Here is a 461373-nt window from a genome sequence, read left to right on the forward strand (position 1 = left end):
CGGCCTATGTTCCGCATTGTGCGAAAGTGTCGATTATCGGAGGCGGCATGAACGGCGTTCCGGGCATTATGGCGCATATTGTTGAGGCATTGACGGAAAATGATATAAATATTTTGCAGTCCGCGGACTCCAATACGACCATTTGGGTTCTTGTAAAGGGAGACGATATGGCCGATGCGGTCCGTGCCCTGCACAAAAAATTTCAATTGCACCGATAAAGATAGTAGGAGGAGTTTGCAGTGGATTTCGGAAGACTGATTACAGCTATGGTGACGCCATTTGACAGCGAGCTTAACATCGATTGGAATCAAGTAGGCAAGCTAATGGATTATCTGATCGAAGAGCAAGGAAACGACGGCTTGGTTATCTGCGGAACAACGGGAGAATCGCCGACGCTCACGGAAGAAGAAAAGCTTCAATTGTTCGATTTTGCCGTAAAGCATGCTAAAGGCCGTGTTAAAATTATTGCCGGAACCGGCAGCAATGATACCGCACATACGATTCATCTTTCCGAGGAAGCCGAAAAGCTTGGCGTAGACGGGCTGCTGCTCGTTGCGCCATATTATAACCGTCCTTCCCAAGAGGGTCTGTATCAGCACTATAAAGCGGTTGCAGAAGCGGTAAATATCCCGTGCATCCTGTATAACGTACCAGGCCGTACAGGGGTTAATATTAGCGCAGAAACAACCATCAGACTTTCCCAGCTGCCTAACATTGCGGCCACCAAAGACTGTGCCGACCTGGATCAATTGACCCAGATCGCGGCAGGCGCGGCGCCGGGCTTTCTGGTATACAGCGGAGAAGACAGCATGACGCTTCCGGCTTTATCCATTGGAGCGCATGGCATTATCAGCGTAGCCAGTCATGTGATTGGAAAAGATATGAAATCTATGATAAACTATTATTTACAGGGACAGGTTCGTGAAGCAGTTCAACTGCATGCGAAGCTTCACCCGGTATTTAAGGGATTGTTTGAATGCCCGCACCGTGTTCCTAATCCAGCCCCTGTGAAGTTCGCTTTGAACCACAAAGGGGTACAGGTAGGCGGCGTTCGGCTCCCACTAATAGATGCAACCGAAGAAGAAGGACGATTCATTGCTTCCCTATTTGAATGATGTCTCTTTATAAAATCGGTGTGTTTTTCAGCATCGGTTTTATTTTTTTAGGGAACAATAGGCAGTAAATTAGACAGCTTGTAATTGTAGTTTTTCATCATGTATAATGGTGGCAAGTGACTGGTGCGGTATTTTGGTTTGATGCTTCATACAAAAATTCGTCGTCAATTTTAAATAGGAGGTATTTTTCATTGTCTAAAAAAAATATAGATAAGCTTTCGATTTTCGCTCTGGGCGGCGCGGGCGAAATCGGTAAAAATATGTACGTTGTGCAGTACGCGAACGATATTGTGGTGATTGACTGCGGGTTGAAGTTTCCCGAAGAGGACATGCTTGGCATCGATATCGTTATTCCGGACATCACGTACTTGTCAGAGAATCGGGAGAAAGTAAGAGGTATTATCATTACTCATGGACACGAGGATCACATTGGCGGTTTGCCTTATGTACTTAAGCATCTGAACGTTCCTGTATACGGTACCAAGCTTACTCTTGGTCTCATCGAGACGAAATTGAAGGAAGCCAACCTGCTGGGAGAGACCAAACGCATTCTTATCAATGCGGAATCGGAATTGAAGCTGGGTGTCATTACGGCTACTTTCTTTAAAACCAATCATAGTATTCCTGATTCGGTAGGCGTATGCTTGGAAACTCCGGAAGGAAACGTCGTTCATACGGGAGACTTTAAGTTTGATCAAACTCCAGTAAACGATCAGTATGCGGACTTGCACCGGATGGCTGAGATCGGCAGTAAGGGTGTTCTTGCCCTCTTGTCGGATAGCACCAATGCCGAGCGTCCTGGCTATACGGGTTCGGAGAAAAGTGTCGGCGTACAAATCGAAGAAATATTTAGAAGAGCGAAGCAGCGTGTAATTATCGCTACCTTCGCCTCGAATATTCATAGAATTCAGCAGGTAATTGACGCTGCGGAAGTGACTCGCCGTAAGGTAACGGTGATCGGCCGCAGTATGGTGAATGTAGTAGGAATAGCTCATGAGCTCGGATACCTTCGTATCCCGGACGGTATGCTGATTGAACCTGAAGAGGTAAACAAATTAGCTGCAGACCGTGTAGTTATCTTGTCTACAGGAAGTCAGGGAGAGCCTATGTCGGCTCTGACGCGCATGGCCAGATCGACTCACCGGAAAGTGGATATTATGCCGGGAGACACCGTTATTATCGCGGCAACTCCGATTCCGGGCAACGAGCGTTATGTAGGCCGTACGGTTGACGAGCTGATGAGAATCGGTGCTCATGTTATCTACGGGCCGGGCTCCATTACGGGAGTCCATGTATCAGGTCATGCCAGCCAAGAAGAGCTGAAGCTGATGCTGAACATCATGAAGCCGAAATATTTCCTGCCTATTCACGGTGAGTACCGTATGCAGCGTCAGCACGGATTGCTTGCGGAGTCGGTTGGCATTCCCAAAGAAGATATTTTCATTATCGACAACGGAGATACGGTGGAAATTCAGGATGGAGTTGCGCGCAAAGGCTCCAAGGTCACTTCGGGTAACATCCTGATCGATGGTCTGGGTGTCGGCGATGTAGGTAATATCGTTCTGCGTGACCGTAAATTGTTGTCTCAGGACGGTATTCTGGTTGTCGTAGTTACGCTAAGCAAACAGGATGGTACGATTTTATCCGGGCCTGATATTATCTCTCGCGGCTTTGTGTATGTAAGAGAATCCGAGGGCTTGCTTGACGAAGCGAACCGGATTGTGACGAGTACGCTCAACCGGTTGATGAGTGAAAATGTAAATGAATGGGCATCGCTGAAGACCCATGTTAAAGATGCATTAGGACGATTTTTATATGAACAAACCAGAAGAAGACCAATGATTCTTCCAATTATTATGGAAGTGTAGTTGCAGCATTAGTCACTTGATCCCTTAGAATATACGCACCAAGGAAGCTTATACGGTTTAGGCCGTATAAGCTTTTTTGACATGATAGAAGTCCCCGCAAAGTACCTGAGTCCGCTTCGAAGCATAAGCCCCACTTTGTGGGGTTATTTTGTATAGTTTCCCCGATTTCATCCATACTAGGGAGGATGATGACATGGAAAATTAGGGGGATAACAATGACTACATTTAATCAGGAACAGCCTCAGCCGCAACAGCCGAATCCGGAGGAAGCGAAAAGAAATACGGTTGTCGATACGATTCAGCAGTTGGGACAAACGGCTGCGCCGGCAGGGGAATCCAATATTTTTTGCATGACGATCATTGGTCAGGTGGAGGGTCATTTGGTGCTCCCGCCGCAAAATAAGACAACGAAGTATGAGCACCTTATCCCTCAGCTAGTAGCCGCGGAGCAAAATCCGAAAATCGAAGGCGTGCTTATCATTTTGAACACGGTGGGCGGTGATGTGGAAGCGGGACTGGCTATTGCCGAGATGATTGCCACCCTATCCAAGCCGACCGTTACGCTGGTATTAGGCGGAGGACATTCTATCGGTGTGCCGATTGCCGTGTCTTCGAATTATTCGATTATTGCCGAAACCGCCACCATGACGATCCATCCGATTCGATTGAACGGTTTGGTTATTGGCGTGCCGCAAACTTTCGAATACCTGGATAAAATGCAGGAACGGGTGATCCGGTTCATCATCAGCCATTCTCGGGTGACAGAAGAGAAGATTAAAGAACTGATGTTTAAAACAGGGGAGCTGACCCGCGATATCGGAACGACGGTTATCGGGGCGGATGCGGTCAAATACGGACTAATAAATGCAATGGGCGGCATTGGCGATGCGATTCGCGAGCTTAACCGCCGGATCGAAGAGAAAAGACAGACTTCTCCCGGAGGGATGGTACAGTGATTCAATATACGGTAATGCCTCTCGATGTAGTGATGAGCGGGATGGAAGACATGAAGGACCACCCTATGGAAGTTTCGGTCAACGGGATCACGATGCAGGTGCAGCCTATTAATGCAACGCAGGCTTCTATTGTTCGGATCATTAGTCCGAACCCGCAGGATTATTTGAATCCGCAGTACAGTCCGGGACGAGTGATCGCTTTTCAACCGGTTATTTCCAATAGCCCGGAATAGTTTCAGGGTCTGATTTTGAAGTCGGCATTAAGCTTCGCTCCAAAGTATGGTATAATTTGTACTTGGGGGTGAACGCTTTGGCAAGGCCGAAGAAGAAAAGTAAGGCATTGAAAACCAATTTAAAGTATGAACTTTACGGGATTATTATTCTGACCTTGTCTGTTATTGCCCTCTCCCAAGGAGGTCCGGTCGCGAGAGCGCTGACTTATTTATTTCGATTCGTCATCGGCAGCTTCGATTTTATCATTCCGCTTATCTTCATCTACATTGGATTGTATGTGATGGTCAAGCGTGCCTGGCCCGTATGGAGAACCTCTCGCAAGTCGGGCATTTTGCTGATGATTTTAGCCGTGCTGATCATGAGTCATATCAGCCTGTTCGACAAGCTGTATCCTAACGGGAAGTTTACGGCGGGGATGATCATGACCCAGTCCTGGGACAGCATGGTAGATGGCCTACAGGCGACGGATAAAGGAAAAGATATATTAAAGCTGGAAGTAGGAGGCGGGATGCTGGGGGCTGCGATGTACAGCTTGCTGTATTTTTTGTTCGCCAATATCGGTGCAAAGCTGATCCAGTATACGCTTTTTATTATCGGTTTTATCCTGCTCACAGGATGGTCCATCGGCGATTTAATGTCCAAGCTCAAAGGGCGCCGTTCCTTTGCGGATACGCTGCTGGGCCAATACATAAAACGCAAACTGATGGAACGAAGCCAGAAGCCTAAGGCGGAGGCAGTCAAAAAGAAACCGGCACCCGTCGTTTACCTGCCGGAAGAGAATGAGTTTGATGAAGAGACGCTGCGGCCGGATCGGAAGGAACGAAAAGCCGGAAGCACACGCAAGCTTTTCTTCGATTTGCTTCAGCCTAAGCCGGAGGCCGCTTCCAAGTCTGCCGGACGTAAAGGAGCCTCGAAGGAGCCTGACGAGGAGATGCTAGTGTACTCGGCACTGCCGCATGTGCAATCGGCCAAGGCTGCTGAGGTGCATTATGCGGATGCAGGAGATGATCTCGAGCCGGAACCGGATCCGTTGATCCCGGTGATTCGGGATTTCCAGGAACAGGTCCTCAAGGAAGGGTCGCACAAACCTCAGCAGGAACACGTACCGTCTACCTCCGCTGCTGACAACAGCAAGGCCGCGCAGTCAACGGAGGGGCAGGATGACGGCGAAGGCTCGGCTGATGATTTCGACATTAAAAACAAGCCGCTCGCGATTCCTTACGAGCTGCCATCTTTTTCGTTACTATCGAAACCGAATGCCGGTAAAGGGTCGGATTCGCTCGATTACAAGGCTGTCGCCCGCAAGCTGGAAGCAACCCTAGAAAGCTTTGGGGTACGAGCCAAAGTTTTGGAGGTTGTAAGAGGCCCGTCGGTAACCCGTTACGAGATCCAGCCGGATGTCGGAGTGAAGGTAAGCCGGATCGTAAGCTTAACCGACGATATTGCGCTGGCGCTGGCAGCCAAGGATATCCGGATGGAAGCCCCGATTCCGGGTAAAGCGGCCATCGGGATCGAGGTTCCGAATTCGGAGGTTTCGATTGTTACCATGCGCGAAGTCATGGAAAGCGGGGCTTTCCAGGAATCCAGCGCTAAGCTGTCTATAACATTGGGCAGAGACATTGCGGGTCAGCCGATCGTCGGTAACCTGGCTAGAATGCCGCATATGCTTGTGGCCGGGGCTACCGGTTCCGGTAAATCCGTTTGTATTAACGGGATTATCACGAGTATTTTGTATAAGGCGAAGCCGGATGAAGTCAAGTTTCTTATGATTGACCCCAAAATGGTCGAATTGAATGTGTATAACGGGATTCCGCATTTGCTTGCACCGGTAGTTACGGACCCGCGCAGAGCCTCGCTGGCTCTGAAGAAAGTCGTCGTCGAGATGGAGAAGCGCTATGAGCTGTTCTCGAAGAGCGGCACGCGGAATATGGAAGGCTATAACGCCATGCTGCTGGAGACGCAATCCGGCGCCCCGCTGCCTTACATCGTCGTTATTGTGGATGAGTTGGCCGACTTGATGATGGTCGCAGCCAATGACGTGGAGGATTCGATCTGCCGTCTTGCGCAAATGGCGAGGGCCGCAGGGATCCATCTGATTATTGCCACCCAGCGGCCTTCGGTTGACGTTATTACAGGCGTTATCAAAGCGAACATTCCTTCGCGTATTGCATTCGGCGTATCTTCACAGGTCGATTCCCGGACGATTCTGGATATGGTCGGTGCGGAGAAGCTTCTGGGGCGCGGAGACATGCTTTACCTGCCGATGGGCGCATCGAAGCCGGTTCGGGTTCAAGGGGCGTTTCTGTCCGATAATGAAGTCGAGACGGTGGTCAATTTCGTAAGGACACAAGGGCAGGCGAACTATGTTGAAGACATGGTTCCTGAGGTGGAGGAGCAATCCGATGCGCCGGACCAAGTGGAGGATGAATTGTACGATCAGGCGGTACAAATTATTTTGGAGGCCAAGCAGGCATCCGTTTCGCTGCTTCAGCGCCGTATGCGCGTCGGGTATACCCGGGCCGCCCGGCTGATTGATTCAATGGAAGCCAAAGGCATCGTGGGTCCCTATGAGGGAAGCAAGCCGCGGGAGGTTCTCGTTTCTCTCGAGCAGTACCAAGGAAGGATGTCTTCTTAGTCGTTTAGTTATGGCAGCACACCCGCTTCAGCTTTCCGGGTGTGCTTTTTCTTTGGGCGCCGTTTCCTTCACTTTCCTTTTTTGTCTGAATAGAAGCTTTCTTCCTTTCTCATAATAACCTTAAAAAGGTTGCCAATATGAATGTGGGAAAGGTGAGTATAAGTAGATGAACAAACGTCTGGTTGTTATTACATTTTGCTTGATCATCGTTCTATTTGCAGGCTATCAGCTGAAGGACCATTACACCGTGCAGCAAACGTTCAGCAAAAATGATATCAAATACGGTGCCGCCGGCAAGGATGTCTACGAGCTGCAGGGGAGACTGAAGCTGCTCGGCTTCTACACGGGGAAGGTAGACGGTGATTTCGGTTACAATACTCTGCGCTCCCTTAAGTGGTTTCAATCCGAATTCGGCCTGGATGTGGACGGAATCGGTGGCGATAAGACAAAGCTGAAGCTGTGGGAAGCCACCAAAAATTACAAACCAACCGCAGATGAGCTGCCGCCGGCAAGTCAAGGTGCAGGAACCGGCGGGGGTGGAGGAACGGCAGGAGCGGGAACCGGCGGAGGAGCAGCATCGACGCCTTCGAATTTGGCCCCTTCGAATCATTTGGGCTTATCCGAGCAGGACTTGAAGTTGATGGCGAATGCAGTATATGGCGAATCGCGCGGTGAACCTTACATAGGACAAATTGCCGTTGCGGCGGTCATTCTCAACCGCGTGCAGTCTCCAAGCTTTCCGAATACGGTATCCGGGGTTATTTTTCAGCCGGGAGCCTTTACTGCTGTAGCGGACGGTCAAATTTGGCTGACGCCCAATGAAAGTGCGAGCAATGCAGTCAGAGATGCGCTGAACGGAATGGATCCGACAGGCGGCTGCATTTATTACTTTAATCCGGAGACGGCAACCTCGAAATGGATTTGGTCCCGGCCGCAGGTGAAGCAAATCGGTAAGCATATCTTTTGCAAATAGATTGCCGAGAAGTAACCCTCGAGGTTGCTTCTTCTGTTTCTGAAGGAATATAATGGTATAACGAAATGCATTATGAAAGGAGCCATGTCCCTTTGAAGCATATTCAATTTGAACGGGGCGCTGCCCGCAATATCAGGGTACACGTGCTGCCCACGGAACAATTTAAAACCTACGCCATCTCGGTTTATATCGGTACTCCGCTGCAGGAAGACAAAGTGACGCCGACGGCGTTTATTCCTTTTGTGCTTCGCCGCGGCACGCAAGCCTATCCCGAAACGAAGCAGTTCCGGGAACGTCTGGACGATCTTTACGGCGCCGGCTTTGGTTTTGATATTTACAAACGCGGGGACTACCAGATGGTTCAGTTCCGTATGGACCTGATCCAGGATCACTTTGTGGACAGTCCGGAATCTCTGCTTCAGAAGGGCATTCAATTTATTGGCGAAGCCATTACCAAACCTGCCTTGGAAGAGGGCCGTTTCGTCAGCAAATACGTGGAATCCGAGAAGATTTCTTTGCAAAAGCGCATTGAGTCTATCGTCAACGATAAAATCAAATATGCCGCGGAACGCTGCGTGGAGGAAATGTGCAAGGAGGAGCCATACCGTCTTCATCCGCTTGGCACGATAGAAGCGTTGAAGCAGCTGACTCCGGAGGGCTTGTACAGCTACTATAAGCAATGGCTGAAAACTTCCCCGATTGACATCTACATCGTGGGGCAGGCCAACCTCGAGCAGGTGCTTCCGTGGATTGAACAAAGCTTCGACATAGACCGCTCCGAGGCCAGCATAGCGACTTATACGGCCAAGCCAGAGCATCGTCAGGTTCATGAGGTTCACGAGGTCGTGGAACGTCTGGACGTCAATCAAGGGAAGTTGAATCTTGGGCTGCGAGCCCATTTGACCTATGCCGATCCATCCTATCCGACTATGCTGATGTACAACGGCATCCTCGGCGGTTATCCGCATTCCAAGCTGTTTGTTAATGTAAGGGAGAAAGCGAGCTTGGCCTATTACGCTTCTTCTCGTCTGGATGGGCATAAGGGAATCTTGACGATTCAGTCAGGCATTGAGATCCAGAATTATGAGAAAGCCGTAACCATCATTCGCGAGCAGCTGGAAGCCATGGTCAAAGGAGACATAAGCGATGTCGAGCTGCAGCAGACGAAGGCCATGATTTCGGGCCATTTGAAGGAGCTTCAGGACTCTGCCTTTGAGCTGGTTGCATTTGATTTTAACAATATTTTATCGGGAATCGAGCGCACGGTGCCTTCCCTAGTAGAAGAAGTTCTCGGTGTAAGGAAGCAGGATATTCAGAACATTGCTTCACAGGTTCAACTGGACACGATTTATTTCCTGCGCGACCGGAAGGGAGGAGAATAAGCGATGAAAGCCATTCCGTATCCTCACGTCAAAGAAACGTTATATGTAGAGCAGCTGCCGAACGGGCTATCCGTCTTTATCCTGCCGAAGGAAGGCTTTCAAAAGACGTATGCGACGTTTTCAACCAAGTACGGCTCGATCGACAACCACTTCCAGGTTGAGGGCAATCCCAAATCCAAGGTGCCGGACGGTATCGCGCATTTTCTTGAGCATAAAATGTTTGAGGAGCCGACAGGCGACATTTTTGCGGTTTTCGCTTCGCAGGGCGCTTCGGCCAATGCTTTTACTAGCTTTGACCGCACGGCTTATTTGTTCTCCGCGACGGAGCATATTCATGAGAACCTGACCACGTTGATCAATTTTGTCCAAAATCCGTATTTTACGGATGAAAATGTGGAGAAAGAAAAAGGCATCATCGGTCAAGAAATAAAAATGTATCAGGATAATGCGGACTGGCGTTCGTATTACGGTTTAATTGAAGCCATGTATCATATCCATCCGGTACATATCGATATTGCCGGAACGGTGGAGTCGATTTCTCATATTACGAAGGAATTGCTGTACGACTGCTACTACACCTTTTACCATCCAAGCAACATGAGCCTGTTTGTGGTAGGCGGGGTCAATCCCGAGGAAATCATCGAGCTGGTTCGCGCGAACCAGGCAGCCAAAGATTATGAGCCTCAGGGAAAAATTCACCGCTATTTCGACCCGGAGCCGGCAGGCGTCAGGCAAAAGGAGAAAGTGACCGTGCTGCCGGTTTCGCTGCCCAAATGCTTATTCGGCTGCAAGGAGCCGGAACAGACTTTGACCGGAACCGATTTGCTGAAGCGGGAATTGACGATGCGGGTGCTCCTGGACATTCTGGTAAGCCCGAGCTCGGCCATTTACCAGAAGCTGTACGACGAGGAGCTGATTTCAGATAACTTCGGCAGCGAATATAATATTGCTCCGAACTATGCCTTCTCCGTCATCGGCGGCGATACGAAAGATCCTGATAAGCTCGTAGCCCGCGTGCGGGAAGAAATTGATCTTATAAAACAGCAGGGCGTACAGTCGGCGGATTTCGAGCGGAGCCGCAAGAAGAAAATCGGCGGCTTCATGCGCCAATTGAATTCACCTGAAGCGATTGCGAATGAATTTACCAAATACCGGTTTAAAAATATTGATTTATTCGATATTTTACCGGTTTACGAGCAGATGACGCTGGAGGACGTTAACGCTCTTCTTCGTCAGCATTTTGACTGGAATCAATTGGCGGTTTCCATCGTGAGAAGTGAACAAAAATGACCGTTTCTGGCGCGCATAAGCCTTTTACGGAGCAGACAGTGCTCATTACCGGGGCAAGCCGCGGGATTGGCGCGGCGATCGCCGAGCGATTCGCTTCTGTGGGGATGAATGTAGTCATCCACTACCTTCAATCCCATGAAGCCGCCAATGAGGTCGCGAGAAGCTGTATGAAGCACGGAGCCAAGGTGCTGACGGCTGCCGCCGATTTACGCAGCAGGGAACAGATAGTTCGGCTGCAGGAGAAGCTCGACCATCACGGGTTGGTCCCCGATATCCTTGTTAACAATGCGGGCATCGCGCATTACGGCCTGCTTACCGATGTCAGCGAGCAGCTGTGGGATGAAGTGATGAACGTGAACCTGAAGGGTACGTTTTTAACGACACAGCAATTTATGCAGCCCATGATTTCGCAAAAATATGGAAGAATCATTAATGTCTCCTCCATCTGGGGGATTTCCGGCGCCTCCTGCGAAGTCGTTTATTCTACGGCAAAAGGCGGTATGAATGCATTTACGAAGGCGCTGGCTAAAGAGCTGGCGCCTTCGGGCGTGACGGTCAATGCCGTTGCGCCCGGTGCCGTAGATACGCTGATGATGGCCAATTTCAATGCTGACGAGAAAGCGGCGATGGAGAATGAAATTCCTGCCGGTAGATTGGGCCATCCCAATGAAGTGGCTTCCTTGGTTTATTTTTTGGCGCTGCCAGAATCCGGCTACATTACCGGACAAATCATAAGCCCGAACGGGGGCTGGCTGACCTAGTGCACTGCATATTCAACCTCCTTTTTGCGAACATTAGTATTCGTAGTGATACTTCATCTAAGGAGGATGACATCATGGCAACTGTACTAAAAGCATTCGACAAATGGAAAGAGTTTTTGAATGACCGCGTGGAGCAAGCGCACAAAGCAGGCATGAACGATGAAACCATCAAAAATCTTGCCGTCCAAATCGGCGATTTCCTGGCAAACAAAGTGGATCCGGAGAACAACGAAGAACGGATTCTCAAAAGCTTGTGGGATGTAGCCGACGAGCAGGAGCGTAAAACGATTGCCGGTTTGATGGTCAAATTCGTAACACCAGGCAAATAAAGCCGGTTTCCTCATTAGCCTCCTGCATTGGAGGCTTTTCCCTGCTTTTCGTGTTATACTTAAACCGGATGTTAATTTTGCAGACATAGAAAGGCGGATCGTTTGGTTTGAGCACACGAAGATGGACAAGATGGCTGATGTTGACTGTAACTCTAACGCTGCTGTTAAGCGGCTGCGGCAAAAATATCCCCGCAATTGATCCGGCATTATTGCAGAATAAATTATCCGTTCTGCTCATTTCGAAACCTAATCTTCCCGATACGGTAAAGACGGTATTCTCCCAAACGCTGCTCTCCTGGAGAGACAATGAGAAAATTTCGTATGAATGGCTGCCGGATGTAGCGGCGCTGCAGGAGCAGCATGTGAATAAGATCCAATCCACGGCGTATGATTACATAATAGTAGTAGGCAACGAGCTCACGGCTCAAATTCAGCCTTATGCGTCGCAAATTCCGGACAAAAAGTGGATTTTGCTCGATGACGCTGTATCGGTCAATGCCTCGCAAACCATGAACGATAAGCAAATCGCCTGGAAACAGACAGGCTCTGATTTTATGCAGCAGCAGTGGGACCAATGGGTTAAGCAGGAACAGGGGATGGGGAAGACGCTGGAGTGGGTAACCACCAATGACCGTCCGATTCCATCGGCATGGGCGCCTTCGGAAGAAGCGGAGTATATCTCCTATGCGGATGCGCAGGGATGGTACACGCCTTTTCAGAATCAGGTCAAGCAGCACGGCCCGAATTGGATTGTCGTCTACAGTCCGTTGGAGGCTTCGGTATTGCAGCGGATGAAGAACCTGCCGGCTCCTATTATGAACATGGCTTCCACATCCGTTAATGTGAATTGGAGCGTTGTGCTTGCCGGAGTGTTGGATCAGATGAAAAAACATCAGCTGACGCCGGGGCTGCAAAATTATACGCTTCAGGAGATTCAAGTAAATAAACCGCAATAAGTTTTTCTTCGGTACTAGGAGGATTTTAGCGAATTTTGTAGAATATTTTCGTAATTAATCACAAAAATATGAATGGGATGGGCTATTGACATCGATACGAGGTGTAGAAATGGAAGTTAAGCAATGGTATATGGAATATCGAATTCATAAAAACCGGCCGGGGCTCCTGGGGGATGTAGCTTCCCTGATGGGGATGCTCGATATTAATATCGTAACCATTAACGGTGTGGATGACCGCACGCGCGGCATGCTTTTGCAAACAAATGATGATGAAAAAATTGATTTAATGGGTAAAATGTTAAGAAAAGTGGATAATATAACTATAACGGCTTTAAGGGAGCCGAAGCTCGTAGATATTTTGGCTGTCCGCCACGGGCGCTATATCGAAAGAGATTCGGACGACCGGAAAACGTTCCGTTTTACACGGGATGAATTGGGCTTGCTGGTCGATTTCTTGGGCGAAATCTTCAAGCAGGAAGGAAATCAGGTTATCGGACTCCGCGGGATGCCGCGTGTAGGCAAGACCGAATCCATTATTGCGGGCAGCGTCTGCTCGAACAAGAGATGGACGTTCGTTTCGTCCACGCTGCTCAGGCAAACCGTGCGCAGCCAGCTCTCCGAAGATGAAATGAACCCGAACAATGTGTTCATCATCGACGGCATCGTATCGACTATTCGCTCCAACGAGAAGCATCATACGCTTCTGCAGGAGATTATGAGCATGCCTTCCACTAAAGTGATTGAGCATCCGGATATTTTTATCCGGGAATCCGAGTTTACCTATGATGATTTTAGCTGCATTGTAGAGCTGCGCAATTCGCCGGACGAAGAAATTTCCTATGAATCGTTCCTCGGCGGTTTGGACGAATATTAAATAGGTCCCAGTAGGATTGCAGAAAGGGGTGAGAACATGTCTGAGCTCGGCCAGATGCTTCGTAAAGCACGGTTGGATCATAATATTTCATTAGAAGATCTCCAGGAAATGACGAAAATTCGAAAGCGTTATTTGGAAGCGATTGAAGACGGCAATTTCAAGGTGCTGCCAGGCAACTTTTACGTAAGGGCCTTCATCAAGAGCTATGCGGAAGCGGTAGGGCTTGATCCGAACGAAGTGCTTCAGCTGTATCAAAATGTGCTTCCGGCTCCGGAGCAGGAGCAGATTGAACCGATACGTACCAAGCGCACTTCCCGCAATAGTGAAAAAATCGGCAAGTGGGCCTCGAATGTTATGATGATTTCGTTTGTGGTTCTCATCCTGGGAGCCATCTACTATTATCTCAACACGAATTACAACGGCGGTCAGCGCGACGCCAATGTCAATGAGGAGCCGAAGCGGGTAACCGATAAGGTGGAGACGACAAATCCGAGCGTTAACAATAACACGTATCAGGTGCCGGTGGCTGACAATGCCGCGGTACCGGCGACGCCTCCTCCAACGCCTCCTCCGCCACAAGCCGAAGTGAAGCTGGTGAAAAGCCAAGGGGGCACCGATTACTATGCCGTATCCAATGCCAGCAAGCTGACCATAGAAATGAATGTGACGGGCGATGCCTGCTGGTTCCAGATTGATTCCTTGGGAGAAAAGAAGGAAACGCTTGAGCAGGGAACGTATACGAACGGGAAATCGCAAAAGTGGGAGTTGGACAACTCCGCTTTTATGATTTTCGGACGTTCCAATGCGGTTGAACTTCTTGTAAACGGCACAGCGATTACGGTTGGGGATACACCTAACGCGAAGCGGATTCAATTTGACCTGCAAAAAGGCTGATGAGGCGGAATCCCGGCAGTTTTTACTTTCGTGCGCAGGTTAGGTATAATGAAAAGAGGCAGGTTCTTCCATGACAGCCAACTGGATCGTTATCATTGTTGGAATTGCGGTTAGCTTCTTGGGTTGGTATCTAACTCCGCATGCCTGGGGCTATGGTTTATTCGGTTTTGGACTCGCGCATATCATTCTCGGCATCATCGATATGTTCAGGTTCGCGTCGGATGAAGAGCCTCAGAGCTAATAGGCAGCATGGACAGACACCTGAAGCGTCAGCGGAGGGTGTCTTTTTAGTCAATGTGCGGTCATAGATCATAAGCGGAATCTATGCTGATGTACATAAATAAACAAGTATGGGGGTAAGGAGTCATGAGTTCGGAAAGCTCGTTTGACATTGTGTCCAAAATGGATATGCAGGAATTGAATAACGCGTTGAATCAGGCGGAGAAGGAAATTGCAACCCGGTTTGATTTTAAAAACAGCAAAAGCAAAATTACTTTAGAAAAAGAAGAGTTGGTTATCGTATCGGATGACGAATTCAAGCTGCAGAACGTACTCGATATTTTGTACTCAAAAATGACGAAGCGCGGCATTTCGGTGAAAAACCTGGATCACGGCAAGGTGGAGCCGGCCTCTTCCCAAACGGTAAGACAAAGAATCAAGCTGAAGCAAGGGATCGATCAAGAGCAGGCGAAGAAAATCAATATCTTGATCCGCGACTCCAAATTAAAAGTGAAAAGCCAAATCCAAGGAGATCAGATCCGCGTGACCGGCAAAAGCAAGGATGATTTGCAGCAAGTTATTCAATTGCTTCGCAAGGCGGATCTGCCGCTGGAGCTGCAATTTCAAAATTTAAAATAACCATTTGCATACATACAGAGCTCTTGTGCTGCTTGTGAAGCATAAGGGTTCATTTTTGACACCCTTCCTCTGCATGGTTTATACTTGTAAATGATTAAAGACAGGCTTGAATATTGGAGGATTTAACATGACAGAGAGAGTCAAGGTAGTTACGCTCGGCTGCGAGAAGAACCTCGTCGATTCCGAGATCATGTCAGGTTTGATTCACGGGCGTGGCTACGAGCTGGTGAGTGAGAAAGAAGACGCTACGGTAATTATCATCAATACGTGCGGATTTATCGACGCTGCCAAAGAAGAGTCGGTAAATACGATTTTAGATATGGCTGAGCTGAAGCAGACAGCTAACCTGAAAGCTTTGATCGTGTCCGGCTGTTTGACCCAGCGGTACAAGGAAGAATTGATGAAGGAAATGCCGGAAATCGACGGGATTGTCGGAACGGGCGATTTTCACAAAATCAATGAAATTGTCGATGAAGCTTTGGCCGGCAAAAAGCCGATTCTGGTAGGCAATCCGATCTTTAACTACGATCAGGCGCTGCCGCGCCGCGTGACTACACCGAGATACACCGCCTATGTCAAAATAGCCGAGGGCTGTGATAATGCCTGTACCTTCTGCAGTATTCCGATTATGCGGGGCAAATTCCGCAGCCGGAGTATGGAGTCCATCATTGCAGAAGTGGAACAGCTGGCTGCACAAGGTGTTAGGGAAATTAGTCTGATTGCACAGGATTCTACCAATTACGGTACGGACTTGTACGATGGCTTTATGCTGCCCGCTCTATTGAATAAGGTCAGCGAAGTGGAAGGAATCGAATGGGTTCGTCTGCATTATGCGTACCCTGGATTTTTTACGGACGAATTGATCGACACGATTGCCAGCAATCCAAAGGTTTGCAAATATGTCGATATGCCGCTGCAGCATAGCGAGGACAGCATTTTGAAACGGATGAGAAGACCGGGCAGACAGCAGGATGCGAGAGCGCTCATTGAGAAAATCCGTGCGAGAATTCCGAACGTATCGTTAAGAACTTCCCTGATTGTCGGGTTCCCGGGTGAAACGGAAGAAGACTTTGAAAACTTGAAGCAGTTTATCCGCGATGTGGAATTCGACCGTTTAGGCGTATTCTCCTATTCTCAAGAACAGGACACGCCTGCTTCCCGCCTGCCGAATCAAGTACCGGACGACGTCAAAGAATACCGCGCCAACACATTGATGGAGATTCAACGCGAAATTTCCAACCTTCGCAACGGACACCGCATCGGGGAAACCGTTGATGTGTTAATCGAGAAGTATGACGGAAGAAACGATATTTATGTCGGACGTTCCCAGTACGATGCTCCTGAAATTGACGGAGAAGTGTTCGTGAAGGGCAGCGAGCTCAAGATTGGCGAGGTGACGAAAGTCCGGATCACCCATTCGTTTGAGTTTGATTTATCCGGGGAGGTCGTGGCATGAACCTGGCCAATAAAATCACTATAGCGAGGATTTTTTTGGTCCCGATTATTATGTTTTTCCTGCTGGTCAATTTAAAAACGCCTCATATTCGAATTGAGCAGTTTACCATCACGTACAATCAGATCGTAGCTGCGCTGATCTTTATTGTTGCAGCAAGTACGGACAGCCTGGACGGTTATATTGCCCGCAAACATAAGCTGGTTACAAATCTGGGCAAGCTTCTGGATCCGTTGGCCGACAAGCTGCTTGTATCCGCTGTGCTCGTCTCCCTGGTCGAGATGGGCAAAGTGGATGCCTGGATCGTTATTGTCATCATCAGCCGTGAATTTGCGATTACCGGCTTGAGACAGATTGCGCTGCTGGAAGGGCATGTCGTTGCGGCAAGCAAGTGGGGGAAATGGAAAACGGCTACCCAGATTATTGCCATTATCGCCTTGCTGATCAACAACTTTCCGTTTGCGTTTCTCAATTTCCGCTTTGACTTGTACGCCAGCTGGGCCGCAGCCGTGATTACCTTGTACTCGGGTATCGATTATTTCGTCAAGAATAAACATATCGTGACGTTCAATGAATAAAAACAGTAGGGGATGCCTATTGTTTTTTGTTCTATATAAGGAGGAGAGCTGAAGGTGAGAGCAGAGATTATCGCTGTAGGAACGGAGCTTCTGTTAGGACAAATCGTGAACACGAATGCGCAATTTATTGCCCGGGCTTGCGCGGATCTGGGGGTCAGCGTATATTTTCAAACGGTAGTAGGGGATAACATGGCCCGTCTGACTGAATCGCTGGCGCTGGCCAAGAGCAGAGCGGATCTGGTGATTTGCACAGGCGGATTGGGACCGACGCAGGACGACCTGACCAAGGATGCGCTTAGCGCTTTTCTGGGACAAAAGCTGGTCGTTCATCAGCCTTCGCTGGAATACATAGAACAATTTTTCCGTAACCGCGGCGTCACGATGGTTGAAAGCAACATACGTCAAGCCTTGATGCTTGAACAGAGCGATCCTTTGAAGAACGATAACGGAATGGCGGTAGGGGTTGCGCTTACGCAGGATGGTACTCATTATATTCTGCTTCCCGGTCCTTCCGAAGGAAATGAAGCCGATGTTCGAAAGCTACGCAGCGCCGTGGATTGCCTCCAAAATCGGCGGATTGCAGCCGCTTTACTCCCGCATGCTCAAATTCGCCGGCATTGGCGAATCGGCATTGGAGCATGAGCTGCTTGATTTAATCCGCGCTCAAACCGATCCTACGATCGCTCCTTATGCTAAAGAAGGCGAGGTGGCTATCCGCATTACGACGCGTTCTTCTTCACAAGCGGGAGCGGATAACAAGCTTGAGCCTCTGGAGCAGGAAATACGCCGCAGGCTGGGCGCGCATATTTATGCGAACGTGGATGTCACCCTGGAGCAGGAGATCCTGCGCATTCTTAATGAGAGAGGGCAGCGCCTTGCGGCGGCGGAAAGCTGCACGGGCGGACTGCTCAGCGATATGATTACTGCCATTCCCGGCAGCTCGTCCGTGTATCAGGGCGGCATCGTCTGCTACACGAACGGCTGGAAGCATAAGCTGCTCGGCGTCCCAGAAGAGGTATTGGAAGGCCCGGAGGCCCCCGGCGCCGTGAGCGATGAGACGGCCCGGCTGCTGGCCGGCAATTTATTAAGGCAGGCTGAGGTGGACTATGCGGTAGCAGTCACCGGCGTTGCAGGTCCCGGCGAGTCCGAGGGGAAGCCGGTAGGACTCGTCTATGTGGCGGTGGCCCGGAAAGACGGAGAAACCGTTTCGAAGAAGCTGCAGCTGTCGGGAAACCGTGAGTCCATTAAGCTTCGCGCGGCTAAAAGCGCCTTATACCTTCTCTGGCAGCAGCTTCAAAAGTGATGCTTGTAAACGTTAATAGGTTAGTATATAATAGACTAACGGAAGCACCGTAGCAAAGCCAGTTTCTTTGTTGCGGTTTTTCTTTTGACTCTCAATCGAATGTATGTTCGCAAAAAATACTTGGCAACATAAACAAAACCAGTTATCATGTAGTTATCTAATATGAAGAAGGAAGTGAGTGTTTTGACAGATCGGCGCGCAGCTTTGGAGAATGCTCTTCGTCAAATCGAGAAGCAATTTGGCAAAGGCTCCATTATGAAATTGGGTGAATCCACCCATATGCAGGTTGAAACTATTCCCAGCGGTTCCTTGGCTCTTGATATCGCACTAGGTATCGGAGGTTACCCGCGTGGTAGAATTATAGAAGTGTACGGACCCGAATCTTCAGGTAAAACAACGGTAGCTTTGCATGCCATTGCAGAGGTGCAACGAGCCGGCGGACAAGCTGCTTTCATCGACGCGGAGCATGCGCTGGACCCTCTCTACGCAAGTAAGCTAGGCATCAATATTGATGATCTGCTCTTGTCTCAGCCGGATACGGGGGAGCAAGCGTTGGAAATCGCCGAAGCTCTGGTACGCAGCGGCGCGGTAGATATTATCGTAATCGACTCGGTTGCGGCTCTCGTGCCTAAGGCGGAGATTGAAGGCGAAATGGGAGATTCCCACGTCGGTCTGCAAGCCCGTCTGATGTCTCAGGCATTACGTAAATTGTCCGGTGCGATTAACAAATCGAAGACGATTGCGATCTTTATTAACCAGCTGCGTGAAAAGGTTGGCGTTATGTTCGGGAACCCGGAGACGACACCAGGCGGACGCGCTTTGAAGTTCTACTCTTCCGTACGCTTGGACGTACGTCGTGTAGAGACGATCAAGCAGGGCAATGATATGGTCGGTAACCGTACACGAATTAAAGTTGTGAAGAATAAAGTGGCGCCTCCGTTCAAGCAGGCCGAAATCGATATCATGTATGGCGAAGGCATCTCGAAAGAAGGAAGCATCATCGATATCGGTACGGAGATGGATATCGTTCAAAAGAGCGGTGCCTGGTATTCGTACAACAATGACCGTCTAGGTCAGGGCCGTGAGAATGCGAAGCAGTTTTTGAAGGAAAACCCACATATTGCTGACATCATCGAGAAGAAAATTCGTGAGAACAGCAATTTAACGGTTAATCCGTCGGACCTTCAGCATGATGATGAAGACGAGGAAGAAGCAGATTTGCTGGCATTTGAATAATAAGACCATGAGGGCACCTGTACAATTTTGTATCGGTGCCTTTATTATTAGGTTTGAGGTGCTGCATAATGGATGATAATGAAGAAGTAACGATTCGTTCCGGTACAATCACGAAGGTAGAGCGGCAAAAGAAAGTAAATGACCGCTACAACCTGTTTATTGATGAGCAGTACGCTTTTTCGGTGCATGAGGATATTTTGATCCGATACAAGCTGGTAAAGGGCATTCAGATAGACCAGGATGACCTGAGAGCGATTGTACACGCGCAGGAGAAGCAGCAGGCTTACTTGTATGCCATCAGGCTCCTGTCGTCACGTCTGCGCTCAGAACAGGAATTGAAAAGCCGGCTTTTGCAAAAAGGCTACGATCCTTCCGTAAGCGGCCAAACCGTCGAGCGCTTGAAGCGGGAGCAGTACCTCGATGATGGGATGTTTGCCGAGCAGCTGACGCAGCAGCGGATCCGATCCCAGAAGAAAGGACGTAATTGGGTCAGACAGGAGCTGCAGCATAAAGGGATAGCGCCGGAACAAATCTCACAAGCCATGGAGCAAATTGACGAAGGATTGGAATACCGGACGGCCTACAGTCTCATTTACAAAAAATACCTTGGGACGTTCGAGACGGATAAGCTGCAGGCCAGAAGAAAAGCAATGGGCTTTTTAATGCGGAGAGGATACAGCGCCCGTCTGGTTAATCAGGTCATTCGAGAAGTATTTCAAGCTTATGGAGAAGAGGAGCTTCTGGAGGATGAGTTTGAATAAATCCTAATTAATTGACCATGATAATCATTAATGGGGTTAATTATCCGTTGTATAGTGCTGAATGCTCATCGAGACTCGGGAAGGGAATCATTTCTGAGCCTGACACCTTGACAAGCTTCTTCGACAAAAGCTAAAATAATCATGTATATTTTTATACACAGAATCTTCCTTTCCTAGATGAAGGGAGGTTCGTAAAGTAAAATCGCCAATTTTTACTTTTTCTTATGCTTGTCAAACGGATTAAAAACCAAAACCATACTGTCCCAAGCTACCCCTTGGAGAAACAACGAGGAGGTGAACTGGATGAATAATCCGGCCATCTGGATCTTAATTATTCTCGTTGTTGGTTTACTTTGCTTAGGGATTGGTTATTTTATCCGCAAGAATCTTGCAGAAGCGAAGATTTCAAGTGCTGAGCAAGCCGCCGAGCAAATTAAGGAAAATGCTATGAAAGAGGCGGAAGCACTCAAGAAGGAAGCGGTTCTGGAGGCTAAGGACGAGATTCACAAGCTTAGGTCCGAGGCTGAAAAAGACATTCGTGATCGTCGTAATGAAACACAACGACAAGAGAGACGATTGTTGCAAAAAGAGGAATCGCTGGATAAAAAATTAGAATCTCTGGAGAAAAAAGAAGAGCAGGTCGCCAACAAAGAGAAAAGAATTGAAGAAACCCAATCGCAAATTGATGAGATCTACAAAAATCAAGTTGCGGAGCTTGAACGAATTTCTGCTCTTAGCATGGAGGATGCCAAGCAAATTATCCTTACGAATGTTGAACAGGAAGTTCGTCATGAAACAGCTCAATTAATTAAAGAAATCGAACAGCAGGCGAAAGAAGAAGGCGATAAGAAAGCACGCGAAATTATCACCTTGGCCATTCAACGGTGCGCAGCGGATCATGTGGCGGAAACTACGGTATCCGTAGTATCGCTGCCGAATGAAGAGATGAAAGGCCGCATCATTGGACGCGAAGGCAGAAATATCCGTGCACTGGAAACGCTGACGGGTATCGATCTTATTATTGACGATACGCCGGAAGCCGTTATTCTTTCGGGCTTCGACCCTATCCGAAGAGAAATTGCCCGTACCTCTCTTGAGAAGCTGGTGGCTGATGGACGTATCCATCCCGCTCGTATTGAAGAGATGGTGGAGAAATCCCGTAAAGAAGTGGATGAACGAATCCGCGAATACGGGGAGCAGGCTACCTTCGAGACAGGCGTTCATGGTTTACATCCAGATTTAATCAAAATCTTGGGTCGTCTTAAATTCAGAACGAGCTATGGACAAAATGTATTGAAGCATTCGATGGAAGTGGCCTACCTGACCGGATTAATGGCTGGAGAACTTGGGGAAGACGTGACATTGGCGAAGCGTGCCGGTCTCCTGCATGATATCGGGAAAGCATTGGATCACGAAGTTGAAGGCTCTCATGTTGAAATTGGTGTAGAGATTGCCAAAAAATACAAAGAGCATCCGGTTGTTATTAATAGTATTGCATCCCACCATGGCGATTGCGAAGCTACATCCGTTATTGCCATGCTGGTTGGAGCTGCAGATGCCTTATCTGCTGCACGTCCTGGAGCGCGCCGTGAAACACTCGAAACGTACATTAGACGTCTTGAGAAACTCGAAGAAATTTCGGATTCGTTCGATGGAGTCGAGAAGTCCTTTGCCATCCAGGCAGGCCGTGAGGTGCGCGTGATGGTTCAGCCGGAGAAGGTTGACGATACGGAAGCATTCCGGTTAGCTCGTGATATTACGAAGAAAATTGAAGGTGAACTGGATTATCCAGGTCATATCAAAGTAACCGTTATCCGCGAGACACGTGCGGTCGAATACGCTAAGTAATCAATTGCATACACTACAAGGAAAAGTGGCTGAATAGGCCACTTTTCTTTTAGCTTATTATCAAACATCAGGCTGCTGTACATATAGGAAGGGGTTTCGTATGAGAATTTTATTTATCGGAGATATTGTCGGCTCAGTAGGCCGTAAGGCGGTAAAGACTTGCCTGCCCGGCTTGAAGCAAAAGCTGAACCCGACGTTTATTATAGCTAACGGAGAAAATGCGGCTGCAGGCCGCGGGATTACATCTGCGATTACCAAAGAGCTGTTTGAGCTTGGCATTCATGGAATCACAATGGGCAATCATACGTGGGATCAGAAAGAAATATTTGATTTTATTGACAACGAGGAACGAATGGTGCGTCCGGCCAATTTTCCAAAAGGCACACCGGGCCGCGGATATACCTTTATAAAGGTGAAGGGGCATGAGCTGGCTATCATCAATATGCAAGGACGGACGTTTCTTCCTCCGTTGGACTGTCCTTTTGAGAAAGCGGACGAAATTCTTGCCCTGATAAAAAAGCGGACTCCATATATCTTATTTGATTTTCATGCGGAGGCGACTTCCGAGAAGCTCGCTATGGGCTGGCATTTGGACGGTAAGGTGTCTGCGGTCGTCGGAACACATACCCATGTGCAAACGCATGACGAGCGGGTATTGCCCCAAGGAACCGCTTACGTGACGGATGTGGGGATGGTCGGTCCCGAGACGGCATTCTCGGCATGGAACGCGTGGCGGTGATGCAGAAATTCAAAACGCAGCTGCCGGTTCGTTTCGTAGTGGATGAAGGCAAATGGCATTTTCATGCTGTAAGTATTGACCTAGATCCGTCTACAGGACTAGCGAAGAAGATTCAACTGATCCGCATGGAAGAAGATAAGTTTATTTTCGAATGATTCTGAATAGTTAGAAAATACGATCTTCGGGAAGAAGGAATTATCGGCAATTTCCTAGAATATGAATAGTACTGGAAGCAATCCATCATTCCCGAGGAGGTACTTTTCATGGAAGTATTAAAAGTTTCAGCAAAGTCCAATCCTAACTCCGTAGCTGGAGCGCTGGCAGGGGTTCTGCGCGAACGCGGGGCAGCTGAGCTGCAGGCGATCGGGGCCGGCGCACTTAACCAAGCTATTAAAGCTGTAGCGATTGCACGTGGATTCGTGGCTCCCAGCGGGGTTGATCTGATTTGCATACCAGCGTTTACGGATATTGTCATTGATGGAGAAGACCGGACGGCCATCAAGCTTATCGTAGAGCCGAGATAATATGAAAGCTTGCTAGAACCCACTCATTATATGTGCTTAACATCACCTGTTTACTCTGTAGACAGGTTTTTTAAACATGATAGAACTTATATGTTTTCGGGGCCCCGCAAAGTACCTGAGTCCGCTTCGAAGCATAAGCCCCACTTTGTGGGGTGAGCTTGTCGAGAAACCCTGAACTTGTGTGATACTCCGGTGGGGTATCTTCCTCCAGCTGCTGTTGAAACCCGTGAATTGGATTAAATTTAAAGGTATTTTCACGGATTTCAAAGGCGGACGTAAACTAAGCGTTTTTCGTAGAAAAACGGGCTTCGTAAGCTTGGATACCCCACCTGCGTCTGTGCTCCTTTTTCACTTAAAGGGGGGTTTCACGACAGCCTGACCCCACTTTGTGGGGTTATTTTAGTTGTTTTGCCATTGTCCTAAGGAGGGATACGATATGTATATTATCGATGGTCATTGCGATGCCTTATGGAAAATGTATGAGAAGCCGGTGCTGGATTTTTACAATCCGCAGGAGACCGGAATGGATGTAACCGCTTCAAGAATGGCGGCAGGGGGAGTCAAGATTCAGTTTTTTGCAATCTATTTGTCCGAGGCGATCCGTCAGCCGCAATTCGAGCATTACCTGGAGTACATAAATATTTTTTATCAGAAAATTGTGTCAACAAACCAGATCTATCCGATTAAAAACGTAACGGATCTCGAAACTGTCATCCAAAGCAATGCCAGAGGGGCGATTCTGACTTTGGAGGGAGCGGATGCGATTCGAGACAACCCTTTGTATACAAGGATTTTGTACCAGCTGGGCGTTCGAATGATTGGGGTGACATGGAATTATGCGAATTGGGCGGCCGATGGGGTTTTGGAGCCGCGGCAGGGCGGATTCTCGAAAAAAGGCAAAGGGTTTATTAAAGATTGCAATGAATTGGGTATAATATTAGATGTGTCCCATTTGTCGGTCAGGTCCTTTTGGGATGCAGCCGATTTATCGCAAAAGCCTTTTGTCGCTTCGCACTCTAACGCGAAGGCCGTTTGCAGCCATCCCCGCAATTTGGATGACGATCAGATCCGGACGATTATCATGAAGCAGGGACGTATCGGCGTTACGTTCGTGCCTTGGTTTGTAGGCAATAAAGGAACGGCTTCGATCGATCAGCTAGTAAAGCATATTGAGCATATATGCGGGCTGGGCGGCGTTCATAACGTAGTGTTAGGTTCTGATTTCGATGGGATCGATCAGTGGATTCCGGGCCTGGAGCATGCAGGACAATTCGGTAATTTGGCCCAGGTTTTAAGCAAATATTACAAGGATGAATGGATTGAAGGCTTTCTCCATGGCAACTGGTTGAGCTTTTTAAGGAGCAATCTGCCCAGCAGTTAGCAATTGTATCTATATCGGAGATGTATGACACAATAATTAATCTCTTTTTGATATGGATATCATCTAAAATAACTATCTTTCAAAATGGTCGAAACCACTTGCTTTTTAACATGTAAAGTCATAAAATTTGGTTGACAACTGAAAGAAATTTTTTATCCAATTATGAAATTTCTTTTAAAGTATAGTTGATCTGTCGAACAACGACAGTGATAATTCAAAGGAGTGGACAACGGTGATTAGCCAATTATCTTGGAAGATCGGAGGACAACAAGGGGAAGGTGTTGAAAGTACCGACAAAATCTTCTCGACGGCATTGAATCGTCTTGGATATTATTTGTACGGATACCGTCATTTCTCCTCTCGTATTAAAGGGGGGCACACCAATAACAAGATCAGAATCAGTACGAAACCAATTCGTGCGATTTCCGATGACTTGGATATCCTTGTTGCATTTGACCAAGAAACAATCGACTTGAACGCGCATGAGCTTCGTGAGAACGGCGTAATTGTTGCAGACGCCAAATTTAATCCTGTTGTACCCGAAGGTGTTAAAGCACGTTTGTTCCCTGTGCCGATTACGGCGATTGCTGAAGAGCTGGGAACTTCCCTATTTAAGAATATGGCTGCTTCCGGCGCATCCTGGGCTCTGTTGGGCTTGCCTCTGGAAGTATTTAATAAAGCGGTTGAAGAAGAGTTCGGACGTAAAGGTCCGGCTGTCGTTGAAAAGAATATTGAAGCGGTTCGTAAAGCGGCTGAGTTTATTTTGGAAATGAACGGCGGTCTCGCTGCCTGAGTTCCAATTGGAGCCTGCAGACGGCAAACAAAAGCTGTTCATTATCGGTAACGATGCGATCGGTCTTGGAGCTGTAGCTGCTGGCTGTCGTTTCATGCCGGCCTATCCGATCACACCGGCATCCGAGATTATGGAATACTTAATCAAGGTCCTGCCTAAGTTCGGCGGTACGGTAATTCAAACAGAAGACGAGATTGCAGCTGTAACAATGGCTATCGGCGGTAACTACGGCGGCGTTCGTACCATGACCGCTTCCGCTGGTCCTGGTCTGTCCTTGATGATGGAAGCAATCGGCCTTGCAGGCATGACGGAAACACCGGTTGTTATCGTTGATACACAACGCGGCGGCCCAAGTACAGGTCTTCCTACGAAGCAAGAACAATCCGACGTATTGGCAATGATCTACGGTACGCACGGTGAAATTCCAAAAATCGTATTGTCCCCTTCGACAATCGAAGAGTGCTTCTACGATACGATCCAAGCATTTAACCTGGCTGAGAAATATCAGCTGCCGGTTATCCTGTTGACTGACCTTCAGCTTTCCCTGGGTAAACAATCCAGTGAACTGCTGGATTACAATAAAATCGTTATCGACCGTGGACGTCTGGTTCAAGGCGAACTGCCTCCGACGGAAGACAACAAGCTGTTCAAGCGTTATGAATTTGCTGAAGACGGCGTATCGCCGCGTTCCATTCCTGGCCAAAAATACGGCTTGCACCACGTTACCGGCGTAGAGCATGACCAAGAAGGCCGTCCATCCGAAAGCACGGAGAACCGTAAGAAAATGATGGATAAGCGGATGGAAAAGCTGAAGCATGTTAAAGTAGAGAACCCGATTCTTGCAGATGCTCCTCATGCAGAACCTGAGCTGCTGATCATCGGTATGGGCTCCACAGGCGGTACCATTGACGAAGCTAGAGCGCGTCTCGAGAAACAAGGAATTACGACTAACCATGTGACAGTTCGCTTATTGCACCCGTTCCCAGCAGAAGAGCTGAGACCATATATGGAAAAAGCAAAAACCGTTGTCGTTATCGAAAACAACGCTACGGCTCAACTGGCATCTTTGATCAAGTTGAACGTTGGTTTTGAAAGCAAAATCAAAAGCTTGTTGAAATATAACGGTAACCCATTCTTGCCGGCAGAAATCACTACATTTTGTCAGGAGTTGAAACTAGTATGGCAACGTTAAAAGATTTTCGTAACAATATCAAACCTAACTGGTGTCCAGGATGCGGTGACTTCTCGATTCAAGCGGCTATCCAAAGAGCGGCTGCCAACGTAGGCTTGGAGCCTGAAAATTTGGGCGTCGTTTCCGGTATCGGCTGTTCCGGGCGTATTTCCGGTTACATCAATGCATATGGCCTGCACGGCGTACACGGACGTTCCCTTCCAATCGCGCAAGGCTTGAAAATGGCTAACCGCGAATTGACGGTTGTAGCGGCTGGCGGCGACGGTGACGGCTTTGCGATCGGTATGGGTCATACGGTACATGCAATTCGTCGTAACATCGACATTACTTATATCGTCATGGATAACCAAATCTACGGTTTGACGAAAGGTCAAACTTCCCCGCGTAGTGCGGAAGGCTTCAAAACGAAAAGTACTCCTGCCGGTTCGATTGAATCCGCTTTGTCTCCGCTTGAAGTGGCATTGGCTGCAGGCGCGACTTTCGTTGCTCAATCGTTCTCGAGTAATCTGAAGCAGCTGACATCCTTGATCGAGCAAGGGATGCAGCACAAAGGCTTCTCCTTCATCAACGTATTCAGCCCATGTGTTACTTTTAACAAAGTCAACACGTATGACTGGTTCAAAGAAAACATCGTGGACCTGGAAGAAACGCCTGACTACGATCCGTCGAACCGCGTTATGGCCATGACGAAAATCATGGAAACCAAAAGCATGCTGACTGGTTTGATCTATCAAGATAAAACCAAAACAAGCTATGAATCCCACGTTCCAGGCTTTAAAGAAGAGGCTCTTGCAAAACAAGACCTTAAACTTTCGGAGCAGGATTTCGAAAAATTGGTTGCTGAATTTAAATAATTTCATAAATCGTTCAAAGCATACGGCGCTGCCGTATGCTTTTTTTGTAAAGGATGCGTTATAATCAGGTCAAATCTAGAAACACTAGATGATGCGATTACACTACATATACAGAATGGAGAGTCGAACATGAAACAAGTTCCTGTAGGAGTTTCCGCAAGGCACATCCATCTATCGGTTGATCATATTGAGCAGTTATTCGGTAAAGGCTACGAGCTCCAAGTATTGAAGGATCTATCTCAGCCAGGACAGTATGCGGCTGTAGAAACCGTCGCGGTTGTAGGACCGAAAGGAAAGTTCGACAAGGTTCGTATTCTTGGCCCTGCCCGGGGAAAGACACAGCTTGAGGTGTCCCGAACCGATGCTTTTTCGTTAGGCTTGAATCCGCCGGTTCGTGAGTCCGGACATACGGAAGGAACGCCGGGCTGCAAATTGATTGGGCCTGCCGGTGAAATAGATATTGAGGAAGGCGTTATCGTTGCCGCGCGGCATATTCATTTTCACACAGACGATGCTAAACGCTGGGGGATTCAGGACAAGCAGCTGCTGAGCGTGAAGCTGGAAGGGGAGCGTTCTTTGATCTTTGAGCAAGTCATCGCGCGGGTTTCCGATCAATATGCGCTGGATATGCATATGGATACGGACGAGGCGAACGCGGCTGGTGCGAAGACGGGGGATACGGCCATTATCCTGGCGTAGGGAAGCGACATTCTCTTTGAAATTAACGCTGCAATAATGATATAATAGCAGGTATGATCTTTTTATACGATGCTTGCAGCTTATTTCAGGAGGAACCTATGCATGAAGACGAAATCTGAGAAAGATTTTTCTATATACTTTCAACCTCCTTCCTTAACCGATGCGAAGAAGCGGGGAAAGGAAGACATTAAAGTTCATTATGACTTTGCCATTCCCGAGGAAATGAAGCAATTTGGCAAAGATAAGTATTATTTAATCCAAACGTACGGATGTCAAATGAACGAGCATGATACGGAAACGATTAAAGGCTTGCTGGAGCAAATGGGCTATCAATCGACGGACGACCGGCGTCAGGCTGACGTGATTCTGCTGAATACCTGTGCGGTCGCGAGAATGCGGAAGATAAGGTGTTCGGAGAGCTGGGTCATCTCAAGCATCTGAAGACGGCGAAGCCGTCCCTTGTGCTGGGCGTCTGCGGCTGTATGTCGCAAGAGGAAGCGGTCGTTAACCGGATTTTGCAGAAGCATCCCTTTGTGGATTTGATCTTCGGCACACATAATATACACCGCCTGCCTTCCTTGCTGAAGGAAGCGTTTTTTAGCAAAGAGATGGTCATTGAGGTTTGGTCCAAAGAAGGCGACATCGTTGAAAATATGCCTAAGAAACGTGAAGGTATTAAAGCATGGGTCAATATTATGTACGGCTGTGACAAATTCTGTACCTACTGTATTGTACCTTACACACGCGGCAAGGAGCGGAGCCGCCGTCCTGAGGACGTATTGGCTGAGGTTCGCGACCTGGCAAGACAGGGCTTCCAGGAAATTATGCTTCTTGGGCAGAATGTCAACGCCTACGGCAAAGATTTTGAAGATATAAACTATCTGTTCGGCGACCTGATGAACGATATCTCCAAGATTGACATTCCGAGAGTTCGGTTCACGACGTCGCATCCGCGCGATTTTGACGATCACTTGATCCAAGTGCTGGCTCAGAAAGGCAACCTTGTCGAGCAGATTCATCTTCCCGTTCAATCGGGGAATAACGAGATTTTGAAACGAATGAGCCGCAAATATACGCGGGAGCATTATCTTGAGCTTGTCAGCAAGATCAAGAAGGCTATTCCGGACGTCGGTCTGACCACGGATATTATTGTTGGTTTTCCAGGCGAAACGGACGAGCAGTTTGAAGATACCTTAGCTCTTGTGAAAGAAGTAAGGTATGACAGTGCGTATACATTTATTTATTCTCCGCGTGAAGGGACGCCTGCGGCCGATATGAAGGACGATGTGCCAATGGAGGTCAAAAAAGCCCGTTTGTACCGTTTGAATGCGGTTTTGGCGGAATTCAGCAAAGAAAGCAATGAAAGCTTCAAAGGCAAAGTTGTGGATGTGTTGATTGAGGGCGAGAGCAAAAATAATCCGGAAGTCCTCGCAGGGCGGACACGGACGAATAAGCTGGTGCATCTTGCGGCTCCTAAAGAGCTGATCGGCAGAATTGTACCGGTTCAAATTACAGATGTTCAAACCTGGTATTTGAAGGGCGAGTGGGTGCCTGCAGCCGTTGTATAACGCTGGAGGATTAGTATAGATTATATAATTTTTGTTAAGGGGCGTGGCCGGCAATGTCGGAACATCATAATCATGATCATGGTCATAAACATATGCAATGCAGCGATATGGAGCATTATACCAATACTGAGATGATCGTAAGAGAAGATATTTTATCGAAAGCGAAGGAATTGGCGGGTTTGATCTCTACTTCAAATGAGGTTCAGTTTTTTCAAAAAGCCGAATCGCAGATATCATCTAACGATCAAATTCAAACATTAATCAGCGCTATCAAAAAGAAGCAAAAAGAAATCGTTGCCTTCGAATCGTTTGAGAATAAAAAAATGGTTGAAAAAATAGAGAAAGAAATTGAAGAATTGCAGGATCAGCTGGATTCCATTCCTATTGTTAATGAATTCAGACAATCCCAAGAGGATATCAATTACTTGCTTCAGCTGGTGATGTCCGTCATCCGTGATACGGTTTCGGAGAAAATTACAGTTGAGGCGGGAGCCGAATAGTTCATGGAAGAGTGCCACCTTGCAAATGAATGCAGGGTGGTTTTTTTTTACATATCAGAATTTATAAATTTTCGGGGTTCCCGCAAAGTACCTGAGTCCACTTCGAAGCATAAGCCCCACTTTGTGGGATTGTTTCAATTTCTTATGGTGACGCGGGTTCCGATTGGAACGATCTTGGAGAGGGCCAGCACATCCTCGTTATACATTCTTACGCAGCCATGGGAAGCTTGGGTCCCGATGGAATCCGGGTTATTCGTTCCGTGAATGCCATAATGGGGACGGGATAAGCCCATCCAGAAGGCGCCGAAAGGCCCTCCAGGGTTCGGTACTTTATTAATAATGGTATAGTTGCCCACAGGCGTTTGGGTCAGCTCCTTTCCAATGCCGATGGGAAAACCTCGGATAACGATATTATCCTGAAGCAGATAGAGCATGCGTTTAGATAATTCGATGATAATCCGATACATCTTTCACCCCTCCGCTATAAATATCTTATTGGAATTTCATGATAGGTTTTATCCAGCTTTTTTTTGCGCATTTTAATCTGCAAAATGCCATCCTTGTATGAGGAACGGCTGTACTTTGGAACGACGTGGCACGGCAGCTGGATAATTTTTTTGTCACCGTTATCCAAGCCGTCGACCCGAACCTGATCCGTTCTTACTTTAACGGTTGGATTCAACTGATCGGGGAGCTTCATTTTTACAATCACGTAGTTATGCGTATCGAAAACTTCCGCCTGAGGTTGGCTGCGTTTTGCTTTCGAGCTTACATTCAGCTTGGGAAGGCTTTTCGATAAAACCTGTTGAACGTAATTCTCGACCCATGAAGTATCATTGAGCATCTCTAATTGCTGAGCTGAGGGCAATGCCGGCAATTTACTGCCTAGCAGCGATTCAAGCTGTTCCCATTTGGAGGCATTCACATTATTGCTGGTGCGGCTCATACCCATGTCCTCCCCTAAAAATATTTATTTCCATTATATGAGCGGAGAGAAGGCGGTGATACAGCAACTTTGAACCGACGGAGCGGATTCCTGCCGCGGGGTTACCACTGGGCGAATATCTACATACAATACAGGAAGAGTGATTTCTACGTCAGACCCTAAGGAGTTTGCTTATGCCATCCATTGTAGGCAACATCAAGATATTAAATGTGGGGCCGAGCTCCATTGTACAGATCGGGGATGCCGTACAGCTGGCTCCGGAGAGCACTTCCAAAACGTTTGCCGGATCGGGATCATTCAACGTTGGGGATTTTGCTCATACCAATAACGCAATTAGCAATACGAACACGAATGATCAAGACGTGAATGATGCTAATCAAACGGCCATCGGCAATAAAGGGGTGGTTTAAATGAATTTGGTTGTGAACCAACAAATTGTCATTCATCAGCTGCGGGTCGACACCGTATCCAATTCATCTATTTTACAAATTGGCAGTGCCGGTATTATGAAGCCTTTATCTAATTTATATAACACTGGAGGATTTACCGAATCGGCTCCGGCCATGGAAAGCGCATCGACGCTGCCTCTTGTCCCGCTGCCAAGTCCCACATAAGCCTTCTGCTGTTCTGGGCTAACACCTAGTTCGAAGCTGCTGCATACCTTGGAAGCATAAGGGGGGATGATACGTGTACACATGGCAGCAATGGTATCAATATGCACAGCGGATGCACAGCTATATTCAAGCCCAAAGCGTTAAAATGGCGGATATGGAAAAAGACTTGGAAGTACTTAAAGCGGAGCTGAGCCAATTAAAAGAAAAAAAGAGCATTCATATTGATAAAATCGAATATAAATTCGATCAGCTTAAGGTGGAGACTTTGGAGGGGACTTTGAACATCGGAATGAATCCGAGTGCTATAGAGGATTTGGCTGTAAGCAAGCAAGAGGAAGGCGCATCCGCACCTGCAGTATCTGCGCAGGCAAACGGGTTTAATGGAGTTTTTGAAGGGACGCCGCCAAGCTTGCACGGAACGATTCCCGGAGCGGAAGCTTCGCAAGGCTTACGGGAGGAAATTTCCAAGGAGCTTATGGATTTTATGGGCAGACAGGTACCGAATCATCTGGTTTTGCTCCAGGCAGAGTATGGGCATCGGTTGGATAATTGGCATCAGCAGCTGATCATTGAGGATATTGGAAGACAGATTGATCAAAGAATCCGCTTTTATCTAAAGCAGATGGAGCCGGGAGCGACGGTGGATCAGATTTCCTCCTTGAAGGACTCGGTCATTTTCAGAACCAAGAACGATATCCAAACCGCGTTGAAAAATTATTTTAGCAAATTGCCTAAGAAGGATGGGGAATCAGAGTGAATTTTCATGTTACCAATAAGGTGCTTTGTGTGGGAGATATTCGTCTATTGGGTATTTCCAGTTCCTCCGTCTTTCTCATCGGCGACACGGAACAAATTATTTGCTCATCGATCTTCGATACGCCGCCAGAATCGATTATCGTAGCGACCTCTTGTTCCGCTGCCGCCGGAGGAAAAAGAAGGGACGGAAAGTAAATGAGTGTTCGCTGGTCTATTGTACGGGATATTCATGTTCACAGCATTGGGCAGGCATCTATTGTCCAGATTGGCGATAACGAGGTAATTGAGCCGAAAATGAAAGTGCTGGCTGTTCAGCGTGCCATTCCCTATTTTTTGGGGGAAGAAGGGAATTTCGATTATCCCCTTTTCGAACGCGAGATCCCCCTTATGCATAAATATGAAGATTTGCATATGTCGCTGGATAATCAGGAAAGTGCAATCCAGGTCGGATGCGTTAAAGTATTAGCGCTTGCCGGCTCCTCCGTATTCCAGGTCGGAAGAAATGAGAAAATTATTTCCGAAGCCAGGATCAAGCATTTCCGTCAATATGTGACGAGTCTGAGCGCTCCGAGTAAGCGATAAGAACAATATTTTCGTTGGCTTGTGAGCGCAGTTTTTCTTCCAGCAGTTTAATTTCCGTTATAGTCTCCGGTGTCAGATGGGCTACCGCAAATTCTGAAGTCATGATTGATTTCCTCCAGTTGAATAAGAATTAGTCTTGTTACTAGCTTGTCCAGCGGTCTGCAATCTTATAGCTGCAGGTCAGGAAGCTGTGAAATCGACTAAGCTGCAGTAAATAATTGGATTTGATTTATGTGCAAGCGAAGTGGTATATTATAAATCTGTCTTCGAACATGTGTTATAAAGTCATATAAATGACGGCATAATATTTATGAGATTGAAAATATATACTTGCATTCCGATAGGAAAGTATGGTATATTGATGTTCCGGTCGTTGAGACCGAGACAATTGCCCTTTGAAAACTGAACAACGAGTGAGTGAAATAAAGAGAATGCAAATTCTCGCTAGCATTGAATTTTGAGCTTAAGACAAGCTTGATACTTGATATACCCATGAATTCATGGGGTCCCCGAAAGTAGTAGGAATCGGCTTCGGCAGGTTCACTTCACTTTTTGGGGTATCGTGGAGAGTTTGATCCTGGCTCAGGACGAACGCTGGCGGCGTGCCTAATACATGCAAGTCGAGCGGATTGTTCCTTCGGGAACAGTTAGCGGCGGACGGGTGAGTAACACGTAGGCAACCTGCCTGTAAGACCGGGATAACTATCGGAAACGATAGCTAAGACCGGATAGCTGGTTCTCTCGCATGAGGGATCATGAAACACGGAGCAATCTGTGGCTTACAGATGGGCCTGCGGCGCATTAGCTAGTTGGTGAGGTAACGGCTCACCAAGGCGACGATGCGTAGCCGACCTGAGAGGGTGATCGGCCACACTGGGACTGAGACACGGCCCAGACTCCTACGGGAGGCAGCAGTAGGGAATCTTCCGCAATGGACGCAAGTCTGACGGAGCAACGCCGCGTGAGTGATGAAGGTTTTCGGATCGTAAAGCTCTGTTGCCAGGGAAGAACGCTTAGGAGAGTAACTGCTCCTGAGGTGACGGTACCTGAGAAGAAAGCCCCGGCTAACTACGTGCCAGCAGCCGCGGTAATACGTAGGGGGCAAGCGTTGTCCGGAATTATTGGGCGTAAAGCGCGCGCAGGCGGTTATTTAAGTTTGGTGTTTAAGCCCGGGGCTCAACCCCGGATCGCACTGAAAACTGGATGACTTGAGTGCGGGAGAGGAAAGTGGAATTCCACGTGTAGCGGTGAAATGCGTAGAGATGTGGAGGAACACCAGTGGCGAAGGCGACTTTCTGGACCGTAACTGACGCTGAGGCGCGAAAGCGTGGGGAGCAAACAGGATTAGATACCCTGGTAGTCCACGCCGTAAACGATGAGTGCTAGGTGTTAGGGGTTTCGATACCCTTGGTGCCGAAGTAAACACAGTAAGCACTCCGCCTGGGGAGTACGCTCGCAAGAGTGAAACTCAAAGGAATTGACGGGGCCCGCACAAGCAGTGGAGTATGTGGTTTAATTCGAAGCAACGCGAAGAACCTTACCAGGTCTTGACATCTGGGTGAAAGCACTAGAGATAGTGCCCCTCTTCGGAGCACCCAAGACAGGTGGTGCATGGTTGTCGTCAGCTCGTGTCGTGAGATGTTGGGTTAAGTCCCGCAACGAGCGCAACCCTTGACTTTAGTTGCCAGCATTGAGTTGGGCACTCTAGAGTGACTGCCGGTGACAAACCGGAGGAAGGTGGGGATGACGTCAAATCATCATGCCCCTTATGACCTGGGCTACACACGTACTACAATGGCCGGTACAACGGGAAGCGAAGGAGCGATCTGGAGCGAATCTTTAGAAGCCGGTCTCAGTTCGGATTGCAGGCTGCAACTCGCCTGCATGAAGTCGGAATTGCTAGTAATCGCGGATCAGCATGCCGCGGTGAATACGTTCCCGGGTCTTGTACACACCGCCCGTCACACCACGAGAGTTTACAACACCCGAAGTCGGTGGGGTAACCCGCAAGGGAGCCAGCCGCCGAAGGTGGGGTAGATGATTGGGGTGAAGTCGTAACAAGGTAGCCGTATCGGAAGGTGCGGCTGGATCACCTCCTTTCTATGGAGTCCATGGTGACTGTAGGTCATCGGACATAAAGCAGCGCAAGCTGCAAACTTTGTTGACAACTGACATCGTCTAGCACGATGTAACAGTTGCAATATCACTCACTCGTTGTTCAGTTTTGAGAGGTGCAATAGACTCTCAAACCTACTGACAACTGAAACGATGGAAACTTCGTTTACCCGTTGCAGGATAGCTTGTTCCTTGAAAACTAGATAACGAAACAAAGCATAGAATCATCCTTGAAAGAGATAGATCTGATGATCTTACTCTTATAATCTTTAGCTGCCGTTCGATTCATCGAACACGGGTTAAGCTAATAAGAGCACACGGAGGATGCCTAGGCGCTAGGAGCCGACGAAGGACGTGGCGAACGACGAAATCGCCTCGGGGAGCCGTAAGCAGGCGTTGATCCGGGGATGTCCGAATGGGGGAACCCAGCTGAGGTAATACTCAGTTACCGCTATCTGAATACATAGGGTAGTAGGAGGCATACGAGGGGAACTGAAACATCTAAGTACCCTCAGGAGAAGAAAACAAGAGTGATTCCGTCAGTAGCGGCGAGCGAAAGCGGAACAGCCCAAACCAGGGGGCTTGCCCTCTGGGGTTGTGGGACGTCAATGTGGGTTTAGCAGAGTAGATGAAGCGGTCTGGAAAGGCCGGCCACAGAAGGTAACAGCCCTGTAATCGAAATTTTGCGAAAATCCTAGACGGATCCCGAGTACCGCGAGACACGTGAAACCTCGTGGGAAGCAGGCAGGACCATCTGCCAAGGCTAAATACTCCCTAGCGACCGATAGTGAAGCAGTACCGTGAGGGAAAGGTGAAAAGAACCGCGGGAGCGGAGTGAAATAGAACCTGAAACCGTGTGCTTACAAGAAGTCAGAGTCCGTTAATGGATGATGGCGTGCCTTTTGTAGAATGAACCGGCGAGTTACGTTCCCGTGCAAGGTTAAGGTGAAGAGCCGGAGCCGCAGCGAAAGCGAGTCTGAATAGGGCGTATCGATATTTTCTTACGAAAAATCGCAGTACGTGGACGTAGACCCGAAACCGTGTGATCTACCCCTGCCCAGGGTGAAGGTGCGGTAACACGCACTGGAGGCCCGAACCCACGAATGTTGAAAAATTCGGGGATGAGGTGGGGGTAGCGGAGAAATTCCAATCGAACTCGGAGATAGCTGGTTCTCCCCGAAATAGCTTTAGGGCTAGCCTCGGGAGATGAGTAGTGGAGGTAAAGCACTGATTGGGTGCGGGGCCCGCCAAGGGTTACCAAGTCCAGTCAAACTCTGAATGCCACATACTTTATCCCGGGAGTCAGACAGTGAGTGCTAAGATCCATTGTCAAGAGGGAAACAGCCCAGATCATCAGCTAAGGCCCCCAAGTGTGTGTTAAGTGGGAAAGGATGTGGAGTTGCAAAGACAACCAGGATGTTGGCTTAGAAGCAGCCACCATTGAAAGAGTGCGTAATAGCTCACTGGTCGAGTGACTCTGCGCCGAAAATGTAACGGGGCTAAACACACCACCGAAGCTATGGCTCGCGTCACCTTCATTGCATCTTTGAGGAAGCCGTTAGACACGGGACATTCGCCAGATTCCACCTCTAGGGGTTGGATCAAAGAATCTGGCTAAATGCCCTCAGGCTAAACGCGCCGCTTCGAAGCTGGAATGAAGGTGACGCTTGGGTAGGGGAGCGTTGTATGTAGGTAGAAGGTGTACCGTAAGGAGCGCTGGACAGCATACAAGTGAGAATGCCGGTATGAGTAACGAAAAGATCAGTGAGAATCTGATCCGCCGAAAGCCTAAGGGTTCCTGAGGAAGGCTCGTCCGCTCAGGGTAAGTCGGGACCTAAGGCGAGGCCGAAAGGCGTAGTCGAAGGACAACAGGTTGAAATTCCTGTACCACCGTGAACCGTTATGAGCAATGGGGTGACGCAGAAGGATAGTGACGCGGACTGATGGATGTCCGTCCAAGCAGAGAGGCTGGTGTGTAGGCAAATCCGCACATCGTAAGGCTGGTCTGTGATGGGGAGCGAAAATTGCAGTAGCGAAGGTCATGAGTTCAGGCTGCCAAGAAAAGCCTCTAGCCAGGGAGAAGGTGCCCGTACCGCAAACCGACACAGGTAGGCGAGCAGAGCATGCTAAGGCGCGCGGAAGAACTCTCGTTAAGGAACTCGGCAAAATGACCCCGTAACTTCGGGAGAAGGGGTGCCTCGGTAGGGTGAATAGCCCGAGGGGGCCGCAGTGAAAAGGCCCAAGCGACTGTTTAGCAAAAACACAGGTCTGTGCGAAGCCGCAAGGCGAAGTATACGGGCTGACGCCTGCCCGGTGCTGGAAGGTTAAGGGGAGTGGTTAGGGGTAACCCGAAGCTATGAACCGAAGCCCCAGTAAACGGCGGCCGTAACTATAACGGTCCTAAGGTAGCGAAATTCCTTGTCAGGTAAATTCTGACCCGCACGAATGGCGTAACGACTTGGGCGCTGTCTCAACGAGAGATCCGGTGAAATTTTAATACCTGTGAAGATGCAGGTTACCCGCGACAAGACGGAAAGACCCCATGGAGCTTTACTGCAGCTTGATATTGGACTTTGGTACGATCTGTACAGGATAGGTGGGAGCCTGAGAAGCCTGAGCGCCAGCTTGGGTGGAGGCGACGTTGGGATACCACCCTGATCGTATCGGAGTTCTAACCTGGTACCGTAAGCCGGTATGGGGACAGTGTCAGGTGGGCAGTTTGACTGGGGCGGTCGCCTCCTAAAAAGTAACGGAGGCGCCCCAAGGTTCCCTCAGAATGGTTGGAAATCATTCGAAGAGTGCAAAGGCATAAGGGAGCTTGACTGCGAGACAAACAGGTCGAGCAGGGACGAAAGTCGGGCTTAGTGATCCGGTGGTACCGCATGGAAGGGCCATCGCTCAACGGATAAAAGCTACCCTGGGGATAACAGGCTTATCTCCCCCAAGAGTCCACATCGACGGGGAGGTTTGGCACCTCGATGTCGGCTCATCGCATCCTGGGGCTGAAGTAGGTCCCAAGGGTTGGGCTGTTCGCCCATTAAAGCGGTACGCGAGCTGGGTTCAGAACGTCGTGAGACAGTTCGGTCCCTATCTGTCGTGGGCGCAGGAAATTTGAGAGGAGCTGTCCTTAGTACGAGAGGACCGGGATGGACGTACCGCTGGTGTACCAGTTGTTCCGCCAGGAGCACGGCTGGATAGCTACGTACGGACGGGATAAGCGCTGAAAGCATCTAAGCGTGAAGCCCCCCTCAAGATGAGATTTCCCAGTATGTAAGACCCCTTGAAGACGACGAGGTAGATAGGTTCGGGGTGGAAGTGCCGTAAGGTATGGAGCTGACGAATACTAATCGGTCGAGGGCTTATCCAAGAGAAAGCAAAGAAGAAGGATGTATGCTTGTTTCGTATCTAGTTTTCAGGGTGCAATACTTCATCCGAATCGATGAGGTGGCTCTGATATGGTGCAGTATGTATTGTACACATTTGTAACACAATAAGTTAATACGCGGTTGTGGTGGAACGGCAGACACGCCATCTTGAGGGGGTGGTGTCCTATGGACGTGCAGGTTCAAATCCTGTCAACCGCATTAAATGAAAGAATACAAAAGATCCTCTTTAAGCTGACAATGTCCAAGACATATTGTCCGTTTAAAGAGGATCTTTTCATTGGAATGAAATGAACTGTGACGGCTCAATCTAGCTGACACATGAATTAGATGGAAAGTGGAGGACAGTGGAAGCTATTAGAAGCTTGCAAATGATTCTTGAAGAAGAATCCGTTTGCGCATCGGGACTGTCCGATGAATAGGCCCTGTTGACAAGGCGGTTTACGATTATCGAGGGATTTCGCCAAGAAGAGTCGGCCGCTTTTCATAGTCGCGCTGCTATCATCTCTGAGGGCAAGACGGAATCCGAGCTGTTGAGCGCGGTGATGAGTCCCACAGTGCAGGTGATGGCGGATCACATGAAGAATCAGAGCAATTTTACCCTACCGGATCGCCGAGGCTATTACTTATGCCATCAATGAACCTGTGGCTTCCTCGATTAGCGAGATTGTGAATAGGCCGACAATGCAGAGTATATAAGAAGAATCGGCCTGAGCTTTCCGGCGGGATCCTTTCCTTCTTAAAATTAGCGGATTGATGCCCCATGCCAGGCCAAGAGTCCGGCCTCTCTTTTATTAACGGCAGTCCAAGAGTTATACTGAGTAAGCAGGAAGCCGATGGAAGTCGATTATTTTTTCATTTGGATTCGATGAAATGATTATGAATAGCAGGGGGGAACCCATGGTACACAGCAGAAGTACAACGAAACGCGTTGTGGGAGTAGGCTCCGGGCAAAACAGCACGGGATATGGAACATATATTTGTTCGGAGCCGTTTCCAATCGATAGGCTTATCTAATTCGTGCGGTTTTGCTCGCTATTTACATGTTCTATAAAAATGTAGATAGGAGCATTCTGAATGAAATACGAGAAAGCAGAGCAGACGCTGCCAGACTTTATAGTTAAAATGATTCAGGAATATATAGACGGCTGCTACGTTTATATCCCGAGAAAAGAAGAAAATCGTAAGGCGTGGGGACAGCAGACCGGCTATAAGAACGATTTGAAGCGGAGAAATTCCGCGATTTGCGGCAAGTTCAAAAAAGGCGAGACCATTCGCAGCCTTGCCGGCGAGTATTATTTGACGGAACAGACGATTCGCAGAATTATTCGTGAAGAGAAAGATCATGTTCCTGCCAGAAACAAGCATCAACTTGAAAAATGAAGCCAGCACCTGTACCATTTCATTTGTACGGTGACATTGTTCAAGGAGAGGCTGCTATGAAGCAAAATAAATACGACGATCCGGGCTTTTTTACTAATTATAGTCAGATGCCCCGTTCCAGGCTGGGATTGGATGGAGCGGGGGAGTGGATGGTTTTTCGGGCGATGTTTCCGGAGCTGAGGGATAAGAGAGTGCTTGACCTCGGCTGCGGATTTGGCTGGCATTGCCGATACGTGAGAGAGCAGCTGGCAAGTTCAGCGGTTGGAGTAGATCTGTCGGCGAACATGCTGGAACGTGCCAGACAGATGACCGACGATCCGCAGATACAGTATTTGCAGGCTGCGATTGAAGATATTGATTTTGCGGAAAAAGAGTTTGATCTGGTCATCAGCTCGCTTGCCCTGCACTATGTAGAGGATTTCGAGGAGATCTGCGGAAAAGTGTACCGCGATTTGGCAGACGGAGGCTCCTTCGTCCTTTCGGTTGAACATCCGGTTTTTACCTCGGTGGCAGCCCAAGACTGGCATTATAGCCCGGAAGGGCAGAAGCTGCATTGGCCCCTCGATGATTATCATGAAGAAGTTACCGCGGGTGGCCAAATTTCTAGATCATGATGTCGTCAAATACCATCGGACGATGGCCACGCTGGTGAATGCGCTTATCCAAACCGGATTCCGCATCCGCGAGCTGTCCGAGCTGAAGCCGCCGCAGGACAAAAGAAACGATCCGGAGTGGGAGGAGGCCAACCGGCGTCCGATCTTCCTCTTAATCGCGGCGGATAAGGAATAATACAACATTGCCAGCCCTGGTGCAGTCCATGCACTGGGGCTGGTTCTTTTTGCGGCAGGTGGAGTGGAATCAGTGAGGTTGCAGATCAGTGCGTATGGAGTGTAGTCGTCGAGGCTAACCCCTGCAGCACAGATTGCCGCGTATGGAATGGGGTCTGCAAAGCTAACCCTGCAGCACAAATTAGCGCGTATGGAGTGGAGTCTGCATAGCTAACTCCTGAAGCAGATTTTCACTGCTTGGCTCAAGCTTCATGGGGAACAGCTCCGTTTTCTCGGGGAGCAGCTTCTTCAGCTCCGGGAATGCAGCTCCGGAAGCATAAATTTTGTCCGAATACCGTGCTGCTTCACGCAGTCGTTCCGGCTCGTTTAGGCCCAGGATATCGAATTGGATCTGTTGGATTCCCGCCTCGCGAATACGGTTTGCCATCCATTCTCCCCCGGTTTTTCCCAAACAGGCGAAGGTCACATGGCTTCCCTGCTTCAAGCCTGCAATTTCCAGCAGTACGGAAGGCTCAATTGTAGCCCCGATGACGATAATTTTGCTGTCGAACCGGGCGAACTTTGTTCTGACCTCTTCGGTATGATTCAGCGTAGTGACGATGGCATGGGAGCGCTGCACGGCCTCCGTCAAGGCTTGTTGATCTTCATTGGTGAAGTCCTCCAGGAACAGAGTTTCCACGTCTGCGCCTGTGGCGAGTTCTATGGCTTGACGGTAGAAAGGATGATCGTGCCCCCTGCATTCTACAAAAAGAATATGTAGCTTACTCGCTTGAGGCGGGTTTTGAAGCAGCGTGTAGGCAAGGCCCGCAATAAAAAACGAAGGAAGATCGAGACCGGACTGCGATGCTTCATGAAGGATAGGGTCCAAAAGCTGCCGCATCCGCTGCCGCTCATCGCGAAGCTGCCTGGTTTGGGCTCCGCCGGTAACGTGCGTACCGCGGCCTTTTTGCATCGTAACTAGCCCCTCATCCCGCAATTGCGTATACACCCAGTTGACAGTGTTCCGATTCAGTTCAAGCTCGTCCGCCAAATGGCTTGCGGAAGGGAGCATGTCACCGGGTTCGATTTGTCCCATACCAATGAGCCATTTGAGCTGTTCGTTAATCTGTGTATTCACATTAAAGGTCAAGTGATTGTTGACTTGAAGCAGGTATTGCTTTTTGTCCATCGTAAGACCTCATTTCCTAGTTGTCTAGATATATTATAGCTCTTTGATTATGAATTCATCAACTGAAATCAGATTCATTCATGTTTTTATTGACATATAACTCTAAAAATAATATAACTAAATAACTAGTTAAATATATATTTAGAGGTGTGTGCAATGGAAAAAACGAAGTTAATTGGTTTTTGGGGCAAGATGAAAAGCTCGAAGAGAAGCCCGATCCAGGTTGTTCCCCGCAATGCGCTTATGGGCGCGATAGGCGGCTTTGCTGCAATTGCTCTACTGGCGGCTCTTTCCGAACTGACCACAGCGGTCTGGATTATGGCTCCGTTCGGCGCCACGTGCGTGCTGGCCTTCGGGCTATGGGACGCGCCGCTGTCGCAGCCGAGAAATATTATCGGCGGGCACTTGATATCCACCTTTGTAGGCCTGCTGTTCTCCCACTTGTTCGGAACGAGCCTATGGGTGATGGCGGCTGCCGTGGGCGTGGCGATTGGGCTGATGATGTTAACGAAAACGACCCATCCGCCAGCGGGAGCGGACCCTTGGTTGTCATTTTAAGCGGCAGCAGCTGGACATTTTTGTTTGAGCCGGTGCTGGTCGGAGCGGTGGCGATCGTTCTGATTGCCTTGCTTATCAACAATTTGGACTCAAAACGCAGTTATCCTACATTCTGGTTGTAAAACCTTGTTCCGCACGCCCGACGTTGAATTTTTCAGTGGCCTACCTCTTCGGGAAAATCAGCTTGCTTCTTTCATTTGCTAGTTGACTTTTGCTGCCGGGAATTGCTAACAGAGACAAATAAGTATATAATGACCACAGTCATAAATGACTGTGGTCATTATTTTGGGGGTGGAAGGCTTGCGAAGAGAAGCCCGAAAAAAACAAATAGAAGCAGCGATCGTTGAACAAGCAATCGCCCTGTTCAAGAAGAAAGGCTACGACCGGGTTACGGTCGAGGAAATCACAAACCAAAGCGGTATCGCGAAGGGCACCTTTTTTAACTATTTCCGCAAAAAAGAGGATGTTCTCCTTCACTTGGCCAATTCGCATATGGAACTGTTAAGCCAAATCGCGGAAACCCATCAGGGAAAGCCTGTGAAAGAACGGCTGGCATACATTTACCGTGACTTGCTTAAAATTTACTTTCAGCACGCCGATTTAATGCGGCTGACCTTGGTCGAAACGCTCAGAGCGTCTATCGGGTCCAAGGAAACCGCATCGAATCTCTCGCTCTTTCAAGGAACGCTGCAGACGGTTATCCGGGAAGCGCAGCAAAACGGAGAGCTGCCAAGCCGATGGGATGCCGGCATGATTGCTTCCATGGTGGGCGGATTGTTTATTAATGCTCTGATTACGGGCTCTTCGACGATGGATGAGGAGCAGATATTCGCTTTGCTCTGTTCTCAGCTTGAAGCGGTGTGGGAGGGCGTTGCGAATGCGTAAATCGAAGCGGATCAAATGGCGCGGATTCCTGCTTGTTCTTGTGGTCAGTCATCCTATTCATGTATTGGAATAACAGCTCTTATTGGGCCGAACCAAGAAGCGGAGAGCCTCAGCTTCTGGCACACCGCGGTCTTGCGCAAACCTACTCCATGGAGGGAATCGCCAATGACACCTGTACGGCCGAGCGGATTTATCCGCCCGAGCATGATTTTCTCGAGAATACGATTCCTTCCATCGAAGCGGCGTTTCAGGCAGGAGCCGACGTCGTGGAGTTTGATGTGCACTGGACGAAGGATAACCAGTTTGCCGTTTTTCACGATTGGACACTGGATTGCCGAACGAACGGGAAGGGCGTCACAAGAGACTACACGATGGATGAGCTGAAAGCATTGGATATCGGGGACGGCTATACGGCCGATCACGGACAAACCTTTCCTTTTCGCGGCAAAGGGATTTATCAGATGCCGTCCTTAACCGAGGTGCTGCGCCGCTTCACCGACAAGGCTTTTTTAATTGATGTGAAAAGCAATGACCCCAATGAAGGAAAGCTGCTTGCGCAATATTTATCCGCACTGCCTAAGCAGCAGCAGGAGCTGTTAGCGGTATATGGAGGAGACCAGCCTATTGCCGCTTTAAAAACAATGATGCCCGATATGCGGATAATGTCTAAAGCAACGATGAAAAGCTGTCTTATTCCCTATCTAGCTGCGGGATGGACGGGGCTGACGCCTTCCGCATGCCGGCATACGGAGCTGCATATTCCGGAGAAAATCGCGCCATGGCTGTGGGGCTGGCCGGATCGATTCCTGAACCGGATGGACCGGGCGGATACCCGCACGATTGTAGTGGGGGGAGACGGCAGCGATTTCTCGAGCGGGTTCGATACGTCAGAGGATATCAAGCGTCTGCCTGCCCATTATACAAGCTGGATATGGACGAACCGGATCGATCGTATTGCCCCTTTGTATAGAGCGGTGAAAAATTGAAAAGCTTGGCTTGTTATGGATTACGGCCGCGCATGCCCGAAAGGGTATGGGCGGTTTTTTCGAGCGGAGGTTGACATAGAAAGACCCTGTGTATAAACTGTATATAAACATATATACAGTAATAACAGTGATCCTTGTGAGGTGATATCCGTGTCGACTTCGAAAGGAGCATGGCTGCTGCTGCGGTATGAATGGAGGCAGAATTGGCTGGGGAGTCTGGTGACACTCCTGCTGGCAACGTATATCGTTGCGTTCACTTTTCCGCTTTATAAGGTCAATGATTTCTCGCAAGAAGCTTTTTTAGCGGGAACGATCGATTTTATCATGCTATGTATCGTGCCTTGCCTGGGATTTTTTATGAACCAAACGACCTTTCGCAATGTGAAGGAGGACTATACCGCGCGTAAGCTCGCCGCGATGCGGGCCATGCCGATTACCGTTAAGCAGATCGCCGCGGGCAGGGTCATGTCCATGCTGTCACTGCTTCTGCCGATGTGGATATATTTTTTCACCATGATATTTCTGCTCAGCGTTTGGTTCTTCCAACAAAGCTGGGTTCAGCTGCTGAATTATGCCTTGTTTTGGCTGGGATATGCCGTCTTTATGAGCGTGGTATATCTTATCATGGAACTGGGATTCGCGAGCCGCAAGTATCTGTTATCCTGCATCGGAACTCTCCCGTTATTTGCAGCTGTCGTTCTGCTTTGCCGTTTGTCGGGTCACTCTCTTGTAGGCGATCTATTGGGAGCGGCTGCAGTTCACAACTGGCGGCCGGCTTTAGGCGCGCTGCTTGCCGGAGCTGTCTCTATCCTCGCCGGAGTACCGCTGCTTGCGTCCATTATTTCACGCCGCAGCCTGCTTGGATAATAAAAGTAAGGTGAGGAGCCATCGATAACACACGGTATACGTTTCCGTTTCTGTGAAACCGTGCTGCGGCTGAGATCGAGCGACGAATTTTAAAAGAAGGTGCTTATTATGCGGCTGCCCATCCATATCAATGAGAATAGCGCCGAGCCGCTCTATCATCAGATTGAATCCCAATTAAGGACGCTGATCCTAAGCGGCAGGCTTCAGGAGAATGAACTGCTTCCATCCAACCGGGAGCTGGCCCACAGCTTGAAGTGCAGCTTAATAACGATCCGCCGCGTGTACCAGGATCTGGAGGCGGAAGGGCTGCTCCGTACGAGACAAGGCACGGGCACCTACGTTGCTCCCGTCGACCGGACGCTCTATCGGCAAAAGCAGCTCGCAGGCGTACGGGAAGCTGTAGCTTCGGCGATAACTGCAGCAATCATGGCAGGCTGCGACCGGGAGGATATCGAGCGCTTCGTCCGCGAAGAGCTGAACCGCCAGATGGGCGGGGAAGACGCTCTACAGCCTGAAAGATCTCCGGATTACGATCCGGCCGCCCAATGACAGAGCGTGCGGATTACAGCAGAAGGAGGAATCGTATGACTTATGCTGATTATAACGATGAAAATAAAGAAGGATATCCCGTCCTGAAGATGCACGGCGTTACTCAGAACAAAGAAAACAGCTTTCGGCTCGGCCCGCTGGATTTAGAAATACCCGCTGGCTATGTTACCGCCATTATGGGGCCCAACGGGTCGGGCAAAAGCTCGCTGTTCCGGCTGGCTCTCGGTCAGTCCAAGCCGAACAGCGGCGAGATCAGCCTGCTGGGGAAAGCTGTGGGAGGAACGGACGACGCGGATGTGAAGCGTAGAATCGGTTACGTCGCGGACGAAGATACCTATCCGGAACGATCCATCCGCGGAACGGAGAAGGCCGGCTTCGTGAGCCAGTGGTACCCGAAATGGGATCGGGCATGGTTTGAGCATTTGCTTGAACGGTTCAAGGTCGATGCGACCCTGCGTCTGGACAAGATGTCCAAGGGCAGCCGGCGCAAATACGAGCTTGCGCTGGCACTGGCTCACCGCCCCGAGCTGCTCCTGCTCGATGAACCGAGCTCAGGGCTTGATCCCATCTCCTGCAAGAAGATGGTGGAGGAGCTGCACAAGTATATGGAGCAGGGAGACCGCACCATTATTATTGCGACGCACATGCTTGAAGAAGTGCGACGCCTGGCGGATTATATCGTCTGCCTGGCGGACGGCCGCCTGATTGGGATGTACGAGAAGGATGAGCTGCTCGGGTCGTGGCATACCTTTTATGCCGGCTATGAGAGCGGCGGCTCATCGGCCGCGATCGCGGAAGAAGCGGCGAAGCTGCCGGGTCTGTACAGCATCGAGGAAGCGGGCGGCGGCACATGCCGCATCGTGACTTCACGTGCACGGGAGGCCCAGGCATGGTGCAGAGAGCGGGGCTGGTCTGTGACAGGCGAGCGGCCGCTGGAGCTTGACGATATTATGGAAGCGCTGATTGAGATGTCCAGGCAGAAAGGCGGTAGCTGAATGAAACCTTTAACCGTAGAAAACATAGTCAAGCAGTACGGAGAGAAAATGGCTGTCAACGGAATCAGCTTTGAGGTGGATCGCGGTGAGATCTACGGTCTGCTTGGTGCTAACGGGGCAGGCAAAACAACGACGATGCGTATGGTGCTGGGCCTGATTTTTCCGGATGCGGGACAGATTCTGTATGATGGCAAAGCTTACACGAAGGAGCAGCTCAAAACGCTCGGATACCTTCCGGAAGAGCGCGGATTATACGCCAAGGTGAAGGTGAGCGACCAGCTCGTTTATTTGGCTCAGCTGCGCGGCATGTCGCGCAAGGACGCCCAGGAAAGCTTGCGCAAGTGGCTGGAACGCTTCGAGGTGCCGGAATATTACGACAAGCGCGTGGAAGAGCTGTCCAAGGGCAATCAGCAAAAGATCCAGTTCATTGCCTCGGTCATTCATAAGCCGCGGATCATCATTATGGATGAAGCGTTCAGCGGACTCGATCCGGTGAATGTCGAGCTGCTGAAATCGACCGTCAAAGAGCTGAGGGATCAAGGGGCGACGATTTTGTTCTCGACCCATCGCATGGAGCATGTGGAGGAGCTGTGCCGCAGCATTACGATTCTTCACCGGTCGAATGCGGTGCTGGCAGGCAGCTTGAAATCGATCAAGGGCCAGTTTCCGAGGGAACGTGTTCTATTGGCTGCCAATGGAGAAATCCGCGGACTTGAAGACCTGCCCGGTGTAATCAGTGTCATGCGTCATGAGCAGGCATATGAGATCCGAATTGCAGACGAGCAGGCGGGGAGCCGGATTTTACGGTACGCCATGGAACAGGCGGAAGTCACCCGGTTCGAGATTATGGAGCCGACGTTAAATGAAATCTTCATCAGAACGGTAGGTGAGCGGCATGCATGATTTAAGAACGGTAATCGGCTTCACGTTCCGCAACAAAACGAGAGGCAAATCCTTTATTATTACGACGCTGATTCTTGTCTGCATTCTTTCGCTTGGGGTGAATCTGCCCCACCTTATTTCCTTGTTCAGTAAAGGGGATACCGGACCGAAGCAGGTCGGGTATGTCACTGTGCAGAGCGAGCAGCTGCAAAGCCGTGTGACCCCTACGCTGCTGGGAGAGAAGCTCAAGCAGTATTTTCAGCAAAAGTCGGAAGCAGAACGGGATATGCAGCTGATTCCCTTTGAGGGGAGCGGGATCCCGGATAAGGATGAAGCGTTGCTTCGGCAGGGTATGAAGGAAGGGAAGATCAAGGGATATCTGTTGTTTAAGGAGAACGCGGACGGAACCTTCTACGATGCGGTGTATAAGTCGGAAAAGGTGCTGGACAGCGGCTCCGCGGATGCATTGAAGACCGCTCTGCAGAATGTGAAAATGCAGTTCTCCGGGCTTACGCAGGAGCAGCTGCAGAGGCTGTATGCTCCGGTTAATGTACAGTCGCTGCAGATTTCCGCCGGCGAGTCCGCCGGACTGACGGCAGCTCAGCAAGGCGTTAATATGGGGGTTGTATACGTTGTGCTGTTCCTGTTGTTCTTCTCGATCATGGGAACCGGTCAAATGATTGCAAGCGAAGTGACGACGGAGAAAAGCTCGCGGATTATGGAGGTGCTGATCACCAGCGTTTCGCCGCTGAACAGTATGTTCGGTAAAATTATCGGCATGTTTCTGGTGGGGCTTCTGCAAATTGCCGTCTATGTCATCGTTGTTGTCGCTAACGCGCAAATTCCGGCCAATCGCGAGGCGCTCGGCAACCTCAACATTCATCTGAGCGATGTGAACGGCGGGCTGCTGCTGCTGGCGCTCCTGTTCTACTTGACCGGCTACTTCCTGTATGCGACGCTGTATGCGGCCGTCGGTTCCATCGTCAGCCGCACCGAGGACTTGAGCCAGGCGGTGATGCCGCTGACCTTCCTCTCGATGATCGGGTTCTATATCGGCATATTTAATTTGACGCACCCGGATAGCACCTTTGTGACGGTCTGTTCGTTCATTCCTTTCTTTGCTCCCTATGCGATGGTGCTGCGGGCAGGGGTCAGCGATCCGCCGCAGTGGCAGATCGCAATCTCGCTATTGATTATGCTGGTTTCCATCTATGGATTCGGCTGGCTGTCCGCCAAAATTTACCGCACGGGGGTGCTGCTGTATGGCAAGCGTCCGAGCATCAAGGAGCTTCGCAAAGCGATGAAGGCATATAAATTATAGAAGGTCTCAGGAGAATGGCATTGGGTAGCAGACGGAAAAAAAAAGCTGTCGGCCAACCGGCTCGGCAGCTTCCATACCGTATAGAGGTATAATTTTAGGCGTGAAGCTGCTTTTTGACTTTTTCGCTCTCCATTGGTATAATAAAATATGCTTTAAAAGTAAGTATTAGACAAGCACTTGCTTTAAGTTTTTGCCATGTTCCCTTAGCTCAGCTGGATAGAGCGTTTGACTACGAATCAAAAGGCCGGGAGTTCGAATCTCTCAGGGAACGTTATTTTTTTAGATTTAATGAAAAAGCCTGCGATCGTATGATCGCAGGCTTTTTTTGTCATGCAGCTTAGATTTTCAGAAGAAGACTATTCGTTTGCTTCTTCGTTTTGAGCTTGATTGTTTTGCGTGCTGTTTTGCAGCAGGGAAGACAGCTGTTCTACCTGTTGTTGTTCTTCCGTGCTCTCTGCATTGGCTTGTGCTGCGTTCAGTGCATGCTCCACTGCATTTTGCTCGTTGTTAGCCATGGATTCTTCACCTCCTCAAATCCCTCTAGATGTAAGTATTCCACCCCTTGCTTGGGGACATGCAAGCTTTTGTTGGGAAAAATCAGCCTCACTCTGTAAAGCGGAGGCGATTATTCCTCTTCCGCTGCGCTGCTGTTCCGCTTAGAGGTTTCCTCGTAGCCCGTTGACGGGATTTGTACTGCACCCTGCTCCAGCTGCACGTACCCGTCACTTGTTCCCGCTGCGTATACATCGCTCAGCTGTTCTTTCGTCAGGCTTTGGCCATCCAGGGGATGATCGGCCTGACTTGTGTTGGCTGCATTTGTCACTTGCTGCTGCTTAGAGGACGACTTCATCAAGGCTGTCTCCTTTTATGGATCGATTGAACTCTTCTATCAAGAAGCGGAACTCCTTTAGATGAAGAGAACCATTTGCTAATGTGTCACGTTTGTTATCTTTTCATACCCTTTTGAACAAAAAAACTGCTGTCTCCGCATCAAAAATAGGCCATTCAGAAATGTCTGAATGACCTATTAATTACGAAGAAACACTTCTCATCCCGCTTGCATGGCGATTTTGAAGCCGTCTTACACGTCGTTAGAGACTGGCTCTATCGGCGGGCGGTATCCTTTTACTACAGACTGTTCTAAGGCTATTTCAATGAGGAATAAGATGAAAGACCCTGCAGCCCGAAAATGACGAAGATGAAAATAAGCATAATAATATATAAAACAATAACGATGGCCGCCAGCAGAAGGGAAGCCCGCGCATAGTTCTTCTTATTCGGATTGGTTTGATCCCCGAAGGCCCAGACGAACAGCATGATCAGATTCACCAGCGGAATGGCCAATACGATCAAGGTCACAAGCCATTGCTTCACGGTTAACACAGGCGCCTGCAAAGAGCGGGCTTGACTATCAGCGGTACCGGCATTCAAAGACGGGTTGGATTCAAAACTCATACAATCACCTCTTTAGTCGAAATATGAATTTATGACACTCCCCGAATTGTAATATTTATAGGACATTAGGCGGATTCATTGGTTAGGGAAGGAGGAAAAGCCCTCGTAATGAAGAAAGTATGTATTTATACAGAAAAATAGGGATGCGAGGGACAAGCATGGTTGAATCGATATCTGGTATGGATCATGGGTCTTCTAAAAGTGTGCCGTCGTCAAACGCATTAACGGATGGGAAGGATAAGCTGTTCCAGCATGCTTTTGACTATGCTGCAATCGGGATGGCACTTATTGCCCTGGATGGAACCTGGTTAAAAGTAAATCCGGCTCTTTCCAACATATCGGGCTATTCGTCGGCTGAATTAATGAAGACCGACATTGCGGCTATTATTCATGCCGACGATCTGAAGAGCCTGCAAAGACTCCATAGCAGACTGTTGAGCAGCCGTAAGGACACCTATAACAAAGAAATCCGCTGTTATCATAAGCAGGGTCATATCATATGGGGACTGCTGTACGTATCATTGGTACGGGATGAAGCAGGGGCTCCTTTATACACCATTGCACAGATTCAGGATATTAGTGCGCGCAAGCAGTTAGAACAAAAATTCAGTTCTTTAATCGAGTACAACCCTGCCGGCATCATTTCTTTGGACATGCATGGAAGAATGAACGGGTTGAACGAAGCGATGGAGCAGATTATCGGGTACAAGTCCTACGAATTGATGGATAAGCCGCTTAAAACGATCATTGCCGGCGAGCGCGAGCATCTCCATATATTTCAGCATGCGGTGGAAGACAAAGAGCAGTACAACCATGACATTACGGTAACGCATAAGGACGGAAGCCTGATCCACCTGGGAGCTAAGGACGTGCCGATTATTGTCGACGGGACGATTGTCGGATTTTATATCATTGCGCGTGACATTACAGAGCATAGAATGACGCAGGAAAAGCTGGGAGCGATTCAGCAGGAGCTGATCGATGTCGTTTCCAAGCAGCATGGAATGACCTATAAATTCAAAAAAATAGGCGATCGCTTTATTCACACATTGTGTGACGGGGAGCTAGTTTATCGTTTGGGCTACCGGCCGGAGTTTGTCGTCGGAAAGGAACTGAGCGATTTTCCTGTAGAGTCCGGCAGTATCGCACAAATAGAGGAATGCTACAACAGAGCCTGGTCCGGAGAAGAGACGGTGACTTATGAGGGCCAGAAAAATAATCTGACCTACCTGATCCATATGAAGCCTGTTAAGCGAAGCGGGAAGGTCGTAGAGGTGATAGCCTCATGTATTGATATCTCGGAAAGAAAGCGGGCCGAGGAAGATTTAAGAGCGACCAAGGAGATGCTGGAATCGTTTATTAACAATACGCCGGATGCGATCGATGTCGTCGATTTGAACGGGAATGTCGTCCAGGTAAACCGAGCTTTTGAGAAAATATACGGTTACACCGAGGAGGAAGCCCTCGGCAAGCAGCTGCTTATCATTCCCGAGGATAAGACGGAAGAAAAGGACATGCTGTACAGCAAACTGACTTCGGGGACGGATATTGAAAACTATGAAACGACGAGACTCCGCAAGGACGGCAGCTTGCTCTATATTAATCTGACCTTGTCGACGATCAAAGATGCCAACGGCAAGACGATAGCTTACGCCGCGATTACAAGAGACATTACCGAACGCAAAAAAACGGAAGAATTGCTGCGCAAATCGGACCGTCTGTCGGTTGTCGGACAGCTGGCCGCCGGGCTGGCCCATGAGATCAGAAATCCGCTGACGTCGCTGAAAGGCTTTCTTCAGCTGATGCAGGCCGGGGTACCCTCCCAGGAAAAATATTATGAGATTATGATCTCGGAGCTGGACCGGATTAATTTTATCGTCAGCGAATTTTTAATTATAGCCAAGCCTCAAGTTACCCAGTACGATAATAAATCGCTGAACCGGATTCTCGATACGGTCATTCAGCTGATTGAACCGGAAGCCAATATGAAAAACGTCGAGATGCAGGTCGACATGGGCCTGAAGCCGGTATTGGTTCGCTGCTCGGAAATTCAATTGAAGCAGGTTTTCATTAATTTGATGAAAAATGCGATTGAGGCTATGCCTCAGGGCGGGCAGCTGAAGATCGATGTGGATAATGGAGAGCAGGACGTTCTGGTGCGCATTGCGGATACCGGCAGCGGCATTCCGAAGGAACGCTTGTCCCATCTGGGAGAGCCTTTTTATACGACGAAGGAAAAGGGAACGGGGCTTGGGCTGATGATGTGCTTTAAAATTATCGAGTCCCATCAAGGCAGTATCGATTTCCGAAGCCAGCTTCATGAAGGGACGACCGTTGAAGTGGTTCTGCCTGTCGTTCAGCCCTACTTGAAATAAACCGTATACGATCTGAAATTAACGTTAGCACGGAGAGGACAAGTCGTGTTATGCTGGAATAGTGTGCACAAAGCGAATAGATAACGAAGGAGTGGATACGAAGGATGAAGCACAAGCGTCTGGGAAAGACGGAGTTGAATGTCTCCAGCATTACTTTCGGTTGTTGGGAGCTGGGGGGACGGACCTGGGAATTTACAAGCGACGACAACAACATCAAGGCTATTCAAGCGGCTTATGAGATGGGCATTACAACTTTCGATACGGCGGAAGGCTATGGCTCCGGCCACTCGGAAGAAATTGTCGGGGCGGCATTGGAAGGCATTCGCAGCCAATGCGTGATTTCGACCAAAGTAAGCCGCGCTCACCTGGCGCCTGATGACGTTAGACGTTCGGCAGAGAACAGCCTCAATCGGCTCAAAACGGATTATATCGATATTTATTATATTCATTGGCCAAGCTTTGAAATCCCACTGGATAAAACGCTTTCAGAATTCAACAAGCTTAAAGAAGAAGGATTGATTCGTGCGATCGGCGTTTCCAATTTCTCTTTGGCACAGCTCCAGGAAGCGGGACAATACGCTCAAATCGACGTTATTCAGCCGGAGTACAGCCTTCTCCACCGTGAGATTGAGCAGGAGATCGTCCCTTACTGCCTGCAAAACCAAATCGGGATTATGAGCTACAGCTCCATCGCGAAAGGCATTCTGACCGGAGCATTCCATCTGGGCGGAAAAACATTGGACGAGAACGATTTCCGCAGTACGAGACGCCTGTTCCTGCCGGAGCATTTAAAATTAGAGGAAGAGCTCATCCTGCTGCTGAAGCAAATTGCCGATGCTAAAGGCAAAGCGGTTTCTCAGATAGCGATTCAATGGCTGCTGCAGCAGCCTGCGCTGACTACGGCGATCGTCGGTTCCCAAAGCATTAAGCATATGCAGGAAAATGTCGACGCAGTGGATATCGAATTAACCTCCGATGAAATCCAGGCTTTGAGTGCGGTGAGTCAAAAAGTGATTGCCGGAATCGACGCTGCACAATAAATAAGATGAGCTCTTCAAAAAGTATCATGTCTTGCTTGCAACCTTGCTGCCTTGCATCAAAACTAGCATTTGTGTCCTAAAACAATGAAAGCCCTACCTCTCTTTCATCCTTGCGGCTCCGATGACCGCGCCAGTGTGAATCAGTTAACACGAAAAACAAATTCTTGGGTTCATGGAATTTGAATAGTTTAAATGGGTGGAGGAATAGCGGGGCAACACTTAATTGAGGCTGCTTTGCAAATATATAATTGATACATCCATACATCATATCATAGATTGATTTTGTTGGCAAGTCATTTGTTGCTTTCTTAATAACCGGGAACAGGACTCTTCTTGATTGGATAAGCAGAGCGCTTTCCCGGCTCTTTTTTTTGTATATTTGGGCTAAATCGGGCGGCTGGTTATTCTCGTTTTGAGAAATGCATAAAATGGGTAAAATACGTTGGAAATAAACTGGGAGGTGCAGTGATGAGTTATAGAATTGAACGGGATACGATGGGGGAAATTCAGGTACCTGCGGATAAGCTGTGGGGAGCACAGACTCAACGGAGCAGCGAAAACTTCAAAATCGGTACGGAACGGATGCCTTTGGAGGTCGTCCGGGCTTTTGCCGTGCTTAAGAAGTCGGCAGCGCTCGTGAACAGCAAGCTCGGCAAGCTGGAAAGGGAAAAAGCGGAGGCCATCGTTCAGGCGGCGGACGAAATCCTTGAAGGGAAATGGGACGAGCATTTTCCTCTGGTGGTGTGGCAGACGGGCAGCGGTACGCAATCCAATATGAATGTGAACGAAGTGATCGCCCACAGAGGCAATCAGCTGCTGGAGCAGCGGGGGAGCACGGCGCGAATTCATCCGAACGACGATGTGAACAAATCGCAAAGTTCCAATGATACGTTTCCTACGGCGCTGCATATTGCCGGCGTGCTTGCGGTTGAGGATCAGCTGCTGCCGGCGATTGCCAAGCTGAAGGAGACGCTGCAGCTCAAGATGGAGGCATTCGCGGATATTGTCAAAATCGGGCGTACCCATTTGCAGGATGCGACACCCCTGACGCTGGGACAAGAGATCAGCGGCTGGTGGGCCATGCTGGAGCACACCGGCAAAATGATCGAGAGCAGCGTGCAGTCGATGAAGGAGCTGGCGATCGGCGGTACGGCCGTTGGGACGGGTCTGAACGCCGATCCGCGGTTCGGAGATATGACCGCGGAAGAAATCAGCAGAGAAACCGGCAAATCGTTCGTATCGGCAGCGAACAAATTCCATGCGCTGACGAGTCACGATCAATTGGTATTCGTCCATGGAGCGATCAAGGCGCTGGCCGCCGACTTGATGAAAATCGCCAACGATGTCCGCTGGCTGGCCAGCGGGCCGCGGTGCGGCATCGGCGAGCTGACCATTCCGGAGAATGAACCGGGGAGCTCGATCATGCCCGGCAAGGTGAACCCGACGCAGAGCGAAGCGATGACGATGGTCGTATGCCAGGTGATGGGCAATGACGCGGTGATCGGTTTCGCGGCGAGCCAGGGGAATTTTGAGCTGAACGTGTTCAAGCCGGTGCTGATTCATAATTTCCTGCAATCTTGCCGCCTGCTCTCGGACGCGCTCCATTCCTTCAACGACCATTGCGCGGTCGGCATTGAGCCGAATCGCGAGGTGATCGAACGCTACCTGCAGCAGTCGTTGATGCTGGTCACCGCTTTGAACCCGCATATCGGCTACGAGAAAGCGGCGAAGATCGCCAAGCAGGCGCACAAGGAAGGGCTTTCGCTGAAGGAATCGGCGGTTCGCAGCGGGTTCCTGACCGAGGAGCAATTTGACGAGTATGTCCGTCCGGAAGAGATGATCGGGCCCAAATAAGCTTCCCGTCCGCGGCGTTTATTTGGTAAACTAGGCTTATAGAACGGATGGACAAGGAGACCGAAGCATAGATGAGCAAGGAACTGGAACAATTCGATATTTTTGATGCTCGGATGAATCCGATCGGGACAGCCCCGCGGCCGGAGGTACATAAGCAGGGGTATTGGCATCAAACCTTCCAATGCTGGATTGTCATGATGCCGGTGCCAGGCGATAGTGCAAATATTCGACAGACGGTGACCGAGCCGGAGCTGCTCTTTCAAATGCGGCACCCGGGAAAGGATACGTTCCCGAGCCTGCTCGACATCTCCTGCGCCGGTCATCTGCTGGCGGGTGAGCGGGTGGAGGAAGGAGTACGCGAGTTGGCGGAGGAGCTGGGCGTCGAGATCGCTTTCGAGCGGCTGCGCCCTTGCGGCGTGTTCCAGGAAGAGCAGCGGATCTCGCCTGTGCTGATCGACCGCGAGTTTTGTCATGTGTTCGTCCTGCCGTACGATCAGCCGCTGGAGCAGTATAAGCTTCAGGAAGACGAAGTCACCGGCTTATACCGGATTCCCCTGTCGGATGTGCGAGAGCTGGCTCAAGGCCGCTTGGGCACGATTACAGCGGATGGTGTAGAGCCGGATGAACGGCAGCGGTTGGCTCCGGTTCAGCGGCAGTTCACTCAAGGTGATTTCGTACCGCACAGCGCCGCTTATTATGACCTGGTGCTAAATACGATCGAGCAGATAATGAGCTGAGCCGGTTGGGGCTGGTCGTGTCCCAGCGTCGCTAACACTGTAGAGCCTTGCCGTCCTCCTGGCCTGCTGCACGGCTCGTGCCGCCCTGGCCTTAGAATCGCTAATGCAGCGCGGCTCTGCGGGTTGCCTTGGCTCATTATCGCTAACGCTGCGGCCCTGTCGGCCTGGCTTCCGAGACGCCAATAACGCTGCGGCCAAGGCCAGATTCAAATGAGCGTATTTCGCCGGAAGCCGGTTGATTTACGGCCGGATTTCGGCTATAATCAATCCACAATCGAATTCACATTCATTATGCCGATGATGAGCATCCAACTCGGAGGCGTTCTCGTCAAGAGTGATCCAGCAGCAGGCTTGCTGCTTTCATACTCCTAAGTTAACCGGGCCCGCCCGTTACCGCGGAACCAAAGAGGATCCGAACGCCTGAGGCGTTCGGGTCAAGTTGGGTGGCACCGCGAGAAAAACGCTCCTCGTCCCATATGGACAAGGGCGTTTTTTGCATTTTTATCAAAAGGAGTGTGGAAGTATGTTGGATATGCAGTGGATACGGGATCATGCGGAGAAGGTACAGGAGCTGGCTCGCCTCAAGAAGATTGACGTTTCGGTGGAAGAGCTGCTTGCGGCGGATCGTAGGAAGCGCAGCCTGTTTCGGAAAACGGAGGCGTTGAGAGCGGCACGAAATCAGGCCTCCCGCGACATCGGTGCGATGCTGCAGCAGACTGGCGACACGAAGGCAGCGGAGGCATTAAAGCTGCAGGTGAAGCAGCTTAACCAGCAGCTGAACGTGTTGGAATCAGAGCTTGAGCAGGTGGAAAAAGACATCGAGCGGCTGATGCTGCTGATGCCGAACGAGGTATCGGCGGATACGCCGTCAGGGCAATCGGACGCAGATAATGTAGAGGTGAAGCGAGTTGGTCAACCGCCGTTATTCGACTTTGAGGCGAAGGACCATGTATCGCTTGGGGAAATGCACGGCATGCTGGACCTTCAGCGGGGCGTCAAGGTAGGCGGGACGCGGAACTATGTGCTGAAAGGGACCGGCTTCATGCTGCACCGCGCTGTGCAGCAGCTGGCGCTCGATCTGCTGATTGCCCGCGGCTTTACGCCGATGGAGGTGCCGCTGCTCGTCAGGCGGGAGGCGCTGCAGCATACGGGATTTTTTCCGCTGGGGCAAGACCAGGTGTACCAGCTGGAGGCTGCGGACAGATGGCTGGTCGGGACCTCGGAGGTGCCTCTCGTTTCCTGCTTCAGCGGCGAGATTATCGATGTGCAGGAGCCGATGCGGCTAGCCGCGGCGACCACCTGCTTCCGCAGCGAGGTGGGATCGGCGGGCAAGGATGTCCGCGGGCTTTACCGGGTCCACCAGTTCGCGAAGGTGGAACAGGTCATTCTATGCGAGAACGACGTCGAGCTGTCGGAGCGGCTGCTTCAGGAGCTCACGGACAATGCGGAACGGCTGCTGGAGCTGTTGGAGCTGCCTTACCGGGTAGTGGCGGTATGCACCGGCGACATGTCGCAGAAAACATATAAGCAGTACGATATCGAGACATGGATGCCAAGCCGGAACGCTTACGGGGAGACTCATTCGTCGTCGATGCTGCTGGATTTTCAGGCGCGGCGCGCGAATATTCGCTACAGGGATGCCAAGAGCAAGCTGCGCTACTGCCATACGCTGAACAATACGGCGGTGGCTACGCCGCGCATCCTGATTCCTTTGCTGGAAAACCATCAGCAGGCGGATGGAACCGTCCTGCTTCCGAAAGCGCTCCGGCCGTATATGGGCGGCTTGGAAAAATTGGTGCCGGCAGATAGACAGACGATGGGAGAAGAAGGGACGACAAGCAATGGAGAGGGAGAGTCAAACAGTGGATATTGAAATCAGAGAAATGTCGATTCAGGACTATGAGCAGGCGGTCGAGCTGTGGAAACGGATTGATGGTCTCGCCTTGAGCGAGGCCGATTCCAAGGAACGGATCGAGGCCTATTTATTGAGAAACGAGGGGCTCAGCTTCGTCGCGGCTGCCAATGAACGGATTGTCGGCACGATATTGTGCGGACATGACGGCCGGAGAGGATTTATTTATCATGTGGCGGTAAGCCCGGACTACCGGGGCAGAAAGCTCGGGAACCGTCTTGTCGAAAAAAGCCTGGAGCAGTTAAAGGCGCAGGGGATCGACAAATGTCATCTTTTTGTGCTTGAGGATAATGCGCTTGGAGGTAAATTCTGGAGCGCCGTCGGCTGGCAGAAGCGGAGCGGATTCTACGTCTATTCCAAAAATGTATAACTCCGGCGCAGGTACGACCGGCCGCGTGTGAGCGCCGCAGCGCTCGCCCGGGATTCACGTTCGCCGATGCTATGAAAAAAAGCTTTGAACCGAACGGCGTATTCTGCGCCGCGGTTCAAAGCTTTTTTTGACATCCCCTTATAGAGAAGCGCGCTTTACGTAATCAAGCAGCATTTGCTCGGTGACGAAAGGGCGTACCGGAGAGATGCCATGATTCGCATGCTCGTTAATACGCGCCGTGGCCCGGTTGATTTCCTCCACCGAGAACGTCTGTCCGGCTTTGCAGGCTTGAACGGCCTTCTCAATAGCTTGCTCCCGTTCGGCATCCAATGCCTGAAACACTTCAAGATGGGAATGCATTTTGCGGGTATGCGCAGTAATCGCTTCGTGTACGCTCATGATCTGGACTCCTTTACGTGCAGAGCTATAAATAGCCGAAGTTACTAGTATGATACTACGTAAATAGCTGTAGCTGCTAGTATGATACTACGTCCCCGTGACCAGGGCAAGTCCTTCCTCAACGGGACAGGCTGATTTTGCAGGAACTAGGCATGCGCCCAACCCAACTGCATATGGTAATCATAAGATGGATATGTGATGACTGCCTAATTATTATTATCTGAAAATTCAATCATTTCAAAACCGATCGGATACGCCCGGGCTCACATCCTTCCTTATCCTTCTCATTTCATAAAAAACGTTCTTGCCTGTACGTGTCCGCGGAACTGCGAGCGGGGTGAGACCTGATGAAAAGAAGTCAAGAAATGATTCGAAAAATGGAGAAATACGGGGCAAACAACTATTATCCTCTTCCTATTGTCGTGGCGCAGGCGGAAGGTGTATGGGTCCGCGATGTTTCCGGAAAGCGGTATATGGATATGCTCAGCGGATATTCGTCCTTGAACCAGGGGCACCGCCATCCCAAAATTATTCAAGCCTTAAAAGATCAGGCAGATAAGGTCACGCTGACCTCACGAGCTTTTCATAACGAACGGCTGGGAGATTTGCTGGAGCTGCTCGCCGGCTTAACGGGGAAGGAAGCGTTCCTCCCGATGAATACCGGCGCCGAAGCCGTCGAAACGGCTATCAAAATGGCGCGCCGGTGGGCTTACAAGGTCAAGGGGGTGCCCGAGGACAAAGCGGAAATTATTGTGTGTGACGGCAATTTTCACGGCCTGGACCGTCACGATTACCTCTTTCTCCAGCACGCCGGAATACCGTCATCAATTCGGTCCGTTCACGCCGGGCTTCGTTTCTATTCCCTACGGCGACTCGGACGCGTTAGAGCAGGCGATCGGTCATCATACCGCCGCCTTTCTTGTGGAGCCGATCCAGGGCGAGGCCGGTATCGTCATCCCGCGCGACGGTTATTTACGCGATGTGGAGGCTTTATGCCGCAAGCATAATGTCCTGCTCATAATGGATGAAATTCAGACAGGACTCGGCCGGACCGGCCAATGGTTCGCCTCCGATTGGGAGCATGTCCACCCGGATGCGTATATATTGGGCAAAGCGCTCGGCGGAGGGGTCATGCCGATATCCATGGTTGCGGCAAACCGGGATATTATGGACGTATTCGATCCGGGCACCCACGGTTCTACGTTCGGAGGCAACCCGCTCGCCTGTGCGGTAGCTATCGCATCGCTGAAGGTTTTGCAGGAAGAAGGGCTTGTGCAGCGTTCCTTGGAGCAGGGGGAATATTTCCTCAACCAGCTGAAGCAGGAGATCCATTCGCCGATTGTGAAGGAAATCCGGGGAAGAGGGCTTTTTATCGGGATCGAGCTTCATGAAGATGCACGGACCTATTGCGAGCGCTTGATGAATCTGGGACTGCTGACCAAAGAAACTCACCATACGCTGATTCGCCTTGCGCCGCCGCTTATTATTACGCAGGATCAGATCGACTGCGCCGTCAGCAAGATCAAAGCCGTTCTGCCAGTATAAAACAAGGAGGCATGATAGCCATGATGCCGTATCGTCCAGAACCGTTTACGGATTTCAGCAACCCGCTCCATAGCGAAGCCCTGTCGGATGCGCTGGCAAAGGTGAAGGAAGAGCTAGGGCGATCCTACCCGTTAATTATCGGCGGAGAAGAGATTTACACGGAAAAAACGTTCACTTCCTTGAATCCGTCGCGGAGCCAGGAGACGATCGGGCTGGTCAGCAAGGCTGACAAAGCATGGGCCGTCAAGGCGATTGAAGCGTCGGCGGAAGCCTTCAAGACTTGGTCCAGGGTACCGGCCGCCCAGCGGTCGGAGCTGCTGTGGAAGACGGCGGCCGCCCTCCGCCGGAGGAAGCAGGAATTTAACGCCTGGCTGATGCTCGAAGCGGGCAAAACCCGCGTAGAAGCCGATGTGGAAACGGCGGAGGCGATCGATTTTCTGGAATATTACGCGAGACAGATGATCGACCTCGGAGAGCGGGGACGCAAGGAGCTGATCCCGCTTGCAGGTGAGCGCAACGAGCTTGAATATTTGCCGCTCGGCGTCGGCGTAGTCATTCCGCCATGGAATTTCCCGCTGGCGATTCTGGCCGGGATGACGGTCGCAGCCGTGGTGACAGGAAACACGGTTGTGCTGAAGCCGTCGAGTCAGACGCCGGTTATCGGGGCGCAATTCGTCGCCCTGCTCCAATCGTGCGGGCTGCCTGCAGGTGTCGTAAATTTCGTGCCGGGAAGCGGAGGCGAGATCGGCGATACGCTTGTGGAGCACCCGGCAACGAGGTTTATTTCCTTCACAGGCTCCCGCGATGTCGGCATACGGATCCAACAGCTGGCCGCCAACGTAGGCCCGGGCCAAATATGGATCAAACGGTTCGTCGGCGAGCTGGGCGGAAAGGACGCCATCCTGGTGGATAAAGAGGCGGATTTGGAGGCGGCTGCCAAAGGAATTGTCGCAGCTGCCTTCGGCTTCTCGGGGCAAAAATGCTCCGCGTGCTCGCGGGCCATCGTCCATGAGGATGTTTACGACCAAGTGCTGAGCCGTTGTATTGAACTGACAAATGCGTTGAAGGTAGGAGAGGCGGACGATTTTGCCAATGATATGGGACCCGTCGTCGACCAGGCCTCCTATGACAAAATTTTGCAGTATGTCGAAATCGGCCGGCAGGAAGGGCGGATCGTGACAGGAGGCAGGGCGCTGGAGCTGCCGGGCTATTTCATTGAACCGACCATTGTGGCGGATCTTGCTCCCGAAGCGCGTCTGATGCAGGAGGAAATCTTCGGCCCGGTGCTGTCTTTTTCCCGCTGTTCGACCTTCGATCAGGGACTTGAAATCGCGAATAACACCGAATACGGATTGACGGGCTCCGTTTATTCGCTGAACCGGGAGCATATTGCCAAAGCCAAGGCGGAATTTCATGTAGGCAATTTATATATTAACCGGAAATGCACTGGAGCTATGGTGGGCGTGCATCCATTCGGCGGCTTTAATATGTCGGGAACGGATTCCAAAGCGGGAGGCCCGGATTACTTGTTCTTATTTACGCAGCCGAAGGTGTGCTCAGAGCTTCTTTAAGCAAGGGGGCTGGTGCTGAAAATGAATTCGTTATACCGTCGGATCGTCCTGAAACTGGCAGGGATGGGAGCTGTCCAATCCCGATTTCAAAAATACGGTTCGCGCCTGGGCGTCCGGCGTTTCGTCGCCGGGGATTCGCTGGAGGAGGCTTTGGAGCAGGTCAAAAGCATGAACAGCCAAGGGCTTGAGGTCACCCTGGACTATTTGGGTGAAAGTATTGTTGATCCGAGGCTGGCCGGCGAGGCGGCCGATCAAATGATCCGGGCGCTGGAGGCGATCGGCAATCAGGGGCTGAATGCGCATCTTTCGGTTAAGCTGACGCAGCTCGGATTCCAGGCGGATCCGCTTCTGTGCCTGAAGCATATGGAGCGGATTACGGGGGCGGCCAAATATTATAACACTTTTGTCAGAATCGATATGGAGGACTCTACGCTGACCGATTCTACGCTCGAGCTGTTCCATTCGCTTGCCGAACGTTTCGGCACGGGGCATATCGGTGTTGTCATCCAGGCCTATTTGTATCGCTCGCCGCAGGATTTGAAGCAGCTGGGGGATCTGGGGACTAACGTCAGGATCGTTAAGGGCGCATACCATGAGCCTGCCGAAGTGGCTTTTACGAAAAAAGAGGACGTGGACCGTCAATATTTGGAGCTGGCAAAGGCGCATTTGGCCGGAGGACACTACACAGCTGTAGCCACCCACGATGAGAACCTGATAGCGGAAATCAAGGCGTATACTTCACTGTTTGGGATCCCACGTTCTCAATTCGAATTTCAGATGCTGTACGGGATTGCTTCCAGCCTGCAGCTTCGGCTTGTCGAGGAAGGATATCGCGTGCGAGTCTACACACCGTTCGGCCGGCAGTGGTATCCCTACTATTCCCGCAGGATTGCTGAGAGACCGGCCAATCTCTGGTTCGTGCTCAAAGGCCTGCTGCGCCGTTGAACGGCTTTGTTTATTCATAACTTCAACTTCAAATGCAATTGTACCTTGGGAGGAGGACGAAGTCTGTGAGCCTAAGGGAACAGGCGGTCGATGTGATAGGCGTTCCTTTTGACCTCGGGGCTTCCTGCCGGGGCAGCCGGATGGGTCCGGATGCGTTTCGCTGCGCCGACCTGCTGAGCAAGCTGCGTAAAGCGGGCTGCGATGCAGCGGATTGCGGAGACGTATCGGCGTCAAAAGGAAAGCCTGCTCGGGGCTCGGAGCCGGAGGAGGGGAGCCCCGATGCGAAATATTTGCAGGATATTGTCCGGTTAAATAAACGGTTATACCGTACGGTATTCCAATCCCGCCAAAACCATCGTCTCCCGGTCGTGATCGGAGGCGATCACAGTCTGGCGATCGGGTCCGTTGCAGGGACGGCCGCTGCGGCAGATGGCCCCTTGGGCGTGATCTGGTTTGACGCGCATGGCGATTTGAATACTTATAAGACGACACCGACAGGGAATATTCACGGCATGTCTCTGGCGGCATTGCTAGGTTACGGTCATCCTCTGCTTGCGCGGATCGGAGGGCTGCGTCCCAAGGTGATGCCTCAGCATGTCGTTTTAATAGGCACCCGCTCACTGGATCCCGGCGAACAGGCGCTCATTCAGGAAACGGGCATCCGGGTGTTTCCGATCCGGGAAATCGACCGGGTAGGCATACAGGACGTGATGAATCAGGTGCTGTCGATTGTCGGGGATGGCACGGCCGGATTTCATCTGAGCTTTGATCTGGACGGTCTGGACCCGACCGATGCTCCTGGCGTCGGCACACCGGTACCGCACGGTGTCCGGCTGGAGGAGGCGCATCTGGCGCTGAGGGCTATCCGGGAAGCGGGAGGGCTTCTCAGCGCGGATTTCGTAGAGCTCAATCCTGCGCTGGATTTGCGGAACCGGACGGCTAGAACGGGTGTGGACCTGATCTGCACCTTATTCGGCGGCTAGCGAAAGCAGTGTTGACTTAAAGGTAAAGCGGCAAACGGCAAACGGGCTTATTGACCTTGAACAAACGGCAGAAAAAAAGGGAGAAAAAACAAAGGTAAGGACAGAGCTAAAGCCTTGGGCGCATCATTCGCGTTCAAAGCGACTTGACTGGAATCGGACATTCTCATTGGGGCAGAAATCAATGCTTGCTGCTTATGCCGCTGCAAACTGTAACTGGATCCGTCGTTCGGAACAGGGGGACTCACGAACAAAAAGAAGGGGGAAATTGAGGACGGCCCTGCGGAAAGCGGGGCTTGACGAGCATAGCTGAAACTCATAAAACAAGCGGTTATGACGAAGACGAAAATGGCTGCGAACGAAATCCAGCGGTTCCAATGCTTCATATTTGTCACCCTATTCTTGGTTTATATGGTACATAATGTATCATATAAACCGGACGATTTCCACTTGAAAATGAGCAGGCTGAGGATCGAGCAAAGCCTATGAGGAAAGAAGACAAATTCCGCGTAACTAGCGGAATTTCGACAAAATTAGCAGAGTTAAAAGTTAATAATATTAATTAAAATAGTAAGGATTTTTTGCCTGCGCAAAGCAACTTTTGGACGCAGATTTCGTCTAAATAAATGCCATATTATGGGATAGAACAGTCCGGCATGTTTTTATTTTATTTTAATCCAAAGGAGAATGGAATGCTGTATCATTTTAGTGAAGACCCTGCTATACGCAGGTTTCATCCGAGGCCTGCCGCGGCCATCCAAGGGAATCCTTCCGTGGTATGGGCCATTGATGAGGAGCACGCTCCTCATTACTTTTTTCCGAGAGCTTGTCCGCGTGTGGTCTGCTGGTGTGAAGAGACGACCTCGCAGGAGGATCGGGAGGAGCTGTTTGCTCTAACGTCCGCAACGAAGCTGGCAGCAGTGGAAAGCGCATGGCTCGAAAGAATACGGCAGACCGTTTTATACCGGTATACGATGCCGGACCAGGCTTTTACATTACATAACGCCCATGCGGGCTACTATGTTTCCTATGAAACCGTAACGCCGATGCTCGTCGAGCCGATGGGGGATTTGCTTCAGCGGCTGACGGCTTCAGGATTGGAGCTTAGACTCACGCCGTCGCTGGTACCTCTTAAAAATCGGATCATGGGGTCTACATTGGGATTTTCGATCATCCGCTTTGCAAATGCCGTCCAGTAGCAGGCGGGAGGATCGGAACATATATTTGTTGTCAAGACAGAGGGGGAGGCGGGCTGTATGGCAGAGAGAACGATAGTAATAAGTGATATTCATGGCTGCTTGGACACCTTTAACCGGCTGCTCCGGCATACGGCCTATTGTCCGGGCAAAGATAGGCTGATGCTGCTGGGCGATTATGTGGACCGCGGACCCGACAGTAAAGAAGTGGTAGAGCAGCTTATTCGCATGAGCTCCGACGGTCTGGTTACGGCGCTGCGGGGAAATCATGACCAGCGGTTTGTCGAATGGCTGTCCAGTCCAGACCCGGTCGTGCAGGCGAAGTTTCTCGAATATGGCGGTTTGCCGACCTTGCAAAGCTACTGCGGCTCCGAGTGGACCGGGTGCGAATGGGATGAATCCAGGCTGTGCGAGCTTAAAGCCTGGATTCTGGAGCGCTATGCGGAGCATGTGCAATTTCTGGCCAGCCGGCCGCTCTATGCGGAGGATGAGCACCATATTTACGTTCATGCAGGATTGAATCCGGCTTTCCCGGAATGGAAGGAGCAGCCTGAAAGGGATTTTATGTGGATTCGCGATCCTTTCTATAACCGTCCGACGGTTGTAGATAAAACAGTTGTTTTCGGGCATACGTTGACGATGGAGCTTCATGACCGGGCGGATATTTGGTTCGGCGGCGACAAAATCGGAATCGATGGCGGCTGCGCTTACGGCTTGCAGCTGAATGCGCTGGAGATACGAGGAGCCAAGGAATACCGCTCGTTTCACTTACCGTCCGATGCGAATGCGGACACGGAGGCGGTTCAGCCGGGGAATGCCGTTTAGTTTGAAAAGCCAATGAAAACATCCCTCTTCTTGAAGCCTGGACGGCTTGGAAGAGGGATGTTTGTTATGCGCGCAATATTCCGGGCTGTTCTATTATAAGGAAACCTTCGGTTTGCGCTTCAACAGCTCGATCAGCTGCTCCGGCTGGTTCGTAATGATGCTGTCGACCTTCAGCTCGAGCATTTTTTCCATCAGCTTGGGATCATTCACCGTCCAGACATAGAGCTGCTTATGATTGGCGGCGGCCGCCTGAGCAAACTCGGCATCCATGAACGTATAGGCTGCGCTGATTACCTCGTAGTCCGGGCTTGTCAGAAGCTGCTGCCTGGATTCCGGGCTGGAAGGCTTCCGGTCTACAATCAGGCCTGTTTTGATGCCGGGATTTCTATGTTTGACCTTCTGAAGCAGTCCTTTATCAAAGGAAGTGACCGTACACTGCTTCTCGAAGTGATGTTTTTCCAATAAATCGACAGTAGCCTCCGCCAGCCGCTTCTGATGTCCGTTGTTTTTCAGCTCGATATTCAGCTTGATCCGGTCGGAAGCCGCTTCAATAACTTGCTCCAGCGTCGGAACGCGCTCGGACTCATACTTTTTGTGAAACCAGCTTCCCGCGCTTGCTTGCTGCAGCTCTTTATAGGAAAGATCCCATAGCGGCTTGTCGATGCCCGTGGTTCGCTTGGCGTTCTCATCATGCATTAATACAAGCACACCATCTGAGGTTTCCTGCACGTCCAGCTCGGCATATCCGGCGCCGTCGTCTATCGCTCTGCGAATGGAGCTTAGCGTATTCTCGGGTGCCGTAACGGAACTGCCGCGGTGGGCGGTGACAAGGCTGCTGTCGTACGATGGTGAAGCTTCGGTTGAAGTGGCGGTCGATATTGCTGTTTCGTTGACTGTGGCAGCGTTTGCGGCCAAGAGGAGGGTGAGGGCGAGAAGGAATTTGTGCATTCTGGGTGTCTCCTAGCATGATGGGATATCCATATTATTATACGTGAAAAACCTTTTTCCTTCTTTTCAAAAAAATAAATTTTCAAAGGGCTAAGTGGAGATTCAGTGCCTAAACGGATGGAGATGACAGGAATGAGGAGCTATTGGTAGAATAAAGCGCTTCACTCGCAAATTTCCCGGGAATAATCACTAAAAACGGCAGGATTGGTGGCGGCTTTCGGGTGAAATATTTAGGTTGCCGAAGTATAATTAAGGACTGAGACGTTACGACAAACAAAATAACAGGATGTGGATGCGATTGAAAGTTCAGTTACTTACCGATTATCTGAAGTCGCGTTGGTATTTCTATGCTTTGGCCATTATGCTCACTGCAAGCGCTAACATCATTCAGTCTTATTATCCCAAGGTTTTGGGGAAGGTTGCGGATGAGCTGCAGGGAAACGGAGCGACAGAGGCCATCATCGTGCACTACAGCTTGGTCAGTGCTTGGCATAGGAGTAGCCTACGGACTGCTGGGAGGGTCCGGGCAGTATACGGTGATGCGTCTTGGACGGTTATTTGAATTTCACACCAGAAGAAGATTGTTCGGCCATTTTACTTCTTTAAGCGAAAGCTATCACTCCAAGCAGGGGATCGGCAGGCTGCTCAGCTATGTCATGAATGATGTCACAAGCGTGCGGGAATCGATCTCTGTCGGGTTGAACCAGACTGTCAACGCAGTGATCCTGCTTTTATCGGTTATCGTCATGATGGGAATCAGCGATATCCCGGTCTCCCTTATCGTGGTGAGCGTACTTCCGCTGGCCTGTATTCCATGGATCGTCGTTTATTTCGGTCCAGGCCATCCGCAAACGTTCTTTGCAGGTGCAGGAATCGCTGGCGCGGATGACGGAATCGGCCGAGGAGCAGTTCGGCGGCATTCGGGTGACGAAAACGTTCGCTGTAGAACCGACTATGCGCAGCCGCTTCGGCGCAACGGTGGATAATATCATTGAGAAGCAGCTGCGGCTCGTGCGATTATCGTCGGTTTTTCAGGCGCTGCTTCCCTTTCTGGGCTCGCTCTCGCTGATCTTGTCTATCGCGGTCGGCGGTTATATGACGATCCATCATCAGCTCTCCCTCGGAAATTTTGTTTCGCTTACGCTGTATTTGCGGATGATGGTCAACCCGCTGCAGCAGATCGGCAACGTAATCAATACGATGCAGCGTTCGAGAGCGTCCTTGGAGCGGATCAACCAGCTGCTGGCCGTCCAGCCGGCTGTGTTGGAGATTGAAGGGGCCAAGCCGATCCATATGAAGAAGAACGGGGAAATTCGCATCGACAACCTGTCGTTTACGTACCCGGATTCCTCTCAACCGGCGCTGCATGACGTCAGTTTGAAGCTGGAACCGGGTAAAACGCTCGGAATCATCGGCAAAACAGGCAGCGGCAAAACGACGCTGGTCAAGCTGCTGCTCCGGATTTATGAGCCGCCCGAAGGGACGATTAAGATCGGTGGGATGGACATCCGCAGCGCTACGCTGGAAAGCCTACGCCACCAAATCGCTTACGTGCCCCAGGATGGGTTTCTGTTCAGCACGACCGTTCGCGACAATATAGCGTTCCATGACCGCGAAATTGCTTTTGAAGCGGTAGAGACGGCCGCCAAGCAGGCCCAGATCTACAATAATATTATGGAATTCCCCGACCAATTCGAAACGAAGCTGGGGGAGAGAGGCGTTACCTTGTCAGGCGGCCAGCGGCAGCGTACCAGTCTCGCCCGAGGTTTTATCAAGGACGCTCCGCTTCTCATTCTGGACGATAGCGTCAGCGCGGTGGATGCCGTAACGGAAACGAAGATCATTGAGAACCTGCGCCTGCGCAGAAAGAACAAAACGACGATCATCATTGCCCATCGCATCAGCGCTTTAAAGCATGCGGATGAAATCATAGTTATGGATGAGGGAACGATTGTGCAGCGGGGAACGCATCATCAATTAATGGCGGAGGAAGGAATTTACGCCTCCCTCTATTCGATCCAGGAGGAGGGGACGCGCTATGTCGAAGGAAGCGGCAACCGGAAATAAGAAGCCGGAAGAAGAAATCAACAGCTCTTATTATGTCAGCAAGGAAGACCGGCGTGCGGCCTTTCGTGCGACATTGGCTTACGCCAAGCCGCACCGGATGAAATTTCTGCTGATCTTCTGCTGTACGCTGCTCGTTATTGCAGCCGATCTGCTGCAGCCGTATCTCGTCAAAATAGCCATCGACGGCGATTTGTTGAACGGAAACAACGATTTCAAGCTGCTGCTGATCATCTGCGGCGTTTATCTGGCGTTATCCGTTGTCAGCTTCGTATTTACTTATATTCAGAACAATCTGCTCCAGTATACGGGCCAAAGCATTGTTGGCCGTATCCGCAAAGAACTGTTCGAGCACATTACGAAGCTTTCCATGCCGTTCTTTGACCGGTTTCAGAGCGGAAGTCTCGTGACGCACGTATCCAGCGATACCGAGGCGCTGAACCAATTTTTTACGCAAGTGTTTCTGAGTTTGATCCGGGATGGCATGACGCTGATATTCATCATTTTGCTTATGTTTCATCTCGATCCGGTGCTGGCCGGATACAGTATGATCCTGCTGCCGATCATAGCGGCTATTGCGATCGGGTTCCGCTCGTATATGCGCAAAACGTACCAGAACGCAAGAACTCAGCTATCCCGTCTGATCGCGTTCGTGGCGGAGAACCTGGCCGGTATGAATATGATTCAGGCGTTCCATCAAGAGAAGGAGCAGGAGAAACGGTTTACGGAGCGCAATCGGATTTATTACCGCGCTAACCTGCGCGAGATCAGAACGAACGTGCTGTTCAACCGGTCGTTCGATATGCTGGGCAACCTGTCGGTTGCCTTCCTGACCTGGCTGGGCGGGATGGCTGTTCTGCACCATTCCATCGAGTTTGGCGTGCTGTATGCGTTTATTACGTATATCCGCCAGTTTTTTCAGCCGATCAACTCGATCACCCAGCAGTGGAACACTCTGCAGTCGACCACGGTATCCATGGACCGTCTGTGGAGATTGTTCACTACCGAGCTTCAGGTTAAAGACGTGCCTAAGCCGATTCAAGTGGAAATGTCGGGTATTCAGGGACGGATTGATTATAACCACGTCCAATTTGAATACCAGGAAGGCGTTCCGATTATTCAGGATCTCGATCTCCATATCCGGCCGGGCGAGATGATCGGAATTGTCGGCACGACGGGCGCGGGAAAAAGCTCGCTGATGAGCCTGCTGTGCCGCTTCTACGATGTCAAGAAGGGCAGCGTCGAGATCGACGGGATGGATGTAAGGCTGCTGCCGCAGGCCTCGCTGCACCGCATGGTCGGCCTTGTTCAGCAGGAGCCGTTCATGTACTCGGGCAGCATCATTGACAATGTCCGGCTGTTCGATGAGACGATTTCCCGCGAGAGGGTTATCGAGGCCTGCACCTTCGTGGGGGCGGATACGCTGATTTCGCGCTTGAAGAACGGGTACGACACCCAGCTGTCGGAGCGGGGAAGCGGACTATCGGCAGGGGAGCGGCAGCTGATTTCTTTTGCGCGGATCGTGGTGTTCCAGCCTAAAATTCTAATATTGGATGAGGCTACCGCCAATCTGGATTCCCACACGGAGCAGCTCGTACAGTCCGCCCTGCATATCGTTTCCAAGGGAAGGACGACGCTCGTCATCGCTCATCGGCTCTCCACCATCATGCAGGCAGACCGCATCCTGGTGATGAAGCAGGGACGGATTGTGGAAGAGGGCAGCCACCGGCAGTTGATGGAGCAGCACGGGTACTACGAGCAGCTGTACCGCCATTCCCAAGGCAAGCCGGTGCAAGGAGCGGTATAAGGCTGGCATCCTACGCTTAATAGAAAAGAACAATGTCATTTCAGGAGACGAATCTTCTGTATTTGGCCCAAAGTACAGCGGCTCCGCGCCATAGCGGGGCCGTTGTTACTTTATCAGTGACTGGAACCCTATATCCATTCCTCTACGCACGTGTGTATGCTTATGCGCATGCCAGCCGGTGAATAACAGAATCTTTTGATTATAACAATCTTGCATCCTGTATAATGGGACTAAATGGATCTTGAAGGGGGCCGTACAATTCATGAAGAGAATTGCCATTGATATGGACGAGGTTGTAGCTGACTTTAATCCGAAAATGCTGCGGGTCATTAATCGCGACCATAACGACAATCTGACGATGAACGATCTGATGGGGACACGCCTCAGGCACCTGCGTCCTCATTTGCACAATGAAATTAACGCTTACCTGCGTGACCCGTTGTTCTTCCGCGATTTGGAGGTCATGAAGGACAGTCAGGAAGTGATCAAGCAATTGAGCGAACGCTATGAAATTTTCATAACGACCGCGGCCATGGAGCATCCGGCTTCCTTCACCGCAAAGTATGAATGGTTAAAGGAGCATTTTAGTTTTTTAAATGAACTCAATTTTGTGTTTTGCGGGGATAAAAGCATTATCCATGCCGATTATTTGATTGACGATAATGCCCGGCATTTTCAACGTTTTACGGGGCAGGGAATCCTCTTTACATCGCCTCATAATATTCATGAGTCCGGTTACGTACGGGTTCACAACTGGCTGGAAGTGAGGGAATACTTTTTGAACTGACGGGGAGGGAAAGGCCGGCGATCGCTCGAAATCCATTGGCTGATGGGCGAGGGGCATCCGGCGCTTTTTCGGACCGCTTCGTTCAAATGAGGGAACGAAGATAAAGCCGAAGGGCCCATAGCCCCGGCTTTATTTTCGTTTGTTGTGGGGGAAATCAATAAACGTCGCGTGCATATCGTTTGGATTTCGCCATTTCCTTCACATAGCTCTCCGCGTCAGGCCGGGTCATGCTTCCATGCTGTTGGATGATTTGCTTCAATGCTTCTTCAACCTCTGCGGCCATTCGGCTCGCATCGCCGCAAATGTAAAAGTGAGCACCGTCTTGCAGCCATGCCCAGAGCTCTTCTCCATGCTCCCGCATCCGGTGCTGCACATACAATTTCTCCTGCTGATCGCGAGAGAAGGCTGTACTCAGCCGGTGAAGAATCCCGCTGTCCCGCATCGCCTCCAGCTCATCCTTGAAGTAGAAATCATACTCGGAGCGCTGTTCGCCGAAGAAGAGCCAATTTTTCCCCTTCGCGCCGGCAGTCTGCCGCTCTTGAAGGAAGCCCCGGAACGGCCCTACGCCGGTGCCTGCTCCGACCATGATCATCGGTACATCCGGATGGGCAGGCGGGCGGAAATGAGCGGATTTCTGTACAAAGATGGAAACCTCCTCCTCGGGTTTGATTCGCTCAGCGAGGAAGGTGGAGCAGACGCCTTTGCGGATACGTCCGTTGAACTGGTAACGAACGGTAGAGACGGTTATGTGAACCTCGTCTGAGTTCACTTTGGAGCTGGAAGAGATCGAATACAGTCTTGGCTGTAAAGGCTTCAGCAGCCCGATCAATTGTTCGGCATTCAGCACAGCGGGAAATTGCTGAAGTAGATCGATCAGTTGGCGACCCTGAAGCCACTTTTTCAGCTCGGCTTTATTTTCCTTCTTCAACAGCTGTCCGAGCGTCTCGCTGCCGGAGCGTTCCTGGAGGAATTGGAGGACGCCGGGAGGGATACGCGCAATCTCAACATGCCGGAGGAGCGCTTCCTCGAGCGGCATTTGCCGGTCATTTACCGTTACGAGCGCAGAGGGAGGCAAGCCGGTCGTATCAAGCAGCTCTTTAACAAGCTCCGGGCAGTTGGAAGGCCAGACACCCAGCGCATCGCCGACCTCATAATGCAGACCGGTATTTTTTAAATCGAACACGTAATGGCGCGTGTCTTTCTCGGAGCCTTCCCTGCTCAGGCGACGGCTGGAGAGCATGCACGTACGCAGCGGACGATTGCGGTCATACGTCCTAGCCATGGAGATGGAGGCTTCCGTCGCTGCGGCCGTTTCCGTTTCATGGCTGATCAGCACAGCGGCTGCAGAATGAGCTGTCTCGACTGAAGCGCTGTTTCCCGGTTCCGCTGTCCAAGAGATCGAATTCAGCCATACATCGACTTGCTCTCGAGTATCGGTATCGCAGTCGAGACGATCCCTAAGACGTCGTGCTCCAAGCTGTTCCAGACGGGCATCGAGATTTCGTCCGAACCCGCAGAACAGGTCGTAGCTGGAATCGCCGAACGCAAGAACGGCATAACACAGCTCCGGTAGTCGAGGAGCGTTCTCCGCTTGTAACGCCTGCCAGAAGCTTGTGCCGTTATCCGGCGGATCGCCGGCGCCAAACGTGCTGGCGACTATCAGGACACAGCGCTCCGAAGACAATTCATCGAGTGCAAAGGCGTCCATGCTCTTTATTCGAATGCTGCGGCCTGCCGCCTGCAGCTTCTTGGCGCATTCATGAGCCGCTTCTTCGGCGTTGCCTGTTTGCGAAGCCCACAGAATCGTCACCTGCGCCCGGTTAGTTTCGGCCTGCGCAGCCGGGGCAGGGGATGGCGTCCATGCGCGCTCTGCATCCGGAAGATAGGTGCGGGAGAACATCCCGGCCAGCATCCCGTCGAGCCAATACTTTTTGGCAGGCTCGAGCGGCGCCGTAGGAGGAAGGACGGGAACGCCCGAAGCGCTTCGTGCATCGTCTGTACGCAAGCTGGTCATAAAACCGGCAAGATACAGCTTCTCATGACTTTCTAAAGATAAGCTGGCCGGTGATTCGATGCCTAACATGGTTGCGAGTGTATCCACTTTGGTCATGTAAACTTCCTCCTTTTGCGCCGATTTCACTGCCGCTGCCCCAGAGAGAACGGGTGTTCTTTCGCCCGGCGATGGCGTTTGCTCAGCCGGAGCCTTCTCTGCAGCCCGAGCCAGCGAAACGGCGCAAAATTTAAATTCCGGCTGAAAAGAAATCGGGTCGGTCGCGTCATTCGTCACCTCGTTAATTGCAAGCTTCTCGCCGAACACATCGTTCCAGTGAAAGGGAGCGAAGCAGTTGCCCGGACGCACTCTGTCGGTAACGATGGCCGGTAAAATGGCTGAACCCCGGCGCGACCGGATCTCTACCCGATCTTTGTCGCTGATGCCAAGCGCCTGTGCATCCTCGGGATGAATCTCAAGGAAGGGACCTGGATTCAATTTATTGAGCATCGTAATTTTGCCGGTTTTGGTCAAGGTATGCCATTGATGCTGCAAGCGGCCTGTATTGAGAACGAATGCGAACTCGTCGTCCGGCATTTCAGAGGGGGGCAAAAAAGGACGGGCGAGAAAAACGCCTTTCCCGCTTTCGGTTGCAAAAACGACGCGCGGACGGCTTCCATCCTCATTTTCCCTCAGCTGCTGGCTGACGCCTGTGTTCAAATAGCGGATCGGATTGCGGTCATTCACGCTACTGGGAGCGCAGGGCCACTGCCATGGCGTTTCCCGTAATCGCTCATAGGAAGCGCCGCGAATATCGTAGCCCGTCTTCGGATTCCAGGCTTGTTGGATTTCAAGGTATACATCGGCTGAAGAGTCATAAGTAAAAGCCGGGGCAAAGCCCATTTCACATGCGACCCGCGCGATAATCTGCCAGTCCGGCATTGCTTCGCCGGGAGGATGAACCGCCTTTTGCATCAAGGTCAGATTCCGTTCGGAGTTGATCATCACGCCCTCAGCTTCCGACCATAGAGCTCCGGGCAGCATCAGGTCCGCATAGCGATTCGTTTCGGTGTCGAAGAAGGCGTCCTGCGTAATGACGAGATCGGCAGCCTGCAGGCCTGCGATCACGTTCTTGCGGTTAGCTACCGTTGCGACCGGGTTGGTGCAGATGATCCAGCAGGCGTTAATCTCTCCCTCCTGCATCTTTTGGAACATGGACACGGTGCCCGTACCTGTCTCGGTCCAGGAGGGAGCCGCGCGGAATTTGCCACATATCTTCGATAAAATGACGCTCCGCTTCAACGAGCACGCTGCGCTGCCCGGGCAGACCGGGCCCCATATAACCCATCTCCCGGCCTCCCATGGCATTCGGCTGTCCGGTAAGCGAGAAGGGGCCGCTCCCGGGGCGGCATATGGCACCGGTGGCCAGATGCAGATTGCAGATGGCATTCGTATGCCATGTGCCGTGCGTGCTCTGATTCAGCCCCATGGTCCAGCAGCTCATCCACTCGGGGGATTCGCCGATCCATTGTGCCGCCCGGCGAATATCGGCTTCGGGAATGCCTGTTATCTCAGACACCCTGTCGGGAGGATAGTCCTCCAAAAATCCCGGCATAGCATCCCAGCCTGAAGTAAATTCGGCAATGAAGGCGGGGTCGGTATGGCCGTTTTTGACGATCAGGTGCAAAAGTCCGTTGAGCAGAGCCAGGTCGGTGCCCGGCTTGATCTGCATATATAGCGCTGCCTTGTCTGCCGTGGCGTTGCGCCGGGGATCGACTACAATGAGCTTGGCGCCTGCTTTCACGCGGTCCATGATTCGCAGAAACAAAATCGGATGACAGTCCGCCATGTTGGCCCCGATAACGAAAAACAGATCCGCCCGGTTCGATATCCTGGTAAGAGCCGGGCGAGCCGTCCGCTCCGAGCGAAAGCTTATACCCGCTGCCGGCGCTAGCCATACATAGCCGGGAGTTGGATTCGATGTTGTTGGTCCGGATGAAGCCCTTGGCCAGCTTGTTAATAAGGTATTGTGCTTCCAGCGACATTTGCCCCGATACATAAAACGAGATGGCGTCCGGCCCCTGCGCATCGAGAATAGCCCGCAGCCGCCTTGCTGTCTCGGTGATCGCTTCGTCGATTGCGAGCCGAACCGGCTCAGCCCCTCGCGCTGGGCGGCGATAAGCGTATTCCATTCGTCCCGATTCCGTTATGGCTTGCGCGCAAGTGCTGCCTTTCGTGCATAATCTGCCGAAATTAGCGGGGTGCTCTTTATCGCCGGTCACTTTCGTTACACGATTACCGGCCACTTCCAGCACGATGCCGCAGCCGACACCGCAATAGGGGCAGACGCTTTTCACTTTTTTTGTCGTCATAGTCGTCATTATCGATCACCAGTGTTCACGTATTTAGCACGTTTGGAATAGGAAACGGTTGAAGCGGGAGAACTGCCAAACTAACTATTTACAACTAAATATATATCGCACTACGAATGAAGTCAATAAATCGTGTTATAATAACTAACATAAAATAATAATTTTTATGAAAATCTTTCTGGATTCGTAAATTTGCGTCATAAAACATTACATTAAATGAGCAATGAGTTTGTCTTGGAGCTTCCTATCCCATACACTGAGATATAAATGGAACGGAGGAGACGGCAATGGAGCAGGAGCATTTACCTAAACATATCTATGAGCAGCTGGCATTCTTCCGGTACCGTATTCGCAAATTTATCCGGTTTAGCGAAGAGGCCGCCAGAAGCAAAGGGTTAACCCCTCAATCTCATCAGCTGATGCTGTCGATCATGGGATTCCCCGAAAGAAATTATGCTACGCCGAAGGAGTTGGCGGAGCGTCTGCAAATTACGCCTCATGCGTGCGTAGAGCTTATCCAGCGCTGCGAAGAGCAAGGGATGGTGCAGCGTTGTCCAAACCGGCAGGACAGGCGGAGCATTCTCATAAGTTTGACCGAAAAGGGAATGGGGATCTTGGAGGAGCTTTCCGAAATTCATGTCGATGAATTGAAACGGGCGGGGCTGCTTGTATTTGATAAGGAATGAACCTCTTCCGGGCGGAAGAGGTTTTTTTGGAATACAGCCGATGTCTTCTTAGGTCTCCACTAAGATGTCTCCCGTACGGGACAGATCGTATCCGGAGATAGCCTGGAGTTCTTGCTTGAATGCTGCAGACTGCAATATTCGCAGCAGCGAATCGATCCAGGCCCGGTTTTCCGGTTTCTTGAGCATCACGAGGTCATACCGTTCCTGAATCAGCGGAATGAACTGGACATGTCCGACAATCGATGCAGCTTTCTCAATGCCAACCCCGACATCGGCTTTGCCGGACGCCACTTTTGAGGCCACCCCGAGGTGGTTGGCTTGTTCGTTCTCGTAGCCGTCCAGCTGCTCCGGCTTGATGCCGTGAAGACGGAGCTGCTCGTCCAGAAGCACCCGCGCGCCGGAGCCTTTTTCCCGATTCACGAATTTGAGCCCCGGCCGGCTTAGGTCAGACCATTGCTGAAGTCCGAACGGATTTCCTTGCCTTACGTAAAGTCCGGCGCTGCGGGAAAGCAGGTTGACGACCAAGTAAGAGGAGCCGACGAGCAAGCTTCGGATGTACGGAAGGTTATACTCCCCTGTATCTCCGTCCAAGAGATGGGTGCTGACAAGATCCGACTCTCCGCGGTACATCGAGATCAGGCTGTCGAGGCTGCCGACAAAGGAGCGCAGAGGGCGGATGCCCGGAATGGTTTTCTCCATATGCTTAGCTAAAATATCGAGACCGATATCATGCCCGGTAATTACGAGCGGGCGAATGGCACTGGTGCTGACGGAGACGGAAGAGGGCGTCGATTGGCTCGCCGGAAGAGGACGATCCGCCGCGGTAAGCGTCCTTGCCCGCTGTTTATAAGCTTCCAGATCGGAAGCGTCCACCCGCATTTGCTTGCCGACGCGATAAGAAGGCAAATCGCCTTTTTTTATGAGATCATACACGGTGAGCTTGGATATTTTGAGCAGCTTGGCGATTTCTTCGGTTGTATAAGACATATCGCTTGACAAATCGCGAACCTCCTAGTCAGAAGCATAACTGGCTTATGTGATATGCCTAATTATAACACAATCCTATGAACGAGATTATCATTGCAGCGGAATGGGAATGAATTTAGACAGGGCAACATTTTTTTGCTGTTCGACGTAATACGTCGGGATAAAACGTCTGCGTAAGTTTACAAGGAGGTGTACGGCAGGTATAATAATCATGTTTATTTATAATTAAATCCTACTTAGGATAGGGGAAATGATTTGGAATGATTAAAAATAGTTATATCTTGTGTTTGATTGTATCCGTAATGCTGGTATTTGCTGGATGCGGTACTGCATCCAATTCGGCTGCCGGCGGCAGTAATGCAGGTTCGCAGGCTCCAGCCGCAAATACGCCAAGTCCAGCGCCGGCGGAAAAGGTGGAACTGACCGTGTCGGCTGCAGCGAGCATGACCGACGCACTGAAAGAAATTCAGAAGGCTTACGAAGCGGAAAATCCGAACATCAAATTAAATTTTAACTTCGGTGCTTCCGGCGCGCTTCAGCAGCAGATTGAACAGGGAGCTCCGGCAGACTTGTTCCTTTCGGCAGCGGCCAAAAATATGAAAGAGCTTGTAGATAAGCAGTACATCCAGGCGGATCAGCAAAAAAAGCTGCTGACTAACGAGCTGGTGGCTGTTGTAGGAACGGATGCGAAGGCGCAAATCGCACAGGTCGCAGACTTGGCCCAAACGGATGTGAAGCATGTGGCTGTCGGCATCCCCGAGAGCGTGCCTGCCGGAAGCTATGCCAAGGAAGCACTGACGAACGCAAAGCTCTGGGATTCGCTGCAGCCCAAGCTGGTGCAGGCCAAAGACGTGAGACAGGTGCTGCAATATGTGGAAACTGGAAATGCAGAGGTTGGATTCGTTTATAAGACAGACGCGTTAACCTCGCAGAAGGTCAAGGTTTCCTTTGCCGTCGACCCTAAGACATACACGCCTGTCGAATATCCGATCGGACTTGTTAAGGCGACGAAGCATGCGAAGGAAGCGGGAAGCTTTTACACTTATTTGCAGTCTAAGGCAGCGCTGGACGTATTCGTTAAATACGGATTTTCCGTAATTCAATAAATGTGAACATGATGAGCTGGCATGAATTCTGGACGCCGATCAGGCTATCGCTGCAGGTTTCGCTCTTATCCAGTTTAGTCGTTATTGTTCTTGGTGTAGGCGCAGCCTGGTGGATGTCCCGGCATACCTTTAAAGGAAAAATGATTCTTGAAACCTTTGCGATGCTGCCGCTGGTTCTTCCGCCGACGGTCGTCGGCTTTGTGCTCCTCGTCATGCTGGGACGGAAAAGCCTGCTCGGCCGGTTCATCGAATGGCTGTTTGCCGCCCCGGTCATTTTTTCCTGGTGGGCCGCCGTGATCGCTTCGGTTGTCGTGGCCTTCCCGCTTGTGTATCAAACGATGAAGGTTGGATTTGCCGCGGTAGACCGCGATTTGGAAGGGGCTGCGCGCTCCTATGGAGCTAACGAGCGGCAGGTGTTCAGATATATCACGCTTCCGTTGACGGTTCGTTCGCTCGTCACCGCCTATATTCTCGGGTTCGCGCGCAGTCTGGGCGAATTCGGGGCCACGCTGATGATCGCGGGCAATATCCCCGGGAAAACGCAGACGATTCCTACGGCTATTTATGTCGCTGTGGATTCCGGACATGTGGGGATGGCTTGGGCCTGGACGGTAGCGATTATCTTTATTTCGTTCCTTATGCTGCTGCTTACCCGATCTAAACCATAGTTGTTTATGAAAAGTCGCCCGATGGGGGCGGCTTTTTTGCGTCCAAAAACGTCTTGTTTTGTAACATGAGGTGTGGGTTTGACATATTTATATGAAAGGTTTGTGTTAGGGAATTACGGAGGTTAACGGCGGAAAAGTTTCTTGTTGACGCTGGATGCTGAGAGTGATAGGATATTGAAAAAGAATCATGTTATATAATATAACATAAAAACTCTTGTATAAGCTCATTAATCGGAATGGGCGTTTCTACAGGCAACCGTAAATTGCCCCAGGCTACAAGAGGCTGCAGATGCAAGTAAAGAATTTCTTCCGTGGATGATCTATGCGTTTCCGCCCGGAAAGAAGCTCTGGTCTGCGCCTCTTGTTCCTCGGGCTGTTTGTGTTACCCAGACAAGACTTAACTTCAGAGGAGTGAAGGACATGTACAGCAGCCTATCTGAATTGAACAGCTCTATCAACGGAGCGCGAACCGTCAAGATCGTAAAGGACAGTAAGACTACGTACGATTTTAAACTCTACCCGTTCGGCGAGAGGGGAACCTTTATTGAACCGAAGCTGACGGAGGAGATAACGGAGCATTTGACTGGAAGTATTACGGAACATTTTCCGGCATTCGATTACATCGTCTCGCCTGAGCCGGGCGGTCATACATGGGGGATGCTTGCCGCCTACCGGCTTCGGAAGCCGATCAATATTTTGAGGCTGAGTACGGACTTGTACGAGGATTTCCCAATATGCGTGCGGCGGGAGACGGCGTACAATGAAAATTATATTTGCTTTGACGGATTCAACGAAGGGGACCGGGTTCTCCTGCTCGATGATGTTATCAGCTCCGGCGCAACCATCCGTTCGATTGCCGCTCAGTTGAGGCAAATGGGCATCCAGCTTGTCGGCATCCAGGCGATTCTTGCCAAAGGAGAGCATTATTTGCAGCTTGAGCAGGACTTGAAGGTCCCTGTCTATTGCTTAGGCAAGGTGTAAGGAAAGGAAAATCATATAAATTACTTGGCAAGGAGAAGATGCCCATGGCTTTTTATTATGACCAGCCTTCGAGAACGTTCAGCGATTATTTGCTTATCCCTAACTTAACGACCAAGAACTGCATTCCGGATAACGTCGTGCTGCGCACGCCCATTGCGAAATTCAAGAAAGGCGAACAGCCGCCGTTGGAAATCAATCTGCCTGTCAGTTCATCCATTATGCAGGCGGTGTCCGATCATAACATGGCAATCGCCTTGGCCCAATGCGGGGGCATCTCATTTATATACGGATCGCAGCCGGTTGAGCAGCAGGCGGAAATGATCCGCAAGGTGAAGAAATTCAAAGCAGGCTTTGTATTCAGCGATTCCAACCTCAAGCCTGACCACACGCTCGCGGATTTGCTTCGATTAAAGGCGCAAACGGGCCATTCCACTATTGCCGTTACGGACGATGGAGGGCCGTCGGGGCAATTGCTGGGAATCGTCACGAGCCGCGACTACCGGGAGAGCCGGATGCCGGCCGATACGAAAATTGCCGAGTTCATGACTCCGCTGGCTTCCTTGGTGGTGGCTCACGAAGGGATTACGCTGTCAGAGGCGAATGAGTTGATCTGGGAGCATAAGCTGAACTGCCTTCCGGTCATTCATGCGAACGGAAATCTGCTGTACCTTGTTTTTCGAAAAGATTACGACAGCTACAAGGAGTATCCTCTGGAGCTGCATGACGCAAACAAACAGCTCATCGTCGGGGCCGGGATCAATACGAGGGATTATCGGGAGCGGGTTCCGGCTCTGGTCGAGGCAGGGGCGGACATTCTCTGTATCGATTCGTCCGACGGCTATTCGGAATGGCAGGCGGAAACGATCCGCTATGTGAAAGAAACGTTCGGCGAGCAGGTGAAAATCGGCGCAGGCAATGTAGTGGACCGCGAAGGCTTCCTCTATTTGGCCGAAGCCGGAGCGGATTTCGTCAAGGTCGGCATCGGCGGCGGCTCTATCTGCATCACCCGCGAGCAGAAGGGGATTGGCCGCGGTCAGGCAAGCGCCGTCATTGAAGTGGCGGAGGCGAGGCAGAAGTATTACGAGGACAAAGGAGTCTACGTCCCCCTTTGCTCGGACGGAGGCATTGTCCACGATTATCATATCGTGCTGGCTCTCGCCATGGGCGCGGACTTCGTGATGCTGGGCCGCTATTTTGCCCGCTTTGACGAAAGCCCGGGACGTAAGCTGCTGCTCGGCAGCAACTTTGTCAAGGAATATTGGGGCGAAGGCTCCAGCCGAGCGCGCAACTGGCAGCGCTACGACTTCGGCGGCGAGAGCAAGGAAGCGAAGCTGGAGTTTGAAGAGGGAGTCGACTCTTTTATTCCGTATGCAGGACGGCTGAAGGACAATCTGGATTTGACTGTAAGCAAGATCAAATCGACCATGTGCAACTGCGGCGCGATTACAATCCCTGAGCTCCAGCAAAAGGCCAGGTTGACGATGGTCTCCTCGACCAGCCTTGTGGAGGGCGGCGCGCACGATGTGATTCTGAAGGAGCGCAACGGACAAACGACGATGCAGGGGGGATAGGCGCTCCCCCCTTGTAATTCAAGCTCCGATCAGGAGAAAGAGATGAAGGGACATGGCGGCTGATTTATATGCCCGATGTCTCTTTTCATTTTGGAGGGTGTTTCAGAAAAGCGGATTAAAGGTGCACATACCTGGAGGAACGAACTTATGATATGATGAATTCAAAGTGAATATCAATAGGCAGGTGCACCGTGAAAAAGCAAATTTGGCTCCCCTTACTTTCGCCGCTTCCTTTCGTTTTGATGTATTATCTGAATTCCCGGAACGGTTTCGAAGCGCTGGTTTATTATGTTATTTTTTCGGTTTTGATAAGGGTATCGATGTTTTTTCATAAGAGAAAATCCAGCAGCGGCAGTAAATACAGCGATAGAACGTATGACGACTATATGATCTGATACAGCTCTGGGGCTGATTCATATATTGCTAATACGCCCCCGAAATTAAGGCTTGAGGGAGACGCTCAATGCGCAAGTGCAATAATGTTTACAGCAGTAAAGGAGCAAGGCGGCTTGAATCTGCCTTGCTCCTTTATTTTTTTCGTCTGCCGCCGCTTTCTTCAGCAGCTGCTTGCGGGCCGCCTATTTGCTGATATCTTTATACTGAGTAAAGCCGCAAGCAAGCGCAATTTCATCTTGCGTGCGTTTTTGCTCATTTCGTATTAACCTTATTCTTCGGCCTAAGTCCGACATGTCATTAATCCCCACCAGTATTAGACTGAGAATGCGCAATTACGTTCACAGGCAGGATAACGACAGTGAGGAAGCGAATTCGATTGAGGCACAATTTTCCATATTTTAGTTCTTGGAAGGAGAAGAGAAATGGCAGAGATTCTTTTGTTGCACCACTCATTGGGACTGACAAAGGGTATTCATGCTTTCGCCGACGAGCTCAGAGGGGCGGGTCACACGGTTCATGTTCCTGACCTTTTCGACGGTCATCTGTTTACCACGATCGAGGATGGCATGGCCTATGTCGATGAGATCGGCTTCGAAGAGATAACAGAGCGAGGTATACGTGTCGCCAGTGAGTTTCCGCGGGAGATCATCTACGCGGGGTTTTCACTCGGTGTGGTTGCGGCTCAGAAGCTCGCTCAGACTCGTGAAGCCGCACGTGGTGCATTGTTGTTTTACTCTTGCGTTCCGACCTCGATGTTCGGTTGTCCCTGGCCAACCGAACTGCCGGTGCAGATTCACGGCATGGATGCGGATCCCTATTTCGTTGATGGGGGCGACATTGAGGCAGCATGCGAGCTCGTGACTACTGCCGGTCACGCCGAACTCTTTTTGTACCCAGGAGATCAGCACTTGTTCGCAGATAACAGTTTGCCGTCATATGACGCCAACGCAACGAGGCTGTTGTTGCAGCGTGTACTCGAATTCCTCCAGCATTTGGATAACTGAGCGTTTGCTTAGGAACAGTCACATTCATGCGGTTAGCCAGTTACGCTAACTCGATAGATCAATTTGAGGCAGTCTACGACTTTATTTTCCAAGTCTTAAGACTGCCTTTCGTTATTGTGAAGTTTAGTCTAATACTTATTTCTTAAAGGCAGCCGATTCTCTATCCCTAAAATCATGTCAAATTCAAGGATTCCTGTCTACGACTTTATTCTCATCGGAAACTCATTTTTGTTTAAAATAATTCAATATAGTTGAACAAAGAAATATGAATCTCTGCCGTATCAGCCTTATCTTCATCACTGGAAAATTATTTTAATAAAGGTATTGAAAAGTAGCCATGGTTGATGTATCCTAATATCAATTCAACTTAGTGGAATAATGGTGTTCAAAGTTTAATAAAATAAACTAAAGTTGAATATTATTAAAATTTGTGGAAGGAGGGGTCGTATGGAGAAGGTAATCGGCTTGATTGGGTCGATGGATACAAAAGGTATAGAGTTTGACTTTGTTCGCCAAGAGCTGGAACGGCTCGGGCACCAAACTTTGATCATCGACACCGGCGTCATCGGAAAACCGCTGCTAAAGCCTGATATTACACGCGATCAAGTAGCGAGTGCTGCCGGACGCGATGTGAATGAGCTTGCTGCAAAGCAAGATCGGGGCGAGGCGATGGCTGTCATGTCACAGGGAGCGGCTTTGATAGCCAAGCGGCTGTTTGACGAACGGAAAATAAACGGTCTGCTGGGGATGGGCGGAACGGCCGGAACGATTGTAAGCAGCACTGCAATGAGAACGCTTCCAATCGGATTTCCAAAGGTGATTGTCTCTACGGTTGCATCAGGAGACACCCGCGGGTACATAGGGACTAAAGATATCGTATTGTTTCCGGCGGTGGTAGACGTTGCTGGAATAAACCGCATCAGCCGCGAAATTTTCACCAGGGCTGCAGGTGCGATAAGCGGGATGGTGAAAGCAATCCCGGTCTCTGCCAATGACAAGCCGATGATCGGGGCCAGCATGTTCGGCAATACGACACAATGTGTTGAACGTGCACGGTTCCGCCCTCGAAAAGGAGCAGTATGAAGTGCTTGTATTTCACTGCACAGGGACGGGGGGGCAGACGCTGGAGAGTCTGGTGGCTGACGGATACATTTCCGCCGTGCTGGATATCACCACAACGGAATGGGCTGACGAAATTGCCGGTGGAGTCTTTGCTGCCGGTCCGGATCGGGGGGATGCCGCCTCCGCCAGGGGGATCCCGCAGGTTATCGTTCCCGGCTGTGTAGACATGGTCAACTTCTGGGCTGAGGAAACCGTTCCGCAGCAGTACTTGGATCGAAACTTGTACGTATGGAATCCGAATATTACATTGATGCGAACCACGCCTGAAGAGAATGCGCAAATCGGAAGGATCCTTGCCGACAAAGCCAATGCGAGTACGGGCCGGTCGCCTTCCTTCTTCCACTACAAGGAGTTTCCATTCTCGATAGTCCCGGGCAGCCTTTCTGGGATCCGCAGGCAGACCAAAGCTGCTTCGACGCCATCAAGCAGAATGTCAAGCCTGGCATTCCGGTATATGAAATGGATTGCAACATCAATGATCCGGCGTTCGCGGATCGGGCTGTAGAGCTTTTACTGAACTTAACCCAATCTAACTCTTAGGGAGGAAACGGAACTATGAAACAGTTTAAAGTAGGCTTGATCGGAGCAGGCGGAGTTACGGAGCTGCACTTGGGCGGGTACAAGGATCATCAAGAGCGGGTGAACATTCATGCTATATGTGACCTCAATGTGGAAGCGCTTAACGCGAGGGCGGATCAGTACGGTATACCTAACCGGTTTACGAATCTTACCGACTTTATTGAAAATAGCGGTGTCGATGTCGCGATTGTATGTACGCCTACCTCGATTCGCAAGCAGGTTGTATTCCCGCTGCTGGACGCCGGAATCCCCTTGTTCGTAGAAAAACCATTCTCCGATACGCTGCAGGATGCGGTAGAGATTACAGAGAAAGCGGCACAGTTAGGCATCCCGGTATCCGTGAACCAGAACTTTCGGCGGCATTACCCTTTTGAAGTAGTGAAGCAAATTGTTCGCGAACAGACGATCGGCAAGGTAACGGCGATCAATTTCAATAATCAGTTTTTTCGCCAGGATACCGGCTGGAGACTTCAATGCGAGCGGCACGCGCTTTCCGTTATGGGCATTCACTGGTTCGACGGCTTCAGGCAAATTCTCGGATCGGAAGCGGTGTCTGTCGCGAGCTTGATGACCTCATCTTCAGCGGTCCAGTGTGCAGGCGAAACCGATGCTACTGTTCAGCTGCAATTTGAGAACGGCACGATCGTGACCTATGTTCAAAGCTTCTCCTCTCCGGTTCGGCGCACGGATATGATCGTCATCGGAGAGACCGGGACGTTGCTGTGCAACCATACCTCGGTCCAATTATTCCGCCGGGGTGACGAGCAGCCTTCGCAGACGTGGGAAAACCGCGTATCCCGTGAAGTGGCAACATTCGAAGGGTTGAATCATCTTCTGGTCTCGATCGAAACCGGGGCGGAGGCGCCGAACAGCTCTCGCGACAATCTGAAGACGGTAGCGATACTGGATGCAGCCTACACGTCAGCCAAGGAACAGCGGATCGTGAAGCTGAACCAGGGAGTCCTGGTGTAGTAATAGAAGTTTCGCCCATTATTGTTATTTGATATTAGGCATTAGGCATGTCCCTAGGCGGGGAGGCGCATCTTTCGCACTTCAGGATGGCTTCCCCTCAAAAAAATGATTGAATGGGAAGGTAGCGGACGATGCGCACTGAATCCACTGTTATCCAGACGTTGGCATCCACAAATAAGAAAAGTAAATGGCGTATCCTGCTGTCCGATCTGCGACGGGATAAATATCTTTACCTGCTCGTTTTACCCGGAGTGCTCTTTTTTATCATATTTAAGTACATTCCCATGTGGGGAATCGTCATCGCATTCCAGGAGTATTCTCCTTATTTGGGAGTATTACAAAGCGATTGGGTAGGCTTGGACCATTTTACACGATTCTTCTCCAACCCTGATTTCATCCTGCTGTTTCGCAATACGATGATGATCAGCTTATTAAATCTGGTATTTTTCTTTCCGCTGCCCATTATATTATCACTGCTATTGAATGAAGTGAACAACCAGGTGTACAAGCGAATCATCCAGTCTATCGTTTATTTGCCGCATTTCTTTTCCTGGGTCATCATTGTCGGCATCTCGTTTCTGCTTCTATCGGACTCGGGAATCATCAACATTCTGATGCAGAATGTAGGGTTGCACAAATATGATTTTTTGACGAACGAAAATACATTCTGGGGCTTACTGGTTTTGCAAAATATTTGGAAAGAGACCGGCTGGGGAACCATCATCATTCTTGCAGCCATTACAGCTGTCGATACGCAGTTATATGAAGCTGCCAAAATCGATGGGGCGAACCGCTGGCGGCAAACATGGCATGTTACTTTACCCTCTATCCGGAGCGTCATTCTCGTGCTTCTTATTCTAAGGCTGGGCCATATCATGGATGTCGGCTTTGAACAAGTATTCTTAATGTCGAATGGAGCTGTCTCCAAAGTTGCGGATGTATTTGAGACCTACGTATACCGCAACGGTATTCAAAATGGTCAATTCAGCTATACGACGGCTGTTGGTTTATTTAAATCCGTAGTAGGACTTATTCTTGTCATACTGGCCAACCGGTTAGCCAAGAAGTTCGGTGAAGATGGAGTGTACTAGGAACTGAATCGATTTGAGGTGAAGCGAATTATGAAATTAAGCTCAGGGGCAAAGCTTTTTAATCTAGCGAACATCGTCCTCATGGCACTCATCGGGCTGATTACTATATTTCCGTTATACTACGTTTTTATCGTTTCCTTCACCGATTCGCATGAATTTTTACAAAAAAACGGGTTCGTATTTTTTCCTCAGAAATGGACGCTGACTTCTTATCAATACTTATTGACGACCTCCTCCTTTCAAAACGCAACCTTAGTGAGTACCTTTCTGGCGACCGTGGGGACGGGGTTAAGCTTGATTTTCACCTCGGCAATGGCTTTTGGCATGTCACGCAAAAGATTAAGAGGCAGAAAAATCATGATGCTGATGATTCTGCTCACCATTTTGTTTAATCCGGGCATCATTCCGAATTATTTATTGGTTCGCGAGCTTGGGCTGATCAACAGCGTATGGTCATTAATCATACCGGTTCTAGTAAGCGGATGGAATGCGATCCTAATGAAAAGCTTCTTTGACAACATCCCGGCAGAGCTGGAAGATGCGGCCATGATTGACGGCTGCAATGATATCGGAACGTTCTTCCGGATCGTTCTTCCGCTTTCCGCAGCGGCCTTGGCGGCCTTCGGACTATTTTACGCAGTCGGGTACTGGAACACGTTTTTTAATGCGGTCTTGTATATTAATGACTATACCAAAGTGCCATTGCAGATTGTTTTACGGAACATGCTAATCGATTCTCAGACATCAACGGGCGGCGCAACGGCTGTGGAGATGATTTCGGACAATCAAATTCCTACGCAGACGATTAAAATGGCGGCAATCGTTATCGCTACGCTTCCGATCCTGCTCGTGTATCCGTTTCTCCAAAAGCATTTTGCCAAAGGTGTTATGTTAGGCTCGGTTAAAGGCTGATCGGTGCTTTTAAAAAGGGAGGTATTTTTGTGAAAAAGAGATCAAATCGAACGACAGTTTGCACTATTTTATCGCTCACGGTATTGGCAGCCGGCTGCTCGAGCGTTCAAGAGGCAAGTGGGGGCAATTCCGGCGGGAGCAAAGCAGAAGCACCGGTTGATATTAACATTGTGGTCGATTTCACTATTGCCCAGCCGCCCGCCCCGGATAATCCGGTTCTAAAGGAATTTGAAAAACGAACGAATACGAAGCTCAACATCACGTGGGTATCCGGCAGTGCCTATAACGATCGGTTAAACGTTTTGTTAAGCTCAGGCGACCTGCCGGATCTGATCAAAATTAACGATATTTCGAATCCGCTTCTTCAACAAATGGCAAGACAAGGCGCTTTTTGGGATTTAACTCCTTATTTGAAGGATTATCCAAACCTGATGACGACTCCGAAGCCCATCTGGGACCGAACCACAATCAATGGGAAGAATTATGTCATTCCCGTCGCGAGACCGTTGGAAGGCAATACTTTTATGAATATCCGGAAAGATTGGCTCGATAAATTGGGACTGAAGGTTCCGGAGACGATGGACGATTTTTACAAGGCACTCAAGGCTTTTAAAGAAAATGCGCCCGATGGAAAAAAAGATACGTACGGTATCGCCAATTCATTAAAAGTCATTGAAGATGTGTTTACCGGCACGAACGGATTGTTTAACGGCACGTCCGCAAGATGGGGAATCAAGGACGGCAAGCTATATGATGCCAACCTGGTACCCGAAATGAGAGAAGCCTTGCTGTATGAGAAGAAGTTGTTCGACGAGGGCATTCTTGCGCCGGACTTTGCCGCTATGAAATCGGATCAAGTGATCGAGCTGTTCCAAAACGGGAGATTGGGAACCAATTCGGAAACGATAGAAGCCTTATGGCGTTGGCAGTATGATCAATGGAAGCGTGATCCCAAAGTAGACTGGCTGCCGTTAACGAGTCTTAGCGCGTCTCATGGGCCCTACGTTCCTCAATACACCGGATTTATCGGCGTGCTGGCGATCCCTAAGAAAGTACCAGAAGCCAAGATGAAGAAAATTTTATCCGTGATCGACTATGGCGCCTCCGAGGAAGGAGGATCGTTATCGCTTTACGGCATCAAGGATATCCATTACAAGGAACAAGACGGCTTTAAGGTTGCAACAGAGCAGGCGGTCAAAGACAGTGTCGGCGTAGGGGCCTTCGGTAAATTGTTTATGCGGTATGATCCATACATGTATGCATTTGCCCCAGGCATGACGAAAGAAGTATTTGAACGCAATAAAAAGATCATTGATGCAAGATCGAAGCTGAGTGTACCCGATCCGTCCGTAGGTTTGGTTTCAGATACCAGACTTAAAGTGGGGGCAGATTACGATAAAAAAATCAATGATATGAAAACGCAAGTCGTCATGGGGAAGGTTAGCATCGAGGCATGGGATAAGTTCGTCAACGATCTGAAACAGGATGCCACCTACCAAAAGATTATAGAAGAAACGAATGCGGCCTATGCGGCACGTGTGGCAGCAAAATAAATCAACTCAAGGGAGTGGAATGACACATGGCAACAATCAGTAACGTATATGAAAACAATGTGAAGAGAGTTTTAGACAACGACTGGGGGAAAATTCACTGGCTGTGCGGCAAAGAAATCGATCCCGACAGCGAAATGACTTTCGGCATGGTCTATATTCTTGCAGGAGAAGCCAATCCGAGACATGTGCATCCGAACTGCGAGGAACTCATCTTTGTGTTATCCGGTGAGTGCGATCATACACTGGGAGATGAAACGTATCACTTAAAGCCCGGCATGATGCTGCGTATTCCGCGCAACGTTCCGCATAACGCCACCACGACAAGCTGGGAACCGTGCCGGATGATCATCGCCTACTCGGCCCCGGACCGCCAGACGATCGGGGAGTAATAAGCTTAATTCATGTCCCGGGGGGATGCAGCCGATCCCCTCGGATACAAATTAGGGGAGTGTTTCACATGAGATGCAGAGCCTGCTTGTTGAGACCGTTATATGCTTGATCTCCATTTGTGGCAAATCGCTATTATTGCGGCGGTCGGGATTTTTATCGGCTTTGCCAAAACGGGGGTATCCACCCTTGGCATCTTTAATGCTACGCTGATGACGCTTGTTTTTCCTTCAAAGCTGTCCGTCGGTTTCCTGCTCCCCATGCTGATTATCGGGGATGTCATAGCGGTTGCTTATTACCGGAAAAATGTGATCTGGAAGCATTTAATCAGCCTCATTCCCTGGGTTATCCTCGGTATTCTCGGCGGTTATTTTGTTTTGACGAAGGTAGATAACCATCAATTAGAGATTCTGCTGGGGGCGCTCATATTCAGTATTATTGCGCTGCAGGTGATCAGGGATTTAAAGGGCAAGCAGCTCGATTCCCAATTGCCATCATCCTTATGGTTTATTGCCCTCATGGGTTTTCTGGCCGGTTTCGCCACGACGATCGGTAACGTTTCGGGCGCGATCATGGCGATCTATTTGTTTGTCAAAAAGGTGCCTAAACAAGAGTTTATCGGTACAGGCGCATGGTTTTTTCTGCTTGTGAACCTTATCAAGGTTCCCTTTTATTTGCAGCTCGGGATGATGACCTCAGCATCTATGTTATTTGCTGTGTGGACCCTTCCGCTTATTGCTGCCGGCGCCTACGCGGGTATTAAGCTGCTGCCTTTAATTCCTCAAGTTATGTTCCAGCGAATCATTCTTTCGATCGGGGCTATCGGTGCTTTGAAGCTGCTTGTCGAAGGGCTCATCCATTAATAAAAGCAGGAGGAGTACACAATGAGCTTTAAAATCGCATTTTCAAGACCCACTGCAAACGAAGAGGATCAAAGAACTCTCTTTCAGCAGTACAGTGCGGCAGGCTATGAAGGACTGCAATTGAAAGCTGCGCAATATATGCCCTACATTCACGAGCCGGAAAAATTCAAGGAAGCATGGGGGCATTTATCCGGCGTTGGTTCCGCACTCATTACAGGGGGGAGGCTGGATGAAGCCAATCTCGAACAGCTTCGCGATGTGTTTCGTTTCGCTTCCAAAATCGGAACAGACCTGATCGTGTACTGCCACGGTATTCCCCGCAAGGAGGTCACGGCTGACGACATTCGTCAATACGCGGTTTTATTGTCGGAGCTCGGCCTTGAAGCGCAGCAGCAGGGCGTTAAGCTGTCGCTGCACCATCATTACAACAATCCGGTGATGTATCGCGAGGATTTTGACGTGTTTTTTGATCAAATTTCGAATAAGCCGGTTGGTTTGACTATCGATACCGCCCATTTGGTTAAATCCGGGATTCACGATGCTGCCGAGGTGATCCGCAGTTTCGGTCATGTGATCGATAATTTCCACCTTAAGGATTTCGAAAACGGCGAATGGAAAGTGCTGGGTCAAGGAGCCATTGATTTCAAGCCGATTTTCGGAGCAATAAAAGATATCGATTATAGCGGATGGATTTCGGCAGACGAGGAAAGTGGAGGCGGGATTGTCGAAGGCTTGAAGGCGTGCTACAGCTATATCCAACACGGATTGAAATCGTAAATTATTTCTACAAATTTCAGAAAGAAGGTTATCGTAAACATGGCAATTCCCAGACAAGAAATACTTCATAGACTGCGTTCCCAAATGGAGCAAGGCCGTCTGCTGGTAGGGGCTGGGGCAGGAACCGGCCTATCGGCGAAATGTGCGGAAATGGGCGGTGTCGATTTAATCATTATTTATAATTCAGGGCGGTACAGGATGGCGGGCAGAGGCTCCTTGGCCGGTTTGATGCCGTACGGAGATGCGAATCAAATCGTGGTAGATATGGGAGGAGAGGTCCTGCCCATCGTGCAGGATACGCCGGTGCTCGCTGGAGTCTGCGGTACCGATCCTTTTCGGATCATGGAGGTTTACCTGAAGCAGTTGAAGGAGATGGGCTTCTCGGGGGTTCAAAACTTCCCTACGGTTGGTTTAATTGATGGCGTATTTAGACAGAATCTGGAAGAAACTGGAATGGGGTATCATTTGGAAGTGGAGATGATTCGTAAAGCCCATGAACTGGATTTGCTGACCACTCCTTACGTCTTCAACGAAGAGGATGCGATTCAAATGACTAAAGCCGGTGCGGATGTGCTGGTAGCCCACGTTGGTTTGACTACCAAGGGCAGTATAGGAGCGAAGACCGCTTTATCGCTTGAGGAATCGGCCGACCTTGTACAGCGCATTTATGATGCCGGAAAAAGCGTGAATCCGGAAATCATGGTCATTTGTCACGGCGGTCCGATTTCCGAACCGGAGGATGTAGAATATGTGCTCCGCAGAACGAACGGCATTGCCGGATTTTTCGGAGCGTCCAGCGTAGAGCGCCTGCCAACCGAAAAAGCAATTACCGAACAGGTGAAAAGCTTCAAAGGCTTGAACTTGAGCCGGTAGAGAAGCGGTTAAATTTGAAAAAAAGGAAGGTGCCCCCAGCCATTTTCATGGCTTTTGGGGCACCTTCCTTTTTGCGACTGTATCTCCCATGAAAAACTCATTAGCGTTACGGCACTAAATAAATGTACCTGAGAAAATAATGACAAGAAGAATAAACAAGACAAGAATAACACCCGTTGTTGTATAGCCAACTCCACCGGCCCCTGACATGGAACGACACCTCTTTCCGTTGAGTTAGTCTATTGTATGACGCACAACGGCCCAGCGTATGGACTCATGCCCTTGATAACAATTTTTAAATAGGCTGCTCTGACGAACCGGCGAATCGGCGGGGCCTATCTTCCGGTAGGGCTCCATTTCCCGTGCAAAATTGTCTTATTTTCCTGACCCGTATTGTCACCTATAATGGTACCGTACAGGAAAATTTTATAAGCGAAGGGAACACAGCGGATGAGTACAGGGAGAGAGAAATCGAAAAATTTGAATATTGCTTATATCGGCGGCGGTTCCAAGGGCTGGGCCTGGGGATTAATGAGTGATCTTGCACTCGAAGGCTCCTTGTCCGGTACCGTAAAATTGTACGATCTAAAATATGAAGCCGCCCAAAGAAACGCGATGATCGGCAATCGCTTGAATCACCGTGACGATGTGGCAGGTAAATGGAATTATGAAGCGGTTCCAACGATAGAAGAGGCTCTGCAGGGAGCGGATTTCATTATTATATCCATCCTGCCCGGCACGTTCGAGGAAATGCATTCGGATGTACACCTGCCGGAAGAGTACAGCATCTATCAATCCGTAGGCGATACGGTCGGACCGGGAGGACTTGTACGGGCATTGAGAACCATCCCGATGTATGTGGAATTTGCGAATGCGATTAAACAGCACGCTCCGAATGCATGGGTGATCAATTATACCAATCCGATGTCGCTGTGCACACGCACACTGTATGAAGTATTCCCCGAAATCAAGGCGATCGGCTGCTGTCACGAAGTGTTCGGCACCCAGCAGCTGCTGGCTTCCATGGTCGAAGAGAAGCTCGGTTTGCCGAAGGTGAACCGCAGAGAGATTAAAGTCAACGTACTGGGCATCAACCATTTTACATGGCTGAACAAAGCTTCGTACCGGGAGCTGGATTTGTTCCCGTTGTACCGGGAATTTGTGGAGCGCTATTATGAAGAGGGCTTCGAGGGGACGAAGAAGGGACATTGGCTGAACGACCATTTCTCATCGGCGCAGCGGGTCAAGTTTGATTTGTTCCGCAAGTATGATGTCATTGCTGCAGCAGGGACCGCCATTTGGCGGAATTCATGCCCCATGCCTGGTACTTGAAGTGACCCGGAAACGGTCCGCGAGTGGAAGTTCAGCCTAACCAAAGTCGATTGGCGCAAGGAGTACGCCAAGGAACTGTCGCAAAAAAGCGACCGTCTTGCTTCGGGGGAGGAGCAATTTGAGCTTAAAGCGACCGGGGAAGAAGGGATCGATATGATCAAAGCCCTGCTCGGCTTGGGAGAGCTGGTGACGAACGTGAATATGCCGAACCGCGGACAGCATGCCGGACTTCCGGAAGGCGCGGTAGTGGAAACGAATGCGATCTTCGGCTATGACAGTGTACAGCCCGTCGTATCGGGACAGCTTCCGGCTCCGGTGAACAACCTCGTCCTGCACCATGTATATAATCAGGAAACGACGCTGCAGGCCGCCTTGGAAAACAATGCGGAAATGGCTTTCCGGGCTTTCGTGAACGACCCGCTGGTTTATCACCTTGCGCCGCAGGAAGCCAGAAGCTTATTCGACCGCATGCTGGACAATACGAAGGCTTATCTTCCGGGCTGGGCCGGCAAATAATTTTTTGGGATAGACGAGGCCAGGGAGCAGGGTAAGGCGAAGCGTACCTGGCTTCTTTTTTTCACAAATCGCTGGCGATGGATGGGAATTTCAGCGAACAAATCAATGCAGGAGGCGATAGTATGGCGAAGGGAACGATTTGGCCGACGGAACGGAAAACGGCGACGGACCGGTTCACGGGGCTTGAAGTCACGCAGCTGACGGATTATAAAGCGCACAGCCACCATTTGTATTTTACCGAAAGCGGCTGGTATGATAAGGAGCAGAGGCTGCTCTTCGTGTCTGGACCGCGGCAACAGCACGAATCTGTACAGCATGCACGTGGAGAGCGGTGTCATGACACAGCTGACGGATTATATCGGCAACGACCAGCTCGACGCCTGCTTACTGCCCGATGAAAGCGCTGCATTCGTCAAGCTTGGACGGAAGCTGATCCGTCTTGATCTCGCGAATTACGATGAGCGGGTGATGTATGAAGCGCCGCAGGGCTACCATCTGGGAAATGTCAGCGCTTGCGCGGACGGACTGCATGTGTGCACCTGCGTGCAGGAGGATTTATCTCACCGGATCCGGCTGGACCTTGGCAACGGGTATGTCGGTCATCAGGAGCTGATGGAAGCGGCTCCGCACAGCATGATCGTCCGCATCGACGCCGAAAGCGGGAAGGCGGAAACCATCTATGAAGCCAGCCGGTTTATCACGCACATCAATGCGTCTCCCAAGGAACCCTGGCTGCTCACTTTTTGCCATGAAGTGACCTTGGCATTTGGTGGATCACCGTATTTGGGGGCTGGACCTGCGTACCGGCGAAGCCTGGAAAATCCGGGAACGGTTCGAGCCGGGCGAGAAGGTGGGACATGAGTTTTTTTATCCTGACGGCGTTACGATCGGCTACCACGGGTTTCGGACGAACGGGACGAATTTCTTCGGAAGCATCAAGTATGACAACACGGAGCTTGAGGAAACGGAATTCGGCTTCGATACGTGGCATGGCTATGCGGACGGTTTGGGGCAAGCCATTGTCGACGGCAGAGGCGAGGTGAAGACGCTGAGCATCTGGCGCAAGCAGAACGGCACCTACGAAGGGCCGCGAATGCTGTGCGAGCTGCGCTGCAGCTTTCATTCCCAGAAGGTGCATGCCCATCCGCGGTTCGATGCAGAAGGCAAGCGGGTACTGTTTACAAGCGATAAGAACGGGTACGGCAATCTGTACCTCGTGAACGTGCCGGAGGATTTCAGCGTACTGCCGTTGTTCACACCCTAGAAGAAATGATCCGGGCGCATCAAACCATTCCGAAAGGGGAAAAATTGCAATGGCGTTAAAGCAAAGCGATGTGCAGCAGGCGCAAAAGCGCACGGCAAATATGCTTGCCGCGGCGGGGATGGTACTGACACCGGCCGAACAGGCTTCCATTGAGGTTGCGGAGTTCGGTCTCGGCAATCTGGAGGTTCAAGGGCTCCAGCTGATTACCTATGTCAATACGGACCGGTATTGCGCGAAGGATCTGGTGCTGTTTCCCGGTCAAACCTGCCCGGAGCATAAGCATCCTCCGGTAGGGAACGATCCGGGGAAAATGGAAACGTTCCGCTGCCGCTCGGGTCAAGTGTTCCTGTATGTGGAATGATCCTCCCGCAACCAACCCTCAGGCGCAGGTGCCTGCAGGAAGAGAGCCGTTCTACACCGTATTTCACGAAGTGGAACTGCACCCCGGCGAGCAGTACACGATCCAGCCCGGAGTAAAGCATTGGTTTCAGGGCGGGCCGGAAGGGGCGGTTATTTCCGAATTTTCAAGCACAAGCCGCGATGAATTCGATATTTTTACCGACCCTGCTATCGTTAGAATACCAATCATTGCAGAAGAATAACCGCGGGTTTCGAATTGCATCTAATGCGGCATACCTCACGGTTCAATAGGCTTCTCAAAAACGAACACCGAGACGGCCACATCATCCTCGATGTTGATGTCCGAGAATAAATGAATTAACTTGGAGCCGGCTGCCTCCTCTAGCCCTTCGGGAATCTCTGTGGAGTAAATCTTCTGGATCATCCGCGTTCTTGCGGTATGAACCATTTCTCTGCCTTCCGGCGTGCGGGCGATAAATTTCTCCGTCGGTGTCAGGTTCCCGTAAAGCATTGTGATCGCTTTATTGCCGACGAATTCGGTTTGGATTCGTTCGGGCCCTTTGCCGAACAGCTCTTTGCGCACTTTTCGAATGATATCGTTAAACCTGGTTTCTTTTTTCACAATCGGACCTCACCCTGTTCAGTTATTCGTTTAGATTATACAGCAAATGAATCGGCTTCATCCACGCCCGTTTTTTTGTTGTGTATCGTAAGAAATTGAATTATAATGTGAAATAGTTATCAAGAGAGCAATGGAGCTTTGATATCGTTTGTCAATGCTCTATCTCACGGTCAGATAAGAACAAGGGATTGGTAGTTAGTATCGATTGCTAATTATACTACTCCTCTGCAAGGATAAGCCTGTTTAGGCGAACCTCTGCAGAGGAGTTTTTTGGTTTTTACCAAATAACGGAGGTTTTGCATACCATGTCTTGGGTCGTCTTGCACTTTATCGGGATTATCGCGTACGCGGCTACCGGCGCGCTTGTAGCGATTGAGGCCGGGTATTCCTTCATCGGAGTGTTTGTGCTGGGGTTAACCACCTCCTTCGGAGGGGGGATCATCCGTAATCTGATTATTGATGCCCCCGTATCCGGCCTGTGGGAGGCTAATATTGTGGCCGTTGTATTCGCTACGCTGACAATTATTATCCTGCTGCCGGTCAAATGGATTCATCATTGGAGAAGATGGGGGTTGTTCTTTGACTCCATCGGTCTGGCCTCCTTCGCATTACAGGGGGCGCTGTCAGCCAGCCAGCTTCACAATTCTTTGGGGCTTGTGCTGCTGTCGGCCATCTTTACAGGTCTCGGAGGCGGGATGATTCGGGATCTGCTGGCCGGCCGCAAACCCCTTGCTCTGAAGGAAGAAATTCATGCCGTGCTCACTTTGATCTGCGGCTTTTGCGTTTGGCTGGATTGGACGCATCCGTTTCAGCTGACGCTGGTCATTTTTGGCGTCGTCACAATTCGTATGCTTGCCATTCAGTTGAAGTGGAAGCTTCCTTTTCTCTCAGCTGCGCTAGGGAAAAAGCCGCTGCCGCTTCCGGTTTCTGCGATCCGGCGCGAGATGGATTAACCGGAAGAAACGGAACGGCGCTTTGAAAGCCGATATGACATTTGTCATTCTGCACATATGACATCTGAGCCTTTTGACAAAATGGGGAATGGGGTATGCTGTTCATGTAAACAATAATTTTACGTGAAAGGATGTTTCCATACTTTATGAATACACCGACTTTCATCGGATATGGTGTCGCTGTTGTCGTTATCCTGCTGGTCATCTGGCTGAGAATCCGCCGGGGCAGCCGCCCCATCCGAAATAACGGAGTGGGCATGCTGACGCCTGTCGTACTCTTGATCGTCATCTTTGGTTTCAGTATTTATTCGCTGACGCACGTACCGGACCATCCGTTCCATATGCCGGCCTTCTGGGAAATACTATGCGCAGGACTGCTGGGCATCGGACTTGGCAGCATCATGCTGTATCATACCGGTTATGAAAAGCGCGAGGACGGGCTCGTTTACACCAAGCCCAACAAAAATTTCAAGTATGTAATTATTGCAGTCATTGTTATAAGGGTTGCGCTGTCGCAATATTTCAAAGGAATGGATTACACGGAGTTTACTCTGTTAACCATGGTGCTGGCTTATTTATATATTTGTGTTTGGCGTATCGGCAGCTTTATCAAGTTTCGCCGGGTCGTCTCGCAGACGAATTAAAATCGTAATCGCGCTTAGCGCGATTTTTTTTTGTTTATCGTACTTTGCGAACTAATGTAAGGGGATTTGAGGCATCCATGTGAACATGGTAACATTTGAATCGTACTAAAGTAAGGAGGTGCGGTATGCCGAAAACGATCTTGATCGTGGAGGATCAGCAGGTGCTTCGGGAAATCATGAAGGAATACTTGGCGGATGAAGGATATGAAGTGCTCGAGGCGGGCGATGGAAGCCGGGGATTGGCATTGTTCCGGGAGCATGAAGTCCATCTGATTATTCTGGATATCATGCTGCCGGAGCTGGACGGATGGTCCGGTATGCCGGCGGATTCGCAAGACATCGAACGTTCCGATCCTGATGCTGACCGCACGGTCGGACGAGGACGATACGCTGCTCGGGTTCGAATTGGGCGCGGACGATTATGTCGTCAAGCCTTGCAGCCCGCCCATTTTGCTGGCACGGACGAAGCGGCTGCTGGAAAGCCGGCAAATCCGCAATCCAGGAGATGCGATGTCAGGGGGCGGAATTGAGCTCCAGCTCTCGGCACGTACCGTTACGCTTGACGGAAAGCTGTGCAGCTTAACGCATACGGAGTTTGAAATTCTGGCCTGTCTGATGAACAATAAAGGGATCATTGTCACAAGGGAGCAGCTCATCACGAAAATATGGGGCTACGATTTCGCCGGCGACGATCGTACGCTAAGCAGCCATATCCGCAATCTGCGTTCCAAGCTGGGCGGTCACGGAAGCCGGATCGTCACGGTTGTTCGTTCGGGCTATAAGTTCGTGGAGCAGCCATGAGGAAGAGCATCGTCTTCAAGCTGTTTGTATTGACCGCCGGTTTATGTACAGCTGTCATCGCGGCCATAATGATCGGACAAGCCGTTTTCTTCAAGCAATTTTACGTTCATCAGAAGGAGGAGGATGTCCGGGCCGCACTTCAATCGGCTGCCCAGGACGGCTGGTACGAGACCGGAGATGCCCGGTCTGCATTCCGGAATGAGCAGCAGGTTTATCAGCGGTACAACACATGGATCGCCGCGTTGGATGCCTCGGGCAGCTTGAAATTTACGGATGATTACGAGATGGAGGTGCAGTTGGAAACCGTGGACGCTGTCCCGGCTATCTCCGGCAAGTCGATCACTGCACCGTTATACACAGTCATGAATGTGGAGCAATGGAGCGCGGACAATCCGCTCCTGCCCAATTCATTCATCAAGCCGGGCCAGCGCATCGCGATCGAAGGCGTCTGGATCGACAATCGGCTGTTCGCTCAGCGGATCGGCAGGAGCGCTTCCAATTTGCGGGAGGAAAACCGTCTGGAGAACGATCAGCTCGTGAACAAGGAATACGAAGTCGTACCAAGGTTCAAGAGCCCGACCGAATACCATAAGCGTTATCCGAGCGTTCTGGTGTACGGAACCGTCACGCAGGTCCGACTGCCGGAAGGCACGGCTGCATCGAGGTATGCAAACCAGCTGTTTCTGGACCGGGCGAAGGCTTTCCAGGCGAACCTTCTCTACGGAGATTACAATGAGAACAGCGATACGGTCATCGATTACGAGCAGAACCATATTCCGTACAAAATAGTTGTGCAGCGCTTGACGGATCGGACAGGAAGCACCGGATACCTGTTCGCCATGACGTCGCTGCAGCCGGTGAACGAAGCCGCGGGGGTAATGCGCCATTATTATATCTATATCGCTGCCGGTACGCTGCTGCTTGTTCTGCTGGCTGCGTTCTATTATTCCCGCCGCATTGCCAAACCTTTGCTGCAGATGAATGATGCGACGAAAAAGATGGCCAGCCTGGATTTTTCCGTCCGGCTTCCCATCCGAAGCGAAGACGAGATCGGCCACTTATCCGGCAACATCAATGCGCTGTCCGGCTTGCTGCATATCCATATCGTCCGTTTGGAGCGGGATATCGAGCAGGAAAAACGGCTGGAGCAAACGCGCAAAGAGTTCATCGCCGGTGTGTCTCATGAATTGAAAACTCCGCTCAGCGTGATTGAAAGCTGTCTTTACGTTCTGAGAGACAAGCCCGACAGCTCGAAGCGGGAGTATTATTTTGCGGCGATGAAAGATGAAGTGAAGAGGATGAACTTGCTGATTACGGATATGCTGGAGCTGGCGAAATATGAATCCGGCATGTATAAGATGGAGATGGCTCCGTTCCGCCTTGATGATTTGCTTGAACGGGTATGCAGGAAGCTTGCTCCGGAGATGGCGGGCCGGCAGCTTAGTCTGCACACCAGCTTGGTCCCGTCGAGGTGGTCGCCAACCGGCTTCGCATCGAACAGGTCGTCGTGAACTTCCTGACGAATGCGATCCGCTATACGCCGGAAGGCCGGGACATTTTCGTAACGTTAGTGGAGGAGCGTGCGGCCGTCAAAGTGTGCGTAGAAAACAAGGGCGCCCGCATTCCGGAGGAGCAGCTGGAGAAAATATGGGACCGCTTCTATCGCATCGAGCGTTCCCGTCAGCGTGCGACCGGCGGCACCGGTCTCGGCCTGGCGATCTCCAAGCAAATTTTGGAGCTGCATGAAGCGCCATACGGTGCAGCCAATACCCGGGACGGTGTCTTGTTCTGGTTCGAGCTGAACCCAAAGAGCGGAGGGACTGGTTCAATAGGCTAACGCCGGTTGAGCCAGTGCCGCACAGCGGGCATGGGACTGGCGCTGACGCATCACGAATATTGAATTATTTTCCATATTTATATGAAATCCTTCCCGCCCAAGAAGGATTATTTGTTATGCGCAGAAACCGGCAACCGCAGATCAAAAAGTGAAATGTATCCAATCTGCAATTCGTCTGCACATGATCTTTATCTTCATGGAGTAAGCTTTCCCTTGACTAATGGAAAGGGGAAATGAAGATGCTCAAGAAAATAACGGGAATGCTGCTGATTGGAACCGTTGCTTTGACAGTCGGGGCATGCGGCGATCAGGGAGAAAAGGCACAGACACCGGCTTCCGCGATATCCGGACAGGAGGACGGAGCCGAAACAAGCGCTGCAGCGCAGCAATCGTCTTCATACGAGCCGCTGTATCGGACAAGTGTCTTTCTGGGAGATTCGATTACGGAAGGATTGTCTTACCACGATGTGCTGGAGAAAGACAATGTGCTCGCCGGCGCGGGGAAGACCGCCGAATTCGCGCTGCGGGATATCGACGAACTGGCCCGCCGCAAGCCCGATCACGTGTTCATCCAGCTGGGATCGGACGATATCTTGTGGCCGGCGGATGATCCGCAGACCTATTCCCTCGCGCATTACGCCCGATTGATCGACAGCGTCCGGGCCAAGCTCACGACAGCGAAGATCACGCTGCTGTCGGTTACTCCCGTCACGTCCGAAGCGGAGAGAACGGAGCCCCGTTACCGCAAGATCGGCGATTACAACGAAGGGCTCAAGGCGCTGGCTGCCAAGGAGCAAGTCGGCTTCGTCGATCTGACGCCGCTCGTTTCCGCGCATTCCGATTTGTACGACACGGACGGAATTCATTTTCAAGCGGCGTTTTATCCGATTCTGCTGGATTTCCTGAACGATCAATCGGATGTGACACGATGAATGTCCGCGATTTGACGGGAGGGAACGCGCGGTGGTTTTTAGCGGCCTGATCTTTTTGTTTCAATTTTTGCCCGCTGCGGTGCTCGTTTATTATGTATCGCCCAAGAAGCTGCGGAACGCGATTCTGCTCGCCGAAAGCCTTATTTTCTATGCCTGGGGCGAGCCGTTGTATATTTTCCTGATGATCTTCTCGACGGTCTTCGATTATGCCAACGGGCTTCTGATTGACCGGTTCAGACATCGGAAACGGGTGGCAAGGACGGTCTTTATCGGCTCCATCTCCGCTAATTTGGCCATGCTGTGCTTGTTCAAGTACGCCGGGTTTGCCGTCGAGAACGTGAATCGATGGTTCGGTATGCACTTGCAGGCTGCCGACCTCCCCTTGCCGGTAGGTCTCTCCTTTTATACGTTCCAAACGATGTCCTATGTGGCCGACGTCTATCTTGGCAAAGCTGCGGCGCAGCGCAATATCGTTGCCTTCGGCACCTATGTGACGATGTTTCCGCAGCTGGTTGCCGGCCCGATCGTCAAATACGGAGAGATCGCGAGCCAGCTGGCGTCCCGCAAGGTGACGATGGAACGGTTCGGCGAGGGTGCGGAATGGTTCATCCGGGGACTGGCCAAAAAGGTGCTGCTGGCCAATCAGATCGGGATGCTGTGGACGAGCGTCAAAGCAGCGCCCTCGGAAGAGCTGAGCGTGCTCTCCGCCTGGCTTGGCATCACGGCGTTCACGTTCCAGATTTACTTCGATTTCAGCGGCTATTCAGATATGGCGCGCGGGCTCGGCAAGATGCTCGGCTTCGAATTGCCCGAGAACTTCCGCTATCCGTACATTTCCCGAAGCGTGACGGAGTTTTGGCGCAGATGGCACATTTCGCTCGGTTCCTGGTTCCGGGAATATGTCTATATTCCGCTCGGCGGCAATCGGCAGGGCATGGGCAAGCAGCTTCGGAACCTGCTCATCGTTTGGTTTTTAACCGGCCTATGGCATGGGGCAAGCTGGAACTTTGTCATCTGGGGCCTGTATTTCGGGCTGTTCATTACAATCGAGAAGCTGTTTCTTCTGAAGTGGATGCAGCGTTGGCCGAAACCGGCGGAGCATCTTTACACGCTTCTCGTTGTCATGATTGGCTGGGTGTTGTTTGAATTCGATCAGCCGGCTTCGGCGCGGACGTTTATCGCAACGATGTTCGGCTTCGGTGCCCACAGCTGGGCGAGACCGCCAGGCGCTCTACGAGCTGTCGGCGAACGGGAGTCTGCTCGTTCTGTCGATGCTGTGCGCGACGCCGCTTCCGAGGAAGCTGATCTTGCATCTAAAGGACCGATGGCGTTTGGGAGGCGCGGTTGCCGTTCTGGCAGTTTATTTTGCTGCTCTGGCGCTATCATCGGCTTATCTGGTAAACGAGACTTATAATCCGTTCTTATATTTTCGGTTTTGAGGGGAGAGGGCGATTCTGATCGAGTATGACAAAAAACGCAAATCCGCTTCGGGCATCCTGCTGCTGCTGTTTATCGGGGCGGTGGCCGTGGCTAACCTTCTGGCGCACGACAGCCCCTTCTCGGAATCGGAAAACCGCGTGCTGGAGCAGCGTCCGGACCTCTCGCTCCATGCGATTCTGTCGGGGAAGTTCGCTTCAAATTACGAAAGCTATACGTCCGACCAATTCGTGCTCCGGGATGCTTGGGTCGGCGCTAAGACCGATGCGGACCGGGCTTTGGGCAAGAAGGAAAGCAACGGCGTCTTCCTGGGCAAGGATGAGTATCTCATCGAGAGGTACCGTTCGCCAGCGGAGACGGAAATGGAGAGCAGAGTGAGCGCGATGGAAGCCTTCGGCAGCGCCATGCCCGGTCTTCGCAAGTATGTCATGCTGGCGCCGACCGCCGCTGGGCTGCTTCGTGACAAGCTGCCCGCATACGCTTCGGTCGGCGACGAGCTGGCCGATCTGGAGCGAGTGCGGCTGGCGCTGCCGCCGGATATTCGTTTCGTCGATGTCTATCCCGTGCTGGACGCCGTTCGGGAGGCACCCATCTACTATAAAACCGACCATCATTGGACGACGAACGGCGCTTATTACGCGTACCGGGAGCTTTGCCGGCAGATGGGGCTGGCCCCGCAAGCGAAGGAATCGTTCGACATTCGCGAAGGGACAGACCGGTTCTACGGTTCGCTGTATTCCAAGAGCGGTTTCCGTCATCTGCAGCCCGATCGGATCGACCTTTATTTGCCGAAAATGACAAGCAAGCTTGAGGTGGCGTACATGGACGAAGGGCGGATTACGGATTCCATGTACGAGCCGGAGAATCTCGGCAAGAAAGACAAGTATGCGGTTTTTCTGAACGGCAACCATGGGCTGGTAAGAATCACGACGGACGGTCGCTGCGGATAAGAAGCTGCTCGTGGTCAAGGATTCGTACGCCAATTGCTTGATTCCGTTCTTGACGAAACACTTCGGAGAGATCGATGTCGTCGATCTGCGGTATGACGATGAACCGCTCTCGAAGCTTGTGCAGGAACGCCAAATTCAAGACATGCTGATTCTTTACAATATCAACACCTTTTTCGAGGATCCGTCCATTTTGAATTTAACGGAGGGATAATAATGACACGCCAACGAATCATACTGCTTGTGCTGGCTGCAGCCATCGCAATGGTAACCGGATGTTCCGTTCACGGCGGGGCATACGAAGCGCTGACGGCCGCCGAAGTCGGCGAACGCATTCAGCAAGCCGCAGACCTCAGCGGGATGAAGAGAGGGCAGGCGGAGCAGCTGCGCAAGTTATACCATATCGAGACGGCAGATGTGGCCGATTATGTTCTATACACGGCGTTATCGAATGTAAAAGCGGATGAACTCGCCATTATTAAAGTCAAGGACACGAGCGGTACTGGACGCGTTATGGATCAAATACGGCAAAGGATCGAGGAGCAAACCGTCAAATTTAAGGACTATAGGCCTGAGGAATATTATTTGATCGAGAAGCATGTTTTAAAATCGCGGGGGCCATTCGTCATCTTCGCGGTTTCGAAGGATGCGGACCTGATGGAAGCAGCGTTTGATAAGATGGTGAAGTGAGCAGGGCAGCAGCAAGCTTTAGCAGGGCGAAGGGAAAGGAGGCTTGCTCCAATTCCAACGCGTGCGAAACCCAAGCATGCGTGCGGCGAGATGCGCCGGTCAGTCGAACTTCACGCGGATTTTCGGTTTACATGGAAAGGTCCGCTTGGTACGATGGAATTATATTGAATGAGCTTGGCATAATGGGAAGGAGCGCTGCAGCAATGAATTTTACCATGAATGAAGCTATGGAGGTTTTGGAGCGGACGCCGCAGGCATTGGAGCTGTTTCTATCCGGGCTATCCGAGGGCTGGCTTCAATGCGATGAAGGCGAAGGCACCTGGAATGTGGCCGAAGTGATCGGACACCTGATTGAGGGGGAGAGAACGAACTGGATTCCGCGCCTGGAATTTATTCTCCGGGAAGGAGGGAACCAACCTTTTCCTCCGTTTGACAGGTACGCTCATTTACAGGAAACGGCTGAAACGACGATTCAACAAAAGCTGCTCGCATTCAAAACGATTCGATCCAGCAATCTAATAAGACTCAAGGAGCTTATTCAGCATGAATCACAGCTGGAATTAACCGGCTCACACCCCGAGTTCGGTGCGGTGAAGGCAAAAGAATTGCTGTCGACGTGGGTCGTTCACGATTTGACGCACACCGCTCAAATCGTTCGCATTATGGCAGGGAGATACAGCGAGGATGTAGGTCCCTGGAAAGCTTATCTAGGCATTTTAAAAAAGCAGCTAAATTAAGGGAAGAAGATATTGAAATTCCATGATATAATAAATTGGTAAATTAAAGCATGGGAGGCGTTAAGTATGCGGTATCGGAAATTGGGGACAAGCGGATTGGACGTTTCGGTGTTAGGGTTGGGTACGAATGCATTCGGCGGACGTGCGGACAAGGATACATCGATTCGGGTGCTGCATCATGCTGTCGACAACGGGATCACGTTCATTGACACGGCTAATATTTACACGGGCACGAAATCGGAGGAAATTATCGGCGAGGCGTTCGAAGGACGCCGTCATGAGGTGATTCTTGCGACCAAAGCCGGTATGAAGCGCGGCGATGGTCCGAACTCCAGCGGTTCCTCGCGCCAGCATATTTTCCAGGAAATCGAAGGAAGCTTGAAGCGTCTGCGGACAGATTACATAGACTTATACCAGATTCATGCATTCGATCCGAAGACGCCGCTCGACGAAACGCTCCGTGCTTTAGATGATCTGGTCTCCTCCGGAAAAGTGAGATACGTGGGAGCGTCAAATTACTCTGCATGGCAGTTAATGAAATCGTTGGCTATTAGCGACAAGCGGCAGCTGACCCAATATGTGTCGGTTCAACCCGGCTATTCGCTTGCGGATCGCGGCGTGGAAAGAGAACTGCTGCCGTTTTGTTCGGATCAGGGGATTGGCGTCATTCCGTATTTCCCTCTGGCAGGAGGCATCCTGACAGGAAAATATTCGGGAGGCTCCGTACCGAGCGGCTCCCAGCTGGACAAGAACCCGAACTTCGCACAGCGGATGGATGCTGCACGTATGGAATTGGGCGAACGCGTGGCCAAGATTGCCGCAGAGATCGGTACGTCGGCAACGGCGCTCTCGCTGGCATGGCTGATGCATCAGCCTGCAGTAAGCACGGTCATTGCCGGAGCGACCCGCGAAGCGCAAATCGACGAGAATCTGAAAGCGGTTGAGCTGGAGCTGAGCCAAGATGTTCTGCAGGCTCTGAATGAAGCCAGCGAAGAGTTTATTTATTCGCCTCCGTTTGGAAGCGCGCCGCGGCGGAAATAATTCGGAATAAGCTGCAGATGGACTTGTCCCGATGAATGATCGGATGATCATGGTATTATTAATATATTAGTTCCTGAAGGGCACCCCGGGGTGCCCTTCGCATTTGATTAGAATGTTCTGTTACTGTAGAAAACTTCATAGTGAAATCAAGGTGAAACGATGAATACGAAAACAATAGGCATGTTTGCCCATGTGGATGCGGGGAAAACGACCTTTGCCGAGCAGCTGCTCTACCATACTCGAAGCATCCGGGAACGGGGCAGAGTCGATCATAAGGATGCATATCTCGACAGCCATGACATCGAGCGGGAGCGAGGCATTACGATTTTTGCAGACCAAGCTGTCATGTCGTATAAGGGAGACACTTATTATTTGATCGATACGCCCGGTCACGTCGATTTCTCTCCGGAGATGGAGCGCGCTGTACAGATCATGGACTATGCCATTCTGATTATTTCGGCTGTGGAAGGCATTCAGGGGCATACGGAAACGGTATGGCAGCTTCTGCGGAAGCATCGGATTCCGACCTTCTTGTTCATTAATAAAACAGACCGGGCCGGAGCGGACGCAGACCGGATCATGGAAGAGATTCGTATGCATCTGACGGAAGATGCCTGTATGCTTACCGGGAATTTGACGGACGAAGTGGTAGGAGAAGCATTGCTCGAAAGCATGGCGGAGCGGGACGAGCTGTTGCTGGAACAGTTTCTGGCCGGAGCGGGCGACCGGCAGTTCTGGCTGCAGGCGCTGCAGAGCAAGGTTCGCGGCTGCGAGCTTTTTCCCTGCGCGAGCGGATCGGCTCTGCAGGACGCCGGTGTCACGGAGTTTTTGGACCAGCTGCATGTCCTGACAAAAGTCGATTACGACGATCAGGCTCCGTTCGGCGGGCGTATCTACAAAATCCGCCACGACGCTAGCGGTGTGCGGCTGACCTATATCAAAGCGTTGAGCGGAAAGCTGAAGGTACGGGACGAGCTCTCCTATAGCAGCGGCGAAGGCGATGAGCTTCACGAGAAGGTAACGCGGCTTTTTATGGTGAACGGGAGTAAATTGCAGCCGGTCGAGCAAGCATCCGCGGGGGATCTGTTTGCCGTGACCGGATTGTCCGCAGCCGAGGCGGGACAGGGGCTGGGCATCATCTCGGACAGGCTGACCTATGGTATGGTGCCGACGCTTACATCGAAGCTTCTGTTCGACGATTCCCTGAACGTGAAGGATGTGCTGAAAGCGTTCCGGCTGTTGAATGCGGAGGACCCGTCCCTGAATGTCATCTGGGAGGAGAGCCTGCAGGAAATCCACATTCATGTGATGGGCCTCATTCAGCTGGAGGTGCTGCAGCAGCTTGTGAAGGAACGTTTCCAGCTGGACGTCGCCTTCGGCCGTCCTGAAATTTTGTATAAAGAAACGATTCAATCCACGGTGAACGGCTACGGTCACTTCGAGCCGCTCAAGCATTACGCGGAGGTGCATCTGCGTCTGGAGCCGGGAGAGCGGGGCAGCGGGATTACGTTCATGAATGCCTGTCATCCGAACGATTTAAGCATCGGCAACCAGAATCTTGTCAGGACACATATGTATGAGCGGGAACACCATGGATTACTGACGGGGATGCCGGTGACCGATATCCGGATTACGCTGCTGACGGGCCGCGCGCATAACGAGCATACGCATGGCGGCGATTTTCGCGAAGCTGCGTTCCGCGCACTGAGACAGGGATTGGAGAAAGCGGAGAACGCGCTGCTCGAGCCTTATTATGATTTTAAGATCAAAGTGGAGCTGGATGAGATGGGCAGAGTGTTATCCGATATCCAACGCGCCCACGGACAGTTCGATCCTCCGCAGACGACAAGCGCTCACGCTGTCATTACGGGCAAAGTGCCTGTAGCTACCTTTATGGATTACAGCACGGAGCTCGCTTCATTCACGCACGGCAGAGGCAGCATACAGCTGGTCTTTGGCGGCTATGATTTGTGCCATAACGCGCAGGAAGTGATCGAGCGCAAGGGCTACAACAAGGATGCCGATCCGCTGTACAGCTCCTCTTCGATTTTCTGCGCGAAGGGACATGGCTACACGGTGCCGTGGGATGAGGCGGAGGCGAAGATGCACCTGCTCTAAGGGATGCCGCGATGCGGAGGCGCATGGCTGGACTGCGGTTACAGCGCGGCCGTAAAGGCCTGCGTAGGAGCTTGGCTGAAGCAGCGGTGCGGCCGCAGATGCTTAAGCGAGAGCCTATCTGAAGCAGCAAAGCGGTCGCAAAGGCTTGCGCAAGAGCCGGCTGTAGTCGCAGCAAACCGGACGTGTACGCGGTAAGAACCCGGCTGCGGTCGGCAACAGGAGCAAGAGCCCGTCTGGGGCCGCAACAAACCGCACGTGCACGCGGTAAGTGCCTGGCTGCGGCTGCAACAAGCTGCGTAAGCAAGCTGCAAAGGCCCGGCAAATGCCGCACCGCGGCCGCCTCCGCTCTCACCTGAGCCTGGCTGCAAACCGCACATCAAACTGTACTGGTACAGTTTGATGGTATATGCATTGCAGAAGGGCAGCTTCTGTCTTTACAATAGAAACTACGCAGCAGCAGGAGCATCCCGGCAGCAAGCGATTTTGGAGAATCAGAGGTGACACGCCATGTATCTTATGACCAGGGATACCCTACAAGCCTACCTGGACAGCATCGGTATGGCGGAGCAGCAGCCGCCTACCAAGGAGCATTTGTTTGCGCTGCATCAAGCCCATGTAAAGACGTTTTCGTGGCAAACGATAGATATTTTTGCAGGGAACCCGGCAGACATCGGGTTTGAAGCATCCGTCCAGCTGCTGCTCAGCCGCAGAAGCGGCTACTGCTTTCATCTGAACGGGGCATTCAGCGCTCTGCTCCATGCCCTCGGCTATCGGGTCAATTTGCACCGGGCCGGTGTGCAGCCTCTGGGAGCGGAGCCGCGCGTGAATTCCTTCCACCTGGGTCTGACGGTCGATCTGCTCCATGACCGGCATACGATGGAACGGTGGATTGTCGATGTGGGGCTGGGAGATATGCCCTATGAGCCGCTACCGTACCGATACGGCGAATACGAGCAGGGGCCTTTGAGCTACAGGCTGACGGAATCTACCGTTGTGACACCCGGCTGGCGATTGGAGCACGATCCGCTTGCGTCTTTTGCAGGGGTGGACATTGATGCCGCTGTACTCACGGACCTGCAGGAGTTTATTCCGAAGCATGCATTTTACAGCCGATCGCCTGAATCGCCATGGATCAATATGTTCCTGGTTCGGCAAAGAGACGCCGACGCAAGCAATGAGCTTCGCGGCTGCGTATGGAGCCGGCGCGATAAGAACGGCCTGACGAAAACCGAGCTGGAGAGCAAGCGGCAATGGCTGGACGTCCTGGGCGATGTATTCGGGGAGCATCTTGTGAATTACAGCAGGCTGGAACGCGATGAGCTCTGGAACAGAGTCGCGGCCGCGCATGCCGAGTGGAAAGCTTCGAGGTTTGCAATGGGCAATTAACTGGTAAGCAGCTGGAAAATAGCTGGATAAAACGGTGCATACCGATTACACTTGAGATTTAAGCGGAGGTCAATCATGCAAGGATATAACGTGCTTATGATTTACAGCAAAGATCGGGACCGTCTGCTCATGTGCAGGCGGCTCAAAGATCCGTACAAAGGCTTGAACAATCTGGTCGGCGGGAAAATAGAGGACGGGGAAACCGGACTGGACGCCGCTTACCGAGAATTAAAGGAAGAAACTGGTATTCCATTCGAGGATGTGACCCTGCATCACATTATGGATTTTACATACTATTTGCAGCAATGTTATGTTGAAGTGTATGCCGGCAGACTGAAGCGCGAGGTGGAGGTCTTCGGCGACGAGAATGAATTGTTCTGGTCCGATTTGAATCAAGATTTTTTTGACTTGTCCCTTTATGCCGGCGAAGGCAATATCGGGCATATGATTGAACAAGTGAATATGAGCCAGGTTCTGCTATTGGGGGATGATGAGGCCGATATCTGTTCCAAGTAAGTAAATGTCCGCAAGGCAGGGCCCTCCCGCAAGTCGATAAGACCCAGGGAGGGTCTTTTTTTGCCGCATATAGAGGGCTGCCTAAGACTGCTAAAAGCGGCGGTTGGATGCAGTCGAGCATCCATGAAAGGACACCGATCGACATTTTTGCGTTTTTTGGGGGAAGCGGGTTGAATGAAGGGGACTAAACCTTCCGGCGTTTTTTTACTTGAAAATAAAGGAGGAGACTTTTATATTGAAGGCAGTACAAATATACCGGGAAAGGAGTGCCGAGGGGGAAGGAAATCATTCCGCAGCCGTTCTTCATTTCACAAAAAGGAGGCTAAACATGCACCGGTTAGACAACACGATTCAACGGTTTTATCGCGTATTCGGCTGGTTTCGACTAAAAAATCATAAAATTGAACGGAAGCTGCTGCTGACCTATCCTTTGCTGATTATTATTTCGATTACCGTCGTCAGTGTCTTCGCTATCTATTTCAGCATGTTTCTGTTTCGGGAGAAATCCAAAGACAATTTCCAGAACATTTTGAAGCAAATCAGCTTTAATATGGACACCCAGCTTAAGCAGCAGGATCTGGATACGTACTTGTTCATTCAAGACCTGGAGGTGAAGCGGTTCTTCAATTCAGGAGGTTTGCCGGATTCACCGGAGTCGTACCAGCTCAAGATCAACCTGCGCAATCTGCTGACGAACTACCTGCTGTCCCATTCCAATATCGAAAGAGTCGTTCTGATTAATAACCGGAACGAGATCGTCAGCAATACCGATGAACCGCTCCCGCTGGCTTTGGACGAGTACCGTAAAGGCGCCGTGCAGGGCGACGGCAAGATGGTGTGGATGAACAGCCAAATTCTGCCTGAGGGGAAGGTGGTCATTCCCGTTCTGAGACAGATCAACGATCTATCGACGCTCAAGAACAATGGCGTGCTGCTGCTGTTCGTGAAGGAAAAAATTTTCCGCAATAGCGATTTCAACGGGGAACTGGTCGTGCTTGGGAAGGACGGCTATGTCATTTCCAGCAACGATGTCCAGAAAACCGGGAAGAAATATACGGATTGGCAGGAAACGGACTTCTCGGGGCCGACAGGCTCGTTTGTCGATAAGACGAACGGTATTTTTCTCAATTATTACAAATCGGAATATACGAACTGGATCTATCTCTTCAGCATTCCGACCAAGGAGCTGTACTCCGGCATTGAAATTGTGTGCAATTGGGTCATTGTCGTCGCTATTTTGTTCACGGTGATCGGTATCTTACTTGCCAAAATCATTGCAAGCAATATTTCCAGGCCCTTGATCCATATTATCCGCGAAATGCGGAATATCGAGACGAACGATCTGTCGGTCAATCTGGATTACGACGGCAAGGATGAATTAACCTCGCTCGCCGCCACGTTCAACAATATGATGAACCGGATCCGGCAGCTGATCGCAAGAGATTCCGAGCTGCAAAGGCTGAAGCACGAGCTGGAAATGAGGGCCCTGCAGGCCGAGATCAATCCCCACTTTCTGTACAACACTTTGGAAGCGATTAACTGGATCGGCCGCATGCACAAGGTGGACGAGATATGCGATATTACCACCATGCTCGCCGACATTATGCGGTACAGCATCAACCGCAGCAAGGATATCGTGACGGTCCAGGAGGAATACGGGCACACGCAAAAGTATGCAGGCATCCAGCGCATCCGCTACGGCGGCAACCTGTGGATTTATATGGACATTCCCAAAGAAATGCTCGCGTGCACCGATCCCCAAGCTAACCCTCCAGCCTTTGGTTGAAAACGCTATCCTGCACGGCTTTGAGAATAAGCTGGACGTCGGGAAAATCAAGATCCTAGGCTATGCCGGAGAGGACCGGATGAAAATTACGATCCAGGATAACGGCTGCGGCATGACGCCGGAGAAGGTAAGCACGCTGTTAACTCCCCAGGAGGAGCGGATGCATACGGGTATCGGCATCTTTAATGTTCACCAAAGAATCCGCTTATTGTTCGGTGAGCCTTATGGTCTCGACATTCGCAGCGAGCTTGGCAAAGGAACGGAAATTACGATAACTCTCCCAGTGAAAGAGGTGAACGCACATGTATAAAGCGGTCATTATTGACGATGAAGCGATGATTCGCAAAGGTCTGCATGAATCGATTCCGTGGGCAGATATCGAGTGTGCGGTGGTCGGTATTGCCAGCAACGGACATGAGGCGATGCAGGTGATCGATCAATGGAAGCCGGACATTATTGTAACCGATATCAAAATGCCGGGGTATGACGGCATCCAGGTTGCAGGCAGCGCGATTAAGGCGAATCCCAGGGCCAAGGTGATTCTGCTCAGCGGATACAGCGAATTCGAGTATGCGAGACAAGCCATTCAGCTCGGCGTGTTCCAATTTATGCTCAAGCCGACGGTCTACGACGACATGAAAGCGGTCATTGCCGATGCCGTCCGGCATATTCAAGCGGAGGAACGGCGCAGCCAGGAGCTGGCCAAGTTCAAGAGCGAATTTCAGCAGCAGCTCCATACATACCGCAGCTTGTTTCTGCGAAAGCTGATCTTGAACGGTCAGCTGGAGACGGATACGGCGATTTCGGAGGAATCGCTCCGGCTGTATGAAATTCCATTGGACATGCCGCTGCATCTTATTTTATTCAAGCCGGACGAGCCGGAAGCGTTCTTCAATCACGAGGAAGAGAAGCAGTATTGGATTGCGGCTATCACCGAGCATATCGAAAAGTACGTGAAACAGGTTCCCGCTTGTTATTTCGTTCCTTTGAAGGACGAATGGTTCAGCATCGTCTATATGACCGAGGAAGAGGACGCCAGAGAGACGATCACGCACATGTGCGAGGAAATGCAGAGCCTGCTCTCGTCCCGGGATGTGCCGTTCACGCTGTCGTTCAGCATCAGCCGCAAAAAACCGAAGCTGGTCCATGTGAACCAGGCTTACTTTGAAGCTGCGGACGCGCTCCAGCATATATTTTATACCGGCGCCGGTGCCGTTATCTTTCATGCCGATGTGTCGCAGGAACCGGATAAGGATGACGACAGCGCTCCTTTCTCGTATTACAGCGAGTGCAGCAAACAGATTATTAAGGCGCTGCAGGTAGGGGATGAGGAGAAATGCAGGCAGACGCTGGTGGAGCTGTACGGCGCCTTCTCCCGCAACCAGGAGCGTCCCAGCATGGTCAGAGCGGTCAGCGTGGAGCTGGCGGCACAGGTGCTCAGCCTCGTTGTTCGGGGCAATATTGAGGTGGACTTTCCGATGCGGGAGAAGGTCATCAACGAAATCTTGCTGTGTGAAACGTCGGAGGGCTGCTTTAAGATCATTGAGACAGCGGTCGTGCAGATGTCGCGCGAAGTGTACAAGCAGACGAAAACGCAGCATAAGAAGGTGATCGAGCAGATTATCGCCCTGCTGCAGGAGCATTACGCCGGCAATATCAGCCTGGAATGGCTGTCCGCCCAGATTCATCTGAACAGCAATTATATCAGCCGGCTGATTAAGAAGGAAACGGGCGAAACGTTTACCGATCTGCTGACCGGCATCCGAATCCAGGAAGCCAAGCGGCTGCTGCAAAACCCGTTGTCCAAAATTTACGAGGTCTCCAGCCAGACCGGCTTTGAGGATCCTCATTACTTCTCGGTGAAATTCAAAAAAAGTACCGGGATCAGCCCGAGCGAATACCGCGACCATTTCAAGGAGTTATTTTAATGACTTTGTTGGTCATGATTTTAAACCAAATGTACATTTTGTGATCTACTGTTTCCTTCGGCATTGCTTTAAACTAAGTTCTGTAACCGGTTGCAATTCGTTAAAAAGGGGAGCTAGGGATGAAAAAGATTGGAAATGCTTTCAAATCAGGAATAGCCGGCTTAGCATTGACGCTGGCGCTTGCAGCTTGCTCATCCGGAGGGGGAACGGGAGCGGCAACAGACACAGGGGGAGCTAAACAAGCGGCAGATCCGGCCAAGAAAGTAACGCTGCAGCTGATGTTTCCCAAAAACAGCGGCTCGGCCGACCCTCGGGCGCAATGGATGCACGATAATGTCGAGGCGTTTAAGAAGGAGCATCCGAATATCGATTTTGAAGTGATCGACAATCAAAGCGGGGACAACTACTTGACGACCGTGACGACAAGAATGGCGGCCAACGACGTGCCGGATATTTTCCAGACATGGACGCTGGAGAGGCTGAGACCTTTTGCCGAGTCTTCAAGGGTATACGATTTGACGGATTTCCTGAATTCCACACCTGAATTGAAAAGCAAATTTTCGCCGTTGTCCTTGAGCGCGACAACCTTCAGCGGGAAAACGTACGCGATGCCGTTAACCCAGGACCTGGAAATTGTTTATTACAACAAGGAAGTGTTCCAGAAGTTCAACCTGCAGCCGCCCAAAACCTACGATGAGCTGCTGACGATTATCGACGTCCTCAAGAAAAATGAGATTATTCCGATCACGATGCCGAATAAAGAGCCTTGGGTCGGCACGATTCTGTTTATGATGCTTGCCGAGCGGATCGGTGGCATGGACGTTTATCAGAAAACCGTCGTGGATAAAACCGGCTCCTGGACGGATAAACCGTTCCTCGATGCGGCGAACATGATGCAGGATCTGGTCAAACGGGGCACGTTCGAGAAAAATGTCAACAGCCTGACCCGGGCGGAATCGGAAATTAAATTAAGCCAGGGCAAGGCCGGCATGTATATCGGCTTGACGTCGTCCAGCAATGCGACTCTGGTTCAGTCGATGGGAGATAAAGTAGGATTCTTCAACTTCCCCGACGTAGCCGGGGGCAAAGGCAGCAAGGACGATTATCTCCAGACACCGACCAATGCGTATTCGGTGGCGGCAGCCACGAAGCATCCGGAGGAAGTCAAGCTGTTCCTCAAGTTTATGTATTCCGAGGCGCGCCAGCTGGAACTGGCGAAGATGGGAAATATGCTGGCCTATCAGTTTACGGCCAAGCCGGGCGAGCTGCCTGCGCTTAGCGAAGACTTGATGAAAGCCGGGCAAAATGCAAAAGGCTCGATGTATTTCTGGGATCTCCCTCTGGGCGTCTACATGGGCAAAGAGCTGAACAATACGACCCAAGGCTTCTATATGGACGTCAATCCGCAGCAAGCGCTTGCCGATCTACAGAAGAAAGCCGAGGATCAGAAGAAGCAGGCTCAGGCGGGAGCCAAATAATACTGCAGGGAGCTCTGCCCGAAACGCAGGCCGGGCTCCCTCCCCAGAGATAAAGGAAGCGTGTGGAAGGGGGAGACTTACCGAAGTGGAGAAGCTGCTGCGCAATAAAGGAACGATTGCATTTTTTGTATTACCTGCATTGCTGATTTATGTGTATGTGCTGCCGATTCCTATTCTCAAGTCCATTTATTACAGCTTTTTCGAATGGAATCTGGTAGGAACCCAGCTGTTTATCGGCTTGAAAAACTATGCCGACTTGTTTTTTCATGACGACATCTTTTTGTTGTCCTTACGGAACACGCTGATTTTTTCATTGGGCTGCATTGTGCTGCAGCTGCCGATTGCCTTTCTGCTGGCCAATCTGCTGAACGGCGGCATACGAGGGCTGCATTTTTTCCGTAATGTTTATTTCTTCCCGGTCATTATATCGGGGCACCTCGGTCGGCCTGCTGTTCTTATTTGTTTTTCACAGCGACATTGGGCTGCTTAATCTGTTCATCCGGCTGCTGGGTAACGCCGCCTTCGATAAAGACTGGCTGTCCGACCCGAAGCTGGCCATCTACGGCCCGATTATCGCGCTGTCGTGGCAGTACTTCGGCTATCATATGGTCATTTACTTAACCGGCATGTCCACGGTATCGAAGGAAACGTATGAATCCGCCAAGATCGACGGAGCCAACAGCGTGCAGACATTGTTCCATATTACGCTTCCGCTGGTCAAGCCGTTCATCATCATCAGCCTGATTCTATGCTTGACCGGATCGGTCAAAGCGTTCGATACCGTCATTTCATTAACCGGCGGAGGACCCGCCCATCATTCCGACGTGCTGGCGCTGCACATGTATAATACCGCCTTCGTTGAAATGAGGTACGGCTACGGCAGTGCCGTTGCGGTCGTGCTTTTGCTGTTGAATATCCTATTTACGCTTGCGCTGTCTTTGCTCGCGCGGGAAAGGAGGGCTTGAAGTGAAAACCTCCGCATCCGGCTACGCCGTGAATGTGTCCCGGTACGCCCTCTTGATCGTGCTGGCGGCAGCGGTCATCTATCCGATTATTTGGGTCATTCTGGGCTCTCTGAAATCCGAGGAATCATTCTACACGAATCCATGGGGGCTGCCCGATCAGTTTCATTGGGAAGTCTATAACGTTATTTTCACTCAATTCCATCTGCAGGTGAACGTCTGGAACAGCTTTTATATTTCGGCGGTTTCTACCTTGGTGGTCATTCTGTTCTCGGCTATGGCGGCGTACGGCATGATCCGGCTGAAATGGAAGGGCAGCAAAGCCGTATTGGGCCTTATTCTGCTGGGCATTATGATCCCGGTGCATTCGACGCTTATTCCAATTTATCTGGATCTGCAGAGCTATAACAAATGGATCGATCCGAGAATCCTGCTGATGCTGCCGTATGCCGCATTCGGCATTCCTACATCGGTCCTTATTCTGACAGGTTATTATGCGACGATTTCCAGAGATATGGAAGAGGCGGCGGTCATTGACGGGAGCAGCTTGATCGGGTGCTTCTTCCGGATTATTTTGCCTATATCGATGCCTGCCATAGCGACCGTAGCGATTCTCAGCTTCATCCACTCATGGAACGAGCTGTTATATGCGCTGATTTTCCTGAAGAAAACCGCTTCCCAGACGCTTCCGGTCGCCTTGCTGCAATTTATGGGCTTCTATTCGACGGATTGGGCCCAGGTGCTGGCGGCGATTACGGTCGGGATGGTTCCCGGCATTCTTATTTATATGATACTGCAAAACTATATCGTACAGGGCATTACTGCCGGTGCGGTCAAAGGGTAACGGCAAGCCGGTCGAACCGAGATCCATCGGTTGAACCGAACGAATTCAAAACCATTTCTGGAGGTCATGGCAATGATGAAAAAAGCGGCGATTGTCGGAGAACGGCAGGCGGTATTGGTGGAAGCGCCGATACCGGAGCTGAAGCAGGATGAAGTGCTCATTAAGGTTCATGTAGCGCCTATGTGCTCGGAGTACAAGAAATTCATTAACGGAACAGTCGGCAATTGTCTCGGGCATGAAGCGGCCGGGGAGATTGCAGCCGTAGGCGGAGCGGGATCGCATCAGGTGGGAGACCGTGTCGTTCTGATGCCGCTCAGCGGATGCGGGCACTGCGCGCTCTGCGAAGCCGGGGATTATATCCACTGCCTGGACAATAAAATGTCGGACTGCACGATGTCGCAATATATCGTGAAGCCGTCCTTTATCGTGAAGAAGATTCCCGACGATATCAGCTATGAGAAGGCGTCGCTCGCCTGCTGCGCGCTGGGGCCGACCTTCGGCGCCATGCAGATCATGGGCGTCAACGTATTCGACACGGTGCTTGTGACCGGTCTCGGTCCGGTCGGCATCGGCGCGGTCGTGAACGCACGGTACAGGGGAGCCCGGGTCATTGCGGTAGAGTCCAATGAATACCGGAGCCAGCTGGCCCGGGAGCTTGGCGCAGTCGATGTGATCGATCCGCGCGATCCGGAAGCGCTGGCGAAGATACGTTCTTTATGCAATGAGACGGGACCCGACTACGCCATCGACTGCTCGGGAGCGGTTCCCGCTCACCGGCTGTGCATCGATGCGGTCAGACGGAAGGGGAAAATCGCTTTCGTCGGAGAAAGCCATGTGGAGACGCCCGTCACCATCAGCAAGGATCTGATCCGCAAAGGGATTCATCTGTTCGGCGCATGGCATTACAACCTGAACGATTTCCCGAAAATTATGCAAGTGATCCGCCATTCGCCTCTGGTGGAGAAGATGGTGACGCATCAATTCCCGATGAGCCGGATTCAGGAAGCGTTTGAAACGTCGGCGCAGCAAAACAGTGTCAAAATTTTATTAAAGCCCTGGGAATAAGGGGATTCGAGGAGGAACAAACCATATGATCGCAGCATTAAATCCGGTGACAACCGGCAAGCAAGTCCCTTTTATCGATTTCCTGGATGCTGCGGCATCCGCAGGATTCCAGGCCATCGATTATCCGATCGTGCCGTTCAGCCAAACGGCGGAGCAGCGCTCCAAGGATGCGGCCCATGAGCTGCTGCTGTCCAGAAGGCTCGTCCTGGGCAGCTTCGGACTGCCGGTTGAGTTCCGCAAGGACGAGCAGACGTTCCAGGACGAGCTGAAGGAGCTGCCCAAGCATGCCGCATTGGCCAGGCATATGGGGGTCACCCGCTGCTGCACCTGGCTGTTTCCTGCGACGGATGAACCGGTGGCGGAGCATACGGCCCGGTTCGTGCGCAGATTAAGGGAATGCGCCAAGGTGCTGGGAGCCTACGGCATCCGCTTCGGGATCGAGTGGGTCGGACCCAACACGCTAAGAACCTTGAAGCATGATTTCATACATACGATGCCCGGCGCGCTGGAGCTGATTGGCGCTATCGGGGAATCCAACGTCGGGCTGCTGTTCGACAGCTTCCACTGGTTTACTTCCCATGCACGAGGGAAGACATTCTCAAGCTGACGCCGGAGCAGATCGTGCTCGTTCACATTAACGATGCGCCGGACAAGCCGGCCGATGAGCAGATCGACAGCGAACGGCTGCTGCCGGGCGAAGGCATCATCGATCTGAAAGGGATGCTGGATTCGCTTAGACAGATCGGCTACGACAGCTTCGTATCCGTCGAAACCTTCAGCAAGGAGCTTCCGCTGCTGGCTCCGGGCGTCGTTGCGGCGAAAACGAAAGCGGCTGTGGACCGCGTGCTTGCTCTTTGAATGACATCCAAAAGTCTGTATATTTACAAAAAACTCCTTGGCAGAAGAGGCCACTGAAAAACTAGCGGAGAGCACGGAATCGTTCTGTAGAAGCGAAAGCGTTCGCCTTTGTCCTTGAATTTCAACCGCTACAAGCGGAAGATAATTAAAGAAATCCAGGGACAACAGCGATCGGAAGAATGTTCCGTACTCGTAGCGATGATTTTTCAGTGGCCTCTGGCAGAAGGAGTTTTTTGTACTTTTCACACGAATATCCGATTTGTCCAGATCGTTTATCGTATTTCTCCATGGAGGAATCGCAAAGCCTGATGCTACAATACGATCAAGCGATTACAAGAGGAGTGATTCAAGTGAGAAAATTGACGTTGGAAGAACAAAAGCATTATGATGAATTGGGTTATGTGGTCATTTCGGATACCATTGTTAAACGCGACCCAGCTGGCCAGTCATCTGCATCATTCCGTGTTCTCGATCGCTTTTGCCGGTAAGGCGATTCTTCGGGCCGGTACGTATAAGGCACCGTACGTTCACAACATCCATTCCATTCATTACATCGTACGGGGATCGGGCGTCTACGTAATGAACCATGTTCAATATGCGTTGGAAGCAGGCTCTGTTATGATCTTCGTTCCCGAAACGATATTCGAATGGTCCGATCTCCGACACGGAGGATGTTGAGATTTACCATATCCGGTTCGATTACCGGCTCTGCAATCAGGAGAAGCAGGAATGGATCTTCAGGTCTGCGGACAACTGGCTTGCTCCTTTGCGAGGCAAGCTTGCGGCGACTCGTCCGGCCGAAGTCCATAGGCGCTTTGACCAGGTATTTCAGCTGTGGAAGGCGTACGATCCTATGTCTCAGTACCACTGTAATTTAGCGTTTCGCGAGCTGTGGCTTTCCTTGATCGATACGATGTACGAGCAGCAGTACAGCAGCGATGCGGATGCTGCCATCCAGTTCACATGCCGGTATATCGGGGATCATTATCCATCTCCGTTGACCGTTGAGCAGCTGGCCAGGATGGCCGGGCTCAGCACCGGCTACTACTCCCGCCAGTTCAAGAGGCTGTACGGCTTCTCGCCGAAGGACTATCTCATTCGCTTGAGGGTCGCCAAAGCCAAGGAGCTGATGGAGCTCTCCGGTGCGGCCTTATCCGATATTTCCAGGCTTGTCGGCTATGAGGACGAATTTTATTTCAGCCGGATTTTTAAACGGATTACCGGCATAAAGCCATCGTCGTATGCCAGGCAAGCGCAGAAGCCGTAATGTGCTGTGCTGTTATCGCTCTGTTATTCTTAAAGCCGTATCATTACGGCTTTTTCGTATTATTAGGGACGTCTTGCCGAGTCTGGCTTCAAGCCGAATAGAAACGCAAAAAGGAGAAAAGGATATTTTTTATAAAAACAGGAAGTTTGTAGCAATATATACATACGTTAATCATCTGAATTAGAAAGGTTGGAGGGAGGATGTCAGGTAAGGGGAACATCAGTTCCGGCCATTTGTTTGCAACGATGATATTATTTGAGTTCGGTACTGCATTGGTGGTTCCCATCGGGTTAACGGCGGAGCAGGGATCCTGGTTGGCGATTCTCATGGCTTTACCTGGAGGCATTCTATTATTCCTTGTTTTCGACTACTTGTTCCGCCAATATCCGAAGCTGATTCTGAGCGGTTATATCCGGGCCATTGTTGGCCGATACCTGGGATGGCCGATTAGTTTGCTCTATGTTGCTTTTTTCATCTATATTGCTGCTAGAAATTTACGTGAAGCCGGTGATCTGCTTGTAACGACGGCCTATGACCAAACGCCGATCCTCCTGATTCATGCCGTCATGATCACAGCCGTTATTTATACCTTGTACAAAGGATTGGAGGTCTTCTGCCGATTAGGCCAAATCTACCTGCTCATTATCATAGGACTGGGTTTCTTGGGCAATGTTTTTATCCTCTTCTCAGGAGCGGTTGATCTGCGGAATCTGCTGCCTTTGTTGGGTAAAGGCTGGAAGTCTGTACTCCTCACGGCCTATCCCAACATTTTCTTGTTTCCGTTTGCAGAGCTGGTTTGTTTTTGTACGATACTTCCACATTTGAATACCATTGAATCGGCAAGAAAGACAGGAGTGGCAGCCATGATCATAGCCGGCTTTTTGCTAAGCATGACACATGCTATAGAATTGATGGTTCTCGGGGGAAACGTCTATGCCCGCTCTACCTTCCCCTTGTTTACAACGATCAGTTTAGTCAATATTGCTCATTTTTTGCAGCGATTGGACGCCATTGTCATTCTTACATTAATTATCGGCGTTTTTTTCAAAATGTCCATCTATTGCTATGCCGCGATGGCTGTGGCAGCAGATCTATTCCATATTGAGGATTTGCGTAAAATGGCGTATCCGATCGGGATTATCGTTTTATTCATCTCGATTTTTTCGGCTTTAAGCTATCCTGAACATGTGGAGGAAGGCATGGCTTCAATCAAGTTCATTCTCCCTGTCTTTGCATTCCTTATCCCGATGTCGCTTTTCATTATCCATCTCATACGCAAACGATTCAGTCATTAACGGTGGTTAAGCATAAGGAGGAAAAGAAGCCATGATCTCCTGGAATCGATTATTAAACAGAGGGACCTCTGATGAGAGATGGGGACCAACAGTGCCCACAATAATAATACTAACCAGACCCAGGTCAAGCACCTCATCGATCCGCGTTTATCGGAAAACTTGCAATATATCCGGACGCAGCTTGGAAACAGCCCTGATATTACGGTTCGCCAATTTGAAGTGGGAGGCTCCCTAACTCAAGTAGCTGTCGTTTATACCAATGGAGTTACGGATAAGAAGTCGGTGAACGAGTTTATTCTTCATTCCCTGATGATCGATACGGCAAAGGAAACCTTCGACCGCTTGGCCGCCGGGAAAAGCATGTTTGATTTTGTCCATAAAAACGCCTTGACGGTCGGCGAGGTCAAAACGTTGAGCAGCTGGGACGGAGCTATTTTATCCATATTGTCCGGAGATACGGCTATCTTCATTGACGGCTACACGGAAGTTATCGCGTGCGGTACTAGAGGCGGAGAGCTGCGGAGTGTAACGGAGCCTTCTTCTCAATTGGTTATCCGCGGGCCCAAGGATGGGTTTAACGAATCGATAGGTACCAATGTATCTCTTGTACGACGGCGAATCAAGAGCTCTCAATTGTGGCTGGAGACGATGACCATTGGCCGTATGACCCAAACGGACGTCGCCATAATGTATATCAAAGGGGTGGCCAATGATAAGATCGTACAGGAAGTGAAGAAAAGATTGAACGAGATTGATATGGATTCTATCCTGGAATCCGGTTATATTGAACAGCTGATTGAAGATAATTCTTACACTATTTTTCCTACCATATATAACACGGAACGTCCCGATACCGTTGCGGGCAATCTTCTGGAAGGAAGAGTTGCGATATTTGTTGACGGGACACCGTTTGTGCTGATTGCTCCCGTTACGTTTTTCATGTACCTTCAGGCATCTGAGGACTATTATCAGCGATTTGAAGTAGCGACTGCAATCCGGATTTTAAGATACGGAGCGCTCCTTATCTCTTTATTTGTTCCTTCGATTTATGTTGCATCCATTACTTATCATCAAGAAATGATACCGACACAGCTATTGGTCAGCTTGATGGGGCAGAAGGAGAGCGTACCGTTTCCCGCTTTCGTCGAAGCCATTATGATGGAAGTGATCTTCGAAATTTTACGGGAGGCCGGCATCCGGATGCCGCGCGCCATCGGTCAGGCTGTTTCCATCGTAGGTGCGCTCGTTTTGGGACAAGCTGCGGTGGAAGCGGGGATCATTTCTCCTGTGATGGTCATTGTCGTGGCATTGACGGGGATTTCCAGCTTCGCAACACCCAGTTACAGTATGGCGCTTTCGATACGATTGCTGCGGTTTGCGATGATATTTGCTGCCGGATTTCTAGGTTTTTACGGGATCGCCATAATCAGCATTATGATTCTGGCGCATATGTGCGGGTTACGTTCATTTGGGATACCGTATATGAGCCCATTGGGGCCTTTTGTTCTTGAGGACAATAAGGATAACTTGTTTCGTTTTCCCTTAAAGCTGTATTTTTCACGCCCCCACTTGATCAGCCAAAGCAATATTGTAAGAAAGAACGATGGAATAAGCAAATCTCCTCACAAGGAGCAAAACGGAGCGGATAAGCAGTGAAAATGGTAAAGACGGTCTGCATGATCTTATTGGCTTCCATGGCGTTATCGATTACGGGGTGCTGGAATGGAAGGGAATTAAACAATATAGCTCTAGTAGTCGGGATGGGAATAGATAAATCAACGGATAGCCATAAATACCGGTTAACGTTTCAAATCATTATCCCGGGTAATGTCGCACAGGGCTCGAAAGGTACGGGAAGCGGCTTGGAGATAGTCGTTTATTCGGAAGAGGATGCGACCTTATTCGGAGCGCTGCGGAAGACATCGCAGAAAGTGCCGAGACAGCTGTTCTTTGCTCACATTCAGCAATTAGTTATCGGCGAACCTTTGGCTCAAGAGGGGATCGGGGATTTGTTTGATTTCTTTGAAAGGTCTCACGAGCTCCGTATGAACTCGCCTGTTCTTATAGCAAGAGGAACCAGCGCGGAATCTATTCTAAGAGTCATACTGCCGCTGGAAAAGAACCCTTCCTCCGGGCTTGCCAAAAGATTGGAATTAACCAACAAAGTATGGGCGCAAAATGTAGATGTTAACGTAAAGGACATATTAAAGGAACTTCTCGGCCAGGGGGAAGCCGCAATAAGCGGCGTTCAAATCGTAGGAGACCCGAATAAAGGGGAAACGAAAGCGAATTTAGAGCATTCGAAGCTGCCCGCTTATTTCAAGATTGAGGGAGTAGCCTTATTCAAGAATAAAAAGCTTATCAAATGGCTGGATGGAGAAGAATCGAGAGGGACCTTATGGCTTCAGGATAAAATGAAAGGGGCGGTTTTAGATATCCCCTGCAAGAATAAGAAAGAAGGAACATCCATTGAATTGATCCGTTCTAATACCAAAATCCGGGTGGATATGGAGGATGGGCATCCGATCATCCGCATCGGCATAGATGAAGAAGGCATTGTGAACGAGGTTCACTGTCCGATCGATCTAAGCAAACGCAAAGAAATTATCGAGCTTCAGAAGCAATGGGCAAAGCTGACCGAAAAGGAAATCATGCTGGCAGTGAAGGCGGCTCAACAAAAGAAGAGCGATATATTTGGCTTTGGTGAAGAAGTGGAGCGTACCCATCCTAAGCTGTGGAAGGATGTAAAGGAACAATGGCCCGAAATATTTGCCGAGAGCAAAATGGAGGTGCAGGTAAAAGCATTTCTCCGACGTACGGGGATGCGAAGTAAACCATATTTTATGCAGTAACGTTCCGTTTCTTTAATCCGGATTCCGCAGGGAGCCGGTTTTCTTGCGACGGCCTCTCATATAGGTTACGAAAGGAATAAGAAGAGGGAGCAGCAGCAGGATAACGATAACCATATTCTCTTCCCGTGTTGTTACAGAGAACGATTCTTTAAGAATCTCAACAGCTGTCGTTAGATCCATTCCTGTCAGCATGTCTGTTGCGATTAAAAAAGCGATGCTCAATAAAAAAATAGTGATATAAGCAACGACCATTCTCATTTTGGAATCACCACCGTTTCCATAGATTTTCCTGCGTAATAAAGTGTCCATTACCATGGGAACATATCCATGTAATGGATTTTTTTATTTTTAGTATCTATTAAAAAATGAAAAGTATGTTTTGGGCGGGCGCTGCCCATACTTTATTGTAAATACAACTATTGTACTTACAAGGGAGAACCGGCATGGAAATTGATCTAAGAAAACAGATGCTTCTGATGGTTCGGGCGCTGTATTTTACGCTGGAAGAACGCTGGGCTTTGTTGACCCGGAATTATAACATCTCTACGGCGCAGCAGCATGTGCTGTACATTTTGTTTACGAATGAAACGGCTTTGACGGTGACGCAAATCAGCAAAATGGGGTGCTGGCATATTTCCACGGTAACCAGGCTGCTGAAGCCTTTAATTCAAGAACGATACATCGTGGTGTGTCCGGATCCCTTCAGCAGTAAAACAAAATGTGTGGAAATAACGGAAGGCGGAAAAGCATTAGTTCAAGCCATACTGACCGACTTGGTGAATGCAGCGGATTTTCCTTATGATTTATCCGACGTGTCAGAAGAACAAATGAAAGGATTTCTGAGGCTGGGACTGCATATTTTACAAAAGCAAAAGGGAGAAGGCTTCGTCAATTGGGTGCATCAAGCCGAAGTCATCGTGAATTCATAATGAACCTCGAACTGTTGTGCAGATCATACATATAAAAGGGTGTTATACTATTGAGTCTTATGCTGATAACTATAGCCGTATTTAATTTAATCGCATTCTTTATGCCAAAGAAGCTGGAGAAATTGGAGCTCTATGCAACCTCCGCGTTTGCGCTGTGCTTGTCGCTCATAGTAGACATCATTTTCGACTTAAAATACGATTGGTACGGATATTTTGAAAAGGGAGTCCAAATTCCTTTTGTGATCGGCGTCATAGGGGTTTATCCGGCGGTCAATATGATTTTCTTGAACTTTTTTCCGTTCCATAGATCGCTTACGGTAAAAGTATGCTACATTCTGGGCTGCTCCTTGTTTGCAGTAGGGTATGAATGGTTTGCTGACGCCCATTCGACGTTCTTTTACCATAATCAATGGAAGCTGTGGCATTCTGCCGTCACCTATCCTTTTTTATATCTCATTTTGTTAGGGAATCTGAAATGGGTCCGACGGCTTGGAAACAAGGAATAGCGGAGGTTTACCGATCGGCTGTTCAGCAGAAAAGGATGCTGGCGGCTTTTTTTCTGTTGCAATATACAGTCATGTTGTATATAGTGTAAATATACAGTTTAACTATATAAAGTTTGCCGGTATAATTTCGAAAGCTGTGGAGGAAAAGATGAAAAGAGATAAGCATTTACCGCTTACCGAAACCGTGTATTATATTTTGCTGGCGCTGAAGGAGCCTGCGCACGGATATTTGATTATGCAGAAGGTGGAGGAGCTCAGCGGAGGGCAGGTCAGAATGGCGGCCGGAACGCTTTACGGAGCCGTCGAGAATCTGCTGAAGCTTCAGTTTATCGAGCCTGTCGCCAGCGAGGACAGCCGGCGCAAGGTATATGTCATAACAGCTCAAGGAATGGACATTCTGCGGCTTGATTTCGAACGGATGAATCACATGATTGAAGTGACGAAGGCTGCATTAAGATAACCATGGAATGGAGGAAGCCCCGTGAGAAAATTCAAGTTTTTTACCAGCTTCGAGAAGGAGGAGCAGTGGCTGCAAGACATGGCCAGACAAGGCTATGCTTTTACTGGCAAGTCGTTTGGGTACGTATTTCAACTTGCCCAACCTGAAAATACTGTGATAAAAATGGATTACCGCAAGTTTCGAAAGCAGGCGGATTTGGAAGATTACCGCGCTCTGTTCGAAGACAGCGGCTGGCGGCATCTTTCGGGAACGAAGAGCTCCGGCTATCAATATTTTAAAAAGGCGGCCGAAAACGGAGATGAGGATATCTTTTCGGACGTCGATTCCAAAGCCGCCAGGTATAAACGGCTGTCGGATATGTGGATTTCTTTGGCCTCCGCCTTTATTCCCATTTTTGCCGTGCTTATTTCTACAGGTTCTATTAATTCGGCAGCCTTGTTCAACCCGAAATTATTGTATTATACCCCAGGGCTTTGGGAGCAATCGGGAGCCGCTTTCTGGAGAGCCTTTCTGTTTGAGACGCCGTTTGCTGTAGGGCGGGGATTCATTTGGCTGCTCATCCCGGCGATGATTATTTTATATGCTCTGTTTGCTTTCAAAGCGAATCAGCAGTACAAGAGGACCCATGAGGAGATAAGGTAAAGAAAGCCGCGGCAAAGCGGCTGTTGAGCTGTCCCGAAACCGTCAAGTGGTGGGGGACTCCGGTGGGATATCCTCCTCCAGCCGCTGTTAAAATCCGTGAATGTGATGAGAATTTGCGGTATTTTCACGGATTTTAAAGGCGGACGTAAACTCTTCCGGAAGATACCCCACCTGCGTCTGTGCTCATTTTTCACTTAATGAGGGTTTCGGGACAGTCTGAAAAGCCGCGGCAAAGCGGCTTTTTCTTTTGTTAGAAATTACCGCTAAACCCCTTTGGTTTTCCATGGTAAGCTAGTGCTGAAACCGCAGGAGAGAAATTTTTCTTATTCAATGTTTCCATCTGTTTGTGATATGATATGGAGTCATAGCTCGCATTCAGAAATTCATGACATCATGTCGATTAAACCATAAGGAGTTCATCCATGAATGATCTTTTCACGGACTTCTTGACGATTCTTTTGCCGACCTACTTTTTCTTTTATATGGCCATTACGTTGTACTCCCGAAACAAGAAAAGCCTGCTGAATCGGGTTGCAGCGCTGCTTATGCTGTCTTTTCTGTTTTATTTTCTTGGCGAATATATTAAAACCTCCTTGCTTCCAGAGTATCAGATGCAGATTGTTCTTTATGGAAACGGTCCCATGCTGCTCTTGATGATCTGTTTTCTGGTTCATCTGTGTGTTCTTGTCGGCCGGCCGGTTACCGCTCCTATGCAGCGGTGGCTGTACCCGATCTATGCGGCGCCTTTCATATCATTAATAATTATGCTGCTCAGCAAGGATCACCGCGTCCTGTTTAACCCGAACGTAACGGACGGGCGTAGCCCGCTGGACCCGCTTTTTCTTTTTCTGACCCTTCTGTATGTAGCCGGCTATATTCTGCTGTCGGTCGTCATCCTGACGGTATCCTGGCTTCGCACCAAGGAAGCAAAGAGAAGGCGGCTCTTGCTTTCGCTGCTTACCGGCTTGTTCGGTTTGTTTGCGTGGTTTATGCTGGTGACCGTTCTATTGGAGTCCGCCTTCTTAACCAGCCGGGAGTCGATGGTATTGTATTTTATCGGTTATTTATTATGGGGAATTTCCCTGCGAAATGTGATAGGCAAATATGATTTTCTGCCTGATTATCGGAAATTGTTTCACATCCTGTTCGGATCGGCTCCGACCGCCATCCTGCTTCTGGATAGAAAAGGAGGTGTCCGGGAGATGAACCCCCGCGCGCAGCAGCTGTTCGAAGGACTGCCGTCTCAGGATATCGCAGAGCTTCCGATTTGTGATGAAACGCTCAACTTGAAGGATAAATTGGCGTTGTTCTTGCAGGATGGCAAGAAGGAGCCCCATTGGGAAGTTAGCCTAAGCCATCCCCGGACAGGCCCGATGGATTTGATTGTCGGTCTCGATTTGATCAAGGAAGCGGACGAGGAGCTGCTGGTGATGCATCTGACGGACGTTACCTCGTTGAAAGATACGAAGCGCAAATTAATGGAATCCGAGCGCAACTACAAATATTTGGCTCATCATGATGCGCTGACGGGGCTGTATAATCGAGTGGCCATCCAGGAGCGGCTGCAGCAAAAGATGGCGGGCGGCCAATCGTTTGCCCTTGCTTTGATCGATCTGGACAATTTCAAGCAGATCAACGATACTTACGGGCATCTGGTTGGGGACAGCTACCTGCAGCATGTGGCCGGCAGCCTAAGACGTTATGCCCAGCCGGATGACTTGATAGGACGCATCGGCGGGGATGAATTTATAATGATCATTCCATTTGCGGACGAAGCGATTGATCCTTACCATGAGGCTCACCGCCGGTTATCGCCTTTGCGTTCCCATTCTTTCCGGCATAACGACGTCGAGCTGCCGATCTCGTTCAGCGCAGGCGTCAGCTTGTATCCGAAGCATGCGTCCGATGTGACGTCGCTTTTGAACAAAGCGGATGAGGCGATGTACGGTGTAAAAAGAAGCGGAAAGCGCGGCATTTCCCTATTTTCAACGAACCCAAATAAGCTGCCTTGAGAAGCGGATCTCAAGGGCAGCTTATTTGTACAGGAAATCATATGATTGCGTTGGAACCGCTATGAATGGCGGGCTTGAAATCAGATCTTATAAGAATCGTAATAAGCAACCTTTAAATCGATAATGTTCAAATTTTTTTTCAAGTCATCGATTTGCCTCAGCACTTCTTTACGGTGAGAGATGATGATATCCCGGCGCGCTTCCAAGGTTTCTTCGCCTTCCATGGCCATGGTGATATATTTGCGAATTTCTTTAATCGGCATTCCCGTATTTTTTAAACAGCAGATCAGCTTGACCAGATCCAGATCGCGCTCCGAAAAGACCCGGTTCCCCGCTTCATTGCGGCCGACAAAAGGCAGCAGCCCCTCTTTATCATAGAAACGAAGGGTGTGTGCGGTCAGATCGCAAATCACAGCGACCTCGTTGATACTATACATACAATCGTCCCCCTCTGGCACCGGCTATAGATACAGTTAGACTTCGATAAAACTCTAAGTGTTCGCCTGTAGTATATCGAAGAGCCGGCTGCTTTACAACCGGTAAAGTAATCGATCTATTCATTTTAGTTATACATCCATCAAATAATATATTATTAATGGAAGAGTCGGCTGTGTATACTTAAGCTACCAAAGGAGGTTTACTCACAATGAAGAACAAGAACGCAACAGGGAAAAGAGTGCTGCTGTTCACGAGTCTGACATGTCTTCTCTTGTTAGCTGCCTGCTCTGAAAGCATAGCACAGCCGAGCGGCGGCTCGCACACCATTGCCGTGGAGGTGAAAACAGTACAAGAGGTGCTGCAGCCCGGACGGGCCATTCTGCTTGACGCTCATATAGCGGACGGAACGAACCGCGTGGTAGAGGCGAACGATGTCCAATTCGAGATTTGGAAGAAGGACGCCGATAAGCATGAAAGGGTCCAGGCATCCCGCTGGCTCGAAAATACGTACCGCACCCGGACAAGCTTTCCGCAAAGCGGAACTTATTATGTAAGCGCACAGGTGAAGAGCGAGGGGACAGAGCACGTCACCCCGCCCAAAGAGCTGGTAGTTCAGGACATTCTTCCAGCCAAGAACTAAAAAGCGTACTGCTATAGATAAAATTAACAGAATATTCAGATAATAAAATCTTAGGCTCAACCTGTCATCCTGCACAGTCCTAAAGCGGGCCAGGGATTTCACGCATGCTGTCGGGTGCTTCTGAACACATGATTACTCCATGCTTCTGATGACACGAATACTCACGTTAAACTCCACGGAATCTTTCTTCCATGGAGTTTTTTTGTTTTGTGTTACTATGCTTGGGGGAATCCGGCCGGATGATCTGTTCAAGCTTTATTATTAAGCACGATCGAAATAAAATCGCGGATATATCCTTCCAGATAGGCGGGCTCATGAGAGCAAAGCACGATCTTATTGATCAGCCGGACACCCTCTACATCCACCTTGGCGAGCTCGCCGCGCCGAATAAATTGGCTTGCCACCAGCAGCGAAACATAGCTGGCGCCGTACCCCGCCACTACCGCTTGAATCGTTTCGTTCAGTCCGTCAAATTGCAGTTCGATATTGGGCGGATTTACCTGCTGGGCTCTGCACACTTCGATCAGCCGCTTTTTTGTCGTGCTGCCTTCTTCTCTCATAATAAACGGTTCCTTGATCATTTGTTCCATGGATATCTGTTGATTGGCATATTGATGGTGGGGCGAAACGACGAATACGAATTCATCGCTGTACAGCTCCAAGCAGTGCAGGGAATGGCCGGTTTGGTTCGTTATATTGCTGTCTCCAAAAATTGCGATATCCACCTCAAAATGAGTCAAACGTTCAAAAGCGGCTTGGGAATTGACCGTTGCAATCTCCACGGCGACTTGGGGAAATTGCTGCTTGAACAAAGACGCCCACTTGGGGATAAGGACGCTCGTGGCAAGATAGTTGCCGGCGATCCGCAGCTTGCCATGAGGATGCTTGTGATAATCCCCGATCATGCTTCGAATCTGTTCTTCTACGATAAACAGCTGCTCCGTCGGCTTGAACAGCTTCTGACCGAATGGCGTCAGAACCAGGCTTCTGCCTTTTTTTTCGAATAAAAGGATGCCGTACTGCTTCTCGAAATTTCGTATTTGCGCTGAGATTGCAGGCTGGCTGATGTTCAGTTTTTTGGAGGCTTCGGTAACGCTGCCAGCCAAGGCTACTTCATAAAACAGCATCAAGGCGTGCAGATTGATCGACATGTCAGCACCTTCTAACGATTCTCTTGATACCAGGATCTCAAAACTCACTTCTATCTTTCCCAAATTAAGGGGGATCCATCTGCGGTTCTTAGAAATCGGTTGGCGACAAAAAAATCGGAATGGATGGTTACGAGGCAGAACAAAACCATTATATTCGGATTAATTTCAAAGAAAGAAAGGCGCAGGGAGCTTTTCGATCCTATACCACAGGCTTCCTGTTTTCCATTGTCTTAACCGCCGTCCCGGCAGCGGTAGTTTGGGGAGAATGGCTTGCCGGAAACATGAAAGCAATCGTATTGATGGCAGCCGCTGTGCTGCAGCTGATCGTCCAGCTGGTTTACTTCATGCATCTGCGGGAGGAGAAAAAGCCGCGCTATAATTTGATTTCGCTGTTTCTGGGCATCGTGATTCTGATCGTCATTGTGGCCGGATCGATGTGGATTATGCTGTACAACACGGTCGCCGTATAGAATGTGAAACGGCAGTTTCGTTCCCATTACAGGGACACGCTCCGATAAGAGGCCGTTTGCAAAGGATAACTTTAATGGAACCAGTCACCGATAATATGCAAAAGACGCTTCCAAACCACGGCATACGCGGGAATGGAGGCGTCTTTTCTTGAATATTCAGGTCAAACAAGGAGGATACGAAGAACCGCTACTGGAAAGACCGCAGCGCTTCGGCGAATCTGGCGATGCCCGTAGCGATTTCCTCCGTTTTCGGCCGGGCATAAGTAAGCCGCACATAGCCGGCATCCGAGCCATATACGCTGCCCGGCACGAATACAACGCCTCTTTTGACCGCTTCTTCCAGCAGCCTGCCGTCAGGCACCTCCAGCTGCAGCTTACACCAGAGGTGCAGGCCGCCATGGGGAGCTGTCCATGTTACGAGGTCCGGCAGCTCCTTTTGCAAAGCTTCGACCATCAGGTCCTTTTTAAACTGCAGCTGCATACGCAGCCGTTCCAGGTGAGGCTGGAAATAGGAGGACTTGATAAATTGGGCAGCCACCTGCTGGGGGATCACGCTCAGCCCGAAATCCATCTGCTGCCGTGCATCGGCGAGTCTCTCCACAATGGATTGCGGGGCCACCATCCATCCGATGCGCAGACCGGAAGCGGCGATTTTGGAAAAGGAGCCGATATAGAGGATGGAGCCGTTCGAATCCATCGCTTTGAGCGGCTCCGGTGCGGCCGTCTCGTACGCGGTTAAGCTGAAAGGGTCATCCTCCACAATCGGCAGACCCAGCTCGCTCGCAACGTCGAACAGCTGCTTCCGCCGCTCCATGCTCAGCACCGTACCCGTCGGATTCTGAAAATTCGGGTTCATGAACACCATCTTGATCCGGTGCTTCTTGTACAATGAGCGGATGTCCTCGGGACAGACGCCGTGCTGGTCGACGGGAAGCCGGAACAAGCGGAGACCGGCCGATTGAAACATCGGCAGGGAATAGCAGTATGAAGGATCTTCAATCGCAACGGCGTCTCCCGGAGACAATAAGCATTGGGTAATCAAATATAACGATTGCTGCGACCCCGATGTAATCATAATGGACGATTCGGTCGTATGGATGCCCCGGTAATCCGCGAGATATTGTACCAATGCCTGGCGAAGCGGGATATATCCTTGCGGATTGTCGTAGCCCAGGTAGGAGGTGTAGCGATGCTCGCTCATAAGGGCTGCGATCTCCTCAATCGGGGCTAAATCGCCCGACAACTCGCCGCTGGCCATATCGATCAGGGAAGTCTGACGTGTCAGCGCTTCCCGAATTTTGCGCATAAAGGGCAGGTTCGGCAAAAAGCTGCCGCCCTCCGCATACCGGCTCCAATTCGGAGTATGCTTCGGCAGTGCTCCCCATTTGGAGGTGCTGACGCGCGTGCCGCTGCCTGTCCTACTTTCAATGATTCCCATCGAACGAAGCTCCGCAAAAGCCAGGACGACCGTGCTTCGGTTAACCCCCAGCTGCTCCGCTAATTTTCGTTCGGAGGGGAGCAGGCTTCCCGGCGGAAATTCCCCGTAAGAAATTCTTGTTTCCAAATGGTCGGCAATTTGTTCATAAAGAGGTTTTTTGCTGTGCCGGTCGGGCTTCCACATCATGTCACCGCCTTGATCTGTAAGTAATCGCTTCTGTGATTTTATCATAACACTTCCCCGCCGGCATCAAACCGTTCATTTTCATCCTAAGCATGACAAATATTTATCTATTTGTTGAACACGGATGGATGGGAAAGCAATTGGATGGGAAAATTGTTTTTCATTTGGATGTTTTATTTCCTGCCTTTATCCTTTATCATAGTAAACAAATCGGAATTTATATTTTTGCATCGAGAAGGATTGGAAGGGATGACGTTATGGTCAAGGGCTTAGAGGGAAAAAGAGTGGTCATCACCGGTTCCCGCAAACTGCAGGAGCTTAGCGAGATTATTGCAAGGCAAGGCGGGATCCCGCTTATTCGTTCACAGCAAGGCATGCTGGTGCTGCAGGAGAGCGAGATGGAAGCGGATTTGTTCCGCTGGCTCGCAAACGGGAGCGACTGGTCTGTCTTTACTACGGGAACCGGGCTCGAGGCGCTGCTTCAGCAGGCCGAACGATTGGGGGCCCGCGATCGGCTGCTGGATCGGATCGGCTACTCGAGGGTTGCAGCAAGAGGTTACAAAACGTTAGCCTTGCTGAAGCAACTTGGCATTCAACCGGACGTTACGGATGAAGACGGGACGATAGAGGGGCTGCTTCGCTCGCTTCAGGCTTGGGATTTTGAAGGGCGGAGGGTGATGATCCAGCTCCATGGCGAACCGGTGCCTGCGCTTACCTCCTTTTTAGAAAGCAAAGGCGCGGCAGTTCATGCTCTGCTTCCCTATAGTCATGTGCCGCCGGATGAGGCTGTGTCCTCCGAGCTTTGCAGCGAAATTGCGGAGGGCTCCGTCGATGCGGTTTGTTTTACAACGGCGGTGCAGGTTCGATATTTTTACACATATGCCGGCAAGCGCGGCTATACTTCGCTGATCAACGAACGGTTCCGTGAGCGCGTGCAGGCGGTTGCTGTAGGAAGAGTAACGGCGGATGCCTTGAAGGAACAGGGCGTGAAGCGGGTATTGGTGCCCGAGAAGGAACGGATGGGTGCCATGATTATCGAGCTGGCGCAGTACTATCTATCACTGGTAGAGCGGGGGCGAGTCTAGTGGAACACCGTTACATCAATGTTGCTGTCGTTCAAGCGGCACCGATTTTGTTTGATAAACAGTCGGCCATGGACAAGATCGCAAGCATGACGCGGGATGCGGCAGAGCAGGGGGCTCATTTGGTCGTATTCCCTGAGGTCTTCCTTCCGGGATACCCGCGGGGGTTAAGCTTCGGGGCCAGGGTAGGCAGCCGCACAGCCGACGGAAGAAAGGACTGGGAGCGCTACTGGGCCAGCTCAATCGATATTCCGGGGGCTGAAACGCAGCTTATGGGCGAATTGGCAAAAGAATGCGGCGTTTATCTGGTCGTTGGCGTTGTGGAACGCGACCAGGAATATAGTACGGGCACCTTGTTCAACTCGATGGTGTACTTTGGGCCGGACGGAGCACTTCTGGGCAAGCACAGGAAGCTGGTCCCGACCGGCTCCGAGCGTCTTCTCTGGGGACAAGGGGACGGCAGCACGCTGACGGTGATCGACTCTCCATTCGGCCGCATCGGCGGATTAATTTGCTGGGAAAATTATATGCCTCTGGCGCGGACGGCTATGTATGCGCAAGGAGTCACTATTTATATCGCGCCCACGGCGGACGCCCGCGACACTTGGCAGTCCACCATTCGGCATATCGCTTGCGAAGGGCGCTGCTATGTCATTTCCTGCAACCAGTTTGCCACCAAGGCTTCCTACCCGGCCGATCTAGCTTACTATGAGGACATTGAGCAGGACGCCGATATTCTCAGCAAAGGCGGAAGCGCCATTGTCGGACCGCTGGGCGAGTATGTCGCCGGCCCGCTCTACAACCAGGAAGATATTTTGTTTGCCACATTGGATTTGTCGGCCATTACGCAGAGCCGGTTTGACTTTGACGCGGTAGGCCATTACAGCCGTCCGGATGTATTCCAGCTGGTTGTAAACGATCGGAAGCAAGAGATCGTACGGTTTACCCGGTCCTAAGCCTGATTGGGGAAGGAAGAGGCGTGAATAAAGCCGCAGGCCGCTGACGGGAAGGTTTCAGGGGGAAGGGAACTGTCCAATCATGCTGGACAAACGTCAGTGTTCACCCTTGCGAGCGGACTCCCGTCTCCGTTATTTTAGTAAGGAATCCGCTCGCAACAGCGATTGGAACAATATCCGGCTGCATAGTGAATTGGGCAGCCAATTCTGTTTTAATGAAATGGGGTGTCCCAAGAGCATCAGCGATGTTTTGGGACAGCCCTTATTTTTGCTGTCCATATAATGAAGAAAACTGTCTTGACAGTTGAAGCGTTGTGCTGCACTCTTATTAAAGATGCTTGAACCCGCCGTTTGGCAGCGGGAGGGCAGGACAGCAGGACAGCAGGACATTAGGGCCGTCAAATCCAGAGCAGTGAGACGAAAGGTGCGGAGTAGCATGAGTTTATGGGTCCGAGAAAAGTCCTTTTACAAAAATTTTTTTCTGTTGACTTTGACTATAGGACTGCAGAACGTGATATCCTTCGGCGTTAACCTGTCCGATAATTTGATGCTGGGGGGCTACAGCGAATCGGCGTTGTCCGGCGTGGCGATTGCGAACCAGATTCAATTTATTCTGCACATGCTGATTATGGGCGTCGGCGAGGGCGTAGTCATTATGGCTTCGCGGTATTGGGGCGCCAAGGATTTGGAATCGATCAAGAAAGTCGCAAGCATCGGGATGCGTCTTGCGGCCTGTTTGAGCTTGATTTTATGGGGAATCGTCTGCTTTATGCCCGAACAGTGCCTGTCGCTTTTTACGAATGGTACGAGCGTTATCGCCGAAGGCACCCGTTATTTGCAAATCATTTGCTTTTCTTATTTGTTTTTTGCCGTCACCAATTTGCTGCTTGCATCCTTGCGGAGTGTGGAGACCGTGAAAGTCGGTTTTATGGTGTCGGTTTCGACCTTGATCATCAATGTCTGCTTGAATTACCTTTTGATTTACGGGCATGGGGGCTTTCCGGCTATGGGCGTACGCGGCTCAGCGATTGCTACGTTATGCGCAAGGATTATCGAGTGCCTTATTGTATGCGTTTACCTTAAAGCATTTGATCGGAAGATCAGGTTTCAGCTGCAGCATTTCTTCCGCAAAATAGATTTGACCTTGTTAAAGCAATATATCAAAATCGGGTCGCCGATCCTGATGTCCAATGCGGTCTGGGGAGCAGCGATGGCGACGCAAACCTCTATTCTTGGGCATATGGGGGAGGCCGCTATTGCGGCCAACAGCGTAGCAACCTCTGCGTTCCAGATCGTATCGGTAATTACCTATGCATCAGCGAGCGCGACGGCCGTCATCATCGGCAAAACTATTGGCAGAGGACAGCTTGACAGCATCAAAGCTTATGCCAAGACGCTGCAGATTTTATACGTCATTATCGGATTAGGCACCGGAGCGGTTTTGTTCGTTGCCAAAGATTTTATATTAAGCTTTTACAGCATCTCGGTCGACGCGAAAACGCTTGCGCTGCAGTTCATGACCATTCTGTCCATTACCGTGTGCGGAACGGCTTATCAGATGCCTTCTTTAACGGGGATTGTGCGCAGCGGCGGGGATACCCGCTTCGTGCTGTACAACGACTTTATTTTCATGTGGCTGGTCGTTCTTCCGGCTTCGGCGGTCTGCGCATTCGTGTTTGACCTGTCTCCTGTCATCACGTTTATTTGTCTCAAATCGGACCAGATTCTGAAATGCTTCGTAGCGATCGTGAAAGTGAACCGGTTCAGGTGGATTCGTGTTTTCGATACCGAACCCAGCGGCAAGCTGAAGGCTTAAAGTCCGGTTTTCTGGCAGCGAAGCCTGCAAATGGCAGCCTTATGTCAACGGGCGTCTCGTTCCTCCGTACATCGAAGGAAGTGACGCCCGTTCTTTTTTGAATATTCGATGGATGTACTTTTTACCAATTTTTGGTATTTTTTGGTAGAATAAAGCTTGTGACTTTATGTTTGTGCAATTCTGAATGGAGTCCATTACTAATGTTATCGCGGGAGGAATAAACCGGAATGATGATTAAAGTTGACTTTTCCCTTTTCCAGCAATATATTTCCTGCTCATCGGAGATAAGCGGGCAGATCGAACAGCTGCAGCATGATTTCTTGGAATGGATTTATAATAAACAGATCGATCATCCATATTGGGTCTATAAAGATGGCAGCAAGTTCGGTGTCAATTATAGAGCGGATGCTTTTCTCTACTGGCTTAACCGGATCCGGTTTAATCATACCGTTGCGGAGCTGGTAGAAGCGGGTCCTGACGCCTCGGATCAAGCAGCGAAAACCATTTGGTTTTAATATAAGAGGGGGCTGTCATGTACTTAAAGAAACTGAATCATCAATGGTCAGCGTTCCTGGAAGCCCATGGAATCTGCAAAAGGATGATCATAGCGAATACAACCAGGCTTAATCCTTTTGCAGGAGCTTACATGCTTGAGCTTCAAATTGAAGCTAAGCGGTTTCATTTATACCACACGCTGGACCGCACCGATTACGAATTGCGAATATTGGACGAAGCCTATGAAAATACGGGCTTTGAAGCTGTATTAGGTATAAGTGAAGACGGCTCGAGAGCCTTCCTGGCTTTGATCAATCAGTTTATGCTGCAAAGCTATGCGGGTATCCAAACATCCGTCGACTGTTCCCAGGGATTGGAGCAAGCCAAGAAAGCGATTCAAAACGTGCGTTTATACCATCGTTAAATGGCTGTCACTCGATTCCGTCCCTTGTGCTTGGATTGATACAAGCTGTCGTCGGCCTTTTGATACGTCTCGGTAAATGTCGAGCCGTCCGGGCTCATCCAGGACACCCCGATGCTTACCGTACATTGAAGAAGATTGCCGGAAGCAGCGTCTTCGATAACGTTTTGCTCAACGTTGCCCCGAATGACTTCCGCCAGCATAAGCGCCTCCGCCAGTTCGATGCCGGGCAAAGATACGGCAAATTCCTCGCCGCCCATTCTGCCTACAATACCTAGGCCACCTACCGTTTCACGCAGGATGGCCGCCACTTTCGTTAATGCCCGGTCTCCGGCCTGATGGCCGTATTGGTCGTTAATGGCTTTGAAATAATCAATATCAATCAGCATGAAAGACAGCGGCTGATTGCGGCTCATGTATTCCGAGGTCGTCTCAAGCAGGCATTGCCGGTTATACACCTGCGTCAATCCGTCAATGTTCGCCCGGCGTAACAGCTCGGTTTCGTAGGCAATCCGTTCGCTGATATCGGTGAAAATAAACAGGGTTCCGGCTCGCCGGCTTCTCGGTCCGACGGGAATGATACTGACGGAGTAATGAAAGGGAGCGGCATCCAGCTGTAATTCCCGCACCTCTTGTGCCACAGCATGTTCATAATGCTCAAGCAGCCTCGGCTGATGCTCAAAGCAAGCCCATATGCTCTTCCCCAAATGCTTTCTCGCATACGCAGGACCGCCCAGCCGTTCCAAAGCCTTGATAGCGGATGGATTCATGTCCAGGATAATCCCATGCGTGTCCGCGACCACAACTCCTTCTTTCATATGCTCAATGATTGTATCTTTAGCCAAGGGGCGCACGCGCAGCAGCTTGTATTGAAATACCGCCAAGCATAGAAGCAGCCCGCCCGGCACGTTGGAAACGGAGATACTAACCTCCACGTTCAAAAGCTGTGCCGGCAAGGTAATGATGTAGGGAATGATCGAACTGATCAGGATTAACCCGTATTGAATGCGGTTATAGCGGGACACGGTTCTGAAGCAGTATAAGAGTCTCAAGGTGGCGAGCAGTCCAATAATCCGCGCAAATGCAATAAAGAACAAGCTGAAGCCTGTTGACTGCAGTTGAATTCTTGTTAAATATCCGAACGGCTCAAGAGTCATCTGGCTTCGCATCAAATGATGGGACGAATCCGTAAAGATCAGAAGCAAATAAACGATATTGGGCAGGCTGATCCATCCTAATTGTCTTCGAACCTTTTGCCGGTCGACTCCCGTCATGATCATGGACCATGCCATAAAAAGAAAGAGGAATCGCAAATAAAGGAATTTGCTCGATATTGCGCCACATCAGCTTCATTGCCATTCCCGAAGATAAGAGCTCCGCTGCGCTCGATAAAGCCAGAAGGGCGTTGAGCAGCATCAATACGATGAAGTAGGATGCTCCGGGAGCGTTACGGAAACGTATGGTATACAGCATCAAGGCCAGAAATATAAAAAAGCTGAATAGTGTTGTGAAAGGGATTTGAAGTAGCACGATGTTAACCTCGTGTTTAGGAAGTGTTAGATAACTTTTAAGGATTGTTTAATAGATTCATAATAACACGTTTCCAGCAGACAAAGAACAACCGGATGAGAGCAAAATTTAGGAAGGAGCGGTGCCTGTGCATAGCTGCCGGACTAAACATACCGGCAGCCTTGAACGGTCCTGCATATATGCGTATCGGGGATACTTTTTTTAGGGGGAAATTAAATTTGAACATTCTGGGCAGAATATAGCTGATCAAACTTATTTTTTAATTCGGCGGCCGCATTCCCGGAGAACAGCAGCTCAAGATTATCATCCGACTCTTTAGCCGATTCGGACGAATAGGCATACATGTTTTCCTCGTAGACCTTGACCGCCTTATGGATATCGTCGTGACGGACGAGGGAGAGGGCCAGCTCCGCGGCATCCCGCATAGCTAAATTCACACCTTCTCCTGCAAAAGGGGACATCAGATGCGCTGCGTCGCCGATCAGCGTAACACCCGGCTTAGATGCCCAGGTAAGACCAACGGGCAGCTTGTAGATGCGTCTTGGAAGAAGGGCTTCCTCCGCATAGCGGATATAATTTTTCAAGGAGTCGTCCCAGTCCGCAAACAGCCCCAGTAATTGCCGTTTCGCTTGCTCGGGCTCATGGAACGGAATGCCGCAATGATCCAGCCACTCCCGATCGGATCTGAAGCATAAGTATACTTTAATTTTCCCGTCTCCATTCAGCTGTCCCATTATCGCCTTACAATCCCCAAGGCCGAACATTTTGCCCCGCGCATTAAAAGCTGCAAGATCGGGATGCAGGGCGGCGTCTATCGTAAGCTCTATCATGCTGATTCCAGTGTACTCCGCGGCGCAATCCGTCAAAAGAGGGCGAATCCGGGAGAAAGCCCCGTCTGCGCCGACGACCAGATCTACCGTATCCGTATGTCCGTTCTCAAAATAAAGGGTATGCTGACCGTTCGCCAGAGGAACCGCCCGGACCAGCTTGTGGCCATAATGGATATCCTTCGAGTTGAGCGCATTCAGAAGCATTTCGCACAGCAGCCCGCGGTCGATTTCCGGACGGCCTCCTTTTTCATCCGCTTCAGCGGCCTCATCCATATAGATGGTACCCGTCTTATCCATAAGCCGGAAGTCTTCCCCTTCATACCGGGCGACCGCTTGGAATTGGTCATATAATCCTGCTTCGGCAAGCGCCCATTGGCCGGATTCTTCGTGAATGTCGAGCGAGCCGCCTCTATGCGCATAAGTGCCTGCGACCTCGCGCTCATAAATGACCGATGGAATGCCATGGTTTCTTAGCACGAGAGCCAGCACTAAACCTCCGGGGCCCCCGCCTATAATGGCAATTCGCCGCTGCTTCTGAACTTCTGCTATCGTTTTTAGCATGATGGATTCCTCCTACTAATTATTTAAAGTTACGGCTTGCTGCAGTGATGAAATCACTATTTACAGTATGGCATGTATAAATAAACTGAATGTAAATGCCGGACGAATCTTTCCTTTGATAGAAAAATAAAGCGCTTTCCATTCGTGATTTACGTTATAATAAAGACTGTAAACCTGCTTGTCCCTGGGGCGAAGCGTATTTGGAGACCAAGCGGAGCATCTGTTCTCCATTGCGGGGCGCAGGCCGTTTGGTCAAACGGGGCTTTCGTCCGGTAAAGGGATCGTCAGACGATCGGCTGTAAAGAAACGAGCTTGGTTGTCACAGCATTTCATAAGCAAACGAGGCCTGCTCGGGCAGGCTTTCGCAATGAAACGGGATGGAGGCGGAACATATGGATACGATGCGTAACTGGATGAAATTATTTGCCGGCATGAGGTTGATCGATTTATCGCATACGCTGGAGGAGGAGATGCCGGTTTACCCGACGCATTCCCGGTATTTTCATACGAAATGGGATTCGTTCGACACGGGGAGTCCGGCGCTGGTCGGACAGCTTCTAATCAATGAACACTGCGGCACGCATATGGACGCAACGGGCCATTTCCTGCAGGAAGGGCATCCGGAGCATCGCTATATGGCGGAAACGCCGCTCGCCAATTGCGTAGGGCGCGCCGTTACGCTGGACTTCGCCCAATATACGGACAAGGATCTGGTATCTGCCGAGGAAGTGCAGGCTTGGGAGCAGGCGAATGGGCCTATCGAGTCTGGAGATATCGTACTGTTTCGTTTTGGCTGGGACCGCTACTGGGCGCCGCGGAATGTCGACCGCTCCTACACGGCGAACTGGCCGGGACTCAGCGGAGGGGCCGCGGAATATTTGGTTTCCCGGCAAATTAAAGCGGTCGGCTGCGATACGCTCGCGATTGACGGCTCGCACAGCTCGGGCAATCCGGCGCATTATGCTCTGCTTGGGAACGGCATCAATATCTTCGAAAATTTGAAGGGATTGGACCGGGTGCTCGGCGAATCGTTCTTCATCGGTCTGCCGCTGAAGATTAAGGGAGGCTCCGGCTCTCCGGTGCGGGCGATAGCGATGGTTCCGGAAGCGGCAAGCTCCTGAAAATAGCAAAGACCTTCGCAGACATGCGAAGGTCTTTGTTCCTCCTAATAATTAGGCACCGAATTCCTCCTGGACGGATGAACGCAGGTTCCGGGATTTTTGCGCCAAGCTGAAGTAAGCCAGCAGCGCCAAGAGGCTGGTGCATACAATGATTACACCCATCGGAACGGCCGAATATTCACCGGCAATGCCGACGAGCGGCGAGGTCACGGCGCCAAGCAGGAAGGGCAGCAGCCCAAGCAGCGCCGACGCGCTTCCGGCCATCTGGCTTTGGGATTCCATAGCGAGCGAGAACGACGCGGTGGACGTCATCCCAATCGAGGCCACGAAGCAAAACAGCGGAGCTACCAAAGCGAGCAGCGGCCCGTGCAGCAGAATAACCATAAGCGCCGTCAGGCTGGCCGCGGCCGAAAGAAACAAGCCGAAAACAAGAAACCGGCGTTCCGAAATGATATGATTCAAACGGCCCACAAGCTGAGAGCCGATAATCAGGCTGATGCCGTTGGAGCCGAACAATAAGGCAAAGAGCTGCGGCGAGGCTCCGTAAATTTTTTGATAAATAAACGGTGTCCCGGAGACATACGCGAAGACCCCGCCAATCATAATGCCTTGCGCCAGCGCATACCCAAGAAACTGGCGGTCGCGAAGCAGGGCTTGAATCCCTTTGAACAGCTGGCTGAAATTACTCGACATCCGGTTCTCGGCCGGCAGCGTTTCCTTCAGACCTGCCGTCGCCCATAAGACGAGCGCGATCCCCACGATCCCCAATACGACAAATACGCCAACCCAGGTCGTAAATGATATGACGCCGCTTCCCGCTACCGGTGCGATAAGGGGAAATAAATTGTTCACGAGCATGAGCATGGAGAAGAAGCGGGTCAGCTCAGGGCCGCTGTACAAATCGCGAACGACCGCTCTGGAGATGACGATCCCCGCGGAGGCGGCGAAGCCTTGAATAAAACGCGCGGCGATGAAGCAGTAAATGTTCGGCGAAATAGCGCAGACGAACGAAGCGATCAAATAAAGAATGAGCGATAAAATAACAGGTCTGCGTCTTCCGTGCACATCGCTTAAAGGTCCCATAATGATCTGGCCCAATCCTAGCCCGATCAGACAGGCGGTCAGACTCAGCTGCACTAGCGACGCCTGGGTTCCGAAATCTGCCGTAATTTCAGGAAAGGACGGCAGATACATATCAATCGTCAGCGGCCCGAGCGCCGAGAAAGCCCCCAACAGAAGGACAAGCCTCCAACGATTTAGATTGTTCTTTGACTGCATGGTTTCTTACTCTCCTATTCTTTTTTCTTTATACTTTTAAATATTTAGCCACTTATGATTATACACCAGTTACTTCGTCCTTTGAAGCTCCTTTTACAGGAGCGAACGCAGCAGTGCATCCGTTTGGTTTCGTCCGTCCTCAAGCTGCAGGTTCTTTTTTGCCGCCTCTTCTCATCCGTATTCCTTTACGCTAGAATAAAAGTTGTCCATATATGAGAATTATTCTCACTAATGAATGACAGTGACAAGAGAGGAGTGCGCATCCCCATGTTTCTCCGTAACTCCGCGATAAAGCGTATGAAGCAAGTTATGTTTACGATGGATTATATAGTAGAAAAGCAATGCCGGATGGGATGGAGCTTACAGCGAAGGCTGATCAACCGTCACTATTTGGTTTTTATAACGAAAGGCCGCTTGGAACTGTGTATCGATAGGGAAAAGCTCCTTTTGCAAGCTGGAAATTATGCGCTACTTATTCCCGGCAATGTGGCTGAGGCAAGAGCGCCCTTATCCGAAGCGCCGGAAATCGTGCTGCTCGCTTTTTCCTATGTTGAAGCACAGACACCACACAACCGCAGCGATGACAAGGAACCGGAGCATAGCAATCCGAAGGACGCTCCGCTAATCGAAAACCATTCCGGCAAGCTGCTGTCTTACGGACATTCGGTCCTGCATGGTTTAAAGCAGCTGAAGGCGGCTGGGGAAGAACGAGACGCGATGGGAGGCTGGAAGCAGCAGGTACTGCTGCAGCAGCTGCTTTTTACTCTCGCTTATGAGACGCACCGGAGTGTGCAAGCCCAGGGCGGCATGCGTGAAACGATCCTGCAGCTGGCTGCTTATTTGGATGAGCATTATATGCAGCCGGATCTATCTTTACAAGCTTTGGCCGAAACTTACGGCATCAGCTGGAGCAATTTTTCCGGCACGTTCAAAAAATATGTCGGCGTCAGGCCGATCGACTATTTGACGCAGCTGCGGATGAACCATGCGAAGTCAAGGCTGCTGCTGCCGCTGCGGATGGAGGAGGTGGCTCAGCAGGTCGGTTACCGCGATCCGCTGTATTTCAGCCGCACTTTTAAAAAAACGGTAGGCATTTCGCCAATGGTATATAGAAAGAACCGCGAGAGAGAAAACATTATTACGCTGTCGCCCCACGTTAACGACTATTTGCTTGCCCTGGAGCTTCTGCCGTTCGCCACGATACCTTATGCGGGAAATGACCAGCTGGACGGGCGGCTCCCCTATATTGCAGACAAGCTGAAGGATACCCGTATTTTGCGCAAAGTGACCGCATCCCGATTTGGAGGCGCTCATTAAAGCGAATCCGAGAATGATCCTCGGACAGATCGGCAGCATGGACAGTCCGGCCCAGCTGGATAATATAGCGCCGACCGTCAAGCTGCTGCTGAGGGACGATTGGAGGAGCCTGCTGCTCGAGTTATCCGAGATGTTCGGAAGAAGGGCGCAGTATACGAGGTGGGTCCGTTATTTTGAGCAAAAGGCGGCCAAGGCGAGAAAGAGCTTATCCCAGAAGCTGAACCGGGAAGAAACCGTGATGGTGCTCATCGCTTCCAACAACGACCTGAGGGTGTATGGCGGGAGAAGACAGCTGGGCGAAATTTTGTACAGAGAATTAAAGCTGCATCCGCCGCAGGGCATTACGCTACACGGACCACTACACATGCGTGACCCCGGAGCAGCTCGAGATGTATGAGCCGGATCATATTTTTCTTGCGACGACGAACTCGAACCTTCATCGAGCACAGGTGCGTGAACTGATGGAAAGCGAGGCATGGCGCAAGCTTTCCGCCGTTCGCAGAGGCAATGTGTACGAAGTGCAGAGCTGGTTGAACGGACACGCGCCGATTCAGCACAGCTTGTCCATCGATATCGTGCTTCACCATTTATTGAAGGGATCTGTGTAGCGCTCAGACGGTACCATGGAAGCCGGACCGCGGACGGTTGAAGCAGGATTTTGTCCATAGAAATGCAAGATTATGTGCATTGTATGTTCCAAACCGCTCTCCTATAATGTAAATGAGAATTAATATCAACTAGAAATGGTGGGGAGTCGTTACAATGTACTTAAGTCGACAAGTAAAGAAAGGGATCGTTCCGCTGCTGCTGCTCGTGCTCATGATGGGAATCGCTGCAGGCTGCGCCAGCAAGCAGGGGACGGCTGCGGATACAGAGAAGGGGGCAGCTCCGGAAAAGGCCGCTCAGGAACGGACGGTCAAGCATTTGCTTGGTGAAACGGTGATCAAAGGCGAGCCGAAGCGAATCGTATCGCTGCATCCCTGGCTGACCGATTTCTTATTGTCCGTAGGCTTGACGCCGGTGGCGGCACCAAGCTCAGGACCGGACAGCAGCAAGTTTTCCTGGTATCTTGCGGACAAGCTGACGGATGCCAAGAACATCGGATGGCAAATCCCGCAGGTCAATCTGGAGTCCGTCTTGGCTGCAGAGCCGGATTTGATTGTGGCGAACAAAAGCCATGAGAAAGTGTACGACCAGCTTTCCAAAATCGCGCCGACAATTGCAATCGAACCGGTCAAGGACGAGAAGGGCAACCGGCAAATGCGGGAAACGTTCCTGTCGTTGGCCGGAATGTTAAACAAAGAGGCGGAGGCCAAGCAGGCGATAGCCAAGTACGATGAACTAGCGAAGAAGCAGCGTGAGCAGCTGAAGCAGAAAATCGGCAATCAGACCGTCATGTTCCTCCGGGTCACGGATAAGGAGTTAAGATATTACTCTCCGGCGCTCTTTGAAGTATTGTACAGCGACCTTGCCCTTACGCCGCCGCCACTGATTCCGGATTCGTCCAAATCGTTCGAGGCGCTGTCCGTTGAGAAGCTGCCGGAGGTTAATCCGGATCATATTTTCCTGCTGGTGGAAAATGAGCAGAAAGTTACGGAGATCGAGCAGTTGGCTTTATGGAAGCAGCTGAATGCGGTGAAGAACGGACATGTGTACAAAGTCGACTACGATCTCTGGTTCCAAGGCTTCGGCCCGATTGCCAACGAGAAAATACTTGAGGACGCCGTGAAGAAGCTGGCTCCGTAAACAGCGAGAACGCAGGAGGGAATATACTATGAAGCCTGTCACCGGCAGCACCGCGGACAGCCTGGAAGAAGCTGCTGTCCGCAGACAATATTGCGCTCAAGTATCTGCAGGCCATCGGGAAGACCCTATCGGCTCCGCACCCGGACACCGGGTATACCTGCTTGTGGAAGTACCGCTTCCCTGGCAGGATCAGGTCGAGCAATCGGCACATTTTCCTGCCGGCTTGAACGAAGTGCTGCGGGAAGCAGCCAAGCACAGCAAATTCCGGTTTCTGGGCTTTTGCTCCGAAACGAACGCTTCTCCCGTAGGCTGGAGAAGGGTTATCCGCTACAGCAAGGCCGGGCAGCCGCTCACGCTGTTCGACAAGAAGGAATATGTTGTGCCGGAGGGCGAGTTGAATGCTTTGGTTCAAGCGCTGCTTATGGACAGCGAGTTGTCTTCCTTTGACCGGTACACCGAGAAGCCGGGTCAGGTACGCGATTTGCTCGTATGCACTCACGGCAGTCACGACGCGTGCTGCGGCAAATTCGGCTATCCGCTGTACAAGGAGATTGAGCAGCGGTATGCCGGAACGGAAGAAATGCAGCTCAGGGTATGGCGAACGAGCCATTTTGGCGGTCATCGACATGCGCCTACGCTGATTGATTTTCCGGAAGGGCGCTATTGGGCCCAATTGAAGCCGGAGCTGCTGGACACGCTGATCAAGCGCGAAGGCAGTGTGGAGCGGATTTCCCGTAATTACCGGGGATGGGGCGGCATTAACGCCTTTGCCCAGGTCGCGGAGCGGGCGGCGTTCGTTCAAGAGGGGTGGAAGTGGAACCATTACGAAAAAAAATGCACCGTAGTGAATCAGGACGAGCGCTCTGCGTATGTCACCTTGGAGTACCGCACCCCAGACGGTTCGGAGCAGGGGAGCTATGAAGCCCATGTCAGCGTCTCCCAAACCGTCATTCCAATCGGAGGCTGCGGACAAGCTGGCAGCGAGGCCAAGCAGTATGAACTGGTGAGCTGAACCAAAACGGCTGCGGCTCAGAGCATTTAGGAGCCAAGCGATATAATGAGAAACCGCGCCGGAGCTGAAGCGCGGTTTCTTTTTTCCATTGGCTGGAGCCCGTATCCAATTTCCTTATCGAACTCAGATGGATGTGTTTAGAGAGAGCTGTCCGACTGGGCGCGTCCTATCCAGCCTGATTTGCGGGGACGGCAATACATTGGGAAAACTGTTCTTGAAACCAGGCTTGGTCTAAGTTTCGGCCTATAATGACAATCTCGCTTCTTCGCTGCTCGCCTTCCCGCCAAGCTCGATCCGGGACCGAGTCGAACAGCATATGTATTCCTTGAAATACGACTCGCTGCTTCAAGCCGTTAATGTTCAGGATGCCCTTGTAACGAAACGTATCAGGCACCGTGGTCCTGAAGCCACCTTCCAATGAAAGCTTCCAGCTTAAGCAGTTCTAGGGGACGCTCGTCAGACAGCACGAGGGAAGTTACGTCGTCATCATGCTCGTGGGCTTCTTCCTCCAGAAAACCAGGATCGAGCTCAAGCTTTTTGCCGAGATCGAATGCGTCTATTCCCAGAATTTGCCCGACATCAATAGCGGACTGATGGGTGCGGTAAATTCTCGCATAGGGATTCATCGACCGGAGTCTTTGCTCCAATCCGTTCAGCTCGTCGGCTTCCACAAGGTCCGTCTTGTTCAGCAGGATGACATCGGCGAAGGCGGCCTGTTCCTGAGCTTCGTGCCCTTCATCCAAATGCTGCGGTGCATGCTTGGCATCAACCATTGTGATGATGGCGTCGAGCTTATAAAATTCAGCCATTTCCTCATCCACAAAGAAGGTTTGCGCGACGGGAGCCGGATCGGCAAGGCCGGTCGTCTCGATAATGACCCGGTCAAAATGTACCTTACGGTCGCTGATTCCTCTTTTGGCATCCATCAGTTCACCCAGAATCCGAATCAGATCTCCGCGAACGGTGCAGCAGATGCAGCCGTTGTTCATTTGGAAAATTTCCTCATCGGCTCCGACGACAAGCTGGTTATCAATGCCGACCTCACCGAACTCGTTAACAATGACAGCAATTTTATGTCCGTGCTCAGCCGTCAAAATATGATTCAGCAGTGTCGTTTTTCCTGCGCCAAGGAAGCCGGTCAACACCGTGACGGGAATTCGGCTGTCTGCGCTTTCTTTTTCATACATGAACGCTCACTCCTCGATTTCGAGTTTAATAGTAATATTTACGATTATAAGTATAAATAGACGCAGTACCGTTGTCAAATGCAAGCTATGCTGCCGGCTCCGGAAATCGATAAAGAACAGGCTGAAATCCTTCATAAATTGAAGTCCTTTCCGAACAGAACCGGATTAGGACTTTTTTGCAATTTCAAAAAATAGCCAGAAGATGTATGCGGTTTCATTCAATAAGAGGGTCTGCAAGCCTGCAGGCTTTTTCTATGGTTTGCAAATGACACAATAGGTTATGAAAGGACATCGCCCCGCGTTTTGTGCGGTAAGTGAGCGGTAAGATAATTCAGGACAATAGACAGTAAAGCGGGTGTACGATATAGTCCAGATAGATCAGGTTATACAGCGGGTTCCGCTTGCCTGACAGATCGCCTGACGGAAGAAAACACAAGAACAAGGATGAAGGAGAAAGGAGAATGGGGATTGGACGCCAAACAGACCACCTTATCGCACAAGGCTTCATCGAATGAGCGGAGCGGCAAACGGTCATCCTTTATACTAAGACAGCTAGTGATCAACCGGTGGATGTATGCGATGATGGTGCCGGGCATTTTATTTTTTATCATATTTAAATATGTTCCCATGTGGGGGGTTATCATCTCATTCCAGGATTATCAGCCGTTTCTGGGCATCAGCGGCAGCGAATGGGTAGGGATGAAGCATTTTAACCGGCTGTTTACGTCACCGGATTTTTGGCTGCTGTTCAAAAATACGCTGATGCTGTTTATCTGGGATTTGACGTTCGCTTTCTTCACGCCGATTGTGCTGGCGTTGATGTTGAATGAATTGCGCAGCATGTTTCTCAAACGTTCCATTCAAACGATCATTTATATCCCGCATTTTATGTCATGGGTCATTGTCGTGTCGATTACCTACATTATGCTCACAACGGAGGGCGGTATTATTAATGAGGCGATCGTCCGTTTGGGCGGCGAGCCGGTTAACTTCATGCTGAGCCAAGGCTGGTTTCGGCCGCTGTATACCCTGCAAACGATATGGAAGGAAGCGGGCTGGGGCACGATCATTTATTTGGCAGCGCTTGCAGGCGTTGATCAGCAGCTGTATGAAGCCGCACGGATGGACGGAGCCAGCCGGATCCGCCAGATTTGGCACGTAACGCTGCCGGGGATTCGCAGCACGATTGTCGTCCTGCTTATTTTAAAGGTCGGCGATATGCTCGACCTCAGCTTTGACCATGTGTTTCTGATGCTAAACTCAATGAACCGCGAGGTAGCCGATGTATTCGATACCTTCGTGTACTTGACCGGTATTTCGCAAGGGCAGTTCAGTTACTCCACAGCTATCGGGTTGTTTAAATCCGTCGTCGGCCTCATTATGGTCGTGGCTGCGAACAAGCTGGCGAAGCTGCTGGGCGAAGAAGGAATTTATTAATCCAATGACCGCTAAAATGAGAGCGCTCCCAAAGGTGCCGGATTTAAAGGAGGCAGTCCAACATGAATAGACACTCGCTATTCAGCCGTCTGTTCGATGGTATCATTATCGTTATCGTATCCTTGTATGCTCTGATCTGTCTGCTGCCGTTTATTCATATTGTAGCGGGATCGTTTACGACCGGGGCGGAATTGCTGCGCAAAGGCTTCGTGCTGATTCCAACCGAATATTCGCTGGAGGCGTACCGCTATATTTTCTCCACGAGTACGCTCGTCCGCAGCTTAGGCGTCACGATTTATTTGACGGTGGTCGGAACCGTGATCAATGTCATCTTTACGGCGCTGCTGGCTTACCCGCTTGCCCGCAAGGACGTGGCCGGACGGCAGGCTATATTGAAGCTGATTCTGTTCACGATGCTGTTTAACGGGGGGATGATCCCGTCCTTCCTGCTGGTGAAGCAGCTCGGTCTGCTCAATTCGCTGTGGTCGCTGATTTTGCCGGGACTCGTCGGCGCTTTTATCCTGATTATTTTGAAAACGTTTTTCCAGCAGCTGCCGGACAGCATTGAAGAATCGGCGAAAATCGACGGAGCGAACGACCTGCAAATTTTGCTGAAAATTGTGCTTCCGCTTTCGATGCCGGGGATTGCTACCATCTCGCTTTTTTATGCGGTAGGCCATTGGAATACGTTCATGCAGGCCGTGCTGTATATCAATAACTCCGAGCTGTGGCCGATCCAGGTGCTGCTTCGCCAAATCATCCTGATGTCCAGCGGTAACATCGGCGATTCCAGCATTATGGACGAAGGGGTCGTGCCGCCGGCGCAAACGGTCAAAATGGGCGTTATCGTCATTGCGACGGTTCCGATCCTGCTTGTGTATCCTTTCCTGCAAAAGCATTTTACCAAAGGCGTTATGCTCGGGTCGGTCAAAGGATGATTTCCCCATCCTTTCCTATACAATATATTTCAAGGAGGTCACTATGAAAATGAATGCGAAGCAACGTTATGTGGGGGTTCTTACCTGCAGTATCCTGCTGACCGGATCACTGCTTACCGCTTGTTCCAGCAGCGAGCCGGAGGCGCGGCCGGCGAAGGGTGCCGATGGAGGTACAGCGGCCGGGCCGCTGAAAATTTCAATGATGACGGCATTGAACAAGCCGGAGCCGCCGAAGGCGGATAACCCGCTGATCAAAAAGGTCGAAGAAGTGACGAACACGAAGCTGTCCATCAACTGGGTGCCTGCCAGCAGCTATGCCGATAAATTGACGGCATCGATCGCGTCCTCGGATTTGCCGAACCTGCTGGTCGTATTATCTGCGAACCTTCGCAACCCGGTGATCTCGAATGCGGTCAATTCCGGCGTATTCTGGGATTTGACGCCTTACTTGAACGACTATCCCAATCTGAAAACAATGAATCCGGTCGTCGCCGACAACATCAAATTTAACGGTAAAATTTACGGTATATCCCGCGACCGCGATTTGTCCCGCAACGCTATCATTATCCGTAAGGACTGGCTGGACAATCTGGGCTTGCAAGAGCCGAAAACGATCGATGATCTGTACAATGTTGCTAAAGCGTTTACAGAGAACGACCCCGATAAAAACGGCAAAAAAGACACGTACGGCTTCACCGATTGGAAGCAGCTGACCACCTTCGGCAATATCCTCGTTTGGATGGGCGGGCCGAACGGCTGGGCCGATAATAACGGCAAGCTGTCCTCCGACTATGTGGCGCCTGAATATTTGGACGCGATGAAATTTATGAAAAAGCTGTATCAGGAGCAGCTGATCAATAAAGATTTCCTGCTTGTCGACAAGGTTCAGCAGCAGGACAATTTCGCCAAAGGCAAGGCAGGTATGTACATCGGCGCCGCCGACGATATCGAGAAAATGCAGGATAACTTGACGCAGCTTAATGCCAACGCCAAGGTAGCGTTCGTCAACCGGATCAACGGACCGAAAGGGGAGCGTGCGGTTGGGGGCTCCGGACATGAAGGGATCGTCATGGTTCCCAAAACGAGCGTGAAAACGGAGGCGGATCTGAAAAATATGCTGAAGTTCCTCGACTGGACAGCCAGCAAGGACGGCGTGAACCTGCTCAAATGGGGAATAGAAGGAACCACTTACAAGCTGGATAACGGAAAAGCCGAGGTCATTGATTCCAAAAAGTATCTGGACGAATGGGAATCGTACGGCGCTTCCTTAATGACGCTGCGCACCAATGTGCTGCCAATGATGACGACCGATCCGATTACGCAGCGGGTAGAGGATATCCGCAAAGACAGCTCGTCGATTGCGGTCAGTAACCCGTCGCAGGCGTTTGATTCCAAAACGAATGCGGAGCTCGGCGGATCGCTGAAGCAAAAAATTGAGGATGTCCGCAACCAGTTCATTCTCGGCGCGGTGGACGAAGCTGCATGGAAGGCTGCGGTCGACAGCTGGATTAAAGGCGGCGGCGACAAAATTACCGAAGAATACAACGCCCAATACAGCGCAGCCAAGAAATAATGACGGCATGCCCCCTTCCGCCAATAGATTTCGTAAGGGAAGGGGGTATCGTTGTTCTTCTTTTCCGGGAGTAGTGGTAGACTGAGGTTGACATTACTTTTTGAGAAAGGATCATTCATGAGAATTTCTTTTTCCGGATATTTTGTAAAGGTTGTCAGCTTTGTTCTTCTGCTCAGCACGATCCCCGTCCTGCTGTTAGGGGTGGCGGCTTACTGGAAATCTTCCAATATGGTGCAGGAGCAGGTCGTTCAAAGCAATATGCAGGTACTGCTGCAAACCCATATGAGGGTAGAGAAAGAGCTGAAGCTGATCGATCAGATGTCCACGAACCTGGTTGTTTCCAACCTCGTTAACCGGATGCTGAGACAACAGCTGGATGAGCAGGATTTCATCGTAGTGAATCAAATTCAACAGAGCCTTAATCTGTTTAACTCGTACGAGCTCGGGATACGCGATGCCGTATTATACAGTCTGGAGACCGGTTGGCTTATCGGGGCGGGCACCTTTTATACGGAAGGAGGCTCGCGGTTCGACAGCAGGGAGCTGGCTGTCTATAACAGCTCGCCGCTCAACTCCTTCTGGGTTGTGGACAAATCGGAAACGGGCGGCGGTAAGGGCGTGCCTGCAGGCAATGTCATCAAGTTCGTGCAGAAGCTGCCGATCTATGCGGCCAAGCCGCTCGGCCTGATGGTCGTATCCGTATCGGTTCCCGACCTGCAAAGCCTGCTTGCGGATAACCGGCTTGCCGGGTCCACGTTTATTCTGGACGGCAAGTACGATTGGGTCGCTTCCAACGGCGCCGTTTCCGCTCAAACCGATACGCTCAAGCAGCAGCTTGTGCCGGAACTGAGCGGCCATAAAGAGACGGACGGCACGTTCATGCTGTCCACGGCCGAAGGCAGCTTTGCGGTCATTTACCGCAAGGCGGCTTATAATGGCTGGACGTACGTGTCGCTTGTGCCCACTGACGAGATATACAAGAAATCGAAGGATATCGGCTGGTATACGTTCTTTGCCTGCGCCGCCTTGGTGCTGCTGACTGTCGGGCTGTCGCTGCTTGGCTCGAACCGGATTTACCGGCCTGTCCGCAAGCTGTACGATTCGGTCCAGGATGAAGTGGATCAGCCGGAAAGCGGCCCGCGCGGCGATGAGCTGGAGGTCATCGGACAGCGCTTTCGCTCGATTTGGCGGCTGCGCAACGAGCTGTCCGCCAAACTGGAGCGGCAGCGTCCGCAGCTAAAGGAATTTTATTTGTTCAAGCTGTTTTCCGGCGGAGCCGGTGAGGCGGCGGAAGCGGCGGAGAAGCTGTCGGAGCTCGGCTTCGATCTCCAGGCGTCGGGCTATCACGCACTGGTGCTGCAGATCGACCAGCTGACCGATACGCGCTTTGAGGAGCGCGACCGGGATTTGCTGCTGTTCGCCATTAACAATATGGTCGGGGAATTAATTGACGCTCCGCACCGCCTCGATCCGATCGTGATTAACCAGTCTCAGGTGACGATCATCGGCAGCCACGAGGAGCTTCCTGCGCAATGGAAGCAGGAAGCTTCCCATTGGGTGAAGCTTGTGCAGAATAAGGTGCGCGAATTTTGGGGGCTGTCCGTCAGCCTGGGCATCAGCTCGCCGTTCGTTCATCTGAAGGACGCCGGCCAAGCCTATAATGAAGCGCTGGAAGCATTGAAATACAGGCTGAAGCTTGGCAATGAGGCGATTCTGTTTTATGCCGATGTCGTCCCTGCCAAATCGCCTGCGGCTTACTTCCCGCGGGAGCTGCTGGAAGGTCTGGTTGACGCGATCAAGCTGACGGACCGGCAGACGGCAAACGACAAGCTGCATGAGTTTATCGCTCAGATTGTCAGCGGTGAGGCCAATCACCAGGTTTACCGCATTTCCTTTGTGCGGCTGCTGGCGGAGCTGCTCAACGTGGCGCAGGAATCCGGCACCAGTGTACAGGAGCTGGCCGGCGACCGGCTGCTGCTGTTCGAGCAATTGTTTCAGCTGCAATCCGTGCAGGAAATCGAAGAATGGTTCCAAGGGCGTCTGTTGGAGCCGTTAATTCAAATGCTGGAAGACAAGCGGAAGGTCCGCTTTCAGAAAATATCGGATGAAGTCAAGCTGCTCATCGAGCACCATTACGATTCCGAGCTTACGCTCGAAATGTGCGCGGACCGGCTAAATTATCATCCGGTCTATGTGAGCCGCATCTTCCGCAAGGAAACCGGCATGAGCTTCTCCGAATATTTATCCGGCTACCGGCATGAAGCGGCCAAAAAGCTGCTGGCGCAGACCCAGCTGTCGGTCGCGGAAATCGCAGGCAAAGTCGGCTACAATAACGGTCCGAACTTTTCGCGTCATTTCAAGAAGGTGGAGGGGGTTACCCCCGGGCATTACCGGGAGCTCGCGCAATCGCAGGCTCCTCTGCAATAACCGAAAGGTCATTTCATCAATCCAAAGGAGAGAGTGTGCCATGCAGGGAACCAAATTTCGTCCGGAATACCGGGAATATCAAGATAAGGTATCAGGCCGCCGCATCCTTCAGCTGACTGACTATTTCACGCACAGCAATCATTTTTATTTTACGAACCATACGTTTTTTCAAGGAGATCTGATCTTCAAATCCCAGCGGGGCAACTCGAGCAATGTGTTCCGTCTGTATATGGACACGATGGAAATCGAACAGCTGACGGATTTGCCGCAGACGCTGCTGGATGACCGGTTTTACGACCGGATGCAGCACTCCTACGTTCACGAAGGCAACGAAGAGGTGTATATGTTTTATTTGGGCAAAGTGTTTGCCCTGCATTTGCGCACCTTGAAGCTGCGCGTGCTGTACGAAGCGCCGGACGGCTTCAAGCTGAGCTCGGGCTCGCCGAGCGCGGACGGCAAGTATGTATTTGCTTCGATTAACGAAAATAAGGTGCACCGCGAATTTGAAGACGGTTTCTTCGAAACCTGGGCGGCGTTTCCGGAAACGCGGATCGTCCGGATTGACGTCGAGACGGGCAAATCGGAGGTCGCCTATGCGGAGAAGTATTGGATCAAGCACGTGAACATGTCGCCGACCGTGCCGAACCTGATGACCTTCTGCCATGAAGGCCCTTGGCACAAGGTCGATCACCGGGTCTGGCTGTTGAACACCGACACGGGTGAAACGTCCAAAATCGTTACGGACCAAAGCCCGCAGAAGACGGTCGGCCACGAGTATTGGCTCGCCGACGGGGAACGGCTTGGTTATCACGGGAAGAAGACAGAGGCCGACGGCTCGGTGCACGGCTATTTCGGATTTATCCGCCATGACAATACGGAGAAAATCGAGCTGGACTTTCCGTTCCACAGCCAGCACTTTCACAGCAACGACATGGATCTGATTGTCGGCGACGGCCAGCGGATCGTCAATCCGCATATTTTGCTGTGGCAGCGCGAGGGCGGCGGCTTCAGCGAGCCGCGGGTGCTTGCTTATCACGGCGGCATGTCGATCCTGCAGGCGTCGCACGTGCATCCGCGCTTTACCGAGGACGGCCAGCAGGTGCTGTACACCTCGGACCGCGGCGGATACGCTAACATTTACCTCGCCGAGGTAGGCAGCACGAAGCGACCTGCCGACACTGGCCGAGGTGCAGGCGAGAGGGAAAGAGTAGAATCAAGCGAGGAGGATGAGCATGCAGGGGACCGTATTCAAACCGGAATTCCGCGAGTACCGGGATCAAATTTCCGGCCGCCGCATCGTGCAGCTGACCGATTATTTTGCCCACAGCAATCATTTGTACTTCACGAACGAAACGTTCTTCCAAGGCGATATTATATTCAAATCGCAGCGCGGGAATGCGAGCAATCTGTTCCGGCTGGACATGAATTCGATGCAGATTGTACAGCTGACCGATTTGCCCCAGCCTGGATACGACGACCGCTATTTCGACCGTCTGCTGTTATCGTATGTGCATGAAGGCAATGAAGAGGTGTATATGTTTTACCTCGGCCAGGTGCTGGCCTTGAACCTTAAGACCCTGCGGCAGCGTGTGCTGTATAATACCCCCGATGGGTATTATTTAAGCTCAGGCTCGCCGAGCGCCGACGGCAAGTATATCGTCGTCTCCATTAACGAGAACAAGGTGCACCGCGAATTCGAGGGAGGCTTCTACGAGACGTGGGCCGCCTTCCCCGAAACGCGGCTGATCCGTATCGACATTGAGACCGGCGCGACGGATACGGTTTATGCGGAGCCCTACTGGATCAAGCACGTCAATCTGTCACCGACGGTGCCGAACCTGCTGACCTTCTGCCATGAGGGGCCGTGGGCACCGCATCGACCACCGGGTTTGGCTGCTCGATCTGAACACCGGCGAAGCTTCCAAGGTGGTGTTGGATCAGGGGCCGCAGAAGTCGGTCGGGCACGAGTATTGGTTCACCGACGGCGTACGGCTCGGCTATCACGGCCGCAAGGTGCAGCCGGACGGACAGATTCACGGCTATTTCGGCTCGATCCGTTACGACAATACGGAGCAGACCGAGATCGACTTTCCGTTCCAAAGCCATCATTTCCACAGCAACGATCTCGAGCTGATCGTCGGCGACGGCCAGCGGATCACGAATCCGCATGTGCTGCTGTGGAAAAGAACGGACGCGGGCTTCGATCAGCCTCGCGTCCTGGCGTACCATGGCGGCATGGCGATCAACGCCGCCACCCACGTGCATCCGCGTTTCACCGCGGATACGTCGCAAGTGCTGTACACGTCCGACCGGGGCGGGTACTCGAATCTGTACCTCGTTGAGGTTGGAGACGTGGAGGAGCTTCCGCTGCTTGCCGATGTGCAGGCAAGCAAACGAACCTAAGGGCGGCGTATAGGTGACGCCCCTTGCTTACCGGACCGGCGGCCAGCAGAGGCCGCCGTTTTTTTTGCATGGGAAGCTCCCGCGTCTCTATTGTTTCATTCAGTGAAGCACTTCGGCGGGGTCCGGCCTAAAGCATTTTTGTAAACTGGCTGCGGAAGGTGCTCGGCCTCATGCCTGTTTTGCTGTAAAACAGGTTCGAGAAATAATGCGGGTCGACATAACCGAGCTTAAAGCCAATTTCGCTTATGCTCAGCTGCGTGTCTAACAGCATCATTTTCGCCGATTCAATCTTTTTGGAAATGACATAATTATAGAGGGTCGTCCCGACCTCTTTCTTAAACAAACGATTCATCTGCTTATTGGACATGCCGATCTGCGCAGACAGCTGAATGGAATCGTAAGGCTGAAGGATACGGTTATCCAATTGCCGCTTGATCGCCTGCACCGTTGGAGATAGGGCTTCTCCCTTTTTACGCAAAGCTTCGGATAGGCTTATAATGATTCGCATGACAACCATTTGCAGCTCGCTCTGCAGCTCCTCCAACGATTTGTGTACAGCGCTTTCAACCGCTTCAGCAAAAAGAGCTTGGAGTCCGCTGTCAGGAATCACGATATGGGAGAGCAGCTGATAGGCTTCCAGCAGCTTCAGAATCCAATTGCCGCTGATGTTCAGCCAAATATAGCTCCACGGCTCGCTGGGATTCGGATCGGCGGTAACTTCATGGTAAAACCCGGCAGGCAGGATGAAGAGGTCACCTTGACGTGCGGCAGAGCTGTGGGACCCTACCTGAACATGGCCCTGCCCGGACAGCACATAACCGAACACCGTAATTTTGGCGAGCTTTCGAACGTTACGGTAGTCCTTATCGCAGTAGTTGATCCCTAAAAATTGCACGCTCAGAGGAGGCGGAGCTCCCAGCGGAGGCAGGTGATAGATGGGGCCGTGCTTGCTTGGTTTGTCTAACATCATCGGGAGCCTCCCATGACAACTCATTTCTAGAATAATTATTATATTTTAGCATGATTTATCGTATTGGGACATGCCCGCACAAATTCATCGTCTGCAACAAGCTCGATCCCCCTCGCGAAAGGCAGGGGGATTTGCCATGTCCATTTTCCTCACCTGGAAGCACCGGATTCTCTATTAAGCTGTTGTGCAAACCGCGATATACTGAACTAAACCAAGGACAAAAGGAGCATATTTCAAATGCTTACATCAAGCAGTAATCATCAAAATGCATTTCTCATGGGTTATTTTCGCTCAGGTCCCGGACAGAGCCACAAGGCTGAACAGCTGCATTATGCCTACAGCCGGGACGGTCTGCATTGGTATGAATTGAACGGCAACCGCCCGGTATGGACATCGAGCCTAGGGCAGGGAATTTTAAGAGACCCGTTTATAAGCAAAGGACCGGATGGCAAATGGCATCTGGTGTTTACAATTCGTCCCCGCGGTCCAGCTATCGGCTATGCGGCCTCGGATGATTTGATTCATTGGACTGAAGAAAAAGCGCTTCCAGTCATGAAAGAAATTCCCGATACGGTCAACAGCTGGGCTCCCGAGTTTGCCTATGACCCGGTCCGGAACGATTTTCTTGTTTACTGGGCTTCCAGTACAGGCAAGGATCTAAGTAACAGTAAGCATTATTGCGCCCGCACCAAGGACTGGACAACCTTTTCCCAAACCGATTTGTTCTACGATCCTGGCTTTCAGACGATTGATGCCAGTCTTGCCGAGCATGACGGAAAATATTATATGGCTATTAAAGACGAAAGTCATGTCTATGAGCCCTTGAAATATCCGCATCCGCCGATGAATTTCCTGGCCGTATCGGATGAACTGGCGGGGCCTTATGAAATCCTGCCCGGCGTTCAAACACCGGACTATACGGAAGGGCCTGAATTTCTATGGGTCGACAGTAAGCGGAAATGGCTGCTGTACTATGATTATTGGGCTTACGGCAAGTTCGGCGTGATGGAATCCGCAGATATGATTCATTGGTCCGGTGAACTGGACGAGAAACGGATTCGCTTCCCTTACCGGGCCCGGCATGCCACGATGTTTCCGGTCAGCCATCAGGAGCTTCAGCGTCTTCTGGAGCAATATGCATTGCTGGCGCAGTACAGAACGCCGACGTATGCGCCTGTCAGAGTAGCTGCGGAGGAGGCAGACGGCTTTTTCCATGAAGCCTTCTCCATGCGTTCGGTCATCATGGATATTAAAATGCAGTCTGCAGCCGGCATTCAAGTTCTGTTCGATGAGGGAGATTCGGTCAACGGGCTCGCCCTTCGGCTGCGGGACGGGTACCTGGAAGGCGCGGTATGCTCGAACGGTCACCGCTGCATCGTTACCGGGGAGCTTGTGCAGCAGACGGACCCGGCGGAGTGGATTCAGATTGCGGCGGCCTATGAAGAAGGGAAGCTGTGCCTCTATGTGGACGGCCGTCTTTCAGGCGAAGGCAGCGCTTCGTTTGCATTGGTAAGAGCGCATGACAGCGCCGGCGGTTACGGAGGGCGCTTCGGAACGGACGCTTTTGGCGATCACGGAGGCAAAGCCGCTTTTGACGGAGCCATCAAAAATGTACGTATCTACTCGGTCCCGCTGCAGCAAGAGGATGTATCGCTAGCAGCGCAAGCCTGAAAATTCGAATGTGAAAGGGAGAACACAATGAATCGTGATTTTATCGTTCAACCGCCTCATCCCGAGACGGAATGGTCCGCATGTACAGGCTATTCCGAAGAGGCAGCCCTTATCGAGCCTATCCTGGACGTGCCCTTAAGCGACACCAGTATTTGCGCACTGACCGGACAAGACGTACTACTTGACCGGAACAACGGACGATGCGAGCCTGCAAATCTGGACATCCCGCGATCTGAAAAGCTGGGCGGGGCCCAAGGAAGTATGGAGCCTGGAGCGGGAGGGCACCTGGCAAAAGGTAAGTGAAGCCGAAGGCGCCTGCGGCATTTGCGCTCCCGAAATTCATTATGCGAAGGGAACGTTCTGGATTTCCTATGGCTTGCGGCAAGGCGGCACCGGCCTGCTTAAAAGCAGGTCAGCTTCTATCGAAGGGCCGTATGAGGATAGGGGGCAAATGACTGCTGACGGGCAGGATGCCTCCTTATTCGAGGACGAAGACGGGACGATGTACTGGGTTTACGGCAATGGGCGACTGGCCCGGATGAAGGAAGAGATGACAGGGCTTGCCGAGACCCCCGTTATGGTGGAGGTACAGCCGTGGAAGATTGCGGGACGGGAAGATCATCCGTCTTATACCGGAAATGCCCAAGTGGGAGCGCATGGAGCCTTCTTGTACAAGCGGGACGGCTACTATTATATGTTTTGCGCGGATCCGTTTGAACGGATGGGCAGCGATGCCGTCGATACCTTTGTCGCGGTGAGCCAATCGATTTACGGTCCGTACAGCCGGCGGTATTTGGCTTTTCCCCATGGAGGACAAATCACCTTATTTGCGCAGCAGGACGACCGTCTGTATGCCGCCTTCACGGGCAGCGGCAGCTATTCGCCGGTTCAAGGGTATCCATCCATCGTCCAGCTGTCCATTGCGGGACAGGGCTTCATCCGGCCGGTTGAAGAAGCCGTGCTGGAGAAGGGAGCCGTAGCCTTGTTAAAGCCTACAGGCGATTTTGTGATTCGCGACCCGCATGTTAGTAGATGACCGGACGGGATGTATTATTTGACCGGAACGTCAGATAAGCCGTACGGCAATTTTTGGGACCGGAACAACCAGCTTCACGTGTGGAGCTCCAAGGATTTAAAGGAATGGAACCATGTGGCCAAGGTATGGGATCTTGCCGAAGACGGGACATGGGAAAATAACATCTACGAGAACCCTTGTCTCTGGGCTCCGGAGATGATCTATTTGTACGGCGCGTTCTGGATCACTTATTCGCTCAAAGGCGGAGGCACCGGCTTGATCAAAAGCGTTTCCGGCCAAGCGGAAGGGCCGTACATCGATATGGGGCGCATGACGAATACGGATATTGACTCCAGCCTGTTCCAGGATGACGACGGTCAAGTATATTTCGTATGGCAGGACGGCAAGATCGCCAGAATGAAGCCCGACATGACGGGCTTTGCCGAAGATCCCCGCAAGCTGCTATGCTCAGACGGGCAGCGCGTTGGATATGAAGGCGCCTTTATTATCAAGTATAAAGGGAAGTATATCCTTGGCGCGGCAGAGTGGAACGGGGATAAACGTGTGGACGGCACGTATGATTTGATGTACGCGACGGCCGATGAGCTGTATGGACCTTATACGCCAAGGCGGCTGGCGGTGCCTCACGGCGGGCATGGAACGATGTTTATCGATCATCGCGGCAGGCTCTTGTGCACGCTGTTCGGTAACGACCGCACGGCTCCTTTTCGTACCCGTACCGGTATTGTGCTGCTTCAAGCCGAAGCGGATGATCAAGGCATGCGCATTGAGCCGTCCTTGGACTAATGGATCAAAGATACATGAATCCAGCTCTTGACCGGGCGGGATTCATGTTTTTTCATATTCGAGCCTAACTACGTTATGGACAAGAGGAGAGTGACGGGATGAAATCAAAAAAGCTTGCTGTGCTGCTTCTACTGGTTGCGGGAGCGATGTCGGCAGCCATTCTGCTGTCCAAGCCGTTAAGAACGGCACCTGCAGCGACCGAGAAGAAGGAGGGTACGGGAATGACTGAGAAGCTTAAAGACATCCATACCTATACGAATGGTATGACATTAATGGCAGACGCGAAGGAACAGTATGCGGACGATCCCCGCAACGGACAGTCTTATCCGGCGGGCGATCCTTATATTTTGAAATATAACGGGGTGTATTACCTGTATCCCAGCACACACTTTGGCCTGGACGATGTTCGGGTGTGGAGTTCGACCGATCTGGTAAACTGGCATTATGAAGGTATTGCAGCTAAAGACGCACGCTTAAAAATGGCTTATGCTCCCGAGGTGATTTACTGGAACGGCGCTTTCTACATGGTGACATCTCCGGATGGTAAAGGGCACTATGTCCTTAAGAGCGGCAGTCCGACAGGCCCGTTTACCATACAAACGGATAATCTTGGCATGAGCATTGACGGTTCGATCTTTATAGACGATGATGGCAGATGGTACTTCTATCACGCCGGCTCCAATGGCATCCGGGGGCGGGAAATGAAAGACCCGTATACGTTTGGGCCTGAAACGGTGCTGAAGGGAACGAGCATGAACCACTGGACGGAAGCGCCGGCGCTGATCAAAAGAAACGGGACCTATTTTATGACGGAATCGGGCAATCACTTGATGAGTGCAGGTTACCGGGTGAACTATGCGATCTCCCGCGAAGGTCCGCTTGGCGATTTCACGACGCCCTATAACAACCCGTTAATCATTAGCACGACAAGCGATTTTCACGGGCTGGGTCATAGTACAACGGTCATAGGTCCGGATCTCGACTCGTATTACATCGCTTATCATAACAACAAAAATCCTATCGCTCCCGGCATTGGGCATGACCGGCATCTGAATGTGGACAAGCTGGTGTTTAACGGGGACAAAATGGATGTGCTGGGGCCGACACATTTTGCCCAGCAGGAGCCCAGGCGGGCGGACTTTTATACATGGATTCAGAAAGAAGGGTTGGAAACCAACTGGAACCAGGCTATCATCGGGGATGCACAGATCATAACGAGCAAGAAGAAAACGGCCGCCAGCTTTACGGCGGAATTTAATTTCAAGACAACTTCTGCTGATAAGCAGAATAAAGAGGCCTATGCCGGAGCGGTGTTCAGCTACCGGGACGATAAGCATTATGCTATGGCCATCGTCCATGCTTCCAGTCTGCAGCTCGAGCTTATTCAGGTAAACGACGGCGAACGGCGCTCGTTAGGCTCCGCTGCTCTGCCTGCCGCAACGGATCTGTCTTCTCTGCATATGCTGCGGATCGAGCAGGATCATGGCCGGACGGCGGTTTATTTCGACGGCATGCAGAAGCTGGATGTGAACAACCCAGACTTAGGCGAAGGCCAGATCGGTTACATCAATGAGGGGATGGCATTGGAGCCGGATTACACTGCTTTCAGCGGCGAAGTCAACGGCACAAGCGATTACGATGCCTACAAGCCGCTGCCGGGGCGTATCGAAGCCGTGCATTACTTGAAGGGAGAGGGCAGAGGGTATAAGATGACAAAGGATACTTTGTCTGCTAACCCGATTCGCACCGATGACCATACCGTAATTGAAACGGCAGAGGATCGCTCTTATTTGGTCAGGCTCAGCCATACAGGCGATTGGCTTCAATACAATGTCAATGTTAAGGAAAGCGCTGTCTACGGGATAGATATGAGATTGAAGGAACCTAAGGGCGAGCTGGTATTCGCCGTCTATTCAGACGATCAGTTTTTGGGAAATATACAATTTCCTGCGGCCGTTCCTACTGAGCCTGCTGCGCCGGGTTGGACGAAGGTTAAAGGGGAAGGTCAGCTCACTCTCCAGGCGGATTTGCATACGCTCAAGCTTCAATTAATTAAAGGCGAAGCGGGCCTGATGGGATTTGATGTGTACCAGGTAGAAGACAAGCCGCTGAATATTGTGTATCCTCTTGATAAAGGCGGCGACCTGCCTAATGGCTTGTTCAGCGATTGGACCTACAACGACAGATGGTCTGTCGGCCCGCAAGGGATGAAATCGGATTTAGACCAAACCAATATGGCGTTTACCGGATCGACCCGCTGGGAGGATTATACGGTGGATGCGGATATCACTTTGGGGACGGACGCAGCTAGCAGCGCCGGCGGGCTGCTGGTTCGCGTCAGCAACGAATCGGTTCACAAAGCTCAAGTCGTTGACGGCTTAATGGGCTACTACATTTCTTTATCTTCCCGTCAGCTGGCATTAAACAAACTAAATTATGATTCAACCGTGCTCCAGAAGACAGAGGTTCATCTGGAAACGAATACACCGTATCCGATCCAGGTTCGCGTCCAAGGAAGCCGCATCCAGGTATTTCTCAATCATGCCTCCAAACCGGTCATAGACTACGTCGACTATAATGCGTTTACAACGGGCAAGGCGGGCGTCCGGTCCAGTACGAAAGGGGCGGCGATCTTCCATAATATGAAGATTACAAGCAGCAAATGAAAGCGGTTCTATAGAAAGGGGTTGCAAGCGGATGAAGTTTTTCTCCATCAAAAAGCTGATTTCACCGACTGTAAGCATTCAGGGGAAAATCTTTGTCGCGTTTAGTCTGGTTACACTGCTCGGAATTGTTGCCGTAACAAGCATTGTTTACTTGTACATGAGAGAAACCGTCAAAAATAACGCTTTTACTTCCGTGACGGACAGCATACGAAAAGCGGATGAATCCCTCAATCTCCGGCTGGAGGAAATCGACCGGTTAAATACGGTAGTAATTACGAATAAAACCGTGCTCGATACCCTGATGAGTCCTACGGAGGAAGCCAGCTACGAATGGTTTCAGGAGCAAAAGCGGATCGAGGAATTTTTAACGGCTGTCATAGCCTATAAGCCTTATATTTCAAGGATTGCTGTCATCGGAAGCAATGAAAAGGTGTTTTTCGTCGGTACCCCGTGGCTGGATAAAAATGTATTGAAAACACCGATGATGCAATATTTGCGTCAGAACGGTTCGGGCCATGCATACTTTCATCAAACAGGCTCCAGCGATTCTATTGTCACCGGCCACGACATTCGCTATAACCGGAAAGTAATCGGTACCGTGATGTTTGATCTCAATGACGAATTCATTAAGAAGACCTATGATGTAAATCCTACATCGGACAGTATGCTGTTTGTCGTTGACGAGAACAACGAATTCATTTATCAGCCCCAGACAAGCGCGCTTGGCAAAGATACGATCATCCGTCTAAATCAGGAGCTGGCCGGATCTAATGCTTCGGTTGAGAAGGTGATCGATCAGAAGTCTTATCTGGTCGTAAGCCGCAAATCGGATTATACCGGCTGGTTCACGCTGGCGCTTGTTCCTATGAAATCGCTGCTCAGCGAAACGGTACGCATCCGGAATGTCATAGCCGAAGCGGCCATCATAGTGTTCGTCATTATCCTTATCGGCTCATTGCAAGTCTCCTCGCGCATTACGAGAAATATTCGCAGGCTCCGCTCGATGATGATGCATGTGATGGAGGGGAATATGACGCTTCAATCCGCAGAAATTCGATCCAAGGACGAAATCGGCCAGCTGTACCACGTATTCAAAAGCATGGTAGAGGAGCTGAAGCGTCTGCTTGAAGGAATAAAGGCCAGCGAGAGGGAGAAGCATGAAGCGGAGCTGGCTGTCCTGCAGGCTCAAATCCGCCCTCATTTTCTTTATAACACGTTGAACACGGTAAAGTATTTGGCCAAGCTGAACGGAGTGCCGAATATCGAAGAGGTATCCCAATCCTTGATAGAGCTCATGCGGGGCGTACTAGGGAATTCGAATGAATTCCTCACCCTGCAGGAAGAGCTGCAGTATGTCCGCAGCTATGTCAACATTGAGAAATATAAATATGTCGAACCGATCCGGCTGGATATCGAAATTGAAGATGAAAATTTGCTGCAATATAACGTCTTGAAGCTAATGCTGCAGCCTATCGTAGAAAACGCCATTATTCATGGGATAGCTTCGGCGGCGCAGGAGGGCTTGGTGCTGATCCGTATTTATGAAGAGAACGCAGAGCTGAGAATTGAAGTCACCGATAACGGCAAAGGCATGTCGAGCGAGCAGATTGACGCCCTGTTGGAAGTGAAAAAGGGCGAGACATATACGCGCTTCAGCGGCATGGGGGTTCGCAATGTGCATGAGCGGATCGTTCGAATGTACGGGGAGCCGTACGGTGTGTTTCTCTACAGCGAGCCCGAATCGTATACGAAGGTGGAGATCCGGTTTCCTTTATTGGCGGGAGCGGATCGGATGAAGCAGGGGGAATGAGGCATGTTTCAACTATTGTTAGTGGATGATGAAGCGTTGGCACGCAATGATGTGAAGAGTATGGTGGATTGGGAGAAGCACGGGTTTACTTTGTGCGGTGAAGCGCAGAATGGAGCTATGGCGATCTCCATGATCGAGCGGCATGCGCCGCATATCGTTATTTTGGATGTCAGCATGCCGTTAATGAACGGGGTGGAATTAAGCCGCGTCATCAAAGACCGGTTTCCTAAGGTAAAAATGATCATGCTGAGCAGCTTTGACGATTACGATTACGTCCGGGATTGCTTGAAGAACGGAGCCGTCGATTATTTGCTGAAGCATCGCTTGAACGCGACGGCCCTTTTAGCGGTTCTGGATAAAGCCGTTCAAGATTTGCAGGTGGAGCAGCGGGAGGATGAAGCGCGCAGCGCCCAAACGAAAATGATCGAACGGTTAAGTCCGGTCATTCTTCGCGAATATGCAGCCAATTTGGCAAGAGGTGTACAGGATGCGGGGGCAGAGCTGCTGACCTATGCCCGGCACAACGGGCTCTATGCTAATGCCGTAAATTACGGAGCCGCAGCGGTTCAGATTGTTCCTTTCCTGCTGCTGACGGAGCACCTTACGGATGTTCAGAAGAGCCAGTTTATGCAGCGGGTCACCGAGGTGCTGCAGATGGCTGTAGGAGACATTCAGATGCGGACGGCCGCCTATGTAGGGGAGGGACGCTTTATCGTATTGTTTTCTTCCCCGGAGCGAAGCGAGCACACGGCTGCAACTCAAATCAATCAAGCCTTGAGCAGCGTTTCCCATTCGCTTGAGAAATTTCTGAATTTAAAATGCGTCTATGCCTCGGGGGGATTGTGCGGCAGCCTGAAGCAGCTAAGCGTCAGTTACAGCCAAGCGAATCAAATCCTTAATGAAACGTTCTTTCAAGCTTCAGGCGCCTCGATCCAAAGAAAATCACTGTTCATTGAAGAACAGAAGCAGCTGCTGATGTTCCTGGAGCAATTGGACGGGGAGAGGATCAGCCGAATCATCACCTCCATTTTGGATACGGTACGGAGCCAGCCTGTCTATTCGATGACCGTTCAGATGATCGCAAGCGAAATGCTTCATATGGCTGAGAAATCGTTGAAGCGTCATTTGCCTGATGCCTCTGCAGAGAATAGTCCCGTCCTTCCTTCACGGAGCGAGCTTGGGCGTCTGGGAAGTGTCGGCGAGCTCGAACAGTGGCTGCTATCGTATTTTGCCGGTATGGTTGCGGAAATGAAGAAGCAGATGGCGGCCGGGGCGTATTCGCGCCATATTTCACAAGCAATCCAATTTATTGCCGACCATTACAGCGACAATATTTCTTTGGAAATCACAGCCGGCGCGATTAATCTGAATTCCTCCTACTTGAGCCGCTTGTTTAAAGAGGAGACGCAAATGACGTTTACCGAATATTTAAACAGGGTCCGGATAAAATCAAGCTGCCTGCTCATGGAATCGGGGCCGTATGCCTTGAAAGAAATCAGCAGCCAGGTAGGTTTTACGAACTATACTTATTTCTTCAAGGTCTTTAAGGCCGTCACCGGCATGACGCCTCAGGTGTATATCGACAGCCGGAAGCCGTCAAAAAAGTAGAATGGAAAGTCATATATTTGGAATCGGCGGAGCAGCCGGTTTGATTATAATAAAATTACCTTCGGAAACGCTTTCAAATCTGTGGGTGAATACCATTCAATAGGGGGAACGAAAGGATGACAAGAAATTGGGGGACGGTATTGCTTTCCACCTTAGTCGTTTCAGGCATGACGCTGACAGCGTGCAGCTCGGATACCGCGAATAAAGAGAACGGCGGCAAATCGCAAGCGGATTCTGCCAACGGAGTAAGCACAGCGGGATTTCCTATCTCCAAGGAACCGATTAAGCTGAAGATGTTTACAAGAGTTGCGCCTACCAATGGGCCGTTTAAAGATATGCCGGTGTTTCAGGAGTATGAGAAAATGAGCAACATCCAGGTTGAATTTATCGAGGCGCCGACCGATGGGTTTAATGAGAAAAAGAACCTGCTGTTTGCATCGAACGAGCTTCCGGATGCTCTGTACCGTTCCGGCCTGACTCCGTTAGAGGCCATCCGCTATGGCTCGGGCGGTCAATTAATCCCGCTGGAGAAGCTGATTGATTCGTATGCGCCGAATCTTAAAAAGCTGATGGACACATATCCTGAAATACGGTCCTCGATGACAACTCCGGAAGGACATATTTACGCCATCCCGGGCATTGTGACCGTCAATTCTGCCAGAACCGATAAAAAATGGATGAATCAAGCATGGCTGAAGAAGCTGAACCTGAAGGAACCGGAGACGACAGATGAGCTGTACGAGGTGCTGAAAGCTTTCCGGGATAAAGATCCGAACGGCAACGGCAAGCAAGACGAGCTCCCGATGACGGCGCGTAACGGTTTGAGTATCGTGCCAATTATGGCCGGCTCGTTCGGTCTGGATTTTCAGCTGGGCTATAACATCAACCTGGAGAATGACAAGGTTAATATTTGGATGGGGAACGACCGGAATAAAGAATTACTCATGTATCTGAACAAGCTGTACTCGGAAAAGCTGCTGGATCAGGAGCTGTTCACGCAGAAGGAAGCGCAGTATCTTGCAAAGCAGGGCTCCGGCAATACCGGCTTCTTCTTTGACCAGACGAACAATCCGATGCTGGATACGAAGGTGGCCGATCAATATATCGGCATCGCTCCGGTTGCACGGACCGCATGGCGACAGACTGCAGCTGGCGGCTCCGGTGCCAAGGGATTTCGGCGCCTTTGCTATCACGTCCGTGAATAAATATCCGGAAGCGACGATGCGCTGGATCGATTATTTTTACAGCGACGAAGGCTCCACTTTACTGCGATTCGGCCGTCAGGGCGAGAACTATGAATTGCGGGATGGCATTCCTTATTACACGGATACGTTCTTGGCGACAGGCAACCAGTCCAAAATTACGCCTTATGCCGGAGGCGGGGCGCCGCATTTGATCAGTGAGAAGGTAGCTTCTTATATCAATCCGCCGCAGGTCCAGGAGGCTCAAAAGAAACTGGATCCGTACATGCCGAAGGTTCGTTATGCGGCACCGATGTTCGATGAAGAAACGTCCCAAAAAATCAATGTGCTGAGAAACGATATCGATAAATATTACGAAGAGCAGAGCACGAAGTTTATTGCGGGCGCTCTCAGCTTTGACAAGTGGGGAGAGTTCCAGGCTACGCTGAAGAAAATGAACATGGACGAGCTGCAGAAGCTGTACCAGGAAGCTTACGATAACCTCAAAAAGCAAAAATAGAACACCGCGGTGGTTGGAGGGCTACAGATGAAGAGTACAGCCAATACAGCAGGCGCTGCGTCTCGATCCAGGTCGAGGCGCTCCAGCCTCACGAAAGCAGTTTTCAGCCGATTTGATCTTTACCTCATGCTGCTTATCCCTATCGTATGGTACCTGGTATTCCATTACGGGCCTTTATACGGTTTGCAGATCGCTTTTAAAAATTTTAGTCCGGCTAAAGGGATCCTGGGCAGCAAGTGGGTGGGACTGGACCATTTCGAGCGGTTTGTCGAATCCTACTATTTCTGGAGACTGCTATGGAATACCTTGTCCATCAACTTGTTTTCTTTAATCTTTGCTTTCCCGGTGCCGATCTTTCTGGCCTTGCTGGTCAATGAAATCCGTAACAAAGCATTCAGCAAAATTGTGCAAAATGTAACTTATATTCCGCATTTTATTTCCGTTGTGGTTATGGTGGGCATGCTGACGCTGTTCTTGTCTCCGCAAGGAGGGCCCATTAGCGCAGCGATCCGGGCGTTCGGCGGCACCCCGGTGAGATTCCTGGATATAGCGGCCTGGTTCAAGCCGATTTTTATCGGATCTAATATATGGCAAAATATGGGCTGGCAGTCGATTATCTACATCGCCGCCTTAAGCGGGGTCAATCCGCAGCTGTATGAAGCGGCCAAAATGGATGGAGCGAACCGGCTGCAGCGCATCTGGCACGTATCCCTGCCGGGCATCCTGCCGGTTATTGTCATTCTGCTTATTCTCGATGTAGGACATTTTATGAATATTGGCTTTGAGAAAATTTTGCTCATGCAGAACAATTTGAATATGGAAGCAAGCGATGTCATATCTACGTTCGTTTACTCGGCTGGTATTTTAAAAGGAGAATACAGCTATACGGCTGCCATCGGGTTGTTTAACTCGATTGTCAATTTGGCGCTGCTGCTGCTCGTAAACCGGTTCGCCCGTAAAAAGGCCGAGACAAGCTTGTGGTAAGGAGGGCAATAGGATGAAGGAGCATAAGTTGAAGAAAGGCCGGTCGGATGAAAAAATGTTCGACGCCGTTGTAAATGCACTGGCTCTGCTTATTTTGATCATCGTGCTGTATCCGTTAATATTTATCGTTAGCGCCTCGTTCAGCGATCCGGCCCTGGTGCTGAATGGCGAAGTCTACCTGCTGCCGAAACAGATTACTTTCGAGGCCTACAAGAATGTGTTTGAGAACAAGGAAATATGGAATGGCTATGTCAATACGATTGTGTATACGGCTGTAGGCACAGCCATGAATCTTATCATGACCACCTTGGCGGCTTATCCGCTGTCAAGGCCCGACCTGCCGGGACGGGGCGGCATTATGTTCTTCGTGACGCTGACGATGTTTTTCAGCGGCGGCCTCATTCCGTCTTATCTGATCGTTAAGAGCTTAGGGATGGTCGATACGATGTGGGCGCTCATCATCCCGGGAGCCATTGCGACCTATAATCTGATTGTGATGCGCACTTATTTTCAAACCAGCATTCCCTGGGAGCTTCAGGAGGCGGCTCATATCGACGGCTGCTCCAACTGGAAGCTGCTGACCCATGTGATTCTGCCGCTTTCCAAGCCGATTTTGGCGGTAATGGTTCTATTTTACGCGGTCGGCCACTGGAATTCCTACTTCAATGCTTTGATATATATTCGCAGCAAGGATTTGTATCCATTACAGCTTGTGCTGCGGGAAGTGCTGATGGTCAGCCAGGCGGATGCCGTTGACAGCAATGTAGGTCTGGAATCGAAGGTGCTGCTGGCCGAGAGCATCAAATATGTGGTCATCATTATTTCCAGCCTGCCTGTGCTGCTGATGTATCCTTTTGTTCAGCGGCATTTTGTGAAGGGCGTTATGATCGGTTCTTTAAAAGGCTAGATTCGGAAGGAAGAGATGTGGATGAGAGAAAACGAAGCTGCGATACGTTTGGATATGAACCAGGTTGGCAAAGACAAAATTAATCCTTTTTTGTTCGGGCATTTTGTGGAAGATATCCGCGATCATATGGATGCCATGCTGGCCTATCCGCTTAAAGATATGGATTTCGAAAGCCCAGATGAGACGTACAGAGGGCTTTCCGGCAGCTGGCGTCCTTATACGAACGGAAAAAGCACGCGCTATGCCCTTGAACCTGCTGCAAAGCATCATTCCGGTCATAGTCAGATGGTGCGTATTTATAGCGACGATGACGGTTATGCCGGCTTGTGTCAAGCCATTGCCGTAAAGCAGGATCTGGACGGCTATCATTTGGCGGTCTATGCAAGAGCTTCGGTCGAAATTAAATATGTTACAGCCGAGATCGCGGATAAGATGAGCGGTGACGTGCTCGGCTCGGTACGAATAAATCTTACGAGCCATGACTGGCGGCATTATGCGGTGCGGCTTACGGTGCTTAGAGATTGCGAGCACGCGGAGTTCAGGGTTTACGTACCTGCGGAGCATGAGCGCTGGTTGGATCACGTGTCTACCGGGATGCTGTGGCTCGATCATATTTCGCTGCTGCCCTCGGACAGCTCAGGCAATGTGCGCAAAGAGGTCATGGAAATGACCAAGGAGCTGAACGCAGGCATGATGCGGCTTGCGGGCAATTATATCAGCGCCTATCACTGGAAGCAGGCGATTGGTCCTGTGCTGGAACGGCCTTGCGTCGTGAATGAAGCATGGGGAGGCTGGACGAATAAATATTTCGGAACCGATGAATTTATTCAATTTTGCCGGGAGCTGGGCGTGGAGCCGCTGATTTGCGTAAATGACGGTTCGGGAACCCCGGAAGAAGCGGCCGAGTGGGTGGAATACTGTAATGGCGCTAGCGATACGCCGATGGGCAGACTAAGAGCCGAGAACGGACATCCCGAGCCCTATGAAGTGAAATATTGGGAGATCGGCAATGAAGTATGGGGAGCGTGGCAGGTCGGCCACTGCAGCGCCGAAGCTTTTGCCGAGCGCTATGTCCGTTTTGCTAAGGCGATGAAGGCTGCGAATCCCGGCATCAAGCTGCTCGGCTGCGGAGATGCCCGGATGGATTGGAATCAAGCATTGATCGAGCTGGCTGCCGAGCATATGGATTACTTGACCCTGCATTTGTACCATGGATACAACCGGTTCGGCATCCATGATCGCGGCGACCTTACGCCTAAGGAAGATCGCTTTAAGGCAATGCTTTCCTATCCCGAATGGACGAGGGAATCAATACGGCAGCTAAGGGAAATGTTCGGCACTTCTCCTCGTTACGCCCATTTGAAGCTGGCTATTACGGAATACAACACGATGTACTATCCTAATACGATCCGTAAAGGCCTTCCCAACGAGCATACGCTCGAGGCTGCAGCGGCGAATGCGGCGAATCTGAATGAATTTATCCGAAACAGCGATGTGGTGGAGATCGGCAGCTTTTCCGATCTTGTGAACGGCTGGCTGGGCGGCTGCATCCGGGTAGGAGATTACTATGCGGACCAGTTTCGCGGGAAGTCTGCGGGCTGGAGCGATAAATCCTTAACCGTCTACGGCACACCGTCCTATTACGTTATGAAAATGTATGCCAACCGGGACTTGGGCTATGTGGTTCAGAGCTATACCTACTGCGGCAGCTTTAAAGTAAACAGCCGTGTGCCAGCTGCAGCCAGTCTTGAGCACCTGCCGAATCTGGATGTCGTGGCTTGCGTTAATGTTACAGGAGACAAGCTCACGGTCTTTATGGTGAATCGGAGTCTTGAAGATATCTTGACGGACGTGCAGCTGGATGGATTCGCCGAGTCGGGAACTGCGCATTTGCTGGAGCTGACGGCAGACGATTACGAGTCGATCAATAGTGTGCAGCATCCGGATCTTGTGACGAGCGTATCCCATGAGGTGCCTTTTGCGGGAAGTCAGGTAAGCTGCAGGCTGAGAGCATCTTCCGTTTATGCGCTGGAAGTATCGCGTCAAGGCGATAATTGATGAGGCGATGGGAAGGCACGCAGCTTCAGATAAACGAATTTACACATACAATTGAAAATAGGGAAATGAGCAGGGCCGCTGTATTGGATAGGCGGCCTTTTTGCTATGCGGACATTGGCAGCATAGCTAGGCGCTGCGCAGCCAAGATGCAGCAATAAGCGTAGGTGATTTTCCAACGGTCGCGAATCCTCAGCGAGCGTGGCGGTCGGTCGGTTGAACCCTGCACGCTTGTTTAGCCTGCGGCGGCACATGACGTTTTTTTCCTCGCAGCGGCTTCAGGCCCGTGGTTACGGGCTTGGCATGACATAATTTTCCTCGCACAAGGATTATCACTTTCAGCGGCATGGCTGATCTTCTAAGATAAGGATGTGGCCAGGATAGCTTATGAAGGCACAGACAGCTTACCGAATGCATGGGGGAGGATGAGACGAACGAAGACGAAGCGAGCGGTTGTTCAACATACCATGTTAAGTGCAATGCCAAGCATCATGCCAAGTGCTATGCCAAAAGTAATGCCAAGTATCACGCTAAGGGCAGCATCGACTATGCATAATAGAAGCTTTTCAAAACAAGGAAGGAAGTGGACCGTTTGAGTAAAGGACCCATTATTGACTGTGATGTGCATCCGACGCCCAAAAGCATCGACCAAATTCGTTCTTATATGAAGCAGCCGTGGAAGGACCGGTATTCCGGCTCGGGGCGTGGCTTTTACGGCAACCCGCTGCATGGAGCCCGCTTGGACGCCAAGCCGCCCAACGGCTGGACCGATCGGCTGGGACCCGATTTCGTCCGCAAGCAGCTGATTGAAGAATACGGGCACGAGTATGCGATCCTGCTGCCCCGGGCTTTTTGCAATCTGCATCCCGACCCGGATTTTGCAACCGCTATCGCGGCAGCGTATAACGATTGGCTGGCCGATACGTGGCTCGGCAAGGATAACCCGGACGGCGTATTCAAAGGGTCGATCACCATTGCCCATCAAGACCCGATCGCGGCGGCCAAAGAAATTGAGCGGTGGGCGGGGCATCCGCATTTTGTTCAGGTGATGACCGATTCGGGGGCGCGCGCACCGTTCGGCCAGCGGCAGTATTACCCGATCTACGAAGCCTGCAACAAGCACGGACTGCCGCTCGCCATTCATCCCGGCACCGACGGCATGGGCATTAACGTTCAGCCTACGCCCGGCTACCCGACCCACTATATTGAGTGGCATACTTGTCTTTCGCTCGGGTTCCAGGCACACCTGGTCAGCTTTTTGACGGAAGGCGTATTCGAGCGGTTTCCGAATTTCAAGGTCGTTTTGACAGAAGGCGGCGTCTCTTGGCTGCCGGCTCTCATGTGGAGACTCGATGCCGAGTACAAGGCGCTGCGCTACGAGGTGCCTTGGGTGAAGCGCAAGCCGAGCGAATATTTACGCGATCATGTCCGCATATCGTCCCAACCGCTGGAGCGGCCGGACAATGACCAGCATTTGCTGCAAATTTTGGAAATGATGGATGCCGAGCATATTCTTATGTTCGCAAGCGATTACCCGCATTGGGATTTCGATTCGCCGAAATTTGCATTTCCGAAGCTGCCGGAGGCGCTCAGAAACCGGATTTTTTACGAGAATGCCAAAGAATTGTACAATTTATAACGAATCGGGAGGGGATAAGGTATGCGGCATGAAATATGTAAGGTATCTGGACCTTCCTGCCGGCTCCAATAAAATCATGGTGCTGGAGGGCCGGTCTGTAGGCGTATTTAACGTCAACGGCTCGTTCTATGCTCTAAAGAACAGCTGTCCGCATCAAAGCGCGCCGTTATGTGTAGGAACGGTGACCGGGATGACGCTGCCGTCCGAGCCGGGCGAATACCTGTACGGCAAAGAGGGCGAAATCGTCCGATGCCCGTGGCACGGCTGGGAATTCGATATTTTGACAGGCAAATCCGTTTACGATCCGCACAAATGTCTAGTGAAGACATACGACGTAGCGGTGGAAACGGTCGAAGAGACGAAAACGGTGGAAACATATACCGTCAAGGTAGAGGAAGAGAAGGTCATTGTGTACATCTAAAAGGGAAAAGAGAGGTGTTTCTATGAAAAAAGCATGGCGTTCCACCGCTTTGTGCACGCTTAGTATCGCTGCGGCAGGCTCCGCATTGTTGGCTGGATGCAGCAGTAAAGAGGCGGTTCCTTCGAATACAGGCCAAGCGAATCAGAAGCTGACGATCAAAATGATGTCTTCGCTGCAAACGGAGCCGCCCGATATGAACAGCGCTTTCTGGACAGGCCTGGAGCAGAAGACGAATACGCATCTGGACATCGATTGGGTGCCGATCAATGATTATATGAATAAAGTCAACATTGTGCTGGCTTCCGGCAAAATTCCGGAGGTGCTGACGGTAACGGAAGTAACGGCGCCCAATGTGGTCGACGCCATTAATAAGGGCATGTTCTGGGAGCTGGGCGAGCTGCTGGGAGACTTCAGCCAATATCCGAATTTGAAGAATAACGTGCCGGAAAGCGCATGGAAGTTAATGCGCTATAACGGAAAAATTTACGGACTGCCCCGTACCAGACCGCCCATTACGGCAGCGGATCATATCCGCAAGGATTGGCTCGACAAGCTCGGACTCCCTATGCCCAAGACGATGGATGAGCTGCTCGTCACTTTGAAGAAAGTGGTGGACAGCGATCCGGATGGTAACGGGAAGAAGGACACTATCGGCATGAACTTCGATGAAAGCTACCGCACGGCCTTTGGCGGGATCACGCCGGAATTTACCGCAGACGGCGGGCTGTATCCGAAGGAATTGACGAATGCTTATACCGCGATGGTCGACTGGTACCGGAAGGCTTATTCGGAAGGACTGATGTCGCAGGAATTCGCCGTGATGAAGGATTCGCAGTATTACAGCATGTTCGGTTCCGGCCTGGCTGCATTTTACAGAAAAAATCCATGGCATCAATACGGCTTGGAGCAGTCCGCCAAGAAGGTACAGCCCGGCGCCCAGGTGGAATATGTCCCTTATTTAACCGGACCGAACGGGACGACGGCCGTTGCCTCTCCGGGATTTTATGGCGGGCTGTTCATACCGAAGGACGTTCCGAAGGAAAAGGTCGAACGGATTCTTAAGTTTTACGATTTAGTGGCAAGCGCGGAAATCACAGACTATATCACTTATGGCAGCGAAGGCATTCACCATAAAGTTGAAAACGGTGCCAAAGTAATGACCGAGCAGGGCAAAAAAGAAATCAACAATACGACCATTGAACCGTTCGTGCTCAAGCTGGACCCATGGTCCAAAACAGACAGCCCGCTGGCCCCTCAAGAGATAAATCTCAAAAACAGAGAGAAATTAAAGCCGCTGGCCGAAGCGGTCAAAATCGACCCGTACAGCGTCATCAATTCGCCATCCTGGGTAACCCAATGGCCTAAATACCAAGGGGAATTTACGAATATGCGCACGCAGGCCATCATCGGTAAAATTTCGATGGACGACTACAAAGCCTATATTGAGCAGCTTAAAGCGAAGAAAGAATTTGCCGCGTCGTATAAGGAATTTGGGGAAAACTACACCTCGTTATTCGGGAAGTAAGCGCGATGGACTCGACAGAAGCCATGCCAATTCACAGGATGGCTGGTTAAAAAGTTTGATGAGAATAAATGTTTCCGATATGCCGGTGGGGTATCCTCCTTCAGACGCCTTGGCAGCTCCCGAATGGGGCGAAGCTCGGCGGGAGGATCCCTGTCTGCTGAGGACATATGAGGCAGTCGAGGAGGGATGAAATGAAGCATGAAATGAAGCTTGCGAACCAGTCTGCGATTTCCAAGCCATTGATTAAGAACAGCCGGTCCGCCACCTGGAAAAAAATCAATCAGTACCGTTATATGTATCTGTTAGTGCTTCCGGGATTATTATATTTCATTATTTTTAAGCTATTGCCCTTCTGGGGGATGCTCGCTGCCTTTCAGGATTATACCCCCTTATTGGGAATATGGAACAGCAAATGGGTAGGCTTTAAGCATTTCATCGATCTGTTTGAGTATGAGTACTTCTACATCCTGCTGCGCAACACCTTGCTAATTAATGTGTTCAGCCTCGTCTTCTTGTTTCCGCTTCCCATCCTGCTGTCAATCATGCTGAACGAAGTCCGCCATGAAGTATTTAAGCGGATCAATCAGTCGATTGTATATATGCCCTATTTCTTATCCTGGGTCATTATTGCCAGCTTGACATTCTTCTTCTTGTCAACCGATGTCGGGCTGATCAATAAGGCGATTCACGGAGCGGGCTATGAAGCCGTACCTTTCATGCAGGAGCCGAAATATTTCTGGGGGCTGTTGACCGTTCAAAATATGTGGAAGGATACGGGCTGGGGCACGATTATCTTTTTGGCGGCCATTGCCGGCGTCGATCCTTCCCGTTATGAAGCGGCGGTTATTGACGGAGCCAGCCGGCTGCGGCAAATTTGGCACATTACGCTGCCTGCCATCCGCCCGACAATTCTTATTCTGCTCATACTGCGATTGGGCCATATTGCCGATGTGAGCTTTGAGCAGGTGCTGCTCATGATTAACCCGCTTGTATTGAAAGTCGGAGACGTATTCGACACCTATGCTTACCAGCAGGGGATTCTCAGCGGACAGACGAGCGTAGGGGTGGCCGTCGGCATGTTTAAGGGCGTCGTCGGGCTCGTGCTGGTTTTCATCTCGAACTATATCGTTAAAAAGCTGGGGCACGAGGGGATTTACTAGAAGGGGAGGATGCATTCATGAGCTTTGTTCAAACGAAGCGTTTGACCTTGTTTGACTATATCAATTATATCGCTCTTACCATTATATCGATCCTGTCTGCTTTTCCGATACTTTATCTGATTCTCCTCTCCTTGACGGATAAGGATGTGTACGTGCCGTTTCAGTTCAATATTTGGCCCGAGAAATGGTCGCTGGAGGCATACTCCTATATTTTGTCGACGCCAAGCTTCGTCTCCGCTTTCCGAAATACGATCTTCATTACCGTGATAGGCACGCTGCTGAATCTTTTGTTTACGTTTACTATGGCCTACGGCCTGACCGAGAAACAAATGCCTTACAGGAACATCATGATGGGGATCGTCGTGCTGACCCTTGTCTTTAATCCCGGCATCATTCCGAATTATTTGCTGGTCAAAGATCTGGGGCTGCTCAACTCGTTCGGCGCGCTGATTTGGCCGGTATTAACGAACGCATGGAGCTTAATCGTCGTCAAAAGCTTCCTGGAATCGATCCCTTCCGAGCTGAAGGAATCGGCCAAGATGGACGGCTGTACGGATTTAGGCGTATTTATCCGGATTATTTTGCCGCTTTCTATGCCCGCTGTCGCTGCCTTCACCTTATTTTTTGCGATCGCGCATTGGAACACGTATTTTAACGCCATATTGTACTTGACCGACACGAATAAATGGACGCTGCAGGTGCTGGTGAAGACGCTCGTGCTGGATGCCAGCTCCAATATGACCGGCAGCTCGGCCTCGATGGATCAGCTGCTTCCGCAGGAAACGATTCGCATTGCGTCCGTTGTTCTGGCTATGCTTCCTATCCTGCTCGTGTATCCGTTTTTGCAGAAGCATTTTGCCAAGGGTGTAATGCTCGGCTCGATTAAAGGCTGAATTTTATTGTTGTGCATGTCCCTTTCATTTATAATTCGAATAATGAAATGTGAAGGGAGAGGGATACGTATCGTTACATGGATTCGCTATTTTTATCGGCAGAAAAACAATCGCAAATCTTCACTTTACCGATTTATTTGGTTTGGCTGTATATCCACCTGTATTCCGGTATTATTGATCGGCGGCGTGTATTATCATCTCTCCATGAAATCCGCGGTCAATGATGTCGCCCAAATGTCCGAATCCTCTCTGGCTCTTGCCAAGGATAGACTTGAGAGGATTTTTGGATCGATTGAGCTTTCTTCCCTCCAGCTTGCCGCAGATCCATTGGTTAAAAATTCTTTTTTTGACAGCGATTCCAACGATAAAATATTGGCGCACCTGGACATTTTAAAATTGCTTCAGGTGGCCAAAGGCTCGAACGATTTTATAGAGGATGTCATTTTATACGACGATGCGTCCGAGGATATATTGAACAATGAGCATGGCTTCGTGCTGAAAAAAATGTATAAATTGCGCCCGGTGCTGGACTATTTAATGCTGTTCGAGCCCAAGGACCAGTGCCTCTTGATCAACCAGCCGTTTATGGAGAGCACCCTCGCCTGTGTAAGGTATTTGGCCCCGTCCGATATTAAAAAGGCGCGGGGACTGCTGATCACCAAATTGAATAAGGAGCTCGTTCAAAAATATTTGGAGGTTCCCTCGGTGTACAGCGCCAAGCAATCGATGCTGGTGCTGGATTCCTCCAACCATGTATTGGTTCGGGCCGGGCAATATTTTCAAGACGAGGATGCAATTTTGAACGACAGCTCCATTCAAACGATTATCCGATCGGGCAAGGTAACCGACAGCTTTGTAATGAAAGATGCGACAGGCAAGCAGTTTTTCTTCAGCTTCCGGAAAACCGAGCTGGGCCGGACTTATATTTCCAAAATTGCGGAGGCGGATATCGCCGAGCACATGAGCTGGATTCGCTGGGTGCTTGTTTTGACACTGCTGCTGTGTATTAATATCGGCATTGCTGTAACCGTTTTCGCGAGTTTGAAGGCGTACCGTCCGATCCGCCAGCTGGTAGAGCTGGGTGAGAAGTTAAATCAGGACAACCGGTTTAAAGCCCGATCCGACAACGATATTGCCTTCATTCAGGACAGCTGGATGTATTTGACCGATCAAGCCCAGAAGATCAATCACTATATGCAGAAGTGGGAGCCGACCATTAAGGAAAGCTATTATCTGGAGCTGCTGGAATACCACAGTTATGAGAAGAAAGCGCCGGTTTCCGCTGCGGCCGAGCATCAGGATCAGGTATGCGCGGTGATGATGGTTCACTTGGAGAACATGCATAAGGAAACACGGTTCCAGCGGAGCGACGGCCCGATTCTCTCTTTTATCGTCAAAAACGTGATGAGCGAGATGCTGCAAAAGCAGGAGAAGATGGAGGGAGAGGTCGTCATTAACCGCAGCGGGCTCGGTACGGCGCTGATTTTCTTCCCCCGCGGCCTGCCGGACAGCGAGATGAAGAGCCGTCTCACGCAGTTCGCATCCGGTTTGGTGCATGCCTTTAACAGCTATCTGAATCTGAATATCAGCATAGGGATCGGCGGCGTGGTTCCTCGTCTGGAGGACATTCCGAATTCCTATACGGAGGCGCTGGAGGCGCTGCAATACCGTTTGTATGAGGAACGGGACCAGGTGCTGTTTTTTGAGGATTTAGAGACGCATAAGAAGCAGGCGTCCTTTTATTATCCTTTTTATATTGAAGAAGCGCTTATCGACAATCTGGAGAACCGGCGGTTCAAAGAAGCGGAGGAGAACTTGAATGAGTACCTGTTAGCGGTGCGCTCGTCCAAATCCCATGTCATCATTTCCCAGTGCTATTATATGTTATTGTGTACGCTGTGCAAGTCGCTGATCCGCAAAGGCTATTCGTATATTTACGACCATAAATTACTGTACTCCTTGCAGGAGCGCAAAACATCGGTCGAAGTCTACGATTGGTTTATCAATTATATTTTCCCGTTCTTCGATAAAACCTGTGAGTCGCCAAGCCACATCCACAGCCTGATTCAAAGAGTCATCCAATATATCGACGAGCATGTGTATGAGGATATCTCTCTCGGGCAGTGCGCCGAGCTGGTGGGCATCAGCCCTTCCCATCTCAGCAAGTCCTTCAAGAAAGAGGTCGGCATGCAGTTTCTGGATTATGTTCTGAAAAGCAAAATCAACGAAGCGCAGCATTTGCTTCTGACGACCGGACTCAGCATCAAGGAAATTGCCGAAAAAATCGGCTATTCGGAGCGAAGCTTGATCCGGATGTTTCAAAAGCATACTTATATGACGCCGAGTCAGTTCAGGACTTCGCATCAGCAGTAACGGATGGATACGGTCCGATTGGCCCGGATGGGCGAAGGGATTCCTACTGATAAAGGTGCCGCGGGGCAGGCATAGCTTATCGGGGAAGGTTTTGCTCCCGGTTAACCGTTGCATGCCCCGAACAGCACGGAGAAAAGCGAAGCGGGCTTTATCGGAGTGAAAGAAGTGGATCAACATGGAATGTAGAACCTGGAGGGAAGGGGTGTAGGGTGGAAAAGCGAAGCGGCCGCCTTTAAAGTCGTGTGATGACCGCTTCATATAATTCAAAATCACACGACTTTAACAGCGGTTGTAACCCTACACCCATTTCCTGTAACGCACAACCGTAACGCATAGGCATGCAGTAAAGCTTTTAATATGACAAACTGCTGTCATTCCATCCCACGTTTACTCTAAAGCTACTTCAAAATTTGCGAAGTGACCAAATCAATCGACTTTTCATTCACCTGCGGGAAATCCAAGTCTGTCCAGTAAGGAACGATGACAACGTGATTGTTTTTCACCGCCTTCAAGTTTTTCCAGATCGCGCTTTGCTCCAGCTCCGTAAATTTCTGCTGGGCTTCCTTGTCTCCGCCGATTTTCGGAGCGCCTACTTCGATAAACAGGTAATCCGCATCGAATTCAGGCAGTGCTTCCAAGGAGATCGTTTCCCGCCGGTCGATCGGCTTTACTTTTTCCGGCGCTTGGAAGCCTAAGTCCTGATAGATGACCCGCCCCAGTTTCTGATCGTCGCTGTAAATCCGGTATTCCTTGCCGACGATCCGCATGGAAAGGGCGGTCGTATCCGGTTTAATCTTCGAGGCAAGCTGAGCTTTGGCTGCCTTGGCTTTGTCCTCGTACCGGCTCAGCCATTGTTCAGCTTCTTTGGTTTTTCCTAAAAAGCCGGCAAACTGGCGGAAATCAGCTTTCCAGTGGGGGCTTTCTCCAAGAACGAGCGTCGGGGCAACTTTGGACAGATTGTCGTATAGCTTAGCCTGAGTCTCCCAAGAGATAATAAAATCAGGCTGCGCATTCAGCACCGCCTCGGGGTTGCCATCCTCTCCAAGATTGATAACGCCTTCAAGCGCCTTCGGATCGAGCCACTCCAAGGTGGTCGATCCCAGATAGCTGCCCATGGCATAGGGCTTGACGCCGAGCGCCAGCAGAGAATCGGCGAAGCGGAAGTCGGTAATGGCAATTTTCGAGGGCAAACCGGATTTCGGCGGCTCGCCTTGCTTTATAATAGTGCTGGAAGCTTTGTTGTCTGCCGGCGGGGCGGCAGCCGCCTTAGCATCTCCTGCAGATTCAACCGCTTTGGGTTCAACAGCCGTACCACATCCGGACAAGAGCAAAACAATCGCAAAAACGAACAGCAGCCTTGCTTGAAGCATTGAGGATAACAAGAAAAAAACTCCCTTCTGGTATAAATACGTATTGATAAAGATTATCATTATCAACTAAAGTATAGCGAAGGATGTTGTACAATGCAATCATTTTTGCAAATTTTGTCGTATTTTGCTCGAATTTGACGTGGAAGAGCTGTTCTAAACGAAGTAGATTTGAAATGAATTTTAGGGGAAAAGCAGAAGCACTTATACATGGATATGCATAAATGGAAGAGGCCTGAGGACAAGCTAAACAGCGGGAAGAACGCTTTCAAGAGCAGGTTTTTTAGAAGAAACCGGAGGATAATTTTGAGAAGGGAGCAGGCTTACCTTTCACTCCCAAGGATATCTCGTCAGTAAGTAGTCGGCAAATTTTTTGCTTTCTTCCCGCCTGATTTTGCGTAATTCGGCTCTGTGGCTCGCCGTTTCATATAATTTATGTTCCTCCTCCGTCTCTGGGATGATGCGAGGAACCGGAACGGGATGATTGCTTTCGTCCAGCCCGACAAAGGTTAGAAAGGAGGTGGCGGCAATATCTCTTTTTCCCGTACGCAAATCTTCGGTAATGACTTTCACGAATACCTCCATCGAGGTCTTCCCCGTCCATGTTACGAACGATTCCAAAGAGACGCAATCCGTGGGCCGGATCGGCTTCAAGAAATCGACAGAGTCCGTGGATGCGGTAACCGCCGTCACCCGGCAAAGCTTGGAAGCCGTAATCGAAGCGATATCGTCTATCAAGGACATGAGCTTGCCGCCGAACATCGTATTGTGGTTATTGACATCCAATGGAAATACCCTTGAGATTTTAAAGCATCTCGTTTCTCTTACATATTTCTCTTCCAACGGTATGTTCCTCCTCTAAAAAACGCAGTAAATTTAGGATACTCATAATATGAGCCTATGTGCACAGGCCTATCCGGGAAGCGTGTATTTTTTAAACAAGCCGGTACTTCAAAGAAAAATCGTTCATGACTGCGGGCTATACATACTGTGACGATAAAAAAATCATACTATACTGACATGTGTTTCAACAGGCCGAGCCGGAATGAGTTGGATATCCCGGTTTTGGTTAATCATTCTTAAGCGGTAACCTAAAGCGATAATCATATAAAGGCTCAAGCTGGACAGGGCCTTCGTTCAATAAGGAGAGGAGCGGATTTGATGAACCGGGATGTGAAGGAAATAACCGATTGGCTGGAGCAGTTCCGCGGACAAGAGCTCGTTATTACGAAGCTGGAGCAGCAGGATGAGGATTTAACGCAGGTGCAGCTGGAGGAAGTGTCATTAGATACACCTGCTCATGCGCAGGATGATGATTATATTCCCCAGTACGAGCTGGTTCTTCATGGAGACGGGATTGTATTGAATGAGAATCAGGCGCCTTTGCCCGGTAAGAAATACGAAATTCCGCTGCAGGGCGATTGGCAGAGCTCCATTGAAGAAAGCACGCTCCATTTGACGACAGACCGCGCTGAATACACCATTACAAGGCAGTAAGGTTAGGCTTTATTCCAAACACTCCAAGCGGGGTGTTTTTTTTATGTACAAATGAATGCCGCTTTTAGCGGGAAAACGTCAGAGGTCAATAATTGTCTGTTGAAGTGCCCAGTCCCAGTTGGTAATATTTGCACTATATTGCTAAATGATTGTTGTCCTGGAATATGATTCTGTGCATTCAAGGGGTGACGGGATATGCTGAAGGTGATGATCGTTGAAGATGAAGATATCGTAAGAGAAGATATCAAGCATTTGATTAATTGGGAGAGCCATGGCTTCAGGATTGCCGCTGAAGCGAGAAACGGCGGAGAAGGGCTGCGTTATTTCCGGGACCATAACCCTGACATTATTATTACCGACATCAAAATGCCGGTCATGAGCGGCTTGGACATGATAGGCCATATCATGAAGCTGCAGAAGCATGCAAAAATAATTTTGCTTACAGCCTATGGTGATTTCGATTTTGCGCGCGAAGCGCTCAAGCTGGGCATACATTCGTATGTGCTGAAGCATGAGCTGGACAGCCCGCTGCTGCTGGAGGAACTGAATAAAGTGCGGCGCCGGATGGAAGCGGAGGAAAGCGTCGAGTATTTGGCCAGAAAAGAGAAGCTGCGCATGCTCTTGAAGCGGGCAGAGACGCATCCCGATCCGCTCCATCCGCCGATTCCGGAGCAGCTGTTCCGGTGGAAGGGGAGAACGGGGATTTGTATTCTGGGGATTGAACCGTCAGCCGGCGATCCTGACGAGCAGCCTCATTCCAGCCGAAGTATGGACAAAAAGGAAATGATCGACTTTCTGTATTCGCGTCCCTTTCTCGATTTCGAGGCCGATGCGGTGGATATGAATCCGAACGAATACCTTATTTTTTACCGGATTCCTGAGCGCAGCAGCGAACGGGCGATTTTTGAATATGGCACCGCCTTCATGAATCATCTGCTGCGTACGATTTCGGAAGCGTTTCCGGCTGTGCTGCTGTCGATTGCCGCAGGGCCGGTGTTCGAGTCATACCGGGACCTGCGCGGCAGTGTGAAGAAATGCAAGGAGCTGTTTGCACAGCGGGTTTTTCAAAAGGGCAGCGCTATTCTGACAGACAGCCAAGCTTTTGCGGATAAGGAAATGCTTCAGGCTGCGGTCGCGCAGCTCCTGGAACGGATTCAGCAGCAGCTGCAGCACAATGAATATGCAGCGCTCCACAGCAGTCTGGATGAGCTGTTTACGCGGCAGCTTGCTGCCCTCCGGGATCCGGCAGCGCTGCGCAGCAGCATATTTGAGCTGATCCGGCTCATAAATCTGAAGGGATTGCCCAGACAGGGCACCCCGATGATGGATGCGCTGGACGCATGGACGGAAGTTCAGCAGCTCGGCAATGTGTATCAAATGGCGGAATGGTTCCAACGCATGTTGAAGCAGCTGGAAGAAGAATCCAGTTTGAAATACAGTAAAAAAATTAGAGAGCTGCTTCAGTACATTCACGCCAACTATCAAAAGGAACTCTCATTAAATGAAATTGCCGACCGGCTCGGCTTCAGCCTGATCTACACGAGCCAGCTGTTCAAAAAAGAAGTTGGCGTTTCCTTCGTCACTTACCTCACCCAATACCGGATCGGGAAGGCGAAGGAACTGCTGGAAACAGGGAAGTACAAGGTGTATGAGGTAAGCTCGATGGTCGGATACCAGACGGTACAATATTTTTGCAAAACATTCAAGAAGGTGACCGGGCAAAACCCCGGTGATCTGTAAAAAGCGAGCTGTTACGTGATGAGAAAATCGAAGTGGGGACACCGGCAGGATGAAATCCATGCGCATCAAGAGCAAAATTACCGCGGTCGCGTTTATTTCCATCCTGCTGTCCGTCGGATTAAGCGGCTTCTCAATTTATTTGTACGTCAACCCGATCCTCAGCCGGCAAATTGTGAGAGACAACCAGACGATCGTCGCCAAAATAGCCCAGCAGGTATCTTATCAGCTGGAGGATATCGTCAATTACGCGAAAGGGATCGTCGTAAATGACCAGCTGCAGCTGCTGCTGAAGAAAATGTCAACCACCGAAGGCTTCGATTACTATATGAACAACCTGCAGCTGGAGACGGTGCTGAAGGAATACAGCCTGCTGAGAGACAATGTGATTGTCGATATGATCATTGTGGATAAGAACAACAAGGTGCTGGAAATGAACGACGTCTATTCCGGCTCCATTACGGAGGACTGGTATGATAATTTCAGGCTGAATGCGGCGTACAACGGATTTTCTATGAAGCATATCGTGACGAACAATACGAATACGCTGTCCCGCATGACGGTTGTAACCTATGTGATGAATATTTACGATAAGCAGATGCCTGATGTGTATTTGGGCAAGCTGCTCATTCATATTAACTGGGACGTGCTGGTAAAACCGATGATTACCGATGCGTCGCTGGGGATTCGCGTTCATACGCTGGATAAAGACGGGCATATCGTTTATTCGTCCGGTCCGCCGGCCTCCGAGCTTCCGGAGGAAGCGATGAACCCTTGGACTTCCCGGGAAAGCTCTGTCCTGAAGGACGGACAATATTATTTCATCGAGTCCATTCCTTCGTCGCAATGGAAGGTTATGGGCATCGTCCCGCAAAACAAAATGAATGCCAACATGAAATATACGAATTATGTGCTGCTTTCCATCGTTCTGATCTGCCTTCTGATCATGTCTGTCCTGATTTATCCGGTCGTCTCTACGGTAACGAAGCCGCTGATGAAGCTGATCCGGGGGATGAGACAGGTGTCCAAGGGCGAGCTGAATACGACGATTGTCGTTTCAAGCGGGGACGAGATTGAGGAAGTGGCGCAAGTTTTTAATAAAATGGTCAGAGATATCAAGAGCCTGGTCGATGAATCGGTCCTCATGGAGAAGAAGAAAAGAGAGCTGGAGCTCCAAATGTTTATGTATCAAATCAATCCTCATTTTATTTACAACACGCTGAATTCCGTTATTTATTTGGCGCGCAAGGCGAACGCACCGGATATTGCCGCTTTGACGCGGGCGTTTATTTCATTTTTGCAGCGTACGATCAAGAATAAGCCCGAGATGCTGTCTACCATCAGCGAGGAAATGATTTATATCGAGGATTATGCGCAAATTTTGCAATACCGGTATAACGGCCGAATGAAGCTGGAGTGGCAGGTCGAGGAGAACTGTCTGGAGAAGCGGCTGCCCCGAATGATTCTGTATCCGCTGGTGGAGAACAGTATCTTTCACGGTATTCTTCCGTCGCAGCGGGAAGGGTGGATTCGCATCTGCGTTTCTTCGGGTGACGGCCTGCTGACGGTACGGGTGGAGGATAACGGGGTCGGCATGAGCGCGGAGCAGCTTGGGAGGCTGCAGGCCCTGATGGGCACCCCATTCCTGCAGGAAGACCTGGATCATATCGGGATGCTGAACGTGAATAACCGGCTGAAGCTCTTGTTTGGCGAGCAGGCGATTCTTCATATAGAGAGTCAGGAGAACGAGGGGACGCGAATCCGTTTCGCGATTCCTGACAGCTTGGTACAGCAGGAAGATCATAAAAATGTATAACATTTAATAATTTTGGCCTGTAGGAACGCCCCGGGGCGGCTGATATAGTTATCCGTGTAGGAAGAACAGACTTGCAGAGAAAGAAGGAGGATGGTTTATGCGCAAGCGATTATTGAAAGCGATTCCACTAGTTATTCTTACGGCCATGCTGGGATTGGCGGGATGCAGCAGCGGCTCGCAAAATTCGGACGGCACGGGGGCGCAGGGGAAGCAGGAGGCGGCAAGCACGGCAGGGAAGAAGACGGACATTAATATCTGGTTATGGGATAAGACGGATTCCCGTGCCAAAATGTATGAAGAATTCACCAAGCTGCATCCGGAATACAACGTTGTCATGACAGCGGTGGAAAGCAAGGATATGGCGCAAAAGCTGCAAACCGCGCTGGCCTCCGGAGCCGATTTACCGGATATCGCGTGGCTGGAGCAAACGTATAGAGGCAAGCTGTTATCTTTGAATATTTGGGAGGATCTGACGAAAGCTCCGTATAATCTAGACAAATCGCAGGTGCTCGATTACTTGATCCCTCTGGAGACAACGGAAAGCGGTGTCTATGTCGGTCCGGAAGCTCCATCCGTGGCTGGAATGGCGTATAAGCGTTCGCTGACCAAGCAATATTTCGGAACGGACGATCGTGCTGAGCTTGAGAAAATATTCACGGATTGGGACACGTTTATCCAAAAAGGCATGGAAGTGAAGCAGAAATCGAACGGTAAAGTGTTCATGTTCGCAAGCTTGGGCGATGCCTATGCCTTCCTGAAAGGGCAAACGAGCACGCCGTTCATTCAAGGCACCACGCTGAATCTGAAGCAAGGGGTTTCCCCGCTGCTGGATAAGCTGATTCAAATGAAAAAAGCGGGCATCGTCGATGTGCTGGACACGAATTCCCCTGCGGCCAACGCTTCTTATACGGATGAAACGCATATTTTCTATCCATGTGCCAACTGGTCCGTCGATTTCACGATCAAAGCGAATGACAAGGATGGAAAAGGACGCTGGGGCTTTATGATTCCTCCGGGCGGACCGTTTCCGTTAGGCGGTACCGTACAGGCGGTTCCGCAGAAAGCGAAGAACAAAGTCGGCGCTGCCGAATTGATCAAATTTTTGTTCCTGTCGGAGAAAGGCTCCGAGGTTGCGCGCGATTACAAGGGGAACTTCTCGCCATTCAAGCCGATCTATGAAAAACCGGATTTTTACTCGAAGAAAGAGGAGTACTTTGCCGGTCAAGACGTCCAGAAGGCAATTGCACAGGAAGTTTTCCCTAAAATCAAATCGGTCCGCCTGCCAAGCAAATATGATCAGGACATCGATGACTCGATCAATGTAGCGATGAAAACAATTAATGCGTCCAAAGACGGCAATATTGATTCGGCCCAGCTCGTGAAGAAGATGGAAGAGGATTTGAAAAACAAGCAGCCGGATTTGAAGGTGCAATAAACCAAGAGACATAGGGAGTTTGGTTCAGTCGCCGGCTCCCTTTTCATTCCATCATGGAGATTGTAGGTGAGAGGCTTGCTGAGGATTGGCAAACGGGCAACCCCGTATATGTTGTTGACGCCGTACTTTGTATTGTATTTGGCATTCGGCTTGTTCCCGATCCTGTTCTCGCTGGTTATCAGCTTTTCGAAATGGGACGGCATTACCGATATGACCTTCGTCGGATTAAGCAATTATATCCGTATTTTCACAAATGACAGTTTGTTTTATCAATCGCTGTTCAATACATTTCTGGTTATTGTCATCACGATTCCGGCGGAAATTGTTCTAGGCTTGCTGCTGGCTGTATTTTTGAAAGATTTTTTCGGCAAATCGAGGAATGCGCTGCAATTGATTAACTTTTTGCCGTATATTACGACGCCTGTAGCGATCGGGATTATATTCCAAATCTTGTTCGATTGGAAGAACGGTTCGGTGAACGCGGTGCTCGGCATGCTGGGGATCGATACCGTCTATTGGCTCGGGATGCCGTGGGCGGCGAGACTCGTGGTCATCATTATGCAGAGCTGGACCTCGTACGGTTACAAAATGGTGCTCTTTCTGTCCGGCTTATCGACAATTCCCGAGGAGCTGTATGAATCGGCCAAAATCGACGGAGCGAAATGGAAGGACAGCTTCTTCCACATCACGCTGCCGATGCTGCGCCCGATTATGCTCTTTGTCGTGACGACGAGCATCATTAACGGCTTCCGTCTGTTTGACGAGCCGCAGCTGCTGTTCCAGTCCGACTCGCAGCCGATCGGCGGTCCCGATCATGCCGTCTTGACAGTTGTGATGAGATATTACGACGTCGCTTTCCACAATTTTGAATTCGGCTACGGCTCTGCGATTGCCTACAGCTTGTTTATTGTCATTTCGATCTTTTCCTTTGTCTCAATGAAGGTGATGAACCGCGGGGAGGGGGTCTAACTATGGGCGTTCGTATGGCAAAGCTGCCGGTATATATTTTCGTTACGCTTCTGTCGCTATTCGCCTTGATTCCGTTCTATACCATGATTATTATGGGCACCTATGTCAGCGAGGACTTATATACCGGGCTCAAATTATGGCCGGGCGATTACTTGCTGGAAAATTTGAAATCGGTCATGGCGCAAAACTTTTTCCGATTTTATTTCAACAGCTTGCTGGTTGCCGTTACGAATACCGTCTTGGCTGTACTGGTCAGCGCCGTTACGGGGTTTACCTTTGCCAAATACGAGTTTAAAGGCAAAAAAATATTGTACTTCTTTATTATCGGCACGCTCATGATTCCCCCGCAGCTGGGCTTGATCGGCTTTGTTGTGGAGATGCGCTACCTGGGCCTGGTTAATACACTGTACCCGCTTATTATAGGGGGAATAGCGAATGCTTTCGGCGTATTCTGGATGACGCAGTATATTTCGTCCGCCGTGCCCAATGAAATTATCGAAAGCGGAAGGCTGGACGGCTGCAGCGATATCGGGCTCTTTGCCCGCATCATTCTGCCGGTGATCCGGCCGGCGCTGATTACGCTGTCCCTGCTGTTTTTTCTCTGGTCGTGGAACAACTATCTGACGCCGCTCGTGCTTATCAATAAGGAGAGCATGTACACCATCCCGCTGGCCGTTTCTCTGCTGAGCAGCGAATACCGAACCGACTATGCGGCCCGGATTCTGGCGCTGGCGCTGTCGACCATCCCGATCCTCATTCTGTTCGGCTTTGGCTCCAAGCATTTGATCCGGGGGCTGGTCGGGGGCAGCATCAAAGGATAAGCTTCCGCGCGCCAGACTGCGTGAAGCGGATGGAGATAATGCAAGGGTATTATCGCGATTTTGAAGACGTGAAGCTATCGTGATCCAGAAGATGCAAAGCCGGCGTAATGCCGGCGATCTATAGCTATCGTGCTGCAGATGATGCGCAAGCTGTCGCAATACAGATGACAGACGACGTAAACCAATCGAGGTGATCTGAAGATGAAGCTCATAACCGAATTTAATGAGGGCTGGGAGCTAAAGCAGGCTGCGTCGTCCGAGCCATCCGGCCGGTTCGCGGATGAACCGGAGGAAGGACAGGGTTGGATCAAGACGCAGATTCCTGCGCAGGTCCATGAAATTTTGCTGAGAGAAGGCCTGATCGAGGATCCGGCGCTTTACGGGAAGGGCAAGGAATGCCTGTGGGTCGCAGAGAGCGACTGGCTCTACAGGCGGAGCTTTGCCGCACCGGAGCAGGCAGGAAGAACGTATCTGCATTTCAAAGGCTTGGACACGCTGGTTGATATTTATTTGAACGGCCGGCACCTGGCTTACCACAACGACATGTATTTGCCGCTGCGAGTGGAAATCACGGAGCTGCTGAAGGAAGACAATCTGCTGCTACTTCATTTTCATTCTCCCTATACGTATATCGAGCAGGCGGACTTTCCCGAAGCATGGGAGGGTAAAATCCGCAAAAGCCGGCTTATCCGCAAAAACGACCAGGATTTCACGGATTATTTGGGCGCCAAGCCGTATCTGACCCGCATAGGCATTTACGATAAAGTCGTTCTGGAAGTTGTAGACGACATGGAGATCAGCGAGACGGATGTCACCGTCCGGTTAACGGAGGACTATCGGCAAGGACGCGTATCGGTTCGCGTTTACGGCAGCGGCGCGACGGATGACGCTTCGGTACAGATCCGTGTGACAGGTCCTGACCTGCAGACAGCTGCACAGTACAGCGGACCGGTTCAGGCCGCTTCTGGCGGCGGAGATGCAAGCGGCTTGCGGAGCCGCATACATACGGCAGAAGTCACCATAGATCACCCGCAGCTGTGGTGGCCCAGAGGTTATGGAGCGCAGCCGCTTTATGAGCTTGAGGTCACTTTGATCGCAGGCGGTGAAGTAAAGGACAAGGTAACGAAGCGGATCGGATTTCGCGACGTGAAGATGCCGGAGCCGTTCGATTTCCGGATCAACGGGAAACAGATCAAGCTGTGGGGCGCGCAATCGGTGCAGATTCAGGGCATGACGCACTGCTGGGATGACGACAAGTCGAACCGGCTGCTCGATTTGCTGGAAAATGCCAACATGAATGCGCAGCGGATCTGGGGCGGAGCGAACCGGTATGACGATTCGTTTTATGAGGAAGCGGACCGGCGCGGTGTTCTGATTTGGCAGGAATTTTTCCATGATTACGGAATGTACCCGGACACGAAGGAATACCGTGCATTATGTAAACAAGAAGCGGAGTACCAGGTGAAACGGCTGAAGCATCATCCTTCGCTGCTGTTCTGGTGCGGCGGCAATGAATGCTTCATGGGCGCGGAATTCGAGCTGCCGGGCGTGCCGTATATCGGCGGCGGTATTTTTCTCGAGGATTATAAAGACGTCTGCGAGACGCTGGACCCGGACAGATATTATCATATCAACTCGCCATACGGCGGGGCCTACTGCAACGATCCGCTGGAAGGGGACACGCACAGCTATACGAATACATGGTATGTGCCGGGGGCCGACTATCCGGTCATGATTGCCGAAGAAATCCGGACGTCCCCGCCTTCGCTCCGAAGCTTTCTCCGCTACATGGGCGAAGAGAGAGCGTGGCCCGAGGGTTACACGGGCATGATTACAAGCCGTTCGCCTTACCCGTGGCCGGATACGTGGACAGAGCAGACCTCCGCCATGGGCTGGAAAAAGATTCCGCCGATCGAGCTGTTCTACGACGCGGACAACCTGGAGGCGGCCGTCTACAAATTCGGCGCGGCGCATGCGCATTATTTGCGCAGGATTCTGGAGAACAACCGCCGGGGCAAGCCATCCGGCGACCCGGACGGGGAACGGATATGCAAGGGGCATTTCGTATGCCGCTGGAACGACACATGGCCGGTCATTTACGGCAGCATGATCGATTATTATTTCGAGCCGTTCATGCCGTATTACGCGGTAAAGCGGGCTTACGAGCCGGTGCTGCTTTCGTTCGACGTGCAAAATTTCATTTATATGTGGATTGTCAATGACAGCCCGGCGGACGTGGAGGGGACGCTGCATGTGAAGCTGTTTCATCCGCCAAGCAATACATTCGTCCAGGAGCTTCAGCTCCAGGTCCATGCGGCATCCGGTGAATCCAGGCTCATCACCGACCTGAATGCGTTCAAGCAGTTTTCGCGAGAATGTATTTTGTACACGGTTCTTATCGACCACGAAGGAAATACGATCGCAAGGACGAACGATTTCGTCGACATCGAGAAGAAGCTACGCTTCCCGGAAGCGAAATTAAGCATGGAAGTGGAGGGCGACACGGTGAAGCTGACGACCGATACGTTCGCCCGAAGCATTGAGCTGTCCGGGGATGGGGAAGGCGATGCGTTCGGCTGGCTGTTCGAGGATAACTATTTCGACCTGCTGCCCGGAGAGGTGAAGCGGGTGAAGATTAAAGGCCGGCACAAGCAGGGCACGATCCGGGCGAAAGCCTACTATTCCCCTTATATGACGGAAGGAGCGTTCCAACGATGAAGATCATTCGCTATTCCGACCGTTTGGATGAGCTGCTGGTTCCCGGCACCACGGCGCAGAAGCTGGTTTCCGGCTTCGGGTTCGCCGAAGGCCCGGCCTGGTGCCCGCATACGGATCGGCTCTATTTCACCGATTTCATGAACTACCGCATCTATACCTGGAGCGAAGCGCATGGAGTGCAGGTGTTCCGGGAGCCGAGCGGCCGCGCAGTCGGGCTCGCCCTGGATGCGGAGGGACGGCTGCTGTCCTGCGAAACCGAGCCGCGGCGCATTTCCCGCACGGAGAAGGACGGTACCGTGACGCCGCTGATTACGCATTACCAAGGCATGCGGATCAACAATACGAACGATGTCATTGTCAAAAAGGACGGATCGGTCTATTTCACCGATCCGTACAGCACGGCGCTGGGAGCGCCGAGAGACTTGCCCTTCAACGGCGTATACCGCTACGAGCCGTGGTCCGGTACGCTCAGCGTCATAGCGGACGACTTCAATCGTCCCAACGGGCTGGCGTTCTCGCCGGATGAGTCGCTGCTCTACGTCGACGATACGAACGAGCAGAACGTGAGGGTGTACGAAGTGGCTTCGGACGGGAGCCTACACAGCGGCAGGCTGTTTGCGCAGCTGGATACGTCCGCAGGTCCCGGCGCAGCGGACGGGATGAAAGTAGACGAGCGTGGCAACGTGTACGTGACCGGCCCCGGGGGCATCTGGATCCTCGCCCCGTCAGGCGAGACGCTCGGCCGGATGGAGCTGCCGGAGGTGGCCGCCAACCTGTGCTTCGGCACGCCGCCGGCATCGCCGCTTGGCAGCACGCTGTTTATTACCGCGTCCTCCTCGCTGTACAGCGTGAAGCTGCGGGTTCGCGGAGCGATATAATCCAAGCCCGAAACCGGGCCCGAGTCCGGCTTGGGGGAAGGCTTGGGCCGAAGCTGTACCGCCGCAAGCGGCAGCGGGAGACATTCTTGCACGGCAGGGAGGGATAACGGGTGAAAATCACCGGTGTACAGGTGTTCAGAATAAGCGGGTCGATGTCCCGAGCGTGGGAGCACCGCGCCCGTTCAGCTACCCCGCTGGACATGTATGCGGACTATGCGGCGCGCGATCCGCTTCCCATCCTGGACGAGACGTCCGGTCCGATGGAGCTTGTCCGTTATTATGTGTCGATAACAACCGATGAAGGGCTGGAGGGCTTGTACGGCCCGATGGTATATGAGGAACAGGCGGATATTATCGCCAAGAAGCTCAAGCCCTTTTTGCTGGGGCAGGACCCGCTCGATATTGAACGGCTATGGGATCAAATGCGGCACGACCGCCATGGCCGCACCGGATATTACATGATGGCGGTCAGCGCCGTCGACTGCGCGCTCTGGGATTTGCGCGGCAAATATTTCAACGCGCCGGTGTACCGCCTGCTTGGCGAACCGACGAGGACGCAAATTCCGGTCTATGCGAGCGCGCTGGGCTTCTCCCTTGAACCGGGCAAGGTCCGCGAGCAGGCGAAGGCGCTTGTTCAGGAAGGCTACAAGGCGCAAAAATGGTTTTTTCGCCACGGGCCATCCGGCGGCGGCGAGGGCAAAGCGGCCAACCTCCGCATGGCGCAGGAGGTGCGGGAAGCGATCGGCAGCGGGCATGATTTTATGCTGGACTGCTGGATGGGCTGGGATGTCCCTTATGCGGCGGACATGATGGACCGGCTGCGCGAGCTGCGCCCGCTCTGGCTGGAGGAACCGCTCGTGCCGAATCAAATCGACGGCTACCGGCGGCTGAAGGAACGCGGGGCACTGCAGCTGGCGGCAGGAGAGCACCTGTATACCCGCAAGGACTTCAAGCCTTTTCTGGATCAGGGGCTGCTGACCTACGCTCAGCCGGACCCGGATTGAACCGGGGGGATTACGGAGCTGCGCAAGCTTGCCGTGCTGGCCGAGACGTACGATGTCCAGTTCATTCCGCACGGCTGCACCGTGCTCCCTAACCTGCATGTCATCGCCGCGCTGCCTCCGTCGCTGTGTCCTTACCTGGAGTATCTGGTGCTGTACCAGCGGCAGCAGGATCATTTTCATACGTATAAGCCGCGGCCGGTCAACGGATTTCTTCCTTTGCCGGAGCAGCCGGGGCTCGGTATTGAACTGGATGAAAGCGTCATCGAAAGCAAAGTACTTATATTGGGATAAAGGGAGGAAACCGGGTGAAATACGGTTATTTGGGGAAGTCGGGAATGCGCGTCAGCCGCTTATGTCTGGGGACGGCCGCGTTCGGCGGCTTGGTAGGCAAGGGCGGCGAATACGGCAGCATCAGCGAGAAGGAGGCGTTCCGCATGATGGACGCTGCGCTGGATGCGGGCATTAATTTTTTTGATACGGCGAACGTGTACGGCGGCGTAAGGCACCGCGGGGAGACGATCGGCCACCGCGGGATTACGGAGGAAATCATCGGGCGCTGGTTCGCCCAAGGCGGGAACCGCCGCGAGAAGGTGGTGCTCGGCACGAAGGTCGGCCGGGTGTTCGAGCTCGATGAACTGGACGGCCCGAACAAGGCGCAGGGCTTGTCGCTGTACAAAATCCGCCGCCATTTTGAAGCGTCGCTCAGAAGGCTGCAGACCGACCATATCGAGCTGTACCAGATGCACCATGTGAACCGCAATGTGCAGTGGGAAGAATTGTGGGAGGCGTTCGAAGGACTGGTCCGCTCCGGGAAGGTCGATTATATCGGGTCTTCCAATTTTGCGGGCCGGGATCTGGCGCGCGCCCAGGCAGCCGCGAAGGAGAGGCATTTCATGGGACTGATCTCCGAGCAGCACGGGTACAATCTGCTGAACCGCTTCCCGGAGACGGATGCGCTCCCGACCGCGCGGCAGCTCGGCATTGGCGTCACGGTATTCAGCCCGCTGGCCAGGGGGCTGCTTGCCACTGACGTGACGAAGCCGATGACGCGCGTGCTCACCGATGATGCGGCGATGCTGCTTGAAACGCACCGTGCCCAGATGGAGCAGTATTCCGCGCTGTGTAGAGACTTGGGGGAAACGGAAGCGAATGTAGCGCTGGCGTGGCTCATCTCCAATCCGGCGATTTCGGCGCCGATTATCGGACCGAGCAGCGTAGAAGAGCTGGAGGACGTGCTGCGGGCGGTCGAGATTGAGCTGGACGCATCCACCCTGCAGCGTCTGGATGAAATATTCCCGAAGACGACGGAGCTTTCCATGTTTAAATAACAACGGTTAGGGGAGGAACGGACGATGAAATACGGATACTTGGGGAAATCGGGGCTGCGCGTCAGCCGTTTATGCCTTGGCACCGCCGCATTCGGCGCCCTGTCCGCGAGCGAGGGGGAATACGGCAGCGTCAGCGAGAAGGAGGCGTTCCGGATTATGGACGCCGCGCTGGATGCCGGTATTAATTTCTTCGATACCGCCAATGTGTACGGAGGAATCGGACACCGCGGCGCCACCGAGGAAATGATCGGCCGCTGGTTCGCCCAAGGGGGCAGCCGCCGCGAGAAGGTTGTGCTTGGCACGAAGGTCGGCCGGGTGTTCGAGCTCGATGAGCTGGACGGTCCTAACAAGGCGCAGGGCTTGTCCTTATACAAAATCCGCCGCCATGTGGAAGCGTCGCTGCGGAGACTTCAAACCGACCATATCGAGCTGTACCAGATGCATCATGTGGACCGCCATGTGCAGTGGGAAGAACTGTGGGAAGCGTTCGAGGGGCTGGCTCGCCACGGCAAAGTCGATTATATCGGCTCTTCCAATTTCGCCGGCAGAGATATGATGAACGCCCAAACGGAGGCGAAGGCGCGGCATTTCATGGGTCTGATCTCCGAGCAGCACGGCTACAATCTGCTGAATCGTTTCCCGGAAACAGACGCTCTCCCAACCGCCAGGGAGCTTGGCATCGGCGTCACGGTGTTCAGTCCGCTGGCCAGAGGCCTGCTCGCTGCGGATGTGACGAAGCCGCTGCAGCGGCCGCTCACCGGCGACGCTCAGATGCTGCTGGCGACGCACTGCTCCCAGATGGAGCAATTCTCTGCGCTGTGCAGGGAAATCGGAGAGAAGGAGGCGCATGTCGCCCTTGCTTGGCTGCTGGCGAATCCGGCCATCGCTGCGCCGATTATCGGTCCGAGCAGTGTCGAGGAGCTTCACGACACGCTGCGCGCCGTTGAAGTGGTCCTTGACGATGAGATTTTAAGGCAGCTGGAAGCTATTTTCCCGCCAACGAGCGAGCTGTCGATGTTCAAGAAAACCTGAATAATACCAATCTATCACAGTGGAAAAGGGGGTGCTCGCCATCATGGCTGTGAACCGCGAATGCAGAGTGCATGAAGAGGTGATTTCCGGCATTCAAACGGTCACTCTGGAGAACGCGCTGCTGCGTGCGCAAATCTTGACGGGCAAAGGCGCGGACATTTACGCGCTTGTCTACAAGCCGCTTGCCGTCGATGTGCTGCTGAAAGCCGGTGGGGGACTCGCCGCTTTCGAGCACCGCAATTTGGCCGAGCGGCGGCTGAAGCATTATTCGGAGCTGTTCACAGGAGGCTGGCAGGACTGCCTGCCCCACCGGGCCCGATACCTGGAGCTCGACATTACCCAGGACACAGGCGGCATCGCCGCAACAGTCCCTTGGGCGTATGAAATCGTCCGGTCCGGCGGGGAAGCCGTCTCCATCCGCTGCTTAGTCCGGCTGCCGGACGTTCCTTTTGAAGTGGAGAAGAGCTTTACGCTCAGGCAGGGAGAGGCGCAGCTGTACATAGAGCAGCGCATCGGCAATGAAGGGACCGCTCCGGTGCAGTTCTCCTGGACACAGCATGCCGCCTTCGGGGGGCAGTTTCTGGATGAGCATGTGTCCATTGAATTCCCCGGCGGCACCGCTTTCCATGCGCGGCAGTACGACGGCTCTTGCCGTGAGGACGGCTTCAGCCGCTTCGAGGAGCCGATAGACCGCGTTACGATGCCTGACGGCCCAAGCAGAGACCTGCGGCAGGTGCCGCCAAGACAGGCGCATGAGCAAATTTTCACCGTGATTACTGGCATTCGCGAGCCGCGAGTCAAGCTGATCAACCGGGAGAAGAAGATCGGTGTTCAGCTCGAGTGGGAGCTGGATGCGTTCCCTTTTATCCGCTATTGGAGCAGCAATACGCCGGAGATGTACACGGTCGGCATCGAGCCGTCCAATGACGCGTTCGCCAATTTCGACCATTCGCTGCAGCACGGCACTTACCGGGAATTGCTGCCGGGGCAGGAATATGCCACAAGGTATGCCTGCCGTATTTTTGAAACGTGCTGAATGACGATGGCTCGCGGTTGACATGGTATGTGAAGAATGTGAATGGAAGCAGGCACGCCGGCGGCAGCTTACGTCATTCCGCTTGCCTTGAACATCGCAGCATCCAATTGGATGGACATCCGTCCGGTCTTAATATATCCCTCCCGGGTTAGCTCGCTCAGCACGGCGCTGACGGCTTCGCGGCTTGAGCTTAGCATATTGGCTATTTCCTGATGCGTCAGCGGAAGATCAATCTGCACATAGCTTCCCTGCAGAATGCCGAATTTGCCTCCCAGCGCAGCCAGTAAGTGAAGGACTCTTCCTCGAAGATCGTAGAAGGCCATCTGCTCCAGCTGATCGTCGCGCTCTTTCAGCCGCTCGCTGAGCGCTTTCAGAAATTTTAGCGCAAGCTTGGGACGGCTGACCATCAGCCGTTCGAATTGGGATTCGGACATGGAGCAGATGAACGAAGCATCCACCGTCTCGACATACACCTGCCGTGTCCCGAACGAGAAGGATTCCAGCTCGCCGAACATATTGCCTCTCGAAAGAATGCCTAATGTAAGCTGTTTGCCGTTATCGTTCAGCTTGTAGAGCCTGAGTTTGCCTTCTTTTAGAAAAAACAGTCCTTCCTTAGCGGTTTCCGGTGTTTGAAAGACAGTATTGGGAGGGAGCTGCTTAAAATGATGAACCGTATTTAATTGATCGATTTCCCTGATTTCCTCTGGGGATAATTCTTCAAAGATGCTGATTTGAGATAAGTACCAAAGCCTGTTCATCGAAAATGTAGTCCCTCCGAATCTCGTTAGAGTGGAAGCGTCCCGGTTTGCTTGAGCTTATACGCATTGAAAATATGTCCGTTACCGTGATCCGTCCGCTGTTCTTTATATAAATAAGATCGGACACGAGCTAAACTTTGTCAAGCCAAGAAGCTAAGTATTTTGATGCTTCCATAAGGAGTTCACGCCATCTTCCTGGATTGTAAACCGGGCTCTGCCGGTTCCGAGGCATGTAGCAACCGCATTTTCAGGCATAGCGGAGACTGTCTGTAAGCTGGATGACAGAGGCCGGACCGAACGGATGCTATCTTTAATGTGCAGGAGCGCCTTAGAGAGATACGTTCGAGAGGCGTACAGAAAGAGGGAGGATTCGAGCGATGACGATACTTAATTTAACCGACCAGCTGGCTGCAGCGGCTCAAGCGTTTCAAGCCAATACCCCGATGGAGGCGCAGGTCAAGTTCGGGCAAATGATTGAACAGCTTCAGCAAACGGGCAAGGCTTCCGGCATGAAGGTTGGCGACAAAGCCCCTGATTTTAAATTACCGAATGCCCGGAGCAATGAGGTTATTTTGTATGACGAGTTGGGCAAAGGGCCGGTCATTCTAGTTTTCTACCGCGGCGGCTGGTGTCCTTTTTGCAATATGCAGCTGAAGGCGTACCAAAAGGTATTGCCGGATATTCAGGCATTGGGCGCACAGCTTATTGCCATTAGTCCGCAGAAGCCGGATCATTCGCTGTCGCAGCAGGAGAAGGAGGAACTGGAGTTTCAAGTGCTTACCGATCTGGACGGCTCGGTATCCAGCGAGTATAATCTGCTTTTCGACGTTCCCCAGGGAGCAAGAGAAGTGATGGAAGGGTTCGGACTCGATCTGGCGGAATATAACCACGCTTCCAAATGGATTTTGCCGGTTCCTGCTGTCTTTATGATAGATGAAAGCTCGATTATCCGTTCCTCGTATGTCAATCCGAATTTTATGCAGCGGCAAAGCCCGGAAGAAATTATTCGCGAGCTGCAAAAGCTGTAAGCGTCCGCTGAAACAACGGGCAAACAGGAGTGGCGGAGAAAGGGTTTTAGTCTAAATTTCATTGCCGTAAAAACATATTTCAACTTGAAAAAAGGTTCTCGCCAATGATCGATGGCAAGAACCTTTTGCCGTTTCCGCCGAGCGGCCGCCGTACCTTAAACCGGTTCGGAAGACGTGTCAGTAAGAAACGTCTTAACGCTTATTTTATGACAAGCACCGGAATTTTGGCATGCTGGACAATATTATGGCTGACGCTGCCGAGAACAAATTCGCCGATGGCGTTCAGCCCTCTGCTGCCGACAACGAGGAGATCGGCGCCGGTCTCCTCGGCATAATTCAAAATTTCCTTAGTTATCGCACCGCTTCGCACTTCAATATGTATGTTGGTTAAATCCGCGGCAACCGTTTTGATTTTTTCGGTGATCTGCTCGGTGTACTGCGCTTTATTTTCAACGGCAGCAGGCGGAATGAACACAGCTGTATCTACAAAATAAGTGGGAAGATTGAATACATGAATGACATCCACTTTGGAATAATGGTTTAGCTTTGCCAGTTTCAAAGCGGAATCAAGCGCTTTTTCAGCGGTTTGGGAGCCATCGTAAGCTACTAAAATTTTTGAATATAACATGTCGGATTCACCTCGTTAATTTGATAGTTTTATTGTAACTGCTGCTCTGGCGAAATGATGTGATTTATAGCACATTTTGTAAAAAAATAATAGAATGCTTTATCGGCAAGCCGCTTACATAAAGGTTCAGGAGAAACGGCGCATTTCAAAGAAGGCGGATATGTAGTATAAATGGAAACATGTAGTATATTATAGATATAAGATTGATTTAACGGAGGACGAGTGGATGTTTACCCAGCAGGAACAGGAAGCGTTATATAAGATTATTTATACAAGAAGGGACGTCCGGACGTTTCTGCCTGATGCTATACCTAAAGAAACAGTCATGAAATTATTAAATGCGGCCCATCATGGCCCTTCCGTCGGATTCATGCAGCCGTGGAATTTTATTCTCATTACAGAGGATACAGTGAAGGAACGATTGGCTTGGGCGGCTGACAAAGAAAGACGGGCGCTAGCCATTCACTATGAAGAAGACAGGCAGGACGAGTTTCTGCAACTCAAAATTGAAGGGCTGAAACAAGCCCCGCTGACCATCTGTATAACGTGTGATCCGACAAGAGGCGGATCGCATGTATTGGGACGCAACTCTATCCCTGAGACGGATATTTTGTCTACCGCTTGCGCCATTCAGAATATGTGGCTGGCGGCAACGGCCGAGGGTTTGGCAATGGGATGGGTCAGCTTTTATAAAAAAAGCGATGTTCGCGATATTTTGCAGATCCCTCCGCATATCGAGCCCGTTGCGCTTCTTTCTGTAGGCAGGACGGAGCATTACCCAACCCAGCCTATTCTAGAGTCTGCGAACTGGGAAAAGCGAAGGGCGCTAGAGGGGCTTATTTTTCAGGATACTTGGGGACATCACGCGGATTGAGTCTGCACCGGCCCTTGCGCAGCACTGCAGGTTCTCATAATCTTTTTGCTCAACGCCTTTATCCGGCGGATCAAAGCAAAACCTCCAAATGCGATGGCATTTGGAGGTTTTGTTCTTTTTCAGCAGCGATGCGGACTACAGGCTGCCGCGGGTACAATCGACTGTCCTGCGTGCCGCAAATACAAATGCGTCTCAGGAGCCTTGCTCGTTATAATTCTTGTCTGCCCACAAATTCCCGGAGCACTTGGGTGACCAGCCTGTGATCATCCACATACTCGGAAACGCTGATCGTCCCGACCGGGCCTACATCCTTAATAATAATCGGGAACGAACCGCCGTAAGCGGCATATTCCGCAGGATCCAATAAAAATCGTTGCTGCAGCGTTCTGCCTGTCGACTTTAACAAAACTTCCATATATTTCGAACTGTGTCCGAAACGGTCTACGACCCTGCTTTTGCGCAGCACCCATTCATCATTGTCTGCGGAAGTGCCGGGCGACGCATAGTGGAAAAGCTGCTGGCCGTTTCTGCGTATGTCCACAGTTACGGTTTTGTTCTCAAGCCGCACGACTTCCGCAATTCTGCAGCCGATCTGGAGTGCCGTTTCATTGGTGAAGCGGGTAAATTGCAGTTCCTGCTCCTCCTGCAAAAGCTCATGAAGTAAGTCGGTATATTCCACTGACTCTAACCCCTTTCAATCTATCATTATACTAGATTTAGTATATATTGATTTTTAAGGAAATAGAATCCTTTTCTTCTGCGAATGGCCTTCGTTTAGACGGTTCGCCGGGCTTTCAGACGAAGCTCTTGGCAGGAGAGAGCAGCCGGCTGTTTTCGAGCAGGCCTGCCGCGGCGTTTTTTTTCACCGCTTTAATATCTTGCAGAGGGGGGAGCCCGAATAATCGGCGGTATTCCCGGTTAAATTGGGACGGGCTTTCATAGCCGACTTCCAGCGCGGCCGTCGTTACATCCATGGAACCGCTCAACAAGAGACGCCGGGCTTCTTGAAGGCGAAGCTGCTTTTGATACTGCAGCGGCCCCATGCTCGTGACCGCTTTGAACTTGTGATGCAGTCCCGAAACGCTCATGTTGTTTGCTTTCGCCAGCTCTTCGACGGTAAAGGAACGGGTGTAATGATCTTTAATCCAGGCAATGGCATTGCCGACTCCTTCCGCTTGCTGGTCAAAGAACACCTGTTGAAAAAATAAGTGTCCGTATTCGCCCGATAGCAGCTTGTATATCAGTTCCCGCTTGACGAGCCCCGACAGAAAGAGGGCTTCGCTTTCAGGCTTATCCAGCAGCCTGAGGAGGCGGATAAACAGCTCAAGCAGCTCGGTATCGGTTTTTCCGATGAACGCTCCTGCGTTTGCGGTTTTGTCTTGCGGCTTTAATTGCGCCTCGGCAATCACGGATGCGATTTCCCGGGTCGTGAAGTCAAGGCGTAAACCGATATAAGGCACGGCTTCGCCGGTGCTGTTCACCTGTGCATTTCCCGGTAAGGCGATCAAAGAAGTGAGAAAATCGCCTGCCCGCGCTAAAATAATATGCTCGCCAAACAGAAGCTTTTTGGAGCCCTGCAGAATCAGACAAAAGGAGGGCGTCAAAACAACGGGAATCGGGGGGGTCTGTTGACTGTACCGGTTTATCGTCAGAAACGGAATCGATGTCGGATGCCGTCCATCGGAGACGGCTTTTCTTTTCGTCAAGGCCGTGAGCTGCTCCAATGCTGGTTGGCGGACTTCATCCAAATCGGGGATGCCGCTAAGCTCCTCATCCATACTTGATGCCTCCTTTGCTAGAGTTCATCCGGTTCACAGCGTGCTGCTAAGCTGCTTCGGCATTGTATTATCGGTGCCGATGTCAGACTACATTATACCCGCATTGCGCAAGGAAGCAAGCAGGGCGCATGCATTCGAAACGAAAAATTGCAGCTTTAGGCAATTTTTAAGCAGTAATAATCAAGCTTGCGGCCGCTTTTTCGGAGATAATGGACCTATGCAAGAGGTTAGAACCGTAAGAGGAGGAAAACAGCAATGACTAAACAATTACCTATCGGCTCCGGCTTCGGGGCGGCATCGACCACCGCCGATGTGATATCGGGCATCGATCTGAGCGGCAAAATCGCCATAGTAACGGGCGGCTATTCCGGTCTTGGCCTGGAAACGGTGCGGACGCTTCGCTCCGCCGGAGCACAAATTATCGTGCCGGCGCGAGATTATAACAAGGCGAAGAACGCACTTCAAGGCATCGACGGCATTGAAATTGAAACTATGGACCTGCTTGATCCCGGGTCGATAGATGACTTTGCCGGGAGGTTTCTCGCCACCGGCCGTCCGCTTCATCTATTAATCCACAGCGCAGGCATTATGGCTTCACCGCTGGTGCGCGATGCGAGAGGTTATGAATCGCAATTTGCGACCAATCATCTGGGGCACTTTCAGCTTACCGCGCGGCTTTGGCCTGCACTGAGCCAAGCGGGCGGGGCGCGCGTCGTATCCGTTTCGTCGAAGGGGCACCGCTATTCGCCTGTCCGGTTTGAAGATCCCCATTTCGAGCGGGGGGATTATGACCGCTGGGCGGCCTACGGCCAATCGAAGACAGCGAACATCCTTTTCGCGCTCGAACTGGATAAGCGTGGACGGGAGGCAGGAGTGCGCGCCTTCTCCGTTCATCCGGGAAGCATTGCCGGCACGGGACTTGAAAAGCATCTTTCTCTCGAGGAGCTCGTTGCCGGCGGGGTACTCGACGAGCACGGGCAGCCGATTCTTGATCCGGCCAGACAGTTAAAGACGGTCGAGCAAGGAGCGGCGACCATCGTATGGTGCGCGGCAAGTCCGGCGCTTGAGGGAATAGGAGGCGTGTATTGCGAAAATTGCGAGGTAGCTCAGCTGATGATCGAGAGCGGGCAGGGAACGAGCATGCAGGATGGGACACGCCTCTCGGGTGTACTGCCCTATGCGGTTGACCCAGCCGCTGCCGAACGGTTGTGGAAGCTGAGCGAACAGCTTACCGGGGTGGAGATCGGCATGTCGTCTTAAGCGCAGCCGCCGCTTTCCCCAGCAAAGGGCGGCAATGCCCGGTAAGCGCAGAGCCGGCAGCCGCTTCCACGCCTGCGGCCCAGTCAACCGCACGTCAGCCCAAACAACCCGACAGATTCGTTCATATCGTATACGATAACGGTGCCGAAACTGAGGTTGAGCTCGATGATTAACGTTTTCCTGGATGATTTACGTCCGCGGCCGAAAGGCTATTTACTTGCGAGATCCGTACAAGAATGCATAAAGCTCATACGCAGCCACGAAGTCGGCGTATTATCGCTGGATTATAATTTAGGCAGAGGCAGGCCGACAGGCGCCTCTGTTGTGGGTTATATTATCAAGAAGAAACGCTATCCAAAGAAGATCATTCTCCATACGGCCGATCGCTCCGGCCGCCGACGCATGTACCGTGTTTTGAAGAGAGGCATGCCCAAGACCGTGAATGTATTGATTCGGCCGAAGCCTACATTTGTGGGAAGCCGCAGCACCGGATAAATTTGGAAGCCGGCGGTTGCTATTTGAAAAAGGGTATGGTAAGATACACTTAATTTAATGACTGGAGTTGAATAGGATAATGTAATTTTTCTTGCAGCTGTATAAAACAATAAAACAACCATAGCGACAAGCTACGCATGTTTTATTTTTTATATGCAAGAAAGTTACTGAATCTTTTCAACTCAAACGGGATAACTCCTTTTCTAACCCTGGATCGGGTTAGATTTGCTGTATTCATTTGAGCTACAAGAAAGGTAACTTTCTTGTAGCTTTTATTTTTGTCCTACAGGAGGATTATTTCATGTCATTAATCAATGTAAGCAAACTGACCTTTGCCTATGACGGCAGTTACGATAACATCTTCGAAAACGTAAGCTTTCAAATCGACACTGACTGGAAGCTGGGCTTTACAGGAAGAAACGGCAGAGGGAAAACGACCTTTCTTAACTTACTGCTAGGAAAATATGAATACAGCGGGACGATTTCGGCCGATGTCACCTTCGAGTACTTTCCTTACCCGGTCGCGAATACATCGGACCAGACCCTGGATGTCATCAGCGAGATTTGTCCCGACTATCTTCATTGGATGTTAATGCGCGAGCTGTCCTTGCTGCAGGTGGCCGAGGATGTGTTATACCGGCCGTTCGACACCTTGTCCAACGGAGAGCAGACGAAGGTGCTCTTGGCGGCGTTATTTCTGAAGGAGAACAGCTTTCTGCTTATTGATGAGCCGACAAACCATCTCGATATGAACGCAAGGAAGCTGGTCAGCGGCTACCTTCAATCCAAGAGCGGATTTATACTGGTTTCCCATGACAGAGCATTTCTGGATAACTGCGTGGATCATATCTTGTCCATCAATAAGACCGATATCGAGATTCAAAGAGGCAATTTCTCCGACTGGCGGGAAAATAAGCAGAGGCAGGACAGCTTCGAGCTCGCGGAGAATGAGAAGCTGCGCAAAGACATCAAGCGCTTATCGGATTCCGCCAAACGAACGAGCGGCTGGTCCGATGAAGTCGAGAAAACGAAGAACGGCACCAGAAACTCCGGTTCTAAGGTAGATAAAGGATATGTCGGCCACAAGGCGGCCAAAATGATGAAGCGCTCGAAGTCCATAGAGCAGAGGCAACAGGCCGCGGTTGAGGAGAAGTCCAAGCTTCTGAAAAATATCGAAAGCTCGGACAGCCTAAAAATAGCACAGCTGGTTTATCATAAGAATCAGCTGGCGGAGCTTGACGGAGTCTCGATTTATTATGGAGAAAAGACGGCCTGCTCGGACGTCAGCTTTACGATTGAGCAGGGAGATCGCATTGCGCTGTCGGGTAAAAACGGCTCGGGCAAATCAAGCCTTATCAAATTGATCTGCGGCGAGGATCTGAATTATACCGGTACGTTCCGCAAAGGAAGCCAGCTGAAAATATCGTACGTTTCCCAGGACACCTCTCATTTGCAGGGCAATTTAACGGACTATGCCAGGCATCACGGCATCGACGAAAGTCTGTTTAAATCGATTTTAAGAAAGCTGGACTTTGCGAGAGTGCAGTTTGAAAAGGACATCTCCGCTTTCAGCGGCGGACAAAAGAAGAAAGTGCTGATTGCCAAAAGCCTATGCGAAAAGGTTCATTTGCATATTTGGGATGAACCGCTTAATTTTATTGATATCCTCTCCCGCATGCAGATTGAAGAGCTGCTGCTTGAATACTCGCCGACCCTTCTTTTTGTCGAGCACGACAGCGAGTTTTGCAAACATATTGCTACCAAGATCGTAGAGCTTTAATGCTCAGGGACCAAAGGCGGACCTCCGTTTCAATGGACGGAAGGGCCCGTCTTTTTGACCTATCCGCTTTATAAATATTCGGGGCCCCGCAAAGTACCTGAGTCCGCTCCGAAGCCTAAGCGCACTTTGTGGGGTTGTTTTGTCATTTGAAGGGATACCCGTTGCTTCCAATGTATGGTATAGTTCCATTAACGGTGCCTCTCGCAAGCAGACGGCTTTGGCATTTGACACGGATAAGCAAGGGCGAAGGTATCGGCCGCAGACCTGCTGTTCTTACATCTCAGGCCGCACGGGATGCGGCGGATGGGACAACGGCTCCCATTCGATCCTAATGACAGGGTGGATGCAGAAAATGATACTTGGGATGAATTCGTATCAAGGAAATGTTCAAGGCAAAGCAAACGAACCGATTACGGTAGCAGGCTTACTCGATCGTGCCTGGGGAAGCCTAGGGGGCAGTGCCCCGGACTGGTCGCTGGACCGCATTTATGACCGGCTGGAGCAGAATGCGCCCCGCATTGCGGTCATAGGCGGCTCGCCGGACCATCCTGCGCACATCATGGACCTGGAAACGGTGTATAAAGCCGCGTTGAAAATATGGAGGGAGGGCGGAGTGCCCTTTTACTTCAGTACACCGGTGCTTTGTGACGGAACTGCGCAAAACAATATGGGGATGTCCTATTCCCTGCAGAGCCGCAATGCGATTGCGGAAATGGTCGTGAACCAGATGGAAGCGCATTCATATCATGGAGCTTTCGTCATCCAGGGCTGTGATAAGCAGCCGCTCGGCGTGCTGAGCGGGTTGGCGCATTTGGATCTGATCCGACGCAGACGCGGAGAGCATCCGGTGTTCGCGATGTTCGCCCCGGCCCATGTGCTCAAGGGAGGCACGATACCGGACCATGTGAGGCGGGAATTGGAAGCGCTCACAGCCGAGGCGAGGTCGGCGGGATATGAGGACATTGCCGAAGACATTGTAGAGGCGGTCAGCTATATTCTTCAGTGCTCCTCCAATACATCGTTCCAAGGGGTATTTCAACGGGCGGTAGCCTGTCAATTGATTACCGAAGAAAGGCACAAATGGTTTGAGAAGGAGCTGGCGGTGCACACCTGTGATTCCAAGGGCGGAATATGCGCATTCCACGGAACGGGGAACAGCTCCCGCGATGTGACGGCGGCGCTGGGTTTTGTGTACCCTGAACTGGAATTGCTTACGGAACCGCCGACGCAGGCTCAAGTCGACCGGGCGGTCGAAAGCTTATTTTCTATTATACAGCGTCCTGAATGCAGCGTCGGTGAGCTGCTGAGGGCGAATATTCGCAATGCGGTCCGGATTCACAGCTCGGGAGGCGGCTCGACCAACCTGGTAATGCATATCGTGGGAGCGATGATTTACGCCGGATATCCGTTTTCCTTGGAAGATATGGAAGCGATTCTGCTGGAGCACCCGATCCCCGATTTGTTCGACTACAGTCTGACGGAGGGCCGAGACATCTACGTATTGGCGCAGCAGTGCTGCTCGGGCCAAATTCGCGGAACCGAGACGCTGATGTACGAGCTGGTGCGCAACGGCGTGCCGATGGATTTGGATGCGCCTACGGTAACCGGTCAGAGCTGGAGAAGCCGGATGGCGGATACGCAAGGCCTCGCGGCGGACGGCGTGAAGACCAATCCGATTATTTTGAGCAAGCCTAAACGCAGCTTCAGCGGCGTCGATGTGCTGCGCGGCAATTTCTTTGAGCAGGCTGTCGTAAAAATAAGCGGCATGCCGACCAAGCAGCTGGATCTATTCGATAATAAGATCGCTTTCGTGGTCTATTTCGAACACGAAGAGGAAGCGAACCGGCGGCTGCTGGATGTTCATCTGCTTGACGGACTGAAAGCGGACAGGGTCTTCGATATAGAGCATATGAGACGGATGGCGGCCCATAACGGAGGCATAGCCTATGAAGACATTCAGGCTTTGGATTATGACCGGCTGTTTGACCGCATGATCGAGCAGGAGTGGATGCGTCTGGCTTTCATTATCTCCGGTCAAGTGACCGGAAGCGTTCGGCATGCCCGAAATGATGACGCCGATGCAGCATATTAACGCGCACCGGCAGTTAAAGCGGATGTCGACTTTGATCAGTGACGGAAGGTATTCGGGCGTAACCTTCGGTGCGGCCATAGGCCATATGACACCGGAAGCGTTCCATCGGGGAGAAATTTTATATTTGCAGGACGGCGATCTGCTGCAGCTGCGGCTGCGCGGCCGGGGGATCGATCTGCTGAACGCGGGCAAATTTGCAGAAGGAACGATCGAGCTGAATCCGGCGGGCGAAATCTCGTGTCAGCGACAAGCTTTAGGGGAACAAAGGCTGCACGGGCTGCGCCAGCGGCAAAGAATGGTGGCCGCGACGAATCGGCTCCGCGACTGTACCGACGCCTCCCGCGGCGTTGTGCCGCAAGGCGTGGCCCTGGAGGCCGAGCTGGATTGGCGCCGGGCAGATCAGGAATACAAATAGCAGAAGGAGGCGGGGCATTGTGGATCAAGCCAAAGCATTATTAAAATCGTTGGGCTTTCTCGAACAGGAAGCCTATCACCTGCCGTCATCGGACAAGAGGTTTCCGGACGGAGCGCAGTATCGGGTGGAGATCCCGAGTGTAGAATGACCGGAAGCGTTAAAGGCCGTGTTTGAAGAGGCGGATCGCTACGGCGTTACCGTTCACCGGGTTTCCCAAGGCAGCGGGATCATGCTGCTGACCGACGAGGAGATTGCCGAGATGGTATCGCTGTGCGCTGCACGCAAAGTGGAATTAAGCTTGTTTGCAGGTCCGAGAGGGACATGGGATATTAGCGCGCTGCCGTTGACGCCCGGCGGGAAATCCGCGGGCCTGCGGCATGAAGGGATCGACCAGCTCGTCTATGCGATGGAGGATCTGATCCGCGCGAACCGCTTAGGCGTGCGGGGAGCTCTTGTGGCCGATGAAGGGCTTCTTCTGCTGACAAAGGAAATGAAGAAAGAGGGCTTGATCGCGCCTGATTTTGTCGTGAAGGTGTCGGCCCAGATGATGGCCTCGAACCCCGTTTCCATTAAGCTGATGCAGGATATCGGGGCGGATACTTATAACGTGCCGACGGCGCTGACTCTGCCGAAGCTTGCGTCCATACGCCAAGCCGTAGATATTCCGATCGATTTTTATGTGGAAGCTCCGGACACGCTGGGCGGCTTCATCCGCCATTATGAAATTCCCGAGCTTATCCGTATTTTATCTCCGGTCTATATCAAGTTCGGACTGCGGAACCATCCCGATGTATATCCGAGCGGTCTGCATCTGGAAGGAGTCAATGTCCAGCTGAGCCGCGAACGGGTCCGGCGAGCAGCCTTGGGTATGCGCATCCTTCAACAATACGGGGCGGAGCTGACAACCTCCGAGCTCGGCTCCGCGGGACTGGGTGTTCCTGTTCAAGCTTAACTGCTAATCCGGGAAGGCTGTTAAATAAGAATGGAAGAGCAGGGGCTTCGGCTGCCTGCTCTTCGTTATTCCGGGTTAAAATATTGACAATCATTTTGATTGTAACTATAATTGTTACAACGGTGGTGATACTACATTGAAGCAAATCAGTACGCGTTTTTCCATTGCTGTTCATACGCTCTCTCTCATAGCAGTCAGTCCGAATGATTGTACCGGTGATTTTATCGCCGGAAGCGTGCAGACGAATCCCGTGGTTATCCGGAGAATTATGGGGATGCTGAAGAAAGCGGGATTTGTAGACGTTCGGCCTGGAGTGGGCGGCGCTTCCCTGCTCAAGTCTCCCGATCAGATTACACTGCTTGATATTTATCGGGCTGTAGAGGTGACGGAGGAGAACCAGCTGTTCGGTATCCATGAGAATTCCAATATTGCATGCCCTGTCGGGCGCAATATCGAGCACGTTCTCCAGGAGGAATTGAGGGATGCTCAGTCCGCTATGGAACAGCGGCTGGCACAAACGACAGTTGGCCAATTGATTGGCAAGTTTAGTAAATAAAAGCTCTTTTTTAGAGCTCTTATTCATACACACGTTGTAACCTATAATGTTATAACTGAATTAACTACAACAACTTGGAGGAATGGAAAATGAAATTATTAGTTACAGGCGCAACGGGAAAATTAGGCTCGAAAGTCGTAGAGACACTGCTAAAATCGGTACCGGCCGATCAGCTTGCCGTAAGTGTGCGCAACCCGGAAAAAGCGGAAGGCCTTCGTGCACGGGGAGTCGACGTCCGTCATGGCGATTTTGACCGCCCGGAAACGCTGGACACCGCTTTTGCAGGGATGGACCGGATCTTGATCATTTCGGCGGATGGAGACAATGAAACCCGGATTCGTCAGCATACGGATGCAGTAGAAGCCGCCGCTCGCGCAAAAGTCAGTTTCATCGCTTATACGAGCTTGGTGAATGCAAGTGCCAGCAAGCTGTTCTTGGCCCCGCCGCACCAAGCTGCAGAACAAGCGATACGGAAAACCGGCATTCCGTACGCGTTCCTGCGCAATAACTGGTACCTGGAGAATGAGACAGGCGGCATTCAAGGCGTGCTGGCCGGAGCGCCATGGGTAACGTCCGCGGGAACGGGCAAAGTCGGCTGGGCGCTGCAGCAGGAATATGCGGAAGCCGCGGCGGCCGTCCTTACAGGCAGCGGGCATGAGAACAAGGTTTACGAGCTGTCCGGAAAGCTGCTGACACAGGAACAATTTGCATCGGCGCTCGGCGCTGTATTGGGCAAGGATGTGCCTGTACGGCAGGTTGACGATGCTGCATATGCAGACATCATGAAGCAGGCGGGCGTACCGGATTTCGTCATTCCGATTCTTGTGGGCATACAGCAAGGCATTCGGGAAAGAGAGCTGGAGATCGAAAGCGGCGATTTTGAAAAGCTGCTTGGCCGGCCGTTAACGCCAATTAACGAAGCGTTGAGCCAGCTCGTAAGTACAATTTCCTAAAATACAATCATTTCGTAAATTATGTTCCTGCAGCCGCTGTTGAAACCGGGAATTGAACCGGATTCATGCTGTTATTTTCACGGATTTCAACGGCGGCTCCTAAACACTCCGTACGGTATCTTACCGTCAGGCACATAACACCGTTTTTCTTTATTCTTTACCGATCGTTCTCGAAATGGTATGATGTTACCCGAGGGGAGCTTGAGGGCACGAAGCAAAGTAAGCGGTGAGAATGGAGTGCGAATCGCGGATTTTTTAGAATGATCGTTCTCATAATGTACTTTTTCTCAATCGGCTTCAAAAACCTCAACCGCCCGTTTGGATTAAAATAAAAAGGAGTCGATGTAAGATGACGGCAGCACAAGAATTAAACGGTAAAGTGGCTTTTGTCACCGGCGGAGCCCGCGGCATTGGATTGGAAACGGTGCGTGGTCTGGCCCAGCTCGGGGCGGCGGTCGTGATTGGAGCCCGCGACGCGAATCAAGGCAAAGAAGCGGCCGAGCGGCTTAAGCAGGAGGGTCTTAACGTCGAAAGCATTCAAATCGATGTCAACGTGCATGAAGATCATGAAGCTGCCTATAGCTACTTCGATAAGAAGTATGGAAAGCTTGATATTTTGATTAACAATGCAGGAGTATTGCTGGATCAAGAAAGTGTGTCCGTCGAGGTCGTGAACCGGACCAGCACACTGCCGCTGAAGGTGGTGCGCGACACCTTTGACGCCAACTTTTTCGCTCAAATTGAGCTCACGCAGATTCTTCTGCCGCTGATCCGCAAATCCGAGGCCGGCCGTATCGTAAATCTTTCCAGCATTTTGGGCTCGCTTTCTCTGCAAGCAGACCCTGGCTCGCCTGTTTATAACATGAAAACATTTGCCTATAATGCATCCAAGGCGGCGCTCAACGCGTTCACGATCCACCTGGCAGCCGAGCTTCAGGGAACGCCGGTTAAAGTCAACTCGATTCACCCTGGATGGGTTCGCACCCGGCTGGGGGGAGACGCGGGGCACATCGATGAAGCGGAAGGCAGCCGAACCAGCATTATAGCCGCTACATTGCCGGAGGACGGGCCGACCGGTTCCTTCTTTTTCCTGGAAAATACACTGCCATGGTAATCCGAACAAGCGGGTTTCCGGTCATGTCTTGCACATAATAGAATGATCGTTCTCGAAAGAGGATTAGGCCATCCGATTGCCGTCATATTTGGCAGAACCTTCTATACTCTATCCTTACGATAGATTGTATAGGAGGTTTTTTTGACGGCGCTGAGCTGAACAACGACAATTTTGTAAAAGTGATTGACAAACATTTTCTATCTTAGTACTATAAAGCTTGCCATTGATAATGATTATTATTATTAGTAATAGTCGACTACATAGGAGGTCTAATGACGAATGAAACGGAATTTTATGAAATCTAGCTTGCGGCCTGCAGCTCTAATGGCTATTCTGATGCTGCTTTCCGTATGGCTTGTCGCTTGCGGACAGAAACAGACAGAACAGCAAGGTTCAGCCGCACCGGCTGGAGAAACGAAGACAAATACGGATGCGCCGCGTAAAATCAAGCATGCGATGGGGGAAACGGAAGTTCCTGCGCACCCGCAGCGTGTTGTTATTTTGACTAATGAAGGTACGGAAACATTATTGACGCTTGGCGTTAAGCCTGTTGGCGCTGTCAACTCGGCATACGGAAATCCTTGGTTCGACCACATCAAAGCGGACATGGAAGGCGTGAAGCCGCTTGGCGGCGAATCGCAGCCGAACCTGGAAGCTATTGCAGCGTTGAAGCCTGACTTGATTCTGGGCAACAAAATGCGTCAGGAAAAGGTTTACCAGCAGCTGTCTGCTATCGCGCCAACCGTATTCGCGGAGACGCTTCGCGGTGAATGGAAATCGAATTTCTCCTTGTTTGCCGATGCGCTGAATAAGAAGGCGGAGGGCGACAAAGTTATTGCGGACTACGATAAACGCATTGAAGATTTCAAAGCGAAAGCCGGAGACCAGCTGAAGGATAAAGTGGCGGTTGTACGGTTTATGGGCGGCAAAACCAGATTTTATTTCGGCGATATGTTCACAGGCGCTGTATTCAAGCAGATCGGTATGCCGCGTTCGGATCCGAAAAGCGACGAGAAGGCGTTCGAGGACATTACGAAGGAGCGTCTGCCGGAATTGGAAGCGGCGAACCGTGTGTTCTACTTCACTTACGATACCGGTGACGGCAAAGGAACAAGCCAGGAGCAGGAATGGCTGAACGATCCGTTGTGGAAAAATTTAAAAGTCGTAAAGAACAACAAAGTGTTCAAAGTGAATGATGCTACATGGAACACAGGCGGCGGTGTGAGATCGGCTAACCTGATGCTTGACGACATGTACAAAATTTACGGAATAACGAAGTAAGCCCGAATCAGCAGAGCTGATTTGCAAGCACGCTATGAACTGAACAAATCCCTGATGAGAAACATCGCTTCTTCAAGTGAGGCCACTGAAGAACTAAGCATTGTGGGCAAAAATTTTTCGAACCAACAAAAAGACAGCCAATCATCCGGTATTTGGATGGTTGGCTGTCCCTTTTTGGTGCTAATTTTATTCCGTTAATTTCAAGATTCGCTTTAAATTCACGGCGAAGATTGCCATAGCACCTTGTAGCTCCATACCTAATAGACCCGAGGTTGTGGCTACATCGTACCCGTGTCGGTGTTTGAGTTCGCTGTTCTTCGCTTCAATTTTGTATCGTTCTTTCGCCTTCTCTTTAAAGGCTTCGCTTTCCTGGAAAGCCATTTGCTCCGTGTGCACATTAGATTTTATGCTGACGGAGTAGGATTTGCTCTTCGCGCCTTCCTTGTAGCAACCATCTTTGAGCGGACATCGCTTACACTTCTCTATGTCAAAATAATACGTGTCCGTTTGGTTTGCTCCAACGCCTTTCTTGCCCTGACGTGCTTTTCGAATCGCTAGATGACCGGCTTTGCAGACATACATGCCTGCATCTTTATTGAATTCAAATTCGTCTTCTTTCTTCCGCCCGCCTTGTGTAATCTGAGGATTGAGCTTAGAAATTAACGTCAACTCGTGCTCCTTACTGTACAGCAGGTTGTCCTTCTCTGAGTAAGCCGTGTCCCCAATGACCGTTTTGACCTCCATACCAGCTGCTTGGCTCTTCTCAATGAGCATCTGCAATTGTTTCCCATCATTCTTCTCACCCGTTGTTACAATGGCAGCCGTAATCATCCGTTCTTCGGTCATCGCGAGATGTGTTTTGTAACCAAAAAATGAGGAATCTGCCGTTTTGTGACCTACTCGCGCATCGGAATCGTTTTGATGTTGCAGTCGTTCCGTATCATCTTGCACCGTTTCCTTTAGCAGATTGAGCGGCTCCAGAACTTTGGGGATTTGGGCGATACCAGAATTGGTTTCAAGAAACTGAATCAGATTGTTGCAGTATGCTAATTCATCTTCTAGCACATCGCTCACATTCTTGGCGGGGAGCTTGGCTTTCATGGATTCGTCTACGGCGTAGATGGCTTTTCGCAGTTTGCGAGCGCGGTCTTGAAGTACTTCACGAGGCGTTTGTTGGTTGTAGCGCGCTTTCGTATGTGTCGCATCTACAATGATGGACGTGCTTTTCAGGATACCTTGCTCGATCGCGATCGTGACCGTTTTCCCGATCAGGAGATCCAGCATATTCGTGTCTTTCAACCGCAGTTTGCGAAATTTTGTTAATGAACTCGCATCAATCACCGGATCTTCCGGTGCCATATTCAAGAAATATTTAAACGACATATCATATCGGGAACGTTCCACAATATCGACGTCGGAAAGGTCAAAAATCGCTTTGAGCAATAGATATTTAAACATTCGAATGGGATCAATAGCATTGCGGCCGTTATGCAGACAGTACTTACTTTTCAATTCTTCATAGATGAATGAGAAATCCACCAACGCATTGATTTGTCGCAGCATGTTGTCCTTGGGCACCACAATATCGTAAAGCGCCGCGTAGGGGCTAATCATCAGTTCCTGCTGTTGTTGAATCATTCCATCACCTACTCTCCATATTAACTCTATTATAAAACAAAAAAGGAACAAACCCCTCAAGAAAATGAGTGCTTGTTCCTGGTTCTGGTTAATTTTTTCAGTGGCTTCTCTTCAAGTAGCGGTGTTTTTTTGTCGATTCCCGGCAGGCAGCGAGCGGTGGGTTATGATATAGTAGAGTTAGGTCCAGGAAAAAAATAGGCGGGTGATGGATATAAAAGTCGATCTGATACGAAGCATTTATTTGGAGATTCGCGAAATTCATCGTCTTTATAATAAACAAAGCAGGAAGGTATTGGTTGACTACGATATAACGATGCCGCAGCTTTATGTTCTGAGATATCTGCTGGAGATGGAGCAGGCACAGAAGCAAGTTACGATAACGGATCTGATTCTGAAAGTCGACTGTTCGCCGAGCAGCATGTCGATCATGATTCAGCGGCTGGAGCAGGAAGGGATGGTCAATGCCGTTCGGGGGATAAAAGACCGCCGCGAGGTTTTCGTGACGATCACGGAAAAGGGCAAGCAAATCCTCTATCCGGTGGAATTGAGCGCGGAACAATTTATCGAAGAACGGTATAAGGATATAGAAAGCAGCGAATTGCAAGCGCTTTATACTTCCCTGCAGAAATTTAAACGAAGCATTGAATAAATACCGGCAGGCGCGCGCCATGCAGGGTCTCACGATTTATTTTCGTTATGGACTTGATAACCTGGTTTAGGTGTTATAAAATACATATAAATATGAAATACGTTGAAAAGGAATAGTAAGGTTTTCAATACATCCAGAGAGCTGTTGGTTGGTGCGAAGCAGCGGTGGAGAAAATCTGAACTCGCCTTGGAGTTGCTCGCTGAACGAACTACAGTAGGTGGAGCCGGAACCTGACCGTTATCAATCAGGAGGATATAAGGTTTGTATGATCGATCGAATCGATGCGACAAACCCGTATCTGTCAGAGTGTATGCCGGTTATGGCATGAATTCGGAGTGGTACCGCGTAAGATGTTACAGTCTTTCGTCTCTGTTAATGAGATGAAAGGCTTTTTTATGTTTCGCCGGATCATGAACGAATCAGCTGCAGCATAATGATGAAAGGAAGGACAGACAACGATGAAAAATGTTGAAAAATACGCAAGAGGTTATTTTATGCCGCCGGAGACCAGCTTGAACTGGACTCGGAAAGAATATATTACAGAGGCGCCGACATGGTGCAGCGTTGACCTGCGCGACGGAAATCAGGCGCTGATCGTTCCGATGAATCTGGAAGAAAAGCTGGAGTACTTTCAATTGCTCGTAGATATCGGATTCAAGGAGATCGAGGTCGGTTTTCCCGCAGCGTCGGAGACGGAATTCACCTTCCTGCGCACTTTGATCGAGCAGAATTTGATCCCGGACGATGTAACGATTCAAGTGCTTACCCAGTCGCGGGAACACATTATCCGTAAAACCTTCGAATCGCTGCAAGGCGCGAAGAAGGCTGTCGTGCATTTGTACAACTCAACCTCCGTGGCGCAGCGGGAGCAGGTATTCCGCAAATCCAAAGAAGAGATTATCGACATCGCTTTGGCCGGCGCCAAGCTGTTGAAGCAGTGCGCGGCGGAAACGGAAGGGAACTTCCAGTTCCAATATTCGCCGGAAAGCTTTACCGGTACGGAAATTGATTTTGCGCTGGAGATCTGCAACCGTGTGCTGGATGTATGGCAGCCGACCGCTGAGAACCAGGTCATCATCAATTTGCCGGCAACCGTGTCCATGTCGATGCCGCACGTCTATGCAAGCCAAATCGAATATATGAGCGAGCATATGAATTACCGCGAGCATGTGATTTTGTCGCTCCATCCGCACAATGACAGAGGAACCGGCGTAGCCGATGCGGAGCTTGGCATGCTGGCCGGCGCTCAGCGGGTTGAAGGAACTTTGTTCGGAAACGGGGAACGGACAGGGAACGTGGACATTGTTACCTTGGCATTGAACATGTACTCGCATGGGGTAGATCCGAAGCTGAATTTTGAGAATGTTCCTGCGATCATTTCCGTTTACGAGCGGCTGACCAAAATGAGAGTAGGCGAAAGACATCCTTACGGCGGCGAGCTTGTATTCACAGCCTTCTCCGGTTCGCATCAGGATGCGATCGCCAAGGGGATGAAATGGCGCGAGGAGAAAGAACGCCAATATTGGTCGATTCCGTATCTGCTGATCGATCCGAAGGATATCGGCAGAGAGTACGAAGGAGATATTATCCGCATTAACAGCCAGTCCGGCAAGGGCGGGATCGGATTCGTGCTCCAGCAAAAATACGGCCTGGATCTTCCGCCGAAAATGCGCGAGCACTTCGGATACTGCGTGAAAAATGTATCGGATCACCAGCAAAAAGAGCTGATGCCCGATGATATCTATGATATTTTCGTGAAGCAGTATGTGAACATCAACACGCCTGTCGAGTTTGTGAAATACCGTTTTACGAATGACGAGGATTTTCAAACCACGGTCACCATCCGGTCCGGTAATGACGTCAAGGAAATTACAGGCACGGGTAACGGCCGACTCGATGCAATCAGCAACGCCCTGCAAACCCATCTTGGGATCGAATACACCGATTTGGTGTATAAAGAGCACGCGCTGGAAACAGGCTCCAAATCTCAGGCGGTTTCTTATATCGGCATCACCGCTAAGGATGGAAGCATGTACTGGGGCTGCGGGACGGATGTCGATATTATGACATCCTCTGTCAAAGCACTGTTCAGCGCCGTGAATCAATTGAGCCGCAATTAAACTAGCGAAAGCGGGAAGCGGCTGCTAGCACATAAATTAAAGCCCGGGACTTTCCCGGATAATAAGGACTTGCCGCCAACATACTTGGAGGCAGGCCTTTTTTTTAACATATCAAAATTTATAATTTCGGGGTCCCGCAAAGTACCTGAGTCTGCTTCGAAGCATAAGCCCCACTTTGTGGGGTTTTTTTGGCACGTAACAATGTGTAAGCTTCGTTGCCGAACATCCCTGAAAGGACGTCGATAGACGGTACTCTCACCACAGCTATAATAAGTTAAGTTTGTGGTATAACCTTGAAACAATGGTATGTCTTTTCCATTGCCGATCCCGTACACTGAATTCAGAACGATCTTCGAATTGAGGGAGGTTACAGGGCAATGGTTAAACGCTTACACAAAAAATGGATGCTGTCGCTGGCGGCTGTTCTGGGCGCAGGCTCCATCGTTGCTTGTTCAAACAGCGGCGCGCCGGGCGGCGTGACGAAGTCCGCTGCGGAAAGTCCGAGGGACAGCAGCGGGAAATTCGATCCGCCGGTTACGATTACGACCGGACGGGTGCTCAGTCCAACCGTGAAATTCAAGGCGGGAGAGACCATTGAGGATAACGTACATACCCGCTGGATGAAGGATAACATGGGGATCATCGTCAAGCACCAGTTTGTCGTCAATAACGATAACGATTTTGATGTCAAAATGCGACTGCTTCTCGCCAGTAACGATCCGCTGCCCGATGCGTTCCAGCTTTCCAACGTCACGCTGATCGACGAGATGATCCAGTCCGGCAAGGTCATGGCTCTGGATGACGCCATCGAGAAGTATGCGCCGCAGCGGATCAAAGACTTGTATGCCAAGTATCCGGATGGCTTCAATATGTTTAAGCGCAACGGGAAAACTTACGGCATTCCCTTCTACGAGAGCTTGACAGGCGGCACGATCATGTGGGCGAGACAGGATTGGCTCGACCAGCTGAAGCTGCCGCAGCCCAAAACGCTCGACGAGATGGAGAAGGTGCTGGATGCTTTCACGAACCAGGACCCGGACGGGAACGGCAAGAAGGATACCTTCGGCCTGGCCTTGTCGATCAAGGACAGGGTGAACGGAGCGCGGGCGACCGCAGACTGGGTATTCGGCGCCTACGGCAATTATATTCCGTTTCAGTGGGGCAAGGACAAGGATGGGAAGCTCGTGTACGGCTCGATCCAGCCTTCGGTCAAGCAGGCGCTCGGCAAGCTGCGCGACTGGATGCAGAAGGGCTACATCGATCCGGAAGCCGGCCTGAAGGACGCCAATAAAGCGGCGGAATCGTTCGTCAACGGCTCGGCCGGGATGGTCGCCGGAGAATATTTTATGTATCCCGTACCGCTGCTGGATACGCAGAAGAACAACCCGAAAGCCAACTTTCAACCGATACCGCTGCCTGCAGGACCGGAAGGTCATATCGGCCGCAATGAGACGCCAATGGTCAAGCGCGGCATGATGTTCAACAAGGATTTTAAAAATATCGACGCCTGGTTTGCCTATTATAATACGATGTTCGGCTACCAGTTTTTTGACAAGGAATCGCCTTTTTATTTGGGCACGCATGATGGCTACGATTATGTGATGCTGGACGGCAAGCCGGTGTACTTCGATTTCGAGAAGAACGGAGTTCCCAAGGACAAATGGCCGCTCCCGGACGGCAAAACGCCGATTGAAGCGAAAGCCTATGCATCTCTGATCGGGGGAACCAACCTCAACCGTCCGTATTCTTACGACGAAGGCATTATGAAGTTCGCCAACGATCCGAAGGCCACGCCGTCGAATCCGATAGAGGACAGCATCAAGGACCGCGTTCCGGTGCATCAGCTTGCGGGCAAGGTGCGGGTGGAGCAGAATAAATACGATATCAAGGATGAATTCAAGGGAGCGCCCACTCAAACGATGCGGACCAAGAAAGAGCTGCTCGAGAAAATGGAAAAGGAAACGTTCAACCAGATCATTTACGGCAAGCTCCCGTTAGAAGCGTTCGATAAATTCGTGAGCGATTGGAAGGCGAATGGCGGCGACCAGATTACGAAGGAAGTCAACGAATGGTACCAATCTTTAGGCGCACAAAAGTAAACGCTATCATTTATATTTTGATATCGGAGAGGCAGTGAAGCAAATGGACAATACCAGGCCGCTCGCCATGCACGGTACCGCAGCGGCAAGCCGCAAATCGAAGCTGGCTTCGTATTTCCGCCAAACGTGGAGCCTGCATGTACTGCTGCTTCCGGCGGCCCTTATCGTGCTGATATACAATTACATTCCGCTGCTCGGCGTAATTATCGCTTTTAAGGAATATAAGCCTTGGCTCGGCATTTTCGGCTCGGCGTGGGTAGGGCTCGATCATTTCAAATACTTATTTACTTATCCCGACAGCAAGCAGGTGATTATCAATACCGTGGTCATTTCGAGCATTAAAATGATCTGCAACCTGATTGTGCCCTTTATCTTTGCGCTGCTGCTGAATGAGGCAGGGAAAGCTGTTATGAAGCGGACGGTTCAAACGTTAGTCTACCTGCCGCATTTTATTTCTTGGGTGATTTTGGGCGGGATTCTGATCGATCTTCTTTCGGTGAAAGGCCTCGTCAATCAAATTATCGGGTGGTTCGGGGTGCAGCCGATCTTATTTCTGGGCGACGGCAGTTGGTTTCGCTTTACGGTCATTATCAGCGACGTGTGGAAGGACTTCGGTTTTCAGGCTGTCGTCTACCTGGCCGCCTTGGCCGGCGTCAATCCTTCCCTGTATGAAGCGGCCGAGGTGGACGGAGCGAACCGCTGGCAGCAGACGGTGCATATTACCGTTCCCGCCATTCTTCCGATCATGACCGTTGTCGGCACCCTGGCCCTCGGCAAAATTCTGGATGCCGGCTTCGATCAAATATTTAATCTGTACAATCCGCTCGTTTACAGCAAAGGCGATATTATTGATACCTTCGTCTACCGTGTAGGCCTTGTCGGCGGACAATTCAGCTTCGCTACCGCGGTCGGGCTGTTCAAATCGGTCATCGGATTTATTTTGGTGGTGTTCGCCTACCGTGCCGCCTATAAATTTGCAAACTACCGAATCTTCTGACGGGATGTGAGCCGTATGCCGTACAAATCCAATGCCTACCGGGTGTTTGAGCTTTGCAACTATACGTTCCTGCTGCTGCTGTCGCTGCTGTGTATCCTGCCTCTGATTCATGTGTTTGCCGTCTCGCTCAGCTCCAGTGCAGCGGCGATGGGGAACAGGGTTACCTTTTGGCCGGTCGAGCTGACCTTCGAGGCGTATTTCGAGACGCTGGGCAACGATAATTTTATTCGGGCGCTTTGGATCGGCGTGCAGCGGACACTGCTTGGAACCTTGATTTCGATGACCGTCATTTCGCTAGCGGCATATTCGCTGTCCAAGGAGGAAGGACGCTTTCGGGGCCGGACGCTTACTCCTGGTATTTCGTGTTCACGATGCTGTTTCACGCCGGGCTGATTCCGACCTACCTGGTGGTGAAGGGGACGGGCTTAACGAATACCATCTGGGCGCTGGTGATTCCCGGCGCGGCAAGTGTCTGGAATCTGATTCTCATGCTCAATTTTTTTCGAACGCTGCCGAGGGAGCTGGAGGAGGCGGCGTTGATCGACGGGGCGGGGCATTTTACGACGCTGTTCCGGATTTTTATCCCGATTTCACTGCCCGCGATGGCAACGATATCACTGTTTACGCTGGTGCACCATTGGAATTCATGGTTTGACGGCATGATCTACATGTCGGATGCACGTCATTATCCGTTGTCCACGTTTCTCCGTTCCATTATCGTCGCCGAGGATTATACGAAGCTCGGCCTGACGGAGGACGATATCAAGAATATATCGCCGCGCACGGTGAAAGCTTCGCAAATTTTTATCGGCGCGCTGCCGATCCTGGCGGTGTATCCGTTTTTGCAGCGGTATTTTGTGAAAGGCATTGTGCTTGGTTCCGTTAAGGAATAAAAACAAATTGAGGAGGCGTGAAGCATGAAATTGGTTTCGACCTATCCGTTTAAACCGGGTGATGCGCAATGGATGAAGGAGAAGGGGGTTCACCTCGTTCAATTCAAATCGGAGCAGGAGCTGATCGATTCAGAGACATACAGGGATGCGGAAATCATCGTAGCCAACCACAGAACGCTGCAGCAGGATTTCTTGCAAAAATGCGATGCCGTCCGATGGGTTCAGGTGCCGCATATCGGTATCGAGCGGCTGCCGATGGACTATTTGCAAAGCCGCGGTGTCATCGTCATCAACGCGAGAGGCTCGCTCGGCGTGCCGATTGCCGAGGATATTATAACGAAGATGCTGATGCTTTCGCGTAAAAGCGCAGATTTGGTGCGCAAGCAGCAGGAGCGCTCCTGGGGCGGGCTGAGCGGAGTCGTCAATCTCAGCGGCAAAACGCTCGGTGTCATCGGCACAGGCGACGTAGGCACCGAAACGGCCGTCCGCGCGAGACCGTTCGGAATGAAGGTGCTCGGCATTAATACCGATGGCAGGGCGCTGCCGGAGTTCGATCAAACGTATACGCTCGACCATCTGAACGAAGTGATCGAGCAGAGCGATTATATCGCGTTAACGCTGCCTTTAACCGACCAGACGCTCAACCTGATGGATGAGGAGCAGTTCAAGCGGATGAAGCCGACGGCATTTCTGATCAATATTTCCCGGGGCGCGCTGATTAATGAGGAGATTCTGCTTGATTATTTGCGCAGCCATAAGATCGGCGGCGCCGGGCTGGACGTATTCGTAGAGGAATTCAAGCTCGGCAAGCTGCCGCCGGAAAGCCCGTTCTGGAAGCTGGACAACGTGATTATTACTCCGCACTGCGCAGGAGGCGGCGACGGCTTCGACATGCGGTTTACGCAAGGCTTCAGGTTCAATTTGGAGAAATATATAGCCGGCAGTCCGGAGCAAATGATCAATGTCCGTGTCTACGGCAAAGGCTATTAATGCGAAGGGAGGCGGAGCGCATGGCTTGGTCGGGACCGTAACAACCTGCGTCTTATTCAGAACAATATCCGCGAAATCGACTGCAATCTGGACGTGGATCGGCTGATTGGCGAGCTGAAGGATTTCTCAGTCAATGTGCTGATGATGAATGCCGGCGGCATCGTCGCTTTTTATCCGACCCAGCTGGAGTATCACTACCGGGCGGAGGGCCAGACCAAGGATTTATTGAAGGAAGCCATCGATAAGGCGCATGCGAACGGCATGAAATTTATCGCCCGTTTCGATTTCAGCAAGGCGCATGAGCGAATTTTCCGGCAGCGGCCGGAATGGTTTTACCGCTCGAAGGACGGCAGAGAGGTCAACTATTTCGGCATTGTGCACACCTGCCTGAACGGCTATTACCAGCGAGAATATTCGCTTCAAATGATCGACGAGGTTTTGTCGAATTATGAGGTCGACGGCATTTTCTTTAATATGTTCGGCTACCAGAACTGGGACTACAGCGGCAATTATTACGGCATCTGCTATTGCGGCAACTGCCAATCCCGCTTTATGGAAATGTACGGTCTTGCATTGCCGGAATCCGAGGACCCGGACGACCCGGTTTTCCGCAAATATAAGGAGTTTCAGGACGTCACCACCAAGCAGATGCTGGACCGGATTCACGAGCTGGTCAAGAGCAAAAGGAGCGATGTGGCGATCTCCACCTATAATGAGCACAAGGTCGATATTGTCCGCAAGGAATCGAACACGGCCATCATGAGACCTCATCCGGTGTGGCAGTATTCGGCTTCGGAGAATGTCAAGTCGGTGGAGGATACTTGGGACGACAAGCTGATCAGCAACTGCTGCATCAATGCGATCGATTTATTTTACCGGTTTACCGGAGTGTCCCGCCATGAAATGAACTTGCGGCTGTACGAGGCGCTGGCGAGCGGGTCGGGACTTGATTTCTGCATCATCGGGGTGTTCGACGGGTATCCCGACCGGGCGAACTTCGACGATGTGAAGCGCATTTTCCGTTATCATGCGGAGCATGAAAGCTATTACGGGCAGTTCCGATCGATGGCCGACCTGGCGGTTATCAAGCCGGGCGGACCGGCATAAAGCCGTCTCCAAGGAATACTTGGGACTATTCAAGGCACTGAAGGAGGAGCATCTTCAGTTTGATGTCATTCATCAGAACGACCTTGCCCGGCAGGGGGAAAAGCTGAAGCGCTATCGGCTCGTCATTATTCCCTCCATTGCCCAATTCGGGGCAGAGGAGCTTGCCGTGCTGCGGGAGCTGCATGCTGCCGGGATTCATCTGCTTGCCACCGGGCGCTCTTTGACGGCGGATGCGGCGAATTTAGAACTGCTGCAGGATGTATTCGGCGCGCAGCCGCTCCGTGTTGATACGGATGTTCGTTCTGCTTACCTTTCTACTGCGGATAAAGCTGTATTCCGCCGGTTTCCGGAACGGGATTGGGTCATTCTGGACGAAGCGTTCACCCATGCGGAATTTAGCCCGGCATGCAGCGGAATGCTGCCGTTCATTACGCCTTCCACCTTCGGGCCTCCCGAGCGTGCATCCGGCCATATCGTGACGGAGGAATTCGGCGCTGCGGTATGCCGAAGCACTTCCGGTACAGCGGGGGTATATATGCCATGGAACCCGGGGGAGCACTATTACAAGTATGGCTATGCGGATCATAAGCATATTGTGCTCGACCTGATCGATCAGGTGACCGATGCGAAGTATGTGCTCACGGCGCAGGCGCCGCCGCAAGCGGAGATCATGCTGAACCGGATAGATGACCACACGTGCATGCTGCACGTGGTTAACTTGTCGGGGTTCAACGGGGTGACGTATTTTGAACCCGTCCCGCTGCGCAATATTGAGATCACCGTGAACGGGAGCGAAAGATATCAGCAGGCGGAGGAGCTGACAGGCGGGCAAGCTGTACAAATAACACCGTCCGGCAGCGGCGTGACGGTTCGTTTGCCGGAGCTCAAGGAATTCGCAGCGATTGTGCTGCGCCAATAACCATCGACGGAAGGGGTTATACCTATGTCAGTTGATATCAATGACGCTGTAGCGCTGCGGCAGGCGGATACCCAGCAGCTCTTCGATCAGCTCGCCCGTTGCGGCGAGCTGTATCGGCAGGGGCTTAAGCAGGCATTGGAGCTGCCTGTGCCCACGCCTACATCTACACCTGCGTCCGCGTCTGTGTCTGCATCTGCATCATCTGCGGGCGGAGCGTCCATCCATGAGATCGTATTGTGCAGTGTCGGCGGCGGCCCCGTGGCGGCATTGCGGCAGCTAAGCTCGATGCTGTCCGATACGGCGCGCATTCCGGTCGTGCTGCACCAGGGCTACCATATGCCGGCGTACGTGGATGCGCATTCCCTGGTGTTTATCGTCAACTACTCCGGCGGCTCGGAGGAAATCGTCAGCGCCTATCGCTCGGCTATCGAAGCGGGCGCCCAGGTGGCGGCGATAACGGCAGGCGGGGCGATTGCCGAGCTGGCGAGGGAACGCGGCGACCTTCTCTTCATGCTGCCTGCGGGCCAAATTCCGCGGTCATTTCGACCAGCCATGTGCTTGTACCCGCGCTGTCGATTCTACACCGGCTCGGCATCATTCCCGATCCGGCGCCTGCGGTATCCGAGACGGTCGCCCTGCTGCAGGAGCTGGCGCTGCAATATGCGCCGGAATCGGCGCTCGACGCGAACCCTGCCAAGCAGCTGGCTGCGGAAATGGACGGACTTATTCCGCTGGCGTACGGCACGGTTCCTTTTACCGACAGCGCGGCGTACCGCTTGAAATACCAGCTTGCCGAGAACAGCCGCAAGATGGCGTTTGCCGGGGCGATGTCCGCCCTTCATCACGATGAAGCCTACGGCTGGGACGAACCCGGCATGGAACGGTTCCATGTGACGCTGATCGCGGATGCGGAGGATCACGAACGAATGGCCCGGCGGATCGAAGCGACGGCCGAGGTGCTGCAGACACGGGCCGGCGGTGTCCGCATTGTCCGGTCTACAGGGGAAAGCCGCCTGGCGCGGCTGTGCTCGCTGACTTATCTGTTCGATTATGCGACAGTGTACGCTGCGCTTCTGCAGGGGCCGGAGCTCGGAGGGGGCCAGGCGCTGAATGCGTTCCGCGCCGCCTTGAACCGGTAAACGGCAGCGCCGAACGGTCTTTCGACAAAAGCTCCCCCTTCCCGCAGCGTCAAAATTGCGCGATGATAATTATATAGCGGCACAAGCTGAGGCGCATTCGAGAGACCGCTGGAAAACTCGCAGAGCTTGCGGATGCATGCGGTGGAGGCGCAAGCGCTCGCTTTTGTCCCTGGCAGGATGTCAAACGCTGAAAACAGAGACCATCCAAGGGGCCCAGGGATAATCGCGATCGTACAATGAATGCTCCGTTTGCGCAGCGAGGCGTTTTTCAGCGGCTTCCATCCGGGGAGGAGCTTTTTTTGGTGTCCAGACATGTTAGCATATTTACCAAGATTTTTCTGATGGTGCTGCTGCTGCTCATCCCGATCCTGATTCTCTATACGTATTCCAATCAGGTGAGCATGGGCGTCGTGCAGGAAGAGATCCGGAAGTCGAACCTGAGCCGGCTGTCTTTCTTTCTATCCCAGGTCGACACGGCCGTAAACCAGTTCGCCAAGCTATCCTTCACATTGGGGAAAGAGCCGGAGGCGGTCCAGTTTCAGACCGTGCATCAATCCTATGACTTGTTCGATTCTATCAAAGTAAGAAAGACGCTCAGCGAGAAAATCAAGCTGCAAAGCTTGTCGAACAGCTGGGTCAATGAAATCACGATTTTTTCGCCGGATTTGAACGAATTCATCTCAAGCAATCCTGCCGCCAAATACGACTTAAGGTATTTCCAGCTGAATTACTCCGATTCGTGGGGCTACCGCAAGAAAATAACGGACTTCGGGCCCGAATATTATTTCTTCCGTCACTCCGTAGAGCCGTCGATCTTGTTTAACGATATCGCTCATGCGAATATGATCATTGAGGTTGCGTTTGCGGCGCGGAATATTCAAATTATGCTCGACCAATTTAAAAACGGCGGCATTGAGGAACCGATTTTTTACCATCCGGGCTATGAGCCTATTGCTGCTTCCGGCACAGACAAGGAGCTTGCCTCTGCGTTGATCGGTCAGCTCGACCTCGATGCGCTCGGCAAAACCGGCAGTCTTGCCGTCGAATGGAACGATAAGCAGTACGTGGTCAATTATGCGGAGTCAGACACCCTTCATTGGATGCTGTTTGATTATTTGCCTCTGGAAGAGGTGCTGAATCCGATTACGACCAGCCGGAATTTATTTTACATATGCTTTACTTTATTTCTGTTCACAGGTGTACTCGCCTCGTATCTGCTTTATCGAAATGTGCAGGTGCCGATTCGCGAGCTGCTTAAGGCGGTATACCAAATGAAGCGGGGCAATTTCTCGGCCCGGGTCGTGAAACGGACGAACAGTGAGTTTACGATTCTGTTCAAGCATTTTAATTCGATGGCGGAGCAAATTCAGGTGCTGATCGAGAAGGTGCTGGTGGAGAGCATCCGTGTCCGCGACGCTACAGTCAAGCAGCTGCAATCGCAGATTAATCCCCATTTTCTATACAACTGCCTGGCGTTTATCCAAAGCATGGCGCAGCTTGAAAACAAACAAGCCATCATTGCCATGACACAGCATCTGAGCAAATATTACCGTTATACCACCCGTCTGGAAGTGGAGCACACTCCGCTGAGAGGCGAGCTGGATGTGGTCGCCCACTACTTAAACATACATAAATTGCAGCTTCCCCGGCTCGATTACGAAATGGCCATCCCGGAGACGCTGCTCGAGCATCAAATTCCTAAGCTGATTCTTCAACCGATTGTGGAGAATGCCATCGTACACGGCATTGAACAGAAGCTCGGTGCGGGAATCATTCGAATTGAAGGACAGTGCATTGTAGATTCGCTCGTTCTGACGGTGGACGATAACGGGGGAAATGCCGATGAACGGCTGATCGCCAAGCTGAACGAGGATATCGAACAGCCGATGAACGAGAGTAAAGGCTTCGGCATCTGGAACGTGCATCAGCGGCTTGTTCAGAGCTTTGGTCCCGGGTCGGGGCTTGTATTCGCCGCTTCTCCGCTCGGGGGACTGCGGGTTATCATTACGGTTCACGGATGCGTGCACACGAATGAAGGAGGCGGCTGTACCGATGTTTCAACTGCTGATCGTCGATGACCATCCTGCACAAGTCGAAGGGCTGGCACATACGATAAAATCTTTCGGGGCTATCGGCATAGAGGGCATTCATAAGGCCTATTCCGGCTATGAAGCCCTGCAGCTTCTTTCTACAAAGACGATCGATATTCTCATAACGGATATACGTATGCCTGAAATGAGCGGTCTCCAGCTGATTGAGACCGTGCGGAGCTCTTCCTCGTCCGTGGCTCAATTCATCATTTTGTCGGGGTATGCCGACTTCGAATATGCCAAGCAGGCGATCGAGTATCGGATCACGCGTTATTTAATGAAGCCGGTCGATGCCGAGGAGCTTAGGCAGCTGTTGACCGGCTGTATTGAGGAGCTGCGTCAGGAGCGGAGCCGCAAGCAGCAAATTCACCGGTTTATTTATACGCTTAGAGAGAACTATCCGCTGCTTCGAGGTACTCTGCTGCAGGAGCTTATCTCAGGGCAGGCCGTGCCCATGGAGCAACTGGTCTCCAAGCTGGAACGGCTGGAGCTGGCCTTCAGCCCCGGAGATGACGTTACGATGATGCTGGTACGCTTGGACAACGAGATGGCAGACATTGGCGAGCGATCCGAGCTGTCGCTTATGGAATATGCGATAACCAATCTGACGGACGATATTTTCGGGGAACAATGCCATTTGTGGAGCTGTAAAGATTCGCATGGTTATCTGATCTATATCATCAAAGCAAAATGTACGCCTTCGGATGGCATTAAAGCGGATGAAGCCGCTTCCGTGCTGTATCGGTTGGAGCGGCTGGCGCAGCAGCTGAAGCAGAGCGTGAGCCGGTATTTGAAGGGAGACGTGTCCGTCCTTCTGATCCGTAAAAGGGCTGTATTTCCTAACGGCTTACCGTCGCTGTACCGTATGGGAATCAGCGCGATCCGGAGAGCGGGTGAAGGGCGCGGTCTGTTCATCACAGCAGGCGACGAGGAAGAGCCTGTCTCGGTTTGCGAGCTTCAGTCCTTATACGAACCACCGCTGCTCAATCACTTGATGGAAACCGGGAAGTGGCTGCTGGTCGAGCAGCGCATCGGACTGATTTTCCAGGAGCTGGCTGGCAAGTGGCGTCATTCGCCGGAGACGTTAAATGAAGCCTTCCACTATTTTGCCGGCGCGTTTAACTATATTTCCCATCGAAACGGCAGGCAGTTGAGCGATCTGATCGGTCAGGTGAATTTGACGAATCCATGCCTGACGCTGCACGGACTGGAAGGCTGGGTACAGAAGGTGCTGGACATCCTGCGCAGCGATTTGAGTCTCCACGGGGAAGAACGAGGATATGCCATCCGCCGTGCCGCACAATACATTGAGCAGCATCTGGATCAGGACGTGTCGCTGCAAGCCATCGCAGACCGGGTAGGGCTGCATCCCGTTTATTTATCCAAGCTGTTTAAGCATGAAACCGGAATCGGGCTCGGCGACTACGTGATGAAATGCCGGATGGAGAAAGCGGCGTCGCTGTTGAGGGACAACAAACTGAAGGTATACCATATCGCCCATATGCTGGGGTACCAAACCTCCCATTACTTTATTAAGGTATTTAAAAAATATTACGGTCTGACTCCGCAGGAATACAAAGCGGTCCATTCATGATGGATGGGCTTCAATGCAACATAACTTCCCAGTACTCGACAAAACTTCCTATGTTCAGAAATCTCCCATCCCTATAAAATAATAGATAATAGATTATTTCGGTAAGCAGGCCAAATATTCAATTTTCTATGGATAGATAGGGGGATAAGGAGATGGCTAAGCAGCCGTCCGGCAAGGCTTTGTTGAACAAATATTTTAAAGAAGATACGGACGCGATTTTAAAATTAATAGAGAGCATGAGTCATAAATACCCTATGGACAGCGAGCAGTGGAGAAAACTGAATTCGATATGGGTATCGACCGAAACCGTAAGGGAGACGCATTAATTTCCCGCACAGCAAACGGCGCATCTTATAAATGTCGCAATGCTCGCTCCCTCCTTCATGCTATACTTAGGATGCACGTACTTTGAGAGGCCGCTGATACTGCGGAGCCGGCTGCGGCCGACTCAGGCAGCAGGGGCTGTGTGTCATTTCGGAGGAGGAGACGACCCTTAAATGAAGATTTTAATCGTAGGTGCCGGGGCCATCGGCGGCTATTTCGGCGGCCGTTTAGCCGAAGCGGGAGCGGACGTTACTTTTTTGGTTCGGGAACACCGGCAGAGGCAGCTGGAGGCAGACGGGCTGGTTATTGAAAGCCTGCATGGCCATTTTCGCGGAAAGGTAAAGACGATAACGCGCAAAGACGAACATCCCGCCTTCGATGTCATCCTTATCGCACTTAAGGCTTACCATTTGGAAGGCACCCTGCAAGACATAGCCGAATATGTGCATGAGAAAACCTTGCTCGTTCCGCTGTTAAACGGGTATCGCCACTATGAAGCGCTCATTGGGCTATTCGGAAAAGAAAACGTGCTTGGCGGGCTGTGCTTTATTGAGTCCACTGTGCACCCAGACACAGGCGCCATCCTGCAGACGAGTCCCCGGCATGACATTGTGTTCGGCGGCTGGGACGGCAATGAAGACGAGCGGATTCATAGGTTGTACAAAGCTTTTAAAGAGGCGAACTGCAATGCTGTGATGACTGACAACATCGTAAAGGACATCTGGCAAAAATATATTTTAATCACAAGCATGAGCGGCATTACGACGTTGTTTCGATCGGCTATCGGACCTATTCTTGAAAATCGTTTCGCGGATGAAGCCTACCGCCGGCTGATAGGGGAAATATGCACGATTGCCAACGACCAAGCGGATGGTTTGCCGGAGGACATCGAAGCGACGATTTATCAAACGTCTACATCGCTTACCTATGGTATGAAATCCTCTATGCTGAGGGATATGGAGAAAGGGCTGCCAACGGAAGGGGATCACCTTCAAGGCTATTTATTGGAGGCTGTTCCGGGGCACTATCCTGTCCTGGAGCTGGTTTATAACAACTTATCCCTCTATGAAATGAATAGAAGCTCTTAACATCATCGTCATCCTTACGGATGAGCGCACGATCAACAGGATCGAGAATAGGGAGGCTGCATAGTCGGTAACGGCTTTGCGAGCCTCTTTTTTATTTCTCTATTTGCCTGCCTCGAAACTCACTGCTTACGCTAAAGTAACTAAATATCAATAAAATCAGTCCTTATCCAATTGTTTCTTTTTCGGTATGATGTAGACAGTACGTCTATACTTGTACAATCGAAGGAGGATATTGCGTGGAATATCGGTTTATGGGAAAAACAGGTCTCCAGGTAAGCGAGCTGTGTCTTGGAGCGATGACGTTCGGCCGCGAAACAAGCGAGCAGGACAGCTTCCGGATTATGGACTACTTCGTAAATGCAGGCGGCAACTTTATCGATACGGCCGATGTTTACAGCTCCGGGCTCTCTGAAGAAATCGTCGGGCGCTGGCTCAAGCAAAAGCAGCGCGATGATTTGGTGATCGCGACCAAGGTGCGCTTTGGCATGGGCAGCGGCCCGAATGATGTGGGATTGAGCCGCAAGCACATTATGGCCGGAGTGGAAGCCAGCCTCCGCCGGCTTGGCACGGATTACATCGATCTTTATCAGGTTCATGCATGGGATCCCAGAACGCCGCTGGAGGAAACGCTGAGCACTTTGAACGAATTGGTGAAGCGCGGCTGGGTGCGTTATATCGGAGCGAGCAATTTCCGCGGCTGGCAGCTGCAAAAGGCCGTTGATCTCAGCAGACAGAACGGCTGGGAGCCGTTTGCCTGCTTGCAGCCGCAATACAATCTGCTGAGCCGTGCTACGGAATACGAGCTGATTCCGGTATGCGTGAACGAGGGCATCGGAGTCATTCCGTGGAGTCCGCTTCGCGGCGGCTGGCTGAGCGGGAAATACCGCAGAGGCATGGAGCTCCCTCCCGAGGATTCCCGGGTGGCGCAAGCGGAAGCGAACGGCTGGAGCGAATCGTGGAACAATTACAACAATGAATATACATGGAAAGTGCTCGATGCGCTTCATACCGTCGCTGAGGAAACGGGGAAAACGCCTGCACAGACGGCGATCAACTGGCTGCTGCAGCGCGAAGGGGTGACGGCGCCGATTGTCGGAGCAAGGACGATCGAGCAATTAGCGAGTAATTTGGGCGCTTCCGGCTGGTCTTTAACTGCCGAACAGATGAACCGTTTGGATGAAGCGAGCCTGCTGCAGGTGACGTATCCGTATGATCTTCGGGCGGAACAGCAGCAAAGAAAAGGAAGAGAATAGAGCAGACTAGTGCATAGCTGCTAAGGAGGTTATTCCATGTCAACGGTCAAATTCAACAGCCGGTTCCCGACTTTACTCTGCCTGCTTCGAACGGAAGCAATGTGCGGCTCAGCGATTTTCGGGGCAAAAAGGTCGTGATCTATTTTTATCCCAAAGACATGACCCCAGGCTGTACGAAAGAATCATGCGAATTCAGAGATTACAACGGCCAATTTGCAAGCCTGAATACGGAAGTCATCGGCATCAGTCCGGACGATTTGGCCTCGCACGATCAGTTTATAGCGGAGCATCAGCTTCCCTTCCTGCTGCTGTCCGATGTGAGCCAGAACGTGTGCCAGCAATTCGGGGTATGGAAGCTGAGAGAACGGGAAGGCCGGCAGTTCTACGGTGTGGAGCGGTTCACCTTTCTGATCGACGAGCAGGGCGTACTGGTTAGAGAATGGCGTGCGGTTCAGGTGGACGGCCATGTTGCAGAAGTGCTGGAGGCTGTTAAACAACAATAGCTGACGGGGACAAATACAGTAGGCAGGGTCTATTCCGAAAGCCGTGATCCGGCTGAGGGACAGACCCTGCTTTAAATGCGATAAGAATGCAATGAAAGGGAAACGATCGAAGAAGGAGTCATTTCTCTGTCAGTCTTTGCTGAATCTGACTTTCATAGTCGGTGAACGCCCCTGAAGTCAGCCATCCGCGGTCAGCCAGCATGGTTTGATAGCGCAGCTGCTTGGCCGATAATTCGCGCTTCAGCTTTTGGCGCTCCTCATCGTCGCGACAGACGGCGAGCAGGTCGCTGAGCGTTACCATTTCTTTGCGCAGCTGCATCTCCTCGGGAATCAGCCCGGCATTCTTGAGCAGCTTGAAGCCGACCCGAAGATCTGCGGGAACGTTGTCCAGCTCATCGGGAGGCAGCGGTTTGCCGGCACCGGGCAGATTGTCCAATTCGCCGCGGCGGATAGCTTCCAGAATTTTTTCCTCTGCAATCGTACGCATAAAATTCATCGGCTTATCAACTCCTTGACCCCATTTTATCACACTTTAGCGGCATGATTTGAGCGAAATTAGCCGGATTATCGGATCCGCTCAATAAACGTCTTCGCCGCATTGGTGAGCGGCATGTTCCGCATGATCATGATGCCGACCCGCGACGGCGGCAGCTTGACGTCTAATTGAATTTCGAAGAGGGTGCCGTCATCCAGCTCTTTGGACACGAACTCCCGGGTCACGTAAGAAATGCCGAGACCTTTGCGCGCAAGCTCGATCAGAAGGTCGACACTGCCGACTTCAATCTCAGGCTTTAATTCATAGCCGTAATCCTGAAACAACTCGGTAATGGCCATGCGTGCCCGGCTGTTCCGCGAAAATAAAATGATGGGGTGCTGCATCAGCCGTTCAAACGACAGCACCTGATTTTTCAGCCCGGCATAGCGGGCACCGGCTACAAAGCAATCCTGCAGCTGGATGCCTTCCTTGACTTCAAGCTGAGGATCGACGATCGGCAAGCGGACGACACCCAGGTCGATGCGTCCTTCTTTTAAGAAAGTAATGACCTCCGGCGTCGTTCCGTGAATCAGGGACAAGCCTATGGCCGGGTGCCGCTGATGGAACTCTTCCAGAAAAGGGAGCAGGTAATGCTTGAACAGCGAATCGCTTCCCCCGATTTTCAGCTCGCCGCTGTCGAGATTTTTCAGCTCGGCCATTTTCTTCTCGGCCAGCGATATTAAGATTTGGGACTGCTCGATATAGGAATACAGCATGGCGCCTTCTTGGGTCAGGGCGACGCCTTTGGAGTTCCGGTAAAACAGCGTGAGCCCGAAGCTGTCCTCGAGCTGCTTGATGGCGTGACTGACGCTCGGCTGCGTGATAAACAACGCTTTGGCGGCCTGAGTTAAGCTGCCGGTTTTGGCGGCCCAGTAAAATACTTTGTATAATTCATAATTGATCATAGACACTGTCTATATCTCCTCTAAAATATATTAATTACTTGTATGGCTGTGATTTGTATTATAGTTGAACCAAGCAAAAGAAACCAGTGCCGACCCGATCGGGAGGCGCCTGACGGAAGGAGAGAGAAGATGGAGAACGCAACCTTTGTATTGTTTGGAGCGACAGGGGACTTGGCGAAAAGGAAAATCTACCCTGCCTTGTACAATTTGTTTCTTGAGCAGAAGCTTCCGCCCTCGTTCCATGTGATCGGTCTTGGCAGAAGAGAATTGTCTGATGAAGCGTTTCAAGCAAGCGTGGAGCAATCGCTGACCCGGTTTTCCAGACGTACTGCTAACGATTCTCAAGTGGTGAGCAGCTTTATCAGCGCATTTCGTTATAATGTGCTCGATATCGGCCGCAAAGAGGACTATACGAAGCTGCTGCAGCGAATCGAACAGAGGGAGAAAGAGCTGTCGCTCACCCCGAACCGGATGTTTTATTTATCCGTCGGCCCTGAATTTTTCGCAGCGATAGCTGAAAATATTAAAGCAAGCGGCCTTGGCTCGGCTGACGGCTGGAAGCGGCTGCTGATCGAGAAGCCGTTCGGGCATGATCTGCAATCGGCGCGGGAATTGAACCGCCAGCTGAGCGAGACCTTTGCGGAGCAGGAAATTTTCCGGATCGACCATTACCTTGGGAAGCCGATGGTGCAGAAGCTTGGAGCGCTGCAGCAGACGAATCCGGTGCTTGACGCGATTTGGTCGAACCGCTATATCGCCAACGTCCAGATTACGGCTAACGAAACCGTCGGCGTGGAGGAGCGGGCCGGTTATTACGATCATACAGGCGCTGTGCGGGATATGTTCCAGAACCATATGCTGCAATTGCTGATGATGCTGGCTATTCATCTGCCGAAAAGCGGCACCGCCGAAGACGTTCGTCTTTTGAAGAAAAAGGTGATGGAATCCCTCGTGCCTTTGCAAAAAGACAATGTGGCCGCCAGCGTGATCCGTGGACAGTACGCAGCGGGAACCATTCAGGGAACGCCGGTGCCCGGATATACTTCCGAGCCGAACATTGCCCCCGAATCGGTGAACGATACATTTATCGCTGCCAAGCTGCAGATCGATGCTCCTTTCTGGAGGGGAGTTCCTTTCTATATCCGGACAGGCAAACGAATGAAGGAGAAATCGACCCGAATCGTTGTCGAGTTCAAGGAACCGTTGAAGCAGCAAGCCGCCTCCTCCGAGGAGAAGCCGCTGCCGAATCTGCTTGTATTTGAAATGAGTCCTCATGAAGGGATAACTTTGCAGTTAAATACAAGAGATCCGCAGCATCAAGGGGAGCTCAAGCCGATTCATATCGATTTTCAATCGAGCCGGGAGGAGCCTGCCCGAGGCTTATGAAAATTTACTTTACGATGCTTTGCTCGGCAATCCTACATTTTTTGCCCATTGGGATGAGGTTGAATTATCTTGGCAATGGGTGGAGCCGATTCTGCAGGCTTTTGAACAAAATCTGGTTCCGCTGCAGCTTTATCCGGCAGGTACTTACGGACCGGCGGAGTCCGACGCATTGCTAGAGAACGACGGCTATCACTGGTGGTTCGACACTAAAGCCGAGCAGGGAAAACAAGAAGGAAAAGGAGAACACTATGCCTATCACACAAACCATTGATCAGTTAGCTATTAACACCATTCGGACATTGTCCATCGATGCAACCAACAGTGCAAACTCGGGCCATCCGGGTTTGCCGCTGGGAGCTGCTCCTATGGCCTACGCTTTGTGGGCCAAACTGTTAAGCCATAACCCTGGGAACGCCAAATGGTTTAACCGCGACCGGTTCGTTCTTTCCGCCGGTCACGGCTCGATGCTGCTGTACAGCCTTCTGCATCTGACAGGCTATCAAGTATCGATTGACGATCTTAAGCAGTTCCGCAAGCTGAACAGCCTGACGCCGGGACATCCTGAATATGGCCACACGGACGGAGTAGAAGCGACTACGGGTCCGCTGGGTCAAGGACTTGCAATGGCTGTCGGTATGGCTATGGCTGAGGCGCACCTGGCTTCCCGATTTAATCGGGCTGAATTCCCGGTAGTCGACCATTATACGTATGCGCTGGTGGGCGACGGCTGCCTGATGGAAGGAATCTCTTACGAGGCGATGTCTATGGCAGGCCATATGAAGCTCGGCAAGCTGATCGTTCTGTACGATTCGAACGATATCTCGCTGGACGGCGACCTGAGCCTTTCGTTCGGGGAAAATATGCAGAAGCGGGTGGAATCGGCGCAGTGGCAGTATTTGCGGGTTGAGGACGGCAACGATGTCGACCAAATCGTCGCAGCTATCGAAGCGGCGAAGAGCAACGATACACAGCCGACCCTGATCGAGGTACGGACGATCATCGGTTTTGGAAGCAAGGCGGCGGGAACGAACAAAGTACACGGTAACCCTCTAGGCAAGGATGACGCGAAGGCGGCCAAAGAAGCCTATGGCTGGTTCGTACGAAGAAGAATTTACCGTTCCGGAAGACGTCAAGGCGCACTTTGCCCAGCTGAAGCAGAACGGTCAAGCCAAGGAAGAGGAATGGAACGGGTTATTCGCTTCGTATGGTGCCGAGTATCCTGAGCTTGGCAAGCAGCTGGCTCAAGTTATTGACGGCTCCGTAACGATCGAGGCGGGCAATGTTCTTACGTTCGACTCGTCGAAATCGATCTCTACCCGTGTAGCCAGCGGTCAGGCGATCAATCATTACATTCAAACCGTGCCTGCCATCTTTGGCGGCAGCGCGGATTTGTCCCACTCGACGATGACGAATATCGGCGGCGACGCAGTATTCGGAGCGGGCTCGTATTCCGGCCGCAATGTCTACTTTGGCGTCCGCGAGCATGCGATGGGCGCTGCAGGCAACGGCCTGGCTTTGCACGGCGGTGTGAAGCCATTCGTCAGCACCTTCTTCGTCTTCAGCGACTACCTGCGTCCTGCGATACGATTGGCTGCGATTCAAAAGCTGCCTGTCACTTATGTATTCACGCATGATTCCATAGCTGTCGGCGAAGACGAGCCGACCCATGAGCCGGTGGAGCATTTGGCTGCGCTTCGCACCATTCCGGGGCTGACGGTCATCCGTCCGACCGATGCGAATGAAACGGCAAGCGCTTGGGCCTACGCCCTCCAGCAAAACAAAGGGCCGGTTGCGCTTGTGCTGAGCCGCCAAAACCTGCCGGTCTATGAGCAAACCAAAGGCAATGTTGAAGGAGTTTCCAAAGGGGCTTATATCCTGACGGAAACGAATCAGCAGCCGGATGTGATCCTGATCGCCACCGGTTCGGAAGTTTCCCTGGCCGTCAGCGCCAAGGAAGAACTGGAGCGGGAGCAGCTTTCCGTGCGTGTCGTTGCGATGCCGAGCCGTGAGCTATTTGACCGTCAAGACGAAGCGTACAAGGAGAGCGTTTTACCTAGCTCCGTCACGAAGCGTGTAGCTATCGAAGCCGGCATTTCGTTAGGCTGGGAGCGGTACAGCGGTCCGGAAGGCAAAGTGTTGTCCGTAGATACGTTCGGAGCCTCCGGTCCTGGAAACGAGGTTTTGGCCTATTTCGGATTTACCGTTAACAATGTAGTGGCACAAACAAAACAATTGCTTCAAAAATAACATACCCATTGGAGGAATAAACCATGAAATTTTTTATCGATACAGCTAACCTTGCGGACATTCAAAAAGCGTACAAAGTCGGCATTCTGTCCGGCGTTACAACGAACCCTTCCCTCGTGGCCAAAGAAGGAGTAAAGTTTGAAGACCGTATTGCCGAAATTTTGCAGGCAGTTCCGGAAGTTGAATCCGTATCGGCAGAGGTTACTCCGGATGTGTTAACGGCGGAAGAGATGATTGCGCAAGCCAATGAGCTGATCAAAATCAACGGCGGAGACAAGAACATTACGATCAAGCTTCCTATGACTTTGGACGGTCTCGAAGCATGCCGTTATTTGACCAAAAAAGGCGTAAAAACGAATGTGACGCTGATCTTCACCGTGAACCAAGCGCTGTTGGCGGCTCGTGCGGGAGCTACTTATGTATCTCCATTCCTTGGCCGTCTCGACGATATTTCGGAAGACGGCGTGCTGCTCGTAGCGAAAATTGCCGAAATGTTCCGCATCCATAACCTGGACGCTCAAATTATCGCAGCTTCCGTTCGTCACCCGGATCACGTGACACGGGTAGCTATGGCAGGAGCGCATATCGCGACCGTTCCTTTCCAAGTTATCGAGCAATTGGCTAAGCATCCATTGACCGATCAAGGGATGGAGAAATTCGCAGCCGATTGGAAGAAAGCAATCCAATAATAGAGACGTACGCGTAATAAGCAGTTAAAGGAGACGATTCAGATGGCGATTTCATTTGATTACAGCAATGCGCTTTCCTTTCTTCAGCAGCATGAAGTGGATTATTTCGCTGATTTTGTCACGACGGCCCATCACATGCTTCATGATAAAAAGGGGCCGGGCTCCGATTACTTGGGGTGGGTGAGCTGCCCCTCCAATATGACCGGGAAGAGTTTGCCAGAATCAAGCAGGCGGCTGAACGTATCCGCAGCCATTCCGATGCCCTGATCGTTATTGGGATCGGCGGCTCGTATCTGGGTGCAAGATCTGCAATCGAAGCGTTGTCCCACACGTTCCATAACCAGATGAGCGGGAACACCCAGGTGTATTTCGCCGGTCAAAATATCAGCTCCACCTACATTGCCCATCTGCTGGAGCTGCTGAAAGACAAGGATATTTCGGTCAATGTCATTTCCAAGTCGGGAACGACGACGGAGCCTGCGATCGCGTTCCGGATTCTCCGGGACTATATGGAGAAGAAATACGGCAAAAGCGGTGCGCAAAGCCGTATCTTCGCAACGACCGACCAGGCGAAGGGCGCATTGAAAAAGCTTGCGGATGAAGAAGGCTACGAAACCTTCGTCATTCCGGACGATGTGGGCGGACGCTACTCCGTGCTTACCGCTGTAGGGCTTCTGCCGATTGCCGCAGCCGGGCTGGATATCGACCGGATGATGGCCGGCGCTGCCGCGGCGGCGCAGAAGTATAACAATCCGGACCTTGCGTCCAATGAGAGCTATCAGTACGCGGCGGTCCGCAACGCGCTGTACCGCAAAGGTAAAACGATCGAGCTGCTGGCGAACTTTGAGCCTTCCCTCCATTTCGTTTCGGAATGGTGGAAGCAGCTGTTCGGCGAAAGCGAAGGGAAGGACCAGAAAGGGCTTTACCCTGCATCCGTTGACTTTTCGACGGAGCTGCATTCCATGGGGCAGTACGTTCAGGAAGGACGCCGCGATCTTCTGGAGACCGTGCTTTCCGTGAAGAAGCCTCGCGTGGAATGGACGATCGAGAAGGATGAAGGCAATCTGGACGGCTTGAATTTCCTTGCGGGCATGACTATGGACGAGGTAAATAAGAGCGCAGCGCAGGGAACGCGTATCGCCCATGTGGATGGCGGCGTTCCGAATCTGATCGTTGAGCTGGATGAGTTGAACGAATACACCTACGGCGAAATGGTTTACTTTTTCGAGAAAGCATGCGGGATCAGCGGACTGCTGCTCGGTGTGAATCCGTTCGATCAGCCGGGCGTTGAGGCATATAAGAACAACATGTTTGCGTTACTCGGGAAACCGGGATATGAAGCGCAAAAAGCGGAGCTTCTGAACCGTCTTTCGGCGCAGGAGCAGAAATAATCGTTTGTAAGGCACGGCACTAGGGCTTAACGGGAGGTTGTTACAATGAAGAAGCAGCAAATTGGCGTCGTCGGACTGGCCGTGATGGGTAAAAACCTTGCGATGAATATCGAAAGCAAAGGCTTCTCCGTCTCCGTATACAATCGTTCGGCGGAGAAAACGAAGGAACTGTTGGCTGAAGCCCAAGGCAAAGATTTCGTTGGTACTTACAGCGTTGAGGAATTTGTTCAGTCGCTGGAGACGCCGCGCAAGATCTTGATTATGGTCAAAGCGGGCCAACCGACCGACGATACGATTAACCAGCTGGTACCTTACCTGAGTCAAGGTGACATTCTCATCGACGGCGGAAATGCTTATTTCCCTGACACCCAAAGGAGAAATAAGGAGCTGCAAGCTCAAGGCTTCCGCTTTATCGGCGCCGGGGTATCCGGCGGCGAAGAGGGCGCACTGCGCCGGTCCGGCCATCATGCCTGGCGGGCAAAAGGATGCCTACGAGCTGGTGGAGCCGATCCTGACGGCCATCTCGGCCAAGGTGAACGGCGATCCTTGCTCGACGTATATCGGAGAGGACGGCGCCGGCCATTACGTCAAAATGGTTCATAATGGTATCGAGTACGGCGATATGCAGCTCATCGGCGAGGCGTATCACCTGCTGAAGGACGTACTGAATGTCAGTACCGAGGAATTGCATAACATTTTCTCGGAATGGAACCGCGGCGAGCTGGACAGCTATTTAATTGAAATTACGGCCGATATTTTCTCGAAAACCGACCCGGATACAGGCAAGCCGATGGTAGATGTCATTCTCGATTCGGCAGGACAGAAGGGCACGGGCAAATGGACAAGCCAGAGCGCATTGGATTTAGGCGTTCCGCTGTCAATCATTACGGAATCCGTGTTCGCCCGGTTTATTTCCGCGATGAAAGAAGAGCGCGTAGCCGCCAGCAAGCGTCTCGGCGGTCCTGACGTTTCCAGCCATGAAGGCGACCCGAATGAATTTATCGAAGCGGTCCGCAAAGCTTTGTTTGCCAGCAAAATCGCCTCTTATGCTCAAGGGTTCGCTCAAATGAGAGCCGCGTCCGACGAGTACAAGTGGAATTTGAATTACGGCGGCATCGCTATGATTTTCCGCGGCGGCTGCATTATCCGCGCACGCTTCCTGCAAAATATTAAAGATGCTTACGACCGCGACCCGGAATTGAAAAACTTGTTCCTGGACGATTACTTCAAAACTATCGTTGAGAACTACCAAACAGCTTGGAGACAAGTCGTCTCTATCGCCGTGACCCGGGGAATTCCGGTTCCCGCCTTTGCCTCGGCATTGGCTTATTATGACAGCTACCGCTCGGAGCGGCTGCCGGCTAATTTGCTGCAAGCGCAGCGGGACTATTTCGGAGCTCATACATTTGAGCGTCTTGATAAACCGGGCAGCTTCCACTACCAATGGATCGGAAATACGGAAGCGCAAGCGGGAGTTCATTCATAAAGCAGTAATGAATCCTAACGATTCATAGCATATAGTTCGAAGCGCACCCCTAATTGTATTGACATTGGAACAGCACGCTGTGCTGGGCCAATGCGTACCGTACAGGAGGTGCGCTTTTTTTGTATGGATTTTTGGAGGTATCGGGATTCAGAGCGACTTCACTTGCGAGGTAGAGTTTAAGGGCCGCATTTGAAATCGTGTTCCTACCTCCTGATACCCCATATCCATTCCCTCCCGCGCTCTAATATAACTCATTGTTCATCCGATCCAAACCAAGCCTGATGGAAGCAAGCTTTTTGGACAATATAAGAAGGAATGGAAATTCGCACTAGCAGAGCTGCAGGTGTACAGAAAGGATGGTTTCCGATGAAATTTAGCGACGGGCAGTGGTTAACCCGCAAAGGGTTTCATATTATAAGTCCGGCCGAAGTCCATGATGTGGCGGCAGACGATACTTCACTCACAGTATTCGCGCCCCCCAAGCCGATCACGAGCCGGTCCGGGGAACTGGATACCCCGCTCATTGAGGTGAAATTTTCATCTCCGATGCCTGATGTGATCAAGGTACAGATGTTTCATCATAAAGGACAAGTGCGCAAAGGACCGTATTTTCAGCTGTTCACATCGTCCGGGCATCCGCTTCAAATTTACGAGGATGATCAAGATGCGGGACTGACCAGCGGCAACCTAAGCGTTCGTGTGCTTAAAAATCAGCCCTGGGACGTCCGCTTTGAATATGAAGGACGGATGCTGACGGCGAGCAGTTTTAAAGGAATGGGATATATCGCCGCGGACGAGGGTCATACTTATATGCGAGAGCAGCTGAATCTCTCTGTCGGAGAATATGTATACGGACTCGGGGAGCGGTTCACGCCGCTGATTAAGAACGGTCAGAGCGTAGATTTATGGAATCAGGACGGCGGAACGAATTCCGAGCAAGCCTATAAAAATATTCCATTTTACTTGACGAACAGAGGGTATGGCGTTTTCGTCAACCATCCGGAGCTGGTGTCCTTCGAGGTCGGCTCGGAGAAAGTATCGAAGGTGCAGTTCAGCGTAAAAGGCGAATACCTTGAATACTATATCATCGGCGGCGCCTCCAGAAAGCAGGTGCTCAACAATTATACCGCCTTGACCGGAAAACCGGCGCTGCCTCCGGAATGGACGTTCGGCCTCTGGTTAACGACTTCGTTCACGACGAATTACGACGAAGAGACCGTGACGGGATTTATCAACGGCATGGCGGAGCGGGATTTGCCGCTGCATGTGTTCCATTTTGACTGCTTCTGGATGAAGGAGTTTGAATGGACGAATTTCGAGTGGGACAAGCGCGTGTTCCCCGAGCCGGAGCAAATGCTTCAACGTCTGAAAGGCCGCGGTCTCAAAATTTGTGTCTGGATCAATCCGTATATTGCCCAACGATCCAAGCTGTTCGACGAAGGGATGGAGCAAGGCTATCTGCTGAAAAAAGCCGACGGCAGCGTGTGGCAGTGGGATTTATGGCAGCCGGGCATGGGGATCGTCGATTTCACCAATCCGGCGGCCTGCGAATGGTTCGCCGGGTACTTGCGGCGGCTCGTTGAGATGGGCGTCGACAGCTTTAAAACCGACTTCGGGGAGCGTATCCCGACAGATGTCGTTTACTACGACGGCTCCGACCCGGAAAAAATGCACAATTATTACTCGCAGCTGTATAATAAGACGGTTTTTGACGTATTGGAAGAAAGGCTTGGCAAAGGCGAAGCCGCTTTGTTCGCCCGTTCCGCAACGGCTGGAGGACAACAGTTCCCTGTCCATTGGGGCGGCGATTGCACCGCTACGTATGAATCGATGGCCGAGAGTCTGCGCGGCGGATTATCGCTCGGGATGTCGGGCTTCGGCTTCTGGAGCCACGATATCGGCGGCTTCGAGAGCAATTCGACAGCCGACTTGTATAAGCGCTGGCTTGGCTTCGGATTGCTGTCGAGCCACAGCCGTCTGCACGGCAGTCAATCGTATCGGGTGCCTTGGCTGTACGATGAAGAGGCTGTCGATGTGCTGCGATTTTTCACGAAGCTGAAATGCAGTCTGATGCCATATTTGTACGCGGCTGCGGCGGAGGCGTCTAAGCATGGCGTGCCTGTCATGAGAGCGATGATGCTGGAATTCGCCGAGGATCCGAACTGTGATTTCCTGGACCGCCAATATATGCTTGGCGATTCGCTGCTCGTCGCACCGATCTTCAATGAGGAAGGAAAATCCTCCTACTATTTGCCGGTAGGCACCTGGACCCATTTCTTGACCGGGGAGAAGGCGGAGGGCGGCGTCTGGAGACAGGAGAAGCATTCGTATCTCAGCATTCCGCTGCTGGCGCGTCCGAATTCCATTGTCGCCGTAGGGCGGGTCAACAACCGCCCGGATTACGACTATGCAGATGGCGTGGAATTCCATCTGTTCGAGCCGGAGAGCGGCCGGACTGCCTCCGCTTCCATCGTCAATCGTCAAGGCGCCGGGGCAGCCGCTATTACGGCAGCCCGCGAAGGGAACCGTATAAGCGTGACTTATAACTCCAACGAAGCAGATAAGCCTTGGAGTCTGGTTCTGAGAGGAATGGAGAAGGTGAGCGCGGTTACGGGAGGGAAGGGAGAGCCAGCCGCCAACGGAATGCGAATCGTACCGGATGCCGGCGCCGCGGGTTTAGAGATTCGTTTGTGACTGCGGATGACGGGCTTCTCCGCCCATGCCTCGCTAGGGGACGGCATGGGCGGAGGGGCCTGCGTTTTTTTTGCCGCATGATGGAATGTGTAAGGAGAAAATAAAGTTCTAGAATGATGATGCTTGGTTAAGTAGCTAACGGGTAGGAGATTTAAGGTCAATCTCGGTTAACCGTATCATAAGTGACGGCAAGTTGAGAATCTGAAGACCCCTCAAATAAAGGGGTCTTGTTTCCGTATCAATTGGCTTATCCTCGCTGTAACCAGTTAATGAAGGAATTTCGCATCAATCATTCAATTGAATACCGCAGCTGAACGACGTCGCTGCCGAGAGGTTTGCATTCTAGCAATCGTACAGCCTCGTATCGGTAATTGTCTTTGTCGATTAGCAGATTTAACCCTTTACCTTCTAGTACAGGCGCCACATTGAAAATCACTTCGTTTACAAGTCCTTGTTCTAGAAACGAATTGTGAATATCCGCACCGCCACTAATGAGAGCGGTTTGGTGTCCATTCTGCTGGAGGTAGCTTAAGGCTTCTTGTGGCGACTTTACCACCGTTACGCCGGGGATGTTTTCAATGTTTTTAGACAAAACAACGATGTCAATTCCCGTGAAAGGGCCTTCTGCGTTTACCTGTTCCTCTTGGGAGATTCTGCTTGGGTCTGTCATTTCCTGAAAAGTCTTACGTCCGACAATGAAATTTCCTGCTGCCTTTGCTTGCGTTGCGAAGTCGTCCAACGCTTCCTTTCTCGGCGGGTTCTCGGGACTGGATTGTGCATAATTGCCGTTCGCAGTTAAGGTTGCCCATAAAGTGGTTTTCATTAAACTTTCCTCCCTCAATTTTGATTCAGTTTGATCGTATGAAAGTAATCATCCTTCAGGATCTCGCCTCTCCATTCGCATCATAATCGATCTATGGTACAATTGAAAAGTAGTTACATTTAAGTGCAATAGTTTCAAAAAATGAACTATGGAGTGATCGCGATGATGGATCGTACCTGCCCTGGTACCGTTGAACCAATCCTGGAGATTTTGGACGGAAAGTGGACGCTTCTTCTTTTGTTTGAATTATTTAACGGAACCAGGCGTTTCGGGGAATTACGCCGGAGATTGCAGCCCATTAGTCCGAAAACTTTGACAGATCGCTTGCGACTGTTAGAGGAAAAAGGAATCATCACACGTACGCTTTACCCAGGCATACCACTACATGTCGAATATGAACTTACGGAGAGCGGGCTAGGTTTGCAGCCGATTTTCGCCGCAATGTGGACGTGGACACAGGAGCATGGCGCATATTTACGGAAAGAGACGGATGAAATGGGCCAAGACAGTAATAAAGTGATGTGATTATGATAAGAAGTATCAGACAGGGCCGTCTCATAACAGGATGGCCCTAAAAACTTGCCATTACAGACAGCGCGGTGAACCTTATCACAAGTAGGGCGAAATTTCATTGGGACAAGCTCTGTACTTGTACTTGCAATTTGAAAGTACAAACTTTATACTCGATTTATCACATAACGAAGCCGGTGGCGAAATGCCGGTTGACATTCTCGAAACAGGCAAAACCCTGCCGGCCTTATCGTTTAACATTTAGTTTAATTCTTCGTGTGCGGGTATTAATCTTAAACCGAAAGGAAGTTTACAAATGAATGGTAATCATTTCAGCGTTTTGGAATCAGGTCCTATTAGTAATCTTTTAAGTATGTCGAAGGATCCCATCCCAGGTAAGCTCTTTCTGAAGGACAAGCTTGGACTAACCGGCATGGAAGTTTCACTGAATCAACTGCCGGAGGGAGGCTCTGTCCCGTTCTATCACACCCATCGCGAGAATGAGGAGCTATACCTATTCATTGGCGGCCAAGGTCAGCTTCAGGTAGATGGACAGATTGTTGATGTAAAAGAAGGAACGGCTATTCGTGTTTCACCTGAAGGCGAACGCACGCTTCGCAACAACGGTACTGGCGATTTGTATTTCATCGTAATTCAAGTTCAAGCGGGCAGTCTCCGTCAATGGGTACAGACGGATGGCGTCATACTCGATAAACCAGTGACCTGGCAGGTATAGTATTAAGTAAAGGGCAACCTGATTAGAACGATCACAATAAAACTTGCAAAATGCAAGCACAGATCGTATAATCATGCTCATGAAAAAGCGAACATCTACCGTTTGTCCAATTGTATATGCGCTCGATATATGGGGCGATCCATGGAGTCTCGTCATCCTTCGTGACGTCCTTATCCATAACAAGCGGTATTACCGCGAATTCCTGGCTTCACGCGAGCGCATCGCAACCAATATTTTGAGCGCACGGCTCCAATCACTAGTTGAAGCAGGCTTGCTCGTCAAAATTGAAGGCGAGTCAAACCGGGCACAAACGATGTATCGGCCGACACAAAAAGCACTTGACCTGATTCCGGTCATATTTGCCATCATGCATTGGGGCCTTGAGTACAATCCCAATACCGATATGAGTATTCCGATCATGCAAGAACTAAAAACGAACGAAAAAGAGCTGGAGCAACGCCTTCTGCGGAATTTCGACGATGTACGTTCACAGTAAGATCAATCCCATATATATAACAAAGGAGCTGCCACGGCAACTCCTTTTGCGATTTTCGCCGTTATGAGCGTTAAGGTGAACCATATCACAAATAGAGGCAATTTCACTGAAAAACCTTGCAGAACTCTGTATTTACAGAATGCGGACCTTTAAGAGTAGGTTAGGTCAGTCTGGGATTTGGTTTGATGACAGACTTACTCTTTAAAATAGGGAGTAATCCCTCTTGAATATAGGTTCTCCACTAACTTGAAAAATTCTTCTGACGATAAGTCCTTTTGACGCTGAATCCAAAGGCGAAATAAAGAAAGGGAGGTTGTCAGGTAAAACTCAATGAAGTATGGCGTTAAGGAATGGTTTTGCGGAACGTTTAATTCTAATTGATCCAAAGTAATTTCTTTTTTTAAGCGTTTTAAAAAACGGGTACTTCCATAATCACCCAAAAGGGCATTAAGAATCAGGGGATGTTCTCTGTTATCCAGACAATAGAGCGTATCTTGAACCGTATGCTTCGATAGCTCTTTATTCGCCAATTCTTTTTTCAGGTCATTCAATAAGTCAGTTTCAACAGATTCTAACAATTCGTAAATATCAGTAAAGTATCTTTTACCGGCTTTTCCCGGCTTCGGCGGACAGATTAAAGATGGAGTATTGCATGCTCGATTTCTACCAAAGATGATAGCGGCAACTGTGTTTGGAGAAATGAATGGTGCAGTGACAGAACGCATAGAAAACCTCGCAAAATTATTTAAAACAGCAAAGCTTCCCTACGTTATTAAAAAGGATATGCAAGCGTATCTAATCACACATTCCGTATCAGACATGGCCCTGTTGAGCTTTTTGCATTCTGAGAATAAGATAATTGACATAAAAACAGTCAGAACCAGAAAGACGGCACGTAAAATAACAGTCACTTTAAAAGCGTATCTAAGGGCAATACAAAAAGCTGGCGTTTCCATTGATCCGCCCATGCTTAAAATGGTGCTTAAATTTCCAAACTTCTTTTTGGATCTTTTCTTTATGGCATGGCTGCGAACTACAATGGTTAGTGATATGATGCTGCCGGATTATGTGAATATCGCTAACAATGAGATTGTGCAGCTGAGGAATGATTTAATAAAATTTTTAAGTCAGGAGTCTAAGACTTTATTTTCACAGAACAGAATGCTCGCAAGAAAAAAAGTCTGAACCGGCTGCTTAAGCGGGTTCAGACTCTTTTTTTTAAAAATCCAAATTATGCATGATGAATGCGGGGCATAGGCAGCGGCTCTTTGCCAAGCTCGGCCCAGATGTATTTCAGCAGCAGCTCGGACTTCAAAGCCGCATATTCCGGCACGTTCCATAGGTTGCGAAGCTCACCTGGGTCCTCTTGAAGATCGAATAGTTCCCCATAGGTCTGATTGTAGTAAACCGTAATTTTATACCTTTCATCTACATACGTTTTCTGATGAATGGTGGTAGGCTCATGCCGAAACTCGCAGATGGCGTGATCTCTGGCTTGATCCTTAAGCCCGGTTCCATACCTCGCGCTGATCTACTCCCGTCATAGCGTGTGGAACAGGCAAGCCGCAGAAGGACAAAAACGTAAGGGCAAGGTTCACTAACGATTGAATCGCATCGGACCGCCGTCCTGCAGGCACATGCCCGGGGTAGCGGACGAGGAAAGGAAGCTTGATTAAATCTTCATAGTGGAAGCCGCCTTTGGCCTGGAGGCCGTGCTGCCCGAAGAAGTGCCCGTGATCCGTCGTGAACACGACGAGGGTGTTCTCCGCTAATCCAAGCTCATCCAGCTTATCGAGAATTTTTCCGATATATTTATCCATCATGGTGATCATGCCGTAATAAACCGCTACCAGCTTCTTCTTGTCGTATTCCGTTAGCCGGAACTTGGTCCCGTACTCGTAATAATGATGGGCCGATACCCGTGGATCTCCAGCCCGGTCTCATACAAGTCGCTGAAGTCGGGATGCTCTTCCTGCGTTTTTCGGAAATGAGGCGGATTCTGGTCGTGTTCTCCCGGCACCGCTTCCGGAACGGTCAAGGAATCCGGATCGTATAGGGTGTCCCACGGCTCAGGCACCAAATATTCCGGATGAGGATCAAAGAAGCTCGACCACATGAAAAACGGCTCATCCGCTTCCTTATACTCGCTCAAAAGCGCATTGGTTCGCTCGGCAATCCACGTATTGTAATGATATTTTTCCGGAATCGGCCATTTGTAGGTTTGCGCAGGGTCCATAGTGCCGGTTGGCGCACGGAAGTAATCTCTCCAGTTGGTGCAGCCCTGCTCCTCCATCCATAACGCGTAATGCTGTCCCACATGCGCTTCATTCGTATGATTCCGAGCGAGCTCGACGTGATCGAAGCCGTAAAACGACTCGTCGAACGATTTCCAATAGTCCAAATCCTGCAGAACGGGGTAGGCCTCAAGCGAAGGATATTCCTCCGTTGATTTTAAAGGCTGAAAATGCGCTTTGCCGATTAATGCGGTAGAATAGCCCGCCGCTTTAAAATCTTCTCCGACCGTGTGCCGGTCTTCAAGCAGCTTGGTGCCGAGTGTCCATGCCCCGTGCTGGCTTGGATACATCCCCGTAATCACGGAGGCTCGGCTTGGCGTACAAGTCGGGTTAGGGCAGTAGGCTCGGGTAAAGGTCGTTCCTTCCCGTACCAGCCGGTCCAGGTTCGGCGTATCGATTTCTTTATTAAATGCACCTATCGTGTTCCAATGCTGCTGATCGCTTGTAATTAACAATATGTTAGGTTTAGTCATCGTGTCCTATCGCCTCCTAATATGATAATATTAGATATATAAACAGAATCATATGGCATATTGTTATTTTGAATTTATCATTTTGTCACTTTTTAATTCGGCTGTATACAGAGATGAGGGGGACGGAAGGAAGCTATGCTGCAGGAATATGAATATGAGCATGCTGAATTTATTTACTATACGCCGCGGAGTCTGGACAAGGAAGGCCAGATCTGGCCGATCCGCGCAGGGCGGAGTATAGCGAAGCCTAATTATAACGTACAGCCGAAACGAATCGAATGCTTCAGCCTTCATTTAGTTCAAGAAGGCGCAGTCTGCTTCGAGTTTCAGGATCGACGGGTGACCCTTGGCAGAAATCATTTGTTTTGCTTGTTTCCGGGTTTTACTTACCATTACTCCATTTCCGCTTCCTATGCACCGCTCCAATTAATCTGGATCGCTATGGATGGTCCCCGGGCCAAGGCCTTGCTGGAGCTGGCCGGTTTAACGCCGGAAACCCCGTATATGTATCAACCCGATTGTTCGGCATTGGAGGCAGCCATCACCCGGATGCACGAGCTGATGCGCGGGACGGCGAGCTGGACCTCCGCGGTGTCGCTGGAGCTTGCGAGCCTGCTGTTCGCTTTGTTTGCCGGCATTCAACCGGTTAGCCAGCCCAAGCCCGAGCAGGTATCTGCCGGCTGGGTCCAGGAATGCCTTGCCTTTATGGAGCTGCATGCGGCGGAAGGCGTGTCCGTACAGCAGGTGGCCTCCTTCGCCGGACTCCACCGTTCTTATTTTTCCGGTGCTTTTACCCGGGAGGTGGGCATACCGCCGCTCAGCTATTTGCAGAAAATCCGGATGGAGAAGGCGCAGCGCCTGCTGAAGGAAACCGACGCAACCATCACGGAGATTGCTTTATCCCTCGGGTATCCGAATTTATTTTCATTCACCAGAGCGTTCAAAAATTACTATAAAATGGCTCCGCTCATGTTTCGAACCCAAAAATAAAAGCGCTTGCAGGGAGGCGGCGGGCTCGTGCGCTGGAATCGTAAATTCGTTTTATTCGCGTCGTTCAAGAAGAGTATCCAGGCAAAAATTTTTGCGGCGTTCAGTTTATTGGTGCTTGGAGCGTTAATTCTGGTGGGTCTCGTCATCTATATCAATCTTACGAACAGCATCAAGAAGAATGCCACTATTTACGTAACCGACAGCATCCGCAGAGCGGACGAGAATGTCAACGGTGTGCTGAAGGATGCGAGTCATCTGCTGGCTCTCGTTGTAACCAATCAAGAGAATGTGATCGATATTTTGCGCAGCGACAATTATGAGATTTCGCTGGAGTGGTTTAAAGAAAAGAAGCAGATTAACAGCTTTCTTTCCTATTTGACTGCTTACAAATCTCAAATTAACCGTATTTCCGTGGTTGGAACGAACGGGAAAATTTTTGCGGTAGGCGTTCCGTATATGGACCGTACCAATCTGAATGAGGCGTTGATCCGGCAAATTATTGAAGCCCCGGAGCAAAAAACGTTTATTAAGCGGAACAATATCGGCAGGGAGGAAACGATCACCATCGCAAGAGCGATCAGGTATAACCGGGAGCCGATCGGAGTCGTGATGATAGACTTGAATTACCAAATTATTCAAAGTAATTATGACATACGGCCCTCCAATGACAGTTATTTTTATGTGCTGGACAGCACGGGGGAATTCGTCTATTCGTCCGCTGACAAAAGCATGGAGGCTGCCGGGGAGGCGCAGAAGCTTACGGCCCATTTACAAAAGTACATAAACACCAGCCAAGTCCAGGAGGAAACGATCGGAGGGGAGAAGCAGCTGGTTGTCAGCTCGGCCTCGGACTTTACAGGCTGGACTACCGTCGGCATTATTCCCGAGCATACGCTGCTGAAAGATTCGACGGCTTTGCGGAGTCAAATCCTGCATCTGGTGCTGCTTGTATATATGGCCGTTATTTTAGTTTCCATAGCGGTCTCCTCCCACATTACGAAAAATCTTCGCCGTTTAAGAAACACGATGGAGCGGGTGCAGGAGGACAGCTTTATCGCGGCAACGCATATCACTTCGGAGGATGAAGTCGGGCAGCTGTCGCAGGTTTTTCAAAGCATGCTCCGCCGTTTAAGAGAATCGATGAATGAAATCAAGCATCGGGAACGATTGAAAAGAGAAGCGGAATTAACGGCGCTTCAGGCGCAAATTCGCCCTCATTTCTTATATAATTCGCTGAATACGATTAAATATATGGCGGGCTTGAACCATGCGAGCAACATTGAGGAGGTTTCCTCCTCGCTGATTGAGCTGCTGCGCGGCGTGCTTGGGAACACCAAGGAATTTATTTCTTTAAAAGAGGAGCTGCACTACGTCCAGAGCTATGTCAATATTCAAAAGTATAAATATGCGGACCGTTTCAGTATTCATTACCAAGTAACTCCCGAGCTGCTCGACATCCAGGTGCTTAAGCTGATCCTGCAGCCGCTTGTGGAGAATGCTGTGACGCACGGCGTAGGCAGTATTCACGAGAAGGGAATGATTACCCTGAAGGCCTACATGGAGAACGGCCTGCTTAAGCTTGAAGTCACCGATAACGGCGGCGGCATGTCGGCGGAACAGATTGAACGTGTGTTGAAGACCGATTCTGTACACGAGAAGCCGTTCCGGTCCGGCGGCATGGGCATCTGTAATGTAAACGAGAGAATTCGAATGGTTTACGGGCCTGAATACGGCATTCAAATATTTAGCCGGCCCGGCGCATTTACTACGGTTGAAATCACCATTCCCGTTCAAAGAGGGGGAGAACGCGATGCTCAAAGTGCTATTGGTGGATGATGAATGGATTGCCCGGCAGTATCTGCATCACCTGATCCACTGGGAGCAGCATGGATTCAGGGTTTGCGGCGAAGCGGGCAGCGGTTTGGAGGCGGTTCAGCTCATCGAACGCGAGGCGCCTCATATTGTTATTGCCGACATCAGTATGGCGGGAATGGACGGGGTTGAGCTCTCGCGATATATGAGTAAGAATCCGTCGGACCGAATGAAGCTGATTATGCTGAGCAGCTATGATAATTATGAGTATGTCCGTGAAACCATGAAGAACGGCGCCGTCGATTACTTGCTTAAGCATCGGCTGGATTCTGCGGGGCTGCTGGAGTTACTGGAGAAGGTGAAGCGGGAAATACTCGAGAAGGAGGAGCGGCCGTCGAATTTGAATTATATCGAAAAGCATTGGCCTGCGCTGAATCAGGAAGTGGCCCGGACCTATTTCAAGGAGCTGCTTCTGGGAATGGAAGGGAACTTTCCGAGGATTGAAGAATATTTTCGCCACCTGTCGCCTATCGGCATTCGAAATCTGGTCGTGACCGCCATCCATACTGTCGAGAAGCATGATCGAACCGAAGAACAGACGGCATTGGACAGCAACAAAAGAATGCGTTCTATCCTGGATATGATTCAGCAGGGCTTATCCCAAACGGATAACGGGATTGCCGCTGAACTGGATTATGGGAAATTCGCCGTACTGGCCGCTTTTCCGGAAGGGCGGAGCGAGAACGACATTCATCAGCGGCTGCATACTTGCCTTCAAAGAATATCCAGCTCTCTGGAGATGTATCTGAATCTCCGCGTTTCTTTCGCATCAGGATCAATCTGCCATAAGTTTTCTCAAATTCCTTTGAGCTACTCGTCTGCATTGCGGGAACTGGCTAATGAGGTCCCTGCTATGGATGGGCATACCGAGAATAAAGACGTGTTCACTTTAACCGTTCGTCAGGAGAAGGATTTGGTAACGGCCATCGAGCAGTCCGACCGAATCGGGCTGGATGCGCTGCTGGATGATATCCTCGAATCGTTCAGGAGCCGGCGGGCCCCTTCCTCATCGGCTGCTTATTTAGTCAACGAGCTGATCCAGCTTGCCGATAAGGTATGGCGCAAGTCCGGCAACAAGGATGAGGACTATTACGCCGGCGATTTCCCCGGCAGGCAGGAGCTGAAGGCGCCTGATCAGCTGGAGCGTACCGCCCGCTGGATCAAGCAGCTCTTCCGCCAATTGACGGAACGGTTGAACGCTGACGCGAACAACAGCCGTTATACCTCATACGTTCAATACACGATACAATATGTAGACAGTCATTATTCCGAAAATATTTCACTGGATATGGCGGCGGAGCACGCGGGAATTACAGCCTCTTATTTGGGCCGGTTGTTTAAGCAGGAGGCGGGGATGTACTTCACCGAATATTTGAACCGGGTTCGAATTGATCATGCCAAGCGGCTGATCGGCAGCGGCAAGTATAAAGTAAATCAGATTAACGAGCGTGTAGGCTTCGCGAGCTATAATTATTTCTTTAAAGTATTTAAGGATCTGGTCGGGATGACGCCGCATCAATATGCCAAGAGCAAGGAATGAACGAAGAGCAAGGAGCGGGAAGCAGCAGTTATAATTATTGCAGTTTTTTTACGGATTATTGCAGTCTTTTGTAATCGCTTACTTTGATAAGATTAAAGCGTTAACAATACCGTATCGTTAAGGGGGACGCGTCATTGCAGAGGTTAAAAAAAACAGTATCTTTGATGTCGATTACCGCATTGCTGTCAACGGTTACCGTTGCATGCACTTCCGGCGAAGAGGGGAAGAAAGGGAACACGCCTGCCGAAAAAACGGATTCGAACGTCGCGGCAGCAGGCTTTCCGATTGTAGAACAGCCGGTTAAGCTCAAGTTTTTCGCCAGAAAATCGCCGCCCAACGGACCTTACGAGAATATGCTCGTCTTTCAGGAATACGAGAAGAAGACCCAAATGGACATCGAGTGGGAGGATGTGCCCCAAGACGGATTCCCGGAAAAGAAAAACCTGCTGTTTGCCTCGAACGAGCTTCCGGATGCTCTGTATAAAGCCTCGCTGACTCCGCTTGAGGCGGTTAAATACGGCAGCAGCGGCATGCTGGTTCCGCTCGAAGGCTTAATCGACAAGTATGCGCCGAATCTTCAGCAGCTGTTCAAGCAGTACCCGGAAATCAAACCGGCGATTTCCGCTCCGGACGGACACATTTACGCGCTGCCGGGCATCGTGACGCTGACTTCCGGAAGAACGAATAAGTCGTGGCTCAATAAAGCATGGCTGCAGAAGCTGAATTTGCAGGAGCCGAAGACGACGGACGAACTGGTACAGGTATTAAAGGCATTCCGCGATAACGACCCCAACGGGAACGGGAAGCAGGACGATCTGCCGATGAGCGAACGGAGCTGGGATGCGCTTATCAGCTCCATGTCGGGCTCATGGGGACTGGAAAGCCAAATGGGCTACCAGCTGGAAGTGAAGGACGATAAAGTGCATATCTGGCTGTCGGACCCAAGGTTCAAAGAGTATCTGCAATTTCTGCACATGCTTTATCAGGAGAAGCTGCTGGACCAGGAAGTATTTACTCAAACCGAAACCCAGTTTGTCGGGAAGATGGCCTCGGGCAATATCGGCTTCTTCCATAATCAGGCGAACGATCCGTTCACGAAGAAGAAGGATGATTTCACGGGAATTCCGCCGTTTAAAGGGCCGCATGGGGATCAGAAAGTAAACGCAAGCCCTATTGCCAGAGATTTCGGAACGTTTGCGATCACGTCGGTCAATAAGCATCCCGAGGCCACCATGCGTTGGGTCGATTATTTCTATGGCGATGAGGGATCCATTTTCTTCCGTTACGGAATCCAGGGCAAAACCTTCAATCTCAAGCCTGACGGCCTGCCTGAATATACGGACGAGATCTGGAACGATAAGCGCGGAACGGGGACGACAATCGGGCAGTTCACGGCCTGGCCGGGAGGCGGCGCTCCTCATTTGATCAGCGAGAAAAATGCAACCGCCATCAATCCGGCGGAGGTGCAGGAAGCCCAGACGAAGCTAGACCCGTATATGCCTAAGCAAGTGTACGGCGCTCCGTTATTTGACGAAAATACGGCCAAGGAAGTCGATACGCTCCGTCAGGATATTGACACCTACGTAGCCGAAACGACCAGCAAGATGATCACAGGCGCCGTCGGGTTCGATAAATGGGATGAATATGTAAAAACGCTCGGGCAGATGGATTTGACCCGCCTGGAAGCTATTTACCAAAAATCCTATGACACCAACTATAAAAAGAAGTGAGTAACGATGCGGCATAGGGTACAAGGGGCGCTTGTACCCGCCGTAATTTTAACGCCATGCCTGGGGGTGACGACGATGCAAACGAAACTGAAACCGCCGGCTGCCGGTATAGCCGGGACAACGCTGTCACAGCGCGAACGCTTTCGGTCCGAACAGCGCCGGCTGTGCAGACGAATCCTCGTCCGGTATGACTTGTATCTCATGCTGCTAATTCCGGTCGCTTGGTATCTTATTTTCCAATATGGGCCGATGTACGGGGTTCAAATCGCTTTTAAAAACTTTCAGCCTGCCAAAGGAATTGTGGGAAGCCCGTGGGTGGGCGTCGATAACTTTGAACGGTTTTTCTCCTCTTATTATTTCGGAAGGCTGCTCTGGAACACCATTTCCATCAGCCTGTATTCCCTGCTTTTTTCTTTCCCTATCCCGATCCTGCTTGCATTGCTGATCAACGAAATCCGCAGTCAGAGCTTCAAGAAATGGCTGCAGAATGTAACGTATATTCCGCATTTTATTTCTGTCGTTGTAATTGTCGGCATGCTGCAGTTATTTCTTGGGGCGCAGACAGGATTTATCAATGTGCTCCTGCATGCGGCGGGGGCGGAGAAGATCGCTTTTCTGAACAGCGGCGAATGGTTCAAAACGGTGTTTATAGGGTCTAACATATGGCAGAACATGGGGTGGCAGTCGATTATTTATATCGCGGCCTTAAGCGGCATCAATCCGCAGCTGTACGAAGCCGCGAAAATGGATGGAGCCAGCCGATTCCACAGAATATGGCACGTTTCGATACCTGGGATTCTGCCCATCATCATTATTCTGCTTATCCTCGATGTCGGACACTTTATGAATATCGGCTTCGAGAAGATCCTTCTGATGCAAAATAATTTGAATAAGGATGCAAGCGACGTGATCCAAACGTTCATTTATACGAACGGAATTCTGAAAGGCGATTTCGGTTATACCTCTGCGATCGGTTTGTTTAATTCCGTTATTAATTTTGCCCTGCTTATTCTTATAAACCGGTTTGCCCGCAAGAAGGCGGAAACAAGCTTATGGTAGGAGGGAGAGCATGAACAACAAAGCCGCAGGCCGAATTTCCGACGGAAAATGGTTTGATGCGGGGATTTACGTAATTTCGGCCCTGATTCTCATTGTGGTTCTATATCCGCTGCTTTTTGTGCTAAGCGCCTCTTTCAGCGATCCCGTGAAGGTAATGAGCGGAGACATGTGGCTGCTGCCGAAGGGCTTTACTATGGAGGCGTACAAAGAAATTTTTAACTATAATGCCGTTTGGACCGGCTACAGGAACACACTGATTTATACGACGGCGGGCACTTTGCTTAACCTGCTGCTAACGACGCTTGCTGCTTATCCGCTCTCCAGAAAAGATTTGCCGGGACGAAATCTGCTTATGTTTCTCATTACGTTCACGATGTTTTTTAGCGGAGGGCTGATCCCGACCTACTTGGTCGTAAAAGGTCTTGCCTTGGTTAATACGATCTGGGCTTTAATCATTCCCAACGCTATTGCAACATACAATCTGATCGTTATGCGGACATACTTTCAGAACAGCATCCCCTGGGAGATTCAAGAAGCTTCCTTGATCGACGGGTGCTCCAATTTCCGGCTGCTGACCCATATTATTTTACCGCTGTCCAAGCCGATCCTTGCCGTCATGGTGCTTTATTATGCGGTAGGTCACTGGAACTCCTTCTTTAACGCGTTGATCTACTTGCGCAACCAAGAGCTGTACCCGCTTCAGCTGGTCCGTTAGAGAAATTCTGATCGTAAGCCAGAGCAATATTCTGGATCAAGCCGGCTCGACGTTCGGTATGGACGAAAAGCTGCTTTTGGCGGAAAGCATCAAGTATGCGCTTATCATTGTTGCAAGTGTCCCTGTGCTGATCATGTATCCGTTCGTGCAGCGTCATTTCGTCAAAGGAGTCATGATCGGCTCTTTAAAGGGATGACAGAATTGAATGCCGGGAGGTAGGTCCGATTGGACACTGTGAACAAACCGAATGTCATTGTAATTATGACGGACCAGCAGCGGGCAGACGTTTCCGCGAGGTATGGATTTCCGCTGGATACGACCCCCTTTCTGGATCGAATGGCCCGGCAGGGAATCTGGTTTGACAAGGCGTACACCGCTTCTCCTATCTGCGTGGCAGCCCGCTGCAGCATGCTGACGGGGCGCTACCCCGGCGCTCACCGGGTCAGGGAAAACGGGGGCAGCCGGCATGCCAATTATACGCAGGACGTATTCGATGTGATGAAGGGGCAGGGCTACGCCACAGCGCTTATCGGGAAAAACCATACGTATCTCACCGCTGACAGCCCTTCTCTCGATCATCATGTGCCATTGAATCACTTTGGGGATCCGGGCACCTTTCCGAGCGGAGCAGGAAGAAGCATTCGTTCATTGGCTGAGCCGGCGGTCTCAATGCAGCCTGGAAGCCGCACCTTTTCCGGTGGAATATCAAAATCCGGCCCGAGGGGTAACGGCGGCATTGGATTGGGTGGAATCGTTGAACGAAGCGGGGGAGCCCTTCTTCCTGTGGCTCAGCTTTCCCGAGCCTCATAACCCTTACCAGGCACCGGAGCCGTATTTCTCCATGTTCCCTCCGGAGCAGCTGCCCCCCTTGAGAGCTGCGGCAGAGGATGGGAACCGTAAAGGCTTCAAGTGGCAGTGGTGCCGCCGGCAGGGAGATTACTTCAATCCGGATTATGCTGCGGAAATTCCGCGTGTGCGCTCCAATTATTTCGGGATGCTGCGGTTGATTGACGACCAGATCCGCAGACTGGTCGAATCGCTGGAAACGGCGGGAAAGCTGGCGAACACGCTCCTTGTATTTTTGTCAGACCACGGAGATTTTACGGGAGAGTACGGCCTCATCAAAAAAGGCCCGGAGCTGCCGGACATTTTGCTCCGGATTCCGCTATTTTTTAACGGTTCAGGGGATCCTTCCTAACGCCAGGCCGCATCCAGCGCACGTCTCGATCGTGGACCTGCTGCCTACCCTTTGCGAAGCGGTCGGCGCGGACATTCCGGCCGGTGTTCAGGGACGGAGCTTGTGGCCGCTTCTGACGGGCCAAGAGTACCCCGAAGAAGAATTTGCCAGCGCGTACGGAGAGCACGGCTTCGGCGGATTGGAGTTTACGGAGGATGACGGGCTGGACATCAGGGCGTTCGACAGCTCCACGATAATAGACGGGGAGCGTATCGTCCGCTTCGACGAATTGAATACGGTCACACAGGCCGGGTTTATGCGGACGGTGCGCAGAGGCGACTGGAAATTGAACATGAGCATGCAGGGGAAGGGCGGGCTGTACCGCATAACCGACGATCCGCTGGAGCTCAACAATCTGTTCGGGAGTCCGCAAGCCAGGGAAGCGGAGCTGGAGCTGCTGAGGGAATTGGCTGTATGGATGATGCGAAGCGAAGATCCGCTCCCTTATCCCGGCAGCTACTCGTATAAAAGAGATCCGCGAAACTACGCGGCGCCTTACCGCGATAAGGAATAATTTTACTGGGAGGAACAGATGTATGGTTAGCAAAGCAAAGATCAGGATTGACGCTCAAAAAGCGCAGGCTGCGAAAATAAACCCTTATCTATTCGGTCATTTCGTCGAGGATATTCGCGATCATATGGATGCGATGCTTGCCTTTGTCTTGAAGGATATGGACTTCGAGGACGAGGCGGTGAACGGCGTATCCGCGGGCTGGTATCCGATCAATAACGGAAAAAATACGGAATTCGCTCTGGAGCCGGCGGCTCCGAAACATTCCGGTCACAGCCAAAAAATACGCATCTACAGCAGCGACCAATGCGAAGCCGGCATCGGTCAACGGATTTCGCTGCGCGGAGGTATGGAATACAAGGTTCGGCTCGTTGCGAGAGCCGCCATTGAGGTCAGACAGCTGGTCTGCGAGGTGATCGACCCGGCGAGCGGGGAACGGCTGTGCGCCGCACAGGTCGACTTGACCAGCCATAATTGGCGGGAATATTCTTTTTCCTTCATCCCGTCCCGTACGGCCGAGCGTGCAGAGTTCCGCTTGATCCTCTCCTCGGAGGGAGCGGTGTGGAAGGATTCTACGGCGACAGGTATTGTTTGGCTTGATCATGTCTCGATGCTTCCGGCCGATAGTGCGGGGATCGTTAAGAAAGAGGTTGTAGACATGACCCGGGATCTGAATGCCGGTATGATGCGCCTCGCAGGCAATTATATTAGCGCCTATCATTTTGAGCATGCGATCGGGCCCGAGCTGGAGCGACCGAATATGATCAACGAAGCATGGGGCGGCTGGACGAATAAATATTTCGGGACGGACGAATTTATCCGCTTCTGCCGGGATGTATCCAACGAGCCGCTTATTTGCGTCAACGCCGGCTCCGGTACGCCGGAAGAAGCGGTGCAGTGGATGGAATACTGCAATGGAAGCGAGGACACGGCTTATGGCGCACTGAGGGCGCAATATGGCCATGCAGAGCCGTACGGAGTCAAGTATTGGGAGATAGGCAATGAGATTTACGGTCCCTGGCAGGTGGGTCACTGCTCGGCGGAGGAGTTCGCCCATCGGTATATCCGCTTTGCCCAAGCGATGAGGCAGGCCGATCCGAATATCATCCTGATGGCCTGCGGGCACGTCGACCCGGAATGGAACCGGATTGTGCTGGATATTGCGGGCGAATATATGGATTATTTGACGCTGCATATTTACCACGGCTTCGGCACGGTCGGAATTACCCCCGATACGCCCAAAGAGCAGCGCTATAAGGCTATCGTCACCTATCCCGAGGTTACGCGGAAGGTCATTGAAACGACGGGCGAACAGATTCTAAGCAGTGAAAAGCACCGTCATGTCAAGCTGGCGGTTACCGAGTATACCACTATGTATTATCCGAATACCATTCGTAAAGGGCTCCCGATGGAGCATACGCTGGAGGCCGCCGTCGCTAATGCGGCAAATTGGAATGAATTTATCCGGCAAGCCGGCCTGATTGAGATTGGCAGCTATTCGGATTTGGTCAATGGCTGGCTGGGCGGATGCATTCGTGTGGGGGATCAATATGCGGATCAGTATCGCGGCAAGCTCACGGGCTGGAGCGGGAAGAGCCAGACGGTGTACGGGACGCCTACGTATCATTTGATGAAGCTGTATGCGAACCGCAGCATCGCCCATGTCGTGCACAGCGAAGCGGAATGCGCTGCCTTTACAGTAACGCCTGAGAGAAACCGTCATGGGGCAGATCTTCAGCACCTGCCTGTCCTGGATGTCGTCTCCTGCATAAACGAGGCGGAGGATACGTTGACGCTGTTTGCGGTGAACCGGGGGCTCGAGTCTGCCGAGACGGAAATCATGATCGATTCTTTCCCCCTGGAGTCGGATGTCAAAGTATGGGAAATTACTGGAGACGATTACGAAGCCATCAACTCGGTGTTTGAACCGGATCGTATTGCTGCACGGGAAAAAAGGACAACGGCACAGCAAGGCCGCTTGACCTTGAACTTAAATGCCCACTCTATCTATGCATTCGAGTTTAAGAAACGGAGATAAGAAGGCAGCGCTTAAAAGTAAAGTCTTACGTTGAAGCTTACCTGTACTTGACTTGTACAAAAAAGGACTCGCCTCGGCTGAGCTGTCGAAATTCGGCTTAGCGAGAGAGTCCTTTTTCTGTGCGGACCGGAAGGTTTATACAATAATGGTCACGCGAATATCCTGCGGATAATTGCCGAACCCCTTGCCGAAGAGACTGACGCCTCCGCAGTTCACAGCCGTCTCGGGACAAGCGATGCGAAAGCGAAGCTCCTGTCCGGCCTTGATGTTCAGCTGATGTATCGTAATGCCGGAAAATTGGATGCCGTCGATGAAAGTGCCTTCGCGAGTCACGGAAATCGTTTTGTGAAGCCCGTACTGGGTATCGTTCTCGTTCCACCATGACGGAGTATACAGACCCCGCTTGCTGCCGAAGTCTCCCGGGCAGGTCCAGGTAGCCACATCTATGTCATTGACGGAGAACGTAATATCCGACGGCCAATTTTCGTTATAATGAGGGGCCTCGGAGCAGATTTCGAGCGAGAACGTAATGCTTTCGGCTTCGGACTGACCGACCAGGTAATTAGGAATCCGATACTCCACAAAACCGCTGGCAAACCAAAGGTGCTCCGCTTTCGTATGCTCGGGGTCGTCGAAATACCGGGGATCGTCGATCATGCCGATCCGCTTCTCGGAGGATGCTAACCCGCAGGTGGGCCGAACCTCGTAACGGCTGTATTGTCCGACCGGCAGGTCTACCGTAAACCGGTTATGGTTGTTGGGCTTGTCCGCTTCGGCGGTTCGCAGCACCAGTACGAGCTGATCGATATTCAAGGAGCAGCGCTTCTGCGTCCCCCGTTTGCCAACCATATTCTCGGTGGAGACAATACCGGCCTCCTCGAGCTTTTGTATATGCTTTGTAATGATCGCTGAAGACAAGCCTAACGCTTCGGCCAGCTCGCCAATATTATAAGGGCTTACGTTTAACAGCTCGATCATGCGGACTCGAGTTTCGGAAGAGAAGCATTCCAGCACGTTCATATTCTTCGTGGTCACATCTATTTTCATCGCTAACACTCCTAACTGATTCGATTATATAACCTAACGGTTAAATAATCAACTTTTGTGTTGACATTATGCGGGAGGCTGTTTAATATCTTAATTAGGCAATGATGAAGTTAATTATAAAGTTAATGAAAAGAGGCGGAGTATTGACATGACTGAACAATTGTTACGGCCGGAGTATCCTAGACCGCAGCTCGTTAGAGAACCTTGGCTTAACTTAAACGGAGCTTGGGAATTCGAATTTGACGACGAGCGTATCGGTGACGGGGAACAATGGGGGCTGGGCGCCAAAGCTTTTACCAAGCAAATTCAAGTTCCTTTCGCTTACCAAAGTAAATTGAGCGGGATCGGCGAGACCGGCTTTCACGATTTGGTATGGTATAGACGAAGCTTTACCGTTCCGGCCGATTGGTCCGGCCAAAGCATCGTGCTTCATTTCGGGGCCGTGGATTATAAGGCTACCGTCTGGGTGAACGGGAGACAGGTAGCGTTCCATGAGGGAGGGCACACTCCGTTTCAAGCGGACATTACGTTTGCTCTTCAGCAGGGAGACAACGTGCTGGTGGTTCGCGCCGAGGATTACAGCCGTGATGTGACACTGCCGCGCGGTAAGCAGTATTGGAAAGCGGATTCCGCCTCCATCTTCTATACACGGACAACCGGCATTTGGCAGACGGTTTGGATGGAGCCGGTAAGCAAGCTGCATATTCAGAAGCTGAAATTCAAGCCGGATATCGATACGAATGAAATCCAGATCCGCACGTTCCTGAACCAGGCGCCTGCGGCTGGGAGCAAGGTAGAAGCGCGCATCGATATTCGTTTTAAAGACGAATATTCGGCCAGCACGACGATCAGTCTCCAGCACGCGCAAGAATCGAGAACGATAGGGCTGCATGATTTCAACGATCATGGGCTGGGCCGCTGGTGGTCGCCGAACAAGCCTAATTTGTATGATGTAACCGTTACCTTGTTCGTAGACGGGCAGCAGACCGATGCCGTTGAAAGCTATTTCGGCATGCGCAAAATTTCCGTCGAAGCAGGCAAGGTTATGCTGAACAACCGTGTCTTTTTCATGCGGCTGGTGCTGGATCAAGGCTACTTCCCTGATGGCATTCTGACGGCCCCAAGCGACGAAGCACTGAAGCAGGACATTGTGCTGGCGAAGGAGATGGGCTTTAACGGCGCGCGCAAGCATCAGAAGATTGAAGACCCGCGGTTCTTGTACTGGGCGGATAAGCTCGGCTACCTGGTATGGGGAGAAATGGCGAACGCTTATCAGTACTCCGAGGAATACGTGCGCAAGGTGACAGCGGAATGGCAGGAAGCTGTTGAGCGGGATTACAACCATCCTTCCCTTGTGGTGTGGGTGCCGATTAACGAAAGCTGGGGCGTTCCGAACATCCTGGTCGACCGCCGCCAGCAGCAGCATGCGCTTGCGATGTACCATATGACCAAGTCGCTGGACGATACCCGATTGGTCATCTCCAATGACGGTTGGGAGAATATGAGCACGGATCTCGTTACGATTCACGACTATGAATGGAGACGCGAGGATCTGGAAGAACGGTATGCTACCTTGGAGAAAACGTTAGGTCCGAAGCCGCATCGCCGCGAGGTGCTGGTTGGCGGTACTCCATACGAGGGTCAGCCTATATTGGTGACTGAATTCGGAGGTATTGCTTATAAGAAGAGCGACTGGGAAGGCTGGGGCTATTCCGGCGCCGAGAACGAAGAGGACTTCCTGAAAAAGCTCGCGGATGTCGTGGAGCCGTTCCTGCAGTCGCCTCATGTTCAGGGCATATGCTACACCCAGCTGACCGACGTGGAGCAGGAAATTAACGGGCTGCTGACGTATGACCGGGTGCCTAAGGCGCCACTGGAGAAGATCAAGGAAATTTTCGGCGGCAGAGTGAAATATTAAACCTCTGCTTTGCAGAGTCTTATCATCATAAGGGGGAGGAAGCGAAGTGAAGCCTGAGCAGCCGTATCCGGCTCGTACGCCCAAAAGGCTGATGGACGAAATAAGCATGATTTCTCCTCCTTCCGGCTGCGCTGCCGTCTGGTTTTTCGGACAAGAGAGCGTTGTGCTGAAGGGGCGGCAAACGATCATCCACATCGACCCGTTTCATTCCGATTTCTTGGACCATACGCAAGGCGTGAAGCGGGTGTATCCTTCATTGCTGAGGCCTGAGGATATCACCTTGGCTGACCTATGCCTCATTACCCATGAGCATGAGGATCATTTGGACCCGTGGACGTTAAAAGCCATAGCCTCGCAATGCCCGCAGACCACGTTTATGGCACCGGCTTTTTGCCGGCCGATCCTGGAGAGCGAGTGCGGAATTGATTCCGGGCGCATTATCGATGCGCTTACGGGACAATGGATCGAGCTGGAAGGAGCGGGCGGGGATCAGGTCCGAATCCAACCGGTGCCGGCGGCCCATGAAGTCTTGGAGACGACCGGAAGCGACCGGAAGCATCGATATGTCGGCTATTTGATCGAGATGAACGGCGTCAAGCTTTATCATGCCGGCGATACAGTCATTTATCCGGGATTGTCGGAATTTCTTCTGGCGGAGCAAATCGATTTGGGTATGCTCCCGATCAACGGAAGAGATTACTACAGAGGAAGCCGGGGACTGATCGGGAATATGAACTACCGGGAAGCTGCGGAGCTGGCGGTCGGCGCCCGGATGGACACGGTTATTCCGCTGCATTATGATGTGTTCTCCGGCAATAGCGAGAAGCCGGGCTACTTCCTGCAGGAGCTGTATGAGCATACGCCGGAGCAGAAGTGCCATGTCATGGCAAGAGGGGAACGGTTCATGTACGTTTCTCCCGGAGCTTTTTTCCGTAATTAAGAAATAAAAAAAGCAGCACCGATTGCTCCGTTTCACATGCTGTGCAAGACGCCTCCAACCCTGTATAAGTGGGGTGGAGGCGTTTTTCGTATGAACAGGTCAAACAGAGATTACGGGTTGGCCTTTTTGGCAGGCTGTCTGCGGGAACTAAAAAATCAGTAGCCGGTTTTTGAGGCAGTGCCTGTTCTTGATAACCGTAAGCACTGCTAAGTATTGCCGCATAGGATGTTTGCAGCACACGGTTCGTTTGAATGTTTTGTTAGAAACAATTTTCAAGAAGGGATTGTTGACGATATAATCATGTGATATTATAATTTTGTTTCGAACAAAACAAAATTACGGAAATATTGTTTTGTGCGAAACAAAAATGATACAGAAGTCCGCGCTTGGATTCCATACAGGATGGATGGAAGCTTCGTTGTTCTATCCGTAACCATTAAAGGAGGAAGGTCAAATGAATTACGATGTTATCGTCGTTGGCGGTGAACCGGTAGGCATGACGCTGGCCGGAGAATTAGCTCTAGCCGGTGTCCGTGTCTGCGTATTGGAACGATTGGAGCATACGACGCCTTTCACGGGCGCTGAGTATACATCCGCGCACGCTGGAGATTCTGGACTTGCGCGGCTTGAAGCAGGAATTGCTAAACATAGGGAAGCCGATTCCTACCGGACATTATGCCGGATTGGAAACGCGCCTGGACTTCAGTGTCGTTGATTCCTCGTCCAATTATTCATTGTTCATCGCCCAGTCGGAAACGGAAAAAATACTGGAGCATAGGGCCGAAAGAGAGGAATTGCGCGCCGGTATGATCCGCGTGCTGGGGACCGATTATGGCATATCGAATCCATATTGGTTAACGCGTTTTGGCAATGCCACGCGGCAGGCCGAGCGCTACAGGTCAGGAAGAATTTTTCTTGCGGGGGATGCGGCACATATTCATTTTCCAGCAGGCGGCCAAGGGATGAACGTAGGCTTGCAGGAAGCAATGAACCTTGGCTGGAAGCTTGCCGCCGAGCTGAAAGGATGGGCGCCGCCCACGCTGCTGGACAGCTATCATGAGGAAAGGCATCCTGCCGCTTGGCGGAGATCCTGCTTCGCTCCAACGACGGAGAGCTGTACAGCAGCTACGAGCTTTTCCGCGAAGGGAAATATATTTTGCTGCAACTTGCTTCGGACGAGCGGTTTCTTCAGGCAATGAACCCACTCTCAATTCAGCATATTCGATTGGTTCATTCGTCGCTTGCAGGGGCTTATCCAGGGTGGGAGGATGTGCATACCGTATTGATTCGGCCGGACGGCTACATCACCTGGGCCGTTTCCGTGAATGAGTCGAATGATTTGGATCGAATCAAGCAGGGGATCGAGCAGTCGTATCGCAAATAAAAAGGCCGATGCGAACTGTTTTTTCCAAAACCGTCGTGTATAATTGGAAAGGAGAGAGGTAAAGAGGAGAAAGAGCATGCAAACAACGGAGCTTTCCAAGCAGTGGATATTCAAAAATTTCATTCAGCTTGTCAGCCAGCAGGAGGTAAGAGAGAGCAAGTTTGCAATCCGGGTACGCGAGGAAATGCAGAACCTGGAAGCGCAATTTGGAGAGAACATAGATCTTACTTTGTCTGAAATTCATTTAATTGCATGCATTGGGGACTTTTCGCCGATTAATGTCACTTCCATTTCCGAAAAAACGGGTTTAACCAAAGGCTCGATTACGCGAATCAGTAAAAGGCTGCTGCAGCTTAAATTAATAAAAAGACAGCAGATCAATGATAACAAGAAGGAAGTTTATTATAGCCTGACCCCGAACGGCCACAAAGTGCATAAGATTCATAACCGCTTACACCATGAAGTCGAGGAGCGATTTATGAGGTTTCTGGATAAGTATACGACAGAGCAGCTGGCTTTTGCCCGAACGCTCATGCAGGATTTGGCGGAGTGGGATTATTAAACAAGGAAGCATCTTCTTAAACGAAGGTGCTTTTTTGATTTGATGGGCAAGAACGGCCGGGACACACCGTAAAAAAGAGCTGCTAAAATATTTTTGCAGGCTCGCTTCATAAAACAAGGAAAACCGCGAAAAATGTCGAATTGAAATGGATTCGGATTGTAACGGGGTGTCGCATGTGTATGAATAATAGTAACAAAAAGAAAATAAGCTTAACCGTACTCTTAACGGGACTGGTAGCTATCGCTGTCACTCTAACCATAGGGATCACTTTATTTACTTCCTACCAATCTGAAAAGCTTACTTTAATAGACACCACCTTAACCATGAATTATTCGAATGCCGAGGATATCAGCGTTACCATTGATTCTTTATTTAAATCGATGAGGAAAACGCTTCAATCTACCTCCATGTACTTTACCAAACATATGGACGACCCCGAGCAGCTTCAGGAATATTTGGATTTATCCCGTAGAAGCAGCGGTTATTTCAACTCTATTTTTAGGATTGATGAAAACGGAGAGCTTCTGGAGCTTTCTCCGCAATCAATTCAAATGACAGGCCAATTTCTTAGTTCCGATGCGATTAAGGACGCTCTGACGACGCATAGCCCCTCTATTTCTCCTCCTTATATTGCAGCGACCGGGAGACTGATTCTTTTAATGAGCGAGCCCGTTTACGATAGTCATAATGTATATAGAGGACTTATTGGCGGCGTCATTTACCTGCAAGAGGACAATGTGTTAAATTCCATTCTCAGGAATAATAAGGTGGACGGCTTAGGCTCCTATTATTATGTAGTCGGTCCCACGGGCCGATTGCTGTACCATCCCGATAAAAGCCGGCTCGGAGATGATGCCAGCTCCAACAGAGTGATCGACAAGCTCATCCATTCCAAAAACGGAAAAGAAATCGTCGTCAATACGAAAGGGATCGTGAATTTGGCGGGCTATGTGGTTGTCCCGGATATTGGGTGGGGGGTCGTGTCACAAACGCCTATCACGACGGTCTACCAGGAGCTGAATCAGCATATAAGCAAGCTTGTCCTTTATACGCTGCCTCCCGCGCTCTTGTTGATGGTACTGGCTATCGTTCTGGCCCGAAAATTGGCGAAGCCTTTCGTTTCGCTGTCCAATGTGGTTGATTTATTTAGCAAAAGCGGGAAGATGGCTCCGCTGCACAGCGGAAACCATTGGAACAGGGAAGCGGATATTTTAACCAAAACGATCATGACAGCCATTCATAAGATGAAGGAACAAACCGAACAATTGTCCGAAGCGGCATTGACCGATTCGCTTACCGGTTTGAAAAATCGCAGAGCCATGGAGTCTGTTATGCAAAAATGGATTCATGACGGCGTAAAATATGCAATCATCCTTCTGGATATTGATCATTTCAAAGCGGTGAATGACACGCATGGACATCAGATCGGCGACGAAGTGATCCATCATGTCGTCCGAGTCATGATCTCATCCGCCTGCGACCGCGATATTTGCTGCCGGCTCGGAGGGGAGGAATTCGTCGTTCTCTTGCCGGAAATGAGTGCCGGGGAAGCATTCACCATTGCGGAACGTATTCGAACAACGTTAGAAAATACGGTCAGCCCTACAGGCAAGCAGGTTACGGCCTCGATGGGAATATCCGAGAGTGTTTCCCCAACCGATTCACCCTCGTACTTACTGCATCTTGCAGACCTCTCTCTGTACGAAGCAAAGAAAGCCGGGAGGAATAAAACGATGGTTTCGCGGCAAGCGCAATAGCTTGAACGGAGCCGCCGGTGCCGGGATAAAAAAATCGTTTCCTGCGGAACGAGGCAGGTTGCGGCGAAGGTATGCGAAGAAAAGAAGATCTGAATGAAGCTGCGTGCAGAACGCGGCTTTTTCGTATTATTAGGCTAGCTGGAAATATAAAGAAAGAATTGAACAGTCGCTATTGACTCAATACGATATATCGTATTATTATGTTGTTGTAACGATATATCGTATTGGAGGATGATTCGATTGAAATTTAACCATTACCGGAAGAGCTATCAAGGATGGCGGCGGTTTAGCGGTAAGGATGAAGGCTTTCTGGAACTATTCTCGCGGCATCATCGCGGCGGTTCGCGAGAAGGCTTTGGCGGACGGGGAGAAGGAAAACGCCGGTTTTTCGAGCGGGGGGAATTTAAATTTGCTCTTCTTGAGCTTCTCGCTACCGGACCTATGCACGGTTACCAGCTGATTAAAGCGATGGAAGAGAAGACAGGCGGATTGTATACTCCAAGCGCCGGTTCGGTTTATCCCAACCTGCAGCTGCTCGAGGAGCTGAACCTGATCGGGTTTAGTGAAGAAGACGGCAAGAAGCTCTACCACATTACGGATGAGGGGAAGGAGCATCTGCGCCAAAGAGAAAAAGCGGACCCGGAACGATCGGAGAATCGGTGGGAGCGCCGCGGCCGGCATGGACAATCCGGGAGGCACGGCAAGCACGAATTACGCGAGTTCATGAAGGAGTGGTCCGAACTCATTTATTTGATGGCGGGATCGGCCAAAGCGGCGCAGGAGAATCCTTCTTCCAGGCAGGCCAAAGAGTTCCAGGAGCTCATGACCAAGCTTCAGGACGATCTGAAGAAAATAGGGGATTCGACTTCGGCTCCGGCTTCCGCTGCTGCAGATGAATCCGTTACGCCGCCGCTCAAGGAGAATCCTTTAACGGAAGACCAGAGGGCTGGCGAATAAGTGCCGACATTTAATAACCCGGGCAGAGGAAGTGATGGTTTTTGAAGTCGAGCGGCATATTGAAACCATTTGTGGGAGAGTCTTGGCGCATCTATGTCTCGTCCTTCGTATTCCATACGGCCGCCAGTATCGTGTTTGCTTGCTTTCCGATGGTGCTCGGCCATTTCACCGGACCGGCTGCAGGCCGGTGAACTGACGGAGCACGATATCGTTCGATACAGTCTGCTGCTGCTGGCGATCGGGGCGGGCAACGTGCTTATCGGCGGATATGGTCATTATCTGATTATGTATGTCGGCAGACGGTTCGAATACGTGACCCGCCGCAGGCTGTTTACGCATTTCTCGGGGCTGAGCGAGCATTTCTATTCACGCAACGGCGTGGGGAAGATGCTGAGCTACTTCATGAACGACGTTACCGGAGTCAGGGAGTCCATCTCAATGGGCGTGAACCAGACGATGGCGGCAGCCCTGCTCTTGTTTTCCTGCATAGGCGCGATGATCCTGAGCGGGATTTCGCTCTATCTTATCGCAGCTTCTATCGTGCCTCTGTTTCTGATTCCCTGGATTGTGACACGCTTCGGTCCGGTCATTCGCAAACGGTCGCTGAAAGTCCAGGAGGCGCTGGGAGCCATGACGGAAACGGCTGAGGAGCAGTTCGGCGGCATACGGGTTACGAAAAAATTCGCCGTCGAGCCTATTATGGTCGAGCGGTTCGGTTCTTACGTCGACCGAATCCGCGACCATCAGCTGTCGCTTGTCCGCATATCCTCGATTTTCCAAGCGCTGGTGCCTTTTCTCGGGGCTATGTCCCTGGTCGTTTCACTGGCGCTCGGCGGTTACTTGACCGTTAATGGAACGATCACGCTGGGCAATTTCGTGGCACTAACGCTGTACATCCGCATGCTGATGAACCCGCTGCAGCTGATCGGCAACGTGATCAATACCGTGCAGCGTTCGCGGGCGTCCTTGCAGCGCCTGAACGAATTGATTGCAGTCCCGCCGGATATTGTAGAAGCCGAGCATGCAGTAAGTATCGAGCCTGAGCAGGCTGCAGTTCACATACAAGGGCTCACCTTTACCTATCCGGAGGCGCCTCAGCCTGCACTGCGGGATATTGACCTGTTCATCAAGCCCGGCGCGACGATCGGCATCGTCGGACGAACCGGAAGCGGCAAGACGACGCTGGTTAAGCTGCTGCTTCGTACATATGAACCTCCCGAAGGGGCGATTCGCATCGGCGGGACGGATATCCGCGGTCTGACGCTGGAGAGCTTGCGCAGCCAAATGGCCTATGTGCCGCAGGACGGCTTCCTGTTCAGCACAACGATTCGCGAGAATATCGCTTTCTCCAGCCGGGGAGCCGGCCAGGAAACGATCGAGACCGCTGCCAGACAGGCGCGGATCTACGATAATATCGCCGCCTTCCCTGACCGTTTCGAGACGAAGCTGGGGGAGAGAGGCATTACGCTGTCCGGAGGACAGCGGCAGCGAACGAGCTTGGCGCGCGGTCTCATGAAGCAAGCGCCGCTGCTGATCCTGGACGACAGCGTCAGCGCTGTCGACGCGGTTACCGAGAACGAGATACTCCAGACCATTCAGGAGGAGCGGCGCGGCAAGACCACGATCATCATCGCGCACCGGATCAGTGCCCTGAAGCACGCGGATCTTATCGTCGTCATGGAGGGCGGACGAATCCTACAGCGCGGTAAGCATGAGGAGCTGCTCGCCGAACCGGGGCTGTATGCTACGCTCCATTCGATTCAAGAGGAGGGAAGTCGGGATGCGCCAGACCATTAACAACTGGCAGATGGATCAGAAAACGGATACCGGCAAGCAGCCGAAGCCCCGGTATCGGTCCGCCTTCCGAATCCTTGGCTCCTATGCTCGAACACACCGCATCACCTTTGCCTTGGCTGCGGTTTGCACCGTTATCACCGTCGCGGCCGAGCTGTTCCAGCCTTATTTGGTCAAAATCGCGATCGATGACCATCTGATGGCAGGAAATAACGAATATGGCAGTTTAATTACGATATGCCTTATTTATTGTGGACTGTCGTTATCCGGCTTGATATTCACTTACCTGCAGAACAATTTACTGCAGTTTGCCGGACAGAGCATTGTCGCCAAAATACGCAAGCAGCTGTTCGAGCATATAATGAAGCTCTCGATGTCTTATTTCGATAAGACCACGAGCGGCAGCCTGATAACGCATGTCTCCAGCGATACCGAGGCGCTGAATCAGTTTTTTAACCAAGTACTGCTGACACTGCTTCGCGATGGTCTTACTGTAATCTTCATTCTCGTCATGATGTTTCAGCTCGACGTTACGCTTGGTACCTATTGCTTAGTACTGCTGCCGCTGATTGCGTTTATCGCGATTGCTTTCCGTTCCTATATGCGCATTACATACCAGATGGCCCGCACGCGGCTTTCCCGTCTTGTGGCATTTGTGGCCGAGAATCTGTCTGGGATGAACCTCATTCAAGTGTTCCAGCAGCAGAAGGCGCAGGCGGAGCAGTTCAAAGAACGGAATGACGCCTATTTCAAGGCTAACATTCGCGAAATTCGTACCGTCGTTCTCTTCAGCCGTTCGTTCGATTTGCTGAGCAACCTTATGATTGCGCTCATCGTATCGGACCGGCGGCAGAGCGGTGCTCGACCACGCCCTTGCATTTGGTGTTCTATATGCGTTCATTACGTATATTAGACAGTTTTTCCAGCCCATTAACGCTATCACGCAGCAGTGGAATATGCTGCAGTCCGCTACCGTCGCAGTCAATCGAATCTGGAGCGTCTTCGATACCCGTCCCGAAATCGATGAACCGTCCGGCGGCGCACCGGGTCGATCGGTATTCGGTGCAGGGGAATATCGATTTCAATCAGATTACCTTCGGTTATGAAAAGGGATCGCCGGTCATTCGAGATCTTGACCTTCATATCCGTTCAGGCGAAATGATCGGGATAGTCGGCACCACCGGTGCAGGCAAAAGCTCGCTTATTAGCCTGCTGTGCCGGTTCTATGATGTGCAGGAAGGCGGCATCCTCATTGACGGCACAGATATCCGCGATATTCCGCAGGCCCAATTACACCGGATCGTCGGTCTCGTCCAGCAGGAGCCTTACCTGTATGCAGGAAGCATTCTCGATAATATCCGGATGTTCGACGAGACGATTTCCCGCGATGCGGTCATCCAGGCGTGCGAATTCGTTGGCGCCGATCCGCTGATCCGGCGTATGAATGACGGCTACGATACGAGGCTGTCCGAGAGAGGCAGCGGATTGTCCGCAGGGGAGCGTCAGCTTTTATCCTTCGCGCGCATTATCGTCTTCCGCCCGCGGATTCTGATTCTGGATGAGGCTACCGCCAATCTGGACTCTCAGACAGAGCAGCTGATTCAGCAGGCGCTGCAGGTGGTATCCCAGGGGCGGACGACGATCGTTATCGCGCATCGGTTATCCACGATCATGCAGGCAGACCGGATACTGGTTATGCGCCAGGGCGCAATTGTCGAAGAAGGAACGCACCAGGAGCTGCTTCAGCGTCAGGGCTGCTATGAGGAATTGTTCCGTCATTCCCAAGGAAAGATGAAGCGGAGCGGGGCGCAAGCGATCCCGGGCTAACCGGCGGCTCGGGGTTGTTGATTCGCTGGGAACTCGCTGAGGATGGTTCAGCGCGCGCCTATCTCAGGCACGCGTTGCGGCGCTGCGCGGCGGTCAGTCGGATTGGAGAAGCTCGGAGTATAAAGCTAGCGCGGTAAAGGGGCAGCTCCTGTAGGAAGTTACGGATAAAAAATTTACAATCGGAGAACGTATAGATGAGCCGCCGGCTTGAGGCTTCAACATGGCGCTTGATAACGATCATTGATAGGCTCTATTCCTTCTTTCTGTTAGGGTCAAAACTTGACTGCTCCTATTCGAAGGGTCTCTATCTGGAGATAGAGGCTTTTTTTGAATTTCTATCTTTAGCTAGTCGAAACACTACGGCATTACTCGCTAAGATAGGTGCAGGATCGTTTTGAAATTCAAAAGGAGTGGAGCAAACATGAATATATCGTTTAATAATATCCTTATCATAGCTCTTGTTGCTTTAATTATGATCCGGTGGATTCGAGGGAATGTAGGATGGCAGCAGCTGCGGCCGGGCAAAATCGTACTCAAGATGATAACATTCCTGATCGTCGGCTTAGCCTTTTTTGCACTGGGCATTTTTCACCCGGCCAGCTTGATCTCCAATCTGGCGGGAATCGTTATTGGCGTCATTCTTGCAAATTATGGACTTGCCAAGACGGACTTCGAGCAGCGAGATCGAAGCTGGCACTTTCGTCCGAATACCTGGATCGGGACCGGCGTCATGATTCTTTTCTTCCTGCGCGTTATTTCCCGGGCGTATACATTTTACGCTAACGGCGGATTGAATACTGTGCAGACAGCATCAGGCCATGATTTCTACAGTATCGGCTCGACTATCGGAATGTCGTGGACTTCCGGCTTGACGTTAATCACATTTACCTATTACGTTGTTTATTATGTCAAAGTTTTGCTGAAGCAGCGGCAGGGACGAATCAGAGAATAAACAACCGTTCTTAAAGTTAGGGATGATAAAGGTGTCGCTTCAAAATAACAACAGCCGGTCCAGCCTAAGAAAAATAATGAGTGTGGTTATCCTCCTGCTGCTCATGTATATGAATCAATTATTTACAGGCCCCACACCCAAAGCCGTTTTAAGCCTATGGATTTGGTGCTCGTATTCCATCATCTTGTTTATCCCCAAACGGTTATGGACCCAGCCTCGTTTAATCCTTGCTTTTATTACAATCATAGCGCTGGAATCGCATCAGCAGATAAAGGAAGGCTTTGGTTTAAGCGTGATGAAGGCGAGACTGGAAGAGCGTGGCGGGGAGCTCCGCTATGCCATTGCCGAACCGAACGGTTTCGAAATTGTAGCGGAGATCGGGATGGAAATGTGATATAGTTAGGGTCTGTATGATCAATTGGATACGCTAGAGAGGAAGCTGGGAGGCGGGATTGCCTAGGCGTATGTTCTTGTATTTACAAATAATTTAGCTCCCGAGTATTGACAGGAATAACTGTAAATATTATTGTAACAGATAGCGAACGAATATAGTGTCGCATATAAAGAGTTTTTCGGGAGAGGGAAGGGGAATCGTGAATGAAGCAATACAATACGCGAGCCATTATGGCATCGCTGCTTATCTGCGGCTTTATCGGTATGTTCAGCGAGACAGCGCTCAACATTGCGATCAGTAATTTAATGGACGTGTTCGGCATTTCGGCTGCGACCGCGCAATGGTTAACGACAGGCTTTCTGCTGACGCTCGGCATTCTCATGCCGATGACCGGGCTGCTCCTTCAATGGTTTACGACGAGACAGCTGTTCATCATCTCACTTACGAGCTCCATCATCGGCACATTGATCGCGGCGCTCGCACTCAATTTCGAAATGCTGATGGTTGCCCGGGTCCTGCAAGCGGCCGGCATGGGCCTGTTAATACCGCTCATGTTCAATACGATCCTTGTGGTCTATCCGCCGGAGAAACGCGGAGCCGCAATGGGCTTCGTCGGTCTCGTCATTATGTTTGCGCCGGCAACGGGCCCTACCGTGGCAGGGCTTTTGATCGAATATTTTACATGGCATTATATTTTCTGGCTGTCGCTGCCGTTTCTAATCATAGGTCTGCTGGTAGGACTCAAGTATTTGGAAAATGTGACGGAGCTGACGAAGCCGCGCATCGATCTGTTATCCGTCATATTGTCGACGATCGGTTTCGGCGGGGTTGTCTTCGGCTTCAGTAAAGCGGGCGAAGGCGAAGGCGGCTGGACCAGCGCAGTCGTCATTGCTTCGATCCTTATCGGGCTGGCGGGACTCGCCTTGTTCGTACTGAGACAAATCTTTATGCGGGAACCGATGATGAATTTGCGCGTCTTCAAGTACCCGATGTTTATCGTAGGTCTGCTGATGGTCCATCTCCTGTATGATGATCATCTTGTCGAGCATGATTATTTTGCCGATGTATCTGCAGAACGGGATGAAGCTGTCCGCTTTCGCTGCAGGACTCATGCTGCTGCCGGGCAGCGCGCTGAATGGAATTCTGTCCCCCAAAATGGGGCGCTTATTTGATAAGTACGGGCCCAAATGGCTCGTCATTATCGGCCTGTTCATCGTCGCGTCTACGCTGTGGTTCTTCTCCGGCATCACGCTGGCGTCTTCCATCGCTTTCATTGTCGCCCTGCATATTGGTCTCATGGTCGGTATTTCGATGGTTTGGATGCCTGCGCAGACGAACGGCTTGAACCAGCTGCCGCCGGAGCTGTATCCGCATGGCACGGCGGTGATGAACACGCTGCAGCAGGTTGCAGGCGCAATCGGTACGGCAGTAGCGATCAGCATTCTGACCAAAGGCGTGGAGAGCTATCTGCATGCTTCTCCCGCACCGAACGAGCTGACCGAAGTGGCCAAGGCCATGACATTCGGCTCGCAAAATGTGTTCTTCTTCGCAATGATCGTCACCATTATCGGTCTGGCGATCGCATTCTTTATCCGCCGTGTTATTGTCACTCGCGCGGAAATGAATCCGATGCATTAATAATCCCGGAAGGGGGCCTTAGGGCCCTCTTTTTTTGCCTTCTTTTAAATGCCCGCTTCCCGTTGGCACGGAGGACGGCCTCGCCTCATTTTTATATAACACCGATATTTCTTAGTTCTTGGAAGCCTTGATCGTACAGTTGCGACATGGCGTCCTCGACGACTGCAATCCGGAAATCCCGATCGCTCGCCTCGTATATGGATGTTCTCGGACAGTTCGGAAAATTGCAGCCTGTAAACACGACCGTATCGATGCTTTGACTGCGCAGAAACCGTTCCAGCTTTGTACAAACGAACGACATGGATAATCGGGTAAACCCGCTGCCCGGTAAGCATTCAGTATCTTATTCATGTTCTGCAGCACACCGGAAGTTCCTTTAATTTCGGCCGGATCGCCGGGCAGCGTAAAATCGTTCTGCATATCAATCGAAATATTTGTCGAATTATGAAGGTTATTATCGAATTAAGTCGAATACTTCTACGATTGCATGGATTCTTTTGGAAGGGAGGAGCCATTGAAGAAGCGGTATGAGTCTACAAGTCTGTGAGAAATGAATGTCATCCAGGGGGAACGAATCGAATGAAATGGTTTAATAATCTGAAAGTATCCGTCAAAATAATTTCGTCTTTCTTAGTTATTTCTTTTATTCTGGCGGCAGTAGGAATTTACTCCATCCAAAACTTGCACACGGTGGAAAACAATATGGAGCAAATGTACGGAAATAATCTGATATCTGTACGGGATCTGTCCGCAGCTCAAATTAATTATGAGAAGCTGAAGGTTCGGCTGCGGGATATGAGCTTGGCACCGACCAAAGAAGAAAAAGACAAGTATGCTCAAGAGGTTCCAGCTTTAAGAAAAGAGATGCTCGATAAAATAGCCTCTTATCAAAATACGACGCTTACAAAGCCGGAACAGGACCAAATCGACATGTTTGAGAAGTCGTATCCCGTTTACGAAAAGCTGTTTGACACAGCGATCCAATTGTCTTACCAGCAAGACCCATCGGAATTCGTCAAGTTTAAAGACGGCCAGTTGACCAAAGAGGAGAGCAAGGTAAGGGATAGTCTGGTCAATCTGATTAGTATTAATGTAAAGCTGGCAGAGGCGACAAAGGCAGCTTCACTTGAAGCTTACAATTCGTCACGCACGATTACTATTACTGTCGTCCTAATTGCTTTTCTGTTCAGTATCGGTATGGGGTACGGGATTGCCCGCTCCATCTCCCAGCCTCTCAATAAAATGGTTTCCTTGGTCTCCCGGGTAGCCGGAGGGGACCTTAGCGAACGGTCGGATATTGAAAGTAAGGATGAGGTTGGCCAGTTATCCGTTTCCTTGAACCAGATGGTGGACCATTTAAAAGGGATGATCGGCGGCGTCATTCAATCATCGCAAAGCGTTGCCGCCGCATCGGAGCAAATCTCGGCAAGTACACAGGAAATTGCGGGCAGCAGCTCCAGCCAAGCCCAGTCGGCCCACTCCATTACAGAGCTGTTCAAGGAGCTCTCCTTGGCAATCGATTCCGTTGCGCGCAGTGCAGAGCAGGCTGCCGAGCTTTCCGACGCCACGGTGCAGACAGCCAGAGAAGGCGGAAGTGTAGTGGAGGCTTCGATAACAGGCATGCAGCAGGTGAACGTTTCGATGTCCCGTCTGGAAGAAGACTCGCTTAAAATCGGGGACATCATCGAAGTCATTGATGACATTGCGGATCAGACTAATTTGCTCGCGCTAAATGCGGCGATCGAAGCGGCGAGGGCAGGAGATCAGGGCAGAGGATTCGCTGTCGTCGCTGATGAGGTTCGGAAATTAGCTGAAAGAAGCAGCCAGGCGACCAAAGAGATTACTTTAATCATTAAAGTGATGCAGCAGAATACAAAACAAAGCGTGGCGGCCGTGACGGAAAGCGTCGCCCAGTCCGCACGGAACCGGAGAGGCATTCGGCAAAATCGCTCATATGGTCAGCGAATCCTCGCAAAAGGTGAATGAAATTGCCGCTGCTTGCGAAGAAGAGGCTGCTCAAGCTTCCGGAGTCATGCAGTCGGTAGAAACGATTGCCGCAGCAAGCGTAGAGGCAGCTGCGGCAGCGGAAGAGACGGCAGCTATAAGTCAGTCCTTGGCGCTGCTGGCCGATGAATTAAATACATCCATTGCTACCTTCAAAGTTAACTAACACGATGCGGAGTGATAGCATGACAACGGTTCGCCAAGAGCAATTTATCGAGATGGCTATAGGGGAAGAGCACTACGCCATCGGCATTGACCGGATTCGGGAAATTATCCGAATGCAGAAAATGACAGTCATTCCCCACTCTCCACCCTATATCCAAGGCGTAATCCAATTACGCGGCAGCCTGGTGCCGGTGATTAGCCTGCGTGCATGGTTCGGTTTAGCGGACGAGCCGCCGACCAAAGCTGCGCGCATTGTGATCGTCAAAGACGGAGAGGAATCTGTGGGTGTGATGGTAGATCGTGTGACGCAAGTAGCCGTATACTCCAACCTGCACACCCCGCCCGGGAGTGGGGAGGACAGCAAGTCATGCGTTAAGGGGATCGGACAGAACGGCCAGCATTTGGCTGCTATACTGAATATCGATGCGCTTTTACATAAGTAACAATTGAGACAAGCACGTTGGGCCTGAAGCATTCGGCCCCGTGCTTTTTTTGTCGGCTTTGGCGACTGTATGGTGGTTTAATTTTACTCAATACATTGGGTTCTTTCTGAGTTTCTCCTGCCCATCAATTGACAGCTTGAACGAGAGTAATATATACTTTATTTAAACGTAATAATTACTATTAAGCATTCTCTAAATAGGATTGCCGAAGGAATGTAGAGCTTCAAGTTACTTTTCCGGTGCTTAATTACTGACATATAAGGAGTGACAGCTGTTGAACAGATATGATTGTCTCATTGTCGGAGGAGGCGCTGCTGGCGTCGGCATGGGCTGCGCGTTGAAGGATCTGGGCGTCGGCTCCTTCTGCATTCTGGAACGGGAGGAGATCGGCGCTTCTTTTCTCATGTGGCCGGAGGAAATGCGCATGATAACGCCGTCCTTTACAAGCAACGCCTACGGGATGCTGGATCTCAATGCGATTGCGTTGAAAACGTCCCCTGCATACACGCTCGGAACCGAGCATCCGTCCGGTGAAGATTATGCGGATTATTTGCAGGCCGTAGCCGAGTTCAAGCAGCTGCCTGTGCAGACGGGCGTCGATGTAACCGAGGTTCGTCCGCTGCAGGGAGGGGGCTTTGAACTGGAAACCTCGAAAGGAACGATGTGCGCCAGCTGCCTGATCTGGGCAGCCGGGGAGTTCCAATATCCGAAGCTGGATGGCTTCCCCGGAGCGGAATACGGTATACATAACAGCTTTGTCCGCGAATGGAAGGAGATCGAGGGGGAAGAGATCGTCGTCATCGGCGGCTATGAGAGCGGAGCGGATGCCGCCATTCATTTGAGCCGGCTGGGGAAGAAAGTAACGTTGATCGATCGAAACGGCCGGTGGATGGAAAAAGGCAGCAGCGATCCGAGCGTAGAGCTGTCTCCCTTCACGAAGTGACCGCCTGAAGGAAACGGGGGATGGAGCCATCGAATGGCTCGGCGGCTATGAAGTGCATTGGATCGAACGCGCAGAGAACGAGGAGGGGTACCTGATCTGCTGCGAAGACGCTTCAGGCAGCCACCGATTCATTAAGACGGCGCATCGCCCGATTCTGGCTACAGGCTTTAAAGGCGGCTTGGATCGGCTCCGGCATTTATTCGAGCAGGACAGCGAAGGAGTTATCCTGCTCAGCGAGCAGGATGAATCGACCGCCACGCCGGGACTGTTCGTTTCCGGTCCCGGGCGTTACGCACGGCAATCTGCTGTTCTGCTTCATCTACAAGTTCCGGCAGCGGTTCGGCGTGGTGGCGGAAGCGATTGCGGGAAGACTCGGCCTGGATACGAGCATGCTGGAGGAATACCGCAAGCAGGGCATGCTGCTGACCGATTTAAGCTGCTGCGGAGAGGACTGCCAATGCTGACGGAAGCGCGGGAGCAGCCGCATACGGCGGTGCTGATCGGCTTCGAATCCTCCGGCAAATCCGCTCTGTTCCGCGGGCTGACCGGAGAAGAAACCGGAGAAGAAGCCAACTTTCGCGGGTCCACGATCCGTTCGCGCAAAGGGAGGCTAACGGATGGGCTTGAGCTGGCGGATCTTCCGGGCATTCGGGTTCAGGATGACAGCCGAACGACGCAAGAGGCGTTGGACTCGGTGACGCATGCGGATATTGTGGTGCTGGTCGTGCGCGCCACGCACGCTTCGGTGGAGCTGCCGCTGCTGCTCAAAGCCTTGAACTTGGATAGCAAAAAGGCTCTGCTGGTGCTGACCTTTGCAGATAAGCAGCCGAACCGTCTGCCGGAGTCTGCGCGTTATTACGGCAAATGGCTGGGCATTCCGGTGATGACGGCTGACGCACGCCGGCTGAAGGCAGCCGAGCGGACGGAGATTCTCCTGTCGTTTACCAAGGCCCAACCGCTTCGTTCCGGCGCAAAGCGAATGCCGGCACGCCATTTGTCCGTTGTGCATCCGAAAGCTACCTGGTTCGAACATCCCGTCTGGGGGCGTCCGCTTGCGCTGGCGGCAACCTGCCTGCTGTTTGCAGGCACCGGTAGGGCTGGCTTATCTGTTGTCGGCATGGCTGCAGCCCCTAGCGGATCGAACCGTTATCGATCCGGTCAAACGCTGGTTTGAGACGGCCTCTCCGCCGGCGCGTTCTCTGTTGGTCGGCGATTACGGCATAGTTACGCTGGGCTGGTATTCCTTCTTATGGGCGTTTCCGGTCGTCGTGCTGCTGGGAGTCAGTGTCGCATTGGCGGAAGAAAGCGGAATCAAGTGACCGGATCACCGATGCGCTGGACGGATGGATGCGCCGCATCGGACTGAGCGGACGGGATCTCATCCCGGTGCTGTCCGGTTTCGGCTGCAACGTCGTCGCTGTTTTTCAAAGCCGCGCTTGCAGCGCATGCACCCGCAAATCATGCGTATCGCTGATCGCCTTCGGCTCGGCCTGCAGCTATCAGATCGGGGCTTCCTTATCGGTGTTCGGCTCCGCCGGGCATCCGTGGCTGTTTCTGCCCTATGTGGCCGCACTGGGCTTGGCCGGCGCTTTGCATACGCGAATATGGCACCGCCAATCGGACTCGCTCGCAGCGCCGGTGTACCAGACTCCCACCTTCCTCCAGCGGCCCGGGCTGCGCGCGGTGAGCTGGCGGGGCCGAATCGTCGTCAAGCAGTTTCTGCTGCAGGCGATGCCGATTTATATTGCCATTTGTCTGCTCGCGGCGATACTGCAGATCACCGGCCTGATGGAATGGCTGTCGAAGGCGGCAGGTCCGGTTCTGCAGCTGTTCCACCTGCCTGCCGCGGCCGCGGGCGGCATCGTCTTTTCGGTCCTGCGCAAAGACGGGCTATTAATCTTGAATCAGGGCGAAGGCGAGCTGCTGCAGTCGCTGTCAACGAGTCAAATTTTCGTTCTAGTGTATCTGGCGTCGACCTTGACCGCTTGTCTGGTGACTCTGTGAACCGTCAGAAAGGAGCTTGGCTGGTCGTTTGCCTTCTCGCTCGCCGGCAAGCAGGCGGTGACTTCCCTTATTTCGTCAGGAATGATCATGCTTGCGGCAGGCGGATGAACGTTCTGCGCCGTGCCTGAAGCAGCGAGAGCTGCTCCGGGGACGGCTTTTTTAGGCTATGACCGGCCGGGGAAAATGTATATATTTTCTATTCCAGGGGATGGTATGAATAACCAGCGGCACGCGTCGCTGTATTTGGACATCTTGCTTGCTGAGGAGCTGACATCGGGATGAATAACATGAACAGCTGCTCCGGTCATGAAGCCTTACCCGGCACAACCGTTGAATTCATGGACATGGCAAGAAACGCCCTAGGACAAAGCCCTGATATTGTTTACCGCGAAATCATCGTAGGGTTTAAACCGATGGTGATTATATATATCGAAGGCTTGGCGAACCCGCAGGGAGTGCTAGAAGCTCTGCACCAGGACATGTCTTTCTATTCGGAGGGGCAGCGCCTGTCCTCGGAGGAGCTTTTCCAGCTGCTCCAAAAGCGCACGATCTTGATGGGGAAGATCGGTGAAGCGGAAACGATCATTGAGCTGGAAGAGAAAGTGCTGTGCGGCAGCACCATTTTGTATATTGACGGACTTAGAAAAGTCCTGTATGCGGGCACGGAGGCGCTAAAACAGCGCGGTGTTGAAGAGGCGACCTCCCAGTCGGTCGTGAGGGGCCCGAGGGAGGGCTTTACCTAATCGCTTCGCGAGAATACGGCGCTGGTCAGACGGCGGATCCAGAACCGGAAGCTGCGGCTGGAGCAGCGCAAAATCGGTACCGAAACCAATACGCAGGTCTTTATCATGTACATGCAGGGGATATGCGATGAGGAGGTGCTGGCCGAGCTGCGGAGAAGGCTGGACTCCTGTCATGAAAGCGGGAATTCATTCGTCCATGTTTCAGGAGCTGGTTGTCATGCTGACCTTTGTTTCGCTGGTAAACAAGAAGAAAGAAGGGGAGCGGGTATTAGTCTTGGGGACTATCGCGGGAGGAATGGTGCTTCTGGTGATCGTGCTGCTCAGTGTGCTGGTGCTTGGCATCGAACAAACGGAAAACAGTACGTTTCCTGCTTTCGCCCTGGCGAAAACGATCAATGTCGGCAATTTTTTTCAGCGGGTGGAGGGAATCCTGATAACGATCTGGGTGCTGACCTTTTTCATCAAGATCTCCTTGCTGTTTCTCTCGATTCTTCAAGGCCTGCGGTCGATCGGGGGACTTAAGGAGCAGACGCCTTTTATTTATCCGTTATCCGTCATATTTATCGTCGTGGTCTGGAATACGTATATCAATACGGTCTATATTGCGAACGTCATCCAAAAAGTATGGGTAGGGTATGCTATGATGCATTTAATAGCGATTCCCTGCCTGGTGCTGCTGATCGGATGGTTCAGGAGAAAAATCGCTGTTTCGCATTGAAGGCTGCCTCGAATGAGATTCGAAGCAGCCTCTTTTGCGATTCTTTTATTAGTTCTTTACTTGCCCTGTTGCGCTGTCAGTTTGAGCAGTACGGTTACCGCCTCGGCTCTTGTAGTTTTATTGCCGGGAGCAAATTGGTTGCCGTCCTTGCCTTCAATGATCCCTAGCTTTTTCATGGCTGCTACGGAGCTTTTCGCCCAGGCCTGGATGTCCTTGTCGTCGGCGAAGCCTGTTGCCGTTTCCGTAAGGCCGGATTCTGATTCGCCCAACGCCTTCGCTGCCATCATAGCCATCTCCGGACGAGTGATTTCGCGATCCGGGCCGAAGGAGCCGTCCTCGTAGCCGCTGATAATGCCCGCCTCGACCGCCTGCGCGACCGATTTTTGCGCCCATGCGCCGATGTTCGCTTTATCGGTGAACGTCAGCGGTGCGCCGTCCCCATGCAGCTGGAGCGCATTCAGCAGCATGACTGCAAATTCCGCGCGCGTTACGGTGCGGTCCGGCTGGAACGTGCCGTCCGGATAGCCGCTGACCATGCCCGCGCTTACCGCTTTCTTAATGCTTGCTTCGGCCCAATGGCCGGAAATATCGCTGAAGCTGACCGGCTGCTGCTTCGTGCCTGCTTCCGAATCCGGCTTTTGACCAATGCCGAATACGGCAAACTTCGTAAAATGGTTAACATTTATGCTAATATAATTGCCGGTTACCTCGCCGCCGATTTCTACCCAAGCCTGCTTCGTCTCGTCATAATAGAATACGGAAGGCTTTTGCCCGTTCGTCAAACGACTCGGATCAAATGCGAAGGTCAGAGTGATCTCCTTGCTGAAGTTCTCCGAGAAGTTTTTCAAAATTTCAAATACCGGACTGGCCAGCACGTCTTTGCTCGTAATTAGCTTCTGCGAATCCGAGACTTCGGTTATCGCTAATTGCAGCTCTTTATCCGAAGCATCGGCTGGAATCACGATCTTGACGGCATCCTCCAGACTGACCTCACCCGATTTGCCGACGGGCAGCGTCAATATGCCGTCTGTCGAGGCGGCCGGGGCAGAAGATGCAGAGCCGCCATTGCTGCTGCGATGGGAAGATGGAGCTGAACGCGTAACGGTTACCGTGTACGTTTTCGTTGTTCCGTTCAGAGCCGTCACTACGAGCGTGATCGGGTTGGAACCTACGTTCAGGTTAACGGCATCGCTAGCTTGACCGCTTACTGCAATCGCTCCGTTCACGGTTATCGTCGCGCTGCTGTCCGCCGTGTTCGCCGTTACCGTAAGAGTGGTTACACCGTTAGGCACGGTGGAAGTATATTCCGTCGTCCCCGAATCGAAGGCAGGCGTAACATTTCCGCTCGACAGCATAAGAGCGCTCAAGTCCGCATTGCCGCTCACAGCGGGTTCACGGTTCACCGTGAGATGATACGTAGTTTGCATAAGATTCTGAGAAGTTACTACAACCTGGATCGGATTGGACCCGACAAGCAAGTTTGAAACGTGATAGCTGTATACATTGCCCGTTACGGAGCTGTAAGTGGCGCCTGTAGCCGTGAGTGTCTGGCCAGGATCTCCCAGAGTTAAGGAAATGTCGAGACTCGTAACCGGGTACGGCACACCGACACTATAATTTAAAGGCGATTCTTGAATTAACGTTCCTTGATCTACGGCAAGATGGGATAACAAAGCATTTGCTGACTGCCACTTGGCGTACAGCTTCTTCGTGCCCGAACCTGCGTTAAACGTGTCTCCTTCCGCGTAATCCGTTCCCGTTCCGTCCGGCAGCGTATTCCATCCGGCAAACGTATAGCCTGTCTTTGATAGAGCTCCCGTATTGCCCAGGACGGAAACCAAATCGCCGTACTGATACATATGGTTATCCACAGGAATATCGCCGTCCGTGCTGCCATTGCCGTCGTACGTTACGATTTCCGTCAAGGCTTGAGGTCCGGAATATAAGGAAATCGGCGGCAGAGACAAGTCCGGGTTAGGTTTGAGTACGAAGGTTACCGTTCCGTTTTCCGTATAAGAAGAGAAGCCGCCAACCACCGTTTGTACTTTAACAATGCTGTTGTCTTTAGGGTCGGTATTGGAAAAAACAGTATTGTCGGACTTGGCGAATACCTCTGTTCTATTATTTACGGGCGTGAGAGCTTCGTCAAGAATAGCATAAGTTACATCAACAAAATCAGTATCGCTGCCATGAGTCTGCTGATTTATTTTAACGGCATGCACCGCAGGAGTTAAAGGCCTGGAATATGTATTAAGAGTCACATTGACAGCACTGGAGCCGCCGAACGTGTAGTTATATTCGGGTACCCAGCTCACGCTCCCGTCGTAGAGAAAACCTCCGACAATATATTTTTGGCTGTCTGTTGTAACTGTAACCGTCTGGCTGTAGCCGTTGTCGGTTCCGTGATCGGTAGTTCCATCTGCATATCTGATATAAACTTGCTTTGAATCAACGTCAATATCGAATCCAAACGTTACATTGCTGCTATTTTGTACGCATCCGCTTAACAGCATAAAAATTAAAACGAAAGCCATAGTGGTACTGCATGAAATAAAACGTTTCATATACTCCATCCCTCTAGTTAAAATTTACCATATTGGTCACCCCTGCAGCTTTACCTCAAGACAATGTCAAACCGCCTCCCGCTTTGTCGAATAAACAACTTCAGACCTACAATACAACGGTTTGCGGAAAAAGTATATCCCCCATTTGGGAGAGAAAACTTATATTTTTTGTGACGTCAGAAAGACATTATCTAGGCTGCAGCCAAAGAGCTCGGATTGCGCAGAAATCTCAAAATTAAAGTTGAGGGCGGGGAAGAAAAGTATTAGACTAAAAAATGGAAGTGCTATAAGTAAATTCATATAAAGGCTGCAGCTTATGACGGTTGTTCCAGTTATTGAACAGTAATCCAAGGGGGGAAGGTATGATTCATTTTAGCCCGCGTCAGCCTAAGTCCGAGGTGAACAAAGAACAGAGCTCCATGTCTACACAAACTCCCGCAAACGACACTTCTTTTTCTTTAAACGCCCCCTTAAATCAGCGCATTCTGCAAATGCAGCGTCAATTGGGCAATCAAAGGGTTATCCAAATGCTTGAATCGGACACCCGGACATCCTCCACGGCGCAGACCATGCTTATTCAGAAGAAAGATCTGGATTATAACGAACCCAAACAATCGACCGTGTATAAGGATTTGGAAAAGCATAACAACAAACGTATTGTTGTGGAGATCCCTCAAACCGAGCTTGAGAATTATACCTTTGCCAGTGTGCTGAGCAAGCAGAAGGAGATCAAAATCAAAAAGAAGCTCCCCGAAGAATTCGATCAGACCCTTGATACCGGGTTGAACACGCTGACTATCCGCAAATTCAATAATAATCCCTCGCGCAAAGGCGAAAGTCTGGCGATAACAATTGAAATTAAACATCCGAGAGACTTCACCGAACGTGGAGACTTATCCAATACGATGCAGTTTGGGACGGAGTTTACCTTCACCAATGCCAATATGATTGCGGAAGCGAAGAAGAAGGGCGACGGAAGCGTTGCGCTGGAAGAAAGTATAGCCAAGAAAAATGACTGGAAGGACGAAGTGAGCAGGATTATAGATGAGCCTCACAATGTAACCACCTCCAAAAATCAATATGCGGAAGAAGAGGACGTGTACAAGTACACCTTTGAGGATGGATGGTGGTTCCAGATCAATCTCGATCCCGGCGTCATTGAGATCCAGATGCAGCCGATGACCTTGCAGAAAGCTGAAAGTGAAAAGATTACGAACCGCGTGAACAAATATATTTTCGGCATCGCTCAGCAGCTGGGCCTGCATTCCGATGCCAGCTTTGGCGGCGGGCACATTCATTTAGATGCAGACAGCACATTTGGAGGCAATGAATTGCTGTTCCGAAACTTTATCGTGGACTTCGAGAACGAATCCGCCGCGCTGGAAGCTTTCGAGCATGATCCGGTTAATGCGCCGAGAGTTGCACAGAAATCGAAAGAGGCGCGCGAGCAATTCGCCAAAGTGATACACGAGTTCGACCGGGACAACAGAGAAATTGGACAAGAGGCCATAAAGTCGCTTGCCAAAGTCATTGAAGATCAGGTTTATAAAAGGTACTCGGAGGACGATCCGAAATATAATGCATTGAACTATCGGCATATGCTTAAAGAAGACGGGCTGAACACGCTGGAAATCCGCGCGATGCGATCCCAGCGCACGTTTCAAGAATTTATTATGGAAGCCAAATTATTTATGAAGCGGATAGAGTATTTGGAAAAAGAGATTGCCGTAAAGAACAAGGCGGCCGAGCAGCCTAAATTCGATGTCAAAAAGGAAATAACGGATAGCGAGGTGGCATTGGAGAGCGAAACGAAAGTATTCCAGGCGTTGACCAAATACTGCACGCAATTGGGGATTGACCCCGAACCGTACTTGAAAATGGCAGCAGAATATAGAGAAGAGCTTATGAAGACCTTCAAGCGGGATAAAATGGATCAATAAGCCGGCTATCGTCCGCGACGGGGCAAAGGGGGAAATTATGGCCGCAAGCTTGAACCGATGGATCCGTAAAATGAATATTCAGAACCGATTGGTGATCTCTTTTGCTATTCTTTCCTTAATTCCTCTATTCATCACGGGTGTTTTTGCTTACTATACTTCAAGCGAAGCGATAAAAACGAAAATAAGCACGTCCTCCATCCAGCTCATGAACCAGGTCAGCGAAAATATTCAGAACGAGCTGGTCAAGCTCGAAAACGACAGTGTGGACATCGCATTCTCCGATATGATCCAAGCTGCATTGACGGAATTAGATACGATGGATGAATGGAAGAGAAACGATACGGAGTTAAAAATACAAAATACGATGGCGAAACGGTTTTCCTTTATTCGCAGCGTCTCGGACATTCTTGTCTACACCAGAAATAAGGAAAAAATGATTGCTTACGGGGATGTCAGCTTTAAGTTCAACCTTACCGACGATTTTTCAAACCGTCTGTTTGAGCAGATGGATTTGAATAACGGGGTTCCCTTCTGGACGATCGAGAGCATAGAAGACGAACAAAATGCAAGATATTCGAACTATCGAGTCGCCAATTACGGGAAAGTGGGGATTTTGCTGGCTCGAAGCTTTAAATCGTTCAATGGGCTTCCGATCGGCTATATCGTCATGAGAATCGATGAAAAGCATATTTTGAAAAAATTCAAGAATACCAATCTTGGGCAAGGCTCGGACATTTTCATCATCAATGGCGACGGGACGGTCATCTCGAGTCAAAATCCGGAAATTGCAGCAGCCAAGCCGTACCGTGATCCCTCGCTGATCGAAGAGCTGAAATTAAACAAGCACAACGATACGTATTCATTCAACAGCACCGTTTCAGGAAAACGAAATTTGATTGCCTACAATTATATTCCCGGTGCGGATTGGTATGTCGTCAGCATTATTCCGTTTGCTTATTTGAACGCCGAGTCGGTAAAGACAAGTATTTATATTATATTTTTGGGAATCCTCTGCTTTTTACTTGCGCTGGTTCTGTCTTATTACGTATCCAAAAGCATTTCCAAGCCTTTAAAGCATTTGGTGAACTCGATGAATAATGTAAAAATCGGCAAATTGGTCACCCGGATTGAAGATAGCAGCAGCGACGAGCTGGGCAAGGCGGCGACCAACTTTAATCATATGGTGGCAGAGCTGAAATTTCTTATCGACGAGGTAACGAAGAAGGAAAAATTGAAAAGGGCTGCGGAGCTGAAGACGCTGCAGGCCCAAATTAACCCGCATTTTCTTTCCAATTCCTTGAACACCGTCAGATGGCTTGCCAATATGCAAAAGGCCGAGAGCATCTCCAGCATTATGACTTCCCTCATTCAGCTGCTTCACGCATGTATGGGAAAAGGAAGCGTGCTGATCACCATACGGGAAGAAATCGAATATGTCAAAGATTATTTAAATATAATGGCTTACCGGGATTACGATAAATTCAGGGTTCATTACGAATTGGAAGAGGGCATTCTTGACTGCCGCATCCTGAAATTTATGCTTCAGCCGATAGTAGAGAATTGTTTGCTTCACGGCATTGAGCCTATGGAAGGCCAAGGCTTGATTATTATAAAAGGCTACAGGGTCGGCGAAGAGCTGAAAATAAGTGTCACCGATAACGGGATCGGGATGAACGATAATACGCTGAACCGTCTCATGCGGGACGCATCCGCCAATAACAAATACGGGCTGAGCGGGATCGGCATTCGGAATGTGGATGAACGAATCAAGCTGTATTTCGGAGATAAATATGGAATTGCCATTCAAAGCATTCCTCATATGTACACAACCGTTGAAATCACTTTGCCTGCCCTGGGAGAGGAGGACATCGGACAATATGCTGAAGGTGCTTATAGTCGATGATCACGCGATTTCGCGCACGGATTTGAAATCGATGCTTCATTGGGAAACCTATGGGTTTTATATATCCGGAGAAGCGCACAACGGCATTCACGCCATGCAGCTGATAGAGAAGGACATTCCCGATATCGTCATCACGGACATCAACATGCCCGGAATGAATGGACTCGGGCTGATCGAGCAGCTGGAAAGGGAGTATCCGCAGGTCAGAGTTATCGTGCTAAGCGCATATGACGATTTTGATTATGTGCGTCACAGCATGAAACGGGGAGCAATGGATTATGTGCTGAAACATCGGCTGACGGCTCCTGTACTGCTTGACCTATTGAAAAGCGCAGAGCGTTCTATCCTTGCAGTAAAAAGCGAACGCGACAAACAAAATGAAATCGATCAAGAGCTTACCCTTCATAAAGGTATCCTGCGTCAAGAGTTTATGAAAAGCCTCCTGGACAGAAGCCTGCCGGACCGCGAGCAGCTATTAAGCCAAATGAAATCGCTGGACATCCGTCTCGGTACGGAGAACCTGGTGGTGACGGCAGCGGAGATTGACGATTTTCGGTTTATTGAGGAGAGGTTCAGCCCGAAGGAAGTCGATGTATTGATCCAAACCTTTCTCGATATATCCAATGAAATCCTCAACGATTGGGAAGGCTCCGTTACGATTCATACGGGCAGTGGAAAATTTGCGATGATTTTGTCGCTGGGACCTGCCCATAGCCGGATGTATGCATACAATCAGGTCAATACATTCCTGAACCGGATCCGATCGGAGATCAAAAAATATTTGAATATTACAGCCAGCTTCGGAGTAAGCAATGGGTGCGGGGACATTATGCAGCTTCATCACGCTTATGCGGAAGCGGTATCCATGCTGAGGGACAAGTTTCATAAGGGCAAGAATGGGATCTTCATCGAAAGCGCCGGCGGCAAGCTGGAGGAAGGATTCTTCTGTCTCGATATCAAGGAGGAAAAAGCAATTTACGCTGCCTTGAAGAATCAGGATTATGAGGTTGTACAGCGGTTAATTGAAGACGTTTTCAATAAAATTTCGAGCTTGCGGCTGAGCAGCAAGTCTACCCAAATGATTTGTGCGGAATTGATCAATATCGTAACGAAAGCGTCAAAGGATGCCGGGATTGAAATGTCGATGCTGTATGCGGCCGGGGATATTCCTTATCATCTGATGCAGAAATACGAGGTTCTTATGGATATGAAAGCATGGATTCTGAATTTATATCAGAAGCTTATGGACATCCTCCACAGGATGAAATGCCGCGGCTCGTACAGCGAGATGACCCACAAGGCAATGGAATACATACAGCGTAATTACATGAGAGATATTTCCCTGCAGGATGCCGCAGATGTCGTTGGCGTAAGCGGCTCCTATATGAGCAGGCTGTTCAAGGAAGAGTGCGGGAGGGGCTTTACCGAATATTTGAACCATGTACGGATTGAGCATGCGAAGCAGTTTATTGAGTATGGGGATCGAAAGCTGAAGGAAATCATCAGCCAGGTCGGATTTAAGCACTACAACTACTTCTTCAAGGTGTTCAAGGAGCTGACAGGCATGACACCCCTGGAATACGAGCAGACCTGCAGGAAATAAGACGAATTCCTCCGCTGCCCGGACACAGCAAAATCTTGTAGTAGAGAACAAAATATTGGAGTTCGGCTGCGAAATGCCGCTTGTATAATGAGAACTAGGTGGAAGGCGCTTTCACGTTACAGGCTGTCGCCACCAAAATATCGTAAGGGGGTCAAGGTTGTATGAAAAAAGCATCGGTTACAGCGGTCGCTTCTATGCTCCTGCTGGCTTCGGTTTTGTCAGGCTGCAGCGGCGACGGAACGGAGTCCTCCACAGGAGGATCCTCCGATTCAAGCAAGGCGGTTAAGCTGTCGCTTTGGACGTTCCAGGATCTGCATAAGAAATATTATGAAAAAACCGCTGAGCTTTGGAATCAGAGCCATCCCGATCAGCCGATCGAATTGTCGATCGACACGTATCCGAACGCAGAAATGCACAACAAATTGTTAATTGCCCTGCAATCCGGCGTGGGCGCGCCCGATATTGCCGATATTAACATTAACTTTTTCCAAAACTTTCTGAAAGGCGATATCCAGCTGGTAGAGCTGAACAAAATTATCGAGCCGGAGAAGGATAAGTTCATTCAGTCGAGATTCGATATTTACAGTAAAGGCGGAAAATATTACGGCATCGATTTTCATGTCGGCGCCACGGTTGTTTACTACAATAAAGAGCTGATGGATAAAGCCGGCGTCAGCGTGGATAACATCAAGACATGGGCGGATTATATTGAAGCGGGTAAAAAAGTGGTCGCAGCCACAGGAAAAACGATGACCGCTTTCGAGGTAACGGGACAACGGCCGTTCTGGCCGATGATCGTGCAGAGAGGCTCCGATTATTTGGATGAGAAAGGAAACGTTATTCTTGATAACGAAGTCAATGTGAAGACCCTTCAGGCCATGAAGGATATGATTTACAAGGATAAGATCGCTGTTCCGATGCCAGGGGGGAACACGGGGGCAGAGGAATTTTTTACTTATATGAACAAGGGAGAAGCGGCTTCGCTGATCATGCCGATGTGGTACATGAGCCGGTTTCTGGAATACATGCCTGATTTGAAGGGGAAAATCGTGGTCCGTCCGATGCCCGTATGGGAGCAGGGCAATGTCAGATCCGCAGGCATGGGGGGAACCGGCACGGCCGTCACCAAACAAAGCAAGAACCAGGAGCTGGCGATGAAATTTCTCGCCTACGCGAAGCTGAGCAAAGAATCCAATATAAGAATTTGGCAGGAGCTGAAATTCGATCCGATTCGATGGGATGTCTGGAACGATCCGGAGCTTCAGAAGCCTGATCCTTACTTCAACAATGAGAAAATATTCAATGTGCTGCTGGATATGAAAGATGAGATTAAATCGCCGAATATGAGCGAACTTAGCTCAGCTTCCCAAGACCTGGTCAATTCCAATGTCATGTTCAAATCGTTGAAGGACCAGTCGCAAACGCCTGAACAGGCTTTAAAGGCAGCTGCCGATGAACTCCGCAAGCAGAAGAAATAAGAGCCGGAGGAAAGGGAAACGGGCGGCTGCAGAAATGATTGTAAACGGTTTCGGCGGCCGTTCTTGCAAACGGAGGTGTCGGGTTTGACTAACTTCAGCTTTAAAGGATTTCTTTATTCACAAAAGGTGGCTCCATATCTTTTTGTATCGCCATTTGTATTAACGTTTCTTATCTTCTTCTTGTACCCTACAGCGTCTACAATCACGATGAGCTTTCAAGAGGTGCAGGGACTGACCAGCACCAAATTTATCGGTCTTGACAATTATCGGAGAATGGTTGACGAACACTTCTTCAATGCGCTGAAAACGAATACGATCTACACCCTGTTATCGCTCATGCTGTTAATTCCGGTTCCGATACTGTTCGCCGTGTTTCTGAATTCCAAATGGATCAAAGGAAGAACGCTGTTTAAGTCCGTTATTTTCATCCCGGCGTTAACGTCCGTAATCGTGGCCGGCGTTTCCTTCCGGCTTATGTTCGGGGAAGCGGATACGGCTCTGATCAACTCGGTTATAGGCAAGCTCGGTATTTCACCGCAAAACTGGATTCTTAACTACGGTACGGGCATGATGCTGATGGTCATTCTCAATACATGGAGAGTCGCCGGTATTAATATGGTGTATTATCTTGCCGGGCTGCAGAGCATTCCCGAGGAGCTGTATGAGTCTGCCGAGATGGACGGGGCCAATGGATTTACCCGGTTTTATTGGATCACGCTGCCGCTCTTAAAGCCGATTATCATTTACACCTTGACGATCGGTATCTTTGAAGGGTACCGCATGTTCGGTGAAAGCTACGTATTCTGGAACGAAGGGATGCCGGGGGATATCGGCCTTACCATCGTGAGGTTTATTTACCAGCAGGCCTTCCAGCGCAATGACATGGGGATGGGTTCGGCGATCGGCATTACGCTGCTCTTGATCGTTCTTACCGTAAATATGGTGCAGCTAAAGCTGTTCGGACTTTTCAAGAAGGAGGAGGACTGAGATGAATACGAAGCTGAAGAAGAAGCTGTTGACCGTATCGATGATTATTTTCTTCCTGATCGTATGCTTTATCGTCCTCTTCCCTCTTTACTACATGTTTATGGCTTCCTTCAAGAGCTCCAAGGAGCTGTTTCGAAACGGAATGGATTTCAGGATCATTCCGAGCCTGATGAGCCTCGACAACTACAAGCTTCTGTTTTCGGGAAAAGGCAGCGTGTATATGTTCTGGTATAGGAACAGTCTCGGGATCACTGTGCTGCATACCGTGCTCTCGCTGTTTCTTTCCTCCCTGGTCGGTTATGGCCTTGCGGCGTACAGCTTTAAAGGGAGAAACGTTATTTTCACGCTGGTGCTGTTCGTCATGATGATACCGCTTGAAATTCTCATGCTTCCTCTTTACAAGCTGATTGTGAAAATGGGCATCATCAATACGTATGCCGGCGTGATTCTGCCCTTTGTCGTGTCGCCCATGGCGATCTTTTTCTTCCGGCAGTACGTAACGGGCATTTCCAAAGACTTCATGGATGCGGGAAGGATCGACGGCTGCTCGGAGTTCGGCATCTTTTTCCGGATTATGGCGCCCTTGATGCAGCCGGCCTTCGGCGCGATGGGGATTCTGCTGGCGATGCAGAGCTGGAACAGCTTTATATGGCCGTTGATCGTGCTGCGCACCAATACGATGTTTACAATTCCTATCGGGCTGGCCTCGCTGATGTCGCCTTACGGCAACAACTACGATATGCTGATCGCCGGGGCTGTACTTGCCATTATTCCGGTCATTCTCTTGTTTTTGTTTAATCAAAAGGCATTTATCTCAGGCTTATCCACCGGCGGCGTCAAGGGCTAAACTATCATATACCAATTTATTTCAGGAGGCTGGTTAGTATGAATAATAGCATTAAGATCAATACGCAGGGTGCGGTTCACCGAATCGACCGCAATATTTACGGGCATTTTGCGGAGCACTTGGGCCGTTGTATCTATGAAGGGATTTGGGTCGGCGAAGATTCCGGCATTCCTCATACGCGGGGCATCCGCAATGACGTCGTTCAGGCGTTGAAAAACTTGAATATCCCGATATTGCGCTGGCCGGGCGGATGCTTTGCCGATGAGTATCATTGGAAGGAAGGGATCGGTCCGAAGGAACAAAGAGCCCGAATGATCAATACGCACTGGGGCGGCGTCGTGGAGAATAACCATTTCGGGACACACGAATTTTTCGATCTGTGCGAAATGCTGGAGACCGAGCCGTATATTTGCGGGAATGTCGGAAGCGGAACGGTATATGAAATGCAGCAGTGGGTCGAATATATGACGTTCGACGGCGAGTCGCCGATGGCCGATCTGCGAAAAGCGAACGGAAGGGAAAAGCCGTGGCAGCTGACGTATTTCGGGGTTGGCAATGAAAACTGGGGCTGCGGCGGGCGGATGAGAGCCGAATATTATGCGGATTTGTACAGACAATACAGCACGTATGTAAGGGATTACGGGGACAATTCCATCTATAAAATTGCCGCCGGCCCGAGAGGGGATAATTATCATTGGACGGAAGTGCTTATGCGCGAGGCGGGGCATTTCATGGACGGACTGGCGCTTCACTACTACACGAGGCTGAGAGACCACAGCATTGTTATTGAGAATCCGGATGGAAACCGGATTTATCTCAAAGATCCGAAGGCTGTCAGAGGCCAGGCTGTCGAGTTTGACGAGAGCGAATGGTTCGGCATTATGAAGGCCGCCTATTTCACAGAAGAGCTGGTAGCGAAGCACTCGGCCATTATGGATAAGTATGATCCCGAGAAGAAAGTTGCGCTGATCATCGACGAGTGGGGGACCTGGTTTGATGTGGAACCGGGCACTAATCCGGGATTCCTCTATCAGCAGAATACGATGAGGGATGCCGTGTCTGCGGCGATCAGTCTGAATATTTTCAATAACCACTGCGACCGCGTAAGAATGGCGAATATCGCTCAGACGATCAATGTGCTGCAGGCGGTTATTTTAACCGAAGGGGAGAAAATGATTCTGACGCCTACCTATCATGTGTTTGAGATGTTTAAGGTACATATGGATGCGGTGCTGCAGCCGGTTGAAATTCAATGCGGCACCTATACGTTCAACGGGGAAGAAGTGCCGCAGCTAAGCGTATCCGCTTCCGTCGATGCTGCAGGCAGACTGAATATGACTCTCTGCAACACGGATCCGGGAAATGCAGCGCCGGTGGATTGCGATACGGGAGCATTTGCAGGTAAGCAGGTCACCGGCCGGGTATTGGTCTCGTCCTCGATGAACAGCTTCAATTCATTCGAGCATCCGGAGCAGGTAAAGCCTGAAGCATTTACCGGCGTTCAGCTGAATGAACAAGGGTTTCACGCGGATATTCCGCCGATGTCCGTCGTTGTGCTGACGATCGAGTAATCGGAAGGAGAGATGTCCGATATGGCAAAGCAAGGGCCGTGCAAGGATTGCTCTGAAACGGTAACGGTTGCGCCCGAGAAAATAGAGGCCATGCTGCAAATGCTGTCGGACTCACGGCATATGGAGCTTGTCGATGAGGAAACGAGCGGCCGTCGGCTTGCTCAATGCCTGAGCTGCACGGGCTACACCCTCGGGGGTACCTGCAAATATTGCGGTTGTCTCGTTCAAATACGGACGAAGCTAAAGGGCAGGGTATGTCCCTTCCCTTTAGCTCCCAGATGGTAAGCGCGGGGGGTCAGGATGATACAAATCGGCATTCGGCTGGACGAGGAGATTGGGCGCATTCATCCCCATATTTACGGGCATTTCGTGGAGCACCTGGGCGGAGTCGTCTATGACGGCATCTGGGTAGGCGAGGATTCCGACATCCCGAATATAAAAGGCTTCAGACAAGAGCTTGTTGAGAAATTGAAAGAGATTCAACCGGCCGTTATCCGCTGGCCGGGAGGCTGCTTCGCGGAGACATATGACTGGAGAGACGGCATCGGCCCGAGGGAGCAGCGTCCCGTCACGGTCAACTGGTGGTATATGAACGACGGCAAGATCGAATCGAACCAGGTGGGCTCCCATGAATTTGTCGAGTTTTGCAGGCTAGTCAGTGCCGAGCCCTACTTTGCCGTCAATGCGACCACCACAACCGTGCTGGAGGCTAGAAACTGGATAGAATACTGCAATATGGAGCAGGGGATGACTACGCTTGCGCTGAAGCGGGAGAAGAACGGAAGCCCGGAGCCTTTTAACGTAAAGTACTGGGGGCTCGGCAACGAAAACTGGGGCGGCGGCGGCTGCATGACGCCTGAGGATTACTGCCATATTTACAGAAAATATGCGATCATCAGCAAAAGCGTTGGACCGGAGCTTCAGTTTATCGCCTGCGGACCGTACGAGGGCATTCCCGAATGGACGGAGAAATTTTGGGCCAAATATAAGGAAATGTATACGGTTGGGCGCATCGCACCGATGTACGGGTACTCGCTGCATTACTATGTGACGAATACGGGAGCCATGGGCTCAGAGCTCGAATATACCGGCCCGCAGTGGTATGAAATGATGCGGGTCGGGCTGGACATCGAACCGTTCCTCCAATCGCAGTATGCGATGCTGCAAGCCGCCCTGCCTGCGCATCCGGTTGGACTTGTCGTCGATGAGTGGGGAGTGTGGCACCAGCTGTACGGCAAGCATCCGCAGCCTGGCAAATATTTGTATGAGCAGGCCGGCACGATGCGTGAGGCGGTGCTGGCGGCGCTTACCTTGAATATATTCAACCGCCATTGCGATAAGGTGGTCATGGCCAATGTGGCCCAGCTGGTCAACTGCATCCATTCCTTGTTTCTTGCGAAGGGCAGCGCCTGTGTGGCGACGACAAGCTATTACGTGTTCGATATGTACAAAGTGCATCAGAACGCGGCAAGCCTACAAACGGAAGTAGAAGGCAAGCACATCACTTACACGATAGAAGGAGAATCGTACGAAATTCCGGCCATTTCCTGCTCTGCCTCCGTCAAAGACGATGTGCTGGCGGTGACGCTTGCGAACCTGTCCGTCGAAGATGACCAGGACGTGCTGATCCATTTGTATGCGGGGCAATACACAGGCACGGGGACGATGCACGTCTTATCCTCCCCGAGTCCTAAGGATGGCAATTCGTTCGAAGAGCCGTATAAAGTGACTCCGGTGGAGCAAGCTATCGCTCCGGCAGGCTCGGAGCTGACAGTTACCGTTCCGAAGGCGTCTGTCGTATTGCTGAAGCTGAACTGCTATAGTCACAAGCCTGTATAAGCTTTAGCGGTGTCACGTTTTACAAGCGGAGCCGTCCTTCTATAGGCTGTCATAGAATCCCTTGATTTGCCGCATTCCTTGCGGCTTATTTTTTTACTCTTGACAACACGATTCAATTTGATAAACTTGGTTCAAAATGATGATCATTTTTTGGGAATAAAAGGAGGCGCTTTCATATGACAAGGGATGCTGAATCGACCATTCAGGAAGTCAGAATCATCGAAATAGCCGATCATAACCAGCAAAATGAACACAGGTACGTGGAAATTGTGTGCTACGACGGATTAACGGGGCATGCCGGTCCTTTGGACGGGCAGTATCAGTTTCTTGCCGTTAAAAACCGGCTTCATGTATTTAACCAATTTCTTGCAAAACGCAGCATTTTTGATCCCGAAATCGAGTTTGCTTCCTTATGGGATGCCGTCTATCCGGAGCATCCGCTAACTTCGTACGAGCACGGCAAAGACCCACTGACCGGTGACAACATTTGGCGTTCGCACCGGACGTCCAGACATTCCGCAACGGGGGAAATCATTACGGCCTTCAGCGCAATCGATATCGCCATATGGGATTTGCGCGGCAAGGCGAGCGGCAAGCCGGTACATCAGCTGCTGCAGGGCGGGCGCACCGAGCTCGACGCTTACGTCAGCTGCATGGGAAGCAAAACGCCTCAAGAGGCGCTGGACAAGGCAGTTCCTTGGTATGAGAAAGGCTTCAAGCGGCATAAATGCTTCCTGCCCCACAGGCCGGTAGAAGCAGCGGGAGTCAAGAACAATCTCAACATCATGGAAGCGCTTCGCCGGACTTTGCCGCAGGACGCGCAGGTGATGTATGACCTAAGCCGGTTAAGCGATCAGCTGGACGACCCGTCCACTAGAAAGCGAAGACTGTCCTGGCTGAACGAGCAGGTTAAAGAAATGCTCCCTTACCGCCCGGTTTGGATCGAGGAGCCGGTGTCCCCGGACGATATTGAAGGCTATGAGAGCATTAAACAAGCCAATCCAACGGCGGTGCTGGCCGGTGGAGAGCACCTTTATACCCGGTGGAGCCTGAAGCCGTATCTGGATAAAGGACTGCTGGATTATGTTCAATGCGATCCGGAATGGTGCGGCGGCATTTCCGAATCGATCGCCATCTGCAAGATGGTTGAAACCTCCTATCCTAACGTCAAGGTAGTTCCGCACGGTCATATGGTTCTGGCAGCGGCGCAGATTGTAGCCGCCCAGTCCGAAGCCTTATCTCCGTTTACGGAATATTTATATCAGGTCATTCCCGACCGAAACCGTTATTTCAAATATGCGCCCGAACCGGTGAACGGGATTCTGACTGTACCTCAAGACCCCGGGTAGCGACCGGCGCTGGACAGTTCCAAATATAATATCATCCGAATTTATAAGGATGAGGAATAAGAGTAAATGAAACGGCCAGACTCGGACTTTTGTCCGAGTTTCTGCCGTTTTACGCGGCTCGAAGACAATACCGCCGCCCGTCAAAAAAGTACAGATGTTCATACAAATTCGTGATGAATCTGCACCTTGACCTATGATACAATAAGGTTGTACGTACCATTTCATTCCAATCTTACTCGATGAGATAAACAGCAGACGAAAGCGGATCGATTCTTCTCAAGGGAAAGGGAGTTTGCGACCATGAATCTTAAACCAGTTACCCTTCTGGCAGCAAGCGTTCTGATAATGTTCCTTTTCGAAACTGCATGTTCCTCGGACGAGAAGCTGGCTGACCAGCATGAACCGGCAGCTGCTCGAAATAAAGTGAAAATTGATGTTTGGCATTGGACGGCAGAATCCGGCATGAAGCCGGCGTTTGAAGCGTTTAATAAGTCGCATCCCAATACTGAAGCGGTCTTTCATCAGTTTCCGAACACCTCCAATATTCCTTCCAAAGTGAATTCTTTTCTTATTTCCGGCGAATCCATTGATGTTACCGCCCAGTTCAGTCCGGATGACCTTAGGGAGAGGGTGAAAAATAATTTGTATTTGCCTCTCGACGATTTTCTAGAAGAAAACCATATCGATTATGAACTAACCTTCGGCAAGGCCCTTACCGATTTAACCCGAATCAACGGGCATTATTACAGCATTCCTTACGGGGTCAATAGATTTGCCGTGTTTTATAATAAACAATTGTTCGATGAAGCGCATGTCCCTTATCCGAAAGCGGATTGGACCTGGCAGGATTTTATGAAAACCGCCAAGCTTTTAACCAAGGGGGAGGGCCCGGATAAAATATACGGCTCCGTCATTTATCCGCTCGACACGACCATCGGCTGGAGCACGCTAGCCATTCAAACGCTCGGTCTAAACGGGATGTATAAGAACGATCATGAAACGAATTTTGACCATCCCAGCTATAAGCAAAGTCTCCAGTTTTTTATCGATATGCAGAATAGGGACGAATCCATCATGCCTTTAACCGAATTTCCCGCGCAGAAGCTGGACATAGGGACGAATCGGACCAGTTTATTTTTCAAAGGCAAATTCGCGATGTTTATTGAACCGATTTATAATATATGGAGAAGCCGTCTTCCTGAATATAAACATGATTTCCAAATGGGGGTCGTGCAAATGCCAAGGCTTGACGCTCATGCTCCTACGGTTTCCCCGATCACCTTCAGCGACATGAGTATTCCGAGAAGCAGCAAGCATCCGAAGGAAGCGTTTGAGTTCATCCGATTTTATTGCCTGATCCGCCCGGATGAGACGGTGGCGCCCAAAGGGATGATGCCTGCGGCCGCACTGTCCGATCCCCAGGTCGTTCAATCGGTAGACCAATTGATTTACAGTGCGCCTGGAGTGGATGAACTGGAAGCCAAGCAGGTGTTCGAAGATCCTAATACGCGGTATGTGACCCCGGAGACGACCATTACGGTCGCCAAGAAGGAAATATTGCAGGTGATCAACGAGGATGTAACTAAGGCATTTCTCGGAGAATGGAGTGTGGATGAGGCATTGCGGGATATGAAACAGCGGTCCGACGCATGGATTGCTTCCAAAATCCAGCAGCACGATTAGCCATTTTTGAATGCGCTATCAAAACGTGCTGCGCAGAAATTCGGTGATTCAAATGAATTTAAGAGATTGGCTGGGCATCAAAAGCAGCATCCATCGTAAAATTTTTATCTCGTTTATGCTGGTCATGCTGCTGCCGACGACGTTTATTAGCGTAAGCACCTATTATTTCTCTATTGATTTGCTGAAGCGCAAAGTGAGCGAATCCTTCCTGGATAATCTGGCCTACAACAAGAACATCATCAGTATGGAGTTTAAGCAATTCGAGCAAATCGCTGATTATATTCTATATAATTCGGATATTCAGAAGGTGCTTTCGCCCAATTTCAAATCGCGCTCCATTCAAGGCTATTATGATCTGCAAGGGGCGCAGCAATCGCTCAACAATTTTACTATGCAGGCTTTTGCCGTTTCCAATGTGGCTTCCATTCAAATTTTCGGAGACAACGGCATCATTCTGTTTACCGGCGCTTCCAGCGATATTTATCCGGATGACGAGAAGTTCAAGGAAATGATCTGGTACCGGCAGGCGGTTCAGACGGATCAGCCTCAGTTTTGGTTCGGAACGCCGAACGAAGACTCCGACGGGGCGAATGGGCCGGGAAACGGATATAATCCGTCGATGATCAAGACCTTTCGGAACAGCGCTACGCTGGAGAAGCTCGGAGTGATCTACATAAAGATCAGAAGCGATTTGTTCGACAGCTTGTTCGAAGACAGCAATATGAAGAAAGCCGGGAAGTTCGTCATTCTTGATGACAACGGGCAAATCGTGTACCATCCCGATAAAACGATGCTGCTGAACGCGTTTCCAGGCCTGGATAAATTGAGAGAACAAAAGGGAGACCACGGTTCCTTCATTACCCAAGACGGGCAGCTGATGGTTTATTACCACATTGAACGCTACGGCTGGTGGCTGACAGACAGCATCCCTCTCAGCGAGCTTCTGAAAGACAATAAAATTATATTCAATATTACGATTGCAGTCGTATTGATTTGTTTTATATTGTCCGGGATTATTTGGTATTTCGTTGCGTCCGGCATTGTCCGCCCGATTAAGAAGCTTGCCTTCGTCATGCGAAGCGTCAAAGAAGACGGATTGGCCGTTAAATCCGAATATACGGGCAAAGACGAAATCGGTCTGTTAAGCTCCAGCTTCAATTACATGATCGAGAAAATTCAAGAGCTGATCTCCAGGATGGTCGAAGAGCAGACGAAGAAAAAGGATATGGAGTACCAGTCGCTGCAGGCCCAAATTAACCCCCATTTTCTGTATAACACACTCAATTCCATCCGCTGGATGGCTATGATTCAAAAGGCGGACAACATCAAAGAAATGGTCGAGGCGCTCGGCCGTCTGCTTGCGAACAGCACCAGCAAAAGCGAGGCCATGATTACGATTGAAGAGGAACTGGCTATCGTCAAGGATTACATCAAAATTCAAGAGGTCAAATACTCGGACAAATTTCATGTCGATTTTGATATAGACCCGAAATTGCTTCAGGCCAAGTGCGTGAAGTTTATTTTACAGCCATTTATAGAGAATGCCATTTTCCACGGGATTGAGCCGAAAAGCGGTACCGGCTGCATTCGCATCCAAATGAAGCTGAACGGCAGTGTGGCGGAAATCACGGTATTTGACGATGGAGTAGGGATGGATGTAGAGCAGATCATGGGCCAGGGGCATGCCGGGGGGAATGGCCGGCGCTTTAATGGAATAGGGATAAAGAATGTCGATGAACGGCTGCGTTTGACCTACGGAGATAAGTACGGCGTTACTCTGCAAAGTGTAAAAGGGCAATTCACGTCCGTAACGATCCGATTCCCAATAGATGCAGATTTGGAGACAGGAGGACCCCGATGATTAGTGTGATGATTGCAGATGATGAGACGCTGGCAAGGGTTGGCTTGAAAACGTTGGTTCCTTGGGAGAAATGCGGATTTAATCTGGTCGCCGAGGCGGAAAACGGCAAGGTCGCGATGGACTTAGCCCTGCAGCTAAAGCCGGATATTATTATTACCGATATCAAGATGCCGCTGTTAAACGGGGTGGAGCTGATCTCCGCTTTGCGTGAGCAGCTCAAGGAAACGAAATTCATCGTGCTAAGCTCTTACGGCGACTTCGATTATGTGAAGGAGGCGATGCGGATCGGGGCCGAGGACTATATTTTGAAGCTGGAAATGGAGCCGGAGCCGTTTGCCGAGCTGCTTAACAAAGTCAAAGGGAAGATTGAAGCCGAACGAAGCCGGCACAAGGAGGAGCGCGCGGACGAATGGTACAAGAGGCGAAATTTGCCTGCCTTGCGGGAGAAGCTGTTCCAGGATCTGCTGTTCAGCTACTATATCAATGAGGAAGAGGTCCGAGCGCAGTTCGATTATCTGGATATCCAGCTTCATGCCGAAAAGCTGGTATGCTTGTTAGTTCGCGTGGAAAACAGGGAGTTATATGAGAAATACGATGTGGACGACAGGTATGTGCTGACCTATGGCGTCACAAATATGATCGAAGAAATTTTGCAGAATTATCCTCCCGCTTATGTAACCTGTACCAATTCCATGGAGTTCGCCATCATTCACTCTATTGAAGCCGATTCCGAGATTGAAGCGAGGTACACTGCCGAGAAATTAGCCATTCATGTGGAGAATGCTTTAAAAACTTTTCTGAACTTTAAATGCCGAGTCGGCATCAGCGAGGTGTTCGGCCGTCTGCATAAGCTGAAAACCGCCTACCGCCAGGCAAGCACCGCGCTGGATCAAGGGTTTTCGGAGCTGAAGCGCACTATTCATCATTATCAGCGGCAATTTGATGCCAGCCACACGGTTGGCTTCGAAGCGGAGTTTAAACAAATCGAGAAGGCATTTCATGTGCTCGACGGAGAGATGCTGACGGAGGCCTTCGACCAATTCGTCCGAAAAATCGATGACAGCCGATTTAACAAATCGGAGGATTCGCTGCGCGGCATCTGCTGGTCGCTGACTTTTATGGTGACGATCTGGGAAAAGGAATTTACCGGCGAGGACTTGGATACGACCGTTCGCATGTCAAGCTTGGAGCAGTTTCGTACCTTGGACGATTACCGCAACTGGATTCTGGAGCTGAGAGACAGGGTCATATCGCTGCTGCATCAAATTGACGACGGAAACAACATTGCAGTCCGCGCCAAAAAATATATGCTGGAAAATTACGATAAGGATATTTCCTTAAAGTCGGTTTCTCAATATCTTAATATTACGCCGAATTACCTGAGCTCATTATTTAAACGCACCATGAATGAAAATTTTATTGATTTTCTTATCCATGCCCGGATCGAGCAGGCCAAGCATTTGTTAAAAAACAGCAGCAGTAAAGTGTATGAGATCGGCATGAAGGTAGGCTATCCGGATGCGTATTATTTCAGTAAAATTTTCAAAAAAGTAACCGGATTGACGCCGCAAGAATACCGGAATTGTCAGAAATGAAGCAGCCCGCACCCACTCCTCCAATGCTTAAATGTATGTATACGCAAATAAAAGCGCTTTCCGGATTTTACGGACGGCGCTTTTATTTTGTGCATACCACAATGTGTAAAAAACACAACAGATCGTGAATAAAGACAATGCCCGGAGGTGACGTTCCCAGCTGCTGCGGAATGGGCCTATGGGAATGCTTGTATTCTGTAATATAAAACAAAGAATGCCCCAAGAAATCACATGTTAACTAGCTCATCCGCTTTCTATAATAAGCTATGAACACCAAATGATAACTATAGGGGAGTGAATATGTTGAAAAATTCTGCTTTTAGAAAAGTAAAACGTTATTTAGTACCGCTGACGCTTACCGCCAGCACGATTGCAGCAGCGGGGTGCCAGAGTCAAGAGGCAGGGACGGCTGCCAAGCCATCCGATGCAGCGCCGGGACAGACCGTACTGAATGTGTACAGCTGGACGGTCGAGGAGAGCATGAAGCCGTTTTTCGAGGCTTTCGAAAAGAAGTATCCGAACATCAAAGTGAAATACACGAAGATGGCGGATTCCGTCCCTGCTACCGCGAATGCACTGCTGACCTCCGGAGAACCGATCGACGTCATCCCGCAAGCTTCGGTTGACGATATGAGGGTCCGGGCCACAAGCGGGATGTACGAGCCGCTGGATGATTATTTGAAAAAAGACAATCTGGACTATAAACAGGTGTTCGGCGATTCCATTAATGATTTGGAAACGGTAAACGGCAAGCACTATGCGCTTCCCTACAGCATGGCAACCTATGGCCTGTACTACAATAAAGCGATGTTCGATAAGGCCGGCATACCATATCCGACGGATGACTGGACATGGGACGATCTGAGGGCGGCGGCGCTGAAATTGACTTCAGGCAGCGGCGCCAACAAAATTTACGGCTTCTTGCCGGATTACACCGGTCAGTGGGCGTTCCCTGCCATACAGCAGCTGGGCCTCAATTATGTATACAAAAACAACGGCCAGGAATCGAACTGGGACGATCCTGCATTCTTGAAATCGCTGCAATACTTTTACGATATGGAAATGAAGGATAAATCGGCATGGCCGCTTTCGGAGTATAAGGCGCTGAAGATCGATACCAATCCGCATGCCATCTTCATGCAGGGTAAAGCGGCGATGTATATTCAGCCGTCGTTTATCGTCAAGTACAGCTCGCAGGAATCGTACGGCTTCACCAACTTTGAATATGGCGTAGCCAACATCCCTAAAGTGAAAAAAGAAGACGGCTTGAGCAACGTGTACTATTTAAGCGATTTCAGTATTCCGGCCAGTGCGCCTAATAAAGAAGCGGCCTGGACGTTCCTTAAGTTCTACTGCCTGGAGGCGCCGGAAATCTTCGCTCAGTCCAAGGCGATGACGCCTGCCAATCTGTCCTCGATGAACCCTGCCGTGAAAGCCAAGGTAGGTAAAATCATTTTCGACTACCCGCACTTTGATCAGCCGACGGGGATGAAAACCTTCATTGATAACAAAATGGCGCTGACTCCTTACTTGACCACGATCAATACGGCAAAGGCTGAAATCATGGATATGGTGAAAACGGAAATCACGTCGTGCCTGCTGGGCAATCAAACCCCGGCGGAAACCGTCGCCAAGCTGAAAAAGCAGGCCGATGAGCTGATTAAAAAAGCAGGAAAATAGGAGATCTGTGGAGGAATGCCCGATGGAACTGGCCAAGAAAAGCTCATCAATGGCGCTGAAACCGAAGCGGAAGATCAGAAAGGACATTCTGCATGAAAATATAGCCGGCTGGCTGTTTCTTTCGCTGAATTTAATCGGCTACATTGTGTTCAAATTAATTCCGATTATCCTGTCGCTGATTTTCAGCTTTTGCAGCTGGAATCTGGTGTCAGGAATCAAAGGAATTAAATTTATCGGTCTGAAAAACTACATCGACTTGTGGACGGACGACGTATTCATCAAGTCCCTAATCAATACCATTGTTTACGCAGCGGTGACGGTCCCTGCTCCGTATTCCTGGCCCTGATCCTTGCCGTCATCTTGAATGACAAAATCTTCTGTAAAAGCTTGGTAAGGTTGGGCTTTTATTTACCCAATATCGCCTCCATGGTTGCGATATCCGTGGTGTGGAGCATTCTGTACATGCCCACCTTCGGTCCGATCAATATGTTTCTGACATCGATCGGGGTCGAGCATCCGCCGGGCTGGCTGTCGTCCTCCCAATGGGCGATGATCTCAATTATCATCATGAGTGTCTGGCAGGCGGTCGGCTACAACGCCGTCATTCTGCTGGCCGGACTGCAGAGTGTCCCGGGCACCTTGTACGAATCGGCGGAAATCGACGGTGCGGGACCGCTGCGCAAATTTTTCCAGATTACGATTCCGATGCTGTCTCCAACCTTGTTTTTCGTAACGGTCATCTCCATCATCGGGTCGTTTCAGGTGTTCACCCAGGTCAATGTTATGACACAGGGAGGACCCGGTACCTCTACGTCGGTGCTGGTCTACTATATCTATAAAGCTGCATTTACGTACAACAAGATCGGATATGCCAACGCCATCGGCTGGGTGCTGTTCGTTCTGGTCTTCATCTTCACGGCGCTGCAGTGGAAGTTTTCCAATAAGGACTCGCACGTCAACTAGAGGGAAAGGAGGGGCCCTATGAACGCAAGGTCTTTCAAATTAGCGCAAAAAACAATATTAACGGTCATCATGCTCATACTTTCCTTGATTTCCGTTATGCCGTTTTTTGGATGCTGTCCGCATCCTTTAAGCCGACCGCGGATGTGTTCGAATTTCCGATCCGCTGGATACCGAAAGTGGCTACGTTTGATAATTATGTCACCGTATGGTTTGCACGGTTCCAAACATATTTCATGAACTCGGTCAAGGTTTCCGTCGTCAGTGTCCTCGGCGAGGTCATTACGAGCGCGCTTGCGGGATATGCTTTTGCAAAAATCAAGTTTAAGGGCAGGGAGCCTGCTTTCGTTATCTACATCGCTACGCTGATGTTTCCGCACCAGATGCTCCTGGTTCCGAGATTCGTCCTGTATCGTTTGATGGGATTGTACAACAGCCTGTGGGCATTGATGCTGCCCGGGATATTCAGCGCTTTCGGCACCTTCTTATTCAGGCAGTTTTTCACCACGATACCGGATGAGCTGATCGAGGCGGCCAAACTGGACGGCTGCAACCATTTTAAAACGTTTACAAGAATCATTCTTCCATTATCCATGCCGGTAGTATCGACGCTTGTCATTTTCTCGTTTGTCGGATCGTGGAACAATTATGAGAATGCGCTGGTTTTCTTAAGCAATAAGGACAAGTTCACCATTCCGCTCGGACTTCTGCAATTTCAAACCGAGGAGCAGACGAATTACGGCGCTATTATGGCGGCATCCGTTTTATCCCTGCTGCCGATCTTTGTGATCTTCTTGAGCCTGCAAAAATATTTTATTGAAGGCATCGCTACTTCCGGACTGAAAGGATAGCCGTCACGATAGGCATATACACAATTGGAGGAGATAAACCGTGTCAAATGCAAATCAATCGAGCAAGTCGCCGGAGCTTATTATTGTACAGGATCAGCAAACTGCGCTGGCTTCGGAGCCTTCGGTCCAATGGGCAAGGCAAACCTTGATCGACACGCTGGAAAGCCGCGGGGTGGCCGCTGCGCTGGAGCAAGAGGAGGGCAAGCGTGCCGACAAAGTGCAAATTATCGTTTCGGGGAACGATTCTCCGGTCGCCACAGCTTATGCCAATAAGCTTGGCGCTGCTTTGCCGGAGGAAGCGGAGTCGCTGGCGATCCTTGCCACCGAAGGGAGCATCATGCTCACGGCGCCAGATGGACGCGGGCTTGTGTACGCTCTTCTGGAGCTGACGGACCGGATCCGGCATGCGTCCGGCGACCTCATCGGCGAACTGCTGGATGTCCAGACGCTTATCGATAAGCCGGCCAATGAGATTCGCAGCGTGACCCGCTTGTTCGCCTGCGAGCCGGAGGATAAGCCGTGGTTTTACGACAAGTCGTTCTGGGACGAATATTTGACGGAGCTGGCGACGCAGCGGTTTAACCGGTTCACGCTTTCTTTAGGCATGGGGTACGATTACGGCCACGATCCGGACGTGCGCGACAATTATTTTTGCTTCGCATATCCGTTCTTGTTCGAGGTGCCGGGCCATGAGGTGAAGGTTCTCGAGCTGTCCGAGGAGGAAAGAAGCCGGAACTTTGAAACGCTCCGTTATATCGGCCAGGAAACGAAGCGGCGGGGGATGCATTTTCAGCTCGGGCTGTGGAACCATTCGTACATATTTACGGACAGTCCGAACATGGATTACACGATCGCCGGGATCGACGAGAAGAACCACGCCCCTTATTGCCGCGATGCGATCAGCATGCTGTTAAGGGAGTTTACGGAGATCGACGGCTTAACCTTCCGCGTCCATTATGAAGGCGGCATTCCGGAGCCTGCTTACGAGTTTTGGCGCGTTGCGCTGGCAGGCACGAAGGACATCGGCCGCCGGGTAGAAATCGATATGCATGCGAAGGGCATTAATGACGAGCTGATCCAGATCGCATTGGACACGAATCAGCCGATCTTCATTTCGCCGAAATATTGGGCGGAGCATATGGGCCCGAGCTACCATCAGGCGGCCATCCGGGATAACGAATTCTCGCCGCCGAAGAATCAGACGATGAATATGCAGGCCATTACCGCCCATTCGCGCCGGTTTACGCGGTACGGTTATGCGGATTATTTGCAGGACGACCGCAAAATCGGCATTTTGTTCCGATTGTGGCCGGGCACCCAGAAGCTGCTGCTGTGGGGAGATCCCGCGCTGGCCGCCGGCTATGGACGCTATTCCCACTTTAGCGGGACGCAAGGCATCGAGCTGTGCGAGCCGCTTACGTTCAAGGGCCGTAAAGGCTCCGGCGTGGAGGGAGGACGGGAGCCTTATCTCGACGAGGCGCTGAAGCTGCCGAACCGGGATTGGCTGAAGTACAAATATACGTACCGGCTGTGGGGCCGGCTGCTCTATAACCCGGAAGCGAAGCCTGACGTATGGCGCAGATATTTGCGCTTCGAATTCGGCGAGGCCGCAGACAGCTACGAATCGGCGCTGGCGCATGCGAGCCGCATCCTGCCCCTGCTTACCGCAGCCTACTGCCCATCCGCTGCCAACGTGGTGTACTGGCCGGAAATGCATACCAGCCAGCCGATTGCCGATCCGGACCTGCCGTCGCCGTTTGGCTTCGATACGCCGAGACCGGGAACGTTTGGCGCCGCAAGCCCGCTGGATACCGCCTTGTTTTACCGGATTGACGATTTTGCCGACGATATTATTCAAGGCTTCCGTCAGGGCAAATATTCTCCGCTTGAGACGGCGGATCGCCTGGAGTCGATGGCGGCGGCGGCCGCACACTATTTGTCCCAAGCCGAAGAGCTGGCCGTCGACCCGCAAGCGGCGAATTTTCAACGGTTTGCAATCGATACCCGCATGCTGATCCAGATCGGCCAGTTTTTCACGAACAAATTCCGGGCGGCGTTAAGCTACGCTTTGTCGGAGCGGACCGGGGACACAGATCAGCTGGAACGGGCGCTGGATCTTTACAAGCTGGCCAGGGAGCACTGGGTGAAGCTTGCCGCGATCGCTCAGGAGCATTATAAGCCGGATATTGCGTTCGGTTACACCCAGCCGGTCAGAGGACACTGGGCGGACCGGCTGTCGGCGATCGATGCGGATATCCAGGCGATGGAGCAACAGCTGCAGGCAGCCCGGTCGGACGCTAGCCGGACGGTAGATAATGCAAAGCTGCAGGCCGCCTTGAAAGTGCTGGCAGCCTCCCCGGCCGACCGCAGACAGCTGTATGTGCATCGGGCGCCAACGCATTTCACCAAAGGCGAAAAGCTCGGCGTGCAGCTTGAGCTGCCGGGCGCGTCCGACGGCTTGAAGGTGGTGCTGCACTACCGGCACGCCAACCAGAGCGAGCATTACGTCGCCACGGAAATGAAGCGGGACGGCGTGAGCTTTGCCGCCGAAATTCCGGCAGCTTATACGAAGTCGCCTTTCGGCATTATCTATTTCTTTGAGGTCGTGGAAAGTGACGGCGGAGCCCGGCATTATCCCGGCTTGAACGAGGACATTTCGAATCAGCCGTATTATTTTGTCCAAAGCCGTTAATCCGATGGTGCAAGCTTCGCAGTACGAAGGTGCTGCGAAGCTTCTCATGACCATTCATGCAGCACTTTAACTCATCGCGGGAGGGATTCAAGTGAGTTCGAAGCAAGCGACAGGCAAGAAAGGCATTATCGACTGTGACGTGCATGTCTATCCTAAATCAAGAGAAGAGCTTAACAAGTATTTGCCTCAGCCCTGGAGAGACTGGTATCGTCCGCTGACCCGAGCCTACGGCAACATTCAGGGGAACCGCGCGGATGCCAAGCCGCCGAACGGCGGAGGGCCGGGAACCGATCCTGATTTTTTGCGGGAGCAGCTGATTAACGAGTATGGAATCGATTACGCGATTCTGCTGCCACGCGCTATGCTGAACAACCTGCCGGACCCCGACATGGCTTCCGCGGTAGCTGCCGCCTATAACGACTGGCTCGCCGATACGTGGCTGGATAAATACAATCATGACGGCGTATTCAAAGGCTCGCTGTATATTGCGACCCAGGACCCTCAAGGAGCGGCCAAGGAGATCGAGCGCTGGGCAGGCCACCCGCATTTCGTGCAGGTGATGACCGATTCCGGGGCAACCGCGCCCTTCGGCCAGCGGCAGTATTATCCGATCTACGAAGCATGTGAAAAGTACGGCTTTCCTCTGGCGATTCATCCCGGTACGGATGGAATGGGCATCAACCATCAGCCTACGCCGGGGCATCCTACGCGCTACATCGAGTTTCACACCTGCTTGTCGCTTGCCTTCCAGGCACATCTGGTCAGCTTCTTGACCGAAGGGGTGTTTGTGAAATTCCCCAAATTCAAAATCGCGCTCGTCGAAGGAGGCGTCTCCTGGCTTGCGCCGTTAATGTGGCGGCTGGATGCGGAATACAAGGGACTCCGCTATGAAGTGCCATGGCTTGAAAAGCGGCCGAGCGAATTTTTGCGGGACCATGTGCGCATTACAAGCCAGCCGATCGAACGGCCGGATGACGACAAATATTTGTTCGCGATGCTGGAAGCGATGGATGCCGAGCATATTTTAATGTTTGCCAGCGATTATCCGCACTGGGACTTCGACTCGCCGCGAAGGGCGTTTCCGAAGCTTCCGGACGAGCTTCACCGGCGAATCTTTTACGAGAATGCGAAGGAATTTTATAACCTTTAAACGGAGGGCTGCCGATCATGGAGCGATTCGTAGTATGTAAAACGACTGAAATGCAGCCGGGGGAACGAAGAATCGTTCAAGTCGGCGGAAGGTCCATCGGCGTATTTAACGCCAACGGGGAATATTACGCTCTGCGCAACAGCTGTCCGCATCAGGGAGCTCCCTTGTGTGTGGGAAGACTGACGGGGACGACGCTGCCGTCGCAGCCGGGCAGCTACCGTTACGGGCGGGACGGTGAAATATTGGCCTGTCCGTGGCACGGGTGGGAGTTTGACGTGACCACGGGGAAATCGCTGTTCAATCCTCAACAATGCCTGGTCAAGAAATACGATGTGGCCGTAGAGCCGATGGAGGAAAGTCTTGAAACCTTCCCGGTGTCGGTAGAAGAAGGGCATGTCGTTCTGTATGCCTAAAACATAAGGAAGAGGTGTTGGGAGTTGACTGAGAACCAGCTTCCTGATGTCCGGATCTGGAGGGACCTGAGGGACGAAGCGGCCGCCACGGCGGAGAGCGAGTGGGCGGCCGGCTATCTGGCCGAGATGCTGAAGGCTAAACAGCTCGATGTCGTCGTATCGGATCGGCGCAGCGAAGGCCGCCCGGCTAAACTGAGCATTGTGCTGACGGGAAGAGGGGACGCCCTTGCCAAGAGCTTGGCGGAGCGGCAGGGCATCGAGCTGCCGGCTGCGGCGGAGGCGTTTGCCGTGCTCCGGGATACGGCTGAGCGCCAGCTTGTTGCCGTCGGCGCGGATGCCCGGGGCCTCGTGTATGCCGCCCTGGAATTGGCGGATAAGGTCAAGCATGCCGCCGATCCATTGGCGGCGCTGAGCTCGATGGGCTCCTTCGCGGAGCAGCCGGCTAATCCGGTACGCAGCGTGACCCGTTTGTTCAGCAGCGAAGCGGAGGATAAGGCGTGGTTCTACGACGAAGACTTCTGGGAGCCTTATTTGACGGAGCTGGCCACGCACCGGTTTAACCGGTTTACGCTCGGTACCGGAGCCGGGTACGATTACCTGATTGATAAAATCGTAGAGGATACGTACTTTTGTTTCATCTATCCGTATTTGCTGCAGGTTCCGGGGTATTCGGTTCACGTGGACGGACTCGCCGATACGGAAAGGGAGAAAAATCTCCGGATGCTGCAGTATATCGGGGAGCAAGCGAAGCGGCGCGGACTGACATTCCGGCTGGGGCTGTGGAATCATGCATACGATTACGGACCTGACAATACGAACACCAGGTATCAAATACACGGGCTGGACGCCTCCAACCATGCATTGTATTGCCGGGATGCCTTAAAGCTTCTGCTGCAGGCATGCCCGGCCATCGAGGGCATCACCTTCCGGGTGCATTTTGAAGGCGGGGTGCCGGAGCCGACACATGATTTCTGGCGCGCCGTCGTGGAGGGGATCCGGGATGCCGGACGTCCCGTCGAAGTGGATTTTCATGCCAAAGGCGTCAACGATGAGCTGGTCGATATCGCCTTGAACACAGGGATGCCGGTCGTACTTTCAACGAAATTCTGGGGAGAGCATTTGGGGCTCGCGTATCATCAAGCATCGATCCGCGACAGGGAGTTTTACCCCAAGCCGCTCGGGGCACGTTCCAAGTCGGCGCATTTCAGTATCGGAAATCCGAACCTGCAGCAGGGCGGGATGGATGTGACCTCCAAGCGAAGCTATACCCGTTATGGGTATGCCGATTATTACCGCGACGACCGCAAGTATGGAATCGTCCATCGGGTGTGGCCGGGAACCCAGCGGATCTTGACATGGGGCGATCCGGAGCTGGCGGCCGGTTATGGCCGCAGCGCGGGCTTTTGCGGATCGCTTGGCATGGAGTGGTTCGAGCCGCTTTCTTTTAAAGGCCGCAAAGGCTCGGGACATCCGGGCGGACGCGAGCTGTACGCGGACGAAGCATTGCAGCTGGGCGCTCGCGACTGGAGCAAGTTTTCTTATACTTACCGGCTGCTGGGGCGGCTTTCTTATGATCCGGAGGCTGATCCGGAGACGTGGAGAAGATATCTTCGCTCGGAGTTTCGGGATGCCGCTTCGGCATGTGAAGAAGCTATGGCTTATGCCAGCCGCATTCTGCCTTTGATCCTGACGGCCCATGCGCCGTCAGTCGCCAATAACGTCTATTGGCCCGAGATGTATGCCAACATGCCGTTGTATCGAAGAGGGGAACCGATACATAATCCGTATCAATCCTATGGGTATCCGTATAATTATGACTTCGATACTCCTGCGCCGCATACATTCGGTTCCGTCAGCCCGCTGGACCCTGTGCTCATATACGAGATTAACGAATTTGCGGACGATATTCTGCTAGAAAAGCGGAAAGGGAAATATTCGCCGCTCGACATAGCGGAGATGCTGGATGATTTGGCTGAGCGTGCCGAGCAGTCGCTGTCCGAAGCGCTGCAAAGAGTGCAGGAACACGGTGCCCCGCCATTCCGGCGATGGGCTGCCGATGTGCGGATCATGGCCGGCACCGGCCGGTTCTTTGCGCACAAATTTCGCGCAGGGGTCGCCTATGCCTTGTTTGAAAGAACAGGGGAGGCCGGCCTGTTAAAGGATGCCATAGACTACTATCATACCGCCCGGGAACGGTGGAAGCAGGTGATTGCCGCTTCTTCGGGCATCTATAACGAGGATTTGACCTTCGGGCGCGCTCATTATTCGCGCGGACACTGGTCCGACAGGCTGAGGGAGATCGACGAGGATATCCAGGCAATGGAACGCATCTACGAAGAGTTTCAAGCGGATCAGTCGGCGGAGGCTCGTACTCTTGACGCGATGCTGGCCGCCATGCCGCAAGGGCCGCGTCCCCAAGGCGTTCATGCTCCTGCAAGCTCCTTTATCAAGGGGCAGCCGATCGAGCTGCGGCTTACCTTTACAGGCGATGCCCGCGCGGATTCCATGACCTCCATGGCTTCCGTGGCTTCCGGGCTGCAAGTGCTGCTGCATTACCGTCATGTCAATCAAGCCGAATCGTATGCTGCTTTGGATATGGAGCGGCAGGGGGAGAGCTTTCAGGCTTCCATACCCGCAGCTTATACGATGTCACCGTATCCGGTTGCGTATTTTTTCGAGGTGAGAACGGCCGGCGGCGACGCGTGGCTGGTGCCCGGATTGGAAAAGAGCTTATCCAATCAGCCTTACTATGTCGTTCAGGCTGCGAAGGAATAAAAATAAGGATGGGAACGAATGAAAGCTTTGCTGCAATACGGGAAAGGTCAGCTTCAGGTAGAGGTACCGGATACGGCGACGGTCATTGAACCGGTTCATCTGAACGGACTGCCTGATGAGAAAGAGGCGGTGATGCATGCCCTGCGTCAGCCGATCGGCGCCGTCCGTCCGCTGCGCGACATGGTGAAACGGACGGATAAGGTGGCTATCGTCATCAGCGATATTACCCGCCCGACGCCGAACCATAAGCTGGTCCCTGGCTGCTTGAAGAGCTGGCTCATGTGCCGGCGGAGCAGTTCGTCATCATTAACGGTACGGGGACACACCGCGATCAAACACGCGAAGAGCTCGTGCAGATGCTGGGTGAGGATATCGTGAGCCGTGTGCGAGTCATCAATCACCATTGCCATGAAAAGTCGGAGCTCGTTAACCTGGGACGGTGCTCCTTCGGCTGCGATGTCTTTCTGAATAAGGAATACGTCGAGGCCGACTTCCGCATCGTAACCGGGTTTATCGAGCCGCATTTCTTCGCCGGATTTTCCGGCGGGCCCAAGGGAATCATGCCCGGTATTGCGGGTATTGAAACGATTATGACGTTCCATAACGCCCGGATGATCGGCGATCCTCTGGCCACTTGGGGCAATATGACGGGAAACCCGCTGCAGCGGATGGCCGGCGAGGTAAACCGTATGTGTCCGGTGGATTTCATACTGAACGTGACGCTGAATAAGGAGAAGGAGATTACCGGCGTCTTCGCGGGGGAATTGTTCGAGGCGCATGCGGCAGGCTGCGCATTTGTCAAGAACGATGCGATGGCTTCCGTGCCAACGCGTTTTGATGTGGTAATTACATCCAATTCCGGTTATCCGCTCGACCAGAACCTTTATCAGGCGGTGAAAGGAATCAGCGCCGCCCATAAAATCGTCAAGCAGGGCGGCGCCATTATTTGCGCGGCCGAATGCTCGGACGGCATTCCCCATCATGGCAATTATGCAGAGATTTTGCAGCTTCGGAAGACGCCGCAGGAAATTCTTCAGCTGATTAACGAAGGCGACTTTCAAAAGTTCGATCAATGGCAGGTGCAGAAGCAGGCGGTCGTCCAGGTATGGGCTGACGTGTACGTTCTGTCATCGCTTCCGGATGAGGACATCCGGAAAGCGATGTTTACGCCGGTGCACGACATTGAAGTGCTGCTCGGCAAGCTTCGGGAACGGTATGGCAGAGATATGAGCGTAGCGGTGCTGCCGCTGGGACCGTTAACCATCCCTTACGTACAAGGGGAATAAATTCAGGCTCGCGTGCCGGGCGTATGCTGTCAAAGGCTAGATTGAATTTTTGATAATAAACCATTGAGCGACCTCATAGCTGGTTTTTGGAGGGATAGACTGCCTTCAAATCTACCCCTGCGAGGCGCTCGTTTTTGTGTTCGGATCCAGAGGGAAGGAGGAGGTACATGGGATTCAAACTCACCGGGAGACGAGTATTCGGCAGCCGGACAGCGCTGCTTCACCGCATGATTCTGCTGACCTTGGCTGCTTCTATCCTGCCGACTTTACTTGTAGGCATCAGCAGCTATCATCTCTCCACTTCGACACTGCAGAATGAAATTAACCGCGCCCATGTTCAACTGCTGGAGAATACTTCGGCCAATATTGACCGCGACCTGCAAAATATTCAAGACAGCACGCTGCAGATGCTATTTCATCCTCTCTTTGCCAATGAAGCCTTACAGCGGGGACTTAAGGAAAATGAATTTGAATTTAACCTGCAGGTTTCACAGTTTTTTTCAACTTTTCAGTATAATCATAAGCTAATTATGGATATATCCATGTATATCAAAGACAATTATCTGCTTTCTTCCTCTTACGGCTTATTTAAGACGGCCCCGGTTTACGACCGCAACAGGCTGAACGATGCCATGGTTTCTCCGAAGGAGCTTCAATGGAGCAATACCGTATTTCACATTCGGGAGAACGATGAAGCGAAAGGGGTGACCTTCATCTGCAAGCTGCCTCTTCAAGCGCCCAATCCGATCGGCCTGATGCTGGTTCGGATCGATCAGAAGCTATTCCAGGATTCGCTTCAGCGTTCGACCGTTTATCCGGGACAGATGACGGTGATCGTAGACCAAGAAGGAGAAGCCGTAGCCGCTTCCTCCGCCTTTACTCTTCCTTCCGATCTGCTCGAAACGATTCGCCAAAAAAACCGGTCCGAGCACAAGCTCAATTACCATTGGAGCAACCGCGATTATTTGGTCACGACACTGACCTCTCCCTATACCGGCTGGCAGTATATCGACTTGATACCGATCCAGCAATTAAATGCCAAATCGGCGGGAATCGGTGTCATCACAGCCATGGTGCTCATTGTTGTGCTGCTGTTCGCCCTTGTTCTCACCTTTCTGGGGACGCAGTGGATTTACCGGCCCGTAGCCAACCTTATGAACTATTTAAAACGGGAGGCGTCCTTCGGCAATGAAACGGGAGAAGACGAAATCGATTATATGAAGCAAAGCTGGCTTGCTTTAAAGCATCAAACGAAACAGCTGCAGCATCAGCTATCCGCTCAACTGCCCATAATTCGCGAAGCGTTCGTTATGCAGATGCTGCAGGGACATTATCTGCATTATTCCCGGCAGGAGCTGGAGCATTTGTTCGTGCGTTACGGGCTGCCTTACCAAACCCGATTCGCAGTCTTTCTAATGACCTATGACAGAAGCGGTCCTGAGGAAGGGAAGTTTTTTGACCAAGACCGGGACCTCGTTGTTTTTGCAATGAAAAATATCGTCACGGATATGGTGCATTCGGATGACCGGGATTTTCTTGGGATGGCGGTCAATTGCTTGAACGATCAGGTAGCTGTGCTGCTCTGGCATGATGCACAAGCGGGAAACAAAGCCGATGATGAAACGATGGAGCTTTGGGAAGCTTCCGTGAAAGCATTCGTTGAAGAGCTCCGAAATCTATTAAGCGATTATTTGCGGCTGCCGGTCACAGCGGGGCTCGGAGCAGCAGCGAGCGAAATCGGCGATCTGCCGCAGGCCTACCGGCAAGCAGTGGCAGCGCTTACTTCGCGTCTCGTCGTCGGAGGAGAACAGGTCATAGCACCGGACAACGATTTCCTGAGGTCCAATGGAAGCTTCCGCTACCCGATCGAGCTGGAACGGCATTACGAGGAGTCTTTGAAGCAGGGGGATCTTCAGGAATCGGAACGGATGCTGCACGAGTTTTCGAAATATGTCATCGGTGCGACCCAGGTTGCCAAAATCATTCAAATGTCCTATACGCAGCTGCTCGGTACGACGATACGCACCATGTACCTGCTTGGCATTGAACCGGACTCCTTATTTAAAGGAGAAGAGCCTTATGAATACTTGCGCAGGTTTCAGAACATGGATGATTTAAACCGCTGGTTTGTACAGAGTCTGATTACGCCTATCGTGGGGTTCGTCAGCAATAAAACGCTGGTAGAGCACGAGCAGATTATCGACAAGGTGACCGCCTATATTCACGATCATTACCAAGAGGACATTTCCCAGGATCAGTGCGCGCGTAATTTTGGCATCAGCCGTACCCATCTCAGCAAGCTGTTCAAAAAATTCAAGCAGATTGCCTTCAGCGACTACTTAACACAGGTGCGGATGGAGAAGGCGAAAGAGCTGCTGCTTGCATCCGATATTCCAGTGGCGGACATTTCAGAAAAGGTGGGCTACCTGCATACGCAAAACTTTATCCGTGTATTTAAAAAGCTGGAAGGGATCACGCCGGGACAATTCCGTGAAGGACGCGGGTAGAGGAGCAGCAGGCAGAACGGCCCTCTTTACAGCTTGAGAGAAAGCAAGCCCCCGCTGTAAAGAGGTCACTGAAAAACTTACGGAGGGTACGGAAACGTTCTGTAGAAGCATAAGCGTTCGCCTTTGTCCCTGGATTTCAACCGCTACAAGCGGAATATAATCAGAGAAATCTAGGGACACAACGATCGGAAGAATGTTCCGTACTCGGAGCAATGAATTTTTCAGCGGCCTCGCTGTAAAGGGGGTTTTTGCTTGAACCACGCGAATACTCGTTTTGTGACCAGAGCCCGTGAAGTCACAGAATGAGCATGCACAATTGGCTTATTGAGAATTACCGGAGCCTTCCCTAGAATACAGATTGCCGGCATGCAGCAGCAGTATAGAAAGGTGTCATTCCAATTTGTATAGAAAGGATGAGCGCATTGCCAGATCAATCAGGTACTTCAGCACCCGTCAATCAGGTCAAGTCTTCCTTGCCGACGCAGCAGACAAGAAACCGCTTTATACACTGGCTGAAGAGCTGGAAGGCGACTTGGAAGCAGGAAAAATATTTATACGTCCTCGCGCTGCCGGGACTGCTGTACTTCCTTATTTTCAAGTACATCCCTTTATGGGGGCTGTCGCTTGCATTCACCGAGTATTCTCCTTATCTCGGTTTATTCAAAAGCGAGTGGGTCGGATTGAAGCACTTCGAAAGCTTTTTTGCGAACCCGGATTTTTGGCTGCTGTTTCGCAATACATTGGCGATCAGTCTTCTAAATATCACGTTATTTTTTCCGATGCCGATTATTATTGCGCTGCTGCTGAATGAGATCAAGAATGCAGCCTTCAAAAAATGGGTGCAAACGTCGATTTATTTGCCGCATTTTTTATCCTGGGTCGTTATTGTGGGCATCTGCTTTCTGACCTTGAGCGGCAGCGGAATTATTAATAAGCTGGCCGTTGAATCGGGAAGGCAGGCTATCAACTTCCTAACGAATCCCGAAACGTTCTGGGGCATGCTGACCGCACAGACGATCTGGAAAGAAACCGGCTGGGGAACGATTATATTTCTGGCTGCGCTGGCCGGTATTAACCCCGAGCTGTACGAGGCGGCGAAGATCGACGGCGCGAACCGCTGGAAGCAGATGCTGTATGTGACGATCCCCGGTATTAAAGGAACCGTCATTATTTTGCTGATTCTTCGTCTGGGCCAGGTGCTGGATATCGGCTTTGAGCATATTTACTTGATGTCCAGCTCGGCGGTAACGGAGGTTGCGGATGTCTTCGACACTTATGCATACCGGGTGGGGATTCAGAACGGCCGGTTCAGCTTTGCGACCGCAGTCGGCATCTTCAAGTCGGTGGTGGGATTGGTTCTCGTGCTGCTGGCCGACCGCGCGGCCAAGAAGCTGGGAGAGGAGGGGGTGTACTAATGAAGCTGCATTGGGGCTCGCGTCTGTTTGATATTGTTAACTTTGCGTTTCTTGGGCTGGTTGCGTTATCGACCTTGCTGCCGTTTCTTTATGTGATTCTCGTTTCGTTTACCGATCCTATTGAGTACCAGACCAGTCCCATCGTCATCATTCCCAAGCATTGGAGCTTGGCCTCATATGAATTCATTTTGTCGACCCGGACGTTTGTCAACTCGCTTAGCGTAAGCGCTCTTCTGGCGATTGTCGGCACGGCCTGCAGTCTCATATTGACCAGCGGCCTCGCCTACGCCTTATCCCGCAAAAAGTTCAGGCTGAAGCGGGTGTTCATGATCGGCATTTTGTTCACGATGCTGTTCAATCCGGGCATGATTCCGAACTATTTGCTGGTCAAGGAGCTGGGCTTGATTAACACGATATGGTCGCTTATTCTTCCCGTACTGAGCAGCGCGTGGTACGTCATTCTGATGAAAAGCTTTTACCAGGAAATTCCCGAGGAGCTGGAAGAATCGGCCAAAATGGACGGATGTACGGACGTCGGCGTATTTTTCCGGATTATGCTGCCGGTTTCCGTCACGGCGCTTGTCGCCTTCGGCTTGTTTTTCGCCGTCGCTTATTGGAATACGTATTTCAATGCGGTGCTCTATATTAACAAAGATACGCTTCGCCCTATGCAGGTCGTGCTGCAGGTGCTGCTGATTCAGGCGTCGACCCAGGTAGGCGACCCGTCTGTCGCGCAAATGCTGCAGAGCGATCAGATGCTGCCGCCGGAGACGATTAAAATGTCGGCGGTCGTCGTGGCTTCCCTGCCGATCCTCATTGTGTATCCGTTCCTACAGAAATATTTTGCCAAAGGCATGATGGTCGGCTCCGTGAAAGGTTAACGTATATTTCCTGAAGGGAGTGAGGCTTATCGGGACAGATCCCTTTTGAAAAAGGCGTTTCCATATTTGACGAGGAGGTCGTGAACATGAACAAATGGTTAAAAAGAACGAGCCTTGGGACCGCAGCGGTCCTTGTGCTCATGGCGGGCTGCAGTTCTCCGGAGGGAGCTTCCGATTCGGCAGGCGGTTCGGCGGGGAGCCAGGAGCCCACAGAGATCAACATTCTGACTACCACCTATAACTCAGCTCCTGGCAACGATCTGGACAGCTTGAAGCAGATCAACGAGAAATTTCATGTCAAAATCAATGTGACCTACGTTCCGGCGAACAATTATCAGGACAAATTGAACGTGATGCTGGCTTCGGGCGATCTTCCCGATGTCAGCCTGGTGTGGGACATCAATACGCAGACGTTCGCCAACGCGACGAACCAGGGTGCCTTCTGGGACTTAACGCCGTACATTAAGGATTACCCCAACCTGGCGGCTTATCCCGAGCAAATTTATAAGAATGTAGCCTTTAAAGGAAAAACGATGGGCATCCCGCGCGTTCGCCCGATTGACGGGCACCAGTCGCTGCTGATCCGGCAGGATTGGCTTGATAAGCTGGGCTTGAAGGCGCCGACGACAATGGATGAGTTTTACGCACTTATGGAAGCCTTTACCAAGAACGATCCTGACGGGAACGGCAAGAACGATACGTACGGATTTGTCGGCCAGGGCACGCCTACGCTGTCCAATTATTTCTTATCGATGTTTGGCGCGGGGCTGCAGCATTATGTGGATGACAATGGACAGGTACAGCCCAGCTTCTTTAATCCCAAAATCAAGGATGCGCTGGCTTTTTGGAACAAAGTGAACAAGGCGGGCATCATGGTGCCGGATCTTCCGCTGCTGCAAACGAGCCAAACCCGCGATTTCATGACTCAGGGCAAAGTCGGCATGGGCTTTACCAATGTGTATGACGGCCACTTGTATACCGATGACTTGAAGAAGGTCAATCCGAACGCGGTAATCAAGCCGTATTTGTTCCCGGCGGCGCCTGACGGCAAGGTTTATATGGAAGCGGCACCGGGGTCGTTCGGTATTTTCATGATCAACAAGAAGGTCAGCGAGCAAAAGCTCAAAAAAATTCTTGAGGTTTACAACTATACAGCCACGAGAGAAACGTACAATCTGGTCGCTTACGGCATTAAGGGCGTCGATTACAACGAGAACGAAGCAGGGGATATCACCCAAACGGAGGAGGGCAAAAAGAAAGGCTACGCCTTCGACACCTCTGCACAATGGGTATCCAGCTATTACGACAAATACGTTAAAGCGGATCTGCCGGGGATGACGCCGGAAACGAAGGAATACAACCACAAGCTCGTTGACACGATTTCAACGGTGTCCGTGCCGAACCCCGCGCTGGGGCTTGTTACGCCGACGGCATTGGAAAAAAGCGCAGATTGGAACAAAAAGATCAACGACATGATGACGAATGTCATTATAGGCAAAAACAGCTTTGAGGACTTTGACAAGTTTGTCCAGAGCTTTAAGGACGACCCTTCGTATCAGAGGCACTTAAAAGAGCTTAATGAGCTGTACAAAGAAAAGACAGGGGCAAAGTGAGTGCGGCTCCATTCGAGCATATCATTTTAAAAACCAAGGAGGCTTATCCATATGGGAACAAGACTGCAGGGCAAGGTAGCCGTTATAACAGGTTCGTCATCCGGGATCGGAAAAGCAAGCGCCGAAGTATTCGCCGAGGAAGGAGCTCATGTCGTTATTAATGACGATGGCGGACGCGAGGGCTTGGGACAGCAGGCTGCCGATGCCATCAATGCGAACGGCGGTTCAGCCGTCTATGTTCAGGCGGACGTATTCAACAGCGATGAATTGAAGCGGCTGATTGACTATGCTTACGACAAATATGGGAAATTGGATATTTTGATGAATAACGCTTATCGAGGGCACACCGATTCCGTTCTGGAGCAAGAGGAGGCGGATTGGGACCGGGTATTCGCTTCCTCGGTTAAAGCTGTGTTTCTGGGCAGCAAATATGCGCTGCCCGGTATGATCAAAGCGGGTGGCGGCTCGATCATTAATACGGCTTCGGTCCACGGGCTGCTTGGGGGAAGAAGGCACTCCTCCTATGACGCCGCCAAGGCGGCGATCATTAATTTGACCCGCCAGATGGCGGTCGATTACGGGAAGCACGGCATAAGGGTCAACTCGATTTGCCCCGGCCGTATTGTGACGGAGGGGAAGATCGATTTCCTGGAAAAATACCCCGAAGAGGTTCGCCGGCAAAAGGCGGTCTACCTGCTGGGCCGTCCGGGAACGATGCGCGAGGCCGGTCTGGCCGCACTGTTCCTGGCTTCGGACGATGCCTCCTTCGTCACCGGCCATGCTCTCGTCGTGGACGGCGGGTTGACCGCTCAGCTGGCGGACAGTGTCTCCGAGCCGCTGGAGGAAGGGCTGGGCCTTGCCGGTTCCAAGTAAGCCAATACAGGTAAACAGGGAGAATAGCTATGAATGAACAGGGAGCCATAATTGCTTATATCGGAACGCAAACGGACAACAGCGGCAGCGAAGGCATCTATGTTTACCGGATGAATCCGTCTACCGGCGAATTGGACTATTCGAGCACGGCGGCAGCGGGAATCAACCCAACTTACTTGGCGGTGCACCCTTCGAAAAAATATCTGTATGCGGCCAATACGATTGAAGGCGAGGGCCAGATCAGCGCGTTCGCCATCGATTCCCGTACCGGGGGGCTGACGCCTCTGAACCGTCAGCCCTCCGGGGGCTCCAAGCCTGTTCATCTAGTTGTGGACGGAACGGGCAAGTTCGTGCTTGCCGGTAATTTCGGCGACGGCAGCGTGTGCGTTCTGCCGGTCCGGGCGGACGGCCGTCTGGGAGCGATGACGGATTTCATCCGGCATTCCGGCTCCAGCATCCATCCGACGCGCCAGCAGGGACCTCGCGTTCACTCGGTTACACTCGATCCGGCCGGCCGCTACGCGGTTGCCGCCGAATACGGGGCCGATCAGCTGCGGGTTTACCGGCTGGACGCGGAGCGCGGGAAGCTGCTCCCGGCAGCCGTGCCGTCGGTTGCGGTTGCCGCAGGCTCGGGTCCGCGTCATGCCGCCTTTCATCCCAATGGACGCTGGGTTTACGTGATCAACGAGCTGGGCAATACGCTGATGAGCTATGACTATGATCCGGCACAAGGCCTGCTGCTGCCCAAGGAAACGCATTCCACGCTGCCGGAAGGCTTTACCGGTCCGAGCTTCTGCGCCGACGTTCATGTCCACCCGGACGGGACCTATGTCTACGGCTCAAACCGCGGGCACAACAGCATCGTCATTTATGCGGTTGATCCCGATACGGGCAGACTCCGGCTTGCAGGTCACGAGCCGACGCTGGGCAGAGCGCCGCGAAGCTTTATTATCGATCCGACGGGCCGCTACCTGTATGCGGCGCACCAGGATTCGGACGATGTCGTCGCATTGGCGCTGGATCGTCAAACCGGCTTGCTGCGGCCGGCCGGACACAGCATTAAGGTGCCGATGCCGGTATGTATCAAGATGATTTCACTGCCGTAGCAGGCTGATAAGCAGCTGGCTTCAGGCATCCAATATCTGAAATTACCGTCAACCGACGAATGAGAGGAACTCGTATGGATTCTTTGTTAAGAATAGCCATCATTGGCTGCGGCAGCCTGATGTACCACTTTGTGTACGACTGCCTGAAACGGGTTCCGTTCAGCTTGGCTGCGGTCAGCCATACAGACGAAGCGGAGCTGAAACGGTTTACGACCGGTACCGGGTTCCCAAGGCGTATGCGGACTACCGGGAAATGCTGGAGCGGGAGCAGCTGGATGCCGTTATTTGCTTTACGGATGACGTATACGCCCATTTCGGCATTGCCGAGGCGTGCCTGCTCGCCAATGTGCATGTGTTTATGGAAAGACCGGCGTGCTTTACGATAGCGCAGGCAGAGCGTCTTCTGGAGCTGCAGCGGTGTATGGGGAAATATGTGGTGTCGCGGTTTAACAAACGATTTACTACAGCTTACATGATGGCGAAGGAAATCATCCACAGGGAGGAGTTTGGCAGAATTACGATGTTCCTGTCCAAATTCCAGGGCTCGGAGAGCGCGTCGGAGGAGCAGTTCCTGTTCAATCATGTGAGCCATCATCTCGATTTAGCGAGATATTTGCTGGGCGAGATCGGATCGCTGCATGTCGATACCATCAAGCTCGACGCGCACCGGGTCGGATACAATATTTCATTCGTCGCGGAGTCCGGCGCCATCGGCGTCATTCAATCGGGCTCATTGCAGCAGATCGAGTATCCGATGGAGCGGGTGGAGATTACCGGGGTCGGCACGAATGTGATTGTGGACAATATTCGGCATGTCGAGTACAACCGGCCGGCTCCCCATCGGGAAAGCTTCCAATTTGCAAAATTGGCGGACGGGGGAGATACGCTGCTGTGGAATCTGAATCATGGCAATCTGAGCCATTATTCGTATTACGGCTTCGAGCAGCAGCTGTATGAATTTATTGACAGCCTGCGGAAGCAGACGGCACCTGCGCCTAACATGGAGGATACCATTCACACGGTAAAGCTGCTCGTGCATACTCAGTCCTTGTCATCCTCCATATGATGAAACGCCTGAAAAGTCCGCTCCGGCGGGCTTTTTCTTTTATGCTTTGGCACCACCTGGCGACGGCGGCAGGAGCTTACTGGATCAATCGCTTCCAGGAAGCGAGTCGGGAAAGGGGAGCCTAAACTCCACCGTCGTCCCCCCGCCGGACCGGGCTCTAGCCGTACTTTAATACGTTCTCGATAAACGGCTGAATGATCAGCTTCGGCACGGGCGCATCCAGCAGTTCGGGCGCGACCTTCCATTGACATTCGACCTCTGTGCCATTCCTGTAACGATGGATATTCAGAAAAGACGCAGAATACGTTTGAGGATACGCTGACGCGCGTGCCGTTTATTATTAAGCCGCCCAAGGATACTCCGGTGGTCCCGCGTGTCAGCGACGCGCTCGTGGAATTGATCGACTTCCCGGCAACGGTTGAAGCACTGCTGGATTTGCAGCCGGAGCATACGAAGGCGGTCATGTGCCGGACTCGAAATTATAAATATGTGCGGCGGTTGTATGAAACCGATGAGCTGTACGATCTGCAAAGCGATCCCGGCGAAACGGTCAATCGGATCGATGATCCGGCATTGTCAGACGAGCTGGGCAAGCTCAAGGACCGGCTGCTGACCTTTTATCAAGAGACGGCAGACGCCGTTCCGCATAAAACCAATCGACGCATGTAAAATGGAGAGAACCGCCCCTGCAAAGGGGCATTTTCTTCAACCTATCCGAATTTATCACTTTTCAGGGTCCCCGCAAAGTACCTGAGTCCGCTTAGAAGCATAAGCCCCACTTTGTGGGGTTATTTCGCTGCATTTTGTAACAAAAGGTTGTAATTTATATAATACCGAGTATAATTATGGGTATTAAAGGAATTGGAAATTGAATATCGACCAGACAACTGGAGACAGATGCCTCTAAAGATGAATTCTTTAGAATGCGCTGTCTCCTTTGTTGTTTGCAAGAACAGGAGGGGGTACATATATGAGTATTGGACAACCATTGCAGCAATCCGCTTTATTACCGGAGGCAGAGGAGAGCCGAAAGGCTGATTATCCGGCGCATTCGCTTGCTGTACATCATTCACGAAATGAGGGGAAATCCTTGATTACAGTTTCCAGAACTGCATTAGCTGTCCTGCTTACCCTATCGATCCCTTTAGCGGCATGCTCCAATCAGAATAACGCTTCCAGCGGAAATGCCTCGTCTAGCGGCGATCCCAACCAAACCATTACTTTAAAATTTATGTCTAACGGGTCGACCTTCACCAATACGGAGTTTCAGAATCAAATTCAGCAGCCTGTTCAAAAAAGATTTCCCAGTATCCGAATCGAACGCATCGAGCTGCCGGCTACAACGACATTGCAGGAATTGTTCTCGTCGGGGACCATCCCGGATATCGTGTTTGCCAGCAACTACAATCCATTGAAAAAGGTCGGCGCGATTGAAGATTTGCGGCCATGGTTCGAAAAATACCATTTTGACGAAAGCCGGATCAAGCCGTATTTGATGGGCTATGTCAAAGCGGCTTCCAACAACGGAGAAATCTATGCAATTCCTTATAACTCCAATCAGCACATCCTTTACTACAACAAAGATGTGTTCGATAAATTCGGTGTGCCTTATCCTCCGGATGAACAAATGACCTGGGAGCAAACGTTTGAATTGGCGCGTAAGCTGACCCGGGTCGAGAATGGAGTCAATTATATCGGGCTGGACGTGGAGGGCCTGACCGGATTTTCCAAGAGCCTGGCACTGCCCATCTTGGATCCGCAGACCGGGAAATCATTTTTGACAAGCCCCGGCTGGCTTCGCGTCTTCAATGCAACGAAAGAAAGCTTCGAAATTCCCGATTTCCTGCCCAAAGATAAAACGAAATATTTGTGGGGGCGCGATGTGTTTATGAAGGATCGTACGATGGCGATGCGTCCGGCATGGCTTGCCAATATGGTTGGGCCGCTGGAGGAGCTGCGGCAGCAGGGGATTGAATCGAACTGGGATATCGCTCCCGTTCCCAACTTCGAGGATCAATTGGGCAAAACAAGAGAAGCGCAGGTGCATTCCCTCATACTGACTAAGCAGAGCAAGTATAAGGATGAAGCGTTCCAGGTTATGAGCTTTCTGCTGTCGGATGAATCGCAGCGCAATATTGCCCGCAACGGGCGGGTGCCTGCAATCATCAATAAAGATTTGGAGAAAGAGTATGGAGCGGATGTCGGCGTGCTGAAGGGGAAAAAAATTCAAAATATTTTTGTCGGCGAGCCGCTCCAGGATCATTACATTCACGAATATGAGGGGGATGTAAGTAAATACGTGACCCAAGCGAATGTGGATCTTGCTAACGGCATGGATGTCAACACTGCTATCCGCAAAGCATCCGAAGCGATTGACAAGGAAGTGGAGCGGCTGAAGAAGAACGAGTAGGCCCATTAGGCTGCTCCGTTTGCCTGGCGTGAGAAATAGAACGAATCAGCCGTCACCTGCGGAAGACATCTGAATGAGATCTTTCGCAGGTGATTGTCATATTTCCCTCTACGGTTGTTACCGGTTCTGACCCCTAATTAATTTTTAGATGCCACTTTATCCCGATTAACTGCATAAGGCGGCTGTTCCATCCAACCGTTTTCAATCATTACTTTCGCTGCATCCTCAACAAATACGGCAACTTCCGTTAATGCTTTTGCATAAAGAAGTCCCATATCGTGTCTTCCGTTCACAGCTGCAGAGTTCCCAAATGCTCTGATTTTCATTGAGAACATATCCACTTTATGAAATAACATTAATTTATCCGAAAACGGAGAAATGGTGGAAGTGGTAACCAAATGGTCAAGCAGCGATGGCGAAGGTAAATCTTCATCGTGCAGCTTTGCCATATAATGTTCTACGTGTTTGTGGGACAAGTCTTTGCCGCGTAAGAACAGTTTCTGAATTTTTTCCGATTTTACTACTTGGCTAAATGCCATGATCAACGCTTTGCTTGTTACGTTGTTTTCGATATTGTCATATAAATGGGCGATTTCCAATGCGTGTAAAGGCCGTACATGCCCTAGAATAGCATTAAAAAAATCTTGATGAATGAATTCAACCTTGTCCGGAATTGGAATCATCGGCGGTTTAATGATAAGTCCTTTATCCATTAGAATATCGTTGATTTGTCCTATCAAAGCCATGGTAGATTCCATACAGTATGTAAACAGTTCTTTGACATCCCGCCTGTAAACAAGCGGAACCGCTACGTTATAAATACTCATGCCTGCTTTTCCTACATATTTCAAGTAATGAACATAGTAGACGTCTTCAAATAAACGAGGAGCGCCCAGGTTAACGTCCTCTTCCAGTGAAAAACCTTTGGGGATCGGAAAGCCTTCTTTATTTAAAATATCCTCGGTCATTTTCAGAATTCGCTCGCTTAACTTTAACGCGCCCTCTAATAAAGCTTTAATAGTTACATCCTCGACGTGTTGCAGGTAATAGCTTAATATGCATTTGGACATGCTGTTTCCCACATAAGTCGCCCACAGCTTGCCCATTTCCGCTGAAGTTAGATGTTCATTGATACTTGATTTGGCTGAACTGACTTTCATTGGTTTTATCGTTTCCATGAAATGACTCCTTATTTTTTATTTAGTATTTTCCTCCACTCCAAATCATATTCTGAGCAGATTAATTGACCGTGATATCCCCGGTGTTAATAATGATGCAATTCACGGACAGCTCGGTTTCCAGTGATGGATAATACTTATCGCGCCAATTCGGAAGCTGATCGAAGGGCAGCTTGTTTCTGAAATATTGCCCGGTGCCCAAAGCATCGGACCCGAATGCCTTCAGCTGCTTAAACAGCTCCTCGTATCGTTTCTTGATATCTTTGGCGAATGCCTCTTCGATTTGCTGCTCGTTAAGGTCTCCGTTATTCTCAATGAGATGCAAGGAAAGCTGCATATGCATTTGAAGTACGGGATGCTGACCCCGCCAAACGCCCTTTACGCGGTTATCGCATTGAACGATGGCGACGCTCGCCCGGTTGGTTACTTGAACGACGGAGCCTTGAAACAACTCCTCGTATAAATTAATCAATAACGATTGCTCTCTTTTAATGGAACCCTTCATTTTGCTTTTGGCCATGACTGCAGAGCCCATAAACTCCAGCATCGTTGATTTTCCTGAACGCAGAATCGGGATGGTGACATCCTCGGTGTCGGAGTGGATGACGCCGAACATTTTCCAAAGGTAGGCCAGATTGATTTCCGGGCTCCAGCCTGCATTTTTGTTGAAAAAATTGATTAACGAGCCTCCGTCGGTTTGAATGACCCGGCCTGTATGGGTAAGAAATTCGCCTATTTCCTCCGAGGTAATGGCCAGAAGCGCTTTCGAAGGCATTTGCTGGCTTCGCATGATGAAGGCGACCGCTTCTTGTATCCCATCTTCCGCTACCGCACGATCAATTACGACCAGCTGAAGATGCATAAAATCGATGCCCGCTTCGATATCCGTATCGATTTCAGTGAGCGCTTTGCTGATGGTGTCGGCTTCCTTGAAATACACTTTGGAAGTCAGCCCCTGCTGCATAGGGTAAGGGATCTGAATATGGATTCTGTATTTATTGGTTTTCCCGTAGGAAATGCCCATAACGATAGGCAGTACGCGATGGTTAACGTCCTTGATATCCCAGCAGCCGGTTAAAACCGCAGCACAGGTGAGGAGCAGAGCAGCTATGCGGAGCTTATGCATCATTTTTGACAACCTGTTTCCTTGCATGTCTCTCAATGAATCCTCCCCGGGCATAGACGGCAAGCGGAATGATCAGGAAGACAAATAGGCGGAACATCGTATCGGCTTTGTAAAACCCGACGTACCAATCCCACTTAGGAATCATTAAGGCTGCTCCATATACGATCAAGCAAAGGCAGGACCTGATATAGGACTCCTTCCATACCGGCGCTATTTTGTGAAGCAGCCGAGCGGATGACCACAGTGTAAAGGAGGAGATGATCAGGACGAAGGCGAGCAGGGCAACGCCATAAAACAGTGAAATCCGGTTAAAGATGGACCAGGTAATGTTGACGGAATCAATGCTTGTCACGAGAGGGAAGTTCATGATTGCAGCCGCGTTCACCCCGTACACAAGAATTGGAATGTAAACGATAAACACATACAGCACGGCTAAAGGCAGCATGGTAAGCAAAACTGGCTTCATCCGCACTTTGCAAACGGGAGGCAGCATGCCGAGAAGAAGGAATGGGCAGATGGAAAATAAAGAAGTAAACAGCTTTCCATTCTGTAAAAAGTCAAAGCTTGGATTCACAAGCGGGAAGATGTTGACCAGCTTGGAGTTATCCAAACATGCTAGGATTGCGAACAACAGGCACGGCAAATACAGGAGCGACATTAAAGTGCTGACCCTCATAATCCCTTCGGGGCTAATAGAGGAACCGAGCAGCGTAATCAAACAAAGCAAAGCCAATATCGCATATAACGGAGAGCGAATGACGAAAACAATAATCATGAGCTCGGCAAAGCCCCGAAGCCCCATGATCGTAATGATAATAATATAGACGATAAGCGGAAGCAGCAGGATAGTACCGATCCATTTGCCGAGAGGCAGAAGGAGATCTGCGAAATCCTGATTTCCTGCTTTGTTGAGGCCTCTTAGCAAGACGACCACAAGAACCAGCTCAATCAGCATATTGATAACAGCAGGCTCCCAATGACCATATTTCGTTGTTTGCAGCAGCGCCCTGGGATACAGCAGAAACATAATGCTGCAGTGGGTTCCGAAAAAAATAAAGGAACGGTCAAATTTGAAATCCATTGAGAGTTCAACTGCGCTCCTTCTTTCCTGATAAAGTTCACTGCCCCAGCTTCCTGGAGGCCAGAAAGCTCATAAACGGAATACCGAATCGCTGAATGCTGCAGGCATAGAAGCAAATGGCTATAAACGCGGAGAACATGCCAAACATACCGAACATACCTGACATTACTACGATGCCGGATCTTAAGACTCGAATGACCAATGTATTTAAATAGTTCGGAAAAGCAAAGTTGGCCGTTATGGAAGCGGCCAGCACGATGATGACAAGACTGCTTACCAGCTTCGCATCCACGATCGCTTGTCCGAGAATGATGCCGCCGATGAGCGTATTGGCAGCCGCAATGCTTTTGGGCAGTCGCTGTGTCGCTTCAATGATGATTTCACTGATGATGAGCAGCAGCAGCATCTCCAAAAAAGTAGGCAGCGGGATACCGATCCTGCTCGTTGCAATAGAGAGGGCCAGCTCGATTCGCAGGGTTTCGGGATTCACGGAAACCAGCGCTACATAAAGACCGGGCGTCAGAAGGGCAATCACTAAGCTTAGCAGCCGTAAAAAACGCAAGACCAGCATAATGAGTAAGGGGAGTTGTCTATCCCATTCCAAGGCAATAAAATCGCTGAAAATCAGGGGAAGCACATAGGCCACAGGCTCGCCGTCCAGCAGCAGAAGCACTCTTCCATTCATCATCGCGGCGATGGCTTGGACGGGAATTTCCGTTTTATAGTAAGGAGCCAGCAGTCCCAGCCGATTGCAGCCGAACATTTGGATAAGGTCTTGTCCGTTGCGTAAATCTTTACCGGAGGCTTTGCGCAAAGCGCTTTTTACTTGACGAAGAAGCTCTTCATCCACACGCTCTGAAAGATAGAGCAGCGACGCTTCTCTGCTCCCAACTCCTGTGAACTGAAACCGTTCAGCCATTAACGACGGCGAATTGACCGCTCTGCGAAGAAGTCCGATGTTCGTAGATAAAGGCTCTATAAAAGCGATTGCCGGAGCAAACGGCATCGATTCGTTTTCCGGCTTATCCATAGCCCGAGTGAGATTGGCCGGCTCGCCTTGAAAGCTGAATGCGCGTTCACTGCGGGCATCGATCAAGACGACTCGCCCTTGCAGCAGCTCATCCATCTCCCTGGGGCGCCATTCCTTACCCGCCAAGCGCGTGCAGATCTCACTATATGATGCGGCAGGATCAAGACAGGAGTTATGAATATGAAGGATCGTCTCCTGCCAGTTCACTAGCGATTCATAACCGACCATCCAAACGTTTTCCGATCCGACTTGCATCGGTTCGATCTTTAGATCGCGATGTAACTCGGACTGTTGGCGTACGAGCTCCAGATAATGAGACATGGCATACCTCCTTGAGGTAGTATTTACTTGGAATTGAAAAATATGCAAATAGAAAGCTTCTCTCGTTTAGGTGAATGCGCCTTTGTGTGGGCTGATTTGAATGTACAAAAATTGTAAATATAGGTAGTATTAAAAGGTGTACGTTTCTGCTGGAATTTACATTAAAAATCCAGCAAAACAAGGAGACGGGGGATGAGAGGTGCAGGTAAATAATGTAGGGAAGAAAGAGGAAAGCTGCTATCCGGGGATGGCGGATTTGTACCATGTCAGGAGGTGCGGATGATGATCAAAGAACTGCGTCTGCGAACGGAGTCTTTGTTGATGATCCGCTTCGTGCTGCCGCTGCTGATTGTCCTGATTATGTCGCTTGTCGTCGGTGCCTTGATCTATACACGAACCTCCGCTGTGCTGGGAGATGAAGTGAAGACATCAAACCGCCTGCTGCTGGAGCAGGGAATGAACGTGCTCGATAAACGATGGGAGGCGATCGATGCCTTTATCCGCAGGATTACCGAGGATTCAAAGATCGCCAGGCTCCAGCAAATCGAAGATCCGTTCAGTACGGCAAACTTATATCATACCATCGAAGCGCGGAGCCGCCTGCAGGAATATTACAGCCCGAATGAGCTGGTCAGCGGATACTATATTCTGTTCAAGCGCAACGGCCTCGTGCTGAACAATGAATATACCTCCAGAATAGCCGACTTTGCCAAGGACGTGCAATATTCGGACAAGCCTAAAGGGTATATAGAGTCCATGATCCAGACCTATCACTACCGGGACATGCTCCCGCAGCAGCAGGTGATGCTGAAGGATACGGCGACTTCGCTGCTGACGTATATGAGGTCGTTCGGTTACGCCAATCACTCGAACGGAACGGTGATGGTGCTTATCCCGAGCGGCGAAATTACGAAGCTGTTCAACGGCTTTGAGACGGATGGCGGCTGGGCTTATATCGCCGACAAAGACGGGAACAGACTGACGAGCGTTGCCGGCCCGAATGCGAAGCTGCCCGATCAGCAGCTGGTGCTGCCGGAAGGCAGCGGTGTCATGAGCACGACGATCGGAAGCAGCGAAATGACCGTAACCTATGCGACCTCCGCCTATAACGGATGGAAGTATGTTGCAGCTCAGCCTTCCGCCGTCGTTTTGAAGAAAATCACTTATATTAAGGAAACGACGGTCACGATTTTTGTGCTGTTCTTATTGCTGGGCGGATTGACCGGCGTCTATATGGCCTACCGGAACAGCCGTCCGGTTAGGTCCGATTATTCAGATTTTATCCTCCGGCAGCGTAGCTATGCCGGTTTCTCCGGCGCGGGGAGCGTTTGGCATGATTCATCAGGGAATTTCCCTGCTGATGGACAGCCATCGGGAGCTGCAGGATAAAATCGACCGGCAGCTCCCTTTTCTGCGAGCGGCGTTTTTTGAAAGGCTGCTTCGCGGCCAATACCAATCGGATGACGATATGGAAGCCGTTCGGGAGCATGTGCGGATCGAATGGACGGGAGAAAGATACCTTGTCGCTGTGGCGACATTCCCGAACCGAACCGCAATCTACCAAGCGGCCGATATCGAGAGGCTAAATCAGAAAAAGCTGCTCGTTAGAGAGCTTATGAACGATATCGGAGGCGGCGGCGTCTTCGTTCATGACGTGGATGAAGATAAGCTTGCGCTGCTTCTGCAATTGGATTCTGGAGAGCCGGAGCATATCATCGCTCAAGCGAACGATATGTTGAAAACGCTTCAATACAGGCTGCAGCAGGAATGCGGCGTCGCTGCGATCATCTCGGCCGGAAATCCGTATGCGCGCAGAATGGATATCTCCCGGTCGTTCCTGGAGGCGCAGCAGGCGCTGATCCGCAGTGCGGATAACCGGATCGTATGGTTTAAAGAGCTTTTGCCGAACCCGAGCAGCTACTACTATCCGGAGAGCACGGAAACTCGGATGATTAATCTGGTGAGAACCGGGAATGTGGAAGCGCTCCGTTCGCTGCTTGAGGAGCTGTATCAGCATAATTTTACGGACCATGGTCTGCCTGTCTTCATTCTGAAAGTGTTTGTATTTGACGTTCTGGCCAGCTGCTGCAAAATTTCGGCCGAGCTTGGCGAACCGGCGGTGTTCAGCGAGGCGGCTGCCGTATACGGGCTTGCCGATCATGCCGAAAGCATCGAAGCCTACTTTTTGACGCTGAAGTCCCATCTTGAAGCCATGTGCGCGGATGTAAATCGCCAGCATACCGAGAACCAGCAGAGGTGGTTCCGCGATATATTGGCTTACGTCAATGCGAATTACTCGGACGGGCAGCTTTCGCTTGCGATGCTGGCAGAGCGCTTTCATGTGACGGAAACTCACTTATCCAGAATGTTTAAAGAAAAACACGGCATTAATTTTTTCGATTACCTGGAAACCCTCCGCATCGAGCATTCCAAACGGCTGCTGCTGGAGACCGGTCTGGCGGTGGGGGAAATCGCCCTGTCCGTCGGCTACAGCTCCTCCAACACATTCGGCCGCGCCTTTAAACGGACGGTCGGCATCAGCGCAATGGCTTTCCGGCAAGCTCAGAAACCGGGGGAAAGCAAGAATTGAAGATGCCGCAGCAATTGCACATTGTGCCGAAGCAACATTTGCATGCTGCGCAAAACGTGCCTATTTACGCTGTCCGGTTAACCTTCGTATAGTGAGAGTGTCCGGCCGGACGTAAATCACTGCAGCCTGCAGAAGCGGCAGACCAGGAGGGATACCCGACGAACAGATCCCGTATTTCACGGCAATTGCTTAAAGGATGGCAGCTGTATCTTTTGCTCGCGCTTCCGCTGCTCTATCTGATCTTGTTCCGTTATGCCCCGATGTACGGTGCTCAGATCGCATTCAAAAATTATTCGATCACCAAAGGCATTTGGGATAGCCCGTGGATCGGCTTCGATCACTTTGTACGATTCTTTAAGTCCTATGATTTCTGGCGCATCATGCAGAACACGCTGCTGCTCAGCGTGTATCATCTGGCAGCGACCTTCCCGTTCCCGATTGCATTCGCGCTGGGCCTTCATTACATTGCGAATGTCCGGTTCCGCCAAACGCTGCAGCTGGTCACCTACGCGCCGCACTTCATATCGGTTGTCGTCATGGTCGGCCTGATTGTCCAGTTCCTCTCGCCGAGGATCGGCCCTTTGGCTGCGTTAAGCGGATGGCTGGGCTTCGAAATGCCGAATATGATGGGGGACGCAGCATGGTTTAAATCGGTGTATGTCTGGTCGGACGTGTGGCAGCATACCGGCTTTTCTTGCATCATTTTCCTTGCCGCTCTGGCCGGCATCGATCCTGCGCTGCACGAAGCGGCGCATATGGACGGCGCTTCCAAGGTTCGCCGCATCTGGCATATCGATTTGCCGGGCATTATGCCGATTGCGATCATTCTGCTCATTCTCAATGTCGGACGTATATTCGACCTGGGCTTTGAGAAGGTGCTGCTGATGCAAAATCCTTTGAATACCAGAAGCTCCGAGATTATCGATACTTACGTGTATAATGTCGGCTTGAAATCGATGATTCCTAATTTTTCGTATGCGTCGGCCATCGGGTTTTTCAAAAATGTGATCGCTTTCATTCTGGTCATGCTGGTCAACCAGCTATCCAAAAAATTCGGCCAGTCGAGCCTATGGTAAGGAGGAATGGAAACCATGGAACCGGTGAAGATCAGGGAGTCGGGAGGGGATCGGCTGTTCAATGCGGTCAACTATACGTTGATGAGCCTGATTCTGCTTATCGTGTTATATCCCGTTATATTTATCATCAGCTCTTCCTTCAGCGCCAAGGAGGCCGTTTCGGCGGGAGCGGTGCTGCTGTGGCCGGTCGGCTTTAGTCTCGAAGGCTATCAGGCGGTGTTCCGCGACCCGGCGGTGCTTCGTTCGATTGCCGTATCTATCGGATACACGGCTGCGGGCACGCTGATTAATGTCGTCCTGACCATTATGGCGGCCTATCCGCTGTCCCGCCGGGATCTGTGGGGCAGAAGCTGGCTTATGGGCCTGTTTGCCTTCACGATGTTTTTCGGCGGCGGTCTCATTCCAACCTATATGCTGGTCAAGGATATGAATTTGCTCGATACGCCGTGGGCGCTGTTACTGCCAACCGCGCTGAGTATCTGGAACATGGTGATTACAAGAACGTACTTTAACGCTACGATTCCCGATGAGCTGCTCGAAGCGGCCCAAATGGACGGCAGCAGCGATCTTACCTTTCTATGGAAGGTGGTGCTTCCGCTGTCCGGGCCGATCGTGGCCGTCATCGCGCTGTATTATGGCGTAGAGCATTGGAACCAGTATTTCAATGCGCTGCTTTATTTAAAAAGCCCGAAGCTGTACCCGCTTCAGCTTGTTTTGCGGGAAATTCTGATCCGTAGTCAAGTTTCCTCCGACATGATGGGCGATTCCAAACAGATGGCGGAGCTGGCCGGTTTATCCGAGCTGCTTAAATATTCTTTAATTGTAGTGGCAACGGCTCCACTGATGCTGGCTTACCCGTTTGTACAGCGATATTTTGTGAGAGGCGTTATGATCGGCGCATTAAAAGGATAAGCAGCGTATTGCACAATGGATCATGCTGGTTTTGGGGCTTAAGGAAAAACGATAGGGAGGGTCACGAATGAAAAGAACGACGATGCTTTCTCTAGCCTCGCTTCTGCTTGCTGCCGGGTGCAGCGGCGGCGGCCCGGATACCGCAAGCCAACCGGCCGGGACCGAGGAGAAGCCCGCGGCGGAGGCGGAAGCAGGCACTTTTCCGATTGCGAAGGAAAAAACGACGCTGAAGGTACTGGCCGTGAAAAGTCCTTATGTACAGGATTATGAGACCAACGAGTTTACGAAATGGTACGAAGAGAAGACGAACATAAAAGTTCAGTGGCAGTTCGCGACGCCTCAGGAAAGGCAGGAAAAGCTGAATCTGGCGTTGTCGACAGGCGATTTGCCTGACGTCATCATCGGCTTCGACGTATCGCCGGCCCAGCAGATGGTCTACGGACAGCAGGGGCTGTTCCTGCCCTTGAATTCTTTCATCGATAAGTATGGTCTCGAAACGAAAAAGATTTTCCAGAAATACCCTGAAATCCAACAAGCGACGACGGCCCCGGACGGTAATATTTACTCGTTAAGCGGAATTGACCGGAATCCGCACGCTATGATTCAGCAGAAGATGTGGATCAACGTCGAATGGCTGAAAAAGCTGAATTTGCCCATGCCTCAGACGACGGATGAGTTCGAGCAGGTGCTGAAGGCGTTTAAAGAGAAGGACCCGAACGGCAACGGGAAATCGGATGAAATCCCTTTGATCGGTGGCATCCAGGATGTGAAGACCGGTGTGGACAGCTTCCTGATGAATTCCTTTATTCTGAACGATTACTCTGCAGGTCAGCTCATCTATGATGAGAAGGGAAAGATTGACGTCAACTTCAATAAGCCTGGCTATAAGAAGGGGTTGCAGTACTTAAACAAGCTGTATGCGGAAGGACTGATTGCTCCGGAATCGTTCACGCAAAATAACGATCAAATGAAAGCGCTTGTCGAGAGCGGCGATGCGCGGGTTGGCGCGGTGTCTTCCCATGTTCCGCAAACCTTCTCCAATATTGCCGGACCCCGCTGGCTGGACTACAAAACCGTACCGCCCCTTAAAGGGCCGGATGGCCTGCAGCAAACCCCTTACCGTTATTACGGCTTTAACGGCGGGAGCCTGCTTATTACGAACGCGGCAAAAAATCCTGAGCTTGCTTTCCGCTGGGCGGACGCGCTTTTTAATGACGAAATCGGCATGACCGCCAATATCGGTTCGGAAGGGATCGGCTGGAAGAAGCCGGCCAACGGCGAGCTCGGGCTAAACGGCAAGCCGGCGAACTGGGTACGCATGCTGGCGTTCGGCACGATGCAGAACAATAACTGGATGCAGACAACGCCGTACCATTTCTCCCGCGAGATGTTCGAGGGGCTGGCGGCCGGCCCGAATGAAGTTCCCCGTGTCCTTTATGACGAGAATCAAAAAAATTACGAGCCGTATATCACCCAAAAAGAGCAGACCGTTCCCCCGATTTTCTTCGACGAAGCGCAGTCTTCCGAGCTGAGCGATTTGCAGAAGACGATCAAGGATTATGTCAAGGAAATGACAACGCGGTTTATTATTGGCGACGCTTCCATCGATAAGGACTGGGACAAATATATTAAAACACTCGACAGCATGAATCTGAAGCGGTATATCGAAATTTACAATGAAGCCTATCAGGCGCAGTACAAAAAATAAGGACATAAGGGAGAGGGAACAGGATGCAGCAACCGAATATTTTGTGGATTTGCACGGACCAGCAGCGATATGACACGCTTGGATGCACCGGAAATTCGTTTGTAAAAACGCCGAATATAGACCGCTTGGCCTCCAAAGGAGTGCTGTTCGAAAATGCGTTCAGCCAATCGACCGTTTGCACGCCGAGCCGGGCCAGCTTTTTGACCGGGCGTTATCCGCGGACGACAAGGTGCCGCCAGAACGGGCAAAACATTCCCGAAGACGAGGTGCTTGTTACCCGTCTGCTCGCCGATCACGGCTACGGCTGCGGGTTGTCCGGCAAGCTGCACATTTCGGCATGCCATCCGCAGGCGACCTTTGCCGGTGAACGGCGTATCGATGACGGCTACCACCAGTTCCACTGGTCGCATCATCCCGAAAACAGCTGGCCGACCAACGAGTATATTCAATGGCTGCAGGCCAAAGGCAAGGACTTCAAGCCGGAGCCTATCGAGGACTGCAATTATGTACAGGCCGGTCCGAATGCAGCAGATCATCAGACGACCTGGTGCACGGAGAAGGCCACCCAGTTTATTGAGGCCAACGAACGGTTCAGCAAGCCTTGGCTGTTTTCGGTCAACATGTTCGACCCGCATCACCCGTTCGACCCGCCGATAGATTATTTACAGCGTTACCTGGACCGGCTGGAGGACATTCCGCTTCCGAACTATGTGGAAGGGGAGCTGGAAGATAAAACTTACGTCCAGCGCTTCGATCACAACGGCGCCTACGGCATGCCGAAGCTGTATCCTTTTTCCAAGATGAGTGCGAACGATCACCGTTATTTGACCGCGGCTTATTGGGCTATGATCGATCTGATCGACGAGCAGGTCGGCCGGATGCTGGATGCGCTGGAGCGCACGGGACAGCTTGACAACACGATCGTCATCTTTATGTCCGACCATGGCGAGCTGCTTGGAGATCACGGGGTCTACTTGAAGGAACCGTTCTTCTACGAGCCTTGCGTCCATGTGCCGCTCATCATATCGTACCCGGGCCGCTACGCAAGCGGGACGAGGGTGAAGGATTTGGTCGAGCTGGTCGATATCGCGCCGACCCTGCTTGAGGCAGCCGGACTTCCGAAATATCCGGGGATGCAGGGCAAGTCGCTCGGTAAGCTGCTGTCAGGCGAACCGTCAGGCTCCGAGAAGCATCGGGAGGATATTTACTGCGAGCATTACAATGCGAGCTCGAAGCAGGACGGTGTTGGGGGCTTTGCCACGATGGTTCGAACCGATCGGTATAAGCTGGCGATGTACCATCGCAAGGGAGAAGGAGAGCTGTATGATCTGACCGCCGATCCGAACGAAACGGTCAATCTGTGGAATAAACCGGAAGCTGCGGGAGTTCAAGCGGAGATGATGATTCGCCTGTGCGACCGGATGGCCGAAACCGTCGATCCGCTTCCGGTGCGGTTATCCGGCTGGTAAACTCAGGTAATGCAGACGCCTCCGTCGGATGAGGCGATCCGCCGCGAGCCCCTTACATCCAATGTTACTTATGGGTGTGAGGGGCCGTTTTTTATAAGACCGGTTCGGTACCCTTGCCTGAAAGATGCCGGTTGATCCCGCATGGATTTAATACAATCTGAGCGAGGCGGCTGCGATCTGGACCCATGGTACTTGAATAACACTTAACGGGTTCCGGCTCATTGCTGAAGCGCCGACCCTCGCATTAAGGTATAATAAATAATGGAAAGCAACCCAGAGGCTTCTGACCCGATCTGATTGCAGCTTGGCGTGTACAGCTTATAAATTAAAGGAGGCTGTGTTTGTGAGTATTCGTACCGACTGGATTTCAGCAGGCAGTTTGGAAGCGCTTAAACAGGAAGGCGCGAAGGTTATACGAGGCGGTATCGCTGTTTTTTATCATGAAGACCGGGTATACGCGCTAGATAACCGGTGCCCGCATCTAGGCTTTCCGCTCCATATGGGGAGCTTGTGCGGCGGTATTCTGACCTGTCATTGGCATCATGCCCGGTTTGACGTCTGCAGCGGCGGGACGCTTGATCCGTGGGCGGACGATGTGCCGTCTTATGAAGTGCGGATCGACGGCGGTGAAATATGGGTAAACCCGGTTTCGCGCAGTACGGCCAACGCAGAGAAATATAAGCAAAGATTGAAGGAAGGGCTTGAGCAAAATATCGGCATCGTTATCGCAAAAGCAGTCGTCGGACTAATCGAAGCGGGCGTAGCGGAGCAGGACATTGCCCGGATTGGCATCGAATTCGGCACAACTTATGGTACGGGCTGGAATTCGGGGCTTACTATTCTTACCGCGATGGCGCAATGCGTTGACAAGCTGGACAAAAACGGCAAAATACTCGCCTTATATCAAGGCCTCGTTCACGTCGCCCGCGGCAGCTCCGGCAGAGGAGCCCGCCATCTGCTGTCGGCGCTTCCGTCGGCGGACGTGCCGTTCGAGCGGTTGACCGAGTGGTATCGAAGCTGTATTGAGGTTCGGGATACCCAGGGCGCGGAGAAGGTGCTGCTCACCTCAATTTTGAAAGGCGTAGACACGAACCGGCTGTCGGAAATGATGCTGGTCGCCGCAACCGATCACTTTTACCTGGACGGCGGGCATGTGTTTGATTTTCACAGCAAAGCGTTTGAGGCGCTGGAGTGGGCGGATGAATCGCAAAAGGAGCGGATTCTAACATCGCTTGTGCCGATGATGGCCCATCCGACTCGGAGCGAGGAGCTTCATCCATGGCAGGCGCCGCTGAACCTCGTGGAGCCCATCAAGCAAGCCGTCAGCGAGCTGGAGCGGCATGCGGCGCAGACGAACCGCGCCGGCGGTTCGGCGGATGCGCAGCTGTCTGCCGATAAGCAAGAACAGCTGCTGCAGCAGCTGTTAAGCGATTCGCCGGAGCGGACAATCGCTTTGCTGCGCGACCTGCTCATCGCGGGAACGGCTCCGGCCCAATTGGCGCAGCTCGTTGCCCTAGCCGCCGCGGAACGGATCGTCCGTTTCCATACGCAGAACGATTTCAGCGACTGGATTGCCGTGCTTCATACATTTACTTATGCTCATGCCGTGCATGTAAGGCTGCTGCACTCGAATGAGCCGCTGCTGAAGCGGGCGATTTTTCACGGGGCCGTCAGCATATATCTCGACCGCTTCCTCAACGTACCCGCAGCCGCGCGTCCGAAGCCGTCGGCCTCCGCGGCGCCCGCCAACCCCAAGCAGCTGCTCGATATGCTGGATCTTCGCCAGCAGGTCGGACCGGCCGCGCAATGGGTAGCGGATTATCTGCATTGCGGCGGTGAGCCGGGCGCGCTGTTGAACACGCTTGGCCACGCGCTGCTGCGCGAGGATGCGGAATTTCACTCTTTTCAAATGTATGAAGCCGCGGTGGCCGAATACAATCTCTGGCAAGTGGCGGCAGGTGATTTTGCCAAGAGGGCGCAAGAGACGATGCTGCTTGCCTGCACCCGATATTTGGCGGCACATGCGCCAACCGCACGCGAGCTGCCGCATACGGCCAAAATCGCTTGGAGGCTGCATAAAGGCGAACGGTTGTTTGAAGAAGAATAGCGGAGGAACGAGCCGGCCGGACCGCAAGAGCGGTTGAGCCGGTTTCTTTTTTTATTGCGCCGGCAATCTAATAATTACCACGAAATTATTTCATACTACTTGGAGAATGGAGGGGGAAGCGGATGGCGTGGATTGTTTTAATCAGCTCGATTGCGATTTTTAACGCTGTTGCAGTGCTTATACGTAAACGCATCAATTTTTCCGAAAACTATACGACAGTTGTTTTCGCTTTAGCGGTAAGCGCAGTCGTTGATGTCTTTGCAAGCTACCGCTATAAAGCATGGGGTTTTTTTGAAGTAGACAAAACCGAGTACAGCGCCTTGCTGGTCTATTTGGGAATATATCCGGCGGCCGCGGTCATCATTATCAACTGGTATCCCTACCGATCCGCAAGGCTGACAAAGCTTCTTTACCTGTTGGGCTGGGCGGTGTTTTCTACCGCTTATGAATGGTTGTCCTTAAAGGTCGGCATCATGTGGCATATCCATTGGAACTTGTTGTACTCCTTTGTCTTATATGTCGCCAGTTATTATGTTTTTTTAATTCTGCATGTCAAAGCTTATCGGCGGTTGACCAATAAACCTAACACCGGATAGCCGGAAGAGTAAGGCTGCCTGCCGCAGGAAGCGCCTGTCGTCAGCTGGAGCCTCTGAACGTTCAGAGGTTATTTGGCGTTGATTATTTTCATCGCACATCACCCAGGCCGGTGCCGGTTTGGAGAACTGCGGCCACCTGGCTTATTTGGAGCAGCCGGAGCCATTTAACGCCTTGGTTGAGCATTTTTTGGAGAAAAAATATTGATGTTCGGATTATTTACGGACTATGATCCTTTATTGACGTTCCCGAGTAAGCTTACATGACATGTAAATTATTGTTGCTCTATGAATAAAAATGAGGTAAAACTAATATATATTAGCCATTTATACTTTACAATTTCTGGATTAAAGGTGGTAGAGCTCAGTGACTTTGCAAGTAGAAAATGAAACAAAGGCAAAAGACTACATACAATCCGTTTATGAAACAGTAGTAAAGCGTAATCCGTATGAGAGCGAATTTCATCAGGCGGTAAAAGAAATTTTGGAATCGTTGACTCCCGTGTTTGCCAAGCATCCGAAGTATATGCAGCACGGTATTCTCGAGCGTCTTGTGGAGCCGGAGCGTCTGATTACTTTCCGTGTGCCATGGGTTGACGATCAAGGAGTTACCCGCGTTAACCGCGGCTTCCGCGTGCAATTTAACAGCGCTATTGCTGACCGTACAAGGGCGGTCTGCGCTTTCACCCTTCAGTAAACGCCAGCATCATTAAATTCCTCGGCTTCGAGCAAACATTCAAAAACTCCCTCACGGGCCAGCCTATCGGCGGCGGCAAGGGCGGTTCCGACTTCGATCCCAAAGGCAAATCCGATAACGAAATTATGCGCTTTACGCAAAGCTTTATGACAGAGCTGTACAAATATATCGGACAAGACACCGACGTACCGGCGGGAGATATCGGCGTTGGCGCCCGGGAAATCGGGTTTATGTTCGGTCAATATAAAAGAATCCGCGGAGCTTATGAAGCGGGCGTATTGACAGGTAAAGGGATTATCTATGGCGGCAGCTTGGCCCGTACCGAAGCTACAGGCTACGGGTGTGTGTATTTCGTCAACGAAATGCTGCAATCCCAAGGCCTTAGCTTTGAAGGCAGCACGGTCGTCGTTTCGGGCTCGGGTAATGTAGCTATTTATTCGATACAAAAAGCGATGCAGTTCGGCGCCAAAGTCGTTGCTTGCAGCGACTCCAACGGCTACATCTACGATAAAGAAGGCATTGACCTGGATACGGTGCGCCGCTTGAAGGAAGTCGAGAGAAAGCGGATTAGCGAGTACGTGAAGGAGCATCCGCACGCGACGTATCATGAAGGCTGCAACGGCATCTGAACCATTCCGTGCGACATTGCTCTCCCAAGCGCGACACAGAACGAGATCGACGAGGAATCCGCGAAAATTCTTGTGCGCAACGGAGTTAAAGCGGTTGGCGAGGGCGCAAACATGCCATCCACGCTGGAAGCTATCGATGTGTTCTTGAAGGAAGGCGTTCTGTTCGGACCGGCTAAAGCGGCCAATGCAGGCGGCGTGGCGGTATCCGCTTTGGAAATGTCTCAGAACAGCATGAGATATTCCTGGCACTTCCACGAGGTAGACGACAAGCTTCACACTATCATGAAAAATATTTACAAGAGCTCCGTCCAAGCAGCGGAAGAGTACGGCCAGCCAGGAAACCTTGTCGTTGGAGCTAACATTGCCGGCTTCATTAAAGTAGCCGATGCGATGATCGCGCAAGGTGTGATCTAGCAGCTTCTGCCGGGTCGAATCATCACGTATAAAAGCAATGAAATGGAAATTATTTACATATGTATCGATCAAGAGGCCGCCGCGGATGAACGGGCGGCTTTTTTGACGTGATCGAATTTATATGTTTTCGGGGTCCCCGCAAAGTACCTGAGTCCGCTTCGAAGCATAAGCCCCACTTTGTGGGGTTATTTTGACGTGCTAACGGGCTGTCGTACAGAATAAATATTACCCGTAAGGGTGCATTATGAACAGAGTATGACTGTTATAAAAAGCAGGAATGTCTGCAGGGACCCAACGGCCGGACGGAGGCGTCTGCCATTGGCTGAATTCCAACATAATTGGAATTGATTAAACCTATAGCTCGAAGTAATATAAATGGTACATACTTGTAATTTATGTAAATTAATCACGACTAAAATGAAAACGTTTACTTTTCTTAGGAGGTGGTGGAGTGATAAGCATTATTATCGCTGATGACGAACCGATTACCAGACAAGGGTTATCGATTCTGCCCTGGGAGGAAGAGGGTTTTGTTCTGGCAGGACTTGTGAGTAACGGCCTCGAAGCGCTTGAGTTAATCCGTTCCCGCGGATCGGATATTTTATTAACCGATATCCGTATGCCCGGCATGAACGGTCTTGAGCTGATGGAATGTGCAAGGATTGAGCACCCTCAGCTCAAGGTCATTTTTATTACGGCCTATCATCAGCTGGAATACGCCCTGAAGGCGATTCAGCTTGGCGCCTCGGGCTTCGTTCTGAAGCCGACGGACCCGGATGAGATCATGAACGAATGCAGGAAAGTAAAAGAGTCGATAGACGGTGAACGGGAACGGAAGAAAGCCGCTAAAGACATACAGGAGCGGTTGAAGGAGTATCAGTACATGCTTGAGAGCAAGGTGAAGGCCGATGCTTCTCCGGGGCGTATGAGCGGTGTGGTTGGGAATATTGTGCGCGAGATGGAAACCCGTTATATGGAGGACCTGACGCTCCAATTATTTTCGCAGCAATATCATTTTCATCCCGATTATTTGACGCGCTTGTTTAAGAAAGAAACCGGCGATAATTTCGTGAATGTGCTGGTTCGGATCCGCATGCAAAAGGCCGTTGGGTTGTTGGGGGATGGTTCGATCAAAGTATATGAAATTGCAGAACGTGTTGGAGTTCGGGATTCCCGTTACTTTGGCCAGCTCTTCAAAAAGCATTATGGTGTAACGCCGCACGAATTTCGCAAGCGGCTGCAGTCTGGACAGGCCGAAACGGAGGAGCCTTGATGCGCGGAACCTTATTACTGTCAAAACTGAAGAGGGTAAGCACCGATCTTAGTATCCGCAACAAACTTTTTATTTCCTTCCTGCTATTGAATTTCATTCCGCTTGCCATCATCGGGGCGCTGACTTATCAAAAATCCAATTTGCTCATTCAAGAAAAGACAAACGATTACACGATCGACCTGCTGAGCGAGGTCAGTAAAAATATCGAACTGAATCTTCGGGAGATTGACCGGTTGTACTACGCCATCTTTACGAATCCTGAAGTGCGCCGGGCACTGGTGCAGGCCAATTCAGGCCAGCTGTCCATGGTCGACTATTTGTCTCTCTCCAACGGGATTAGTCAAATATTGTATGCTGCCATCATTGATCGTGACGATGTAGAGAATGTTCATCTCTTTTCATTGAACGGAAATGTATTTCAAACGGGGAACCGTTCTTTTGCAACCGACTTAAATAAAGCGGATTGGGATCAGATTATGGATAATAAGGGCAATCTGGTTTGGCTTAATCTGGATCGCGATCCCCTATTTATCGCAGGAGGAAGCTCGATTTATGATGTAGATAATTTAAAGAAGATCGGCTATTTTGTTCTGGAATATAAGAAAACCGCCCTGTACAAGTATTACAATCAGATTAAACTGACTCAGCAGGGGGAGCTGTTTATCATTGACCAGGAGGGTCAAATGATCTCTCATAAAAATGAGTCCATGATCAATTCCCGGCCGAACGCGGCTTACATTAACCGGATTATCGGCGGGGGCAAGCAAGGGAATTTTTCCGAGCAGGTGGATGGACGCAGGCAAATCATTACATATCAGCAAATTGGGGACATAGGATGGAAGCTTGTCAGCGTTATTCCCGCAGAAAATTATTGGATTCAATCGCTCATCTTGAAAAATTGGATGCTCCTTATTTTCCTGTCCGTGTTCATACTGGCGATCCTTCTTGCCTACTTCACGTCCAACAGCATTTCCAAACCTATCCGGCAGCTGTCGGATATGATGAAGAACGTGGAGCACGACCGTCTCGATGTCAGCTTCCAATACAATTCACGTAATGAAATCGGGGTTTTGAGCCGTAACTTCAACCGGATGATCGTTCGAATCAGCTACCTCATCAATCAGGTCTATCAGGAAGAGCTGTTAAAGCAGCGCTCCCAGTTAAAATATCTCATGTTTCAGATCAACCCGCATTTTTTGTTTAATACGCTGGAAACGATTAATTGGCTGGCGCGCATACAAGGGGCCCCCGATGTCGGGAAGCTGTCCAAGGCTTTGGGCGACTTGATGCGCGAAGCGATCAAAGGAAAAGAAATGGTGACACTGGATCGGGAAATTACGAATGTGAACAAGTATGTTTATATCCAAAATTACCGTTATGCCGACAAATTTCAATTTAATATCGACATGCATCCGGACACCCTCCGAGTCGTTGTTCCTCGTTTCATTCTGCAGCCCTTGGTTGAAAATGCGATCGTGCACGGGCTGGAATTGAAGCTGGGTCAAGGCTCGATAGAAATCCGCAGCTGCTTCCAGGGTAACAATCTGGTGCTGACCGTAACGGACGAGGGCCAGGGAATTGAACCGGCGCAGCTCTTCGAAATTCAGAAGGCGCTTTCCGGCAAGGCGGAAGAGGTTCAAACTGGCATCGGGCTGCTCAACGTTCATCAGCGCATCCAGCTCCACTACGGAAAGGCTTACGGACTCTCGATACACAGCACCTTTGGCAGCGGGACCACCGTTCAGTTAGTCCTGCCGAGCAGTGGGGGTCCTGGAGAAAGGCTGTCAGAATCTTCAACCTAAATGTCAGAAATACCGCATGGTGCCATATGCAATTTGCGATTATCCTAATCTTAGGAGGAACGGGATGAGACATGGAATGGTCAGATCCGCAGCGCTGCTCTTGATGCTTGCCCTGTTTACCGTATCAACCGCTTGCACGTTCACGCCGCTTCAAATGGACGGCGTATCGGCTGGGACTCATGCGGAGAAAGAAAAGGTAAGGATGGTTATGTATGACTGGATGAGGGAACGGAATCCGATTACGAGCATCTACAACGAAGTCATAGACGAGTTCAATGCCAGGCCGGATTTGAATGCGTCCATGACGGTCCGCCACATTCCTGGAACTCCCTACTACACGAAATTAAATGCAGGAATGGCAGCGAATCACGGGCCGGATCTTTTTATGAGTCACGCCGCCGGTGTATTGGGGAAGTATGCTGCTGCCGAGAGGCTTCTTTCTCTGGACCAGGCTTTTACGAGTGACCCGAAATGGAAGGCGAGCTTTAATCCCGGCGTGCTGGATCTGTTGTCCTATCAGGACAGAATCTATGCGGTTCCCACTTCCTTTGCCATCGTTGCCTTATTCTACAACAAGCAAATCTTTAAGCAGTATAATCTTACCCCGCCCCGAACGTATGAAGAATTGTTGTCCGTTATCCGGGTTCTGACCATGCATAAGGTGACTCCCTTTGCCTTTGGCGCGAAGACGCCGTGGACGGCCGCACAGTTCAGCGAGATGGTTGCCAATCGAATCGGAGGCAATGAGCCGTACGATGCGATCATGGAGGGCCGGGGAAGCTGGCTGCACCCTTCTTTTATTGAAACAGGGTATGTTATGCAGGAATTGCGGGAGGCCGGTGCATTTCCGCCACAGTTTTTGGAGCTGGATAACGACGCGGTGAACCTCATGTTCAGGCAAGGGCAAGCGGCTATGCTTGTGACGGGCAGCTGGGCGATAAACCAATTGATTGCCGAAGATTCAGAGGTCAAGGATTCGATCGGCGTTATTCCGTTCCCGGTCTTTACAGATGGAAAGGGAGATGTCGATACTTGGCTTGGGCAAACCTCCGTCAATTTTGCTATCAATGCCGAAGCGAAGGATAAGGCTGCAGCTATCGAGCTTCTTAAGATGTTCACCAGTGAGAAATATCAGCGGAAGATTGCAGAGCAGGGCGGAGATATTCCGGTTATTCAGCTGGAGCTTGATCCCGGCCGGACCCCGCAGTTAACGCAAGAGCTGCAGAAGAAGATATCAAGTATGAAACGGTTGTTCATCTTTTATGATGTAGGACTAGGAACCGTCATCGGAGATGAGTACAATCAAACGATCCAAGCGATTCTGGCCGGAAAAAAGCCGGAAGAAGCATTTGCAAATCTGGAGACCTTTACAAATCTTCATCGGGACAGATGATGCATAGCTGACCTCAATGAATATGTAAGTGCTTACAACGGAGTAAGGAGGACGAATATGTCATTAGATGCAGATCCGGTAAAATTAAATTATGCTGCCCATCCGGCGGCAATTCGCCGTAAGAAGCTTTGGAGACAAATGAAAATCGATTACCAGCTCTATTTTATTATCCTGCTTCCGTTTGCATGGCTCCTTCTTTTTCAGTATGGACCTATGTATGGCTTGCAGCTGGCATTCAAGGATTTTCATGTTTTTCAGGGGATATGGGGAAGTCCATGGGTAGGATTCAAACACTTTGCCAAGTTTTTTGAATCCTACCAGTTTCTAAGCGTAGTCAAAAACACAATTTTGATCAGTCTATATGAGCTGGTTGCCGGGTTTCCGATTCCTATTATTTTAGCACTTGCCTTGAACGCAACCCTTCGAACGAAATTCAAACAAGCGGTCCAATTTATAACGTATATGCCTTATTTTATTTCTACAGTTGTCATGGTCGGAATTATCCTGCAATTTCTGAATCCGCGAATCGGTATCGTCAACCTCGCCCTTGGACATCTAGGGGTGGATCCGATTAACTTCATGGGGGATCCCTCCATGTTCAAGTCGATCTATGTATGGTCCGGCATATGGCAGCATGCAGGCTGGGGCACGATTATTTATTTGGCGGCGCTCTCCGGCATTAGCCAGGAAATTCACGAAGCAGCGACGATCGACGGGGCAAGCCGGATGCAGCGCATCTGGAATGTGGATTTGCCCGGCATCGCGCCGACCATCACCACGCTGCTTATATTGAACATGGGTCATATCATGGGCATCGGCTTCGAGAAAATTTATTTGATGCAGAACCCGCTGAACATTGCATCGTCTGAGGTCATCTCGACTTATGTCTACTCCGTCAGTCTTGCTTCGTCGGCGCCGAATTACTCCTACGCGACGGCAATCGGCTTCTTTAACTCCTTTATTAATTTATTCCTGATAATGACGGTCAACCAGATTGCCAAGAAAGTAGGAGAAACCAGCCTATGGTGAGGAGGTGAAGCGATGAAGGAAACGAAACTGAGGCTGTCCAGAGCTGACAAGATCTTTTACTACTGCAACGATTTGCTGCTGCTGCTTGCTTTATTGATCGTGCTCTACCCGTTGATTTATATTTTCAGCGCCTCCTTCAGCGGCAGAGAAGCGGTCGTCACCGGTAAAGTATTTCTGTGGCCGGTCGATTTCTCGCTCGAGGGCTACGAAGCGGTTTTCCGCGACCCGCGCATTGTGATCGGTTATACGAATACGCTGTTTTATACGGTGGCAGGCACACTGATCAATATCACGTTAACTATTATGGCCGCCTATCCTTTATCCAGAAAGACGATGGTCGGACGCAATATCATCATGTATCTGTTCGCGTTCACCATGCTGTTTAACGGCGGCTTGATCCCCAACTATCTGCTGATCAAGAATCTGCACATGATTGACACGAGATGGGCGATGCTGCTGCCGGCCGGTCTGAGCGTATTCAATGTCATTATCGCCCGGACGTTTTATCAGACCACCATAAGCCAGGAGCTGTACGAAGCGGCGGCGATAGACGGGTGCTCGCATGTAAAATTCATTTGGCATATCGTCATGCCGTTGTCGAAAGCGATTACGGCAGTGCTGGTACTGTTCTATGGGGTGTATCATTGGAATTCGTATTTCAATGCATTTATTTATTTGAAAAGCGATTCTCTTTACCCGCTGCAAATTGTTCTGCGCGACATTCTGGTTCAGAACAATATCGATCCGAGCACGATAACCGATCCCGAATCAATGATGCGCAAGCAGGGCTTGGCGGATCTCGTCAAATATTCCATTGTGGTCGTTGCCAGCTTGCCGGTATGGCTGGTGTACCCATTCGTGCAGAAGCATTTCGTTAAAGGTGTGATGATCGGATCAATTAAAGGCTGACAGATATACGCCGGGATATAACCAACCGTCCTCGCCATTCAGGGCCCGGTTGATGTATATACGAAAATAGGGAAGGGAGCATGTATGTGAGAAAAAGAACCCGTCGTTTTCTAACGCCGCTTCTTGCGGCAGCCCTGCTTGTAAGCGCAAGCGCCTGCTCGAATTCGGAATCCGCTTCATCCTCTCAAACCGGCAATGACACCGGTACAAAGACGGAATCCAAGGACAATAACGTGAAGGACAGCGGCACCAAGAAATTAACTCCGCTGACGGTGACAACACCGCGTTGGCCCAACACCTTATCCTACGAGTACGGTGAGAACGAATTGACGACTTGGGAGCAGGATCAGACGAATATTCAGGTCAAATGGAATCTGTTTCCGGACGCCGACAAGATGCAGAAGCTGAACCTTGAGCTATCGTCCGGCGGTAATTTAGGCGATGTGGTCATGGGGGATTTTGGCGCCGACAATTCTTTCCTGGCGACCTACGGCTCACAGGGGGCGCTGATTCCGCTCGAGGACTTGATTGAGAAGAATGCGCCTAACATCAAGCAGCAATTCGAGCAGTATCCGGATTTGAAGAAGTCCGTAACCGCGCCGGACGGACATATTTACGGGCTTAGAGAGCTCGGGGTCTGCTATAACTGCGACCGGGCCATGCGTTTCTGGATCAATTCCGATTTCCTGAAGAAGCTGAACATGAACATGCCAACCACGACGGATGAACTGGAGCAGTATTTGAAAGCGGCCAAGCAAAAGGATCCGAACGGCAACGGAAAAGCAGATGAAATCGGCATCACCGGATCGCCGAAAAGCTGGTACGCCAACGTCCATCAGTTCATTCTGCATGCGTTTACTTATTTTGACGGAGATGGCTTATACGTCAAAAACGATAAAGTCGCAGCTGCCTATGCTACGCAGGAGTGGAGGGATGGCCTGCGCTACCTGAATAAGCTTTATACTGAAGGATTAATCGATCCTTCAGCGTTTACGAATGACGAGAATCAAATGAAGCAGACGGTCGAGTTGAATAACGGGCAAACCGTTGCCGCCGTAGCGGGCGGCGGACAGCACGTATTTGCAGCGAATGATTCGACGAGATTGAAGTATGAGATCGTTCCGCCTCTTAAGGGACCGAATGGCTTCCAAAACGCTTACCGTAATGATTACGGAATTATCGCCAGCTACAAATTTATGATCCCCGCATCGGTCAAAGACAAGGTAGCTGCGATCAAGTGGATCGATTTCCAATTTACGCAGGAAGCGAGCGCCAGAGGGCGTTACGGTACGCCCGGCGTCAATTGGGAAAAGCCGAAGGCGGGCATTATCGCAGCTAACGGCGGCGATGCGCAATACGCGATCATCGGTCACGACATCTGGCAGGACCCGCAGAAAGCGCATTGGCATGGCGCGAACAGCGTATGGCAGCGGTGGGGCTCCGACGCGCGGGCGAAGCTGGAGGCAGGCAAGTTCGACCTCGAGACCTCCTTGTTCGATGCGGCAAAGTTATACGACAAGTACGCGGAAAAAGTTTCCGTGCCGAAATTTTTCTTCAGCCCGGATACCGCGCAGAAATACAATCAAATCCGTCAGGACCTGAAGAAATATTATGAAGCGGCTACGGCGGATTTTATCGTCGGCAACCGTAATATCGACAAAGACTGGGATACGTATTTGGGTGAGCTGAAGAAAATCGGCATTGACGAATTTATTCAAATTCAACAAACCGAATACGACAAGAATTGGAAAAGCAAGTAAAGGGTCAGGCGTTATGGCAGCGGGGAACCGAGGGCTTCACCCCGGCCCCGCTCCATCACTTGGACATAGGTATGTCAACTCATTTTATTGATCAGAAGGGGCGGGAAAAGGAATGGTTGATCTGCAGCAAACGGATCGGGATGTGAGTGCGAAGCTTCGCTCTATGAAAATCGGCGTGCAGGGCAGCTTCTATCCGGCGCCGGATGGCATGCCTAAGGAAGACATTCCGGAGTGGCAAATTCGCCGGCTAGCCGCTATGGGATGCACGGTGCACCAGATCGGCTTCGGGCATCTGCCGGATGATAATGGCAAGCTGCTCGCCATCAAAGCGCTTGCCGATTCGCTCGGCGTGGAGCTGGAGCTTACCGCTCCCGGCGCCTTCGGCGTGAGCGGTCCCTATGCCGACGCGGATGCCAAGTCGCGTTTTATGAAAGCAATCGAGCATGCCAGCCTTCTTGGGATGCCGGTGGTACGAACCGGCTACGGACGTCTGAATGTCAAGACGAGCCGCTTCAATAGAAGCATGAAGGTTCGCGAGCATCTGGATTCCCTGGTTCCTTCTCTGCGGGAAGCGGGGCGAATCGCGGATGCAGCCGGATTGGATCTGGCCGTAGAGAATCATTGCGATTTTACCGGACGTGAGATGCGGTATTTGTTTGACCAAACGGATCTGCCGAATGTCGGTGCCGCTTTGGACACGGCCAATGGATTTACGGTGTTTTGCGATCCGCAGGACGATATTGAAGCACTGGCTCCTTATGCGTTCACGACCCATATGAAGGACATGGCCATTATCGATATGCCGATTCGCGGTTACATACCGATGATTGCGCAGGGCTGCGGCCTTGGGGAAGGTCATGTCGATTTATCAAGCACTATGGACCTCCTGGCTGGGCAGAGCCCGCGCGCTGACGGTTTGCATCTGCTGATCGAGCCGGGATGGATGGTGTGGGATGCCAACCGGGACCAGCGGGAGCAGGAATATGAATATTTTGAAAAAGGAATTGCGTATTTGAAAGCTTTGCTGGCAGAAAAGATAAAGGATTCGGAGGAGAGCCAATGACGAAACATTCTGTTCGGATCGGGCATACCGCGATTACTTGGGATAATAAAGAGGTGGATCAAGCCGTTGCAGCCATTGGTTCGTGCGGCTATTGGGGAACGGAAACGTTCGGCTGGGTTCTGCAGGATTGGGCGGAAAGTAACCGGAATTTGCCGGAAGTGTTTGAGCGAAGCGAGCTGCAATTAACCTCTTTATACTGCCATCTGGATATTGTGGATCCAAGCAAGCGTGAAGAGGGCATACAGCAGGTTATGGATTGGATCAAGCTGTATAAACAATTTAACGGTCCTGTCGTCGTTATCGGCGGTACGATGCTGCAGCGCGATAGCTTCGCCATCACGGAGCATTTGCCCCATATCACAACAACCCTAAATGAGCTCGGTAAGCGGATTGGCGATCAGGGGCTGCTCTGCTGCTTCCATCCCCATACCGGCACGCCGGTTGAAACGGACGATGAAATCCATCGGGTGATGAACGCAGTGGATCCGAGTGTGGTTAAATTTGCGCCGGATCTCGGCCAAATCGCCAAAGGAGGCTCCAACCCGTTCGAGTTTGTTAAGGAGTACTATGAGCTGATTCGCATGGTGCATATCAAGGACTATATCGGCGGTCCGGTTGAACGGAACGCGGAGGGGCAAGAAATCGATAAAACCGGATTTCTCGGGTATACCCCGCTCGGTATGGGGGCTGTGGATATTCAGGGCATACTCGCATATTTGGAAGAACGCGATTACAGCCACTATGCGCTGGTTGAGCTTGACGGCAATCAGTGGAGCGCAACCCGGAAGGGCAGCCCGATGATGCCGCCGTTGGAAGCCGTACAAACCAGCAAGCGTTATTTGGAAAAGCTGGGATATCACAATTTCCGGACGGTTTAACGGTTCAGAGCAGTCAAACCAAGGGGAAAGAGGGACATGGACGATGTCGACAAACAGGAAAGTATTGGTAACCGGAGGGGCCGGACGGTTGGCTCGGTATACGATCGATTATTTGTTAGAGCGGAACTATCAAGTGACCGCCTTTGATGTGGTTTCACCCGATCCGGATTCTTTTCCGAAGGGAGTTCCGTTTATCCAAGGCAACCTCACCTCGCTAGAGGATAATATGCGCGCGCTTCACCTGTCGGGTGCGGATTCGATCGTCCATCTCGGAGCCATCACGCACGATACGACGTTGCAGCCAGGGCGTGCCCGAATTCAGCGTATGCCGGAAGATGAGACGATGCGGGTCAATACGATGGGGCACCTATTATCTGATGGATGCGGCGCGGAGATTTCATGTCAAAACCGTCGTCGCCGCCTCCTCATACTATGTGCTTGGTCTCGGCTTCCGTATTAGCGGTAAGCCCTTCCGGGTCGATTACCTGCCTATTGACGAAGAACATCCGCTGCAGCCGGAGGATTCCTACAGCCTTTCGAAGCTGTTCAATGAGGAGACCCTGAAAGCATTCGGATTGGCATATGGCATCCGTACCGTAGCTTTCCGCCTGAATGGGGTGGACTATCCATTTCAACGCGATATGTATTCATACAATATAACCCCTGAAGCGCGTCCGAATCACGTCGGGGGCCCTATCGGCACGACGCATCAATATATCGACCCGCGCGATGCGGCCCAGGCGTTCACACTGGCGCTGGAAGCGGAGAACCTGGCGCTGTTTGAAGCGTTCTACCTTCACACGGACAGCAGGCACTGGGAGGATACGAAAACGGTCGTCGAACGGCACTGGCCGGATTTGAAAGAGCTGGCCGGAGGCTTGGAAGGAACGGAAGGCTTGATCACCTGCCGGAAGCTGCGCGAGAAGCTGGGCTATGAGCCGAAATATTCATGGAGAAACCCGAAGGATGACTTCTAAAATCCGATTATCCGATTAATAGTGTAATTAATTAGTATCAGGTACTAAATCAAAAAACTTCCGATAAGCTAACATTATCGGAAGTTTTTTCGTTACCAATCCAGAACGACTCCAAGGCAGTGACGGCTTTTGTCCGAAATAAGGCGCCATGCCTCCTCCGCATGTTCTACAGGGAAGCGGTGTGTAATCAATGCTTCCGTCTGCAGCCAGCCTTCGTGAATCCCCTCCAAGGTTCGATCCATACGCTCCTTGGCTCAGCCTGAAGGCGTATACAGTGTAATTTCCTGGTTGCGCAGCTTCTGGATATCGACCATCCCGGTTTCACCCAGGAACCCTGCGGAAACCCAATGCCCGCCGCGAATCATTCCGGGCAAAATGTCTTGGACCGTGCTCATGGAGCCCACGGTGTCTACGACAATCGAGATGCTGCCGCAGGCGGAAAGCGCCTCCTTGACGGAGCGATGCCGGAGATTCAGCCCCTGGATGGAATCGGGCAGCAAAGCTAAACGCTCATCGTGCCGGCCTAACACCAGAACGCGCGCTCCGCGGTGCCGCAGCGTTTGCGCCGCCCAGTGGCCTACCAGACCGTCACCGATCACTACGGCCAAGTCTTGGGGATTGACCGGCGGACGGCTGCCGCAGTTGTAGCCGACTTGAGTGAGCACCATGCCGGAGTAGGCGATTGCAGGGAGAGCCGGAGGCAGCTTCCATACCTCGCTCGCCTCCGTTACGGCCGGGTTGACATGTCCGCCCTTCGGCTTGAACATGCCGGAAATCCGGCTGACGGAAGCAAATACGCGGTCGCCGGGCTTCAAGCCGCTTACGGCATCGCCGACGGACAACACCGTACCTACCTTTTGATATCCGGGAGCATACGGAAACGGCCACGGCGATCCTTCCCGATACGGCTCCTCTCCGTTAACCCTCTCTCCGCGGAAATACGACGATTCCGTTCCGATACTGATCCAGGAATGCTGCACTTCAATGACAACGTCGTTCGGCGCCGGATCGGGAATCTCAACCTCCTGATACTTTACCTGCAGCCGATCCGGAAATATAACCGCTTTACCGAGCATAAGCTCAAGCCTCCTTATCTAAACAAAATCCAATCGTCCTAGCAGCTTGCGGAATCATGTTACGGCCTGTCTCTTGTACCGCTTCAACCTTTGAAGCGACAGCTCCAGCTCTCGCTTCGAACGTTCGGACGTCCATCTTTATTGGCAAAGCTGGCGTCGAGAAGGGGACTCGACTCTCTCAAGAGCTCCTCCGCGTTAACTGCATTATAGGAGACGGAAGAGGATTAGACAAGGAATGAATTTTTGTTTCGTTAGTAACATTTAAGTAAGTAACAGTCATTTCAAACATATATAAAAACAAACAAAATTAAATAAACATAAATAGTGCCCTATTCCAAAATATTCGTGTATGATAGGAGTGTAGATAAATGATGTCGGTGAATCGCCGAGAAGGGGAGCCTATTTATGGAGAAACCGAAGTATAGAGTGGCGCTGCTTGGACTAGGCAATCGAGGCTGGTCGCATCTCGCGGGCTTTATCGCGAATGAGGAGCAGTTTGAGCTTAGTGCCGTATGCAGCTCAAGCGGCGATAAACTGCAAACGGTGAAAAACCGGTATGCGGGGTGCCTCACCTACTCCGATGCCGAGCAAATGCTGGCGGAGGTGCGGCCGGACGTGTTCTGCTTCGCTACGCCTCCGAGCGTCAGACTGTCGCTCGTCAAGCTGGCTGCGCGTTATGGGGTGAAGGCCATTGCCATGGAGAAGCCGATTGCCAACTCCATGCAGGAGACAAGAGAGATCGGGCGCTTGATCCGCGAGCATGGAATCCAGACGGTCGTCTGTCATCAGCACAAATATTTGTCCTCGTTCCAGAAGCTGAAGCAGTTCGTCCAATCCGGGGATATCGGCGATATTGTCCGCATTCACGGAAAGACGCGGGGGTGGCTGTACAATTCCGGAACTCATTTCGTCGACTATATGTTATGGATCAACGGGGGCATCAAGGCCGATTGGGTTACAGGGCATGTACATGGCAAGGACAAGCTCGACGACAGCCATCCTTCTCCGGCATACGCGTTAGGGGAGCTGCATTTCGCCAATGGGGTTACGGGAATTATTGAATGCGGCTATTTGAGCCCGTCCTATCTGCCTTCGGACAGGTTCTGGACCGACAACCGGCTGACGGTATACGGGACACACGGTTATGCGTGGGCGGAAACCGACGGACGATGGGGCGCCTTTACCCGGCATTCCGGGGGTCAAATCCTTGAAGGCCAGGAGGCGCTGTGGTCGCCGGCGGTCAAAGATGCGATACAAGCCGATTACACGAGCGATCTGGCGGATTGGATGAATGATCCCGGCCGTCTGCATGCATGCAATTTCGAAATCAGCGAGCACGGATATGACATTTTGTACGGCATCTGCGCCAGCTCCCTGGATCATGCCCGGATCGATCTGCCCCTTCCGCAGGAGCTTAACGAAGATATCATCGAACGGATGAAGCGGGAGCTGCGGGATTAATTTACCCGCCGATCAGCCAACTGTCGATCGGACCGAATAGGGCCTCTATCCAGACGCTGATTTGGTAGCTGTTCCTTACCGCATATAATACTTCGCTTAAAAGAAGCAGCAGGGTAAGGGATACGATCAGGATGACAAAAGTGCGCTTTTTCCGTTTCTCCCGGCGGAGGTAGCGCAATTCGGCGATGCCGATCGTCAGATAGACTATCAGGATCATAATCATGGAGAGGAGGCTCTCTTTCTGCTCGCATATTTTATTTGGATGGAATCGACCAAATAGTAGAGCACCGGGATCAGCTCCGCAATGACAAACATGGTCAGCATACCGCCGCTCATCATGCTTTTAAACTGGATGTTTGACTTGACGACAACAAGAGAGCCTATGGCGATAAAAGCCGTAATCGGAAATACAAAGGGCTTCGTGTCCTTTAAACGGCAAGAGCGTGCCAGTATTAAAGAGATAATGAAGACGATAAACCCGAGCTTCACGAAGATGCTGATCAGCCACAACGCAATTAATGCGGGATCCAATGTCTCAAGAAAGGAGCCGGATCTCATAAAGCGCAGCAGCTCCAATTCCGGAAAGTTGAGGTTCGAGGCAAGCTCCGGACCGAAAATGAGCAGCAGCGGCACTACGTGCAGAATGACGACGACGGAGGAAACGATCATGGAGGACGTGAGCGAACGAAACGTTTTGGCCGGTGACTGCAAAAATGGAAATATAAACAGGACAAAAGACATTTCCCCGAACACGGACGACGTATAGTAAGCGGATGGCCACATTTCCCGCAAGCTGAATTGGGTAATCATGCCTTTTCCGGAGAACCATTCGAAATTTTCGCTCACGACCACCGGAATAATCAGAAAAGACAACAGGCTGATAAAAAATAAGCCTTCCGCGGCTCGGAACACCGACTTGACTCCGAAACGGACTGTGTATGCGATACAAATGCCGCAAAGGCTGGCAATAGCCCAAGAAGGCGTGCCTACCAGATAAAATTGGGTTAGCACGTCTTGAAGCTCCCAAATATTGATAATCGCAATCATCAGATTGGATAGAGCGATAAATAACAGCAGCGGATAGTGCAGCCATTTTCCGAGGATATGGCGGCCATAATCGATAAAGAAGCTGTCGGGACGGCGCATGGCAAGCTTATAGCTGATAAAGGAAAAAGCGAGTCCAAGCATCGCCCCCGACATAATCCCGGCAGGAGCATTGTACCCGCTTGATTGCAGCATGATGTTCAGCATGAAAGCGATCATGGTGGAAAAAAGGTGAAGCGCGAACAGTTTAAACAGCTGACCCTGCGTTACGGACTGAGGTTCCACGTTCGCTCATCTCCTTCCTTCTCAGCAAACTTCAGTTTATTGTGAAACGAATCGGTGGAAGAGCCGAGACGGCGAAGCGAGATGACAGAGTCAACGCGCACTTCCAAACGATCCTTGTAGTATGCCCTCCAGTCCTGTTGGATGGTTTTCCATTCCTTAGGGTATTGGACCGACAGGTAATGCCCGAAATTGAACACATCGGCTCCCGACTTTCGGGTTTTGGCAATCATCTCCATGAGCGACTTATTGGCGATGCGATTGATTTCTTTCTCGAGCAGCTCGATATTTTGCTGCTTTCTTAAGTCAATATCCGAATCCGATGCGATAATACCTGCATCAGAGTAAGAGCTTATGGTTACCCCTAAGCCTTGCCGCGTACGAAACGGACGGATTTCCGTGCGAAGGGAGGAAGTGTAGAAGCCTACATTCCTGCCGTCGGTTGGCGATGGGGCGCTGTAGATGTACCGCTTCAGCTGTCCTAACACTAAGCGCGCGGACGAAGTTTCCTCGGGAGACAGCACGTTCGTGACCATCTTCCCTTTGCGAAGAATGGCTGCGCCCGCCGTACCGACGCCGCCGGGCGAACCGGCTTTGGCCGACGGGTCCACCGTTTTAAAGCTCAGCATGGGAATCAGACCGTCTCCTCCGCTCGCTTCGGAGTACATCATGTCTTTCACCGTGGTGCTGAGGATCTGATCATTGCGTATGTATCCGTTTAGTACCGAGGCGAGAAACCGCTCGAAGGAGGAAGGCATTCGGGCGACCTTCGATTTAACGGGCACTTCCACCATAAAGAGATTCGTATTCAGCCGCAGCAGCGGATTGCGCTCGACGAACTCCAGGATCGGTGCGATGCCCTGCTTGGCGAGACGGCTTCCCAAGATGATGCTGTGTGTCTGCCCGAAGGTGACGTCACGGGGAATATCGCCCTGAATTTTTTGAAGCGCTTCTTCCAGCGTAGCGCCTGTACGGGTGACATAGGCGATAGGCTCCTGGCCTCCGCCTTCGCCGGTACCGCCCGTAAAGCCGGGAATAAGCCGGTTCGTTAGCGGAATGCCAAGCGTCAGTTCGACACCGCTGTCCGTTTGATCGACGATCACTACGTTTACAAAAGCCCGGTCATTCAATTCAACAGATGACCAGCAGCCGGTAACCATTGCAGGAACGCACAGGAGGATCGCGATCTTCCATAACTTCGGCAGCAGGCTCAATCTTCTCCCTCCCCGCTGTGCTCAGCCCAGGAGCGCAATCCTGATTTTTGTCTGATTCGATTAGCGGCGTCCGCTGTTGGCGGGCGCCGCTTCATTTTCCACCAAGGGGCTCTAACCAGCGTGTCCTTGAACGATCCTGCGACTTGAGGAGCGATCGGTGACAGATAAGGGGTACCGAAGGATTGCAAATTAAGCATATGGACGTAAATGATAATGAGCCCGCAGGCAATGCCGAAAATACCGAAGATGCCGGCGAGCAGCATCATCGGAAAACGAAGCAGGCGAAAGGATAGTCCCAAGTCGAAGCTTGGTATGATAAAAGAAGCAATGCCGGTCAACGAAACGATGATAACCATGGCAGCTGATACGATCCCGGCTTGGACGGCGGCCGTGCCGATGATAAGCGCTCCGATGATGGACACGGCTTGACCGATGGATTTCGGGATACGAACCGACGCTTCACGAAGCGCTTCAAACGCAATCTCCATCATCAACGCTTCCATCAATGCGGGGAAAGGTACCACTTCCCGCGAGGATGAAACCGAGATGAGCAAATTAAACGGGATCATCTCGGGATGAAAGGTCGTAATTGCAATATAAAAGGAGGGCAGCAGCAGCGACGAGGCTAGAAAAACAAACCGAATCCAGCGAATCCAGGTCGCCGCGATAAAAGGCTGATAGTAATCTTCCGCCGATTGCAGCAGGGTAAAGAAATGGACAGGAGCGATCAAGGCAATCGGCGTATTATTGACCATCACGCCGATGCGGCCTTCCAGCACTGAGGCGGACACAGTATCGGGACGCTCCGTATATTGGATCTGCGGAAAGGGGGAGGAAGGGTTGTCCACAATCGCTTCCTCCAAATAATTGGAACCGAGCACTCCATCGACATCGATGCAGGCCAGTCGTCTTTTCATCTCTTTGACCAGCGAGTCGGGGCAAATATCATCCAAATAGATGAGCACAACCGACGTTCTTGTTTTCGTTCCGAATGTCATTTGTTCGATCTTAAGGTGGCGGCTGCGAATCCGTCGGCGGACGAGCGTCAAATTGGTGTCAAGATTTTCGACAAAGGCTTCACGCGAACCGCGGATGACGGACTCATTGGGCGCTTCCATGATGGCGCGCTTCTCAAATTTGGTCTGCGAAAGCCCGAGCATGCGTGAATCGCCATCGATAAGCAGCAGGCCGCATCCGTCAAGCAGCCAGTCCATGCTCGCGGAGGGAGCAGTTAACGTCCGGCAGCCTGCTGAAGGTAACCGATGCTCAATAAACAAGGGCGACAGATCATTGTTCCAGCTTGAACATTCCTTGATAAGCGGTTTCAGAAGATGCTCTTCGGCATCGTGATAATCGAACAGTTCACGGATGTAGATTAGCGAACAAGCGGTTCCGGTCCCTATCGTAAAAGGATGTATAACGATATCCGAGCAGTGAGCGAGCTGCGAGCGGAACCACTCCAGTCTTGGCTCCAAGTTTGAGGTGTCCGGATAACCGGCATCACCGTTTGCAAAAACTGGCATGGGGTTGTCCTGCGCCCTCATGGGAGGATCATCCTTTCGCATTTTCGCATGTGTTTAGGTCAACTTCATTTATTCCCGGTATCAAGGCATTTCAAACCTCGCCGGAGAAGCCGGAGTCAACTCCTTATACGGATGAAGGATAGGTTTGTGGAGTCCAGGGGCTGCGCGTCTTCAGGTCTTTGGGTGAAGATCTAAGCATTCTCAGGTATACTTAGTCAGAACAGCAACGAAAAGGTACGCAGCTAAAGGAGAACCGTTCGTTATGAAATCCGACCTTATTAAATTCCCGCTAGGCTTTTGGACGGGATTACAACAACTAGGCATCGCTCCGCACGATGCAGCCCGCAAAGCGGGGCTGCCGCTCGCTGTGATTACACAATCACCTGCAGTCACTCCCGCTCAATATTTTAAAATATGGCAAGCGTACTCCGATCTCGCCGGCGGCCCTGCGGCAGCCATTATCAAGCTTGTAACCGTATTTGAAACGACCCAATACCCGCCGAGCGTCTTGGCTACCTACCATGCGCGTGATTATCGCGACGCTCTTCACCGCATGTCCCGGTACAAGCAGCTGTGCCCTCCGGAAAGCCTGCGCCTGACGGAAGAGGGCGAGCACTGCACGATCAAGCTGGAATGGAAGCGCAGCGAGCAGCCCGGACCGCCGGTGTTGGCCGGAACGACGCTGGCTTTTCTTCTGGAGCTAGGGCGGCGGGGCACAGGGCAGCCTATTGCGGCGCGTTCCGTGGAATTTGCTCATCCGATGGACGATGTTCAGGCTCTTGAAGCTTACTTCGGGTGTCCTGTCCGAGTGGGGGCTGCCGCAAACCGGTTGACGCTACACCGAACCGATCTGGACCGTCCGTTTATTTCATATAACCGGGAGCTGCTGGAGATGCTGACTCCCGTATTGGACCGGACGCTGGATGAACAGCTCAGCCGTTCCATCCCCGAGACGGTCAAATGGATTTTGAAGCGAAGTCTTGCCGGAGGGGGCCTGGACATTCAGACGGTGGCGAGTGAGCTTGGTCTGAGCGATCGTACCTTACAGCGCCGTCTTACGGACGAAGGAACATCTTTTAAGCGGCTGCTGACACAGGTTCGGCATGAACAGGCGCGGGAATATTTGACAGATCCCAGCCTCGATATTAAAGAAGTGGCCTTCCTGGTTGGATATGAAGACCAGAACTCCTTTTACCGCGCTTTTCGTCATTGGGAAGGCGATACGCCGGCCCATTGGCGTACCGAATATTGGGAGGCCAACCCGCCGTCGTAGCATTCTCGGGCAGACCGGTTCTGCGGAGGGCGGTTTTCAGGGTATGCGTTATATGGCGTGTGATACAAGAAATATGACGCTGTGCGCTAGTTACCGGACGAGCTGAATGCAGTAATATAATCCCTATCCGGAGCACAACGCTGTTCCGATAATAGCTTCCAATCAGCTTGCCTGGAAGGATAATAGAGGAGACGTAAGTTATGGATATGGGATTAAGCGGCAAGACAGCGTTAGTAACCGGATCGACGAGAGGAATCGGAAAAGCTATTGCCATCGAGCTTGCCAGAGAAGGCGTCCACGTTCTGATTAATGGGCGGAATCATGAAGAGGCAGAACGAACCGTCGATGCATTGAAGTCGGAGTTCCCGTCTACCATGCCTCGGAATGCTGCAGCGGATATTGCGGACAGGCAGCAAAGAGAAGCTTTGTTTGAGCAATATCCCCATGTCGATATTCTGGTTAACAATATGGGGATTTATGAAATCATGTCCTATGACGACATTGACGATCAAGTATGGGAGATCTATTTTCGAACAAATGTTCTTGCGGCCAACGGATTAGCTCAATTTTATTTGCCAAGCATGCTGCAAAACAATTTCGGACGCATTCTCTTTATTGCAAGTGAAGAAGCTTTGATGCCTTCAGGGCAAATGCCCCAGTATGCTATGACCAAATCCATGCTGCTATCGCTGTCCAAGAGCTTGTCGATGCTAACGGCGGGAACGGAAGTTACATCGAATACGATTCTGCCCGGCCCCACGCTGTCTGAATATGTACATCAGATCATTGACAGCTTGTTTCCGGAGGATATGACATTTGCGGAAAAAGAGAAAAAATTTATGGCTGCAAACCTGCCGCAATCCGAAATCCAGCGGTTTATCAAGCCATTCGAAATAGGCCGTCTGGCTGCATTCTTATGCAGTCCCTATGCTTCCGCATTTAAGGGTTCGCCGGTCCGCATGGACGGGGGCATGGTGCCCACGATTTTTTGACATTAACTTGACCGGAAAGAGGAACGGATTGCAGCACTGCGTGCCCAAAATTACTACAACCTTGATAGAGAAGGGATCCCAAGCAGCTGCAGCGTATACAAGCCCAGTGCTGCTCCACTTGACTGAGCTGCCGGATCACCTTTTCCTTATTATGACGGATACGTAAGACTGCAATTTGCAGCCTATTTAAGCTCCGGAATGACCGGCTTTTGCATCGACTTCCTGTATCTTGCGGGAGAGTAATGAAACCGCTCCTTGAACAAGTGGTAAAAATGGCTGAGGTTGTCGAAGCCGCAATCCAGAGCGATATCCGAAATTTCTTCATCTGTGTATTGAAGCAATTTGGAAGCATAATCGAGCTTAATCCGATTCAGCCATTGGGTTGGCGTCTGGCCGAAATGCTTGCGGAAGCTGCGAGCTACATATTCGCGGTTCCTGCCGCTTAATTCGAAGAGCCTGTCGAGACCGGCGGAGAAGTTCTGTTTATCCCGAAGCTTCTCATCCAGAGAGGCGAGCCACAGGGGCAATGACGATTCCTCAAGCTGCCGATGTTGAGTATGCTTAGTCCATAGCTCAAGTAAAATCAGTTTGAATTGCAGCAGTAAACCCCCACCCGTAGCTTCAGACGACAAGAGCAGTCTTTCAAAACGAAGCTTCAAGTGTTGTCGGTTCAGCTCATGCAGATGTGTCACAGGAGGTAAAGCCGCAGAATGAAACTGCCTTAGCTCTTCCGGTGTATTCGCGTACAATGCGAGCGCCTCAAACACTTCGCACGGAAAGGCGACATTCAGAACTTGGCAATCCGTGTGGAGCCGCTCGTAGTAATGAGCGTCGTTCGGTCGGATCCAAACCAGCGAGCCTTCCTTAAGCCATTGCTTCTGCCCATTCACCTGATGAATGACCGCGCCACCAAAAATAATGAAAAATTCATAAAAATTATGGGTGTGCAGTGCGGAAGTCAATTGAATGGAGCGGATAAATGCATAATGAAATCCGATAGCCGGATCCATGATTTGTTCGGCATACAGCTTCTTGATATCCATCCTTCACCTCGAAACAAAAGTCAGTACAGTACAAAAAAATATTTCCTTATCCGTATTATAACAAGAAATCGTGCAGACAAATACGATACGATATGTATGCAGGATTTCTGATTTGTGCTTTATTGCACAATAATTATAGGAGGGGAAATACCGAATGGCTACTAGTGGATTGACGCAAGCAGAAGTGGATTATTATCATCAGAACGGTTATTTGCTTCATAACAAGCAGATTTTTAGTCCTGAGAAGCTGGCGGCGTTAAAGGAAATATTCGAGGAACAGTGGACTTTGGTCGGTAAAAAGCTGAACAGCGAGCTGGATACGCCTCATTTCCGGGACGAGCGCTTGCTTGAATTTTTGCTGGCGGATGAAGTGCTCGATCTTATCGAGCCTCTGATTGGGCCCAATATCGGTTTGTGGTCAAGCCATTTTATATGTAAAGAACCTTTGGTGGGTAAAGCGACTCCATGGCATGAGGATTCTGCTTACTGGAACGGCCGATTAACCCGCTTTGATAAAATTGTGACCATTTGGCTTGCGATTGACCATAGCTGGAAGGAGAACGGCTGCATGCGTGTAATACCCGGAACCCATCGTCATGGATTTTCCGAGTATGAGCGAGTCAATGGAGAGGATCATATTTTCGATTCGGAAATCAAGGATGTCGACGATACTCAAGCGGTTTACTTTGAGCTTAAGCCGGGCGAATGCTCTCTGCATGACTCTCGAATTATTCATGGTGCCGCGCCCAATAAAAGCGAGTACCGCCGCTGCGGGTACACGATGCGCTACTTTGCAACCGATGCTCTTGTCACTAAAGAGAGGAACAAAAACCATAAAGTTTGGCTTGCACGCGGCAAGGACCTGGCAGGAAATGAGTTTGTAAATGTGTAATTCGGTGTAGAGTCTGCCTTTCCAGGCCAACGCCTTAAGCGGTAATTGGTTGCCTCCAAAGTCATGTAGATGACAGGAGGCAGCCTTGAGGCGGCAAGGGTGGACGGAGCCAATCGGTGGTCGCAAATGATGCATATTACGATTCCCGGTATTTTGCCTACTATTATCATTATGCTGATCCTCAGGGTAGGACATATGTGAATCGGCTGATGTGATTTCTTCCTTCATATACCGTAAAGGCTTGCTGGAAATGAACTACAGCTATAGCGCTGCAGTCGGGCTATTTAATTCCGTCATTAATTTTTTGCTGCTGCTGACGGTTAACCGTTTATCCAGAAAAACCGGTACCTCTTTATGGTAAAGACATGGAATTCAGGACAGCCGGCTGCATTGCCAACACGTCGCTAGCAAGGAGGCTTACTGAAAGCCATGGCTGAAGCGGGTGCGGATGTACTGGTTGCTCATGTCGGTCTTACGACCAAAGGAAGTATAGGGGCGAAGACGGCTCTGACTCTCGATGAATCGGCTGAGCTCGTCCAGCGTATCTCTGATGCAGGGAAATCCGTTAATCCTGACATTCTTGTTATTTGTCATGGCGGTCCGATTTCGGAGCCGGCAGATGTGGAGTACGTGCTGGGAAGAACCGAAGGTATCGCCGGGTTTTTCGGCGCTTCCAGTATAGAGAGACTACCGACCGAGAACGCCATTACGGAACAAATGCGCAATTTTAAATGCATTGAGGGAGCCCAAATGGAATTCAAAAATTAGGCGAGCGTCCTCTGATTGAGTACAGAAAAACGATCGTCGTTTCAATGATCTCTAATTAAGCCAAATGAAGGCGGGGTTACAATTATCCCGCTTTTTTTGTGTTGGGGAATGCCCTGCTTGTAAGGTGATGTAAGCGGGAATGAGGTGCTAAAAAGTTATTGCTCAGGCGGAATTTGCGTGTTAATATTTTGCTAATTCCAAAATATTCCAATTGTTTGAGCTGCGATAAGCGGAATATCGAGCGGTTTTCAACATTCATGGCAGCTGATTTTAATCGGGGGTGCTTTTTATGAAAATTCAACGCAATAAAAGGAATGCTCGTATAAAAGTTGCTGTAATAACCGCTCTTTTATCCGTAATGATTGCAGGATGCTTCCCTCAAACCCTTCCATCCAATGACGAGCCTACAAATTCGAACGAAGCCAGCGTTCCGCCCTCGAAGATAGAAACGATAGTTAAATCCTCATCCAGAGCGAACGGAACCGTTGTTTCCAAAGAGCTGCTGCAATTTCCGGATCAGAATCCCGCCATTAACATTTATAAAATATTTTATATCAGCGAAGGGATGAAAGTGGAGGCGTATGTAGCCGAACCGAAAAAATCCGGACTGTATCCCCTTCGTGTTAATCTCCACGGTGGCTGGGCGTATGAGCATCCGTCGTTAACGCATGAAGTCAGTCCGCTGCAGGCCGAACAAATGAAGAACGCATCGGAGCTGCTTGTCACGATTGCACCGCAATACCGCGGTTATATGGAAAGTGAAGGCACCGTCCAAGGACTGGAAGGAAGTACGGCAGATACCCAGAACGCCATTCGGGCCGTCTTGTCGATGGGGCAAATCCAACCGGATTCCATCTATTTGCATGGGGCTTCCATGGGTGGGGGGATAGCGTTGAGAACGGCTTCGGAACGTAAGGACATCAAGGCGGTTGTGGCGGTTAGTCCTTTTGTCGGGTGGGATACGATCATCGAGTGGATGGACAATAACCCGAATGAGGTTTGGCCTCCTTTTGTTCAAAGCGAAAGAACATTAGCGGAACAATATAAAGATGTTTTCAGCAAAAATCCCGGTAAAGTAAAAGAAAATTCATTACTTGATCGAATAGCAGATATTTCGGCTCCTGTCCTCTTGCTGCAAGGAACCGGTGATAAATCTGTTGTATGGCAAACCGTCCAGCATTTCGCCGACCGTATGAAAGAATCGAACAAGACCGTAAAGCTGGTGTTATATCCGGATGGCGGCCATGGCTTGAAGGATCAATACCAAAAGGAAGCCGGACGTGAAATTGCCAATTGGATTAAGCAATATGGATTATCTCAAGTATCTGGGAGCACACCCTAATACGTAATTCTATATATATCATTTCACGAGGCCGCCGCGGACGATCGGGCGGTCTTTTTGCTATGAAGATCAGCCTGTTGTAAAAATCTTCGCTAGATTTTTCTAAGCTTGCCGCGGAATATGAAAAATGCTAGGGAAGATGGGGCAGGACTTGCTATAATAGAGGTTGTTGTGCTATGTACATACTTGATTTATGCGATAGAAAGGAGGGCTAAAGCTGTGAAAACCATTCAAGGAAAAATGTTCGTCGCTTTCGGACTGGTCGTGCTGCTTGCAATCATCCCTATTGCCTACAGCTCTTATTACAATTCAGCGAAAGTGATTGAGCGGAATGCAACATCCTATATTTCTGACCGAATACAAGGGGCAAACGCTAATCTGCAGTCGATGGTCGAAGAGGTGGATAACATTTCCAAGGCTATCGTGATCCGCGATTTAATTCACCAAAGCTTAGTGAGCGGGACAGAGGCTCCGACGATGGAATGGTTTCAAGAAAAGAAAACGGTAGAGGAATTTCTAAGCTCCATGATTGCCTTCAAAAACTATGTGCAGCAGATTACCGTCGTTGGCCGGGGAGATGTCGTTTTTTATACGGGCAACCGGAGGAGCAACCCTCAATTCCTAGCATTTTTATGGGATGACCCGGAAATTCGCAATAACCGGAAACATCTGCTCTTTGATCTGTCGGGAAACGGCCGGATTATGCTGGTTCGTCCCGTGCTGTCCAACGGAGAGCTGATCGGACTATGCCTTATCGATTTCGACCCTAATTTGTTTAAGCAGGTTTACGATATTGAACCGTTAGCGGAAACGATTGTTTCGGTTATCGATGAAAACGGTAACACGATTTATGATTCGAGAGCTGAGCGAATAACTACACAGCTTCAAGATAAGGAACTGACTTCCTTACTTGCGGGAGCCGTCCCCGGCCAATGGAAAAGCAGCAAGCTGAAAATGGGAAACCGGGATTATTTAGCCGTTCAATTTCAGTCGGTCTACACCGGCTGGTTCACGGTTGTGATGGTGCCGCTAAGCGTGCTGCTAAGCGAGGTGAACGGCATCAAGAACCAGATTGTGACTATGGCTGTCGTTGTACTCGCTGCCGTGCTGCTGATTTCCATTTTTTTGTCCAAACAAATGACCAAAAATATAAAGCGGCTGCACAGCGCCATGAAGCTCGTGCGGGAAGGGCATATGAGTGCTAGGCCACGCATCAAGAATGAAGATGAAATCGGACAGCTCAGCGAAATGTTCGTCTCCATGATGGAGCATCTCCAAGAGCTGCTGCATAAGGTCAAAGCCAAGGAACGGGAAAAGCGCGAAGCGGAATATCGGGCGCTGCAAGCGCAGATCAAGCCTCACTTCTTGTATAACACGCTGAATACGATCAAATATTTGGCACGAATTCAGCATGCGGCCAATATCGAAGAAATTTCCGGCTCGCTCATTGAGCTGATGCGCTATGCCATCGACTCGAAGCGCGAGATGATAACCGTCCGCGAGGAGCTCGAGCAAGTGGAGCATTATGCGCGTATTCAGCGCTTTAAATTTTTGGACCGGATTGTGATGAACATCATGGCGGAGGAAGAGGCGCTCAACTGTCTGATTCCGAAGCTCATTGTCCAGCCCATTGTCGAAAATGCGATGAACCATGGTCTTGGCACCATAGACCGGGAGGGCACCATATCCATCCGTATTTATTGCGATGGCGCCCACCGGCTGAAGCTGAGCGTGACGGACGACGGGGTCGGTATGCATACGGAGCTGCTTGAAGGGCTTGGCCAAGCGAGGGGGCCGGCGGAGTCTGAACCATCGAGCGGCATCGGGTTAAGCAACATACGCGAACGGTTGCACCTTGCCTTCGGAGAGCCGTACGGGCTGTCGGTGTACAGCCAAGCCGGCGTATTTACAACCGTAGAAATTACCATTCCTCAAGTAAGAAAGGAGCACAACGATGCTGCTGAAAGTTATAGCGGTTGACGACGAGCTGCTCGTTCGCAACCATCTGAGGTCTATCATCGATTGGGAGCAGTACGGCTTCACGCTGTGCGGCGAAGCGGGAGACGGAGCGGAGGCTCTTCAGGTGATTAGGGAATTGGCGCCTCATCTGGCGATCGTCGACATGAATATGCCCGGGATGGACGGTGTGGAGCTGATCCAGCAATTATCGCAGCAATATCCCGGCTTACGAGTCTTGGCTCTGAGCAGCTATGATTCCTATGAATATGTGCGCGGCTCGCTGCATTTCGGAGCAGTGGATTATTTGCTCAAGCACCGGCTGTCTGCCGAGACGCTGGTTCAAGTTCTGAACAAAATCAAGGAGAAGCTTCAGGATGAGCTCAAGCAGCAGAGCGATCGGCAACGGGAAAGGTTGAAATGGGAAGCGGCAGGCCCGGCCGTGAGTCAGAGCTATTTGAAGGAGCTATTCATGGGGGTAGGCTCCACCGACGAGGTCAAGAAATATATCGATCATTTTCAGGAGATGTCTTATGGACGGGAAGGCCAGCAGCACGTACTGCTGTTAATGAAGCTGGTGAATTTCGAAGAGCTGCATCTGCGGATGAACGAGCAGGAGCTGACTTTGTTCATACGCTCCGTTTCCGATATGGCTTTACAGATCTTGGCTGAAGCGGGCTGCGCCGTTTATTTGGAGAGAGGATCGTTCGGCCTATTGTTATCCATGGAGCTGGAGCGAAGCGAGAATGGAATCCAGCAGTGGATTGAGGCCAAGAAGGCCCGCTTGCAAAAATCGCTCGAGCTGTACTTTAACTGCGCCGTACTTTTTGTCCAGACGGGCATGTTCCGCACCCTTGCATCCCTCCCGGCTCAATATGCCGGTCTGCAGCATAAACTGGATGAGCTGCAGGGATATGTGCCAAAGGCTAACCAGACGGAAGGAGCGCCGGTTTCGTATGTCACGATTCATCAGGAGAAAGAGCTGCTTGCTGCCGCGGAAGCCTGCGATGCCGAACAAACATTGCGTATGATCCGGGAGATTGCCCGAAATTGTGCGGCGGACTCAGAACGATTTCTCACGCGGAGTTGCGCATACGCGTGCGGAGCTGATTCAGCTTGCGGTCAAAATCGCGCAAAAGGCGGGGCTGGCGTCGGAGTGGATTTTTCACGAAATGAAAGCCGAACCAGAGACTCCGAAGAACGGGGTCGAGCTCGAAAGCAGCCTGCTGTCGCTGTTCGGCAAGCTGGTGGAAGAGCTCGGCAAGCATCGAGCGTCGGCCCGATATTCCAAGTATGTGGCTCAGGCCATTCAGAGGATACAGCAACATTACAGGCTAGGGGTTACACTCGAGGAAACGGCCGAACAGCTGAACATTACGCCATCGTACCTGAGCAGGCGGTTTAAGGAAGAAATGGAGATGACCTTCACCGAGTATTTAACGGCTTACCGGATCGACAGAAGCACCCAATTGATTCGTACCCGGGCATGCTCCATTAAGGAAATATATCAGTTGGTCGGCTTCAACAGCTACAGCTATTTTATTAAAGTGTTCAAAGAGCATGTCGGAGAAACGCCACACGTGTATGCAAGCAAGTATGGCAAGTGACAGGGCAATAATTTGATGTTTTTTATAAAAATGTAGTACGCTTTCATCTTATCCGGCGTTCTATAATAATTTCAGTTCGGCAAATGAAAAGAAAAAGGGGCTGAAATTTAATGAAACGTATGAAAACGCTGTCAGCTGCATGCATGACCGCCGTGGCTTTATCCTCACTCTTAAGCGCTTGCTCGTCGGGTGAACAAGGATCGGCGGAAGAACCGTCCGCTGCGGGCGATAAAGCCAGCTCCGTATTGAATACGAGCGGCTTCCCGATCGTAAAATCCGAGGTGTCCATGCGCGTGTTCGGCTGCAAGGACCCGAACCAAGCGCCGTGGAAGGATATTCTGGTGCTAAAGGAATATGAAAAGAAAAGCGGCATCAAGATGATGTATGAAGAGACGCCGACCCAAGGCTGCGCAGAGAAAAGAAACCTGCTGTTCGCGTCCAATGAGCTGCCTGACGTCTTCTTGCGTGCGGATTTAAGCAATACCGACATCTCCAAGTACGGCATGCAGGAGCAAATGCTGATCCCCTTGGAGGGACTGATTGAGAAATATGCGCCTAATTTGAAAAAGCTTTTCGACCAATACCCTGAAGCGAAAAAATCCGTTACAGCGACAGACGGGCACATCTATTCGCTGCCGGTCATCCGTCTTCAGGCAGCCGGCCGGGGAGATAAAGTATGGATTAACCAGGAATGGCTGGCGAAGCTGAACCTGAAAGCGCCGACCACGGTCGATGAGCTGTTCACGGTATTACGCGCATTCCGCGATCAAGATCCGAACGGCAACGGCAAGAAGGATGAGATTCCGCTCGGCTTGCGCGACCCTGGCATGGTATTCACTACCTTCGCCGGTTCGTTCGGCTTGGATCACCAGCTTGGCACCAACGCCAATATCGACGGCAGCAAGGTAAAGCTGTGGGTAGGGGACGACCGGTACAAGGAGCTTCTCATGTTTCTGAATAAGCTTTATACGGAGAAGCTGCTGTATGCGGATTTCTATGCCCAGGATCTGCCGAAGTGGCGCAGTAATTTGTCGCAAGCATTGTACGGTATGTTCTTTATTTACGCATCCGATCCGTTTACGAAGGTGGAGAATCAATTCACCGGCATGGTCCCGATCAAAGGGCCGCATGGCGATCAGCTGCTCAGCACAGGCAGCCCGCTCGCAGCGCCGATAGGTACTTTTGCGATAACGAATGTGAACAAAAATCCGGAAGCGGCAATCCGCTGGGTCGATTATTTCTACAGCGAAGAGGGAAGCCAATTCTTCAATTACGGGGTGGAAGGCCAGTCCTACACTATGCAGAATGGCAAGCCTGTGCTCGTTGACAGCATCAAGAACGATCCCCGCGGGATGATGGCGGCCTTGGGCCAAGTGAATCTGGTGCCTGGCGGAGGCTTCCCTACGATCATTGTCGATGATATTGTATTAAGCGATAAAACCAAAGAGGTCTCCGCCGTTTCGGAGAAATATACCTCCAAAGTGATGTATGGTTCGCCTATCTTCGATAAAGAGGCAACGGAGAAAGTCGTTCCGATCAAAGCCGATCTGGATAAATTTGTACAGGAGTCTGCGATCAAATTTATTTTGGGCGAAACGAGCTTCGATAAGTGGGGAGAGTATACCGCGACACTGAAGAAGATGAAAATCGACGAGCTTGAGCAAGCCTACCAAAAAGCTTTTGATGCCATGAATAAATAGGAGAGTGATTATTCATGAATTCAGAAATCATAGCGTCGGCGGTTCCTCATAAGACCCGTCATCCCTTGTGGAGACGGGTGATGTCGAAGTACGAATTTTATATCATGCTGGCCATCCCGATGATCTGGTACGTCGTATTCAAATATGTTCCAATGTACGGCATTCAAATCGCCTTTAAGGACTTCTCGGCGAGCCGAGGCATTATGGCCAGTCCCTGGGCGGGACTCAAGCATTTCGAACGTTTTTTCGAATCGTCCTATTTCTGGGAGCTCTTATTGAATACGGTATCCCTAAGCCTGTATTCGCTGCTGATCGGCTTTCCCATTCCTATTTTGCTCGCCCTGCTCATTTATGAAATCCAGAGTAAATGGTTGAAAAAATGGGTGCAGAACGTTACGTATATCCCTCACTTTTTATCCCTGGTCGTTATCGTCGGTATGCTCAACGTGTTTCTCGATGAGAAAACGGGAAAAGTGAATCAGCTGCTCGCTCTCGTCGGAGTCGATCCTATCGCGTTTATGCGCAAGGCGGAATGGTTTCAGACGGTGTTCGTCTCATCCGATGTGTGGCAGCATATGGGATGGGGGTCCATCATCTATCTGGCCGCATTAAGCGGCATAGATCCGACTCAATACGAAGCGGCTAAAATGGACGGGGCAACCCGGCTTCAGCGGGTGCTGCACATTTCGCTGCCGGGGCTGCTGCCCACGATTGTCATTATGTTTATTTTGCAGGTCGGGCATCTGATGGATATAGGCTTTGAAAAGGTGCTGCTGATGCAGAATCCCGTAAATGCGAGCAAAGGGGAAATATTGGCTACCTTCGTCTACAAAAACGGGATTCAGCAGGGCCAGTTCAGCTATACGGCGGCAGCCGGCCTGTTCAACTCCGTGATCGATTTCATCCTGCTCATTATCGTCAACACTTGGGCACGTAAAAAGACAGAATCCAGCTTGTGGTAGGTGGTGATAAAGCATGGCGTTAAATGAGTCCAATACGGTCCGCTCCCGCGATGACAGGCTGTTCGACACACTCGTCTATATTTTTGCGGGAATCATTCTCATTGTTGTTCTGTATCCGCTGCTGTTTGTAGTCAGCGCGTCCTTCAGCGATCCCGTTCGCGTCATCGACGGAAAAGTATGGCTGCTCCCCCAAGGAATCACCTTCGATGCTTATCTGCATGTATTTGAGAATGAATCGATCTGGAGCGGCTTTCGCAATACATTGATTTATACTTTGATCGGAACGCTGGTCAATATTATATTGACTATTCTGGCAGCCTATCCGCTCTCTCAGAAAGACCTGCCGGGCCGTACCGCACTGATGTTCATTATCACGATTACGATGTTTTTCAGCGGGGGATTGATCCCGACCTATCTGCTGATTAAGTCCCTCGGCATGATCAATACGGTTTGGGCCATGATCATCCCGGGAGCGATTTCAACCTATAACCTCATCGTGATGCGGACGTTTTTTCAGAATGGAATCCCGTTCGAGCTGCAGGAATCCGCTTGGATGGATGGAGCGTCTAATTTCCGGCTGCTGTTTACCATTGTGCTTCCGTTGTCCATGCCGATTATCGCTGTCATGGTATTGTTTTACGGCGTGGGGCATTGGAACGCGTATTTTAATGCGATGATTTATTTGAAGTGACCGGGAGCTGTTCCCGCTGCAGCTGATCCTGCGTGAAATTCTTATCCTGAATCAATCGGAAAATATGGGCCTGGACGGAGCGGGGATGACAGAGCGGGTTATGATGGCGGAAAGCATTAAATATTCGGTAATTATCATATCCAGCCTTCCCGTGCTGCTGTTGTATCCTTTCGTTCAAAAATATTTCGTGCAAGGGGTCATGATCGGCTCGATCAAAGGCTAACAGTATAAGCTGATAAGGCAGAAGGCAGCTTGGCAGACCAACCAATATGAATGGAGGTTAGAGCATGCATCAACCGAATTTATTATTAATCCAAACAGACCAGCAGACGGCGGAAACGCTGAGCCTCTACGGTAACCCGGCTTTAAGCACCCCGGCGCTGGAAGCGCTGGCGCAGCGGGGGGTTGTATTCGAGCAGGCATTCTGCAATTATCCGGCCTGCTCGCCTTCCCGGTCCTCGATGTTTACCGGACGGTATTGCTCGACGTTAAATCTGCATGCCAATCATATGCTGATTAATCCGGCGGAAGTGACGCTTCCGCAGGTGCTTAAGCAGCATGGCTATCAGACGGCGATTATCGGCAAGAACCATGCATTTATGAATGAAAAAGAAGACACGTATTACCCGGGAGGCGTCCCGGATCAGGCCAGCACGCTGCACGAAGTGTTTGACTACGTCCGGCTTGCCGAGCACGGACATATGGTCGACGGCTACCGCGATGATCCTGACGCCAAGCTGGCGCATGAGTGGGCAGTGAAGCACTGCTGGAGCAGTCCGCTCGGACACGGCACGAATCCGGCTCCCAAGGAGAAATGCGGCACGTATCTGCTGGGCGAAACGATGGTTGACTATCTGGAGCATGTGCGTGATGAAGCGAAGCCGTTCTTCACCTGGCTGTCTTTCCCTGACCCGCACACGCCTTACCAGGCGCCGGAGCCGTATGCGAGCCTGATCGATCCGGCTGACGTGCCGATGCCTCCCGTCGATACGCTTGACAATAAGCCGGAGCGGGTGAAGGTCGCGCATTTGATGGATGCGATGGATACGGCGGACGAAGCGCTCATTCGCCGGGTCCGCGCTATTCATTACGGCATGATCCGCTTTATCGACGATACTTTAGCCAAAGTATTCGCCAAAATGGATGAGCTCGGTCTGACGGACAATACCGTGGTGATCTTCACCTCCGACCATGGAGATTCGATGGGGGCCCACGGAATTATCCAAAAGCACAACTTTTTCTATGACTCCTTCAACCATGTACCGTTTATTATGTCCGCTCCGGGGTATGCGGGTCCTAAGCGCACCCCTCATCCCGTAGAGCTGGTCGACGTGATGCCGACCCTGCTCGAGCTGGCCGGCATTCCCGTGCCGCCGGGCTGCCAGGGACGGAGTCTCGCGCCTTTCCTGCAAGGCGATCCGTCGTATACCCCGCGCGAGTTTATTGTGATCGAAAGCGGGGAGCACGGCGAGCCTGTGAAGGTGTCCGACATCACGCTGCGTCCGGAGCATCCGTTCGATGAGCGCTATTTTGTCTGGTGCGCCTATTTGGATGCCTGGTTAGGCAAAGGCAAAGCGATCCGCACGAAGGATTGGAAGCTGTGCGTCTATGCCAGCGGGGAGGGCGAGCTGTACGATTTGCAGCAGGACCCGCATGAGCTCTGCAATCGGTTCGATGACCCTGCGTGTGCGGAGATTCATACCAGTCTGGAACGGAAACTAATGCAGTGGATGATGGAGAAGGAAGACCGGCTGCCATTGAACAAGACGGTGAAGCTCTCCATGCAGTCGATGCGCGAGAAATATCAGACTCAGCTCTGAGCGGCAACGATATCGAAAACCGGAGCGTGCGAGCGGATCAGGCGGCAGACCGTAGGTCTCCAGCTTGATCCGCTCGTTTTCCTGATATAAATATTAGACCAAGTTGACAACCGGATATGTGAAAGGTATACTCTAAACATTACGTCTACGTTATGGTTTTTGAGGTGATATTTTATGGATACGCGCATGCGAATCGGGGAGCTGGCCAGACGAGCCGGGGTCACTCAACGCACTATTCGGCACTATGAGAGCATAGGGCTTATGCCTCCGGGCGAGCGTGAAGGTAATGGACAGCACTATTATACGGAGGCATCCCTTGAGCAGCTCCGGAAAATCAATCAATTAAAAAAACTGGGTCTGAGCCTGGATGAAATGCGCGAAGTCGTTCAGCTCTATTTTATCGATCCTAGCGGAGTACAATCCAAACGGAGAGCTCTTGCGATTCTTCGTCAACATCTGGTTGAAACGGATCGTAAGCTTAGTGAATTGGAGCAATTTCGCGGTGAATTACAGTCCCTGATCGAACACTTCGAGCATTGGTTAGATAAAAAAGAAGGTGAATGACCTTTTTTTTGTCTTAAAGATGACGTTAACGTAAAACGTAAAGTTAAGTATCTCAAGCCATCTGTTGTTGGCCATAATAAGTAAATCGAATTCAGGAGGGTATCTACTATGAGCACAATGGAAATGTCCAAACTGGGGCTAGGCTGTGGCCGTATGTCCAATGCTAATTCGGACAGGAGGGAGAGCATTGCCACGATTCATGCCGCGCTGGTTGCTGGAATCACTCATTTGAATACAGCCGATTTTTATACCAGCGGCCATAACGAGATGCTGATTGGCGAGGCGCTCAAAGGTTCCAATAGAGACAAGGCCTTTTTATCCGTAAAATTTGGAGCGCTGGTGGCGCCGAACGGAGCCATGTACGGTCTGGACGTCAGACCTCAGCATATAAAAAATTATGTAGCGTATACTTTAAAACGGTTAAATGTGGAATATATCGATCTTTATCAACCGGCCAGAATCGACTTGGCGATTCCTGTTGAAGAGACAATAGGAGCCATTGCCGACCTGGTTCAGGCTGGGTACGTTAAACATATCGGCATAACCCAAGTAGACGATAATACATTAAGAAAAGCGCATGCCGTTCATCCGATCAAGCTGGCCGAGTACCAATATTCGCTTTTCAATCGCAGCATTGAGAAGGATATTTTGCCGGCTGCAAGGGAATTGGGCATTGAAGTTGTGGCATTTGGAACCTTGGCGCATGGATTGCTTGGCGGCACTTGGTCCAAGGACAAAGTGGATCACAGCAATGCTTATATCCCCTTATTTGCGAAAGAGAATATCGATACCAACCTTGCGCTTGTTGAAGCATTGCGAGAAATAGCCGCAGCAAAACAAATGACGGTCGCGCAGCTTGCCGTTGCGTGGGTTTTAGCCAAAGGAGATGATATTATCCCGTTAATTGGCGCGAGAAAAGTGAACCAGCTTCAGGAATCGATGAAATCTTTGGATGTTCGTCTGACTGAACGCGATGTCCAAAGCATTGAAGAGGCCATTCCGGAAACGAAGATCGCAGGCGGAAGCTTCCCGCAAATGAAATTCAAAAACGGTGTTGTCATTCGTTAAATTAAAATAAGCAAAAAACACAAATTATTTTCTCTTTTTCCAATGCCAGTACACCTTTATTATAAGCAAAGAAATAAAAGCTTATGAATCGTGTGATGAAAAGGGCAGAGAGAGGAGATAAACATCATTGAATCGCTTACTTCAACTGCTGCATTTTGGTTATCATCAGGCGATGAGCTGCCTGTTTCCCGTTGCCATCTTTGGGACTTTAGCACTCACCAGCATGATAAAGGTGCCGTTCTTTCATCGTTATGATGCCATTCTGCTTATACTGTTTGGAGTGCAGTACCTGATGTACCGCAGCGGGTTAGAGACGCGGGATGAAATTAAAGTGATCTGTGTATTTCACCTTATCGGCCTCGTACTTGAGTTATACAAGGTACGGATGGGATCCTGGTCCGAAATGGTTCGGCCCGCTCTACAGCGGATTTATGTATGCCAGTGTGGCAAGCTTTATGTGTCAGGTTTGGCGGAGACTGCGGATGGACATGACCGGCTGGCCCGGGCTTATCCCTTCGGCGCTATTAGGCGGAGCTATTTATTTGAACTTTTTCACGCACCATTTCCTTCCCGATTTTCGTTGGTGGCTGACGCTGCTCGTATTTGTTGTATTCCGGAAGACCTGGATCATCTATCGGGTACGGACGGTCACTTATCGAATGCCCTTATCGCTTGCTTTTGTCATTGTAGGTTTCTTTATTTGGTTAGCAGAAAATATCGCCACCTTTTTGGGTGCCTGGAAGTATCCCGATCAGCTGCAAACGTGGCAGCTCGTTAGTTTCAGCAAAATCAGCTCGTGGTTTCTTCTGGTCATCATCAGCGTCATCATTGTGGCGCAGCTGAAGCATGTTAAAGCCAATCGCCCCACCATTCATGATCCGGCTATGCTGAATCGATGGTAAACGGCTAACAAAATATGATATGTATCATTCGGTAAAAAGCATCGCTTAGGCGGTGTTTTTTGTTATATCCGACCCGCCAAGCCCTAAGCTATGCGAACGGGCAGCCTGTTTCTTGCGTAGATGAGGGGGCAAGCATGTCCGGTCTGGTTGAATAAATACATATTGATGCGCTATTACACAAATGTGTATAATTGAAAGTATGCCATTCTTATTAAAGAAAGTGCGGTGCTCTCACCATGATTAAAGTAGACCGAAGGATAGTCAAATCTCAGAGCTCCATCAAGAACGCTTTTATAGAGCTGATGTCTGAAAAAAATTTGGACGACATTACTATACAAGACATTGCCGACAGGGCCAATGTAGGCCGAAGAACGATTTATCTTCATTATTTGGATAAATTCGATTTACTCGATAAGCTTATGGAAGAGCATATTAACGAGCTCAGGAGACTTTGCCAAACATCTTCAGAATTGAGTTTTGTGGAGGCTAATCTCATCTGGTTTGCATATTTTGAAAAGAATCATTCGTTCTTTTCTACTATTTTAACGAGTAAAGGAGCGCCTTCCTTTCGCAGCAGGTTCCTTAAGCTAGTTATGGAAGAATTAGAAAATGAATTGAATTTGAAGGAAGGAATTAACCAAGGATTGAATAAAGCGATCGTTCTACCGTTTTTTGGAACCGCCATTGTCGGGACAATCGAATCGTATTTTACTAATGAAATACGTGAGCCGGCTCCGCTTGTGGCTGAGCAGCTGGGACGGTTATTAGAAAGAAATTTATAATCAGAGCCTCGGAAAATACGGACAACCGGACATCGCCGGCAGAGGTTGTTGAAAGACATGGAACGTGCTTCCATGTCTTTTTGCATATCGGTCCTTACACAATTTGAATCGGTTTGTGCACTAACGCACAAATGACGGACATTTGATTATTGAACATATCGTGCGCTTATATATAATAATACACATGAAGTATTTATTACTCACATGTGCATTTATTTTTTGCGGCCTATACTGCTCGATGCCATGATTGAGGGGCTTTAAGGAAGATAACAAGTATAAATAGCGGGAGGCTTATATTATGAAACGCAATGTTACATTTAAAAACAATGAACTATTACTGGCAGGCCACTTATATGTCCCAGCAGAATTCGATGAATCCCAAAAATATCCGGCCATCGTTGTTTCTCACCCGGGCGGAGGGGTCAAAGAACAGACGGCAGGGCTTTATGCAAATAAGCTTTCTGAATTAGGCTACATTACTTTAGCATTCGACGCATCGCATCAAGGAGAGAGCGAAGGGACGCCTCGCTATTTGGAAGATCCGTTTGCCCGTACAGAAGATGTCCGGGCAGCGGTAGACTATTTGACCGCCTTATCCTATGTAGATACACTTCAAATTGGCGCGTTAGGCATATGTGCGGGCGGAGGCTATACTATGGCAGCCGCGCAGACAGAGCGCCGCATTCAAGCGGTGGCAACGGTTAGTCTGGTAGATATCGGATCGCTTTTTATGGAAGGAATGGGTCGTGCGGGCCCCGTAGAAGATCAAATCAAGTTATTGGAACAAGTATCGCAGCAGCGTACAGCAGAAGCAAATGGCGGGGAGATCTTCTATATTACGTATGTGCCGCAAGAATTGGATGAGAGCATGACGGGGACCATGGCGGAAGGACATGAATACTACGTTACAGCAAGGGGAAGACATGAGCATGCACCGAATCGTTTAATGTTTACGAGCTTTAGTAAAATTGCGGCATTTTCCTCGTTTAGCCACATCGATACTTTGTTAACCCAGCCGTTATTGGCGATTGCCGGCAGCGATGCGGATACGCTCTATTTCAGCGAAGAAGCAGTTACCCAAGCGGCCAGTTCAAATAAAGAGCTGTTTATCGTTGAGGGAGCTACTCATGTTGCATTATATGATATCCCTGAGAACGTAAACCGAGCCGTTGCCAAGTTAGACGCATTTTTTACAGAGCATCTAAAAAAATAAAGAACATGGACTAAAGGGACAGCAGAGGGGAATTATGCTGTTCCTTATTCTTTTTTGTGTTCTTGGGGAGACTAAGCATTAAAGTCTTGCATACCCTCGGGGGGTATGGTATTATTAGTTTCAAAGGGGAGGCTGATTGGATGGAGCATGTAGAACATGACGGGGCTCAAAGCTGTCATACAGATACCGGCGAGCGGAAAAGTCATCATTCAGATAAAGTAAAGAGCAATTTGACGTCGCGGCTTAACCGTATTGAAGGTCAGATTCGCGGGTTGAAGGGCATGATTGAGAAGGATACCTATTGTGATGATGTCCTCAATCAGATTGCGGCCGTGCAGTCGGCATTGAACAGCGTCGGCAAGCTTTTGCTGGAGCATCACATGAACAGCTGCGTGATCGAACGCATTCAGGAAGGCGACCACGAAGTCATTAAAGAGCTGATGATTACTATGAATAAACTAATTAAGTAACTAAGGGAGAGATGAACGATGCAATCCATTACTCTTAAAGTCGAAGGCATGTCCTGCAGCCACTGCGTCAATTCCGTGGAAGGCGCGGTAAACAAGCTCGGAGCCGCTGGAAAAGTGGACTTGAACGCCGGAGCCGTAACCGTCGAATATGACGAAGCAATAGTTACGCTGAACGCGATCAAAGAAGCGATAGAAGAACAAGGGTACGATGTTGTGAAATCATAAGGGGCCGCTTCGCGGTTCCTTCGGACGCATATTTTTTTTGATTAAAATATACCCCATGGGGGTACATTGTTTAATGAGGTGAGTCTCCGATGGAGAAACAAACGGAACAGCAGCAGACAACGATTCAAATTGCAGGCATGACATGTGCGGCTTGCGCAAACCGGATCGAGAAGGGGCTCAAAAGGCTGGAAGGAGTTGACAATGCCAACGTCAATTTCGCGCTTGAGAAAGCTTCGGTTACGTATAATCCCGCTAAAGTCAATATTACCGCGATGGAGCAGAAAATTGCCGATCTCGGTTATAACACAGTTAAAGCTGAGGTCGATCTTAACATTGCAGGCATGACATGCGCGGCATGCGCCAACCGAATTGAAAAAGGACTCAACAAGATGCCCGGTGTAAGCCATGCAACTGTGAATTTTGCTTTGGAAACGGCACACGTACAGTACAGCGCTTCCGATGTATCTGTGACAGAGATGATCCAAAAAGTCGAGCAGCTCGGCTATCAAGCCATTCGTAAAGATGATGCCGAGACAGCTGCCGGCGATTACAAGCACAAAGAAATTCGCCGCAAGAAAGTGCAGCTGGCCGCGGCAGCCGTGCTCTCCCTTCCGCTTCTTTGGGCGATGGTCAGTCACTTTTCATTCACATCGTGGATTTACTTGCCGGAATTGTTAATGAATCCATGGGTGCAGCTTATTCTTGCAACGCCGGTGCAGTTTATTATCGGGCGCCAGTTTTACACAGGAGCGTATAAGGCGCTTCGCAATAAAAGCGCGAATATGGATGTGCTTGTCGCATTGGGAACGTCCGCCGCCTATTTCTACAGCTTGTATTTGACGCTGCAATGGGCGAATTCACCGCACGCTCATCATGCGCCGGATATGTACTACGAAACAAGCGCTATTCTTATTACGCTGATTATTTTAGGTAAGTTATTCGAGGTGCTGGCCAAAGGCCGGACATCGGAAGCTATTCAGAAATTGATGGGCTTACAGGCTAAAACGGCTGTTGTGGTTCGCGAAGGACAGGAAATGGTTGTACCTGTGGAGGATGTAGTGCTTAACGACATCGTACTGATTAAGCCGGGTGAGAAGATCCCGGTGGACGGCGAAGTTGTTGAAGGTCATTCGGCCGTTGACGAATCGATGCTCACGGGGGAAAGTATTCCGGTTGAAAAAAAGGCAGGCGACGGAGTTATCGGCGCCACCGTAAATAAAAACGGGTCCCTTAAAATAAAGGCGACCCGTGTCGGAAAAGAAACGGCGCTGGCGCAAATTATAAAGGTAGTGGAAGAGGCACAAGGCTCCAAAGCGCCGATTCAACGCGTCGCGGATTCCATTTCGGGAATTTTCGTTCCGATTGTCGTAGGCATTGCGGTGATTACCTTCCTCGTATGGTTCCTTTTCATTGCCCCAGGCGAATTTGCATCGGCCTTGGAGAAAGCCATTGCGGTTCTGGTTATTGCCTGCCCTTGCGCGCTCGGTCTCGCTACCCCGACATCCATTATGGCCGGATCGGGACGCGCGGCGGAGCTTGGTATCCTGTTTAAGGGCGGCGAGCATCTGGAATCCACGCAAAAGGTGCAGACGATTATTTTGGATAAAACAGGTACGGTCACGAAAGGAAAACCGGAGCTGACGGACGTACGCATCGACGGAATGGATGAGGCTGAAGCGCTTCGATTGATCGGCTCTGCAGAGAAGCCTTCGGAACATCCGCTTGCGGAAGCGATTGTCTCGGGAATTGTGGCAAGAGGCATTTCGTTGTCGCCGGTTGAGCATTTTGAAGCCATTCCCGGTTTCGGGATTCGCGCGGTGGTGGAAGGAAAAGAAGTGCTTGTCGGAACACGCAGGCTTCTAGCCCGTGAAACCATTGATTTGGGTCAAGCCAACGCCGTAATGGAGCGTTATGAATCCGAAGGCAAAACGGCTATGCTCGCAGCAGTAGATAAATCGTATGCGGGGATCGTTGCCGTTGCCGACACGATCAAAGATACGTCCAAGGAAGCGATTATCAGGCTGAAGCAAATGGGCATTGAAGTCATTATGATAACAGGCGACAACCGGCGTACGGCCGAGGCGATTGCTAGACAAGTCGGGATCGAGCATGTGCTCGCTGAAGTTTTGCCCGAAGGCAAGGCGGAAGAGGTGAAGCGGCTGCAAGCTCAAGGGAAAAAAGTCGCGATGATAGGGGACGGCATTAACGATGCGCCGGCTCTGGCCACCGCCGATGTAGGCATCGCCATCGGTACCGGCACGGACATCGCGATGGAAGCCGCGGATGTAACCCTTATGCGCGGCGAGCTGACCGGTATCGCCGACGCTATGGTCATGAGCCGCAAAACGATGGCTAATATCAAGCAAAACCTGTTCTGGGCGCTTGGTTACAACACGCTGGGAATTCCTATTGCGGCGGCCGGACTGCTCGCACCGTGGGTAGCCGGGGCGGCAATGGCGCTCAGTTCCGTATCGGTTGTCTTGAACGCGCTGCGCCTGCAAAGAGTCAAATTGTAACTGCTTTAAGATCGATTAGCCCGGAATTTTCGTCCATTTCATGGATTCCAGCAGCGGCCGGAGAAGGATGCGCCGTTGCCGAAGTACCACGAATTTCCATGAATTTCTCAACAAGCTCAGCAGCCTTTATACGGAAGGCTGCTTTTTTAGTGCCGGGTGCGGCGGTATATGGATTAAGACGGTGCTTGACGAGTAAAACTGAAGATAGAAGAGAGCAATCGATGGACCTTGCCGGAACCGCGGAGCGGTATTCCGCCAAAAATTATGTTAGTATATGGGAGTAGTTGGGTTTCAATGAACGCAGCAATAGGATTAGAAGCAGAACATGATCGAAAGGATGGTAAGCATGAGCGGATTGAATCAGGAATATATCGTCATTTCGGGTGCGAGGGAGAACAATCTCAAGAATGTATCCTTACGCATTCCCAAGCGGCAAATCACGATTTTTACCGGGGTATCCGGATCCGGCAAATCATCGATCGTCTTCGATACGATTGCCGCTGAATCCACGCGATTGCTGAATGAGAACTTCAGCATGTTCGTTCGTAATTTCCTGCCCCGTGTTCCGCAGCCGGATACGGACGCGATCGAGAATCTGAGCATGGCTGTCATTGTGGATCAAAAGAGGCTGGGCGGCGGCTCTCACTCCACGATGGGGACGATTACCGATATTTCTCCGATTCTCCGGCTTCTCTTCTCCCGGGCGGGTCAGCCGCATGTCGGACAAGCCCACATGTTTTCGTTTAATGATCCGCAAGGCAGGTGTCCCGAGTGCAGCGGAATCGGCCGCAGACTGGGCGTCGATATGGGCAAGGCGCTGGACATGTCAAAGTCGCTGAATGAAGGGGCTATCCTGCTGCCGGACTATTCGGTGAACAGCTGGGATTGGAATATGGTCATACAGTCGGGACCCTTCGATCCTGACAAGAAGCTAAGTGATTATTCGGAAGAGTAACTGGAACAACTACTGTACGGCAAGGCAAGGAAAGTGAAGATGGATTTTGCCGGCAAGGCTACGAATATTACAGTAGAAGGGGTCATTGAGAAGTTTACCAACAAATACATCAAGCAGGATGTGAAGACGAAGTCCGAGCGCACACAAAAGGCGGTTGCGCCGTATATTTCGGAGGGCCCTTGCTCGAGCTGCCATGGCGCGAGGCTTAATCAGGCTGCCCTTAACTGCCGGATTAATGGATTTAATATTGCGGACATGTCGTCAATGGAGGCCGGACAGCTTATCCGCGTGATTCGGGAGATTGAAGATCCGGTCGCAGCGGCAGTCGTCAAAGCATTGACGGAGCGGCTGCAGCATTTGGTAGATATCGGTCTTGACTATTTGACGCTGGACCGTGAGACGGATACGTTATCCGGCGGCGAATCGCAGCGCGTCAAGATGGTGAAGCATCTGAGCGGCAGCTTGGTGGATGTCACTTATATCTTCGATGAACCCAGCGTCGGCCTTCACCCCCGTGATGTACATAGGTTAAACGCATTGCTTCAGAAGCTGCGCGATAAGGGAAATACGGTGATTGTCGTCGAGCATGATCCTGATGTGATCAAGCTGGCGGATCATATCGTCGACGTCGGGCCTCACGCCGGAAGCCGCGGCGGTACGATCGTGTATGAAGGAAGCTTCCAGGGACTGTTGGAGGCAGGTACACTGACAGGCACCCATATGAAGCGTCCGCTCCAGCTGAAGCACGATAGCAGGCAGGCCATCGGCAAGCTGTCCATCCAGGACGCCACGCTGCACAACCTGAGGAACGTGAGTGTAAATATTCCGACAGGAGTGTTGACCGTAGTTACAGGTGTCGCCGGCTCGGGTAAGAGCACACTGATTAACGAAGTATTTCTCAGCCAGCATCCGGATGCGATTGTGATCGACCAATCGGCGGTAGGTGTGTCAACACGCTCGAATCCCGCCACTTATACGGGGATCATGGACGATGTGCGCAAGGCGTTTGCTTCTGTAAACAAGGTCAGCCCAAGCTTGTTCAGCTTCAATTCGAAGGGAGCTTGCGAGAACTGCCAGGGGCTCGGCGTGGTATATACAGATCTTGCCTTCCTTGACAGCGTGAAGCTGCCGTGCGAGGTATGCGGAGGCAGACGCTTCAAGGAAGAGGTGCTTGAGTACAAGCTGGACGGCAAGTCGATTGCAGAAGTGCTGGAGATGACGGTGGAACAGGCATTGGATTTTTTTCAGCTGAAGGAGGTTGTACGCAAGCTTCATGCGATGAGCGATGTAGGACTGAATTATATTACGCTCGGCCAGCCGCTCAGTACGCTCTCTGGCGGGGAATGCCAGCGCATCAAGCTTGCAAGCGAGCTGCATAAGAAGGGCAGCATCTACGTAATGGACGAGCCGACGACCGGCCTGCACATGTCAGATATCGGTCACCTGCTGAAGATCATGAACCGCCTCGTAGATGCCGGCAATACAGTGATCGTCATCGAGCACAACCTTGAGGTGATCAGCCAGGCGGATTGGATCATCGACATGGGTCCGGATGGAGGCAGCAGGGGCGGACAGGTAGTGTTCGAGGGCACGCCCCCGCAGATCATCCATGCGGAGCAGTCGATCACGGGAAAATATTTGCTGTAATGCATAGTTAAACTGACTAGGGAATGGCTGAGCCTCCTTATGCAAGATGCTGCTTGCTGAATACTCTGAAGAACCTGCCTGTATTCAGGCGGGTTCTTCGTTTTTTTCAGAAAATAGAACCGATGGAAACGGACTCTCATGGGACTGGTCCCATAACGTTACGTTGGTGTTTTCATGCTGTAGATGTCATGATCAGTCCGGCACATGCTAATAAAGCATTGACAAAGGAGCAGCCAATACGAGATAATACCTAAAAGTAAATAGTAATAATTACTATTAAGGAAATGAAGACGGATGCTTTTGAGGTGTTACAAAAACTCCTACAGCGAATGGGGAAGTGTGATGATGATCAAATATGCAGTACAGCGGCTGCTTCAGGCTATTCCGGTATTGTTTGGCATCTCGCTGATTTCATTTGGGCTGATCCGTGTGACGCCGGGCGACCCTGCAGAAATTATGCTCCGCTCTGATGGCATACAGCCTTCACCGGAGGCGGTCGCTGCAATTCGAGCGCAGCTGGGGCTGGATGAACCGCTCTTTATGCGAAATCGTGCCTTCGCTTGCCAAGTCATGGGACATCTCCGACGATGGCAAAGCCTATACCTTTCATTTGCGGACGGATGTTGTTTTTTCCGATGGAACCTCTTTTAATGCGGCTGCCGTCAAATTTTCGTTTGAGCGCTGGTATCGGGATCCGGCCAATGCATCGCTCAATGTCGCCAAAGGGCTCCAGGATATCCAAGTGATAGACGAGGCGACGGTTCGATTTACGTTCAAGGATGCCTTTTATCCGCTGCTTACTGAATTGACCTTTGCCCGCCCGGTACGAATTATAAGTCCGTCATCGGTTGAACCGGCCGGAGATCCGTCGGGGCGATTCACGAAGCCGATCGGCACCGGAGCCTGGGTGGTTGACAGTTATACCAAGGATCAAGGAGCGGTCTAGTTCGCAATCCCAAGTATTGGGGCAAAGCTCCGCTGCTGTCGAAGCTCGTTCTCAAGGTCATTCCGGATGCCCAGGCACGGGTGCTTGCGCTGCAGAGCGGAGCTGTCGATATTTCCGGCGGCGCATCGGGCAAGATTCCAGTTGAGAATTTAGAGCTTCTGCGGGCAGACAAGCAGCTGACCGTCCAGCAAGCAGCGGGAACAAGCTCGCATTTTCTTATTTTCAATTACAATCAGCCGATGCTGCAGGATGCGAATGTACGCAAGGCGATCAATTTGGCGATAGACAAGAAAACGCTCGCAGAGAAGCTGCTTGGCGGTGCGGGAGAGGCGGCCGACGGCTTGTTTCCATTGACCGTTCCTTATGTGACACCAAGCAATAACACGTGGTACGGGTATGACTTGGCTCAGGCGAACCGGCTGCTTCAGGACGCGGGTTACATAGATTCCGATAAAGATGGTGTGTTAGAGAAGAACGGTCAAAAGCTTGAATTGAACCTGGTGCTTCAGCAGACGGAATTTCCCGAGTGGAAGCCGATCGCAGAATACATTCAATCGCAGTTAAAGCAGGCAGGCATACAAATTCAGCTCCAGGTGCTGGAATCCAACGCCTACTACGACACGCTATGGACGAGTAGAAAGTATGACTTCATCTTTTACCGAACCTACTCGGATGCTTATAATCCGCATGCTTTCTTGTTGTCGCTGTTTCACCGGACGGGCGATAAACCGGCGGTGGCTTGGTCGGATACGCAGCTGGAGAGGCTGATTGACGATGCGGTCGTTTCTACAGATACCGGGTCGAGGCAGCATTTATATGATCAATGGTTTGCGAGAGCCAAGGAAGAGGCAATTTACGCGCCGGTGTATTACCCCAACGATATTTACGTCGTGAACAAGCGCGTACAGCATTTCAAACAAGGCTATACTTCGTTTACGCCGATTATATGGAATGAACTCGATATTTCGGACTGAATGCGAATGATTCGCACATTGAGGAATGAGGGGGGAGCGTATTGCTCAAAGATATTTCGCGGTATTGGACGTCCGGGGCTGCCGGTTATAACAAAGCGGTGCAGACGCAAGTCCGCAGCCGGCGAACCGTACAAATCTGGAAGTCGCTGCTGCAGGAAGGCTTGGACGATAAAATGCCGCAGCGGATACTGGACGTGGGAACCGGCCCCGGCTTCTTTTCTTTGCTTCTTGCCGAGATGGGGCATTACCCAACTGCAGTTGACGCATCGCCGGGAATGGTGGAAACAGCCGCAAGAAACTTTAAAGAAGCCGGTCTGGATATTCGTGTCTATGAAGGCGATGCGGCCCATCTGCAGCTTGAGGATAATGAATCCTACGATGCGGTCGTCTGCCGTGACGTCGTTTGGGCACTTCCCGATCCGGACGGGGCGTATCGCGAATGGTTTCGCGTTCTCAAGCCCGGCGGCCGATTGATCGTATTTGACGGCAATTATTTGTATGAACAGCCGCATGGCTTCTTGTACCGGGTATGGTACGGACTGGCTTGGCTGCTGATTTTATTAACGGAACGGCGAATCAAAAAGCAAACGGGTAAAGATGAGCCCGTGTTGAAGCAGCTCCCGTTTGTGCAGGTTTTGCGGCCGGAGGCCGATGAGGAAGCGCTCAAACAGGCAGGCTTTACAATAGATATCGTTCGCCGGAATTTTATTCCGGGGTACAAACGGTCACTTTCCTATCTCAAATACGGTTATCAAACGGGTGTGCGTTTTATGATCGCCGCTAGAAAGGAGTTTGAATGAGTATACGCGAACAGATGGAAACCTATTGGGAGGGAGAAGCGCAGCTGTACAATGACAGCATCCGTAAAGAGCTGAAAGGGTTTGAAAGGAAAGCTTGGCTTGACGTAATTCTGCAGCATGCCCCCGAAAAAACGGTATTGGATGTGCTGGATATCGGCTGCGGTCCCGGCTTCTTCTCCATTATTCTCGCTGAAGCGGGACACCGGGTGACGGGTATCGATTGCACGAACAATATGCTTGCCGCCGCTCGCAGAAATGCTTCCCGGGAAGGCGTCGCTCCCGATTTCCGTAAGATGGATTCCCATCGGCTTGATTTTGATGCAGAACGGTTTGATTTGATCGTGTGCCGAAATTTGACCTGGACGTTGGACGATCCAGCTGCCGCGTATGCGGAGTGGTTTCGAGTACTTCGCCCAGGAGGGCGGCTGCTTATTTTCGATGCCAACTGGAACCGTCACCTGGTAGACGATGAGATTCGGCTGCAGCGTGAGGAGAATCTAAAAGCTTACGCAGAGCGCGGCTTCGGTGAGCCGCCAAAGCATGAAGATGGGGAAGAGTCGGACCGCTTGAGCCGGTTGCTGCCGCTCACGTGCGAATGGCGCCCTGCCTGGGATGTAGAAGCTATGACCGATTTGGGGTTCGCCAAAGTATTTACGGCCGAAAACCTGAACGAACGCTTGCTTGATGAACGTCAACAGGTATTAAATCGTTCGACGCCGATGTTTATGGCCGGGGCGGAGAAATAGCCGCAGACGGTCGTTGTCAAGCCAGGTTCCCAAGAAATGAGCGCCGTTATTGAAAAATCGAAGGCTGGCGTCTTTCATTCACGGTATGCGAAATGCTGCGCATGGCGGCGGAAAACAAAGCTCGGTACGTTTGCAAAAGCATCGCCTATAAGCGTAAAAATTACTATTATTGGAGGCTGATATTCATGGCTAAAAAATCGAAAGTCGTCAGGGAAAAGAAAAGACAGGCTGTAGTTGCCCGTTATGCCGAAATCAGGAAACAGCTGAAGGAGAACAAAGATTATGCAGCGCTGAGCAAGCTGCCCAGAGATGCTTCTCCGACAAGGCTGCATCACCGCTGCAAGGTCAGCGGAAGACCGCACGGTTATCTGCGCAAATTCAAAGTTTCGCGTATCGTATTTCGTGAATTGGCTTATAAAGGCCAGATTCCGGGAGTCAAAAAGGCCAGCTGGTAAAAAGTCACGGGAAATGTAAGCTTTCTTGAGGTGAAGCGGGAATGGATTCTTTTACGATGCGAAGACTTGAAACGATCTTGGATGGATATATCGCATTGAAGGTGCCCCGAAATGTTCGAGCTTCTGTCCGATTGACCTACCAATGGGATGACAATCGGTTGACCTTGCGGGAGGAACGTCCGGATTATCACAGTTCCCATTGGCTGGGCTCAGCTATCGTGCAGTTTCGTCTGAAGAATGGCAGTTGGCATGTCTATGCAAAAGACGGCGATAACGGCTGGCAAGCCGTTACATCCATTTCGCCTCATGCTGATTTCGAGTGGGAGGTGGAACAGGTGGAGCTGGATCGTGAAGGTATCTTTTGGATTTCGTAGCCGAATAGGGATGGGAGGAGTTGAAGCAAGCATGAGTATAGCTGGTAACGAGCAGGAGAAGAAAATTCCGGTAACCGTGCTTAGCGGTTATTTGGGTGCGGGGAAAACGACCGTCTTGAATCATGTGCTGAATAATCGGGAAGGCTTGAAGGTTGCGGTCATTGTCAATGATTTGAGCGAGGTCAATATCGATGCCGATCTCGTTCGGGATGGAGGGGGCTTAAGCCGTACGGAAGAGAAGCTGGTAGAGATGTCTAACGGCTGCATTTGCTGCACGCTTCGAGATGACTTGCTCCAAGAAGTCGAACGGCTGGCTCGGGAAAAGCGGTTCGATTACATCTTGATTGAATCGACCGGGATCGGCGAGCCGCTGCCCGTTGCGCAAACGTTCACCTACGTCGACGAAGAGCAGGGAATCGATCTGTCCAGGCTGACCCGCTTGGATTGCATGGTGACCGTGGTGGATGCGTACCATTTCTGGCTGGATTACAATACGCGGGAAACGCTGAGAGACCGTAACCAGGATGCGGGCGAAGGGGACACGAGAGGCGTAGTTCATCTGCTAATCGAACAGGTGGAATTTTGCGATGTGCTGATTCTTAACAAATGCGATCTGGTGAGCGAGGCCGAGCTGATCAAGCTGGAAAACGTCCTGCGCGGGCTGCAGCCGAGAGCAAAGATCATCCGCACCAGCCGCGGTAAAGTGGACCCTAAGGAGATTCTGAATACGCAGTTGTTCGACTTTGAAGCAGCAAGCCGTTCTGCCGGATGGATTCAGGAATTGCAGAAGGAGCACCATACACCGGAAACCGAGGAATACGGTATTACTTCGTTCGTCTATACCCGAAAAATTCCGTTCCATCCGGAACGGCTGCTGCAATGGATGGGAAAGTGGCCTAACGAGATCGTTCGGTCCAAAGGAATTATATGGGTAGCAACGCGAAATAACATGGCGATTTCTTTTAGCCAGGCAGGCGTATCGCGGCAGCTGTCACCGGCGGGGCTGTGGGTGGCCGCATTGTCCGAGAGCGAGCGTCAAGCTTATTTTGGCAGCGAATTTCCCAAATCGCCGGATTGGGATGAGGAGTGGGGAGATCGGGTAACCAAGCTCGTATTTATCGGGATCGGCCTGGATGAAGAGCAAATCACCCGCACCTTGGACAAAGCATTGCTGACATCGGCAGAAATGAAAAGCAATTGGCGTTCCTTCCATGATCCGCTCCCCCAATTCAATAAAGAAACCATAAATCAAATTGACTAAGTATTATCGATCTGGGACAATTTGTTTATATTTTTGCGGCATATGTCCGATGCTTCACATGTGCCTGCTTAATTTTTTGCAAAAAGCTTGAGAAATCAAGCTTTTTTATTTTGACGTGTGACGAACAGAGAAAGAAAATGGTGTTATGGAATGAACCTTTTAAGCTCCTTGATGCTCTTACAGATAAGAGAGGTGAACATATGAGTGTAATCAACGGGGTGAAGCAAGCCCGGAAGGGCGATAAGGAAGCCTTACTCCAGCTAATCATGGCCGAGAAAGACGCGTATTATAGGCTGGCCTATTCCTATATGCGGAATGAAGCGGATGCGATGGATGTGCTGGAGGATATGATCGTGAAGCTTTATGAAAAGATCGGACAACTGAAGAAAGCGGAGTCGTTTTACTCCTGGAGCAAGACGATTTTGGTAAATCAATGCAAACAGGCGCTGAAAAGAAACAATAAGCTGGTACCGCTCGATGACCGTCTGGCAGAAAACGAAGAGCTGAAGCACCAGCCAGCCGGCGCGTCGGGAAACCGCCAAGTAGAAGAACGAATACATCTTCAAGCGCTCATGGATCACTTGAACAACAGCCAACGCGAAGCCATTCGTCTCAAATATTACCACGACCTGGATTATGGTACTATCGCTGCGATCACCCGCGTCTCGCAAGGAACCGTAAAATCCAGAATTTTTCAAGGATTGAAGAAGCTGAGAGCATTATATGGGAGGAATGAAGATGAATCTTATTGAAGATCGGTTATATGAAGAAAAGGAGAGACTGAACCGTCTTACGGCACCGGAAGATATGGAAGCAAGATTGAGAATAGCTTTGAGTACCGCAGCTCCCGGGAAAACGGCAGACAGAAAGCTGACTGGCGCTTGGAAACTTGCGGCGGCAGCTGTCCTCGCAGTAATGCTCGTTGGAGGGAATCAGTACCACGCGCTGGCTTATTACGGCAAGACGCTGCTCGGCTTTGACGGAGTCGTAAACGGCACCCTTGACAAGCTGAATCAACAGGGATGGGGACAAGCCCTTGGCGAGCAGATCCAACTAGCGGACGGCACCATGCTTACTGTAGACGGGATCATGTCGGATGAAAATCAGCTTATCGTGTACTATACACTGAGCCATCCGAGCGGACTGGCGAATGGCGACACGAGTCTTATTACACCTATTGGAATTAAGGGCTATCGAACGGATTCGCATATGCAATCCGGCTCGTCCAGGCCAAGCCAAGACCGAACGGAGATCAAGGGAATTTTTACGTTCGACCCGGTTAGCCCGTTTGCCAAGAAATTAACTCTTTCTTATTGGGATGAAAGCGGCCCAGGCAGCGAGCGGCACCAGGCACACCTTATGTTTTCTTATCACCCGGATGAGGCGATGCCGACCCAAATCAAACAGTCGATCCGGCAGACACTTACAACGGATGACGGCTCGATCCGCTTCGGGTCCATTACGGCAACGCCAACAATGACTTTGATTGAAGGCACCCTGCAGGAAGGAAACCCAAACCTGTTGGATCAAGTAATCAACGGCGTAGAGCTTGTGGCAAATGGAGATCAGGTAAAACGATTCAGAAGCGATGCGCAGAGGTCTCCAAACGGTTATACCTTTACGCTTCGTTATGAATCACTTCCGGAAAAGCTCGATTCAATGCAGCTCGTCCTCAAGGAACATGGCGGCAAGGTGGAAATACCGATGAAATAGGGAGCATCGAATAGCCGCCAGGAAAAGCCGGTTCGACGCCATGGAGAAGCGGTTCCTCCTATAGGTTACATGATCGGATACTGGAAGGAAGCTTAAGTCGGCTTCAGCTTCTTGATCTCGTTGAACAGGATCCGAACCGCTTCCCAGATCCTTTCTTCCTCAACCCGGGTAATGGACAGCTTAACGATAGGCTGTTTCTCGAACGTATCCAGAAAGCAGGTATCGATGCCCTGCAGCACAATCCGTTTTTGTCGAAGCCGCTGGAGCAGAACGTCGATAGGAAATGTCTTCGGCAGCGTTAGATGCGTCTGCACGCCCGTATAAACGGATGCATGCCGGACATCATTCGTGTCGTTTAATGCATCAAGCGCCTGATTCAGCCGATGCAGCCGATTATTATAGGAGTCAACAATTTTCTGTTTGCGCCGGTCGAACATTCCGCTCTGGATGTAGATTTCCAGGGCGGCCTGCGACAGCATGGAGCTGTCGATATCGGAAAGCCGCTTGATGGAATTGAACGCTTCCTGAAGCGCTTCGGGAAGCACAGCGGCCCCTACACGCAAACCGGGAAAAACAATTTTGGAGAAGCTCTTCAAGTATACGACATGGGAGGAACCATACGCGTGAATCGGGTCGGACTTGGAATTAGTCTCCAGATCAGCTAAATAATCGTCTTCTGCAATGTAGACATCGTAGCGCTTGGCAAGCTCGGCAATCGCTTTTTTGGTGTATTCGTCGTACGAAGTGCCGAGCGGATTGTGAAACCGGGGGATCGTGTAAAATAGTTTGATGCTGCCGGTCCGAAAAATCCGCTCCAGCTCGTTCAGGTCGATACCGTTCTCCGTCCGTGCGATGCCTTGAACCGGAATGCCGTACGCATACAGCAAGCGGATTATCATAGGATAGGTCGGCTGCTCAATAAGGACGGTGCGCCGGCCGGACGGGAATGACATCGTCGCTAGTATTGCCAGCGCTTGTTGAACTCCGGAGGTCACCGTAATTTGGCCGGGACGGGCAAAAACCTGATAATCGGCCAAATGCGCCTCCATGACACGCAGGAGCGAAGGAAGCCCTTGCGGCGTGCCATATACGAACAGGAGGTTCCTATACATATCGATGGCCTTGTTGAGACAGTGCTGAAAGTCCAAGTAAGGAAACAATTCCGGATCGGGCGAGGGAGAGGAAAGATCTATTTCCGGTCGTTCCTCGGTTTGTTCCGGTTCGGCGTGCTGTATAACCGCGTAATAGCCGCTTTGCGGTACCGTGTATACGAGATGTCGTTTCTCCAGCTCCGCATAAGCCCGGATGACGGTGCTTTTGCTGCATGAATAGCTTTGGGACAATTCGCGGATGGAAGGCAGCTTGTGGCCTCCGCGCACCGCTCGGGTTTCAATTAGCGCCTCGATCCAGTTCATAATTTCGGCGTACTTTTTCATAGCGACACACCGCTTTCTCCGCATTCTGTACTGGTACAGTTAGGGCAAAATCAGATTGTATGAACCCCTTCCGTCCCGTATGCTTAAATCAATCCATGGGCCGATGGCTTGTTCTTATCTTCAAGAAGGCGGGCCTGCCGTGCAGTGGGGAGTCGGCAGAACGTTGATCTGCTGGCTTTATTATACATATTTACGGACCGCATTTCCTGCCAGTTTCCTGAAGCCGGATCATTCAGGCGGCACTCCCCGTTTTTAGGCTTATCTTAACGTGTCAGCTATTGCGGGCAGCGCTCACCATCGGGGAGTATTCAAGGCTCACAGCACGAACAATACAATGAAATCGGAGGCGGATTCAAATGAAAATAGCAGTAGCGGGAGCAAGCGGGGTCATCGGGAGGTTGCTCATTCCGATGCTGGTACAAGCAGGACACGAAGTGACCGGAATCATACGCAATCCGGAGCACGCTGACAAAATCAAGGAAGCCGGAGCCTCCTTTGTTCAAGCGGACGTATATGATCGCGAGACCCTGATCAGAGTGCTTGCCGAGGCTTCTCCCGAGGTGGTCATTCATCAATTAACCTCACTGCAGGCCAGAAATTTTGCGGACAATGCGCGCATCCGCAAAGAGGGGACGCGAAACCTGGTGGATGCCTCGCTGGCAGCTGGCGTTCACCGGATGATTGCGCAAAGCATCTCCTGGACCTATTCGCCCCGGGAGGGGCCGGCGGCGGAGGATTGTCCGCTCGATCTTGAGGCGCCCGCGCCGCGTAGAGCGACCGTACTGGGCGTTCACGCGCTGGAGGTCGCCGCGGCGGAAATGCCGGAGCATGTGATTCTCCGGTACGGCTTGCTGTACGGCGGCGGAACATGGTACGCTCCGGACGGCTTGATCGCGGAGCAGGTACGCCGGGGAGAGATAGCTGCTGCGGATGGCGTAAGCTCCTTCGTTTATACGGAAGATGCCGCAGCAGCGGCTGTGTCGGCACTGGACTGGCCGTCGGGAGCGTACAACATCGTGGACAACGAACCCGCAGCCGGCACCGAATGGCTGCCGTTTTACGCAGACTGCCTTGGTGCACCGAAGCCAAGGATAGAGACGGGAAGCGCGAGAGGCGAACGCGGAGCACGAAATGAAAAAGCACTCCGGCACGGCTGGAAGCCGAAGTTTACTTCATGGCGAGAAGGATTCCGCCATACGCTTGGAGGTAATGTATAGGCAGCAGGTTGATTTGAAGCAGAACAAGGTATGCTGAAAGCTGCTATAATGGAAGAAAGGACTTGATTGAGCTGCTTTTATACAAATGAAATGATATTAGCCGTAAATTGAAAGAGGTTTTGTCCAACCGTCAAGGCATGTTTGGGTTGAACCGGCCAACTGGCTAACACCAATAATCAATGCAACTGAGAAGTGGTTGTTATATATCTCAATTGCAGCGTTCTTTTTAATATTATTAGATGTCATTGAATACATTTTAGAGGAAATACAACAAAAGAAGAACAGAATAATTATCAACCCAAATATGATACAATTATTTAAAATGTTAGGGGGGATCAAATTGGCAAGAGGTCAGGGAAATATATCCAAATCAATTCGTTAAATTTGAAATACTTCATTCAGAAGAACAAGATCATGAAGAGATTATTGACGAGGTTGCAGTTATTGGTCCAATTAGCGATGAGCTAGCTACGAAAGAATTACTAAATAGTAAAAATAATATATTGATTTATCATACATCTAAAGATAAAGTCATTGTGAAAATTAGAAAAGGGATCGGATTGAGGAAATGTTAAAAAATGGATATTGATCAGTAGACTAAAAACATTAAATTTGAGAGGATTTGTGTTTCAATGAGCAATAAATTCACTATTCTCCTTTTACGACCCGCAGGTTCGGGAAAATCGACATTTGTTTCTTCCCTAAGCAAAATTGATATATCAAAGTACGTTGCTGCCAAAGAAGAAGGTGGAGCAAACACGACAAAAATTACAACCACATACGAGTTCAGCAACACTACCCCTGACTTTTTTGTAACTGACTGCGTATGTGTGGAAGAAGAGAAAAAAAGCGATATACTTCTAAACTTACAAGAGTTATGCAGACAAGAAAATGGAATCGAACAAGTCATCAACAAAATTAATGATACAGGATTTGCACAAGTATGTACTGACATAACCATAAAACTCCCTTGCAAAGAAGGGATTATGCCCGAAAGTGAAATATTTAATTCCATCGTAGTTAGAGACAGTAGAGGACTTGGCGATATCGATGGAAATAACGTTCCAAGCTTTGACGAACTGGGTATTACATATGATGTAAATGCAATTTTGTTTTTCTCGATCTCTCAAATTAAACAACCTATTATATTTTCTAAAATTATCGATTTAGTGATGCAAACTAATTTGAAAACCCCAATCTTTTCTTTAAGAAGATATCCTAAAGTTACTCGAAATGATAAAGAATTCGAGGAGAGTATTTTAAAGAATATAGAATATAGCGATAAAGACCTATACGATTCTATTATTAAATTAGGAAATTCGGATAAGGAATATAGGCTTAATAATTTTGTTTTTAATCTACCCGAAGTCGAACAGTGGGCAGGAGTTATAGATATTGATGACGCTGGTTTCGAAAAACAAGTCGAAGAATATCAAAATGCTATGAAGGAATTTTTATCGTACTCAATCTCAATGTATAACGAACTGTTTAATACTCTAGTCAAAAAAATGCAAGGCGAATATCAAGAAAAATTCATGAAAATGGTATTGAATAAGCTGGACTCAACTAAAGCATGTGACGTTGCTGCTGGCATCGCAAGTTCTCCTCATTCAAAACCGAGTCAAAATTACTCAGTGTTTAGAGACACTGAGGCTCTGACCTACCCTGTAAAACTATCAACCAAACGCATAACAGAGCAGCCGTTTAGATGTGAAATGAAAGCAGCGGGAAATAGATATACGGACGGCGTAATTCCAAGTTACAGTTATTCCTGTGTTAATTTCAGAAATATTTTTCACCACATCGTCAATAGACTGACAACTGAATACTCTCTTCGTCCATTATTTTGTACTTTTATGGATATTTGTTTGGCGCAATTTACAGTTACTGCTTATACTGGTTATCAAAATGAAGCTTGTCGTCAAAACGCTTTTAAATTTAATTTCTTTCTTACAGTACGAGACGAATGTACAAATATTCTATCGCAGCGTGATTTAGCGGATAATCTTGGAGAATGGAAAAGTTTTTCAATTAAAAACGGAAACAAAAAATATTCAAAAATAGAAGCAGTGGCTGTTTTAATATATTCCAATCTGATTAGTATGTTAAATTTAAATATCAGCAATCCAAATTTAGATGATACAGGATTTACTTTTGTTAAAAAAACTAGAAAAAAAGATATTTACGATCAACTAAGACGTACTTAAAATAAGTAGAGGTCTGCCAGTATTTCTGTACATTTTACTTTGTACAACTTCATCCAGCAGGATACCTCGTAATCCAATAATTAAAATCCCCCGTCTTACAATTGGAAAATGAAAGCGGGAGTTTAAGCCAACTTGTTACTGATTCCCACGTTTTCACATACACCACCTCGTAAAAAACAGAATACTGGACTACTAGGACTAGATCTGTTAATGAGCGGAAAATTTAACATAGACTTAAACAAACTTGAGCTACATCGTCTGCAATAAAGAATTGCAGATTTTTTTATGAAATTTATAGTGAAGGATTAGTATTTATTTCCAGGAGGTATGGTTATGTCCGAATGTAAATTATCTATCGATTATGATCAATACGAGAATGGAGTCAAAATCGTAGATTTAATAGAGGAGCTCGCAGGCAAGGATGAAAGCTTGCAGCTGGAAAGCCTTATCATCGGCGACTGGGGCGGCGCGTATGAGAATGATTCCAGTGAAATTGTAGAAGCGCTTGTTCGGTTGAAAGACCGCTTCCCGCAGCTGCGCAGCTTGTTTATTGGCGATATGTCCTATGAAGAATGCGAGGTTTCCTGGATTAATCAATCCAATCTGGGGCCGATTCTATCCGCTTATCCCGAGCTCAGATCCTTCACAATTAAAGGAAGCACAGGTCTCAGCCTTGAGCCTGCACATCATGAAAAGCTGGAGGAGCTGACTATCATTTGCGGCGGACTTGGAAAAGACGTTATTACGAGCATTAGCAATGGCAGCTTCAAAAGTCTGAAGAAGCTTGAGCTTTATCTGGGGGTTGAAGAGTACGGATTTGACGGAAGTCTGGATGATGTTCTCCCGCTGATCGAGCTGGGGAAATTCCCCCAGCTTACTTATCTGGGGCTCAAGGACAGCGAAATTCAGGATGAAATTGCTATCGCCGTAGCTAATGCGCCGATTCTTGATCAACTACATACGTTGGATCTTTCCATGGGCACGTTAACGGATAAAGGAGCGGAGGCCCTTATTCATAGCGAGAAGGTAAAAAAACTGGACCTGCTTGATTTAAGCTATCATTACATGTCGGATGAGATGGTGAATCGCTGGGAGCAATCGGGCCTCAACGTAGATATCAGCGATCAGCAGGATGCTGATGATGACGAGGATTACCGCTATCCTTCCCTGACGGAATAACGATGAAATCGATGATTGTCATTGGAAATTCCGGTAATAGAAGAACAACGGGGCTGCAAGCGGCAAGAGCCCGGCTGGGGCTGCCCCCAGCCCTTGTGCTGAATTATATCGACTTGCTGCAGAGAAAAGCATCCTTGAGCTCGATTGCGCAAAGCCTGCGGCAAACGATGGATGAACCGCCCTTGCTGCGGCTTGACGCGCCGGGGGAGCATTTTGAAGTGGAACGCGAGCTTATTGCGCTTGGCGCCCCTGATGCGGCCAGCTCCCCTGATGACGATCGCTGGCATAGGTATAACAAGAGCGTAGCTTCGCCTATTTCGGGTAAGATGGCTCGAGGATTGAAAGAAATCAAGGGCAAGCTGTATCATCCTTCCCAGTGGTTTCGCGGCTATTGCAGGCTGCTATCTCGACTGGACAGGGAGGCGGGGCAGCTGTGGGATACGCCTCAATGGGTGAATGCTCCCGAGGACATAACCGCCATGTTCGACAAAAGGCATACATACCAGCTCTTATCTTCAGCCGGATTGCCGGTACCCAGAAGATTGGCTGCGCCGGAAGCTATTCCGGATTACGAAACGCTGCGGGACAGGATGGCAGATGAACGAATACACCGTCTATTTATTAAGCTGGCAGCGGGTTCCGGCGCCTGCGGCGTCATTGCGTACCAAGTAAACCCGGTTACAGGGGCGGAATGGGCCATAACTACAATAGGGGTGGAGAACTATCAAGCCAGACCTCCGTTATTTTATAACGTAAAAAAGCTGATGACCTACAAAGAACGCCGAATCATACGCCAGATCATCAACTGGTTATTGGGCCATGGCGCTCATGTAGAGCAGTGGATTCCGAAAGCTTCCTATCGGGACCGTACTTTCGATATCCGGCAGCTTGTCGTAGCAGGCAAGGCTTGTCATAGTATTGCCAGGGTAAGCAGAACACCTATAACGAACCTGCATCTCGACAGCGATCGAATGGGCTTGGAAGAGATCGATCTGCCTGACGATCTTCAGACTGCCGTGCGGCAATGCGCCGAACAAACGTTAGCGGTATTTCCACAATCCACCGTTGCGGGCATTGATGTATTACTCAACAGCGGATCCTTACGGCCTTATGTATTGGATGTTAATCCGTTCGGAGATTTGCTATATCATTGTCATTATGAAGGACATGACCCCTATGCATGGGAAATGAGAATGGCTTCACTCCCTTCGACTATCTGAATGGAAAGGGTTCACCACGATGTTTAACATGAATGAAATTGTAGGAAGTCATGATCTTCTTATGATTACACTGGATACGCTGCGCTATGACGCCGCCGTTCTGGAGGAAGAAAACTGCCCGAATTTGTGCGGCGGCGGACATTGGGAGAAGCGGCACACGCCGGGCAGCTTCACTTATGCGGCGCATCATGCTTTTTTTGGCGGGTTTCTGCCGACTCCTGCCAATACTGATAAGTCGGAGCATGTTCGATTGTTTCATTCCAAGAATACAGGCTTAAAGACCCATCCGTATACATGGCAATTTGATTCGACGGATATCGTGTCCGGACTGCAGGCAGAGGGCTACCGTACGATCTGTATCGGCGGCGTTATTTTTTTTACGAAAAAGGTTCCGCTGGCCAAAGTGCTTCCCGCTTATTTCCAGGAAAGCTACTGGAGAATGACCTTTGGGGTTACGAATCAACGCTCGACGGAGCATCAGGTAAACCATGCACTCAAGCTGCTGCAAAATTCGGACGAAACGGAACGTTTGTTTCTGTTTATGAACATTTCCGCGATTCATGGGCCGAATCATTATTACGTTCCAGGTGCGAAGAAAGATTCGGTGGAAACACAGCGCGCGGCGCTCCGGTATGTTGACGGAGAGCTTGGACGATTGTTTCAGGCATTCAGAGAACGGAAACGGCCTGTGTTTTGCATGGCGTTCTCGGATCATGGCACCGCCTTCGGTGAAGATGGCTACAACGGCCACAGGCTTGCGCATGAGGTCGTGTGGAACGTGCCTTACCGCGAATTTATTTTGTAAGGTGAGAGGAGGAGTTCCTTATGAGCCAGACGGTCTACCCTAATTACTTGGACATCATTCAGAATCCGGATGCTCTGCGCAGCTGGAAGGACAGCTTACGATCGGAGCCTTACCGGTCTTATCTGTACTCTTATCCGCATAAAACTTCTTATCGGAAATTGGAGACGAAGCTGCCGCTTTCCGAGCTGTGGGACCGGGAGCCGGCAGATACGTTCTTTTTATATATGCATATCCCTTTTTGCGGGGCGCGCTGCGGCTTTTGTAATTTATTCACCTTGCCTGACAAGAGAGCCGACGTGCATGCCGAATATGTAGATGCTTTGGAAAGACAAGCAGCACAATGGGCTCCGTTTATTCAGAATAAGCCGGTTGCCCGATTTGCTATCGGAGGCGGTACGCCGACTTTACTCGAGCCTGTCCAGCTTGATCGGCTGTTTCATATTGCACAAGATGTGATTGGCGTGGATCCGGGCCAAGCTTCCATCTCGGTAGAGACCTCTCCTGAGACGGTAACCTCCGAACGCCTCACCATTTTAAAAGACAGGCGGGTAGACCGGGTCAGCATGGGGATCCAAAGCTTTATCGCGTCTGAAGCGGATGCGATCTATCGTCCGCAAAAACCGCAGGAAGTCGAGAGAGCTCTGGAACAGCTCAAGCGGTACCAATTTCCGATTCTTAATTTGGATTTGATCTATGGCCTTCCCGGTCAAACCCTTGATTCATGGCTGTATTCACTGGATAAGGCTCTGTCTTATGTGCCGGAAGAAATATTTATTTATCCGCTGTATACGCGCGAGCACACGATTGTAAAGCCAGAGCACATCAAACAGAGCGGTGAAGATCAGAGGGCGAGGTTTTACAGCGCGGCGCGGGAATATTTGCTTTCACATGGGTATACCCAGTACTCTATGCGCAGATTTGCCAAAGCGGAAGCGGGCTCGGGGAAAACCTTGCTTCCTTATGGCTGTCAGGAGGAAGGCATGATCGGACTCGGCTGCGGTGCGCGATCTTACACAAGATCGGTTCATTATTCCTCACGGTACAGCGTAGGGCGTTCAGCTACGGCGAGCATCATCGCCGACTACGTGGCTGCAGCCGACTACACGCATGCCGATTACGGCATTGTGTTGAACAAGGACGATCAGCGGCGCCGCTTTATACTAAAAGCGCTGCTTCATGCCGAAGGTCTGGCACTGAGCAGCTATACGGAGCGGTTCACAGCGTCAGCTCTCGCCGATTATCCCGAGTTGAATCTGCTTGTGCATACGGAGCTTGCTGTAATAGAGCATGAGGTGCTGCGGCTGACGGGAGAAGGGCTTATGTACTCCGATGCGATTGGGGATTGGTTTATTTCCCCGCATATACGGGGCCTCATGGAAAGCTGTGTGCTCTCATGAAAGCGGTGATTTATTTTCGCGGGAGCTTAAGCTCATGCAATTACGACTGTCCGTACTGTCCTTTCAGCAAGAACACGGATAGTCAAGAAACCTTGGCTAAGGATCGGCAGCAGGTGCAGACATTTGTCGACTGGGTGAGGAATCAGGAGAATAGCGGACATCAGCTGTCCGTGTTTTTTAATCCTTATGGCGAAGGACTGACGCATCGCTGGTACAGTGAGGCCCTGGTCGAGCTGTCCCATATGCGGCACGTTGACAAAGCTGCAATACAAACGAACTTATCCGCAAAGCTCGATTGGACGTCCGATTTGAATCCGGTGACTGCTGCATTCTGGGTAACCTACCATCCCGGACAGACGGATGAAGCGCGATTTTTGCAGCAATGCGGCAAGCTCTACGCACAACAAATCCCGTTCAGTGTAGGCTGTGTCGGTGTCAAGAGCGCGTTTCATTCCATTGCATCATTAAGGCAGGCACTGCCTGACGATGTTTATATGTGGGTGAACGCCTACAAAGACAAGCCCGATTATTATTCTGCTGAGGATACGGCGCTTTTGACTCGCATCGATCCCTATTTCACTCTGAATGTCCAGGATTACGACAGCATGGGCAAGCCTTGCCGCGCCGGGCACAATGTATTTTACGTCCAGGGAGACGGACGCGTAAAGCGCTGCTATAAGGATCGGCAAGTGATCGGAAATTTGTATAAAGACGGGCTGGAGGGTATTTCGAAAGAACGGCCTTGCCGGATGAAGCAGTGTGACTGCTATATAGGCTACATCCATATGGAAGGGCAGCCATTCGAACCTATTTACGGAGACCGCGCACTCGAGCGGATCGCTATTTTGCCGTAGAGGAGAACAGATAACCTTATTAAAACGGAGGAATCGAGGACCGATGAATATAGCGGGTATCCGGTACGGTCATATAAGTGAACAAGATTATAATGCCGCAAGGGAACTATTAAGCTCTGATAAGGAAGCGGGTGAAGACCTGCTGCGGATGCTTGCTAATGCACCGGAATCGTTCATTACCGCATCTATTGGGGAAGAACTTGTTGCGATAGCTCAAGTGAACGAGCCTGCTTCTCAGTCTTATTTATCGGTGTTTGTCGCTCCGCAATTTCGCAGGCGAGGAATCGGGTCTGCAGTGGTCAAGTATGCCGAAGCCAAATTGTGGGAAGGCGGAACCGGCAAAGTCAGAAGCTCCTTTCGGTTTAATAATCCATCCTCTCTTGCGTTTGCACGTCAGCATGGTTATGCCCCCTATTATTCATCGGTTTTAATGCAGCGATCCGGTGACCCGTTTCCCTTGGAGGAGACGCTTCCGGTCAGGCTGTATACGGACGAAGACTATCTAGCCAGTCAGTCCCTGTATGCGGCAGCTTTTCATGAAATGCGCGTCCGAGTCGGCTGTTTTCCCGATTCTGTGATTGCACAGCCCAGTGAAAAAGACAGGAGAGCATGGGAAGAGGATGCGGAAAACCGTTTTGTCTACGAACTAAATGGGGAAATCGTCGCTTACAGCCATCTTTCCGGGAATGAACTCAGCAGTATTTCCGTCCGTACAGACTTTCAAGGGCTTGGGATAGGAAGAAAGTTTGTTATGTATTTATGCAATGAGATCTACCGGCGGGGCAGTGCACAAGTTGAGCTTTGGTGTGTTGTCGGGAATTACGCCAAACATTTGTATGACAGCCTCGGCTTTAAAGAAAAGTATAGAATGGAAATCATACGAAAAACATTGTAATTAGTAGGGTGAGGCTGCCGATTGGTATCGGCGGCCTCGTTTTGTTAATTGGACGCTTGAATCGCAGGAAAATTGATTGCGGCCGCCAAAGCTAACACTTACCGCCATCTATGTTTATACTTAGGACTTCACTAAAAATTATAATTTATATACCCAACGGGGGTATATAAATTAAATTAAATACCACCAGGGGGTATATTTAAGTGCTGCGGCAACAGAGAGAACAAATTGGATCCAGAGGAGAATCAAGTATGAAGTTTAAATTATTATTACGCGTCGTTGCCTGTGTAATGACGTTCGCTATCCTTTTTGGCGGGGTTAGTGCGTTTGGGTATATTCATTCCAATCATGCATATTGGAATCCCGTTCGGCAAACACCCATGCCTGCGTTACAAGACATGAGCGTTCCTGAATATCATCCAGAAAAACCTACAGTAGCTGTGCTTTTATCCAATCCGACGACTGAAATATTCGATTTTATGGTACCGTATGAAATGTTCGCCATGACGGATTTTTATAACGTATATGCAGTTGCTCCGGACAAAAACATGAAAACACTTTCTGCGCCGGAGGGTTGAATCTGGCCGATACAGGTTTATTAAAAGGGAGAGAAGCAGTTACCGACTGGAAAAGCTTTGATTATCATGAAATCGATAAATATCCTGAAACAAAATGGAGAAGGGATGTTCGCTATGTCGCGGACGGCAACATCGTCACTTCAGCAGCTCTCACTTCGGGAATCGATGCCGTCCTCTATGTGATCTCGCAGCAATTAGGCGAACCTATGGCGGATAAAATAGCTAATGAAATGCATTACCCTTCCTATTCTTTTGTAAAGAGTCCGAAGGTAGACCCTTATTATGTGGATCGAACCGAATTGATTTTTACGTTTAACCAAGCGTACCAATGGAACAAAAAAAGAGCAGGCGTTTTCCTATGAAGCTTTCGGTATACCCATTTTGCTAAGCTTTGCAGCATTGCTGGCTGCTTTGTATATGGATAGACAATTCATTCGAGGCGTAAGGAGAGGGCGACACCCCTTATTGAAAAGAATGTGATCTCCTGGATTGATCTCGAGACAGGATATGCTTGAACTCTCGGTTGTTCCTGATGTCTCGAATGAGGCAGTGTGTCTCTGTAGGCCGGGTATTATAAATATGAAAAAAGAGGGTGTCCCTAGCCAGCTTCATGGCTTTGGGATACCCTCTTCCTATTGCATATATATAGGCACGGTGATATAATCAGTCTATGTCAATTCTGATTCGTGAACATAGATACCTTATCTTACAATTTAATTATAGCATGCTGGTTTAGCCCTTGTCAAATGTTTTTTCTCAATTTAATGGATAGGAGAGATGTAGAATGAGTTCTTTGGTTCTCGATTTTCAGGAAATGGAAAAAACGCAGTTTTCGCTCGTGGGCGGAAAAGGGTTCAATTTAGGAGAATTATCAAAAATGGAGGGAATACATGTACCGGAAGGGTTCTGTGTGACAACCGCAGGATTTCAACAAGCCATCGAACATAACGAAATGTATCGCGCTTTGCTCCAACGACTAACCGTGTTAAAAGCAGAAGACCGGGATCAAATTGGTGAAATCAGCAGGAAGCTTCGGCAAATCCTTATGGAAGCTGAAATTCCTTCCGATGTTGTGAAAGCAGTGACGCACTATCTCTCGCGGTATGGCGAGGAGCATGCTTATGCCGTACGTTCCAGTGCGACTGCAGAAGATTTACCGCATGCCTCTTTTGCCGGCCAGCAAGACACCTATTTAAATATTATCGGTAAAGAAGCCGTCTTGCAGCATATCAGCAAATGCTGGGCTTCCCTGTTTACGGACCGTGCGGTAATCTACCGTATGCAAAATGGATTCGACCACAGTCAAGTTTATATATCGGTTATCGTTCAAAAGATGGTTTTCCCGCAGGCTTCGGGAATTTTATTTACCGCGGATCCCATGACCTCCAATCGGAAGCAGCTATCCATCGATGCCGGCTTTGGGCTTGGAGAAGCGCTTGTCTCAGGCCTGGTCTCCGCCGATGTTTATAAAGTACAGCAAGGGGAAATCATCGATAAGCGGATAGCGGCCAAAACATTGGCTATCTATGGACGGGAAGAAGACGGAACGGAGACAAAGCAGATCGATCCTGACCGGCAAAAGACGCAAACCCTTCCCGATCAACAAATTTTGCAGCTGGCACGGATCGGACGACAGATCGAAGCTTATTTCGGCTGCCCGCAAGATATCGAATGGTGCTTGGCTGATGATACATTTTATATTGTTCAGAGCCGGCCGATCACTACTTTATACCCGATCCCTGAAGCGAATGATCAAGAAAATCACGTGTATCTATCTGTTGGACATCAACAAATGATGACCGATCCCATCAAACCCTTGGGATTGTCCTTTTTCCTGCTAGTTACTCCTGCGCCTATGCGTAGAGCCGGGGGAAGATTGTTTGTTGATATTGGATCCAGGCTGGCCACAGCGGTCGGCCAGGAAGCTTTATTAAATACCGTGGGATCCGATCCGCTCATCAAAGGCGCACTCATGACCATTATAGAGCGGGATTTTATAAAATTGGTACCAAATGATCAAGCAGCACCGGTTCCCAGCAGAAGTAATATAGATACGCCGGTACAATTCGAGAACGATCCGACAATCGTTTCTGAATTGATTAAGCGTAGTCAAACATCGATCGAAGAATTGAAACAAAACATCCAGGCGAAATCGGGGGCGGATTTATTTGATTTTATTCTGGAGGATGTCCAGCAATTAAAGAAGATCTTGTTCGACCCGCAAAGCTCGGCCGTGTTTATGGCTGCTATGAATGCTACATCATGGATCAACGAAAACATAAACGCGTGGTTAGGCGAAAAAAACGCAGCAGATACGCTTTCTCAATCTGTACCCAACAATATTACTTCGGAAATGGGCCTGGCGCTGCTTGATGTCGCGGATGTGATTCGTCCTTATTCGGAAGTCATTGATTTTTTGCAGCATGTAACAGAGGATCATTTTTTGGATGAACTGGTGAAGCTGAATGGCGGCCGGGAAGCTCGGGATGCTATCGAGGCTTATCTCCATAAATACGGGATGCGGTGTGCCGGTGAAATCGATATTACAAGAACGCGCTGGAGTGAGAAACCAATTACACTAGTCCCCATGATTCTTAGTAACATCAAGAACTTTGAGCCTAATGCCGGCAAGCGGAAATTTGAGCAAGGGCTCCGGGAAGCTTTGGAAAAAGAACAAGAGCTGCTCGCTCGATTGAAGCAATTGCCGGATGGTGAGCACAAAGCCAAAGAAACCAAACGAATGATCAACCTTATCCGGAATTTCATCGGCTACCGGGAATATCCCAAATACGGGATGATTCATCGCTATTTCGTTTATAAGCAGGCCATACTAAAAGAAGCCGAACAACTTGTACAAGCGGGCGTTATTCATGAATACGAAGATGTATATTATCTCACTTTCGAAGAACTTCATGATGTTGTCCGCACCAATAAACTGGACTACCAGATCATCAGCAAGCGAAAAGACGAGTATAAACTGTATGACAAACTGACTCCGCCGCGTGTTATTACATCGGATGGTGAAATCATTACGGGAGAGTACAAGCGGGAGAATCTCCCGGCTGAAGCTATTGCAGGGCTGCCTGTTTCTTCCGGAATGGTTGAGGGGAGGGCACGCGTTATCTTAAGTATGGAAGATGCGGATCTGGAAGAGGGAGATATTTTAGTTACCCCCTTTACTGACCCGGGGTGGACCCTTTGTTTATATCTATAAAAGGTCTGGTCACCGAGGTTGGCGGGCTGATGACCCATGGAGCCGTTATCGCACGTGAATATGGTCTGCCGGCAGTGGTCGGAGTGGACAATGCCACCAAGCTGATAAAGGATGGCCAGCGCATTCGCGTGCATGGAACAGAAGGATATATCGAAATATTATAATGCAGAATAGCCCGACGGTTGAAAAGCTTCCGGTAAAGTAATCTGTTACTTTATCGGGAGCTTTATTTGTACATGAAGAACGCTGTAGAGATCCATCCTCCTAACTTATGGGTGGCAGGATGACAACAGCAGCAGTCAAGGACTTTTTTCGGTCCAGGGCTGCCGCTGTTTTTAACGGATCATGCCTGTTGTTGGTAACGAATCCTTGAGCAGGGTTGACTTCTTCGTGGCTATAATCATAAAATATTATATATATTACTAATTTAATATAATAAGTTTCATATATAATACTAAATGGGGGTGGGTGTCATATCAGCACCCGGATTAGAAAGCGGTTTGCAAATTTTACAAACCGTCGGTGAACTGGAGGAGGCCAGCTTTATTCAGCTGAAGCAGCTTCTTCATTTAAATCCTGCCAGCTTGAGCCGATATTTAAAAACGTTGACGGAACAAGGCTTTTTGCAAAAAAACGATGAGCAGCGTTATATTGTGGGACCCGCTTTGATGAACATAACCCGAGACGCAGTGCCGGTATCCGCTTTTGATTCGGTGATTGCTCCTGTTCTCGGCAATGTCAGTGAAACACTTCAGCTTACCGCTCTTTGGATAAGCTTCGAATACGGAAGGATGATCTGTCGGGATAAAGTCGTGTTCCCGGAGGGGGTATTTATGCAGGAGATCGGTTCGAAAAGAACCGATTATACGATTCATCCGTGGGGCTGGCTTTACTTGGCGCATCAAAAGGCTGAGCACCGCCGCTATTTGATACAACAGGCCCAAATTCTCCCGTCCTTCCAGAATTACATCCCCGATCAAGCGGTATTGGAAGAATTTATAGCGGAGGCGTCTGCTAAAGGATATTCCGATGACAGGGGCGTTATTTTTCCCCATACACGGCGCATTGCAGTTCCTTTATTCTCAAAGGACCGTATCACGGCGGCGATTGGAGTCGGCATGCCCGGTATCGGTTTTTCAAACGAACAAATCGCCGAAACTATCGCCATGCTGCAGCATACGGCCGCACAGTTGATGGACCTGAACCGTGCGGTAGAATAGCAAGCGGAATTCCATCTCTAACGGTCAGAACTTATGGGAATGGAGCTTGCTTACTATCGGCTTTCGAGTAACCGAGTGTCATCCGGGTTTTCTCATATAGAATCGAAGACTTGACCAGATCGGCAAAAACATGGAGTGGGGGAACGGGATGAAACTAAGATTTCCTTCATTTTGGCTCAAGCTGGTATTGGCGAATATTTGTGTTGCGGCTCTTTCCGTGGCAATGCTCGGCTGGTTATCTTATGTGAAGTCGCTTTCCATGGCGGAGGAGCAGGCGCGCTCTTCCAATGGACAGGTGCTGCAGCAGTATCAGATGCGTGCCGAAAGCATGCTTCGCTCCGTGGAGAGGCAGGTATTTCAGCTGGCACAGTCGCAGAGGGTGCTGCTTGCCGTACGCGATTCGCTCTCACATAAAGATTTTGCCTTCATTCGTGAGCTCGAGCAGGATCTGAATCGGCTGCAAACGATTGACCTGCCGGTACGCAATGCGGTATTGCTGGGGCTTAACGGCAATTGGATGATCGATAATACAGGCTTCAATCTTCATAGCGAATCCTTTGATACCTACAGCCGGCTGAAAGGACTGGAGCCTTGGTCGTTAACGCGCATCGATGTACCGGGAGACTCGCCACGCGATGCGATCGTTTTTGCTTACCCGATTCCGGATTCCTTCAGTGAGCCCGAGGGCTTGCTGGTAGTGGAAATGCTGGCAGACGACTTCAACCGGTGGATGAGCGACGCTGCGAAATCCGTCCGTTCCAGGTTCTCGACGCGAAGCTGCAGCCGATTATCGGATCCGCAGGAGTGATCGGAGCAGAAGAGCTGAAGCAGTTGACGGACGTGAAGCCGACACCTGAGAGTGATGCGCAAGGCGTAATCGCAAGTGCAGCGCTTGACCGTGAATGGCTGTTTTACCGGAAATCGGCTTTAACGGAATGGACTTATATTTCCGCTATAAGCCGCAGCCAGATGGCCAAACAATCTGCAGGCATCGGATGGCTTGCTTTCTATGCTTGCATTGCGGTGCTCTTCTGTATGACGATCGTCTCCTTCCTGATGACTCGAAAGCTTTATGTACCCGTGCGAAAGCTATACGAGTCCGTCCGGAAGCGTGAAACGCGCCATGAACGGACGTATGATGAGCTCGGAACCATTGCGGAGGAATTCCTTTCGCTCCGCTATGCGGAAGAGCACTTAAGTCATCAGATGAATTCGCAAAGCGTTCAGCTTCGGGATCTTTTCCTGATTGAGCTGATTCAAGGGAAGCTGCAGGAGCGCGAGATCGAGCAGAAAATCACACGCTGCGGCCTGTCCTCCGATTGGAAGCAGTTATGTGTCATGGTGGTCGATATCGATACATTGGAGGAGACCCGCTATAACGAGCGGGACTATCATCTTCTGTTGTATGGGATCGGCAATATGATTCAGGAGATTATCCCTCGAAACCGGATGTATCATCTCTTTTCCTTTCAACATATGATCGTGGTCATACTGCGTTTTGACGATTCCTCGAAGGATTGTTTCCTAAAGCTGTTGTTCGAAGACGCAAAGCACATCCAGAAGCAGGCAGGACGTTACTTGCAATTAGAGATCAGTATCGGTTTAAGCCGGATTTTTTTGGCTATGTCCCGCTGTGCAGACGCATACATAGAAAGCGTGGAAGCTTTGAAATACAGGATGAGGGTCGGAGGCAGCGCCTTACTGTACATCGAAGACCTGGAGCCTTCGCACAGTCAGCCGCCGACAAGAGTGGAGGAGCATAAACGAGAGCTGACTCAGGCTATCAAGTCAGGCGACGAAACAACGGCGAAGGCGGCGCTCCATCTGCTGCTGAACGATTTGGCGGAGGGCAGCCGAACGCACAGGGATGACCGGCTGGCACTGCTGCTGGTTATCATGGACATTGCCCGCGACGTGCTTGGATCGTCGGAGGCGGCGCTTCAATTTGCAACGGAAGGCAAATCGCTGCAGGATACGATTATGGAATTGAAAACAGCCAAAGAGACGGAATATTGGTTTATCCGCCATGTGCTGACGCCGCTTGGCCGGCGATATGAAGAGAGGCTTACGCGTCAATATCAAACCATTTCCGCCGATGTCATCCGGTTGATCGAAGCGCATTATGACCAGCCGGTCTCCTTGGAGTTTTGCTCCGCTCACCTTCACTACAGTCCTGATTATATAAAAAGGGTGTTTCGTAAAGAAACGGGAATCAGCTTCAGCGATTATGTGGCCCATTACCGGCTCAAGCTGGCAAAGGAATGGCTCGCTTATACGGAGATGTCCGTGTCTCAAATCGCCGAAAGGCTGCAGTACAGCAATATTCAAAATTTCAGCCGCTATTTTCGCAAGATGGAGACGATAACCCCATCCGAATACCGTTCGAGGTTCCAGTCCCCAAATGATTGAACAGGTCCTGCAAGGATTGATACGCATAACAACCGCCCGGTAACCCTCTGAAGATTGATGACGAATAAAGTTGCTTGCGGATAATCTAAGTGTGTACCTGCGGAAATCAGATGAAGGGAAGGGTTCGATGAAACAGCATACCGGAATCATGAAAGCGCTTATTTTGTTAACGGGGGGAACGGTGTTATTAGCAGGATGCCAGACGGGGTCCTCAAGCTCCGGGAAAGAGACGGCAGCAGGCGCGGAGAAGGGGAGCGAGCCGCTCAAGATTAGTATGCTGCTCAGGTATTTCAGTACGGAGCCGCCGGCCAAAGCGGCGGAAGCTTTTAAAATAATGGAGGATTACACGAATACGAAGCTTGAGATCAATTGGGCGCCCAGCCCCTCCTATGATGAGAAGGTCAATACGACGCTTGCATCCGGAAATGTCCCGCAGGTTCTTCAGGTCTCCAAGGATCGGGCGGATAACATCGTATCGGCCGTGAAAGCAGGAGCGTTCTGGGAGGTTGGTCCCTACCTCAAAGATTATCCGAACATTTCCAAAGCGCTGGGCGATATTCGCCTGTATAACGTGTCGCAAAACGGCAAGGTATACGGCATTCCATCGGCTCGCGATTTGAGCGAATCCGCGCTCATTTTCCGCAAGGATTGGCTGGATAGCCTTGGGATGAAGACGCCGACGACGACCGATGAGCTGTACACGATATTGAAAGCATTTACGCAGAACGATCCGGATAAGAATGGCAAGGACGATACGTTCGGACTGATCGAAAACGACGGGAGCAGCCTTTTTAATCAAATCAAGGTGTGGATGGGCGGCCCGAACGGCTGGTCCGTCGCCAATGGCAAGCTCGTACCCGAGTTCATGACGGATGAATACAAACAAGCGATGGACTTTATGCGTAAGCTTTATCAGGAGAAGCTGATCAATCAGGATTTTCCGGTGACCAAGCAGAATCAGATGCTTGATTATCTGGGCAAAAGCCGCGGCGGCGGGTATGCGGGAGCCTACTCGCAGTTTTCCAACGGCTGGCATACGCCTTTGCAGAAGGCGAATCCGGCAGCCAAGCTCGATTTTATCTACAAAATAAAAAGCGCTGACGGCAAATTTTATAAGCCCGCCGGCGGCGGATATAACGGCGTATTTATGTTTCCGAAAAGCAGCGTGAAAAATGAAGCCGCGCTGAAGGGCATCCTGAATTTCTTCGAGAAGCTCGCGGACGATAAGATGAGAACGCTTGTTAAACTGGGCATCGAGGGCAAGCATTATAAAATGGAAAACGGCAAGCCGGCCGTTATCCATCCGGAGCTGTTCAGCGATGAGGTGATTCCCCTGCGCTGGATCATGGTGGCTGACGGTATTACTGACCGTACCGCTGTCGGCTTGACTCCTCTGGACGAACGGATTACGAAAGCCCAGGAGGATAAGGAGATTACGTACACGACCAACCCGGCTTTCCCTTTCACCTCCAAGCTGATTGTGGACGATAAAATTATCGAAGATGCGCGAACGAAGTATATTCTAGGAGAGCTCGACGACAACGGCTGGAAGGCGGCAATCGAGAAATGGCGCACCAACCGAGGCGGCCAATTAATAGAAGAATTCCAGCAGCAATATGATTCGGCTCAAGCCAACCGGAAATAAACAATAGGATGATGCGAAAGGAGAGAGTGGCTTGAACCGAACTATGGAAACGGCTGTCTCTTCCGTGACGGCCAAGCCGGCCCCGTCCCGGCTGGCCTACTATGTGAAGAATCGCTGGCTATACTTATTGCTGCTGCCCGGACTTTTGTATTTTATCGTGTTTAAATACGTGCCGATGTGGGGCATCGTCATTGCATTTATGGATTATCAGCCGTTTCTCGGAGTGATGGGAAGTCCTTGGGTAGGCTTTGAGCATTTTGAAATGCTTGTAACGGATCCGTCATTTATTATGCTGTTTCGCAATACGCTCATTTTGGCCGTTTATAATATTCTCTTTTTCTTTCCGCTGCCGATCGTTGTTGCGCTGCTTCTGCATGAGGTGCGGCATTCGCTTTATAAACGGCTCGTGCAAACCGTCATTTACGTACCGCATTTTGTGTCCTGGGTCATCGTCATCGGAATCGCTTATATTTTCTTTACTACCGAAGGCGGTCTTGTCAATGAATTGATCGCCTTTCTGGGCGGAGACAAAATCCCGTTCCTTACAAGCTCGGGGTGGTTTCGGACGATGATCATGTCGGAAATCGTCTGGAAGGAAACGGGATGGGGCACGATCATCTTTCTCGCCGCCATCGCGGGCGTCGATCCTCAGCTGTATGAAGCGGCGCGGATGGATGGCGCAGGCCGCGTCCGGCAGCTTTGGCACGTTACGCTTCCCACGATCCGCAGTACGATTGTGATTCTGCTGATCCTCCGGCTCGGCAACTTTCTGGATACCGGTTTTGAGCAGATCTTCTTAAGCTTGAATGCGACTACCCGCGAAGTCGGTGAGGTGTTCGACACCTATGTCTACCGGCTGGGGCTGCAGGAGGGCCGCTACAGCTACAGCACCGCCATCGGCTTGTTCAAATCGGTCATCGGCTTAATTATGCTTGCCGGCGCCAATTATTTAGCCAAACGTCTGGGAGAGGAAGGGGTGTATTAGCTTGATCGAGTCCAGAGCTCTGTCCTACAGGCTGATTGATGCGTTAATCTACGGCGCGCTTTTTATGCTCGCGCTCGGTATGGCCATTCCGTTTCTGTATATTATCGCCGGGTCACTTCGCTTCTCCAAGCGAATATTTGAATAAAACCTTTCTCTTATTTCCAACAGAGTTCTCTTTTGAAGCGTACAGGTTTATTTTTTCTTCCGGTACGTTCGTTTCGAGTCTGCTGGTCAGCATTTATATTACGGTGACCGGCACGGCGGTGAATCTGTTTTTTACGGTGACCATGGCTTATCCGCTCGCCCGCCGGGACCTCCGTCACCGCCGTGCAATCATGCTTGGGGTTCTGTTCACCATGCTGTTCAGCGGCGGCATTATTCCTTTGTTTCTGGTGGTGAAAGGGCTTGGGCTTCTTGATTCGCTGTGGTCGCTTATGCTGCCCGTCGCCGTCAGCCCGTTTTATTTAATTATATTAAAGAATTTCTTCCAGCAGCTGCCCGACGGCATCGAGGAATCGGCCAAAATCGACGGCTGCAACGAATTGCAGATTTTGTTCCGGATCGTGCTTCCACTTTCGATTCCAGCGATCGCTACTTTCTCGCTGTTTTATGCGGTTATGCACTGGAATACCTTTTTTCATGCCATTATGTTTATCAACGACTCCGGTAAATGGCCGATACAGGTGCTGCTGCGGCAGGTTGTCATTATCTCCTCCGGCGTTTTCGAAACGGCAGGAGGGTCTGACATTGTGCCGCCGGGCCAAACGGTGAAGATGGCGGTCATCGTCGTATCGACGATTCCGATCATGCTCGTCTATCTTTTTTTGCAGAAGCATTTTGCGCAGGGTGTGCTGTTAGGCTCCGTTAAAGGATAAGGAACTATTAATAGAAGACAAGAGGGAGAGGTCGAGATGGAAAATACGAACCGTCCGAACATTGTATATATTTTGGCTGACGATATGGGGTATGGAGATATCTCTTATTTAAACGAGCAATCAAAACTGAATACGGTTCATCTGGACAGGATGGCCCGGGAGGGCATGGCGTTTACGGATGCGCATTCGTCCTCGGCCGTTTGTACACCATCCCGTTACAGCATTCTGACAGGAAGATATAACTGGCGCTCGGCGTTAAAGCAATCCGTGCTGTACGGCTACGATTCCCCATTGATCGAGCAGGGGCGCATGACAGTAGCTTCTATGCTGAAAGAAGCGGGCTACCGGACGGCCTGCATCGGCAAGTGGCATCTCGGCCTGAATTGGGCGCGCCGCAGCGAGAACAAGGAGGATGTCGATTTCACAAGGCCGATTGGCGGGGGGCCGGTGGAGCATGGCTTCGATTATTTCTTCGGCGTTAGCGCCTCCCTGGATATGGCGCCCTATGTGTATATCGAGAATGACCGGGTGACGGCAATCCCGGACTCGGTCACTCAGAATACGGATGCTATGCGGATGTGGCGTTCCGGGCCTGTCGCCCCCGACTTCAAGCACGAGGAGGTGCTTCAGGTATTGACGCAGAAGGTGCTGGAGACGATGGAAGCCGGGCGGGATCAGCCGTTCTTCATCTATTTCCCGCTTACGGCCCCTCATACGCCGATTCTTCCGTCGGAGCCGTTTAGAGGGAAATCGGGCACCAACATTTATGGCGATTTCGTGCTGATGTGTGATGATGTGGTGGGGCAAATCAACGCCAAGCTGGCGGAGCTCGGATTAAACGATAATACGATTGTGATCTTCACCAGCGACAACGGCTGCTCGCCGAAGGCGAATTACCAGGAACTGCGGCAGGTTGGCCACAACCCGAGTTATATATTCCGCGGGACGAAGGCGGATATTTACGAAGGCGGGCATCGGATTCCGCTTATTATCAAGTGGCCGTCAGGGATTCAGGCGGGAACCGTTTGCGGGGAGACGGTGTGTCTCGTCGATCTCATGCGTACGGCGGCCAACCTGGTTGGCTGCGAGCTTCCCGACAACGCGGGGGAGGACAGCGTGAGCAATCTGCCGCTATGGCGTGGGGAGCCAATGTCGGCGCCATTGCGCGAAGCGGTGGTCCATCATTCCATTGACGGCTCGTTCTCGATTCGTCAAGGGCAATGGAAGCTCGAGCTGTGTCCGGGCTCGGGCGGCTGGAGCGATCCCGTGCCGGGCAAGGAACCTGCCGGTTCGCCTCCCGTTCAGTTATACGACCTCACACAGGATATCGGGGAAAGGCGCAATGTATGGGACCAGCATCCGGAGGTCGTGGAACGGCTCCAGGCGCTGCTCCTTTCTTATATCGATAACGGACGCAGCACACCGGGGGCGCGACAGCACAATACCGGAGCGGAGGAATGGCCGCAGCTTGCGCGGCTCCGCGGATAGAAAGGTTAATGAAAGCAGGCAGCCGGAGCTCACAGAGATGGAGAAGCTGTTTGGCAAAAAAATCATTTCACTGCCGCGTAAATCGCGGCTTTTTTAACATGATAGCATTTATATATTTTCGGGGTCCCCGCAAAGTACCTGAGTCCGCTTCGAAGCACAAGCCTCACTTTGTGGGGTTATTTTATGTTAGGGGATCAAGTTCTTGGGTTTGAATCCATACTAATTGTATTGCATTAGAAACATGAGTAAGTTATTATTTCTTCAGGCTGAATAGCTGGAATCCTTTTTTATCAAGGGATCTGCTGTTGGTATATTTGAATGGATTATAAAAGGAGATTTCAATGAATGTTCCGGCAAGTTCATTCCAAAGGAAGCTTATATTTTCTTATATCATCATAATTTTGATACCTGTAATCTCCGCCTTGTTTATATTTGGGTTTGATTTTTACAATCAGACCCGAAGAAACTATGAAGACATTATGAATCAGCTGAATAAAAGAACGAATTTAGTTGTATCTGATTTCTTCTCCAATATTTCCAGGACCTCTTATTTTTACATAACTGATAATAGACTGAAACGAATTCTTGAGAAAAAATCAAATCTTAATAGCTTGGAATTTATTGAAGATTCGAATTACATGCAGCAGGCGATGGATCAAGTCTTATTAATGAACGGACAATTAGTCGGTATGACGATTACCGGTATGAATGGCCGGATATACAGCAGTACAGGAGCGAATGCCGGATATCTGAATGCATTGCTGGGGGAGATCCCCAAGGAAAAGCTGAAGGAAGGGAAAATATTCGTTACCGGTGCCTATGAAAGTAAATTTCCCAACAATTTAGGGAAGGTTGTTTCGATAGTCCGTTATTTATCCGATTTGGATGGTCTTAAGGAACAGAGTGTTCATGTAAAATTGGATATTAGGTTTAAGCTGATCGAGAACCTTTTTGGCGGAGTGACGGAAACGAATCGTGAAGTAGGTACGATTGTTGTCGCGGGCGACAAGTTGATTTATAACTCGATTGAGTACTCCTTTGATGACCAGACCATCAAGCGGATTTTATCCCAAATTGAAATAAATAGGGAAAAACAAGCGGATGACTTGGTTCAACTGATGATTGGCGGCGAAAACTATCTGTTTACTGAAACGCTGAACGAGCAAACGGGCTGGTCTATTATTCAGTATGTTCCATCAAGAATTATTGACAGCGCCTTTAAAAAAAATGTAAGTAATTATGTAGTTATAAGTTTACTTTGTCTCTCATCAGCATGTATCATCGCGATTTTATACTCCAGGCGCTTTTTCAAGCCAATATATAATCTGATTAAGATGATGAAATTTGTAGACTCCGGGTCACTGGACCAAATGGTCGATGACGAGAAGCGGGAGGATGAGGTTGGCAGGTTGGTGCAAAGCTACAATCTCATGATGAGCCGGTTAAAGGAAAGCAGGGAGAAGGAAATCATATCGACTCAACTGCAGAAGCAGGCGGAGATGAAAATGCTTCAGACCCAGATCAATCCTCATTTTTTATACAATACACTGAATACTATAAGTTCTATTGCAGAGCTTTATCGGATTGAGCCGATTTCAGTAATGACCAAAAGCTTATCTAGCATGTACCGTTATAACCTAAAATCCAAAGACCATGTCACCATTCAAAACGAGCTGGAGCAAATCAAAAACTATATTAGCATTCAGCAAATTCGGTTTTTTAATAAATTTGAGGTTATTTATGAGATTGATGAGAACTTATTGCCGTATAAAATCCTGAAGTTTCTGCTGCAGCCGATCATCGAAAATTCATTTTATCACGGTCTGGAGCCTAAGGGAGGAATGGGAACTCTTCAATTGTCATTAAAAAAACAAGGACATACCATTTATATCAAGGTTCAGGACGACGGGATGGGAATCAGTGAACAGAGGCTGGAGGAAATCCATCGTTCTTTTCTAAGCTCCGCAAGGATAGGTCTACAGGAACCTATGAATCATATCGGACTTCAGAATGTTTATGCAAGAATTCGAAATCATTATGGCGATGAGTACTGGCTGCGAATTACTGGTAAAGTAAATGAAGGGACATGCGTCGAGATATTAATTCCCGCAGAGCTGGAGGAGGAGTAAGAGGTTGCGTATTTTGGTGGTGGATGATGAATATTTTGCAAGGAAAGCTCTTATACAAAATATACTGGATTGGAGCGCCGAAGTCATTGTGGAGGAAGCGGAGAATGGGGAAGAAGCATTAGAGAAGATACAATCGCAAAAGTTTGATCTTTTATTCTCGGATATTCGCATGCCAAAGCTGGACGGAATCCAGCTTGCCAGTATACTGTTCGAGCAATACCCTCAAATATATAATGTAATTATTAGCGGCTACGATGATTTTCAATATGCTCAAAAAGCAATCGCTTACAAAGTCGAGCATTATTTACTTAAGCCTATAGAGAAAGCAGACATTTTCAAAATTCTAAATCAGGTACAAGAGGATTTGGAGAAGCACGCTCATGAGTTGTTTCTTGAGCAGTTAGCTTCATTTTATCATGAGGAACACGGCGTAGAGAACGGAGTCATTAAGCTTCCTTCAGCCGCATCCTACAGAACAGTGGTCGTGCAAGCATCCGCCCTAAATGAAGAATGGCTTTCCTTACACTTGAAACGAAAGCTTTGCGAGACCGGCATAGAAACTTATTTGATCCGAAGCCGGCGGATTACAAATATGTTCATAGTTTTACTTTTGCAGCAACAAATTACTATTCAGCCCGCGAAGCTAGAGGAAATAGGCGGCCGATTAATCGATGACTATACGATGCATACAGGTTCCCATATGACTATAGGTATCAGTTCAAGCTGCACAAGCGATGAGGATCTTATCAAATCTTACAAAGAGGCCAAGTATGCGATACTTCACAGGTTTATTGAGGGAAGCCGTACAGGCGTCTTTTTGTATGAAGATGTTAATCGGCAGCAGTATCCATATAACTTGGAATGTGCGGAAGAACTCCTGCAGCCCCTTTATAATAAAATGGTAAGTAATCAAGCAAAAGAGGCCCATGAGATCATAGCCAAGCTCTTGAAATTGGTCGTAGAGAAGAGATTATCGGTTCATACCCTTCATGATACTTGTGCAAAACTGACTGCTTTAATGAATTCTGTAATGGATCGGGTCAACCAGAACAAGGCTGTACCGGAGTCTTACTTGGATCCGCTGGATCTCTATGAGCATAATACGATGGATGAACTTGCAGATTACTTTTCATCGCAGGTAAATTTAGTTATGGGCAAGCTGGAGCAAGTGCTGCACAAACATGATATTGCAGATCAAATCAAAGATTACGTGGAGAAAAATTACAGGTACAATATCCTTCTGGAGGATATGGCCAAAAACCTGTTTTATACGGATGTGTCTTATTTAAGCCGACAGTTTAAGAAAAAGAACGGAATCAGCTTTTCAACTTATCTCTTGTCCGTTAGAATGCAAAATGCGAAAAAATTGCTTGAAACCACCCCACAGCTTTCTATAGCGGAAATTTCCACGGCCGTCGGCTTTAATGATTATTCTTATTTTATTCAAACCTACAAAAAATTTTATGGTGAAACACCGGGACGAAGTAAGCAAAAGGACCACAGCTAGCGAGGAGCGGGCACAATTTGAAATTAACCAAGCTTATACTAGGTTTCATATTATTATGCATCCTCTGTTCATGCTCCCTCTCGCCTAAAGAGAGCGGGCACCCCAACCAACCTACGCAGGTCAAGCTTGAATTGCTCTCTAATAAAGCGGATACGGCAGAAACTTTTGAAAAAATAATTGCGAAATTTGAAGAACAGAACCCTGCTATTAAGATTGAACAAGATGCGCCGCCCAATATGTTGAAGGTTCTCGCAATGCGTTTTTCCACCAATACGGCGCCATCTTTATTCACGGTCTATCCTACAGCGCCCAGCATGAGAAATCCCATTAACAACGGTTATATCGAGGATTTGACCGGGGATGAGATTCTTAGCAATGTGAGGCCTGAATTTTTACATTTCAGTCAGACCCAGGGGAGAACCTACGCCGTTCCTTATGCATTGGAGGGCTATGGCATTATCTATAATGCGGCGATATTCCGTGAACTTCATCTGAACATACCTCAAACTTATAATGAGCTGCTAGAGACGTCAGAAAAGCTAAAACGAAACGGGATCACCCCGTTCATCTTTCCCGACAAGGACTATTCTTACGTAAGAAAAACTTCAACTGTGCTGCTGGGATTGGATGAGCCTGATATTATTCCTTATTTTGAAGATGTGATAGCAGGAAAAAAGCACATCCATGATAGTAAACAATTGATTAACATGGCCCAAAAAACACTCGTGCTAAGAAAGTATGGGCAGCGGGGTTCGCTCGGTACTTCCAATGAAGCCGCTATTCGGGAGTTTGCTGACGGAAAAGCGTCTATGTTTTTCACAGGGATGTGGGAGGTCAGCTCAATCCAAAAAGCTAATCCTGCCATGGACGTTCAAATGTTTCCATTTCCGGCGGAAAGAATGGAAGATACGAAGGTAGCTATGCAGGTGGGTACAGCTATAGGTATTCCCAGGAATTCTAAAACCATCGTCGAATCGAAAAAGTTTTTGAGCTTTTTAGCCTCTACGGAAATTGCCCAGCTCTATTCAGATGAAACAGGGAATATTTCCGTTATAAAAGGGGTGCAGCATCACGTGAAAGAAAATAGCGGGATTGCGGAATATGCGATGGCTGGAAAGTACTTCAGGGCCGCCGACTCTCCCTGGACACCCTCCATGCAAGATGATTTCGGAAAATCCGTACAGCAGCTGATAGCCGGAAGCGGAATGGCTCCCTTTTTACAGAAAATGGAGGAAGTTTTTTATAATACGGGAAATTAACATATTGAAGGATAGGCGCTGAGGAAACTCTCACGTCCTATCCTTTTTTCTTGTTTATGAGATGATAACGGTTACAAAGGTCAATTTTCTTATGTGTCTGAAGTCATCTAATTCATATCATTGCCATTTATATATTGATAAGCTTGTAAGCGTAAACAAAAATATTTCTCAAGGGGGCACCAACATGAAGAAACATCAGACTTTGAAACAAACGGCTTTATTTGGAGCAGCAGTAGCTTTGGCCGTTACGGCAGGCTGTTCTAATGGCGGAGAAGAGGTAAGCGGCAAGGAAGCTTCAACGGCTAATACAGGGGGAAAAGTAAAGCTGGAGCTGCTGTCCAATAAATCGGATGTAACGGAAACCTTGAACAAAGTGATCGCTAAATTTCATGAGAACAACCCAAATATAGAAATTGAAGTGAATGCGCCGCCTAATATGCTTAAGGTTCTGGCTATGCGCATTGCCAACAATGATGCACCGGCTTTGTTCACGGTATATCCTTCGGCACCAAGTATGCGCCAGCCTGTGAAGGATGGCTATTATGCGGATTTAACCGGAGACAAAACTTTGTTTAGTAACGTGATTCCGAGCTTTGTTGATTTTAGTAAAACACTTGATAAGAACTACACAGTTCCCTATGCATTAGAAGGATACGGTGTTACATATAACGTTGACATGTTCAAGGAGCTTGGACTGAGTATTCCCCAAACATATGCCGAGTTGATTCAAGCCGCCGAAAAGATTAAAGCAGCGGGCAAAACGCCGTTCTTATTTCCGGATAAAGAATATTCGGTCATTCGGCAAACGACTGCAGCTTTTCTAGGATTGGATATTCCGAACGCGAGTCAATTATTCGATGATGTAATTAATGGGAAACAACACATTGCCGATAACCAAGAAGTACGAAAAGTCGCTCAGAAGGTTCTGGATCTTAGAAAATACGGCCAAAAGGATTTACTGGGAACAGCCCAGGATAATGTCATCCGCGATATGGCGGCCGGTAAGGGAGCCATGTTTTTCCATGGAATGTGGCAAGCTCCCGCCATCAAAAAAGCGAACCCGAATTTGAATATTGACATCTTCCCCTTCCCGGCAGACAAAGCAGAAGACACCAAAGTAGCCATGCAAGTGGGGACAGCGCTTTCTATTCCGAAGGACGGCAAAAACAATAACGAAGCCAAAAAGTTTATGGAGTTTTTTGCCACTACGGAAATGGCGCAAATGTATGCGGATGAAACCGGCAATATTTCTGTCATTCAAGGTGTGAAACCGAACTACAAGGAAAATAAAACGCTGGCCGACTATGCTCTTTCAGGGAAGCTATACAGAGCGGCAGATTCTACTTGGACACCGGCGATGCAGGATGACTTCGGAAAGGCTACACAGGAGTTGATTGGCGGCGGAACAATCGATGCTTATATGAAGAAGCTGGAAGACATTTTCTATAACAAAGGCAACTGATGAATAACTAGCATAGGAGCTTTGGAGGTTGAAAGCATGGAAGTGATCCGTACAACCCAAACCCAACTGGCGCGTAAAAAAAGATCGATCCTCGGTTCTAAAAAGATGCTGGTTTATGTCATGTTTACCATTCCGGCATTGCTGCTTTATATCGGATTCTTTTTTTACCCGACGTTAATGGGTTTTAATTACAGTCTAACGAATTGGGATGGAATGGCTCGGACGTACAAGTATATCGGTCTGGATAATTACTTAGCTATTTTTAAAGACACCCGTTTTCTTCACTCGCTGGGCTTTACGTTCAAATACACGCTGATTGTAGTCATATTGAAAATCACACTCGCCTTAGGCTTGGCAATGCTGTTAACAACTAACTTAAGGTTCCGGGGCTTATTCAGATCTATTTATTTCTTTCCTGCGGTATTAAGCCTGATTACGATTGGATTGATTTTCAACGAAATTTTTCTAACGATTTTACCGGCAATAGGTGAAGCATTAGGAATTGAAGCATTGTCTAGAAATATTCTGGGAAACAAGGATACAGCGTTGTACGGTATAATCATTGCTAATGTTTGGCATGGTGTTGCTGTTCCGATGGTGATCTTTATGGCAGGCTTGGCCAGCGTTCCTAAAGACTTGCACGAAGCGGCAACGATCGACGGAGCAAGCAGATCACAAAGATTTGTCTCGATTACTCTGCCATTTCTAATTCCAATGCTAAATGTTAACTTGGTGCTTATCATTAAGGGAGGCTTGACCGTATTCGATTCGATTGTGGCTATGACGGATGGGGGACCTGGCACATCAACTGAATCGATTGGCTTCTTAATTTATCGTCATGGGCTTTTGGAAAATAAATTTGGATATGCCACGGCCGAATCTATCTTTATTTTTGCTCTCATCGCATTGATCTCCTTCGTGCAAATGAAATGGCTCAGCAAAAAGGAGGTAGGTCAGCAATGAAGGAAAACGCGCTTGTTCGGGCCATCCAATATACAGCTTTGCTAGTAGGTGTCTTTATTGTTATGATTCCTGTCTACCTGACAATTAATTTATCCTTTAAAACTCAAGTCGAGTCAGCGCAAAGCTTCTTTGCCCCCCCCTCAGGCCTTTATTTTGGGAATTTTGCTTCCGTCATTAAGGGTAAGTTTTGGATAAATTTAGGGAACTCTCTCATGATAACTCTCGTATCCATGCTATTCATCATGGTATTAATACCGTTGGTATCCTTCGCCATATCAAGAAATATGAAACATGGGTATTTTAAATTTGTGTTCTACTTTATTCTTGCTGGAATTTTTGTGCCATTTCAAGTCATTATGCTGCCTGTATTAAAGCATATGTCCAATTTGCACCTGTTGAATCAGCTTGGATTAATACTCATGTATATCGCATTGTCCTTTACACAGGGCATCTTCCTGAGCGTAGGATTTCTGAAGAATGTGCCGATCGAATTGGATGAAGCCTCCACGATAGACGGCTGCGGCATTTGGCAAACCTTTGTACGTATCATATACCCGCTCATGCTTCCGATTATCGTAACCATTGTTACCTTAAACAGCTTGTGGATTTGGAACGATTTCCAGCTTCCGCTGATTTTGTTGAATCGAAGTCCGAATTATTGGACATTGCCGTTATTTATTTACAATTTCAAATCCGATTACGGCGCTAACTATAACGTTGCATTTGCCGGATTTCTTTTGACTATGCTTCCCATTATTCTGTTATATAGTGTTATGCAGCGTCATTTGATTTCCGGATTAACGGAAGGCGCTTTGAAATGATACACGCAAGGAGTGATTTGTTTATGCTGTCAGAGTATACTTTGCCCCGGTCTGCGCCGGAGGAGCAAGGAATCGCCTCATCAGCCATCCTCGCATTTCTAGATGCAGTGGAAAAAGAAGGACTTGAGCTGCATGGTCTAATGCTGCTTCGTCACGGATATGTAACAGCGGAAGGGTGGTGGGCACCCTACGGGCCGGGGCATCCCCATATGCTATTTTCGTTAACCAAAAGCTTTACTTCGACGGCTGTAGGATTTGCCGTTTCGGAAGGTCTGCTGAATATTGAGGACCCGGTAATCTCGTTCTTTACTGAACAGGTAACGGAACCGGTTAACGCTCAGCTTGCATCGATGCGTGTCAAGAATTTATTGACTATGAGTGCTGGCCACGCCAGTCCCATCATGGGGGCGGAATGGCGCCAGACTCAAGGCGATTGGGTTTCATACTTTCTGAATAAAACGATGGATCATCCGCCAGGCACAAAGTTTATGTACAATAGCGGCGCTTCGTACATGCTGTCCGCGATTGTTCAGAAGGTATCGGGACAGACATTACTGAATTATTTGCGCCCGCGCTTGTTTGAACCGCTTGGAATACATGCCTCGGCTTGGGATACTTGTCCTTCCGGAAACAACACCGGAGGCTGGGGACTTAGCTTGAAGACAGAGGATTTGGCCCGATTCGGACAGTTTTACTTGCAGAAGGGGATGTGGAACGGTAAACAGCTTTTGCCGGAAAGCTGGATAGAGGCTGCAACCTCTTATCAAATTTCCAGCGGTTCCGATAAGCCAAGCGACTCCCAACAGGGATACGGTTATCAGTTTTGGCGGTCACGTCATAATACGTATAGAGCCGATGGTAAATTTGGACAATTTTGCGTGGTTATGCCTGAGCAGGATGCGGTTATCGCCATACATGGCGGTCTAGAGAACATGCAGGCTGTACTAAATCTCATTTGGAAGCATTTACTGTCTGCAATGGAAGACCATAGCCTAGAAGAAAATAAACAGTTCTATTCATTACTGCAGACAAGATTACACCGACTGACGATGCTGCCGCCCAAGCTTCAGGCGAGCTCTCCAATTGCTGAACAGGTCTCTGGTAAATATTTTGTACCGGAAGAGAATGACGATCAAATTAAGGGGATCAAGTTTATGTTTCGGGAAGACGGCTGTACGTTTGCATTAGAGGATCATCGGGGGGAGCACCGAATTCAATGTGGAGTCAATACATGGCTTATGGGTGATACCACTATGAGCGGCAGATCATTACATCATCAGTATGAGCCTCCGGTTATGCGAGTTGCAGCAAGCGGCACTTGGCATGATGACCATACCTATGTCATGACCTGGTGCTTTACCGAAACGCCCTTTATCGATACAGTCGTTTGCCGTTTCGATGAAAATAAGCTTCGATTGGAACGCTCTGTCAATGTGAACAGCGAAGCTAAACATCGTCCTCCTGTTCTCGCAGCATGGACTTGACTTAGAAAAAATACGGCCCCTGACAAAGGGAGCCCATTTCGGAAGAATGTTCCGTACTTATAGCGATGAATTTTCAACGGCCTCCGGCAAAGGGGCCGTATTTTTGTTCCGCTGATCGAGATTACCTCGACGAAACCAACTTAAGTCATAAGTAGTCATTAAGAAAGCCAACTTATTGTACTCTGCAGACCGGTGGTGATAATTCTATATGGAAGAGACCGCACCGGAGCATTCTCATTCCTTAGACTGAGGCAGACGATTTTAGAACTGGCAAGACAAAAATTGTCTAAGTCCCGCAAACGCCCCCTCAGAAAAAAATGTCGCTTAAATGCCGATAAGGACAGGAGTACAATTGTTATGAAAGCGCATCCAGGATATTTACAACATAGCATATATAAGCATAAACGATCAAAGGAGGCTGCCATGAAATCTTCTTTTTTGCAGATGGATGGGATGAAAGCTGTCCACAGTCCTAGCGCGGGGCTTAACTCCAGGCTGTCCAAGGAGAAGTGGAGACAGTGGGGACGACCGAGGCCACTGAAAAAGGCAGCGCTCCGAGTACGGAACATTCTTCCGATCGCTGTTGTCCCTGGATTTCTTTGATTATATCCCGCTTGTAGCGGTTGAAATCCAAGCACAAAGGCGAACGCTTTCGCTTCTACAGAACGATTCCGCACGCTCCGCTAGTTTTTCAGTGGCCTCGGGACGACCGGGGATGGTTTTATAAATCTGCAGCCGTCCGGTAATCTCACGGATATTATTATAGCGGTACTCCAACATGCAAGGCTACCTGGATAGTGGAACGGTTCTGGCAGCTGCAACTCGGCAGCAGTGCCTTCCAATGAATGAAGGAATCCTGGTCTTCAACAATGCGAAATAGGGAGGATACTCATGTCAACGAAACGAGATTTACCGCAGCTTCCATACGGTGCGGTATATTTCCGCAAATCCAATCCGCCGAAGGAGGACTGGGAGCGGGACTATACGACCGCTGAGGAAGACGGAATGAATTTCAACCGTCATTGGTTTATGTGGGGGGCTATTGAAGTCTCTCCCGGTGTATATGACTGGAGCGATTACGACCGGCAAATGGATTTGGCGGCCAAGCATGGCATCCGGACGATTATTGCCGAAATGATTACGTCTATTCCCGAATGGGCGGCGCATAAGTATGCACACGCACTACACAAAAAGGCGGACGGGACGTCAGTAAGGACGCAGATGGGTGTCAGCAGCGCGACCGGCGGCTTCGGAAACGGCTCCCAGGGCATGCTGTCACTGGATTGCCCCGAGGTGAAGGAAGCGGCGGGGCGGTTTTTGAGCGAGCTGGTGCTGCGGTACAAGGATCATCCGGCGATGGCGGGCTATGATGTCTGGAACGAGTGCAATTATTCTCCTGACGGATGCCATAACGAATATACGCTCAGGAAATTTCGCGCTTGGCTGAATGTGAAATACGGAAGCCTGCAGGCTTTGAATCAGGCTTGGCACCGATACAGCTATACCGACTGGGAGCAAGTCGATTCTCCCCGCCAGCTGGCCCCTTATCCCGAATGCATCGACTGGGTGCAGTTTACCAAAGAGAACTTTTATGAGCATATGCAGTGGCGGGTTGATCTGATCCGCAGCTTGGATGATAAAAACATCATTGCGGCTCATGGTATTGCAGGCAGCATGAATCAGATAGCTTCCATGGGGGCCGACGACTGGCTGGCCGCTTCCAAGGTGGACGTATACGGATTTACCTGGGTCGCCTCCCGCAAAGGCAGCGAGCCTTGGAAGCAGTGGCACGCAGTCGATTTGACCCGCGCCGCTTCACGAGGCCGGACATTCTGGCATGCCGAAGCCCAGGGCGGAGCGCTTTGGCTGCAGCCGCAGGTCATCGGACGTGCGAGAAACGACGGCCGGATCACCGAGCCGGAGGATATCCGCGTCTGGCAGATGATTAGCTTCGCCGGCGGGGCGCGCGGCCTGCTCTTCCCGCGCTGGCGTCCGCTGCTGGACGGAGCCGCTGTTCGGCGCGTTCGGCCCCTATGGGATGGACGGCTCCCGAACGGCCCGTTCGGAGATGGCCTCTGCGATTGCCCGTTGGGGCAACGCACCGCAGCAGAAGGAGCTTCTCGAATCGAAACCGATCCAAGGGGAAATCGGCATCCTTGTCGTTCCGGAAGCGCAGGTTTTCGATTACTTGTTGCACCGCCAAGGCCAAAACGAGCTGTATGCCCAAGCGCTGTGGGGAGCCTATCAGGCGTTTTTCGATCAGAACGTACAGGCCGACTGGGTACATATTGACGATATCGAGCAGTACAGGGTTATCTACTTGCCTTATCCGATTATGCTGACGCCCGGTCAGGCAGAAAGCCTGCGCAGCTGGGTCGATCGCGGAGGCACGCTGATCAGCGAAGGCTGCCCCGGCTACTTCGGCGCACGCGGCAGGGTGGGAACACGTCAGCCGAATCACGGTCTGGACGCGGTATTCGGCGCCCTGGAGACCGATGTGGAGTTTACGCCTGATCTGGACGAGGGCTTCGAGTTCTCCTATAACGGAAGCCGCGTGCTGGGCGGCGGTTACCGGCAGGCGTATCGAACGGCGGGAGGCCAGGAAGCCGGCAGTTACGAGGATGGAACCACAGCCGTCGTCAAGCATGTGTATGGTCAGGGAAGAACGCTGCTGATAGGCACGTTCCCGTCGGTTGGCTATTACCGAACCCGCGATGAAGGAACGCGCGCATATTTCGCCGGTGTCCTGGAATGGGCGGGGATCGGGCCGCATATCCGGCTGACCGACACCAGCCTGCAGGCAAGGCTGTCCCGGACGCAGGACGGACAGCTGTTTCTCTGGGTGATTAATCCAATCCGGCAGGAAAAGACTGCCGAGCTGAAGCTGGCCGGTGCTTTCAGTTCTCTGAAACCGGGCAGGGTGCTCTGGGGCGAAACGGTGCCGGAGCTTGCGGAAGCATCCCGGCTGCGTGTTAGTCTGCCCGCGAGGGACGTGCTGGTGCTTGAACTGACCCCTGTGTAACAGCCCATGGGTTTCGAAAGTAAAACGTAATAGAGTGTGAGCTTGCTGCGATTATTAGACGAATAAGGGAGAGATTGCAAATGGAATCCAATAAGAATGAACCGCTTACAGTAAAAATAATTCGCGATGCATCCGATTCACTCGCATCCAGTAAATCCGTGACATGGGCGATTTCCCGGCTGGAGCAAGCGCTGCAGGAGCAGGGAGGAAATCTTACAGAAGATTTGGATGCGGAAGTGAAGGCTGGCGTGCTGGTAGTGATCCTTGCCGGCACGGATTCGCAGGCTGCGCAAAGATTGGCGCAGAACGAAGAAAGCAAGCTGCCTGCAGGGCCGGAATCGTTTCTGATTCAATCCGGAGCGGATGGCTTGCACGTGATCGGCACGGACGTTCGGGGCTTGATCTATGCGCTGCTTGAGCTGGCGTACCGTGTTCAGCACGGAACCAGTGCAGCGGAAGCGCTAGCTTTCAGCGAAGCCTACACCGGTGAGCCGGCTAACGAAATCCGGGCGATCAGCCGGTCATTCTGCAGCGAGATCGAAGATAAGCCGTGGTTTTACGATAAAACGTTCTGGGACCAATATTTGACGGAGCTGGCGACCCACCGCTTTAACCGGCTGCATCTTACGCTGGGCATCACTTATGATTACGGTCATGACCCGAGAGTACAGGATAACTATTTCGGCTTTTCCTACCCCTATTTTGTAACCGTGCCAGGATATGATGTGCGTGTAAAAGAGCTGGAGGAGGGGGAACAGGAACGGAATCTGGAGATGCTCCGTTATATCAGCCGGGAAGCGAAGCTGCGGGGGATTCATTTTCAGCTTGGGCTTTGGAATCATGCCTATACGATGCTGGACAGTCCTGATCAGCTGCAGACGATCGAAGGGATCGACGAGACGAATCATGCCGTTTACTGCCGCGACGCGCTGGGTACTTTGCTCACGGCCTGCCCGGATATCGACGGCGTAACGATCCGTACCCATTACGAGGGAGGCATTCCCGAGCCTTCGCACGTCTTCTGGAGCGAGGTAATGAAGGGCTTGACTGCCTGCGGCCGGACGGTTGAAATCGATATGCACCCGAAAGGGGTGGATGCACAGATGCTCGAGGTGGCGCTGGGAACGGGCATGCCGGTTATCGTTTCTCCTAAATTCTGGGCCGAGCACATGGGATTGCCTTACCACCAGGCCGCCATCCGGACGCGGGAGCTGCCTGTCGCCACAACCGAGCGCGCCGAGCTGATGGGAGTAACGAATACATACAGACGTTTCACGCGCTACGGCTATGCGGATTATTTAAATGAAAACCGGCAAACCGGTATCCTTCACCGGATTTGGCCCGGCACTCAGCGGGTGCTGCTGTGGGGGGATCCGGCTATGGCAGCAGGCTACGGGCGCAGAGGCAGCTTCTCCGGCAGCCAGGGAGTGGAGCTGTGCGAACCGATGTCTTTCAAGGCTCGTAAAACGAGCGGCTCCCCTGGGGGACGCGAGCTGTACAGGGATGAAGCGCTGCAGCTGGATGGTCAGACCTGGAAAAAATATTTGTACACGTACCGCGTCTGGGGCAGGCTGATGTACAATCCGGAGGCACAGGCGGATGAATGGCAGCGTTATTTGCGCGGCCAGTTTAAAGACGCCGCATCGGAATGCGAGCAGGCGCTGGCGCATGCCAGCCGGATTTTGCTGCTGTTGACCACAGCGCATCTGCCCTCTGCGTCCAACAATTACTTCTGGCCGGAAATGTATAACAATCTGGCGATCGTCAAGACGGAGCAGCCGTCCGAGGTTGATTTCGATACGCCGGAGCCGCATACGTTCGGTGCGGTCAGCCCGCTGGATACGGCGATGTTTTATGGCATTAACGAATTTGCCGACGCCTGCACGCAAGACAAGCTGCAGGGCAAATATACGCCGCTGGACACGGCCCAGTGGCTGGAGTCGCTGGCGGATGCGGCCGACAAGCATTTGGCCGCGGCCAAGACGAAGGTTGAGGATCCGTCGGATGCCACCTTCCGCCGGTGGGCGGTGGATATCGCCGTACAGGCGGGACTCGGTCATTTCTTCGCCCGCAAATTCCGGGCAGGCGTGTCCTATGCGCTGTTCGAACGGAACGGAGACAGCGGCTTGCTGGAAGAAGCGCTTGCCAGCTACCGCAGTGCGCTGACCGCTTGGGAGCATATTATTGAAGCGACCAAGGACGTATACGGCGATGATATTACGTTCGGCTACAAGCCGTTCATGAGAGGTCACTGGTCAGACCGGCTGGCCGGCATTCAGGCGGATATCAATGCATTGGAGCAAATTTATCGGAATGTGGTGCCGGGTGAAGCGGGGCATAAGGAAACGGCTTCCGCAGCCGCTGTATTGTCCGGAGAGGTGACGCGGCGCCCGGCGATCCGGCATGAGGCTCCGGCTTCCTTCCGCAGAGGCGAGCCGATTTGCCTGGAGCTGTCGCTCTTGGGCGAGCAAGCTGGAACCGTGACAGGCGCTACGCTGCTTTACCGTCATGCGAATCAGGCGGAAGCATATGAGGCGAAGGAAATGACGGCTGCGCATGAGACGTATACGGCCTCTATTCCTGGCAGCTACACGGATTCGCCGTTCCCGCTTATTTATATGTTCAAGCTTCGCAATGACCAGGGGGATGTATGGCTGGCTCCAGGCTTTGAAGCGGATTTGTCCAACCAGCCGTACTTCGCCGTACGCGAGCGGCAGGACTAACAAGCGGTACCCTTGCTGACAAAGTAATTTAAACTTCATTCAATTACAACAACACCGTCGTGTATCGAAGCCAATGAGAAACTTGCGAAGAGCACGGAATCATTCTGTAGAAGTGCAGGCGCTCGCCTTTGTCCCTGGATTTCAACCGCTAAACGCGGGATGAATCAAAGAAATTCGGGATAACCGCGATCGGAAGAATGTTCCGTACTCGTAGCGATGCCTTTTTCAGTGGTCTCTCGTGTCTCGACGGTGTTTTTTTGTCTGAAATGAAATGGGATCGGGGTCTTGCGATTATGCATTCCTGATTTTAGGTGCCCAGTAATTTACAAATAGTCTTGTCAATGTACCCGTGAAAATATAAAAAAGAAAGGAATAAAAGTAGTTCCAGCCAAAATAAGTAATGGCTCCGGCCCAAACGGAAAAGGGTTCGCCGACAAATGCAAAGATAAGAGCTTGGAGAACCAGGGCAAGGGAAAAAGATTTCCATGTCGGGAAGTATTGAAAAATCAGCATCTGTGCAACCGGAATGATAGAGAAATCAAAAGGAAAAGAAATGAGCGAGTAAGGGAGCAGCTTATTAGGATAAATCCATATACCGGTTTCGGCACCGAGGTCGTCTGTAAAGGAAGTGATAATTAATACCATTAAACCGAAAAACCAAATCGTATGGGACCTTTTACGGTCAATCAGCAGGATAAGAATGCACCATGGAATGACGAGCATGCCAAGCATGAACCACCAGGTCCAAGAAAAGATGCCATCATGAAGCCATCTTTGATATTCAAAAAATGCATCATTTTGCTGCATTTCATGTAATTGATCATTATTTATGGATAAGCGCCATTCCATGAGCCATTACCACCTAAAGGGTGAAGATTTTAGCTTTAGTATTTGAAGCAATTTACCATTTTATCCATGCCCCATTATTCGCTCGTCATACCGCATGCTTTTGAAGAAATGAATATATTCCTGAAGAATGGGCGTAACAAAACGATTTCGGTTATAGATGAAGAACAAGCTCCGACTCATGGTCTCGGAGTTTAAACTTTTGAAAACCAGCTGCCCGCTCCGGACCTCCTCCTCAACAGCCAACCGGGACAAGATGGAAATGCCCAACCGGCACTGAATCGCCCGTTTGATGGCTTCCGTTGTTCCCAGCTCCAGCCCGTCCCTGCATTCAATCTGGTTCTCATTGGCCCAAAGCTCCATCATTCTGCGTGAAGCGGAATCTTGCTCCCGTAAAATCCATAACTCATTGCGCAAATGCTCTGCTTCAATCGTGTCGGCAAGCGCCAGCGGGTGATCCGGATTCATGACCAAACCAAGCTCATCGTTAACCATTGGAATAACGACAAGCTCAGGATCGCTCACGTTATGCTCGGCTACCAGACCGAAATCGATTTCCAGCTTTTTGACCAAGTCTATAATCTTAGGAGAATTATTTACTTGGATCACAATGTTGACATCAGGGTAAGCCCGGCGCATTTCTCCAAGCAGCTTTGGAAGAAAGTAGGTTGCCGGCGTATTGCTCGATCCTATGATGATCTTGCCTTTTTTAAATTGCAGATAATCGGTTAATACTTGCTCCGCTTCGTCGGACAGTGAAACGATGCGAGTGGCGTAATGCAGAAGGGCTTTGCCTTCATCCGTGAGAAGAACCATTTTATGCTTATGGATAAAAAGCGAGACACCGACGGATTGTTCCAGCTTTTTCATATGAAATGTAACGGAAGGCTGTTTGATTTTCAGCTTGTCCGCGACGACAGTCAGTCTTTTGTATTCTGCAAGTAAGACTAATATTTTCAACTGCTGCAAATTAAACATAATTCCAGCTCCTCAAGTATAGACGTTATCTATACAATACTGCGAATATGTCATCCTTTCGTTAAATTTATATTAATTTGCAGTTAATTGTGAGATGACAATTGGGGGATAGAATGAAGACATGAGGAGAAAGCATATTACGCTGAAGAGGCGCAGCCGCCGGAACGAACCAAATGGATGGAGACAACAATTGATAAAGCTACAGGGAGGAAGTCTGTTTTTATGGAAATCAATATTTACCAGTTAATCGAAGGGGCTCGCAAGGCCGAGGGCTTGACCGTTATTATCGATGTTTTCCGCGCTTTTTCGGTAGCGTGCTATGTGATGGACAATGGCGTAAAGGATTTGATTCCCGTTGGAGATATAGACACGGCGTACAGACTGAAGCAGGAGAACCCGGACTATATTTTGATGGGAGAAAGAGGCGGAATCATTCAGCCCGGTTTCGATTACGGGAATTCCCCTTCTTCTATTGAATCCGTAGACTTTTCGGGCAAAACCGTTGTGCATACGACAAGCGCAGGCACACAAGGGATCGTGAATGCCGTAGGTGCGGATGAAATTATTACAGGCAGCTTTGTCAATGCACAGGCCATTATTGATTACATCCGCATGAAGAATCCGGCGGTCGTATCGCTGGTCTGCATGGGCTGGGAAGCAAAAGAGGAGGCGGATGAAGATACGCTTCTTGCCGAATATGTAAAGAACGTTTTGGAAGGAAACCCGGTCGATTTTCAGTCCATTCGGAACTTTATGCTGAATGAAAGTAAAACTGGAAAATTTCTGGATGTGCGAGATGCCTCCGCGCCTCCTGAGGACTTTGATTTATGCTTGAGCCTGGACCGGTTTCCATTCGTTCTGAAAGTGGAGCCTTTAGGAGATGCCTTAGTACGGCTGCAAAAAATCAATGTAACGAGAGGGGCAGAAACCAATGACCTTATCAAGCCAGCATGATCCTTCCAACCGCCTGGTACTGATTATCGGTACGGACGGGTTACGGCCGGACAGTGTGGCACCCGCGATTATGCCGACATGCGCTAAGCTGATGGAACGCGGCACCTTGTTCACCTCCTTCCATGCGGCTTATCCCTCGGAGACAAGGGTTAGTATGACAACTTTGACCACCGGCGTGTATCCGGGACGCCATGGCGTTGTCAGTAATTTGATGTATATACAGGGCTTTGGTGACGACGGCTTGCTCCAGACCGGCAACGACAAGCATCTGCTCGCCTATAGCGGGTCCATGTCGGAGCCTTTCATCCTGAAACCTACGCTTGGAGACCGGCTGCACCGGCACGGAAAGCGTCTGGCGGTTGCCGCATCCAGCTCGCCGGGCGCTTCACTGCTCTGGAACCTGAATCATCCCGGGCGGGTCATTAATCCTTCCTCCGCCTACGGGACAGAGGAAATGGAAGAGCTGCACCGCCAATTGGGTCCTGTTCCTGAAGAGCGTACCGCAGTCAAAAAGGAACGGGCGCAGTGGGCAACGCGCTCGCTGATCGATATCCACTTGAACAATGAGCAGAATCAAGTGATGGTCTTGTGGCTGTCCGAGCCGGATGCAAGCCAGCACGATTACGGAATCGGTTCTCCCGAGCATAAAGAAGCGCTGCAAGCCGTAGATGGCTGCGTAGCGGAAATTTTACATGCCATAGAGCGGGAAGGCCTAAGTGAAACGATCGACATTCTGTGGATCAGCGACCATGGACATTCCACGATACAAGCGCAGGGCTCGCTTCAAGAGCACCTGCAAAGAGCGGCTGAAGAGCTGCAGCTTCAGACCCGATTTGTTACAGCCGGCCGCTACATCTATGCTGAGGAAGCGCTGGAATCGACTGCCGTTGAGGTCAAGGCTTTAATCGGCTGGCTGCAATCCCAGGATTGGTGCGAGCTTGTTTTTGCCAGGGATGCGCAATATTCGGATCTGCCCGATGTGCTTGCCCTCGAGCTTTTATTAGGAACGATCACGCACGAGCGGGCGCCGCTTCTTGCGGGTCCAGCCGGTATGGAGTCATGAGCCGAACGAATACGGCATGCCTGGAATTACGGGAGCATTGACCTCTTCCACCAAGCTTCTATCATCACACGGCACGATTTCTCCTTACGATATGCATGCTTTTTGTCTGGGGGTTGGCAGCAGCTTTAAGCAGGGTCATGTCAGCGATCTGCCTTGCGGCATCGTCGATATCGCGCCAACGGTATGCCATTTAATCGGATTAAGCGAAGAGTCAGGCTTCGACGGAAGGGTTTTGGCTGAAGGCCTTGAGCCTGAGAGGATCGGCGAGCCGTTCGGTCAGCTTGAAGCAGCGGCTCAAGAAATCGGAAATCAGCAAAGCGGTGCAGGCATCCGGCTTATCGATGTGAACGGAACGAGGTATATCGAAGGATACAGGAAATAAAAAGAAGGAAGGGATTTTTAAAATGAAAAGAACGGCAACCTTACTTATCTTTATCTTGCTTCTCGGCTTCGTGCTTTCGGCATGTAACAACAACGCTTCGTCCACGAATGAAGCATCAGGCACTGAAGCGTCAGGAGCCGCGGCATCAGGTTCGAAGGAACTCGACGTGCTGAAAATCGGCGTAACCGAGCTTCCTCAGCTGCTCAGCCCGCAGCGTACCAGCGGCAATACAAGCATACGTATTTTGTACGACATCTTCGAAACGATCCTTCTCTCCGATCCGAAAGACAATTGGTCCTTGAAGCCGATGCTTGCGACGGAATGGAAGCGGGTGGACGACTATACACTGGATGTCACCCTGCGCAAAGGCGTCAAGTTTCATAACGGAGACGAGCTGACCGCCAAGGATGTGGTCTTCAGCTTCAATCGTTTGCACCAAAACCTGCCGGGCATGGCGGATGCAACGAACATGCTCTCCGTTGTGAAAGAAGTACAAGTTATCGATGACTACAAGTTCCGTATCATCACGAACGTAGTCGATCCGCTGCTGGAGCAGCGCATAGCTTCCAGCTGGGGTTCCTGGATCGTTCCCGCCGATTATCTCACTAAAGTCGGTGATGAAGCTTTTGCAGCGAAGCCGGTCGGTACCGGCCCTTACAAAGTCGTTTCCTATTCGCCGGAAAAAGTGGTTTTGGAACGGTTTGACGATTATTGGGGCCCGAAACCGGCAGCCAAACGGATCGAGTACATTGTGTACAATGAAACGTCGACTCGGATTACAGCGCTGATTACCGGTGAGGTAGATCTCATCACGCAGGTGCCTCTCGATCAGGTCCCTGTCATTGAGAGCAACCAAAATCTCAGCGTCAAAGGACTGAATATCAGCAATATGCACGTGCTGACGTTCAACACGACGAGCGGCCCGCTTGCCGACAAAAAGGTGCGTCAGGCGCTAAGCTTATCCATTGACCGTCAAATGCTGGTCGATAAGCTGTGGCAAGGCAAGGCCGTCATTCCGAAGGGCCACCAATATTCGGAGTACGGACAATATTTCTTGAGCGATTATCCTGCACCTGAATATAACGTGGAGAAGGCCAAGCAATTGCTTGCAGAGTCTTCCTATAAAGGCGAATTGATTGAATACGAGCTGAAATCCAATTATTATACGTTCGGCAACGAAGCGGCTGAAGCCATCGTTGACATGTGGAATAAAATCGGCATTAACGCCAAAGTCAAGTTTAGCGATAAAGTGGAGCGTAAATCCGTAGCGAACTGGTCGAATACGATGCGTTTCCCTGATCCGTCCGGCGGCTTGTCGCTGCTGTGGGGCCCGGGAACGGATGCAGAGAAAATCTACTGGAAGGACATGAGTCCAGAGTTCCTGCAAAATGCGAAAGAACTGGCTTCCATCCTGGATCCTGCCAAACGGAAGGAACTGGCTAAAAAGCAAATGCAAATTTTCGACGAAGAAGTACCTGGCACGGTTCTCTATTATCCGTATGAGGGCTGGGGAATTCGTAAAGGTCTGGAATGGACGCCTTATTCCTCGCAAGCGATGGATTTTAGAGCGGAAAATTTCAAAGTATTGAATTAACAATCCGATGATCGAAGGGGTGGAACGGTAGTGGAAGACGTATTAACCGTGAATAACCTGAAAACCTACTATTATTCCAACAACAAGAAGGTCCCGGCGGTGGATGGCGTAAGCTTCCGTCTATACAAGGGCGAGGTGCTGGGAATCGTCGGCGAATCCGGCTGCGGCAAAAGCACCGTAGCCCGTTCCATACTCCATCTGTTGGACAAGTCCTATACGAAGATTGAAGACGGCGAAATCCTGTTCCACGGCAGTGACCTGTTAAAGCTGAACGCGAAAGAGCTGAACCGGATCAAAGGGAAAAAAATCTCGATGATTTTCCAAAATCCCCAGGCGGCCTTGAATCCGGTCTACACGGTTGGAGATCAGATCGCGGAAGTGCTGCAGCTTCATGAGAACATGTCCAAGAAGGAAGTCAAAGAAAGAGTCATCGAGCTTTTACGTCTGGTGGGCATCCCCGCGCCGGAAACGAGGCTGAACGATTATCCTCACCAGATGTCCGGCGGCATGCAGCAAAGAATCATGATTGCAATCGCGTTGGCCTGCAACCCCGAAGTGGTGATCGCCGACGAGCCGACGACCGCGCTGGATGTCACCATTCAAGCGCAGATTCTGAAGCTGATGACCCGGGTCAAGCAGCAATTTCAGATGGGAATGATATTGATTACGCACAACATGGGCGTCGTTGCCGAGATGTGCGACAGAATGATGGTCATGTACGGCGGTGTGGTAGTGGAAGAAGGGGCGACAGCGGATATTTTCGCTGCTCCTTCCCATCCGTACACCCAAGGCTTGCTTGCCTCCATTCCGAGCATCGAGGAGGACAAGGAGGAGCTGTTTTCGATACCTGGCTCAGTTCCTCGATTAACCGCGCCTGTCACCCATTGCCGATTTGCCGGCCGCTGCCCTCATACGTTTGATAAGTGCGAAGGAAGTGAGCCGCCGTTGTTCGATCTGGGGAATGGGCACAAAGCAAAGTGCTGGCTGCTCGAGGATAAAAACGGGGAGAGCTTACAATGAATGATGCTGAAGTGCTGGTAGAAGTCAAAAATCTAAAAAAATATTTCCCTGTTAATAAAGGGATGCTGCGTCATAAAACCGTCGGGACGGTCAAGGCGGTTGACGATATCAGCTTTAAGATCTACAAGGGTGAAACGCTGGGGCTGATCGGTGAATCGGGCTGCGGCAAATCAACGCTGTCCCGCATGCTGATAGGTTTGACGGACGCTACCGACGGCCAAATATTATTCAAAGGACAACGGGTGGGAACGAAGGGACCCCAAAGCTTTCGGAAGCAAGCCCAGATGATTTTTCAAGATCCGTACTCGTCACTCGACCCCCGGATGACGATCCGGCGAATCATCGAGGAGCCGCTTCGCATTCATACGAAGTATACCGCCAAGCAAAAGCTTGAAGCGGTTTTGCCATTGCTGGACAAGGTCAGCATCCCGGAGGATGCGCTGGGCAAGTATCCGCATGAATTCAGCGGCGGACAGCGGCAGCGTATCGGCATCGCCCGGGCGCTCGTATTGGGGCCGGAGTTCGTCATTTGCGACGAGCCTGTTTCCGCTTTGGATATGTCGGTACAGGCACAAATATTAAATCTGTTTAAGCAAATGCAAAAAGAATTCGGTCTGACCTATTTGTTTGTTTCCCATGATATGAGCGTGGTTAAACATATCAGCGACCGCATTATGGTCATGTATTTGGGCAAGGTCGTGGAGCTCGCTTCCAAGCATGAGCTCTTCAGCAATACGCTGCATCCCTATTCGATAGCCTTGATGAATGCGATTCCCGTACCTAATCCTGAGGCGGTCCGAGACAGGACGCTGTTGGAGGGGGAGCTGCCCAGTCCGATTAATCCTCCCGCAGGGTGCCCGTTTCAAAGCCGTTGTCCGCATGTGAAGCCGGTGTGCGGCGTTGAAATGCCCTCACTGAAGGAAGTGGAGCCGGGCCATTTCGTTGCCTGTCATTTGTTTGCCGATAAGGAGGGGACACTATGACCCGATTTATCACGACCCGGCTGATCAAGGCCATCTTCACCGTTTGGTTCATTCTGACGTTAGTGTTTATGATTACCCGATTATCGGGCGATCCGACCCAATGGCTGCTGCCCGACGATGCGACGGCAACCGTAAGGGCCCAGCTGCGCGAATCGCTCGGCTTGGACAAGCCGTTAGGCTTGCAGTATGCCCAATATTTGAGCTCGTTGTTTACCGGAGATATGGGCAAGAGCTACCACTATTTGCGCCCGGTAGGCGAATTGTTCGCTGAACGCGCAGGCCCAACCATAGCGCTTGGCACGATTTCTTTTGTATTGGCCATTGTGATCGGCGTTCCGATCGGCGTCGTGGCTGCGGTTCACCGAAATTCCTTGCTGGATCGCATCACGATGGGGATTTCCATCGCGGGCTACACGATTCCGAACTTTGTCTTCGCCATTTTGCTTATTTTTCTGTTCAGCCTCAAGCTAAGGCTGCTGCCGAGCGGCGGCATGAGCTCACCACAGCACTATATCATGCCCTTGCTTGCATTAACGATTGATTCTGTGGCCGGTATCGCGCGTTTGACCAGAGGCTCGATGCTGGACGTCCTGCGTCAGGATTATTTGGACAGCGCCAGGGCCAAAGGCGTCAGAGAGCGGATGGTGATCTACAAGCATGCCCTGCGCAACGCGCTGATTCCGGTGGTGACCATCATTGGCTTGCATTTGGGCACATTGATTGGAGGCGCGGTGGTCATAGAAACCGTGTTCGCTTTTCCGGGTATTGGCATGTTAATTGTACAGGCTGCTCAATATCGGGACTTTCCCGTGATTCAATACGGTGTGATGCTCGTCTCTACGACAGTCATTGTCGTCAATTTACTGGTTGATTTAAGCTACGGTTTCCTGGACCCGCGTATTCGGGATAATTTCTAAGAAGGGAGGAAACCCGAATGAGAATGTTAAACTTGCGTATTCCGCCCTTCATTATGGTGTTGATTATCATGCTTTTCCTGATTACCTTGTTTACTTCACTGAGTCCGGTGCTGTTCCCCATCGATTTGGGAGCTACGAATTTGGGCGCACGGCTGATTCCGCCCTCCTTTATGGACGGCGGCACACCGAGCAATTTTCTGGGCACCGACCATCTTGGACGGGACTTTCTGATTCGGCTGTTTTACGGAACGAAAAATTCACTGCTGGTCGCTTTGAGCAGTATGCTGATTGCCACCTTTGTTGGTACAGTGCTGGGGGTATTGGCCGGGTTGTATAGAGGTCCGTTTGACACTATCGTGTCTTTCTTGACGGACGTCAAGCTTTCTGTTCCTTCTATTATAATAGCGATCGTATGCGCTGCCGCTTTTGGTTCCGGCAAGTGGATCCTGGTGCTCATTATCGGATTTACCGGCTATCCGACCTTTACACGGCTGGTGCGCGGTCAGACCATCCAGCTCAAGGAAGCGAACTTTATGGAATGCAGCCGGGCGCTCGGCGCTTCCAAAATGCGGATCCTGTTCGAGCATGTGTTTACGAATATTTCCTCCCCATTGATCGTTCATGCAACAATGCGCTTCAGCTCCTTTATTCTTTTGGAAAGCTCGCTGTCGTTTCTCGGGATCGGCATTCAGCCTCCGGACGTTTCACTGGGCTTGCTGGTCAGCGCCGGGCGCAACTACTTGATCAACTCCTGGTGGCTGAGCATCGCGCCGAGCGTGATCATTGTTGTGGTCGTGGTCTTGGTGTCGCTGATTGGCGATTGGCTGCGGGACCTGCTGGATCCCAAATATAAAAACTCATAATAGGATGGAGTGGTACTTCCTATGTTATTAATTGCACATAGAGGCGGCACGGAGCGCTATCCGGAGCTGACGCTCGCTTCGTCCAGGCTTTCATTAGAGCTCGGAGCAGATTACGTTGAACTGGATATTCGCTTTACGCGAGACGACGTCCCCGTCATCAGCCATGACGAGGATGCTTTAAAATTGTTCGGCAATCCAGCTAAAATTCAAGAGCTGACGGCAGAGCAATTTTCATCTCTTAGGTATGCTGACAATCACCAATTGCATCCCCATACACTGGTAGAAGTGCTTTCCATCGGCGCGGCGCCGGTTGTGTTCCATATCAAAGAGGGCGGCAAGCGCCTTCCTCAGATTCTGGAATGCATTCGTGCATATGGGTACGAAGATAAGGTGATAATGGGTGTCATGACCAGCGAAGATGTCCGCATTGCGAAGAAATTTAACAAAAATATCGAAATTCTTGCGTTGATGCCTTCCAAGGAGCACGCTGCGGAATTTATCGAAAATGGTGCGGACATCATCCGTCTTTGGGAGCGATGGGTGGATGAGGAAGCGGTACGCCTTATTCACGAAGCAGGCCGGCAGGTTTGGGTAATGGCTGGCTATAAAGGGACTACCGGCTATACGTCTCCCGAGAATATCTTGGCATGGAAGCGTCTGGGGATCAACGGAGTGCTGGTTAATGAAGTGGAGAAGACCAAGTCTGTGCTGTTGAATTTCCAAGCCTAGCATGCTGCGAGTGGGAAATCGAGAGTAAGGACCATCCGAAAAGATGAAAACTTTCAGGTCAACGGATCGTCATACAAAAAAGAATTTTATGGAATATTTTTACAATATCATAACAGTGCTTTCCAAAAAACGTGCAGCCATTGGGGCGAGCGCGTTTTTTTAATGCAAATTCGGACGTTCTCGAACTAAAAGGAAAACCGGTTACGATGCAGAAATAGTAATGGTGTAAGCTGTGAGGCAGCTGCCGGACGGCTCGGAGAGCCGAACCGGAGCAAGCTGATTTCCATCGCGGCTTTCTTGTGAATTCGGATAAAATCGCAACTTGAAGGATGGAGTGGATGTGCTTGAAAATGTGGTACAAGGGCTGGCCGCGCGGCGTCCCGCTGCTGCTGGCCAATTCGTTTCTGATGTCGATCGGCTTCTACGCCCTTATCCCGAACCTGTCCGTCTATCTGACGCATTCGCTCGGATGGACGCCGCTGCTTGCGGGTGTGCTGCTGATGGTTCGCCAATTCAGCCAGCAGGACCGATGACTCTGACGGGGATGATCTCCGACCGGGTCGGCTACCGGCTGACGATTTCGCTCGGGTTTGTGCTGCGAGGCATTGGGTTCGGCATGTTTGCTCTCGGAACGAGCCCTCTCTTTATATTTGTATCCGCTATCATTGCCGGCATCGGCGGCAGCCTGTTCGAGCCGACTGGCGACGCGGCGCTGACGACGCTAACGAATGCGCAGAGCCGTTCTCGTACCTACGCCGTGAAAAAGGTGACCGACAACCTCGGCATCGTGGTTTCGGCTCTTCTCGGTTCATTATTAGTGTCAGTAAGCTTCCACTTGCTGTCACTGATCTCCGGGGCGCTGTTCGTGATCGCAGGCATTATGACTTATATCCGGCTGCCGTCCATGCGCATTCAAGTAAAGCCGGTCGCCTGGGGCGACATGTGGCGAACCGTTACGCGGGACAAGCCGTTCGTTCACTACGTAACTGTGATGATTGGGTATTTTTTTCTATTCATGCAGCTTTATTTGGCGATCCCTGCCCGTATTGTTGACTTGACGCAGCAAGCTTCATCGGTATCCGTCGTTTTCCTTGTCATCTCGGTGATGATGATCCTGTTTCAAATTCCTATCAACATGCTGGTGAAAAGATTCAACGTGATACGTACGATTCAGGCTGGGTTTGCGCTGCTGGGAACGGGACTGCTCGTGTTGGGCAATGCAGGGCACGTGGCAGTGTTTGTCGCAGGCATTTCGCTGTTTGCGGTTGGGATGATGGTAATCGAACCTTCGAGCTTCGACTTGACGTCGCGGCTTGCGAGGCCGGATATGACGGCGACCTATTTCGGTTTTTATTATTTGGCGATGGCCATTGGCGGCGGAATCAGCCAGGGTACAGGCGGCCTGTTGATGCAGGTCGGATCGTCGTCCGGGCTGCCGGGGCTCATCTGGTGGATCGGGGCTCTGGTCGCGCTGCTAGCCATTGCCGGAGCGAATCCGCTGCGAAATTCGCTTTCGCGAAGCAGTGGGAAAGAAGCTCCATAACAAAGCTTTGGACAGCATCAATTTGTCGTTTGTGATACACATTGAACATACGGGGAGAACAGATAGTTTATCGGGCTATGGTCAATTAGACATACTTAGATTCTTATAAAAAACGAGGCTGCCGTATGTCGTTGCAAGTGGAAGGCCTTGTTCTTCGGTCCTATGCTCGAGCGGATCGAACAGAGGCTCGATTCGTATATCGGAGCTTTAAAATGAAAAGGACTGGCTTGTTCGGGCAATCGGATTAAAAAAAGGCACAACCTCGTCAAATAGATGAGGTTGCGCTTTTTTCATTTAAAGTCCTTTTAAGAAAGATAAGGGACATAATACCAATAAAGGGGAGGGGAGCTTACCCAATATTCAAACCGGTTCTCGGGCCATTACTACTGCATAATGATATTCGGATGACCTGCGAGAAAACCTCCATCGACAGGCAAACAAGCTCCTGTAATGTAAGATGCCATAGGCGATGCTAGGAAACAGACGGCATTGGCAATCTCATCGGTTCCACCGAAGCGCCCCATCGGCATCTGATTGAGAACGTTGTCACGAAAAGCCGCATTGCGAAAATTATGCGCATTCAAAGAGGTTTCGATATAGCCCGGGCTCACGGCGTTGACACGAATGTTATGCTTTCCCCATTCAACGGCCAGCACTTTTGTATACTGAAGAAGTCCGCCTTTAGTGGCGGCATAAGCGCTCTGATTCGGAGTCGCAATATGTGACGTCATCGAAGTGATTGTAACGATAGAACCCTCCTTCTGATTAATCATTCGTTTTCCAGCTTCTTGGCAGCAATAGTAAGCGCCCTTTAAATTGGTTGAAAGCACCTGATCCCAAGCGTCTTCAGGATACTCCTCTGCCGGTACTCGCCGGTTCGTCCCCGAGCAATAGACCAAAACATCCAGACGCCCAAATTGTTGTTCAATCCGTTCGAAAAATAGATTGACGTTTTCCTTCGACATAACGTCAAGAGGCAGTCCTAAAGCTTTCCCACCACTGTGGGTAATAGATTCAGCCGCCTCCGTGAACTCGGTTTCCGTTCGGCTGCCGATGACGACACAGGCTCCGGCTTTAGCAAACCGGTTCGCTGTTGCCAGCCCGATTCCACGGCTTCCGCCAGCTATAGCTACGATTTTATTCTCCAGACCAAGCATGAAAGCACACACCTTTCCTCTTTTTCCTAATTATACATTTTGAATATGGAAAAAGTCTTGCCATTTGCTAATGATAAGCGCTTTATTTTCTTCCGGACCTAATTTTCGAGGATTCAGTGACCGTACGAGGAATACGCATGCACATTCTGATTTCATAATTTTTTTGTTTGTTCGACATTTTTCGTCTGTTTCTGTGCCGAAAGGGTTTTTTTTCCTGCTGAGAGCTTTTGTAATAGAATTGTAATCTATTTGAAATAGAAGGAAAGATTGCTAGAATAAACGCGCGGGTCTAAAGCGGCGTCCATATGCTTGCTTTGCTCCGGGCGATAGACCGGTAGATCCGGGAAGTTCTAGCGCAGTTTCTGATCGTATTTAACGGAAAGGTTGTGAGCGATGAACAGTAAACGGCGGCGGACGACACGAACGTTGTGGAGGAAAGGAAGCCGTGGCGGATTATGTCTGATGCTGTTGTTCGGACTCCTCTCGGCAGCGGGGGGCAGGTTGGCGTATGCCGATGCGACAGTGACAACATGGACGGAATTGACCAGCGCTTTTGCCAATGCAGCCAGTGGCAGCATAATTACACTGGGTGCCGGAATCGAACAATCGTCCGGTTCGCTTTCCTTTCCATCGGGAAGAAGTCTGATACTCGATCTCGCCGGCAACAGGCTGGCCGTACATGCGGGATCCGGCTCAACGTCAGCGGCAGTTCATGTTCCGGTCGGAGCGACTCTCACGATCAGAGACTCCGGCGTCAACGGTACCTTAATAGCCGATGCGGCCGGCGGTTATGGTGCTGGTATAGGAGGCAATTATCAGGAGACGGCGGGGACGATCGTTATCGATAGCGGAAATGTAACTGCAACCGGCCAGAGCGCAGCTGGGATCGGGGGAGGATCGTTCGGCGGTTCCGGAGGGACGACAATAATTAACGGCGGGAATGTGACGGCTCTTTCTACCGGCGGCGGAGCCGGGATTGGCAGCGGCATCAAGAACGGCAGCGAAGGCAATGCCGGCGCCGGCGGAACGATTATAATCAACGGCGGAAACGTATCCGCTACCGGCACCTACGGCGGTGCCGGCATCGGTGGGGCCTATCAGTCTCCGGGAGTGAATGTGACGATTACGGCTGGAGTCGTGACCGTCTCCGGAAGCGGGTCGGGATCGGCTATCGGCGGGACGCCGTTCGGTTCTTTGTACAATTCCGGACAAATTCAGGTTGCTGGCGGAAGTCAGATTACGATTCCTGCCGACGCTTCGGTTACAAACAATGGAACGATCAGCGGAGCGATCTCCGGATCAGAGCACATGGGGGGAAATAATTTTACTATAAGTTTTGATTGGAATGGCGTGCCTCAGTCGAACCCTGCGTCTATACAGATTTATACGACGTCATTGGCAGCGGCGGGCAAGACGCTCCCAAGCTTGTCGCGTGCAGGCTATATTTGGGAAGGATGGTACACGGAGGCCGAAGGCGGCGAGCAGGTGACGGAAACAAGTACTATCACCAGCAGCCTGACGCTTTATGCTCATACGATCTCAGATCCAGTTCCGCCATCAGTGCAGCTGATGAGCTCTGTGGGAAGCGGCACCAAGGGGCCCTTCATGGTGACAGCGAAGTTCAGCGAGGCGGTAAGCGGGTTTGCAGACGGTGACGTAACGGTGACGAATGGCACCGTGGGCCCGATTAGCGGAAGCGGAGATACGTATACGTTCCTGGTGACACCGGTTGTAGAAGGGACAGTTACGGTTAGGCTGGCAAGCGGCATAGCTGAGGATGCAGCCGGCAACGGGAACGCGGCGTCGACGGATCTGGTGCTGACGTACGACCATACCTTGCCGACAGTAACGCTGACAACACCGGCAGGAATCTTTACCAACGAGCCGTTTACGGTAACGGCGAAGTTTAGTGAAGCCGTAAGCGGTTTTGCCGACGGAGACGTGACGGTGACAAACGGCACGGTAGGCGCGATTACCGGAAGCGGAGATACGTATACGTTCCAGGTAACGCCGACCGCTGATGGTTCAGTGACGGTGCAGCTGGCGGCTGACGTCGCAGCGGATGCTGCGGGCAACGGGAATGCGGCGGCGACAGATCTGGCGCTGACGTACGACCATACCTTGCCGACAGTGACGCTGACGACATCGGCAGGAAACTTCACCAATGAACCGTTCACGGTAACGGCGAAGTTCAGTGAAGAGGTAAACGGGTTTACGGACGGAGACGTGACGGTGACAAACGGCACGGTAGGCGCTTTGGCCGGAAGCGGAGATACATTTACATTCCCGATAACGCCGACTGCGGACGGACAAGTGACAGTGTCGGTATATGGTGACGCGGCCGTGGATGCAGCGGGAAACGGAAATACGCCCGCGACGGACCTGGTGCTGACGTACGATCATACGCCGCCAACAGTAACGCTGACAACAACCGCAGGAAACTTCACCAATGAACCGTTCATGGTAACGGCGAAGTTCAGTGAAGAGGTAAGCGGGTTTACGGACGGAGACGTAACAGTGACGAACAGCACGGCAGGCGCGATTACCGGAAGCGGAGATGCGTATACGTTTCTGGTGACCCCGGAAGCCGATAGTCTGGTGACGGTGGCTGTGTACGGCGACGTGGCAATGGATGCTTCCGGCAATGGAAATATAGCCGGAGCAGTATTGAGTCTTATTTATGACAGGACGGCGGCGTCGATCGCCTTTAGTCCGAACGGAAGCCCCGATCCTGCTGCAACTGTTGAAACAACTGTAGTGGTGACAGACGAGGCGAGCTCCAACTTGAAATCTCTGAAATACATGTGGACGCAAAGCACGGATGCGCCCGAGGAACACGCTGTCGGCTGGAGCGACTTTACAACAGGCGATACGATCAGGCAGACCGAGGGGGAAGGCGTATGGTATTTGCACATTCACGCCGTCGATGAAACGGGGAACGTCAACGACCGGGTATCTGAGCCTTTTGTTCTGGACAATACGGCCCCGTCAATCGAGCTGATTGGTGATAATCCTTTCTATGTACCCCAAGGGGACAGCTACCTGGAACCGGGGGCAACCTCGACGGATAACTTTGACGGTGTGCTGCCGGCCTCCTCAATCATGATTAACGGCGATGTGGATACCGAGGCGTTGGGCTTATATGAAATTCACTACGCCGCGAGAGACCGTGCGGGGAATGAGGCGACGGTAACGCGCAGCGTGTACGTATATGACGGCGACATGCCGATCATTCATCTGAACGGGTCGAATCCGCTGATAGTAGCGGTAGGAAGCGTGTTTGCCGACCCTGGAGCGACAGCGTGGGATAAACAGGAGGGCGACTTGACCGGGGCCATTACGGTGACGGGAGCGGTCTATACGGCAGGGGTAAGCTGGTATCATCTCGATTATCGTGTAAAAGACAATGCGGGCAATGCGGCGCCCACGGTGACTCGAGCGGTATATGTAATCGCCCCGCCGGTTATCACGCTGCTCGGCTCGTCGGCCGTTACGATGATGGCCGGTGAGGCGTTCTCCGATCCCGGCGCCCATGCGTCGGATGACTACTACGGCGATCTGACCGGAGCGATTGCGGTAACGGGAACGGTTGACATCCATCGGCCTGGTCTCTATACGCTGCAATATAACGTGCAAAATCCAATTGGTCAGCAGGCATCGGCCACTCGGTGATTCCGGAGGATCCGACGATTCAAGCGATGGAGGCGGGGGCGATCCGAGCGGTCCCGTACCTAAGGACAACGGGCAGGCCGACTTATCAGCCACGGCCGATATTCTCATCAATGGCATTCGCGCTGCCGTACGCCAGAAGACGGAAATGTCCGCAGACGGTCTGACTGTGGTACGGCTTCTGCTAACGGCCGAGCAAGTGGCTGGAGCGTTTGCAAGCGATGACGGAGAAGCGGTGATGAACATTGAAGGGCTGGCAACCGGCTGTCAAAATCAGCATGCCGGCGGCAGCTCTGCAGGATGTGCTGAAGATGCGTCCGGAAGCATCGATCCGAGTAATCGTAAATGGAAGCAGCCTGCTGCTGCAGCTTAAAGCAATCGGAGGCTTGCCTGAAACGTCGACCGTCACAGTGACGATTGCTGCGGCATCGGATGCGACGGGCGATGTGCTTAAGGAAGCACTAGAAAAGCTGGAGACAACCGCGCTGATCGATCGTCCGATCACTTTCGCCTTGGATGCGGACGGCAGACTGATTGCCGGCGTCGGCTATACTGAGCGTACAATCCCTCTTCACGAGGCGGTTGAGTCGAACAAGACGACGGCGGTTTGGATTGATGCGACGGGCGGGCTGCACTTTGCGCCTTCTATTTTCACGGGAGTCACAAATGGAAATAAACCGGCAGTCACGATTAGGTCGCCGTATGACGGTCTTTATACGGTCATTCGATCGGACAAGTCTTTTGCGGATATGAATGGACATTGGGCACAGCAAGAGATTGAACTGCTGGCGAACAAGCGGATCGTCGAAGGGCAGCCGGACGGCCAATTTGCTCCGAACGACAGCATTACCCGCGCCGAATTTGCGGAGCTGCTCGTCAGGGCGCTGGGGTTGCCTGAGGCAACGAGCCAGCCGTCCTTCTCGGATGTGGATTCGGCCAGCTGGTTCTCGGGCGCTGTCGGCGCAGCGCGGCAAGCAGGCCTGATCGACGGCTATGGGGATGGCACCTTCCAACCCGATGCGCACATTACACGTGAACAAATGGCGGTAATGATCGGCAGAGCGCTGGCCTATGCCGGAAAATCGCCGGAGGCCGATAGCGGCATGCTGCAGACATTTGCCGATGGTTCGGATATCGCGGGCTGGGCCGCCGATGCGGCAGCGCAAGCAGCCGGGACGGGCATTATTCAAGGAATGGCCGGCGCGGCATTCGCGCCCGAAGCGGAGGCGTCCCGCGCACAAAGCGCTGTCATGCTTCAGCGAATGCTGGCTTACTTGCAATTTATCAATAATTAGTGATTGAGTTGAACCGAACCGGCTTCACCGCCTGCGGGCAAGCAAGGCCGGTCCGAAAAGCTCGCGGTTTGCTAATTTGAATGAACCTGTTTCAGATTTTAAAACCAGCAGAAAACCGCCGGAGAGCTTCGTTATTCGGCGGTTTTCTGCTGGTTTTGTCATATAATCGTTCTTAAAGCTCTCCATCTTTTTGTAAAGAAGTCCGCTGCCGGTTTTGCCCATTGAGCCGCGGCAAACGGTCCGCCTTGAAGAAAGGCTCACCGAGGGACTAACTTTCGGTACACTATGAGCTGCCTTGGGAGAAGCAAGGCGGGCAAAGCTGCCGATCTTCGCATCCATAATTACGGCGGTCACGGGGTAATACCTCGTAGCTCTTACGCTACTCGAATGGACTTAGGCGGTCTTTTCGGGGATAGTATCCTCCATCGGCTCACTCTTAAAGCCGCCTCGTGGGAGGCGAACTAGCGTTCCTTTCTTTTCCTTTTTAAGCCGCTCCCTTGCATACCTGAGAATGAGAGAAGGTACAGTAATCGTACAGCTTTGCTCTCAATTACTCGATCCAGCGATATGTTTCATATCCCGTCGGTTCGGTCTTTTGCGACCCGCTCAACCCATAGCGTCTGCAATTTTTTCTATGAAAACATCTAAATTCTACCAACTTTGTGGTAAACTGCATAGAAACGGCTTCTTTTGCTTTGCAGCTCTGAAATGGTTGGTCCGCTTCCATTTCATCTGCGATGCGAAGTACATACGAAGCTGTCCTCACGAAAGGAGCATTTTCCATGATGGACAATACAAACGATCATACGCTGCGTCTTCTATTTCCGCAGTGGCAAGGTGGAGGGAATAATCCTCCCTATATATTGGGAGCCCGTTTGCTAAACTGGCTTGCTCCCAAGTCAGAGGGGCCTTTTGAAGAAGTGTCCGTAAGTTCCAATCTTGATGAGGAAATAGTGAAATCATGGAAAAAGGTACCGTGCTGAAACAAGCCCGCTATGCCAAGGAACGAATTCATAAACACAATCCTGAACATATCGTCGTTTTGGGGGGAGATTGCAGCGTCGAACTTGCTCCTTTTGCATATCTGAATGAGAAATATGATGGGGACACGGCTCTGCTCTGGGTTGATGCTCATCCTGACGTCTATATTCCGGAAGATATCCCAAACCATCACGCAATAGTTCTTGCGAATTTACTTGGGGTGGGCGATAAACAATTTGTCGCAGAGGTCCCGCGTATTTTTAAACCTGAACAGGTATTATTCGTAGGGTTAAATGATTTATTGGAGCCTTTAAACGCTGAGCCGCTGCGAAACATGAAATTGGATATTGTGGGGCCTGGGACCGGATGAAATAAAGCAGGATAGTTCAAAGGTGCTGCGATGGCTGGATGAACGGAAACTATCTAAAATAATGATTCATTTTGATCTGGATGTACTGGATATGACACAATTCCGTTCGCTTTTGGTTGCTTACCCGGAAACATACGAGGAGTATAAGGATAAGTAAGGATAAGTTCCCGCGGGGAGTCAAAATGGAAACGATTATCCGTATTTTGCAAGATACAGCCAAAGCATATGATGTCATCGGTTTAGGGATAACTGAGCATTTCCCTTGGGATTCTTATTTCTTGCTGAATATGCTCTCTCGTTTGCCTTTAATTGGCGATATTAACAAGACCGAACGCCCTAAATTTAACCCGCTATAAATCATGATAATCTGGCAGATCCGAGGTTTCCTAACAAAGCTCGGGTCAAGCCTTCTCTCAGAAGATAAGGAGCCATTCCTGTAATGAAGTAATTTGAGCTTTGAACGAAAAAAGCGCCTCTTGTATACTGGGAATCGTTGTTCTCGACCAAAAGAACAAAACCCACATACGAAAAGAGGCACCTACTATGAAGCATAAGCTAAAACAGAAACAGAATCAACGGATTACACGAATTACCGATTCGACGCTGGTTGTCGGTGCGGACATTGCCAAGAAGATTCATGTAGCGCGTGCAGTAGATTTTCGTGGAATTGAACTGGGCAAGGATTGCGTGTTCCACAACGATCAGGGAGGGTTGACAAAACTGGCGACGTGGATGAAGGAGCTCGGACAAACACATGGCAAGACTGATATTGTGTTTGGAATTGAGCCAACCGGACACTATTGGTTCCCGCTCGCAGCATTTCTGCAGGAACAAGGCATTCAGGTCGTTGTCGTCAATCTGCATCATGTCAGCAAGACGAAAGAACTTGAGGACAACTCGCAGACGAAAAGCGACTATAAAGATGCCAAAGTCATTGCGGATCTCATTCGGAACGGGAAGTACTCGGAGCCGAAATTGCCTACAAAAGAATACGCAGATTTACGAATCCTGATGAACCTGCGGGAGAAGGTGTCGGCCAGCTTGACGCAAGTGAAAGGTCGCATCGGCAACTGGTTTGACAGGTTTTTTCCGGAGTACATCGGTGTCTTTAAGGATTGGGACGGCAAAGCTTCGCTCATGACGATGAGGGCATTTCCGTTGCCGGCAGACATCGTCGCCAAGGGGGCCAGAGACGTCCTGGCTCACTGGAAGACGGACGTGAAGCGTGGCGTGGGGATCAAGCGTGCAGAAAAGCTATACGCTGTCGCTGTTGCGTCTATCGGACTGGTAGAAGGCGCCGTCGCGGCTCGAATGGAACTTCATACGCTGCTCGGGCAGTTCGACCTGTTTAACGATCAACTGGAATCCATTATGGGGCAAGTCATGCGGATCCTGGAGAACATTCCTGGAGTAATACAAATGCTGACCGTACCGGGAGTTGGAGCGATTACCGTGGCTGGATTTCTAGCTGAGGTTGGGGATCTAAACAACTACGATCACGGTCAACAAATTATTCGACTCGCCGGGCTAAACCTCAAAGAGAACAGCTCGGGTAAACGCAAGGGCAAGACGGGAATTAGCAAGCGAGGACGATCACGCCTGCGAGCGCTCTTGTACCGCGCGGTGATGCCAATGGTGGCTAAGAATGAGGCTTTTAAGTCGCTTCACAAGCACTATACAACGCGAAGCCAAAATCCACTCAAGAAAAAGCAGTCCCTCATCGCCTTGTGTGGCAAACTCATTCGAGTTCTGCACACGCTGGGGACAAAGCAAAGAGAGTACAACGCAATTGACGTTATGGGTCCCGTTAGGAGCTACCAGATACAGCAAGAGGCTGCTTAGAGCAAGAAAGCAAATACCTGGAATCTCGCATTATTCACAAGTGAACAACTATGACAACGGAAGCACCGGAGAAGCCGACGAACAATATTCCATAAGGGCAACGACCCCGTAAAGGAGCAAGAATCGGCATCCACCCCTTGAGAGGTAGAACGAAGGAATGTGAGGGCATAGACCCAGCGTGACATGGGAGGGTAAACCTCGAGGGTGAATGTGGATATCCAACTGTGCGATCATACCGAATAATCCACAGTTTTGGAATCTGATATCCTAAGCTCTATTCCCGCCTACGCTCTGACTTCAATCAGTTGCACAGGCCGCATTCTCCACTATTATCGCTCAAGCTGTCAAAGTTGAAATATTGAGAATTCGTGAGAAACCAGGAGAAAACATTACTTTATAGTAGGAGGAACAACTATGACAAAAACGAATCCAATCATCGTTCCGCATTTATGGTTTGACAAGGCGGCGTATGAAGCGGCGAAGTTTTATGCTTCCATATTCCCGGACTCCAAAATTACGAATACAGCTACCTTCCACGACACACCATCCGGCGATTCCGATATCGTTTCTTTTGAGCTGTGGGGGCAGAAGTTCATGGCTATCAGCGCAGGTCCTTTTTTCAAGTTCAATCCGTCCGTGTCGTTTATGGTTAATTTTGACCCCTCGCGAGAAAAAGACGCAAGAGAAAAAATAGATAAGGTTTGGAGCAAATTGTCTGAAGGCGGCATGGCGTTGATGCCTCTGGATAAGTATCCTTTCAGTGAGAGGTATGGCTGGATTCAAGATAAGTATGGTTTGTCTTGGCAGTTAATTCTTACCAATCCAGAAGGTGAAGAACGGCCGGCGATCCTGCCGTCTCTCATGTTTGTCGGTAACAAATGCGGTAAAGCGGAAGAGGCGGTTCAGTTTTATTTATCCGTATTTAAGAACTCCAGGCAGGGACTTAGGGTCCGCTACCCTCAAGGCATGGAACCTAATCAGGAAGGAACAATCATGTTTTCTGATTTCATGCTTGAAAATCAGTGGTTTACCGCAATGGACAGCGCGGCCGAGCACAAATTCAGTTTCAACGAAGCAGTCTCGTTTATGGTATATTGTGACATCCAAGAAGAGATTGATTACTACTGGGATAAGCTTACTGCAGTTCCTGAAGCCGAGCAGTGCGGCTGGCTGAAAGATAAGTACGGACTATCCTGGCAAATTGTGCCGATAGAGATGGAAGAGATTATGAATAACGGTACACCGGAGCAAATCGCGCGCGTAACGAAGGCGTTTCTTAAAATGAAGAAATTTGATCTTGCGGAGCTGCAGAAAGCCTACAAGGGATAATCTAACATACAGCCAGCTGCTGGATAGCATGGCAGGGCTGAGCGATTCGAACAAATAACAAATGACTGAATAACCTTTCCATGGGCCGCGTCGTATAGCTTATTTGTTACCTCCGTTTTTACACGCGGCCAATTCTTTTGCGACAAAAACCTCTTCTAATTTAGACTCATGTCCCCAATTCCACAATTAGGTACAAATACCTGTTTTTTCGACAAAATGTGACTGCAATCACAGCCTTTTAGCATGGATAATTATAGTATAAATATGAAAGCAGGATGGTTCATTTATACATGGAATTCAGCAAAATTTGCTTATGTAATAGGGTTTATAGTGTTAAACTGCTGAGCCATGAATGCTAAAGTTATAGTCAAAAAGCGGTGTATTTATAAGTTATAAAGAAAATTTAATGGGGTTTATTATTGGAATCATTGTAAGATTCGGTATACTAAAATAGTCCGATTGACCTATAAAAAATTGGCAGTTATGACGCAAGATTAACGGTCTTTTAGCGAGGCTGAAGGAAATATTTTGAAGTTTTCCAATTCTGTTTTGACCTAATTGAATCTTTTGTGGAGGCGAGGAGCGGCTATTCTCAACTGGGCACTTGAATAGCAAGGAGCTAGTATTGCAACCGACCCTAGTTTGCGTTTGGGTGGGTTATTTTGTGCGGTCTTTTATGAAAACCGGATAGGAACATGAATTTACAATATGAAGCGGGTGGTAAAATATGGGGAATGAAAACTTGGAGACAGCGCGCGATTGGACATATCCTTTTTTTGGAAACCTCCTTGTTCGATAGGGATGAAAGCTTGAAAGAAGCATTAAAGGAACTGGCCGATGTCAGGCATGCCTTGGATCAATCCTCCATTGTAGCCATCACGGATGCGGGCAGGATGATTCTTTATGTGAATGACCAGTTCTGCAGAATCTCCCAGTATGAACGAAAAGAATTGCTTGGCCAAGATCATCGTATTCTCAATTCCGGGTATCACTCGTCTTCTTTCTTTAGAAAGATGTGGTTCGCGATCGGGTTCGGACAGGTTTGGCGCGGAGAAATACGGAATAAAGCCAAGGATGGTTCATTCTATTGGGTGGATACGACAATTGTCCCGTTTCTAACGGAGCAGGGAAAGCCGTATCAATATATTTCGATTCGAAACGATATCAGCCTGCAGAAACAGATGGAGGAAGATATAAGGAAAAGCGAGGAAATGTACCGTTTAATTACCGAAAATTCATCGGATCTGATCTCTATTATTGATGCAGAGGGAAAATTTAAGTATGTGTCTCCTTCTCACCGCAGTTATTGGGATACGAGCTGGCTGATTTTGAACAGCATTACATGTACGAATGGATCCATGAAGAAGACCGGGAGCATTTCAACAAGGTGATTCAAGATCAGCAAGGCACAGGGGAGGCATCCCCGCTGCTGGAGCTC

General features: G+C 50.7%; 371 protein-coding genes, 2 tRNA genes, 2 rRNA genes, 47 pseudogenes, 1 riboswitch and 1 other annotated feature (2 of these 424 only partly in view). Of the genes and pseudogenes, 368 read left to right on the forward strand and 54 right to left on the reverse strand.

Annotation, left to right across the window (positions count from 1 at the left end):
- From dapG to ACHHV8_RS11810, 30 genes and pseudogenes are all read left to right on the forward strand, one after another.
- On the forward strand, window positions 1-218 hold the 3' portion of the coding sequence (dapG, locus tag ACHHV8_RS11665; protein ID WP_395158419.1) for an aspartate kinase. It extends 1000 nt beyond the left edge of the window; 218 of the gene's 1218 nt are visible here — the last part of the coding sequence; its start codon lies off the left edge, out of view; it ends in the stop codon at window positions 216-218.
- A 21-nt stretch (window positions 219-239) separates the two neighbouring features.
- A complete protein-coding gene (dapA, locus tag ACHHV8_RS11670; protein WP_395158420.1) occupies window positions 240-1115 on the forward strand; it encodes a 4-hydroxy-tetrahydrodipicolinate synthase in 876 nt (291 codons plus the stop codon).
- Between the two features lie 191 nt (window positions 1116-1306).
- Window positions 1307-2983, forward strand: coding sequence for a ribonuclease J (locus ACHHV8_RS11675; protein ID WP_395158421.1), 1677 nt, complete (start codon window positions 1307-1309; stop codon window positions 2981-2983).
- A gap of 215 nt (window positions 2984-3198) precedes the next feature.
- Window positions 3199-3939, forward strand: coding sequence for a ClpP family protease (locus tag ACHHV8_RS11680; RefSeq protein ID WP_395158422.1), 741 nt, complete (start codon window positions 3199-3201; stop codon window positions 3937-3939).
- Window positions 3936-4172, forward strand: a complete 237-nt coding sequence (locus ACHHV8_RS11685) for a YlzJ-like family protein (RefSeq protein ID WP_395158423.1) — start codon at window positions 3936-3938, stop codon at window positions 4170-4172. The genes ACHHV8_RS11680 and ACHHV8_RS11685 overlap by 4 nt, the downstream gene beginning before the upstream one ends.
- Window positions 4173-4249: 77 nt before the next feature.
- Window positions 4250-6808: an FtsK/SpoIIIE family DNA translocase gene (locus tag ACHHV8_RS11690; RefSeq protein ID WP_395158424.1), complete on the forward strand. Its 2559-nt coding sequence runs from the start codon at window positions 4250-4252 to the stop codon at window positions 6806-6808.
- Between the two features lie 166 nt (window positions 6809-6974).
- Window positions 6975-7781 (forward strand): spore cortex-lytic enzyme, encoded by an 807-nt coding sequence (gene sleB, locus ACHHV8_RS11695; protein WP_395158425.1) that lies wholly within the window; start codon window positions 6975-6977, stop codon window positions 7779-7781.
- 65 nt (window positions 7782-7846) lie between these two features.
- On the forward strand, window positions 7847-9163 hold the full coding sequence (gene yfmF / locus ACHHV8_RS11700) for an EF-P 5-aminopentanol modification-associated protein YfmF (RefSeq protein WP_395158426.1): 1317 nt from the start codon (window positions 7847-7849) through the stop codon (window positions 9161-9163).
- Window positions 9164-9166: 3 nt separating this feature from the next.
- Window positions 9167-10453, forward strand: a complete 1287-nt coding sequence (gene yfmH, locus ACHHV8_RS11705; RefSeq protein WP_395158427.1) for an EF-P 5-aminopentanol modification-associated protein YfmH — start codon at window positions 9167-9169, stop codon at window positions 10451-10453.
- Entirely contained in the window at window positions 10450-11214 is a 765-nt protein-coding gene (gene ymfI / locus ACHHV8_RS11710; protein ID WP_395158428.1) for an elongation factor P 5-aminopentanone reductase, read from the forward strand. Before yfmH ends, ymfI begins: the two co-directional genes overlap by 4 nt.
- A gap of 74 nt (window positions 11215-11288) precedes the next feature.
- Window positions 11289-11543, forward strand: a complete 255-nt coding sequence (locus ACHHV8_RS11715) for a DUF3243 domain-containing protein (protein WP_395158429.1) — start codon at window positions 11289-11291, stop codon at window positions 11541-11543.
- A 107-nt stretch (window positions 11544-11650) separates the two neighbouring features.
- Window positions 11651-12499, forward strand: a complete 849-nt coding sequence (locus ACHHV8_RS11720) for a type 1 periplasmic-binding domain-containing protein (RefSeq protein WP_395158430.1) — start codon at window positions 11651-11653, stop codon at window positions 12497-12499.
- Between the two features lie 109 nt (window positions 12500-12608).
- Window positions 12609-13373, forward strand: coding sequence for a DUF3388 domain-containing protein (locus ACHHV8_RS11725; RefSeq protein ID WP_395158431.1), 765 nt, complete (start codon window positions 12609-12611; stop codon window positions 13371-13373).
- A gap of 36 nt (window positions 13374-13409) precedes the next feature.
- Window positions 13410-14267 (forward strand): helix-turn-helix domain-containing protein, encoded by an 858-nt coding sequence (locus ACHHV8_RS11730; protein ID WP_395158432.1) that lies wholly within the window; start codon window positions 13410-13412, stop codon window positions 14265-14267.
- 70 nt (window positions 14268-14337) lie between these two features.
- Window positions 14338-14508 (forward strand): hypothetical protein, encoded by a 171-nt coding sequence (locus tag ACHHV8_RS11735; protein WP_395158433.1) that lies wholly within the window; start codon window positions 14338-14340, stop codon window positions 14506-14508.
- Window positions 14509-14633: 125 nt separating this feature from the next.
- A complete protein-coding gene (locus ACHHV8_RS11740; protein WP_395158434.1) occupies window positions 14634-15125 on the forward strand; it encodes a YajQ family cyclic di-GMP-binding protein in 492 nt (163 codons plus the stop codon).
- A gap of 127 nt (window positions 15126-15252) precedes the next feature.
- The gene (gene rimO / locus ACHHV8_RS11745; RefSeq protein WP_395158435.1) at window positions 15253-16581 is read left to right on the forward strand and encodes a 30S ribosomal protein S12 methylthiotransferase RimO; all 1329 of its coding nucleotides are present in this window, start codon (window positions 15253-15255) and stop codon (window positions 16579-16581) included.
- Window positions 16578-17156 (forward strand): CDP-diacylglycerol--glycerol-3-phosphate 3-phosphatidyltransferase, encoded by a 579-nt coding sequence (pgsA, locus tag ACHHV8_RS11750; RefSeq protein ID WP_395158436.1) that lies wholly within the window; start codon window positions 16578-16580, stop codon window positions 17154-17156. Before rimO ends, pgsA begins: the two co-directional genes overlap by 4 nt.
- A 54-nt stretch (window positions 17157-17210) precedes the next feature.
- Window positions 17211-18459, forward strand: a pseudogene (locus ACHHV8_RS11755) (competence/damage-inducible protein A).
- Between the two features lie 183 nt (window positions 18460-18642).
- On the forward strand, window positions 18643-19695 hold the full coding sequence (gene recA / locus ACHHV8_RS11760; RefSeq protein WP_395158437.1) for a recombinase RecA: 1053 nt from the start codon (window positions 18643-18645) through the stop codon (window positions 19693-19695).
- Window positions 19696-19763: 68 nt separating this feature from the next.
- Window positions 19764-20456 carry a RecX family transcriptional regulator gene (locus ACHHV8_RS11765; protein WP_395158438.1) on the forward strand — a complete coding sequence of 231 codons (693 nt, stop codon included), beginning with the start codon at window positions 19764-19766 and terminating at the stop codon, window positions 20454-20456.
- Between the two features lie 303 nt (window positions 20457-20759).
- Window positions 20760-22304 (forward strand): ribonuclease Y, encoded by a 1545-nt coding sequence (gene rny / locus ACHHV8_RS11770; RefSeq protein ID WP_395158439.1) that lies wholly within the window; start codon window positions 20760-20762, stop codon window positions 22302-22304.
- 100 nt (window positions 22305-22404) lie between these two features.
- Window positions 22405-23198, forward strand: a pseudogene (locus ACHHV8_RS11775) (TIGR00282 family metallophosphoesterase).
- 108 nt (window positions 23199-23306) lie between these two features.
- The gene (locus ACHHV8_RS11780) at window positions 23307-23567 is read left to right on the forward strand and encodes a stage V sporulation protein S (RefSeq protein ID WP_006286829.1); all 261 of its coding nucleotides are present in this window, start codon (window positions 23307-23309) and stop codon (window positions 23565-23567) included.
- 436 nt (window positions 23568-24003) lie between these two features.
- Window positions 24004-24948: a dipeptidase gene (locus tag ACHHV8_RS11785; RefSeq protein ID WP_395158440.1), complete on the forward strand. Its 945-nt coding sequence runs from the start codon at window positions 24004-24006 to the stop codon at window positions 24946-24948.
- A gap of 232 nt (window positions 24949-25180) precedes the next feature.
- Window positions 25181-26933, forward strand: a pseudogene (locus tag ACHHV8_RS11790) (2-oxoacid:acceptor oxidoreductase subunit alpha).
- Entirely contained in the window at window positions 26921-27787 is an 867-nt protein-coding gene (locus tag ACHHV8_RS11795; protein WP_395163479.1) for a 2-oxoacid:ferredoxin oxidoreductase subunit beta, read from the forward strand. The pseudogene ACHHV8_RS11790 and the gene ACHHV8_RS11795 overlap by 13 nt, the downstream one beginning before the upstream one ends.
- Before the next feature lie 129 nt (window positions 27788-27916).
- A complete protein-coding gene (pduL, locus tag ACHHV8_RS11800) occupies window positions 27917-28486 on the forward strand; it encodes a phosphate propanoyltransferase (RefSeq protein ID WP_395158441.1) in 570 nt (189 codons plus the stop codon).
- A 102-nt stretch (window positions 28487-28588) separates the two neighbouring features.
- A pseudogene (miaB, locus tag ACHHV8_RS11805) lies at window positions 28589-30054 on the forward strand (tRNA (N6-isopentenyl adenosine(37)-C2)-methylthiotransferase MiaB).
- 107 nt (window positions 30055-30161) lie between these two features.
- The gene (locus ACHHV8_RS11810) at window positions 30162-30554 is read left to right on the forward strand and encodes a YlbF/YmcA family competence regulator (protein WP_395163480.1); all 393 of its coding nucleotides are present in this window, start codon (window positions 30162-30164) and stop codon (window positions 30552-30554) included.
- A gap of 134 nt (window positions 30555-30688) precedes the next feature.
- Here ACHHV8_RS11810 and ACHHV8_RS11815 read toward each other — a convergent pair whose 3' ends face one another.
- Window positions 30689-31021, reverse strand: coding sequence for a L,D-transpeptidase (locus ACHHV8_RS11815; protein WP_395158442.1), 333 nt, complete (start codon window positions 31019-31021; stop codon window positions 30689-30691).
- A 14-nt stretch (window positions 31022-31035) separates the two neighbouring features.
- The gene (locus tag ACHHV8_RS11820; protein WP_395158443.1) at window positions 31036-31506 is read right to left on the reverse strand and encodes an Hsp20/alpha crystallin family protein; all 471 of its coding nucleotides are present in this window, start codon (window positions 31504-31506) and stop codon (window positions 31036-31038) included.
- Between the two features lie 167 nt (window positions 31507-31673).
- Here ACHHV8_RS11820 and ACHHV8_RS11825 point away from each other — a divergent pair, with 167 nt between their 5' ends.
- From ACHHV8_RS11825 to ACHHV8_RS11870, 10 genes and pseudogenes are all read left to right on the forward strand, one after another.
- A complete protein-coding gene (locus ACHHV8_RS11825) occupies window positions 31674-31910 on the forward strand; it encodes a spore germination protein (RefSeq protein WP_395158444.1) in 237 nt (78 codons plus the stop codon).
- Window positions 31911-32114 (forward strand): spore germination protein GerPB, encoded by a 204-nt coding sequence (locus ACHHV8_RS11830; protein ID WP_395158445.1) that lies wholly within the window; start codon window positions 31911-31913, stop codon window positions 32112-32114.
- Between the two features lie 73 nt (window positions 32115-32187).
- Window positions 32188-32871, forward strand: a complete 684-nt coding sequence (gene gerPC / locus ACHHV8_RS11835; protein ID WP_395158446.1) for a spore germination protein GerPC — start codon at window positions 32188-32190, stop codon at window positions 32869-32871.
- Window positions 32868-33069 (forward strand): annotated as a pseudogene (locus ACHHV8_RS11840) (spore gernimation protein GerPD). The gene gerPC and the pseudogene ACHHV8_RS11840 overlap by 4 nt, the downstream one beginning before the upstream one ends.
- Window positions 33066-33452 carry a spore germination protein GerPE gene (locus ACHHV8_RS11845; protein ID WP_395158447.1) on the forward strand — a complete coding sequence of 129 codons (387 nt, stop codon included), beginning with the start codon at window positions 33066-33068 and terminating at the stop codon, window positions 33450-33452. Before ACHHV8_RS11840 ends, ACHHV8_RS11845 begins: the two are co-directional and overlap by 4 nt.
- Window positions 33453-34011: 559 nt before the next feature.
- Window positions 34012-35552: ribosomal RNA gene (locus tag ACHHV8_RS11850) — 16S ribosomal RNA — on the forward strand.
- A gap of 312 nt (window positions 35553-35864) precedes the next feature.
- A 23S ribosomal RNA gene (locus ACHHV8_RS11855) occupies window positions 35865-38934 on the forward strand.
- Together the 16S and 23S rRNA genes with 1 tRNA gene alongside form the textbook arrangement of a ribosomal RNA operon.
- A 135-nt stretch (window positions 38935-39069) precedes the next feature.
- A tRNA-Leu gene (locus ACHHV8_RS11860) sits at window positions 39070-39151 on the forward strand.
- A gap of 876 nt (window positions 39152-40027) precedes the next feature.
- On the forward strand, window positions 40028-40333 hold the full coding sequence (locus ACHHV8_RS11865; protein ID WP_395158448.1) for a CD3324 family protein: 306 nt from the start codon (window positions 40028-40030) through the stop codon (window positions 40331-40333).
- Between the two features lie 56 nt (window positions 40334-40389).
- Window positions 40390-41122: pseudogene (locus ACHHV8_RS11870) on the forward strand (class I SAM-dependent methyltransferase).
- A gap of 180 nt (window positions 41123-41302) precedes the next feature.
- Here the strand turns inward: ACHHV8_RS11870 and ACHHV8_RS11875 are convergent.
- Window positions 41303-42289, reverse strand: a complete 987-nt coding sequence (locus ACHHV8_RS11875) for a GntR family transcriptional regulator (protein ID WP_395158449.1) — start codon at window positions 42287-42289, stop codon at window positions 41303-41305.
- Window positions 42290-42445: 156 nt separating this feature from the next.
- On the opposite strand from ACHHV8_RS11875, the pseudogene ACHHV8_RS11880 reads away from it, so the two are divergent.
- The 9 genes and pseudogenes from ACHHV8_RS11880 to ACHHV8_RS11920 all read left to right on the forward strand — a co-directional run bounded on the left by ACHHV8_RS11880 (window position 42446) and on the right by ACHHV8_RS11920 (window position 49603).
- Window positions 42446-42969 (forward strand): annotated as a pseudogene (locus ACHHV8_RS11880) (HPP family protein).
- Window positions 42970-43147: 178 nt separating this feature from the next.
- The gene (locus ACHHV8_RS11885) at window positions 43148-43732 is read left to right on the forward strand and encodes a TetR/AcrR family transcriptional regulator (RefSeq protein WP_395158450.1); all 585 of its coding nucleotides are present in this window, start codon (window positions 43148-43150) and stop codon (window positions 43730-43732) included.
- 59 nt (window positions 43733-43791) lie between these two features.
- Window positions 43792-44718 carry a glycerophosphodiester phosphodiesterase family protein gene (locus ACHHV8_RS11890; protein WP_395163481.1) on the forward strand — a complete coding sequence of 309 codons (927 nt, stop codon included), beginning with the start codon at window positions 43792-43794 and terminating at the stop codon, window positions 44716-44718.
- Window positions 44719-44868: 150 nt separating this feature from the next.
- Window positions 44869-45585 carry a hypothetical protein gene (locus ACHHV8_RS11895; RefSeq protein WP_395158451.1) on the forward strand — a complete coding sequence of 239 codons (717 nt, stop codon included), beginning with the start codon at window positions 44869-44871 and terminating at the stop codon, window positions 45583-45585.
- A gap of 108 nt (window positions 45586-45693) precedes the next feature.
- Window positions 45694-46134, forward strand: coding sequence for a GntR family transcriptional regulator (locus ACHHV8_RS11900; RefSeq protein WP_395158452.1), 441 nt, complete (start codon window positions 45694-45696; stop codon window positions 46132-46134).
- A gap of 35 nt (window positions 46135-46169) precedes the next feature.
- Window positions 46170-47129 (forward strand): ABC transporter ATP-binding protein, encoded by a 960-nt coding sequence (locus ACHHV8_RS11905; protein ID WP_395158453.1) that lies wholly within the window; start codon window positions 46170-46172, stop codon window positions 47127-47129.
- Window positions 47130-48032 carry an ABC transporter ATP-binding protein gene (locus ACHHV8_RS11910; protein ID WP_395158454.1) on the forward strand — a complete coding sequence of 301 codons (903 nt, stop codon included), beginning with the start codon at window positions 47130-47132 and terminating at the stop codon, window positions 48030-48032.
- Entirely contained in the window at window positions 48025-49332 is a 1308-nt protein-coding gene (locus ACHHV8_RS11915; RefSeq protein ID WP_395158455.1) for an ABC transporter permease, read from the forward strand. The genes ACHHV8_RS11910 and ACHHV8_RS11915 overlap by 8 nt, the downstream gene beginning before the upstream one ends.
- Window positions 49333-49529: 197 nt before the next feature.
- A tRNA-Arg gene (locus tag ACHHV8_RS11920) sits at window positions 49530-49603 on the forward strand.
- 85 nt (window positions 49604-49688) lie between these two features.
- Here the strand turns inward: ACHHV8_RS11920 and ACHHV8_RS11925 are convergent.
- From ACHHV8_RS11925 to ACHHV8_RS11935, 3 genes are all read right to left on the reverse strand, one after another.
- Window positions 49689-49847 (reverse strand): hypothetical protein, encoded by a 159-nt coding sequence (locus tag ACHHV8_RS11925; RefSeq protein WP_395158456.1) that lies wholly within the window; start codon window positions 49845-49847, stop codon window positions 49689-49691.
- A 110-nt stretch (window positions 49848-49957) separates the two neighbouring features.
- Window positions 49958-50182, reverse strand: a complete 225-nt coding sequence (locus ACHHV8_RS11930; RefSeq protein WP_395158457.1) for a DUF4025 domain-containing protein — start codon at window positions 50180-50182, stop codon at window positions 49958-49960.
- 296 nt (window positions 50183-50478) lie between these two features.
- Window positions 50479-50787, reverse strand: coding sequence for a hypothetical protein (locus tag ACHHV8_RS11935; RefSeq protein WP_395158458.1), 309 nt, complete (start codon window positions 50785-50787; stop codon window positions 50479-50481).
- 158 nt (window positions 50788-50945) lie between these two features.
- On the opposite strand from ACHHV8_RS11935, the gene ACHHV8_RS11940 reads away from it, so the two are divergent.
- From ACHHV8_RS11940 to ACHHV8_RS11965, 6 genes are all read left to right on the forward strand, one after another.
- Window positions 50946-53162, forward strand: coding sequence for a PAS domain S-box protein (locus ACHHV8_RS11940; protein ID WP_395158459.1), 2217 nt, complete (start codon window positions 50946-50948; stop codon window positions 53160-53162).
- Between the two features lie 104 nt (window positions 53163-53266).
- Window positions 53267-54202 (forward strand): aldo/keto reductase, encoded by a 936-nt coding sequence (locus ACHHV8_RS11945; RefSeq protein WP_395158460.1) that lies wholly within the window; start codon window positions 53267-53269, stop codon window positions 54200-54202.
- Window positions 54203-54670: 468 nt separating this feature from the next.
- A complete protein-coding gene (fumC, locus tag ACHHV8_RS11950) occupies window positions 54671-56056 on the forward strand; it encodes a class II fumarate hydratase (protein ID WP_395158461.1) in 1386 nt (461 codons plus the stop codon).
- Window positions 56057-56127: 71 nt separating this feature from the next.
- Window positions 56128-56793: an NUDIX hydrolase gene (locus tag ACHHV8_RS11955; RefSeq protein WP_395158462.1), complete on the forward strand. Its 666-nt coding sequence runs from the start codon at window positions 56128-56130 to the stop codon at window positions 56791-56793.
- A 523-nt stretch (window positions 56794-57316) separates the two neighbouring features.
- Window positions 57317-58666 carry a serine--tRNA ligase gene (gene serS / locus ACHHV8_RS11960; RefSeq protein WP_395158463.1) on the forward strand — a complete coding sequence of 450 codons (1350 nt, stop codon included), beginning with the start codon at window positions 57317-57319 and terminating at the stop codon, window positions 58664-58666.
- Window positions 58656-59075, forward strand: a complete 420-nt coding sequence (locus ACHHV8_RS11965) for a GNAT family N-acetyltransferase (protein ID WP_395158464.1) — start codon at window positions 58656-58658, stop codon at window positions 59073-59075. The genes serS and ACHHV8_RS11965 overlap by 11 nt, the downstream gene beginning before the upstream one ends.
- A gap of 138 nt (window positions 59076-59213) precedes the next feature.
- On the opposite strand, the gene ACHHV8_RS11970 is transcribed toward ACHHV8_RS11965, so the two are convergent.
- Complete coding sequence (locus ACHHV8_RS11970; protein ID WP_395158465.1) at window positions 59214-59474, reverse strand: DUF2533 family protein; 261 nt, start codon at window positions 59472-59474, stop codon at window positions 59214-59216.
- A gap of 347 nt (window positions 59475-59821) precedes the next feature.
- Here ACHHV8_RS11970 and ACHHV8_RS11975 point away from each other — a divergent pair.
- The 4 genes and pseudogenes from ACHHV8_RS11975 to rocF all read left to right on the forward strand — a co-directional run bounded on the left by ACHHV8_RS11975 (window position 59822) and on the right by rocF (window position 64518).
- A pseudogene (locus ACHHV8_RS11975) lies at window positions 59822-61019 on the forward strand (ornithine--oxo-acid transaminase).
- Window positions 61020-61039: 20 nt separating this feature from the next.
- Window positions 61040-62590: an L-glutamate gamma-semialdehyde dehydrogenase gene (pruA, locus tag ACHHV8_RS11980; protein WP_395158466.1), complete on the forward strand. Its 1551-nt coding sequence runs from the start codon at window positions 61040-61042 to the stop codon at window positions 62588-62590.
- Window positions 62591-62611: 21 nt separating this feature from the next.
- The gene (locus ACHHV8_RS11985) at window positions 62612-63535 is read left to right on the forward strand and encodes a proline dehydrogenase family protein (protein WP_395158467.1); all 924 of its coding nucleotides are present in this window, start codon (window positions 62612-62614) and stop codon (window positions 63533-63535) included.
- A gap of 65 nt (window positions 63536-63600) precedes the next feature.
- The gene (rocF, locus tag ACHHV8_RS11990) at window positions 63601-64518 is read left to right on the forward strand and encodes an arginase (protein ID WP_395158468.1); all 918 of its coding nucleotides are present in this window, start codon (window positions 63601-63603) and stop codon (window positions 64516-64518) included.
- Between the two features lie 47 nt (window positions 64519-64565).
- Here the strand turns inward: rocF and ACHHV8_RS11995 are convergent, their stop codons facing one another.
- On the reverse strand, window positions 64566-64901 hold the full coding sequence (locus ACHHV8_RS11995) for a hypothetical protein (RefSeq protein ID WP_395158469.1): 336 nt from the start codon (window positions 64899-64901) through the stop codon (window positions 64566-64568).
- 306 nt (window positions 64902-65207) lie between these two features.
- On the opposite strand from ACHHV8_RS11995, the gene ACHHV8_RS12000 reads away from it, so the two are divergent.
- Together ACHHV8_RS12000 and ACHHV8_RS12005 are read left to right on the forward strand one after the other, a co-directional pair.
- Window positions 65208-65714 carry a DUF6886 family protein gene (locus tag ACHHV8_RS12000; protein WP_395158470.1) on the forward strand — a complete coding sequence of 169 codons (507 nt, stop codon included), beginning with the start codon at window positions 65208-65210 and terminating at the stop codon, window positions 65712-65714.
- A gap of 57 nt (window positions 65715-65771) precedes the next feature.
- The gene (locus ACHHV8_RS12005; RefSeq protein WP_395158471.1) at window positions 65772-66536 is read left to right on the forward strand and encodes a metallophosphoesterase family protein; all 765 of its coding nucleotides are present in this window, start codon (window positions 65772-65774) and stop codon (window positions 66534-66536) included.
- A 93-nt stretch (window positions 66537-66629) separates the two neighbouring features.
- On the opposite strand, the gene ACHHV8_RS12010 is transcribed toward ACHHV8_RS12005, so the two are convergent.
- Window positions 66630-67484 carry a glycerophosphodiester phosphodiesterase gene (locus tag ACHHV8_RS12010; RefSeq protein WP_395158472.1) on the reverse strand — a complete coding sequence of 285 codons (855 nt, stop codon included), beginning with the start codon at window positions 67482-67484 and terminating at the stop codon, window positions 66630-66632.
- Window positions 67485-67776: 292 nt separating this feature from the next.
- Here ACHHV8_RS12010 and ACHHV8_RS12015 point away from each other — a divergent pair.
- From ACHHV8_RS12015 to ACHHV8_RS12025, 3 genes and pseudogenes are all read left to right on the forward strand, one after another.
- A pseudogene (locus tag ACHHV8_RS12015) lies at window positions 67777-69551 on the forward strand (ABC transporter ATP-binding protein).
- Complete coding sequence (locus ACHHV8_RS12020; protein WP_395158473.1) at window positions 69523-71355, forward strand: ABC transporter ATP-binding protein; 1833 nt, start codon at window positions 69523-69525, stop codon at window positions 71353-71355. The pseudogene ACHHV8_RS12015 and the gene ACHHV8_RS12020 overlap by 29 nt, the downstream one beginning before the upstream one ends.
- Window positions 71356-71617: 262 nt before the next feature.
- On the forward strand, window positions 71618-72142 hold the full coding sequence (locus ACHHV8_RS12025; protein ID WP_395158474.1) for a 5' nucleotidase, NT5C type: 525 nt from the start codon (window positions 71618-71620) through the stop codon (window positions 72140-72142).
- A 154-nt stretch (window positions 72143-72296) separates the two neighbouring features.
- Here the strand turns inward: ACHHV8_RS12025 and ACHHV8_RS12030 are convergent, their stop codons facing one another.
- Both ACHHV8_RS12030 and ACHHV8_RS12035 read right to left on the reverse strand, forming a co-directional pair.
- Window positions 72297-75347 carry a sulfite reductase subunit alpha gene (locus ACHHV8_RS12030; RefSeq protein WP_395158475.1) on the reverse strand — a complete coding sequence of 1017 codons (3051 nt, stop codon included), beginning with the start codon at window positions 75345-75347 and terminating at the stop codon, window positions 72297-72299.
- Window positions 75316-76513, reverse strand: a pseudogene (locus tag ACHHV8_RS12035) (molybdopterin-dependent oxidoreductase). The gene ACHHV8_RS12030 and the pseudogene ACHHV8_RS12035 overlap by 32 nt, the downstream one beginning before the upstream one ends.
- A gap of 278 nt (window positions 76514-76791) precedes the next feature.
- Between ACHHV8_RS12035 and ACHHV8_RS12040 the strand changes: the two are divergent.
- Window positions 76792-77190, forward strand: a complete 399-nt coding sequence (locus tag ACHHV8_RS12040; protein ID WP_395158476.1) for a MarR family winged helix-turn-helix transcriptional regulator — start codon at window positions 76792-76794, stop codon at window positions 77188-77190.
- Between the two features lie 48 nt (window positions 77191-77238).
- On the opposite strand, the gene ACHHV8_RS12045 is transcribed toward ACHHV8_RS12040, so the two are convergent.
- Window positions 77239-78189 carry a substrate-binding domain-containing protein gene (locus tag ACHHV8_RS12045; protein ID WP_395158477.1) on the reverse strand — a complete coding sequence of 317 codons (951 nt, stop codon included), beginning with the start codon at window positions 78187-78189 and terminating at the stop codon, window positions 77239-77241.
- A gap of 248 nt (window positions 78190-78437) precedes the next feature.
- Here ACHHV8_RS12045 and modA point away from each other — a divergent pair, with 248 nt between their 5' ends.
- From modA to ACHHV8_RS12140, 19 genes and pseudogenes are all read left to right on the forward strand, one after another.
- Window positions 78438-79283, forward strand: coding sequence for a molybdate ABC transporter substrate-binding protein (gene modA / locus ACHHV8_RS12050; protein WP_395158478.1), 846 nt, complete (start codon window positions 78438-78440; stop codon window positions 79281-79283).
- An 8-nt stretch (window positions 79284-79291) separates the two neighbouring features.
- Window positions 79292-79951 carry a molybdate ABC transporter permease subunit gene (modB, locus tag ACHHV8_RS12055; protein WP_395158479.1) on the forward strand — a complete coding sequence of 220 codons (660 nt, stop codon included), beginning with the start codon at window positions 79292-79294 and terminating at the stop codon, window positions 79949-79951.
- A gap of 194 nt (window positions 79952-80145) precedes the next feature.
- A riboswitch (purine riboswitch) is annotated at window positions 80146-80247 on the forward strand.
- A gap of 124 nt (window positions 80248-80371) precedes the next feature.
- A complete protein-coding gene (locus tag ACHHV8_RS12060) occupies window positions 80372-80932 on the forward strand; it encodes a phosphoribosyltransferase (protein ID WP_395158480.1) in 561 nt (186 codons plus the stop codon).
- Between the two features lie 44 nt (window positions 80933-80976).
- Entirely contained in the window at window positions 80977-82503 is a 1527-nt protein-coding gene (locus ACHHV8_RS12065) for an IMP dehydrogenase (protein ID WP_395158481.1), read from the forward strand.
- A gap of 818 nt (window positions 82504-83321) precedes the next feature.
- Window positions 83322-83903, forward strand: coding sequence for a dienelactone hydrolase family protein (locus tag ACHHV8_RS12070; RefSeq protein WP_395158482.1), 582 nt, complete (start codon window positions 83322-83324; stop codon window positions 83901-83903).
- Between the two features lie 447 nt (window positions 83904-84350).
- A complete protein-coding gene (locus tag ACHHV8_RS12075; protein WP_395158483.1) occupies window positions 84351-84986 on the forward strand; it encodes a Tm-1-like ATP-binding domain-containing protein in 636 nt (211 codons plus the stop codon).
- Window position 84987: 1 nt separating this feature from the next.
- Window positions 84988-85565, forward strand: a pseudogene (locus ACHHV8_RS12080) (Tm-1-like ATP-binding domain-containing protein).
- 15 nt (window positions 85566-85580) lie between these two features.
- Entirely contained in the window at window positions 85581-86576 is a 996-nt protein-coding gene (locus ACHHV8_RS12085) for a Gfo/Idh/MocA family protein (protein ID WP_395158484.1), read from the forward strand.
- A gap of 131 nt (window positions 86577-86707) precedes the next feature.
- Window positions 86708-87667, forward strand: coding sequence for an ABC transporter permease (locus ACHHV8_RS12090; protein WP_395158485.1), 960 nt, complete (start codon window positions 86708-86710; stop codon window positions 87665-87667).
- A 30-nt stretch (window positions 87668-87697) separates the two neighbouring features.
- Complete coding sequence (locus ACHHV8_RS12095; protein ID WP_395158486.1) at window positions 87698-88579, forward strand: carbohydrate ABC transporter permease; 882 nt, start codon at window positions 87698-87700, stop codon at window positions 88577-88579.
- A gap of 29 nt (window positions 88580-88608) precedes the next feature.
- Complete coding sequence (locus ACHHV8_RS12100) at window positions 88609-90132, forward strand: extracellular solute-binding protein (RefSeq protein ID WP_395158487.1); 1524 nt, start codon at window positions 88609-88611, stop codon at window positions 90130-90132.
- Between the two features lie 26 nt (window positions 90133-90158).
- Window positions 90159-90521: a cupin domain-containing protein gene (locus ACHHV8_RS12105; protein WP_395158488.1), complete on the forward strand. Its 363-nt coding sequence runs from the start codon at window positions 90159-90161 to the stop codon at window positions 90519-90521.
- Between the two features lie 102 nt (window positions 90522-90623).
- Window positions 90624-91382 carry a sulfite exporter TauE/SafE family protein gene (locus ACHHV8_RS12110; RefSeq protein WP_395158489.1) on the forward strand — a complete coding sequence of 253 codons (759 nt, stop codon included), beginning with the start codon at window positions 90624-90626 and terminating at the stop codon, window positions 91380-91382.
- A 21-nt stretch (window positions 91383-91403) separates the two neighbouring features.
- Window positions 91404-92159 (forward strand): sugar phosphate isomerase/epimerase family protein, encoded by a 756-nt coding sequence (locus tag ACHHV8_RS12115; RefSeq protein WP_395158490.1) that lies wholly within the window; start codon window positions 91404-91406, stop codon window positions 92157-92159.
- Between the two features lie 39 nt (window positions 92160-92198).
- Complete coding sequence (locus tag ACHHV8_RS12120; protein WP_395158491.1) at window positions 92199-93032, forward strand: phosphoenolpyruvate hydrolase family protein; 834 nt, start codon at window positions 92199-92201, stop codon at window positions 93030-93032.
- Window positions 93033-93482: 450 nt separating this feature from the next.
- A pseudogene (locus ACHHV8_RS12125) lies at window positions 93483-94880 on the forward strand (family 4 glycosyl hydrolase).
- 252 nt (window positions 94881-95132) lie between these two features.
- Entirely contained in the window at window positions 95133-95741 is a 609-nt protein-coding gene (locus ACHHV8_RS12130; protein ID WP_395158492.1) for an oligogalacturonate lyase family protein, read from the forward strand.
- Complete coding sequence (locus ACHHV8_RS12135; protein ID WP_395158493.1) at window positions 95731-96144, forward strand: hypothetical protein; 414 nt, start codon at window positions 95731-95733, stop codon at window positions 96142-96144. Before ACHHV8_RS12130 ends, ACHHV8_RS12135 begins: the two co-directional genes overlap by 11 nt.
- Before the next feature lie 100 nt (window positions 96145-96244).
- Window positions 96245-96746, forward strand: a pseudogene (locus ACHHV8_RS12140) (D-lyxose/D-mannose family sugar isomerase).
- A 35-nt stretch (window positions 96747-96781) separates the two neighbouring features.
- On the opposite strand, the gene ACHHV8_RS12145 reads toward ACHHV8_RS12140, so the two are convergent.
- On the reverse strand, window positions 96782-97129 hold the full coding sequence (locus ACHHV8_RS12145; RefSeq protein ID WP_395163482.1) for a Na-translocating system protein MpsC family protein: 348 nt from the start codon (window positions 97127-97129) through the stop codon (window positions 96782-96784).
- Between the two features lie 302 nt (window positions 97130-97431).
- Here ACHHV8_RS12145 and ACHHV8_RS12150 point away from each other — a divergent pair, with 302 nt between their 5' ends.
- From ACHHV8_RS12150 to ACHHV8_RS12290, 29 genes and pseudogenes are all read left to right on the forward strand, one after another.
- Window positions 97432-98079 (forward strand): trimeric intracellular cation channel family protein, encoded by a 648-nt coding sequence (locus ACHHV8_RS12150; protein WP_395158494.1) that lies wholly within the window; start codon window positions 97432-97434, stop codon window positions 98077-98079.
- 146 nt (window positions 98080-98225) lie between these two features.
- Entirely contained in the window at window positions 98226-98723 is a 498-nt protein-coding gene (locus ACHHV8_RS12155) for a CcdC protein domain-containing protein (protein ID WP_395158495.1), read from the forward strand.
- A 125-nt stretch (window positions 98724-98848) separates the two neighbouring features.
- Window positions 98849-99524, forward strand: a pseudogene (locus ACHHV8_RS12160) (response regulator transcription factor).
- Window positions 99521-101361, forward strand: a pseudogene (locus ACHHV8_RS12165) (sensor histidine kinase). Before ACHHV8_RS12160 ends, ACHHV8_RS12165 begins: the two co-directional pseudogenes overlap by 4 nt.
- Before the next feature lie 233 nt (window positions 101362-101594).
- Complete coding sequence (locus ACHHV8_RS12170; RefSeq protein ID WP_395158496.1) at window positions 101595-102293, forward strand: GDSL-type esterase/lipase family protein; 699 nt, start codon at window positions 101595-101597, stop codon at window positions 102291-102293.
- 31 nt (window positions 102294-102324) lie between these two features.
- Window positions 102325-103732 (forward strand): annotated as a pseudogene (locus ACHHV8_RS12175) (MBOAT family O-acyltransferase).
- 87 nt (window positions 103733-103819) lie between these two features.
- The gene (locus tag ACHHV8_RS12180; RefSeq protein ID WP_395158497.1) at window positions 103820-104680 is read left to right on the forward strand and encodes a DHHW family protein; all 861 of its coding nucleotides are present in this window, start codon (window positions 103820-103822) and stop codon (window positions 104678-104680) included.
- Window positions 104681-104690: 10 nt separating this feature from the next.
- Window positions 104691-104891: a hypothetical protein gene (locus ACHHV8_RS12185; protein ID WP_395158498.1), complete on the forward strand. Its 201-nt coding sequence runs from the start codon at window positions 104691-104693 to the stop codon at window positions 104889-104891.
- 2 nt (window positions 104892-104893) lie between these two features.
- Window positions 104894-105367 carry a DUF4358 domain-containing protein gene (locus ACHHV8_RS12190; protein WP_395158499.1) on the forward strand — a complete coding sequence of 158 codons (474 nt, stop codon included), beginning with the start codon at window positions 104894-104896 and terminating at the stop codon, window positions 105365-105367.
- A gap of 203 nt (window positions 105368-105570) precedes the next feature.
- Window positions 105571-106104 carry a DinB family protein gene (locus ACHHV8_RS12195; RefSeq protein WP_395158500.1) on the forward strand — a complete coding sequence of 178 codons (534 nt, stop codon included), beginning with the start codon at window positions 105571-105573 and terminating at the stop codon, window positions 106102-106104.
- Between the two features lie 66 nt (window positions 106105-106170).
- Window positions 106171-107145: an aldo/keto reductase gene (locus tag ACHHV8_RS12200; RefSeq protein WP_395158501.1), complete on the forward strand. Its 975-nt coding sequence runs from the start codon at window positions 106171-106173 to the stop codon at window positions 107143-107145.
- A gap of 159 nt (window positions 107146-107304) precedes the next feature.
- Window positions 107305-109263, forward strand: a complete 1959-nt coding sequence (locus ACHHV8_RS12205; RefSeq protein ID WP_395158502.1) for a GTP-binding protein — start codon at window positions 107305-107307, stop codon at window positions 109261-109263.
- A gap of 507 nt (window positions 109264-109770) precedes the next feature.
- Complete coding sequence (locus tag ACHHV8_RS12210) at window positions 109771-110649, forward strand: arylamine N-acetyltransferase family protein (RefSeq protein ID WP_395158503.1); 879 nt, start codon at window positions 109771-109773, stop codon at window positions 110647-110649.
- 75 nt (window positions 110650-110724) lie between these two features.
- Window positions 110725-111165 carry an NUDIX hydrolase gene (locus tag ACHHV8_RS12215; RefSeq protein WP_395158504.1) on the forward strand — a complete coding sequence of 147 codons (441 nt, stop codon included), beginning with the start codon at window positions 110725-110727 and terminating at the stop codon, window positions 111163-111165.
- A 328-nt stretch (window positions 111166-111493) separates the two neighbouring features.
- Window positions 111494-112951 (forward strand): cache domain-containing sensor histidine kinase, encoded by a 1458-nt coding sequence (locus ACHHV8_RS12220; protein WP_395158505.1) that lies wholly within the window; start codon window positions 111494-111496, stop codon window positions 112949-112951.
- Window positions 112839-113261 (forward strand): sensor histidine kinase, encoded by a 423-nt coding sequence (locus tag ACHHV8_RS12225; RefSeq protein ID WP_395158506.1) that lies wholly within the window; start codon window positions 112839-112841, stop codon window positions 113259-113261. Before ACHHV8_RS12220 ends, ACHHV8_RS12225 begins: the two co-directional genes overlap by 113 nt.
- Entirely contained in the window at window positions 113254-114879 is a 1626-nt protein-coding gene (locus ACHHV8_RS12230) for a response regulator (protein ID WP_395158507.1), read from the forward strand. The genes ACHHV8_RS12225 and ACHHV8_RS12230 overlap by 8 nt, the downstream gene beginning before the upstream one ends.
- Before the next feature lie 119 nt (window positions 114880-114998).
- A complete protein-coding gene (locus ACHHV8_RS12235) occupies window positions 114999-116357 on the forward strand; it encodes an ABC transporter substrate-binding protein (protein WP_395158508.1) in 1359 nt (452 codons plus the stop codon).
- Window positions 116358-116442: 85 nt separating this feature from the next.
- Window positions 116443-116847, forward strand: a complete 405-nt coding sequence (locus tag ACHHV8_RS12240) for a carbohydrate ABC transporter permease (protein WP_395158509.1) — start codon at window positions 116443-116445, stop codon at window positions 116845-116847.
- A complete protein-coding gene (locus ACHHV8_RS12245; protein ID WP_395158510.1) occupies window positions 116759-117322 on the forward strand; it encodes a carbohydrate ABC transporter permease in 564 nt (187 codons plus the stop codon). The genes ACHHV8_RS12240 and ACHHV8_RS12245 overlap by 89 nt, the downstream gene beginning before the upstream one ends.
- A 1-nt stretch (window position 117323) precedes the next feature.
- Complete coding sequence (locus ACHHV8_RS12250) at window positions 117324-118163, forward strand: carbohydrate ABC transporter permease (RefSeq protein WP_395158511.1); 840 nt, start codon at window positions 117324-117326, stop codon at window positions 118161-118163.
- Between the two features lie 72 nt (window positions 118164-118235).
- Window positions 118236-119228 (forward strand): zinc-dependent alcohol dehydrogenase, encoded by a 993-nt coding sequence (locus ACHHV8_RS12255; RefSeq protein WP_395158512.1) that lies wholly within the window; start codon window positions 118236-118238, stop codon window positions 119226-119228.
- Window positions 119229-119253: 25 nt separating this feature from the next.
- Window positions 119254-119835, forward strand: coding sequence for a sugar phosphate isomerase/epimerase family protein (locus ACHHV8_RS12260; protein ID WP_395158513.1), 582 nt, complete (start codon window positions 119254-119256; stop codon window positions 119833-119835).
- A 14-nt stretch (window positions 119836-119849) separates the two neighbouring features.
- Entirely contained in the window at window positions 119850-120086 is a 237-nt protein-coding gene (locus tag ACHHV8_RS12265) for a TIM barrel protein (protein WP_395158514.1), read from the forward strand.
- A gap of 399 nt (window positions 120087-120485) precedes the next feature.
- Complete coding sequence (locus ACHHV8_RS12270; RefSeq protein WP_395158515.1) at window positions 120486-120764, forward strand: AraC family ligand binding domain-containing protein; 279 nt, start codon at window positions 120486-120488, stop codon at window positions 120762-120764.
- Window positions 120765-120939: 175 nt separating this feature from the next.
- A complete protein-coding gene (locus ACHHV8_RS12275; RefSeq protein WP_395158516.1) occupies window positions 120940-121353 on the forward strand; it encodes an AraC family transcriptional regulator in 414 nt (137 codons plus the stop codon).
- 200 nt (window positions 121354-121553) lie between these two features.
- A complete protein-coding gene (locus tag ACHHV8_RS12280; RefSeq protein WP_395158517.1) occupies window positions 121554-122648 on the forward strand; it encodes a GerAB/ArcD/ProY family transporter in 1095 nt (364 codons plus the stop codon).
- A gap of 78 nt (window positions 122649-122726) precedes the next feature.
- Window positions 122727-124304, forward strand: a complete 1578-nt coding sequence (locus ACHHV8_RS12285) for a spore germination protein (protein ID WP_395158518.1) — start codon at window positions 122727-122729, stop codon at window positions 124302-124304.
- A gap of 2 nt (window positions 124305-124306) precedes the next feature.
- Window positions 124307-125500, forward strand: coding sequence for a Ger(x)C family spore germination protein (locus ACHHV8_RS12290; protein ID WP_395163483.1), 1194 nt, complete (start codon window positions 124307-124309; stop codon window positions 125498-125500).
- Between the two features lie 12 nt (window positions 125501-125512).
- Here ACHHV8_RS12290 and ACHHV8_RS12295 read toward each other — a convergent pair whose 3' ends face one another.
- A complete protein-coding gene (locus ACHHV8_RS12295) occupies window positions 125513-125815 on the reverse strand; it encodes a YczF family membrane protein (RefSeq protein ID WP_395158519.1) in 303 nt (100 codons plus the stop codon).
- A gap of 128 nt (window positions 125816-125943) precedes the next feature.
- Here ACHHV8_RS12295 and ACHHV8_RS12300 point away from each other — a divergent pair, with 128 nt between their 5' ends.
- From ACHHV8_RS12300 to ACHHV8_RS12320, 5 genes are all read left to right on the forward strand, one after another.
- Window positions 125944-126429: a MarR family transcriptional regulator gene (locus ACHHV8_RS12300; RefSeq protein WP_395158520.1), complete on the forward strand. Its 486-nt coding sequence runs from the start codon at window positions 125944-125946 to the stop codon at window positions 126427-126429.
- A 59-nt stretch (window positions 126430-126488) separates the two neighbouring features.
- Window positions 126489-126935 carry a CBO0543 family protein gene (locus ACHHV8_RS12305; protein WP_395163484.1) on the forward strand — a complete coding sequence of 149 codons (447 nt, stop codon included), beginning with the start codon at window positions 126489-126491 and terminating at the stop codon, window positions 126933-126935.
- A 148-nt stretch (window positions 126936-127083) separates the two neighbouring features.
- The gene (locus ACHHV8_RS12310) at window positions 127084-127395 is read left to right on the forward strand and encodes a PadR family transcriptional regulator (RefSeq protein WP_395158521.1); all 312 of its coding nucleotides are present in this window, start codon (window positions 127084-127086) and stop codon (window positions 127393-127395) included.
- Between the two features lie 21 nt (window positions 127396-127416).
- Window positions 127417-128037 (forward strand): DUF2812 domain-containing protein, encoded by a 621-nt coding sequence (locus ACHHV8_RS12315; RefSeq protein ID WP_395158522.1) that lies wholly within the window; start codon window positions 127417-127419, stop codon window positions 128035-128037.
- Between the two features lie 422 nt (window positions 128038-128459).
- Window positions 128460-130049 carry a sensor domain-containing diguanylate cyclase gene (locus ACHHV8_RS12320; protein ID WP_395158523.1) on the forward strand — a complete coding sequence of 530 codons (1590 nt, stop codon included), beginning with the start codon at window positions 128460-128462 and terminating at the stop codon, window positions 130047-130049.
- Window positions 130050-130129: 80 nt separating this feature from the next.
- On the opposite strand, the gene ACHHV8_RS12325 is transcribed toward ACHHV8_RS12320, so the two are convergent.
- Window positions 130130-130486, reverse strand: coding sequence for a MerR family transcriptional regulator (locus tag ACHHV8_RS12325; RefSeq protein WP_395158524.1), 357 nt, complete (start codon window positions 130484-130486; stop codon window positions 130130-130132).
- A 209-nt stretch (window positions 130487-130695) separates the two neighbouring features.
- Here ACHHV8_RS12325 and ACHHV8_RS12330 point away from each other — a divergent pair, with 209 nt between their 5' ends.
- The gene (locus tag ACHHV8_RS12330; RefSeq protein WP_395158525.1) at window positions 130696-131127 is read left to right on the forward strand and encodes a FixH family protein; all 432 of its coding nucleotides are present in this window, start codon (window positions 130696-130698) and stop codon (window positions 131125-131127) included.
- Window positions 131128-131375: 248 nt separating this feature from the next.
- Here ACHHV8_RS12330 and ACHHV8_RS12335 read toward each other — a convergent pair whose 3' ends face one another.
- Window positions 131376-132278 carry a LysR family transcriptional regulator gene (locus ACHHV8_RS12335; protein WP_395158526.1) on the reverse strand — a complete coding sequence of 301 codons (903 nt, stop codon included), beginning with the start codon at window positions 132276-132278 and terminating at the stop codon, window positions 131376-131378.
- 119 nt (window positions 132279-132397) lie between these two features.
- Here ACHHV8_RS12335 and cyoD point away from each other — a divergent pair, with 119 nt between their 5' ends.
- Complete coding sequence (gene cyoD / locus ACHHV8_RS12340; RefSeq protein WP_395158527.1) at window positions 132398-132748, forward strand: cytochrome o ubiquinol oxidase subunit IV; 351 nt, start codon at window positions 132398-132400, stop codon at window positions 132746-132748.
- A gap of 187 nt (window positions 132749-132935) precedes the next feature.
- Here cyoD and pdxR read toward each other — a convergent pair whose 3' ends face one another.
- The gene (pdxR, locus tag ACHHV8_RS12345) at window positions 132936-134369 is read right to left on the reverse strand and encodes a MocR-like pyridoxine biosynthesis transcription factor PdxR (protein WP_395163485.1); all 1434 of its coding nucleotides are present in this window, start codon (window positions 134367-134369) and stop codon (window positions 132936-132938) included.
- Between the two features lie 257 nt (window positions 134370-134626).
- On the opposite strand from pdxR, the gene ACHHV8_RS12350 reads away from it, so the two are divergent.
- From ACHHV8_RS12350 to ACHHV8_RS12370, 5 genes are all read left to right on the forward strand, one after another.
- Window positions 134627-135454, forward strand: a complete 828-nt coding sequence (locus tag ACHHV8_RS12350) for a uroporphyrinogen-III synthase (RefSeq protein ID WP_395158528.1) — start codon at window positions 134627-134629, stop codon at window positions 135452-135454.
- A complete protein-coding gene (locus ACHHV8_RS12355; protein ID WP_395158529.1) occupies window positions 135454-136407 on the forward strand; it encodes a carbon-nitrogen hydrolase family protein in 954 nt (317 codons plus the stop codon). Before ACHHV8_RS12350 ends, ACHHV8_RS12355 begins: the two co-directional genes overlap by 1 nt.
- Before the next feature lie 436 nt (window positions 136408-136843).
- Complete coding sequence (locus tag ACHHV8_RS12360; RefSeq protein ID WP_395158530.1) at window positions 136844-138223, forward strand: MATE family efflux transporter; 1380 nt, start codon at window positions 136844-136846, stop codon at window positions 138221-138223.
- 227 nt (window positions 138224-138450) lie between these two features.
- Window positions 138451-138738 carry a hypothetical protein gene (locus ACHHV8_RS12365; protein ID WP_395158531.1) on the forward strand — a complete coding sequence of 96 codons (288 nt, stop codon included), beginning with the start codon at window positions 138451-138453 and terminating at the stop codon, window positions 138736-138738.
- A 17-nt stretch (window positions 138739-138755) separates the two neighbouring features.
- Window positions 138756-139142: a hypothetical protein gene (locus ACHHV8_RS12370; protein WP_395158532.1), complete on the forward strand. Its 387-nt coding sequence runs from the start codon at window positions 138756-138758 to the stop codon at window positions 139140-139142.
- Here ACHHV8_RS12370 and ACHHV8_RS12375 read toward each other — a convergent pair.
- From ACHHV8_RS12375 to ACHHV8_RS12385, 3 genes and pseudogenes are all read right to left on the reverse strand, one after another.
- A complete protein-coding gene (locus ACHHV8_RS12375; protein WP_395158533.1) occupies window positions 139139-140413 on the reverse strand; it encodes a histidine kinase N-terminal 7TM domain-containing diguanylate cyclase in 1275 nt (424 codons plus the stop codon). The two genes, ACHHV8_RS12370 and ACHHV8_RS12375, sit on opposite strands and share 4 nt — an antisense overlap.
- Before the next feature lie 49 nt (window positions 140414-140462).
- Window positions 140463-140612 (reverse strand): annotated as a pseudogene (locus ACHHV8_RS12380) (hypothetical protein); the annotation flags it as partial.
- A gap of 269 nt (window positions 140613-140881) precedes the next feature.
- Window positions 140882-142060: an FAD-dependent oxidoreductase gene (locus ACHHV8_RS12385; protein WP_395158534.1), complete on the reverse strand. Its 1179-nt coding sequence runs from the start codon at window positions 142058-142060 to the stop codon at window positions 140882-140884.
- Window positions 142061-142452: 392 nt separating this feature from the next.
- On the opposite strand from ACHHV8_RS12385, the gene ACHHV8_RS12390 reads away from it, so the two are divergent.
- A complete protein-coding gene (locus ACHHV8_RS12390; protein WP_395158535.1) occupies window positions 142453-143181 on the forward strand; it encodes a cyclase family protein in 729 nt (242 codons plus the stop codon).
- Window positions 143182-143232: 51 nt separating this feature from the next.
- Here ACHHV8_RS12390 and ACHHV8_RS12395 read toward each other — a convergent pair whose 3' ends face one another.
- Window positions 143233-144459, reverse strand: coding sequence for a multidrug effflux MFS transporter (locus ACHHV8_RS12395; RefSeq protein WP_395158536.1), 1227 nt, complete (start codon window positions 144457-144459; stop codon window positions 143233-143235).
- Between the two features lie 447 nt (window positions 144460-144906).
- Here ACHHV8_RS12395 and ACHHV8_RS12400 point away from each other — a divergent pair, with 447 nt between their 5' ends.
- The 5 genes from ACHHV8_RS12400 to ACHHV8_RS12420 all read left to right on the forward strand — a co-directional run bounded on the left by ACHHV8_RS12400 (window position 144907) and on the right by ACHHV8_RS12420 (window position 148534).
- Entirely contained in the window at window positions 144907-145776 is an 870-nt protein-coding gene (locus tag ACHHV8_RS12400) for a helix-turn-helix transcriptional regulator (protein WP_395158537.1), read from the forward strand.
- A gap of 13 nt (window positions 145777-145789) precedes the next feature.
- A complete protein-coding gene (locus ACHHV8_RS12405) occupies window positions 145790-146173 on the forward strand; it encodes an ABC transporter substrate-binding protein (RefSeq protein ID WP_395158538.1) in 384 nt (127 codons plus the stop codon).
- Entirely contained in the window at window positions 146166-146384 is a 219-nt protein-coding gene (locus tag ACHHV8_RS12410) for a hypothetical protein (RefSeq protein WP_395158539.1), read from the forward strand. The genes ACHHV8_RS12405 and ACHHV8_RS12410 overlap by 8 nt, the downstream gene beginning before the upstream one ends.
- A 154-nt stretch (window positions 146385-146538) precedes the next feature.
- Window positions 146539-147522, forward strand: coding sequence for an ABC transporter substrate-binding protein (locus ACHHV8_RS12415; RefSeq protein WP_395158540.1), 984 nt, complete (start codon window positions 146539-146541; stop codon window positions 147520-147522).
- A 28-nt stretch (window positions 147523-147550) separates the two neighbouring features.
- Window positions 147551-148534 (forward strand): ferredoxin family protein, encoded by a 984-nt coding sequence (locus ACHHV8_RS12420; protein ID WP_395158541.1) that lies wholly within the window; start codon window positions 147551-147553, stop codon window positions 148532-148534.
- A 166-nt stretch (window positions 148535-148700) separates the two neighbouring features.
- On the opposite strand, the pseudogene ACHHV8_RS12425 reads toward ACHHV8_RS12420, so the two are convergent.
- A pseudogene (locus ACHHV8_RS12425) lies at window positions 148701-149721 on the reverse strand (CobW family GTP-binding protein).
- A 570-nt stretch (window positions 149722-150291) separates the two neighbouring features.
- Here ACHHV8_RS12425 and ACHHV8_RS12430 point away from each other — a divergent pair.
- The 7 genes and pseudogenes from ACHHV8_RS12430 (at window position 150292) to ACHHV8_RS12460 (ending at window position 158499) form a co-directional block, all read left to right on the forward strand.
- On the forward strand, window positions 150292-151158 hold the full coding sequence (locus ACHHV8_RS12430) for an ABC transporter permease (RefSeq protein ID WP_395163486.1): 867 nt from the start codon (window positions 150292-150294) through the stop codon (window positions 151156-151158).
- Window positions 151159-151220: 62 nt separating this feature from the next.
- Window positions 151221-152096 carry a carbohydrate ABC transporter permease gene (locus ACHHV8_RS12435; RefSeq protein ID WP_395158542.1) on the forward strand — a complete coding sequence of 292 codons (876 nt, stop codon included), beginning with the start codon at window positions 151221-151223 and terminating at the stop codon, window positions 152094-152096.
- A gap of 49 nt (window positions 152097-152145) precedes the next feature.
- Window positions 152146-153669, forward strand: coding sequence for an extracellular solute-binding protein (locus ACHHV8_RS12440; RefSeq protein WP_395158543.1), 1524 nt, complete (start codon window positions 152146-152148; stop codon window positions 153667-153669).
- A 117-nt stretch (window positions 153670-153786) separates the two neighbouring features.
- Window positions 153787-156096: a helix-turn-helix domain-containing protein gene (locus ACHHV8_RS12445; RefSeq protein ID WP_395158544.1), complete on the forward strand. Its 2310-nt coding sequence runs from the start codon at window positions 153787-153789 to the stop codon at window positions 156094-156096.
- Between the two features lie 40 nt (window positions 156097-156136).
- A pseudogene (locus ACHHV8_RS12450) lies at window positions 156137-157042 on the forward strand (oligogalacturonate lyase family protein); the annotation flags it as partial.
- Between the two features lie 286 nt (window positions 157043-157328).
- A pseudogene (locus ACHHV8_RS12455) lies at window positions 157329-157904 on the forward strand (oligogalacturonate lyase family protein); the annotation flags it as partial.
- A 46-nt stretch (window positions 157905-157950) separates the two neighbouring features.
- The gene (locus ACHHV8_RS12460; protein ID WP_395158545.1) at window positions 157951-158499 is read left to right on the forward strand and encodes a hypothetical protein; all 549 of its coding nucleotides are present in this window, start codon (window positions 157951-157953) and stop codon (window positions 158497-158499) included.
- A gap of 127 nt (window positions 158500-158626) precedes the next feature.
- Here the strand turns inward: ACHHV8_RS12460 and ACHHV8_RS12465 are convergent, their stop codons facing one another.
- Window positions 158627-159469 carry an AraC family transcriptional regulator gene (locus ACHHV8_RS12465; RefSeq protein WP_395158546.1) on the reverse strand — a complete coding sequence of 281 codons (843 nt, stop codon included), beginning with the start codon at window positions 159467-159469 and terminating at the stop codon, window positions 158627-158629.
- Between the two features lie 237 nt (window positions 159470-159706).
- On the opposite strand from ACHHV8_RS12465, the gene ACHHV8_RS12470 reads away from it, so the two are divergent.
- The 17 genes and pseudogenes from ACHHV8_RS12470 (at window position 159707) to ACHHV8_RS12550 (ending at window position 182704) form a co-directional block, all read left to right on the forward strand.
- Window positions 159707-161140 carry a LamG-like jellyroll fold domain-containing protein gene (locus ACHHV8_RS12470; protein ID WP_395158547.1) on the forward strand — a complete coding sequence of 478 codons (1434 nt, stop codon included), beginning with the start codon at window positions 159707-159709 and terminating at the stop codon, window positions 161138-161140.
- A gap of 178 nt (window positions 161141-161318) precedes the next feature.
- Window positions 161319-162176: pseudogene (locus ACHHV8_RS12475) on the forward strand (family 43 glycosylhydrolase); the annotation flags it as partial.
- A gap of 18 nt (window positions 162177-162194) precedes the next feature.
- Complete coding sequence (locus tag ACHHV8_RS12480; protein ID WP_395158548.1) at window positions 162195-162962, forward strand: family 43 glycosylhydrolase; 768 nt, start codon at window positions 162195-162197, stop codon at window positions 162960-162962.
- Between the two features lie 98 nt (window positions 162963-163060).
- The gene (locus tag ACHHV8_RS12485) at window positions 163061-165628 is read left to right on the forward strand and encodes a family 43 glycosylhydrolase (protein WP_395158549.1); all 2568 of its coding nucleotides are present in this window, start codon (window positions 163061-163063) and stop codon (window positions 165626-165628) included.
- A 31-nt stretch (window positions 165629-165659) separates the two neighbouring features.
- On the forward strand, window positions 165660-167438 hold the full coding sequence (locus ACHHV8_RS12490) for a cache domain-containing sensor histidine kinase (RefSeq protein ID WP_395158550.1): 1779 nt from the start codon (window positions 165660-165662) through the stop codon (window positions 167436-167438).
- A gap of 3 nt (window positions 167439-167441) precedes the next feature.
- Entirely contained in the window at window positions 167442-169046 is a 1605-nt protein-coding gene (locus ACHHV8_RS12495) for a response regulator transcription factor (protein WP_395158551.1), read from the forward strand.
- Window positions 169047-169162: 116 nt separating this feature from the next.
- On the forward strand, window positions 169163-170251 hold the full coding sequence (locus ACHHV8_RS12500; protein ID WP_395158552.1) for an extracellular solute-binding protein: 1089 nt from the start codon (window positions 169163-169165) through the stop codon (window positions 170249-170251).
- On the forward strand, window positions 170208-170747 hold the full coding sequence (locus ACHHV8_RS12505; RefSeq protein WP_395158553.1) for a type 2 periplasmic-binding domain-containing protein: 540 nt from the start codon (window positions 170208-170210) through the stop codon (window positions 170745-170747). The genes ACHHV8_RS12500 and ACHHV8_RS12505 overlap by 44 nt, the downstream gene beginning before the upstream one ends.
- A gap of 27 nt (window positions 170748-170774) precedes the next feature.
- A complete protein-coding gene (locus ACHHV8_RS12510) occupies window positions 170775-171731 on the forward strand; it encodes an ABC transporter permease (protein WP_395158554.1) in 957 nt (318 codons plus the stop codon).
- 13 nt (window positions 171732-171744) lie between these two features.
- Window positions 171745-172638: a carbohydrate ABC transporter permease gene (locus tag ACHHV8_RS12515; protein ID WP_395158555.1), complete on the forward strand. Its 894-nt coding sequence runs from the start codon at window positions 171745-171747 to the stop codon at window positions 172636-172638.
- 21 nt (window positions 172639-172659) lie between these two features.
- Window positions 172660-174696 carry an alpha-L-arabinofuranosidase C-terminal domain-containing protein gene (locus ACHHV8_RS12520; protein ID WP_395158556.1) on the forward strand — a complete coding sequence of 679 codons (2037 nt, stop codon included), beginning with the start codon at window positions 172660-172662 and terminating at the stop codon, window positions 174694-174696.
- A gap of 589 nt (window positions 174697-175285) precedes the next feature.
- The gene (locus tag ACHHV8_RS12525) at window positions 175286-176332 is read left to right on the forward strand and encodes an amidohydrolase family protein (RefSeq protein WP_395158557.1); all 1047 of its coding nucleotides are present in this window, start codon (window positions 175286-175288) and stop codon (window positions 176330-176332) included.
- Window positions 176333-176360: 28 nt separating this feature from the next.
- Window positions 176361-176753, forward strand: a complete 393-nt coding sequence (locus ACHHV8_RS12530; RefSeq protein ID WP_395158558.1) for a Rieske (2Fe-2S) protein — start codon at window positions 176361-176363, stop codon at window positions 176751-176753.
- Between the two features lie 22 nt (window positions 176754-176775).
- Window positions 176776-178278 carry a type 2 periplasmic-binding domain-containing protein gene (locus ACHHV8_RS12535; protein WP_395158559.1) on the forward strand — a complete coding sequence of 501 codons (1503 nt, stop codon included), beginning with the start codon at window positions 176776-176778 and terminating at the stop codon, window positions 178276-178278.
- 191 nt (window positions 178279-178469) lie between these two features.
- The gene (locus ACHHV8_RS12540) at window positions 178470-179438 is read left to right on the forward strand and encodes an ABC transporter permease (protein WP_395158560.1); all 969 of its coding nucleotides are present in this window, start codon (window positions 178470-178472) and stop codon (window positions 179436-179438) included.
- A gap of 17 nt (window positions 179439-179455) precedes the next feature.
- Entirely contained in the window at window positions 179456-180331 is an 876-nt protein-coding gene (locus ACHHV8_RS12545; RefSeq protein WP_395158561.1) for a carbohydrate ABC transporter permease, read from the forward strand.
- Window positions 180332-180565: 234 nt separating this feature from the next.
- Window positions 180566-182704, forward strand: a complete 2139-nt coding sequence (locus ACHHV8_RS12550; protein WP_395158562.1) for a helix-turn-helix domain-containing protein — start codon at window positions 180566-180568, stop codon at window positions 182702-182704.
- A gap of 398 nt (window positions 182705-183102) precedes the next feature.
- Here the strand turns inward: ACHHV8_RS12550 and ACHHV8_RS12555 are convergent, their stop codons facing one another.
- Both ACHHV8_RS12555 and ACHHV8_RS12560 read right to left on the reverse strand, forming a co-directional pair.
- Entirely contained in the window at window positions 183103-184086 is a 984-nt protein-coding gene (locus ACHHV8_RS12555; RefSeq protein ID WP_395158563.1) for an ABC transporter substrate-binding protein, read from the reverse strand.
- 315 nt (window positions 184087-184401) lie between these two features.
- The gene (locus ACHHV8_RS12560) at window positions 184402-184914 is read right to left on the reverse strand and encodes an acyl-CoA thioesterase (protein ID WP_395158564.1); all 513 of its coding nucleotides are present in this window, start codon (window positions 184912-184914) and stop codon (window positions 184402-184404) included.
- A 318-nt stretch (window positions 184915-185232) separates the two neighbouring features.
- On the opposite strand from ACHHV8_RS12560, the gene ymzB reads away from it, so the two are divergent.
- The 12 genes and pseudogenes from ymzB to ACHHV8_RS12620 all read left to right on the forward strand — a co-directional run bounded on the left by ymzB (window position 185233) and on the right by ACHHV8_RS12620 (window position 200342).
- Window positions 185233-185568, forward strand: coding sequence for a protein YmzB (ymzB, locus tag ACHHV8_RS12565; RefSeq protein ID WP_395158565.1), 336 nt, complete (start codon window positions 185233-185235; stop codon window positions 185566-185568).
- Window positions 185569-185763: 195 nt separating this feature from the next.
- The gene (locus ACHHV8_RS12570) at window positions 185764-187308 is read left to right on the forward strand and encodes a response regulator (protein ID WP_395158566.1); all 1545 of its coding nucleotides are present in this window, start codon (window positions 185764-185766) and stop codon (window positions 187306-187308) included.
- A gap of 49 nt (window positions 187309-187357) precedes the next feature.
- A complete protein-coding gene (locus ACHHV8_RS12575) occupies window positions 187358-189121 on the forward strand; it encodes a sensor histidine kinase (protein ID WP_395158567.1) in 1764 nt (587 codons plus the stop codon).
- Between the two features lie 97 nt (window positions 189122-189218).
- Window positions 189219-190556: an ABC transporter substrate-binding protein gene (locus ACHHV8_RS12580; protein WP_395158568.1), complete on the forward strand. Its 1338-nt coding sequence runs from the start codon at window positions 189219-189221 to the stop codon at window positions 190554-190556.
- Between the two features lie 66 nt (window positions 190557-190622).
- A complete protein-coding gene (locus tag ACHHV8_RS12585; protein ID WP_395158569.1) occupies window positions 190623-191525 on the forward strand; it encodes a carbohydrate ABC transporter permease in 903 nt (300 codons plus the stop codon).
- A gap of 2 nt (window positions 191526-191527) precedes the next feature.
- Complete coding sequence (locus ACHHV8_RS12590) at window positions 191528-192346, forward strand: carbohydrate ABC transporter permease (RefSeq protein WP_395158570.1); 819 nt, start codon at window positions 191528-191530, stop codon at window positions 192344-192346.
- Window positions 192347-192547: 201 nt separating this feature from the next.
- A complete protein-coding gene (locus ACHHV8_RS12595; protein ID WP_395158571.1) occupies window positions 192548-195064 on the forward strand; it encodes a beta-mannosidase in 2517 nt (838 codons plus the stop codon).
- A complete protein-coding gene (locus tag ACHHV8_RS12600) occupies window positions 195061-195942 on the forward strand; it encodes an SMP-30/gluconolactonase/LRE family protein (protein ID WP_395158572.1) in 882 nt (293 codons plus the stop codon). The genes ACHHV8_RS12595 and ACHHV8_RS12600 overlap by 4 nt, the downstream gene beginning before the upstream one ends.
- 260 nt (window positions 195943-196202) lie before the next feature.
- Window positions 196203-197237: pseudogene (locus ACHHV8_RS12605) on the forward strand (enolase C-terminal domain-like protein).
- 14 nt (window positions 197238-197251) lie between these two features.
- Complete coding sequence (locus tag ACHHV8_RS12610) at window positions 197252-198274, forward strand: aldo/keto reductase (RefSeq protein WP_395158573.1); 1023 nt, start codon at window positions 197252-197254, stop codon at window positions 198272-198274.
- 24 nt (window positions 198275-198298) lie between these two features.
- Window positions 198299-199306, forward strand: coding sequence for an aldo/keto reductase (locus ACHHV8_RS12615; RefSeq protein ID WP_395158574.1), 1008 nt, complete (start codon window positions 198299-198301; stop codon window positions 199304-199306).
- Between the two features lie 43 nt (window positions 199307-199349).
- Window positions 199350-200342 carry a DUF4432 family protein gene (locus ACHHV8_RS12620; RefSeq protein ID WP_395158575.1) on the forward strand — a complete coding sequence of 331 codons (993 nt, stop codon included), beginning with the start codon at window positions 199350-199352 and terminating at the stop codon, window positions 200340-200342.
- A gap of 68 nt (window positions 200343-200410) precedes the next feature.
- Here ACHHV8_RS12620 and ACHHV8_RS12625 read toward each other — a convergent pair whose 3' ends face one another.
- A complete protein-coding gene (locus ACHHV8_RS12625; protein WP_395158576.1) occupies window positions 200411-201100 on the reverse strand; it encodes a Crp/Fnr family transcriptional regulator in 690 nt (229 codons plus the stop codon).
- A 377-nt stretch (window positions 201101-201477) separates the two neighbouring features.
- On the opposite strand from ACHHV8_RS12625, the gene ACHHV8_RS12630 reads away from it, so the two are divergent.
- A complete protein-coding gene (locus ACHHV8_RS12630; protein ID WP_395158577.1) occupies window positions 201478-202128 on the forward strand; it encodes a peroxiredoxin-like family protein in 651 nt (216 codons plus the stop codon).
- 199 nt (window positions 202129-202327) lie between these two features.
- Here ACHHV8_RS12630 and ACHHV8_RS12635 read toward each other — a convergent pair whose 3' ends face one another.
- On the reverse strand, window positions 202328-202756 hold the full coding sequence (locus tag ACHHV8_RS12635; RefSeq protein WP_395158578.1) for a universal stress protein: 429 nt from the start codon (window positions 202754-202756) through the stop codon (window positions 202328-202330).
- A 226-nt stretch (window positions 202757-202982) separates the two neighbouring features.
- Here ACHHV8_RS12635 and bluB point away from each other — a divergent pair, with 226 nt between their 5' ends.
- Window positions 202983-203630 (forward strand): 5,6-dimethylbenzimidazole synthase, encoded by a 648-nt coding sequence (bluB, locus tag ACHHV8_RS12640; RefSeq protein WP_395158579.1) that lies wholly within the window; start codon window positions 202983-202985, stop codon window positions 203628-203630.
- A 208-nt stretch (window positions 203631-203838) separates the two neighbouring features.
- Here bluB and ACHHV8_RS12645 read toward each other — a convergent pair whose 3' ends face one another.
- Window positions 203839-204309 carry a heme-degrading domain-containing protein gene (locus tag ACHHV8_RS12645; RefSeq protein WP_395158580.1) on the reverse strand — a complete coding sequence of 157 codons (471 nt, stop codon included), beginning with the start codon at window positions 204307-204309 and terminating at the stop codon, window positions 203839-203841.
- Between the two features lie 115 nt (window positions 204310-204424).
- A complete protein-coding gene (locus ACHHV8_RS12650; RefSeq protein WP_395158581.1) occupies window positions 204425-205408 on the reverse strand; it encodes an AraC family transcriptional regulator in 984 nt (327 codons plus the stop codon).
- A 255-nt stretch (window positions 205409-205663) separates the two neighbouring features.
- On the opposite strand from ACHHV8_RS12650, the gene ACHHV8_RS12655 reads away from it, so the two are divergent.
- The 10 genes and pseudogenes from ACHHV8_RS12655 to ACHHV8_RS12700 all read left to right on the forward strand — a co-directional run bounded on the left by ACHHV8_RS12655 (window position 205664) and on the right by ACHHV8_RS12700 (window position 216306).
- Window positions 205664-206668 (forward strand): oxidoreductase, encoded by a 1005-nt coding sequence (locus ACHHV8_RS12655; RefSeq protein ID WP_395158582.1) that lies wholly within the window; start codon window positions 205664-205666, stop codon window positions 206666-206668.
- A 165-nt stretch (window positions 206669-206833) separates the two neighbouring features.
- Window positions 206834-207163 carry a cyclic-phosphate processing receiver domain-containing protein gene (locus tag ACHHV8_RS12660; RefSeq protein WP_395158583.1) on the forward strand — a complete coding sequence of 110 codons (330 nt, stop codon included), beginning with the start codon at window positions 206834-206836 and terminating at the stop codon, window positions 207161-207163.
- Window positions 207164-207464: 301 nt separating this feature from the next.
- Complete coding sequence (locus ACHHV8_RS12665; protein ID WP_395158584.1) at window positions 207465-208943, forward strand: Lsa family ABC-F type ribosomal protection protein; 1479 nt, start codon at window positions 207465-207467, stop codon at window positions 208941-208943.
- 352 nt (window positions 208944-209295) lie between these two features.
- Entirely contained in the window at window positions 209296-211035 is a 1740-nt protein-coding gene (locus tag ACHHV8_RS12670; protein WP_395158585.1) for a dihydroxy-acid dehydratase domain-containing protein, read from the forward strand.
- Complete coding sequence (locus ACHHV8_RS12675; protein WP_395158586.1) at window positions 211001-211450, forward strand: dihydroxy-acid dehydratase domain-containing protein; 450 nt, start codon at window positions 211001-211003, stop codon at window positions 211448-211450. Before ACHHV8_RS12670 ends, ACHHV8_RS12675 begins: the two co-directional genes overlap by 35 nt.
- Before the next feature lie 19 nt (window positions 211451-211469).
- Window positions 211470-212402: pseudogene (locus ACHHV8_RS12680) on the forward strand (U32 family peptidase).
- A gap of 136 nt (window positions 212403-212538) precedes the next feature.
- Entirely contained in the window at window positions 212539-212958 is a 420-nt protein-coding gene (locus tag ACHHV8_RS12685; protein ID WP_395158587.1) for an Rrf2 family transcriptional regulator, read from the forward strand.
- A gap of 89 nt (window positions 212959-213047) precedes the next feature.
- Window positions 213048-213911 carry an SDR family oxidoreductase gene (locus tag ACHHV8_RS12690; RefSeq protein ID WP_395158588.1) on the forward strand — a complete coding sequence of 288 codons (864 nt, stop codon included), beginning with the start codon at window positions 213048-213050 and terminating at the stop codon, window positions 213909-213911.
- A gap of 349 nt (window positions 213912-214260) precedes the next feature.
- Entirely contained in the window at window positions 214261-215025 is a 765-nt protein-coding gene (locus ACHHV8_RS12695) for an SDR family NAD(P)-dependent oxidoreductase (RefSeq protein ID WP_395158589.1), read from the forward strand.
- 279 nt (window positions 215026-215304) lie between these two features.
- Window positions 215305-216306 carry an ABC transporter substrate-binding protein gene (locus ACHHV8_RS12700; protein WP_395158590.1) on the forward strand — a complete coding sequence of 334 codons (1002 nt, stop codon included), beginning with the start codon at window positions 215305-215307 and terminating at the stop codon, window positions 216304-216306.
- 186 nt (window positions 216307-216492) lie between these two features.
- On the opposite strand, the gene ACHHV8_RS12705 is transcribed toward ACHHV8_RS12700, so the two are convergent.
- Window positions 216493-217944, reverse strand: a complete 1452-nt coding sequence (locus ACHHV8_RS12705) for an IS1182 family transposase (protein WP_395158591.1) — start codon at window positions 217942-217944, stop codon at window positions 216493-216495.
- 205 nt (window positions 217945-218149) lie between these two features.
- Between ACHHV8_RS12705 and ACHHV8_RS12710 the strand changes: the two genes are divergently transcribed.
- From ACHHV8_RS12710 to bcp, 16 genes and pseudogenes are all read left to right on the forward strand, one after another.
- A complete protein-coding gene (locus ACHHV8_RS12710) occupies window positions 218150-218593 on the forward strand; it encodes a MarR family winged helix-turn-helix transcriptional regulator (RefSeq protein WP_395163487.1) in 444 nt (147 codons plus the stop codon).
- Between the two features lie 93 nt (window positions 218594-218686).
- Window positions 218687-218967: a binding site (T-box leader), on the forward strand.
- Window positions 218968-219051: 84 nt separating this feature from the next.
- Window positions 219052-220713 carry a 2-isopropylmalate synthase gene (locus ACHHV8_RS12715; protein ID WP_395158592.1) on the forward strand — a complete coding sequence of 554 codons (1662 nt, stop codon included), beginning with the start codon at window positions 219052-219054 and terminating at the stop codon, window positions 220711-220713.
- A gap of 377 nt (window positions 220714-221090) precedes the next feature.
- On the forward strand, window positions 221091-222812 hold the full coding sequence (locus tag ACHHV8_RS12720) for an extracellular solute-binding protein (RefSeq protein ID WP_395158593.1): 1722 nt from the start codon (window positions 221091-221093) through the stop codon (window positions 222810-222812).
- A 67-nt stretch (window positions 222813-222879) separates the two neighbouring features.
- A complete protein-coding gene (locus tag ACHHV8_RS12725; RefSeq protein WP_395163488.1) occupies window positions 222880-223809 on the forward strand; it encodes an ABC transporter permease in 930 nt (309 codons plus the stop codon).
- Between the two features lie 15 nt (window positions 223810-223824).
- A pseudogene (locus tag ACHHV8_RS12730) lies at window positions 223825-224702 on the forward strand (carbohydrate ABC transporter permease).
- A gap of 24 nt (window positions 224703-224726) precedes the next feature.
- A complete protein-coding gene (locus tag ACHHV8_RS12735) occupies window positions 224727-225692 on the forward strand; it encodes a D-2-hydroxyacid dehydrogenase (RefSeq protein WP_395158594.1) in 966 nt (321 codons plus the stop codon).
- Window positions 225693-225785: 93 nt separating this feature from the next.
- Window positions 225786-226799 carry a family 10 glycosylhydrolase gene (locus tag ACHHV8_RS12740; RefSeq protein WP_395158595.1) on the forward strand — a complete coding sequence of 338 codons (1014 nt, stop codon included), beginning with the start codon at window positions 225786-225788 and terminating at the stop codon, window positions 226797-226799.
- Window positions 226729-227718, forward strand: a complete 990-nt coding sequence (locus ACHHV8_RS12745; RefSeq protein ID WP_395158596.1) for a type 1 glutamine amidotransferase family protein — start codon at window positions 226729-226731, stop codon at window positions 227716-227718. Before ACHHV8_RS12740 ends, ACHHV8_RS12745 begins: the two co-directional genes overlap by 71 nt.
- Before the next feature lie 24 nt (window positions 227719-227742).
- Window positions 227743-228498, forward strand: a complete 756-nt coding sequence (locus tag ACHHV8_RS12750) for a phosphoheptose isomerase family protein (RefSeq protein ID WP_395158597.1) — start codon at window positions 227743-227745, stop codon at window positions 228496-228498.
- A complete protein-coding gene (locus tag ACHHV8_RS12755) occupies window positions 228432-228857 on the forward strand; it encodes an SIS domain-containing protein (RefSeq protein WP_395158598.1) in 426 nt (141 codons plus the stop codon). The genes ACHHV8_RS12750 and ACHHV8_RS12755 overlap by 67 nt, the downstream gene beginning before the upstream one ends.
- Before the next feature lie 302 nt (window positions 228858-229159).
- Window positions 229160-230935 carry a sensor histidine kinase gene (locus tag ACHHV8_RS12760; RefSeq protein ID WP_395158599.1) on the forward strand — a complete coding sequence of 592 codons (1776 nt, stop codon included), beginning with the start codon at window positions 229160-229162 and terminating at the stop codon, window positions 230933-230935.
- A complete protein-coding gene (locus ACHHV8_RS12765; protein ID WP_395158600.1) occupies window positions 230910-232541 on the forward strand; it encodes a response regulator in 1632 nt (543 codons plus the stop codon). The genes ACHHV8_RS12760 and ACHHV8_RS12765 overlap by 26 nt, the downstream gene beginning before the upstream one ends.
- 152 nt (window positions 232542-232693) lie before the next feature.
- Entirely contained in the window at window positions 232694-232867 is a 174-nt protein-coding gene (locus ACHHV8_RS12770) for a hypothetical protein (protein ID WP_395158601.1), read from the forward strand.
- Window positions 232868-233038: 171 nt separating this feature from the next.
- The gene (locus tag ACHHV8_RS12775; RefSeq protein ID WP_395158602.1) at window positions 233039-233953 is read left to right on the forward strand and encodes a ketopantoate reductase family protein; all 915 of its coding nucleotides are present in this window, start codon (window positions 233039-233041) and stop codon (window positions 233951-233953) included.
- A gap of 236 nt (window positions 233954-234189) precedes the next feature.
- A complete protein-coding gene (locus ACHHV8_RS12780) occupies window positions 234190-235206 on the forward strand; it encodes an aldo/keto reductase (protein WP_395158603.1) in 1017 nt (338 codons plus the stop codon).
- 50 nt (window positions 235207-235256) lie between these two features.
- Window positions 235257-235709, forward strand: a complete 453-nt coding sequence (gene bcp / locus ACHHV8_RS12785) for a thioredoxin-dependent thiol peroxidase (protein WP_395163489.1) — start codon at window positions 235257-235259, stop codon at window positions 235707-235709.
- A 118-nt stretch (window positions 235710-235827) separates the two neighbouring features.
- Here bcp and ACHHV8_RS12790 read toward each other — a convergent pair whose 3' ends face one another.
- Window positions 235828-236205, reverse strand: coding sequence for a DnaJ family domain-containing protein (locus ACHHV8_RS12790; protein WP_395158604.1), 378 nt, complete (start codon window positions 236203-236205; stop codon window positions 235828-235830).
- 68 nt (window positions 236206-236273) lie between these two features.
- Window positions 236274-237149, reverse strand: a complete 876-nt coding sequence (locus ACHHV8_RS12795; RefSeq protein WP_395163490.1) for a LysR family transcriptional regulator — start codon at window positions 237147-237149, stop codon at window positions 236274-236276.
- Window positions 237150-237278: 129 nt separating this feature from the next.
- On the opposite strand from ACHHV8_RS12795, the pseudogene zwf reads away from it, so the two are divergent.
- The 6 genes and pseudogenes from zwf (at window position 237279) to yicI (ending at window position 247042) form a co-directional block, all read left to right on the forward strand.
- Window positions 237279-238806, forward strand: a pseudogene (zwf, locus tag ACHHV8_RS12800) (glucose-6-phosphate dehydrogenase).
- Window positions 238790-240782, forward strand: a pseudogene (gene tkt / locus ACHHV8_RS12805) (transketolase). Before zwf ends, tkt begins: the two co-directional pseudogenes overlap by 17 nt.
- 23 nt (window positions 240783-240805) lie before the next feature.
- Complete coding sequence (gene fsa / locus ACHHV8_RS12810; protein ID WP_395158605.1) at window positions 240806-241471, forward strand: fructose-6-phosphate aldolase; 666 nt, start codon at window positions 240806-240808, stop codon at window positions 241469-241471.
- 42 nt (window positions 241472-241513) lie between these two features.
- A pseudogene (locus ACHHV8_RS12815) lies at window positions 241514-242862 on the forward strand (glucose-6-phosphate isomerase).
- A gap of 45 nt (window positions 242863-242907) precedes the next feature.
- Window positions 242908-244348 (forward strand): annotated as a pseudogene (gndA, locus tag ACHHV8_RS12820) (NADP-dependent phosphogluconate dehydrogenase).
- A 366-nt stretch (window positions 244349-244714) separates the two neighbouring features.
- Window positions 244715-247042: an alpha-xylosidase gene (gene yicI / locus ACHHV8_RS12825; RefSeq protein WP_395158606.1), complete on the forward strand. Its 2328-nt coding sequence runs from the start codon at window positions 244715-244717 to the stop codon at window positions 247040-247042.
- A gap of 289 nt (window positions 247043-247331) precedes the next feature.
- Here the strand turns inward: yicI and ACHHV8_RS12830 are convergent, their stop codons facing one another.
- Window positions 247332-247865: a dihydrofolate reductase family protein gene (locus ACHHV8_RS12830; RefSeq protein ID WP_395158607.1), complete on the reverse strand. Its 534-nt coding sequence runs from the start codon at window positions 247863-247865 to the stop codon at window positions 247332-247334.
- Between the two features lie 162 nt (window positions 247866-248027).
- Between ACHHV8_RS12830 and ACHHV8_RS12835 the strand changes: the two genes are divergently transcribed.
- The 3 genes from ACHHV8_RS12835 to ACHHV8_RS12845 all read left to right on the forward strand — a co-directional run bounded on the left by ACHHV8_RS12835 (window position 248028) and on the right by ACHHV8_RS12845 (window position 249607).
- Complete coding sequence (locus ACHHV8_RS12835; RefSeq protein ID WP_395158608.1) at window positions 248028-248390, forward strand: winged helix-turn-helix transcriptional regulator; 363 nt, start codon at window positions 248028-248030, stop codon at window positions 248388-248390.
- Window positions 248391-248691: 301 nt separating this feature from the next.
- The gene (locus ACHHV8_RS12840; protein ID WP_395158609.1) at window positions 248692-249111 is read left to right on the forward strand and encodes a cupin domain-containing protein; all 420 of its coding nucleotides are present in this window, start codon (window positions 248692-248694) and stop codon (window positions 249109-249111) included.
- A gap of 73 nt (window positions 249112-249184) precedes the next feature.
- The gene (locus ACHHV8_RS12845; protein ID WP_395158610.1) at window positions 249185-249607 is read left to right on the forward strand and encodes a winged helix-turn-helix transcriptional regulator; all 423 of its coding nucleotides are present in this window, start codon (window positions 249185-249187) and stop codon (window positions 249605-249607) included.
- Between the two features lie 194 nt (window positions 249608-249801).
- Here the strand turns inward: ACHHV8_RS12845 and ACHHV8_RS12850 are convergent, their stop codons facing one another.
- The gene (locus ACHHV8_RS12850) at window positions 249802-250332 is read right to left on the reverse strand and encodes a TetR/AcrR family transcriptional regulator (protein ID WP_395158611.1); all 531 of its coding nucleotides are present in this window, start codon (window positions 250330-250332) and stop codon (window positions 249802-249804) included.
- Between ACHHV8_RS12850 and ACHHV8_RS12855 the strand changes: the two genes are divergently transcribed.
- The gene (locus ACHHV8_RS12855) at window positions 250307-250792 is read left to right on the forward strand and encodes a hypothetical protein (RefSeq protein ID WP_395158612.1); all 486 of its coding nucleotides are present in this window, start codon (window positions 250307-250309) and stop codon (window positions 250790-250792) included. The two genes, ACHHV8_RS12850 and ACHHV8_RS12855, sit on opposite strands and share 26 nt — an antisense overlap.
- A 46-nt stretch (window positions 250793-250838) precedes the next feature.
- Here the strand turns inward: ACHHV8_RS12855 and ACHHV8_RS12860 are convergent.
- Window positions 250839-252374 (reverse strand): annotated as a pseudogene (locus ACHHV8_RS12860) (sulfatase family protein).
- A 135-nt stretch (window positions 252375-252509) separates the two neighbouring features.
- Here ACHHV8_RS12860 and ACHHV8_RS12865 point away from each other — a divergent pair.
- The 10 genes and pseudogenes from ACHHV8_RS12865 to ACHHV8_RS12910 all read left to right on the forward strand — a co-directional run bounded on the left by ACHHV8_RS12865 (window position 252510) and on the right by ACHHV8_RS12910 (window position 264066).
- On the forward strand, window positions 252510-253364 hold the full coding sequence (locus tag ACHHV8_RS12865) for an AraC family transcriptional regulator (protein WP_395158613.1): 855 nt from the start codon (window positions 252510-252512) through the stop codon (window positions 253362-253364).
- Window positions 253365-253391: 27 nt separating this feature from the next.
- Complete coding sequence (locus ACHHV8_RS12870; RefSeq protein ID WP_395158614.1) at window positions 253392-255200, forward strand: histidine kinase; 1809 nt, start codon at window positions 253392-253394, stop codon at window positions 255198-255200.
- A complete protein-coding gene (locus tag ACHHV8_RS12875; protein WP_395158615.1) occupies window positions 255175-256776 on the forward strand; it encodes a response regulator transcription factor in 1602 nt (533 codons plus the stop codon). The genes ACHHV8_RS12870 and ACHHV8_RS12875 overlap by 26 nt, the downstream gene beginning before the upstream one ends.
- A 134-nt stretch (window positions 256777-256910) precedes the next feature.
- Entirely contained in the window at window positions 256911-258506 is a 1596-nt protein-coding gene (locus ACHHV8_RS12880; protein ID WP_395158616.1) for an extracellular solute-binding protein, read from the forward strand.
- 75 nt (window positions 258507-258581) lie between these two features.
- Window positions 258582-259565 carry an ABC transporter permease gene (locus tag ACHHV8_RS12885; RefSeq protein WP_395158617.1) on the forward strand — a complete coding sequence of 328 codons (984 nt, stop codon included), beginning with the start codon at window positions 258582-258584 and terminating at the stop codon, window positions 259563-259565.
- 10 nt (window positions 259566-259575) lie between these two features.
- Window positions 259576-260476, forward strand: a pseudogene (locus tag ACHHV8_RS12890) (carbohydrate ABC transporter permease).
- Window positions 260477-260514: 38 nt separating this feature from the next.
- Complete coding sequence (locus tag ACHHV8_RS12895; protein WP_395163491.1) at window positions 260515-261090, forward strand: sulfatase-like hydrolase/transferase; 576 nt, start codon at window positions 260515-260517, stop codon at window positions 261088-261090.
- Window positions 261026-261478: a sulfatase-like hydrolase/transferase gene (locus tag ACHHV8_RS12900; protein WP_395163492.1), complete on the forward strand. Its 453-nt coding sequence runs from the start codon at window positions 261026-261028 to the stop codon at window positions 261476-261478. Before ACHHV8_RS12895 ends, ACHHV8_RS12900 begins: the two co-directional genes overlap by 65 nt.
- A gap of 31 nt (window positions 261479-261509) precedes the next feature.
- Window positions 261510-262031 carry a hypothetical protein gene (locus tag ACHHV8_RS12905; RefSeq protein WP_395158618.1) on the forward strand — a complete coding sequence of 174 codons (522 nt, stop codon included), beginning with the start codon at window positions 261510-261512 and terminating at the stop codon, window positions 262029-262031.
- Between the two features lie 22 nt (window positions 262032-262053).
- Window positions 262054-264066 (forward strand): alpha-L-arabinofuranosidase C-terminal domain-containing protein, encoded by a 2013-nt coding sequence (locus ACHHV8_RS12910; protein ID WP_395158619.1) that lies wholly within the window; start codon window positions 262054-262056, stop codon window positions 264064-264066.
- Between the two features lie 135 nt (window positions 264067-264201).
- Here the strand turns inward: ACHHV8_RS12910 and ACHHV8_RS12915 are convergent, their stop codons facing one another.
- Entirely contained in the window at window positions 264202-265113 is a 912-nt protein-coding gene (locus tag ACHHV8_RS12915) for an ArsR/SmtB family transcription factor (RefSeq protein WP_395158620.1), read from the reverse strand.
- A gap of 148 nt (window positions 265114-265261) precedes the next feature.
- Between ACHHV8_RS12915 and ACHHV8_RS12920 the strand changes: the two genes are divergently transcribed.
- From ACHHV8_RS12920 to ACHHV8_RS12970, 11 genes and pseudogenes are all read left to right on the forward strand, one after another.
- Entirely contained in the window at window positions 265262-267031 is a 1770-nt protein-coding gene (locus ACHHV8_RS12920) for a glycoside hydrolase family 2 protein (protein ID WP_395158621.1), read from the forward strand.
- Window positions 267032-267077: 46 nt separating this feature from the next.
- Window positions 267078-267971: an MBL fold metallo-hydrolase gene (locus ACHHV8_RS12925; protein WP_395158622.1), complete on the forward strand. Its 894-nt coding sequence runs from the start codon at window positions 267078-267080 to the stop codon at window positions 267969-267971.
- A gap of 454 nt (window positions 267972-268425) precedes the next feature.
- Window positions 268426-269355, forward strand: a pseudogene (locus ACHHV8_RS12930) (FAD-dependent monooxygenase).
- Window positions 269356-269431: 76 nt separating this feature from the next.
- Window positions 269432-269917: a MarR family transcriptional regulator gene (locus tag ACHHV8_RS12935; protein WP_395158623.1), complete on the forward strand. Its 486-nt coding sequence runs from the start codon at window positions 269432-269434 to the stop codon at window positions 269915-269917.
- A 179-nt stretch (window positions 269918-270096) separates the two neighbouring features.
- Window positions 270097-271674 (forward strand): sensor domain-containing diguanylate cyclase, encoded by a 1578-nt coding sequence (locus tag ACHHV8_RS12940; protein WP_395158624.1) that lies wholly within the window; start codon window positions 270097-270099, stop codon window positions 271672-271674.
- Window positions 271675-271905: 231 nt separating this feature from the next.
- On the forward strand, window positions 271906-272631 hold the full coding sequence (locus tag ACHHV8_RS12945; RefSeq protein ID WP_395158625.1) for a PadR family transcriptional regulator: 726 nt from the start codon (window positions 271906-271908) through the stop codon (window positions 272629-272631).
- 41 nt (window positions 272632-272672) lie between these two features.
- Window positions 272673-274428 (forward strand): annotated as a pseudogene (locus tag ACHHV8_RS12950) (ABC transporter ATP-binding protein).
- Window positions 274412-276252, forward strand: a pseudogene (locus tag ACHHV8_RS12955) (ABC transporter ATP-binding protein). The pseudogenes ACHHV8_RS12950 and ACHHV8_RS12955 overlap by 17 nt, the downstream one beginning before the upstream one ends.
- Before the next feature lie 421 nt (window positions 276253-276673).
- On the forward strand, window positions 276674-277204 hold the full coding sequence (locus ACHHV8_RS12960) for a CcdC protein domain-containing protein (RefSeq protein ID WP_395158626.1): 531 nt from the start codon (window positions 276674-276676) through the stop codon (window positions 277202-277204).
- A gap of 31 nt (window positions 277205-277235) precedes the next feature.
- Window positions 277236-277598, forward strand: a complete 363-nt coding sequence (locus ACHHV8_RS12965) for an ATP-binding protein (protein WP_395158627.1) — start codon at window positions 277236-277238, stop codon at window positions 277596-277598.
- Between the two features lie 203 nt (window positions 277599-277801).
- Window positions 277802-279236, forward strand: a pseudogene (locus ACHHV8_RS12970) (DHA2 family efflux MFS transporter permease subunit).
- 91 nt (window positions 279237-279327) lie between these two features.
- Here ACHHV8_RS12970 and ACHHV8_RS12975 read toward each other — a convergent pair.
- Entirely contained in the window at window positions 279328-279537 is a 210-nt protein-coding gene (locus ACHHV8_RS12975; protein WP_395158628.1) for a cysteine hydrolase family protein, read from the reverse strand.
- A 278-nt stretch (window positions 279538-279815) separates the two neighbouring features.
- Between ACHHV8_RS12975 and ACHHV8_RS12980 the strand changes: the two genes are divergently transcribed.
- From ACHHV8_RS12980 to ACHHV8_RS13025, 10 genes and pseudogenes are all read left to right on the forward strand, one after another.
- Window positions 279816-281222 carry a methyl-accepting chemotaxis protein gene (locus tag ACHHV8_RS12980; protein WP_395158629.1) on the forward strand — a complete coding sequence of 469 codons (1407 nt, stop codon included), beginning with the start codon at window positions 279816-279818 and terminating at the stop codon, window positions 281220-281222.
- Window positions 281191-281406 carry a hypothetical protein gene (locus tag ACHHV8_RS12985; RefSeq protein ID WP_395158630.1) on the forward strand — a complete coding sequence of 72 codons (216 nt, stop codon included), beginning with the start codon at window positions 281191-281193 and terminating at the stop codon, window positions 281404-281406. Before ACHHV8_RS12980 ends, ACHHV8_RS12985 begins: the two co-directional genes overlap by 32 nt.
- 19 nt (window positions 281407-281425) lie before the next feature.
- On the forward strand, window positions 281426-281848 hold the full coding sequence (locus ACHHV8_RS12990) for a chemotaxis protein CheW (RefSeq protein ID WP_395158631.1): 423 nt from the start codon (window positions 281426-281428) through the stop codon (window positions 281846-281848).
- A 274-nt stretch (window positions 281849-282122) separates the two neighbouring features.
- The gene (locus tag ACHHV8_RS12995; RefSeq protein WP_395158632.1) at window positions 282123-282791 is read left to right on the forward strand and encodes an NAD(P)/FAD-dependent oxidoreductase; all 669 of its coding nucleotides are present in this window, start codon (window positions 282123-282125) and stop codon (window positions 282789-282791) included.
- Between the two features lie 52 nt (window positions 282792-282843).
- Window positions 282844-283011, forward strand: a pseudogene (locus ACHHV8_RS13000) (NAD(P)/FAD-dependent oxidoreductase); the annotation flags it as partial.
- 22 nt (window positions 283012-283033) lie between these two features.
- Window positions 283034-283255: a hypothetical protein gene (locus tag ACHHV8_RS13005; RefSeq protein ID WP_395163702.1), complete on the forward strand. Its 222-nt coding sequence runs from the start codon at window positions 283034-283036 to the stop codon at window positions 283253-283255.
- Window positions 283249-283965, forward strand: coding sequence for a FeoB small GTPase domain-containing protein (locus tag ACHHV8_RS13010; protein WP_395163493.1), 717 nt, complete (start codon window positions 283249-283251; stop codon window positions 283963-283965). The genes ACHHV8_RS13005 and ACHHV8_RS13010 overlap by 7 nt, the downstream gene beginning before the upstream one ends.
- A 110-nt stretch (window positions 283966-284075) precedes the next feature.
- Complete coding sequence (locus ACHHV8_RS13015) at window positions 284076-284795, forward strand: nucleoside recognition domain-containing protein (protein WP_395158633.1); 720 nt, start codon at window positions 284076-284078, stop codon at window positions 284793-284795.
- Window positions 284796-285139: 344 nt separating this feature from the next.
- Window positions 285140-285649: pseudogene (locus ACHHV8_RS13020) on the forward strand (spore germination protein); the annotation flags it as partial.
- 16 nt (window positions 285650-285665) lie between these two features.
- Window positions 285666-286256, forward strand: a complete 591-nt coding sequence (locus tag ACHHV8_RS13025) for a GerAB/ArcD/ProY family transporter (RefSeq protein WP_395158634.1) — start codon at window positions 285666-285668, stop codon at window positions 286254-286256.
- 56 nt (window positions 286257-286312) lie between these two features.
- On the opposite strand, the gene ACHHV8_RS13030 is transcribed toward ACHHV8_RS13025, so the two are convergent.
- Entirely contained in the window at window positions 286313-288820 is a 2508-nt protein-coding gene (locus ACHHV8_RS13030; protein WP_395158635.1) for an S-layer homology domain-containing protein, read from the reverse strand.
- 362 nt (window positions 288821-289182) lie between these two features.
- Here ACHHV8_RS13030 and ACHHV8_RS13035 point away from each other — a divergent pair, with 362 nt between their 5' ends.
- The 31 genes and pseudogenes from ACHHV8_RS13035 (at window position 289183) to ACHHV8_RS13185 (ending at window position 331154) form a co-directional block, all read left to right on the forward strand.
- Window positions 289183-290760: a hypothetical protein gene (locus ACHHV8_RS13035; protein WP_395158636.1), complete on the forward strand. Its 1578-nt coding sequence runs from the start codon at window positions 289183-289185 to the stop codon at window positions 290758-290760.
- A gap of 37 nt (window positions 290761-290797) precedes the next feature.
- Window positions 290798-292663: a cache domain-containing sensor histidine kinase gene (locus ACHHV8_RS13040; RefSeq protein ID WP_395158637.1), complete on the forward strand. Its 1866-nt coding sequence runs from the start codon at window positions 290798-290800 to the stop codon at window positions 292661-292663.
- On the forward strand, window positions 292638-294266 hold the full coding sequence (locus tag ACHHV8_RS13045; RefSeq protein ID WP_395158638.1) for a response regulator: 1629 nt from the start codon (window positions 292638-292640) through the stop codon (window positions 294264-294266). Before ACHHV8_RS13040 ends, ACHHV8_RS13045 begins: the two co-directional genes overlap by 26 nt.
- A gap of 161 nt (window positions 294267-294427) precedes the next feature.
- Entirely contained in the window at window positions 294428-295744 is a 1317-nt protein-coding gene (locus ACHHV8_RS13050; protein WP_395158639.1) for an ABC transporter substrate-binding protein, read from the forward strand.
- 207 nt (window positions 295745-295951) lie between these two features.
- A complete protein-coding gene (locus tag ACHHV8_RS13055; protein ID WP_395158640.1) occupies window positions 295952-296731 on the forward strand; it encodes a carbohydrate ABC transporter permease in 780 nt (259 codons plus the stop codon).
- 1 nt (window position 296732) lies between these two features.
- The gene (locus ACHHV8_RS13060) at window positions 296733-297578 is read left to right on the forward strand and encodes a carbohydrate ABC transporter permease (protein ID WP_395158641.1); all 846 of its coding nucleotides are present in this window, start codon (window positions 296733-296735) and stop codon (window positions 297576-297578) included.
- 38 nt (window positions 297579-297616) lie between these two features.
- On the forward strand, window positions 297617-299149 hold the full coding sequence (locus tag ACHHV8_RS13065) for an alpha-N-arabinofuranosidase (RefSeq protein WP_395158642.1): 1533 nt from the start codon (window positions 297617-297619) through the stop codon (window positions 299147-299149).
- Window positions 299150-299170: 21 nt separating this feature from the next.
- Window positions 299171-299434, forward strand: coding sequence for a DUF6171 family protein (locus tag ACHHV8_RS13070; protein ID WP_395158643.1), 264 nt, complete (start codon window positions 299171-299173; stop codon window positions 299432-299434).
- Window positions 299435-299449: 15 nt separating this feature from the next.
- Window positions 299450-300988 carry an alpha-N-arabinofuranosidase gene (locus tag ACHHV8_RS13075; protein ID WP_395158644.1) on the forward strand — a complete coding sequence of 513 codons (1539 nt, stop codon included), beginning with the start codon at window positions 299450-299452 and terminating at the stop codon, window positions 300986-300988.
- A 176-nt stretch (window positions 300989-301164) separates the two neighbouring features.
- Entirely contained in the window at window positions 301165-302337 is a 1173-nt protein-coding gene (locus tag ACHHV8_RS13080; RefSeq protein WP_395158645.1) for a mandelate racemase/muconate lactonizing enzyme family protein, read from the forward strand.
- A 300-nt stretch (window positions 302338-302637) separates the two neighbouring features.
- Window positions 302638-304020 (forward strand): ABC transporter substrate-binding protein, encoded by a 1383-nt coding sequence (locus tag ACHHV8_RS13085; protein ID WP_395158646.1) that lies wholly within the window; start codon window positions 302638-302640, stop codon window positions 304018-304020.
- A 52-nt stretch (window positions 304021-304072) separates the two neighbouring features.
- Window positions 304073-305881 carry a cache domain-containing sensor histidine kinase gene (locus tag ACHHV8_RS13090; protein ID WP_395158647.1) on the forward strand — a complete coding sequence of 603 codons (1809 nt, stop codon included), beginning with the start codon at window positions 304073-304075 and terminating at the stop codon, window positions 305879-305881.
- Window positions 305878-307476 (forward strand): response regulator, encoded by a 1599-nt coding sequence (locus ACHHV8_RS13095; protein WP_395158648.1) that lies wholly within the window; start codon window positions 305878-305880, stop codon window positions 307474-307476. The genes ACHHV8_RS13090 and ACHHV8_RS13095 overlap by 4 nt, the downstream gene beginning before the upstream one ends.
- A gap of 300 nt (window positions 307477-307776) precedes the next feature.
- Window positions 307777-309156, forward strand: a complete 1380-nt coding sequence (locus ACHHV8_RS13100; RefSeq protein WP_395158649.1) for an ABC transporter substrate-binding protein — start codon at window positions 307777-307779, stop codon at window positions 309154-309156.
- A gap of 22 nt (window positions 309157-309178) precedes the next feature.
- On the forward strand, window positions 309179-309502 hold the full coding sequence (locus ACHHV8_RS13105; RefSeq protein ID WP_395158650.1) for a carbohydrate ABC transporter permease: 324 nt from the start codon (window positions 309179-309181) through the stop codon (window positions 309500-309502).
- Window positions 309415-310119 carry a carbohydrate ABC transporter permease gene (locus ACHHV8_RS13110; RefSeq protein ID WP_395158651.1) on the forward strand — a complete coding sequence of 235 codons (705 nt, stop codon included), beginning with the start codon at window positions 309415-309417 and terminating at the stop codon, window positions 310117-310119. The genes ACHHV8_RS13105 and ACHHV8_RS13110 overlap by 88 nt, the downstream gene beginning before the upstream one ends.
- A 110-nt stretch (window positions 310120-310229) precedes the next feature.
- Window positions 310230-310967 carry a carbohydrate ABC transporter permease gene (locus tag ACHHV8_RS13115; RefSeq protein WP_395158652.1) on the forward strand — a complete coding sequence of 246 codons (738 nt, stop codon included), beginning with the start codon at window positions 310230-310232 and terminating at the stop codon, window positions 310965-310967.
- Between the two features lie 40 nt (window positions 310968-311007).
- Entirely contained in the window at window positions 311008-313659 is a 2652-nt protein-coding gene (locus tag ACHHV8_RS13120) for a hypothetical protein (protein ID WP_395158653.1), read from the forward strand.
- Window positions 313660-313750: 91 nt separating this feature from the next.
- Entirely contained in the window at window positions 313751-314809 is a 1059-nt protein-coding gene (locus ACHHV8_RS13125; protein ID WP_395158654.1) for an amidohydrolase family protein, read from the forward strand.
- Between the two features lie 17 nt (window positions 314810-314826).
- Window positions 314827-315222, forward strand: coding sequence for a Rieske (2Fe-2S) protein (locus tag ACHHV8_RS13130; protein ID WP_395158655.1), 396 nt, complete (start codon window positions 314827-314829; stop codon window positions 315220-315222).
- A 24-nt stretch (window positions 315223-315246) separates the two neighbouring features.
- Window positions 315247-317997 (forward strand): hypothetical protein, encoded by a 2751-nt coding sequence (locus ACHHV8_RS13135; RefSeq protein ID WP_395158656.1) that lies wholly within the window; start codon window positions 315247-315249, stop codon window positions 317995-317997.
- An 18-nt stretch (window positions 317998-318015) separates the two neighbouring features.
- Window positions 318016-319283 (forward strand): annotated as a pseudogene (gene larA, locus ACHHV8_RS13140) (nickel-dependent lactate racemase).
- 167 nt (window positions 319284-319450) lie between these two features.
- Window positions 319451-321790, forward strand: coding sequence for a helix-turn-helix domain-containing protein (locus ACHHV8_RS13145; RefSeq protein ID WP_395158657.1), 2340 nt, complete (start codon window positions 319451-319453; stop codon window positions 321788-321790).
- A 413-nt stretch (window positions 321791-322203) separates the two neighbouring features.
- Complete coding sequence (locus ACHHV8_RS13150) at window positions 322204-323205, forward strand: ABC transporter permease (RefSeq protein ID WP_395158658.1); 1002 nt, start codon at window positions 322204-322206, stop codon at window positions 323203-323205.
- Window positions 323205-324086, forward strand: a complete 882-nt coding sequence (locus ACHHV8_RS13155) for a carbohydrate ABC transporter permease (protein ID WP_395158659.1) — start codon at window positions 323205-323207, stop codon at window positions 324084-324086. The genes ACHHV8_RS13150 and ACHHV8_RS13155 overlap by 1 nt, the downstream gene beginning before the upstream one ends.
- An 86-nt stretch (window positions 324087-324172) precedes the next feature.
- Window positions 324173-325699 (forward strand): extracellular solute-binding protein, encoded by a 1527-nt coding sequence (locus ACHHV8_RS13160; RefSeq protein WP_395158660.1) that lies wholly within the window; start codon window positions 324173-324175, stop codon window positions 325697-325699.
- A 51-nt stretch (window positions 325700-325750) separates the two neighbouring features.
- Window positions 325751-326572, forward strand: coding sequence for an SDR family NAD(P)-dependent oxidoreductase (locus ACHHV8_RS13165; RefSeq protein WP_395158661.1), 822 nt, complete (start codon window positions 325751-325753; stop codon window positions 326570-326572).
- A gap of 29 nt (window positions 326573-326601) precedes the next feature.
- Window positions 326602-327678, forward strand: coding sequence for a lactonase family protein (locus ACHHV8_RS13170; protein ID WP_395158662.1), 1077 nt, complete (start codon window positions 326602-326604; stop codon window positions 327676-327678).
- Window positions 327679-327817: 139 nt separating this feature from the next.
- Window positions 327818-328744 (forward strand): Gfo/Idh/MocA family protein, encoded by a 927-nt coding sequence (locus ACHHV8_RS13175; RefSeq protein ID WP_395163494.1) that lies wholly within the window; start codon window positions 327818-327820, stop codon window positions 328742-328744.
- Window positions 328745-329071: 327 nt separating this feature from the next.
- Window positions 329072-329413 (forward strand): alkaline phosphatase family protein, encoded by a 342-nt coding sequence (locus tag ACHHV8_RS13180; protein WP_395158663.1) that lies wholly within the window; start codon window positions 329072-329074, stop codon window positions 329411-329413.
- A gap of 301 nt (window positions 329414-329714) precedes the next feature.
- Window positions 329715-331154 carry an ABC transporter substrate-binding protein gene (locus ACHHV8_RS13185; RefSeq protein WP_395158664.1) on the forward strand — a complete coding sequence of 480 codons (1440 nt, stop codon included), beginning with the start codon at window positions 329715-329717 and terminating at the stop codon, window positions 331152-331154.
- 137 nt (window positions 331155-331291) lie between these two features.
- Here ACHHV8_RS13185 and ACHHV8_RS13190 read toward each other — a convergent pair whose 3' ends face one another.
- The 4 genes from ACHHV8_RS13190 to ACHHV8_RS13205 form a co-directional block, all read right to left on the reverse strand.
- Complete coding sequence (locus ACHHV8_RS13190; RefSeq protein ID WP_395158665.1) at window positions 331292-332332, reverse strand: DUF3231 family protein; 1041 nt, start codon at window positions 332330-332332, stop codon at window positions 331292-331294.
- Between the two features lie 61 nt (window positions 332333-332393).
- Entirely contained in the window at window positions 332394-333461 is a 1068-nt protein-coding gene (locus ACHHV8_RS13195; RefSeq protein ID WP_395158666.1) for a Ger(x)C family spore germination protein, read from the reverse strand.
- Entirely contained in the window at window positions 333451-334539 is a 1089-nt protein-coding gene (locus tag ACHHV8_RS13200; RefSeq protein WP_395158667.1) for a GerAB/ArcD/ProY family transporter, read from the reverse strand. The genes ACHHV8_RS13195 and ACHHV8_RS13200 overlap by 11 nt, the downstream gene beginning before the upstream one ends.
- Window positions 334540-334576: 37 nt before the next feature.
- The gene (locus ACHHV8_RS13205) at window positions 334577-335890 is read right to left on the reverse strand and encodes a spore germination protein (RefSeq protein ID WP_395158668.1); all 1314 of its coding nucleotides are present in this window, start codon (window positions 335888-335890) and stop codon (window positions 334577-334579) included.
- 279 nt (window positions 335891-336169) lie between these two features.
- Between ACHHV8_RS13205 and ACHHV8_RS13210 the strand changes: the two genes are divergently transcribed.
- From ACHHV8_RS13210 to ACHHV8_RS13300, 19 genes and pseudogenes are all read left to right on the forward strand, one after another.
- Complete coding sequence (locus ACHHV8_RS13210) at window positions 336170-337279, forward strand: hypothetical protein (protein WP_395158669.1); 1110 nt, start codon at window positions 336170-336172, stop codon at window positions 337277-337279.
- Window positions 337224-338480, forward strand: coding sequence for a helix-turn-helix domain-containing protein (locus tag ACHHV8_RS13215; RefSeq protein ID WP_395158670.1), 1257 nt, complete (start codon window positions 337224-337226; stop codon window positions 338478-338480). The genes ACHHV8_RS13210 and ACHHV8_RS13215 overlap by 56 nt, the downstream gene beginning before the upstream one ends.
- A gap of 203 nt (window positions 338481-338683) precedes the next feature.
- Window positions 338684-339556 (forward strand): ABC transporter permease, encoded by an 873-nt coding sequence (locus ACHHV8_RS13220; protein WP_395163495.1) that lies wholly within the window; start codon window positions 338684-338686, stop codon window positions 339554-339556.
- 15 nt (window positions 339557-339571) lie between these two features.
- Window positions 339572-340468, forward strand: a complete 897-nt coding sequence (locus ACHHV8_RS13225) for a carbohydrate ABC transporter permease (protein ID WP_395158671.1) — start codon at window positions 339572-339574, stop codon at window positions 340466-340468.
- 67 nt (window positions 340469-340535) lie between these two features.
- Window positions 340536-342176, forward strand: a complete 1641-nt coding sequence (locus ACHHV8_RS13230) for an ABC transporter substrate-binding protein (protein WP_395158672.1) — start codon at window positions 340536-340538, stop codon at window positions 342174-342176.
- Between the two features lie 23 nt (window positions 342177-342199).
- On the forward strand, window positions 342200-343645 hold the full coding sequence (locus ACHHV8_RS13235; protein WP_395158673.1) for a sulfatase family protein: 1446 nt from the start codon (window positions 342200-342202) through the stop codon (window positions 343643-343645).
- Between the two features lie 343 nt (window positions 343646-343988).
- Complete coding sequence (locus ACHHV8_RS13240) at window positions 343989-345752, forward strand: Rieske (2Fe-2S) protein (protein ID WP_395158674.1); 1764 nt, start codon at window positions 343989-343991, stop codon at window positions 345750-345752.
- A gap of 122 nt (window positions 345753-345874) precedes the next feature.
- Window positions 345875-346348 (forward strand): CBO0543 family protein, encoded by a 474-nt coding sequence (locus ACHHV8_RS13245; RefSeq protein ID WP_395158675.1) that lies wholly within the window; start codon window positions 345875-345877, stop codon window positions 346346-346348.
- A gap of 364 nt (window positions 346349-346712) precedes the next feature.
- Window positions 346713-348085, forward strand: a pseudogene (gene gdhA, locus ACHHV8_RS13250) (NADP-specific glutamate dehydrogenase).
- 451 nt (window positions 348086-348536) lie between these two features.
- On the forward strand, window positions 348537-349358 hold the full coding sequence (locus tag ACHHV8_RS13255) for a response regulator transcription factor (RefSeq protein ID WP_395158676.1): 822 nt from the start codon (window positions 348537-348539) through the stop codon (window positions 349356-349358).
- Window positions 349358-351160: a sensor histidine kinase gene (locus ACHHV8_RS13260; protein WP_395158677.1), complete on the forward strand. Its 1803-nt coding sequence runs from the start codon at window positions 349358-349360 to the stop codon at window positions 351158-351160. Before ACHHV8_RS13255 ends, ACHHV8_RS13260 begins: the two co-directional genes overlap by 1 nt.
- A 64-nt stretch (window positions 351161-351224) precedes the next feature.
- On the forward strand, window positions 351225-352553 hold the full coding sequence (locus tag ACHHV8_RS13265) for an ABC transporter substrate-binding protein (protein ID WP_395158678.1): 1329 nt from the start codon (window positions 351225-351227) through the stop codon (window positions 352551-352553).
- A gap of 57 nt (window positions 352554-352610) precedes the next feature.
- Window positions 352611-353582 carry an ABC transporter permease gene (locus tag ACHHV8_RS13270; protein ID WP_395158679.1) on the forward strand — a complete coding sequence of 324 codons (972 nt, stop codon included), beginning with the start codon at window positions 352611-352613 and terminating at the stop codon, window positions 353580-353582.
- A gap of 12 nt (window positions 353583-353594) precedes the next feature.
- Window positions 353595-354491 (forward strand): carbohydrate ABC transporter permease, encoded by an 897-nt coding sequence (locus ACHHV8_RS13275; RefSeq protein WP_395158680.1) that lies wholly within the window; start codon window positions 353595-353597, stop codon window positions 354489-354491.
- A gap of 86 nt (window positions 354492-354577) precedes the next feature.
- Window positions 354578-356251, forward strand: a complete 1674-nt coding sequence (locus tag ACHHV8_RS13280) for an extracellular solute-binding protein (protein WP_395158681.1) — start codon at window positions 354578-354580, stop codon at window positions 356249-356251.
- Window positions 356252-356363: 112 nt separating this feature from the next.
- A complete protein-coding gene (locus ACHHV8_RS13285; protein WP_395158682.1) occupies window positions 356364-357314 on the forward strand; it encodes a sugar phosphate isomerase/epimerase family protein in 951 nt (316 codons plus the stop codon).
- A complete protein-coding gene (locus ACHHV8_RS13290; protein WP_395158683.1) occupies window positions 357311-358192 on the forward strand; it encodes a sugar phosphate isomerase/epimerase family protein in 882 nt (293 codons plus the stop codon). Before ACHHV8_RS13285 ends, ACHHV8_RS13290 begins: the two co-directional genes overlap by 4 nt.
- A gap of 43 nt (window positions 358193-358235) precedes the next feature.
- A pseudogene (locus ACHHV8_RS13295) lies at window positions 358236-358469 on the forward strand (NAD-dependent epimerase/dehydratase family protein); the annotation flags it as partial.
- 58 nt (window positions 358470-358527) lie between these two features.
- Window positions 358528-359169 (forward strand): NAD-dependent epimerase/dehydratase family protein, encoded by a 642-nt coding sequence (locus ACHHV8_RS13300; protein WP_395158684.1) that lies wholly within the window; start codon window positions 358528-358530, stop codon window positions 359167-359169.
- 92 nt (window positions 359170-359261) lie between these two features.
- On the opposite strand, the gene ACHHV8_RS13305 is transcribed toward ACHHV8_RS13300, so the two are convergent.
- Both ACHHV8_RS13305 and ACHHV8_RS13310 read right to left on the reverse strand, forming a co-directional pair.
- The gene (locus ACHHV8_RS13305) at window positions 359262-359411 is read right to left on the reverse strand and encodes a hypothetical protein (RefSeq protein WP_395158685.1); all 150 of its coding nucleotides are present in this window, start codon (window positions 359409-359411) and stop codon (window positions 359262-359264) included.
- Between the two features lie 12 nt (window positions 359412-359423).
- On the reverse strand, window positions 359424-360245 hold the full coding sequence (locus ACHHV8_RS13310; protein WP_395158686.1) for an alcohol dehydrogenase catalytic domain-containing protein: 822 nt from the start codon (window positions 360243-360245) through the stop codon (window positions 359424-359426).
- A 405-nt stretch (window positions 360246-360650) separates the two neighbouring features.
- Here ACHHV8_RS13310 and ACHHV8_RS13315 point away from each other — a divergent pair, with 405 nt between their 5' ends.
- On the forward strand, window positions 360651-361706 hold the full coding sequence (locus ACHHV8_RS13315) for a Gfo/Idh/MocA family protein (protein ID WP_395158687.1): 1056 nt from the start codon (window positions 360651-360653) through the stop codon (window positions 361704-361706).
- Window position 361707: 1 nt separating this feature from the next.
- Here the strand turns inward: ACHHV8_RS13315 and ACHHV8_RS13320 are convergent, their stop codons facing one another.
- Genes ACHHV8_RS13320 through ACHHV8_RS13335 form a run of 4 tightly spaced genes read right to left on the reverse strand, consistent with a single transcriptional unit; the run spans window position 361708 to window position 365769 of the window.
- Complete coding sequence (locus tag ACHHV8_RS13320) at window positions 361708-361929, reverse strand: hypothetical protein (protein WP_395158688.1); 222 nt, start codon at window positions 361927-361929, stop codon at window positions 361708-361710.
- A complete protein-coding gene (locus tag ACHHV8_RS13325; protein ID WP_395158689.1) occupies window positions 361926-363035 on the reverse strand; it encodes a GerAB/ArcD/ProY family transporter in 1110 nt (369 codons plus the stop codon). Before ACHHV8_RS13325 ends, ACHHV8_RS13320 begins: the two co-directional genes overlap by 4 nt.
- Window positions 363017-364246 (reverse strand): Ger(x)C family spore germination protein, encoded by a 1230-nt coding sequence (locus ACHHV8_RS13330; RefSeq protein ID WP_395158690.1) that lies wholly within the window; start codon window positions 364244-364246, stop codon window positions 363017-363019. The genes ACHHV8_RS13325 and ACHHV8_RS13330 overlap by 19 nt, the downstream gene beginning before the upstream one ends.
- Window positions 364243-365769 carry a spore germination protein gene (locus ACHHV8_RS13335; protein WP_395158691.1) on the reverse strand — a complete coding sequence of 509 codons (1527 nt, stop codon included), beginning with the start codon at window positions 365767-365769 and terminating at the stop codon, window positions 364243-364245. The genes ACHHV8_RS13330 and ACHHV8_RS13335 overlap by 4 nt, the downstream gene beginning before the upstream one ends.
- 262 nt (window positions 365770-366031) lie before the next feature.
- Here ACHHV8_RS13335 and ACHHV8_RS13340 point away from each other — a divergent pair, with 262 nt between their 5' ends.
- Window positions 366032-367042 carry an AraC family transcriptional regulator ligand-binding domain-containing protein gene (locus tag ACHHV8_RS13340; protein ID WP_395158692.1) on the forward strand — a complete coding sequence of 337 codons (1011 nt, stop codon included), beginning with the start codon at window positions 366032-366034 and terminating at the stop codon, window positions 367040-367042.
- Between the two features lie 200 nt (window positions 367043-367242).
- On the forward strand, window positions 367243-368034 hold the full coding sequence (locus ACHHV8_RS13345; protein WP_395158693.1) for an SDR family NAD(P)-dependent oxidoreductase: 792 nt from the start codon (window positions 367243-367245) through the stop codon (window positions 368032-368034).
- A gap of 182 nt (window positions 368035-368216) precedes the next feature.
- On the opposite strand, the gene ACHHV8_RS13350 is transcribed toward ACHHV8_RS13345, so the two are convergent.
- Entirely contained in the window at window positions 368217-369077 is an 861-nt protein-coding gene (locus ACHHV8_RS13350) for a helix-turn-helix domain-containing protein (protein WP_395158694.1), read from the reverse strand.
- A 154-nt stretch (window positions 369078-369231) separates the two neighbouring features.
- On the opposite strand from ACHHV8_RS13350, the gene ACHHV8_RS13355 reads away from it, so the two are divergent.
- The 29 genes and pseudogenes from ACHHV8_RS13355 (at window position 369232) to ACHHV8_RS13495 (ending at window position 398426) form a co-directional block, all read left to right on the forward strand.
- A complete protein-coding gene (locus ACHHV8_RS13355; RefSeq protein WP_395158695.1) occupies window positions 369232-369969 on the forward strand; it encodes a phytanoyl-CoA dioxygenase family protein in 738 nt (245 codons plus the stop codon).
- 87 nt (window positions 369970-370056) lie between these two features.
- Window positions 370057-370330 (forward strand): annotated as a pseudogene (locus ACHHV8_RS13360) (ABC transporter permease subunit); the annotation flags it as partial.
- Window positions 370331-370392: 62 nt separating this feature from the next.
- Window positions 370393-370737: pseudogene (locus ACHHV8_RS13365) on the forward strand (phosphoenolpyruvate hydrolase family protein); the annotation flags it as partial.
- Window positions 370738-371266: 529 nt separating this feature from the next.
- The gene (locus ACHHV8_RS13370; RefSeq protein ID WP_395163496.1) at window positions 371267-372079 is read left to right on the forward strand and encodes an alpha/beta hydrolase family protein; all 813 of its coding nucleotides are present in this window, start codon (window positions 371267-371269) and stop codon (window positions 372077-372079) included.
- A 219-nt stretch (window positions 372080-372298) separates the two neighbouring features.
- The gene (locus ACHHV8_RS13375; RefSeq protein ID WP_395158696.1) at window positions 372299-374059 is read left to right on the forward strand and encodes a sensor histidine kinase; all 1761 of its coding nucleotides are present in this window, start codon (window positions 372299-372301) and stop codon (window positions 374057-374059) included.
- Entirely contained in the window at window positions 374034-375440 is a 1407-nt protein-coding gene (locus ACHHV8_RS13380) for a response regulator (protein WP_395158697.1), read from the forward strand. The genes ACHHV8_RS13375 and ACHHV8_RS13380 overlap by 26 nt, the downstream gene beginning before the upstream one ends.
- A complete protein-coding gene (locus ACHHV8_RS13385; protein WP_395158698.1) occupies window positions 375331-375642 on the forward strand; it encodes a helix-turn-helix transcriptional regulator in 312 nt (103 codons plus the stop codon). Before ACHHV8_RS13380 ends, ACHHV8_RS13385 begins: the two co-directional genes overlap by 110 nt.
- A 110-nt stretch (window positions 375643-375752) precedes the next feature.
- Window positions 375753-377342 (forward strand): extracellular solute-binding protein, encoded by a 1590-nt coding sequence (locus tag ACHHV8_RS13390; protein ID WP_395158699.1) that lies wholly within the window; start codon window positions 375753-375755, stop codon window positions 377340-377342.
- Window positions 377343-377356: 14 nt separating this feature from the next.
- Window positions 377357-378304 carry an ABC transporter permease gene (locus tag ACHHV8_RS13395; RefSeq protein ID WP_395158700.1) on the forward strand — a complete coding sequence of 316 codons (948 nt, stop codon included), beginning with the start codon at window positions 377357-377359 and terminating at the stop codon, window positions 378302-378304.
- A 13-nt stretch (window positions 378305-378317) separates the two neighbouring features.
- Window positions 378318-379218, forward strand: a pseudogene (locus tag ACHHV8_RS13400) (carbohydrate ABC transporter permease).
- Window positions 379219-379282: 64 nt separating this feature from the next.
- Entirely contained in the window at window positions 379283-380815 is a 1533-nt protein-coding gene (locus ACHHV8_RS13405) for a sulfatase family protein (RefSeq protein WP_395158701.1), read from the forward strand.
- 174 nt (window positions 380816-380989) lie between these two features.
- Complete coding sequence (locus ACHHV8_RS13410; protein WP_395158702.1) at window positions 380990-381379, forward strand: MerR family transcriptional regulator; 390 nt, start codon at window positions 380990-380992, stop codon at window positions 381377-381379.
- Window positions 381380-381502: 123 nt separating this feature from the next.
- The gene (locus ACHHV8_RS13415; protein ID WP_395163497.1) at window positions 381503-382447 is read left to right on the forward strand and encodes an aldo/keto reductase; all 945 of its coding nucleotides are present in this window, start codon (window positions 381503-381505) and stop codon (window positions 382445-382447) included.
- Window positions 382448-382619: 172 nt separating this feature from the next.
- Window positions 382620-383349: pseudogene (locus tag ACHHV8_RS13420) on the forward strand (DUF817 domain-containing protein).
- Window positions 383350-383585: 236 nt separating this feature from the next.
- Window positions 383586-384131 (forward strand): TetR/AcrR family transcriptional regulator, encoded by a 546-nt coding sequence (locus tag ACHHV8_RS13425; protein WP_395158703.1) that lies wholly within the window; start codon window positions 383586-383588, stop codon window positions 384129-384131.
- A 298-nt stretch (window positions 384132-384429) separates the two neighbouring features.
- A complete protein-coding gene (locus ACHHV8_RS13430; protein ID WP_395158704.1) occupies window positions 384430-385344 on the forward strand; it encodes an alpha/beta hydrolase in 915 nt (304 codons plus the stop codon).
- 140 nt (window positions 385345-385484) lie between these two features.
- Window positions 385485-385814 (forward strand): metal-sensitive transcriptional regulator, encoded by a 330-nt coding sequence (locus ACHHV8_RS13435; protein ID WP_395158705.1) that lies wholly within the window; start codon window positions 385485-385487, stop codon window positions 385812-385814.
- An 18-nt stretch (window positions 385815-385832) separates the two neighbouring features.
- A complete protein-coding gene (locus ACHHV8_RS13440; RefSeq protein ID WP_395158706.1) occupies window positions 385833-386039 on the forward strand; it encodes a copper ion binding protein in 207 nt (68 codons plus the stop codon).
- An 89-nt stretch (window positions 386040-386128) separates the two neighbouring features.
- Window positions 386129-388555 carry a heavy metal translocating P-type ATPase gene (locus ACHHV8_RS13445; RefSeq protein WP_395158707.1) on the forward strand — a complete coding sequence of 809 codons (2427 nt, stop codon included), beginning with the start codon at window positions 386129-386131 and terminating at the stop codon, window positions 388553-388555.
- A 346-nt stretch (window positions 388556-388901) separates the two neighbouring features.
- A pseudogene (locus ACHHV8_RS13450) lies at window positions 388902-391157 on the forward strand (ATP-binding cassette domain-containing protein).
- Between the two features lie 345 nt (window positions 391158-391502).
- Entirely contained in the window at window positions 391503-391808 is a 306-nt protein-coding gene (locus ACHHV8_RS13455; protein WP_395163498.1) for an ABC transporter permease family protein, read from the forward strand.
- Window positions 391708-393077, forward strand: a pseudogene (locus ACHHV8_RS13460) (ABC transporter substrate-binding protein). Before ACHHV8_RS13455 ends, ACHHV8_RS13460 begins: the two are co-directional and overlap by 101 nt.
- 41 nt (window positions 393078-393118) lie before the next feature.
- The gene (locus ACHHV8_RS13465) at window positions 393119-393877 is read left to right on the forward strand and encodes a class I SAM-dependent methyltransferase (protein ID WP_395158708.1); all 759 of its coding nucleotides are present in this window, start codon (window positions 393119-393121) and stop codon (window positions 393875-393877) included.
- A complete protein-coding gene (locus ACHHV8_RS13470; protein WP_395158709.1) occupies window positions 393874-394623 on the forward strand; it encodes a class I SAM-dependent methyltransferase in 750 nt (249 codons plus the stop codon). Before ACHHV8_RS13465 ends, ACHHV8_RS13470 begins: the two co-directional genes overlap by 4 nt.
- Before the next feature lie 185 nt (window positions 394624-394808).
- Window positions 394809-395078, forward strand: a complete 270-nt coding sequence (rpsN, locus tag ACHHV8_RS13475) for a 30S ribosomal protein S14 (RefSeq protein ID WP_395158710.1) — start codon at window positions 394809-394811, stop codon at window positions 395076-395078.
- A gap of 41 nt (window positions 395079-395119) precedes the next feature.
- Entirely contained in the window at window positions 395120-395452 is a 333-nt protein-coding gene (locus ACHHV8_RS13480) for a DUF3024 domain-containing protein (protein WP_395158711.1), read from the forward strand.
- A 31-nt stretch (window positions 395453-395483) separates the two neighbouring features.
- Window positions 395484-396713 carry a GTP-binding protein gene (locus ACHHV8_RS13485; protein WP_395158712.1) on the forward strand — a complete coding sequence of 410 codons (1230 nt, stop codon included), beginning with the start codon at window positions 395484-395486 and terminating at the stop codon, window positions 396711-396713.
- A gap of 200 nt (window positions 396714-396913) precedes the next feature.
- The gene (locus tag ACHHV8_RS13490) at window positions 396914-397465 is read left to right on the forward strand and encodes a sigma-70 family RNA polymerase sigma factor (protein ID WP_395158713.1); all 552 of its coding nucleotides are present in this window, start codon (window positions 396914-396916) and stop codon (window positions 397463-397465) included.
- Window positions 397452-398426, forward strand: a complete 975-nt coding sequence (locus ACHHV8_RS13495) for a DUF4179 domain-containing protein (protein ID WP_395158714.1) — start codon at window positions 397452-397454, stop codon at window positions 398424-398426. Before ACHHV8_RS13490 ends, ACHHV8_RS13495 begins: the two co-directional genes overlap by 14 nt.
- A gap of 92 nt (window positions 398427-398518) precedes the next feature.
- On the opposite strand, the gene ACHHV8_RS13500 is transcribed toward ACHHV8_RS13495, so the two are convergent.
- Window positions 398519-399862: an aminotransferase-like domain-containing protein gene (locus ACHHV8_RS13500; protein WP_395158715.1), complete on the reverse strand. Its 1344-nt coding sequence runs from the start codon at window positions 399860-399862 to the stop codon at window positions 398519-398521.
- A gap of 356 nt (window positions 399863-400218) precedes the next feature.
- Here ACHHV8_RS13500 and ACHHV8_RS13505 point away from each other — a divergent pair, with 356 nt between their 5' ends.
- The 29 genes and pseudogenes from ACHHV8_RS13505 to ACHHV8_RS13645 all read left to right on the forward strand — a co-directional run bounded on the left by ACHHV8_RS13505 (window position 400219) and on the right by ACHHV8_RS13645 (window position 437420).
- Window positions 400219-401079 (forward strand): NAD-dependent epimerase/dehydratase family protein, encoded by an 861-nt coding sequence (locus ACHHV8_RS13505; RefSeq protein ID WP_395158716.1) that lies wholly within the window; start codon window positions 400219-400221, stop codon window positions 401077-401079.
- 359 nt (window positions 401080-401438) lie between these two features.
- Window positions 401439-401654, forward strand: a complete 216-nt coding sequence (locus tag ACHHV8_RS13510; protein WP_395163499.1) for a hypothetical protein — start codon at window positions 401439-401441, stop codon at window positions 401652-401654.
- A 57-nt stretch (window positions 401655-401711) separates the two neighbouring features.
- Window positions 401712-403286, forward strand: a complete 1575-nt coding sequence (locus ACHHV8_RS13515; protein WP_395158717.1) for a hypothetical protein — start codon at window positions 401712-401714, stop codon at window positions 403284-403286.
- Window positions 403287-403619: 333 nt separating this feature from the next.
- Window positions 403620-404465 carry an STM4015 family protein gene (locus ACHHV8_RS13520; RefSeq protein WP_395158718.1) on the forward strand — a complete coding sequence of 282 codons (846 nt, stop codon included), beginning with the start codon at window positions 403620-403622 and terminating at the stop codon, window positions 404463-404465.
- A 2-nt stretch (window positions 404466-404467) separates the two neighbouring features.
- Window positions 404468-405685, forward strand: a complete 1218-nt coding sequence (locus ACHHV8_RS13525; protein WP_395158719.1) for an STM4014 family protein — start codon at window positions 404468-404470, stop codon at window positions 405683-405685.
- A gap of 19 nt (window positions 405686-405704) precedes the next feature.
- Window positions 405705-406490 carry an STM4013/SEN3800 family hydrolase gene (locus tag ACHHV8_RS13530; RefSeq protein ID WP_395158720.1) on the forward strand — a complete coding sequence of 262 codons (786 nt, stop codon included), beginning with the start codon at window positions 405705-405707 and terminating at the stop codon, window positions 406488-406490.
- A 20-nt stretch (window positions 406491-406510) separates the two neighbouring features.
- Window positions 406511-407887 (forward strand): STM4012 family radical SAM protein, encoded by a 1377-nt coding sequence (locus ACHHV8_RS13535; RefSeq protein WP_395158721.1) that lies wholly within the window; start codon window positions 406511-406513, stop codon window positions 407885-407887.
- A complete protein-coding gene (locus tag ACHHV8_RS13540; protein WP_395158722.1) occupies window positions 407884-408741 on the forward strand; it encodes an STM4011 family radical SAM protein in 858 nt (285 codons plus the stop codon). The genes ACHHV8_RS13535 and ACHHV8_RS13540 overlap by 4 nt, the downstream gene beginning before the upstream one ends.
- Window positions 408742-408784: 43 nt before the next feature.
- A complete protein-coding gene (locus tag ACHHV8_RS13545) occupies window positions 408785-409636 on the forward strand; it encodes a GNAT family N-acetyltransferase (protein WP_395158723.1) in 852 nt (283 codons plus the stop codon).
- 251 nt (window positions 409637-409887) lie between these two features.
- Window positions 409888-410214, forward strand: a complete 327-nt coding sequence (locus ACHHV8_RS13550) for a hypothetical protein (RefSeq protein ID WP_395158724.1) — start codon at window positions 409888-409890, stop codon at window positions 410212-410214.
- Window positions 410211-410576, forward strand: a complete 366-nt coding sequence (locus tag ACHHV8_RS13555) for a type 1 glutamine amidotransferase family protein (protein WP_395158725.1) — start codon at window positions 410211-410213, stop codon at window positions 410574-410576. The genes ACHHV8_RS13550 and ACHHV8_RS13555 overlap by 4 nt, the downstream gene beginning before the upstream one ends.
- Window positions 410577-410998: 422 nt before the next feature.
- A pseudogene (gene ppsA / locus ACHHV8_RS13560) lies at window positions 410999-413592 on the forward strand (phosphoenolpyruvate synthase).
- 336 nt (window positions 413593-413928) lie between these two features.
- Window positions 413929-414648 carry an IclR family transcriptional regulator gene (locus tag ACHHV8_RS13565; protein WP_395158726.1) on the forward strand — a complete coding sequence of 240 codons (720 nt, stop codon included), beginning with the start codon at window positions 413929-413931 and terminating at the stop codon, window positions 414646-414648.
- Window positions 414649-414796: 148 nt separating this feature from the next.
- Window positions 414797-415456, forward strand: coding sequence for a cache domain-containing protein (locus tag ACHHV8_RS13570; protein WP_395158727.1), 660 nt, complete (start codon window positions 414797-414799; stop codon window positions 415454-415456).
- The gene (locus ACHHV8_RS13575; protein ID WP_395158728.1) at window positions 415375-417057 is read left to right on the forward strand and encodes a helix-turn-helix transcriptional regulator; all 1683 of its coding nucleotides are present in this window, start codon (window positions 415375-415377) and stop codon (window positions 417055-417057) included. The genes ACHHV8_RS13570 and ACHHV8_RS13575 overlap by 82 nt, the downstream gene beginning before the upstream one ends.
- A gap of 127 nt (window positions 417058-417184) precedes the next feature.
- Window positions 417185-418702: an extracellular solute-binding protein gene (locus ACHHV8_RS13580; RefSeq protein WP_395158729.1), complete on the forward strand. Its 1518-nt coding sequence runs from the start codon at window positions 417185-417187 to the stop codon at window positions 418700-418702.
- Window positions 418703-418745: 43 nt separating this feature from the next.
- Entirely contained in the window at window positions 418746-419687 is a 942-nt protein-coding gene (locus tag ACHHV8_RS13585) for an ABC transporter permease (RefSeq protein WP_395163500.1), read from the forward strand.
- Between the two features lie 64 nt (window positions 419688-419751).
- Window positions 419752-420562, forward strand: a pseudogene (locus ACHHV8_RS13590) (carbohydrate ABC transporter permease).
- Between the two features lie 36 nt (window positions 420563-420598).
- Entirely contained in the window at window positions 420599-422050 is a 1452-nt protein-coding gene (locus tag ACHHV8_RS13595) for a sulfatase family protein (RefSeq protein WP_395158730.1), read from the forward strand.
- Between the two features lie 341 nt (window positions 422051-422391).
- A complete protein-coding gene (locus ACHHV8_RS13600) occupies window positions 422392-424179 on the forward strand; it encodes a sensor histidine kinase (RefSeq protein ID WP_395158731.1) in 1788 nt (595 codons plus the stop codon).
- A 4-nt stretch (window positions 424180-424183) separates the two neighbouring features.
- Window positions 424184-425686 (forward strand): response regulator, encoded by a 1503-nt coding sequence (locus ACHHV8_RS13605; RefSeq protein WP_395158732.1) that lies wholly within the window; start codon window positions 424184-424186, stop codon window positions 425684-425686.
- 17 nt (window positions 425687-425703) lie between these two features.
- Window positions 425704-426945 carry an ABC transporter substrate-binding protein gene (locus ACHHV8_RS13610; RefSeq protein WP_395158733.1) on the forward strand — a complete coding sequence of 414 codons (1242 nt, stop codon included), beginning with the start codon at window positions 425704-425706 and terminating at the stop codon, window positions 426943-426945.
- Window positions 426946-427129: 184 nt separating this feature from the next.
- Window positions 427130-428407 (forward strand): ABC transporter substrate-binding protein, encoded by a 1278-nt coding sequence (locus ACHHV8_RS13615; RefSeq protein WP_395158734.1) that lies wholly within the window; start codon window positions 427130-427132, stop codon window positions 428405-428407.
- A gap of 36 nt (window positions 428408-428443) precedes the next feature.
- The gene (locus ACHHV8_RS13620; protein ID WP_395158735.1) at window positions 428444-429370 is read left to right on the forward strand and encodes a carbohydrate ABC transporter permease; all 927 of its coding nucleotides are present in this window, start codon (window positions 428444-428446) and stop codon (window positions 429368-429370) included.
- Complete coding sequence (locus ACHHV8_RS13625) at window positions 429367-430191, forward strand: carbohydrate ABC transporter permease (RefSeq protein ID WP_395158736.1); 825 nt, start codon at window positions 429367-429369, stop codon at window positions 430189-430191. Before ACHHV8_RS13620 ends, ACHHV8_RS13625 begins: the two co-directional genes overlap by 4 nt.
- Window positions 430192-430214: 23 nt before the next feature.
- A complete protein-coding gene (locus ACHHV8_RS13630) occupies window positions 430215-431675 on the forward strand; it encodes a serine hydrolase domain-containing protein (protein WP_395158737.1) in 1461 nt (486 codons plus the stop codon).
- 891 nt (window positions 431676-432566) lie between these two features.
- A complete protein-coding gene (locus tag ACHHV8_RS13635; protein WP_395158738.1) occupies window positions 432567-433967 on the forward strand; it encodes a beta-galactosidase in 1401 nt (466 codons plus the stop codon).
- Window positions 433864-434697 carry a beta-galactosidase trimerization domain-containing protein gene (locus tag ACHHV8_RS13640; RefSeq protein ID WP_395158739.1) on the forward strand — a complete coding sequence of 278 codons (834 nt, stop codon included), beginning with the start codon at window positions 433864-433866 and terminating at the stop codon, window positions 434695-434697. Before ACHHV8_RS13635 ends, ACHHV8_RS13640 begins: the two co-directional genes overlap by 104 nt.
- An 80-nt stretch (window positions 434698-434777) precedes the next feature.
- Window positions 434778-437420 (forward strand): hypothetical protein, encoded by a 2643-nt coding sequence (locus tag ACHHV8_RS13645; protein WP_395158740.1) that lies wholly within the window; start codon window positions 434778-434780, stop codon window positions 437418-437420.
- Between the two features lie 291 nt (window positions 437421-437711).
- Here the strand turns inward: ACHHV8_RS13645 and ACHHV8_RS13650 are convergent, their stop codons facing one another.
- Window positions 437712-438269 (reverse strand): CBO0543 family protein, encoded by a 558-nt coding sequence (locus ACHHV8_RS13650; protein ID WP_395158741.1) that lies wholly within the window; start codon window positions 438267-438269, stop codon window positions 437712-437714.
- Window positions 438270-438329: 60 nt separating this feature from the next.
- Window positions 438330-439244 carry a LysR substrate-binding domain-containing protein gene (locus tag ACHHV8_RS13655; RefSeq protein ID WP_395158742.1) on the reverse strand — a complete coding sequence of 305 codons (915 nt, stop codon included), beginning with the start codon at window positions 439242-439244 and terminating at the stop codon, window positions 438330-438332.
- Between the two features lie 222 nt (window positions 439245-439466).
- Here ACHHV8_RS13655 and ACHHV8_RS13660 point away from each other — a divergent pair, with 222 nt between their 5' ends.
- The 11 genes from ACHHV8_RS13660 (at window position 439467) to ACHHV8_RS13710 (ending at window position 449292) form a co-directional block, all read left to right on the forward strand.
- On the forward strand, window positions 439467-440198 hold the full coding sequence (locus tag ACHHV8_RS13660; protein WP_395158743.1) for a 2-phosphosulfolactate phosphatase: 732 nt from the start codon (window positions 439467-439469) through the stop codon (window positions 440196-440198).
- Window positions 440176-441261, forward strand: coding sequence for an alkaline phosphatase family protein (locus ACHHV8_RS13665; protein WP_395158744.1), 1086 nt, complete (start codon window positions 440176-440178; stop codon window positions 441259-441261). Before ACHHV8_RS13660 ends, ACHHV8_RS13665 begins: the two co-directional genes overlap by 23 nt.
- Window positions 441233-441643 carry a hypothetical protein gene (locus ACHHV8_RS13670; protein ID WP_395158745.1) on the forward strand — a complete coding sequence of 137 codons (411 nt, stop codon included), beginning with the start codon at window positions 441233-441235 and terminating at the stop codon, window positions 441641-441643. The genes ACHHV8_RS13665 and ACHHV8_RS13670 overlap by 29 nt, the downstream gene beginning before the upstream one ends.
- Window positions 441644-441665: 22 nt before the next feature.
- The gene (locus tag ACHHV8_RS13675; RefSeq protein ID WP_395158746.1) at window positions 441666-443237 is read left to right on the forward strand and encodes an ABC transporter substrate-binding protein; all 1572 of its coding nucleotides are present in this window, start codon (window positions 441666-441668) and stop codon (window positions 443235-443237) included.
- Window positions 443238-443267: 30 nt separating this feature from the next.
- Window positions 443268-444257 carry an ABC transporter ATP-binding protein gene (locus ACHHV8_RS13680; protein WP_395158747.1) on the forward strand — a complete coding sequence of 330 codons (990 nt, stop codon included), beginning with the start codon at window positions 443268-443270 and terminating at the stop codon, window positions 444255-444257.
- On the forward strand, window positions 444254-445240 hold the full coding sequence (locus ACHHV8_RS13685; protein ID WP_395158748.1) for an ABC transporter ATP-binding protein: 987 nt from the start codon (window positions 444254-444256) through the stop codon (window positions 445238-445240). The genes ACHHV8_RS13680 and ACHHV8_RS13685 overlap by 4 nt, the downstream gene beginning before the upstream one ends.
- On the forward strand, window positions 445237-446157 hold the full coding sequence (locus ACHHV8_RS13690; RefSeq protein ID WP_395158749.1) for an ABC transporter permease: 921 nt from the start codon (window positions 445237-445239) through the stop codon (window positions 446155-446157). Before ACHHV8_RS13685 ends, ACHHV8_RS13690 begins: the two co-directional genes overlap by 4 nt.
- 17 nt (window positions 446158-446174) lie before the next feature.
- Complete coding sequence (locus tag ACHHV8_RS13695) at window positions 446175-447020, forward strand: ABC transporter permease (RefSeq protein WP_395158750.1); 846 nt, start codon at window positions 446175-446177, stop codon at window positions 447018-447020.
- Between the two features lie 21 nt (window positions 447021-447041).
- Window positions 447042-447749, forward strand: a complete 708-nt coding sequence (locus ACHHV8_RS13700; RefSeq protein WP_395158751.1) for a glycerophosphodiester phosphodiesterase — start codon at window positions 447042-447044, stop codon at window positions 447747-447749.
- A 338-nt stretch (window positions 447750-448087) separates the two neighbouring features.
- Window positions 448088-448282 carry a hypothetical protein gene (locus tag ACHHV8_RS13705; protein WP_395158752.1) on the forward strand — a complete coding sequence of 65 codons (195 nt, stop codon included), beginning with the start codon at window positions 448088-448090 and terminating at the stop codon, window positions 448280-448282.
- The gene (locus ACHHV8_RS13710) at window positions 448279-449292 is read left to right on the forward strand and encodes an MFS transporter (RefSeq protein WP_395158753.1); all 1014 of its coding nucleotides are present in this window, start codon (window positions 448279-448281) and stop codon (window positions 449290-449292) included. The genes ACHHV8_RS13705 and ACHHV8_RS13710 overlap by 4 nt, the downstream gene beginning before the upstream one ends.
- Before the next feature lie 383 nt (window positions 449293-449675).
- Here the strand turns inward: ACHHV8_RS13710 and ACHHV8_RS13715 are convergent, their stop codons facing one another.
- Window positions 449676-450449 carry an SDR family NAD(P)-dependent oxidoreductase gene (locus tag ACHHV8_RS13715; RefSeq protein WP_395158754.1) on the reverse strand — a complete coding sequence of 258 codons (774 nt, stop codon included), beginning with the start codon at window positions 450447-450449 and terminating at the stop codon, window positions 449676-449678.
- Between the two features lie 393 nt (window positions 450450-450842).
- Here ACHHV8_RS13715 and ACHHV8_RS13720 point away from each other — a divergent pair, with 393 nt between their 5' ends.
- Genes ACHHV8_RS13720 through ACHHV8_RS13730 form a run of 3 tightly spaced genes read left to right on the forward strand, consistent with a single transcriptional unit; the run spans window position 450843 to window position 455413 of the window.
- Entirely contained in the window at window positions 450843-454121 is a 3279-nt protein-coding gene (locus tag ACHHV8_RS13720) for an immunoglobulin-like domain-containing protein (RefSeq protein ID WP_395158755.1), read from the forward strand.
- Window positions 454093-454491: a hypothetical protein gene (locus ACHHV8_RS13725; RefSeq protein WP_395158756.1), complete on the forward strand. Its 399-nt coding sequence runs from the start codon at window positions 454093-454095 to the stop codon at window positions 454489-454491. The genes ACHHV8_RS13720 and ACHHV8_RS13725 overlap by 29 nt, the downstream gene beginning before the upstream one ends.
- On the forward strand, window positions 454430-455413 hold the full coding sequence (locus ACHHV8_RS13730) for an S-layer homology domain-containing protein (protein WP_395158757.1): 984 nt from the start codon (window positions 454430-454432) through the stop codon (window positions 455411-455413). The genes ACHHV8_RS13725 and ACHHV8_RS13730 overlap by 62 nt, the downstream gene beginning before the upstream one ends.
- A gap of 24 nt (window positions 455414-455437) precedes the next feature.
- On the opposite strand, the gene ACHHV8_RS13735 is transcribed toward ACHHV8_RS13730, so the two are convergent.
- Entirely contained in the window at window positions 455438-455767 is a 330-nt protein-coding gene (locus ACHHV8_RS13735; protein WP_395158758.1) for a hypothetical protein, read from the reverse strand.
- A gap of 428 nt (window positions 455768-456195) precedes the next feature.
- On the opposite strand from ACHHV8_RS13735, the gene ACHHV8_RS13740 reads away from it, so the two are divergent.
- The 7 genes from ACHHV8_RS13740 to ACHHV8_RS13770 form a co-directional block, all read left to right on the forward strand.
- Complete coding sequence (locus tag ACHHV8_RS13740) at window positions 456196-456396, forward strand: arginase (RefSeq protein WP_395158759.1); 201 nt, start codon at window positions 456196-456198, stop codon at window positions 456394-456396.
- The gene (locus ACHHV8_RS13745) at window positions 456375-456764 is read left to right on the forward strand and encodes an arginase family protein (protein WP_395158760.1); all 390 of its coding nucleotides are present in this window, start codon (window positions 456375-456377) and stop codon (window positions 456762-456764) included. Before ACHHV8_RS13740 ends, ACHHV8_RS13745 begins: the two co-directional genes overlap by 22 nt.
- Window positions 456765-456946: 182 nt before the next feature.
- Entirely contained in the window at window positions 456947-457120 is a 174-nt protein-coding gene (locus tag ACHHV8_RS13750) for a hypothetical protein (RefSeq protein WP_395158761.1), read from the forward strand.
- Window positions 457121-457307: 187 nt separating this feature from the next.
- Entirely contained in the window at window positions 457308-458606 is a 1299-nt protein-coding gene (locus ACHHV8_RS13755; protein ID WP_395158762.1) for an IS110 family RNA-guided transposase, read from the forward strand.
- A gap of 414 nt (window positions 458607-459020) precedes the next feature.
- Window positions 459021-459935 (forward strand): VOC family protein, encoded by a 915-nt coding sequence (locus ACHHV8_RS13760; RefSeq protein ID WP_395158764.1) that lies wholly within the window; start codon window positions 459021-459023, stop codon window positions 459933-459935.
- An 809-nt stretch (window positions 459936-460744) separates the two neighbouring features.
- On the forward strand, window positions 460745-461326 hold the full coding sequence (locus tag ACHHV8_RS13765) for a PAS domain-containing protein (protein WP_395158766.1): 582 nt from the start codon (window positions 460745-460747) through the stop codon (window positions 461324-461326).
- Window positions 461278-461373, forward strand: partial view of a diguanylate cyclase domain-containing protein gene (locus ACHHV8_RS13770; protein WP_395158768.1) — the beginning only. The gene runs 738 nt beyond the window's last position; the window shows 96 of its 834 coding nt (coding positions 1-96); the start codon lies at window positions 461278-461280; its stop codon lies beyond the right edge, outside the window. The genes ACHHV8_RS13765 and ACHHV8_RS13770 overlap by 49 nt, the downstream gene beginning before the upstream one ends.

The organism is Paenibacillus sp. TAB_01 (assembly GCF_043945595.1).
In the GTDB taxonomy this organism is placed as follows: Bacteria; Bacillota; Bacilli; order Paenibacillales; family NBRC-103111; genus Paenibacillus_S.

What these genes read in the sequence shown, in the direction of transcription:
- ACHHV8_RS12670 (WP_395158585.1), top strand. Translation starts at nt 209,296, where the DNA reads ATGATACTTGGGATGAATTCGTATCAAGGAAATGTTCAAGGCAAAGCA.
- ACHHV8_RS11995 (WP_395158469.1), bottom strand. Translation starts at nt 64,901, where the DNA reads ATGAAGCATTGGAACCGCTGGATTTCGTTCGCAGCCATTTTCGTCTTC.
- ACHHV8_RS11900 (WP_395158452.1), top strand. Translation starts at nt 45,694, where the DNA reads ATGCGGCTGCCCATCCATATCAATGAGAATAGCGCCGAGCCGCTCTAT.
- ACHHV8_RS13200 (WP_395158667.1), bottom strand. Translation starts at nt 334,539, where the DNA reads ATGGATTTCAAATTTGACCGTTCCTTTATTTTTTTCGGAACCCACTGC.
- ACHHV8_RS13500 (WP_395158715.1), bottom strand. Translation starts at nt 399,862, where the DNA reads ATGAAAAAGTACGCCGAAATTATGAACTGGATCGAGGCGCTAATTGAA.
- ACHHV8_RS12280 (WP_395158517.1), top strand. Translation starts at nt 121,554, where the DNA reads ATGTCAGGTAAGGGGAACATCAGTTCCGGCCATTTGTTTGCAACGATG.
- ACHHV8_RS12220 (WP_395158505.1), top strand. Translation starts at nt 111,494, where the DNA reads ATGCACCGGTTAGACAACACGATTCAACGGTTTTATCGCGTATTCGGC.
- ACHHV8_RS13045 (WP_395158638.1), top strand. Translation starts at nt 292,638, where the DNA reads ATGCTGAAGGTGCTTATAGTCGATGATCACGCGATTTCGCGCACGGAT.
- ACHHV8_RS12120 (WP_395158491.1), top strand. Translation starts at nt 92,199, where the DNA reads ATGGCAATTCCCAGACAAGAAATACTTCATAGACTGCGTTCCCAAATG.
- ACHHV8_RS13535 (WP_395158721.1), top strand. Translation starts at nt 406,511, where the DNA reads ATGAGCCAGACGGTCTACCCTAATTACTTGGACATCATTCAGAATCCG.
- ACHHV8_RS12590 (WP_395158570.1), top strand. Translation starts at nt 191,528, where the DNA reads ATGGGCGTTCGTATGGCAAAGCTGCCGGTATATATTTTCGTTACGCTT.
- ACHHV8_RS12430 (WP_395163486.1), top strand. Translation starts at nt 150,292, where the DNA reads ATGTATGCGATGATGGTGCCGGGCATTTTATTTTTTATCATATTTAAA.
- ymzB (WP_395158565.1), top strand. Translation starts at nt 185,233, where the DNA reads ATGAACCGGGATGTGAAGGAAATAACCGATTGGCTGGAGCAGTTCCGC.
- ACHHV8_RS13425 (WP_395158703.1), top strand. Translation starts at nt 383,586, where the DNA reads ATGATTAAAGTAGACCGAAGGATAGTCAAATCTCAGAGCTCCATCAAG.
- ACHHV8_RS13315 (WP_395158687.1), top strand. Translation starts at nt 360,651, where the DNA reads ATGGAGAAACCGAAGTATAGAGTGGCGCTGCTTGGACTAGGCAATCGA.
- ACHHV8_RS12765 (WP_395158600.1), top strand. Translation starts at nt 230,910, where the DNA reads ATGTTTCAACTGCTGATCGTCGATGACCATCCTGCACAAGTCGAAGGG.
- ACHHV8_RS13720 (WP_395158755.1), top strand. Translation starts at nt 450,843, where the DNA reads ATGAACAGTAAACGGCGGCGGACGACACGAACGTTGTGGAGGAAAGGA.
- ACHHV8_RS12005 (WP_395158471.1), top strand. Translation starts at nt 65,772, where the DNA reads ATGGCAGAGAGAACGATAGTAATAAGTGATATTCATGGCTGCTTGGAC.
- ACHHV8_RS13580 (WP_395158729.1), top strand. Translation starts at nt 417,185, where the DNA reads ATGAAACAGCATACCGGAATCATGAAAGCGCTTATTTTGTTAACGGGG.
- ACHHV8_RS11935 (WP_395158458.1), bottom strand. Translation starts at nt 50,787, where the DNA reads ATGAGTTTTGAATCCAACCCGTCTTTGAATGCCGGTACCGCTGATAGT.
- ACHHV8_RS12105 (WP_395158488.1), top strand. Translation starts at nt 90,159, where the DNA reads ATGGCAACAATCAGTAACGTATATGAAAACAATGTGAAGAGAGTTTTA.
- ACHHV8_RS13100 (WP_395158649.1), top strand. Translation starts at nt 307,777, where the DNA reads ATGTTGAAAAATTCTGCTTTTAGAAAAGTAAAACGTTATTTAGTACCG.
- ACHHV8_RS13005 (WP_395163702.1), top strand. Translation starts at nt 283,034, where the DNA reads ATGAATCGACCGCCACGCCGGGACTGTTCGTTTCCGGTCCCGGGCGTT.
- ACHHV8_RS11890 (WP_395163481.1), top strand. Translation starts at nt 43,792, where the DNA reads ATGTATTGGAATAACAGCTCTTATTGGGCCGAACCAAGAAGCGGAGAG.
- ACHHV8_RS12275 (WP_395158516.1), top strand. Translation starts at nt 120,940, where the DNA reads ATGTCTCAGTACCACTGTAATTTAGCGTTTCGCGAGCTGTGGCTTTCC.
- ACHHV8_RS13495 (WP_395158714.1), top strand. Translation starts at nt 397,452, where the DNA reads ATGAATCTTATTGAAGATCGGTTATATGAAGAAAAGGAGAGACTGAAC.
- ACHHV8_RS13390 (WP_395158699.1), top strand. Translation starts at nt 375,753, where the DNA reads ATGAAACGTATGAAAACGCTGTCAGCTGCATGCATGACCGCCGTGGCT.
- ACHHV8_RS13540 (WP_395158722.1), top strand. Translation starts at nt 407,884, where the DNA reads ATGAAAGCGGTGATTTATTTTCGCGGGAGCTTAAGCTCATGCAATTAC.
- ACHHV8_RS13645 (WP_395158740.1), top strand. Translation starts at nt 434,778, where the DNA reads ATGGAATCCAATAAGAATGAACCGCTTACAGTAAAAATAATTCGCGAT.
- ACHHV8_RS11715 (WP_395158429.1), top strand. Translation starts at nt 11,289, where the DNA reads ATGGCAACTGTACTAAAAGCATTCGACAAATGGAAAGAGTTTTTGAAT.
- ACHHV8_RS12385 (WP_395158534.1), bottom strand. Translation starts at nt 142,060, where the DNA reads ATGCTAAAAACGATAGCAGAAGTTCAGAAGCAGCGGCGAATTGCCATT.
- ACHHV8_RS13630 (WP_395158737.1), top strand. Translation starts at nt 430,215, where the DNA reads ATGCTGTCAGAGTATACTTTGCCCCGGTCTGCGCCGGAGGAGCAAGGA.
- ACHHV8_RS13415 (WP_395163497.1), top strand. Translation starts at nt 381,503, where the DNA reads ATGTCCAAACTGGGGCTAGGCTGTGGCCGTATGTCCAATGCTAATTCG.
- ACHHV8_RS12330 (WP_395158525.1), top strand. Translation starts at nt 130,696, where the DNA reads ATGAAGAACAAGAACGCAACAGGGAAAAGAGTGCTGCTGTTCACGAGT.
- ACHHV8_RS12520 (WP_395158556.1), top strand. Translation starts at nt 172,660, where the DNA reads ATGAGAGAAAACGAAGCTGCGATACGTTTGGATATGAACCAGGTTGGC.
- ACHHV8_RS12205 (WP_395158502.1), top strand. Translation starts at nt 107,305, where the DNA reads ATGAATACGAAAACAATAGGCATGTTTGCCCATGTGGATGCGGGGAAA.
- ACHHV8_RS13685 (WP_395158748.1), top strand. Translation starts at nt 444,254, where the DNA reads ATGAATGATGCTGAAGTGCTGGTAGAAGTCAAAAATCTAAAAAAATAT.
- ACHHV8_RS13285 (WP_395158682.1), top strand. Translation starts at nt 356,364, where the DNA reads ATGGTTGATCTGCAGCAAACGGATCGGGATGTGAGTGCGAAGCTTCGC.
- ACHHV8_RS12350 (WP_395158528.1), top strand. Translation starts at nt 134,627, where the DNA reads ATGGTCAAGGGCTTAGAGGGAAAAAGAGTGGTCATCACCGGTTCCCGC.
- ACHHV8_RS13570 (WP_395158727.1), top strand. Translation starts at nt 414,797, where the DNA reads ATGAAACTAAGATTTCCTTCATTTTGGCTCAAGCTGGTATTGGCGAAT.
- ACHHV8_RS13600 (WP_395158731.1), top strand. Translation starts at nt 422,392, where the DNA reads ATGAATGTTCCGGCAAGTTCATTCCAAAGGAAGCTTATATTTTCTTAT.
- ACHHV8_RS11865 (WP_395158448.1), top strand. Translation starts at nt 40,028, where the DNA reads ATGAAATACGAGAAAGCAGAGCAGACGCTGCCAGACTTTATAGTTAAA.
- ACHHV8_RS13515 (WP_395158717.1), top strand. Translation starts at nt 401,712, where the DNA reads ATGAGCAATAAATTCACTATTCTCCTTTTACGACCCGCAGGTTCGGGA.
- ACHHV8_RS13660 (WP_395158743.1), top strand. Translation starts at nt 439,467, where the DNA reads ATGGAAATCAATATTTACCAGTTAATCGAAGGGGCTCGCAAGGCCGAG.
- yicI (WP_395158606.1), top strand. Translation starts at nt 244,715, where the DNA reads ATGAAATTTAGCGACGGGCAGTGGTTAACCCGCAAAGGGTTTCATATT.
- ACHHV8_RS13730 (WP_395158757.1), top strand. Translation starts at nt 454,430, where the DNA reads ATGCGTCCGGAAGCATCGATCCGAGTAATCGTAAATGGAAGCAGCCTG.
- ACHHV8_RS12115 (WP_395158490.1), top strand. Translation starts at nt 91,404, where the DNA reads ATGAGCTTTAAAATCGCATTTTCAAGACCCACTGCAAACGAAGAGGAT.
- ACHHV8_RS13760 (WP_395158764.1), top strand. Translation starts at nt 459,021, where the DNA reads ATGACAAAAACGAATCCAATCATCGTTCCGCATTTATGGTTTGACAAG.
- ACHHV8_RS13270 (WP_395158679.1), top strand. Translation starts at nt 352,611, where the DNA reads ATGTCATTAGATGCAGATCCGGTAAAATTAAATTATGCTGCCCATCCG.
- ACHHV8_RS12515 (WP_395158555.1), top strand. Translation starts at nt 171,745, where the DNA reads ATGAAGGAGCATAAGTTGAAGAAAGGCCGGTCGGATGAAAAAATGTTC.
- fumC (WP_395158461.1), top strand. Translation starts at nt 54,671, where the DNA reads ATGAGTTATAGAATTGAACGGGATACGATGGGGGAAATTCAGGTACCT.
- ACHHV8_RS12110 (WP_395158489.1), top strand. Translation starts at nt 90,624, where the DNA reads ATGCTTGATCTCCATTTGTGGCAAATCGCTATTATTGCGGCGGTCGGG.
- ACHHV8_RS12875 (WP_395158615.1), top strand. Translation starts at nt 255,175, where the DNA reads ATGCTCAAAGTGCTATTGGTGGATGATGAATGGATTGCCCGGCAGTAT.
- ACHHV8_RS12060 (WP_395158480.1), top strand. Translation starts at nt 80,372, where the DNA reads ATGTACAGCAGCCTATCTGAATTGAACAGCTCTATCAACGGAGCGCGA.
- serS (WP_395158463.1), top strand. Translation starts at nt 57,317, where the DNA reads ATGTTGGATATGCAGTGGATACGGGATCATGCGGAGAAGGTACAGGAG.
- ACHHV8_RS13260 (WP_395158677.1), top strand. Translation starts at nt 349,358, where the DNA reads ATGCGCGGAACCTTATTACTGTCAAAACTGAAGAGGGTAAGCACCGAT.
- ACHHV8_RS12980 (WP_395158629.1), top strand. Translation starts at nt 279,816, where the DNA reads ATGAAATGGTTTAATAATCTGAAAGTATCCGTCAAAATAATTTCGTCT.
- ACHHV8_RS13675 (WP_395158746.1), top strand. Translation starts at nt 441,666, where the DNA reads ATGAAAAGAACGGCAACCTTACTTATCTTTATCTTGCTTCTCGGCTTC.
- ACHHV8_RS11765 (WP_395158438.1), top strand. Translation starts at nt 19,764, where the DNA reads ATGGATGATAATGAAGAAGTAACGATTCGTTCCGGTACAATCACGAAG.
- ACHHV8_RS13350 (WP_395158694.1), bottom strand. Translation starts at nt 369,077, where the DNA reads ATGGATATCAAGAAGCTGTATGCCGAACAAATCATGGATCCGGCTATC.
- ACHHV8_RS11940 (WP_395158459.1), top strand. Translation starts at nt 50,946, where the DNA reads ATGGTTGAATCGATATCTGGTATGGATCATGGGTCTTCTAAAAGTGTG.
- ACHHV8_RS13335 (WP_395158691.1), bottom strand. Translation starts at nt 365,769, where the DNA reads ATGCCAGTTTTTGCAAACGGTGATGCCGGTTATCCGGACACCTCAAAC.
- ACHHV8_RS12705 (WP_395158591.1), bottom strand. Translation starts at nt 217,944, where the DNA reads ATGATTCAACAACAGCAGGAACTGATGATTAGCCCCTACGCGGCGCTT.
- ACHHV8_RS11955 (WP_395158462.1), top strand. Translation starts at nt 56,128, where the DNA reads ATGAGCAAGGAACTGGAACAATTCGATATTTTTGATGCTCGGATGAAT.
- ACHHV8_RS13065 (WP_395158642.1), top strand. Translation starts at nt 297,617, where the DNA reads ATGAATAATAGCATTAAGATCAATACGCAGGGTGCGGTTCACCGAATC.
- ACHHV8_RS12445 (WP_395158544.1), top strand. Translation starts at nt 153,787, where the DNA reads ATGAGAATTTCTTTTTCCGGATATTTTGTAAAGGTTGTCAGCTTTGTT.
- ACHHV8_RS13505 (WP_395158716.1), top strand. Translation starts at nt 400,219, where the DNA reads ATGAAAATAGCAGTAGCGGGAGCAAGCGGGGTCATCGGGAGGTTGCTC.
- ACHHV8_RS12090 (WP_395158485.1), top strand. Translation starts at nt 86,708, where the DNA reads ATGCGCACTGAATCCACTGTTATCCAGACGTTGGCATCCACAAATAAG.
- ACHHV8_RS13145 (WP_395158657.1), top strand. Translation starts at nt 319,451, where the DNA reads ATGGGATTCAAACTCACCGGGAGACGAGTATTCGGCAGCCGGACAGCG.
- ACHHV8_RS12490 (WP_395158550.1), top strand. Translation starts at nt 165,660, where the DNA reads ATGAAGTTTTTCTCCATCAAAAAGCTGATTTCACCGACTGTAAGCATT.
- ACHHV8_RS13195 (WP_395158666.1), bottom strand. Translation starts at nt 333,461, where the DNA reads ATGATGCATAAGCTCCGCATAGCTGCTCTGCTCCTCACCTGTGCTGCG.
- ACHHV8_RS12500 (WP_395158552.1), top strand. Translation starts at nt 169,163, where the DNA reads ATGACAAGAAATTGGGGGACGGTATTGCTTTCCACCTTAGTCGTTTCA.
- ACHHV8_RS11915 (WP_395158455.1), top strand. Translation starts at nt 48,025, where the DNA reads ATGCATGATTTAAGAACGGTAATCGGCTTCACGTTCCGCAACAAAACG.
- ACHHV8_RS13455 (WP_395163498.1), top strand. Translation starts at nt 391,503, where the DNA reads ATGATCAAATATGCAGTACAGCGGCTGCTTCAGGCTATTCCGGTATTG.
- ACHHV8_RS12885 (WP_395158617.1), top strand. Translation starts at nt 258,582, where the DNA reads ATGCAAACGAAACTGAAACCGCCGGCTGCCGGTATAGCCGGGACAACG.
- cyoD (WP_395158527.1), top strand. Translation starts at nt 132,398, where the DNA reads ATGGATGGTTACGAGGCAGAACAAAACCATTATATTCGGATTAATTTC.
- ACHHV8_RS13520 (WP_395158718.1), top strand. Translation starts at nt 403,620, where the DNA reads ATGTCCGAATGTAAATTATCTATCGATTATGATCAATACGAGAATGGA.
- ACHHV8_RS13650 (WP_395158741.1), bottom strand. Translation starts at nt 438,269, where the DNA reads ATGGAATGGCGCTTATCCATAAATAATGATCAATTACATGAAATGCAG.
- ACHHV8_RS12410 (WP_395158539.1), top strand. Translation starts at nt 146,166, where the DNA reads ATGTATGAGCCGGATCATATTTTTCTTGCGACGACGAACTCGAACCTT.
- ACHHV8_RS13010 (WP_395163493.1), top strand. Translation starts at nt 283,249, where the DNA reads ATGCTGACGGAAGCGCGGGAGCAGCCGCATACGGCGGTGCTGATCGGC.
- ACHHV8_RS12370 (WP_395158532.1), top strand. Translation starts at nt 138,756, where the DNA reads ATGTACTTAAAGAAACTGAATCATCAATGGTCAGCGTTCCTGGAAGCC.
- rny (WP_395158439.1), top strand. Translation starts at nt 20,760, where the DNA reads ATGAATAATCCGGCCATCTGGATCTTAATTATTCTCGTTGTTGGTTTA.
- ACHHV8_RS13700 (WP_395158751.1), top strand. Translation starts at nt 447,042, where the DNA reads ATGTTATTAATTGCACATAGAGGCGGCACGGAGCGCTATCCGGAGCTG.
- ACHHV8_RS12460 (WP_395158545.1), top strand. Translation starts at nt 157,951, where the DNA reads ATGAGGGGCCGTGGGCACCGCATCGACCACCGGGTTTGGCTGCTCGAT.
- ACHHV8_RS13190 (WP_395158665.1), bottom strand. Translation starts at nt 332,332, where the DNA reads ATGGAAACGATAAAACCAATGAAAGTCAGTTCAGCCAAATCAAGTATC.
- ACHHV8_RS13075 (WP_395158644.1), top strand. Translation starts at nt 299,450, where the DNA reads ATGATACAAATCGGCATTCGGCTGGACGAGGAGATTGGGCGCATTCAT.
- ACHHV8_RS13485 (WP_395158712.1), top strand. Translation starts at nt 395,484, where the DNA reads ATGAGTATAGCTGGTAACGAGCAGGAGAAGAAAATTCCGGTAACCGTG.
- ACHHV8_RS12835 (WP_395158608.1), top strand. Translation starts at nt 248,028, where the DNA reads ATGATGGATCGTACCTGCCCTGGTACCGTTGAACCAATCCTGGAGATT.
- ACHHV8_RS12390 (WP_395158535.1), top strand. Translation starts at nt 142,453, where the DNA reads ATGGATACGATGCGTAACTGGATGAAATTATTTGCCGGCATGAGGTTG.
- fsa (WP_395158605.1), top strand. Translation starts at nt 240,806, where the DNA reads ATGAAATTTTTTATCGATACAGCTAACCTTGCGGACATTCAAAAAGCG.
- ACHHV8_RS13750 (WP_395158761.1), top strand. Translation starts at nt 456,947, where the DNA reads ATGGAAACGATTATCCGTATTTTGCAAGATACAGCCAAAGCATATGAT.
- ACHHV8_RS12000 (WP_395158470.1), top strand. Translation starts at nt 65,208, where the DNA reads ATGCTGTATCATTTTAGTGAAGACCCTGCTATACGCAGGTTTCATCCG.
- ACHHV8_RS12495 (WP_395158551.1), top strand. Translation starts at nt 167,442, where the DNA reads ATGTTTCAACTATTGTTAGTGGATGATGAAGCGTTGGCACGCAATGAT.
- ACHHV8_RS12985 (WP_395158630.1), top strand. Translation starts at nt 281,191, where the DNA reads ATGGTCAGCGAATCCTCGCAAAAGGTGAATGAAATTGCCGCTGCTTGC.
- ACHHV8_RS12305 (WP_395163484.1), top strand. Translation starts at nt 126,489, where the DNA reads ATGCTGATAACTATAGCCGTATTTAATTTAATCGCATTCTTTATGCCA.
- ACHHV8_RS12510 (WP_395158554.1), top strand. Translation starts at nt 170,775, where the DNA reads ATGAAGAGTACAGCCAATACAGCAGGCGCTGCGTCTCGATCCAGGTCG.
- ACHHV8_RS13025 (WP_395158634.1), top strand. Translation starts at nt 285,666, where the DNA reads ATGAGGAGGTGCTGGCCGAGCTGCGGAGAAGGCTGGACTCCTGTCATG.
- ACHHV8_RS12070 (WP_395158482.1), top strand. Translation starts at nt 83,322, where the DNA reads ATGGCAGAGATTCTTTTGTTGCACCACTCATTGGGACTGACAAAGGGT.
- pduL (WP_395158441.1), top strand. Translation starts at nt 27,917, where the DNA reads ATGAAACAAGTTCCTGTAGGAGTTTCCGCAAGGCACATCCATCTATCG.
- ACHHV8_RS13595 (WP_395158730.1), top strand. Translation starts at nt 420,599, where the DNA reads ATGGAAAATACGAACCGTCCGAACATTGTATATATTTTGGCTGACGAT.
- ACHHV8_RS13405 (WP_395158701.1), top strand. Translation starts at nt 379,283, where the DNA reads ATGCATCAACCGAATTTATTATTAATCCAAACAGACCAGCAGACGGCG.
- ACHHV8_RS11845 (WP_395158447.1), top strand. Translation starts at nt 33,066, where the DNA reads ATGAGTGTTCGCTGGTCTATTGTACGGGATATTCATGTTCACAGCATT.
- ACHHV8_RS12540 (WP_395158560.1), top strand. Translation starts at nt 178,470, where the DNA reads ATGAAGCATGAAATGAAGCTTGCGAACCAGTCTGCGATTTCCAAGCCA.
- ACHHV8_RS13300 (WP_395158684.1), top strand. Translation starts at nt 358,528, where the DNA reads ATGAGACGATGCGGGTCAATACGATGGGGCACCTATTATCTGATGGAT.
- ACHHV8_RS12270 (WP_395158515.1), top strand. Translation starts at nt 120,486, where the DNA reads ATGTGGTCATTTCGGATACCATTGTTAAACGCGACCCAGCTGGCCAGT.
- ACHHV8_RS12755 (WP_395158598.1), top strand. Translation starts at nt 228,432, where the DNA reads ATGGACGGACTTATTCCGCTGGCGTACGGCACGGTTCCTTTTACCGAC.
- ACHHV8_RS12695 (WP_395158589.1), top strand. Translation starts at nt 214,261, where the DNA reads ATGACGGCAGCACAAGAATTAAACGGTAAAGTGGCTTTTGTCACCGGC.
- ACHHV8_RS13380 (WP_395158697.1), top strand. Translation starts at nt 374,034, where the DNA reads ATGCTGCTGAAAGTTATAGCGGTTGACGACGAGCTGCTCGTTCGCAAC.
- ACHHV8_RS13430 (WP_395158704.1), top strand. Translation starts at nt 384,430, where the DNA reads ATGAAACGCAATGTTACATTTAAAAACAATGAACTATTACTGGCAGGC.
- ACHHV8_RS12150 (WP_395158494.1), top strand. Translation starts at nt 97,432, where the DNA reads ATGTCTTGGGTCGTCTTGCACTTTATCGGGATTATCGCGTACGCGGCT.
- ACHHV8_RS13245 (WP_395158675.1), top strand. Translation starts at nt 345,875, where the DNA reads ATGGCGTGGATTGTTTTAATCAGCTCGATTGCGATTTTTAACGCTGTT.
- ACHHV8_RS12010 (WP_395158472.1), bottom strand. Translation starts at nt 67,484, where the DNA reads ATGCACAAATTCCTTCTCGCCCTCACCCTCCTCTTGGCCGCAAACGCT.
- ACHHV8_RS12365 (WP_395158531.1), top strand. Translation starts at nt 138,451, where the DNA reads ATGATGATTAAAGTTGACTTTTCCCTTTTCCAGCAATATATTTCCTGC.
- ACHHV8_RS12615 (WP_395158574.1), top strand. Translation starts at nt 198,299, where the DNA reads ATGAAATACGGATACTTGGGGAAATCGGGGCTGCGCGTCAGCCGTTTA.
- ACHHV8_RS13445 (WP_395158707.1), top strand. Translation starts at nt 386,129, where the DNA reads ATGGAGAAACAAACGGAACAGCAGCAGACAACGATTCAAATTGCAGGC.
- ACHHV8_RS12300 (WP_395158520.1), top strand. Translation starts at nt 125,944, where the DNA reads ATGGAAATTGATCTAAGAAAACAGATGCTTCTGATGGTTCGGGCGCTG.
- ACHHV8_RS12630 (WP_395158577.1), top strand. Translation starts at nt 201,478, where the DNA reads ATGACGATACTTAATTTAACCGACCAGCTGGCTGCAGCGGCTCAAGCG.
- ACHHV8_RS13155 (WP_395158659.1), top strand. Translation starts at nt 323,205, where the DNA reads ATGAAGCTGCATTGGGGCTCGCGTCTGTTTGATATTGTTAACTTTGCG.
- ACHHV8_RS13615 (WP_395158734.1), top strand. Translation starts at nt 427,130, where the DNA reads ATGAAGAAACATCAGACTTTGAAACAAACGGCTTTATTTGGAGCAGCA.
- ACHHV8_RS13745 (WP_395158760.1), top strand. Translation starts at nt 456,375, where the DNA reads ATGGAAAAAGGTACCGTGCTGAAACAAGCCCGCTATGCCAAGGAACGA.
- ACHHV8_RS12440 (WP_395158543.1), top strand. Translation starts at nt 152,146, where the DNA reads ATGAATGCGAAGCAACGTTATGTGGGGGTTCTTACCTGCAGTATCCTG.
- ACHHV8_RS12200 (WP_395158501.1), top strand. Translation starts at nt 106,171, where the DNA reads ATGCGGTATCGGAAATTGGGGACAAGCGGATTGGACGTTTCGGTGTTA.
- ACHHV8_RS12405 (WP_395158538.1), top strand. Translation starts at nt 145,790, where the DNA reads ATGATCCTCGGACAGATCGGCAGCATGGACAGTCCGGCCCAGCTGGAT.
- ACHHV8_RS12790 (WP_395158604.1), bottom strand. Translation starts at nt 236,205, where the DNA reads ATGAATTTTATGCGTACGATTGCAGAGGAAAAAATTCTGGAAGCTATC.
- ACHHV8_RS13275 (WP_395158680.1), top strand. Translation starts at nt 353,595, where the DNA reads ATGAAGGAAACGAAACTGAGGCTGTCCAGAGCTGACAAGATCTTTTAC.
- ACHHV8_RS12945 (WP_395158625.1), top strand. Translation starts at nt 271,906, where the DNA reads ATGATTCGATTGAAATTTAACCATTACCGGAAGAGCTATCAAGGATGG.
- ACHHV8_RS12715 (WP_395158592.1), top strand. Translation starts at nt 219,052, where the DNA reads ATGAAAAATGTTGAAAAATACGCAAGAGGTTATTTTATGCCGCCGGAG.
- ACHHV8_RS13410 (WP_395158702.1), top strand. Translation starts at nt 380,990, where the DNA reads ATGGATACGCGCATGCGAATCGGGGAGCTGGCCAGACGAGCCGGGGTC.
- ACHHV8_RS13060 (WP_395158641.1), top strand. Translation starts at nt 296,733, where the DNA reads ATGAATACGAAGCTGAAGAAGAAGCTGTTGACCGTATCGATGATTATT.
- ACHHV8_RS13620 (WP_395158735.1), top strand. Translation starts at nt 428,444, where the DNA reads ATGGAAGTGATCCGTACAACCCAAACCCAACTGGCGCGTAAAAAAAGA.
- ACHHV8_RS12940 (WP_395158624.1), top strand. Translation starts at nt 270,097, where the DNA reads ATGAATAATAGTAACAAAAAGAAAATAAGCTTAACCGTACTCTTAACG.
- ACHHV8_RS12675 (WP_395158586.1), top strand. Translation starts at nt 211,001, where the DNA reads ATGCCCGAAATGATGACGCCGATGCAGCATATTAACGCGCACCGGCAG.
- ACHHV8_RS12085 (WP_395158484.1), top strand. Translation starts at nt 85,581, where the DNA reads ATGAAACAGTTTAAAGTAGGCTTGATCGGAGCAGGCGGAGTTACGGAG.
- ACHHV8_RS12360 (WP_395158530.1), top strand. Translation starts at nt 136,844, where the DNA reads ATGAGTTTATGGGTCCGAGAAAAGTCCTTTTACAAAAATTTTTTTCTG.
- rpsN (WP_395158710.1), top strand. Translation starts at nt 394,809, where the DNA reads ATGGCTAAAAAATCGAAAGTCGTCAGGGAAAAGAAAAGACAGGCTGTA.
- ACHHV8_RS13040 (WP_395158637.1), top strand. Translation starts at nt 290,798, where the DNA reads ATGGCCGCAAGCTTGAACCGATGGATCCGTAAAATGAATATTCAGAAC.
- ACHHV8_RS12700 (WP_395158590.1), top strand. Translation starts at nt 215,305, where the DNA reads ATGAAACGGAATTTTATGAAATCTAGCTTGCGGCCTGCAGCTCTAATG.
- ACHHV8_RS13320 (WP_395158688.1), bottom strand. Translation starts at nt 361,929, where the DNA reads ATGATTATGATCCTGATAGTCTATCTGACGATCGGCATCGCCGAATTG.
- ACHHV8_RS12415 (WP_395158540.1), top strand. Translation starts at nt 146,539, where the DNA reads ATGTACTTAAGTCGACAAGTAAAGAAAGGGATCGTTCCGCTGCTGCTG.
- ACHHV8_RS13185 (WP_395158664.1), top strand. Translation starts at nt 329,715, where the DNA reads ATGAGTATTGGACAACCATTGCAGCAATCCGCTTTATTACCGGAGGCA.
- ACHHV8_RS13055 (WP_395158640.1), top strand. Translation starts at nt 295,952, where the DNA reads ATGAGCTTTCAAGAGGTGCAGGGACTGACCAGCACCAAATTTATCGGT.
- ACHHV8_RS12935 (WP_395158623.1), top strand. Translation starts at nt 269,432, where the DNA reads ATGCAAACAACGGAGCTTTCCAAGCAGTGGATATTCAAAAATTTCATT.
- modB (WP_395158479.1), top strand. Translation starts at nt 79,292, where the DNA reads ATGATGAGCTGGCATGAATTCTGGACGCCGATCAGGCTATCGCTGCAG.
- ACHHV8_RS12470 (WP_395158547.1), top strand. Translation starts at nt 159,707, where the DNA reads ATGCTTACATCAAGCAGTAATCATCAAAATGCATTTCTCATGGGTTAT.
- ACHHV8_RS13530 (WP_395158720.1), top strand. Translation starts at nt 405,705, where the DNA reads ATGTTTAACATGAATGAAATTGTAGGAAGTCATGATCTTCTTATGATT.
- ACHHV8_RS12910 (WP_395158619.1), top strand. Translation starts at nt 262,054, where the DNA reads ATGGTTAGCAAAGCAAAGATCAGGATTGACGCTCAAAAAGCGCAGGCT.
- ACHHV8_RS12975 (WP_395158628.1), bottom strand. Translation starts at nt 279,537, where the DNA reads ATGTCGTTCGTTTGTACAAAGCTGGAACGGTTTCTGCGCAGTCAAAGC.
- ACHHV8_RS13215 (WP_395158670.1), top strand. Translation starts at nt 337,224, where the DNA reads ATGATTCATCAGGGAATTTCCCTGCTGATGGACAGCCATCGGGAGCTG.
- yfmH (WP_395158427.1), top strand. Translation starts at nt 9,167, where the DNA reads ATGAAAGCCATTCCGTATCCTCACGTCAAAGAAACGTTATATGTAGAG.
- pdxR (WP_395163485.1), bottom strand. Translation starts at nt 134,369, where the DNA reads ATGTGGAAGCCCGACCGGCACAGCAAAAAACCTCTTTATGAACAAATT.
- ACHHV8_RS13210 (WP_395158669.1), top strand. Translation starts at nt 336,170, where the DNA reads ATGATGATCAAAGAACTGCGTCTGCGAACGGAGTCTTTGTTGATGATC.
- ACHHV8_RS13150 (WP_395158658.1), top strand. Translation starts at nt 322,204, where the DNA reads ATGAGCGCATTGCCAGATCAATCAGGTACTTCAGCACCCGTCAATCAG.
- ACHHV8_RS12855 (WP_395158612.1), top strand. Translation starts at nt 250,307, where the DNA reads ATGAATGGTGCAGTGACAGAACGCATAGAAAACCTCGCAAAATTATTT.
- ACHHV8_RS11740 (WP_395158434.1), top strand. Translation starts at nt 14,634, where the DNA reads ATGAGTTCGGAAAGCTCGTTTGACATTGTGTCCAAAATGGATATGCAG.
- ACHHV8_RS12580 (WP_395158568.1), top strand. Translation starts at nt 189,219, where the DNA reads ATGCGCAAGCGATTATTGAAAGCGATTCCACTAGTTATTCTTACGGCC.
- ACHHV8_RS11795 (WP_395163479.1), top strand. Translation starts at nt 26,921, where the DNA reads ATGGCAACGTTAAAAGATTTTCGTAACAATATCAAACCTAACTGGTGT.
- ACHHV8_RS11815 (WP_395158442.1), bottom strand. Translation starts at nt 31,021, where the DNA reads ATGTATCGGATTATCATCGAATTATCTAAACGCATGCTCTATCTGCTT.
- ACHHV8_RS12990 (WP_395158631.1), top strand. Translation starts at nt 281,426, where the DNA reads ATGACAACGGTTCGCCAAGAGCAATTTATCGAGATGGCTATAGGGGAA.
- ACHHV8_RS12040 (WP_395158476.1), top strand. Translation starts at nt 76,792, where the DNA reads ATGGAGCAGGAGCATTTACCTAAACATATCTATGAGCAGCTGGCATTC.
- ACHHV8_RS12225 (WP_395158506.1), top strand. Translation starts at nt 112,839, where the DNA reads ATGCAGGCATCCAGCGCATCCGCTACGGCGGCAACCTGTGGATTTATA.
- ACHHV8_RS13225 (WP_395158671.1), top strand. Translation starts at nt 339,572, where the DNA reads ATGGAACCGGTGAAGATCAGGGAGTCGGGAGGGGATCGGCTGTTCAAT.
- ACHHV8_RS12420 (WP_395158541.1), top strand. Translation starts at nt 147,551, where the DNA reads ATGAAGCCTGTCACCGGCAGCACCGCGGACAGCCTGGAAGAAGCTGCT.
- ACHHV8_RS13070 (WP_395158643.1), top strand. Translation starts at nt 299,171, where the DNA reads ATGGCAAAGCAAGGGCCGTGCAAGGATTGCTCTGAAACGGTAACGGTT.
- ACHHV8_RS12245 (WP_395158510.1), top strand. Translation starts at nt 116,759, where the DNA reads ATGTTTATTTCTTCCCGGTCATTATATCGGGGCACCTCGGTCGGCCTG.
- ACHHV8_RS12625 (WP_395158576.1), bottom strand. Translation starts at nt 201,100, where the DNA reads ATGAACAGGCTTTGGTACTTATCTCAAATCAGCATCTTTGAAGAATTA.
- ACHHV8_RS12065 (WP_395158481.1), top strand. Translation starts at nt 80,977, where the DNA reads ATGGCTTTTTATTATGACCAGCCTTCGAGAACGTTCAGCGATTATTTG.
- ACHHV8_RS12395 (WP_395158536.1), bottom strand. Translation starts at nt 144,459, where the DNA reads ATGCAGTCAAAGAACAATCTAAATCGTTGGAGGCTTGTCCTTCTGTTG.
- ACHHV8_RS12795 (WP_395163490.1), bottom strand. Translation starts at nt 237,149, where the DNA reads ATGATCAATTATGAATTATACAAAGTATTTTACTGGGCCGCCAAAACC.
- ACHHV8_RS13470 (WP_395158709.1), top strand. Translation starts at nt 393,874, where the DNA reads ATGAGTATACGCGAACAGATGGAAACCTATTGGGAGGGAGAAGCGCAG.
- ACHHV8_RS13440 (WP_395158706.1), top strand. Translation starts at nt 385,833, where the DNA reads ATGCAATCCATTACTCTTAAAGTCGAAGGCATGTCCTGCAGCCACTGC.
- ACHHV8_RS11910 (WP_395158454.1), top strand. Translation starts at nt 47,130, where the DNA reads ATGAAACCTTTAACCGTAGAAAACATAGTCAAGCAGTACGGAGAGAAA.
- ACHHV8_RS13695 (WP_395158750.1), top strand. Translation starts at nt 446,175, where the DNA reads ATGAGAATGTTAAACTTGCGTATTCCGCCCTTCATTATGGTGTTGATT.
- ACHHV8_RS12260 (WP_395158513.1), top strand. Translation starts at nt 119,254, where the DNA reads ATGATCGCAGCATTAAATCCGGTGACAACCGGCAAGCAAGTCCCTTTT.
- ACHHV8_RS12375 (WP_395158533.1), bottom strand. Translation starts at nt 140,413, where the DNA reads ATGACGGGAGTCGACCGGCAAAAGGTTCGAAGACAATTAGGATGGATC.
- ACHHV8_RS12545 (WP_395158561.1), top strand. Translation starts at nt 179,456, where the DNA reads ATGAGCTTTGTTCAAACGAAGCGTTTGACCTTGTTTGACTATATCAAT.
- ACHHV8_RS11680 (WP_395158422.1), top strand. Translation starts at nt 3,199, where the DNA reads ATGACTACATTTAATCAGGAACAGCCTCAGCCGCAACAGCCGAATCCG.
- ACHHV8_RS12310 (WP_395158521.1), top strand. Translation starts at nt 127,084, where the DNA reads ATGAAAAGAGATAAGCATTTACCGCTTACCGAAACCGTGTATTATATT.
- ACHHV8_RS13740 (WP_395158759.1), top strand. Translation starts at nt 456,196, where the DNA reads ATGATGGACAATACAAACGATCATACGCTGCGTCTTCTATTTCCGCAG.
- ACHHV8_RS11735 (WP_395158433.1), top strand. Translation starts at nt 14,338, where the DNA reads ATGACAGCCAACTGGATCGTTATCATTGTTGGAATTGCGGTTAGCTTC.
- ACHHV8_RS11810 (WP_395163480.1), top strand. Translation starts at nt 30,162, where the DNA reads ATGGAGCATTATACCAATACTGAGATGATCGTAAGAGAAGATATTTTA.
- ACHHV8_RS13160 (WP_395158660.1), top strand. Translation starts at nt 324,173, where the DNA reads ATGAACAAATGGTTAAAAAGAACGAGCCTTGGGACCGCAGCGGTCCTT.
- ACHHV8_RS12915 (WP_395158620.1), bottom strand. Translation starts at nt 265,113, where the DNA reads ATGAAAATAGATGTGACCACGAAGAATATGAACGTGCTGGAATGCTTC.
- ACHHV8_RS12595 (WP_395158571.1), top strand. Translation starts at nt 192,548, where the DNA reads ATGAAGCTCATAACCGAATTTAATGAGGGCTGGGAGCTAAAGCAGGCT.
- ACHHV8_RS13525 (WP_395158719.1), top strand. Translation starts at nt 404,468, where the DNA reads ATGAAATCGATGATTGTCATTGGAAATTCCGGTAATAGAAGAACAACG.
- ACHHV8_RS13115 (WP_395158652.1), top strand. Translation starts at nt 310,230, where the DNA reads ATGCTGTCCGCATCCTTTAAGCCGACCGCGGATGTGTTCGAATTTCCG.
- ACHHV8_RS12750 (WP_395158597.1), top strand. Translation starts at nt 227,743, where the DNA reads ATGTCAGTTGATATCAATGACGCTGTAGCGCTGCGGCAGGCGGATACC.
- ACHHV8_RS12665 (WP_395158584.1), top strand. Translation starts at nt 207,465, where the DNA reads ATGTCATTAATCAATGTAAGCAAACTGACCTTTGCCTATGACGGCAGT.
- ACHHV8_RS13755 (WP_395158762.1), top strand. Translation starts at nt 457,308, where the DNA reads ATGAAGCATAAGCTAAAACAGAAACAGAATCAACGGATTACACGAATT.
- ACHHV8_RS13265 (WP_395158678.1), top strand. Translation starts at nt 351,225, where the DNA reads ATGAGACATGGAATGGTCAGATCCGCAGCGCTGCTCTTGATGCTTGCC.
- ACHHV8_RS12095 (WP_395158486.1), top strand. Translation starts at nt 87,698, where the DNA reads ATGAAATTAAGCTCAGGGGCAAAGCTTTTTAATCTAGCGAACATCGTC.
- ACHHV8_RS12775 (WP_395158602.1), top strand. Translation starts at nt 233,039, where the DNA reads ATGAAGATTTTAATCGTAGGTGCCGGGGCCATCGGCGGCTATTTCGGC.
- ACHHV8_RS12720 (WP_395158593.1), top strand. Translation starts at nt 221,091, where the DNA reads ATGGTTAAACGCTTACACAAAAAATGGATGCTGTCGCTGGCGGCTGTT.
- ACHHV8_RS12255 (WP_395158512.1), top strand. Translation starts at nt 118,236, where the DNA reads ATGATGAAAAAAGCGGCGATTGTCGGAGAACGGCAGGCGGTATTGGTG.
- ACHHV8_RS12620 (WP_395158575.1), top strand. Translation starts at nt 199,350, where the DNA reads ATGGCTGTGAACCGCGAATGCAGAGTGCATGAAGAGGTGATTTCCGGC.
- ACHHV8_RS11925 (WP_395158456.1), bottom strand. Translation starts at nt 49,847, where the DNA reads ATGGCTAACAACGAGCAAAATGCAGTGGAGCATGCACTGAACGCAGCA.
- ACHHV8_RS12830 (WP_395158607.1), bottom strand. Translation starts at nt 247,865, where the DNA reads ATGAAAACCACTTTATGGGCAACCTTAACTGCGAACGGCAATTATGCA.
- ACHHV8_RS13690 (WP_395158749.1), top strand. Translation starts at nt 445,237, where the DNA reads ATGACCCGATTTATCACGACCCGGCTGATCAAGGCCATCTTCACCGTT.
- ACHHV8_RS13625 (WP_395158736.1), top strand. Translation starts at nt 429,367, where the DNA reads ATGAAGGAAAACGCGCTTGTTCGGGCCATCCAATATACAGCTTTGCTA.
- ACHHV8_RS13715 (WP_395158754.1), bottom strand. Translation starts at nt 450,449, where the DNA reads ATGCTTGGTCTGGAGAATAAAATCGTAGCTATAGCTGGCGGAAGCCGT.
- ACHHV8_RS13105 (WP_395158650.1), top strand. Translation starts at nt 309,179, where the DNA reads ATGGAACTGGCCAAGAAAAGCTCATCAATGGCGCTGAAACCGAAGCGG.
- ACHHV8_RS12485 (WP_395158549.1), top strand. Translation starts at nt 163,061, where the DNA reads ATGAAATCAAAAAAGCTTGCTGTGCTGCTTCTACTGGTTGCGGGAGCG.
- ACHHV8_RS13585 (WP_395163500.1), top strand. Translation starts at nt 418,746, where the DNA reads ATGGAAACGGCTGTCTCTTCCGTGACGGCCAAGCCGGCCCCGTCCCGG.
- yfmF (WP_395158426.1), top strand. Translation starts at nt 7,847, where the DNA reads ATGCATTATGAAAGGAGCCATGTCCCTTTGAAGCATATTCAATTTGAA.
- ACHHV8_RS13130 (WP_395158655.1), top strand. Translation starts at nt 314,827, where the DNA reads ATGGAGCGATTCGTAGTATGTAAAACGACTGAAATGCAGCCGGGGGAA.
- ACHHV8_RS13490 (WP_395158713.1), top strand. Translation starts at nt 396,914, where the DNA reads ATGAGTGTAATCAACGGGGTGAAGCAAGCCCGGAAGGGCGATAAGGAA.
- ACHHV8_RS12535 (WP_395158559.1), top strand. Translation starts at nt 176,776, where the DNA reads ATGAAAAAAGCATGGCGTTCCACCGCTTTGTGCACGCTTAGTATCGCT.
- ACHHV8_RS13090 (WP_395158647.1), top strand. Translation starts at nt 304,073, where the DNA reads ATGAATTTAAGAGATTGGCTGGGCATCAAAAGCAGCATCCATCGTAAA.
- ACHHV8_RS13305 (WP_395158685.1), bottom strand. Translation starts at nt 359,411, where the DNA reads ATGGATCGAACCTTGGAGGGGATTCACGAAGGCTGGCTGCAGACGGAA.
- ACHHV8_RS13340 (WP_395158692.1), top strand. Translation starts at nt 366,032, where the DNA reads ATGAAATCCGACCTTATTAAATTCCCGCTAGGCTTTTGGACGGGATTA.
- ACHHV8_RS11970 (WP_395158465.1), bottom strand. Translation starts at nt 59,474, where the DNA reads ATGAGCGTACACGAAGCGATTACTGCGCATACCCGCAAAATGCATTCC.
- ACHHV8_RS12735 (WP_395158594.1), top strand. Translation starts at nt 224,727, where the DNA reads ATGAAATTGGTTTCGACCTATCCGTTTAAACCGGGTGATGCGCAATGG.
- ACHHV8_RS11830 (WP_395158445.1), top strand. Translation starts at nt 31,911, where the DNA reads ATGAATTTGGTTGTGAACCAACAAATTGTCATTCATCAGCTGCGGGTC.
- ACHHV8_RS13395 (WP_395158700.1), top strand. Translation starts at nt 377,357, where the DNA reads ATGAATTCAGAAATCATAGCGTCGGCGGTTCCTCATAAGACCCGTCAT.
- ACHHV8_RS12650 (WP_395158581.1), bottom strand. Translation starts at nt 205,408, where the DNA reads ATGGATGAGGAGCTTAGCGGCATCCCCGATTTGGATGAAGTCCGCCAA.
- ACHHV8_RS12850 (WP_395158611.1), bottom strand. Translation starts at nt 250,332, where the DNA reads ATGCGTTCTGTCACTGCACCATTCATTTCTCCAAACACAGTTGCCGCT.
- ACHHV8_RS13050 (WP_395158639.1), top strand. Translation starts at nt 294,428, where the DNA reads ATGAAAAAAGCATCGGTTACAGCGGTCGCTTCTATGCTCCTGCTGGCT.
- ACHHV8_RS11785 (WP_395158440.1), top strand. Translation starts at nt 24,004, where the DNA reads ATGTATATTATCGATGGTCATTGCGATGCCTTATGGAAAATGTATGAG.
- sleB (WP_395158425.1), top strand. Translation starts at nt 6,975, where the DNA reads ATGAACAAACGTCTGGTTGTTATTACATTTTGCTTGATCATCGTTCTA.
- ACHHV8_RS11820 (WP_395158443.1), bottom strand. Translation starts at nt 31,506, where the DNA reads ATGGGTATGAGCCGCACCAGCAATAATGTGAATGCCTCCAAATGGGAA.
- ACHHV8_RS11780 (WP_006286829.1), top strand. Translation starts at nt 23,307, where the DNA reads ATGGAAGTATTAAAAGTTTCAGCAAAGTCCAATCCTAACTCCGTAGCT.
- ACHHV8_RS11985 (WP_395158467.1), top strand. Translation starts at nt 62,612, where the DNA reads ATGAATTCGTTATACCGTCGGATCGTCCTGAAACTGGCAGGGATGGGA.
- ACHHV8_RS11875 (WP_395158449.1), bottom strand. Translation starts at nt 42,289, where the DNA reads ATGGACAAAAAGCAATACCTGCTTCAAGTCAACAATCACTTGACCTTT.
- ACHHV8_RS12710 (WP_395163487.1), top strand. Translation starts at nt 218,150, where the DNA reads ATGGATATAAAAGTCGATCTGATACGAAGCATTTATTTGGAGATTCGC.
- ACHHV8_RS12075 (WP_395158483.1), top strand. Translation starts at nt 84,351, where the DNA reads ATGGAGAAGGTAATCGGCTTGATTGGGTCGATGGATACAAAAGGTATA.
- ACHHV8_RS12725 (WP_395163488.1), top strand. Translation starts at nt 222,880, where the DNA reads ATGCACGGTACCGCAGCGGCAAGCCGCAAATCGAAGCTGGCTTCGTAT.
- rimO (WP_395158435.1), top strand. Translation starts at nt 15,253, where the DNA reads ATGACAGAGAGAGTCAAGGTAGTTACGCTCGGCTGCGAGAAGAACCTC.
- ACHHV8_RS12865 (WP_395158613.1), top strand. Translation starts at nt 252,510, where the DNA reads ATGCTGCAGGAATATGAATATGAGCATGCTGAATTTATTTACTATACG.
- ACHHV8_RS13205 (WP_395158668.1), bottom strand. Translation starts at nt 335,890, where the DNA reads ATGTCTCATTATCTGGAGCTCGTACGCCAACAGTCCGAGTTACATCGC.
- ACHHV8_RS12215 (WP_395158504.1), top strand. Translation starts at nt 110,725, where the DNA reads ATGCAAGGATATAACGTGCTTATGATTTACAGCAAAGATCGGGACCGT.
- ACHHV8_RS12690 (WP_395158588.1), top strand. Translation starts at nt 213,048, where the DNA reads ATGAAATTATTAGTTACAGGCGCAACGGGAAAATTAGGCTCGAAAGTC.
- pgsA (WP_395158436.1), top strand. Translation starts at nt 16,578, where the DNA reads ATGAACCTGGCCAATAAAATCACTATAGCGAGGATTTTTTTGGTCCCG.
- ACHHV8_RS12745 (WP_395158596.1), top strand. Translation starts at nt 226,729, where the DNA reads ATGAAAGCTATTACGGGCAGTTCCGATCGATGGCCGACCTGGCGGTTA.
- ACHHV8_RS12660 (WP_395158583.1), top strand. Translation starts at nt 206,834, where the DNA reads ATGATTAACGTTTTCCTGGATGATTTACGTCCGCGGCCGAAAGGCTAT.
- ACHHV8_RS12435 (WP_395158542.1), top strand. Translation starts at nt 151,221, where the DNA reads ATGAATAGACACTCGCTATTCAGCCGTCTGTTCGATGGTATCATTATC.
- ACHHV8_RS12335 (WP_395158526.1), bottom strand. Translation starts at nt 132,278, where the DNA reads ATGTCGATCAATCTGCACGCCTTGATGCTGTTTTATGAAGTAGCCTTG.
- ACHHV8_RS13710 (WP_395158753.1), top strand. Translation starts at nt 448,279, where the DNA reads ATGACTCTGACGGGGATGATCTCCGACCGGGTCGGCTACCGGCTGACG.
- ACHHV8_RS12530 (WP_395158558.1), top strand. Translation starts at nt 176,361, where the DNA reads ATGAAATATGTAAGGTATCTGGACCTTCCTGCCGGCTCCAATAAAATC.
- ACHHV8_RS13345 (WP_395158693.1), top strand. Translation starts at nt 367,243, where the DNA reads ATGGATATGGGATTAAGCGGCAAGACAGCGTTAGTAACCGGATCGACG.
- ACHHV8_RS13435 (WP_395158705.1), top strand. Translation starts at nt 385,485, where the DNA reads ATGGAGCATGTAGAACATGACGGGGCTCAAAGCTGTCATACAGATACC.
- ACHHV8_RS12770 (WP_395158601.1), top strand. Translation starts at nt 232,694, where the DNA reads ATGGCTAAGCAGCCGTCCGGCAAGGCTTTGTTGAACAAATATTTTAAA.
- ACHHV8_RS12290 (WP_395163483.1), top strand. Translation starts at nt 124,307, where the DNA reads ATGGTAAAGACGGTCTGCATGATCTTATTGGCTTCCATGGCGTTATCG.
- ACHHV8_RS13665 (WP_395158744.1), top strand. Translation starts at nt 440,176, where the DNA reads ATGACCTTATCAAGCCAGCATGATCCTTCCAACCGCCTGGTACTGATT.
- pruA (WP_395158466.1), top strand. Translation starts at nt 61,040, where the DNA reads ATGATGCCGTATCGTCCAGAACCGTTTACGGATTTCAGCAACCCGCTC.
- ACHHV8_RS11905 (WP_395158453.1), top strand. Translation starts at nt 46,170, where the DNA reads ATGACTTATGCTGATTATAACGATGAAAATAAAGAAGGATATCCCGTC.
- ACHHV8_RS11730 (WP_395158432.1), top strand. Translation starts at nt 13,410, where the DNA reads ATGTCTGAGCTCGGCCAGATGCTTCGTAAAGCACGGTTGGATCATAAT.
- ACHHV8_RS12130 (WP_395158492.1), top strand. Translation starts at nt 95,133, where the DNA reads ATGATAAGGAGCAGAGGCTGCTCTTCGTGTCTGGACCGCGGCAACAGC.
- ACHHV8_RS13085 (WP_395158646.1), top strand. Translation starts at nt 302,638, where the DNA reads ATGAATCTTAAACCAGTTACCCTTCTGGCAGCAAGCGTTCTGATAATG.
- ACHHV8_RS12635 (WP_395158578.1), bottom strand. Translation starts at nt 202,756, where the DNA reads ATGTTATATTCAAAAATTTTAGTAGCTTACGATGGCTCCCAAACCGCT.
- ACHHV8_RS12570 (WP_395158566.1), top strand. Translation starts at nt 185,764, where the DNA reads ATGCTGAAGGTGATGATCGTTGAAGATGAAGATATCGTAAGAGAAGAT.
- ACHHV8_RS12960 (WP_395158626.1), top strand. Translation starts at nt 276,674, where the DNA reads ATGAATATATCGTTTAATAATATCCTTATCATAGCTCTTGTTGCTTTA.
- ACHHV8_RS12195 (WP_395158500.1), top strand. Translation starts at nt 105,571, where the DNA reads ATGAATTTTACCATGAATGAAGCTATGGAGGTTTTGGAGCGGACGCCG.
- ACHHV8_RS12295 (WP_395158519.1), bottom strand. Translation starts at nt 125,815, where the DNA reads ATGGTAATGGACACTTTATTACGCAGGAAAATCTATGGAAACGGTGGT.
- ACHHV8_RS13230 (WP_395158672.1), top strand. Translation starts at nt 340,536, where the DNA reads ATGAAAAGAACGACGATGCTTTCTCTAGCCTCGCTTCTGCTTGCTGCC.
- ACHHV8_RS12550 (WP_395158562.1), top strand. Translation starts at nt 180,566, where the DNA reads ATGTCCGAATCCTCTCTGGCTCTTGCCAAGGATAGACTTGAGAGGATT.
- ACHHV8_RS12575 (WP_395158567.1), top strand. Translation starts at nt 187,358, where the DNA reads ATGAAATCCATGCGCATCAAGAGCAAAATTACCGCGGTCGCGTTTATT.
- ACHHV8_RS13480 (WP_395158711.1), top strand. Translation starts at nt 395,120, where the DNA reads ATGGATTCTTTTACGATGCGAAGACTTGAAACGATCTTGGATGGATAT.
- ACHHV8_RS13705 (WP_395158752.1), top strand. Translation starts at nt 448,088, where the DNA reads ATGTGCTTGAAAATGTGGTACAAGGGCTGGCCGCGCGGCGTCCCGCTG.
- ACHHV8_RS13545 (WP_395158723.1), top strand. Translation starts at nt 408,785, where the DNA reads ATGAATATAGCGGGTATCCGGTACGGTCATATAAGTGAACAAGATTAT.
- ACHHV8_RS11725 (WP_395158431.1), top strand. Translation starts at nt 12,609, where the DNA reads ATGGAAGTTAAGCAATGGTATATGGAATATCGAATTCATAAAAACCGG.
- modA (WP_395158478.1), top strand. Translation starts at nt 78,438, where the DNA reads ATGATTAAAAATAGTTATATCTTGTGTTTGATTGTATCCGTAATGCTG.
- ACHHV8_RS13290 (WP_395158683.1), top strand. Translation starts at nt 357,311, where the DNA reads ATGACGAAACATTCTGTTCGGATCGGGCATACCGCGATTACTTGGGAT.
- ACHHV8_RS11930 (WP_395158457.1), bottom strand. Translation starts at nt 50,182, where the DNA reads ATGAAGTCGTCCTCTAAGCAGCAGCAAGTGACAAATGCAGCCAACACA.
- ACHHV8_RS12600 (WP_395158572.1), top strand. Translation starts at nt 195,061, where the DNA reads ATGAAGATCATTCGCTATTCCGACCGTTTGGATGAGCTGCTGGTTCCC.
- ACHHV8_RS12920 (WP_395158621.1), top strand. Translation starts at nt 265,262, where the DNA reads ATGACTGAACAATTGTTACGGCCGGAGTATCCTAGACCGCAGCTCGTT.
- ACHHV8_RS12235 (WP_395158508.1), top strand. Translation starts at nt 114,999, where the DNA reads ATGAAAAAGATTGGAAATGCTTTCAAATCAGGAATAGCCGGCTTAGCA.
- ACHHV8_RS12155 (WP_395158495.1), top strand. Translation starts at nt 98,226, where the DNA reads ATGAATACACCGACTTTCATCGGATATGGTGTCGCTGTTGTCGTTATC.
- ACHHV8_RS13655 (WP_395158742.1), bottom strand. Translation starts at nt 439,244, where the DNA reads ATGTTTAATTTGCAGCAGTTGAAAATATTAGTCTTACTTGCAGAATAC.
- ACHHV8_RS13170 (WP_395158662.1), top strand. Translation starts at nt 326,602, where the DNA reads ATGAATGAACAGGGAGCCATAATTGCTTATATCGGAACGCAAACGGAC.
- ACHHV8_RS12840 (WP_395158609.1), top strand. Translation starts at nt 248,692, where the DNA reads ATGAATGGTAATCATTTCAGCGTTTTGGAATCAGGTCCTATTAGTAAT.
- ACHHV8_RS12170 (WP_395158496.1), top strand. Translation starts at nt 101,595, where the DNA reads ATGAAGATGCTCAAGAAAATAACGGGAATGCTGCTGATTGGAACCGTT.
- ACHHV8_RS12465 (WP_395158546.1), bottom strand. Translation starts at nt 159,469, where the DNA reads ATGATGTTAGACAAACCAAGCAAGCACGGCCCCATCTATCACCTGCCT.
- ACHHV8_RS13030 (WP_395158635.1), bottom strand. Translation starts at nt 288,820, where the DNA reads ATGAAACGTTTTATTTCATGCAGTACCACTATGGCTTTCGTTTTAATT.
- ACHHV8_RS12020 (WP_395158473.1), top strand. Translation starts at nt 69,523, where the DNA reads ATGTCGAAGGAAGCGGCAACCGGAAATAAGAAGCCGGAAGAAGAAATC.
- ACHHV8_RS12325 (WP_395158524.1), bottom strand. Translation starts at nt 130,486, where the DNA reads ATGTATAGTATCAACGAGGTCGCTGTGATTTGCGATCTGACCGCACAC.
- ACHHV8_RS13165 (WP_395158661.1), top strand. Translation starts at nt 325,751, where the DNA reads ATGGGAACAAGACTGCAGGGCAAGGTAGCCGTTATAACAGGTTCGTCA.
- ACHHV8_RS12230 (WP_395158507.1), top strand. Translation starts at nt 113,254, where the DNA reads ATGTATAAAGCGGTCATTATTGACGATGAAGCGATGATTCGCAAAGGT.
- ACHHV8_RS12025 (WP_395158474.1), top strand. Translation starts at nt 71,618, where the DNA reads ATGAAGAGAATTGCCATTGATATGGACGAGGTTGTAGCTGACTTTAAT.
- ACHHV8_RS13035 (WP_395158636.1), top strand. Translation starts at nt 289,183, where the DNA reads ATGATTCATTTTAGCCCGCGTCAGCCTAAGTCCGAGGTGAACAAAGAA.
- ACHHV8_RS12320 (WP_395158523.1), top strand. Translation starts at nt 128,460, where the DNA reads ATGAATGATCTTTTCACGGACTTCTTGACGATTCTTTTGCCGACCTAC.
- ACHHV8_RS12285 (WP_395158518.1), top strand. Translation starts at nt 122,727, where the DNA reads ATGGGGACCAACAGTGCCCACAATAATAATACTAACCAGACCCAGGTC.
- ACHHV8_RS12030 (WP_395158475.1), bottom strand. Translation starts at nt 75,347, where the DNA reads ATGTTCCAAAAGATGCAGGAGGGAGAGATTAACGCCTGCTGGATCATC.
- ACHHV8_RS11945 (WP_395158460.1), top strand. Translation starts at nt 53,267, where the DNA reads ATGAAGCACAAGCGTCTGGGAAAGACGGAGTTGAATGTCTCCAGCATT.
- ACHHV8_RS12845 (WP_395158610.1), top strand. Translation starts at nt 249,185, where the DNA reads ATGCTCATGAAAAAGCGAACATCTACCGTTTGTCCAATTGTATATGCG.
- ACHHV8_RS13235 (WP_395158673.1), top strand. Translation starts at nt 342,200, where the DNA reads ATGCAGCAACCGAATATTTTGTGGATTTGCACGGACCAGCAGCGATAT.
- bluB (WP_395158579.1), top strand. Translation starts at nt 202,983, where the DNA reads ATGTTTACCCAGCAGGAACAGGAAGCGTTATATAAGATTATTTATACA.
- ACHHV8_RS13355 (WP_395158695.1), top strand. Translation starts at nt 369,232, where the DNA reads ATGGCTACTAGTGGATTGACGCAAGCAGAAGTGGATTATTATCATCAG.
- ACHHV8_RS12210 (WP_395158503.1), top strand. Translation starts at nt 109,771, where the DNA reads ATGTATCTTATGACCAGGGATACCCTACAAGCCTACCTGGACAGCATC.
- ACHHV8_RS12190 (WP_395158499.1), top strand. Translation starts at nt 104,894, where the DNA reads ATGACACGCCAACGAATCATACTGCTTGTGCTGGCTGCAGCCATCGCA.
- ACHHV8_RS13550 (WP_395158724.1), top strand. Translation starts at nt 409,888, where the DNA reads ATGAAGTTTAAATTATTATTACGCGTCGTTGCCTGTGTAATGACGTTC.
- ACHHV8_RS12655 (WP_395158582.1), top strand. Translation starts at nt 205,664, where the DNA reads ATGACTAAACAATTACCTATCGGCTCCGGCTTCGGGGCGGCATCGACC.
- ACHHV8_RS13310 (WP_395158686.1), bottom strand. Translation starts at nt 360,245, where the DNA reads ATGCTCGGTAAAGCGGTTATATTTCCGGATCGGCTGCAGGTAAAGTAT.
- ACHHV8_RS13095 (WP_395158648.1), top strand. Translation starts at nt 305,878, where the DNA reads ATGATTAGTGTGATGATTGCAGATGATGAGACGCTGGCAAGGGTTGGC.
- ACHHV8_RS13635 (WP_395158738.1), top strand. Translation starts at nt 432,567, where the DNA reads ATGTCAACGAAACGAGATTTACCGCAGCTTCCATACGGTGCGGTATAT.
- ACHHV8_RS13080 (WP_395158645.1), top strand. Translation starts at nt 301,165, where the DNA reads ATGACAAGGGATGCTGAATCGACCATTCAGGAAGTCAGAATCATCGAA.
- ACHHV8_RS11825 (WP_395158444.1), top strand. Translation starts at nt 31,674, where the DNA reads ATGCCATCCATTGTAGGCAACATCAAGATATTAAATGTGGGGCCGAGC.
- ymfI (WP_395158428.1), top strand. Translation starts at nt 10,450, where the DNA reads ATGACCGTTTCTGGCGCGCATAAGCCTTTTACGGAGCAGACAGTGCTC.